This is a genomic window from Brucella pituitosa, assembly GCF_003049685.1.
GTDB lineage: Bacteria > Pseudomonadota > Alphaproteobacteria > Rhizobiales > Rhizobiaceae > Brucella > Brucella pituitosa.
Map to the genome: position 1 here is coordinate 173,014 of NZ_PYSY02000002.1, position 461,373 is coordinate 634,386.

Here is a 461,373-nt window from a genome sequence, read left to right on the forward strand (position 1 = left end):
TGTTGTAGAAGACAGTGTGCCGGGTGCTCATGCGGGTCTTGCTGCTGGCATGACTGTTATCGGGTGGCCAGAGCCGCACCGCACCGACCTCATTTTTCCGAACGGCGTTGTAACCGCCAATCCTGAAAACCTTCTTTCCAGTTTGCAGCCGCTTTTGAGCGCGGTTGTCCAATAGCAAGCCAGACAAGGATAGCATTCCATGTTTCTCGAAAAGTTCAGAATTGACGGCAAAATTGCTGTCGTCACGGGCGCCGCGCGTGGCATAGGCCTTTCTGCCTCTGAGGCGCTGGCGGAAGCTGGAGCAAAGGTAGTGCTCACCGATATGAGTCAGGAACTGCTGGACAAGGCTATCACTGCACTCGCCGCCAAAGGCTACAGCGTCGAGGGCGAACTGCTGGATGTGACGGATGTTGAAGGCGTTCAGCGCGTGCATGATTCAATTATTGCTCGACATGGCCGCGTCGATATTCTCGTCAACAATGCCGGTATCGCGATCAGCAATCATCCTGCTGAAACCATGGCCGATGACGTCTGGAACAAGGTGATCGATGTTAATCTGAACGGTGTGTTCTGGTGCTGCCGCGCATTTGGCAAGTCGATGCTGGAAAATGGCTCAGGCAATATCGTCAATGTGGGTTCCATGTCCGGTTTCGTGGTCAACCGCCCGCAGGAACAGGCGAACTACAATGCATCCAAGGCGGCAGTGCACCACCTGACACGTTCGCTGGCTGCTGAATGGGGCGCGCGTGGGGTTCGCGTTAACTCGGTAGCGCCGACCTATATCGACACAGAAATGAACAAATACGTCTATGATGATCCTGAAATGTATCGTCATTGGGTTGGTGGCACACCAATGAACCGTCTTGGGCGCACGGACGAAGTCGCCTCTGTCATTCTTTTCCTTGCAAGTGATGCATCAAGCCTGATGACAGGCTCGATTGTTCTAGCCGATGGAGGCTATGTATGCTGGTAAACGCAGTTTCAACCGTGCGTGGTGCGCGCTTTCCTGGTCGCTACATTCAAGGCGCGGGCGTTATCTCGCGTCTTGGAGAAGAGGCTGCAAGCTTCGGCGATAAGGCAGTGGTTCTTCTCGACAATGGTATTTTTGACATCCTTAAGCCAAAGGTCGATGCGGCTTTTGCGTCTGGTCCGGAAGCGCGCATCGTGCGCCATGGCGGAGAGTGCTCCGAAAGCCAGATCGCAGCTCTTGTTACACAGGCTCGCGAAGCAGGTGCGAAAGTGGTTATCGGCGTTGGCGGTGGCAAGGCGCTCGATACGGCAAAAGCTGCAGCGCGCGATCTCGGTCTCCCATCGATCATCTTCCCAACGATTGCAGCATCTGATGCGCCATGCAGCGCTCTTGCTGTGGTTTATAATGACGATGGCTCAGTGGCTTATGATACGTTTCTGCCAAGCAATCCCAATCTGGTTTTGGTGGATACTGGGCTGATTGCACAGGCTCCGGCACGCTTCCTCGCTGCTGGTATCGGCGATGCACTTGCAACTTTTTACGAAGCGGACTCCTGCCGCCAGTCTGGCGCTTTCAACTGCATGAAAATGCAGGGTGTGAGCCTTGCATTCGAGGTCGCGCGCTTCTGCCGCGATACGATTTTTGAGTTTGGCGCCGCTGCGCTCAGGGAGTGCGATGCCAAGCAGGCTGGCCCGGCGATGGAACGCGTGATCGAAGCGAATATTTTGCTTTCGGGCGTCGGTTTTGAGTCCGGCGGTGTGGCCGCCGCCCATGCTATCCATCATGGTCTTTGCGAATTGGATGATGTTCATCATCATCTGCATGGTGAAAAAGTCGCCATTGGTGTTCTCGCTGGTCTCAAGTTGCATGGTGCGGAAGAAGAATTCCAGAAGGTTCGCGAATTCTGTCTCTCCGTACGTCTGCCAACCCGTCTTGCCGATATCGGCATTGAAGACGCGACGGATGAAAAACTGGAAATCGTTGCCAAGCGCGCCTGTCGCGCAGGTGAGATCATTCACAATGAGCCGATCAAGGTGACGCCCGATATGGTCGGCGCCGCACTTAAGCAGCTCATCTAGCATTTATAGGGAGGTTATCATGCAGGAAGTTATTTCGTCTTTTGCCAAAGACCTGTTTGCAGGCAAGCGTGTTCTGGTTTCGGGCGCAACGAGTGGTATCGGTCTTGAAATGGCGCGCGGATTTGCAGCGCTTGGTGCTTCTGTTGCTGCCAGCGGTAGCTCGGTCGCCAAGATCGAAAAGGCTGAGAAAGACAATGCCAATAAGGGCATTGAGTTCTATGAACTCGACGTACGCAGCAATGACGATGCCATTACGTTCATGGAGAAGCAGACACGGATCGACGTGCTGATCAACGCGCAAGGTGTCGCGCGCGACACGGCAGAATGGGAGAATGACGTGTTCAACGATGTCATGGACATCAATCTGAACAGTGTTTTCCGCCTCACCATGGCCGCATATCCGAAGCTCAAGGAAAGCAAAGGTTCGGTGATCGCGATTGCTTCGATGTTGAGCTATCTCGCCGATACAGGTGTGCCATCCTACACCGCGAGCAAGACCGGTATTCTCGGCCTGACCCGCGTTCTCGCTCATAAGTTTGGCCCAGACGGTGTGCGTGTCAACGCTATCGGACCGGGCTATCATCGCACGGATATGACGCGTGCTCTTTGGGAAAACCCAGCTACAGAAAAGCCAATCGCGCAGCGTGCAGCGTTGAAGCGCTGGGGAGAAACTGAGGATCTGGTTGGCGCAGCTCTATTCCTTGCTTCGCCTGCGGCAAGTTTCATCACCGGGGTCACGCTGCCTGTCGATGGCGGGTTTCATACCGGTTGTCTGTAGGAAGACGCAAGCAGCTCTTCTCTTATAGAGCGATCAAAACCGTTCAATGAGAGCGCTATAAGATAGCTAAATCAGATAAAGCTGCTCGTGCGAGAAATCCCTGCAAAGTCTCGACGGTGCCATTGGCTAAGCTCGTGGCACCGTCGGTGTGGCCTTTGGCGATCGTTATCGGTTTGTGCTGTTATTTTTTGTAATTTAAATACAAGACTATGTAACAAATTAATCGAATTCCCTCAAAAAATGCCGTATAATGCCATTGACAATTATTAAAATGAATATTTACTACATTTATGATAATTTAGATACCTAGGCTATTTCCGCCTGTGGTGCTTATGAGTTGCAATGGGAGGTTGAAATGGGATTGTTTTCACGCCGTTTAACGTGTGGACTTTTTGCGATTGCGGTGACATCCGCTGCAGGTCTGACTGTCGCAAATGCACAAACACCGGTTAGTGCTTGCGTTATTACAAAGACGGATACCAATCCGTTTTTTATAACTATGAAAAATGCCGCGATCGAGGAAGCTAAGAAGCAGAACATTAAGCTCTCAATGTATGCCGGTCGCGACGATGGCGACAGTATCAGCCAGATCGAAGCGCTTGAAACCTGTATTCTGGCCGGCGTGAAAGGCATTCTGATCGATCCATCAGATAGTAAAGCAGTGGTTCCGGCTATTCAGAAAGCTCGCGCAGCAGGTATCATGGTTATTGCGTTTGACAGCCCTGTTGAACCTTATGATGCGGTGGACGCCACCTTTGCTACAGACAATTTCAAGGCAGGCGCGTTGATCGGCCAATGGGTCAAAGCAAAGCTTGGCGACGAAGCCTCCAATGCGCGTATTGCATTTCTTGATCTCAATGCCTCTCAGCCGACGCTGGACGTACAACGCGATCAAGGGTTCATGACCGGCTTCGGGATTGACACTAAAAACGTTAATGTCATCGGCGATGAAGATGACAAACGGATTATCGGTCACGACGTCACCAATGGTAATGAAGAGGGTGGCCGATCTGCGATGGAGAATCTGCTCCAACGCGATCCATCCCTCAACGTCGTCTATACCATTAATGAACCTGCTGCTGCAGGAGCATTTGAGACACTGAAGTCGCTCGGCATGTCAGATAAGGTTCTGCTCGTCTCCATTGATGGCGGCTGTCAGGGTGTGAAGAATATTAAGGCTGGAACACTTGCTGCGACGTCACAGCAATATCCAAGCCGAATGTCTGTCCTGGGCATTCAGGCAATTCGCAAATGGGTTGACACCGGCGAGAAGCCAAAGCTCGAAGACGGCACACACTTCTTCGATACAGGCGTTTCGCTTGTAACTGATGATGCGGTCGAGGGTATCTCTTCAATCAGCGTTGAAGAAGGCCTGGAGAAGTGCTGGGGCTGAAAAAACTTCGCTATCCTCGAAGATTTGGCGCGTGGCTCCGGGTCTTCGAGGAACATATAGTTCCAGCTTTCAATAAGGCTACTGCCAAATTGACTTCGTGCTGGAAGAGTTCATGGGCAAGATCATGACACAAGTAGACGACTTTGAAAGCGTGATACGTAACAGTGATACACGCGTTGCAAAATTCCAATCGAAGCGATCCTTCGGACGGTTTGTTCAAGATAGTATCCACGGCAATCCAGCAATCATCCCATTATTGATTCTGCTGTTGACCGTTACCGGCTTCGGCCTGTTGACGAGTGGCCGGTTCTTCTCGGCTTTCACTTTGACCCTTATTCTCCAACAAGTGGCAATCGTCGGAATTGTCGCTGCCGCGCAGAGCTTGGTCATTCTCACCAAGGGCATTGATCTGTCGGTTGGTGCGATCATGGTTCTGACGTCGGTTGTGATTGGTGCCTGTGTGTTCCGTTATGGCCTTCCTGCACCCCTGGCAATTTTGATTGGACTGGCTCTTGGTGCTCTCTGTGGTTACATCAACGGCGTTCTTGTTTCGGTGGTGAAGCTGCCAGCCTTTATCGTAACGCTTGGTACATGGCAGATATTCCTCGCCAGCAACTTCATTTACTCGGGCAATGAGACAATACCCAGTGCACGAATTTCGGAAACGGCACCGTTGCTGCAGTTTTTCGGACAATCAGTGCAGTTTGGGGGGGCAGTCTTTACCTATGGTGTGATTGCCATGGTGCTACTCATCGGCCTGTTATGGTATGTGCTTAATCATACCGCATGGGGTCGGCATGTTTATGCGGTGGGTGACGATGCGGCTGCTGCCGAACTGGCAGGCGTTCAGGTTCGCCGCATGTTGATCAGCGTTTACATTCTCTCAGGTGTTATCTGTGCATTTGCGGGTTGGGTTTTGATCGGCCGTCTTGGGTCTGTCACGCCGACCGCGGGACAGTTCACCAATATTGAGTCGATCACCGCGGTTGTTATTGGCGGTACATCGTTATTTGGCGGACGCGGTTCCATTATGGGCACAATCTTTGGTGCACTTACGGTAGGTTGTTTTTCGCTGGGGTTACGGCTTGTTGGAGCCGATCCACAATGGACTTACCTGCTCATCGGCGTTCTATCGATTGTCGCCGTTGCCATTGACCAAGGATTGAGAAAGGTCAATCTGTGATGTCTGCAAATCCAATTTTCAAAGCACGCGGTCTGACGAAACGCTACGGCCATGTTGTGGCACTGGATGGAGCGGATTTCGATCTCTACCCTAACGAAATCCTTGCGGTTATTGGAGATAATGGTGCGGGTAAGTCATCATTGATCAAAGTGCTGTCTGGCGCGACGAAGCCGGACGCAGGCGAGATCGAATTGATGGGAAAGTCAGTTCATTTCCGTTCTGCATTGGAAGCACGTGAAGCGGGCGTCGAAACTGTGTACCAGAATTTGGCGCTTTCCCCGGCTCTGTCCATCGTTGATAACATGTTTCTTGGACGCGAAATCCGCAAAACTGGCTTTTCAGGGCAATTTCTTCGTCGCCTTGATCGTAAAAAAATGCGCGAAGTCGCTCGCGAAAAGCTCTCCGAACTGGGATTGATGACGATCCAGAATATCGACCAGCCTGTGGAAGGTCTGTCAGGGGGGCAAAGACAGGGAATTGCGGTCGCCCGTTCGGTCGCGTTCGCTTCGCAAGTTATCATTCTTGATGAGCCGACCGCCGCTCTCGGTGTGAAGGAGTCGCGCAAAGTACTCGACCTCCTGCTGGATGTTAAGAAACGCGGGCTGCCGATCGTACTGATCAGTCACAATATGCCGCATGTTTTTGAAGTTGCAGACCGTATTCATATTCAGCGGCTTGGAAAGCGCGCGGCTGTCGTGACACCATCAGAGATTTCCATGTCTGATGCAGTCGCCATCATGACTGGGGCTAAAACATTATAGGGCTAGAGCGTTTCACCTTTTAACGGAACCCTATCCGGCATTTTCCAAATAGTTTTGGCATTCGGCGGGCTGGATGGTTTCGACCAGCCTGCCGATATGACGCCATGTGTCTTCGATGGTGCGCTTTTGTGCATTTCTCATCCAATGCTTGATCTTGGAAAAGGCTTGTTCGATCGGATTGAGGTCCGGCGAATAGGGCGGAAGGAACCAGAGCCGCGCACCGGCGGCTTTGATCAATTGACGGATGGTTGCCGACTTATGGCTGCCGAGATTGTCCATGACGACGATGTCGCCTGGCTTGAGCACCGGGACCAACTGCTGCTCGACATAGGCGCGAAAACATGGCCGTTAATCGGTCCGTCGAAGACACAGGGGGGCTGTAAGCTGATCGTTTCTCAAAGCGCCCAGGAATGTCAGCGTGCGCCAGTGGCCATGCGGTGCAAATGCCCGCAGTCGCTTGCCTTTAGGGCCCCAGCCCCTGATCGGCGACATGTTGGTCTTGATCCAGGTCTCATCAATGAAGACCAGCCGTTCGCGATCGAGATGATTTTGCAGGGTCTTCCACCGCTGTTTTTTGCGAGCGACGTCGGCACGAGCTTGCTCAGGGCGAACAGCGTTTTTTTAAAAGCGTAGCCCTTCACTGCGAATGAATTCCCAGATCGTATTGTGCGAGACGGAAATACCCCGCTCGGTCAATGCCGCCTTCAGGCCATGCAGTGTCAGGTGGGGGGTCTCGGCGAGCCGTTGCACAATGACATCACGATGCGGTTCGAGTATCCGCTTGCGGTGTCCGCCCGTCTTGCCTGGATGAACCGATCCGGTCGCACGATGGCGCTGGGACCATTTTACAACTGAAGACGCGGCAATTTCAAACCTCGTCGCCACTGAACGAATGCTTTTGCCACTCAGTACGGCGGCAACAACGCGTTCTCGAAGATCATTCGATATCGGTGCGGTCATCAGACGCTGGCCTCCATCCAGCCAGCAACAATGAATCAGAACAAAACTGATTTGGGAAGCGCATTCGATTCAGTGAAAAACGGAAACGCTCTATATTATCGAGCTGCGGGAAAAATAGCTGGGTGCTATCAAGTGCAGCACTCGGTCGGCGTCTGACTTAGTGAAGTCCAGGAATTGCAGCAACCAGACTGCGAGTGTAGGCATTGGCCGGGTTGCCGAAAATTCGGCTCGGCGGACCAGATTCCACGACTGTACCGCGATGCATGACTAAAACATCATCGCAAATTTGGCTGGCAACCCGCAAGTCGTGCGTGATGAAGATAATCGCAAGGTCACGATCCTTCTGCACTTTTTGCAATAATTCAAGAATCTGGGCCTGTATCGAGACGTCGAGGGCAGAAACCGCTTCGTCGGCAATCAGAATTTCGGGGGCGAGCATAAGGGCGCGTGCAATGCCGACGCGTTGTCTCTGCCCGCCTGAAAACTCGTGCGGAAATCGTTCCATGGCGCCGCGATCAAGACCGACCAGTTCGAGTGTTTCCAGTGCACGCTTGCGAACCTCTTTGGGTTCTTGCCCATGGGTGATCGGCCCCACCGTCAGGGACATACCGATCGTATGGCGCGGATTGAGGGAAGCGAAGGGGTCTTGAAACACCATTTGGATGCGGGGGCGAAGCGGACGAAACTCCGCTTCCGATAGTGGAGCAATATCTTTCGACTCGAAGAAAATGTTTCCGGAATCGACGTCCGTCAGTTTCATGAGGACTCGTCCGAGAGAGCTTTTTCCCGAGCCGCTTTCGCCAACGACACCCAGAGTTTTTCCGCGCTTTAAAGTGAAACTCACTTCTTGAAGCGCTGGGACAACACGCTTTCGGCCAAACATGCCTGAACCAACGTGATAGGTCTTCGTCAGTTTGGATGCTTCAAGTATGATATCTGATTGTTCGGCGGCTGTTCTATCGTCCTCGCGCATATGAGGAATGGCTGCGATGAGACGTTGGGTGTAAGGGTGCTTCGGGTTCACGAGCACGTCTGCGGCAGAACCTTGTTCAACCAGATTGCCCTTCTCCATCACGATCACGCTGTCGGCGATTTCAGAAACCACGCCGAAGTCGTGCGTGATAAACATGACACTCATGCCTTTACGCTTTTGAATCTTGCGTATGAGGTCCAAAATCTGCGCTTGCGTCGTAACATCGAGTGCTGTCGTGGGTTCGTCAGCGATCAGGACATCGGGGTCGAGCGCCAAAGCCATTGCGATCATGACACGCTGACGCTGTCCGCCTGACAGTCGGAATGGATATTGATGTTGAATGACTTCCGGTTCAGGCAGTCCAACTTCGGTCAGAAGTTCCACAATTTTGGCCTTGCGTTTCGCAGCATCACCATAGTCATGGGCGACGAGAACTTCCTCGATCTGGTCGCGAATAGTCATCAATGGGTTGAGGGACGACAAAGGATCCTGAAATATGATCGATACAGATTTTCCACGCAGAAGCCTGCGCTGACGCTCAGGCATATTGAGGAGGTCCGAACCCTTGAAGTCGATTTCGCCTCCTGATATTTGCATGGTGGATGGTAACAGCCCCATGATCGTATTTGCTGTGACTGACTTACCAGAACCAGATTCACCAATGATGCATAGGATTTCACCAGCCCGGAGCTGGAAGGAAACATTGCGGACTGCGAATTGTCTGTCCATGCCCCTGGGCAGCCCAATGCTCAAGTTACGCACTGATAAAATAGCATCGACCGACGTGCTGTTGTCCGTGGCTGAAACTGTGCTCTGCATCATGGTTGTTCCCGAAAATCAGTTGTGGTGGTGAGGGCTTGGAAGTCTCATTTTGTTGGGATGCTCTGCATCCTGGAGAGAGCCGCAAACTCTGCGGCCCTCGCTTCTCGGATGCTGTTAGCCCTGAATATAGACCAGATGAGTTTCGGTGAATTCATACAGCCCATGCTTGCCGTCGGCGCCACCAATGCCGGATTTGCGGCGACCCGCGTGAAAGCCCTGCATCGCTTCAAAGTTTTCGCGATTGATATAAGTTTCACCGAATTTGAGTTCACGGCAGGCCTTCATCGCTGCATTGAGATTGGATGTGTAGATGGACGAAGTCAGGCCATAGTCGGAGTCATTGGCAAGCGCGATTGCTTCATCGAGACTGTCGACGATCTGGATTGGCAGCACGGGGCCAAACGTCTCTTTTCGCATGATGTCCATGTGGGACTGTGCGTTAACGATCAGTGTCGGTTCGTAATGGAAGCCCGACGGGCGGTCTGCAATCTTGCCGCCAGTGACAATTTTCGCGCCATCAGCTACCGCTGTTTCGACGGCTCGGGAAACCTTGTCGAGACCGGCCTGATTGATCAGTGGACCCATCTCTAGGTCGGTTTCTTGTGATGGGTCGCCATATCGGGTTGCTTCAAAGAGAGCTTTGAGCTTTTCCACCAGCGAGTCGTGAACCGGACGCTCCACATAGACCCGCTCGGCACAGTTGCAAACCTGTCCGGTATTGATGACACGTGAATCGTAGATGGCTTTGGCGGCAAGATCGAGATTGGCATCGGCCAGAACAATCGCCGGTGCTTTGCCACCCAGTTCGAGATTAATGCGTGTCAGATTTTTCCCTGCGGCCTGCATGATGTGCGAACCGGTCGCAACGCTGCCGGTAAAGGTGATCAGATTCACGTCCGGGTGATTGACGAGCGCTTCGCCGGAGGATGCGCCGCGACCGCCAACCAAGTTGAACACTCCCGCGGGCAGATCGGTTTCGGCCACGAGCTGCGCAAAGATGAAAGCGTTGATGGGCGTTTCTTCGCTGGGCTTGATGACAATCGTATTGCCCGTAATGAGCGCGGGAGCGAGCTTGCGCGCGATGAGGAAGAACGGGAAGTTCCAGGGTAAGATTCCCACAACCACGCCGATTGGCTTGCGCAGCAAAAGCATTGTCTCGTTCGGGCGATCACTGGTCAGGATTTCGCCTTCGAGGCGGCGTGCCCACTCTGCCATATAGTCGATATAGTCGGCGGTAAAGTCAACTTCGACTTGGGCGAGGCCAGCCGTTTTACCTTGTTCCTTGATGATGACAGCTGCAAGCTCGATGCGATGTTGCCGAATCTTCCCCGAAATCTGGCGCAAGTACTGAGCGCGCTCGACAGCGGGACGTTTCTCCCAGGCCGTCAACGCCTTTCGAGCCGCTTTGACAGCGTGATAGACATCCGCTTCCGATGAATCCGGAACGCGCCCCAACAGGTCGCCTGTCGCGGGATTGAACACATCGATGTAATTGTCGGCGATGCCAGTAAAGGCACCATCGACATAGTTTTGATAATCGATGGGCTGCGAGGAAAAATTTGCAGAAACAGATCGCTTGGATGCCATAATTGAACTCCTCCGGATGATTAGTCTTTTGCCTGGCCGTTTTTTTTAGTGACACTGCTTTGAGTTCCGGCAGACCTTCGCAGGTCTGCCGGGACTCAAAACTCACAGGTCAGGGCTTGGGAACGACGGTTGCCACCTTACGCAGAGGGGTGAGCACGTCGAGCGTTATGGCTACACCTTTGGCGATGCGCACGATCGCGCCTTTTGAAACCTTAACCGGTTCAGAACCGTCGAGACTGCACATGGCTTCGCCTTCGATGATGACGAAAGTTTCATCAAGATCACGCGCTGGATAGGTGTAAAGGCCGGGTTCCGCCTTCCATACAGCGACCTTGGTGCCGTTTTCGATATCGTCTTCCCAGATCATACGCGCATCGGAACCGCTATCGCGACCTTCCGCAGGGCGGCTCGGTTTGAAATCGATGTCATCGGCGGTGTGGTAGATTGTAAGGCTCATAAATCCAGTCCTTTGGTTGATTGATTGTTGAAAGTGTCTCAGCCCTGGTCGGAACGCGCATCGAGCGCGTCTCGCAGCCCGTCGCCAACAAAGTTGAAACCGGCAACGGCGACAGTGATGGCTACACCTGGCACGATCGCGAGCCACGGCGCCGAGGTAAGGTACTGCTGTGCGCCATTGAGCATGTTGCCCCAGCTTGGAAGGGGAGGCTGAATGCCATAACCAAGAAAGCTAATATAGGCTTCCAGAAGGATTGCCCGCGCAATGGTAAGTGTTGCCGCTACGATGATTGGTCCGACGATGTTCGGCAGAATTTCCCGAAACATGATCCAGCGTCCACGCAGCCCTAGCATTTTGGCCGCGAGAATGAAGTCGCGATCACGTAGGGAGCGCGTTTCTGCTTCCACGATACGCGCAACTTCCATCCAGCTGGTTACTGCGATGATGACGGTGATCATCAGTGGGCTCGGCTTGACGAACGCAGCGAGAGCCAGCAGCAGAAATATGGAAGGGAAGGACAAGAAAGCATCGACGATGCGCATTAATGCCGTTCCCAAAAACCGTCCATAATAGCCCGAAACGACGCCGACCACGGCTCCGATACAGGTCGAGAGTACCATTGCCGAAAACCCGACCAGCAACGATATTCGTCCCGCCTGAAATAGTCGTGCAGCTATATCTCGCCCCAGAGGGTCTGTTCCGAAAATATGTGCACCTGTACCGGGCGGGGCGAAGCGCGCTCTCAAGTCAATGTAAAGTTCGTCGAACGGTAACAGATAAGGCCCGATGACGCACGCAAGCGTGAGCAGCAAGATCATGCCAAGGCCCACGAGAGCCAATCTGTTCTTCATAAACCGGCGAACCACGCGGCTTTTCCACCAGCGAGGATGATCGAGACTGGGAATGGCTTGTGCGGATGTGTTCATTGTGTTTCCTCAATCCAGTCTGACGCGCGGGTCGACAAAGGCCACGAGCAGATCGGCGAAGAAGTTGCCGATCAGAACGAGAACGGCTGAAAACATCAGCAAGCCCATCACGACCGGGTAGTCGTTGTATCCAAGGCTATCGAGGAAAAGACGCCCCATACCCGGCCATGTGAACACGGTTTCGGTGACCAGTGCGCCACCCAGAATGGTTGGCAATTGAACACCAGCAAGGGTGATCATGGGAACCATGGCATTGCCGAGTACATGTTTGATCAGGATGCGTCGGGAAGTCAGGCCCTTGGCTTTCGCGGTGCGAATGAAGTCCTGGTGGATGACGTCCAGCGTGGCGCTGCGCATATAGCGGCTCCAAATCGCCACATTGACGAGCGCCAATACCAAACTGGGCAAGATCAGATGCTTTACATAGTCGAGAAACGATCCGTCACCGATAGTGAACATGTTGCCCGCCGGCAGCCATTGCAGTTTCAGCGAGAAAATATAAATAGCCACAAGACCAAACCAGAAAGTCGGAATCGACAGGGCAATCATCGCCGCAATAGTTGCAATGTAGTCGAAGACCGAGCCGCGCTTCAGTGCCGTGTGAATGCCCAGCCATGTTCCAATCAGAATGGAAAGAAGAGTCGACCCACCCATCAGCAGCAAAGTTGCCCAAAGGTGCTCGGTTATGATCTGAAGCACCGGTCGGCCATCGCGATAAGAACTGCCCCAATCACCCTGCAAAAGTCTCCACAGCCAGTCTAGGTACTGAACGGGAAGAGGGCGGTTTAGTCCCATCTGTTCTGCAATTCTGTCCAGAGCTTCCTTGGTCATGCCGGGTGTCAGCGTGTATTGTGACAGGGGACCACCGGGTGCAAGATTAAGCACCGTAAAGCCGATGACAGAAACGATGACGAGCAGTATCAAGCTCTGCCAGAGTCGTCGTAGAGTGTAAAAAAACATAGATACCTCCGCCGGAAGCGGGCGAATTATCCGGCACGTCGACTAATAGGTCGGGGGGCGGGCCGGGTCGCGTGGTGTTATTCTTGCCGGAGCATGAACACACGATGCGTTCATGCTCCGAGGCAATGAAGGCGCGGCGAGAAGGATCAGGCCCAGCGCCAGCTGCGGATGTTCCAGGTGTCAATGCGATTATTGATGTTGCCCTGGAAACCTTCCATGCCAGCCTTACGTCCGCGAACGGTTGCATATTGGAACATCGGCAGCATCGGGAGGTCCTTGCGGATCAGTTGCTGGATTTTCAGATAGACCGCCCGGCGCTCTTCTGGGACAAACAGTTGTCCGCCTTTGTCGAGCAAGGCGTCAACTTCACTGTTGGAATAGACCCAAGTGTTCTGACCCGTACCGCCTTTTGCTGGCGAGGCTGTGGATCGGAAAAAGTCAGAGCAGTCCGGATCTGGCCCTGTTAGTGGTGTTAGTCCCACCAGCACGGAATCGAATTTCGACATCATCCAGTATTCGCCCCACATGACAGCTGGGGGCAGATTGCTGATGCTCATATCAATGCCGATTTCCCGGAACGATTGCTGAATGAACTGCTGAGCCTGCTCACGGAGATGATTGCCGGATGTGGTCGAATTGCTGAATGCCAAGCGTACTCCGTCTTTTTCGCGGATACCGTCTGCACCTGGCTTCCAACCGGCCTGGTCGAGCAATTCCTTGGCTTTGTCTATATTGTATTCATGCGCGGGGAGATCGCCATTGTAGTAATAGGATTCCTTGGGCATGTAGGACTCGGTGACCTGGGGCAAACCGTAATAAAGCGCATCGATGATGGATGTCTTGTCGAGGGCGAAATACATGGCCTCGCGAACGGCGGCATCTTTAAAAAACGGCCGGTCCATGTTAAGGGTCAGCGACTCGATGACAGCTGTTCCGAATATTTCGACATTTTTACCCGGCAGATCTTTTGCTTCTGCATAATGATCGGGTGTGATCCACTGTAGTCCTGCAACGTCGATATCACCGGTCTTGAACTGAGTATACAGAACGGTCAGGTCGGGAATGTACTTGATGATGACTCGCTCCAAATATGGACCATCACCAAAATAGTCGGCATTGGCTTCTAGTTCGATATTGTCGCCAGCAACGCGGTTTTTCCATTTGAATGCGCCTGTGCCGATGGGCGCGTTGTTAAATGGAGCGGTGTTCTTGTCCACGACCCCGTCAAACGCATGCTTGGGAACGATGAAGGTCGATGCCAGAATTGCTGCATAGGGCGCGAGAGGCTTCTCCATGCGCCAGGTAATTTCGGTTGGCGATACAACGGTAAGATCACGGATCAGTTCGTGTCCGGTACGGCGCCAGCTGCGGAAATCCTTATCCGTCAACAGTTCGAGGGTGAACTTCACATCTTCTGCAGTAAAGGGCTTGCCATCGTGCCATTTGACGTCATCACGAAGCGTGACTTTCCAGTTCAGGCCATCCGCTGAAATGCCGCCGTTTTCAACGGTCGGAACTTCCTTCGCCAGAAGCGGGTAAAATTTGCCCTCGGCGTCCACGTCGAAGAGAGCGTCAAAGACTGCAAAATGCACACCTTCATCTACTTCCACGTGAAGAAGATGTGGATTGAAGACCGTTGGCTCTTGAGAAAACCCGACGACTATCTGTCCTTTTCGGGCTTCTTGCGCCAGCGCTTTGCTGCCAAAGAGGCCGGGGGTCGCAACTGTCGCCAGTCCCGCTGCACCCAGCATCATCAGTGCTTGGCGCCGGGTCGGCCGGGTAAAACTGTTATTGTTTTCTGACATTTAATTTCCCCTTGTTTCGCCGTTCTGCCGTTATTCTGGCGGTTTCGGCATGGTTTTCACTTGACCGTCCCTGCCCAACGGTCGGCATTCACACTCAAAATCCACTGATGAGTTCGATCTTCGAACCGTCCGAGAACCGACTGAAGCGGAAGTCTTTGGCATCGACCAGATGAGGACGACCGAGCACCATGTCGGCCATCAGTTTTCCGGCCGCGGGTCCAATTCCAAAGCCGTGTCCCGAAAATCCGGTTGCGATGAAGAAGCCCGGAATCTGTTCCAGCGGAGAAATGACAGGTACAGCGTCGGGCGTGACGTCCATATATCCGGCCCAGCGTTGGGCGATCTCAGCCTTTTCGAATGCCGGGAATGCCTTTTTGACGTGGGACAGCGCATTGTCGGAAAGGCGCTGGTTGGGTTTTGGATCAAGCACGCGATTGTATTCGAACGGACTTGGCTCATCCAAAGCCCATTTGTTGGGGAGCCGCGCCTCGTCGAGGAACCGGTAACCGAGGCGAAGATTGAGCGAGCGCCATTCCTTCTTGAGTGCCGGAAGAAAATCCAAAGCGTATCGAAAGGATTTTGGCACGATGGGAACGACGTTTTCATGGCCCGAAGCAATGGTGTAGCCTCCGTCCTGGCGTTTACGTAACGCAAAGTGGCTGGACCAGATGGCTTGCTCGGGTCCACCTTCGATCGGCTTGGTGCGCAGGACCGAATTCATGACTTTGAGCTGCGGCAGGCTGATGCCTTTGTTGCAAAGGAAAAGATTGGACCAAGCGCCGCCGGCAAGAACAACGGCCTGACACTTGATGTAGCCGCGTTCGGTAACAACGCCGCAGATTTTGCCACCGGCGGTGTCGATGCCTCGCACGGCGCATTCGGTCATGACGTGCGCACCGCGATCACGTGCAGCTTCCGCTATCGCGGGCGCTGCCCTTTGCGGTTCAGCTCGACCATCGGCTGCCGTATAGAGCGCACCTTTGATGGAAAGCTTCGAGCCGGGGAACATCCGATCGAATTCCTGGCGTGAGATCATGCGCGATTCAAGTTGATAGCCCTGCAGATTCTCATTCCAGCGTTCGTGCTGGGCGTAATCCTGGTCGGTTGCACAGGTAAAAACGATACCGGCACGCTTGTAACCGGTATCACGTTGGATACGTTTATCGAGCGTTTGCCAGATGCGGATGGCCTCTGCCATCAGTGGCACTTCACGCGGATCACGTCGCGATATGCGTACCCACCCCCAGTTGCGGCTTGATTGTTCGTGGCCGATGCCACCCTTTTCGCAAAGTGCGACACGCAGTCCGCTGTCGACAAGTTCAAGCGCGGTGGAAGCGCCTATAATGCCACCGCCGATGACAACGACATCGACTTCCGAAGGAAGTTCGGTATCTCCATGAAATGGAACAACAAAGGGTCCCGGCATCTGAAAACTCTCTTATGTGGGCTGTCAAATCGAACGTGGCCAATGTGCTTCTTTCTATGCACGAGCCGGTTCGTCGTTCGAGTGCGTTAAAGTGCTGTCACTTCCAATTCTCGCGCAGCCGAATGTAGGCGCGCTTGAGGATGTCCATTAGGATCTTCTGCTCGTTTTCGGGAATGATCTTGAAGAAATCTTCCGACTGCTGTGTAACGATGGTGCGCACTTTTTGCGCAAGCGCAGCACCTTTTTCAGTCGCGTAAAGTTCTTGTGCACGGCTGTCTTCTTGCGATGTTCTTCGCTCGATCAAACCCTGCTTTTCGAAATGATCAAGAATGCGCCCCATAGCGGAACGATCTTTCATCGCAAGTTCGGCTACGACAGAGGGGCGAATGCCGGGGTGACTGTCTATAAGAAAAAGTGCCGTTATTTTCCCTTTCCCTTTCGCAACCTCTAGTTTTTCAAGGCGTTCGTCAAGATCACGTGAAACAGAAGAATCTATAACGCGAATATAAAAGCTCAGAGTATTCTCCAGAACATCGATATCAACGTGGTCTATTTCGGTTGGAGGCGCGATAACTCCTTTTGAGGTAGCCTTTTTTGCCACTCAATTCCCCAATTCTATTAATTTTCTATAGATGTTCCATTCAGTTTCCACCAGCTAATTACATTTAGTGGATAAATGCAACTATTATAATGGACAAACACAACTATTTTTTTAAGAGTGGAGCGAGCACATAAGTTCGGAAGTGCCGTTGCGGGCCAGGCTATGTCGGTCTTGCGGCGGAATGTAAGGCTAAAAATCGCGACGAGGGGTCGCTGGAAATAACCAATAATCATCGGATCTGCCGAAGCAGGTTCTTGAAGGGCCGGTGCAGGCCGGATGGGAAACGCAATGGGTAAATTCTCGCCATTTGATACCACACTTTGGTTCGCTACAGCGGCAAGCGCTCCAACAACACAACGCTTACAAGAGCAGATTCAAGCCGATGTTTGTATTGTCGGTGCCGGCTTCACAGGTTTAACAACAGCGCTGGAGCTAGCGCGCGAAGGTATGAGTGTTGTTTTACTTGAGGCACAAGAGGCTGGCTTTGGTGGGTCGGGGCGGAATGCAGGTCACTGTACACCGACCTTCAGTTACTACAGTCTTCCCAAGCTTCGTAAGATGCTCGGTGAACCTTGGGCTGAGCGTTTGATAGAGCGGCAAACCCGTGCCAACGATCGGGTTAAACATATGATATCACGCTATAACATCGATTGCGAGTGGGTTCAGAATGGCTACGTCATGGGGGCATTGCGGCCCGGTGCAATGGCGGGAATAGAATATAAAAATCAAATCTATTCTGAAGTCGGCGCCCAGTGCCGAGTGCTGGGCAAAGACGAGATCGAGGCTATGACGGGCAGCCCGAGATTTTATGGTGGCTGGTACCACGCAGAGGGCGGGCACATGAATCCGCTATCTTATGCGAGGGGGGTGGCGAGGGCGGTGCTACAGGAGGGCGGTGGCATTTATACAAGTTCCGCTGTCGAAAATGTCAGTCCAAAGAATGGCAAGTGGGAGGTCAAAACCGGTGGCGGGTCAGTGATGGCCGATAAGGTCATCTTCGCAACCGGTGCCTATACTGTGGGCGGGTGGAAAAACCTAGACCGCAGTTTTCGGATCATGAAGGTCTTTGTGGCAGCCACGCAACCACTTGAGCCGGAAACACGCAGACAGGTTCTGCCGAACAACACGACCATGCACGATGGGCGCGGCGATATTTATGTTTACAAATACAACCGAGAAGGGCGCATTGTTGCTTCGATGTTTCCGATGGGGAAGCGCGGTGTCGATCCTGTCTATACCCGTCAGGTCATGACCGACCGCCTCAAGTTTCTGCATCCGCAAATCAAAGAGCCAATTTGCTGGGAATATTTCTGGTTCGGTGAGCTCGATATGCAGCAGCGAACTGTTCCGCGCCTCTACGATCTTGCGCCGGGCGTTGTCGCCTGCACCGGGCTGTCAGGACGCGGCGTACCGACTGGCTCAATGCTTGGCGGCATTCTGTCCGAATGGGCCCTGGGGAAGCCGGATCGCGAGTTGTCATTGAAGCTTGAGCCGCTGCATCGGGCACCGTTTTATATGTCCTTCGCTCCCCAAATGCAGTTGCGCTATTTCCGGTTTAGCGACACGCGTGCCGCCCGCAAGGAAGGCGCGGTTCTTCCCCCTCATGCTTGAGATCAAGGAAAGTACGACATGGAAAAGAAACGAACGGTTTTGATTTCCGGAGCCAATCGCGGCATCGGCGCAGCGACGGTAAAGGCGTTTCTGGCGGCTGGCTGGAATGTGTCACTTGGTATGAGAAATCCTGAGATGCCCCAATGGGCTGATGAGACCGCAGCGCACATTCACACCTATGATGCCAGTGATCCGGAAATTGCAGATTTATGGGCCAAGTCCGCCGCTGAGCGCTTTGGACGAATAGATGCGGTCGTAGCAAATGCCGGAATTATGATACGGACATCCGTCGTTGAGGCGAGCGATCAGGATTTCTCTGCTCTAATAGACGTGAATGTCAGTGCGCCGCGACGGCTCGTTAAAGCTTGCTGGAGTGAATTGGTTAAAACAGGAACGGGAAGAGTTATTATCATTTCTTCCCTGTCAGGCAAGCGTGTGAAGTCGGCGGCCTCCGGTGCATACTCGGTTTCTAAATTTGCCGCACTTGGCTTGTCTCATGCGATACGCCATGCAGGTTTTGAACACGGGGTACGTTCGACTGCAATTTGTCCGGGACTGGTGGCGACCGACATGGGGAATGCCCTTGCAGTGAAGTCCGATGAACTAACCCGCCCGGAAGATATAGCAACTTCCATAGTGCACATCGTTGGTCTGCCAAACAGCGCAAGCGTTTCGGAGTTCTGGGTTAATTGTCTTCTTGATGAGTCTTACTGAAGATCGAATATCTAAGAAAAGAATCTATATTCACGTTCAGATAAGCTTGCTTATCTGTCCCAGTCTCACATATGGCAAAAGTGGGGTTTTGCCATATGTGGCGCTGATCGCAGAATGTCGGCTTTGCGCCCAATGTCGGACGTTCGAGCTGTCGAAAAGTTTGCTGAAAGCGGTCGTTTCTCTTTTAATATTACTAGCGACCGCGAAGGGGTGTAAAGCGGATAGTTTGCTCTTAGCAGCCTATTCGAGAAGCGGACGTCGCTTCGCGGTCGCCGCAGTTTAAGGGCATTGCTGCAATCGGTTGCGGGTCCGCCGCAAATCACATTCCGGCTGACAGCTTTGTACCCCATAGTTGCCGGACTGTAGCGGGCGAAAAGCTCGTCGATTAAGCGGATCCGATTAATACCAAATGCAGACCTTCAGTTTTGATTGGCAATTCATCCGAAGTGAGTTGGAATGCGAAGCAGAAGTGCTCATCCGCGAACGGAAATAGAAATTGGAACGAATGAACGGGTTTTTTGGCCCCGTTAACATCGCGGGTTGTCAAGGTGATTGCCATGTCCTTTTCGGCTAAAAAGGGTTTGGATGTTCAAATACCCTTCGAAAAATTAGTTGTCGCGCCGCTGAGAATGCGAGATCTGCGAATATCGGAAAAATCACACAGAATCTTAGGTGTAGTTTGTTAAATAAATATGTAGATATATTTTAGTAATACTTAAGATAAGATTTTACTTAAAGATATTAATCCGGATTATAGGATTTCAAAGGAACGAATAGATAAATAATTATTTAAATATACAATGAATAATAAGAATATAAACTATGACAGTTAACGTACTAATGCCCGTCTATAACAATAGCCGCCAAAGGCTATAGCTCTTGGATGCAGAAAAACCGCCGACTGTCATCCAGTTGACGGCTTCCTTTTTCAAAAACTCAACGAGGTTTTTTTAAGTCGATTATTTGTAAGCGGAAACCACGATTTCAATCAGCGTATCGCCACCCAGATCAGCAACGCCAACGGTTGCACGGGTTGGCAGCAGCGAAGGGTCAATCCATTCCTTCCAGACCTTATCCATTTCAGGCTTCTTGTTGAGGTCTGTTACGAAGATGGTGGCTGCCAGAAGCTTGGTCTTATCCGTGCCTGCCTGTGCCAGATAGCTGTCGAGCTTGGCGAGGATTTCGCGGGTCTGACCAGCCATATCCAGGCTTTCGTCATCACAGGTGGTTCCACCGACATAGACAATGCCGTTGTGTTCGACGACGCGATGCATGATCGGCGTCTGAATGAAACGCTCAGCCATAGTTTAATCCTTTCAGATGGTTGGAGAATTTTCCGTCTGCTCGCCGGTAACGGCGAAGACAGCATCGGGAGTTTGGGGTAGTGCTGCGATTTCGCCGAGCGGCACCGGTTTCACCGGCGCGCGTAGACGATAAAAACCGACTGTTTGAGGCGCACGTTTTTGCACCTCGGCCAGAATTTCCGTGACGGTGGAACTGCACATGCGGCCCTGACAGGGGCCCATGCCGCAGCGAAACATGGTTTTCAGCTGGTTAGGGCCGGCAATATTACAGGCTGCCGCGTCGCGGATAGCGCCTGCGGTCACTTCTTCGCAACGGCAGACAATCGTTTCCCGATCCGTTGGTGCGCGAAATGCCTGTGCAGGCAGATAAAGCGCGTCGATAAAGGCGCGCCCGCGTTCGACGCGTCGCGCCTGCGCCTGCAGCTTTACGATTTTTGACGCCAACGATGTTGCCAGTGCCGGAAAGATATCCTGACAGGACGCGAGCGCAGCGATACGCCCGCTCTGCTCGGCAACCAATGCACCGCCAATGCCGCTGCCGTCACCAGCAATGTAGATGGCCGGTATGGACGAACGCCCGTTGCCGTCAAGTTGCGGTTGAAAACATTTCTGACCGTCGTTCCAAACCAGAGCGCAGCCGGATGCATTGGCGAGATTGTTGTTGGGGATCACACCCTGATGCAGGAAGACGCTATCGACAGCAAGCCTGTGTGTCTTGCCTTTTGCCGAAAAGCAGATCGCTTCTGCTTCGTTTTTTCCTTCAATGGCGATGTCTGTCACACCGGAATAGACCGGCACCGACTTACGCACCTTCACAAGCAGGGAAAGCCCCTTAAAAGCATAGGGCGAGAAAAGGAATGAAGGCAGGTTCGGTGCAGCTTTCACGTAATTTGCACCGGGCGTCGTATCGAGCAATGCTGCAACTTTGCCACCCGCCTGCAACAGCTGCGCGGCGAACATGTAGAGCAGCGGGCCTGTTCCTGCCAAAACCACACTTCCTTTGGGCAAGAGGCCGGAAGCCTTCAACGCAATCTGTGCTGCGCCGACGGTCATAACACCCGGCAATGTCCAGCCCCCTGACAGGCATCGGACGCTCCATGGCGCCGGTCGCGAAGATCACGCGGCGCGCTGAAACAATCCCGCTCTTGCCGCTTACCGATACGCGCAGATCAACGCCGTTGTTGTCGCCATCCTGTGGTTCCACACTCCAGACGAGGGCCTGCGGCACATAGGTGGCCTTGCTGGCGATGAGTGCTTTTAGGACTTCTTTGCCCCGCCAGTAGTCGGTGCCGAGAAACGGCCTGCGAGCAGTCGTATTGTGTTCAATGCCACGGTAAATCTGGCCGCCTGCGGCTGGGTTTTCGTCGAACAGAACCACGTTAGCGCCAGCGGCGCATGCCTCTGCGGCGGCCGACATGCCTGCTGGCCCCGCGCCGATAATGGCAAGGTCGTAAAACGCGTCGAGCGCATGAATATCGGAAACTCTTTTGAGCATCGTTGTCATGGTTCCACCCGACGCGCGCCGGACTGGGAAGAAATGACCATTCCATTGGCCACAGGCGTCATACACGCCTGGCGGTTCTGCACACCATCAATGGTGACCAGACATTCAAAACAGATGCCCATCAGACAATAGGGGGCTCGCGGCTGATCACCAACAACGCTGTTTCTAAGCCGGTTGATACCCTCTCCAAGCAGCGCTGCGGCGACAGTTACATTGGCAGGTACCGTCAAGGTGCGCGCATCGAATGTAATCGTCACGGTTTCCTCTGGTGTCTCAGTTTTAAGAAACATTTTAGGAGACATGAAACCTCCGGCCGGAGAACGCATCACCAGCAAGTTGTTTGGCATCGGCTGCTATTTCCTTCGCCACGATCAAGGCGTGGTTGGCCGCAAGCGTGACGCCGGAATGGCACATGACGGCATAAGCGCCCGGGTGGCTTTCGGATTGTTCGTAAATCGGCAGGCCGTCCGGTGTCTTGACCCGAAACCCGGCCCAACTGCGAATGACATTGACATCGGCCAGATGCGGGAATGTCCGCACTGCCCTGTTGGCCAGAACCGCGCTGATATCCTGATTGGTGGCGATACGGTCCGTGTGGGTTTCCTGACTATCGCCGATCATCACGCCTCCTTCATCCGCCTGCCGCAGCGTGGCCGCTGTATAGGGGAAGAAGGGCGCGCATTTCTCCGTTACAAGAATTTGGCCTTTGCTGCGCACGACCGGCGCTTCAAGACCGACACTCCTGGCAAGCTCTGCATTGCCGTTGCCCGCAGCCAGAATGACGCGTTCGGCAAAGACCTCGCCCCATGCACCGCTTAACAGAAAACCGCCGTTTTGCGGGGTGATGGACGAGACTTCACAATGCGGTTCATAGGAAGCGCCGAGTTTGATCATGCCCGTATGCAAAGCGCGAAACAGGCGCAACGAATTTACATCGCCGTCCATCGGCGAATAGATCGAGCCGATCACATCCCGCCCGATGGAGGGCACCATTCTGGCCGTTTCCTGATGGTCGAGCACGACATGTTCCGAAGCGTCATTGCCAAGTTCCCGCGCCACTGTCGCGACGTCTTCCGCAAACATTGCAAGCTCACGCTCGTCGAGGCAAAAGGTGAAAGCGCCGGTCTGTCTGAGTGCGACATCAAGACCGGTCACATCCCGCAACTCGTCTGCGAAAGCGGGCCACAGGCGCGCAGATTGCATTGTCCAACGGGCATAGTGTGGTGCGCCTACGCCTTTGCCCTGTACCCAGATGAGTGCGAAATTGGCACGGGATGCGCGCAGGGACAGGTCTTCTCCATCAAGAAGCATTGGACGCAGACCGGATCGGGCGAGACCCCAGGCGATGGCAGAGCCCACCAGTCCCGCTCCGATAATGACTATGTTCTGATCCGGCAATCTGCGCATTCGTAAATTCATTCTGTTGTCACAGTGTCGTCAGGGGTGGGCCTGACGGCAGTCAGGCCCATTTGCGTCGGTTCAATTTTGTGGGCTGACGTCCACCTTGAACCACTTCTCGGAAAGCTTTTTTCACCGTGCCGTCGGCAATCGCTGCCTGAATGGCTGTATCGAAGCGACCCTTCAGGGCGGTATCTTCCTTCCGCAGGCCGACGCCGATCATGCCGAAGACCTTGCCGGAAAACAGCGGCCCGGCCAGCTTCGCGCCCTTCATGTCGTCCTTTTCGAGAGCCGCAGCCAGAACTGTAGCATTGGCGACAACCGCATCCACACGACCGCTGGTCAGGTCGAAATTGTGTTCCTCCGCGGTTTTATACTCGCGTACATCCGCACCATCCTTGAAATACTGTTCCATGAAGGCGGAAGCGGTTGTGGAACCCTGAACGCCGACGGTCTTGCCGTTGATTTTCTTGGCAATTTCTTCGAGCACCGGCTTGGCCGCATCGGAATCGACATTCAGCGGCTTGCCGCCTTCCGGCAGATCGGCGAGGTCGCTGTCATCCATGACTGCAAAGGAATTGATGGCTGCCGCATAAGGCGACGAAAACGCGATCACCTCCTCACGCTTCGGCGTGATGCTCATGCCCGCCATGATGGCGTCATACTTGCCGGCGGTCAGCGACGGAATGATGCCGTCCCAGTTCTGCGCGGTGATTTCGCATTTCGCTTTCAGGCGCTCGCAAAGGTCTTTGGCGAGATCGATCTCGAAGCCTTCCAGCACACCGTTCGGGCCGGAAAAATTCCACGGCGCATAAGCACCTTCGGTAGCGATGCGCACGACATCTTCGGCATGCGCGGTCGGGGCAACGGCGAGAACGCCGAGGACAGAAAGGACGATTTTCAGTTTCATATGTTCACCTCTGTTAGAAAGCCGATTGATCGGTTCATGCGTTTTGTTTGGAAATGAATTGCCGGAACCGTTCGCTTTTGGGGTTGCCAAAAACCTCGTCGGGCGTGCCTTCTTCTTCAATCACGCCCTGACGCAGAAACACGACACGGCTGGAAACATCCCGGGCGAAGCCCATCTCGTGGGTCACGACCAGCATGGTGCGCCCCTCTGCCGCCAGATCGCGCATGACCTTCAGCACCTCGGCCACCAGCTCGGGATCGAGCGCGGAGGTTGGTTCATCGAACAGCATGATCTTCGGACGCATCGCTAACGCGCGGGCAATTGCGGCGCGTTGCTGCTGGCCGCCGGAAAGATGCGCGGGATAGAAATTGCGCTTATCGGCTATGCCGACCCGCTCCAACAGTGCTTCGGCTTCGGTAATGCACTCCGACCGGTTTCGCTTCTGCACATACACAGGCGCCTCGATCAGATTTTCAAGGATGGTCAGGTGCGACCACAGATTAAACGACTGGAACACCATGGTCGCCTGACCGCGCAGCCGCTGAACCTGTTGTGCATCAGCAGGACGAGGCGCACGTCCCGGCTGTTGGTCGAGCTTATACGCCTCTCCATGAATAGCCACGCTGCCCGCATCCGGCACTTCCAGCATATTAATGCAACGCAGCAGTGTGGATTTGCCGGATCCTGATGCTCCCAGAATGGAGATGACTTCACCCTGATGTGCCTGCAAGGAAACTGAATGCAGAACCTTGTGCGCGCCGTAGCATTTTTCGAGGTTCTTGATCTCGACTGCAGGCGTTTCGAAACGTTGCATTATGAGTTTCCTCCAGCGGCATGCACGATGACAGGCTGACGCTGGGCCGCCGAAAGGCGGTATTCCAGCAGTTTGAAGATTCTGGTGACCACGAAATTCAAGAGGAGATAGATCGCGCCTGCGCAGATGAAGACTTCGACCGGCCGATAGGTGGCAGAAATCAGCTTGGCTGCCAGCCCTGTCACTTCCATCATTGTGATGGTTGATGCCAGCGCCGTGGACTTCACCATCAAGATGACTTCGTTCGAATAGGCGGGCAGCATCTGCCGCAGAGCCTGCGGGCCAGAATGCGACGGCCGAGTGTAAAGCCGCTCATGCCATAAGCGCGCGCCGCTTCGATCTGTCCGGTCGCGACCGACAGAACGCCGCCACGTATGATTTCGGCGCTATAGGCAGCTGTATTGAGTGCCAGAGCCAGCACCGCGCACCAATAGGGTTCGCGTAGAAACGGCCAGAGAAAGCTCCGGCGCAGTTCGGGAAACTGGCTGAGACCGTAATAGATGATGTAGAGCTGGACCAGCAGCGGGGTGCCGCGCAGCACGAAGATATAACCTCGCGCAATGAGGTCCAGTACCAGATTGCCCGACAGACGCATCGTGGCCAGTATGGTGGCCAGCACGGCACCGCTGATAACTGATAGTGCCATCAGTTGAAGCGTCAGCGGGATACCGCGACAAAGCTGAACGAAACTGTCGAACATGAATGGAAGGTCGAGAAAGCTCATACCGCCCTCCGGATGCCGCGCATCGCGCGTCTTTCGGCGTTCTTGAACAGCAAGCCCGATGCGAATGTGATGACGAGATAAAGCAGCCCGGCGGTCAGGAAGAAGGTGAATGGCTTGCGGGTTGATCCAGCGCCGATTTGCGCCTGACGCATCAGTTCAACCAGTCCAACGACCGAGATCAGCGCGGATTCTTTCAATACGAGCTGCCACATTGCCGATGCCCGGAATGGCGAAGCGCGCCGCCTGCGGAACCATGATGCGGCGAAACAGCAGACGCGGCGGCATGCCATAGGCTTTGGCAGCCTCGATTTCGCCTTTGGGGAGTGCCAGCACCGCGCCGCGATAAACTTCCGCCTGATAAGCGCCCGATACCACACCGATGGCCAGTGCACCGGTGATGAAGATTGGCGCACTGACGAAACCTTGTCCGCCGAACAACGCGCCAATCTGGCTCAACACGGCGCTGCTGCCGAAATAGAACAGATAAATGACCAGAAGATCGGGGATGCCGCGAAGCACCGTCGAATAGCCGTCAGCCGCAATTCTGAGAATGCGCTGCGATGAGAATGAAGCGGCAGCGGCAATCATGCCGAATATTGCGCCTGCCGCGAAACCGCAAAAGGCTACCGCGAGTGTCATGCCGGTGGCCCGGAGCATATCATAGCCCCAGCCGTCTTCGGCAAAACCCAACAAATCGAGATATGCGCTGACCGCACCCAACTGCTTAGTTCCCTTTTTATGTCCGGTGCTTTCGTCGCGCCGATACGTTTATGGGAGTGGTTTGACAGCGGGGCTCAATACAGTCAAATTCGAAATGAAGCCCAGAGCATAACCAAATATTATGGTGAAACATGAACCTGCGTCAGGTCGAAGCGTTCCGAACCGTCATGCTGACTGGAAAAATGACGGCTGCAGCGGAACTGATGTCGATCACTCAGCCCGCCGTGAGCCGCCTGATCCGCGATTTTGAGATCGACACGAAACTCAAGCTCTTCAACCGTCGCGGAAACCAGTTGATCCCTACGCAGGCGGCCATGACGCTGTTGCAGGAGGTCGAGCGGGCCTATGTCGGGCTCAATCGCATCAGGAGTTTCGCCGACGAGATTAGCCGTCAGAATGCGGGCATGTTGCGGATCGCGGCCATGCCCGCGCTTGCAAACGGGATCATGCCGCGCTTTCTTGCCCGCTTTCTTAAGGAAAGGCCCAATATCCATGCCTCTCTCAATGGCATTCCTCTGCAATGGTGGTCGAAGCCGTCGCATCGGGTCAGGTCGATTTAGGCTTTGCCGATGGTCCGCTTGACAGACCCGGTTTCAATATTGAAACCCGGGCCATACCGGCAGTTGTCGCTGTCCCGCTGGGGCATCGTCTCGCAGACTATCCGGAGGTTTCACCGGATGATCTCGCCGATGAACGTATGATCACGCTGGAGCCGGGGTCGCTGTTTGCCATGCGTGTGGAAGTTGCGCTTGCGCGCATTCCACGGTCGGCCACCATTGAGACACGCCTGTCGCACACAGCGCTGACGCTTGTGGCCGAAGGTGTCGGTATAACGATCATCGATCCGTCGTCGGCAACCGATTTTCGCGGACGCGGTGTGGCGATCCGGCCTTTCACAAGCTTCGTCGACGCCGGTTTTTTGGTCATTCGCCGCAGTAATGGCCCTGATAACAGCCTGGCTCAACGGTTCATAGACGAGTTCTGGGCCTATCATGAAACGCTGCTTGCGCAGCCTTGAAGATAGGGGGCTTTGGGGGGCTCAATCCTGGTAGATGCGCTCCTCAAGGGGTGTTGATGCAATGATAGATTTCAGTCCGGCCAGCATGGCCTTTTCCGCCTTGTTGAGGTTGGCTTCAGGATTGTGGATCAGGAAAACATCGATGGCAGGAGGGTTGTCGTAAGGCGGCAGACGCCAGAGAAGGCCGTCATCGATCTCGCGTCGCGCGACATGCAATGGAAGTGGACCGATGCCAAGCCCGGTGATGATCATCCTGCGCACTTCTTCGAGGCTCGACGAGGTGCCGACCACATCCGGTGAAAGTCGCGCCTCACTGCGCAACAGGGCTACGGGTCGCAGCGCGTCTGCAATATGATCTGTCTGGAACGAAACCGATGGTTCTCCCTTCAGATCGGCAAGGGTCAGTCCGGACTGGCCGAACATCCGGTGCCGGGGCCCGCAGAAAAACCCGAAGAACTCACGATAGACCATGGTGTAGTCGAGCGCGGGATCGCGATTACTCACCAGACCAAGGCCGAAAGAAGCGCGCTTCTCGCGCACAAGCCGCGCGACTTCTGTACTGGCGGATACGTTGATCGTCAGTGTCGCATTGGGATGCTGTTCATGAAACAGCGCGAGCGCCTGATCGAAGATCGGCGATATGATGTGGCTGGCGACAGAGATGGTGACATGGCCAGTAACATTGTCACCGACACCGCGCACCAGTTGCGGCAGCTGTGAAATGGCGCCGAAGACCTCAATGCTCTGTTCGTAAAGCAGTTTGCCGACGTCCGTCAGTTCAAAATGGGTTGCGTCGCGCTCCACCAGCCGCTGGCCGATGCGGTCTTCCAATCGGCGCAACGCATTGCTTACGCTTGGTTGTTTGAGGTTGAGACGCTCTGCCGCGCGGGTGATGCTTTTTACTTCAGCAATCACCACAAAACTGCGCAGAAGGTTCCAGTCCAGATCCCAGACAAGGCGTTCAGGGCGATGCAGCGACATGAGGTCATCCATTCATGAAATCTATGCAATCTATTCCCATTATCTATTTGCGAAATGCATCCATAAAAGCAATCATGAATATTGGAAGGCATCAAATAGCCTCAAGAAAAACAAACAAGAGGAAGTCGGGAACAGCATGTTTAACAAATTCACGGGTTTCATTGCTGCGGCCGCGATTGCCGCCACTGCAGTTTTTGCGGTTGCGCCCGCACAGGCGGATGATCTTGAAAAGATCAAGGCATCGGGCGAACTGAAGATCGCCATGAGCGGCCAGTACCCGCCGTTCAATTTCGTCAATGAAAAGAACGAGGTCGTGGGCTTCGACGCCTCCATCGGTTCGGCGATTGCCGAGCGCATGCAGTTGAAGCCGCAGCTCATCACCACCGCATGGGATGGTATTGTCGCCGGCCTTCGGGCAGGCAAGTTCGATACGGTGGTTGGCTCCATGACGATTACGCCGGAACGCGAGAAGGCTGTGGATTTCGTGGGACCTTACTATCATGCGGGCCGCGCGGTTTTCGTGAAGGAAGATTCCGCCGTTCAGAAGCTCGACGATCTCAAGGGCAAGACACTGGGCGTAACGCTTGGTGAAACCCATGAAAAAATGGGCGCGCGAACAGGGGGGGGCTGGACCATTCGCACCTATAAGGGTCTGCCGGAGCTGATGCTCGAACTGAATGCCGGTCGTGTCGACGCCATCGTCGTCGACAACATCCCGGTCATGGTGGCGATCAAGGAAACCGGCCAGAAGGTCCGCAGGCTCGATACGCCTGATATCGAAGGCGGCAGCGTTGCGATCGGTATCGCCATCCGCAAGAACAATCCAGAGCTGAAGGCTGCAATGCAGAAGGCTCTCGACGAGATCATGGCCGACGGCACCTATGAGAAGATCTCAATGCAATGGGTTGGAAGCGATATCCGCTGATGCGTCATCCCGGCCCGGCATATGTCCGGGCCGGTTGAGAACCGATTGACCGGAGTTTTCCGATGGATTTTGCGTTGATGCAGCGCGTCCTCCCGTTCTTTCTGGAGGCGGCATGGGTGACTGTCCAAATTTCTGCTCTGGCCCTGGTGTTGGGTCTGGCCGTCGCGGCGGTCCTCGTTAACGGGCGTCTGTCCCGCTCGGTCATCCTGCGATGGCTTGCGGCAGCCTATGTCAGTGTCTTTCGCGGCACGCCTTGCCTTGTGCAGCTCTTCATTCTCTATTTCGGCGGTCCGCAGATCGGCATCAATCTGGAACCGTTTGCTGCTGGCGTTATCGGGCTTGGGCTGAATATCGGCGCCTATATGTCGGAATCGATCCGCGGCGCAATTCAGAGCGTTGATCGCGGCCAGATGGAAGCTGCCCGTTCCATCGGCTTTGGGCGAGGGCAGACGATGCGGTTCGTCGTGCTGCCGCAGGCAGCCCGGCTGATGATCCGCCCTCTCGGTGTCAATACGATTGCACTCCTGAAGGGCTCGGCGCTGGTTTCCACCATTTCAGTGGTTGAACTGACCTACACGGCGCAGCGTTTCATCGGTTCCACCTACAAACCGTTCGAGATTTTCGGCGTTGCAGCCGTTCTCTACATGATCATCATCTATATCGTGGCGCGCGGGGTCGATCTTCTCGACAAGCGCTTCGCGGCGCAGTGAGGGAGGACTGGATGCAAGCTCTCGATTTCAGCATCGTCGCTCCCTATACGGATCTGCTGTTGACAGGACTTTGGTGGACGCTGGTTCTGACCGTGGCGTCGGCTTTCCTCAGCTTCGTGCTCGGCATCGTATTTGCGCTCGTGGTGCTGTACGCGCCTAAGATTCTCGCATGGCCGGTGCGGTTCTTCATGTGGCTGTTCATGGGAACGCCGCTTCTGTTGCAGCTGTTCCTGATCTATTTCGGGCTGGTTCAGATCGGTATCGATATTCCGGCACTTGGCGCGGGCATCATCGGCCTTAGCCTCCACTTTGCCGTCTATAATGCCGATATCATCCGCGCGGGTATCGTGGCGGTCGATCCGGGTCAAATGGAAGGCGCGCGTTCCATCGGCTTCAGCCATGGTCAGGCTTTGCGCTACATCGTCATCCCGCAGGCGGTGCGCAATACGATCCCGCCCATCGGCAACAATATGATCGTTCTTTTGAAGGATACGTCGCTGGTTTCGATCATCGGTATTGCGGAACTGGTGCACAGCGCGCAGCTTGCCATCAGCGAAACCTTCAGCCCGTTCGAATTCTACATCACCATCGCCGCCATCTACTACGTGGTCAATCTGGTTCTGGAAGCCAGCCTGCGGCGCATTGAAAGAAAAGTGGAGGTCACGCGATGAGCAGCCCCAAAACCGCAAAACCGATGGTCGAAGTGAAGGGCGCCCGCAAAGCCTATGGCGAGCTGGAAGTGTTGAAAGGTATCGACCTTTCCGTGGCGCGTGGCCAGATCGTCGCCATCATCGGCCCCAGCGGCTCTGGCAAGAGCACGCTTCTGCGCTCGATCAATCATCTTGAAACGCTGAATGGCGGTGAAGTCTGGCTTGATGGCATGCAGGTCAATCAACCTGTCACCGGGCAGGCTTTCGAGAAACACATCAATGCCGTGCGCCAGCAGATGGGCATGGTGTTTCAGCACTTCAACCTGTTTCCGCATCTGACAGTGCTGGAAAACATCACGCTCGGCCCCATCAAGCTCAAGGGCATGACGAAGGACGCTGCTCGTACGCTGGCGCTGGAGCTTTTGAAAAAGGTCGGGCTTGCCGACAAGATCGACGTCTACCCCTCGCGGCTGTCCGGCGGTCAGAAGCAGCGTGTGGCCATTGCCCGTGCGCTCGCCATGCAGCCGAAAGTGATGCTGTTCGACGAAGCGACTTCGGCACTCGATCCCGAGCTGGTGGACGAGGTCAATGCCGTCATGAAGCAGCTCGCCGCTGAACATATGACGATGCTGATCGTCACGCATGAGATGCGATTTGCGGGCGAAGTGGCAGATCGCATCCTGTTCATGGATGGCGGTGTGGTGGTGGAAGAGGGGCCGCCGGATCAGATTTTGAGCAATCCGGTGCAGGAGCGTACCCGCTCCTTCCTCAAGAAATATCTGGCCGCGTGAGGTGATGGCATGAACGAGAGAAACGCCAATGAGTTTGCCGATTTTGGGGAATTTCCCGATTTCGGGCTGACCCCGGCGCAGCGACGCGAAGCCGTACTTGGCCATTATTATGAATATCCCGGCATGGACGGGCCGCGTGGCGAAATCTGGTGCTACACCGATGCCTATTCTTATCTGCCGGGCACAACGGTTCATTTGCAGGTGAGTGCGACCGCCTCGCGCTTCGATATCGAAATCGTGCGCGATGGGGCGGTTGAAATGCCTGTCTTCTCAAAGCGCGGGATAGACTGCAAATGGCAGGAAACGCCAGCCCAATGTTCCGTTGTGGGCTGCGGCTGGGAGACGACATTTTCGTTCAAGACGGATGAGACTTGGCCTTCCGGCGCCTATCGCATTACGCTGCAAGCCGAAGGCAATGACGGTCAGCTGATCCATTGCCACCATCTGTTCATCCTGCGTCCTGTGGCAGGCCGTAAGCCCGGTCGTATCCTGCAGGTTGCAGCGACCGGCACGTGGACGGCCTATAATACCTGGGGCGGTTCCAACCACTATCAGGGCATTACCGGGCCGAATGGCGATCAATATGCGACGACGGTAAGTATCGAGCGTCCGTTCTGCCGTGGCTTCGCGCTGTTACCGTCCGATGCGCCTCGCGTGCCGCTGGAGTTTGTGACGCCGCCTGCCGCCCCTCCACGCTATCCGCATATGGAATGGGCCTTTGCCAATGGCTATTCCAAGAAATATGCCTCATCCGGCTGGGCCAGCTATGACAGCCTGTTCTTCCGCTGGGCTGAACGGGAAGGCTTTGCGATTGATCTCGCCAGCCAGCATGAGCTGCATTTCTCGCCGGAAATCCTCGACGGTTATGATTGCGTGGCTTTTGTCGGTCACGACGAATATTGGACATGGGAAATGCGCGATGCCGTCGATCATTATGTCGATGGCGGCGGTCGTGCGGCCCGTTTTGCGGGCAACTTCATGTGGCAGACGCGGCTTGAAGATGATGGCAAGCGCCAGACTTGCTACAAATATCGCGCCCGCGCCGAAGACCCGGTCTATCGCTCCGCCGATCCACGGCGCACCAGCGGTTGCTGGGAAGCGACTGAAACCGGACGGCCTGCTGCCGAAACTTTCGGCCTCAATGCGTTGCGCGGGCTTTATGTCGGCTGGGGCGGTTGCGCCCCGCGGGGCGTACACGGTTTCCCGGTCTATCGCCCAGAGCATTGGGCCTTTGCGGGAACCGGCATCTATTACGGCGATCTCCTGGGCTCGGAAGGTCACGCCTTCGGCTATGAGGTCGACGGGCTCGACTATGTGATCCGGGGCGGTCTGCCTGAACCGGAGGAGGGCAGCGGCGCACCTGATGGATTGCAGATTCTGGCGCTCGGCATGTCGTCTCTCAAGGAAGAGAGCGCGGATATTCCAGCCGACGACCAGTTCCTCTCCGATGCCGATGCCAAATTCGTTGCCGATACGCTGATCGGCGACAATGGTGATACAGCCGTCGAACGCATTAAGCGCGGCTGCGGCATGATCGTCAATTTCCCACGCGGCAAGGGCGAGGTCTTCCACGCCGGAAGCTGCGAGTGGGTAGCGGCTCTCAAACGCGGCGACCGCATGGTCGAGCGTGTGACCGCCAATGTTCTCAACCAATATCTCAAGCGCTGACAGAGTAACGCCATGCTCAACACAAAAACACAGAACGAACGCCCGGCTTCGCATCTTTTCTACCAGTCGCGCCTGCGCAGGCCGCTGGTGGATCGTGCCGAAGGCATCTATATCTGGGATCAGGACGGACGCCGCGTCATCGACGGGTCGAGCGGCGCGATGGTGGTCAATATCGGCCATGGCAATCGCAATGTGCTCGATGCCATGAAAGAGCAGATGGACCGCGTGACCTTCGCCTATCGCCTGCACTTTGAAAACGAACCGGCGGAAGATCTGGCACGCATGGCCGCCGAGCGTATGCCGGAGGGGCTGGACAAGATTTTCTTCGTTTCCGGCGGGTCGGAAGCGGTCGAATCCTGCATCAAGCTCGCCCGTCAATGGGCGGTCGCGACCGGGCAGTGCACACGCTGGAAAGTGATTTCGCGGTTTCCGTCTTACCATGGCGGTACGCTTGGGGCGCTGGCGGTCACCGGTTATGCGGCTTTGAGCGAGCCTTTCGCACCCATCATGCGCGAAATGCCAAAAGTCCCTGCACCGACTGCCTATCTCGACCGCGACAATCTCACGATGGAACAACGCGGCCAGAAATATGCCGACATGCTGGAGGAGAAGATTCAGGAAGAGGGGCCCGAAAGCGTACTCGCCTTTATCATGGAGCCGATCGGTGGAGCATCGACCGGCGCGCTGGTTGCGCCCGACAGTTACTATCCGCGTATCCGCGAAATCTGCGACCGTTATGGCATCCTGCTCATCCACGACGAGGTGATGAGCGGCGCGGGACGTACCGGCAAGTTTCTGGGCGGCGACCACTGGAACTGCAAGCCCGATCTCATCGCGCTTTCGAAGGGTTTCGCCTCCGGTTATTGCCCGCTTGGCGCAATGGCGGCGCCCGGACGCATTGTGCAGCCGGTTCTGGATGCTGGCGGCTTCCTGCACGGCTTCACTTATGCGGGCAATCCACTGGCTTGCGCGGCAGGCAAGGCGGTGCTTCAGGAGATTGATCGTCTCGATCTGGTCGGCAATGCCGCCCATATGGGCGATGCGCTGAAGGGCGAGCTGGAAGGACTGGCGAAGCGCTTCCCGTTCATCGGTGATGTGCGCGGTAAGGGGTTGTTGCTGGCCGCCGAATTCGTGTCCGATCCCGAGACCATGAAGCCGTTGCCGAAGGAACTGAACGCCCATCAGCGCATGGTCGATCTTGCCTATGAGCGCGGTCTGATCATCTATTCGCGCCGCACGCGGGGTGGTGTTGAAGGCGATCACTTCCTCGTCTGTCCTCCGATGATCATAAGTCGAGAACAGGTCGGCGAGATCACCGCGATCCTCGGCGATACGCTGGAGGTTCTGGCGCGTGAACTCAAGCTGCCCGTGAACGCATAAGGAAACCGGATCATGACCGAGAAGAAGAAAACACAGCGCAAGGTGATCATCACCTGCGCAGTGACGGGCTCCGTGCACACTCCAACCATGTCGCCGCACTTGCCGGTTACGCCGGAGGAGATCGCCAGCGAAGCCATCGCGGCGGCGGAAGCGGGCGCATCCATCCTGCATCTCCATGCCCGCGATCCGCGTGATGGCAGACCGTCCGCCAATCCGGACCTGTTCATGCAGTTCCTGCCCCGCATCAAACAATCGACTGCGGCCGTGGTGAATATTTCCACTGGCGGGTCGTCATTGATGACGCTGGATGACCGGCTGGCCGCGCCGCTCAAGGCGCAACCGGAAATGTGTTCGCTCAATATGGGCTCGATGAATTTCGCGCTGTTTCCAGCCCTCGACAAGCCACGCGAGTGGAAGCACGCATGGGAACCGGAATTGTTGGAGGCAACGCGCGATTCGATCTTCAAGAACACCTTCGCGGATATGGAAGGCATTCTGACCAGTCTCGGTCAAGGCTGCGGCACGCGCTTCGAGTTTGAATGCTATGATGTCGGGCATCTCTACTCACTGGCCCATTTCCGTGACCGTGGACTGGTGACTGGTCATCTGTTCATCCAGTTTGTCTTCGGTATTCTGGGCGGTATCGGTGCAGACCCGGACAATCTCATGCACATGAAGCGCATTGCAGACAAGCTGTTCGGCGACGACTATTCCTTCTCGGTTCTGGCGGCAGGGCGACACCAGATTCCGATGATTACAATGGCGGCGGCCATGGGCGGTAATGTGCGTGTCGGTCTGGAAGACAGCCTCTATGACGGACGGGGAAAACTGGCCAAGAGCAATGCCGATCAGGTGCGGCGCATCCGTAGCATCCTTGACGGCTTGTCGCTGGAAGTTGCCACACCCGACGAGGCGCGCGACTATCTGGGCCTGAAGGGTGGAGACAGGGTGGCGTTCTGATGCCAAAGATTGTGTTGGATAGCAAAGCGGGCGTTGTGATCCGGCTCGCCGAACCTGCCGATGCGGAACAGATTCACGAGGCGATCCGCGCGATGGGCGCGGGGCTGGGTGCCGCAGACAAAGCCTCCAGTACGGTAGAAGACTTTCGCCGCCACGGCTTTGGTCCCAACCCGGCTTTTACCAGCCTGATCGCCGAGGTGGACGAGGTATTTGCAGGACTGGCGCTGTTCTTCCCGATTTTCTCGACATGGCTTGGAAAGCCCGGTGTCTTTGTGCAGGACCTCTATGTCGATGAAGGGTTTCGCGGTCGGCGGGTAGGCGAGATTTTGCTTCGCCATGTTGCATCATGGTCGACAACACGCGGCGGCGTCTATCTGCGGCTGGCGGTGGATCGGGACAATGTTGCCGCGCAACGATTTTACCAACGGCTGGGTATTGGCTGGATCGAAGCCGACCTCGATCATGGCGCTTATGGCGAGGATTTTGCCCGTCTGGCGCGTATCAATGCAAATTAGGGAGCAGTCATGAAAGCCTTCTACGCTGTCGAGCAAAAGCGTCACGACCCGAAAGCCTTTCTTTCCAGCGGCGCGCCGAAGCCGAACCCCGAGCAACCGGAGCGCGTCGAGCGCTTGCTCTCCGGCGCGAGGGCTGCGGGCTGCGAGATTATCCGTCCGCACAATCACGGTCTTGGCCCGATAGCTGCCGTTCATACGCCGGAATATCTGGAGTTCTTACAGCATATCTATCCGCGTTGGCGGCGCATCGAGGAGGCTGCGGAAGAGGTCATTCCGAACATTCATCCGTTGACACGTGACGGCCGCTATCCCGCATCCGCCGTGGGGCAGGTCGGCTATCACATGGCTGATACGGCGTGCCCGATTGCTGAACATACATGGGAAAGCGTGTGCTGGAGCGCATGGAGCGCGGTCGATGCCGCCGATGCGGTGCTTGCGGGCGAGGTGGCGGCCTATGCGCTCTGCCGTCCACCGGGGCATCATGCCTTTGCCGATGTTGCTGGCGGCTTTTGTTTCGTCAATAATTCGGCAGTCGCGGCCCAGCATCTACGCTCGAAGGCTGAACGCGTCGCAATCCTCGATGTCGATCTGCATCACGGCAACGGGACGCAAGGCATTTTCTATGCGCGTCCCGATGTGCTGACTGTCTCGATCCACGCCGATCCGCTACGCTTCTATCCATTCTTCTGGGGCCATGCCGATGAACGCGGTGAAGGGGCTGGTCTTGGCTACAACCTCAATCTGCCTCTGCCGCGCAAATCTGGCGATGACGAGTTCCTCGCGTCGCTCGATACGGCTTTTCGTCGTATCGAAGCCTTCGCGCCAGATGCGCTGGTGGTAGCACTTGGTCTTGACCCGTTTGAGGGTGATCCATTCGGCGGATTGTCGGTTACCACTGGCGGTTTCGGACGCATTGCCGAAGCGATTGCAAAGCTTCGGCTGCCAACCGTCATCGTTCAGGAAGGTGGTTATCTTTGCGATGCGCTGGGTGACAATCTCACCGCTTTCCTGGGCGGCTATCAGTCGGTGGCGCGATGAGCGGCCTTGTGTCTTTTATCGGCGTTGTACATCCGTGGATGTGCGACGTCATGGGACATATGAATGTCCGTCACTACGCGGGGATGTTCGACGATGCGAGCTTTCAGCTACTGGGACACATAGCCGGGAAAATCCCGGATGAGGGTTTCGGTTGGGCGGATGTGCGCTCGACTATGGACTACAAAAAGGAAGTGCCCGCCGGGGATTTGCTGACGATCCGCTCTCAGGTGCTGAAGGTGGGGCGTTCATCAATCACGTTTCGCCAGATAATGGCTGGTTCGCTTGATGGGGACCTGCGCGCCATCAATGAGATAACGTCCGTCTGTTTCGACAAGATCGCGCGTCATTCACTCGAACTTGAGCCAGCAATGCGAGCGCGAGCGGAAAGGCTCATGTAGGGCCACAATCTGATCGGCTAGCCGCAGGCATGATCTGCTGCCGAATGGCAGCTAACTCCGCTCATAACGCATAAGCGGACGGTCAGCGTCCGGCCCCATTGCGGCCATTCTAAATGATTAGTCATGGCATTTTCAGATGATAGAATCTGCTTCACTTCTGACTAGTGTTTTCCCTCTTTTGTTGATCAATGAAAGCTAATAGATCGCCGTATTTATAACGAATAGCTTTGCCCACTTTTCGATAAGCTAAGTTTTCAATGCCCTGGACCCGCCAGTTAGCAAGGGTCTTTGGACTTAAACCTAAAACACCAGCGGCTTGCTCAGAAGTCAGCAGATGGTCAAGCTCATAGTTTGTTGAGGGCAGGGGATGTTCTCGAGCACTGTCAGTCTGCGTCGTGAGAAAGCTTAATGACATATTGTATTTTCGAACAAGGTGTTCGGTGAGGCTGAGATAGAGCTGCTCAAGGCTAGGCTGCTCATTTTTGTTATCAGGCTTTTTCGCCATTTATATGAGCTCACCTAACATGGATAGTGTCCGATTACGAAACGCGATGGGAGTTGTTGTTAACATAACAACAAGAATAGTCGAGTTCGACAATACAGAAATTGAGAAGCATCAATTGTAACGACGTGCGGCTCAGGCGGGTTCTGTATGTTCCCGATCGTTTTTCCACAGGGATTTTATGCTGCTTAACACGGTAGTTTTGCAGTGCAAATTACAAGTAACGAAGGTGATTGCTATTTGATTGCTAGCATCAATATGGTGAAAACGAAAACTAGCTAAGTCATTGATTTTATGGTGCCGCTTAGCGGCATCTTATTGAAATAACACAGAAAATCATCCTGTATCAGTTTCTATCATCGCTGTTGCACGCCAGTCGTGTTCTTGTTACGTTCGGTATCAAGGCTTGTCAGCCGTTTTCACCCAAGCGCACGTCTAAAGGTGGATTGCCGGGTGGATTAGATTGGCACTGTGAGGAGCATCTTTGTGCGTTTAATGAATCGCTTGAGTGCAAGAGCAGTAGTTACGTTGGGGGCTGGCAAGCACAATGACGGTGCGGGCCTCTGGTTGCACAAACGCCCAGACGGCGGAGGGCAGTGGGTTCTCCGCATAACCATTCATGGCAGACGCAGGGAAATGGGCCTCGGTTCGGCTCTTGAGGTTTCCTTAAAGGAGGCGAGGGAGGCGGCTGAGAAGTCGCGCGCACTGGTCCGATCAAACATCGATCCTATCAAAGAGCGTGAGCGCCAGAAGCAAGAAGCTACCCGGAATATGCATCTGCTTAAGGATATAGCTCTGGATGCATTCGAAAGCCGTAAGGCTGAATTGAAGGGTGATGGAGATGCAGGGCGCTGGTTTAGCCCACTTGAAATCCATATCTTGCCACGCCTTGGCAAGGTTCCGGTTGCTGAACTCAATCAGACAGACATTCGTGATACGCTTTTGCCGATATGGCACTCAAAAGCTGAAACAGCGCGAAAAGCAATCACGCGGCTACAAATTTGCATGAGACACGCGGCGGCGCTGGGTTTGGAGGTGGATCTACAGGCAACCGATAAGGCACGTGCGCTTCTGGGCAAGCAGCGTCATAAAACCCAAAACATTCCAGCGATGCCATGGCAGGAAGTACCTGCCTTCTACGATACTCTGAACGATGACACAGTTACTCATCTTGCTATGCGCCTGCTTATTCTTACAGGTGTTCGCTCTGGCCCACTTCGCTCAATTCATGAAAGCCAGATTGAAGGTAATGTCTGGACTATTCCTGGTGAGGCGATGAAGGGGCGAAAGGATGCAACTGCTGATTTTCGCGTCCCCCTAACAGTTGAAGCAATGAAAGTGATTGAGATTGCTCGCCGCCATGCGCGTGCAGGCTTTCTCTTTCCAAATGTTCGCAGCGGCGTCATTAGTGACATGACACTTGGTATGTTCATGCGTCGTGCGAAGCTAGATGCTCGTCCGCATGGTTTCCGCTCGAGCTTGCGAGACTGGATAGCTGAGACGACAGATACGCCCTACGACATTGCTGAAACAATTCTCGGTCACATTGTCGGCGGATCGGTTGAGCGTGCCTATCGGCGTACTGACTTCTTGGAACAGCGGCGCATTTTGATGGAGCGATGGTCAAAGCATACGACAGGGCAGAATAACAACATTTTGAGTATCAGCGCGGCAAAGGTGTAAACAGTGATTACTTTTGAAGGCCACAGTTCGTTGTATCGCTTCCATTTGGATTCCGAGTTTGCGATACGCAAGCGATTGGTTGAAAATGATAATGCAAAGGGCGAACTTTCGTGGGCTGACAGAAGGGAGAGCATTAACATTGCCGCTAGATACCTCGTTCGTGACATCTTTCGAAGGGGATTGGAAAAGGATAAAAAATTCCCATCTATCTTGACGAAAGGAGGGCAGCTTTACGAGGCGTCTCCGTTGCTTTTGTCTTTCCCAGAAAGTCCTAATATACCCAATGGTTTGTTCAATAAGGCGAGAAGTGCTGCAATTGAAAAGGGTGCCAACCTAAGTCATGAGCGAGTTTTCGGCCTATCTTCCCTCGCACTGGACTATTGGCATTCTGCCTTCCAAAACGAGAGAGTTTTCAATACCGGACCCTATGCCGTCCAAGCAGCTGCCGCAGCCTTCCCTAGAGTAATCTCGTTGGTAGATTGGCGCACCGGTACTGTTTCGATAAAAGCGCTAAGAGCGCTAAATGATGCTATCAACGCTATGCGCTCGGCAAAAGAGCTTCTGAGCATGTGCGGTAATTTTTTAGCTCTGGAAGAGATGGACTATCTTATTAATGAGTTCGATAAGTCTGATAATCTCCCAATGCTCGAAATGCTCGAAAATTATGATGGGTGTACGGTTGTCGCCCCAACAGAGTGGCTAAGCTTATTAGAATTGTCAGACAAAGAGAGCGCAGAGGCTTCTAGCGCAAGCATGCTTTACGATTTCTCGCCAAAGGACGCCATCATTGCGCTCCTAAGCAAAGATCCAACACTTACTAAGCCTCGCGTGAAATTGAAACTATTCCCAGAAGTTTCAGATAGGCGATTTAATATGTTTTGGACGCAAGCATCTGAAAGTAAACCGGAAATTATGAAGCCAGGAAGGCGCAGCACTAAATCATAACACCGTATCGATACGGTTTTTAATTCGTGTAGGCTATTTGTTGTTTGTTCGTTCCAGCACCTTTCACCTCGTATCAACTGATTTCGAGGATGAAGCATGCAAATCACCGACCCGCTTTTGACTGCCCGTGAAGGCGCTAAAATCCTTCAGGTGAGCATCCCTACTTTTTACCGCCGCATCGCTGACGGCACGCTGCCAAAGCCTATCAAGATGGGTAGTCTTTCCCGCTGGGCGCAGTCGGAAATCAACGCAGCAATCGAAGACGCCAAAGCCAAACGCCACGCTGCATAAAAAACGACCCCGCCAGACAAGGACGGGGCCGAAGGGCTTATTGAACTCTCTCATTCACAATAGCCCCTCCCGTTCTTTGGTGCAATTCCAAAGGATAGGCAGATGACTTCTAAAAATTCTCTCTGGGGTTCTCGGATTTATCGTGTGACCAATCGCGGAGCGGAGCCTTTTTCCATTCGCGTGAAAGGTCGTGACCGTTGGGCGCTGGAAAACCTTATCAATGCCGGTGACGCTGGCTGCACACCTATCGACAATCCGGCCCCGCGCTGGTCAGCTTATGTGTTCAAGCTGCGCAGCTTCGGCGTCAATATCGATACAGTTCATGAAGAACATACCGGCCCATTCAGCGGCACTCATGCCCGCTATGTGCTGCGCTCTAAGGTTTCCTGTCCTGAGATGGATGCGGAGGCGGCAGAATGAAGAACGCCAGAGAGATTACCCGCGCTCTGGGTGGTCACTGGCATGGCCGGTACGGTGTTGCACGCTGTCCGGCACATGGTGACAAGCGCCCCAGCCTGAGCCTGTCAGATGGAACGGACGGCAGACTGTTACTGCGCTGTCATTCCGGCTGCGAGTTCACACACATTCTCGATAGCCTCAAAGGGCTTGGACTGGTCGAAGGCGAGGGGAACTATTCGCCGCCTTCAGCTGCCGATCTGGGGCGCATCAGGCAGTCCGAGATTGAGGAAACCGAACGCAAGGAAGCGCTGGCACTTTCTTGCTGGCGCGATGCTCGCCCTATTCGTGGCACGATAGCGGAAACGTATCTCAGGCATCGCGGCATTACTTGCGAGGTTGCTGACAGTCTGCGCTTTCATCCTGATTGCTGGCACCCGTCACGAAACCGCTTTCCTGCAATGGTCGCGCTGGTCGAGGGCGCGCCACGGCTTGCAGTGCAACGCACCTATCTGCGCGCTGACGGTCTCGGAAAAGCCCAGATCGAACCGGCCAAGGCAATGCTTGGAGCCGTGGCAGGCGGTGCGGTGCGGTTATCTCAGGGCAATGACAAGCTGATTGTGTGCGAAGGCATAGAAACCGGCCTTTCGCTTCTGTCCGGCCTTGTTCACGGCTCTTTGTCTGTCTGGGCCGCATTATCGACCAGTGGAATGAAAGTCCTCTCACTGCCGGATAGCCCGGCATTGCTGACGGTCGCCACTGATGGGGATGCAGCGGGCCGGGAAGCGGGGAATGCATTAGCCACACTTGCCACGGCAGCAGGTAGGAAAGTCAGCCTATTGCCAGCGCCTGATGGTCACGACTGGAATGACATTCTCATGATGAAAGGTGCGGCTGCATGAACACGCACGAACCCGTGACCGGGATTTTCGATAAGATTGTGAAAGAGCAGCCCTTTGAGCTTTGGAAGAAACCGGTCCCGATTTCATCCAGCTTGCCAGCGGTCGAAGCATTCGTGCCGGAACTGCTGCCCGCTGCACTGCGCAATTATGTATTTGACGTAGCAGACAGACAGCAATCCGTACCTGACTTCGTGGCAGTGGCAGCATTATGCGGACTTGCTTCATTGATCGGCAATCGCATTCGCGTGGCTCCGAAACAATGGGATGACTGGATTGAGGTGCCGAACTTGTGGGGCGCGGTCATCGGCCCGCCTTCGGCTATGAAGACACCAGCCATGCAAAAGGCTCTTGGTCCCGTCTACGCCATTCAGGACGATATGCGTAAACAATGGCAGGCCGATTTGAAAGCTGCCGACATTGATGATGTTCTGGGCAAGATTGAAGCCAGAGAAGCAACGAAGTCCGCAGCCAAGGCTTATAGAACGGGCGATAAGGACGGCGCACGCGCTATTCTTGCTGATGTGTCCAAAGATGACGAGGACGAGCAGCCTTGCCCGCGTATTGTCGTAAATGATGCGACTGTGGAGAAGCTGGGCGAGCTTTTGAATGAAAACCCACGCGGCCTGCTTCTGGTACGTGATGAATTGCCTGGCTTCCTTTCCCAGATGGAAAGTGAAGAACACGCCAGCGACAGGGCTTTCTATCTTGAAGCTTTCAATGGTTCCGGCCAATTCACTTATGACCGTATTGGGCGCGGTACTGTGCATATCGCAAATTGCACTGTCAGCCTCATCGGAGGCGTGCAGCCCTCGCGCATTGCACCGATTGTCCGGGGAGCGATTACTGGAACGAGCAATGACGGCTTAATCCAGCGCCTACAAATGACTGTGTGGCCAGATCCGCGAACATCGTGGCAGTGGGTTGACCGGCACCCTGATAGAGACGCGCGTGACGCCTATGAGAAGGTATTCCGCGACATTCACGAACTGGATTTGGGCAGTTCTGACAATCCTATCGTGTTTAGGCTTTCGCCAGCAGCGCAGGGCATGTTTCAGCAATGGATGCAGGAAATTCAGACAGATGCGCGCAGCGGCAAGCTTTCTACCGTTCTCGAAAGCCACCTTCTGAAAATGCCAAAGACGATTGCCAGCCTCGCGTTGATATTCGAACTGGTTGAGGGTGGTCGCGCCGAAGTCGGGGCCGATGCAATGGCTCTGGCTCTGGGCTGGGCAGACTATCTACGCAGCCATGCAAACCGGCTCTATTCGTCTGGAAACACTATCGTTGTCGAGGATGGTGCGCGCCTCATATTGGAACGCCGGGACACGTTGCCTGATGAGTTCACCATTCGCGATATTCATCAGAAAGGTTGGGCTGGTTTAGCGGATCGTGAAGCCGTTAGCGCTGCCATTGAGCTGCTCGAAGAAACGAACCATTGCCACAAGTTTGAAAAGCGGGCTGGAGCAACTGGTGGGCGTCCATCTGCATCCTATCGGTGGAATCCGAAAATCAGGGAGGCGAGATAATGGGACGCTGGCTTGATGCATTAAAAAAACACGAAAACGCCCCTGACGCGAACCCTCAAAACCCTCAAAACTCAACCAATAGGGGTTTTGAAGGTTTTGAGAGTTTCAATTCTACGGATTTGGAGAAAAATTCTAATGCTGCCTCAGACGGCTTGGAGGCGGCGAAGGACAACCAGAAAACAGAAGAACCGCTTTTTTTGCGCCAGTCCAAGGGCGAAAGCGAACGGCGGCGGGTTATCCCTTTTCCGGGTCGAGAATGGACGCCAGACGGCAAAATCAGGCCGGACGATCCAGAGCGATATTTGGATGCGCTGCGGCTTCACGGTCCAATGTCTTACGGCATGGCAATGCGTGTTCTCCAATGGGGCGGCACACGCGCAGGGCAGGCCGAAGACGCGCTTTTGGAACAAGGCCGGATCAAATTCAACAAGCGCGGATGGGCTTATCCCGTCGATAGGTCGGAGGATGAAAATGTCTGATCCAGTTAAGCGCGCGGCTATCTGGCTGGCAACCACACCAAACGCAGCAAAGCCTCGTCCTGTCATTCCGTACCTTCGAGAGCAGTTTGGGCTGACAGCATTCGAGGCTGTCCAGGCAATTACAGAAAGCAATCTGATCAGGGTGAGAGCGCAATGAACGAACAGACATTGAAAACGTCATATGACCACGACCCGATTATGTACTCGTCCTTTGTCGGGTGCCTGCATTGGGCACTTGGTGACAAGAAAATCGTTGATCGATACCGGGAAGAAACTGGCGATACCTTCTCACCAGCCAGTTCGCCAGAGGCGCGCCTGATCGATCAGGCGACCGGCGCGGACATGGCTTTCCTACAAAGGTTCTCGGAGTGGGTTGAGAAAAACATATTCGGCACCCCTGAACAGGTTTTCGGGGAGGGCGCATGAATATTCATACCGCGTCCAATTTGGACATTGAACGGTTTCGCAAGGTTTATGCGCTGGTCACTGGTGGCGCAACCGAGGGCGAGCGCGCAGCGGCCAAGGCCAGAGCCAGCAAAATAGCTGCAAAGGCTGGCCTGTCTTTCAACGATGCCGTGTCCAAATTGGACGCGCCTATGCAACAGCCGAAACCAAAGAATATATTCGAGGATTTTTTCAACAGCCCGGATATGAAAGCTCAGCGTTCGGATCGGCAGCGCAAGGATGCTTTGAAACGCGAGTTGGTGCTGGAGGAATATGGATCCATTAAGGCTGTGTTTGATCCTAAGCCATGGGAAGTAGCTCTCAGAATGGCAATCGAGCCGTTTTCCGTGGTCATGTCATATGCGTGCACGTCAGGAGTTCAGCGTCAGTACACGGCATTCATGGACGGTGAGCAGGCCGGTATAATGCTTAGGGGAACCGAGAGAGCCAAGAGTGCGATTGCATCTGCATTTCCCATGCCAACGACCATCCAAGCGGCGATGGATGAAATTAAGGCTTGGAATAAACAGCGATGGGACCGCGCCTTGTTCTTTGAATATTACGAGCAAGAGCCGGAGGTTTATGTTCGCCAAAGACTGGTTGAGGATTTCATTGAGAGACAGCCCGTGCAGTCATGGGATGATATGGAAGCTCGGTTTGCGTGGAAAAAATATGAATTTGAGAGCCAATGGATTGAACCTACAGAACGGGAAGACCCGTTTATGGACCGCATAGAAGCTGACTTCACCATTCTTCGCGACCTTTATGAGAGCGGCAACCCGCATGCGGCAACTGTCCAAAATGGACACTGGACTAATGCTGACAAACGCGCAGCCGTCCTGTCCATGTTGGACACGCAGCCAGAACTGTCTGACCGCGAGATTTCCCGGCGTCTTGGCGTAAGCCCTCAAACCGTTGGCAATTGGCGCAGGCGCATTGTGACTTGATATGGATCACATGATGCCCTGATTGGCTTTATCGCGCCTTGATTATTTTGGACGCGATAAGCCAGCCTACTATTGGCGTAATGATAGCGCTGATAACCACGGCCCAAATCATCGGATAGGCTGGGCTTTGAGAAAGCTCTGGCACTGTCAGGATTACGATGAACCCCATGCCAATCAAAACGATGAACGCAATCGAACTTATGATCGATGCCAATTGAAGCTTTGTCCCCACAACGCCCTCCAGAAGAATACATATTGATCCCGGCACGATGCATTGTCTGCAACATTCACGCATTGATTATGGTCAAAGGCGATGAGCTGGATCAGTAAAGCCCAACACTAGCACAAAAGACAGATTGTCGCACGTCTGAGCATCGTCGGAATTTGATGGAACATGATAGACGATGATGCGGCCTGATATAGATCAAGTCACTGATAATAAATAGCTTTCATCTCACTTTGTGGCTCCGTACGTGATACAATCGTATTAACGAAAGGAGGCGGCAATGCGCGCTGATGTTGCAATGGCTGACTACATTCTCGTTCGGGTTTTCACCGACGAGAAGCGAGTTTTGAAAGAGATGGCACAAGAGAGCGGAACGTCTCTATCCGAGTTTGTTCGCTCTCGCACACTAGGAGGCATGAAGTCTGGTGGAGGTGCTGTCCATGGGGCTTCTTGATACACTATTTTCGCGAGCTTCCTCCGATCCATGGGAAGGACTTCGCCAGCCCACGCCACAGCCGGTTCAAGGACCGCAACAATCTCAGGGCGGATTGCTTGGTGCTGTATCTAATATGTTCAATGGCAACGGGCAGTCGGCGGAAACGACAGGGCCGCAACAGAACGCGCAGTCTGGGTTTTCGGGAGAGAACTTTCGCAACGTGCTGCAAGATTTGAGCATCGGGTTAATGATGTCAGATCCGAACTTTCGTGGCGTTGGCCAGATGATGGCCATGCGTCAGCAGACACAGGCAGAAAATCAGCAGAAACAGCAGACGGCAAATCAAACCGTGGGCTGGTTAACGAATAATGGCGTGGGGCAGCAGGAAGCTGAATTCCTTGCCAAGACGCCTGAGGCGCTGAAATCCTGGTATTCCGCTTTCAGTGCAGGTCAAAAGCCTGATTGGCAGATTACGGACATTTACGACGATCAAGGCCGTCCAGTTAAGGCGATGATCGATAAGAACACCGGCCAGTATAACGTCATTGGCGGTGCAAAATCTGAATCGACCCCCCTCATGCAGAACATTCGGGCTGCTGGCTTGCAGCCCGGTACACCCGAATACCAAAAGGCAATTCTTGATGGCACTCGCAGCGGTGTTAACGTCGATGCGCGAAATATGGGATCGATCCCCCAAGGATATAGGGTGAATTATGATGATAGGGGCAATCCTGTCAGCATGTCGCCTATTCCGGGAGGGCCAGAAGATACGTCAAAGACAGATGCAGCTCGCAATCAAAACCTTGCAACCTCAACTGATATTATTGTGAACGCTGCGAAAACGGCCCGCGATATCGCAAAGTCAGGGGGGCGCTGGACAACTGGTGTTGGCGGGCAGGTGCTTTCTAAAATTGGAGAAAGTGACGCCGCAGAACTGCGGAGGCAGGTCGCAACATTGACGGCCAACGCCAAGATAGAGAACCTTCAGGCGATGCGTGCAGCAAGCCCAACAGGCGGAGCTCTTGGTGCAGTGTCGGACAGTGAGAACGCTATGTTGGCGTCAAAGACAGGTGCTCTAGATCCAGATGCCTCTCCGGACGTTTTTCAGCGACAGCTGGACGATTACGAGCGCACATTGCTTCGTGTAATTCACGGCAAAGAAGCCGGGGACAGGATATTTGATAGCTCTCGTGACGCACAGGGCGCAAAAAGTACAAAAACCGGCATTCAGTGGAGCGTTGATTGATGGCTACTCTTACGATCAACGGGCGGAAAGTGACGGTCGATGACCGATTTCGGAGCCTTTCACCTGAACAGCAGGAAGCAACTGTCGAGGAAATTGCTGGCTCGCTAGGAATCGCCGGAAGCGATACCAGTCCAAAGCAGGACGGCAGCTTAAATGCTGATAATGCAGTTCGCGCAGTTGGAACAGGCGTCCCGGTTCTCGGTGGTTTCCTCAACCGCCTCGACGCTGCGACAAATGCGACCTTAGCTCCGCTGGTCGATCCATTGTTGCCAGATAGTTTTCAAAAGCTTCCCGGCGATTCATGGGGTGAGAGATACGATCAAGCTCTAAACATTCAGCAGGGCAAGGACGAAGCTTTTCAAAGCGAGCATCCTTATGTGAATACTGGGCTTCAAGTCGCAGGCGGAATAGGGGCCATGGCTCCAGCGATAGCTGCAGCGCCGGGACTGTTCGGAGCGGGTGGCGGTAGTCTTTTGACAAACTCGCTCGCTGGGGCTGGTAGCGGTGCAGCCATAGGCGGCTTGGATGCGGGAGTGCGTTCAGATTTTGACCCGAAGGCTGTTCAGAGTGGCATTACGTGGGGCGGAGGGCTCGGCCTATTCGCTCCAGCCGTAGGGCGCGCAGCTGGAAAAGCTGTCGAGAAGGTCGCGGGACGCTTTCGCTCGCCAACGGCAGCACAGCAAAGGGTGTCCAGTGCATTAAGTGCCGATGGCGTGGATGATGTTGCGGCTCGTCTTTCACAAATGGGGCCGGACGCGATGCCAATGGATCTTGGCCCTAATTTGCAGGCTCAAGCTGCGGCTCTCGCAGGCACACCCGGTAAAGCACAGGAAGCCGTCCGCAGCGCTATTGCACAGAGGCAGGCTGGTAGCGGGCAGCGCGTGATGACAGCACTGGATGACGCATTAGGGCAAACAGTCGATACGGTTGCACTTGCAGACGATATTATTGCCCGCAGGTCGGCAGCAGCCCGCCCGCTTTATGAGGCTGCATATTCAAAACCAGTGCCATTCACGAAAGAGCTAGAAGACATCCTCCAGCGCCCTACGGTCGGTAGGGCATTGAAGAAAGCCCAGGCATTGGCTGCGGACGAAGGCATGACTTCGCGACAGTGGTTTGCCAATGTGGCAGACGATGGAAAAGTCTCACTGTCAAATGTCCCAGACGTTCGACAGCTTGATCTGACGAAACGAGCTTTGGACGATATGATTTCCACGGCACGGCGCACAGGCAATAACAATGAAGCCCGCATATTTTCACAGCAGCGCGATATGTTGACGAAAATGGTGGATGATGCCGTCCCGGAATATGCTCAGGCTCGAAACGCGTTCAGCAGCAGGAGTGCGGTAATTGATGCTCTTGAAGACGGGCGAACTATCTTCAGTCGGCAGATGACGCCTAATGAATTGCGCACCCGTCTCAGTCGAATGGACGAAGCTCAGCGGGAAGCATTTATTCAGGGCGGTCGGGCTGCGATTGCTGACATCATGGGTACGGCCCGCAATGACGCTACTGCCGCCCGCAGTTTATTTGCTCAGGGTTACAATCGTGAAAAGCTTTCAATGTTGGTGGGCGGTGAAAATACAGCGCGTATGCTCAAATCTCTTGATGCTGAACAGGCGTTTGCCAATTCACGGAATAGAGTGGTTTCAAATTCTGAGACATTTGCCCGAGCGCAGGCTGCAAAAGACATCGGTGTTTCGGGCAAAGAGCCAGGTGTTATGCGCGAAATGCTCAACATGAACGCTGGTAACGCAGCAGCGAAGTTTGCAGACCGCTTTACAGGCAAGATGCAGAACGCCGCGCAGCAGAAAAGCAATGCTGAGCTTGCGCGGTATTTGACCGTTCGCGCTGGTGATCCGAAAAGCTTGGTTGAAGCTCTCAGCCGGGTAACGGCGGCTCAAAAGCGTGGCGCAATCACTAACGAGCAGGCGCGCCAATTCATCATAAACGTACAGATGCAATTTAATCAGAGAAATGGATCTGGCCGCAATCCGTTGGAAATCACAGTAGGTCGCCCGAATTAGGGCGTCTCGCGAACGTTTCTTGATGCCAAAGCAAATAGCCCCACTCCGATCAAGGCTCCCACAAAAACCCCAGCGCCGAAATCGTCATTGATGCCGGTAAGAAGCCATTGAATACCACCCATGATCAGTCCGAACAGGATGAAACAAGCCCCGTAGATAAATCCTTTTTGGTTTCTGGTCATGGTCACATTCAGATAAGAGTTAGAGAGATATCCGTATGATGCAGGAAAACTTTGAAGAAGTCGCGCTTGAAATTGCCGACAGGCTTAAAGCGGCCCGGGAGAACTGGGAATATACTGCAGACTTGGATGCGTCTTTGACCCGCTTGCTGGAATCTCGTGGTGAGACACCAACCGACGCATTAGCAGCACTGGCTTATTGTGGCGCCTTGATCGGGGCTAAAAACCTCGAAAACCTTCCGGTTGACGCGCGCGAGCAATGTGCAGATATGGCGCTGGTGATGCTTGTAAAAGCCACCGACATCTTGGAAAGACAAACCGGGCGCAAAGCGACTGAGTTTCTCGGCTGCAAAGGACCCGGCAAGCTTTGGGAAAACTGATATTCAAACACCCGGCCAAGTGAAATCGTTCTGCACCATCCCTGAGCAGTTGTAATTATAAGCAAATTGGCCATTCATCTTGCTTCGGCAGACGTAGACCGCGTTTCCATACTGATTGCGAATAAGGTCCCATGCATAGCCATAATTATAGTATGGCTCATATCGATTTGGCCGGTAGCCACCTCCGCCGCAATTGTTGTTCGCGCAAACTGCGACCGCTGTTCCGACTGCTGCAATAGCTAAGCCTGCCGCAATTGCCTGGTTCTGCTGCTTTACCGCATCAACGCACTGTTGAGCCGATATTCCTCGCTTGATAGCTTCTAGGATGAGTTCTTGCCGAAACTGCTCGTCTTTGGTCGTCAGCATCGATCGACACAGGGCAGCTTTGCCAACTGACTTTGGATTTTTGCGCAGAGTTTCCTGTGAAGTTGTGCACGCTGTAAGCGCGAACGCAAACACGAGCGCCGTTGACGCTCGAAAATATTGGACTGACATGATTGCCCCCTTTTCCCCATCGAAAGAAAAGCACACGTCTCAGGTAGAGTCCATCGCGACTTTGGGGTGATAGCGGAGATGGTGATGTAGCCGGGAATCGTCTTATCTAACAGTACTGGATTGAATACTCGCTGAAACGCGAGCAACGTAAGGGCGAAGGGGGATTATTTTGGATATTGAGTACTGGCAAAGATGGATTACTGTTATTGGGCTGATTTTTGGCTTCGTTGGTGTGCTTCTTTTAACCTACGAATGGCCATACATCGTTGCCGACGCAGTCAAGAAACTTGCGAACATGAATGAGGCAACTCAGGTGAGGCAGTCTCTGAAGATTCGAAGAAATTATGAGAAATGGCATCCCCGTTGTAGCTCGAAATACTCGATCGTAAAAAGCTATGCCGAAGGCATTATCAGCGGCATGAAACGACAGAGCGCATCCATACAGCGCTACACTGACAATATTGCAATAAAGTATGACTTGGCGCGGAGCAATGTTCTCGATGAAAGCGGCATCGTCATGCCCGACGCCGTTAAAAAGCAATGCTCGCTAGTTACGGATTTTGTTATCGACCTGAAAGAAACAGGCGTGCCCGTTAATCAAGCTCGGGCGGGTTTAAAATGGGTACTTTGGGCTTTGGTGCTTCAGATTCTTGGCAGCATACCAGTCTGAGAGCGATTTGAATCATTCCAAAAAATAGGCAACCCCTCACTTGATAATACAGGGAGGAAACAGGGCGTAGACCGTTTCTTAACGGGAAATAACGGGCCGGTTACCAATCATTAACTTTTATTGATGCGCTCCACGATGATAGATCGCCTCGGCGCTGAGTAATTTTGGGAGGAGTTGCTGGCGCTGTCGCTCCGCGCCGAGTGCGTAAGTCGCGGGGCGACCTTGCTGAAAACAGCATCAGAACAGCACGCAGCCACACGTCATTTTTTCGTTTCAGACTTTCATATTTTCGTTTCAAGAATACGGAGTAATGGGGAGAGAAGCCGCGCTCGTCCATTTTCAACACCGCTTCACACCTTTTCTTTTGAACAGCGGGGTTATCGGTAATCCTGATTTTGCAGCATTGAACGCAGACCTATGAGCTGCTTGCATATTCTTCGGCGGGGATTTGTCCAGATTAGGAGCAAATCTATGTACTTGAGTGATTACAGCCGATACGCGGAAAGTGGCCAACGCGCGCGCAGGCGAATGCGCTTCCTTGGTGAAACGCCGAACGGTAATAAACTGTGGACCCCGAAGGAAGATGAGCTTTGCCGAGAGTACGGCTCAGATTATGCGGTACTGGCAAAAAAGCTGCCGCATCGTTCGTACATGGCAATAAAAAAGCATTGTCAAAAGCTTGGACTGCGCCCTCGTCTCCGCGCGGTTACCGCCAAAGAATTGTCGTTGATGCGCAGATTGGTTCCTCGCGGTACTTCTGATGAAATTCAACAGGCGTTTCCACATCGTACGTTGAACTGCATAAAGTCGATATGCCTGTACCATGGAATTTACAAAGAGAAGAAGCCATATCAATCAACCGGTATTGCCCTCATTGATGACATTCGCGCTCGCTGTTTTGAGAACAACCTGACTATGACCGATCTGGATGATATCGCTAGGACTAAACGATATTTCCAAAATAGGGGCTGGAAAGACAGCAAAGCGCCGAACTACGCAGCCGTCTACAAGGCAGTTGCCGCCCTCGATGGTGAAATCTCCATTCGCTGGAGGGACGAATGAAACCCGACCGCTATTCAATTGCTGCTGAAATCGAACGCTTGATCGATATGCTGGATCAGATGGAGGATGATCCAGACCTTGAACTGGAACCGCTAGAAGAACAGCACGATGCGGAATCCGATCTAGCTTGGGCGAATGGGTACGCTCCCGACTGGTTTGTTATTGCTGAGCGATCCAGACGAAAGGCTAACGGCATTCATTGAGGCCCTATCTCGACAGCCTTCGACAATTTTGCTTTGATCTGTCTGGGGATTGGGGGATTTAAGATTGTCGAAGGCGAAAAACTGGATTCTTGGCGCAGCTGCGTTATTCGTTCTTGTGAAGGTTTTCGGTAAAGACGAACCCCAAACTGTCCCATCCTCACCCCCTGTAGCTTCGCAACCTGTTATCAAATCTCCCGAACCTGCGATTCAGCCGATGGGCTTCGTGCAGGCGACTTCGCCACGGCAGACGGAAACGCCTCCTCCATCATCGGACCGTCATCCGCTCGTGGGTAAAACACTTTATGCTACCGCCAATGTGAATATGAGGCAGGAGCCTTCTGTTTCGGCAAAAATCATCACTTCAATCGGACGAGGCAAAGCCGTGAAGGCTTTGAACTACCGATCCGGCTGGTTCAGCGTGTCATACGACAATCGCACCGGCTGGGTGTCTGAGCCGTATCTGGCTGAAAAGCCACCGTCTCCACCGGCAAAGACAGTTTCAACTTCTCGAACCGTAGCGCCGCCTGTTGCATCTCGCGTTGCTCCGGCACGTCGCTTAGGACAGCCTACTCGGTCTGCTTATGTCGGAACTTGCGATTGCCCATACGATAGGATGCGAAATGGCCGTTTATGCGGACGTAATAGCGCTTACAGCAAACCGGGCGGGCGCAGTCCTGTTTGCTATCATTAGGCAATAATTTCAGCTCCTCGATCTGGAGCAAGGGCACCGACTCGAGATACGATGCGCAAACATCAAGGGGCAACACAATGGGAGGAAACATGCGTGGAATAATTGGTGCAGGCATATTGTTGGTCAGCACATGCTGGTTTTACCCCTCGCAAGCACAGACTTTCGGCGGCTACGATTGTACCGAAGATTGTTCTGGCCATAAAGCGGGCTTCGACTGGGCTGAGCAGAACGGTATATCAAGCGAAGATGATTGCGGAGGCAATAGCAATTCTTTCGAAGAAGGCTGCAAAGCGTATGTCGAGGATTCTGATCGTGGTTCGGACGAAGATGACGACGGAAACGAGATTGATGAATGAAAGTACTGTCTGCCACTTTAACCGTTATAATCTTGGCTAGCGTGCTGACGGGCTGCGCTAATCGCTCATGCCGCGATTGGCCAGGAACGTGCATGATTCAATAATAAAAGCACAAAATTGCGCCCGTTATCACCTGCGCCAAGAGAGATACTGTTTGGCAATTCGGATATTAAATAAGAGTATTGTGAAATTAGGTGAGCCACTTTGCACTAAATCGGCGGATCAGCGTAAAAATTTTGTATCTTCTTTTATAACCGCAGCCTCTACGGTCTGCTGTGCTAAATAATATTCGTTCACCGCTTCGACTAAGCTTTTGCCATCATACGGCCCTGTGATTTCATCAGCAGCATCTGCCAGCCTCACGACAGCTCGTTCATAATTCTTGGCAACGGATAAGGTTCCATCGATCCTCCTCGATAATTCCCTCACGCTGTCAACAGAACGTAAAAGTTTATTGCGTAAAACCTCTACTTCATCAGGAGTTTTTGTTTTAAGTCCACGAGCAACATCAGAAAAAAGCTTTAACGAATCGTCTATCCGTTGGGAAGATTCTTGAAATTGCTCATAATTCTTCCGAAGACCATCTAAATAAGTTGATCTATATTGTTGATAATAACTCGCAACAAATCCTCCGCCAAAGCTTATAAAGCCAAGCACTAATGACCAAACCCAAATATGCCTTTTTACTAAAGAAGCTATTTTCCCCATAGTCATTGACGAATTATTACGTTGCTTTGAATTCCTGTGTTAGCTACGGCGCTTCTAATTTTTTCACACGCTGGAGCCCACTTATCCAGACCTAGCAGGCGAAGCTGTGTCACTACTTGATCATGAACCATTACTGTACACCTGTCGTCCATGGGAGCCAATGAGTTCCCAAAAACAATCTGATTGTTAATTGCTGCGTCTACAGCTCCCGCCCCGACATGTGCAGCAAGGGCAAGCATTACCGCGATAACAATAGGGGTAATGCGGATAGATTTCAACGAAATCCCTCCGGGAGAGTTAACATTAGTGTATAGGTCCGGTGAGATCAATCGCAGGTCTTCGAATGCAGCTTCCGTTAAACTTAAAAGCTCGTCAAAATCTCGTTCTACTCGATCAGTATTAGCGGTTATAAAGTTAAAAAATGCTTGGATTAGGAAGTCATCTGCTGCTTGAAATCGTTCCTCTGTAATTTCAAAGCGTGAACTGAATTCTTGATCGGTCGAATAAGAGCCATAGCATTGACGTAGAATTTTTGGCCATGCCGTCCGTTCAAGCAGAAACATAACTGATGGCTTCTGCAACTGATCTAGCGTTTTGGGCGGTAGATCCGACTTAGGAATACGAGCCAACCATTTAACCCGGCGTCCGTTCAAGGGTAGATCAGGATAAGTTGGACTCAATAAGCTTTCGACAATGTTTGGTTCATCAATTAATTCGCCTATCACCGCCATTTCTTTAAATGAACGGGGGGGAACAATAACGATATCCCCTTTCTTCATGTCCTCGAACATTCCTCGGACATATCTGGCAAACTGACTGGATGCGTGGCCCAGCTCAAGATGGTCAAAGTCGGCTAGCGGACCGGGAAAGCCTCCATCCGGGCGCCCTGATATAAACCACCGGCGAATTGCTACTGATCTGAGAATTCTTGCATTAAGATTTTCTATTTCATCAAGTGTACGAAATTTTGGCAAATCTAGCGCTGGTAGTTCGATGCCAACCATCTCACTGTCTAAAAACTGTTGAAACAGGCGGTAGTGCGCACCAGGTCTGATAACGAACACGCGAACGTCATCACGAATAAACTTAGTACGTATATCGATGTTGATCATACCTGCCCCCTATATAACGGGAGAGATATATTACAAAAAATGAGTCGGCTAGTTCTTTCCATTCAGAATTTGGCAAATTGCTACCCGTTAGAGCTAAAGGGTTATTTCCTCAACGCCACTCCCGGCCCGCTTGCTACCTGTCCATCTTCGAGAAATTGGACGCCAGCCGCTTCGAGTGCTTTGCTTATCGCTTCCAGATTATTGATGACAGGTACGGAGCGACCGGCCTCAAAGTTGCGGACGGTGGAGGCTCCCACGCGCGCAGCTTTTGCCAGTTCGTCTTGCGATAGAGCAACCAAGCCACGCGCAGCACGGCATTGTTCAGGAGAGAGCATCATTACCTCGCATAACTATTTTCGTTATGTGTAACGAATTTATGTTGACACGTCTATATGTAACGATTATCGTTATGGTTAACGAATAATATTACACTAAAGATGGTTAAAAATGTTCAACCTGTCAGCAATCATGAATGAAGCATGGGCGAGCTATCGCCGCCAGTACAGCAAGCGCGTTTTCAATCGCGGCACTTTCAACTGGCTCCTCATGCTGTCGTGGAAGCGCGCCAAGGATGCAGCCTTGCGCATTAGCAATCCGGTACTGGCAAAGGTGGAAGCACTTCGTGAACAGATCGAACTGCTTTCATATAAGCCTTGGAGCGTCGATATTCAGAGCCGCCGCCGCGATATGGAAGCCCAGATTTCGAGGCTTCTTGCAGCGTAGTGTGACGGTTCTTTTGAACCCCTCTGAGAGAGTACGCCCGACAAGGGCGAGACCGATTTAACCAATTCTGAAAATCTGGAGAAGTCCAATGACGGAACATGCGATTCCGGCTCACGCCGAAGGCTTGTCTAAAAATGAGCAGCATTTGTCAGACGAGGCGTGTGTACGCCTAGAAGACCTGAACGGCGCTCTTTGGGAGCTAAAGAACATGGCTTCCATCATGGATGCGATGATTGAACGCTGGCTGTCTCTGTCACTCGCCAGCAAGAATAAGCATGGTCAATATGTCTTCTGCCTATCCGCGGGCCTTCGCGACGAAATTTTGTTCGCCACATCGGATACACGCCGCCGAGCCTTTGTTGCCCATGCGGATATGCTCAAGGCGTTGGAGGTCGTTCAATGAATTCGACCAACAAAAAGCTTGTGGCAGACGCCTTCGGTCAAACTGTCCAAGATGGACAGGCAATTGCGCGCACCATCCAGGAAGCAGCCGACGATTTGGCTTTCCTGATGCAGCAACTTCACGGCGAGCCGTTCCGGTCGGACATCAATCATGAAGTAGGTTACCTGCTGATCTGCTTGAAAAATAAGGGAGCGTCATCATGAACCGCCGCTTCTTCCTCAAGCTTTTCCCCGCCGCAAGCGCCGCAGCTGCACTGCCCGCTGTGGTGACTGGAGCAACCCCAGAGCCAAAGCTGCCCGAACCTGCACCCCTTTCCGAAAAATGGCAGGGCGACGGGTATTATGAGGTGCTGGACGCTGGCAAGGTTCAGATTTTAAGCGTCGTTCGCTTTAGTCCGTATGACTGCAAAAATGACGGGCGATGCTTTCGCTTCGATCCCCGCATACCCTTTTCAGATGGCGAAATTGTCTATCGATATGAGGCGGCAATTGATGCCGTGCTGGTGCGCAAAGTCGGGGAGTTTTGAGCATGAAACTCATCCGCGTTGTTCTGGCGCTTCTCATTCTCAAAGCTGCTCGGCGTATCGCCTTTGCGTTGTTCCCGAAGAATGGAGCAGCCAAATGAGCAGCCCTGCCATTAACCGCCTGCGCCGTCTGTTTCTGGAGCAATGGATTGATGAAGCTATCGCGCTTCTCGATCAGATTGACGGGGATGCAGACTTGGAAGACACCGACGAGGATTTCGTTGATGAGCGCGAGAATTTCGGCAAGGTACCGGGAGGTATAGGCGCATGAGCCAGCTCGCCAATTCATCCGCCGAGGTTCACGCCTTCCCACGCCGTCAAAGCCCGAATGCGTTCGATCAGGCAAAACAGGAACTGGCCGCATTCAAGTTCTCGCTATTCGAGACGGTTTCAGCCGATCCGCTCTTGCGCGCTGGTCAGTGCCTCAATCTGATTATCGTCTATGCGTCCCTCGTCACCATCGACAAGAAGACACTCCAGACAACGACTGCTTACGCTTCAAACAGCCGTGTCTTTATTCGCGCCGGTCTGCGTTCACACCACACAGCAGTTAAGGCCCGCAGGCTTCTTGAGCAGCATAGCTATCTCATTCCGGTTGGCCGCAAGAATGGCATCACGGTTTATCGCATCGACAACCCGCATCATGAGCGAGTTCAGATGTACGTTCAGGAGTTGGAAGAACGTCAGCGCGAGATTAAAGCCGATCAGAATGTACGCAGTAGGCCGCAATCCAGTATGGCAAATAATGCCCACCTTGGGCCTGCAAGGGTGGCAGAAGTTGCCCACCCTGAAAATGATAAGGACGGCAATATATGCCCACCAAGGATGGCAGAAAGTGCCCATCAAGGTGGGCAGAAAATGCCACCAAATACCTTAAAGGAATACCTTACAGGATTACCTGTAATAAACGGCTATGAAGACAGCGACGGTTATCCAGTTATGGGTGACGTTAAGGGGGAGCGCAGCGCGCAAACCAAAAGCGCCGTAGCAAGCTCCCCCGACTTCCCGGCAAAGAAAAAAAACGGCTACGCACTCGCAGCAAACGGTGAGGATGATAGGACGCCTTTTCCTTCAATCCCATCGCAGCCAGAGGCCGATAAGTTTTTAGCGACCGTATTCGGTTCAGATTTGAGCAGATTGCATGAGCGCGTGCTGGATGGATGCCGTAAGCGCCTCATGAATGGATTGCTCACCCCGGCTTTTGTTCGCGCGCGTCTCGATGCGTTGGAGAAGCAGCCAGCTTTCGGAGGTGCTTCACATGCTCGATAAGCTGACACGTCCGCATGAAGGCTTCCCGCTCGCTGACCTTTCGCGGCATCAATGCAAGTGGCCAGTTAATCAGGCGCAGGCTGGAGAGCTTCACCTGTTCTGTGGTGAGGTTGTCCAAAGTGGACACCCATACTGCGAGGAACATTGCCGGAAAGCTTACATGGGCACGGTTCGTTCGCGGTGATGCCTGTTGTCTTATGTTGACATTCAAAGCAGATTTGTAACTATCATTGCTGCCGCCTCCAAGCGAGTACGGGAGATTAATGGCTAAAGAAGCATTGCCTGAAACAATTCGAATCGTGGTGGTGGCTGGTCTCTCAGATCGTACGTTCAAGCCAGTGGTACAGGGGGCTACATGAAAATCAGCATTCTGCTATTATCAATTGGCTTAATCAGTGCGAACATTGCGTTAGCCGATACTCAATCTTCAATATCTGAGATGAGAAGCACGCCTATATCAGTTTTTGATCTTGGCGTGTTCTCTACTAAACAAATGCTAAAAGAAAAAATTGGTGCTGGATTTGAATTGGACGGCTCGGTTAGTGGTTGGCGAAACTATATGACGGGGGCGGGATATAACCCCAATAATAACACACTAACGTTGTTTGCAGTCGGTATCGATATTCCTAAAGTGCCTGCTAACTGGAACTTCGAAGCCGAATGTAAGCAGGTATTATTCAGAATGCGTATCTATGCTGGATATTCAGAGTCAGATAATCGATTAATCACATCGCCCTCTTTACTGATGCAGCTATTTGCGGATAATTTTCGAGGGAACCTCGATGGAGACATAGCAGAAAGTACTGTTGTGAGCTTTTCTCGTAGAGTAAGCACCAATTATTACACTTGTACGGGTTCTTTAATGTCGGATGGTTTCGAAATTACACAGGAGTGAGATTTAGGCATCTTTCGTGTGATTGACAGTTTGAGACATAATTCGGCAACACTGTTTTCGGATCAACACGTGCGCGCGAGGCTCACCGATTTAATTCCGGTCATCACGCGAGGCTCACCGATTTATCCGATTTCAGTTGGCGGCTGAAAAGCCGCTTTTTTTGAGTCAGTCTATAGGCCGACTTATGACGGCTGATTTTCTGCGTAGTACGCGCGTGCGGGCGAGGCGCTAACGGCTTGAACGCCATTCCCAAGGCTCTATGAACTGGCCTTGCCAGATACCAATGCCCTCTTGATCAGCAAAGCGCTGGTCTTCCCGGTATCGTCCCTGAGAGTATCGAGGCCAATCAAGGGCGTGTCCGCTTCTAACCAGCCATGCGGCAATGTCTTCGCCTTTGGCTGTTTCGCATGTCGCGACCATTCTGCCGTATCTGTCTGTATCCTTTTTCTGACAGCGTATAGGCTGAGACATTTGAATGTATTCATCTAAGGCGTTCGCTCCGATCTGCCCGCAGCGATATTCTTTGTCCTCTGTATCGCGGCAAGTCTGCCTTCCCTCGGGCGCATCAATGCCGAATAGGCGAATTCGCTGGCCGTGTATTTCAATTGTATCGGCGTCTATCACGCTCGCTGTTCCGATGATTTCCCGCTCAGGTTCGCTCACGTTAGCAGGCACGGCAAGCAAGCCGGTTGCAGCGGGCGGCAAAGAGGAGCGCGCTCCGAAGCGACCAGCATTCTCGAACGTGCAAAGCGTGTCATTCGGCGGTGAGCCACATTCCTTAGCCAAGGTTTTGTGACTGGCACACTTTCCAGTGCTGTGGACACGCCAACCGGGGCCACCTCGGCAACCGCAGCCACTACAGGCAATTTCAGTTGGTGAAAGTTGTGCCGCTCTCTTGTCTGGGACAGGATAAACCGACACCAACGCTGCCAAAAACACGGAAAGCATCTATTTTCTGCGCCGCTTCCGCTTGCCCGATTTTAAGAAGTGTCCTGGCACAAACCGGCGCTTGCCTGATTTTCTAATTTCGGATGGAGCATGGCAATGACGTGGCCGTCCATGGCATCCCTGCTTATTTACTGCCCCCGGCGTCGCCTCAGCTGTCCCCGACACGACTGTTCCCAAAAGTCCGAATAACAAAGCACGTCTCGAAATCATATCTTTTCCCCTAACCCACATTCGCGACTATGAGAAAAATACGTCGCGCTGTCGAGCCGAGAATGGTCGTGCCGCCATGTATGCAAAAAGGAGCCGTCAGTTCTGTCCGATTTCATAGGCGCATAATGCCTGAGGTTGCCCGAAAACTAATCCTTTGGAATTTTATTCATTAGCAACGGTGCCAGCAGAGGCCCCGGTGCTGCATCTTTGTGAAACATTACAATCGCAAGCTTGCAGTAATTTTCCGTATCCTCCTTTGCTTCCTTTTCTCGCCTATTAAATTCTTCTCTGTATCCCGGTTCAGCAAATGGCAGCATGAGGCCGGTCGCATCTTGAAAACCTTGGATGTAGGAACCGTTGAGTTCCAGCCCCTCGCAATACAATCCTGCGGCCATCACCCCAGCCATATAGATGACGAAGTCCTGCTTCGAAACGCGAGGTGGTAAATTGACCGAACCTAGTGTGTCGGCCATAGTAGCTTGAGACGCAATTATGGACAGCAGCCCAGCAGCGATAATCTTTTTTATTAATCTTCTCAAAAAATTGACAGCCAAATGGCTCGCCTGAACACTAAACGCCACGATAGCGAGTTTTCAGTCAGTAAAATACTGCGATTTACTGGCTGTCAATTTTGGACGGTTATCGCCTCAAGGGGTTTTGAGGGTTTTGAAGGCTCCGCTTTGGGGCATTTTCGATATTTTTTCTGCTGTGCAGTTAGTTTTGAAGGTTTTGAGGGTTCGGTTCTGGCGTGTTTGAGTTTTTTTATCGCTGACGTTTTGTCGGTTTCGTCAGCTCCCAAATGGGGCGTTTCAATGTTTTTTCTGTTGCCGTGGGAGTTCTGTCAGTTTTGTCAGCTCGCTTTCTGCGTATTTGATGAAATTTTTATTGGCAGGATAATTTTTAAGGCGGTCACGCGGAGGAAATGACTTTGCGGACCAATGCGCGCACGCGCGCGAGGGTATTTTCTGCGCAGTACGCGCGCACGCGTGAGGCTTTACCGATTAATTCAACATCACTACGCGAGAGAAACACCGATTTATCTGACATCATATCGCGAGGGGAAACCGATTAAAGTCCGGTCACTACGCGAGGCATACTAAAATTTCAGTAAGCGGGCTCTGACCCTAAGATTACCCTGATGCCAAGGTCTCCTGAATTTTAAGGAAGGGGGGGGGTGCTCAGTTTTGCGCAGACCCCTTTTTCGCTAATCACCGAATAACTTCGATAACAGCAAAGGTGGCAGAGCAACGGTGCGGTAATTTTGTCAGGCGGACTACGCGCGAATATCGAATTTCGCGACCAGTACGCACGCGCACGCGCGTGAGGAGTTTTGCCACAAGGTGCGCGCGCGAGGCGATTTGATTTAATATCAAAGTTTATCAAAAGGGCGAGCGCCATTGGTAGTCATACTTCACTAGCGCTGACAGATTGTCGCACTCAATGCGAGCCAAGAATTATAATAGGGTGGATACTCGGGTGGATTGAAACTCGTCAAATCGAGCTAAGCAATTGAAAAATATAGAGAAATATAAGAAATATGGTGCCGCTTAGCAGACTCGAACTGCTGACCCCATCATTACGAATGATGTGCTCTACCAACTGAGCTAAAGCGGCCCGGAACCATGGTTCCAAAATTCCCGAGGGAATACCGATCTGTTTGTGACCGAACGGTGCGCTGATAACCAAAACCATAGAGGAAAGCAAGGTCCAAAACGCATATTCTTCACGTTTGTTCGGACCAGTTGGAAACAAAGCCTCCGGTATGTGTCACAGGAGGCTTTGTTGTCATTACGGATGGTGATTATGCGTCTGGGCAGATGCGGTTGCGAGCTTGCTCGTATTCCTGCGCCAGACGATCAACGAGCTTTGCTGCAGGTGCAATTTCCTTAATTGCACCGATACCCTGTCCACACCCCCAAATGTCTTTCCAGGCTTTCGAGCCTTCCTGTTGGACTTTGTCGAAGTCCATCTTGGATGGGTCAGCCTCCGGCAGATGATCAGGGTCGAGGCCAGATTTAGCGATTGATGGTTTGAGGTAGTTCCCTGCAATTCCGGTAAAGTAGTTGGAATAGACGATATCAGCAGCGTTCGATTCAACGATCATTTGTTTGTAGTCTTCAGAAGCGCGGGCTTCCGTCGTAGCAATGAACGGTGAGCCAATATAGGCAAGGTCTGCGCCCATGGCCTGTGCCGCGAGAACTGCGCCACCATTGGCGATTGCACCGGAAAGAAGCAGGGGGCCGTCGAACCATTCACGAATTTCCTGAATGAGTGCGAAGGGTGAGAGTGCACCTGCATGGCCGCCCGCGCCTGCGGCAACGGCGATGAGGCCATCCGCACCTTTGCGGATCGCAGAGTTGGCATGGCGATTGTTGATAACGTCATGCAGAACAATGCCGCCGTACGAATGGATCGCGGCATTGACTTCAGGAACCGCCCCCAGGGAGGAAATGACGATGGGAACTTTGTATTTCACGCATAGTCCAAGGTCGTGTTCGAGACGCTTGTTGGAACGGTGCACGATCTGGTTAACTGCAAAAGGGGCGGCCGGGTGCTCAGGATTCGCGGCATCGTAAGCAGCGAGATCTTCGGTAATCTCGGCTAGCCATTCGTCCAGCTGCGCTTCGGGACGCGCATTGAGTGCCGGAAATGAGCCGACGACGCCTGCTTTGCATTGCGCCAGCACCAAAGCCGGATTGGAAATGATAAACAGTGGCGCTCCGACCACGGGAATGCGCAGCCTGTTTTTCAAAGTATCCGGCAATGCCATTTTATCCTCCAAAAAATTGACGTTTTCGTAAACGTAATATTTCTAGCATGGCTTTTGCTAACAGCAACATGAAAAATTAGTGCAAAAATTCGAGGCAGTATGAGAGCTTATTCGAAGGCCATTTTGGCAAAGGTCCGGGGAAAATGAGGCTTAAAGTTAATATTTGGTATCTTTGACAGTTGCTGCGGGTAGCCAAAATGGGTCTAGAACAGGTAAATGCCTTGATTCAGACGTTAATTTCGCTGAGGCTCATTTAACCGGCTGTGCCCGACGAGCCCAGCCCATAGACGCAACCAAGGAAGAGCAGCCCTTTGGAAAGTATCGAACGCGCAATCAGAAATGCATTCGCAAAGTCGGACGCGCATAATCCGGTCACCCGTCAGCGCATTTATGAAGCGGCTTGGGGTGCACACGAGCGCGCGTTGACCGCCAATGCTGCTCTTAGTGAAGATCAGAAGCAGCAGCGACGTCAAAAGATCAAGGATGCTATTTCAGAGATCGAGGCTGAGTTTAAGTCTGGTTCTGCGGCGAACGTTAAGCGGGAACCGTCGCTGGGCGTACCAGAATCCTCAGACCCTGTTTTGGGCGAAGGTGCTTACGAAGCTGGTCCTGCGCTCGATACAGCAGATATTCGCGCGGCCTCGAAAAAGGAAAAGCGTGGCTCTGCCGATATGGGTTATGAAGCAGGCGTCTCCCGCAAGGATCGCAAGAAAAAGCGTCGCTCACCGCTTATCAGCGTTGGTATCCCGGTAATGGTTATCGTTATTCTGGGGCTGATTGGTTTCTCGCTTTACAACAGTTTTGCGGATTTTACGCGCAGCAATGGTTCAAGTCCGCTTTTGACGGATAATCGCATGGCGCCGATTAAAGAAGGCGAAGATCCGGAAGGACGCACCTGGATCAACATTTTCACGCCGACAGATGCTACGCGCATGTCAGTGCAGGGTGGCGCGACTGCTGAAATCATGCGTGAAGGCACCAACAGTTTTGCTCGGGTTCAGTCGAAGGGCCCAAATGACAGTGTCACGTTTGATGTGGGCGAAGGTGTGTTGAACCAGCTTATGGGCAAAAAGGCGACCTTTGATATTGTTGCCCGCAGCGATGATGGCAAGCCCACGCAGATGTCGGTTAACTGTGATTTTGGGGGTCTCGGCGATTGTGGGCGCAGACGTTATGACGTTCGTGATTCCGTGAATGATTTTCTGTTCGATCAGGATTTTCAGGCGGGCCAGTCTGCCGGTCGCGCGGGCAAGATCACAATCAATTCTGATCTCAGTGGCGCAGGCAAGCCCGTTGATATTTTTGCAATTCGTGTAACCACTGCGGCTGAATAATCAGCTCAGCAGCTTTTCCAGCGTTTCAAGCCGGTCCGCTTCGCGGGGCGGCTTGTCCCAGCGAAGCCGCGAGAAACGCGGAAAGCGCATGGCGACACCCGATTTATGGCGCGTGGAGCGGTTGAGACCCTCGAAAGCAACTTCCACCACCAACCCATGATCGGGCTCGGCGCGAACCGATCGCACCGGGCCGAAGCGCTCGGTGGTGTTCTCGCGCACAAACTTGTCCAGCAGCTTCAATTCTTCGTCCGTAAAGCCGAAATAGGCTTTGCCGACTGGCACCAGCACGGGCTCATCTTCCGGCCCTGTCCAGACGGCAAAGGTGAAGTCTGAATAATAGCTGGAGCGCTTGCCGTGTCCACGCTGGGCATAGACGATCACGGCATCGACGGTGAAAGGATCGCGCTTCCATTTGAACCAAGGCCCTTTCGGGCGTCCGGGCAGGTAAGTGCTGTCGTGGCGCTTTAGCATCACGCCTTCGATGACGGGATGGGGTGGATTGGCGCGAAACTGCGCCAGTTCCTGAAAGTCAGCGAAAGGCAGCACCGGCGAAAGATCGAACCGGCGGGGGTCGAGCTTGCCGACGAATTTTTGCAGGCGGGCACGGCGTTCGGAAAAGGGCAGGGGGCGCAGGTCTTCTCCGGTCTGCTGGTTCCCTTCCTGCAATAAATCATAGGCCCGTACGAAAGCCGGATAGTCGCGTAATTGCTTCACGCTCACGGTCTTGCGGTTCAGTCTTTGCTGCAGATCGGAAAACGTGGCGGTTTCTATGCCGGTTTCGCCGTGATGACCGACGAGCAGTTCGCCGTCGATGGCACCTTCGAAATCCATAGCCTCCAGAATGTCCGGGAATGCGCCGGAAATATCGTCACCGGTGCGTGAATAGAGACGGCGCACGCCGTTTTCCGCAACGGCCTGAACCCGAATGCCGTCCCACTTCCACTCGGCGCTGTAAGCGGATGCATCGAGCAAGGGGATTTCAGCTTCATCGAGCGCTGTCGCCAGCATGACGGGGCGAAACGGCGCGGCTGCGGTGGCAGCAGGCTTTTCACCACGGCCTTCCAGCCAGGCGAAAAGCGCCTCATAAGGCGGTGACTGGCCGTGCCAGAGTTCCTCGATTTCCACAATATCGACGTCGCCGAAATCGGCGAGAGCCTGTTTGGCCAGACGGGCGGAAACCCCGACGCGCAAACCACCGGTGACGAGCTTTAACAGCGCATAACGTTCAGAAATGCCAAGCAGATCGAGCCATCCGGCCACGAGCATCGGGCCTTCGCGGCGCGAGGCATTCTGCAATTCGTGAACCACGATCCCAAGTGGCAGATTTGCGCCGGGCGCGGTTTCACTGGGGCCGGGCCAAATAAGCGAAATCGTTTCGGCGAGGTCTCCCACATAATCATAGGAATAGGCAAAGAGCGTGGGATCGATGCGCTCGGCTATCAGTACGCGCAGCATGGCGGGCTTCACGCTTTGCAGTTCGAGATCGCGCGTGATTGCCGCCAATGCCAGACCGCGATCCGGGTCGGGAGTAGCACGGAAATAGTCAACAAGCAGACGAAGCTTACCGTTGCGCTGCGGCGTCAGAACCAGCCGGTCAAGAAGTTCAGCGAAAGCACGCATCAATCGCCCTCATCTTCATAGCCGATGAGATGCAGCGGCTTGGCCGGTGTGTTCTGCAACTCGCACCAGCGAACAAGCGCTTCCTCGCGCCCATGTGTGACCCACACTTCGGCGGGTGCAATTTCCGTAATTGTCGCCGTCAGTTCATCCCAGTCGCAATGGTCGGAAATGATGAGTGGCAGTTCAACGCCCTGTTGCTTGGCGCGCTGGCGGATGCGCATCCAGCCGGAGGCGAAGGCCGAAATAGGATCGGGAAAACGCCGCGCCCAGCGGTCGGAAAAAGCCGATGGAGGACCGACGATGATCTTGCCTGCAAAATCCGGCTGCGCTTCGTCACGTTCCAGCGTTGCCGGTTCAAGCGGACCGAGATCGATGCCTTGTGCCTGGTAATAATCGCAGATCTTTTCCAGCGCATCGTGAATATAGATCGGTTCCGAGTAGCCTGCGTTGCGTATGAGTTTGATAACCCGCTGTGCCTTGCCCAGCGAATAGGCACCGACAAGATGCGCCCGTTCAGGAAATTGCCGGATTGATTTGAGAAGCGTCGCGATCTCGTGCGACGCATCCGGGTGACGAAATACCGGCAGCGCAAAGGTTGCTTCGGTGATGAAGACATCACAAGCGACCGGCTCAAAAGGCGCGCATGTTGGATCGGCCGCGCGCTTGTAATCGCCCGAAGCGACAATGCGGATTCCGTCCTTCTCTACCGCGATCTGGGCTGAGCCGAGCACATGGCCTGCACCATGAAAACTGACCCGCACACCATTGATCGTCAGAGTTTCACCGAGGCCTATCGGTTGCGTGGTTTCTGCGAAATTTGCGCCATAGCGTAGCGCCATGATGTCGAGCGTTTCGGGCGTTGCCAGCACATGGGTGTGGCCCGAGCGAGCATGATCGGAATGCCCGTGGGTTATGAGCGCGCGTTCCACTGGACGCACGGGGTCGATGTAGAAATCGCCGGGCGGGCAATAAAGGCCTTTGGGAGAGGAACAGAGAAGCTGGTTGAAACGCATGGGCTAAACATAGGTCACGTCGATTGCTCCGAAAAGAGAGGTAAGTTGTGTCTGCTGACAAAATGAGAACAAAAGTGAACAAACACCTTGGCGGCTTGCCTCGCTGCGATTAGATTGACGGCGTGACACTGAACCTGAAACCCGCCGCCGCATCTGCCGCTTTTCCCTTGCCGGACCGTTTTCTCGAATGGTTTGCGGCCAAGGGCTGGTCGCCGCGCGCGCATCAGCTTGAGCTTCTGGCCCGTGCCGAACAGGGACAGTCCACGCTTCTGATCGCGCCCACCGGCGCGGGCAAGACGCTGGCCGGGTTTCTGCCGGCGTTGGTGGATTTGGAAAAACGTGGGCGCTTGAAGCCTGGCTTAGCGAAGCGTGGAGTTCACACGCTTTATATCTCGCCGCTGAAGGCTCTGGCCGTTGATATCCATCGCAATCTGACGGTGCCGGTTGAGGAAATGGGTCTCGACATAACTATTGAGACACGGACCGGCGATACGCCCGCACACAAACGCCAGCGGCAGAAGCTGGTACCGCCGGATATTCTGCTGACCACACCGGAGCAGCTTGCACTGTTGATCGCATCCAAAGGTGCGGAACAGTTCTTCAAGGGGCTGCGCTATGTGGTGCTGGACGAATTGCACTCGCTGGTGATTTCGAAGCGCGGGCATTTGCTGGCGCTGGGGCTGGCGCGACTGCGCCGCCTGCAACCGCAATTGCAGACCATCGGCCTTTCCGCAACGGTGGCTGAGCCCGATGAACTGCGCCGCTGGCTGGTTGAACAGGACGGCACCGGGCCGATGGCCGGACTTGTGACGGTGGACGGCGGCGCCAAGCCGGAAATCAGCATTCTCGAATCCGACGAACGGGTGCCATGGTCAGGCCATTCGTCACGCTATGCCATTCCTGACATCTACGAGGCGATCCGCCAGCACCGCACGACGCTTTTATTCGTCAATACGCGCAGTCAGGCGGAGATGCTGTTTCAGGAACTCTGGCGGGTCAATGAGGACACGCTGCCCATCGCGCTGCATCATGGTTCGCTTGATGCCAGCCAGCGCCGCAAGGTTGAGCAGGCGATGGCCGCCAACACATTGCGGGCAGTGGTCGCGACTTCGACGCTTGATCTGGGGATCGACTGGGGCGATGTCGATCTGGTCATTCATGTCGGCGCACCGAAAGGGGCCAGCCGCCTTGCGCAGCGCATCGGCCGCGCCAATCACCGTATGGACGAGCCAAGCCGGGCCATTCTTGTGCCCGCCAATCGCTTCGAGGTGATGGAATGTCGCGCCGCACTCGACGCCAATTATCTAGGCGCGCAGGATACGCCACCCTTGATCGATGGGGCGCTGGATGTGCTGGCGCAACACGTGCTCGGCATGGCCTGTGCCGAGCCGTTCAATGCCGATCAGCTTTATTGTGAGGTGCAGAGTGCTGCACCCTATTCGAACCTCCCGCGAGACACATTCAACCGCATTCTGGATTTCGTGGCGACCGGAGGCTACGCGCTCAAGACCTATGAACGGTTCGCGAAAATCCGCAAGACCGTGGACGGTGCTTGGCGGGTGTCCAATCCGCGCATTGCGCAGCAATATCGGCTCAACATCGGCACGATTGTCGAAGCGCCGGAGCTGAATGTGCGGCTTACTCGTGGCGGCAAGGGTGGAAATGCGCGCGGTGGACGTGTTCTGGGGCGGATCGAAGAATATTTTCTCGAAACGCTGACACCGGGCGATACATTCCTGTTTGCCGGAAAGGTGCTGCGGTTTGAAGGCATCCGTGAGAATGAATGCATCGCCTCCAATGCTGCCGGGCAGGATGCCAAGATTCCTGTCTATGCAGGTGGCAAGTTTCCGCTTTCTACCTATCTCGCCGCACAGGTGCGCGCGATGCTCGCTGACCGCACACGCTGGCAGTTTTTGCCGGAACAGGTGCGGGAATGGCTGGAAGTACAGCAATGGAAATCCGTGCTGCCTGCAACGGATGAGCTGCTGATCGAAACCTTTCCGCGCGGCAATCGCTTCTACATGGTCGCCTATCCGTTCGAGGGCAGGCTGGCGCACCAAACGCTCGGCATGTTGCTGACGCGTCGTCTGGAACGCATGGGCGCACATCCGCTTGGCTTTGTCGCGACCGATTATTCGCTGGGGCTCTGGGGCCTCAAGGATATGGGCGCGCTGATCGGCACCGGAAAGCTTAATCTCACCCGCCTGTTCGACGAGGACATGCTGGGGGACGATCTCGAAGCCTGGCTCGATGAAAGCTATCTTCTGAAACGCACTTTCCGCAATTGTGCCGTGATTTCAGGGCTTATCGAGCGCCGTCACCCGGGACAGGAGAAAACAGGCCGTCAGGTTACGGTTTCCACTGACCTGATCTATGACGTGCTGCGGACCCACGAGCCCGACCATATATTGCTGCAGGCGACGCGCGCGGATGCTGCGACCGGGCTTCTGGATATCAAGCGTCTTGGTGACATGCTGGCACGCGTGAAAGGTCATCTTTTGCACAAGCCGCTCGACAGGATTTCACCGCTGGCGCTGCCTGTGATGCTCGAAATCGGGCGTGAGCGTGTGGCGGGTGAGGGCGATGAAATGCTGCTTGAAGAGGCTGCGGACGATCTGATCAGAGAGGCGATGCAATGAAGACTGCCGTGTGGGGCAACGGAGAGGCCTACAGTCTGGCCCATATGGAAGTGCGTGGCGTTGCGGCTGTGTGCGATCCATCCGGTGCACTGTTCCTGCCCGACCTGCATATACTCATCGTTTCCGATCTGCATCTGGAAAAAGGTTCATCCTTTGCCCGGCGCGGCCAGCTCATCCCGCCTTATGACACAGCAGCGACGCTCGATATGCTGGCGCTGGCAATCGCACGCTATCAGCCTCGAACCGTCATCAGCCTTGGCGACAGTTTTCATGATGCCACGGCCAGCGAACGCCTGCCGTCGCTTTATGCCATCCGGCTGAAGTCGCTGATAGAGCATCGCGACTGGTTCTGGATCATCGGCAATCACGATCCGGATCGCCCGGTCGACCTACCGGGCGATTGTGTGGAGGAACTGGCAGTCGGGCCGCTTGTTTTCCGGCATGAACCATCGCGCAAGGCCGGGCAGGGCGAGATTGCAGGTCACCTTCATCCGGCGGCCCGCATTGTGCGACGGGGTCGGTCGGTGCGCCGCCCTTGTTTTGTAAGCGACGGGGAAAGGCTCATCATGCCTGCTTTCGGAGCCTATACGGGTGCGCTGAATATTCTGGATCGCGCCTTTCGGGGGCTGTTTGCCGACGAGACCCTGCGCGCTTATATGCTGGGCCAGGGCAAGGTTTACCCGATTGCTCGCGGTGCGCTGATGGGCGGCTAATCTTTTTTGAATAAAACACGTCCGGCCCAGCCGGTGAATACCGCCAGGAATACCGCGAACAAGCCGTAATAGAAGCTGTATTTGTGTGCCGCATCATAGATGCTTTGCTCGACACTGGCCTTCACGATTTCAAGGCTGGCATTAGCTTCGCGTAGAAAGACACCGTTACGGAACAAAAGAGCTCGGGCGCGATGGCGGCCGACTGGCACATTGGCTGACAAGTTCAGCGTTGCGCGAAACAATGTGCGCGAGATAAATTCCACACTGCCGATACGCTGACTGTAAAGACCTTGCCGTATTTTCATCTCGCGCAACTCGTCGCCGAATTTCAGAATATTGCCCGACAGGCTGGCCGGGTCTTCGGGCCTCAGATAAAAATTGCGCACACCAACAGAAAGCTGGCGGTAGATCTTATCATCCGCAATATCCTGCAAGTTGCGTGTCGAAGCTAACGAGTAAGAAAGTGGGACGCCAAGGAAGGTTTCAGAATCTGCATTCACCCAGACGCCCAGATAGCGTTGTTTTTTGCGTACGACCAGATCGCGCGCCGGCCCTTGCAGAACGACGATGATGTCGTAGCGTCCCTGCCGCTGGATCATTGGATCAGCATTATCCAGCGCGCCGAAGATTGTGAGATCGGTGCCACCAAAATTGGAAGTAATGGCAATCGTCTCGGTTGAAAGACCAATCTCGATGGTTTCTTCAGCAGGATTTTGCAGCTGCGGCACCCCATTGCCATCGCCACTTGAATTGATCTGCGCTGATGCCGAGGCTGCTGCAAAGCAGAGAAGAAAAACGGATATGAGCGTGAGTTTCCTCATGTCACATATCCGCTATTGTGATCGAAAAAAGATTATCCGGTCGTACAAAAAGGCCGAACGCAAGACGCAGGCCTACGGCGAGAACCAGCAAGGCAAGCAACAGGCGCAGCTGTTCACCACGCAATTTCTGGCCTGCACGCGCACCGTATTGTGCACCAATCACACCACCGAGCATCAAGAGAAATGCCAGCACGATATCGATGGACTGATTGGTTGTTGCCTGCATCACAGTCGTGAATGCCGTGACGAACGTGATCTGAAACAGCGATGTGCCGACAACCACATTGGTCGGAACATGTAGCAGATAGATGAGCGCTGGCACCATGATAAAGCCGCCGCCGACACCCATCACCGATGACAAAAGGCCGATGAAAAAGCCGATGCCGAGAACCGGAATGATACTGACATAGATGGTGGATGCGCGAAACCGCATCTTGAACGGCAGCTTATGAATCCACGTGTGCTGCCCTGGACGGCGGATCGCACCTGCCTGCCCTTTTTTAACACGGCGCAGTGCACGCACGCTTTCAACCAGCATCAGCCCGCCGACTGTGCCGAGGAAGAAGACATAAAGGATAGAAACGATCAGATCGAGCTGGCCTAAGTCGCGTAACCATGAGAACACGAAAATACCGAGCAGCGATCCGACTATACCACCCGCGACCAGAAACAGGCCAAGCTTGATGTCGAGCGTTCGCCGCTTGAAATGTGCAAGCGCACCAGACACCGAGGAAGCAATGACCTGATTGGCGCCGGTCGCCACGGCAATTGCCGGTGGAATGTTGTAAAAGATCAGCAGCGGCGTGATCAGGAATCCGCCGCCCACACCGAACAATCCAGAAAGAAAACCAACGGCAGCGCCCATGCCGAGCAGAACCAGCATGTTGACCGATAATTCCGCAATGGGAAGGTAAATACCCAATTCCGAACCCGGTTTCTGTAACGCACAACACGCAGGCCAATGCGGTCGCGCCATGCCGCAAGGTCTGTCTCAAGTCTTTAGAGCGGATTTCGATTTCGCTGAAGCGATCGACGCTCTAATCGTTTGTTTTAACGCGCATCTTAGTTCTGAAACCGTTTCACACTTTTCAGAATGCGCCCTAAAGGTCTTGCTCTCTCAAACAAGGGAAGTCAAACCCCGATTGAGAATAGAGTTACTTTGAACGATAATGAGAAAAGAAAATGGCACATTGTTGTTTGTGAACAACAATGTGCGTCTGGCCAAGCCATAAAACCTTCATACTCGGAACGACGCTCGACCTATTTACTCTCGCGTGTCTTGTTCGAAAGCCATTCACCCTTTTCGGGATATGCTCTGGCTATTCGTATGAGCCTTGCCGGTTGCTCAGCACAATATTGATGTGCTCCTTCGGGGTTATGATCGAATGTGACGAAGATGGATAGAATTGCGCCTTGATCGCAATTGGGTCCGATATTTTATTATCGATGAGGCTGCCATTCTTTATCACATAAAGATATGGGTTGGTGATGCTTGCGCTGTAGGCGCCTGCAAACTTACTTCCGGATGTGAGACCGAACGATGTCGTTGCATCAGAATAATAGTGCCCATTCGTTATGGCCCACTCTTCTGCCGGGCTGGAGCGCGCCATGGAAGTTTTTTTGCCATCTGGTGTTGAGAAATTGAGATTGAATGACAACGCCATATAGATGTTTTTCAGCTCAGAGTTTCCGGAAACAACTTTGAACAGCGACTTATATGGATGGAATTCTTCAGCAGGAATGAGGTGGCCATCCAATGAGGATATTTCAAAATCAATCGCGTCCCCCTGAAAGCCTTTGATATCCTTGTCCAGTGCAAGGGGTATTTTGGCAATTACGCCATTTTCCATCTCGTTATTAACATGCAAAAGCATCACATGGCCCCCTGGTTTTATTGATTAAATAATAAGCGGCGGCAATTGGATTCAAGCTGTTACTTCTCGCAGAAAGTAAACTCGTTGATGGTAGATTCTACAGCCTTTGGTGCCGTTGACACTTCCGGAAATCTTTGTAATTCGCAGGGGCACAGCGCAGCAGGAGGATTGTGCCATGATGAGATACGGTATTCTGGCTCTTACGGCATTTATCCCATTGCCAGCCACGGCGAATTGCATTCCGCCTTGGCAGACGCAATTTGCGTGCAATATCCCTGAGCGCAATGCGCGTGCAGAATTCTGCCGTATCGCTGACCCAAAGGCCCACCCGGATAAAAAAGAAGCTTATTATAATTATGTGGTCGGGACGAAGCCGTCAGAACTCTATTTCGAAACCAATTCCACATGGTTTTCGACAAAAGACACAAATATCAATCACCCAACCGATATGACGATGGCAATGGGCTATGCACGTGGTGACTACGTCTATGCGTTTGTTGTGACTGAAGATAAGCGCGATGCAGACGGTATCAGAGATGCCGAAGTGCGTGTCTATTCATCGACGGACAAATTTACCAACGACACCAAAGACAACGAGACCGCAAAATTATACTGCGATCCCGCATCAATTATCGCAGATCAGGACAGCATCAGGCCTTGACCTGACGCCTACTTGTTCTTCTCGAGAAGGAGCTGCACGAGCTGTTGATTGACTTCGCCCGTCGGCTCTTGCCCGTGGGCCTTCTGAATTTCAGCGATGGCGTTGCGGGTCTTGTTACCCATCACACCATCTGCGGTTCCAACTTCATAACCATTCTTCTGTAGGATGAGCTGGATGTTACGAACGGCCTTCTTCATATCGACTGAGGCAGTAGTGACTGGTTTCTCATCAGACCAGCCCTCGGGTATGTCGGCTAAATTGGCTTCCTGATTGAGTGGCTTAGCCTTCCAGAGTTCCACGCTGCCCTTGGCGCGTTCAAGCTGCTGAGGTTTCAGTGCTTCGCCTATCTGATCACGCTTTTCGGCTGCATCCTTGTCGCCAGCTTTGGCCGCAAGTGCAAACCACTTGTAGCTTTCTTCAAGGTTCACCTGCATTCCGAGACCCTTGGCGGCCAGAATGCCGAGATTATACTGGCTATCCTTGACGCCGAGCTCTGCAGCTTCGGTAAACCAGCGCACGGCAGATGCATTGTCGGGTGTACCATTGGCACCCGATGCAAAAAGCACCGCCAGATTATGCATGGCGCTGGCATTGCCCTGTTTTGCTGCCTGCTGATACCAGTCAACTGCTTGTGTGAGATTGCGGGGCATGCCGAGCCCCTTCTCATTGAAATTGCCCATGCGATAAAGAGCTGGTGCAAAGCCCTTTTCAGCTGACTGCTCAAACCACTTTGCAGCTTCTGCCAAGTTTTCCTGAACGCCACGGCCTTCCATATAGCGATTGCCGATTTCAAACAGCGCACGAGAGTCACCGGTCATTGCGGCTTCGCGCAATGCTGTGGGGCCTGCTTCGACCGGCACTTCGGTTACAGTGGTTTCCGGTTCCTCAGCCGGAGTCGTATCGGCAATTGTTGGTTCTTGAGGTGCCGGAGCTGGCATCGGTGCATTCAGATTGCTTTCCTGCTGCGGCTTGGCAATCTCTGTCTCAGGTACAACCACTTCCGGCATTGACTGCACTTTAGGTGCTGGCAATGCTTCATTTGCGGGAGCGATAGACGCAGTCGTTCCATTGTCGATTGCCGCAGCTTCTGTCTTTGCGGAAAGCTCTGCCTGTTGATTGAGTTCGAGGAATACCGAGCCTGCCTGCAAGCCAGCAATTGCCAGCATCACAGCACCAATCGCCAGCAGAATAGGTTTGCGCTGGCGGTTGAAAAGATCGCTGATCGATCCTTTCTTCTTCTCAGGAGCCTTTTCTGATTGCTGTTCAAGCCTGGTTGCTTCCTCGGCCGCTTGCTGCGCAGTACGACGTGCAACGCTGATCAGATCGGCCTTACCGCTTGTTTCAGCTTTCGTGCCTTCGTGCTGACTGCGTTCTTCGCGAACACGCTTCATGATTGTATTGAGGTCAAGCACGCTGTCATTGTCAGGCTGAACGGAATCCAGTGAAGCACTCAGTTCCGGCTCTTGACGCGTCTTAGGTGTCAGCTTTGCGAGTTTCTCATCGGTATTCGGTGCATCAACGACAGGCTTTGCGTGTTTTTCGGCTGTCTGAGGAGCAAGGTTCGGAAACGCTTGTGGTGCAGCAGAATATGGATTTGCGACTGCCTTGGCTTTTGGGTGTGCCTGCGGGAGATGCGGCTGTGCATCGATCTGCTGTTCGAGGTTTGCAAGCCGATCAACGACTTTAACGAGTGTCTCGTGAACAGCCTCAAATGTCTTGCCATTCCGCTCGTCAGCATTACGGGCAAGGGCCTCAAGTGATTTCATATCATTGGCAAGCTGTAGTGCAATCGCAGTATCATGTTGCGAGCCATGCTTGAGGACATGGGCGACAGCAGTTTCAGCGGCTTCGCGAGCCGCGTCCAGGACCGTTTCGCGGTTGTCTGAAATCGAACGCTCGATTGCATCGAGGCGCGGCTTGATTTCCGCAAATTCGACTGATGGCTTGGCCAGTTGACGCGCGAGATTTGCAATCTGGCTTTCGAGACCGCGAATGGCTTCGCTTTCTGCAAGCGCGATTTCTTCCGGCTGCGGCGTTTGCAAAAGGCTCAGCGATATCTGTTGCGAAATATCGTCCAGACGCCCTTCGAGTGTGTGAAGCATACCACCTTCAGCATAGTGGCTTGCATATTGCGCATCAAGGCGCTTGGTCAGTTCCTTGAAACGATTATCAACCTTCTCAAAAAGTGCAGGATTTGGCTCATTGGCCCATTTTTCAGCAGCAGCGAGCTTCTGGTCGATTGCTTCCAAACGGGCATCGACGTGGTGATAATCGGACTGGTTCAGGTTTTCCATAACCTTGCCAACCTGATGGGCAAGGAGATTGATCTGCTGTGCCAGCTGGTCGATTGCCTGTTCAGGCAAACGCGATCCTTCGCTTAGAGCGTCGATGCGCTGTGACAATTCACCAAGGCGGCGGAATAGTGTGTCGGCATTTTGTTCAGCAACAGAGCTGTCAAGTTGCTGTGTCAGCTCGTTGAGACGACGTTCTATGCGCTCCAGACGAAGTGCTTCTTCATGATCTGAAATCTGATGGCGGCTGGCTGCAATCAGAGCGCGACTGATTTCATCCAGACGGCTATCGATCTGGCGCAACGAACTGTCGTCAGAAAATGACGCGCCCGGCGCTTCGCGCTGTTCCGCAAAGCGGGGTGCAAAAACCGGGGCCGATCGCGTGTTATGCTGTTCGGCCTTATTTTGTTCATCACTCAGACGGCGCAGATGTTCAGCAATTTCTGCGAGACCTTCAATGCGCCTGTCGGCTTGCTGTGGTTCCACAGCGCGGGGGCGAGGAGCAGCACTACCAAGCTGACCCAGGCGCTTTTCCAATTCTGCCAATGTGTTGTGCAGCTCGTTCATAGCGCTCGACTTTGGTGCTGCAGGCGTATGGCGCTCACGCAGGGCGTTGAGTTCATCTATGATAGAGCGTGAACCGGGTGCCTGATGAGTGTTTGCCATGTGAAATTCACTTTTCCAAAAATTAGAAGCTAGCCGAAAGCCGAATTCACGAACGAGTCGAAGCCATGTTTACTGAGGCTATATTCTTACAATCGTGGTAAATAAGTCGTTAAAATCTATTGCTGATTGCATAAAAACGGCCTCCTTTTGGGAGGCCGCTGTGGCGTTAAGTTTTTGGAAAAATAGACACTATTCGGTTGCGAGCACCGCACGTGGACGCAAAGTGAGGGCAAGTACCAGAAAGAGTATGCAGGCAATGGTAACGAATACCGGCAGGCCGTGGGTCAAATATTGCTGAGCGATTCCCGCAAAGAGTGGGCCGATCAATGCACCAACACCCCACATCAGGCCCATGCTGGCATAAATCCCAACCAATTGGGCACCTTTGAACTGACTGCCGACCACGCTCAGCATGATTGTATAAATGCCGACGAAAGCACCACCCCACACAAACAGCAGCGTATAGGTGAGCCATGGCAGAGTAAGAGCCCATGGCCAGACGGCTGCACCTGCGGCTGAAAGGGCAGCGAGAATGATGAGCAGGCTCTGACGGCTCATTCGATCTCCCAGAAAGCCAATGGGAATCTGCAGAACGATTGCACCGAACATCATGACGGACATGAGCTGCGTTGCCTGATTTTCGCTCCAGCCGAGATCGACTGCATAGAGCGGCAGAAATGACAGGCCAGCCGATTCAATGGCAGCATTCAACACGGTTGCTGCGAGTGCGACGGGCGCAAGTGCCAAATAATGCAGCGGGCTTCCATGTGGTTTGTCGGTAATCGGCGGCGCGCTGACTTTGGGGCTTGCAATCAAAAGTGCCGCTATGATCGCAAGGGCAGAGCCGATCAGATAAGGCAGAAACCCGCTTGATCCGACCAATGAGAGGATTAGTGGCCCAAGCGCAAAGCCCAGTGACAGGGCAGCTGTGTAAATGCCCATGGTCTTGGAGCGGTTTTCGTCCGTACTTAGCGAATTGAGCCAGGTTTCCGAAACGACGAACAATGTTTCTGAAGCCGCCCCCAGCAATATGCGCAGCGGGAACCAAAGCCAGATCAATGGTATTGCGGGAAACAAACCGAGAAGCAGGGCCGCAGCGGCGAGGGCTACGATCACCAGCAAGCGCATGCCGAGCAATGCACTGAGGCGCGGAAGCAAAAAGGCCATGCAAAGCACACCGACTGCATGCATTGCCGCGTTTGCGCCGATAATTGCTTCGCTGAACCCCATTTCATCCAGGTCGAGCGCGATGAGCGCAGCGCTGAGACTATATGTCAGGCCGAAGATCATTGCAGTACTCGTGACGGCAGTGCGGGAGAAAATGACGTTGGAAGGGGTTTGTTCTGTGGTCACAGCTATGATCCGAAGAGCTTGATATTAGAAATACTTAGACAGCAAGCCGGACAAGCAATCAACTGGTTCTGACAAATCTTTTCTGATTGTATTTGAAGTGTTAAATCAGTTTGTGGTGCGTTTATTCACCGTGACGAAACAAAGAGGAATGCCGAATGAATCTGTCCGCCTATTCAACTGTCGCGCGCACGCCGTCTGTTGAAGAATATTTGCATCTTCGCGCAGTGGCGGGATTAAGTTCGTTTTCGGAAGAGGCGGCAGCTCAAGGACTTAAAGGCACCGTTTTTGCTGTAGTCGTTTTGCACGGCGATGCAGCTATTGGAATGGGTCGGTTGATTGGAGATGGAGGCTGCTTTTTCCAGGTGGTGGATATTGCAGTCGATCCAAGACATCAGGGGCAAGGTCTCGGTAAGTCGATTATGAAAGCCATCATGCAGTATGTGAATGCCGAGCTTCCTGATTCAGCTTACGTGAGTCTGATCGCCGATGTGCCAGCTAACAAGCTCTATGAAAAATTTGGCTTTCAGGAAACCGCTCCAAGATCGCTTGGGATGGCTTATCGGGTGAAGAAAACCGCTTGAATAGGTGTCTCTGGTTGGCTGTCTGGAAAATTAAAAAAGGTCCTCCAGATGGCGTTACCTTTCTAAATTATCTGTAACTTTCAGTTGCATCTTGCTGATGTTACTCTGGATTTGCGTTCCGACTCATGGGCGGGGGCATCGGTTCGCAGTCGCTCCAGCAGCCTTGCTGCGGAGCGACTTTTGTCTAGCGGTTGCTGCACCAACCATTTGCAACTGCAACAAACTGTCATTTTTGTTTTCGGTCAGTGTATTTATTTATGGATTGCAACCTGTTTGCAGGAAGGCACCCGTATCGCGCACCCCAAGCCCCCCGCCCAAATGCGCGATGCGGGCCTTTGTCTTCTGTGGGTCTGCAGTCTCTTCTGTTGTTTGCAAGTTTAGTTATAATCATACAAAAATAGTATGATTATGTACTTGCTCGTTTAATTTGCTTTATTGAAACAATACTGGTATCAAGCTGCCTCTTGGGAGGATTAAACCGCCTGTGCGCGCTCAGTCGCTGCCGGGCGGTTTTCCATTTTTAGGCCATCTCGAAACCGTTTCACACTTTTCGAGATTGGCATCTAAGGCGCACGTCATGGCCAAGTTCCAGAGCGCGCATATCAGCTATGCATATTTGTTTCTTGTAATCATTGTGCCTGCCGCCTATTTTCGGGTTGTTCAGTTTCACTCCTCCTCCCAGAAACTGAACTCGAAGCGCGGCACTCCTCCTCCCAGTCGCGCTTTCCAGATCAGCCCGCTTCGCACTCCTCCTCCCAGCGAAGCGGGCTTTCTTGTCTTCAGCGCTGAATTTTGCCTCTTCAATTTCACCGATCGTGGCGATCTATTTTCGCGCACGTTTCTCCAGAATTTTTCCGTTTGGTCGATTTAGAATATGCAGTAGCCGCCGGGTTAAGCGCTGTTGCAATTCGATTTCAGAGGTGAGGGCAGAGCGCGCGCAAGTTGTTCCGCTTTAAGCGAGATATCCCCAAAGTACCTCATGCAATTTCTGTAAATGCTGCGTTGGTTTGTCTTATTCGCTCTATCATCCATTGATTTTGTTATATTTTTTCGGGTGCCTCCAAATAGGTGCGGGTGTTTCGTTGCGTTTGATTTGTCCACTTTTTGACCAGAGGACAAAAAAAGCCCGCTTGGCGGGCTCTAAAACTGCTGATCGATGATTTTAATTTAAATTAGATTCTTTTTCCGCAAATCTGAAAGCGAATAATAGCTGGTGAAATTGGTATTTAGCCCTAGCAGAGGGAAAAGGCCCAAGTCGGCTAGGTGTTTTTTCATTCCAGAGCGGTTGGTACCCAAGATTTCACGAAGATTGGTTAGGGAAATATAATTCTCTTTAAACTCGCGGATCGAAGATTTTTCCACGAGACGAAGGGAACGACGATATGCGGGCTTTTCTCGTACATATCCCTTTTTGATAAGTTCGCTCAACGTAATGCCGGATGACCCATGAGGACTTCTCCGGCTCGAAGAAATATGAAGGCTTCGACATTCAGGCCAATATCGATCTGACGCCGAAGGATGCTGACGGCAACAAGCAACAGCAGCCGGATCAGACTTCTCAGCCGAAAACGACAGCAGAAGGCACCTATCAGCTCGACGATACGCGGCAGGAAGTGCGTGCCACTGTCGGACCGGGTGAGATCATTATTCGGGACAAGGACAAGCAGGCTGAACTGGAAGCGAGCGGCCAGACCGAAGACCTCGCCGCTCTCAACCGTGATCCCGACAAGGCTTACGAAATCACCAAGGATAAGCACGTCGAGATAGAATATTATCTGTCGGATACTTCGGTAAAAGCGGCTTTCGAGGTGGGGGCGGAGGTTACCCAGGTTCTAGGTCAGGTTCTTGATCGCATGTTGGCGAATGGTGACCTGTCACCACAAGAACGTGCTGACGCGCGTAAGCTAGAACCCTACATGAACGACCCGAAAGTGATTGCAGGCTTACGCGATTGCACCGGGCATGCTTGGAGCAACTTTAGTCCATTTAGCTGGATTGTTCCGTCTGCTCACGCGAACGCCGCCACGTGTACAGCGGTTGCTTCGGATGGTGCAGTTATTACAGTTCTCAAGTCTGCAGCATTGAATTGCCTTGATATTCTCAAGGAAGCGGGCAAGACCGCAGCAACTGTGTCGGCAAATACAGCTTTGAGGGCTGCGCTCGGAACGGCAGGCTTCTATTTTTATATGACCAATGAAGCTGGCGGAGCTAAAGTTGGTGAAACGTTCACCGCAGTGGACGGTTCTACAGTCAATGTGACTGGACGGGGCGATAGCTATTCCCGGACGGTTACGATCACCACCGCAGCGGGTAGCACAATCGTTCTCAACCTGCAGCCCGGTGCAAATGGACAGCTTGTTCTAGAAAATGGCACCATTAATGGGCAATCTATGAACAACGGAATGCTGCAGGATGCGGCGGCGACGCTTCAGTCCGGCGGCATTACAAATGTCGTGTTGAGTCAAGGAAATAGTGGCAACAGCACATCGAAAGGTGGAGCAACTTCAGGAAGCAGTGGCGCTGCAGCAGGGGCTCCTGATCCTGACGACAATGATCCATTCAAACGGCCTAATGACAATTTACAAAAGGGAGACAGGGTTAATCTGAACCAGTTTGAACAACGCGTGAAAGTGGATGGTGAGGTGCGTTACCAAGATCCGAAATCAGGATATCAGATAGTTAAAGACCGAGCAGGTAGTAATTCGCATGGGGGAAGTGCGTGGAAATTGTTGGATCGCACTGGAAAAAGAATCGGTACATTGAACTCCAATGGAACATTTTTGAGAAAATAGGAGCGGCATTTTGGATATCGAAACGCTAAATCGCTACGCTGCGGTGTTCTCGAATTTTGAGGTCGGGGAAGATGATCCCATCGAAAAGGGAATCCCCACTCTACATGTGTCGGTTTTTGATCACTGGCTTTCTGAGGATGAAGCCGAGAGCAACGAAATTATAAATTACGAAACCGCAGTTTCACATGATCGATTTGATGAATATCTCAAGGGGGAAGAGAAATTTTCGAAACTATATGCTTTGTTATCACGGGATGGGGTCGTATGTAGTATTCCTCCGCCTTATCGTTTTATTGATGGATTCGATGCCAATATAGCGAGAATAATCGTTGATAGTCTTCGTGAAGAGAGGCGATTTGATATGTATTTTATGGCGTATGATGTCAGAATTGTTGGCGGTTTTGATAGGACAGATTTGTTTATTCTTAATGAGAAGTCAAAAGTAAATAAAATTATGGAAAACATTACAGATTGCGGACTTTATATATTGGATTGATGAGTCTCATTGAAAAAATAGGTTGAACAAGTTTATGGTCGCCCAAATCTTGGCGCGGGCAAGATCATTTCTGAGAGCGGTGATCTTGCCCTCGACACGAGCACACTGCCCCACGAGGACTTCTCCGGCGCGAAGAAATATGAAGGCTTCGACATTCAGGCCAATATCGACCTGACATCGAAGGATGTGGACGGCAACAAGCAGCAGCAGCCGGATCAGACTTCTCAGCCGAAAACGACAGCAGAAGGCACCTATCAGCTCGACGATACGCGGCAGGAAGTGCGTGCCACTGTCGGACCGGGTGAGATCATTATTCGTGACAAGGACAAGCAGGCTGAACTGGAAGCGAGCGGCCAAGTAATACCGCTCGTTCATGATTGGGATCGCGGCCCAAGCGGCAAATCCGATAAGGAAACCGGGTCGTCCACTTGATCCGGCGCGGGATTGATAGAAGGAAATAATCCCAATGAATTTAGGCAGTTTGCATGATGCGGAAGTCATAGGTTTTGTCTCAGACAGAGAGAGAAAAGAATTTAAAGTATTGTTAACGGGAGAAGATGGAGCAAGGTATTCAATTAATCTAAAGGGGGTCGTATATCTTAAAGTTAGTGACTACACATACCAGAATATTGTTTCTAATTTGATCTTGATGGACAGTAGTAGAAATATTGATTCATTGCGCAAAGTGTTGTCGTGGGTCACAGAAATCGGAGGAGATGCGACGGTATCCGGACATAATCGCGCTTGAATGTTTTGACGAAAGCCTCAGCCATTCCATTTGACTGCGGGCTGCGCACTGGTGTTCTGCACTGTTCCATACCGATATCCCGGAGCAGGGACGCGGTGTTTTTCGCAATGAAGCATGAACCATTATCGGTAAGCCACTGGATGGGCTCTGCCAGCATATTGATGCGCCCGAAGCGGTTTTCTACCGCCGTGATGACAAGATCCTGCACATCTTCGCTCTTGATGCCTTCTGTCGTGGCCACATGAGCGATTGCTTCCCGATCACAGCAATCGAGCGCAAATGCAACGCGGACCTTTTCTTTGTTGTCGCACGTGATCTCGAAGCCGTCGGAGCACCATCTGGTATTGGAGCGCTCGACGGTGACTTGTCCGTCGTGTCTGCGTTCACCGGCAGCTCCGGTATGGCGCTAAAGGAGCAGATCATGCTGCTTCATCACGCGATAAACCCGCTTGGCATTTGGCCATGAACAGCCCTGTTCACGGGCCTTGCGCCGTAGAACGGCATGAACGCGCCGATAGCCATAGGTCGACATTTCTTCAATGATCGCCTTGATCTGAGCAACCAGATCAGCGTCGGGAAGCGGAGGTCTCCCTCGGGCTTTGGAAAGGGTGCCTGTGGCTCGCGGCGCGATATTCGACCGGGCAACACCTAGCGTCTCGCATAACGTTTTCATCGCAAAACGCCCTTCGGCAGCGAGATTGAGTGCAGCATGCGTTTTTTTGGGCCGTTGGCGATTTCGAGGGCCTCCTTGAGAATTTCCCCTCCATCGTTTTCTTGCCCAGCAGGCGCTGTAATTCCTTCAGCTGAGCCTGAAGCGCCCGGTATTCCGAGGCAGGGACAACCTCCTCTTCGGCTGCCGTTGCAACCAATGCACCCTGTGACGCAAGTTTGCGCCACGCGAACAGCTGGTTAGGCGCAATGCCATGACGACGCGCGACCACACTGACCGTTGCGTCCGTCTCGTAGGTTTCGTGGACAATTGCAAGCTTTTCCGCTGTACTCCAGCGTCGACACCGCTCAGGGCCGGAAAGAATTTCCATCTTAATGCTATTACCAGTCATAATGTGAACAGTAGTCCTATCACTTATTTAAGTGGGAGAAACTGTCCGGGAAATTAGGGGGCTATTCCACGCGTCGCAAACGTATAGAAAGTTATGGTAGTATAATTATGTGCATAGCTGGGGTTATTGGGGAAATTCTATCTACAAACTTGCCTTATCAACTAAATACGATAACCGAATTTCAAGATAGAGGCGTAAATGTAAGATTTTCTTCAACTTATCAAGAGAATGGTCGCCTTATTGTGGAGGTAAGTGGAAAAATGATTTTAATAATAACTTGATCGAAGGTCACAATACATTCATAACGCAGCGCTTGCGTGGTAATAGAATTGGCTTACAGATACTAAGGAACAGATATGCACTAGCACAATATTATGGAATGGGATCAATGACTGCACGTGCCGTTTTAGAAGGAAGATACATTTTAGCTAAGTATGGGTTTAGACATGTAGGTTCAGAATGGGTTGAAATAAAAAATTCTCTATGTAAATCATTAAATAATGAATATTTTAAAATACAATCGGCGGATTACGATAGTGCTTGTGCAATAATTGATTCTGACGATAATAGAGCATTAAAGGCAATATCTGAACTACATTCTCTTGTTGATTTCGAATATCGTGAGTGTGAAGAAGGAAGAATTCCATTTGGACGAGCTCTCCTATGTCACCTTGGAAGCTGGGCTGGCGTTTTTGATTTGAATGATGAAGGTAGTGTAAGATTATTATTGGGAGATTAATATGGATAATAATCATTTTTTCCAAGATTTGGAGGATCATCTTATCGAGGTAGAGAATTTTCCAAATTCTGCTTTTTCTATATCGACTAAAGACATGCTTATAGAGAGTTTTTCTCATATTCTTAATGAAAGACAAATGAAAAATTTAATCAGAAGGTATGATGATGGCAATTCGGAAAAGTAAGATCAGAAATTTTCGGTGATTGTTTAGAATTCTAATTTGAGGTTCTTTGGAACGTAGTGCCTTCTGACTGTCAGACCAGGTGTCTGGTACCCACTGCGCCATTTTCTATTGATATGTTTGCCGTTTCCAAACTTTCTTCACTGTTCTCAATACTCAAAAAATTATTCCATTTGATTTTCCAATATTGGATGGCTGTCTGGGCAGATATCAAGTGCCTTGGATATGATGTCCATCGCCTTCCTGCTCTTCAAGGCCGCGATCAATGATGTCTCCCAGAAATTATAGTTCGATAGCGTGATTGCCGCTTACTTCGCCATCGCAGACTTAAGGCGGTGATCCAGTTTCCCTGATTCGTACGGCCAGCAACGTAAAATTCTGCAGCGATGTTTTGCGAGTTTTTCTGATCTGGACAAATCAAACGCAGCGAAATGACCATACCAAGGCGCAGGGGGACAAACCAAAGCGGCATTTACAATTTCCAGAAAAGCAATGGCGCACGAATATGTGTAATTTTTGACGTTTACGGAAACGTCAAAGTGAGCTAGTTTTGCCCCAGATTTGGACTCTGGCCTTCAAAAAATGAGAAGGCAGATGTCTGAAAATGGCAAAAATGGCTGGTTTTTTCAGTTTTAGAACCCATTTTTGTCAGCAAGGACATGCTGTCATGCATTTGAGTGCTTCATGTGACAGACATGCCAAAACGCAGGTGGGAGCCTGTTCCGCTTCATGCGGGGCTGAGCGGGTTATTGATTTGGAGGATTTCGATGCCGAGCTATCGCGCGCCAGTTGAGGATACAAATTTTATTCTCAATGACGTTTTGAATTATCAGCGCTACAACAATTTGCCGGGCTTTGCTGATGCAACGCCTGATGTGGTCGAGGCGATCCTGTCGGAAGGCGCGAAGCTTGCTGAAGGTACGCTGTTCCCGGTTAATCATACGGGTGATCAGGAAGGTTGCGTCCGCGCATCCGACGGTTCAGTAAAGACGCCAAAGGGTTTCAAGGCTGCCTATGACCAGTATCGCGAAGGCGGCTGGCTCGGCCTCGCCGTGCCGGAGCAATATGGCGGGCAGGGGCTTCCTTATCTCCTGCATACGGCTGTTGGCGAATATATGTCTTCGGCCAATATGGCGCTCACCATGTATCCGGGCCTGACACAGGGCGCGATTGCCGCGATCCTGACCCACGGCACCGATGAGCAGAAAGACACCTATCTGCCGAAGATGGTGGAAGGCACCTGGACCGGCACGATGAACCTGACCGAGCCGCATTGCGGTACGGATCTGGGCCTGCTGCGCACCAGCGCCGCGCCGCAAAAAGACGGTTCCTACAAGATTTCTGGCCAGAAGATTTTCATCTCGGCTGGCGAACACGACATGTCCGAAAACATCATCCATCTGGTGCTGGCCCGTATTGACGGCGCGCCGGAAGGCGTGAAGGGCATTTCGCTGTTCATCGTGCCGAAGTTCATTCTTGATGAAAATGGCAATCCCGGCGAGCGCAACGGCGTGTCCTGCGGTTCCATCGAAGAAAAGATGGGTATTCACGGCAATTCCACCTGCGTGATGAACTACGATGATGCGACGGGCTTCCTGATTGGCGAGGCACACAAAGGCCTGCGCGCCATGTTCACCATGATGAATGAAGCGCGTCTTGGTGTAGCTTTACAGGGCCTTTCGATTGCCGAAACCGCTTACCAGAATGCTGCCATCTATGCGCGTGAGCGTATTCAGGGTCGCGCGCTTTCGGGTGCTGCAGCACCGGACAAAAAAGCCGACCCGATCATCGTGCATCCGGATATCCGCCGCAACCTCATGAATATCCGTGCTTTCAACGAAGCCGGTCGGGCGCTTATCCTCTGGACGGCACTCAACTCCGATATCGCCCATCGCGCAGGCGATGAAGCGGAACGTCAGGCAGCAGACGATCTCGTCGGCCTTTTGACGCCAGTTCTGAAAGGCGTTCTGACCGACAAGGGTTTTGAACACGCCGTCATGGCGCAGCAGGTCTTCGGTGGCCATGGCTATATCGAAGAACACGGCATGAGCCAGTATGTGCGCGATGCGCGTATTGCCATGATCTATGAAGGCGCGAATGGTATTCAGGCGCTCGATCTCGTCGGTCGCAAGCTGGCGCTTAACGGTGGCCGCGCAATCACCGCCTTCTTCAAGGAAGTGGGCGAATTCTGCGAAACCAATCGCGAGAATGAAAAGCTTTCCTTCTTCACCAAGCATTTGAAGAAGGGCGTCAACGATCTTCAGGCCGCCACCATGTGGCTGATGCAGAATGCCATGGCAAAACCTGACAATGCTGGTGCTGCCTCCAACGACTATATGCATCTCTTCGGTCTGGTGGCGCTCGGTTTCATGTGGGCGCGCATGGCGAAGATCGCGGAAGAAAAGCTTGGCAGCGGCGAAGGCAACAAGGACTATCTTGAAGCCAAGCTTGTCACTGCGCGCTATTATTTCGAGCGGATCATGCCGGAAAGCGCAGCACATCTCGCACGCATCCAGTCGGGTGCGGATTCGATGATGGCGCTCAACGCGGACACATTCTGAGTTAGAGATCAGGCTAAGTTTTCGAACTTAGCGGGAAGGAGTAAAAATGGCTGAGGCTTATATTTACGATCACGTCCGCACACCGCGCGGACGTGGCAAGAAGGATGGCAGCCTGCACGAAGTGCCTGCCGTTCGTCTGGGCGCGAAGGTTCTGGAATCCCTGCGCGACCGCAACGGCATCGACACGGCAAAGGTCGATGACATTATTTTCGGCTGCGTCGACCCGGTCGGCGAAGCTGGTGCGGTCATCCCGCGTTCTGCCGCTTTTGAAGCCGGTTACGACTTCAAGGCGCCGGGCATTCAGATTTCGCGCTTCTGCGCTTCCGGCCTCGATGCGGTCAATCTGGCGGCAGCCAAGGTCGCCTTCGGTTCCGACGATCTGGTGATTGCAGGCGGCGTAGAAAGCATGTCGCGCGTCGGCATGGGCATGTCGGGCGGTGCCTGGTACATGGACCCATCGGTCGGCTTCCCCGGCTATTTCATGCCACAGGGCGTGTCCGCCGATCTGATCGCCACGAAATATGGCTTCAGCCGCGATGACGTCGATGCCTATGCCGTCGAAAGTCAGAAGCGCGCCGCCAAGTCGTGGGAAAAGGGCTATTTCAAGAATTCGGTCATCTCGATCAAGGACCAGAATGGCCTGACCATTCTCGATCATGACGAGCACATGCGCCCGACGACTGACATGCAGGCATTGGGCCAGCTCAATCCGTCCTTTGTGATGCCGGGCGAAATGGGCGGTTTCAATGCGGTCGGCATTCAGGCCCATCCGGAAATCGAAACCGTCAATCACGTCCACCATGCCGGTAACTCGTCGGGCATCGTCGACGGGGCGGCTGGCGTTCTGGTCGGTTCCAAGAAGGCTGGCAAGGCATTCGATATCAAGCCTCGCGCGCGCATCCGTGCTTTCGCCAATATCGGCTCCGAACCGGCACTCATGCTGACCGGCCCGGTTGATGTGACGGAAAAGCTTCTCAAGCAGGCCAAGATGAAGATCTCGGACATCGACCTGTTTGAGCTGAACGAAGCCTTTGCCGCCGTTGTTTTGCGCTACATGCAGGCCTTCGACATTCCGCACGACAAGATCAACGTCAATGGCGGTGCCATTGCCATGGGGCATCCGCTCGGTGCAACCGGCGCAATGATCCTCGGTACGGTGCTGGATGAACTCGAACGCCGCGATCTTAACTCCGCGCTGGTGACCTTGTGCATCGGTGCCGGCATGGGTACGGCGACAATCATCGAGCGCGTTTAAGGCGAGGGAGGTTTTACGAATGGCTTACACGAATTTCAAAGTTGAAACCGACGCCGACGGCATTGCTCTCGTTACCTGGGACATGCCCGAGAAGTCGATGAACGTCTTCACCGTCGAGGCGATGCAGGAACTGAACGCCATCATCGATGCGGTGACTGCCGACGATAAGATCAAGGGTGTTGTTATAACATCCGGCAAGGAAAGCTTCTCTGGGGGCGCCGACCTGACCATGCTGGAAGGCATGTTCAAGGAATTCCAGAAGCAGAAGGCCAAAGACCCACAGGGCGCGGTCCAGACCCTGTTCGACAATGTAGGCAAGATGAGCGGCCTTTTCCGCAAGCTTGAAACCTGTGGCAAACCTTGGGTTTCGGCCATCAACGGAACCTGTATGGGCGGCGCATTTGAAATGTCGCTCGCCTGCCATGCCCGCGTTGCATCCGATGCGCCGGGCGTGAAAATGGCTCTGCCGGAAGTGAAAGTCGGCCTGTTTCCGGGCGCTGGCGGCACGCAGCGCGTTCCGCGCCTTGCCAATCAGCAGGACGCGCTCCAGATGATGACGACCGGCTCCAGCCTGACGGCGCAGCGCGCCAAGGCAATGGGTCTCGTCACCGAGATTGCTCCGGCCAAGAAGTTGGTCGAAACCGCAAAGAAGCTCATCAAGGGCGGTCTCAAGCCGGTTCAGCCATGGGATGAAAAGGGCTTCAAGCTGCCGGGCGGCGCGATCTATTCGGCTGCCGGTGCGAACCTTTGGCCTGCTGCAACGGCAATTCTGCGCCGTGAAACATCCGGCAATTATCCGGCAGCGCTCGCTATCCTGAAGTCGGTCTATGAAGGCCTGCTGGTTCCATTCGATACCGGCCTCAAGATCGAACAGCGCTACTTCACCGAAATTCTCCAGACGACCGAAGCGGGCATGATGATCCGCTCGCTCTTTGTGTCGCTGCAGGAGCTGAACAAGGGCGCACGCCGTCCGGTCGATGAAAAGCCGACCAAGCTCAAGAAGATCGGCGTTATCGGCGCGGGCTTCATGGGCGCGGGCATTGCCTATGTGACCGCCAAGGCTGGCATTCCGGTGGTGCTGATCGACCGTGATCAGGAATCTGCCGATAAGGGCAAGGCCCATGCCGCAGACCTGATTACCAAGGAAATGCAGAAGGGCCGCGCTACGGAAGCCGACAAGGAAAAGCTCCTGTCGCTTATCACCGCAACGCCTGACTATGCAGAACTTGAAGGTGCTGATCTCGTGATTGAAGCCGTGTTCGAGGACCGCGAAGTCAAGCGGGTTGCGACCGAGAAAGCCGAGGAAGTGCTGAAAGCCACTGCGGTCTTTGCTTCCAACACCTCGACCCTGCCGATCACTGGTCTTGCGAAAGTCTCCAAGCGTCCGAAGAACTTCATCGGCATTCACTTCTTCTCGCCTGTCGACAAGATGATGCTGGTGGAAGTGATCCTCGGCAAAAAGACGTCCGAGAAAGCGCTCGCAGTTGCACTCGACTATGTCCGTGCGATCAAGAAGACGCCGATTGTCGTCAACGACACGCGTGGTTTCTACGTCAATCGCTGCGTGTTGCGCTATATGTCGGAAGCCTACAACATGCTGGTTGAAGGTGTTCCTGCTGCGATGATCGAAAATGCCGCCCGTATGGCCGGTATGCCAGTCGGTCCACTGGCGCTCAACGACGAAACGGCAATCGATCTTTCGCAGAAGATCCTCAAGGCAACGCTTGCCGATCTTGGCGAAAAGGCGGTCGATCCGCGTCATGTGGAACTGGTGGATCGTCTCGTCAACGAGTTCGACCGCAAGGGCCGCAAGAACGGCAAGGGCTTCTATGATTATCCGGCCAAGCCTGCCAAGAAGCATCTGTGGCCGGGCCTCAAGGATCTCTATCCGCAGCAGAACCCGGACAAGATCGATGTGAAGGAGCTTAAAGAACGCTTCCTCGTCACCATTGCTCTGGAAGCTGCCCGCGTGATGGAAGAAGGCATCGTGACCGATCCGCGTGAAGCCGATGTCGGTTCCATCCTCGCCTTTGGTTTCGCGCCTTATACGGGCGGTACGCTGTCTTATATCGATGGTATGGGGGCGAAGAAATTCGTCAAACTTGCCAAGGAGTTGCAGCGCAAATACGGTCAGCAGTTCAAGGCACCGAAGCTGCTTCTCGACATGGCCGAAAATGGCGAAAGCTTCTACAAGCGCTTCAACCCATATAAGGGCGAGGCGAAGAAAGCAGCCTGATCTGCTGCTTGTTGAGCCTTTTAAAAACGCGCGACATTTCGATGTCGCGCGTTTTTATTTACAAATAAGAAAATTTTCCCTGCAAATTAGCACATCTTGCGTGAAATCAGGTTTTAAGCTAGGTTTGGCACAATATAGGATGGATGGTTAGGTTTAAAATCCTCTTTGGCGGGTTAAAGCAATGTTTTCTCACGACAGCGTATGGGCTGCGATCGATGCCTTGGCAGAACGCAATTCTTTAAGTGCGTCCGGCCTTGCGCGCCGTGCAGGGCTTGATCCGACCACTTTCAACAAATCCAAGCGCTATGCTTCCGACGGGCGCGCGCGTTGGCCGTCAACAGAATCACTTGCCAAAGTGATGGAAGCGACCGGGGCAACATTTGACGAATTTACCCGATTGATCCGTGGTGAAATCGGAACGCCGCACTACGGTGAATATTTGCAGGAGCCGAGCGCCATTCCTCTGCTTGGTATGGCAGAAGCAGGAACGGGCGGCTTTTTCGACGACGCCGGGTTTCCTGCCGGGCAAGGCTGGGATGTCGTTCAGTTTCCAGCTTCGCCAACTGATAATGTCTATGCGCTGGAAGTTTCAGGCGACTCCATGTTGCCGCTTTATCGTGATGGCGATACGCTGGTCGTAGCACCCAATGCCCCGGTTCGCCGTGGCGACCGTGTGGTTGTTCGTACCAAAGACGGAGAGGTTATGGCCAAAATCCTGCATCGCCAGACACCGCGCACAATTGAACTTCATTCATTCAATCCCGAATTTCCAAACCGTTCCTTTGAGACCAGGGATGTTGAGTGGATCGCCCGTATTCTATGGGCGAGTCAGTAATGGTGAAGCAGCAGACGAAGAGCCATGCACGCATTGTTTTTGGTGTTTTTGCAGGCATAACCGGCGCCATTCTGGTGGCTGCGTTTGTTGCGCCGTTTTATGGCGCGCTTGATCGTCCGGTAACGGTGGTCGAAAGCGGTGATGGTCAAAGTAAACCGGATGCTGGTGCGGGCAATGGGATTGTTGTCGAACAGTTCGACTACAACGAACCCGGTTCTGGAACAGATCAATCGGCATCGCAGGATGGCGCACCCGCTCCAGAGCCAGCCCCGGACGATGAAAGTCAGAATACGAATAGCCAGACAGATCAGAATCCGCTTGAGCGCGAATCCGCGCGTCCGCCTTTAAGTGATCTGGGGCTTGCCTCAACGCCGAAGCCGCCAGAACCTCCGGCACCGAGTGCGCCGGTTGATGAGGGCGAGCCGATGCAACTGCTGCAACGTCCCGTTGCTTCGGCTGCTGGAAAACTCGAAAGTCAGGGCCGTATCATCGATCTGCAAGGCATCGAGACTGTGCCGCTTGAGCAGACCTGTCAGTCTTCATCGGGTGAAACATGGCCTTGTGGCATGCAGGCGCGAACTGCTTTCCGCCAATGGCTGCGTTCGCGTGCAATTATGTGTCGCCTGCCACAAAATGACAGCGGAGCAGCTGTCGCAACCCAATGCAGTGTCGGCAATGATGATGCAGCCCTTTGGCTCGTAGCGAACGGTTGGGCGAAAGCTGCGCCCGGTGGCACCTATGTAGAGGCGGGACAAAAGGCAGAAGAGGCAAAGCTTGGCGTGTATGGTGACAAGCCAGACACATCATTGCCGAATCTTGGTTCCGATACCGGAGGCCCGCTGCAAAACCCTTCGCCTCTGGCTCCGGAAACTGAACCGCAACCGTCTTCACCATCGCCCCAGCAAGGAGAGTTTCCGCCCGCCCCGCCACCTATGGAACCCATGGTGCCAGCACCCGCAAATTAGAGCGTGTATCCCAAAAGTGGGAACCGGTTTTGGGATCAAGACATGCGTTAAAACAAATAGTGGGACGCATTTCTAACGATTCATCTCAAACAGGAAATGCTCTAAGCGTTCTCCGCGAGATAGCGAACGGTTTATTCAGCCGTTCGTTCCTGGTTCTGACGGGGTGAACCGTTGCGTGGTAGTGTTATGACCACGAGACAGGAGATGATCAGCGCCACGCCCAGCCAGCCCATCGGGGCGAGGCGCTCTCCTACGATAACCACGGCCAGCAGTGCTGCGACTACGGGTTCTATCAGTGTGATCGTCGTGGCCATGCTTGCTGAAATTCGGGCAAGGCCTATGCCGAAGCAGAGGTAGCCAACGAACATCGGAATTATAGCCATGTAGAGACCGACGGCTGCGTTGCTCCATGAAGCTATGAAGGGTGCGCCGGTCATAAACAAAACCGGCATCAGCAACAGCCCGCCAATTCCGAATGTTGCACCCATTGCGACGGACGAGCGTATTCCGCGTAACATGAGACTGCGTGCAGTCCAGGAATAAAGGGTGTAGGTCAAGCCTCCAAGCAGACCAAGACAGATACCGATCAGAACCGAGTTACCTGTCTGTGTGCTGCTATGCATCGAGCCCTCCGCGATGCATAGCAGGATCATTCCAAACAGGCCGATAAGCGCACCCCATAGCCATTGTTTTGACAAACGCGTGCCATCGAACAGATATTCGATGAGAGCGGATAGAAGCGGCGCTGAACCAATGGTCACAACCGTTCCGATGGTGACGCCCGCCATGCGCATAGAGGCGTAAAAAGCGAGCGGATAGATAGCAACCGCCAGCCCACCTAATACCAGATTGCGCCAATGTTTCGAGAGATGCGGCAGCGCGCGCAATATTCCACGCCCGGCCAACAGTGCTTGCAATAATCCACCAATGCCCATCGCTGCGGCGCCAATTGCAATAGCGCTGACTTCCGGCGCAAAGGTGGCAGCTGTGCCGGTGGTTCCCCAGACGATGGCGGAAAAGAGAACGGCGGCGACGCCGATTGTATAATCACGGGATGAAGTGTTCACAGAAGCTCCAGCATGTCGGATGCCATAGCGCGAGCTTCCGAAACGCATCCGCTATTGCCTTCCAGCCCGGCTCTCGACATGGCGCCTTCGAGCAGAAAAGCCATGTGCTTGGCGAGTGCTGTGGCGCGGGCAGGATTATGCGGCAAAAGCTCTGTCAGATGGGCAGCGAGCAGAGCCTCAACTTCGCGCTTGTGATGCTTTACAGCCTGCCGGCCAATGTCGTCTGCTGAGAGCTCCGCCGCCGCATTCAGCAGTCCGCAACCGCGAAAACCGCGCTCATATTCGTGCTCGGCATGATCCTGATAAGCATCGAAAACAGCAAGAACTTTGTCTTTTGTTGTTGGCGCATGTTGCAACCGCATCTGGTACAACTCAAGCCATTCGGCGTGGCGCGCTTCGAGATATTGATTTACCAGATCAGCTTTTGAAGCGAAGTTGTTGTAGAGGCTCTTCTTGGCAACGCCTGCTTTTTCAACAATGGCATCAATGCCGGTGCCGCCAATCCCGTTATTATAAAAGAGAACAGCAGCGGCCTTGAGCAGCTTGTCTCGCGCACTTTCAGAGGAGGGTTGTTTGTTGCTCATCTTGAAATCTCATTAGTAGTTAGGTCGTACTACCTACTAATGAGATTTGAGTCAATCGGGAGAGTTTTCACCATGGGCGAACGTGTCGAGCGCGGCCTGCATTTCATCCATGGAAAGCGGACCGCCGTGCCCTTCGGTTTCCATGATGCGCAACTGGCTTGCAGGCCATGCCTTATGCAGCCGCCAGGCGGTTATCGCAGGTCCGCTAAAATCACGTCGACCGCAGATCAGAACAGCCGGAATGTGGGCGATCTTTTCCATGCCATTGAGGATCTCGCGACCATCGCGCAAAAAACCGTCATTCGCCCAGTAATGGGTGACGAGGGTTGCAAAAGCGAGACCAGTCATCTCGTCAAAACGGCTCTCGATTGGTGTCCAGTTGGGGTCGAGCGAAATATGTGTCGCCTCCCATCGGTTCCAGTCGCGTGCTGCCTGTGAGCGATCTTCCAGATTACCGCTTGCCAGGCGTCTGGCATAGGCTTCAACGACGCGCTCGCCGTCGCGTCTCAATGAGGCTTTCTCGAACTCGTCCCACGCTTCTGGAAACAAGTTCCCAACGCCTTCAGTAATCCAGTTTACTTCACTCCGGCTGGTGGTTGTTACCGCTACGAGTACCATTTCGGAAACATGGTCTGGATGCGCCTGCGCATAAGCGAGCGCAAGCGTTGCGCCCCATGATGAACCTGCAATAAGCCACTGATTGATGCCCAGATGTTTGCGGACGGCTTCAATATCTTCAATCAGGGTATGGGTGTTGTTGAGATGAAGCTGATCTAGATCGCCTATCGCAAGAGGACGGCTGCGCCCGCAACCTCTCTGATCGATACCGATGATATGATATTTCTCTGGGTCAAAGCGTTGCCGGTAGCTGCCTGATCGTAAACCGCTTCCAGGACCACCATGCAGATAGAGTGCCGGTTTGCCTTTTGGATTGCCCGATGCCTCCCAATAGATTTCATTGCCGTTTGATGCAGCAAGCAAGCCTTTGGCGAAGGGCTGGTGTTGAGGATAAGGCATCTGTGCTCCGGTTATAACCGGGCATAAAAAAGCCTCACCCGGTGGGATTCCGGGTGAGGCTTCTCATAAAAATATCAAGCGTTTATGACAGTGTGCCAGCAAGTGCTTTCTGGATCAGCGCACGGGTTTCATCGATGCCATAGAGAGCAACGAAAGAACCAAAGCGAGGACCGCGTTCCTGTCCAATCAGCACTTCATATAGCATTTGGAAGAAGGAAACCGATACGCCCGGTCCACCTTCGGGGCTCTTCTTGGTGTGATCCTGATAACGCTCGATTGCACGGGCGACATCCAGAATAGCATTCTGAATGTCGTTGCCATTGCTGCCAGTGGGCAACGTTGCAAGCTTGGCATCCAGCGCTTCCAATGCTGCGCGTTCCACATCGTCCGGCGCACGGAATTGTTTGGTTGGCTTGACGAAATCGTTGAAGTAACGGATCGCGTAGCCAACAAGCGCATTGAGTTCCGGGTTGTTTTCCGGCGTTACACCCGGCACATGGCGGGAGATAAAGCCCCACAGCACGCCCGGATTCTCCGCATTCGAGGCACTGACCAGATTGAGCATCAGCGCGAAGGTAATCGGCAAGTTCACCTTTGGCGGGTTACCGTAATGGATGTGCCAGACCGGATTGTTCAGACGATCTTTCCACTCCTGACGCTCATAAGCGGAGAGATATGTGAAATACTCGTCTACAGCCTTCGGGATCACGTCGAAATAAAGCTTTTTCGCGGTCTTAGGCTTCTGGAAATTGTAGAGTGCAAGGCTTTCGGTCGGCGCATAGGCCAGCCATTCGTCAATGGCAATGCCATTGCCCTTCGACTTGGAAATCTTCTGGCCGATCTGATCGAGGAACAGTTCATAGACAAAATGTTCCGGTGCGCGACCACCAAGAATTTCACAGATGCGGTCGTAAATGCCCGCATTGGTCTGGTGATCCTTGCCAAACATTTCGAAATCGACACCAAGGGCTGCCCAACGCATGCCGAAGTCCGGCTTCCATTGCAGCTTCACATTGCCGCCGGTGACAGACAGGGTAGTTTCAACACCGTCTTCATCGTCAAAGGTAATGGTGCCAGCCTTGGCATCCACCTTCTTCATCGGCACGTAAAGCACGCGGCCAGACTTTGGCGAAATCGGCAGGAATGGGCTGTAGGTCGCCTGACGCTCTTCACCAAGCGTCGGCAGCATCACTTTCATGATGTCGTCATAACGTTCCACGGCCTTTAGCAGTACCGCATCGAACTTGCCTGACTTGTAATATTCAGTCGCACTTGCAAATTCGTAATCGAAGCCGAAAGTATCGAGGAAGCGGCAGAGCATGGCATTGTTGTGCTCTGCAAAGCTCTTGTACTCGCCACCAAATGGGTTTGGCACGGCGGAAAGCGGCAATTGCAGATAAGGCTCAAGCGCTGCCTTGTCCGGAACATTGTCCGGGATCTTACGCATGCCGTCGAGATCGTCGGAGAAGCAGATGAGGCGCGTCTTGACCTTATCGTCTGTCAGAATGCGAAATGCATGACGAACCATCGAGGTGCGAGCCACTTCGCCAAAAGTGCCGATATGTGGCAGACCCGACGGGCCATAGCCGGTTTCGAAGATTACCGTTTCCGGCATGCCGGTCTTTGCATAACGCTTCAGGATTTTTTTTGCCTCTTCAAAAGGCCATGCTTTCGCTTCCGCGGCCGCCGCGGTCAGTTCCGGGGTCAGCGTAATTTCGGGAAGACGATGCGAAGTCATGGTTTTATCCTGATATCCTGTGAAGGGCTTTATTCGTTGAAAACGGTGTATGTATACACGCTTATGCTCTATGGCGCGCCCCGGCGCGCGCGTCAATCTTTGCTAACCTTATTGCGACCGAATTTCCTTGCGCAAGTGCGATAGGCTTCCTACGTTTCCTGTCGATTGACCTTCAGTTTTGATTCCGATCGCATGATGCAGGAGCATTTGATGAACAAGATTTCACCGCAGGACGCTCTCGTCTACATCATGGTGACGACATCCGCAGCCGATACGGCTATGACTGACGCAGAGCTTGCCTCTATCGGTAACGTGGTATCGCGCCTGCCTGTGTTTCAGGGGTTTGATCCTAAGCGCCTGCCGAAACTGGCAAGTGATTGCTATGCGCTGCTGGCCGATGAAGACGGATTGGAAAAAATTCTAGATCTTGCGCATGAGGTGCTGCCCGAGCGGCTTTACGAGACAGCCTATGCATTGGCTGTTGAAGTCGCTGCCGCCGATTTGCATGTGGAGCAGGAAGAGCTGGAGTTCCTTCAGATGCTGCGTGATCGCTGGGATCTCGACGAATTGACGGTTGCGGCAATCGAGCGCTCGGCACGTGTGCGTTTCCGCAAGCTCTAAAGCGGGCGGGGTTAATCCCGCCCGCTGCTTAAGGTGGACTGGATTAACCGACGGCTGGAACGCGTCGGGCTTTACGCCATTCGATTGCTGTCCTCATCAGGTGGGCAGCATCTGCGAATGTTGCATTTTCTTTCCAACGCTCCGCGTGGATGAGATTGGACGGAACGATGTCTTTCAATGCTTCAAGCGTATGGCGAGGCACTGTGTCGGTACAGCTCCACAAGCGCCGAAAAACGACACTTATACGCGTGATCTTACCATTGATTGCTACGACTGGTTCTGCTGATTCCAGATTCCAGTGCTCATAAGCATCCACTGCGTCCTGAAATGCGTGATGCAAATAGATCGGTGCGTGACCGTCATGAAGTGGGGGCAGCAAACTGGGCATTTCTGTTTCCTCTCTTCCAATGGTGGTTCAGCTTCAGGCATTTACGGAAACTTCAATACAGGACTCCGCAAACGCGGTTCAAAAGAGCTCATACCGGCTCTTCATGCATATGCCGTATCGATCTCATCCTCACGAAATACGACAACACATAATTAACCATGATCTATGCAAGGGCGGGTGTTTGGCAAGGAGGAAATTTCTTTAAACGGGCCAGAATGGGAAAATCAGTTCAGCTTAAAGTTAGCCAATAGTCTGCCTCATGCCCACATTTTTAGGGCTTTTTTACCGCTTCTTAAATTGAGGTCACTTCGGAAAAGAGAAACAGTTTTCGATATTTATTGCCACGGTGACACAATTTGCCCTGTAATTGTTTGGACGTGGGTGTAGACAAGAAAAAGGGGAACTGAATTTCAGAGGCAGTGACATGGCTCGGTTTATTGCATCGCGCAGAGCATTTCTGGTTGGTTCGACTTCGCTGGTGGCTCTGCCTCTTTTATCGCGATGGGCGGCAGCGGAAGACAAGGCACAAAAGGGTGGACGACTGGTTGTTGCGGCGGATTCCGAACCGCGCAATCTCAACCCGGCTATTGTCGCCTCCAACGGTGTCTTCTTTGTTGCAAGCAAGGTGATAGAACCGCTCGCAGAAGCTTCTTTTGATGGTGAAAACGGTCTGGAACCACGTCTTGCAATCAGCTGGGAAGGCTCTGATGACGGCCTGACTGCTACATTCCGTCTGCGTGAAGGTGTAAAGTGGCATGACGATACGCCGTTCACCTCTGCGGACGTGGCATTTTCTGCGATGGAAGTCTGGAAGCCGTTGCAAAATCTCGGACGTGTTGTGTTCAAGACGCTTGAAAAAGTTGAAACGCCTGACGAACATACGGCGGTTTTCCATTTCAGCGAGCCAACCCCGTTCCAGCTTATCCGTAATGCACTGCCCGCGCTCACTGCTGTCCTGCCAAAGCATGTATTTGATGGCACTGACATTGCTGCAAACCCGGCCAATGAAAAGCTCATAGGCACGGGGCCTTTCAAATATGCCGAACACAAGACCGGTGAATATTATCGGCTTGCGAAGAATGATAACTATTGGGGTGAGAGTGAACCCTATCTCGATGAGATCATCTATCGTGTATTGCCGGACCGTGCTGCGGCTGCAGGCGCGCTGGAAGCCGAAGAGATTGATCTGGCTGCGTTTTCCGCCGTACCTCTGGCCGATCTCGACCGTATCTCGAAAGTACCGGGACTGACGGTTATTTCCAAAGGTTATGAGGCGTTGACTTATCAGCTGGTCGTAGAGATCAATCATCGGCGCAAGGAACTGGCAGATATCAAAGTTCGTCAGGCGATCGCGCACGCCATTGACCGCGATTTCGTGGTGAAGACGATCTTCCTCGGTTATGCCAGGCCTTCGACCGGACCTGTTCCGCAATATGATAGCCAATTTTATACTGGCGATGTGCCCGCCTATGCCTTCGACGTAGAGAAGGCCAACGCCCTTCTGGATGAAGCTGGTTACAAGCGTGGCAGTGACGGCACGCGCTTTGTGCTGAAATTGCTGCCAGCACCTTATTTCAATGAAACCAGGCAGTTCGGCGATTATCTGCGCCAGGCGCTGGCGGAAATCGGCATCGATGCGCGTATCGTCAATAATGATTCAGCAGCGCACCAAAAGGCAGTCTATACGGACCACGATTTCGATCTGGCAATCGCACCAACTGTTTATCGCGGTGACCCTGCTATTTCGACAACTATTCTGGTTGAAAGTGGAATTCCGGTGGGCGTACCGTTTTCCAATCAGGGCGGCTATGCCAATGCGGAACTGGATGCGGTGATTGCAAAAGCCGCGCATGAGATCGATGAGAAGAAGCGAACTGCGCTTTATCATCAGTTCCAGAAATTGGTGGAGGCCGATCTGCCGCTTATCAATGTGGCCGAGTGGGGCTTTATAACAGTCGCCAACGAGCGTGTGAAAAATGTCTCCAGCAATCCGCGCTGGGCGGTATCTAACTGGGCGGATGTCTGGATTGCACAGTGACGAAACATTGCTTTGATTGTACGCTCAAAGCGTGGCGCAGATTCTAACTCTCTTCAGGAAACGACTGATCGGCAGCATGATTGTGCTGCTGATTGTTATTGTTGGCTGTTTTCTGATGCTGGAAACGGCGCCCGGCGACGCCGTTGATGCCTATGCCGTAAGTTTTGGCGGAGATGCGGCAGCCATTGCCGAAATGCGCGCACGTTGGGGGCTGGATCAATCAATCTGGCACAGACTTGGTGCATATCTTACCACCCTTGCTCAAGGTAATCTTGGCTGGTCAGTCAGTTTCAATCGTCCCATTCTCGATGTCATTCTTGAACGCCTGCCCAACACGCTTTTACTGATGGGTGCTGCGACCGCGCTGTCTTTTGCCTTGGGGTCAGCTTTGGGTATGGTGGCGGGTGCAAAGCCCGACAGCTTTAGCGACCGCTTTCTGTCTGTCACCTCGCTTGTACTTTATGCCATTCCAGGCTTCTGGCTGTCGCTTGTGTTGGTGATCCTTTTTTCGATCCGCTTGCGCTGGCTGCCTTCAAGCGGGATCGAAACCATTGCCTCTGGTAAAGAGGGGTTGGCACGCGCAATGGACATAGCACGCCATTTAGTGCTGCCGGTTGTATCGCTCGCGCTCGTTTATCTGGCGCTTTATCTCCGTGTTATGCGTGCTTCAATGGCTGATATCTGGCGGATGGATTTTGTCCGTGCATTGAAGGCGCGCGGTATCTCGCGCCCGCGGATCGTGTTGCGCCATGTGGCACGCAACGCGCTTCTGCCGCTTGTGACCATGCTCGGCCTGCAAGCGGCTTCCATGCTGGGCGGCAGCGTGGTGATTGAAAGCGTCTTTGCTGTTCCCGGTCTTGGACGGCTGGCACAGGAAGCTGTTGCAAGCCGTGACACACCTCTGCTGCTGGGCGTTATTCTCACCAGCGCAATTATGGTTATCGTTGTCAATTTCCTCGTCGATCTTCTCTATCTTTGGCTCGATCCGCGCATAGCCACCGGAAAGGTGAGGCCATGAGCGGGTTGAAACGCTATTTCGGATTGGGGGAGGGCATAGCAGGGGCAATTATTCTGCTCGTGCTGATCGCAGCAGCACTCTTTGCACCGCTGCTCTTTCCCGGCGACCCTTTGCGCATTGTTGCAACGCCTTTGCTCGCGCCTTTCGACAATGCATCTTTTCCGCTTGGAACAGATCGGCTGGGCCGTGATGTGCTGGCCGAGCTTTTTCATGCAAGTCGCACATCGCTGATCGTGGGGCTGACTGCTGCTGGAGCGTCAGTCCTGATAGGCAGCATTGTTGGCACGCTCGCAGGCTTTGCAGGTGGACTTATCGATGAAGTGCTGATGAGGATAACGGAAGCATTTCAGACCGTGCCGGGTTTTCTTCTGGCGCTCGCCTTGGTCAGTATTGCCGGACCTTCGCTGCCGGTCTTGGTTACGGCAATCGCACTATCAAGCTGGACTCAGGCCGCGCGTCTCACGCGAGGGCAGGTGCTTTCTATCCGTGAACGCGACTATGTCGCGTCTGCTCGCGTTATAGGTATGCACCCGCTGGAGATAGCTTTTCGTCAGATATTGCCCAATGCCTTGCCGCCGGTTCTGGCGCTTGTGCCGGTTATTGTTGCATCCGCAATTTTGATTGAAGCGGCGCTGTCTTTTCTGGGGCTTGGTGATCCCAATCGCGTCACATGGGGAGGGATGATTGCTGAAGGACGTACGGTTCTGCGTTCAGCGCCATGGCTATCTATTTTGCCGGGTCTGGCGCTAGCGTTGACTGTCGTCGGTGTCTATCTCGCAGGCGAAGGCATTACACAGGCTTCATCGCGGCGTGAGGTGCAGGCATGAGCGTGCTCGCACATATTGAAAATCTCAGCGTGTGCTATGGCAGCGATACTGCGCTGAACAATCTCGATCTTGATATAAATGCCGGTGAAATGCTTGCCATTATCGGTGAAAGTGGTTCTGGAAAAAGCACGCTGGCGTTGACGCTTGCCGGTTTATTGCCCGCCAATGCGCAGATTTCAGGCGCGATCCAATGGCCGAATGGAGAACCAAAGCCCGGTCGCGATATCGGGTTTGTGTTTCAGGACCCGGCTTCGAGCTTTGATCCGCTCATGTGTGTTGGCGCGCAGCTGGTCGAGACAATCCGTGCTCATGAAAAGGTTGATGGCAAAGCGGCAAAAAGCAAAGCGATCAGGCTGCTGGAGCGAGTTCATATTCCTGAACCGGACGACAGTTTCTTACGCTATCCGCACCAGTTTTCTGGCGGGCAGAAACAGCGCATCGCCATAGCGCTTGCGATCACCGCAAATCCGCATGTGTTGATTGCCGATGAGCCGACAAGTGCGCTCGATACAATCGTGCAAAAGGAAATCGTGGTACTGCTGCGCGCTTTGGTTCAGGCTGATGGCATGACGCTGATCTTCATCACACATGATATTGCGCTGGCCTCCAATCTGGCGGATCGCATCGCCGTTTTCCGCCATGGTGAATTGGTGGAAAGCGGTCCAGCGCGCGCGATCATTGCAAACCCGCAGAGCGATTATACGAAAGCGCTGATTGCAGCGGTTCCCGTGCTGGAGCCTCAACATGGATAGAACTTTGTTGCAGGCGACTGATCTGACCGTGCGTTATGGCGACAAGCTGGCGCTTGATCATGTAAATCTTGAGATTGCAGCAGGTGAAACGCTGGCGCTGGTCGGACCTTCCGGCAGCGGTAAATCCACATTAGCGCGGGCGCTTTTAAGGCTGCATTCGCTTGAATCCGGTTCAATCCAGTTTGAGAGTGAGGATTGGCTTGCACTCAAAGGCACTGAATTGAGAAAGCGTCGCGCGCGGATGCAGTTGGTGTTTCAAGACCCGCTTTCGGCATTTAATCCACGCGCAACGGTGCATGATCTGCTCAGCGAACCGATGCGCATCCATGGGCTCAGCAGGGATATTTCAGAGCTTTTGCAAAAGGTCGGGCTTGATCCAAAGTTGAGCAAACGCGGTGTGCATGAGATTTCCGGTGGTCAGCGTCAGCGTGTGGCAATTGCACGTGCCTTTGCAACAACTCCGTCGCTCGTCGTTCTGGATGAAGCGGTGTCGGCACTCGATGTGACGGTGCGTGGGGCAATTCTGAAATTGTTGCAGGAGATACAGGATGCCGAGGGCACAGCCTATCTGTTCATCACGCATGATCTTGCGGTTGCAGCGCAGATAGCCGATCGCATTGCCGTGATGGAACGCGGGCGGGTTGTTGAAAGCCGCCCAGCGCGGGAATTGATCGCGGCACCACAAGCGCCTGTAACGAAGGCGCTTATAGATGCCGTACCGAGGGTTTTGATTTAGGCCTTGCCAAGCTCAACAGAACGCTTGCGCGCCGCATCGACGGCTTCTGCAACGAGGTTCTTCAGACGATCTTCACCCATAAGCACATTCAGCGCTGCAGCTGTTGTACCGTTCGGGCTTGTAACCTGTTCGCGTAGCTTAGTTGGGGTATCGCTGCTTGCAGCAGCAAGAGCGCCAGCGCCCATAACGGTCTGCATCGCAAGAAGTGCTGCGGTTTCGCGCGGAAGACCGGCAGTGACGCCTGCATCAGTCAAAGCCTCGATGAAGTGGAACACATAGGCCGGGCCGGAACCGGAAACGGCCGTTACAGCATCCATCTGTTCTTCGTCGGTAATGCTTGCGACCTTGCCGGACGTTTTGAGCAAGGTTTTGACAAAAGCCGCATCGTCTTCGCTTACATTGGCATTCTTGTAGGTGACAAGCATACCCTTGCCGATTGCGGCCGGCGTATTGGGCATGCAGCGCATGATCTTTGCATCGCTGCCTAGATGCTGCTCGAAGAATGAAACCGGAATGCCAGCAGCCACGCTGACAAAGGTCGCATTCGGTGCAAAGCGCTTATAAGCGGGCAACACATCGCCCATGACCTGTGGTTTGACTGCAATAAGGATCATGCGCGGGTTCAGATCGTCGGACAGGGAATCGGCGCTTGAGCATGCATTCACGCCCACACCCGCAGCCCGGCTCTGAAGCGCTTCTGATGGCTCAACAACATGCACATTCTCGGATTGCAAAATGCCGCTGTCGAGCCAGCCTTTCAGCATGGCAAAACCCATATTGCCGCAACCAACGAGAATAACTGTATCTTGCATGAGAATGTTCCGCCTTCATGAATCGAGTGTTTAAGCACTGTCGTTTGTTGGGTCCGATATAGCCCTCCATAAACACAAACCGCAAGGCGCGAAGGCAAAAACTCTGGAGAAGAGACGCGCTTTAATGTTTCAAACTTGCAATCAATTCTTTGTTGAACAGATGCTCTTTTATGGATAGGTCTCTTTCTGGAAAATAATTACGACCTAATAAAATCTGTTGTAAATCATTGCTTTAAAAGGTGAGCCAATGCTTGGAAAAGCTTTCCATATCGTGCGTGTAGCCGCAATCGCGGCTGGTGTTATGGCAGCAGGTGCGGCAGCAGCCGAAACGCCAAATGGTCCTGATTGGGGTGTCAAGGCAATCAGCAAGCTTTCGGATGCTGATCTTGTTATTACGTCACCTGCGGGTAAAGCCTTCATGAACAAGCTTGCACCTGATCATGACAAGGCCTGTGGTAAGCCAGACGAAAACCGTCCGGATTTCGACGAATATTGCTCATGGGCTTTCAATAATGAAGAGGCTGATTTCGATATTCTTCTCGGCATTAAAGACAACAAGATCGTCAGTGTCGTAGCATCCACCGTGCCTGAAAATAACGATGTCTGGGTATGCGAAAAAACACAGAAGGATATTCCGGAAAGCGATTTGCAGACGTGTAATGTTCGGTCTGCGGACGAGAAAAGCCGCACGCATTGGTCGGAAAGCTGGGAAAGCTTCCTGAACTCCATCAACTAAGCATTTTGCATTGTTAGTGGTTATATTGAGCAGTGCCGACGAAAGTTGGCACTGCTTTCTTTTTTATAATTTTACTGTGATTTATTGATTGCTTACTTTTTCTGTTCCAATATGTCGAGCGCATAGCATTGAGGGGAACAATGGATCCGGCATTAACGACTGGCGTGCCATCAGCGGAAGCTTTCACGCATGTTCGCATTATCATCGGCATTATTCTTGGCCTTTGCGTATCACGTTTGCTGACAGGCTTTGCCCGTTTCATTCAGCACCCGGACAAGCAGAAAATTTACCCTGTGCACATGGCGTGGGTTGCGTTTATTTTGTTGTCTGTAATTCACTTTTGGTGGTTCGAGTTTAATCTGCGGGTTATACCTCTTTGGACATTTGAAATCTATTTTTTCGTTATTTTTTACGCAGGGCTTTACTTCCTGCTGTGCACTCTTCTCTTCCCCGATAGCCTTGAAGGATACACTGGCTATCGCGATTATTTCATCTCGCGACGTAAATGGTTCTTCGGAATTCTTGCGCTGGTCTATATTGCTGACGTCGTGGATACGCTGCTTAAAGGTTTTGAACATTATCAAAACTACGGCATTGAGTATCCTATTCGTGTCGGCGCGCTGATTGTGGGAAGTCTTATAGCGATGTTCACCGATAATCGGCGTTATCATGCGATCTTTGTCACCATCGCATTGCTATACGAAATAGCCTTCACACTCAGGCATTTTGCGACTTTATCCTGAAACTTGGTCACTCAGAGATTGTCATCTTAGTTGATGACGCTTATTGGCATGTTTTCAGGATCAAGGCGGTGTATCCCAAGGCACCGCTTGTTTAAAACGGAGCATTCGATATGGCCCAATTGATCGATGGCAAGAAGCTCGCCGAGGATGTGGTTTCCACGGTGAAGCGTGAGACCGAAAAGCTCGTCAATGCGACCGGGATTGTACCCGGCATTGCAGTGGTTATCGTCGGCGAAGACCCGGCAAGCCAGGTTTATGTGGCCTCGAAGGGCAAGAAGGCCAAGGAATGCGGCTTTGTTTCTGTTCAGCACGATCTGCCGGAAGATGCATCTGAGCAGGAACTTCTCGACCTGATCGATAGCCTGAACAATGATCCGGCGATCCACGGTATTCTGGTGCAGTTGCCGCTGCCAAAACACATCGATTCAGGTCGCGTTATCCAGACAATCTCGCCGGAAAAAGACGTTGACGGCTTCCATTTCATCAATGTGGGCAAGCTTGGCACCGGCGAAGTCGACACGGCTTTTGTTCCATGTACGCCAGCTGGCGCAATGATTATGATCGAGCGCGTTCATGGCCGCGATCTGTCGGGCCTCAATGCCGTTGTGATCGGTCGTTCCAACATTGTCGGCAAGCCTATGTTCAATCTGTTGCTTGCAGCAAATGCGACCGTGACCGTTGCGCACAGCCGTACCAATGACCTGCCTGCGATTGCGCGCACTGCCGATATTCTGGTTGCCGCTGTTGGTCGTCCGCAGATGGTCAAGGGCGACTGGGTCAAGCCGGGTGCGACGGTGATCGATGTGGGTATCAACCGTATTCCTGCGCCCGAAAAGGGGGAAGGTAAGACGCGTCTTGTTGGCGATGTCGATTTTGCGGATGCAGAAAAGGTGGCCGGTGCCATTACGCCAGTTCCGGGTGGCGTCGGTCCGATGACCATTGCCATGCTGATGGCGAACACTTTAACGGCTGCTTGCCGCAGTGCTGGTTTCGAAAAGCCAGTATTTTGAAACAACTTAGAGGCGCATTTTGCGCCTTTTTGTGAAGTTTCTGTCAATTTGAGAGGCAAAGCGGTGTAAAAACCGCTTTGCCTTATTTTATTGATGCCGCTTGTCAGAAAACTGAAGCGCCTTCATCGGCCCGTCCGGCAATCTGACGGAAAGCGCGGAAGAGTTCACGTCCCATTCCGTGTTCATTGCCTGAGAGATCAGGACGCTGTTCGATGCGCTCATCAAGAAGCGCATCACTGATCAGCACTTCCAGAGTTCCGTTTACGGCATCAAGACGAACAATATCGCCATTGCGGATTTTTCCAATCGCGCCACCGTCGAGAGCTTCCGGTGTCACATGGATGGCCGACGGCACCTTGCCGGATGCGCCGGAAAGACGGCCGTCGGTAACAAGTGCAACACGCTGTCCGCGATCCTGCAAAATGCCAAGCACAGTCATCAGCTTGTGCAGTTCGGGCATACCATTGGCTTTCGGCCCCTGATAGCGAACAACTGCGATAAAGTCGCCGGTGAGGTCGCCAGCCTTGAAGGCTGCCTGCAATTCGGCCTGATCGTTGAAGACTTTCGCTGGTGCTTCAATGACATGGCGGTCAGGCTTCACGGCGGAAACTTTGATGATCGCATTGCCGATATTGCCGGTCAGAACTTTGATGCCGCCTGTCGGTTGGAAAGGCGAATGGATCTTCGCCAGAACCTTGTCGTCGCCACTCTTTTCCGGAACCGGTTCTCGAATAACAGTGCCATTCGCACCGAGTTTTGGTTCAATCGCATAAGGGCGCAAACCTTCACCCCAGACGGTGCGGACATCTTCGTGCAGAATTCCGCCGTCGAGCAATTCGCGGATCAGGAAGCCCATGCCGCCGGCAGCATGAAAATGGTTCACATCGGCAAGGCCGTTCGGATAGACGCGTGCCAGAAGTGGAACGACATCCGATATTTCCGAAATATCCTGCCATGTGAGCTTAATGCCTGCGGATGCCGCCATTGCGATCAGATGGATCGTATGGTTGGTCGAGCCGCCCGTGGCGTTTAACCCGATGATACCATTGACGAAAGACCGCTCGTCGAGCATCTCGCCAACAGGCGTGTATTCATTGCCGCAAGCCGTAATCGCCAGCGCACGCTTGGCAGCTTCGCGGGTGAGGGCATCGCGCAATGGCGTGCCGGGATTGACGAAGGATGAGCCGGGCAAATGCAGGCCCATGATTTCCATCAGCATCTGATTGGAATTGGCAGTGCCATAGAAGGTGCAGGTGCCGGGGCCATGATAGGATTTCGATTCAGAGATCAGCAATTCTGCGCGCCCGACTTTGCCTTCGGCATAAAGCTGACGGGTCTTTGCCTTTTCGTCATTTGGCAGGCCGCTCGTCATTGGACCGGCAGGAATGAAGACCGCTGGCAGATGCCCGAAGGTCAGTGCGCCGATGATCAGCCCAGGTACGATCTTGTCACAGACGCCGAGATAGACTGCAGCATCGAACATATCATGCGAGAGGCCGACGGCTGCTGCCATGGCAATCACTTCGCGCGAAAACAGCGAAAGCTCCATTCCGGCAAAGCCTTGTGTAACGCCATCGCACATTGCAGGCACACCGCCTGCAACCTGTGCTACACCGCCTGCTTCGCGCGCGGCTTTGCGGATCAGTTCAGGATAGGTTTCAAACGGCTGATGCGCCGAAAGCATGTCATTGTAAGCGGTAATGATGCCGAGGTTAGGCACGACGTCGGCGGTGAGAGCCGCCTTGTCATTCGGGCCACATGCTGCAAAACCGTGAGCGAGGTTGGCGCATCCAAGGATCGAGCGATGCGGCTTACGGGAAGCCGCCTCGCGCACGCGCCCAATATAGGCTTCGCGGGTTGGTTTTGAGCGTTCAACGATACGCTCAGTGATGGCCTTGATGCGGGTATGCGCAGTCTGCGTCGTCATGGGTATCACCTGCTAGAATAGTGCCAGGCTTGCCTGTGGCTAATTATAAAACCCACAACCCCAAACGCAAACTGCGTTTTAACCGGGGCTGTTAGCTCGTCCAGTAGAGTTGTATCGGTTTGCGGGCATGGCGGAACACGGCGCGCACCGGCATTTCGTTTTCGTCATCGCTGGCCAATGCCTTTTCGAGTGTTGCCTGCTTGGCAGCACCTTCAATATGCAGAACCAGCATGTCTGCTTCCGCCAGCAGTGGCAGCGTAAGCGTCAGACGCTTTTCGCCCGCACCTTCTGCATGGATCGGCAGAACGACGGCCTTGGTCTTTGGATCGATGGCCTGATCGAGCCTGTCAGCATTCGGGAAGAACGAGGCCGTATGGCCATCATTACCCATGCCGAGCACAACGACATCGAAAGGACGGCGCAATGCGTCAATGCGGCTGGCAGCGGCAAGAGCTGCGGTTTCTGCGGTTGCGGCCGGATTATAGAGACCGACGAACTTCGCCACACCTGCATGATCGCGCAATAGGTGGTCGCGTACCAGCTTTTCGTTGGAACGTTCGCTCGTTGGAGCCACAAAACGCTCATCGACGAGCGTGATCGTGACGAGAGTCCAGTCGATCATCTTGCGAGATAGGATGTCAAACAGCTTGAGCGGCGTTGTGCCGCCGGAAACAGCGAGCGTCGCTTGCCCCCGCTCAGCAATAGCGGCAGCCAGCTTGTCCGCAATCGCTTCAGAAAGCGACTGTGCCAGTTCCGTTCCGCTGGTGAAATCGTGCCGTTCGATGCTCATGCCATACCTTTCAAGTCAGGACAGAGCGAGCACCCCCCCTACCAGGTATTCGCACTCGCTCATTCTTTTTGGCACAAAGACTGATCCGGAAATGTCTGTCAACGTCTTCGGGTCTTGTGCATAGAGCGCCGTGCGTCCTTTCGGACGCACAAAGGACGCTCTAACTCTTTGAACCTACGCATCGTGCTTCACAAAAAATCGAATCCGATTTTTGCGCCGATGCGCTAGTATGGCGATCCCGAAATTCGTCACACCATAAAGCAACCGTTTGAACGAATTTCGGGTTCCAAGCCATACTAGTAGAATATTGAATCTAGTGCGGTTTACGGGTTTGAAGTTCCTAAACGTGGATGCAACACAAATGATAGGAACTTCAAATCCACCACACTAGAGGCTTTCGTGCCAAGTCCTTCCATCACGCTCGATAAGAGCGATGGAAGACGATGGACCCCACGTGCCTGACGTGTAGCCCTGAACCTGTTGGCTGTTCAATTCCCAACCATTAAGGATTGGATCAACCCAGCGCCATGCAGCTTCCACTTCATCGCGACGCATGAACAGCGTCTGATTTCCCCGGACAACGTCCATGATCAGGCGTTCATAAGCATCCGGGTTACGTTCGCTGAACGATTCCGCAAAACTCATGTCCAATGGAACGTGACGCAGGCGCATCCCGCCCGGACCCGGATCCTTGATCATCAGCCACTGCTTCACACCTTCGTCAGGCTGCAAGCGGATAACCAACTGGTTGGCCACAACCTTGCCAGCATTTTCACCGAAGATCGAATGCGGGATCGGTTTGAATGTGACGACGATTTCTGACACACGGGTTGCAAGACGCTTGCCCGTGCGCAGGTAGAAAGGAACGCCTGCCCAACGCCAGTTGTCGATTTCTGCCTTCAACGCTACGAAAGTTTCCGTGTTGCTGGTGTCGCTGCCGAGGTCTTCCAGATAGCCCTTGACCGGACCGCCTGCGGATGCACCGGCGCGATACTGACCGCGAACGGTTACGTCTTCGACATTGGCCGTGGTGATTGGCTTCAGCGAACGCAGCACCTTAACCTTTTCGTCATGCACGGCATCGGCTTCGAGTGACGAAGGCGGCTCCATGGCGACGAGGCAAAGCAACTGGAGAATATGGTTCTGCACCATATCGCGCAGCGCGCCGGCGGTATTGTAATAACCGGCACGACCTTCAAGGCCGACAGCTTCAGCAACTGTGATCTGCACATGATCGATATGTGCCGAATTCCAGAGCGGCTCATAGAGGGCATTGGCAAAGCGCAGAGCCATCAGGTTCTGAACGGTTTCCTTGCCAAGATAATGGTCGATACGGAAAATCTGGTCTTCGCGGAAAACGCTGCCGATCGTGTCGTTAAGCGCGTTGGCGGATTCAAGATCGCGGCCAATCGGCTTTTCAACGATGATGCGCGTGTCGCGGGTGATAAGGCCATGCGACTTGAGACGGCTGGCAATGTCACCAAACAGTGTTGGGCTTACAGCAAGATAGAAAGCGCGGATCTTCTCCGGCTTTTTGCCAATAGCTTCCTTGAGAGCGGCCCAACCATCTTCGGATTTCGCATCAACTGCGACATAGGTAAGGCGCGCAATAAATGCTTCGACTTCCTTGGCGTCGATTTCCGAAGCCTTCACATGCTCGTTGATCGCATCCCGTGCAAACTTGCGATATTCCTCATCTGTCATAGCGCTACGCGACGCGCCGATGATGCGTGTCGGCTCACTGAGCTGACCTGCACGCTGACGCTGATACAGCGCAGGAATCAGTTTGCGTTCGGCAAGATCGCCGGAACCGCCAAAAACGATGCAATCGAAGGGCTCTACCGGTATTATCTGGCTGGTCATATATTGCTCTCTTCCACTTCTGACGCAAATCACTTCGCTAATAGCAGATTGCGATTTTCGTGCAGCCTTTGTCTATAATCTAATCGATTTAAATTCAACCATCCAATGTAACATTCTCGCGAATGTTGCCAATTACAGCTGTCATTGCATCTCGGTTAACCGCATATGCATAGATGACATGTTCAACATAGAGCCATATTCAGGCATGAACACAGCAGTGCTGAACAAAGTTTTTACTGATTTGACGGGCGGATCATATCCCACATCCGCAAAAGGAGAATGACATGAAGAGGCTGCAGGACAAGGTTGCGATTATCACAGGCGCTGGATCGGGTTTCGGTTCAGCCATAGCGCGCCGATTTGCAGCCGAGGGCGCCAAGGTTGTGCTGGCCGATGTGAACGTGAAACGTCTGGAAGACGAACTTGCCGATATCGGTACAGATGCGTTGTCCGTGCAGGCCGATGTGTCACGCAAGGACGATATGGAGCGGCTGGCACGTGCGGCATTCGACAAGTTCGGTCGCATCGATATCATGGTCAACAATGCCGGTTTCACGCATCGCAACATGCCGTTGACGGAAGTAGATGAGCATAGTTTTGATCTCATCAATGCGGTTAACATGAAGGCGATTTATTATTCGACATTGCTTGTCGCGCCGATCATGGAACATCAGGGCAGCGGCGTGATCATCAACACGGCATCGGCGATGGCCAATCGTCCGCGCAAGGGCCTCACATGGTTTGCAGCTTCCAAAGGCTGGGTTGTGAGCGCGACCAAGGCGATGGCGCTTGAGCTCGCTGACAAGAATATTCGCGTCAATTGTATCTGCCCCGCTGAGAGCGACGGCGAAGCTTTGGGGATGTTTCTCGCAGAAGACACCCTCGAGGCACGCGAGAGCCTGAAAGGCTCAATCCCGCTCGGACGGTTTTCCAAACCGGAAGATATTGCGGAAGCCGCACTCTTTTTGGCGTCGGACGCATCATCGATGGTGACCGGAACCGCACTCAGCGTCGATGGCGGTTATTCCATCTAATAACCCGCTTCGCTCAGGAAGTCGTTGAATATGGCTTCCAGTCTTTCGTGGCGTTCCGCCGCCATCTGTCTTCCGGTTTCAGTTTTGAAACCGGAGGCAAGTTTGAAAAGCTTGGTGCGGAAGTGATCCAGCGCATAGCGTCTGTCATCAAGAGGGCGGTTTTCGGCCTTTGGGTCTTGCCAATCATAAAGTGCGCTGCCCATGCGGCCTGCAATGTAAAAGCAGCGTGCGGCCCCAATGACGCCGATTGCATCGAGCCGGTCCGCATCTTGTAAAATCTTAGCTTCAACAGTACGTGGCTCAATATTGGCTGAGAAGCTATGTGCCTCGATTGCATGAGCTGTTGCTGCAATCCGTTCTTCATTCCATCCAAGCTCACGCAGGAGATTGGCGGCTTTTTCTGCGGCTAATCCTGATGCGCGATGGCGATCCGGTGAGTTCTTTTCGACGCTGACGCAATCATGGAGCAGGGCTGCTGCGCATAATACTTCGGCGTCTCCGCCCTCGGTCTGCTGAATGAGGGCCGCATTTTTCCATACGCGAGCAAGATGGGACAGATCATGTGATCCGTCCTCATGGCTGTCGATTGCGTGTGGCAAAAGCTTGGCTGCAAGAACATCATAGGGCGCAAAAATATGTGTCGTCATGGCTTGTCTCAAAGAATCGGGGAATGAGGGTAACTATCGCCCTCGTGCATCAATTCTGTGAAGCTTTTCTCAGAATACCCCAGTTATAAATTGCTCCCGCACCCATGAGCGCGCATGTGCAGAGGAATACTGCGGGCATTCCAAAGCGACCGCCAATAAACCCGCCAGCAACGGGACCTGCGACCTGACCCACATACTGCGCCGAAACTGAAAGCCCAAGCACGCTGCCTGCCACACGGTCAGGAACATTGTGTCGGATGACGCTGCTGATACAGGGTAAAAGGCCCCCCAATGCCAGCCCCATCAGAAAGCGCAGGCCAATCAGCTGCCAGGCTTGCGTGACAAAGGCTTGCGGGATCAGCAGGAGCGCTGCAACGGTCAATGCGCCGATGATAACGCGGGTATGGCCGATACGGTCTGCGAGACGGCCAAGTCTGGAGGCAGACAGTATGCTGCCGAGCGCTGCAACAGCCATTACAACGCCGGAAATCAGCGTCACTTTGGTTTGGTCATCCATCAGTTGCATGACATAAACGGTGATGATCGGTTCAATAGACATATTGGCGAACATCAACAGCATGCCTGTTGCGAGCATCGCAATAATTGGTTTGCGATCTGGAATGGCAGCCCAGACCGATTCCTTGTTCTCTTCCTTGCTGCGCTTGGGTGGTTTCCGTTCCTCACGGATCAGAAACGTGGTGGCGAGGAAGGTGAAAAAAAAATCACGCTGCCTGCCAGCCAGAAAGTCGCGCGGATACCGATCAATGGCGGCAGCGCGCCGCCGAGCAAAGGGCCAGCCAGGTTGCCGCCCATAATGCCTGCCGAAAGTGCACCCAGCGCCCAGCCAGTTTTGTCTTTAGGCGTTTGCGTAGCGACGAGGATCATCGAACCCGACGAGTAGCCCCCCCGCAACGCCGACGAACAGTCGCAGAGCTACCAGTTGCCAGATATCTGTGACCATGCCCATCAGCGACATGGCAATTGCCATGCCAAGGCTCGCCCGGATCAGCATCAGCTTGCGGCCATAAAGATCGCCGAGCTTGCCCCAGAACGGGGCGACAATTGCGGCTGCGAGAAAGGTCGCGCCATAGGCAATACCGGACCATTGCACGATAGCGGCGTGATCGGCGACGCCGAGTTGTTCCACGTAGAGCGGCAGAAACGGCAGAAGTAACGACATGGCAACAAGCGTCGTAAAGGAGCCAACGAGGCAGATAATAAGGTTCTGCTTCCAATAGCGTTCCTGATTCTCGTCATTTGCAATCGCGGCTGACGATTGTGTCGTGGCCTTGCCGCCGCTTGTGGCGTGCTGGGTGCTCATGCTGTGTTCCGTGTCTTTTTTGTGTGATTGCATTGTATTCCATTTTGGGATACCAAAACGGAATACACACATGCGCCTGTCCTGACGGCTTGTCAATCAGCCGCTAGCGTGGGGGATTTCAAGTTCCTGCAATTTGTATTGTATTCACGTTTAGGAACTTCAAATCCGTAACCCACGCTAGATTCAAAACTTTACTAGTATGGCTTTGGGCCCGAAATTCGCTCAGGTGGCTGCGTTGCAGGGATGCGAATTTCGGGTCCGCCATACTAGCCAGAATTATCGAGGGTCTAATGTCACAGATGCGTCAAGTCGAAGAACAGCTTCGCGATATGATCCTCGGGCTTGAATTGGGGCCGGGCGAGCGGCTGACCGAACGCTGGATCGAAGCGCAGTTTAATGCTTCGCGCACGCCAATCCGGGCAGCACTTTTGCGTCTTGAGGCGGAAGGGCTTGTCGGGCGGGAAGGGCGCGGCTGGACTGTTTCGCCGATCAATCTCGCGGAAATTGAACAGATCGGCGTTTATCGTGAGGCACTGGAGATTGCCGCTCTCAATGTCACTTGCGCGCTGGAAGATCGCAGTGGCGTCGAGGCAATTGCTGAAATGCTCAACAGTTGCGATGCCACAAGCGCACGCGAGGAATGGCACCGTGTGGGCATGGATTTTCACATCGAACTCGCGCGACTTTCAGGCAATGAATTTCTGAGCCGTGGTGTTCGCGATGCCATGCAACGGCTTTCGCGGGCACGCTGGCTTGAAGTGCGCGACGCGGACGCGCTGGCGCGTGCGTGGCAGCAGCATCGCGCAATTCTTGATGCAGTGCGGGAAGGAGATGCGTCGCAAGCGACAGCTCTGATGGCATCGCATCTCGGGGGGAGCCGGTCGCGCCTGATCGATAATCTGCGCGAGGACCGGCGGGGTTTGAAAGCGCGCGGCTTTGCGGTGGTTAGCGGCTAAAAGCATTTCCAGCAAAAGTGCGAAGCGCCTCCGCAGGAAAATCAGTTCGCCGGACTGATTTCTTTTCCTGCTGCGATGCATAGGATAATGCGTAAAACAATAAATTCACCATTCAGGCAACTTGTGTCCGTCACGGTCAAAATGGGATGGTCGTCCTTCTTTGATGCCCACATCGCGCAGCAAATATTCCGGCGAATTTTCGCTGATGACGTAATGGCTCGGCTTCCGCTTGAACAAGCGTGCAATCCACGCGCGCAGGCCGGAATAGGCCATTTTTTTTGGGCAAACAACGGCAATCGCTGATGAGTTGATCTCAACATCACGCATGGTCGGTCTCGATTTTTTCTGAGCTTAAAGCCTAGTGGGAGGCTGGGCTTTCGGTTAAACTGTACCTATAGTTATGACAGAAAAACGCGTTGTTTTCCAATTGAACGTCGATTATGATGTATAAGGAGAACTTATGCATCATGACGTCGCCCTTACCACCACTCTCAGCCATTCGCGTTTTTGAATCCGCTTCCCGCCATGCAAGCTTTACGCGTGCTGCGGAAGAGCTTGGAATGACTCAGGCTGCCGTCAGCTATCAGATAAAATTGCTGGAAGAGCGCGTCGGTGCGCCGCTGTTTCTGCGAAAGCCGCGCCAGGTGGAATTGACCGAACTGGGCAAGCGTCTCGCACCTTCCATCAATGAAGCTTTTGAAGCCATGCGGACGGCATTTGCATCGGCACGCGAAGACACACAGGGTGTTTTGACGATCAGCGCTGTAGTGACTTTCGCGTCCAACTGGCTGGTTCAGCGATTGGGGTCGTTCCAGATGCAGCATCCGGCGCTAGCTGTGCGGCTGGATACATCGAATGATATGGTCGATTTTTCGACCTCGAATGTCGATATGGCTATCCGCAGCGGAAGTGGTGACTGGCCCGGTATGATCTCGCATGAGCTGATTAAAGCGCAGTTCACGCCAATGCTCAGCCCTAAGCTTATGGAGTCGGTCGGGGGTATTAAAGAACCTGCTGATCTGTTGCGTCTTCGCGCTGTCGATCCCACCGATCCATGGTGGAATATCTGGTACAAGGCTGCCGGAATTGAAAACCCGGAAATAAAGGGTAACGCATTCAGCCGTTATGGTGCGCAACATCTCGAAGGGCGAGCAGCCGCTGCCGGGCAGGGCGTGGGCATCCTCACGCCTGCCTTTCACGCGGCAGAACTGGCATCCGGGCAATTGATCCAGCCCTTTGATCTTCTTTGCGACGATGGACGAGCCTACTGGCTGGTCTATCCCAAAGTGCGAAAGAATATGCCCAAAGTCCGTGCCTTTCGTGAATGGATTTTGAGCGAGCTAAGTTAAAGCTTGCAGACGAATACCAAGGTCTTCGATTTCCGTATCTGCGAAAACTTCGATGCCATGGCCGCGAAGAAGAGTGGCGGTGACACCGGCACCAGAATGCTTCTGGCCGATGAATTTGCCATCATAGATCGTGCGACTGCCGCAAGATGGGCTACCATCGATTAACAGAGCAAAGCGGCAATCATTTGCTTTTGCCACGGCAAGCGCGGCCTGAGCACCGGCGACAAATTGTGCGGTTACATCGCCGCCGGTTTCTTCAATGACACGACCGCGGCCTGAAAGAACGGCTTTACCATCGCCTCCCGCAGCGATTTCTGCAGGGAGGCGCGGTACGCTGAAGCCCGCCATCAATTCGGGACAAACGGTCACGAGTCGCCCTTCAGCACGCCACTGATCAACAAGTGGATGCGCAAGCGGCTTTGCTGATCCGTTGTAACGGACTGGATGACCCGCAAGGCAGGCGCTGATCAGTATTTTGCCGCTCATGGCATCGACTTTCTTTATGGATGTGGATTTGGGAAACCGTGCCGCTCAGCAAGCACTGCGAGAATTGCATCCCTGTCGGAAACGAAAGCATTGCCTTCGTACTCGCCTGCTTGGTGGACCGAGCGATCACCTTTCGCCAATATGAACAAAGGCAAAGACTGGTTTTCCGCGCCCACAAGCGCAATGACTTCATGCCGCGGTCGTGGCCAGGCGACCCGCTTGATGTCTAGGTTTTTTCCGAGTTCAGGAAATGAAGCCAGAACACCTTCCATCAAGGCGCAATGCTCGCAATAGAATTTTTGACCGGGATAGGCCGGGTCTTCAAAACCCGGCTGCAAAAGGTAAAGCGTATCGCGATTCATGATTTCAACTTCCACTATTGCTTTGGAACAGGACGCCATCGTCATGCTTGAGGGACTCGGCTAAGTTCTTCGTTCACATTAGCAGCCAGTTCGAAAAAGCGCTGACGAATTTGCGGTGCAAAATCATTTGCACGTTCGATGGCATGGAAAACCTCCGGCGCATCATGGCGTACCATGCCCACTGCCTGCATGATGAGATCGAAGCTCTTCGTCGTCATACGCGTTGGCAATGGCTCCATCTGTACCAGCACTTTTGCGATCAGATGCGTTAGTCCCTGAACCATGGCCGCATCGCGATCATGGTCTGCGGGCGTTGTCATAATCACATCAAGCGTCAGATGCTTGCGCAAGAATGCGCCGATGCGAAGCGCTTGCGTGCTACGAACAGGACAAATGGCAATCTTCAGTCCAGCGATCCCGTTGCGTGCGCTTTGCGGGCCAAACAACGGATGTGTGGCGACAATATCGACATGATCCGGCAGGCCTTTGAGCATGATATTGGCTGGGACAACCTTCACCGATCCGACATCCATAACCAGCGCGCCGGGCCGCAGATGCGGCGCAATTGCTTCAACGACTGCTTCAAGGTTTGATACGGGTGTTGCCAGAATAACGATGTCACAACGGGCTACATCTTCGATTGTCGCAAGTGTTACGGAAAGCGCGCCTGCAACATTATCCAGTCTGGCGACCGGATCATAAGCATACAGCCGGAAATACGGGCTCAAGTAACGGGCAATAAGTTGCCCGAATGCACCAAAGCCGATAATGCCGATTGTTTTATGCTGATGATTTTCGTCGAAAGACATAGACTGACCTCTGAATGGCTGGGTCGCCAGAGGCACTGTCTTCAAACTAAACCGCTGGCAATGCAGCGGTTGAACTATGACAAAGCAAACCCGCCGCTATATGAGCGGGGCGTAATAAGACCGGGTGTTGATGAGCGCTTTAATCATGGTGCTTTGCTATTCCTGCCGGGACGCATTGTCAATGACTTGAATGCGCCCCGACGTTCAATCGTTCAAAGGTTGCTGACGCCGCCGTCAACCTGAATTTCCGAGCCGACAACGAATGTCGATTCATCGGAGGCGAGAAACACCGCAGCTTTGGCAAGCTCAACGGGCTTGCCCATCCGTCCAATTGGCACGAGCTTGCGTATATCCTCACGCAAGGCTTCTTCTTCATCGGCAGCAAGTCCCAACTTGCCAAAAGCCGGCGTTTCCGTTGGGCCGGGGCTCAGACCATTCACACGAATGCCGCGATCGACAAGCTCGCCGGAAAGGGTCCTTGCGAACGACAGAAGCCCCGCCTTGCTGGCAGCATAGGCACTGCTTTGCGGTAAGCCGATATGTGCGCTGGCCGATCCGCATAGGATGACGGATGAGGGATTGGGAAGAAGTGGTAGCAACGCTTTGATGAGAAAGAATGGCCCTTTCAGATTGATCGCCATTAGGCGGTCATAGGCCTCTTCGGAGAAGTCCTGCAGCGGGCTATGCGTGACGTCGCCCGCATTTATGTAAAGGGCATCAAGACGAGGCCATTGCTCCCGGAGCGCCTGCGCAAGTTGTTCCTGCGCTGTAACATCTCCTGAATCGCTTTGGATTTTGAGGACACTTTCAGGCAGCTCGCGAGCCGCCGCTTCCAGACCTTCAGCCTTGCGGCCTGTAATGGCCACGGTCGCCCCTTCAAGGGCGAACTGTCTGGCTGTTTCAAGCCCGATACCGCTCGTACCGCCCGTGATAAGCGCATATTTTCCTTCGAGACGACCCATAATTCACCTTTCTGCAGCCGAAGCATTTTCGCTTCCGGGAGAAAGGACATTGTGTCCATTAGTATCCAATGTATAGTAGGAACCAAATTGGTACTAAAGGAATAATTTTCCAATTTGGAGATCACGTCCATGGGTGACATATCGAGTGAGGTGTCCACCGACAGTCGGTGCCCCATGGTGGATTTCGTCAATCTGATTGCTGGAAAATGGGCGATACCGATCCTGTATCGGTTGATCGTTACGGATGGTCCCATCCGTTTTGGTGAATTGCAGCGTGCTGTCGCGCCGATTACCCAGAAAGAACTGACACGGCAGCTCAGGCTGTTTGAAACGCGCGGGTTGATTACCCGCGTCGTTTATCCCGAAATGCCGCCAAGAGTGGAATATGAGGTGACGCCGTTAGGCAAAACCCTGCGTGATACGCTTGATTCACTTGCCTGCTGGATGCAGGCAAATGGATCAAAGCTGAAGGTTTGACAGACACGTACCAAGCGGGGTGGCAACTTCGACAGTTGTAAGAGCGACATTCGTTTCCCCCAAAATGTCGTCGATGATGAAAACCGGACCCTATCACCCGTTTAAGATCAGTTTTTTCTTCGCCGACATTGCCGACTGGACTTTCCCTCGAGTCCCCCTCATGCCAGCGATGTGAGGAATTATGGAGCAGATAAATCTGCTCCTTACTTAACCCGGATCAATTTGTGAGCCTTCAAACCGCTCCAATTCGTGCCGGAATATTCACCTTTCGAAGTAGATCTTACGTCTATTCGTGGAGGCTTTCGCCCGGATTGCTGGAATATTTTCAGACGGATCATCGGGTATGATCAGATTCGTAGTCTTGGGGCGAAGCAACTGAAGCAAACTATCTGCGCAACACGGATTGAAGCTTCAAATTTTTGATTTGGTGCATCGTGCTTTGCTAAAATCCAAGCCGATTTGAGCCCGATGCCAGGCACTCGAAGAGCGGAGGGATACATGTCAGCAGATAATAACTCGCACTCGCCTCGCAATCGTGCGCGACGGCATTTTCTAGGGGCTGCCGCAGGAATGGCCGCGAAAGCTGCAGCACTTGGCGCGTTGGCTTCGTCCCTGTCATCGCTACCAGCACGTGCTTTGGGTACGAAATGGTGGGAGCATGGCGGCGGTTCCGGCAGCAATTGTCTCCTCAAAGGCACGCTCATCGATACACCAAAAGGACCTGTACCGGTCGAAAAACTGGCTATAGGCGATCTGGTGAAAACGGTTCGCGGTGAAACGCTGCCGATTAAATGGGTTGGGTGGCAATGCCTCGTAAGCTCCGGCGCGGATTGGAATGAAAGCATCATGCCAATCCGCATCGAGCGTCACGCACTGGGTGGCAAGCTTCCTCGGCGCGATCTTTATCTTTCGCCAAACCATGCGCTGTTTATCGACGGCGTTCTCATCCGTGTAAAAGATCTGGTGAACGGGCATTCAATTGCGCGCATTTCAGAAGATGATGCCATCGACTATTACAACATCGTGCTCGACAGCCACGAAGTCGTCTTTGCAGAGGGAATGGCGGTTGAAACCTATCTGATGCGCGGTGAGAGCTATATGAGCTTCACGAACTTCACTGAATATCAGCAGCTTTATGCTGATGAACCGCTGGTTACCATGAAGCCTTTCGCGCCAATCATGGGTTATGAAGGCGCGCGGGAACATATGCACGCTCTGATGTGTATGAGTGGCGTGCTCCCTATGCGGGATGTCGTGGAAGAAACCTATCAGCGACTGGCAACAGCATCGGCCCAAAAATCGATTTCGATTTTTGGAAAGCACGTTGCGTAATTCATGAAATCAGTGTGCTCGAGTAAGTGTAGTTTAGAGTATCAGAGCATGAAAAACAGCAGGCGGTACATCTTCTGATGTTCCGCCTGCCTTATTAGAGCATAATCCGACCGGTGTGAAACGAGGATAGATAAGATTATGCTTAAAACAGAACAAGTTAGAGCGCCGATCTGATCCAAAATCAGATCGAAACGCGCTCTAAATGCGATCCATCAGCGCATACCACGACAGCGCGACGAAGAGGAGGGGCGCACGGAATGTACGGCCGCCAGGAAACGCAGGAATGCGCAACTCTTCAAAGAGTCTCAGACTTTCACGCTTACCGCTGATGACCTCTGCGTAAAGCCTGCCCATATAGTTGGCCAGCATCACACCATGGCCCGAGTAGCCGCCTGCCGAAATGACGCCGGGCATCACCTCGCGTACAAAGGGCTGGCGTGGCATGGTTATGCCAACCGATCCGCCCCAGGCTTGCGTGATTTCGACCTTGTCCAGCGCTGGGTAGATTTCCGCGATCTGTCGGCGGATATGTTCGCTTATGTCGCGAGGATTGTCGGCCGTATAGGCCTCGCGACCACCAAACAGCAGGCGACCATCCTTGGATTTACGGAAGTAACGCACAACGAAACGCGAGTCATCAACCGACTCTCCGCCGGGAATGACTGGACTGTCATCACCCAGAGGCGCTGTTGCGCCAATGAATGACCTGATCGGCATCACATGTGCAGCACTCACCGGCTCCAGATCGCCGCCGTGAGCATTTACGGCAAGTAACGCGTTCTTTGCTGAAATCGTGCCTCGCGGTGTTTCCACTTCGATGCGACCGCTTACCGTGCTGATCTTTGTGGCCCTGGTGTTCTCAAAAATATATGCACCGGCCTCAGCGGCAACTCTGGCCAGCCCAATCAGCAATTTCAGCGGATGAATGTGACCTGTGCCGGCATCATAAAGGCCACCGTGATAGCGGCTTGAGCCAAGCAGTGTGGCCATTTCCTCCCGCTCGACGTAACGAACATGCGGATAGTTGAAGCGCGTCGCCATCAATTCCGCATGTTCCTGATAGTGCTTGAGATAACGTGGCTTGTGCACGGCAGAGATCTGGCCGGGCACATATTCCATGTCGATATTATGTTCGCGCGCAAAGCCGAGCAGGTGTGCCTTAGCTTCTTCCGCTATGTTGAAGAGAGCTTTCGCGCGTTCAAAGCCATATTGCTTTTCGAGATCTTCTGCCCATGTTCGCTGGCCCGTACCAAACTGCCCGCCATTGCGCCCCGAAGCCCCATCGCCGAAGCGAGCAGCTTCAATCAGGACAACGTCAGCTCCCTGCTTTGCCAGATGATAAGCCGCTGAAAGCCCTGTGTAACCGCCTCCAATGATGACGACATCCGCCTGTCGTGCACCATCCAATTCGGGATATTGCGGGCGTTCTGAAACGCTCGCTTCGTACCAGGAGAAGCCGGGCGAGATTGGGCTTTGATAGGACATGTGGAACCGGTCAGACGTTGAGCAGCAGGAACTCACGCTCCCACGGGCTGATGACTTCCATGAAGGTTTCAAATTCGGCACGCTTGATCGCTGCGTAAGTGGTTACGAACGAGCTGCCGAACAGGTTGCGCAATTCCTGATCGTTTTCAAACAGTTGCACTGCTTCAATCAGACCACGCGGAAGGTCGATCTCCTTGGTGTTGACGCTGGTCGATGCGGGCTGATCCGCTTCGATCTTGTTGACCATGCCGATCAGGCCGCAGGCAAGCGAGGCAGCAAGTGCCAGATATGGATTGGCATCTGACGATGGAATCCGGTTTTCAACGCGTCTGCCGCCAGGCTCTGAGCGCGGCACACGGAATGCCGTTGTGCGGTTGTCATACCCCCATTTGACGTTGACCGGAGCGGAAGCGTCTGGCGTCAGGCGGCGATAGGAATTTACATAAGGCGCGAACATCACAAGCGCGTTAGGCACATGCCGCTGCATACCGCCGATGAAGTGGCGGAAGGCTTCGCTTTCACTGCCATCTTCGTTGGAGAAGATGTTGCGACCAGTCTTCTTATCGACAATTGACTGGTGGATATGCATGGCCGAACCCGGTTGGCCCTGAATAGGCTTGGCCATGAAAGTTGCATACATGTCGTGCTTAAGCGCTGCCTCACGGATCGTGCGCTTGAACATGAAGACCTGATCAGCTAGCTCAACCGGATCGCCGTGGCGCAAGTTGATTTCAAGCTGGCCAGCGCCTTCTTCGTGGATCAGCGTATCAATCTCAAGGCCCTGACCTTCAGAGAAATGATAGATGTCGTCGATCAGTTCATCGAACTCGTTGACGCCCGCGATCGAATAGCCCTGACCGCCGCCAATGGCGCGGCCGGACCGGCCGACCGGAGGGGTCAGCGGATAATCCGGGTCTGGATTTTTACGTACCAGATAGAACTCGATTTCCGGCGCGACCACTGGCTTGAGGCCGCGCTTGTTGTAAGCAGCCACAACTGAGCGCAGCACATTGCGCGGAGTAAACTCCACCGCACGACCATCCTGATAAACTAGGTCGCAAATGACCTGTGCCGTTGCATCAGATTCCCATGGTACAGTGCAGAGCGTCGAAAGATCGGGCATCAGTTTCAGATCGCCATCGTCTTCCGGATACTGGAAGCCATGGCCATCTTCCGGGTAATCCCCTGAAATCGTGGTCATGAACACGGCTGATGGAAGCGCCAGCGAGGTATTCGACGTGAACTTCTTCGATGGCATCATCTTGCCGCGGGCAACGCCAGCCTGATCAGGGGTGATGCACTCGATGTCTTCAATGTCGCGCCATGCCAGCCATTCTGTGGCTTGCTTCCAGTTCTTCACGCCGCGAAGCGATTTGACATAAGCAGGCGTACGGCGACGCGGCGCACGCGTTACCTTCTTTTCCGTCGTATCAGCAGACATCCAACACCAAAAAATGATTTCGTATGGCGTCATGATAGCGGGGCTAGGCCCTGTTGACAAATGAAGCTTTGCTCAAAAATACAAGTATATTCGGGGGATCAAGGTGGTTCTGCTATCGTTTTGCCATGATTGCTAAAATAGGTTGCGATCAGACATTATGAGGAGTGTTCTGATGCTGAAAACAAGAGTCGATGCTACCCGTCTGGCGGCGGCATCGCTTGCTATTTTGCCGCTTTTGGGCGTGCAGGCGCACGCCTATGAAAAGACGATGGCTTGCATGCTGGTGGTGGACGCTGACAGCGGTAAAGTGTTAACAAAAGAGGGTGCAGGTTGCGCAACCCGCATCAGTCCTGCATCGACTTTCAAAGTTCCTTTGGCCGTCATGGGGTTTGAGAGCGGAATTTTGAAAGACGGACATGACCCGGTCTGGCCCTACAAGAAAGAATATAAGGCTGAGCTTGAGTTCTGGCGCCACGATACAGATGCGACCCGGTGGGAAGAAAAATCCGTTGTCTGGTTTTCGCGTGAGCTGACGAAAAAGCTTGGAATGAAGGACTTCCAGAAATTCACAGACAGCTTTGATTACGGCAATCGAGATTTGTCCGGTGACAAGGGCAAGAATAATGGCCTGACGCAGTCATGGATCAGTTCGTCACTTGAAATTTCACCGGAAGAACAAGTCGCTTTCCTACGCAAATTGCTTGCCAGACAACTACCGGTCTCGGCTCAGGCTGCAGAAAAAACGATGAGCATATTGCCAATCGAGAAGCTCGATAATGGGTGGACGGTGCATGGCAAAACTGGCTCCAGTGTTGAGCGCGACGCACAGGGCAAAATCGACCGTAGCCGTCAATTTGGCTGGTATGTTGGCTGGGCGGAAAAAGATGGCAAGCAAGTCGTCTTTGCAAGGCTTAACCGGAATGCCGAGCGCCAGAAAGGTGGTATGGGTGTGCCGACAAAAAATGAGACGTGGGACGCATTGGAACATTTGTTAAAGTAGTACTGGTGTTAAAGTAATACTGGCGGACGGCGGAAAATTGGGAGTATAGGCTGTGCTCCCAATCGTCTTCTGGACAAAATGCAATGATCGTTCGCCCGCGCCCGCCCTTGTGGAAACTGTTCTTCATCCTCAAAGGCTCCATCGTCACGCGAATATTGCCGCAGATATTTGCGGTCTTCGCGCTATCGCTCATCGTCGTTTGGGCGCATCGCGCTTTTCCGGGTTGGGTGCCAGCATTCAATAATGGCACGGCATTCGCGTTGCTCGGTATTGCGCTTTCGATCTTCCTCGGTTTTCGCAACAATGCCTGCTACGACCGTTGGTGGGAAGCGCGCAAAGTTTTTGGCAAGCTGGTCTATGTCACGCGCGGTTTTGCTCGTGAGACTTTGGTTCTCAATCAACTGCCCGGAGTGGATGGCACACGCGAGAAACTGCTTCGCTATGTTATAGCATTTACGCAATCTATGGTGCCGCATCTTCGCCCGGGTGATGGGCAAACAAAGGCGCTTAAGTGGCTGACTGCTGACGAACAAAAGGCTTTTGAAGCAAGCCATAACGGGCCTGATCTCATCCTGCGCAAGATCGGCGAGATGCTAGCAGAACTGCGCGGTACCGCGCGCATCGGTGCCATCGATTTTCAGACGTTCAATGCATCAGTGAATGGGTTGGCGGAAGTGCAGGCCGCCTCTGAGCGTCTGCGTTTTACGCCGGTCCCTTTCGGCTATACTTTGCTTTTGCACCGCACAGCCTATCTGTTCTGCTTTTTCATTCCCTTTGGCTTTGCCGATATGCTCGGCTGGGGTACGCCTTTTGCGACCACTCTGGTTGCTTACACCTTCTTTGGCCTGGATGCTCTGGGGGATGAGCTGGAAGAGCCATTCGGCACGCTGCCCAACGATCTGCCGATTGGCGCGATCGCGGATACGATTGAGATCAATTTGCGCGAAGCTATGGGGGAAACGAATTTGCCAGACCTGCCGCAGCCGAGAAACTACCTGCTCATGTAAAAAAGAACCCGACTGGCAGAGCCAGCCGGGGAGGTCAGTCAGGTCAATCCAACATGAATGAACTGGTATATCAAGTTCTAATATATGCTCTTTGAATGAAACGACCGGAGTGAGACATTTCGCTCGTCATACCCCGTCGCCACAGCTTCGCCGAGGCGAATAACATGGCGGCGACGGCGATTGTCGAGAACGTCATCCTTTTTCGTGGGTGACGATGACCGGGATCAGAAGGTCACCCCAGTTGCCGTCGCCGTTCCCGTGTTGCCGAAGGCACACAAAATGAAGGAACATGGTGGCGACGGCGATTATCGAGAGCGTCATCCTTTTTCGTGGGTGACGATAACCGGGATCAGAAGATCACCCCAGTTGCCGTCGCCGCCATGATGACGAGCCGAGCGGACCAGTTCCACGGAAACGCCTGCCTCGACCGCCTTCATGACGGTGTAGTTGAGACGATGCAGATCGTTGGCGAGCATACGGATAACGGTCTGCTGATCCGTGGTCATGCTTGAAGATTGTTCTTCTGCTCTTTCCTTGACGCGTGCTGGCGAATTCATGGAACTATTCCTCCTGTTTGTCGCCGGGCTGTTATTCAGCAGCCGGTCTGAACTGTGCTGTTTCAGTCGATTCCTTCATGGCGGTGGTCGAAGACTGGCCGCCGGTGATTGCGAGCGACACGGCATCGAAATAGCCGGTGCCGACTTCACGTTGATGCTTGGTCGCGGTGTAGCCGTTGGCTTCGGCTGCGAATTCCGCCTGTTGCAGTTCGGAATAGGCTGCCATCTGCCGGTCCTTGTAACCGCGTGCCAATTCGAACATGCCGAAGTTGAGCTGGTGGAAACCAGCCAGCGTGATGAACTGGAACTTGTAGCCCATCGCACCCAGCTCACGCTGGAACTTGGCAATTGTGGCGTCGTCGAGGTTCTTCTTCCAGTTGAACGACGGCGAGCAGTTATAGGCGAGCTTCTTGCCCGGATGCGCCTTGTGCACGGCTTCCGCGAAGCGGCGAGCCTGTTCGAGATCGGGCTTGGATGTTTCCATCCAGATCAGATCGCAATAGGGCGCATAGGCAATTGCGCGGGCAATGCATGGCTCGATGCCGTTCTTCACCTGATAGAAGCCTTCCGCTGTGCGGCCAGCATCGTAATCAACAAAGGGCTGATCGCGCTCGTCGATGTCCGAGGTCAGAAGCTTGGCGGCTTCCGCATCCGTGCGGGCGATAACCAGCGTTGCCGTTCCCATCACGTCCGCAGCCAAACGAGCCGCATTGAGGTTGCGAATGTGCGCTGCCGTCGGGATCAGAACCTTGCCCCCAAGATGGCCGCACTTCTTTTCCGAAGCGAGCTGGTCTTCATAGTGAACACCGGCTGCACCTGCCTCAATGAAGGCCTTCATGATCTCGAAAGCGTTCAGCGGGCCGCCGAAGCCTGCCTCAGCGTCGGCAACAATGGGAGCAAACCAGGTGTCGACCGAAAATCCCTTGCCTTCGGCGGTTTCGATCTGGTCGGCGCGCTGCAACGTCTTGTTGATACGCTTTGCCAGTTCCGGGGCTGCATTCGCCGGATAAAGCGACTGGTCCGGATACATGCTCGATGCCGTGTTTGCATCCGCTGCAACCTGCCAGCCGGAAAGATAGATTGCCTTCAGACCCGCGCGAACCATCTGCATGGCCTGATTGCCGGAAAGCGCGCCGAGCGCATTGACGAAATCTTCCTCATGGATCAGCTTCCAGAGACGGTTGGCACCCATTTCAGCCAGCGAGTACTTGATCTCCACCGAACCGCGCAGCCTTTTTACATCTTCGGCCGTATGTGCCCGCTGGATGCCGTCGAAGCGGCCTTTTGGTGCCGAAGGGATAAGGCTGTAAAAATCTGTCATTTCGGTGTCTCCTCACACTCTAATCAGGTTCTGGAAGAGCAATCTGCCTGCGCTCTTTCTGTGACCAGATTTACAACTGGCTTTCGCAGAGCACCAGAAAAACCAATAAAATGGGCTTATAATTGAGGTAATGGTGTCGGAGTTTTGACTGGATGGCGCTGTAAAATTGTAAATATTGTCAAAGTGAAATTTTGACGCTATTTTGTCATGAGTTGTAAATAGTCGTCTGTCGGGTTGGGAGGACCATGATGAGCGAGCGCAAGATATTCGCCGGGCCACGCATCAGGCGCATCCGCAACGAGCGAGGCTTGACCCAGACGGCCATGGCCGAGGCGCTTGGCATTTCGCCGTCTTACCTGAACCTGATTGAGCGTAATCAACGACCACTGACGGTGCAGCTTCTGCTGAAGCTCGCCAGTGTTTACAAGCTCAATCTCGACAGTCTTCAAGCTGAAAGCGGCTCCACGATCACGGGTCTGAAGGAAGTCTTTTCCGATCCGCTGCTGACCGGCGAATTGCCAGGCGATCAGGAGCTGGTCGAAATAGGCGAGGCCGCGCCCAATGCTGCCGTCGGTATCATGAAGCTTTACCGTGCCTATCGCGAACAGCAGCAACGCCTCTCCGATCTGTCGCAATTGCTGTCGCATGAGGGAAGTGGGGCGGAGCTTTCTGCGACGCGCCTGCCGCTCGACGAAGTGCGCGATGTGATGGCGCGGCGCGCCAATCATTATCCACGTATCGAGGAAGAGGCGGAGAGCTTTTACGCATTGCTTAAGCCCGAAGGTGATTTGTCGGGTGCGTTGAAAGAATGGTTACGGCGCGAGCATGGCATCACCGTGCGCACGTTGCCGGTCGCCACCATGCCAAACTGGCGCAGGCGTTATGACCGGCATTCGCAGCGACTGTTTATATCGGAGCGATTATCGCCTTTTGATCAGTTGCTGGAAATTGCCATGGAAGCGGCACTCGTCCGTATGCAGGTGATGATCGGCGCTGAAACGGAAGGGCTGAAACTCTCTTCCAGTGAAGCAAAGCGCATCGCCCGGTTCGAACTGGCACGCTATGCGGCGCAGGCCTTAATGATGCCCTATCGCCAGTTTCGCGATGCAGCCGTGCGTGCGCGCTATGATATTGATGTTTTGCGCTCGCGCTTTGGCGTGTCGTTTCAGCAGGCGGCAAGCCGGCTCACAACGCTTCAGCGGCAGGGTAATTCTGCTCTGCCGTTTTTCTTGATGGAAATCGACCATGCGGGCAATCGCTTGCGCATGGCTGGTGCCGAAGGGTTTCCCGTCCGATTTGGTGGGCAATGCCCAAAATTGCCGGTCTATTCAGCTTTCGCGCAGGCAGGGCAGGTGCTGGTTGAACCGGCAGAGCTGCCGGATGGTTCCGCTTTCCTAACGATAGCGCGAACGCTTGAAGGTCCGCATGGCGCTTTCAACGAGCGTCCCCGACGAACGGCTATTCTTCTTGGTTGCTCGCTCGATGCAGGTGCAGAGACGATTTATGGCGCGAATAGTGCTCCCAGCACGGAAATTGGTCCGGCCTGTCGGCTTTGTGAGCGGCAGGGCTGTATCACGCGTGCGGAGCCTCCGCTTACTCGCCCATTAGGACTTGATGAAATGGTAGCGGGACTTTCAGCATTTGACTTCCAGTAGAGCCGCGATATTTCGGCCCGGAACGTGTGCACCACAACTTTTTATGTTCGTCTTGTCATCAGCCGGTTGACGAATGCTGCACAATCTAAAAAGGTAGTAACTGAAACAGTTTACCCACCCTTGAGCTGTGCCGGGAATGACGGTGCAGAATGGAGCACGCGATGAGGATGAAATCCTTTCTTCTGGCGACAACTATGGTCTCTGGTCTCGTAGCCGCCGCCGTATTTCCCGCAAGTGCGCAGGAGCGGGTGGTTAATATCTATAACTGGTCGGATTATATCGACGACTCGATCCTTAAGGATTTCACCAAGGAAACGGGTATCAAGGTCGTTTACGACGTTTATGATTCCAACGAAATTCTCGAAACCAAGCTTCTCGCAGGTGGTAGCGGCTACGATCTCGTCGTGCCGTCAGGTGAATTTCTTGGCCGTCAGATCCCGGCAGGCGTGTTTCTGAAACTCGACAAGGACAAGCTCCCGAACCTCAAGAATATGTGGGACGAAATTTCGACCCGCGCTGCGACCTACGATCCGGGCAACGAATACTCCATCAACTACATGTGGGGCACGACCGGTATTGGCTACAACAAGGCCAAGATCAAGGAAGCACTCGGCACCGATACGATTGACTCGTGGGATGTGCTCTTCGATCCGGAAAAGTCGGCAAAACTTAAAGGCTGCGGTATTTACCTGCTCGACTCAGCCAGCGAAATGCTGCGTCCGGCTTTGAATTATCTGGGTCTGGACCCGAATTCGCCATCACCCGACGATCTGGAAAAGGCACAGGAACTCTATCTGAAAATCCGTCCAAATATCCGCAAGTTCCATTCGTCGGAATATATCAATGCGCTGGCGAACGGCGATATCTGCATGGCGGTCGGTTATTCGGGTGATATCTTCCAGGCCCGCGACCGTGCCGAAAAGGCCAAGCAGGGCGTAGAGATCGGTTATTCGATCCCGAAGGAAGGCGCGCTGATGTGGTTTGACCAGATGGCGATCCCGGCAGACGCAAAGAATGTCCCTGAAGCGCTCGAATTCATGAACTATATCATGCGTCCGGAAGTAGCAGCCAAGGCGTCGAATTTCGTATTCTATGCGAATGGTAACAAGGCCTCGCAGGAATTCATCGACAAGGAAATTCTTGATGACCCGGCAATTTATCCGAGCGACGAAGTGCTGAAGAAGCTGTTTGTGCCGACGCCTTATGACACCAAGGTACAGCGTGTTGTTACACGTGCCTGGACCAAGATTGTCACAGGCCAGTAATAGTTAAATCGTAAGACGGCTATATCAGCCGATGCGAGATAATCGTTGGAATTTGGGAGCGGCTCACTGTTAACACAGGAGAGCCGCTCTACGTCTTACCAATCTACATCAATGGCAGGCTGCGGTCTGTGGATCGGGTTCCTGATAAGTCGATAGGGGAACGGAATGGAATCTTTTGGCAGCTTTCGCCGCAAATTCGCACCGTGGAATGATCCGGCAGCGAAGCCTTATATTTCTTTTGAGAATGTGACGAAGGTATTTGGCGATTTTACCGCCGTCGATAATCTGTCACTCAATGTCTTCAATCGTGAATTCTTTGCGCTGCTTGGTGCTTCGGGCTGTGGCAAGACCACGCTGATGCGTATGCTGGCAGGCTTTGAAGAGCCGACGTCCGGGCGCATTACGCTCGACGGGCAGGACATGCGTGGTATTCCTCCCTATAAACGCCCGGTAAACATGATGTTCCAGTCCTATGCCCTGTTCCCGCATATGACTGTTGAAAACAACATCGCGTTCGGTCTCAAGCAGGACGGAATGGCGAAATCGGAAATCGATGCACGCGTCGCTGAAATGCTCAAGCTTGTGAAGCTTGAGCAATATGGCAAGCGTAAGCCGCATCAACTTTCCGGCGGTCAGCGCCAGCGCGTGGCACTTGCGCGCTCCGTTGCCAAACGGCCCAAAGTCCTGCTGCTTGATGAGCCGCTTGGCGCACTCGATAAGAAGCTGCGTGAGGAAACTCAGTTCGAACTGATGGATTTGCAGGTCAAGCTCGGCATGACCTTCATGGTCGTTACGCACGATCAGGAAGAAGCGATGACCATGTCCGACCGTATCGCGGTGATGGACAAGGGGCGCATCATGCAGGTTGCAACGCCTGCGGAAGTTTACGAAGCACCGCGTTCAAAGTTTGTGGCCGACTTCATCGGCAATGTGAACATCATTGAAGGTGAGGTGGTAAAAGCTGCGAATGGCGAGGCGGAAATCGCCACTGAAAAATTCGGCTTCCATATTCACACCGAAACCCGTGAGCAGCTTAATCCGGGTCAGAAGGTCTGGTATGCAGTACGGCCTGAAAAGACCCGTATTACCCGCGACAAGCCGGAAGATGCATCGGTAAATGCGGTTGAAGGCGAGTTGTGGGATATCGCATATTTCGGCGATATGACCGTATTCCACGTGCGCCTTGAAAACGGACGCACCATCAAGGCCGCAAGCCTCAATGCCGTGCGCAAGACCGATAACCCACTTGGCTATGATGATCGTGTATGGGTCTCATTCGATACCGACGCCGGTCTGGTGCTAACGGCTTAAGGAGGGGACGCGCATGCAAAAGCTGATCGCCTCCATAACCAGTCGCCTCGTTATTGCAGTTCCATATTTTTGGCTGCTGCTGTTCTTTTTGGTTCCGTTTTTCATCGTCTTCAAGATTTCTCTGTCTGAAGTCACGATGGCGATCCCGCCCTATCAGCCAACTGTTGATATCACACAAGGTTTCGCGCTTGCTTGGGAGAAGGTGAAACAGTTCTCCTTCGACAATTATTTCTGGCTACTGGATGATCCGCTTTACTACAAAGCGTATCTGTCGAGTGTCCGTATCGCAGCGATTTCAACCGTACTGACGCTGTTTGTAGCTTATCCGATGGCCTACGGTATAGCGCGTGCACCAACATCAATCAGACCCACACTTCTGATGCTGGTGATCCTGCCCTTCTGGACATCGTTCCTGATCCGCGTTTACGCATGGATTGGAATTCTGAAACCAGAAGGCTTGCTCAACCAGTTTTTAATGTGGTTGAACATCATCGATACACCGCTCACCATCCTCAATACGGACACAGCGGTGTATATCGGTATCGTTTATTCCTATTTGCCGTTCATGGTTCTGCCAATCTATTCGTCTCTCGAGAAGATGGACTACTCGCTGATCGAAGCGGCACAGGATCTTGGTTGCACCGCTATTGGCGCGTTCTGGAAAATTACTTTCCCTCTATCGCTTGCGGGCGTTCTTGCCGGCTGCTTCCTTGTCTTCATTCCCGCTGTAGGTGAGTTTGTTATCCCGGATCTGCTAGGCGGTTCACAGACGTTGATGATCGGTAAGACAATCTGGAGTGAGTTCTTCTCCAACCGTGATTGGCCAGTTTCATCAGCCGTCGCCGTCGTGCTCCTTCTGTTGCTGATCATACCGATTGTGATCTTCCAGCAAGTGCAGGCGCGTCAGCAGGAAAAGGGGAAATAGGCCATGAACACGAATTGGTCCCGTTTCAATATCGCCTCAGTCGCACTTGGCTTTGCCTTCCTTTATCTGCCGATTGTTCTGCTGGTGATCTACTCATTTAATGAATCTCGTCTGGTCACTGTTTGGGCGGGCTTCTCAACGAAATGGTATGTCGAACTGTTCCGCAATCAGGCGCTGATGGATGCGGCGTGGGTGACAATCCGCGTTGGTCTTCTGTCGGCAACAGTCGCTACCGTACTTGGCACGCTGGCAGCGCTTGCATTGACCCGTTACACGCGGTTTCGCGGGCGTATCTTGTTTTCGGGTATGGTCTATGCACCGCTGGTTATGCCGGATGTCATCACGGGTCTGTCACTGCTTCTTCTGTTCGTTGCGATGAATTTTGACCGTGGTTTCTGGACGGTAACGCTTGCACACATCACCTTCTCAATGTGTTTTGTGGCGGTTGTTGTGCAGTCTCGACTGGTGAGCTTTGATCGCTCGCTGGAAGAGGCGGCAATGGATCTCGGTGCGCCGCCGGTCACGACCTTCATGAAGATCACCCTGCCGGTGATCCTGCCTGCAGTGGTTTCTGGCTGGATGCTGGCCTTCACGCTCTCGCTCGATGATCTGGTGATTGCAAGCTTCACGTCTGGACCGGGTGCAACCACGCTGCCGATGAAAATCTACAGCCAGGTTCGCCTTGGGGTTACGCCTGAAATCAATGCGGTCTGTACGATCCTGATCGCTCTGGTGACAACGGGTGTTATCATCGCTTCGGTTGTTAACAAGCGTCGCGAAGTGCAGCGCCGCCGCGATGAGCAAGCTGCATTCAGGCTGGGATAACTCTTAAGCGTAATGGGGCGGTTTTACTGCCCCGTTGCACTTCCTGTCGATGATGGGGAGATAAATGGCCTATCCCATGAGCCGCCGACAAAGAAATGCAACGGTGGCTTGGTGGGCGCTGCGCCGACCTGCTGGCCGTCGGTGTTTTCTTGCTGTTGCTGCGGTTGGCTTTCAGGGAAGATCACTTCGCCGCTAAGCGCCAGACTGCGATCAACAAACGGAACAATACCAGCAAGATTAAGTGTGCCGTCGGTCGTTCCAAGGCGGGCATTTTCGAGTGTTGCTACGCCGTCGGAAAGGTTGGCTTTGAGGTCAAGGCGATTGAAGGCGAGCGAAACATTTTCCTGCCGTTCAAGTGCGAAGAAGCCCTGACTCTGAGCCTTCGTTAGAAAATCCTGTACCGAGAAGCCTTGCATCTGGCCATTGTTGAGCTGCACGGAAACATTGCCTTGCGCACCGGTCAACAGTGCTGACCAGCGGTTTGCCGGGCCTTTCATGAATAGTGAGGCATTGCCTTTGCCATTGACGAATGGCTTGTCGACGCCCAGCGCTGCGAAGAGCTGCGAACTATCGATATCCGACGCGTTGAAACGGAGTTCTCCAGTGGCAGTTTTAAGATCGCGAACGATCTGCAGATTAGCCTGAAGTATGCCGTTAAAAGCCTTGGCGTCGCCAATATCGAACATCGCGCGGCCGCCCCTGATCTGCACAGCCGCCGCTACGCCGGTCATGGATACGGGACCAGCAGTGGCAGTTTGTGCTGATAGGCGCAGGTCAAGTTCAGCGCGATCGATAAAGCTGGTATCGATATTGTCCTGCCCGCTCTGATCGCGCTCATTCGGCGGACGAGGCCGGTTGTCTGGCAACGGCACGAAGATGGAAAACAGCCGGCGCAGATCAAGCTTATCAAATGCAAGCGTGCCGGTTACAGCGGGGGTATCTTGCTCAAATCCGATTTCGATCACGCCTTTGGCCGGGCTCTCATCTGTGGTCATTTCCACATTATCGAACTTCAATCGACGAGGTGTTGAGGTGATCGTTGAATCGAGAGAGAAGACACCAACTTCCGTGCTACCCGCGACAGGAGGTAGTCCTAGCCAGCGAACTGCATTGCTTAGGGAAGGGGTTTTGGCACTCAACGCGCCTTCAAAGAAGCGATCGTTGGAGATGTTGGCCTTGCCTTCAAAAGTAATGTTGACCGGGGTGGAAGTGAAACTCGCCGTAACATCAGACGTACCGCCGGCAAGGAGTGGCAAAGCCTGCGATGCAGTCACGTTGAACTGGGTGTTCTCCCCGCGCCATAACGCGCTGCCACGGAGTGTCGCCGCGCTCGACGTGCGGGGCCATTCCAGAGTAGCGTTCAATTTGGTAATCTGTTGATCTTCCTTCGGTTCCTCATCGGAATCTGGACGATTGAACGAGACCGTCCCATCTCGGATTACAACGCGGCCGAAAGGCTGTGAAGCTTGCTGTGCAGCAAGCGTTTTGTCGTTCTCGCCACTCTGCTGCAATGCACGCTGAGCACGGATCGCCGTGCCAAGACGTCCGTTGGAATTTGCAATCGCATCGAGAAGACCGGAGAAGTTATCGACTGGACCACCGATGTTGAAATGCGGTCTCACAATCTGTGTTTCTGAGAATGACAAACGCCCCATCAGTGCATCAAGGGGCGATAGTTCGACCTCTATCCGGTTGGCGCTCATGAATGGCTTGGCGCCTTGCTCGGAAAGCTTGCTGAGTGTCACGCCTTCAAGCGAGGCACGCAAAACCGGGAACACGCGAAGACGCGGTGCTTCACGCAATTCAACACTATAGCCGGTCCACGCACTGATTTCCTGCGCCACTCGAATACGGATTGAATCTGTAGAGACGATAAAAGGTATAAGGGCCAGCAGCGTTGCCACGGCCGCCGCGCTAAGAATGATGATCGCAACAATAAGGCGCGTAAATCTGGGCCAGCGCATCAACCATCCTATCAGTGAGAAACAATACGTAATCTAAACCAGCACTGTGGCAAAGCAAAGCCGTCCATGCTGATTCTGACATATGGTTAAACAATTGCTTCCAGGAAATTAACCCTGATTTTACAGGAGTTTCCAATGCGTAAATTCCGAACCTTAATTTTAACAGGCGGTTAACCGGCTATGCGTCATAAAAAGTGCAACACTGAGTAATGATTGAGCTGCCATCAGGCCTCATTCGCGATTGCTTTTGTGTCTCTTTGTCTCTGATATTCTCCAACGCTGGTTTTTACCGGCGTTTTTTTTGATCAGAGCGCTGTGTTCACAAAAGATCGCTCTAAGGGCTTAAATTGTGCAGAAGTAAAAAAGCCCTCCATACGGAGGGCTTAAAATTGTTAATCCGCGAGAACACGGGTCGGCGGAAAGATGATTTCCACCACTGTGCCACGTCCGGGTGTCGAATCTATCGCAAACTGCGCACGGTTCGCTTCAACCATCGCTTTTGTAAGTGGCAGGCCTAAGCCCGTACCTTCATTACGCCAGTCTTTTGCGCTTTCGGTTTGTCTGCGTTGCATGGCGTTGACCTGACGGAAGGGCTTCAGTGCCTGTTCAACTTCGGCCTTTGTCATGCCTACGCCCGTATCGCGAACGCGCATGACGACATCGCCGTTCAGTTCATAATTGGTCGAGACGATCACTTGTCCGCCGGTTGCAGTGAAGCGAACCGCATTAGACAACAGATTGAGCGCTACCTGCTTGATCGAACGTGCATCGGCAACGATATCAGGCAAGTTCGACTGGAAGCTCGAGCGGATAATGACGCGTTCACGGTTTGCCTGCGGCTGCATCAGAGCAATGGCTTCGCCGATTGCATCATTGAGCGAAACCGCCTCAAATTGCATATCGAGTGCGCCGGCTTCGATCTTGGAGATATCGAGCAAGTCATTGACCAGTGCCAGCACATGATTGCCTGAACGGTTGATGTCGCGCAGATAATCGCGGTAGCGATCATTGCCGATCGAGCCGAACTTCTCGTCGGCCATCAACTCGGAAAACCCGATAATCGCGTTAAGCGGCGTGCGAATTTCGTGGCTGATACGGGCCAGAAAGTCAGTTTTCTGGTTGGATGCGCGCTCAGCTTCCTTGCGCGCATTCGTCAGCTCTTCTTCTGTACGTTTCCATTGCGTGATGTCGCGCAGCACAGCACAGAAACCGCTCGTGTGCGGAAGTTTGCCCATGGTCATGAAGAGTGGGATGAACCCGCCCTGAGCTTCGCGACCGATTACTTCTCTACCGTCGTTCAAGACGCTCAGAACACCGTTTTCGGACAGCCCGTGCAGATAATCCATCGCTGCACGCTGGCTCTCGATTGCAAACAGCATCGAGAAGAATTTGCCTTCGGTGTCGCTCCGGTCATAGCCGAAAAGAGCGGCGGCCGAATGATTCATGGAGCGAATGCGACCTTCCGGATCAATCAGCACAACGCCATCTGTTGCCGTATCTAGAATGATCTTAAGTTCTTCGACCTGTGCTTTAAGCGCCTGCTTTTCGATATGTTCTTCGCTTGAGGTCTCAGTCTTTGCTGGCACCTCAACTTCGATAGAAGCTGGAGCAACTGGCATAAGGCTCAGCATAAGTGCACGACCGTTGCGCCAGCCAATGGCGTTCAGATGCGCATCCACCGGTTCTTCACTGCCATCTGCACGGCGCAATACCATACCCTGAGGGCTGCCGCCTTCATCGCTGTCACTGTTGAACAATGCCTGGACGCCACCTGCATCATGGATGTCTTTGAGCGTTTCATAACCTGTCAGGTCAAGAAGTGCCTGATTGACATAATGAACCTCGTCGCCCGAATGGATGATGACGGGGATAGGCAGATTAGCGAGCAGTGCCGTCTCATCGGCACGGTGTTTCTGGTCTGGCTTTGCAACTTCTGGTCTATCGTCCGCTGCAGGCAAATTTTCAGATACTACAGCAACGGGCGCGGTACGCTCTGCTGCTGGTTGCGGTTGTTCAATCTTTTCTGCTGGCTTTTCTACAGGCTTTTCGAGCGATGCATCGCCGTCCTGACGAGAATTTGCCAGTCCCTGCTTGCGCAGACGGTCAGCAATTTCTCGAAATGCATTGCGCTCGGTCGCGGTCAACCCGCCTTCGGGGCGCTGCTCTTTGCCCTTGAGCTGCTTTGCCTGATCTGCTTCCACTTTTTCGCGTGCGGCTGCATTCAGAAGCTCAATGACCTTGTCGGACTCACGACGACCGGGGTTCGGCGTCAGCTCAAACGGCAGGGTCGTTGTAGCTGTGGTCTGGTGTTGAGTATCTGGATGATCGTCATTGGCAACTTCCTCAGAAAGCGCCAGAACATCGTCGTCGCCATCGGCGCTCAACACATCCTGTATTGAGGGGGGCGTTTCGCGCTTCTGCGGAATACCACCAGCGAGCACAAGGCCGAGTGTCTCGGGGTCTTCTTCCGCATCTTCAGGGCGAACAAGGCCAAACCCACGGAAGCCGATGAATTCACGATCACGCGAATAAACGGGCAGGGCGGCAAGCTCAACCGGCACACGAAGATTGGTGCCCTCCACAGGCCAGAGCAGCTTTTTGCCAGACCAGGTGTCGCGCTTCTCCAGAAGCGAGCCGATGCTGCCATCCGTATCGAAGGCAAAAACATTGGCGACTTCCGCAAAGCGTCTGCCAATCACATCAGCCGCGTTTGGCCCGATGATGACGCCGAGTTCCGGTGAAATTTCCGTAAACGTTCCAGCCGCATCAGTCTTCCAGATAAAGCGGGCAGGTGGGCCGTTGCCATCGAAGACAAAGCTTTTCGGCTCAGTTCCCTTTGCTGCAGTCTCATCCTCATCCATAATTACTTCAGTAGTCGCTTGCGCATCATCGGTCTTTGCAGGCGCTATGGCTGCTTCGCCGACAATGCAGATAAGATGTATGGCTGGATTATCGGTAAGCCGTGCAATTGCGCCCGGAACGGAGCTTTTACCTGCACGAATGCGGCGCTTTACGATCCGGTCACTGGCATCGCCTGCTTCAACAATAAGATCTTCAAGCGTTGACGCGGAAATATCGAGGGCTGCGAAGCGCGGACTTGACGCGACGACCTTCGCTTCAGCATCGACCAGCGCTACATGTGTCGCGTTATCCCCGAGACCGGAAATAATTACGTCAGGGGCTGCATTCTGTTTTTCGACAGCGAGCAACAGAGCTTCGATGCCGTCGGGCATTGTGAGGTGGGAAACTTGAAGGCGAGTGAGTTCTGAACGCATGCCAGCACCAAGACGCACAGCAACTACGCGCGGTGCGATGTCGGCTTCGTTGCTCGAGCTCATGATTTGACGACGGGTTGCAACTGGTAGGTCGAGTTCGTCACCGATGACGTCTTCGATCCGTTCATAACCGAACAGTTTGGCACCTGGACCATTGATCCATAGAACGGTTGAAAGGTCGCGCGTCAGTACGAGCTGCGCATCGCCCTTGGCAAAGCCTTCGCGGATATGATCCAGCGCGGCAATGTCGATGAAGGGGTATGATCCTGACATACCGGTCCTTTACCTGTTCTTCCGACCACCCAAAGTGCCCTTTAACGACCTGTTAATAAGCTTCTTGCGGGTTCGGGTCCATATTCCCATTCGATATGGACCTCATTTTCTGTTCCATTAGTTAATGCGGGCGCGGCAATTTTATGTGTCGAGCCATTATCCAGCTTTGTGCACAGGCATGCATAAAACATGGTAATCAAAACCCGTCTAATTTTAACGATTGGGCCGCTTTGGCTAACAAACGTGGATTTCTTCAAAAAAGATCATTGTAATCACTTGCAATGTGGATCGATTCTCCGTATGTGACCCCCTGTCGACGGACACCACAAGCGAGTTCGTTGAGATTTAGGTACGCGGTCGTAGCTCAGTTGGTTAGAGCGCAGGATTGTGGCTCCTGAGGTCGGTGGTTCGAATCCACCCGTCCGTACCATCTAATTTTCCCTAAGTATTCGATTTTATTGCGCAAAAAAGTTTGTGCAAAGCACATAACGTACAAAGTCTTATGTTTGCGCCACATTTTGCGCCACACGCATCAAAGCTACTTCTTGATTTGCAAATCCCTCAGGTGCTCGCTCTTAAAAGATGATGCTGCGAAATAGCGTTTCTGGTGGTGCCTTCACGTCTCGAGAGAACAATTCCTTTCTCTTCGAAACTGCTTTTGCCCGTCGTATTCGGCTGAGGTGATTACAAGCGGTGTTGCATCGTTGGTTGCGGCCATCAACCAGGCTAGCGACATAGGGCTTTGGCATATCGTAATCATGGCGACAGTCATTGCCGTCGCCATGTTGATCCTTGTTGGCAAACTGGAGCAAAAGTTCCTTCGGACAACAGCGAGCCGAGTTGAACACCTCACCTATAAGAAGCGGCTTAAAGCGGGGCGAGAGCCTGTTCGATTGTGTCCTTGAGCGCGAGCCGTTGTTTGCGCAGGTTTGTCTCTTCTTCCTGGCTGACAGGTGCGATCTTGGTTTCCGCGCGGTGGATACGGTCATTCACCGAATCGTACTCTTCAAGGATGCGGGCAAAGCGCGGGTCTGCTGCCTTCAACGCATGAATCGTCACTAGCTTTCCTGGAAACTCCTCACCGAGAGTGTGTGGTGTATTGGACATGTTGTTCTCCTTCCTTTGATAGGAAACAGGTTGGCAGTTGTCCGACGGAGTCTCATTGATCCCGATCAATAGGGAGGAATATCAGCACATGCAGATAGCGCATGGCTGGCATGCAAAGTTTGATGTTCAAACGGAGGTTGAACATTACCATCTTTAGGGGGCGGACCAGTAGAGCGTCCGTGATGGAGATGAAAATGTTTGCCCGTTTTAACAACCGTTTCGGTCGTGCTTTTGCGCAATTCGGCAGTGCCGTCCGCGCGTCTGCTGCCCTGCGTGTCGGTCATCAGCCGATGGCAAGAGACCTTGAGACGCTCGGCATCGATGTGGCTCAGTTCCGTAAAATTCATGACTAAGCTAATAATTGCTTATTGAGGTAAAGCCCCGGTTTCCCCGGGGCTTTTTTGCTTTTTAGTCTTCGTCGGTTGCCATCTGCTTGAGCAATTCGCCCTTGCCACGTTGACGCATAATCATGGGCACGACCACCGCAGCGATTGCCAGTGCGATCAATGTCACTGATACCCATGAGTTTACCAGCGTCATCGGATTTCCCTGACTGATCTGCAGTGCTTGGCGGAGACTTTTCTCTGCCATCGGTCCGAGGATCAGTCCTACAACAACCGGAGCGATTGGATAGGAAAAGCGGCGCAGCACATAACCGAGCAGGCCGAAAGCCAGAAGCAGGCCCAGCTCAAACGATACCGGAAGGCCGAACAGTATCGATGTCGATGCATTAGCGCCGATGGTGCCGAGTGTGGCGAAGACCAGAATGCCCGCATAGAGCCAGTGGCGCGGGATGGTGAGCATTTTCACCCATAGGCCGATAAGTGGTAGGTTCAGAACCAGCAGCATCAAGTTGGCGACCAGAAGACTTGCGACCAAGCCCCAAACCAGTGGCGCATTGGTCACAAAGAGCAATGGTCCGGGCTGTAGCCCGAATTGCTGAAAGCCAGCAAGCATGATTGCAGCCGTCGCTGTCGTTGGCAGGCCGAGCGTCAGCAGTGGAACAAGCGTACCGGCTGCTGATGCATTGTTCGCCGCTTCAGGCCCCGCAACGCCTTCAATCGCGCCTTTACCGAACTCCTCGGGATGTTTGGAGAATTGACGTTCTGCCGAATAGGAAAGGAAACTCGACACGTCTGCGCCGCCTGCAGGCATAGCACCAATCGGAAAGCCAATTGCCGTTCCGCGCAGCCATGGCATCCATGAGCGCTTCCAGTCGTTCTTGGTCATCCAGACAGAGCCTTTGACGGCGATGACTTCATCGTCGGGGCTCAGTTTCTTGGAAACTACGGCCAAAGTCTCACCAATAGCAAACAGTGCCACTGCAAGCGTGGTAACATTGATGCCGTCGAGAAGGTTCGGTGTCACCATCACAAGACGTGCCTGTCCGGTCAGCTGATCGATGCCAATCAGGCCAAGCGTCAGGCCTATGAAAAGCGAGGTGAGGCCGCGCAATGTGGAATCGCCAAATGCTGCCGAAACTGTCATGAACGCGAGCAGCATCAACGCGAAATACTCGGATGGACCGAAGGAGAGGGCAAATTTCACCACCCACGGGGCCACGAATGCCAGTGCCAGAGTGGCGATAAGTCCTGCAATAAAGGAACCGATGGCGGCGGTTGCAAGTGCTGGCCCGCCGCGCCCCGCTCGCGCCATTTTGTTGCCCTCCAACGCCGTGACGATGGAAGCACTTTCTCCGGGCGTGTTGAGCAGGATCGACGTGGTTGAACCGCCATACATACCACCGTAGTAAATACCGGCAAACATGATGAGCGATCCGGCAGGATCAAGTTTATAAGTGACAGGTAGAAGCAATGCCACAGTCAGCGCCGGGCCGATGCCCGGCAGTACGCCAACAGCCGTACCAAGTGTGACGCCAATCAGCGCATAAATAAGGTTTGCCGGTTCAAGCGCCACCAGAAGTCCGTTGGCGAGAAGAGTGACAGTATCCATTGTTATCTCGCTCTAAACCAGATGCTCAAGCCAGCCTGATGGCAGCGAAAGCTGCAGGCCGCGCGCAAAAATGAACCAGATGACGAATGCAAAGACGATGCCGACAGGCACGCTGATCCAGAACTTGCAATAACCAAATCCGCGCGCCGTTGCCGCAAAGAGTAGCCCCGTTGCGATGGAAAATCCCAAAGTTTTCATCGTCAGCATTTGAATAACCAAGCCACCGACGATCCAGGCCATAGGCGCGATTTCCTGATGTTCGCGCTCTGGAAAGTCGCCTTTAATAGCACTGATCACCGTCCATATAGACAGGATGAACAACCCGGCGGCAATGATATAGGGCACAGTTTTTGGCCCAACTGGCGAATAGGAAAGAACGTTGTTGCCATAGGCGGTTGACCAGGCAATCGCGATAGCGACCGCTCCCAGAATGAAGGCGATCACAAGAGCTGCATAATCCGGCGCCGTTCCAGTGGAACGGCGCTCTGCCTGCTGTTCAGATCCTGTCATTTGACGAGGCCGATTTCCTTGAGGATGGTTTCAGTGGACGCCACGTCTTTGGCGAGCTGTTCCTTGAACGCATCGCCTGCCAGATAGGTGTCGGCCCAGCCTTTATCCTTAAGTGCCTTCTGCCAGGATTCCGATTTCACCATCTTCTCGACATCGGCATTGATGACGGCTACTTGTTCCGCAGTAATATCGGGCGCAGCGCCAATCATACGCCAGTTCTGGATCGAAACATCAACGCCGCTTTCCTTGAACGTCGGAGCATCGATGCCTTCAATGCGCTCGTCACTGGAGATGCCGATGATGCGCAGCGTGCCAGCCTTGATCTGCGGATCAAATTCACCGTAGCCGGAAATACCCACAGTCACCTGATTGCCGAGAATTGCTGCAAGTGCCTCACCGCCACCGGAAAAGGCGATGTAATTGACTTTGGTCGGGTCAACGCCAACGGCTTTGGCGAAAAGGCCGGCCGTAATGTGGTCCGTGCCGCCAGCAGAACCGCCGCCCCACGAGACAGAACCTGGGTCGGCTTTCAGTTTGGTGACGAGATCACCAAGATTTTGAATGTCGGATGATGCTGGAACGACGATAGCTTCATATTCGCCGGTGAGGCGAGCAATTGGCGTGATCGCGTCAAGATTTACCGGCGAATTGTTGGTCAGGATCGCGCCGACCATAACATAGCCGCCAACGATGAGCTGGCTCGGATCGCCTTTATTCTGATTGACGAACTGCGCGAGGCCAATGGTGCCACCTGCGCCCGGAACGTTGATAACCTGAACGCTGCCGGAAATCTTTTCATCCTGAAGCACGCTCTGCATGGTGCGTGCTGTCTGATCCCAGCCACCACCCGGTGCTGCTGGTGCCAGTACTTTATAATCTTCAGCTGAAGCCGCGCCTGTCATTGCAAGCGCTGCCACAGACGAAATGGCCAGAATCCATTTACGCATAAATCCTCCCTGAACGCACTTTGCGTGCAATTTTCTGCTGTCTTTTGACAGCCCTCCTCAAAACCCTCTGCTTCCCAGTCAGAGACTCCTGATCTGGAGACTACAGCAGAGAATTGCAATATACCAGCAAGCAATGCCGCTCGTTTTACTTGCAAGATCGTATTAGCAAAAAGTCTTATGTGGCGCTTTTATATAGCCGAATAAGCGTCCGGCTTCGCTTGACGTGTTCAAAGGTGCGATGTAATAAAGTTACGACGGTTCCCCCGACCGAGAGTGAAGGGGATTAATAGGGAACACGGTGAGGACGACCCAAAAGGGGCCGAAACCGTGGCTGCCCCCGCAACTGTAAGCGGATTGCCGTTCATCCTTGTGATGCCTCAAAAGCGTCATGTCACTGGGCTTGTTACAAACAGCTCGGGAAGGCAGATGAACAGCGAATATCTGCGAGCCAGGAGACCTGCCGTCTAACGTAGTCCATTGTCACGGGCGGGGATGCCCGGTGCAGGAGTTGGTTATGACAGCTTTAAACGTCGCAAGACGTCGTCTCCCATTGTCATTCATATCCCCGGATATGTCCGTTCTCTTTAAGCGCCGGATCGCTTCCGCCGTTTGATGCGGCTTTTTCTCATATCATTTCGGGGATTTAGATGAAAATTTCAGGCCAAGTGCCATTTAGCGCACTTCTGGGCGCAGTCGCTCTTTTCGCAACCGGTTTCGCGGCGCAGGCAGCAGAAACCCAATATCCGCTGACGCTGAAAAACTGCGGTCGCGATGTAACCTTCAAACATGCGCCGGAGCGGGCAGTCGCCGTTGGTCAGAGCAGCACCGAGATTCTCTACAGTCTTGGCCTCGGCGACAAGGTTGTGGGTACGGCTGTTTGGTTTGGCCCAGTCCTCAAAGGCTTTGAGGAGGTGAATGCCAAGGTAAAGCGCCTGGCTGATAACGATCCGAGTTTTGAAAGCGTACTTACGCAAAAGCCAGACATTGTTACGGCGGATTTCCAGTGGCATGTCGGGCCGATGGGCATTGTGGCCAAACCGGAACAATTCGAAGAATTGGGTATTCCTGCCTACACATCGCCTTCCGATTGCGTCGGCAAAGATAATTCTGGTGGCGGCGATGGTGTTCGCACAGCGCCATTCACGATGAATATCGTCTATCAGGAAATCGGCGAACTGGCTCAGATATTCAATGTACAGGATCGCGGTGAAAAGCTGATCGCAGAGCTCAAGGCACGTGAAGATGCAGCCCGCAAAAAGATCGGTTCCGCAGATGGAAAGCTTTCGGCTGTTGCCTGGTTCTCCAGCACACAGGTTGATGCAGATCCTTATGTTGCTGGTAAGTTCGGTGCTCCTGCCTACATCCTTTCTGCGCTCGGCATCAGGAATGTGATTGAGAGTGAAGAAGAATGGCCAGCGGTGGGTTGGGAAACAATCGCCAAGGCGGGCCCATCGATGATCGTTGCAGCGAAGCTTGATCGTCGTCGTTATCCTGCCGATGACATTGCGGTCAAACATCAGTTTCTCAAGACCGATCCTGTGACGAAATTAATGCCTGCTGTTGAAGGTGGATATGTTTTCGATATCGATGCACAGTCGATGAGCACGTCGTTGCGAGTGATCGAGGGCATTGAAACGCTGGCTGCCGATATTGCCGGTTCGGATCTGAATAAGTGACGTCAAAGGCAGCCATAGCAGGCATTTCACTGAAAACCACGATGAGTTCCCGGGTGCTTTTGGGAGTACTTGCGCTCGTCCTGCTCTTTGTTGCTTTGTGGCTGGGTGCTGCCATTGGTGAAACTGCCATACCTCTGGACGTGGTGGCGAAGACCATCGCCAACCGCGTCTGGAATGCCGGCTATCCTATCGCGCCGATTGATGAAGGCATCGTTTGGAGCTATCGGCTGAGCCGGGCTGTTGTCGCAGCTTGCTGCGGTGCGGCGCTGGCCTTGTCGGGCGTGGTTCTCCAATCGCTTCTCCGCAACTCGTTGGCTGATCCCTATATTCTGGGTATTTCTGCCGGGGCTTCTACCGGGGCGGTGAGCGTTGCTATTCTCGGAATTGGTGCTGGTGTGCTCTCGCTGTCAGTGGGAGCGTTTATCGGTGCGATTGTAGCTTTTGTTCTCGTTTCCCTGCTCGCATTGCGGGCAGGGCGCGGCAACAGTGCGATCATTCTGGCCGGCATTGCTGGTTCGCAGCTTTTTAACGCGTTGACATCTCTCATTGTCACGAAGGCAGCAAATGCCGAACAGGCGCGCGGGATTATGTTCTGGTTGTTGGGCAATCTTTCAGGTGTCCGCTGGCCGGACGTTGCGCTCGCCTTGCCCGCCTGTGTGGTGGGGCTTCTTATCTGTCTTTGGCATGCCCGTGCGTTAGATGCTTTCACATTTGGTTCGGAATCTGCTGCATCGCTTGGTATTCCGGTGCGGCGCGTTTATGCCGTTTTGATTGGTGTGAGCGCCATGATGACGGCCGTGATGGTGTCGATTGTCGGTTCCATCGGTTTCATTGGTCTGGTTATTCCTCATGCTGCGCGCATGCTGGTCGGTGTACGTCACGGCAGGTTGTTGCCTGCGGCGGCGCTCATCGGTGCGATCTTTATGATCCTGGCCGATATTGTGTCTCGCATTATTATTCCCGGTCAGGTTTTGCCTATCGGAGTCATTACGGCGTTGGTCGGTGCCCCAGCATTTGCGCTACTGCTTGGACAGAGAAGGGCACAATCATGATGCTTTCTACAAACAACGTCAGTTGGTCGACAGGCGGCGTTGATATCCTGCGTAGCGTTTCGCTTGATGTGAAAGAGGGAGAATTCCTCGGTATCATCGGGCCAAATGGCTCAGGCAAAACAAGTTTTCTGTCTCTGCTTTCAGGTGTACGACGCAGCCGTTCGGGAGAAGTAAAACTCTGCGGCAAGCCAATTCAGAAATTCAACCGGCGCGAGATTGCGTGCAAACTGGCACTTGTTGAGCAACAGGCAGGCACAACAGAGCGCATCACCGCAAGGCAGGCGGTGGAGTTGGGGCGCACGCCATATCTTGGCGCTCTGTCTCCCTGGTCAGAGCAGGACGATGCCATTGTCGATCGGGCGCTGGCCAATGTTGATATGGCACATCTGGCGGATTGTTATTGGCACACGCTCTCAGGCGGGGAGCGCCAACGTGTACATATTGCTCGTGCCTTGGCGCAAGACCCGCAGATATTGCTTCTGGATGAGCCGACAAATCATCTCGATATCGGTCATCAAATCGGATTGCTCGATCTTGTCAGGCGTCAGAAATTGACCGTCGTCGCCGCACTGCATGACCTGAACCATGCGGCTATGTTCTGCGATCGTATCGCAATCATGAACAAAGGACAGATTGTAGAATTAGGGACACCGCGCGAGGTTTTACGAGCCGAATGTATTCGCAGTGTTTTTGGTGTTGAGGTGGATGTCGAATATCACGGTGTGCATGGATGTCATATTCGTTACCGTGTACCAGGTTATGCGGCTCTGGAGCTGAAGCAATCAGCATAACGACCGGGAAATAATTTAATCTCTTTTGGCAATATTCATTGAATTCTGTCGAAATAAATATGAATCAATAAAGTAAATTCTAATATATGGAATGGTTGTTTTCTACTAAGTTTGTGAAAAGCTTCAATTTTTTCTTAAGTTTATCACGGCGATGTGAGTTATTTTGTTGACAAACTGTTTCCATTTCATTGACGGTTTGTTTATATGGACGCATATCGCATTTGGAAAGGCGCTCTCTCGATTGTTAAAGGCCGAGGCTGCATCACCGAATTGATCGATGCAGTCATATTGCGGATGTGTCGTTATTTCGGGTTCCGGATGTGTGAACCTAAATCGGTTTTCATGGGCTATTTCATGGAGCGATGATGGTTCAGATTTGAACAAGGTATAGATATTGGCATGCCTGTCCTGTTGGGCAGAACCAAAAACGGGCATGTGGCTAATTTAATTTTTCAAATGAATTAGTGTAAGTATTATTCAGCGGCGACCATCCTTTTCGGATGGTCGCCGTACTTTATTCAAGGGTGCTGTGCACCCGTGACGGTCAAATAGACCGCATAGAGTGATCTCGTTGCCGCAATGAAAAGACGGTTGCGGCGAGGGCCACCAAAGGTCACATTTGCCACCGTTTGCGGTGTCTTAATCTTGCCGAGAAGTTCACCCTGCGGTGAGAAACAATGCACGCCATCGCCAGCACTGGTCCACAAATTACCTTCGGTATCAAAACGGAAGCCGTCCGGCAGGCCATTATCGATGGTGCAGAAAATCTTACCGCCGCTTACGCGCTTGCCGTCGTCTGCGACATCAAAGACCCGGATATGACGTGGCGCTTGTTCGTCGTGGCTATAAGCGCTGTCGGCAACAAAGAGCTTGGTTTCATCCGGCGAGAAGGCGAGGCCGTTTGGCTGCACAAAGTCCGTGACAACCGCTGTAAGTTCACCACTTCTCGGATCAAGTCGATAGACATTGCGGGTTGGTTGTTCAGGGTCGGCCTTGTAGCCTTCATAATCCGCCATGATGCCGTAGGTTGGATCGGTGAACCAGATGGTGTCATCGGAGCGCACAATGACATCATTCGGCGCGTTGAGTTTTTTGCCCTGATAGCTGTCTGCAAGCACTGTGATACTGCCGTCGAGTTCCGTGCGAGTGACCCGACGTCCGCCATGTTCACAGGAAACAAGCCGTCCTTCGCGGTCACGCGTATTGCCATTGGCAAAATTTGAAGGCTGCCGGAAGACAGAAACGCCGCCTTCCGGCACCCAGCGCAAAATACGCTGGTTTGGAATGTCACTCCAAAGCAGGCAGTTCAGATCGCCAAACCAGACCGGGCCTTCGGCCCAGCGACAGTTACTGTAGAGTTCATCAAGACCGGCGCTCGATACGATCATCTGCCTGAAGCGTTCGTCGTGAATTTCGTAAATTGAATGATTTTGAGACAACGTAATTACTCCGGGGAATGTTGTTTAACGCTCGGATCTGCGACTGCTGGCCAGGAAGATCACCGCAATGATGGTGAGCCCTGTCAGGACCAGTCGAACACCCGCACCGAAGCCATAGGTGTTGAGCATTGAGACTATGAGGAACATGAAGAGTGCGGCACCCCAAATACCGGGGATGTTGGAATCGCCGCCTGCAACGGCTGTGCCGCCGATGATGACGACTGCAATCGACATCAGGAGATATTCAGTGCCCATATTGAGTGCTGCGCCACCAGAGAAACAGGCAAGCAGAAAGCCGCACAGCGAAGCCAGAACTGCGCAGAGCAGATAGGTGACGAAGCGTGTGCCATCAACCGGAACACCTGCCATGCGCGCGGCAAACGGGTTTTGCCCAATGGCTGAAATCCAGCGACCATAAATGCTTTTCTTAAGAAGCACCCAACCTAAGACCGACAAGAGCAACGCCACGATGGCAACATTGGGAATACCAAAGACAGACGAGGTGGTGAATTGTGCCAGAGCTTCGGGAGGTTTTACGCGCAGGCCGCGATTGCTCCAGATGGCGGTCGACTGGATCAGGAAGCTCATCGATAGGGTCGCGATGATTGGAGGGATGCGCAGCAGCTTGATCAGCGCGTAATTGCAGATGCCAACTCCAAGCCCGATCAGGAGGGCAACAACCAAGCCTGCCAGCACCATGCTGTCCTGCGAATCCATCAGCTTCAATGCTAGTGTCGCAGCAAGTGTCATTGTTGCAGGCACGGACAGATCAATATTGCCAGGTCCGAGCGTGATCACGAACATCTGGCCGAGGCCGACAATTACCGAGAAGGATGCGAAGGTGAAAGCTGCGTGAGAAAGTCCTGCAGCGCCTGCGCCGCCCGTAAACAATACGGTGATGATCCAGACGGCAATGGTTGCGATGAACGACCAGATCCATGGACGGTTTGTGAGAACGGAGACGGCGCTCATTGCTTTTTCTCCCGGCGGTCGAGGCGATTAAGGAAGAGGCGAAGCGCCAGCACGACGATGAGAATTCCGCCCTGCGCGCCAATCTGCCAGTCGGGTGAAATACGCATGAAAGAAAGGAATGAACCTGCAAGCGTCAACGTCAACGCGCCGATGACGGCACCGATGGGCGAAATGCGCCCCCCCACAAATTCACCGCCGCCCAGAATGACACCGGCAATGGAGAGCAACGTATAGCGCAGCGCGATATTGGCATCTGCCGAGGTGGTCAGTCCTACAAGCGCGATACCAGCAAGCACAGCGAAGAAAGCTGCAAGCGCGTAGGTTCCGGCGCGAATTGTGGTGACAGACCAGCCAGCACGCTCGATCGAGCGGGTATTGCCGCCTGCGCCGCGCATCAGTACGCCGAAGGTGGTGCGCATGACGATGAAATGCGTGACAATTGCAATCAGAATGCTTGCGACAATGGCCATCGGTACGAATGGCGGCTTGGTTGTCATGATCCAGCGCGCCCAATCAGGAGCCTGACCGCCGGGTGAGGGCAGGAGCAAAACGGCAAGGCCACCCCAGACAAAACTCATACCAAGCGTGACGACGATGGACGGCAGATTACGCAGGTGGATGATTGCACCCAGTGCTGCATAGGTTGCGATAGCTGCTGCAAGGATCAGAACACCGATCAGGGGCGCTGTGTTGAGATATGTCGCAGCCACACAGACCACGAAGCTCACGAAGGTTCCCATCGAGAGATCAAGATCATTGACCGCCATGATGAGCATCTGCGCGATTGTTGCGAGTGCTATCGGCACTGCCAGATTGAACAACAGGTTGAGGCCGGTATAGCTCATGGCACGCGGCTGCATGTAGAAAACAGCAGCCAATAACAGCGCAAGCGAGAAAACCGGCGTAAGCAGGCGGAGAGATGAAGCGGAGAGACGCATTATTCGTGTCCTCCCTCAAAGGATGCAGCAAGCACGTTTTTTTCCGTGATTTCGTCGCCGACGAGTTCTGTCACGATTGCACCGTCGCGGAAAACATAGACACGATCGCACAGTTCGATCTCGTCCATTTCGGTGGAATACCAGACAAAGGTTCGACCATTTTCAGCTTCATGGCGCAGGATTTCATAGACTTCCTGCTTGGTGCCGACATCAACCCCGCGCATGGGGTCGTCCATCAGAATGGCATCGGCAGTGGTGGCAAGCGCACGGGCAAAAAGCACTTTCTGCTGATTGCCGCCGGAAAGCGACAGGATGCGATTGCCCATATCCGGTGTGCGGATCTGAATCTTGTCTTTCCACTGCGCGCCGAGTTGATCTTCGCGCGTCTGATCGACAAGCTTTAGCGATGAGAGTTTGTCGAGCGAGCTGATGGTAAGGTTGTGCAGGATGCTCCAGAGCGGAAATGTGCCGTTGAGGCTGCGATCACCCGCCACAAAAGCAATTTCGCAATTGCGTGCGGGCAACCAGTTTGGGCGACGGACAGAATAAAGATCGAGCAGCATCTTTGTCTGGCCATGTCCGGCAAGACCAGCAAACCCGATAACCTCGCCTTTGAAAGCCTGAAACGGCTTGATGTCATTGGCACGCTTTTTTGCAGAGAGAACGGCTTTGCCAGTCGTGTCGGTTTTTGCTGTGCGGCGAGCCGCCTTTTCACGTTCGACGCTGCCCATAGCTTCGACGAGGCTGCGATTGGTGAAATCGCCTGCTGTGCGATTGGCAACAACCTTGCCATCCTTCATCACGACGATGCGGTCGGAAGTCGAGAGGATTTCACCAAGCATATGCGAAATGAGGATGACGGAGCCACCCGTGCCGACAAATTGGCGAACATAGGCCATCAGCTGTGCGGCAATGCCCGCATCGAGCGAAGAGGTTGGTTCATCGAGAATGACCAGCTTTGGCGGCGTGCCGGGTGCGGTGAAGTTGATGGCGATTTCGACCATCTGCCGTTCGGCAATGGACAGCTCGTCGACGGTTGCTGCGCAATCGATCTTGTGACCGGGGAAAATCTCACTGAGCTTTTTTGCAATGAGATCAACAGCCTTGCCGCGCCAGTTCGCGCCCGTAAGGTCGCGCTGCATGATGCGGACATTTTCGGCAATCGTCAGATTGGGGAAGAGCGACAATTCCTGAAACACACAGCGTACGCCATGTTTGCGTGCTGTCGCCACGCCATGGCCTGCTTCACCATGATAGGAGAGGCTGCCTTCGTGCGGGGTAAGGCCGCCATTGATGACATTGACGATGGTGGATTTGCCCGCGCCATTATGGCCGACAAGTCCGACGCATTCGCCTTCATGGATTACAAGCTCAGCGCCATCAAGTGCCTTTACCGCACCGAACTGCACGCGAATATTGCGTGCAGCGACAACCTCGCCTTTGTCGATTGAATGAGACATGCACCCGAACTGTATTGGAGATAAGGGAGGGGCAGGCATGAGACACGCCTACCCCGGGAGGAAAAGGATTACTTCGCTTCTGCGATGACCTTCTGTGCGTCTTCGAGCGAATATTCGACATTCGCAACGCCACCCTTCTGGGTATTGCCGAGGTCCTTATCGAGAGATTCCTGGCTGACGCTCAGGAACGGAACGACGAGGTCTTTCTTGACTTCCTTGCCGTCGAGGATCTGCTGTGCGACCCAGAAAGCGAGCGTTGAAACGCCAGGCGCAATCGAAACCGACATGGTTTCATAGCCGTTGGCGTCTTTCTGCTGTTTCCACCACTGCAGCTCGTCTTCACGGTTGCCCATGATGATGATCGGCGTTTCGCGCTTTGCAGCGGCAAAGGCCTGTGCTGCGCCGTAACCGTCGCCGCCCTGTGTTACCACGGCGTCGATCTTAGGCAGGCTCGGCAGAACACCTGCGACTGCGCGCTGTGCAACGTCTGCAGCCCAATCGCCATGCACGGAGCCAACGATCTTGAAGTTCGGATGCTTCTTCACGCCGTCTTGAATGCCAGCATGGATCTGGTCATCGACCGAAACACCTGCAAGGCCGCGAATTTCAAGCAGATTGCCGCCGTCAGGCAGGCGCTTTGCGAGATAATCAACCTGACCTTCGCCCATAGCCTTGAAGTCAACCGCAATGCGCCATGCGCAAGGCTCGGTCACGATGCCGTCGAATGAAACGACGGTGATGCCAGCATCGCAAGCTTCCTTGACTGCACCATTGAGTGCCGTAGGCGATGCCGCATTGATGACGATGGCATCATACCCCTGCAAGATCATATTCTGGATCTGTGCAGCCTGTTCTGTCGCCTGATTTTCTGCGGTGGTGAAAGCATCGGCTGCAGAAACCGTGCCCGCTGTGACGGCTTCCTTGGTCACCTTGTCCCAGCTCTGTAACATGGCCTGGCGCCACGAATTGCCAGCATAATTGTTCGAGAAAGCGATCTTCTTCGACGACGTGTCGGCAAATGCGCTACCAGTCGTCATCAGGGTCGCGAGTGCGGCGGATGCCAAAAGAATTTTGCCAAGCTTCATTTCATTCCTCCCAGTTACAAATTTGCGGCACCGCAGCGTTCTCAACGCTTCGGTCCGTTTGAATCCTTTTTGTGCGAAGCCTCCCGCACGACCGCTCCTCAACGGTCCCAGTTTGCGCATCACATTACCTATTGTCTTGCGGGCAATTTTCTGGTGAAGCGAGAATGAAATAAATACGTTGCTCTGTGAAGGCTGATCGAAGCAACCATGATGCGGTTTACCGCAGCATAATTGCGGGAACCCGCAAGACATGCCGGTGGAGAAGCGGCGTATTATAAGAGTAAAGCAATCTGTCTTTGGGAGGAGAGTCGCTTGCTGGAACTATCGCCTGCGCGCCTGCTGGACCGCTATCTGAATATCTCCAGATTGCTGGCAGGACAGCTCGATTTCGATTCCATCATTCAGGCCGTTGCTGCCGAGATTAATCACATCCTGCCCTATGACCATCTCGATGTCTGTATCAAGATGATCGATGGCAAATTTCACATCGCCTATGAAAGCGGGATAGAGACGGCCTGGAGTCGCAACCCGCCAGCACTTTTATCAGGAAGTCCCATTCGCACCCTCCTGTCTGGAGAAGTTGAATATCTGCTGACGGATGATGCACGCACTGACGCTCGGTTTCATTTTGAGGGATCATTCTCAACACCGATTATCGAACATGATCTCAAGGCCCGCCTCCATGTGCCGCTAAAGGCGCAAGGTGACATTATCGGGGCGCTGAGCTGCTCCAGTTTGCAATCGGGCTGCTATTCGGCGCGGGATGTTGAAAACGCGCAGTCGATTGCCGATCTTCTGGCCCCATATTTCTTTGCAATCCGTGCTGCGGAACAGGCCAAGCGCTCGGCGATTGTCGAAACAGAAGCGCGGGCGCGCGAAGAGGGCTTGCGCTTTGGTGCCCTCAAACTCACTGAGGCTCTGGAGATTGAGCGGCATCGTATCGGCATGGATTTGCATGATCAGACGCTGGCCGATCTGACCCGGCTGGCGCGTCATGTCGAACGGCTGACGCGTGCACCTGACCTTTCCGGTGAACAACTGGAACCACTGTTTCGTGGCTTACAGCACTGCATGCAGGATTTGCGTCAAATCATTGAAGAAGCGAAACCTTCGGTGCTTCAACTTTTCGGTTTTGCGCAGGCAACTGAGAACCATCTTGATCGCTCGATCCGCGAAAGCGGTGCTTCCATCGAATGGTTTCTGGATGATTATAGTGAAGGCATGACGGAGAAGCTGGAGGAGACGGTTGCAACCTCGCTTTTCCGCATTGTCCAGGAAGCAATCAACAATGCCATCCGTCACGCTCTTGCCGGGGAAATCCGCGTTCGTCTTCGTGACAAGGGTGGGCGGCTTCTTGTTGAAGTCATGGATGACGGCATTGGCATGGACCGGCAGGCACAGCGTATTGGTCATGGCATTGACAATATGCGCACGCGGGCGCGGCTGATTTCGGCAAGCTTTGCCATCAGGAAAAATACGGAGGGTAGCGGCACATGCGTGACGATCCATCTGCCGCCGGAAATGTGTGAGCCAAATGGAGGGTAAGATGCAGGTTCTGATCGTGGAGGATGATCCGTTGCATCGCGCCTATTTAGGCGAGGCAATTCGGGCAGCATTGCCTGAGTGCAACGATGTGTTGGAGGCCGACAATGGTTCGGCGGGTGAGAAACTGGCACGGATGCATCGCTCTGCCCATATTGTGATGGATTTACAAATGAGCGGACGAAATGGCATCGAGGCAGCCCGCACAATCTGGAAGGAAAATCCGGAAACCCGCATTCTGTTCTGGTCGAATTATGCCGATGAAGCCTATGTGCGAGGCGTCTCGCGTATCGTGCCGGAAGGGGCTGCCTACGGCTATGTGCTGAAGTCGGCTTCTGATGACAAATTGCGGCTGGCATTGCGCAGCATTTTTGTCGAAGCGCAGTGCGTCATCGACCGCGAAGTGCGTGGGTTACAGCAGAAGAGCCTTGGTCACGCCAGCGGGTTCAGTGAAAGCGAATATGAAATTCTGATCGATATCGCGCTTGGTTTGACTGACCGTGTTATTGCGCGTCGCCGCAATCTGTCGCTCAGAAGCGTTCAGAACAGATTACAGCAACTCTATGAAAAGCTGGGTGTTTATCAGGATAAAGGCGAGCCGGAGGAAGGACGTTTCAACCTCCGTGCTCGTGCAGTAACTGTCGCGCTTCTGCGCAAGCTTTTGAATTACAGCGCGCTTGAACGCGCCGAAATTGAGCTGAATGACTGGATCAGCCGACAGCCGCCTTCAGGCGACGCTGCTCCAGATCGAGGCCGAGTTCCTTCGCGCGAGCAATGATGGGTACGAAGCGGCGCTGCTTCTTTTCTGCGTGATTTGAAGCAATGTCCGCGATACGGTGTTTCAGGAACGGATTGAGGAAGCGCTCGCGAACGGTAATAACATAGGCTTCCGCCTGTTCGCCTAAGCCATCAGCGGCAAAAACCGGCAGAACTTCTTCGCGCCAAAGCGCTTCGAGTTCATTGCGGATCGTTTCGTCATTCATGGCTTCCAGCACGATTTCATCCTTCGGACGATTACCGTTCAGCCATTGCTCGGCAATGAAAGTATGACCGAGATTCAGCAGATAGAGCTTGAGGCGCTCGTAAAGCGCAAGATTGTTCGTCACGACGATGTCGGGATGTGTGCAGGGGAGCGTGAGTCCGTCAGCCTGCTCGATGGCCCAGATCGCATAAGGTTCGGCGATGGCTCCGACCGGATCGATTGGTTCTGATACGATACGATCAACGAGGCTATTGGCAAAGACGCATTTGCTTTCAATCCATTGCGTGAAAGCCTTGGGCAAGCTCCAGCTTTCTGCAAGATCAAGCATAATCGAACGTAATCTGTCGCCATTGCGCGAGATGAGCTCGCAAGGGAAAATCGACAACGGCGCATCTGGATTGACCTGCCAGCGATGGTGCAGCAACACAAGCAGCTTCGCAGGGAAGCTTTTCGGCAGGCGGTCGGTCTCGGTCAGCAGAGAAACATCATCGCCGGCGTCGAGCTCAAAGCCTTTGTCGCCGGTATTGGACAAGATCACCTGAACCTGTGCAGCAAGGTCGCGGATCGCCTGCCAATCTGTATGAGCCGAATAGGCGGCAGTCACGCTTTTGGCTTGATGTTTCTCATCAACCGGTTCTCCACCCGCCAGGCCGCGAATAATGACCGGATAGCCTTCGCCGCTGTTGAGCGCTGCGATACGTCGCGCACTTTCTGGATTGGATGTGGTCTGTACGATTGCGACCGTGCCAATGGCATTGCCCTTTGCGAGCGCTTCCGAGATGAAGAAATCCGCATGTCCGAGCAGAAAGCGGCTCGTTCCGAACTGTAGAATCGATGGTTGATCGGTCATGAAGTCCTCCCTTGAATATGCTGGAATAGCTATTGCAGTGGGCAAAATTGGTCAAGCCACTCTTTAAAAGTGGTCTAAAGCGAACTGCGACAAAACTGACGAAATCATCAATATGTAGTAATAACAATGATATAAGTAATATTGCACTTTCGGTCTCTTCAAAATATGGTAAGGCCAATTTGGGAGAGAGCATGAGCGAGCATATCGGCTCCGTGGAACCACGGAGGCTTTACCAACAGATTGCCGACCGGGTCAGGCTGCTGATCCGCGAAGGGCATTTTCCGGCGGGAAGCAGGCTTCCCGCTGAACGCGAACTCGCGCATCAACTGGGCGTGTCGCGCCCGTCATTGCGTGAAGCACTCATCGCACTTGAAATTGCAGGTAATGTCGAAATTCGCATGGGTTCCGGCATCTATGTTGCTGCCGAAGAAACGCGGCTTCCGGCACAAGGCGGCTCAATTGGCGAAAGTCCACTTGAAATCATGCAGGCGCGTTCACTGGTAGAGGGTAGCGCTGTACTGATGGCTTGCAGCCATATCACACTCGACGCGCTGGAGCGGCTGCGCGGTAATCTCGATGCCATGCGGTTGCAGATCGAGGCTGAACGCAAACCTATTGAATTGGATCGGCAGTTCCATCTCATTATTGCCGAGCAGTCCGGTAATTCGGTTGTGACGCGTATTATACGCGACCTGTTTGACGAGCGGCATAGTCCGCTCACGGCGCAGATGCGTACGCGTTACGAGAATGCCGAAACATGGACATTTGCTTTGGCGGAACACGAGAAGATTTTTGCTGCACTGGAGGCGCGGGATCCGCTTCTGGCACAGGCAGCGATGCGAACACATTTGGATACATCAAAGCAGCGATGGATGGAAAACGAGCCCAGATAATGAGGCTCATATTGGTCGCTGTGGCGGTTTTGGGAGTGAGGTCAGAACAATGAACGATAAGGCTGTCTCGGCTGTAACGCCGGTAATCCTTTTGCATCCGTCCGACGATGTGGCGGTCGCGCGTATTTCGGTCCGTGCAGGCGACCCGATTGGGCTTGGCGATATCATCGCACGTGATCTGATCGGGCGTGGTCACAAAGTGGCTTTGCATGCCATTCCGCAAGGCAAGGAAGTCCTCAAATACGGGCAGGTGATTGGTGTTGCCACGCAAGATATTGCGGTTGGCGAGCACGTGCATCTGCACAACCTCGCAATGCTGCCTTCCGAGCACGAACACCAGTTTTCTGTCGATATCGAAGAACGCGGGATGCTGCCGGAAGAGAAACGTCGCCAGTTCATGGGTTATGATCGCGGCTTCGGTGGTGTCGGTACGCGTAACTATATCGGCGTCATTTCATCGGTAAACTGCTCGGCCACGGTTTCGCGCTATATTGCGGATTATTTTAACCGCATGGGCGGTCTCGATGGTTTTGAGAACGTCGACGGCGTGGTCGCACTGACGCATGGCAGCGGTTGTGCGCTCAACACCAAGTCGGAAGGCTATCGCCTGTTGACCCGCACCATTCAGGGCTATGCCAAGCATCCGAATTTCGGTGGCATTCTGTTGATCGGTCTTGGTTGCGAAACCAACCAGATCGCGCCGATCATGGAACATTATCGCATGGAAGAAGGTGCACGCCTTCGCACTATGACGATCCAGCAGCATGGCGGTACGCGCAAGACAATCGATCATGCGATTGCCGAGATCAAGGAAATGCTGCCGCTCGTGAATTCTGCCAAGCGCACGCCGCAGCCTTTATCGAAGCTGAAAGTAGCGCTCGAATGCGGCGGCTCGGATGGTTATTCCGGCATTTCTGCAAATCCAGCTCTGGGCTATGCCTCCGATTTGATCGTACGCAATGGTGGCACCACCGTTCTGGCAGAAACGCCTGAGATATATGGCGCTGAACATCTGCTGACACGGCGTGCGGTAACGCCAGCAGTTGCGGAAAAGCTGCTTCACCGCATTGACTGGTGGCGCGATTACACGGCTCGCAACGGTGATGAGCTCAACAACAATCCATCGCACGGAAACAAGCTTGGTGGCCTGACCACTATTCTCGAAAAATCGCTGGGTGCCGTTGCCAAGGGCGGCTCCATGCCTCTCAAGGCTGTCTACGAGTTTGCCGAAACCGTAACCGAACAGGGTTTCACTTTCATGGACACCCCGGGTTACGACCCGGTTGCCGTGACGGGGCAGGTGGCTGGCGGCTGCAATGTGATCTGCTTCACCACAGGACGCGGATCGGTTTCAGGCTTCAAGCCTGCACCCTGCATCAAGATCGCAACCAATTCCGAAATGTATGAACACATGAAGGAAGACATGGACTTCAATTGCGGTGGCATCGTCACGGGCGACGAAACCATCGAAGAGTCCGGCACGCGCATTTTTGAACACATTATCGCGGTGGCTTCCGGTGAGCAGACGCTCAGCGAAATTTACGACTATGGCGATAACGAATTCGTGCCATGGCAGGTCGGAGCCGTAACCTGATCCGCCCCATGCAATAAAAATGACAGGAATATTCTGATGGTCAAAGCTCTGCGTATCGAGAGCGAAAACGTTACCCGTTTTGCTGAAATTCCCGAAGCACCACTTCTGCCGGGCCATGTCCGTATCAGCGTGCGTCACGTGGGACTTTGCGGCAGCGATCTGAATACGTTCAAAGGGCTAAATCCACTCGTGGAACTTCCCCGTATTCCGGGTCACGAAATTGGTGGCGAGATCATCGAGGCAGGTGAGGGCGTGAGTGCTGCCTACGCCAAGGGCAAGCGCGTTATCGTGCTGCCTTACACCAATTGCGGCACCTGCTCGTCGTGCCGAAAAGGCAGATTGAATGCCTGCCGTTACAACAAGACGCTCGGTGTTCAGCAGAATGGTGGACTGGCAGAACAGATCGTACTGCCTGCCGAAAAGCTGATCCTGAATGATACGCTTGCGCCGCGTCATCTCGCACTGGTCGAACCGCTTTCGGTTGGTTTTCATGCGGTAGAACGCGGACGCGTTCAGGCTGGTGATACGGTCGCGGTTCTTGGCTGTGGCATGATCGGCATGGGCGTGCTCATTGGTGCCGTTGCGCGTGGTGCCAAGGTTATCGCGATTGATCCAAGTGCGGAAAAGCGTGAACTGGCTCTGAAGTTAGGCGCAACGCACGCTCTGCCGGGTGGCGAGGATGTCGTTGCCAAGGTGCAAGAACTGACCAGCGACGATGGCGTTGATGTGGCCTTTGAAGCGGTCGGATTGCCGATTACCTTCACGCAGGCTGTTGATCTGACGGGCTTTGCCGGTCGGGTTGTTTATGTCGGCTATTCCAAATCGCCGGTGACCTATCAGACCCAATTCTTCAATCTCAAAGAACTCGACATCATGGGATCGCGCAATGCGACACTCACTGATTTCGAAGCCGTTATCGCGCATCTGGAAAAGCTGGGGAACGACGCAGACCAGCTTATCTCGAAGGTGTTCCCCTTTGAGGATGCCGAACAGGCGCTGCCTTATTGGGATGGCGACCGCAACGTTCTGAAGATCATCATCGAACGTTACTGAAATCGAAGCGCATCTCCGTGCCAGGGAAGGAACGGCATGGAGATGATGCGGAGGAAACCGGCCTTAAGGCCATAAGTTGAGGACCCTAACGGGAGGATACCCATGAAGAAGTTTGTTACCGGCGCGATCGCGGCTGGCATGTTGCTGGCTGGAAGCATCGCTGCATATGCTGCGAATGTCTCGATCAAGGTTGCCTATGAAAACAATCCCGGCGAGCCTTTTGATCAGGTTATGCATTATTGGAAAGACGATCTCGCAAAGCGCAGCAATGGCGAAATCACGCTTGAGCTTTATCCAAGCTCGCAGCTCGGCTCCAAGAAAGATGTGACCGAGCAGGCCATGATGGGCCTCAACGTCGTGACCATTTCCGACGTCGGCTTTCTGGCCGAATATGACCCAGACCTCGGCGTGCTCTACGGTCCGTTCCTGACCGATGATCCGGCACAGCTTTTCAAGGTTTATGACGGTCCCTGGTTCAAGGAGAAGAGCGAAGAACTGAAAAAGAAGGGCATTCACATCGTAATGCCGAACTATCTTTACGGTATTCGCCAGATCATTTCCAAGAAGCCTATCCGTACGCCGGAAGACCTCAAGGGTATGAAGATCCGCGTGCCTAACAACGTCATGCAGATCAAAACCTTTGAAGCTATGGGTGCAACACCGACGCCGATGCCTCTGGGCGAAACCTTCCCAGCGCTCGCGCAGGGCGTGATTGATGGCGTTGAGAACCCGATTTCGGTTCTTTACGGCCAGAAGTTCCAGGAAGAAGCCAAATATCTGAGCAAGGTCGGCTATCTGACCAACGTTGCGCTCATCGTCGGCGGTGAAGCCTTCTTCTCGACGCTGCCGGAAGAACAGCTCAAGATGATCCATGAATCTGCTTACGATGCAGGTCTCTACAGCCAGAAGCTGACGATCGAAAAAGACAATGAAATGATCGAAAAGATGAAGGAAGCCGGTGTCGAGGTGATTGAAGTCGACCGTGCTCCTTTCAAGGCGCTTGCTGAAAAGGTCTACACGCAGTTCCCGGAATGGTCGCCAGGTCTTTACGAAAAGATCAAAGAAGAGCTGAAGAACTGACACATCTTAATTCGGATATTGCCATGTCGCAGTCTTACTGCGGCATGGCTCGATTATGGAATTTAATCCGATGAAACTTTTTGAAAAACTGATCGACTGGCTTGCAGCCGCTCCGCTGTTCATTCTGCTCGCGCTGTTTAATGTGGCGGTAGTGATGCGCTACTGGCTTCACCAGCCACTGCAATGGACGGAAGAAATTTCCGGCTTGCTGATGATCTGGATCATCATGCTTGGCAGTGTCGCAGCGGAACGCGACAACCAGCATCTTGCTATTCCGATGCTTGTAGAGATTCTGCCCGAAAAGGTCCGCGATGTGATTAATTCAATCATCTCGATCCTTTCTGGTTTGTTTCTGCTCTATGTGTCCTATGCCGGATACAAGCTGTCGGTAGCCGCTCAGTTCAAGGTGACTGACGTGCTGCGGATTTCCTATTACTGGATCGATATCGCAGTGCCTGTCGGTTTCGTCATCATCGCTCTTTACATGTTTACTGGCGCTTTCAAAACCTTGCGCGCCGCTTTTGCGGGAGGCAAGGCATGAACCTGACCACCATCGTTCTCATCATGCTGGCGCTGATCGCGCTCAACATGCGCCTTTACGTGGCCATTCTGATTGCGGTCTTTACCTATTTTATCTTCTTCAATCAGATGCCGATTGCAATCGCAGTTCAGCGGTTCATCAGCCCTGCCCAGAACACGTCGCTGCTTGCTATTCCGTTCTTCATCATGCTTGGTACGGTGATGTCACATACCGGCATTGCGGAACGTCTGATCAAAGTTGCAGATATTCTGGTTGGCCGTATGCGCGGCGGCATGGCGCTTACCAACATCATGGTTTCGACCCTGATGGGCGGTGTCAGTGCATCCAATCTGGCCGACAGCGCCATGTTGACCCGTATGATGGTGCCGGAAATGGTCAAGCGTGGCTATGACAAGGCATTCTCATGCGCGGTCACAGCAGCTGGTTCGCTTATCACTCCGATCATTCCTCCGGGTATCGCGCTGATCATCTATGGCCTGATTGCGGACGTTTCCATCGGCAAGATGTTCATGGCGGGTGTCATTCCGGGTATTCTCGGTGCCATCATCCTGATGTTTGCTGCTTATATCACCTCCGTGAAGCGTGGCTACAAGCCAAGTCGCGAGAAGCGAATGAGCGGTGCCGAGGTTGCATCCACACTTGCCTCTGCCTGGCCTGCTGTCGTGCTTTTGCTTGCAATCATTGGCGGTATTCGCCTCAACATCTTCACGCCGACAGAAGCCGGTGCTGTAGCGGTTACTCTGGTGCTGATTATCGGTTTTGTGATCTATCGCGAAATGCGCGTGTCGCATGTGGTGGATTCCCTGATCGAAACTGCCAAGTCCACAGCTTCGGTCATGCTGGTTATCATGGCGTCGTCAGCACTTGCCTGGGTGTTCTCGCTTGAGCAAGCCGGACAGTCGCTGATGCAGCTGATCTCGTCGTTCACCAGCAATCCTTACGCGTTTCTGTTGGCAGTCAATGTGATCCTGCTCGTGCTCGGTGCGCTGATTGAGGGCACTGCCCTGATGATTGTTCTGGTGCCGCTCCTGATGCCGACGGTAAAGGCTCTGGGCATCGATCCAGTACATTTCGGTATTATCGTCATTGTGAATCTGTCGATAGGTACGCTGACACCACCGGTTGGTACGGTCATGCTGATGGTGTGTAATATTGCGAAGGTCAGAGTGGGCGATTTCACCCGTCAGGCGTTCAGCATGTATCTGGGGCTGTTTATTTTGTTGGCTCTGATTACATACGTGCCTATGATCTCAACATTCCTGGCGCACTAAAAAGTAAAGCGCGGGAAAATTCCCGCGCTTTCTAGAGCATTTCCTGTTTTTCTTGAATCATTGGAAATGCTCTATCTCTTTGTTTTTTCTCATTATCCGACGCAAAACCGCTTCGCACTTTTGCTGGAAATGCTCTAATTCTATTACCAAGGGTTATCGACACGCGGCCATATTGGCCGCGTCATTTTTTGGTAATTCGTAGCTCTTGGATTGACCGGATAAGAACTCGGCGCATCAACATAGATGATCTCAGCCGCAATTGGCTCAAATCCCGCATGAAAATGATTGGTTGATTTGACGACCAGAATGTCTTTTAGCATCGGATCAATGCCGATATTGGAGAAAATATCCGGCTCGAATGTTTGCGTGCGGTTGGTGTTGAGAATGACATCTATCTCTGTCCCCTCAATTCGCACGACTGCCGAAGGTCCGAGCGTGACGCGACTAAGGCCAAAGCTCTGCCAGCCTTCGGGCAAAACTTTCATCACCGTCACGCGCGCATCAATCGGTTCTCCGGCTTGCGGACCAGATTTGCCGCCTATACGCAGATCAATCACTGCGCCTTCGCCTGCCGCATGGCAAAAAGTGACGGCCAGTGTATCCCATATGGTCGCAACAGCGGCTTTCTGGATGTTGCGCTCTATCAGCCTGCGCAGAATATGCGTGCCGTCGCCCGCAACACCACCACCTGGATTATCCCATACATCGGCAATCACTGCAGGCTTTGCAGGGTTGACGGTATGTGCTGCAATCGCACGGTCGATGCCATCGTCGATATTGTACATGGTCATCAATGTCTGCTCACGCATCCCGATAAGCTCTCGCCCCAGTTTTTCAGCGAGCGCATCGCCTTTTGCGCGGTCGTTATCAGTGACGACAAGAATACGTGTGCCCATTTCAGGGACATCTGCCGCCATGAAACCATGAATAACCGAGATGGAAAGTATGCCGTCCTTGCCATGCATGGCCTTTATGCGATCGATAAATGAGCGCATGGGTTCTTTGCTTGTCGGGAAAACCCCGATCATGCGGCAGTCGAAGGTAGAAATAACGGGCTTGATTTTGCCCTTCAATGTGTCAAGCGCCATAGACACGACATGTTCACCGCGCTCATAGAAATCCGTATGAGGAAATTCGAGGAAAGCGGCGTAAATATTCAGGTTTTCCACCCGCTTTTGCGTGAGATGACTATGCGGATCGAACTCGCTGGCGACCAGAATGTCAGGTCCCACGATTGCACGCACCCGTTCCAGCAAATCGCCTTCGCAATCGTCATAGCCTTGCGCGACCATGGCTCCATGCAGGCCAAGCACCACGGCATCGACCGGCATTGCAGCTTTCAACTGGTCGAGGATTTCATCGCGCAGTTCTTCAAAGGCTTGTTTCTGCAACAAGCCGCCCGGTTCCGCCCATGTGGCGGTGCCTTCGATAACGGTCAACCCTTCCGTAGCCGCTCGCTTTCGCAATGCAACAATTGGCGATGAACACAGCGTCGGCGTATCAGGGTGTTTGCCCGGTACCGCATAGAAAGCCATTTCAAACGACGCGCGGTCGGTTGGTACGGGCGAAAAGGTGTTGGTTTCAGTAGCAAGCGACGCGGTGAAAATACGCATATGGTCTGCCTGGGTTATTTTTGCGGTGCGTAAGCGATGGCTTCAATCTCGATCTTGATGTCAATCATCAGACGGGATTCGACCGTTGTGCGTGCTGGAGGATCTTTCGGGAAATAGGTTGCATAAACCGCATTCATACGCCCGAAATCACGCGCATCTTCGAGCCAGATGGTCGTCTTGACGACATCTTCCATGCTAGCCCCTGCAAGGGCTAATGCTGCTTTGACATTTTCGAGCACCTGCGCGGTTTGCGCTTCGATGCCGCCTTCGACAATCCTGCCATTTGCTCCCATAGGCACCTGACCGGAAATATAGACGGTGTCGCCAGCGCGCACGGCGGGAGAAAGCGGCACATGTGATGCGCCGAATGCCTGTTTCTTGGACATGTTGAACTCCGCTTATTTTACAGCGCCGAGCGAAAGACCTTTGATGAGGTAACGCTGCAGCCATATGAATAGGATCGCGACGGGTAGAGTGGCGACGAGTGTTGCGGCCATGACATAGTGCCATTCAACGGTGTAGCGGCCCGCCACCAACGAGAAAACCTGGATTGGAAGCGTATAGCTGCTCTGACTGCGCAACATGGTAAGCGCCACCACGAATTCGTTCCATGCATTGATGAAAGTGAAGATCGCGGTTACGGCGATGGCCGGTATGCAGAGCGGCAGGAACACTTTGACGAGCGTTTTGAAGCGGCCAGCTCCTTCCATCCATGACGCTTCTTCAAGGTCTTTTGGAATGGTGTCAAAATAGCTCTGTAGCATCCAGACAGTGAAGGCGATGTTGAAGGCCATGTAAATCGCGCCAACCGCCGTAACACTCTCGATCAATCCGTAAGCTGCAAGCAGGCGGAACAGGCCAAGCACCAGCACGATTGGCGATATCATCTGCGAAATGAGCAGGAACTGACGGAATGCGCCGTGGCCCGCAAAGCGAAAGCGTGACATGGCATAGGCCGCTGGAATGGACACGATGATCGCTCCAACGGAAGCGATGACCGATACATAGAACGAGTTCAGCAATGCATTGCCAAAGCCGGTTCGCACCCACATTTCAGAGAAATTCTGCCAGCGGAATTCGCTTGGCCACCATGTTGGCGACAGGACTTCCTGAGGTGGCTTAACTGCGGTCAAAAACATGACCGCAAAAGGAAACAGCGTCAGCACGATCAGCGGAGCGAGAATGATCCAGGCAAGGATGGTGCGTTTGATTTTGGATGCGATCATGTGCGTTCGCTCCGCATGGATAGCCGGATATAGAAGGCTGTGAAAACCAGAAGGATGGCGAGCATGATCAGCGAGACCGCCGAGGCTTCACCGAGTTTTCCGAGCCTGAAAGCCAGCTTGTAAAGGTGGGTCACAAGAATATCGGTCGTGTTTGCCGGTCCGCCCTGGGTCATTACCCAGATGATCGGGAACGAATTGAACACATAGATCGTGTTGAGCACGATTGCGATGTTCACGAATGGCTTGAGTAGCGGCAAGGTGATTTCACGAAACTGCTGCCAGAGACTGGCACCTTCCAAGGAAGAAGCTTCGTAAAGATCGTCTGGAATGGAAGAGAGGCCGCCTAGAAAAATCGTGGTTGTGAACGGCACGGTCACCAGAATACCAACCAGCACCTGCATTGGAAAGGCGGTGGTAGCGCTGGCCAGCCACTGAATATTGCTGTCGATAATGCCGAGATTGCGCAGTGCGGAGTTAAGCATTCCGCTTTCGCCGTTCAGCGCCCAGCGCCAGACAATTGCCGTCATGGTCAAAGAGACAGCCCATGGCAGCATAACGATGACGCGTGCGACGGATCGACCGTAAAAATCCATATTCAGGATGATCGCGACTGGTATCGATACGACAAGGGCACCGCCAACAACGGCTACGGTCCATACGGCTGTTCGCCACAATGCATTCAGAAAATCGGGTGATGCGAAAAGGGCAGTGAAGTTTGCACCATCGTTGAAATCGCGCAATTGCCCGAAACGGTTCACATCATGGGTGGCGATCTCAAAGAGATGCACGACCGGCCAGAAGATCACTACCGCAGCCAGCAGCAGGCTTGGCAAGATCAGAAAATAGGGCAGGGTGCGATTTTGCATCGGCCAAAAATTCCACGGAATAAAAGGGACCCGGCAGCAGAACAGTTTAAACTGTCTACAGTTTCCGTCCGCTGCCGGGGTGATGGGATTACTTCTTCAGGATTGCATCCGCCTTGGCGGCAGCTTCCTTAAGAACAGCTTCCGGTTCGCCCTGACCAAGATAGATGCTCTGCATCGCATTGGACGTGATATCGGCGATTTCTTCCCAACCCGGAATGATTGGCGCAAAGCGCGCATCAGGAAGCAGGGCAGTGAAAGCAGCGAGATCGGCATTATTGACGTAATAATCCATCTTCGCTTCTTCCTTGTTTACAGGCAGGAAGCCTTCACCCTGTGTAAACTTGGCGCGCCATTCTGTTTGGAACAGGAAGTCGAGAACTTTCCAGGCCTCTTCCTTGTTCTTCGAGTTCTGGAACATGATAACGGAGTCCGTTACGCCATAAGTGCCGCGAGCACCCGTTGGACCAGCAGGAATTGCAGTCACACCATATTTCAGATTTGGTGCTTCTTCCTTGATCTGGTTCGACAGGAACGGCGCGGTGATCATCATGCCGACCTTGCCCTGCTTGAAGAGATTCTGTACATCTTCACGAGCATAGGAGGTGACACCTGGTTGTGTCAGGCCGCCATCAATCATCGACTTATAGAGCTTGGCTGCTTCAAGAGCGCCCGGCGTGCTCAGGCCTGAAGTGCCATCCTTGTTGAGGATTTCCGCACCCTGTGACCACATCGCGTAATAGTAATAAACGTCAGTTTCGATTTCTTTGCCCTGAAGGCCGAAACCATAGTTTTCACCACCAAGCGCTTTGATCTTTTCAGCAGCAGCTTTGACTTCATCCCAGTTTGCAGGAGGGTTGGCGACGCCAGCTTTCTCCAGCAGATCCTTGTTGTAGTACATAGCGCGTGCAGATGCTGCGATCGGCAGGCCGTATGTCTTGTCTTCCAGCACCGAAGGCGACAGGAATGTTTCGATGAAACGACCCTTGAATGCATCGTCCATATAGCCGTCAAGCGGCTCCGCGATGCCCTGCTGTACGAAGTCGATCAGCCAGCGCGTACCAATGATCGAAAGATCGGCATTGGTGCCAGCTGAAATGTCGGTGGTTAGTTTCTGCAGAAGTACGTCCCATGGCACGACTTCAAAATTAAGCGTGATGCCGGGGTTTGCGGCTTCAAAAGCCTTCTTTACTTCCTCAAAATATGGGCCGGTCTTCGAGCTGTACTCAGCGACCGTCATACGCACTTCGCCGGCCTGTGCGGCTGAACCAAGTGCCAGAATGCTCAATCCAGCCAAAAGGCCGGCCTTCCATTTATTGATAGACATTTTCCCGTTCCCTTGTTTGCCCATGCTTCATGTGAAGACGTCTTGATTTTTGTTATTTTCTTACATTATCGGCAAATTTTGCGCTTTCAAGTAAAAAGTTTTGTTGCAAACTTACATTTTCACTTTTAGGCTGGCCTGAATAAGTATGCGCGAAAAGTGCTTTAAAAGGGGAAGAGAGTGGAGCATTCAGGCGAATTTGCCGGAAAATCCGTATTGATTACCGGTGCCGGGGGCGGTGTCGGCACTGCGCTTGTGAAAATGTTTTCATCGCGCGGGGCAAAAATTATCGGCTGTGATTCCACTCTGGATGTCATGCAGGCTGATAATTTTTACAGTCGTCATGCATTTGACCTGCTTGACCGCAACTCGCTGCAGTCTGCCGTAAACGCCATTACAGATGCCGACGGCGTGCCTGATATTGTTATCAACAATGCCGGATGGACCCGGGCTGAATCATTTGAAGAGCTTGATCAGGCGCGAATCAATCAGGAGATTGATCTCAATCTCACTGGGGTCTGTTCGTTTTCTGCAGCGCTTGCACAGAAGATGGCGGCCAATGGCCGTGGTGCTTTTGTCTTTATATCCTCGGTTAACTCGCTTTCGCATTTCGGCAATCCAGCCTATGCGGCAGCCAAGGCCGGCATAAACGCTTTCGCACGCGCTCTTGCAGTTGAATATGGGCAACAGGGATTGCGTGCCAATGTGGTGTGCCCTGGCTCAATCCATACACCGGCATGGGATCATCGCATCAAGAATGACCCTGCCGTTTTCGACAAGCTCAAGCGTCTTTATCCGCTGGGCCGTATTGTCAACGTTAATGAGGTGGCCGAAGCGGTTGCCTTTCTCGCATCTGACCGGGCGTCCGGCATAACCGGCACAATTCTGCCCGTTGATGCCGGACTGATGGCCGGTTGCAGGCCTTTTATTGAAGATATCTTAGGTGGGAACTGAGTGATGAAAAATGTTTCCCTGCGTGGAATTACCAAATCTTTCGGACAGATGAATGTTCTGGATCGCGTTGATCTGGAGATTGAGGATGGCGAGTTTCTCGTCCTCGTTGGTCCGTCCGGCTGTGGTAAGTCCACACTTTTGCGTATGGTTGCGGGACTGGAGCCGATTTCCAGTGGCGATCTGATCATTGGCGGCGAACGCGCCAATGAATTGCCGCCGCAAAAACGCAATATCGCGATGGTGTTCCAGTCTTATGCGTTGTTTCCGCATATGACGGCACGAGAGAATATCGGTTTTGGCCCACGCATTCGGGGCGAGGATAGCTCGACCACAGCAACAAAGGTGGACAAAGCTGCATCGATTCTCAATTTACACTCTTATCTCGACCGCTATCCGCGCCAGCTTTCAGGTGGTCAGCGCCAGCGTGTTGCGATGGGCCGGGCAATTGTGCGCGAACCATCAGTGTTCCTGTTCGATGAACCCTTGTCCAATCTGGATGCTCAGCTTCGAGTACAGATGCGTACTGAAATCAAGGCGCTGCATCATCGGCTGAAATCAACGGTAATCTATGTGACACATGATCAGATCGAAGCCATGACCATGGCCGACCGCATCGTTGTTATGAATCAGGGTAAGATTCAGCAGATCGGTGCACCGCTTGAACTGTATGATCGACCTGCAAACAAATTTGTGGCGGGGTTCATCGGATCACCGTCAATGAGCTTCATTCCGGGTGCTGTGATCGAGGGTGGCAAGTTCCGCACAACTGACGGCGAAGAGATTTCTACGCCGGGACGCAAGACATCGGAGCGTGGCGCGGAGCTGGGTATCAGGCCGGAAAATTTCATCATCGCGAAAGACGGCGAGGGGCTGACGCTTGCTATTGAGGTGGTCGAACCGACGGGGCCGGAAACCCATGTTTATGGAAAAATTGCCGGTGAAGCTGTGCGGGCTGTATTCCGTGAGCGAATTCACCTTGCACCGGGAGAGCGAGTCCCTGTAACGGCGAAGCCCGAACACATCCATCTCTTTGATAAGGAAAGCGGTTTACCGCTGTAGAACTCGTATGAGCAAGGTTGCGGACATCATCACAAGGCTTCATGCCGCAGCACAGGAGGGGTCGAAATCCGACCGTCGACTGGCTGCACTGGTGTTGTCTGATCCTGATTATGCATCCAAGGCGGCCATATCTGAAATCGCGGCTCGTGCTGAAGTAAGTGAACCAACAGTCACACGGTTCTGTCGTGGGCTGGGCTGCGACGGTGTGCGCGATTTCAAGTTTTTTCTGGCACAGGCACTGGCAATTGGTGGTCAATATCTGACGGCGGAAGCGCCCGCCCGCGATATTCGCGAGGCGCGTATCGCTGCGGCAGTTACAGATGCGGCGGTTGCGGCTATTCATCGTGCCAGCGATAATCTGGATATGTCTGTCGTCATGAAAATTGCCGAGCGGATAGCTGTGTCAGGCTCGGTTCTTTGCTTAGGCTCGGGCGGCATTTCTTCTATGATGGCGACAGAGTTGCAAAATCGACTGTTCCGACTGGGGATTCCTGTTCTGGCGCAGGTGGATGGGCAGTTGCAGCGTATGTACGCGGCAGTGGCGACGCGAGATACGACGGTAATTGCATTCTCGGTTTCGGGTTATGCCCGCTCTGTGGTCGAAGCGATTTTGGTCGCCCGGCAATATGGTGCGGAAACTGTGGCGATCACCGCGCAAGAATCTGATCTCGCAAAGGCAGCCAATACGGTCATTCCGTTTCAAGCCGATGAAGACGGTAATTTGTATAAGCCGACATCGTCGCGGTTTGCCTTGATGGCAATACTCGACATGATTGCGACTGCAACGGCTGAAGTTCATGGGCCGAAAGTGCTTGAGAGCCTGCGCCGCATCAAGCACAGTTTGAACACACTCAAGATAGACGATCCGCGCTTGCCCTTGGGTGACTGATGGGTGACGGATGGGAGACTGACCAATGACACGGCCTAAAACTGTCCACGAAATCGATACGCCTGCTATTCTGATTGATGTTAATCGTGTTCAGGCCAACATCAAGAAAGCGCAGGCTCATGCCGATGCGATTGGCGTAAAGCTTCGCCCGCACATCAAAACGCATAAACTGCCGTTCTTTGCGCGCCGTCAGCTTGAAGCGGGTGCTGTGGGGATTACCTGCCAGAAGCTTGGCGAGGCTGAGGTTATGGCAGATGCGGGAATTGTCGATATTTTCCTGCCCTATAATATTCTGGGTAAGGAAAAGCTCGACAGGCTCTATGCTCTTCATCAGCGCATCTCAATCTCCGTCACGGTCGATAACTCCACGAGCCTCGAAGGACTCGTATCGCGGTTTAACAATGAAGGGCGTCCGCTCACTGTATTGGTCGAATGCGATACCGGCATGGGGCGCTGCGGTGTTCAAACACCTGAAGAGGCGCTGGAACTCGCGCGTCAGATCGAGCAGAGTAAGGGGCTCAGGTTTGGTGGGTTGATGACTTATCCGGCGACGGGCAAAGCTGAACAGGCTGAACAATGGCTTGTTCAGGCACGTGATCTCCTCGCTGCGAACAACATCCAATGTGAAACCATTTCAAGCGGCGGCACGCCGGATATGTGGCGTTCTCCAAAGGAGAGCGTGATCACGGAATATCGGCCTGGCACTTATATTTATTTCGACCGCTATCAAGTCGCAAAGGGAGCGGCAACGCTCGATGACTGCGCATTGACCGTGCTGTCAACAATCGTCAGTCACCCGACACCTGATCGTGCGATTATCGATGCCGGTTCCAAGGCGCTTTCAAGCGACACTCTCGGTTTCGCTGATTTCGGAGAACTGGCCGGGAGGACTGATGCTCGTGTCACAGGCCTAAGTGAAGAACATGGTACGCTTAAGGGCGATATTACCGGGTTGAAAGTGGGTGACAAGGTGCGGGTCATTCCCGATCATGTCTGTGTGGTGTCCAATCTCTTTGATGAGGTGCATCTCATATCTGGCGATGATGTTATCGACATCTTGCCGGTGGCTGCACGTGGAAAGCTGAATTAATTAGGGGGGCGAGTATGAAAGAAGTCATCAATCCATTTGCAGGCGACAAAGATCGTGGGCAGATTTGGGAAATGCTCGTGCGCCGCGATATCGAGGCATTTGTAGGCCAAAACTGGGCGCTTGTTGCCGATGATTTTGATGAGGCGCGGTTCTTGGGCATTCATGCGCATGGAGAGGCTAATCCTGATAAGTGGGATGCGGCTTTTCCAACCTTGACCGCCTATCGCGATGAATGGTTGCGCCAGGCTGCCGAGAGTGCGGCGACTGAATATGCCGAATCTCTGGCTGACGGCGTGTTCCGCGCAACGAATCTTGGCGTCATTGACATCAATGGCGACGTTGCTGTCGCGCGCAAAAAGTTCGATGGCACGATCAAAAAAGCAGATGGAACCCATGATCGGCTGGATTGGCAGACACTTTATTTTTGCCGTCGGCACGGAGAGCGTTGGCGTATTACGGGCTTCATTGGATATATGGTTAATAGCTAATTCAGCCCGGTTTGAACGGGAGGATTTTATGGGCGCGGATCGCTTGATCTGCGCCCATTTTTCTGGCAAATGGCGTCAGATAAGGCAAAAGTATAATCACACAAATTTACTGCAATTAAGAGAAATTATATTCTACGAATACTAAATTGCCTCATGTCGCAGCTAATTGCATATTTGTCGCAGCCCGCTCGTGTGCAGCGCTTTCACAGGATTACTATTATTGGCAGGCTAGCCGATTATTTCTGATAATCGGATGTGTCGGTTAGTCCGCATATTTCGTCGCGCAACCCATCAAAAACAAACAAGGGGACGGGTCGCGCAAAGATGAATCCATGACTGTGGGTGGACATGTCGGGAAATGGTCTATATAAATACGTCACACCAATCGCTAATCATTCTCTGTGGGTCGTTCGCTGCCTGCAAGTTGCGCATGTCCAATTCGCGCAAGAATGAAGAAATAATGATGTTAAAAAGGAGATTAAACCTGCCTGCACAGCGGGGTTAAACATAATGCATGGTATTTTATACAAGGAAGATAGTATGAAGTCGCCTGCTAAGACAAAGATAAGCTTGAATGGCGTGTTTAAAGTCTTCGGCGACGATCCGGAGCGCGCAATGCAGGAATTGCGTGCAGGTAAATCAAAAGCCCAGATTCATAGTGATCATGGTGCTACAATCGGCGTAGATGACGCGACCTTCGATATTAAAGAGGGTGAAGTATTCGTCATTATGGGCCTCTCAGGCTCAGGTAAATCCACACTTCTGCGCCTGCTCAATCGCCTTATCGAACCGACTGATGGTTCCATCGAAGTTGATGGTCGTGACATTGTCAAAATGTCGAAGCGCGAGCTGATTGATCTCCGCCGCCGCGACATGAGCATGGTGTTTCAGTCTTTTGCGCTGCTTCCCAATCGTACGGTGCTGAACAACGCTTCTTTCGGCCTCGAAGTGGCCGGAATGGGTGAAGCCGAGCGCCACGAGAAAGCACTAAAAGCGCTGGCGGCTGTGGGGCTCGAACCCTATGCCAATAGTATGCCTGATCAGCTTTCAGGCGGTATGAAGCAACGTGTCGGCCTTGCGAGAGCGCTGGCGAGTGAGCCAACAATCCTCCTCATGGATGAAGCTTTCTCTGCGCTCGATCCTTTGATCCGCACGGAAATGCAGGATGAGCTGAAAAGGCTTCAAGCCGAGCATAGCCGCACGATTATCTTCGTGAGTCATGATCTCGACGAAGCCATGCGCATAGGTGATCGTATCTGCATCATGCAGCACGGTAAGGTCGTGCAGGTTGGAACGCCAAACGAAATCGTTTCCTCGCCTGCCAATGATTACGTCCGCTCATTTTTCCGCAACGTCGATGTTTCGCGCGTTTTCAAAGCGTCCGATGTCGCGCGGGACGACGAACTGATCATGTTCGATCCGGCACAGATGGCCTCCGCCCTTAAGCGTCTTGATGCAAGCGGACAGACATATGGCGTTTTGCTTGACGCTGACAGGATTTATCGCGGTGTCGTTACGCGTGATGCTCTTGCCAGTGGCAGTTTCAAATTGGGTGATGATCAACTTGACAGCGCCGCCGCTATACAGGCCGACGCGCCACTTTCCGGACTTTTGACGCGTGTCGCTGAAAGCCCATGGCCAGTGCCAGTGACTGATCGGAACAATCGATATCTCGGGGCGATCAGCAAGTCGGCACTCCTTGAAACACTCGGCCGTGCTGGCTGATTTTGACACGTATATGCCTGTCGGGCAAAAGCCCGGCATTTTACAGGATTGGTCCAATCCAGAGGCAACAAAATCTGAAATGGACGGTAAAATATGGATTTGAATTTTAGTATTGGCGGATGGGCAGACGTGGTGGTCAACTACATTCTTGACCACTTTACGCCAGCGCTCGATATGATCGCCGCCACAATCGGTTTCGTCACAGACGGAATTCAGAATACACTTCTTTCCATCCCACCTGTGGCGGGCATCGGAATTCTCACTTTGCTTGCGCTTTGGCGTGTGAGCTGGAAGTTTGCAATTTTCACCGCACTCGCACTGGCCCTCATCATTCATATGGGGCTGTGGAGTGGCACAATGGAAAGCTTGTCGCTGGTGCTGGCTTCCACAATCATCGCGGTGGTGATTGGTATTCCGCTTGGTATTGCCATGGCCCGCAGCGATACGGTGGCTTCCATCGTTCGCCCTGTGCTTGATCTCATGCAGACCATGCCTGCATTCGTATATCTCATTCCGGCAGCAATGTTTTTCGGTCTCGGTGCCGTGCCGGGTACGATTGCGACCGTGATCTTCGCGATGCCGCCGGTTGTGCGTCTCACCAATCTCGGTATTCGTCAGGTTCACGCCGAGTTCGTTGAAGCAGGATTGGCATTTGGCTGTACCTCGCGGCAGCTGCTGTTCAAGGTTCAGCTTCCCAATGCCATGCCATCAATCATGGCGGGTATGAACCAGACAATCATGCTGTCGCTTTCGATGGTGGTGATTGCATCGATGATTGGTGCTGGTGGTCTTGGGAACACGGTTCTTACGGGTATTCAGCGTCTCGATGTGGGCAAGGGCTTTGAGGGCGGTCTCGCCGTGGTCATTCTGGCAGTCATTCTTGACCGCATCACACAAAGCTTTGGCAAAGGAAATTCGGGGGGCTTGTTGGGCTTCTTCAAAAGGCTGTCCTTTATGAAAAAGACAGCGGGTGAGCAGTCCTCATCTGCGCTCCGCAAGCAGGAAGTATGAATAACAATAGAGCGCATCCCGAAAAGTGTGAAACGGTTTTCGGACAAAGATGCGCGTTAAAACAAATATTTAGAGCGCCGATCTGATCCATTCAGATCGAAACACGCTCTAAACGGGAACGACAGTTAATCGAAAAAGGAGAAGCCATGTTAGGAAAGCTGACAAAATTCGGTCTCGCAGCAGTAGTTGCAGGCAGCATGACTGCCGGAGCGGCTTTCGCGCAAGATAGCAAAACAGTCAAAATCGGCTGGGCTCCATGGTCTGATGCTGAATTTGTGACCAAACTTGCCGCAAAGCTTATCGAGGACAATCTCGGTCAGAAAGTTGAACTGGTGCAGACCGATGTTGCACCGCTTTACCAGGGTGTAAGCCGTGGTGACATTGATGCGATGATGATGGCGTGGTTGCCTGAAACCCATGCGGATTATTACAAGCGCGTCGAAGACAAGGTCGAAAACCTCGGTCCACTGTATGAAGGTGCGAAGCTTGGCTGGATCGTTCCGGACTATATTCCTGAAAGCGAAATCAGCTCGATTGAAGATTTGAAAAAGCCGGAAGTTCGAGAGAAGCTGAAGGGCGAAATTCAGGGTATCGATCCGGGTGCAGGCTTGACCCGCCTGTCGGACGAAGCAATCAAGAAATATGGACTGGACTATAAGCTGAATATTTCCAGTGAAGCCGCGATGTTGACGACTGTCGACCGTGCGACACGTTCCGATGGCTGGTTTGTTGCCACGTCATGGAGCCCACACTGGATGTTCGGCAAATATAAGCTGCGTTATATTGCTGATCCGGAAGGTGCATTGGGTGGCGCAGAACACGTCGATGCAATTGCACGCAAGGGCTTCAAGGAAGACAACCCTAAAGCAGCAGCATTTCTTTCAAAGATGAGCATTCCGATCAACGAGCTTGAAACCGCAATGTTTGAAGCGCAGGAAACATCTTATGAAAAGGCTGTCGACAAGTACATTGCCGAACATCCTGATCGGATCAAGGAATGGCTGGCTGAATAACAAATCGGTCGGCAATGAATAGAATAAAGCCCCGGCAAATGCCGGGGCTTTTTGCATTTGTGATGTTCAGTAAAATGAAAAGGAGCAGGCTCCTCCCCAAGAACCTGCTCCTTAATGCATCGCCCCCCGCCAAGGGTTGGTCGATGCTTGACGTAATACTATCAAGATTAGGACTAACTCATTGAGGTCGCTAAATCTTGTGTGGCAACTTTAACGCACGTTTTATTATGGATGCAACTAGATTCTGGCTCTTCTTATATCAAATTAGACATTTTTAGGGTTTGCCGGAAAAGCTGATATTTCTACGGGTTTTTCATTCAAGCCCGCAAGCGCGCAGAAAAAGCGTAGAAACTTCTTTTTCAATGCGATCAAGATCGAGCGGCTCGTCGTTGCTCAGTTCCATCATACTGCGGACCTGCGTTTCAAAATCTGCATAATGCTGGGTGACAGCCCATATATGCATTTGAAACAACAGCGGATCGACCGGCTTGATACGGCCATCATCTACCCATGACTGGATGAGCTTTACCGCGTTGTGCGTTGCATTGACATGCTTTGCCCAGTGACGGCGGAGATAGGGTGCACCGTTGGCAATTTCGGTGGTGAATAGGCGCGAGGCCTTGGGGTTATTCTGACTGTATACGAGCTTTGCTCGAATATATTGCCGGATCACCTTTGCCGGGTCTTCCTCGGAGCTGGCACCGAGGAAGATATCCTCCCACTCATCGAGGATGAAGATGATGATATCTTCGTAAAGCTCTTCCTTACTGGAAATATAGTAATGAAGCTGCGGCTTGGTCAGGCCTGCGCGATGTGCGATGCCCTGCGTTGATGCGCCCACCAGTCCTTTTTCCGCAAATTCATCGATAGCGGCTGTGCGAATAGCACCTTGAATGCGACGCCTGCGACCGAGAACCTTGTCTCGTCCGGTGAGTTCGTTATCGTCATTCTCGTTGTCGGTTGTCATATCCGCCAGCCAGGATCGGAAGGGAAGCCGCCCTGGCGGCTCCCCGATTTAGTTGGAGGCGCTTATTGGCCCAGTTGCTTCTTGATGTCGAGACCTGCGCCTTTGTTTACGAACGCATCGGTGGCAACTTTGGTCATGTCCAGTTCGTCGCCACTCACGATTCCGGACTTGCGCGCTAGCTCATAGAACTCCTTGACGCGGTTCATGTCGATTGCGCCGATGCCCTTTTCCAGCGTGTCACCGCTGTCGATAAGCTTTAGGTCCTTGAGGCGTGCAAGTTCGGCATCCAGCGTTTCCTTGCTCATGTCAGCGTTGTCCTTGAGGATCAGCTCATAAGCCTTGCTGTTGTCGCCATAGAGGAAGTTGGTCCAGCCTTCGATGGAAGCCGTCACAAAGCGCTGTACGAGGTCAGGGTTCTTTTCGATGAGATCCTGACGCGTTTCGATCGTGTTGGCATAGGTGCTGTAACCCTGATCAGCGAGCAGGAAGGTTGTGACCTTTGCGCCTTCTTTCTCTGCATAGATCGGCTCGGCAGTCGCATAGGCCTGCTGCACGGTCTTCTTGTCGCTGAGGAACTGCGCGAGGCTATAGCCATATGGACGAAGCTGCTCGTCCTTGAAACCGAAATCCTTTACCAGCCACGGCCAGAACGAGAACTGACCATCCTTGGAAATCAGGATGGTTTCCGCATTGGCGAGATCTTTGAAATCCTTGTATTCGCCTTCATGCGCCATCAGCGCCTGCGGATCTTTCTGATAGAAAGCCGCGACAACCGTTGTTGGCACGCCATTGGCAACATTGTTGAAAGACAAAAGCAGATTGCCGGTCAGCAGAAAGTCGAGACGACCAGCGGCAAGCATTGGACGGTTGTTGACCTGTGGCCCGCCCATTTCGATCTTCACGTCGAGGCCGTATTTTTCATAGGTTCCATCGGCGAGGGCCTGATAGAAACCGCCATGACCTGCCTGTGCCAGCCAGTTGGTGCCGAGCGTTACTTTGTCGAGCGCATAGGCCATTTGCGCGGAAAGGCCCATAGAGAGCGCAGCAAGAGCTGCGAGCGCTGCAACGAGTGTCTTTTTCATTTTGGTTCCCCTTGTTCTAGTTCTTCATTGCCATGTCGGCTGTCCAGCCGCGGGTTTTGCCGGGATTGAGCAGACCATAAGGATCGGCCTGCTTCTTGAATTCGATCTGCACGCTGTCGATTTCCTTCATGCCGCCGTCTTCGATCGTATAGGCGTGAGGATCGTAGATATCGCAGCCGTCAACCTGTTCCAGCTCTTCGATGAGGCGATACATTTCATCACGGCCTTCAAAGCGCACAAGCGGAAGTGCAAAAATTTGCACTTCGCCTTCAAGACGCGCCATTTCGTGATGCATATATTGCGTTTCGCCATAGCGTTCGATCTGTCGATTGACCAGTGCCACATCAAACGGGCGAGGGTAGGCAACCTGTAAATAGGTCCAGCCCGGTTCAGCTTTCAGCGCCTGAAGGGTTGTGTGGTTCCAACCACATTCATAGGCAGGCTGAAGACCTGCCTTGTGCAGTTCATCCAGCGTCATTGAGAACGAAACCTTGCCGCCGAACTCTGTGGCGAGCGTCTCAAAACGTGCCACTTCTTCCGGCGCTATCATCGCAAAAACCGCATCTTTTTCGGATGGGAAGAGTTCGCCAAATTTAGTGTAGAAGCGCGCAAAACGGCGATCCACAGTCGTCAGCAGATAGCAGTCGAGGTTGTCTTCCAGTGCCTTCAGGCAGAAGTTTAGCGTTGCCTCATAAGTATCGAATAATGCTGCCGTATGCACCCATTCTGTTGCTTTCGTCAGGCCGATTTCAAGCTCAAGAATAATGCCGTTGGTACCATAAGCGTGCTGCACCTTGTGGATGTCACGACCTGTCAGTTCGATAATTTTTGGTTCTGGTTCAACAGTGAGAACCTTCACGGAAAAGACGTTTCCATCGTCGCGCAACATACCATGGCGCAGCGAACCAATGCCGCCCGAACCGCCTGAGAAAAAGCCGCCAATAGTGGCGATGCGGCGGGTCGACGGATACATCAGCAGTTCCTGCCCCGTTTCGCGCACAGCATCGTCGAGGCGGGAAATACGTGCACCGCCTTCAACACGAACCTTGCCCGGCTCAATCGCGATGATGCGGTCGATCTTGGTCATATCAAGAATGACGCCGCCTTCAAGCGGAACGCATTGGCCATAATTGCCGGTGCCGCCACCGCGAACGGTGATCGGAATGCGAAGTTTGGCGGCAGCGGCTGCCACACGGCGCACTTCATCCTGATCTTTCGGGATAACGACGAGATCGCCGAGATAATGACCGATATCTTCGGTCAGGATCGGGCTGTACCAGAAATAATCGCGGGACCGCAGTTCGACCTGCTTAGGGTCGTCATAAATGCGGATACCTTCGATTTCGGCGCGAAATGCTGCCCAGTCATAGATGCGCTGTGGTGCGACAGAATTCATGGGGTTCTCCGATTAAATTATAGTTCCATCACGCCAGATGACGCGACGCGCCTGCGGACGGCTGATGAGGTCGTTAATGTCTGTGGCGTCATGCCAGATGAAATTCGCGGTCCCGCCTGCCGACAGCCCATGTACGCGGTCGCTTCCAATGAAACGGGCGGGTAGGGTGGTGATGCTGTCGAGCCATTCATCCGGCTCAAGATGGCAGACCGGGGCTGCGAGACGCAGAACCGAAAGCGGATCGTAATCGCCATAGGGATAGAAAGCGTCGCGCACATTGTCGGAGCCAAGCATGGCGTCCATACCCGCCCGACGCGCTTCTTTGAGCGGCGCTACACCGCGAAGGCGAGGCGACTTTCCGCCAAGCCTGTCTTGCAGATAAAGATTGGAAGTCGGCAGCGAAACGAGTGCGGTTCCCGCATCCGCTGCAGCATCGAGAATGCGGCTCAGTTCTTCCGGTGAACGCAGCGAAAGCGAGCAAGCATGGCCACAAAGGACACGGTCCGCCATCTTGTGGCGCTTGGTTGCAGCAACGATCAGCGAGAAGCCGTCAGCCTCCGGTTCAAGCCCTTCATCGACGTGAAAGTCGAGCTTGAGATCATACTGCACGGCCAGACGAAACATTGCTTCGATCTTGGCTTCCAGATCAGCATTGCGATAGAAGAAAGCACCGAGCACGCCGCCATCTTTTGCGACCCGTTCGGCAATCGCTGCTCCTGCGTTCAGCACAATATCGCCATGGATGAGGGCTGCAAGCTCAAGGTCGATGTGGTCTTTCCATTCCTGACGCAGCTCATTGAGAACTGGCCACGCGGTCGGCACATCAGACATTGTCCAGTCGACATGAGTTCGCATGGCACCAACGCCTTGCGCATAAGCTGCTTCAAGGCCGCGCGTAGCACGCGCGCGAATATCGTCGGCGTTCCAGTTTTGGCGATCAACGTTCATCAGATCGATGGCATCGAACAGACACTCGACTTTGGCGCTGCCGCGTTCGGCAATACGGCCAATCGTGAATGTCTTGTCGAGATGCACATGAACGTCTGCGAGAAGCGGTGTGATAAAACCGCCGCCTGTTGTTTGCGATGGCTTCAGCGATGCAATGCGCCCACCATCGATGCCGATGTCGTAGTGACCGCTCATGCTAGTAATGGCGACACCTCTTAACATATCAGCGTTCACGGCGGATCTCGCTTTCATGCCAGCGTCCAAGAACAAGGCGCGAAAGCCAGCTTGTGATAAGGAAAATCACAATGCCAAGCAACGAAACGAGGAAAAGTGCAGCAAACATGCGCGGGATTTCGTTGCGGAAGCTTGATTCCAGAATACGTGACGCGAGGCCTGTGCTTTGGCCAGCGCTGCCTGCAACAAATTCAGCCACTACAGCGCCGATCAGCGAAAGGCCACCAGCGATCTTGAGCGCCGCCATAAAGTAAGGCAGTGCGCTCGGTGCAAGCAGATAACGCAAGCGTTGCCACGGCGAAGCGCGATAGAGTTTGAACAGATCGCGCAGATTGTGATCCGCACTGCGCAGGCCGATGACTGTGTTTGACAGGATCGGGAAGAAGGCCACGATCCATGCGCAAATCAGCAGCGCCGAGAACGTATCGCGCACATAGATCAGGATCAGTGGCGCAATAGCGATAACCGGCGTTACCTGAAGAATAACGGCGAACGGGAAGAATGCCATTTCAATTGGTCGCGACAGCGCGAAGACCATGCCGAGCAGAACGCCGCCAACAATCGCGCAAAGCAGCGAGATCAGCGTAAGTTTGACCGTGAACCACATCGACGTCATCAGAGACGGTCCGTCTTTAATCAGTGTTTCACCGATGAGAGACGGGGCTGGGATCAGGTAATGCGGCACTTCATAAAAGCGCACCAGACCTTCCCAGATACCGAGAGCGATGATGATCGCAAGCGTCGGCATAATGATCCGCAGGTTGCGGTCTCTGCGGGCGAGGCGGTGTTGTTCGGAATTTAGAACAGGCAGTTGGGTTTGCATCTGGTTCATTTTCCCGCCCTCAATGGTCTATATCTTGCGACGAAAGCGTTGCGGTGAGTGCATCGGAAACGCGTGCGCAATCCTTTGCGTAAGCTTCCGTGGTGCGGAAGTTTTCAGCGCGTGGATAGCTGCCCTCAATCGCGATATCGGCAACCACGCGTCCGGGACGTGCGGCCATAACAATGACGCGGTTTGAAAGATAGACCGACTCATAGACGCTGTGCGTGACGAAGATCACGGTGAGACCGTGTTCCTGCCAAAGCCGCAACACATCGTTATTGAGCTTGAAGCGGGTCATTTCATCCAATGCTGCAAACGGCTCATCCATCAACAAAAGACGAGGACGCGTGACCAGCGCGCGGGCAATCGACACGCGCATTTTCATGCCACCGGAAAGCTCACGCGGATAGGCGCTGGCAAAACGGGAAAGCCCGACCTGCGTCAACACTTCTTCAACGCGCGGCGTGGCTTCTTTGCGAGAAAGACCGGAAAGACGAAGCGGCAGATAAACATTATCGAAAACGCTGGCCCACGGCATCAGCGTTGGTTCCTGAAACACGAAGCCGATGTCCTGCGCACCAACCGGACCCTTGCCCGGTGCGTGGCCATTGACACGAATGTCGCCTGCGGAAATGGATTCAAGGCCCGCGATCATACGCAGAGCCGTGCTCTTGCCGCAGCCCGATGGGCCGAGAAAGCTAACGAACTGGCCTTGTTCGATCTTGAGCGACATGTCGCTCACGGCCATGACGCCAGTGCCGTACTGCTTGTAGACGCTGTTAATCTCAATCAGGGAAGATGAAGCTTGCGAGTTGGGGGCCACGCTTATCCTCCTTACCAGGCAGGTTTGTTGGCGAGCCACGAGAGTGGCGCGCGTTCGATTTCATCCAGCACCTCAACCAACCTGTCGGCGGCGAAATCAATTGTCTTGCGACCTTTTTCGGCTGTAGCAAGCGTTGCATCGCCCGCCGCACCGTAAGGATTGATGTCCTGTATCTGCCAGGCGGGTTTTGCGCCGCCACTCAGCGAAAGATGCTTGTATTCGCTTGCAAAAGTTTCCGTAAGGGTACGGAAATCCTGCGCTTTTGACATGTCCACCAAATCCGGATGCAGTTCCAGCATAACCGATGTTTCCATGTCGCCAGCGTGAATGCCGTGCCTGAGATCGTGTTCGCTATAGATGCCTTCAGGCATGCCGAGGGCAAACCAGTTGACGCTGACCACCATCATGTCGTGCTTAATACGCAGCTCGCGTGCGACGATATCCATCACACTGATCTGTCCGCCGTGGCTGTTAAGCAGCACCATCTTTCGCACGCCGCTTGCGGCTACACAGTCGCCAATCTCGCACCACATACGGATGATCGTTTCAGCAGAGAAGGTCAGCGTGCCGGGATAACGGCTATGCTCATTGCTCTTGCCAATGGCTTGCGTGGGGAGAAACAGCGCGTGGCTTTCATCAGGCAGACGCGCGATGGTTTCCTTGACCATGCCGTCCACGATTGCCGCGTCGACTGCTACCGGCAAATGGGGACCATGTTGTTCAATCGCACCAACAGGCAGAACTGCCACGAGCTTCTCACGATCGAGGCGTGAGAACGCTTCGCTCGTATAATCGGACCAATATCGTTTCAAGGTGGCGCTCCTTGCTTGCTTGGGGGCTTGCTTTTGGGCTGGCTGCGGGCTGTGAGCTGCATGCTGAAGCACAGAACTTACTAAACAATCTGACCGATCGGTCAAACTAAATGTTTAAAATTTCAAAGATGCATGCAATTAAGGTGTGAATCCGTGACGAATTCGCCACGCGACAGCCCGCCACATGATTATGATGCGCGGGAATTTTCCGGAGGTCCTATGGACAACAGATGCATTATTATTGGTGCGGGCCATGCTGGTTCGCAGGCTGCAGTTAGCCTGAGGCAGGAAGGCTATGTGGGTGAAATCGTGCTTATCAACGATGAGCTGGATATTCCCTATCACAAGCCACCTTTATCCAAATCCTATCTGAAAGCTCCTGAAAGCGGTGTTCTGGTGCTTCGCCCGGAAAACACCTATCGCGATAATAATATTGAGATGATTTTCGGCCGTCGCGTGAATAGCGTTTCGCTGACTGACAAAACCGTCACTCTTGACGATGGAAGCATCCTTGCCTGGTCGGAACTGGTATTCGCCACGGGTGCGCGTGCGCGGATTCCTGATGTCCCGGGCGTTGGTCTTGATGGTGTCGTCACGCTCCGCCGCCTGGAGGACGCGCGCCGCATTGCCGACATGATGCCAAATGTGCAGAACGTCGTGATTATCGGCGGTGGCTTTATCGGTCTTGAAATGGCGCATAGCGCCATAGCGCTCGGTAAGAAGACCGTGTTGATTGAGGCGGCTCCACGCGTCCTTGGGCGGTCAGTTGCAACGCATATTTCTGCCCATGTCGAGGCACGCAGCCGCGCTGCGGATATTACGCTTTTGACCGGACTTGGCGTCACCTCTATTGAAGGCGAAAATGGGCGCGTGACAGGCGTAACGGCGGCAAACGGCACAGTCTTTGCTGCGGATATGGTTGTGCTGGGCACCGGTGCTGTTCCAAACGTTGAGCTGGCAACGCAAGCTGGACTTGCCATAGACAATGGCATTGTAGTCGATGAATATATGCGCACATCAAGCGAGCATGTTTATGCGATAGGCGATTGTGTCAGCTATGATCATTTCTATGCGGGACGTCGAGTGCGTCTGGAATCGGTGCAGAATGCAACCGATCAGGCCAAACATGTTGCACGCTCAATTGTCGGTCGCGGTACGCCATTTCGCGACGTCGCATGGTTCTGGTCGGATCAGGGTGATATGAAGTTGCAGACGGCTGGGCTGTCCTTTGATGCCGACCGTCATATTCTGTCAGGCAATCTGGAGGATAATGCTTTTTCGGTGTTCCACTTTGCTGGCAACAAACTGATTGCAGTCGACTCCATCAATCGCCCAGCGGATCATATGATTGCGCGACGGCTTCTGGCTGCGGACATCAGTCCTACCGAAGATGACATCACAGCGGGTGCTTCGCGTCTCAAAGAATTGCTGGCGTCTGCACCAAAAGCTTGAGGACAAAAATGACTGTTTTGAAACATCTGTTGCCTGCCGACATGGCGGCACCCTTTGCCGCCTATAGCCATGGTGTGAAGGTAAGCACTGGTGCGGAACTGGTTTTCTGCTCCGGTCAGCTTGGTATTGGAACGGATGGAGCTGTTCCGGAAGATGCCGGTGCACAGGCCGAGCTTTGTTTTGAGAATATCCGACGCATCCTGCGCGATGGCGGCATGGAACTGTCCGACGTCGTGCGTATCAATGCCTATGTGACGGATCGCGCCTATATGCGCGCCTATATGGATGTGCGTGACCGCCTGTTTCCGCAGCCTGCACCAGCCTCGACGCTGATGATTGTTTCCGGTTTTACACGGGAAGAATTCAAGGTCGAAATCGAGGCTGTTGCAGCGCGCTGACACGATACCGCATCACAACAATGCGTATCGCCTTTGCCTGGAAGGAATGGTAGGGTTGTCCGACATCCTCCACTCCCTTCAGGCTCATTCATGTCTCAGTTAAAGTCCTCCGCTGCGCTGCGGGAAACATCACCGCGTGCATCAGCAAGGTTTGCAGAATTTGCACTCGCCATAGGCGGCTTCGGTATTGGTACCGGAGAGTTCGCGATCATGGCGCTTTTGCCCGATATCGCACGCGATTTAAATGTGACTATTCCGAGCGCTGGGCACCTTATCAGCTCCTATGCTTTGGGCGTGTTGATCGGTGCGCCTGTGCTGGCCGTCCTTGGTGCAAAGCTTGACCGCCGCAAGTTGCTGTTTTTGCTGATGGGGCTTTTTGCCTTCGGTAATCTCGCCAGCGCATTTATGCATGGCTATACTGGTCTTTATATAATGCGTTTTGTTGCGGGCTTTCCGCACGGTGCCTATTTCGGCGTAGCCTCACTGGTTGCGGCATCATTGGCAGAGCCTGGCAAGCGCGCGCAAGCCGTTGGGCGTGTCATGATGGGGCTTACCATTGCGACATTGTGCGGCACGCCATTGGCGACATGGCTGGGGCAAATTGCCGGTTGGCGTGCGATGTTTGCGGCCGTCGGTCTGATTGCCATTCTCACAATGGTGCTGGTCATGATTTATGTGCCGAAGCAGCCTGCCGATGAAGGTGCATCTCCATTGCGGGAGCTGGGGGCATTTCGGCGCAAGCAGGTTTGGCTGACGCTCGGTATTGGTGCCATTGGAACCGGCGGTCTGTTCTCCGTTTTTACCTATATCGCTGCCACGGTGACGGAAGTTTCACATATCGATGTAAAGTGGATGCCGGTTGTGTTCGCCACATTCGGTCTTGGCATGGTTCTCGGCAACATCGTCGGTTCAAAACTGACCGACCGCTCTGTTATGGGAACGGTGGGAATGGTGCTGCTTTACGATATGGCCGTCATGCTGGTCTTTCCGTTTCTGATGCAACATCCAGCCACGGCATTTTTAAATATCTTGCTTGTTGGCGGTGGGTTTGCGCTTGTTCCAGCTCTTCAGACACGCTTGATGGATGTGGCCGCTGACGCACAGACGCTGGCCGCAGCACTCAATCATTCCGCACTCAATCTCGCCAATGCAATTGGCGCATGGTTGGGTGGGCTTGCGGTTGCATGGGGCTTTGGCTGGACATCGACGGGAACCGTCGGTGCATTCCTGGCCGTTGCAGGCCTTGCCGTGTTTGCTTTGTCGATTGTGTTGGATCGCGCAGGGCGGGAAAAGGCTGTACTAGCAGCGTAATCAAGCGCGTAAAAAACAACACCCGTCGCAGGGGAGGCGACGGGTGTTGTTTAGGGTAAGACCGGCTTGGGAGGAGGAGTTCCGGTCTTTATATTCACCGAGGGTAAATGGGAGGAGAAAACACCCCGGTGATATCTGGAAACTGTGAGGACCGCACGGTTTGTCGGGCGCGGTCCCGAAAAGGCTTTCATGTGAAGCCTTATATTTGGCGCTTGCCTTCCGAACTAAACGTAGCTTGTTCTAAAACCGCTTTACGCTTTTCGGAATTCGCTATTAGCGGGCAGCAGCCTTGCGTGCGACGAACGGAATTTCCGAAGGCATGATGCCGAGGTCATTCAGTTCACGTGGGCTCAGGCGGCTCAGTTCGTTTACAGTGTTACGGTAACGGCGCCAGTTGTTGTACGAGCGGATCAGGTTCATTTCTCTCACCTAGTCAAAAAATCAAATCTCTTTGTTGCCAACAGCATATAGGTGGGTTGCTCTGAAAGTTGCAGAGACAGATTTGCATAGCTGCTGTGCAATTTAGCCTGTCGATTGCACGTCTTTTACGCAGCTTGGTCATTATGTGATCACAATTGTCGATCCACATGGGCAGATCACCATATTTGCGGAATTTCGCGACGCCAATCTTTAATGATTCATTAATATATAGTTGAGTCCGCTATATTCACCATTCTGAATGGAGAGTTCCTTTTCGCAGCGAAAATAGACAAAGATTTTGTCGCAAAAGTTCGGGAATTTGTCGGCTGAAGACAATAATCCACATGACACCCAAATCGGATTGCTTTAAAGGGTGACATGTCGTGTGCAGGCGTGTGACTCTTAAGCAATCACATTCTTGTACTGTCTGTCTGCGGGAGAGCGCTTTTAAAGCCGCCGAAGGGGAAATCGCCCGAAATCTCTCAGGTACAAGGAACCGCAGACGGGTAAGGCAACTCTGGAAAGTCGGAGGAAATTCCGCGCCGAAGGTGTAAGTATGGCTTTCTATATAGCCATGCGAGTCTCTCAGGCCTGAGACAGAGGGGCACGAAGCAACCGCATTTTGCGGAGGCACACGTGCGACTCTGGAGTTGTTATGGGCGATACCGCACATCTGAATACCCTGCCTTTGCAGGATCTGCATGAAGAAGCTGGCGCACGCTTTGGCGGTTTTGCCGGCTGGAACATGCCGATCACTTATCCGCTCGGCGTGATGAAGGAGCACCTTCATACGCGTGAGCATGTCGGCCTTTTCGATATTTCACATATGAAGCTGATCGAAGTTTCAGGCGCAGACGCTATTGCTCTTCTCAGCGAGACCTGTCCGCTTGATCCGTCGGTTCTGAAAACCGGCCAGTCGAAATACACTTTCTTCCTCAATGACCAAGGCGGCGTTCTTGATGATTTGATCGTCACGCGCCTTGGTGAAGACCGTTTCATGGTCGTTGCCAATGCTGGCAACGCCGATGCTGATATCGAGCATCTGAATGAAGCGGCATCTGGCAAGGACGTAAGTGTCAATCCGCTGGATCGCGTTTTCTTGGCCATTCAGGGCCCGGAAGCTGAAAGCGTCATTAATGATGCTGGTCTTAAAGGTGCAGAACTCTCATTCATGAGCGGCTTTGAGCCAAAGGCTGGTTGGTTCATGACCCGTTCAGGCTATACCGGCGAAGATGGTTTCGAAATCGGCCTGCCTGCCGACGAAGCGCGCGCGCTTGCAACCAAGCTTCTGGCCGACGAGCGCGTCGAATGGATCGGCCTTGCTGCCCGCGATAGCCTGCGCCTTGAAGCTGGTCTATGCCTACACGGACAGGACATTACGCCGGAAACCGATCCGGTTTCGGCTGGCCTCACATGGGCAATCACCAAGCCGGTGCGTGAAAAGGCTGCCTTCAATGGCGCCAAGGCCGTTCTGGACGCGATTGCCAAGGGGGCGGTCGCCAAGCGCGTCGGCCTCAAGCCCGAAGGCCGCCAGCCAGTTCGTGGCGGCGCAGAACTTTTCGACGAATCCGGTTTTCAGATCGGAACAGTCACATCGGGTGGCTTCGGCCCATCCGCAGGTTTCCCGGTTGCCATGGGTTATGTCGAGGCAAGCCTCGCAGTCCCCGGCACCCGCGTTTTCGCAGACGTTCGCGGTAACAAGGTTCCCGTTGATGTTCATGCACTTCCCTTCACACCGCATCGCTATCGCAAAGGATGATTTCCATGGCCAATATCCTGTTCACCGAAGATCATGAGTGGATCAGCGTCGAAGGTGGCGTTGCCACTGTCGGCATCACGATCCACGCACAGGAACAGCTGGGCGACCTCGTATTCGTAGATCTGCCGGAAGTCGGTCGCACCGTTTCCAAGGGCGAAGGCATTGTGGTTGTGGAGTCGGTCAAGGCCGCTTCTGACGTTTATGCTCCTGTCGATGGCGAAGTGGTTGAAGTTAATGACGCCGTTTCAAGCGATCCGGCTCTCATCAATCAGGCTGCGGAAGGCGAAGGCTGGCTGTTCAAGCTGAAGCTTTCCGATGAAGGCCAGCTTACTGGCCTGCTCGACAAGGCTGGTTACGACAAACTCGTAGGATAAAGAAATGACGCAACAGGTTCTTCCCTTTGTTGCCCGTCATATCGGGCCAAGAGTTGAAGACGAGCGCGCAATGCTTGCAGCGCTCGGCCTTCCTTCCATGGAAACACTGATCACGCAGGCTGTTCCGGCATCCATCCGCCTCAACCGCGCGCTTGATCTGCCAGCGGCTTTGAGCGAACACGCAGCACTTGCTGAGCTTAATGAAATCATGGGCCGCAATGTGGTGAAGAAGAGCTTCATCGGTGCGGGCTATCATGGTGTGCAGACGCCACCTGTCATTCAGCGCAACCTGTTTGAAAACCCGGCATGGTACACGGCTTACACGCCTTACCAGTCGGAAATCAGCCAAGGCCGTCTGGAGCTTCTGTTCCATTTCCAGACGCTCGTTGCCGAGCTTTCCGGCCTGCCGGTTGCCTGTGCATCGCTGCTGGATGAAGCAACTGCTGTTGCTGAAGCTGTGGGCGTTGCTGTTCGCCATCACCGCGACAAGCGCTCGCGCATTCTGCTTGCAGGCGATCTGCATCCGCAGAGCGTGGATGTGATCAACACCCGTGCAGAGCCGCTTGGCTGGCAGGTTGAAGCCGGAAGTGCTGTCGACGACAATACCGCTGCCGTCATCGTTCCATGGCCGGATACGCGCGGCGTTTATGGCGACTTCACCGCTGTCATCGCCGATGCAAAAGCCAAGGGCGCTTTGGTTATCGCTGTTGCCGATCCGCTGGCGCTGACCATTCTGGAAGCGCCTGCCAAGTGGGGCGCTGACATGGCTGTCGGCTCCATGCAGCGTTATGGTGTTCCAATGGGTTTTGGTGGTCCACACGCTGCATATCTCGCAGTATCCGAGCCGCTGACCCGCATCATTCCGGGCCGCATCGTCGGTCAGTCGGTCGATGCGCATGGCCGTGCCGCTTATCGTCTGGCGCTTCAGACGCGTGAGCAGCATATCCGCCGCGACAAGGCAACATCCAACATTTGCACCGCGCAGGCACTGCTCGCTAATATGGCTGCATCCTTTGCCATCTGGCATGGACCATCGGGTCTTCAGGCGATTGCTACGCGTGTCGCAACGCTTGCATCGCGCTTTGCAACGGGCCTCAAGGCTGCTGGTGTTGAGATTGCAGGTGATAGCCTGTTCGACACAGTAAGCATCAAGGTTTCCGGCAAGGCGCAAGCCATTGCTGACGAAGCTGATAAGGGCGGTCGCCTGCTCCGCATCATCGATGCGGATATGGTTGGAGTCACCTTTGACGAAACCTCGACGGAAGACGATCTTGCAGCACTTGCCGTTCTGTTTGGCGCTAAGCCAGTCGGTAACGACGATCTGCTGGTTCCGGGCAAAGGCCGTGGTGAAGGCTTCCTGACACAGGATGTGTTCCATTCACACCGTTCGGAAACTGAGATGATGCGCTTCCTGCGTCGTCTGGCCGATAAGGATCTGGCGCTTGATCGTGCGATGATCCCACTTGGCTCCTGCACGATGAAGCTCAATGCGGCAGCAGAAATGATGCCTGTGAGCTGGAACACGGTTGCCAATCTGCATCCGTTCGCGCCTGCGGCCCAGACTACCGGCTATGCCAAGATGACTTCGGATGTCGAAGCATGGCTTTGCGAAGTCACCGGCTTTGCAGGTGTATCGTTGCAGCCAAATGCTGGTAGTCAAGGCGAATATGCGGGTCTTCTCGCAATCCGTCACTATCACCAGTCACGCGGCGAAGGTCATCGCAACATCTGCCTTATCCCATCATCTGCACATGGCACCAATCCTGCCAGCGCATCAATGGCTGGCATGAGCGTTGTCGTGGTCAATTGCCGTCCGGATGGCGATATCGACATTGATGATCTGAAAGCCAAGGCTGAGAAGCATCGCGATAATCTTGCGGCCTTCATGATTACCTATCCGTCGACCTATGGCGTTTTTGAGGAAGGCATCAAGGCTTTCTGCGAGATCGTCCATGATAATGGCGGTCAGGTCTATTTCGACGGCGCAAACCTCAATGCACTCGTTGGCCTTGCGCGTCCATGCGATATTGGCGCTGACGTCTGCCACATGAACCTCCACAAGACCTTCTGCATTCCGCATGGCGGCGGTGGTCCGGGTGTTGGTCCTATTGGTGTGGCCAAGCATCTGGTGCCTTACCTGCCGGGTCATGTTGATCTTGGTTCCAAGCACGCTGTTTCCGCAGCACCGTTTGGCAGTGCATCCATTCTGGTCATTACGTGGATGTATATCCGCATGATGGGCGGTGCGGGTCTCAAGAAGGCAACCGAGGCTGCAATCCTCAACGCCAACTACATCGCGCATCGTCTGAAGGACGCTTATCCGATCCTTTACACCGGCGCACATGATCGTGTGGCGCATGAGTGCATCGTGGATACGCGTGTTCTCAAGGATAGGGCAGGCATCACCGTAGAAGACGTGGCCAAGCGCCTAATCGACTATGGCTTCCATGCACCGACCATGTCATGGCCTGTTGCCGGAACGCTGATGATTGAGCCAACCGAGTCTGAGCCAAAGTCGGAAATCGATCGTCTTTGCGATGCGATGATTGCCATTGCAGGCGAAGCAAAGAAGGTTGCCGATGGTGTCTGGCCTTCGGATGACAATCCGCTTGCCAATGCACCGCACACGGCAGGCGATACGCTGGCAACGGAATGGACACATCCTTACACCCGTGAGGAAGCAGTGTTCCCGGGAAGCGCTTTGAGCGGTGAGTTCGACACGACGGCGAAATATTGGCCGCCGGTCAGCCGTGTTGACAATGTGGGTGGTGACAGAAATCTCATCTGTTCTTGCCCGCCGGTTGCGTCTTACGGCTGATACAGCTTGCTGGTCGTATTTTAACGTTTTGTAAAGTGACAGGTCGGAGCGGTACTCTATCGCTCCGACAGAAATAAAATTACCGGGTCCGGATGCCGATTTTGTTTGTCGGCGAAAGAACTTGGAATGCGTTTTTACGGCTGGATTGATGACGAGAACCATGTTCTCCGACAGTCATTTCCGACGAGGAATATGCATTGTTTTTGAAGGCGCTGCGGTAACGCGGCGCTTTTTTATTTTCGTTCTAACCGACTGAAATTTAGGCAAAAAAAGAGCCGGACTAAAAAGTCCGGCTAAGTTATGAAGGTGCCATAAAGGCAAACCTCCAGAGGGGAACACTTACCGCGCGCAATGGGAGGAGGCGCAAGCGATAAGCACTTGTCATATGGACCGGTTGCAACCATTCTTCAACCCCTGAAGCACGAAATTTTTGACCATTTCGGAAAATTCTGAAACTTTTCGGAATTTTGACTGTTTCAGGAAGCTTACTGGTCAATATTCGTGCTCGTCCGGGCTTTCAGAGTGCTCCAAATCGAAACAATTTCCTGTTGCAATGCCAAGATAGTTGCGACTCATAAATCGGACCCCAAAATTTTGGGATGTATTCGCGCTGGCTGATGGCTAGGATGTTGAAGGGAAAAAATACACTGGCATCGCTGCGAACGGGAGAGTTTATGGATTTGCGGCTGCTTCTACTTATGGTTATCGCCGGGATAGGTTTCGGCGTGTTGGCAATTCATTTTCTGGGTGGGGGAACAAAGCGCAGCATTCTTTCTGACGATGAAACGGTCAAAGAGCGCTTTTTTGTCGACTATCCGGAAATCGAGATTGGTGAGATTTGTTATACGAATGATCGTCGTACGGCATTTTTCCCGTTGGGGGAGGCCAAAACGGGGATAGTCCATAGCATTGGGGATCGTTTCTTGACGCGATGCGTGGGTGCGTCCGATGTTCTTGCCCTTGAGAAGAAGGGCGACACTGAACTCATCTTGCACATGCAGGATTTTACCTGGCCCAAGGCACGGCTTCTTTTCAGCAATGCTGCAGATCGGGAGAGAGTGATAAACTGGCTTTCAGGCTCGGATGGGGGGAGGATCCGACATGGATAGCAATCCGGTATTCTTCGATGTGACGCGCCTTGCAATCCCGCTATATGTGCTAGGAATTTTGATTGAACTAGTGGCAATCCGCTACTGGCAGCGCAAAGGCGAATTTGAAACGCGCGATGCTTTTACAAGTCTGCTGATGGGCGCCGGCAACGTTGCGGCGGGGCTGCTGCTTGGCTTCGTTTCGTTGACAGCGCTGATTTGGGTTTGGCAGTTCCGCTTTTTCGATCTTGGGCTGCATTGGTGGGTGTTTGTAATAGCCTTCATCTTCGATGATCTGCGCTATTATTGGTATCACCGGATTGCACATCGCGTTCGCTGGGTTTGGGCGGAGCACGTCAATCATCATTCCAGCCAGCATTATAACCTCACAACCGCTTTGCGGCAGTCATGGACCGGCCAGATGACCGGCATGTTCGTGTTGCAGGTGCCTTTGGTTTTGCTCGGATTTCATCCAGCGGTGATTGCCTTCGTTTATGGCTTCAATCTGATTTATCAGTTCTGGATTCACACCGAAGCCATCGACAAACTGCCGAAACCTATCGAGCTTATCTTTAATACGCCTTCGCATCACCGCGTCCATCACGCGACCAATCCGCGTTATCTCGACGCCAATTATGCAGGCACGCTGATTATCTGGGATCGCATGTTCGGCACTTTTGTCGAAGAACTGCCCGAAGACATGCCGCGATATGGCATTGTGAAGAATGTTGGCACATTCAATCCAGTGCGCGTGGCGTTCCATGAATGGGTTGGCATGTTCAAGGACGTGTTCTCATCCGGTCTCAGCTTTCGTCAGCGGCTGATGTATATGATTGCGCCGCCCGGCTGGAGCCATGATGGCAGCCGCAAAACCTCTGAAGATTTGAAGGCCGACTATGTGAGGCTAAACCCGTCGGAAGCGGGGAAAGCGGGATTACCCGGAAATATTGAACGGTAATTCGATAGCATTGCGGACGGCAGCCGAGGCTTGATAGCCGCAGTTCGACACATAGAAAGGCTTCACTATGAAGCCTTTTCAAAGGCTTACTGCGCCTCCATAAAACTTGCAGCCTCATCAGGGGTGGCTAACTTACATCGCTGTAAGTTTCTGAAATAGTTAGAATAATTCTAAAACATTCCCATGGTAGTCAACTTCATTTGGCTTGCAGTGGTGCGCGCGTAGATATAGAAAGATGACCAATAGACGAAGGCTTGTGCCGGTTGTGAAGAGTGTCAATCAAGGGGCGGATTGATCACTCTGCCTTTTGGATGAACTCGAATGCTCGTACCATTTCTCATCATGTTCCGCGAAGGCGTGGAAGCTGCGCTAATCGTTGGCATTATCGCGAGCTATCTGCATCAGACCGGACGCAGCGCCTGGATGCCGGTTGTTTGGATTGGTGTTCTGCTAGCCCTGGCGATGTCGCTGGCAGTTGGCGCGATCCTTCAGCTCGTAAGCGCAGAATTCCCACAGAAGGCGCAGGAGCTTTTCGAGGCCATTATCGGGCTCATCGCAGTTTTCGTGCTGACGTCCATGGTTTTCTGGATGCGGAAGGCTGCCCGTTCCATCAAAGCGGAACTGCATCATTCCATCGATGCGGCATTTGAAACGCCCACGCATAAGGGCTTCGGCCTGATCCTGATGGTGTTCTTTGCTGTGGCCCGTGAGGGGCTTGAGTCGGTCTTCTTCCTGCTCGCCGCATTCCAGCAGAGTGAGGGTGGCGCTGCACCGCTTGGTGCATTGCTCGGTGTTCTGCTTGCCGCTCTGGTTGGTTACGGCATCTATCGTGGTGGCCTGAAACTCAATCTGCGCCGTTTCTTCCGCTGGACGGGTGTTTTCATCCTGATTATTGCGGCGGGCATTCTCGCAAATTCGGTGATGGCGCTGCATGAGGCTGGCATCTGGAACCACTTCCAGACGGTCGTGTTCGACACAAGCGAAATCCTGCCGCTCGACAGCACGCTTGGCTCGGTTCTGGCTGGTATCTTCGGCTATATCGCGACGCCTACGATCAGCGAAGTGGTTGCCTATCTCGGCTTCCTCGTGCCTGCGCTCATTATTTTCCTGATGCCGTCTTCCGCACCTGCGCAGAGCGCAGCCGCGAAGCACACAGTTTAATCGAAGAGATTTTCCATGACCAAGCCGCAAAGCCCAAAACCTGCTGCACCAATCTCCCGCAACCTCGTGCGAGCGGTTCTGGTGCTGGCCATTCTGCTGGTGCTGGCGGCGGGTGCTGCTTTCTATTACGCCTCGCGCGTTTCGGATAAATCGCGCCATGCAGATGGCGATGGCAAAGTGCAGATCGTGGTCAACGCGAAAAGCTGCGATCCAAGTGAACTGATGGTTCCGGCTGGGCGCACGGTCTTTGAAATCGTGAACAAGTCTGACCGCTCGGTTGAATGGGAAATTCTCGACGGCGTGATGGTTCTCGAAGAGCGCGAGAATATAGCACCGGGCTTCAAGCAGACACTTTCCGCCAAGCTTTCGCCGGGCGAATACCAGATTACTTGCGGCCTTCTTTCCAATCCGCGCGGAAAATTGATTGTGACACCATCGGCAAGCAGTGACGCCGAAAAGGGTAAGATGCCGCTGACCGCTTTCCTTGGCGCGTTGGCTGAGTATCAGATTTATCTCGCCACCGAAGTGGCTGAGTTCCAGAAGGCTGTTGCAGCGCTTTCCGATGCCGTTTCCAGTGGCAACATCGAAGCCGCACAGGCTGCTTATGCGCCGGCCCGTGAAGCTTATGCACGTATTGCACCGGTTTCAGAGTCTTTCTCTGATCTTGATACGGCAATCAATGCGCGCGCCGATTTCTTTGAGAAGCGTGAGCAAGACCCGGCATTTGGTGGTCTGCATCGCATTGAGTATGGACTGTTTGAACAGAAGTCGCTGGATGGCTTACAGCCGGTTGCCTCCAAGCTGGTGCAGGACGCGGCTGGTCTGAAGGATCGTATCCGCGCGTTGCGTATTTCGCCTGACCGGATGCTGGCAGGCACATCGTCAGCGCTCAACCGCTTTGCGTCTACCGCTGGCGATGTCGGCGATGATCGCTATGCACACACGGATTTACAGGTATTTGCAGGGCTTGTTGAAGGCTCCGCAAAGACGGCGGACGTATTGCGTCCGATCGTCATCAAGGTCGATCCCAAGGCTTTCGACGGGATTGACGCTCAGGTGTCTGCCGTGAAGGCGCTGCTTACGGCCCAAAACGGCAAGGCATATGACACGCTTTCTGCTGATGAGAAGACAAAAATTAAGGACGGCGCAACTGCTCTCGCAGACCAGTTTTCAAAACTCCGCGATCAACTTGGAGTGGATTAATGACCAAGAAATTTTTCAAAAACGATAATACAGATAAAGACCTACCAGTTTCTTCGACACGCCGCGCACTTTTGCTCGGTGCCGGTGCCACAGGCGTCGCGAGTGTGCTTGCATCGCAGGCGGCTAACGCGCGCGCCTCCAACAACGCACTTTCATCTGAAAGCGTGACCAATGCACCTGAAAGCGACAAGCTGCAGGAGAGCCAGCCATTTTATGGCGTGCATCAGCCTGGCATTGTGACACCGCGTCCTGCAACTGGTCTCGTGGCCTCTTTTGATGTTCTGGCGCGTGATCGCGCGGGTCTCGAACGCATGTTCAGACTTTTGACAGAACGCGCAGCCTTTCTTATGAAGGGTGGCGAGCCGCCGGCGCTTGATCCTAAGTTTCCGCCATCCGATTCCGGCATTCTTGGGCCGACCGTTACCCCTGATAACCTGACGATCACCGTGGGGCTGGGTAGCTCGCTTTTTGATGATCGTTTTGGGCTCAAGCCGTTCAAGCCAAAGCAGTTGCAGCGCATGACGGGCTTTCCCAATGATGCATTGCAAAAAGATCTCTGCCATGGCGATCTGGTGATCCAGTTCTGCTCGAATACCGCAGACACGAATATCCATGCGCTGCGCGATATCATGAAGAACATGCCTGATCTTCTGATGGTCCGCTGGAAGCAGGAAGGTTCTGTGCCGGTGCAGCCGCCGCATTCGCCGAAAGCCAAGGAAAGCGCACGCAATTTCCTCGGCTTCCGCGATGGCTCGGCCAATCCTGATGCTGCTGACAAAGCCTTGATGGACCGCATCGTCTGGATTCAGCCAGGCAAGGATGAGCCTGAATGGGCTTCTCACGGCAATTATATGGCTGTCCGTCTGATCCGCAATTTCGTCGAACGCTGGGATCGCACGCCGCTGCAGGAGCAGCAGACAATTTTCGGCCGTCACAAGGATAGCGGTGCGCCATTCGATGGCAAAACCGAAGCTGATGTGCCTGACTATTCAAAAGATCCGGAAGGCAAGGTTACGCCGATGGATTCTCATATTCGGCTGGCCAATCCACGCGATGCCAATGCCGAACAACATCTGATTTTGCGTCGTCCGTTCAACTATTCCAATGGGGTCACGAAGTCCGGTCAGCTCGATATGGGGCTGCTGTTCATCGCTTATCAGGCCGATCTGGAAAAGGGCTTTATCACTGTTCAGAAGCGCCTCGATGGTGAGCCTCTGGAAGAGTATATCAAGCCAATCGGCGGCGGTTATTTCTTCACGCTACCCGGTGTGAAAAATCAGGATGACTTTTATGCACGAGCACTCCTGCAGGCGAGTGGGCCGCAGAATGCGCGTGGATGAAGGTCTTATCACCACGGAGAGGTAAACATGAAATATCGTCTGCCACTGCTCGCGTCGGCTTGCGTCGTCGCCCTTTCACTCAGCTTCGGTGCTGCAAAAGCCGAAGTGTCCCCACTCGATCTGGTTCAGCCTATTGCCGACTACAAGATCTATATTCAGGACAACCTTGATATCCTTGTAAAAGACACGAAGGCTTTCACCGATGCGATCAAGGCTGGCGAACTGGATAAGGCGAAAGAGCTTTATCCTTCCTCGCGCGTCTCATACGAAAAGATCGAGCCGATTGCAGAGCTTTTTGCGGACCTCGATGCTTCTATCGATAGCCGTGCTGACGATCATGAAGATGCAGAAAAGTCGGAAGACTTTACCGGCTTCCATCGCCTCGAATACGGCCTGTTCGCACAGAATTCGACCGAAGGTCTCGATAAATATGCTGACAAGCTCTACGCAGATGTTGTCGAGCTGCAGAAGCGCATCAAGGACATGACCTTCCCACCTGAAAAGGTTGTTGGTGGTGCAGCAGCGCTTATGGAAGAAGTGGCAGCAACCAAGATTTCCGGTGAAGAAGATCGTTACAGCCACACGGATATCTGGGATTTCCAGGCCAATGTTGATGGCTCGCAGAAGATCGTCGAACTTTTCCGTCCGCTGATCGAAAAGGAAAATCCTGAGCTTCTGAAGAAGTCGGATGCCAATTTTAAAACCGTCAACGACATTCTTGTGAAATACAAGAAAGGCGATGGTTATGAATTATACGACAAGCTGACCGAAGAAGATCGCAAGGTCATGGCTGGTGCCATCACCACGCTGGCAGAAGATCTTTCGACACTGCGCGGCACACTGGGCCTGAACTAAGGTTGTTAAATTATTTGGAAAATGGCGGGCTTTGCCCGCCATTTTCATTTGTAGTGAATGATATTTATAAAGAGATATTGCCCCTCTGGATATCAAGCCATAGGCTGGGTTGTCTGGATTCATCGAGGAGGATTGTAAGTCATGACCAAGCTGTCGCGCGCAACGCTCAAGAGCTTCAACAAAGTTCACAAGCCTGGTTATGATCTGGAGGCGCTGACACCGGGGATTGTGCATTTTGGCGTGGGCAATTTCCATCGCGCGCATCAAGCGGTTTATCTCGATGATTTGTTTGGTTTGGGGCTCGATCAGGACTGGGCTTTGGTCGGTGCGGGTGTTCGCGCCAGTGACGACGCCATGCGCGATACGCTGAAAGCGCAGGATTGGCTCACCACTGTTGTCGATCAGGAGGCAGAGCATTCGGAAGCGCGCATCACTGCTTCGATGGTCGATTACGTGACGATTTCCACCGACGAAGCGCGCAAAGCGCTGATGTCCTATCTCACGTCGCCGGATATCCGCATCGTTTCAATGACGATCACTGAGGGCGGCTACTACATTGATCCGGCAAGCCAGCATTTTGATCCGGCGCATCCCGATATTGTGTATGACGGCGTTCACATCGACAAGCCGAATACGGTCTTCGGTCTCATCGTGCAAGCGCTGAAACTGCGCAAGCAAGCCGAAGTTGAGCCATTCACAGTCATGTCCTGCGATAACATTCCCGGCAATGGTCATGTGGCAGAAGATGCTGTCGTTGGCCTTGCCAGGCTTAGTGATCCGGAATTTGCTGATTGGATTGCTACGAATGTGGCTTTCCCGAATTCGATGGTTGATCGCATCACGCCTGCAACCGGTGCGCGTGAACGCGACATCGCGCTGAAGGAGTTTGAAGTTGAAGATGGCTGGCCGGTCTTCTGCGAAGGTTTCAAACAGTGGGTGGTCGAAGACAAGTTCCCAACCGGGCGTCCACGGCTGCATAAAGTAGGTGTGATCTTCTCCGATCAGGTCGACGCTTATGAGTTGATGAAAATCCGCATCCTCAACGGCGGACATGCGGCGATTGCCTATCCGGGTGGGCTTCTCGACATCCATTTCGTGCATGAAGCAATGGAAAACCCGCTGATCCGAAAATATCTGGAAAAGCTCACCAAGGAAGAAATCATTCCCGAGGTGCCACCGGTTCCAAATACGGTTCTGGAAGACTATCGCCTGCTTATCGACAAGCGTTTTGCCAATCCAAAGATCGGCGACACAATCCGCCGCCTGTGTCTTGACGGTTCCAACCGTCAGCCGAAATTTATTCTGCCGACAGTTTCAGATCGCCTGGCCAAAGGTCATTCGGTCACGGGCCTTGCACTGGTATCCGCTCTCTGGTGCCGTTACTGCTATGGAACAACCGACAGCGGCACGGTGATCGAACCAAACGATCCGTCATGGGATCGTCTGGTGAAGCAGGCGGTACTTGCCAAGGACGAACCAACACGCTGGCTTGAGATGACGGATATTTTCGGCGCGCTAGCCACCAATCCCGCTTATATCGAAGCCTTTTCCGCAGCGCTCAAGCGTATCTGGCAGGATGGCACAGCTAAAACGCTTGAGCGGTATCTGGCAGACCAGCCGTTATAAAACCTATCCCGAAAAGTGGAACCAGTTTTCGGGATAAGCGTGAAATGAACAGTTACAATGCGCCCGGATAGACTCTGACCGGGCGATTGTCTTTGACGGACTCCATCACCACAAAAGTGGAGGTGCTTGCCACATTCGGCAGGCTCGAGATTTTTTCGCCCAGCACCTCGCGGTAACGCCGGATGTTGGACGTTCGCACTTTCAGCAGATAGTCGAAAGAGCTTGCAATCATGTGGCACTCTTCGACTTCGCGTATCTTGCGTACCGCAACGTTAAAGGCGGTGAGGGCCGCTTCGCGCGTGTCCGACAATTTCACAGTCGTAAAAGCGATATGATCGAGGCCAAGCTTTTCCGGATCAATCGCTGCGCGAAAGCCGATAATATAGCCTTCATCGACCAGTCGTTTGACGCGTGCCTGACATGGCGTCTTGGAAAGACCGACCTTTTTTGACAACTCCGTCATGGCAATGCGACCATCATCGCTCAGCACTTCAAGAATGCGGCGATCGAACTGATCCAGATCGTCTACAGAGTCTATCTTTCGCATTCAAATTGCCTCTTGAGGTCGTTTTAATAAGATCGATTTGCCTTTATATGGATCAAATGAAGACAGAATGCAATTTGCGTCGATGATAGTGTGCGACCACATATAAGCATAGTTGAACTGGGCTTAAGCCTGTTTTTGCGAGCATTGCACCATGACTGATAAAGTATCCGCTCACACCGCTCCTGTTTTCCAGAGCTTCGCGCCGCCAATCCGCGAACAAGGCCCATTGCGCAAGGCAATCACCGATGCCTATCGTCGGCCAGAAGCTGAATGCGTGACCGCGCTGGTTCAGCAGGCGACCTTGCCTGAAGAAACGACCAAGCAGATCAGAGCGACCGCTCGCAAGCTGATCGAAGCCTTGCGTGCCAAGCACAAGGGCACGGGCGTTGAAGGTCTGGTGCATGAATATTCGCTGTCGAGCCAGGAAGGTGTGGCGCTGATGTGCCTCGCCGAAGCTCTGCTGCGTATTCCGGATATGGCAACGCGTGATGCGCTGATCCGCGACAAGATTTCCAATGGCGATTGGAAGTCGCATGTTGGCGGCGGTCGTTCGCTGTTCGTCAATGCTGCAACTTGGGGTCTTGTTGTTACCGGCAAGCTCACCAACACCGTCAATGACAGCGGCCTTTCGGCAGCGCTTACTCGCCTGATCGCCCGTTGTGGTGAACCGGTCATCCGTCGCGGCGTAGATATGGCCATGCGCATGATGGGTGAGCAGTTCGTCACCGGCGAAACTATCGATGAAGCACTGAAGCGCGCAAAGTCGCTTGAAGAGCGCGGATTCCGTTATTCCTACGACATGCTCGGCGAAGCAGCCACGACTGCTGCCGACGCAGAACGTTATTACAAGGATTACGAGACGGCGATCCACGCGATTGGCCGCGCTTCCGCCGGCCGCGGCATCTATGATGGTCCCGGCATTTCGATCAAGCTTTCGGCGCTGCATCCGCGTTATGTTCGCGCGCAGAGCGAACGCGTCATGACTGAGCTTCTGCCAAAGGTGAAGGCGCTCGCAGCCCTTTCCAAGAAGTATAATATCGGTCTCAACATTGATGCTGAAGAAGCAGATCGTCTTGAGCTTTCGCTCGATCTTCTGCAGAGCCTGATTGAAGATCCTGATCTGGCTGGCTGGGAAGGCATCGGCTTCGTGGTGCAGGCCTATGGCAAGCGTTGCCCGTTTGTGCTTGATTTCATTATCGATCTTGCCCGTCGCAATAATCGTCGCGTCATGGTTCGCCTCGTCAAGGGCGCTTACTGGGATGCTGAAATCAAACGCGCGCAGGTCGATGGTCTGGAAGATTTCCCGGTTTACACGCGCAAGGTTCATACCGACGTCTCCTACATTGCCTGCGCAGCCAAGCTGCTTGGCGCCCGCGATGTGATCTTCCCGCAGTTTGCAACGCATAATGCGCAGACGCTTGCCACGATCTATCATCTGGCAGGCCCAGACTTCAAAACCGGTTCTTATGAATTCCAGTGCCTGCATGGCATGGGCGAACCACTTTATGACGAAGTGGTCGGCCCATCGAAGCTTGGCCGTCCAGCCCGCATTTATGCGCCGGTTGGTACGCATGAAACGCTACTGGCCTATCTGGTCCGTCGTCTGCTCGAAAACGGTGCGAACTCTTCCTTCGTCAATCGCATTGGCGACAAAAGCGTGTCGGTTGATGAACTGATTGCCGATCCTGTGGAGGTCGTTCGTTCGATGGCTGTGGTCGGTGCACGTCACGACCAGATCAACCTGCCGGAAGGTCTTTATGGCATTCGCAAAAACTCGGCAGGTTTCGACCTTTCCAATGAAGAGCAGCTGGCAGAACTGAGCGAAACGCTCAAAGCCAATGCTTCGCGCGCCTGGACTGCGGAACCGCAGGTTGCGGGTGCCAAGGTTAAGGGTGAAAGCCGTCCGGTTCTGAACCCCGGCGATCATTCCGATGTCGTGGGTACGGTTACGGAAATCGCCGCCGACGATGTTGCAAAAGCAATGAAAGCGGCCGAAAAGGCTGTTGCAAGCTGGTCTCAGGTTTCGCCTGCTGATCGTGCAGCCTGCCTTGATCGCGCTGCCGACATCATGCAGCGTGAAATGGCAGAACTGCTCGGCCTCATCATGCGTGAAGCTGGCAAGTCCATGCCAAACGCGATTGCAGAAGTGCGCGAAGCTATCGACTTCCTGCGTTATTATGCAGAACAGACCCGTCGCACACTGGGCGTTGCGCACAAGCCCCTTGGTCCAATTGTCTGTATCAGCCCATGGAACTTCCCGCTGGCGATCTTCACCGGCCAGATTGCAGCAGCACTTGTTGCTGGCAATCCGGTTCTGGCAAAGCCTGCCGAAGAAACCCCGCTGATTGCAGCGCAGGGCGTTCGCATTCTGCACGATGCTGGCATTCCTGCCGATGCATTGCAGCTTCTGCCGGGCGATGGCCGCATTGGTGCAGCGCTTGTTGCAGCGCAGGAAACCTGTGGCGTGATGTTCACCGGCTCGACCGAAGTTGCACGTCTTATTCAGGCGCAGCTTGCATCGCGTCTGCTGCCAAATGGTAAGCCCATCCCGCTGATCGCTGAAACTGGCGGCCAGAACGCCATGATCGTGGATTCGTCCGCTCTTGCCGAACAGGTCGTGTTCGACGTGATTGGTTCGGCTTTCGACAGCGCCGGTCAGCGTTGTTCTGCTCTGCGCGTGCTTTGCCTGCAGGAAGATGTCGCGGATCGCATTCTGAGCATGCTCAAGGGCGCACTGAAGGAATTGTCCATTGGCCGCACCGACCAGCTGAAAGTTGATATTGGCGCTGTTATCACGGCGGAAGCCAAGGACATCATCGAGAAGCACGTTCAGACGATGCGCGATATGGGTCGTAAGGTGGAGCAGCTTCCGCTTGGACCTGAAACCGGGAAGGGCACTTTCGTTGCGCCAACCATCGTCGAGATCGACAGTCTGCGCGATCTGAAGCGCGAAGTGTTCGGCCCGGTTCTGCATGTCGTGCGCTATAAGCGTGATGACATGGATCGTCTGATCGATGACATCAATGCAACCGGTTATGGCCTGACCTTTGGTCTGCATACACGTCTTGATGAAACCATCGCTCATGTTGCCGACCGTATCCGGGTTGGTAATATCTATATCAATCGCAACGTTATTGGTGCGATTGTGGGCGTCCAGCCTTTCGGTGGCCGTGGTCTGTCCGGCACGGGCCCGAAGGCTGGCGGTCCACTCTATCTCGGTCGCCTTGTCGAAACAGCGCCAATCCCGCCGCGTATGGCTTCGGTCCATACCGATGCAGCGCTCAACGATTTCGCAAAGTGGCTTGGCAATCGCGGTATGAACGAACTGGCGCAGGCCGCTCGTGAAACCGGCAGTGCTTCTGCTCTTGGTTTGAATATCGAGCTTCCGGGTCCGGTTGGTGAACGCAACCTCTATGCGCTTCATGCGCGTGGTCGCATTCTTTTGGTTCCACAGACTGAAATCGGGCTCTATCGTCAGCTGACAGCGGCACTCGCCACTGGCAACGAAGCCGTGATCGATGAAGCTTCAGGCTTGCGCAATGTTCTGAAGGACTTGCCTTCAAGCGTCGCTGCGCGTGTTGTCTGGACAAAGGACTGGCAGGCAGATGCGCCTTTCGCCGGTGCGCTTGTTGAAGGAGAGGGCGAACGCCTGACCGACATCAACAAGAAGTTGGCAGCCCTTCCAGGTCCGCTCGTGCTGACACAGGCAGCAACCTCGGCGCAGCTAGCTCAGAACGCCGATTGCTATTGCCTGAGCTGGCTGCTTGAAGAGGTTTCGACCTCCATCAACACAACTGCTGCTGGTGGCAATGCGAGCCTGATGGCAATCGGCTGATAAGCCTTTACAATGTTTAAAAAAAAGGCGACCTTCGGGTCGCCTTTTTTATGTTCTGCACAAACTTGCAAAGCTGTGCAGAAACAGAATTATTAGATCGTTTCCAGAATTTTCAGAATGAAATTTACAAAAGCAGATTGACACATAAGTGTAAAAAGCAAAGACTGTGCACAGGCTTGCAAAAAAGCCGCAGCGTGGAGGCGCTGATCATAGGGAGGAATAATGATGCGTTGGGCACTTACGGCCGCGGCATTTGCCGCTGGCGTTTCATCATTTGCGGTTTCTGCACAGGCTTCTGGCAATCTCAATCTCATCTGTTCGGCAGACGTTGTGATCTGCGAGCAAATGAAGAATAATTTCGAGAAAGAAACGGATATCAAGGTCAATATGGTGCGCCTGTCTTCTGGCGAAACCTATGCGAAGGTTCGTGCCGAAGCACGCAATCCGAAGACCGATATCTGGTGGGCAGGTACTGGCGATCCGCATTTGCAGGCTGCATCCGAAGGGCTGACGCTCGAATATAAATCGCCAATGCTCGACCAGTTGCAGGATTGGGCGAAGAAGCAGGCAGAAAGCTCTGATTTCCGCACTGTCGGCGTTTATGCTGGTGCGCTCGGTTGGGGCTACAACACCGACATCTTCAAGAAGAAGAACCTGAAGGAACCGGCCTGCTGGGCCGATCTGCTTGATCCGTCCTATAAGGGCGAAATCCAAATGGCTAACCCGAATTCATCCGGGACAGCCTATACGGCTCTTGCCACTCTGATACAGTTGATGGGCGAGGAAAAGGCTTTTGAATATCTGGCAAAACTCAATGCCAATGTTTCGCAATATACCAAGTCGGGATCTGCACCGGTAAAGTCGGCTGCGCGCGGTGAGAATGGTATTGGTATTGTGTTCATGCATGATGCGGTTGCAATGACTGCTGAAGGTTTCCCGATTAAGTCAATCGCACCTTGCGAAGGTACGGGCTATGAAATCGGTTCCATGTCGATCATCAAGGGCGCCCGCAACCTTGAAAACGCCAAGAAGTGGTATGACTGGGCTCTGACAGCCGAAGTGCAGTCAAAAATGAAGGATGCCAAATCTTTCCAGCTTCCGTCCAACAAAAACGCAGAAGTGCCGAAAGAGTCGCCGCGCTTCGAGGATATCAAGCTGATCGACTACGACTTCAAGACCTATGGCGAACCGACCAAGCGCAAGGAAATCCTTGAACGCTGGGACAAGGAAATCGGCGCAAAGGCAAATTAAAGCTTCGCCATATCGGCGACTAGCAATCCATTTTCGTTATCGACCCTCCCGCCGCTATCCGGCGGGAGATGGATAATTGTGTCCACTTTGCCCGCCATGAGCAAAAAATGAGCAGAAAAGCGGATAGATATGAAACAACACAATCGACGGCTTGATGTGGTTCTGGCGCTGGCTTTGGCTGCGTTCCTGATCCTGCCCTGGTATCGCATTGAGCAAGGCTTCTTCCGTTTCAGCTGGCTTGAAGGGTTTTTCAGTCAGGCCGAGAATGCTCCCGGTATTCTGCAAATATTCACTTATGGACGCCCCTGGCTCGCTGTTGTTGCGATACTGATGCTCTTATGTGGCTTTGCACGCTTTGTGATGTCCCCGGAAAAGCGGACATCCGTTCTGATTGGTGCAAGCCTTTTGGGCGCTGGCTTTCTCGCACTGCAAGGACTGGCAATCGGCTTCACCGGCTGGAACTGGACATTTACCGAGGCACTCTTCGGTCAGCTTGCCGATGGACAACCGGCCTTTGGTGCCGGAGCTGTGCTGACTGGTCTTTGTTTTCTGCTGATTTTTTCCTTCGCTCTTGCTGAACGCGGGGTGATGAAAGGCGATGGTTTTGTCGTTTCCTCTATCACGCTGCTCGTCGCATTGGTCAGCGTCTTTGTATTCTATCCGATCTTCAGCATGTTTGCAGGCTCCGTTCAGGATTTTGATGGTTCCTTCAAACCGGATGGCTTCATCGGCAATATTCAGGATTCTTCGATCTGGAGTCTTGCCTGTGTGATCGGCGAGGGACGCTGCGGCGTTGCATGGCGCACGCTGTGGCTGGCGCTAATGACGGCAACCGGCTCCACAGTGCTTGGGCTTTCTTTCGCACTCGTCGCAACCCGCACAGGCTTTCCTTTCAAGAAGGGTTTGCGCATTCTCACAGTGCTGCCGATCATCACGCCACCATTTGTCATTGGTCTGGCGCTCACATTGCTGTTCGGTCGTGCTGGCGTGGTGACGGAGCAGATTTCCTACTTTTTTGGTGTTGAGCCGGGCCGCTGGCTTTATGGCCTTACGGGCATCTGGATCGCACAGGTGCTTTCCTTCACGCCAATCACCTTTCTGGTTCTGATCGGCGTTGTTGAGGGTGTTTCGCCTTCCATGGAGGAAGCATCGCAAACCCTGCGTGCTGATCGCTGGCGTACGTTCAATCGTGTTTCGCTGCCGCTCATGGCACCGGGGCTGGCCAATGCATTCCTGATCGCCTTCATCGAAAGCATGGCCGATTTTGGCAATCCGATGGTGCTTGGCGGCAGTCACGGCGTGCTCTCAACCGAGATATTCTTTGCCGTTGTGGGCGCGCAAAACGATCCGTCGCGTGCTGCCGTGTTGGCTATCGTGTTGCTCTGCTTCACACTGTCGGCCTTTCTCATTCAGCGTCTGTGGCTGTCGGGCAAGAACTTTGCCACCGTCACCGGCAAGGGCGATTCAGGCATTCATGCCGGCTTGCCAAATGGATTGAAGATTGGCGTCTATGCCCTTGTTATTCCGTGGATGATATTCACGGTCGTTGTTTACCTGATGATCCTTATTGGCGGTTTTGTGCGTACATGGGGTCTCGATAATTCGCTGACATTCGATCATTATCGTCGTGCTTTCTCAGTTGCGTGGACCGATAGCGGCTTTGCCTGGACGGGTGTTGCCTGGAACTCGTTCTGGACGACGATGGAAATATCGCTGATCTCCGCACCGCTTACTGCCGCTGTCGGCTTGCTCACCGCATATCTGATCGTCCGGCAGCGCTTCTTCGGGCGCAGTGTGTTCGAGTTTGCACTGATGCTGAGCTTCGCCATTCCGGGCACGGTTATCGGTGTCAGCTATATCATGGCTTTCAACCTCCCACCGCTTGAAATGACCGGCACGGCGCTGATCCTGATTGCCTGCTTCGTGTTCCGCAATATGCCGGTTGGTGTGCGCGGTGGCATTGCAGCGATGAGCCAGCTCGACAAAAGTCTTGATGAAGCGTCGCTCACGCTGCGTGCGGGCAGTTTCCGTACCATCCGCAAGGTGATCCTGCCGCTTCTGCGTCCGGCCATTACAGCTGCACTGGTTTATTCCTTCGTGCGTGCCATCACATCGATCAGCGCCGTGATCTTCCTTGTATCGGCGGAATACAACATGGCGACTTCTTATATCGTAGGCCTTGTCGAAAATGGCGAGTTCGGTGTGGCGATTGCCTACTCATCGGCACTCATTCTCGTAATGGTAGTTGTGATTGTCACCTTCCAGCTCCTTGTCGGTGAACGCCGATTGCGGCGCGAAAACCGCGTTGCCACGCACACGCCGATTAAAACCGTTCAACAGGAGAAAGCCGTATGACTATGATCCGTCCCGGCTCCGTTACCTTTCAAAACGTCACCAAGAAGTTTGGTAATTTCACCGCTCTGCCTGATCTGTCGCTGACAGTTGAACCCGGCACACTTGTGACCTTGCTCGGCCCGTCCGGTTGCGGCAAAACCACGACCCTGCGCCTTCTGGCGGGGCTGGAGCATCCTACATCGGGTCGCATTCTGATCGGTGGCAAGGATGTGACCATGCTCCCTGCCAACGAGCGCGATGTATCGATGGTGTTTCAATCCTATGCTCTTTTTCCGCATATGAGCTCGCTCGACAATGTTGCCTATGGGCTTGAATCTTCGGGACTGAAGAAGAAAGAAGCGCGTGAGCGGGCCGAAGAAGGGCTGAAGCTCGTGGGCCTTGCAGGCATGGGGCATCGCCTTCCTGCAGAACTGTCCGGAGGGCAGCAACAGCGTGTCGCAGTTGCCCGTGCATTGGTGCTGGAGCCACAGGTGTTATTGCTCGATGAACCGCTGTCCAATCTCGACGCGCGGTTGCGTCGTCGGGTGAGAACCGAGATCAGAGAACTACAGCAAAGACTTGGTTTCACAGCAGTTTATGTTACCCACGACCAAGATGAAGCTTTGGCAGTATCCGATACAATTATTGTCATGAAAGACGGCGATATAGCGCAGCAAGGCAGTCCGCGTGATCTTTATGAGTCGCCTGCATCTGCCTTCATTGCAGACTTCATGGGTGAGGCAAATGTCGTGCCCTGTGAAGTCATCAGTGCAGCAAATGGAGAAGCTGTTATTCGTATCGGGAAACTCGAGCACCGTTTGGCATCGGCAAAGGCAAAGCCGGGGCCGGCCCAATTGGCGGTTCGTCCCAATGCGGTGAGCCTGCAAGCCCAGAGTGGCGGAGACTTCCCCGGACGCGTGGCACATTCCGCTTATCTTGGTGATCATATTGAATATGAAATTGAGACTGAGCACGGCAAGCTTTTCATTGTCGATCAGGCGGTGGAAGAGGCGCTTGCACCACAAACCGACGTGGCGATTCATTTCAAGCCGCGCGGCCTTGCCATCATCAACAATTGAGCGCATGAACCTTGCGCCTTTATTCCCTCTGACTGGAAACCAAGCATGACATCGGACATTTCAATAGAACTTGAAACGCGGTTTAAGCTTGCGCAGGAAATTGCGCGTGAGGCAGGCGCTATGGCGCTCGATTACTTCAATCGCCGCGAAACACTTGTGATCGAAATTAAACGTGATCCGCAGGATGTGGTGTCCATTGCTGACCGCAATGTCGAACAGCTGATCAATGAGCGCGTATCGGCAGCTTTCAGCGACGATGGCTTTCTGGGTGAAGAATATGGACTGAATGCGGGCAGCTCAGGCTATACATGGGTGGTTGATCCCATTGATGGCACCAGTCCGTTCGTCAATGGAATGCCGAACTGGTGCGTTTCCATTGCGGTTCTCAAAGATGGTGAGCCGGTCATCGGTGTTATTCAGGCACCTTGCTTTGGTGAGCTTTACGCATCTGCCAAAGGGCAGGGTGCAACACTTAATGGCAAAAAGCTGGCGCTTGATCCATCTCGCAATATCCGTAATTCGGTGACCGGCATCGGCGCTAACAATTATGTAACGCCGCAGGTGGTTGCGAAGATCGTGGAAGATCTGCTTGAAGCGGGCGGCACATTCATCCGTAATGGTTCCGGTGCGCTTATGATCGCCTATGTCGCGGCCGGGCGTCTGGTTGGCTATTATGAGCCATATATGCATGCATGGGACTGCATGGCCGGTTTCTGCCTCGTTAAGGAAGCAGGCGGCTATGCGCATCCTTTCCCGACGGAGGGTGAGCAACTGACCAAAGGCAACAAGGTGTTTGTAGCGGCGCCCGGTGCAATCGATGATCTTAAAAAAGATTGCCCGACTGTAAGAAATAAGCCCCGGAAATCCGGGGCTTATCTTTATGACGACGGATTATCGCGCTTATAAATCCAGTCATGATCCGGGTGGTTTTTGAACCGCCATTTGCGGATCGGACCAGCCATGACGTTGAGATAATACATTTCATAGCCGTAAGGCGCGCCGCAGGGGGTGATGTCCCTTTGGCACGAGAACTACATCGCCGTCAGAAACGGCCATGGTTTCATCAAGACTGCCATCTTCGGTGAAAACCCGCTGAATACCATAGCCCTGCGATGGGTTGAGGCGATGATAATAGGTTTCTTCCAGATATGTCATATCCGGGAAGTTATCTTCATCGTGCCGATGAGGCGGGTAGGATGACCAGTTGCCCTGCGGCGTGAATACTTCCGTCACCAAAAGGCTGTCGGCGACATCGCGACCTTCCATAGCAATATTGAAGATATTGCGGGTGTTGGCACCTTGGCCGCGCGTATCGAAAGTCAGGCCTTCAGGTCCAAGTTTTTGGGCGTTGCGACCTGGTTTGCCGGGTGCTGCGCAGACAGCAAGCACGCAATCGGTTGTCGCCACGGCACCCCAGTCGCTCTCAGCAGGCACATAGAGACAATGCGGGGCGAGCTTTTCAAACACGCTCATCCGTTCGCCCATTTCGCCGAAATCCTCGCCAGAAGCCTTGAGCTTTGCCTTGCCTTCGACCAGCACCAGAATGACTTCGCGGTCGCCGGTTTTCTCGGTCGCGGTTTCACCTGCTTTCAGACGATAGAGGCCAAAGCCGACATAGCCCCAGTTGGCACTTTCCGGCGTGATGTCATGCACCTTGCCATGCTTGCCATTGGGTTTGCGTAACAGATTGGCCATGGCTCAGTCTCCCTTATCGAGTCCTGCTTCGCGCGCAAATGCTTTGAGCGATTTCAGCCCCAGTGTCTGATATTCAAATGGATTACGCACATCGGGGTCTTGCTCTGCTTCGATGACCAGCCAGCCCTGATAGCCGTGCTGGGCTGCGACCTTGAGTACTGGTACAAAATCCACGCCGCCCTCCTTATCGCCCGGAACCGTGAAAACGCCGCGGCGCACACCTTCCAGAAAGGACAGGCTCTGATCGCGCACTTCAGCAGCAATCGCCGGGCGTACGTTCTTCGCATGGATGTGGCGAACGCGTCCCATATGGTTCTTCGCAACACGCTCAGGATCGCCACCGCCAAACAGGCAATGCCCTGTATCAAGCAGCAGCTTGGCGTGTGGCCCGGTATGTTTCATCAGAAGGTCGATCTCGTCTTCGCTCTGAACAATCGTACCCATGTGATGGTGATAGACGAGTGCAATGCCCTGTGCGCTCGCATATTCGGCCAGTGCTTCAACGCCTGCACCAAACTCTGCCCAACGGGATTCTTCCAGAACGGCGCGCTCAGAGAGCGGCTTGTCATCGTCGCCATGAATGGCGTTCGATGTTTCGCAAACGATGATGACCTTGCAGCCCATGGCCTTGAGAAGATCAAGCGCTGGCTGCATCGCAACCTTCTCATCCTCAACGGAATTGGTAAGAAGATTGAGCGAATGCCAGCCAGAAACGTAACGCAGATTGCGTGTTTCGAGTACTGCTTTAAGTTCCGCTGCAACCTGCGGAAATTTATGGCCTTTTTCAATTCCGTCGAAGCCGATTTTGGAAGCCTCATTGAGGCATTGATCAAGGCTTATATGTGCGCCGAGGCTGCGATCATCATCGTTCGACCAGGCAATCGGGTTGGTGCCATAGAGGATCATCGGTCAGTTTCTTTCTTTGATCTGAGCTTCATAATTTTCGCGTGCGGCACGCACTTGCTCGCGTTCCGAGACTTCCGGCACAGCCACGTCCCACCACCAGCCACCGGTTTCAGGCGTCGGATAAGGGTCGGTGTCGATAACGATAACTGTAGTGCGCGGGTTGTTGCGCGCCTCGGCCAGCGCATCTTCAAGTTCGCGGATAGAGCCGACCTTTTTGCTGTCGGCACCCATCGCGCCCGCATGAGCTGCAAAGTCGATATTGGATGCGTTCACATGGGTTGTGTGGTCGAGCAGATTGTTGAACTCGGCACCACCCGTTGCCATCTGCAACCGGTTGATGCAGCCATAACCACGATTATCGGTGAGGACGACTGTGATCTTGATACCCATCATCACAGAGGTAGCAAGCTCGGAATTGGCCATCATGTAGGAGCCGTCGCCGATCATCACGATCACGTCGCGGTCAGGCTCTGCCATCTTGATACCAAGCCCACCAGCGATCTCATACCCCATGCAGGAGAAGCCATATTCCATATGATAGGACATAGGGCGTCCGGCTTTCCAGAGCTGGTGCAATTCGCCCGGCATTGTTCCTGCCGCACACATGACGACGGTATTTTCTTTCGACTGGCGCTGCACAGCACCGATCACCTGCATATCGGTAGGAAGCTCGTTTGCCTCACCTGGGGCGACTGTGAACCGGTCCGCCGCTTCAAACCATTTTGCCTTGAGGCTGCTGTCGAGAGATGGGCGTTTGTAGCCTTTTAATCCTGCAGAAAGCCCATTAAGGCCGACTTTTGCATCAGCCACGAGTGAGATAGAGCCATGTTTGTGACTGTCATAAGGTTGAACATTAAGGGAAAGCAGCTTGCGGTTCGGATGTTTGAACAGTGCCCATGAGCCGGTCGTGAAATCCTGAAAGCGCGTTCCGACACCGATCACCAGATCCGCATTTGCTGCAATCGCATTGGCAGAATCTGCACCCGTAACACCGACCGGGCCAAAATTGAGCGCATGATCCCACGGCAGTGCCGACTTACCAGCCTGCGTTTCGATAACAGGGATATTGTGGGTTTCTGCAAAGCTTTTCAGCGCGTCGTGGGCACCTGAATAATGGACGCCACCGCCTGCAACGATAACCGGGGTCTTGGCAGCCCTGATTGCGGCAATAGCAGTTGCCAGCTCGTGTTCATCGGCTGGCGGGCGTCGCCAATGCCAGACTTTTGGTGCGAAGAACTCTTCCGGCCAGTCATAGGCTTCTGCCTGAACGTCCTGACAGAAAGACAACGTCACTGGTCCACAATCTGCTGGATCGGTCATTGTGCGGAAAGCGCGCGGCAGGGCTGTCAGAAGCTGTTCTGGACGGGTGATGCGATCAAAATAGCGGCTTACAGGGCGGAAACAGTCATTGACGGTCATCGTGCCGTCGTTGAAATCCTCGATCTGCTGAAGCACAGGATCAGGACCACGATTGGCAAAAACATCTCCGGGGATGAACAGAACCGGCAGGCGGTTAACATGGGCGAGTGCCGCCGCTGTGACCATATTGGTTGCGCCGGGGCCGATGGAGGAAGTGACAGCGCAAGCGCGTTTGCGACCGAGCTGTTTGGTATAGGCAATGGCTGCATGAGCCATGGTTTGCTCATTATGGCCACGCCATGTAACGAGCTGATCGCGGATACCATGCAGTGCCTCGCCAAGCCCTGCGACATTGCCATGGCCGAAAATAGCCCAGACACCAGCGATGAAGGGATCTCCTTCTGGCGTCATCTGATTGGCTATATAGCGCACAAGAGCCTGTGCCGCTGTCAGTCGAACGGTCTTCATCTTTCCTCCCGGCGGAAATCCGCATTCTCGCAATCTCACAAGACAGGCCTCCACCTGTGCCAGAGATGCGTTTATTTCTGGCGCAGCCTATCCCAAAGATCGCAGAAACCGCGATAGCGTTTTGCCATTTCTGCAACTGCGTCGGTGTCGCTCATTTTGCCGGCGAGCCATTGGCGAGCGACATCGCCCAGAATGGTGCGGCCGATGGCAAAACCCTTCACCAGATCAAAATCCGCAGCGATTTTCAGGCTTGCTTCCAGTTCTTCGGCTGGCGCATCAAGCCCCAGCACAACAATGCCACGCGTGTGAGGATCGTTATGGGTGATCGCTTCGCAAGCATTGCGCCATGCCTTGGCAGTCTTCAGCGGCTCAAGCTTCCACCAGTCAGGATAAACGCCAATTTCGTAGAAACGCTCGATGACTTTGGCGGTGCTCATATCATCGACGGGCGCTACCTTGGATGGAATGACTTCTAACAGAAACTCGAGACGGTTGCGGCGAGCAGCCGTGAAAAGTCGCTTCACGGTGGCTTCCTGTTGTGCCTTCACGTTGGCGCTGTCATCAGGGTGATAGAAGCATAAAACCTTGACGACGTTCTCGACAGGCCATTCAACAAGGCCGCCGCAATCAGGACCGAGTTCAGGCTCAAGCTCCAAAGGGCGCGAGCTGGGCCATTCCGTTGGGCGTCCAATCCATAAGCCAGTCCCGGCGGCACGGTAGAGTGCATCGCGTCCAAGACGGCCATCGCAAAGAATGCCATAGCCGCTTTCTCCGCCTGAAACCTCTAACGCAGCATTCAGGCATAGTTCTTTGAATTCACCGATCTTTTCATCCGTAGCGCCGGTTTCCTGTGCCATTTCTTCCAGCTGGATACGGTGGTCAAAAGCGAAGACTCGCATATGTGGCCAGTCGCCATTGCGGTTGGTCGACCAATGCACCTGCTCAAGTGCCAGATCTTTGCGCAGCGCCTTGTCGCGAATGCCGGTCTTGAAGAAATATTGCAGCTCTTCCCAGCTTGGATAAGCGGGTGTGCAGCCATGACGCGACACTGCAAAGGCACCACAGGCATTGGCGAACTTCAGGCTGGTTGGCCAGTCTTCACCCTTGAGCCAGCCGCGCAACAGACCAGACATGAAGCCATCGCCCGCGCCAAGCACGTTGAAAACTTCAATCGGAAAACCTTGTCCTGATTGCCCTTGGTCGAGATAGTCAGGAATGTCGCCCTCAAAGACCACGGCGCCCATTGGTCCGCGTTTGCAAACGAGTGCCGCCTTCGTGACTTTGCGAACGGCTTTAAGCGCTTCAACTGTATCGGTCGAACCGCCAGCAATATGAAATTCTTCTTCTGTGCCGACGATGAGATCGAAAAGGTGCAAGGTTGATTGCAGTTTGGTGGTGACGGAAGCAGACTCGATAAATCGGTTCTCGCCATCACCATGGCCGGAAAGCCCCCAGAGGTTGGGGCGATAATCGATGTCGAGCACCGTACGACTACCGTTTTCCCGCGCAAGCTTCAAAGCTTTGAGGACAGCAGCTTCCGTGCGCGGATGCGACAGATGCGTGCCAGTGGCGAGTACACATCCGGCCTCGGCAATGAAGTCCGGATCGATATCGTCTTCGCAAAGCGCCATGTCGGCGCAGTTTTCGCGATAGAAGATGAGCGGGAAATGTTCCTGATCACGGATGCCAAGGATCACCAGCGCTGTCAGGCGTTGCGGATCGGTGACGATACCGCGCGTATCCACACCTTCACGCGCAAGTTCACGCAGCAGAAAGCGCCCCATATGCTCGTCACCGACGCGGGTTATGAGTGCAGATTTGAGGCCCAGTCGAGCAGTGCCAGTCGCGATATTGGTGGGGGAGCCACCGACATATTTGTTGAAGGATGACATGTCTTCAAGCAGACCGCCGACCTGTGCGCCGTAAAGATCCACCGAAGATCGGCCAATCGTAATCAAATCCAGCCGCTTCATTAAAGTCCTCCCTCGGCGCATGCTTTTTTAGCTTGAAGAGGCTGCCTGTGAGTCACGACACGCAGCAACCATTCTATTTCTGATTAAAATGGATTTATTATTCCATTTCAATCGAAAAATAGAATGTCGTATCATTTTACGACTGTCGTTCCGTGCCAACGGCGACGGCGAGCGTAATCGCAAGACAAAGTGTAGCGGAAAGAGAGCGGAAGGCACCGAAGTCAACTTCGGAGACAAGCAGCGACTCATTGGCAAACTTGCTCATTGGGCTGACAATCGTGTCGGTAATCGCAACAACATCGATGCCGCGCGCGGCGGCATTTTCTGCCATGGCAATGGTTTCAGGCGAGTAGGGCGAGAACGAAATCGCGAGCAACACATCGCCTTTACGGATAGCGTGCTGGTTTTCCAGCTTTCCGACGGTACTGTGAAGCATGGCCGGAACCTGCATCTTTTCGAGCGCGTAGGCCAGATAGCTCGCAACCGGAAATGCGCGTCGAACGCCGATGATGTGAATGGTTTCTGCTGTTGCCAGCAGCTTGACGGCTTTCTCAAGTGCCTCCGGCTCGATGGTCTTCAACAGGCTTTCAAGTGAAGTGCGGCCGGCCTCGGCAAACTCTGCCAGAAGGGCCGGGGCGCTTCCTGCCGCCGTTTCGCGCAAATGCTCAAGCCGTGTGGAATAATCGGGCCAACCGCCAGCATAGGAGTCGCGAAAAAGCTTCTGCATTTCCGAAAAACCGGAAAAGCCCAATATCTGGCAAAACCGCATGAAGGCCGAACTTTGAACGCCTGCGCCTTCTGCCATTTCCGCGACCGTTGAAACGGCGATCCGGTCCTGATTGGCGGCAACGTAATCGGCGCATTGCTTCAGGCGCTTGGGCAACCGGTCAGCAACTTCGAGCAGTCTTGCCTCGAATTCTTTTGCATTCGCGGGCACACTGGCGGAAGTCTCGGCTTGCGCAGCAACAGCTTGTTCGGTGTCCATTGCCATCCTTTCAGAAACGGTCTCTTGACATCCCATATATCACAATCTAGCAAAATAGAATAAATATTCCATTGAGCTTTGCATCCGTGACATATTCGGGAAATGAGCAGAACGGAATAGCGAAACTGATTTGTCGGTCAATCGAGGATGGCCGTTTTGGGAGGATGAAGGCAATGGTTACACGTCTTGCTCTGCTTGGTGCCGGTCGTATCGGAAAAGTACATGCGGGCGCAATCGCTTCCGACAAGCGGGCGCAACTGATTGCGGTGGCTGATGCCAATCAGGATGCAGCGCGTGCAATTGCTGATGCGGCTGGTGCGGAAGTGCGTTCCATTGACGAGATCGAAAAGTCGCCAGATGTGGACGCTGTGCTGATCTGCACTCCAACCAACACCCATGCCGATCTGATCGAACGATTCTCACGCGCAGGTAAGGCGGTTTTCTGCGAAAAGCCGATTGATCTCAATATCGAGCGCGTACGGGCTTGCCTTGGTGTTATCAAGGAAACCGGCGGCAAGGTCATGCTCGGCTTCAATCGCCGTTTTGATCCGCATTTTGCCGCTGTTCGTAAGGCGATCAATGATGGTCGTATTGGCAAAGTCGAAATGGTCACAATCACCAGCCGCGATCCGGGCGCTCCGCCTGCGGAATACATCAAGGTATCGGGTGGTATTTTCCGCGATATGACGATCCATGATTTTGACATGGCGCGTTTTCTGCTCGGTGAAGAAATTGCAACGGTTTCTGCATCTGCTTCGGTTCTTGTCGATCCAAAGATCGGTGAACTCGGTGATTATGACAGTGCGAGCGTCATCCTGACCACGGCTTCCGGTCGCCAGTGCGTGATTTCCAATTCACGCCGTGCATCCTATGGCTATGATCAGCGCATCGAAGTGCACGGATCGGAGGGAGCGGTTTCGGCTGAGAACCAGCGTCCGGTTTCCATCGAGGTTGCATCGAAGGATGGCTATACGCGTCCACCACTGCATGATTTTTTTATGACCCGCTACACAGATGCGTATGCCGCAGAAATTGCAGCTTTCATTGATGCGATTGATAGTGGCAAAGCACCCACACCTTCTGCCGAAGATGGTTTGCAGGCTTTGGCACTTGCCGAAGCAGCACTTCTCTCTGTCAAAGAAGGGCGTGCTGTGAAAGTTGCGGAAGTTCTCGCCTAAGCACGCCTTTTCGTTTGCCTTTCTCTGCAATCGACTGCGATATGCGGAACATGGCTTATGAAATCGACAAGCTGCCGCTCGAAGAGTTTTTTGTGCCCGTGGCGAATGCTACGGCTGCACTAACAAGACTTGACGAGCGGCTTGCACGCTCTCCGATCCGCGATGGAATGCTTGAGCGCATGCATATGCATGATGCGGTTGCATCCATGTGGCTTGAGGGCGAACTGGTGCATCTAGAAGATCTCGTGCTGCACGATGCTCTGATGGACAGCCGCACCCCAAGCCACGCACTGACAATCTCTCATTCTGTGCTGCGCTTGCGACGCCAGATTTTCAGTCGTTCACCAAGCTGGGCTCTTAGTCCGGCGGGTATGCAGCAGGTTCTCGGGCGGAATATTGACGTCCGTAGCGAAGAGACGCGTGACTATAGCCATCAGGAAGATGAGGATAACGATCCTCTACTTGATGATGTGGATGCCTTGCTTGCGCGCACGGACGCTCTGCTGAAAGGCATCATCAAAGAACAGCCGAAACCACAGCCGGTGGAAGCAGATTCGCTTCTTTACGATGACGATTGGGATGAAGACACCCGCTTGCAGGAGTGGCGGGATCTATTTGCCAAGACAGCTCATCTTCCACCACTTCTATGCACCGCGCTGATGCATGATGCATGGTTTTCACTGGAAGTGGTGCAGCGTTCAAACTGGATAGGGCGGCTGCTTGCGGCCGCATATTTGCGCCAGTCGGGCATTGCCGCCAATCATCTGCCTGCACTCAATGTCGGCCTTCGCACAAAGCGTCCTGATGAGCGTCGTTCAACCAACCGATTGGTGCGGCTTAAGACATTTCTTGCGGCGACTGAGGAAGCTGCGGAATTAAGCATGAAAGAGCATGACCGCCTTTTGCTTGCGCGTGAGCAGATGCAGCGCAAGCTCAAGGGTCGGCGCTCCAATTCGCGGTTGCCGCAACTTGTCGACATGATGATGCGCAGCCCACTGGTTTCAAGCCAGATGGTCGAGAAAGAACTTGAGGTCACGCAGCAGGGCGCGCTGAAGCTGATTTCCGATCTCAATTTACGAGAAATCACCGGGCGCGGACGGTTCCGCGCCTGGGGTATTCTTTAATTTACTTCTTCATGCAGTGATTGCGCAGATGGGTTGCGAAAAGCTGATACTCGTTGCGTCGAGCAGCATTCGCTCGCCATGCCAAGGCAAGTGAGCGGAAATTGTGTTGTCCTTCATAGGGCACGATGCTGATTTCGCTGCCGCGTGTAACGCCCGCCTTGATAGCGACCTCCGGTAATAGCGTCACACCCATGCCAAATTCAACCAGCTGTACCAGAGTCATGATACTTGTTGCATGAACATCGCCACCTGTCTGTGTGGGCTTTGAACCAATGGCTGCCATGACGTGCTCACGCAGACAATGGCCAGTCTCCAGCAAGAGAAACGGTTGGTCCTGAAGATCGCTCGCTTCAATGCGGTCCCGGTTGGCCAGCGCATGGTCGCGGCGTACCGCAAGAAAAAATGGGTCTTGTCCTATCGCGGCGACTTCAAAATCATCAAGATCATAGGGATGAGCAACAAGCGCCACATCAAGCGTTCCCGAGCGCAGATTGTCGAGGAGGGTACGCGTCAGTCCTTCCCGCACGCTCAATTGCAGCTCTGGAAAAGCTTTAGCCGTTGCTGGAAGCACTTTTGGCAATAAAAACGGCGCAATGGACGGGATGACACCCAATCGCAAGCGTGTTGTCAGCGGGCGTTCGGCCTGACGCGCATGTTCCGGCAGCTCCTCAATTGAAGCCACGATCTCGCGCGCACGGTTGAGGAAATCCTCTCCGGCAGGCAGCAATTGCATCCGTCGACCCGTGCGATCAATCAAGGTTACGCCAATCTCTGCTTCCAGCGTCTGAATGGCCGCGCTTAATGTGGATTGCGTAACGCCAACCGCCTCGGCTGCGCGCGAGAAGGAACCTGCTTTGACGAGAGCTATAAAATAGTGAAGTTGACGAACACTGATATTGAGCATGGTCTTCAGCCTGAAACTTATCCCCATCGTTTAAATCGATGGATTGGATCGTTTTAATCGCTTTGACCGATTGATTTAGAGCGCCTATATATGACTCGCAAGCAGTTAGTTCTGAAACTTCTGAATTTTCTGCATAACAACGAATTTACAGGCAGGTATGAGATGCTCGGTATCGGTGACAAGCTTCCTTCTTTCAAAGTAACTGGCGTTAAGCCTGGCTTCAACTTCCACGAAGAAAACGGCGTGTCGGCTTTTGAAGAAGTCACCGAAGCAAGCTTCGAAGGCAAGTGGAAGGTCATCTTCTTCTACCCTAAGGACTTCACTTTCGTCTGCCCAACCGAAATCGCTGAATTCGCACGTCTGGCTTCAGATTTTGAAGACCGCGACGCAGTTGTTCTCGGCGGTTCGACTGACAACGAATTTGTGAAGCTCGCATGGCGTCGCGATCACAAGGACCTCGACAAGCTGCCAATCTGGTCTTTTGCAGACACCAATGGTTCGCTGGTTGACGGCCTCGGCGTTCGTTCGCCAGATGGCGTTGCTTACCGCTACACCTTCGTTGTCGATCCGGACAACACGATCCAGCACGTTTACGCAACCAACCTCAATGTTGGCCGTGCTCCTAAGGACACGCTGCGTGTTCTCGATGCTCTGCAGACCGATGAGCTTTGCCCATGCAACCGCGAAGTCGGTGGCGAAACGCTCAAGGCTGCTTAATCAGCCTCAATGATTTGAGACAAGGCGGGTTAAGGCCCGCCTTTTGTTTATTCAGAACTGACAAATAAAGAGGGTTCCATGTCCATTGATGATCTGAAGTCAAAAATCCCGGATTTCGCCAAGGATGTTCGTCTCAATCTTTCGTCTATGGCAAGCGATGAAACGCTGACGCCACAGCAGAAATATGGACTGTTCATTGCTTGCGGCATTGCTTCGCGCAACGCCGATGTGCGCAAGGCGCTGGTTGCTGAAGCCTCTGGAAAAGTTGATGCGACGGTTGTGCAAGCTGCAAAATCTGCGGCCTCTATCATGGGCATGAACAATGTCTATTATCGTTTTGTGCATCTTGCGACCAACAAGGACTATCGCACGATGCCAGCAAAGCTGCGCATGAATGTGATCGGCAATCCGGGTGTGGACAAAGTCGATTTCGAACTGTGGTCGCTGGCTGTTTCGGCAATCAATGGCTGCGGCATGTGCATCGACGCACACGAAGACGTACTGCGCAAAGCAAATGTGACAACCGAGGTGATCCAAACCGCTGCTCGCTTCGCCTCGATCATTCAGTCTGTTGCGATTGCTCTGGAAGCTGCTGACACCGAATAAGTTTCTTAGTCGAGCTTATATAAAGAAAAGCCCGCGTGGATCGCTCCACGCGGGCTTTTTGTGTTCAGTGCTGCTTACTCGCCGCGTTTGAACGAAATAAATGCAAAGCCAATCAATGAGACAACGGCTGCGGCAGACATGTAATAGCCAACATAGTCGAAGCTATAATGGGTTGCGAGCCAGGTTGCGATGTAAGGTGCAACCGATGCGCCGAGAATGCCTGCCAGATTGAAGGTAAGCGAAGCGCCCGTATAGCGAACCGAAGTCGGGAATGGTTCAGCAAGAGCCGCGCCAATCGGACCATAGGTCAGGCCCATCAGGCCGAAACCAATGATGAGGAAGGCGAGAACGCCAGCTGTTCCGCTGAGGAAGAGTGGAGCCATGATGAAACCGTACAGACCGATCAGGACTGTGACGATGATCATGACAGGACGCATGCCGTATTTATCGGAAAGCAGAGCTGCAACCGGGATGGTGAGGCCGAAGAAGATCACGCCAACCATTTGCAGGATGAGGAACTGTTCACGGCTATAGCCAAGCGCGCGCGTACCCCAACCGAGCGAAAACACGGTCATGAGATAGAACAGTACGAAAGTTGCAACTGCGCCGATGGTGCCGAGGAACAGGCTCGACTTGTGTTTCTTGAACAGGGTTGCGACCGGAACTTCGACGCGTTCAGCTTTGTCGATTGCCTTCTGGAATTCTGGCGTTTCAGCGATCTTCAAACGAATGAAGAGGCCAACACCAACCAGCAGTGCACTGGCGATGAAAGGAATGCGCCAGCCGAAAGACATGAACTGTTCTTCGGTCAGAAGTTCAGCCAGGATCAGGAAGATACCTGTTGCGAGAATGAAGCCGACGGGTGCGCCGAGCTGCGGGAACATGCCATACCATGTACGCTTGCCTTCAGGCGCATTTTCGGTTGCGAGCAGAACTGCACCGCCCCATTCACCGCCGAGGCCAAGGCCCTGACCCAGACGGCAGAGAGCGAGCAGGAGGGCTGCCCAGACGCCGATGGATTCATAGGTTGGCAGAAAGCCGATTGCGACCGTGGAAATACCCATGGTCATAAGTGCTGCGACGAGCGTTGCCTTACGGCCAACCTTGTCGCCGAAGTGGCCGAACAACGCGCCGCCGATCGGGCGTGCGAAGAAGGCAATAGCGAAAGTTGCCAAGGACTGGAGCAGCGCCGAGTTACCGTCACTTGCTGGGAAAAAGAGATGCGGGAACACGATTACCGCAGCGGTGGCATAAATATAAAAATCAAAGAATTCGATAGTTGTGCCGATCATGCTCGCGGCCAAAACACGGCGCGCAGAATTTTTCTTCGGAACAACTGCTTGAGCGACAGTCATTGTTTCATATCCATATTTGTGGGCTGTACGTTTTGGGAGGAAGCCCGAGATGTTGCCTTCTTAGTGCCACAAAACACGAAACCGCAAGCTTAAAAGGGCTCTCACGTAATTTTCTAATTTCGAATGTGCTCTTTTCGAAACAAAATGAACATACGAAGCGGATTCAAGGGAAAAAGCCAGGGCCTTTCAATTGCCTTAAGGCAGCCTTAAGATGAATTTCGCAACTTGGAATCACAATGACAGCGCAGGCTTTCAGATACGGAAACATTGGCATGAACTTTCGCAAACATTCTGTTTTGCGAATGCCTTCTCGTATGCTGATTGCTCTATTGTCGTTGCTCTTTTTGGTTTCAACGCAGCTTTGCTACGCCATGGCGCACGATCTTCCGCAGACTGTAGCAGTCACCGACTGCCATGAGACGGTTAAGATTCTAAAACATGATATGGGGCATTCCATGCCAGCCGATCACGGCAAGAAAGCATCTGCTGCCTGTGTCATGATGAGTTGTGGCGGCATCATACAGCTTGCCTCAGATGTCACTCTGTTCACGCCGGATCATGAGTTCGGACTTCCTCCGCGCGTTGCCGCATTGAACAGCAGCGATCCATTTGGCGTGTTACGCCCTCCAATATCTTACCAGATCTAATCCCTAGAAACGCTGCCACCTCTCTGGCGGCAATGAGCGCATTCCAGAATTCATGAAATGATTTCGGGCGAGATGCGCATTGATAGAGATATTATCTGGAGAATAATCATGACGAGTATGACACGCCGCCGCTTGCTGACGCTCGGTGTAAGTGCTGCCGTTTTATCCATTGCTCGGCCTTTTGAGGCCTTCGCGCAGGACGCCCATCAGCAACATACGCAGCATGGTGCACCCACAGCACAGGCAAAAGCACCGACCTTGCCTATTCCAACATTATTGGAGCCGGATGCTGCAGGTGTGGTGAAGCTGACGGTCCAGAAGGGACGCCATGCTTTCACACAAGGCAGCGATGCGGCCTCTGCCGGGATAAACGGCACCTATCTTGGGCCGGTCGTCCGCTTGAAGAACGGAGAGGCGGTAACGCTTTCGGTAAATAACGGCATGGACGAAGACACAACGCTTCATTGGCATGGTCTTTTTGTTCCGTCGGTTCTCGATGGCGGACCGCATAATGTGATTGCAGCAGGTAAAAGCTGGGAGCCAAAGGTTACAGTCAATCAGCCTGCATCGTTTAACTGGTTCCATCCGCACTTGCATGGCGACACCGCCCGACAGGCACATATGGGCATTGCCGGGCTCATGATTGTCAGCGATGGCAAGGATGGCGAACGTGGATTGCCTGAAACCTATGGTGTTGATGACCTGCCGCTTGTCTTGCAGGACCGCAGGGTTATCGAAGGCGACAAGGTTTACCAGCCCGATATCATGGATTTGATGCACGGCTTTCGCGGCGACAAGCTAATCGTCAACGGCGTGATTGCACCGCAAGCACATGTTCCGGCGTCTGTTGTAAGATTGCGCATTCTGAACGGTGCCAATGCGCGGAACTTCCATATCCGTCTCAGCGATGACCAGCCGTTGCATGTCATCGGATCGGATGGCGGCTATATAACCAAGCTCGATACAGTCCAACGCCTGACGATCAGCCCAGGCGAGCGCTATGAAGTTCTGGTCGACTTTTCCAAATCGAAAGGCACTCTGGATTTGCTCACGGCCAGCGATGACAGCAGTGGTGATGATCAGTCTTTGATGCAGTTTATCGTGGATGACAAAATCGATGGGTTGGTGAAAGCATTGCCAGCCACGCTTGATGGTCCTGAGAAGCCTGACGAAAAGCTCGCGGCACGCAGGCGGTCGTATTTCTTCGATGAACGCATGGCCGAAAATATGAAGCTCATGATGGGCGGCATGTCGAGTGATCCTCATGCCGGGCACAATATGCCAGCGATGAGTGATCACGACATGCATTCGGGTCGGAGCAATACTGACGCCGGACCTGCTTTGCAGGCTTTGACATCAGGCGTTCAGATGGCGATTGCTGAAAAACCTTTCGACATGAGCCGCATTGATGCCGAAGTTAAGCTTGGATCGTGGGAAATATGGGAGCTGACGACCAAAGAAATGGCGCATCCATTCCATATCCATGGAGCGTCATTCCGCATTCTGACGTTGAACGGAGAAGCGCCACCGCTCCATCAATCAGGTTGGAAGGATACGGCGTTGATCAATGGCAAGGCCGAAATTCTGGTCCATTTTGATCGCGAAGCTACGCGTGATCATCCTTTCATGTTCCACTGCCATGTGTTGGAACATGAAGACGTCGGCATGATGGCGCAATTCGTTACGACCTGATTTTCAAATATGCTGCGCGCTGTCTCAACCGGCGCGCAGTTTTATAAGTTTCGAACAATTCGCGCCGTAGTGCGTTTACCGCTTATCACCAAACCAAATAAGAGGAGGAGATAATGCGATCTTTCGTTCTAGCTTCAACTATTGCACTTTTCGCCATGCCTGCATTTGCCCAAGACACAACAGTTAAAATGTACGAGGCTCTCGAAACAGGACAGGGGAAGGAAATGGGGACTGTTACAGTCTCCCAAAGTGCTGATGGGCTTTCATTCAAAGCGGATTTAAACGGAATGCCGGGCGGTGAACATGGCTTCCATGTTCATGAAAAGGGCAGCTGTGCGCCTGCCGAACAGGACGGGAAAATGGTTCCTGCTCAAGCAGCTGGTGGCCATTACGATCCGGAAGGCTCGAAACATCACATGGGACCTGAAGGTCATGGTCATATGGGCGATTTGCCACTATTGAAGGCTGATGCAGACGGCAAGGTCAGTGAAACGGTTGTTGCGCCACGTCTCAAGTCGCTGGATGAAATCAAAGGGCGGGCGCTGATGGTTCATATAGGCGGCGACAATTATGCCGACCAGCCCAAGCCGCTTGGTGGTGGTGGTGCACGTATTGTCTGTGGTGTAATCGAATAAACTAGCCCCAGTTTTCGATACGGATTTTCGATCCGTCCGAGAAACGCGAAATATGGAACGGCGACGGATCGACAACTGGCGTTTCGCCGCTGACCATATCGGCGACCAATCGTCCTGCACCGGGGCCGATGCCAAAGCCATGCCCCGAAAAACCTGTTGCAACGATTAGCCCATCAATGTCGGGCAGGGGGGAGATGACCGGAATAACATCCGGCATGGTGTCGATCAGGCCCGCCCATTCCTGTGCAATTGTTGCAGATGCAAAGGATGGAATTGCAGCCTTGAGTTTAGCCAACACTGCCGCATTCGCAGCACGGTGCGGCTCAGGATCAAGCGTACGGATTTTTTCAAAGATCGAGACCTGATCTGCCGGCCGGAGCTTCCACTGGAAAGCTTCTTCAAAAAAGCGCTCACCAAAACGGAAACGCAGGGATTTCCATTCGGTTGAGAGCGACGGAAGGAAGTCGCGGAAAAAGCGGAAACTGTCAGGCACGATGTCGGCTATAGAACCGCCGAGGCTCGCGACCGTATAACCACCATCAAGCCGCTTACGTAGCGCGAAATCTGAAAACGCAATTGCTGGATCGACATTTGCCTCCATCGGGGCCGTGCGAAACACCGATGATTTGACTTTGAGTTGCGGAAGGCGGGCCTTGAAATCCGATATGATCAACCGTGACCAGGCCCCGCCTGCAACGACTATCGCCTCACAGGCAACACGGCCTTTCTCGGTCAAAACTGCTGAAACGCGGCCATTGGTTGTCTCTATGCCGCGCACCGCACAATTTTGCAAAATGACAGCGCCCAACTCCTGCGCCTTGGCGGCGAAAGCCGGTACTGCTTTCTGTGGCTCCGCACGCCCGTCGAGCGAGGTGATCATGCCGCCTTTGAGCTGACGCGTGAGACCGGGGGTAAGGCTGGCCGCCTGTTTGCTGCTTAAGAGTTCTGTCTCTATGCCGTGCTCGCCCGCGATTTTAATCCACTGAGCATAGCGTTCGACTTCCTCTTCTTTGTCGGCGGTATATGCGATACCGGTGATACGAAAACCGGTTTCTCGCCCGGTACGCTCATTCATGCCTTCCCAGAGGCGCATACTCTCGACAATCAGCGGCATTTCCCGGCTGTCACGACCAGTCCGGCGGCACCAGCCCCAATTGCGACTTGATTGCTCGCCCGCAATTTCACCTTTTTCAAACAGAGCAACAGGTATCCCGCGCTCGGCCAGGAAAAGGGCTGTCGATACTCCGATCACACCACCACCGATAATGGCAACCTTCGTTTCCTGTGGCAAACGCTCAGCGGTTACCACCTTGTCGGTGATCGGCCCCATGATCAGACTCCTGCAATGCGAATATCGAATTTGGATGAAAGCAACATTGCGCGATTTGCAAGCTTGTTCAACTGGATAGTGCAGTAAATTGTTGCGTCTTCAAGTGCGTTTAGGAAAATGCCTGACACCTTTGGTCGGGTTTTATTGGCAAAGTCGTTCAAGTGCATTTATATGCGGTTCGATGATAACAGGACTCTCGGCCTCATCTATGGACGCACACACTTTGCAAGACACCAAGCTTGGCAACAATATGGCTCCAGCGCTAACGCTCTCAGGCATTAGTCGCCAGTTTGGAACAGTGCGTGCCGTTGATGATATTTCGCTCGATGTTCAGCCGGGAGAGATCATCTGTCTCGTCGGTCATTCTGGCTGCGGCAAGACCTCGCTTTTGCGGATTATTGCAGGGATCGACGCGCCGGATGAAGGTCAGCTTGCCATGGGTGGCAAGACGCTGGTCAGTTCCTCCATCTTCGTGGAACCAGAAAAACGCAACATAGGTGTGGTGTTTCAGGATTATGCGCTTTTCCCGCATCTGACCGTCAGGGAAAATGTGCTGTTCGGTTTGCGCAAGATGCGCAAGGATGAGGCGAAAGCGCGGGTTGATGAGTTACTTGCGCTGGTTGGCCTTGCCGCGATGGGGGATCGCTATCCGCATATGCTTTCGGGTGGCGAGCAACAGCGGGTCGCTCTCATCAGAGCACTGGCACCAAAGCCTGATCTGCTGTTGATGGACGAACCCTTCTCCAATCTTGACCGCGGTTTGCGTGCTCGTGTGAGAAGCGAGACTGTTGCTTTGCTTCGTGCATTGGGTACGCCGGTCATTATCGTGACACATGAGGCCGAAGAGGCGTTGTCCACAGGCGATCGCGTAGTGTTGATGCGTTCCGGAAAGATCGTTCAGGCCGGTTCAGCCCGCGAACTTCATAACCAGCCTGCAACGCGCTACGCTGCGGACTTCTTCTGCGATTTCAATGCTCTTGAAGGCAAGGTAAACGGTGTTGTTGTCCAAACGCCTGTCGGCACATTGACGCTTCCGGATGATATGCGAACAGAAGGAGATGTCGCTGTCTATCTGCGTCCACGGGATATCGAGGTCATATCCTGTGAAGCGTCTGCAAAAGACGGGTTGAGCGGTCATATAGAAAACCGAACCTATTTGGGCGAAACCGAGGAACTGACAGTTCGTCTGGATCAACAGGACTTCCGTCTTCGTGTCCGAACAGATCAGCATGTCGCAGCTGATGCAGCGTATGTCACCTTACGGATCGACTGGAGCAAAGCACTGGTTTTTGCGAAAAAATGAGTAAATAACTCATATTTCTTGGCGTGAATTATTGACCCTGAATATGCCAGTTCCTATAATCTTGATGCATTACACATAGTTTCAAATGAACCAAATTCTACCGGAGGTAAAATGCCCAAGATCGCGCGTGCTGGATTGGCTCTAATGGCAGCGACGTTTCTCTCAGGTGCAGCTAATGCAAATGAGGTGAATATTTACACGACGCGTGAACCTGGTTTAATCCAGCCTCTGCTGGATGCCTACAAGGAAAAGACGGGCACCACCGTCAATACCGTTTTCCTGAAAGATGGCCTTGCCGAGCGCGTTGCATCTGAAGGCGACAAATCGCCTGCTGATATCCTTATGACAGTGGATGCAGGTAATCTGGTTGATTTCGTCGATAAGGGCCTCACTCAGCCGATTGATTCAGCTGCTCTCAAGGCAGCTATTCCTGAACAGCTCCGCGATGCCAACGACAACTGGTTTGGTCTGTCGATGCGCGCTCGCGTTGTCTATGCAGACAAGGATCTCGAACTCGACAAGATCACCTATGAAGAACTGGCTGATCCAAAGTGGAAGGGCAAGATCTGCATCCGTGCTGGCCAGCATCCCTATAACACTGCTCTGATTGCCGATTATATCGCTCATCACGGTGCAGAAAAGACCGAAGAATGGCTGACTGGCCTCAAGGCCAATCTGGCGCGTAAGGCAGCCGGCGGTGACCGTGACGGCGCTAAGGATATTGTTGGCGGCATCTGCGATATCGCAGTCGCGAACTCCTACTATGTCGGTCTGATGCGTTCGGGTAAGAGCGGCGACGAGCAGAAGGCGTGGGGCGATGGCATCAAAGTCATTCTCCCAACCTTTGCCGATGGCGGCACGCAGGTGAACATCAGCGGTGCAGCTGTTGCCAAGAACGCGCCAAACAAGGATGAAGCCGTCAAGCTTCTCGAATATCTTGCATCGGATGAAGCCCAGCAGCTTTATGCAAAGGCTAACTACGAGTATCCGGTTAAGGCAGGCGCTCCGGTTGATCCAATTGTCGCATCTTTTGGTGAACTGAAGATCGACAAGGTTCCGCTTTCGGAAATCGTAAAGCATCGCAAGCAGGCCAGCGAGCTGGTCGACAAAGTCGGCTTCGATAATTAAAAGCTGACTACCAGTGAAAAAATAACGCCGGTGCAAAACCATTGCGCCGGCGTTGTAATATGAAGGTCGACAATAACATGCCGGAACCTTTGCAAGCCGCATCGTCATCCATGCCTTATCGCACCCGCTCGGGGAGAGGCTGGTTGTGGCTCTCAGGATTGATTACGCTGTTGGTTTGCCTGCCGGTGCTCGCACTTGTAATCGAAGCGCTACGCGGTTCCTCCGGCCTTTGGAGCCATCTTTTCTCGACGATCTTCGCTACAGCCTTTACCGATACGATCATTCTGCTGGCAGGCGTCGGGCTTATAACTGCATTTGTCGGCACGTCTGCTGCATGGCTTGTAACGGCTTATGATTTTCGCGGGCGTGGTGTGCTCGAATGGGCGCTTTTGCTGCCCCTAGCGGTGCCTACCTATATTATCGCCTATGCCTATCTCGATATTCTGCATCCGATCGGGCCGATACAAAGCGCGATCCGCTTTGTGCTTGGCTATGATACGCCGCGCCAGTTCCGCTTGCCGGATATAAGGTCGATGACCGGTTGCATTATTCTGCTCGGCTTCGTTCTCTATCCTTATGTTTATATTCCGACACGGGCGATGTTTCTCACACAGTCCGCCAGCCTGATTGAAGCAGCGCGGACATTGGGCGTCAGCCGCAGAGGGATTTTCTGGCGTGTAGCATTGCCACTCGCGCGCCCCGCAGTTGCCGTCAGTGTAAGCCTTGCTTTGATGGAAACACTCAATGATGTTGGTGCCGCCGAGTTTCTTGGTGTGCGAACATTGACGGTTTCGATCTACACAACATGGGTCACGCGCTTTGATTTGCCCGGTGCCGCACAGCTCGCCCTGGCGCTTTTGTTATTGGTTGTCGCACTTGTATCAATCGAGCGCTGGGCGCGGCGCAAGCAACGCTTTTCATCCAATATTCGCCACTCGCGTGGCTTTGAACCGCTTAGGGTAAGCGGCATCAATGGCCTCTGGCTTTTTGTGCTCTGTGCTGTACCAATTATCGTTGGCTTTGTCATGCCTGCGACCTATCTCGTGATTGAGGCGGTCAAACGCATGCGTTTTGCAGGCATATCTCCGCGTCTTGCCGGTGAAGCATTCAACACGGTGATGCTGGCTTCGGTCGCAACCATTCTGGTTCTGTTGTTTGGCATGGTGGTGGCTTATGCGATGCGGCTCTTTCCGGGAACTGCCTCGCGCTGGTTCTACCGTTTTTCGACCATGGGCTATGCGGCACCCGGTACGGTGATTGCAATTGGCATCATGATCGTTTCAGGTGCAGTCGATCGTTTGTTCGATGGAGTTTTCACCTATTTCTTTGGTATTTCAACGGGGTTACTGCTGATCAGTACGGGAGCTGCCATCATCTACGCCTATGCGGCGCGCTTTCTGGCAATCTCTGCCGGAGGCATAGATGCAGGGCTCGAACGTATTCCACAATCGCTCGACCATGCTTCACGCACGCTGGGGCGCGGGGTAACCACAACATTCTGTCAGGTACATTTGCCGCTTTCAAAAACGGCTATCGTTGCCGCTGGACTTTTGGTGTTTGTCGATTGTGTGAAAGAACTACCCGCAACGCTTCTGTTGCGCCCCCTCAATATAGAGACTTTTGCCACCCATCTTTATGGCGAAGCTGCGCGCGGAACCTATGAAGAGGCTTCCGTTGCCGCTTTGGCAATTGTGGCAGTCGGCATATTGCCGGTTATTCTGCTTGCGCGTGTCGGGCGTCGATTGGGTGGACAACGCAGTTAACAGCGGAAGTTCTGCAATATCAAATTGTTACAAAGCCGTTATGTATCGCGACTTTAACGCGGTAATACTTGCCTGCTTCCGAAGTTCCATAAATCCAAAAAATCCAGCTCTATCAAGGGCTTTGGAGTGGTGCGTCGGTGTAGCCTGGACCAGATAGATCAATGATTTCAACACGATATTTCGCGTGAACGCAATAATATGTGACTGTATTATGAAGGGGTTTCCATGCTTCTACCACGTTGAAGCCACAAAGCGGAAGCTGAATGGGCACATGGAAACAACGTCCCGGATTTAGACACGATAGCCATACGGGCTGGTCTTAAAAACTCCGGGCATGACTTGGATGATGAAAACAATGCTGGATACGCAACAATGGCTCCCGGTCGAGTTGCTAAATATTGGTTTGGCTGCCGCCGTTTTCTTCGCCTGCCTTGTGCACTCTTTGTGGAAGGCGGTCTTTGATGAACTCAACCCCGTTTTCTGGCGTCGCACCGCGGCAGTTCTCTGGGCGGGTGTTGTTATCGTTGCTTTGAGCAGCGGAATTGAAAGCTTCAACTGGCCAATGATTATTGGCTGGATGATGGTGGCGGGCGGTGTCGTTGCGACAGCTATCCGCACAGGCATGGGTTATTATCGCCAGTATTCGGCGCATAATGTGCGTCGTACGAAGTTTACAAATGCGCGCTTTTCTGGCCCACGCGTTTCTGGACGGTGATAGCCATGTTTGCAAAGACTGCTCAAATGCCTCTGCGGCTACACCGTCCAAATAGTCTGCGTTCGTTCTTTATCCGCGCTTTTGGTTCTGGACGATACCGTAGATATTCGTAGAACGTGCGCCTGAGCGGCAATAGCCGAGAATAGGGCCTTCGGCTTCGTTGAGAGCCGAGGCCATGTCATCGACATTCTCCTGGGTCAGCTGGCCGCCAACAACCGGGATGTAATAGGTCTTGATGCCTGCCTTTTCGGCAACCTTGGCAACTTCGGCAAAGCTAGGCTGATCTTCACCGCCTTCACCATCGGGACGATTGCAGATAATCGTCTGAAAACCTTCAGCCGCAATATCACGCACATCATCCGGCGAGATTTGTCCAGTGACTGAGTAATTGTCGTCGATCTGCCGAATATCCATCGTTTTTCACCTATAATATAAGTCGCTGAAAGGCTCATTTCCGGTTAGCGGGTATAGCTCGTTATCGACTTGATCCGCAAGTGTTGAGCCACTGGACTTGCTTGCTGCAGAGGTGTTGGATACTAATTCCGCATGAGGGCAGAAACGACAGGCGGCGGAACGACATGACGATGCAGAACATCAGCCAAAGTGTTCCGCGTCTTGCTCGTCGTGAATCCGGCCTCCACGAGAGCAACCGTGATGTCCCGGAAGAAGTGCCAGTGGCGATGAGCTATAATGGCACGACGCATGCTGTTATGATGGCCACGCCCGATGATCTCGAAGATTTCGCAGTGGGTTTCAGCCTGACCGAAGGTATCATAGGGTGTATCTCGGAAATCGAAGATCTGAACATCGAAGTCTTTGGAAAAGGCATCGATATTCAGATGCGGCTTGTCGATCAGCGGGAGGAAATGCTTGTCGCTCGCCGCCGCTTTATGGCCGGGCCGGTCGGTTGCGGCTTGTGTGGGATCGATTCCATCGATCAGGCAATACGTCCATTATCTGCGATCAAGGCGGATGGATTTCAGCTGAAAGCCGGATCAATTGTTGCTGCAATGGATGCCTTGGGTGGTGCACAGCAATTGAATAGGCAGACACATGCAGTGCATGGCGCTGGCTTTTTTGTGCCGGGTGAGGGGCTTTTTGCAACGCGTGAGGATGTCGGAAGGCATAATGCACTCGACAAGCTAATTGGCGCACTCGCCCGAGCAAACAAGCCCGCAAATAGCGGGCTGGTTGCCATTACGAGCCGTGTCTCTGTGGAGATGGTGCAGAAGGCCGTTATTCTCGGCGTACCGCTGCTTGCAGCGATTTCAGCGCCAACAGCGCTTGCCATCCGTACAGCAGACGAAACCAATCTAACGCTCGTAGCGCTTGTCAGAGGCGATGATTTCGACGTCTACACCCATCCTGAGCGTATCGTAAGCGAGTAGCCGGCTTCGCAATCGCAAGGCCGGCCAATCTTTACTATACGAGTGCTGCAATACGAGCGCGTTCACTAACAATCTGCAAAGCTGCGTGCGCGGCTTCAACACCCTTCACCTTGAAATGGTTGAAGAAGAAGTCGTGATGCTCTTTACTGTCGTGGTAATGATGCGGGGTGAGCGATACGCTAAGCACCGGAACTTCGGTCTCAAGCTGTACCTGCATCATGCCGTTGATGACGGCCGTGGCGACGAAATCGTGACGGTAAATTCCGCCATCGATCACGAATGCAGCGCCCACAATGGCAGCATAGCGGCCAGTCTTGGCAAGTGTCTTTGCATGAAGCGGAATTTCATAAGCACCGGGAACGTCGAAAACTTCGACTTCCACGTTGCTGCCGGTTTTTGCGGCGAGTTCAGCGATGAAGCTCTTACGTGCTTCGTCAACGATATCCGCATGCCAGCGAGCCTGAATGAAGGCAATTTTGAAGGATGTCTTGTTCGGATAGCTCTGGTTCATAGGTTCCTCACGAAACTAGAATCAGGGCGCACAAAGGAACGCGAGCCACGCCGAATTGAGCGTAACCAAACATTCTTTCGCTCTCTTCCATCCGGACTTTAACCGTCGGCTCCGGCATCTCACCGGATCTGCTGACCCTGAAACAAACCGCCGAATCGGCTTTCTGCTGCAGGCGCTCGCGGGCTCGAAGATCACTCTTCATACCGCCGGTGGGGAGTTTCACCCCGCCCCGAGAACAAACCCGCACACCATTGTGCGAGCGACTGGAAATTATGCATTCCGGAGGATAATGTCCAGTCCACTCACAGTAATTTTATACTGCCTAAAAAAGCACAACGCGTTGCGTTTTGCCGATTTTCCGAACTGAGCAAAGTTTTGTCATCAGAAATATAGTGAACGAACCAAGTGTTTAATTTTACTGGGATATTTGGTCAATTTTTTCAGCTATCGACACGCTTGAATTGAATGTCTCGATTTTTCTCACCTAATCCATATTGACACACATCCCGTATTTGAGCCTATCCTAAGAGCACATCTTGTCTTGCAGGTGATTTTCATTCAAAAAAGACAACGTTGTCAATCGCAGAAGGAGCTGCGAGAAATAGAGTGGGATGGAGGTCTCAAAGCAGATTGAACGATCTTCCGGGTGTGCGGGCCTGATGCCTGACGACAGCATCCGACGAAATTTTGTTTTGTAGAGTTCTACGGGAGGTAGACACATGCATAAGTTTTTCAGAATGGCCGCGATGGGCACAGCTGCCTGTGCAATGCTTGCAGCAATGGCACCTGTTACAGCCAGCGCACAGGACAAGCAGAACGTTGAAGTCCTGCATTGGTGGACAGCTGGCGGCGAAGCTGCGGCACTCGATGTTCTGAAGAAAGACCTTGAAGGCAAAGGCATCAGCTGGACGGATATGCCAGTTGCAGGCGGCGGCGGCACAGAAGCCATGACGGTTCTGCGTGCTCGCGTTACGGCAGGCAATGCTCCAACTGCAGTGCAGATGCTCGGCTTCGATATCCGCGACTGGGCGGAGCAGGGCGCTCTCGGCAATCTTGATGAGATTGCTGGCAAAGAAGGCTGGGACAAGGTTATCCCGGCACCTCTGCAGGAATTTGCCAAATATGACGGCCACTGGATTGCAGCGCCTGTAAACGTTCATTCCACCAACTGGATGTGGATCAACAAGGCAGCCCTCGACAAAGCTGGCGGCAAAGAGCCGACCAACTGGGATGAACTTGTAGCGCTTCTCGACAAGTTCAAGGAACAGGGTATTACCCCGATCGCTCACGGTGGTCAGCCATGGCAGGATGCGACGATTTTTGATGCCGTCGTGCTCTCCTTTGGCCCGGACTTTTACAAAAAGGCTTTCGTTGATCTGGACCCGGAAACTCTGGGTAGCGATAAGATGAAAGAGGCCTTCGATCGCATGACCAAGTTGCGGTCCTATGTGGATGACAACTTCTCCGGTCGTGACTGGAACCTTGCTTCGGCGATGGTTATCGAAGGCAAGGCTGGCGTTCAGTTCATGGGTGACTGGGCAAAGGGCGAATTCATCAAAGCCGGTAAGAAGCCAGGCGAAGACTTCGTCTGCATGCGTTACCCGGAAACACAGGGTTCTGTAACCTTTAACTCCGACATGTTCGCGATGTTCAAGGTTGCTGAAGACAAGGTGCCTGCACAGCTAGAAATGGCGTCAGCCATCGAAAGCCCGGCATTCCAGTCGGCCTTCAACGTGGTCAAGGGATCGGCTCCAGCACGCACCGACGTGCCTGACACCGATTTCGACGCTTGCGGCAAGAAAGCTATCGCCGATGTGAAGGAAGCTGCTGAAAAGGGCACCATGCTCGGTTCCATGGCTCATGGCTATGCAAATCCGGCTTCCGTCAAGAACGCCATCTATGACGTCGTAACGCGTCAGTTCAACGGCCAGCTCTCGTCTGAAGATGCTGTCAAGGAACTGGTTACGGCTGTTGAAAGCGCCAAGTAAGCAGATAAGGGGCGTCCGGGACACAGCACCCGGACGCTCTCATTACATACGCTATAATTCATTGAAAATAATGGCTTAATACCGCCGCAATACCTGCGCTCCAAGGTCTTGTTCTAACGCGTGTCTGATCCGAAAATCATATTTTATTTTTCGGGATGCGTTTTTAAACAAGCTGGCAGCACGAGGCGGTAGCTTAAACAGGATGGCGCAGATATGCAGCGTAACAGCCGACTACAAGAACTGGTGCCCAAGCTGGTTCTCGCGCCGAGCTTCTTGATTGTTCTCGTCTTTGTATATGGATTTATTATCTATACAGGCGTTCTTTCTGTCACAAACAGCCGCATGTTGCCGTCCTACGGTTTTGTTGGCCTGTCAAATTATGAAAAGCTCTGGGCATTGCCACACTGGTGGCGAGCGGTCACCAATCTTGCGATTTTCGCCTCGCTCTACATCATCATTTGTTCGGTTATCGGCCTGTTTCTGGCAACCCTGCTCGATCAGAAGATCCGTGGAGAAGGCTTTCTGCGTCCGATCTACCTTTATCCCATGGCGCTTTCCTTCATTGTGACGGGTACGGCGTGGAAATGGTTTCTCGATCCGGGTATCGGTCTTGAGCACACGGTTCGACTTTGGGGCTGGGAAGGTTTCACCTTCAACTGGATCAAGAGCAACACGATGGCAATTTACTGTCTGGTGATTGCTGCTGTCTGGCAGTCATCGGGCTTTGTCATGGCGATGTTCCTTGCAGGTCTGCGCGGCGTTGACAACGAGATCATCAAAGCGGCACAGATTGACGGCGCTTCGACGGGAACAATCTATCGCCGCATCATCATTCCTTTGATGCGCCCGGTGTTCCTGTCGGCTTTTGTGGTGCTCGCGCATCTTGCAATCAAGGCCTATGACCTCGTGATTGCCCTGACAGGTGGTGGACCTGGACAGGCAACTGAATTGCCCGCGACCTTCATGTATTCTTATACGTTTACCCGCAACCAGATGGGTATCGGTGCATCGTCAGCAATCATCATGCTTGTGATGATATTCTCAATCATCATTCCATATCTCTATTCGGAAATTCGCGGAGGGTCACGCTCATGAGTGTTCAGACCCAGGAAAACGCGATCAACAGTGGCAAGCTGACACGTGCTTTGATTTATTCTGCACTGCTGCTGTTTGCAATTTACTATCTGCTGCCGCTCTACGTGATGCTGGTGAATTCGTTCAAGCCGCTTGAGGAAATTCGCCAGGGCGGTATGTTGGGCCTGCCGCAGCAATGGACAATTGAACCCTGGCTTTCGGCGTGGTCAACGGCACAAATCGGTGTGCAGCCCACAGGCCTCAAGCCCTTCTTTATCAACTCGATCCTGATGGTTGTGCCTGCGGTAGCGATCTCCACGGTTGTTGGTGCGTTGAACGGCTATGTGCTTACCAAATGGCGCTTCCGCGGCTCGAACATCTTCTTCGGTTTGCTGCTGCTTTCATGCTTCATCCCGTTTCAGATTGTCCTTATCCCGATGGCGCGCGTTCTGGGGATGCTTGGTATTGCGGGCACGATCTGGGGGCTGATCCTTGTTCACGTGGTCTATGGTATCGGCTTCACGACGCTTTATTTCCGCAACTATTATGAAGCGTTCCCGACTGAACTGGTGCGCGCAGCGCAGATCGATGGTGCAAGCTTTTTCCAGATTTTCTGGCGCATTCTTCTGCCGTCTTCAGGTCCGATCATCGTTGTGTCGGTCATCTGGCAGTTCACCAATATCTGGAACGACTTCCTCTTCGGTGCATCTTTCTCTGGTGCAAATTCAACACCGATGACGGTGGCACTCAACAACCTCGTTTCCTCCTCCACAGGCGTCAAGGAATATAACGTTCACTTTGCAGCTGCCATTCTGGCGGCTTTGCCAACGCTGATCGTTTACATTGTCTCCGGGCGCTACTTCGTGCGCGGCCTGATGTCCGGTGCCGTTAAGGGATAAGTCTGACATGTCATTTCTGAAAATTACCGATCTCTATAAATCCTACGGCAACGTCTCGGTCTTGAAGGATATCAATATCGAGATTGAGGAAGGCGGCTTTCTGGTACTCGTCGGACCCTCGGGCTGCGGCAAATCCACTTTGCTGAATACGATTGCTGGTCTCGAGCCGATTACGTCCGGCGATATTCTGATCAATGACCGCTCCGTTTCCGGCTTGCATCCTTCACAGCGCGATATTGCGATGGTGTTCCAGTCCTACGCGCTTTATCCGAACATGACCGTGGCGGGAAACATCGCTTTCGGTATGGAAATTCGCAAAGTTCCCAAACCTGAACGCGAGAAAGCCATTCAGGAAGTCGCGGATATTCTTCAGATAGGCCATCTGCTGGACCGCAAACCAAGCCAGCTTTCCGGTGGCCAGCGTCAGCGCGTTGCCATGGGGCGTGCACTTGTGCGCAATCCGCAGGTCTTCCTGTTCGACGAACCACTCTCGAACCTTGATGCCAAGTTGCGTGTTGATATGCGGACAGAGATCAAGCGCCTGCATCACCGCATGAAGACAACAATCGTCTATGTGACGCATGATCAGATCGAAGCGATGACACTTGCAACCAAGATTGCTGTTCTGAAGGACGGTATCCTGCAGCAATTCGGCACGCCAGCGGAAATCTACAACAATCCGGCCAATATGTTTGTCGCAGATTTTATGGGCTCACCTGCGATGAACCTTCTTCATGCGGGCATTGAGAAGAATGGTTCTGAGCTTGCGGTCGTGCTTGAACAGGGTGAGGGCGAAACGCTGAAGCTGCCGCTGAAAACTGCCCCGCAAAGTCTCGGTGACTATGTGGGCAAGCAAGTCATGTTTGGCATCCGTCCTGAGGCCCTGACTGATCCTGATGGCGCTGACCGCAACGCTCATTCGGTGGTTGAAGGCGAATGTCTGATTGATGTTGTAGAACCGGCCGGCTCTGACACTTTCGCTGTGACGCGTATTGGTGGCAAGCAGGTCGTCGCACGTTTACGTGCTGATGCCCGCATTGTTGCGGGTCAAAGGTCGCGGCTTGCATTCAATCTCGACAAGTCGGTATTTTTTGATCCATCAACTCAGGGTCGGATTTTATAGCAGTTCATTTTATCGGGCTATTCCTTGGAATAGCTCGAACCGTGAATATGCTTAGCTTCTCTTATGCATGGAAACTGAACGGAGAGTTCATGCCATGTATTGGAAGACCAAACTGGCAATTATGAGTTTGTGCGATTTCCAATTGTTTTACGCACATACTGAAAGTCGTTTCACACTTTTCCGGATGTGCTTCAAATCAAAAGGGTGCTCCCAAATTCAGGAACACCCTTTTTCATGCTTGCCTGGAGGGCAAAATTCTATTTTGTGGATGCCGCGTCTAACGCAGGAAGTCCAACCCAAGAAGACCAATTGCCAGTGCGGTATTCAGCGAAATGATCATCATGCCATAGACGATCGCTGTTCTTGTAATATCGCTCATTTTTCTACCTCCTTGAACCGCGACGCCTCCACATCGGATTCTAAAGCTCGAGAACTGTAACAAAATGTAACAGCCCGTTACGGGTAGCGCAACCCATTTTACATAAATGTGAACGAGTGTAACGGGGCGTGAAAATGCAACAGCAACTCCCCGGAGTTACGCCGATTTTGGGTATGTCACCGTATTGTGACGCGAAATTAACTGGTAAATTCTGTGCAGGCGCTACATAAAGCAGTGGTTATGATTGACTGAAAAGTCGTCTTTAATTCTCTGCTTTTATTCGGATTTTCAACTTGAACCGGATCGTTCCACTCGTGCTGGCAATTGCTCTTTTCATGGAGCAAATGGACTCGAACGTTATTTCAACATCGCTTCCCGCAATTGCCGCTGATATCGGCACCAGTCCGATTGCGTTAAAACTCGCATTGACGGCTTATCTCGTCTCTCTCGCGGTTTTTATTCCTGTGAGCGGATGGATGGCAGACCGATTCGGTGCCAAGAACGTCTTTCGGGCAGCGATTGCTATTTTCGTTGTCGGCTCGCTGGCCTGTGCCGCATCCAACTCGCTGGCCGCTTTTGTTGTCGCACGGTTCCTGCAGGGCATGGGTGGCGCGATGATGACACCGGTCGGACGACTGGTTCTCATCCGTTCGACACCCAGAAGCGAACTTGTTTCCGCCATGGCGTGGCTCACCATCCCCGCGATGGTTGGGCCTTTGGTTGGCCCGCCGGTAGGTGGCTTCATAACGACATTTTTCTCGTGGCACTGGATATTTCTGATCAACGTGCCGATTGGCGTGATTGGTATCTGGTTTGCAACCCGATTTTTGCCCGACAATGATGAGCGGATCACCAAACGTCTCGACTGGCCCGGCTTTTTCCTGTCCGGGATCGCGATGTCGGGCGTGGTGTTCGGCTTATCGGTTGTAAGCCTCCCAGCTTTGCCGCCAGTGATCGGTTTTGTGACTGTAGCCATCGGTCTGGTCTGCTCGGTGCTTTATATTCTTCATGCGCGCCGCATAAGTGATCCGCTGCTTGATCTGAAGCTCTTTGATAATCAGGTCTTTCGCTCAGCGGTTTTCGGTGGCAGCGTGTTTCGACTGGGCATAGGCGCTATTCCATTTCTGCTGCCTTTGATGTTCCAGCTTGGTTTTGGCATGACGCCGTTTCAATCAGGCATGATGACATTCGTTTCTGCGATTGGGGCCATCAGCATGAAGTTTGGTGCCAAGCGGGTCTTCAGTCTCTTCGGTTTCCGAAGAACATTGATGTATGGTTCGCTGATTTCAGCGGCATTCATTGCAGCAAACGGCCTGTTTTTTCCAGAAACGCCCTATGGTCTCATCATCGGCCTTTTACTGATTGGCGGGTTTTTCCGCTCGCTGTTCTTCACCGGTGTCAATGCATTGGCTTTTGCCGAAATCCCTGATGCCAAAACAAGTCAGGCGACACCGATTACAGCCGTCGCGCAGCAGGTTTCAATTGCACTCGGTGTTGCTATGGCTGGTGGAATTCTCGAAATCAGTACCGCTTTGCGGGGCGCCCCACTGCAACTCGCAGATTTCCATATTGGGTTCTTCGTGGTTGCCGCTGTTTCAGCGACAGCTTTCTTCTGGTTCGCAAAGCTGGCACCAGATGCAGGACGCGAGCTTTCCGGTCCGGTAACAATCAAGTCCAGGAGTAAAGAGCGTACAGCTTTGGAGGCTGCGGACTCTGCCAACGGCAAATAAAAAGGCAGCTTTCAAAGCCGCCTTTTTCTCATCCTACCTCAGAGTGCCAAGACTACCCCTTAAAATCGCGGGCAAGCAGATACAATTCGACAGATTCCGCACGCGATGCTGGTGGTTTGATATGATGAACAGAACGGAATTTCTGTTTCAGCATTGCCAGCAGGTCGTTTTCAGTGCCGCCCTGGAATGTCTTGGTGAGGAAGTGCCCGCCCGGCTTCAGCACGGATACCGCAAAGTCGGCCGCCACTTCGCAAAGATGCACTGTGCGCAAATGGTCCGTACGGCGGTGACCGGTCGTCGGTGCTGCCATATCTGAGATCACCAGATCAGGCTTGTCACCGAGCGCTTCCATCAGCTTCTCTGGTGCCGTTTCATCGAGAAAGTCCATTTCCAGCAAAATAACGCCGGGCAGTGGATCAACATGCAGATAATCGATGCCGACAACTTGCGGGTTTTCATCCGTGGAACCGACAATCTTGGCAGCGATCTGCGACCAGCCGCCGGGTGCAGCACCCAGATCGATAATTTTCTGCCCCTTTTTCAAAAGATTATAGCGATCATTGATTTCAATCAGCTTGTAGGCCGCGCGCGAACGATAACCGTCCTGCTTTGATTTGTGCACATAAGGATCGTTCAGGTGACGCTCCAGCCAACGACGCGAGGACTCCTTGATCGTTCCGGCTTTTTTCTTCACACGAACGCGAAGATTGCTTGTGCCAGCACCGCCGCGTCCGCCGGTTTTCGTGCCGCCTTTGTTTCCGCCTGCTTTGCTCATCTTCAATGCCTGTTTCTTACGTCGGTTTTACCGCCAGTTTTGGCAGTTTGGGCGCGGTTATGGCGCCAGGCACCGTCACGCGACATGAGTTCGGTCAATATGCCTTCGCGTAACCCGCGATCAGCAACGAGAAGTTTTTCACTCGGCCAGACATTGCGTATGGCGTCGAGAATTGCACAGCCTGCCAGCACGAGATCGGCCCGGTCGGCACCAATACAAGGATTGGCGACCCGCGCGTCAAAATCCCATGACAATAGACGGCTCGTCATCTGTGTCACCTCATCTGATCCCATCCACATACCATCGACGCGACGACGATCATAGCGCTCCAGTCCAAGATGGATGCCGGCGAGTGTGGTTACAGTGCCTGAGGTGCCGAGCAGGTGAAAACGCGAGCTTGCAGCAAGTTGGCCCAGACAATGGCGTTCGGCAAAACCGGAAAGCAATTCCGTAACGTGACCGACCATGGCGTCGAAGCTTTCCTGCGTGACGTTGCGTCCACCAAAGCGTTCAGCCAATGTGACAACGCCAACGGGCAGGGAAGTCCATGCCGTAATATGTTCGGCAAGACGCGGCGAACGGCGCTGGGATACATCGATCAGCGCGATTTCTGATGAACCGCCTCCAATATCGAAGAGCACAACTGCATCAGTCTCGCGTGTTACGAGCGTTCCACAACCGGAAACAGCGAGACGTGCTTCTGTCTGGCGATCAACGATTTCGAGTTCAAGTCCGGTTTCCTCGCGGACGCGCGCGAGAAATTCTTCACCATTGGCTGCCGATCGGCACGCTTCCGTTGCTATCAGGCGTGCGCGTCTGATTTTGCGAGATGCAAGCTTGTCGCGGCAGATTTTGAGCGCATCGATCGCGCGCTGCATAGCATGTTCGCTCAAACGCCCCGATGAGCTGAGTCCTTCGCCGAGGCGAACAATGCGCGAAAATGCGTCTACCACGCGGAACTGGCCGGGACGCGTTGGCGAAGCGATCAGCAGGCGACAATTGTTGGTGCCGAGATCCAACGCTGCATAAAGCGGTGCTTCCTGCACATTGCTGCGCGGAGTAATGTGCGTTCCAGCCTGATTGCGCTTGGATTGCTGTGACTGCACCGGAGAACTATCTGAGCGAGGAGCTGCATTCTGCGCCTTCGCTGCGTTGTCCAAATGCGAAGGCACACCGCTTTGCTGGCGAGCCTGCTTTTTCTTGCGGGCGCGGCGACGGCGATTCGATATTTTTCCGACAGGTTTGCCGTCGACCGATTTGGCATCCACGATGGGAGCCTCAGCAACGACCGGCTTTTGCGTATGCGTCTCCGTACCGCGAGAGACTTTCCCGCGATTGCGACGACGTGCACGCTTGCGTTGGCTTTGCGAGCCTTTGCTTTCCGTGTCTGAGCGTCCTGAATCGGAGGCATTGGGTGCCTTGCCGACTTCTGAAACGGCTTCCTTGCGCGGTTTGCGCTTGCCGTTCTCGGGCGGATTCCGGGTCTGTAGATTGCCCGTTTGTCCACCGGACGCCCCTTGATGCGCCATTCCTGCAGGGCGCTCCTCGGGGTTCTTCAAGGTTTTTATCCTTATGGCGCCGCGCGAACCTGAAAGGACGCAAGCAAGGCGCTTCAATTTTTACGTTGCCCTTAATGTAACAGCGCTTTGGGTATTTACCAAGGGGCAGGCAGGGAAGTGTCATTGGAAAATTCATAAAACAACGAACGAATTTAATAAGGCCCATATGATCAAGGGCTTTCGTTGTTCACGAAAGCCCCTGATCTCGGAATATAAGCTGTTCTGTTGAGTGTTAGATATCGTAACTATGCGCCGCGTTGATCGTGGCCACGAACTGTTTCGTGCGTTCACGCGCCGGATTGACGAAGACGTCGTGCGCACTGCCAGTCTCGATAATGTTGCCCGACTCCAGGAAAACGACATTTTGGGCGATCTTGGAAGCAAGACGTAAATCATGCGTCGCAATAACCATTGTCGTGCCTTCCTTGGCGAGTTTGCTCAGCACATCGACCACTTCGGATGCAAGCTCCGGATCAAGTGCCGATGTAGGTTCATCACACAGAAGCACTCGCGGCGAAGGCGCCAGCGCGCGCGCTATGGCGATACGCTGCTGCTGCCCACCGGAGAGGGTTGCAGGCCAGGCATCAGCCTTGTGCGCCATCCCGACCTTTGTCAGCAGTTCCATCGCCCGTTCCTGAGCCTTTGCCTTTGGCCATTTTAAAACAGTGATCAGGCCTTCCATGACGTTCTGGATAGCAGTCTGGTGCGGGAATAGCTGAAAATTCTGAAACACCATGCCGGTTTGGCGGCGGATCGACTGGATCGCCTGCCAGCTTGGCTTGCGATCCGGATCAAGCGTAATGCTTTGGCCGCCAAGAACCAAAGTGCCTGAAGTTGGAATCTCCAGCAGATTGATGCATCGCAACAAGGTGCTCTTGCCGCCGCCCGATGGGCCGACAAGTGCCGTAACCGTACCTTCGGCGATTTTCACATTGATATCATTAAGGATAACAACGTTATCGAAGCTTTTTACGATATTCTTCAGCTCAATCATGCATTTGTCTCCAACGTTCCGCCATAGCGTCTGAAGCGCTTTTCGAGCCGTGCCTGAAGATGAGACAGGATTGTGCTGAGCGCCAGATAGATCAGCGCTGCTTCGATATAGAGGATCAGAGGTTCATAGGTGGTCGCAACGATGCGCTGTGCGGACTGGAAAAGTTCTGGCACCGTAATTGCTGCGGCGAGCGAGGTGTCTTTTACCAGTGAGATAAAGGTGTTCGACAGCGGTGGAACAGCCGTGCGGGTAGCCTGTGGCAGAATGGTGCGGGTCAGTGCCTGACGCCAGCTCATGCCAATCGAATATGCAGCTTCCCATTGGCCTTTTGGCACCGAGGAGATGACCGCGCGAATGACTTCGGAACTATAGGCGCCGACATTGAGCGAAAAGCCGATGACCGCAGCCGTAAAAGCATCGAGATAAATGCCGGCACTTGGCAGACCGTAAAAGATTACGAACAGCTGCACCAGCATAGGTGTGCCACGGAAAATCCATACGTAGAAGCGCGCGATGAGCGACACCCATACTGGCGCAAACAGGCGTACGAGTGCCGTGAGAAGCCCTAGGGACAGTCCGAAGATAAAGGACAGAATTGTAAGCGGGATGGTGAACATCAGCCCAGCCCAAAGTAGGGTGGGCAGGGAATCCGCCATGAGTTGAAGCCAATCGGGCACGTGTTCGGTCCTTAGATGGAAAATTCCTGAAATAGACGTTTGCTAGGTTTCTATATAGCCACAACGAAAGGAAGCCGGAAACATGTTCCGGCTTCCAAAATTGCGATTATCCGAAACTTACTTGTACCCGATAATTATTTGGAGACGTCCTGACCGAAATATTTCTGCGAAATCTTGTCGTAGGTGCCGTCAGCCTTGATTTCATCAAGCGCCTTGTTGATTGCAGCGACCAGATCGTCATCACCCTTGCGGACGATGATGCCTGAAGCATCTGCATTTTCCTTCTCAGCAACGACCTTTACAGGTGCGTTCGGCTGCTGCTTCTTGAAATCAAGATAGGACAGACTGTCATTGAGTGTCGCATCGGCGCGTCCCGTCAGAACCAGCTGGATCGACTGATCGAAGCCATCGGTAGCGACCAGTTCTGCACCAGCTTCCTTGGCAATGCGGCCATAATTGCTCGTCAGTGACTGAGCCGACTTCTTGTCCTTGAGGTCAGCAAAGTCTTTGATCGTATCGTTCTTGTCATTTACGATCAGAACAACCTTGGAAACGATGTAAGGGTTGGAGAAGTTGAACTTCTTCTGGCGTTCTTCGGTGATACCAACCTGATTGATGACAGCATCATAGCGCTTGGCATCAAGACCGGCGATAAGGCCATCCCACTTGCCTTCAACAAATTCAGGTTTCACGCCGAGCTTCTGAGCAACAGCTTCACCGATTTCCACGTCAAAACCGACAAGCTTGTTTTCCTTGTCGTGGAAGGTGAACGGTGCATAGGTGCCTTCTGTGCCGATCTTCAGCACACCCGCCGACTTGATGGCGTCAAGGTTTTCACCGGCCATTGCGGTCGAGAAGAGGGCTGCCTGGAGAACACCAACGGTGGCGAGGATTTTTGCGAACTTCATTTGTAAGGTCACCTGTAAAAATATTCGATGAGACGTAAAATACAGGAATTTAATTCTAATGAAGCGTCTAAAATCGCAGCCTTAGCCCATCTTGAAGAAATTATTTCTATTTTATTATCAATTACGGCAATCTGAATCCGTATATCGAGATTTGGCAATTTCTAGTTCTAAAGTGTGTCGCATTTTATCATATCCATGCGACACACTTTAGTTTTTTGTTTTTACGCATGTCATTGTCCCAAAACCGGTTCCCACTTTTGGGAGACATGCTGAACCACAATGAAAAACGCCGCCTTTCGGCGGCGTTTCTTACACATGATTGCTTTTGCTATCAGGCCTTACCAAAGCCACCGCCTGTTGGCGTCACGACGGTAAAGGCTTCACCTGCTTCCAGAACGGTCTGATCGCAATTGCCGAGCACCTCAACGGTGCCATCCTTGCGGCGCACTTCATTGCGTCCAGTCTGACCGGGCTCCCCGCCTTCCAGACCAAATGGTGCCACGCGGCGATGACCGGACAGGATTGCGAAATCGAGCGTCTTCAGTGCACGGATCGTGCGCTTGGTGCCATCGCCTGCATGCCACTTGCCTTTGCCGCCAGAGCCTTCACGGATATGGAAGTCTTCCAGCAGTACCGGGAAACGTGTTTCCAGAATCTCCGGATCGGTGAGGCGGGAATTGGTCATATGCGTATGGACCGCATCAGCACCATTGAAGCCCGGCCCGGCAGGGGCACCGGAGCAGATGGTTTCGTAATACTGATACTCGTCATTACCGAATGTCAGGTTATTCATGGTGCCCTGTGCGGCGGCCATGGCTTTGGTCGCGCCAAACAGACAGTTGGTTACGGCCTGACTGACTTCAACATTGCCTGCAACAACGGCTGCCGGGAAGCGTGGTGAGAGCATCGAGCCTTGCGGAACGATGATCTTGATCGGGCGCAAGCACCCGGCATTCATAGGAATGTCGCCCTCAACGAGCACGCGGAATACGTAAAGCACGGCGGCGCGTGTTACTGGTTCCGGCGCATTGAAGTTGTCAGGACGTTGTTCAGAGGTGCCGGTGAAATCGACCGTTGCTTCGCGTTTATCACGGTCGATTGTGACGCGAACTTCGATCTGGCAACCCTGATCCATTTCGTAAGTGAAATGGCCGTCTGGCAGCTTGTCGAGAACGCGGCGCACACTTTCAGCCGCATTGTCCTGAACATGGCCCATATAGGCTTTGACGACATCTTCACCGAAGAGACCGATGATCTTTTTAAGTTCAGCCACGCCTTTTTCATTAGCGGCGATCTGCGCTTTCAGATCGTTGACGTTCTGCGTGAGATTGCGCACCGGGTAGGTCGCGCCTGTCAGAAGTGCAGACAGAGCATCTTCGCGGAAAGTGCCACGATCAACGAGCTTGAAGTTGTCTATATAGACACCTTCCTGCTCGATATTGACCGCCAGCGGCGACATTGAACCAGGCGCAATGCCGCCAATGTCGGCATGGTGGCCACGGCTCGCAACCCAGAACCGAATTTCACGATTTTCATCGTCAAACACTGGCGTGCAGACGGTCAAATCGGGCAGATGCGTTCCGCCATTGTAAGGCGCGTTGATCAGGAACACGTCGCCCGGCTTGATATCCTTGTTCTCACGGATAGCCGTTGCAACGGATGCATCCATGGAGCCGAGATGCACTGGCATGTGCGGCGCATTGGCCACCAGATTGCCTTCGGCATCAAACACGGCACAAGAGAAATCCAGACGTTCCTTGATGTTGACCGAATAGGCCGTGTTCTGGAGTGTCACCCCCATCTGTTCTGCAATCGACATAAAGAGATTGTTGAAAATCTCCAGCATGACCGGATCGGCTTCGGTGCCAATTGCCGTGCGTAAAGGCAGAGCTTTGATGCGCGTCAGAACGATGTGATCATGCTGGGTCAGGCGGGCCTGCCAGCCATCTTCGATGACAATCGTCTGGTTCTTTTCGATGATGATCGCCGGGCCTGTAACGGTCTGGCCGCGCTGGATCTTCTCGCGAAGAACAACTCCTGCATCATGGAATTCACCATGCGAGAAGAAACGTGTGCGCTTTGCCGTTTCGGCCTCAAGGTCGCTTTCCAGAGGTAGGCTCGTTTCCGTTTCGCCTGCGCCGCCACCGACGGCTTCGACTTCAACGGCATCGATAACCAATGCCTTGTTTTCCGCAATGAATCCGAAACGGCGCTTATGTGCGACTTCAAATTCTGAACGCAAACGTTCGGCGCTGTCCTCAGCAGGGAAGGTCGCTTCGATCGAAAGTACCGTGTCGGTGCCAGCATAGCGGATATGTGCACGCAGATGACGTTTGATGGCACCGGTTTCGATGCCTTGCGTTGTCAGTTCTGCAACACATTCCTGTGCCAGTTCTTCACCAAGACTATTGAGTGCCGCTGGTGCAGAAGCATCAAGTGATACGCCAAGCGCCTTCTGGCGTGTGGCGCGAATATCCGCCAAGCCCATGCCGTAAGCGGAAAGCAGACCCGACATTGGATGAAGAAGGATGTTCTTCATGCCGAGTGCATCGGCAACGAGGCAGGCATGCTGCCCGCCGGCACCACCAAAGCAGCTCAATGCATAGCGGGTAACATCGTAGCCGCGCTGGACGGAGATTTTCTTGATCGCCTCGACCATGTTCGCAACAGCAATGCGAATGAAGCCGTCAGCAACCGATTCCGGCGATCGGTCGTCGCCAATTTCATCCGCAAGCGCGGTGAACAGCGTGCGAACACGTTCAACATCAAGCGGCTGGTTCTGCTCTGGTCCAAAAATCGCCGGGAAGTAGTCGGGGATCAATTTGCCAAGCATCACATTGGCGTCGGTTACAGCAAGCGGTCCGCCGTTTCGATAGCAAGCAGGGCCGGGGTTTGCGCCTGCTGAATCTGGGCCAACACGGAAACGACCAGCATCATAATGCAGGATCGAGCCGCCGCCAGCCGCGACCGTATGGATCAGCATCATCGGCGCACGCACACGAACGCCTGCAACTTCTGTCTCGAAGGCGCGCTCATATTCGCCATCAAAATGGGCAACGTCGGTTGATGTGCCGCCCATATCAAAGCCGATGACCTGCCCGAAACCCGCCGTCTCGCCAGTGCGGGCGAGGCCCACAACGCCACCTGCAGGACCGGACAGGATTGCATCCTTGCCCTGGAAAAGATCGGCAGCGGTCAGGCCACCCGATGACATCATGAACATAACGCGAGCGCCGGTGCGTTCGACGTCGAGTTCATTGGAAACCTGTGCCACATAGCGGCGAAGAACAGGCGAAAGATAAGCATCGACCACGGTCGTATCGCCACGCCCGACCAGCTTGATCAAGGGAGAGACTTCATGGCTGACGGAGACCTGTTCAAATCCGATTTCGCGCGCAATGCGCGCGATTTCAGCCTCATGCTCAGGAAATTTATAGGCATGCATGAGAGCAATCGCGATCGACTTATAGCCCTGTTCTTTAAGGGAACGCAGTGCTGCGACTGCCTCGGCAGAATTAAGCGCTTTTTCAACAGTGCCGTCCGCATGGACGCGCTCATTGAGCTCGGTCACACTGTCATAAAGCGCTTCAGGCTTGATGATTTCGGTTGCAAAGATGTTTTTGCGTTCCTGATACCCGATGCGCAGAGCGTCGCGGAAGCCCTTGGTGGTGACAAGTGCCAGCCGCTCGCCCTTGCGCTCGAGAAGCGCATTTGTGGCAACAGTCGTGCCCATGCGCACTTCGCCAATCAGCCCGGCAGGGACCGGCTCGCCGGTCGTAAGACCAAGATGCAAACGGATACCGTGGACGGCTGCATCCTTATAGGCTGAAGGGTTTTCGGAAAGAACCTTGCGTGCATGAAGAGTGCCCTGCGGGTCGCGTCCGATGACGTCGGTGAATGTGCCACCACGGTCGATCCAGAAGTCCCACACCCCGCTTCCCGTTCCGCTCATTCTTGGCTCCCTCATGCATGAAGACAGTGTATTTCGAAATCTTTTCAGAATTTCATACTCCCACTTTATTGACAAAATGTCGATAAGATGGTGACATAAAATTCACATAAATAAGGGAGCCGCAATAATGGGGAATAAGAGAGACTCGGAAGTGGCGGCAGAAATGCCCGCTGAGATGCGAGAGCAGGGCTTCGATGAAGTTTCACTGCCAAAGCACCTGCGTTCCGTTGCATCTCTCGGTCCTATTGTTTCTTCTGCCCATCTCGCTGAAGGTGGCTCACCCGGGATGTCTGAGGTTGAGTATGGCCTTATTCTGGCGTCGCACGCTTTCTCGCGCTGGATGGTTCGCTGCATGGCGGCAGCTGGTTTGCCAGGGCTTTCTCCAATCGAAGTGCTAATCCTGCATTCGATCCGCCATCGCGGGCGGGAGAAGAAGCTCGCGGATATATGCCTCGTGCTCGATATAGAAGACACGCACATCGCGACTTATGCCATCCGCAAGCTGGAAAAAGCCGGGTTGCTGACAACCGGCAAGGCATCCAAGGAAAAGACGGTCAAGATTACGGAAAAAGGCGCGGAGGCTTGCGCCCGCTATGCGCAAATCCGCGAACGTCTTCTGGTCGATTCCACAGCGAATGCCCGTCCATCCGAAGAGACACTATCTGAAGTCGCAGCGCTGCTGCGTTTCATGTCCGGTGCATTCAATCAGGCCACACGGTCTGCCATCACGTTGTAAGAGAGTTACGAGTTTGAACGGAACCGAGTTGAACTTATCTGTTTCAAAACCTCTGCTGACGGTCGAGGGCCTCAGTGTCGAATTCGGCTCGAGCCGGGTGGTCGATGATTTGAGCTTTTCCGTCGCGCCAGGGCGTACTCTGGCTGTCGTTGGTGAATCGGGCTCGGGCAAGTCGATCACGTCGCTTTCCATAATGCGGTTAGCTGACATGAGCGGTGCGAAATTTCCGTCCGGTCGCATTCTGTTCAACAGCCCGAATGGCGAACGCGATCTATTGAAGGCTGATCAGAAGGCGATGCGCGGTATTCGCGGTAAAGACATCGCGATGATCTTTCAGGAGCCGATGACGTCGCTCAATCCGGTGTTCACCATCGGAAATCAGCTTTCCGAAGTGCTGATGCTGCACGAGGGCATGTCGAAAGCCGCTTCTCTTGCGGAAGGCAAGCGCCTTTTGGAAATGGTGCGCCTGCCGGATGCAGAAGGGCTGCTCAAACGTTATCCGCATCAGCTTTCAGGCGGTATGCGCCAGCGTGTGATGATTGCCATGGCGCTCGCATGTCGTCCGAAGCTTCTGATTGCTGATGAACCAACAACGGCACTTGATGTCACCATTCAGGCTCAGATCCTGCATATTATTAAGGATTTGCAGAAAGAACTTGAAATGGCTGTCATTTTCATCACCCACGACATGGGTGTGGTGGCAGAAATGGCTGATGATGTCGTCGTCATGTGGAAGGGCAAAAAGGTCGAAGAGGGTCCGGTTGGGCGCATCTTTGAAGCGCCGCAGCACCCCTACACGCAGACGCTTTTGTCCGCCGTCCCCAAGCTCGGCAGCATGACAGGCGAAGCATTCCCCAAGCGTATGCCGGTTATGATGATGCGCGATGGTGTTCCGGTTCTTTCCGGTGAAGAGCGCATTCAGGATACGGCGAGCTATAGCGACAAGCCGCTATTGGCTGTTGACGATCTTTACGTGCGCTTTCCGATCAAGAAAAACCTTTTCGGCAAAGTCACCCATGTCTGCAATGCCGTATCGAAAGTGAATTTCGATATCTATCCCGGCGAAACGCTGGCACTTGTCGGCGAGTCCGGTTCCGGTAAATCGACAATTGGGCGCACAATCCAGCAGCTTCAATCGCCGCTGGCTGGTGATATCCGTTTTAACGGAAAAGCCTATTCTGAGATGAGTTCTTCCGAGCGCTACGCAATGCGTCGTGAAGTTCAGTATATTTTTCAGGACCCGTTCGCATCGCTCGATCCGCGCAAGACGGTGGGCTTTTCCATTGCCGAGCCGATCCGCACTCACGGTCTTCTCGACAATAACAAGGCCATTAATGCACGCGTAGCCGAGTTACTTGAGCGTGTAGGCCTCGGACCTGAACACGCATCGCGTTATCCGCATGAGTTTTCCGGCGGTCAGCGTCAGCGCATCTGCATTGCGCGTGCGCTTGCTTCAAAACCCAAGCTGATTATTGCGGATGAAGCGCTGTCTGCACTTGATGTCTCCATTCAGGCGCAGGTGATCAATCTGTTCATGGATCTGCAGAAGGAACATGGACTGGCCTATCTCTTCATCAGTCATGACATGGCTGTTGTTGAAAAGATGAGCCACCGCGTTGCTGTTCTGTATCTTGGTCAAATCATGGAACTCGGCTCGCGCAGGCAGGTTTTCGAGACGCCAACGCATCCTTATACGCAGCGCCTGTTATCGGCAGTGCCTGTCGCTGATCCTTCGGCCCGCACCGAACGCGCAGCACTGGAAGGTGAAATTCCAAGCACCACGCGCCGGATTGATGACAAGCCCACCATCTACAATCATCGCGAGGTTGCATCCGGGCATTTCGTCGCCGAAAGCGCCTGAAGCATAAGAATTCAACAAAACCCAAAGGGGAAAAACAATGATAAGGAAAACACTTAAAGCCGTTCTCATGGCTTCCGCGCTGTCGGCGGCTGTGTTTGCATCCGCGCCTGCATTCGCCGCAGGCAAGCTGACCATTTCATCGCCGCAGGACCCGGGCAGCTGGGATCCGATTGATACTTTCCTCGTCAACTGGGCGTCTGTTGCTACCAATATTTTCGACGGTTTGGTTTATCGCGGCCCTGATCTGAAAATCGTCCCGGGTTTGGCCACCTCGTGGGAAGAACTCGATGAAGGCAAGCGCATCCGCTTCACCTTGCGCGAAGGCGTCAAGTTTCATGACGGCGAGCCATTCAATGCGGAAGCCGTGAAGTTCACTTTTGATCGTTTGCTTGGTGAGGAAGGCGCGAAAGGCCCGCAGCGTTCCAACTATATCGCAATCGAAAAAGTTGAAGTCATCGACGATAAAACAGTCGATTTTCACCTGAAGACACCGGACCCGGTTCTGATCACCAAGCTCGCCGGTTATGGCGCGATGATCGTTCCACCGAAATACATCACCGAAAAGGGCGACGACTATTTCAACACGCATCCGGTCGGAACAGGCCCATTCAAATTCGTGTCCTATGACCCGAAGGTCAACATCAAGCTTGAAGCATTCGCCGATCATTGGGGCGGTGCACCGAAGCTTTCGGAAGTCGAATATCGCTTCATCACCGAGCCTTCGACCGCTGTTGCCGAACTTCAGGCCGGTCGCGTTGATCTCGTCATTCCGCCGACCATTCCCATCGGCATGATCCCTACAATTGAAGGCGATCCAAAGCTTGAACTTGTAACCGCTCCAGGGCCGACAGTTTATGCGCTGCGTTTCAACACCGCTGACGGTATCACCAAGGATGAACGCGTTCGCAAGGCACTCATCATGGCCGTGGACCGCGATGCGATCATTCAGTCTATCCTTGCCGGACAGGCCGAAGCGATTGCAAGTTTTCAGGGTGCTCTCTCGTTTGGTTTTGATCCAAACATGAAGCCACTGCCTTACGATCCTGAACAGGCTAAGAAGCTGCTTGAAGAAGCCGGCGTTCAGCCCGGTGCGACCGTTCAGATTGACGTGCGCGGTCAGGATGCGAGCTTCAATGAAGTGGCACAGGCAGTCGCAAGCTTCCTCCAGATGGTCGGCATCAATGCAACCATCAAGCCTTATGACACCAACGTTCTGCTCAACGACATTATCCCGCAGGGCAAGACCGGCGCGATGTTCCAGCAGGCCTGGGGTGGCTGGACCTTCGATTACGATAACACTGCTTACTCGATGTACCACTCGGGTGAGAAGTGGAACCCCTATGACAAGGACGAAAAGCTCGACAAGATGCTCGAAGCACAGCGTTCGGTTCTCGACCGCAGCGAACGTGAAAAGCTGCTTCAGGAGATCGCACATTACGCAGCTGATCGGGCTCTGGAAATGCCGCTTTACAACCTGAAGGCAATCTTCGGTGTGAACAAGCGCGTGAAGAACTTCGTTCCGGTTCCAGACAGCCGTCTGCGTCTGACTGACGTAACCGTCGAGTAGTAACTAATACGGCGAGCCGGTTATTATCGGCTTGCCGCAGCATTTCGGAGGCGCTCTGGTGGCCGGATTTCTCATAAAACGAATTTTGCAGGCGTTATTCGTGTTAATCGCGATGACGCTGCTCGTCGCATTTGCGATCCGCCTCACAGGCGATCCGGCACTGATGCTGACGCAGGGTGCGGGCAGTATCACAGAAGCTGATCTGGTGCGTATCCGCGAAGGGCTAGGCTTGAACCAGCCGTTCTTTGTGCAGTATTGGCAGTTCCTCAAAGGCCTGTTCACACTGGATCTTGGGCGCAGCTTTCTTGGCGGCACTCAGGTGTCCGTTCTTGTGGGAAGCGCATTGCCTGCAACGCTGATGCTGGCCTTCGCGTCACTGTTCGTTTCTATCGTGATTTCGGTGCCGCTTGGCATCAAGGCCGCCGTTTCGCGTGGCAAATGGGCTGATCAGCTCATTCGTATCTGTTCGCTCGTTGGCCTGTCTTTCCCGAATTTCTGGCTCGCCACCATGCTCGTGCTGTTGTTCGGCATTTATCTGCAATGGCTGCCACCGAGCGGCATGGGCGGTGTTGCGAGCTTCGTAATGCCAGCGCTGACCATGGGCATCATTCTGACCGCAACCAATGTTCGTCTGGTGCGAACATCGATGCTCGAAACCCTGCAATCGCAGTATATTATGGTCGCCCGCGCCAAAGGCCTGAGCGAGAACAAGGTACTTTACAAGCACGCGTTGCGTAACTGCGCTATTCCACTCATCACCTATATAGGGCTTCAGTTTGGTGGACTTTTGGGCGGTATTGTTGTGGTTGAACGCGTGTTCAACTGGCCAGGCATGGGCACGCTTGCCTTTGAAGCCGTTGCCAGCCGCGATTATCCGGTCTTGCAGGCAACAATCGCAATTTTGTCGATGCTGATTATCGGCGTCAATCTTCTGGTGGACATCGCCTACGGCCTTGTCGATCCGCGCATTCGTACGGAGTAGAGCAAATGGCGACGAAAACATTGAGCCTCGCATACTCGCGCTTTGCAAGCCTGGAGTTTGTCGTCGGCTTTGCGCTGACCGGCGCAATCTGTCTTGCAGTGATTTTCTCCGGCTATCTCTTCCCAGCCGGTGCCAACAAGATCGATCTTCTGGCGCGTCTGACGCCGCCCTTCATCAATCCGGCCCATATTTTTGGCACCGATCCGCTCGGTCGTGATGTACTTGCACGAGTGGTCATCGGCGGCAAGATTTCGTTGTTCGTTGGCTTCGTGTCTGTGATTGGTTCAGTGATCATCGGGACGATCATGGGGCTGGTCGCCGGTTATTATCGCGGTTTCTGGGATATGGCGCTCATGCGCTTTGTCGATGTGCAGCTCGCAATGCCTTTCATCCTGCTTGCGATCACCTTCATGGCCATTCTTGGTGGTGGTCTGCTCAATACGATCATTCTTCTGATCGTCTCGCAATGCGTGCAATATGCACGATTGGTGCGTGGCTCCGTGCTGTCGCTGCGCGAACGTGAGTTCATCCTGTCGGCGCGCGCTATCGGGGTTAGGGATTGGCGCATCATTTTCCAGCATCTGCTGCCAAACCTGCTCGGACCGGTTATCGTTCTTATGACGCTGAATGTCGCCAACAATATCCTTCTTGAATCCAGCCTGACCTTCCTTGGCTTTGGTATTGATTCAACCATTCCAAGCTGGGGCGGAATGCTAGCCGATGGCCGCACCTATCTTCAGACTGCATGGTGGGTAAGCCTCTTCCCGGGCCTTGCCATTCTGTTCACGGTGCTTGGTCTCAATCTTCTCGGTGACTGGCTGCGCGATAGTCTCGATCCAACCGGCAGGACTTCGCGATGAGCGTGATTTTCGAGAAGACCTATCCGCGCTCAATCAATGTCCTGATCGAACGCTTTTCAAAGCCGGAAATGCGCGGCGCAAAACTAGAAGCTTGGTTGTTCGATGATCAGCCAAGCCGCTTTGCTGCTGAAACGAAGCTTCGTGAGGCAGGGATCAATGCACATCTGCGCTCAGCCTATAAGCCGCTTCTGCATTTCTTCCTTGAAGAAGTGGAGGGTGCCGCAGTTAAAGCAGCATCAATTCGCTATCCACGCCACGACAATTGCGTAGAAAATCGCTTTTTGCTGGAAACCTATCCGCTTTCGGCGCTTCTGCCTGATGCAAAAATCAGCTTCGCCGCCTCGGGCAAGGATGATTTCTTCTATGAAGTTGATCTGACATTTGCCGATGGCCGTACTGAAAGCCACCGGGTCTTCGCTCCCAATCGCGTGCATGAAGATTTCATCGGCGAAACGCTTGTTTCACCAACCGGCTGGCTGATTGTCGACCATAAGGGCAGCGCAGAAAATGCGCGTTTTGAAACCGCTTATGAAAAGCTGTTTCATGATACGGTTTCGACTATTGCGGCCCATGACTGGGGCAGGGGCGAGCCTTATTTTGAAGAACTGAACATTTCAGTCAGCCTGCCGATCACGGATCGACGTCTTGCCCATGATGAGGAGGCGCTGAGTCTGACGGAAGCTCTGCACGAGGATATCTATTTCTCGCTGCTCGAAGTTTTCCAGAAAAAGTCCGGTCGTCCGGTCGGCGATCGTGGCTTGCAACCAGGTCAGATCGTACCGGAAGTTCGCTTCCGCGATGCCGAGCCAACAGTGAAAGTGGAAACGCGTCCACTTGCAACGACAGATGCTTTGACTGCCGAGCAGGTTCTTGAAAATGCGCAAGCTCCGCTTTCCGCAGACCAGATCCGTCGCGAAATTGCAAAGCTTGGCGGCTCACCCTTTGAAGCGAAAGCTCGTTCGGGACGCAGCGTTCGCGCGACTTTTGTCAAAGGCAGCGATGCGCCGATGATGATCAGCGCCGGTCAACATGCCAATGAAACCACCGGCGTTGTCGGTGCATTGCGTGCAGCAAATCGTCTTGCTGCGCGCAACGGGGCACATTTCACGATTTCTCCGCAGGAAAACCCGGACGGTTATGAAATCCACAAGCGTCTCTGTGTGTTGCAGCCGCATCATATGCATCATGCGTCGCGCTATACGGCTTTGGGCGATGATCTCGAATATCGTAGCGGCGAGGGTCTATTTGAGAAAGCAATCCGTGTAGAAGCGGAAGCGCTCACGAATGCGAAGCTTCATGTCAATCTGCATGGTTATCCATCGCATGAATGGACGCGACCGCTGTCGGGTTATGTGCCGCGATCCTTTGCAATGTGGACGCTGCCAAAGGGCTTCTTCCTGATCATTCGCCACCATGCGTCATGGGAAAAAGAAGCCGAGCAGCTTATGGATCACGTGACCAGGCATCTCGGTGCCATTGACGGTCTTCTTGATTATAACGATGCGCAGATCAAGCTTTTCGAGCAACATGCAGGCGAAACGGGCTTCCGGATCATAAACGGCTTTCCGTGCATGGTCGGTGTTGATGATCGCCATACGGTGCCATTGACACTGATCACCGAATATCCAGACGAAACCATCTATGGCGATGCCTTTGTCAAAGGTCATACGGCGCAGATGGAAACCGTTCTTTCGGCTTATGATGCCTTGCAACTCTTGTTGCCGAGCACACCGGTTGCGTAATTAAAGATAATAGATCCCAATACGATTGCCGCCGATCATTTCGACGGCAATCTCCATCTCGTAAATATCGCGCAGAATGTCCGGCTGAATGAGTTTTTCCGGTGATCCCTGATGCACGACCTTGCCCTTACGCATGGCAACAATATGGTCGGAATAGCAGGACGCGAAATTGATGTCGTGCAACACCAGAACGATAGTCTTGCCCAGTTCATCGGCCGCGCGCCGCAACAGCTTCATCATTGAAGCTGAATGCTTCATATCAAGATTGTTAAGCGGCTCATCCAGCAGGACGTAATCTGTGTTCTGGCAGAGAACCATTGCCACAAAAGCGCGTTGGCGCTGCCCGCCTGATAATTCGTCCAGAAAACGGGAGCCAAGGTCTTCAAGGCCGAGATATCCGATTGCCTGCTCGACATGGTTGAGGTCTACGCGTGTTGGCCGTCCCTTGGAGTGCGGATAGCGTCCGAAAGTCACGAGATCGCGCACGGTCAGGCGGGAATTGATCGCGTTTTCCTGTCTCAGGATCGAAAGGCGTTTTGCCAGCACGTCACCCGGCGTGGTTGAAACGTCGAGTCCGTCTACGGTCACACGGCCCGTGTCCATTGGGAGCAGACGACTGACCATCGAAAGCAAAGTCGATTTTCCAGCGCCATTAGGCCCGATGATCGATGTAATCCCGCGTGCGGGCAATTGCAGTGTTACGTCATCGACGACGATTGCATCGCTGTAGGATTTGCTGACTTGGCTTATTTCGATCAACGTGCGTTCCCCCTGACGAGAAGGATGATAAAGACGAGCCCGCCCAGAAACTCGATGATGACACTGAGCGCGGTATTGAATGAGAAAACGCGCTCTAGAATGGTTTGGCCGCCGACAATGCACAGGATTGCCAGTAAGACGGCGACGGGCAACACCACGCGATGCTTTGATGTACCTGCGATCATGTAAGCAAGATTGGCGACCAAAAGGCCGAAGAAGGTTATCGGTCCGACAAGGGCTGTTGAAACCGAAACCAGGATTGTGACGATCAGCAGAATACGATGCACAACACGACTATGATCAACGCCAAGATTGATTGCGGGATCACGGCCAAGCGACAAAACATCGAAGACATTGAGGAAACGCAGACCGTAAAGCGTGACAGCCGCCACGATGATTGCCGCAAGCAGCAGAATGTCTGCGTTGACACTGTTGAAGCTCGCAAAGAAACGGTCCTGAAGTATCGCAAATTCGTTGGGGTCGATCATGCGCTGCATGAGGTTCGACAGACTTCGGAAAAAGACGCCGAACACAATGCCGACGAGCATGACGAGATGCAGACTGCGTGCCGCACCAGAAAACAGCCACGCATAAAGCGTGCTGGCAAAAACCACCATGATTGCCGTTTCTGCAAAGAAGCGGGCATTGGGGCCGATCCCGTTCACATGGATAGCGCCAAACGCAAAGACTGCCAATGTCTGGATCAGAATATAAAGCGCATCAAAACCCATGATGGAGGGCGTGAGAATGCGGTTGTTCGTAACGGTCTGAAACAGCACCGTTGAGACTGCAATCGAATAGGCAACCAGCACCATGGCCGCAAGTTTGGTGCCGCGGAAGGTGAGGATGAAAGACCAGCTGCCTTTTGCACCTAACGTCATGAAGGCTGCGCAGGACACGACGGCGAGGATTGCGAGAAGCGTGATGATGAAGCCGGGACGTTTAAGCAAGGCGTGATCCCCGGCGCAAAAGCAGATAGAGGAAGATCGCACTGCCAACGACGCCCATCATCGTACCGATAGGGATTTCATAGGGAAAGCGGATCAGGCGCCCGACGATATCGCAGGCAAGCACAAGGCCCGCGCCCAGTACTGCTACCCATGGCACAGCACGGCGCATATTATCGCCAATGAACATGCTGACCACGTTGGGCACGACAAGGCCCAGAAACGGGATCATGCCAACCGTTACAACCACGCAAGCACTGACCATCGAAACGATAACGAGCCCGAGCGTTACGACGCGGCGATAGTTGAGGCCGAGATTGGTAGTGAAATCTTCGCCCATACCAGCAACTGTGAAACGATCCGCTGCAATATAGGCAATGACAGTCAGGAAGAAGGAAAGCCACAGCAATTCATAGCGCCCACGTAGAACACCGGAGAAGTCGCCGGTGGTCCATGAATTGAGTGCCTGCAACAGATCATAACGATAGGCAATGAAGGTAGTTACCGCACTGATCACGCCGCCCAGCATGATGCCGACGAGCGGCACCACGAGAACTGAACGAAGCGGAATACTGCGTAAGATTCTTAGAAAAAGGGCAGTGCCTGCAAGAGCGGTGATGGACGCCACCAGCATCTTACCGAAAACCGGTGTGTCAGGTGCAAATAGAATAACCAGCAGAATGCCGAGGCTTGCTGATTCAACCGTGCCAGCTGTTGAGGGTTCGACAAATCGATTGCGGGTGAGCATCTGCATGATCATGCCAGCCACAGCCATCGACATGCCGGCAAGAATGATCGCGAGCGTGCGCGGTATGCGGCTGATCAACAGAACTTCTGCTGCGCGATCAGTGCTATTTGCACCAAACAGTGTGCTGAGCGATACATCGCTGACGCCGATAAACAGGCTGATAAAAGCCAGTATGACGACAACAATTATAGCTGCGGCGAGTGCCTTCACGCTCAATTCCTGCATTCATGCCTTGTCAGTCGGGCTGTCCCGACTGACTGGGTCAAACATTATTATTTTGCTTTGTCGAAAGCCGCCGAAAGCTGTTGGATCGTGTTGTGCAGAGCGCCCAGGCCACCGCCGACCAGATACCAGTTCTGTCCGTTGAGATAGACGACCTGATCGTTCTTCCAGGCGTTTGTCTGACGCACGAGTTCATTGTCGAGCAACTGCTTGGCGGATGTGCCTTCACGACCAATGGCTGCATCGCGGTCGAGCACAAAAAGCCAGTCCGGATTGGTCTCAAGAATGAATTCCGAGCTGATTGGCTGACCATGATTGCCAACGGAAAGGTCAGGGGCAGCCGGTTCAACACCAAAGCTGTCATGCAGAACGCCGAAACGGGAACCCGGACCATAGGCGCTGATCTTGCCACCAGACGTCAGGATCATCAGGCCTTTGCCTTTGCCCTTGGCCTTTTCTTTCAGTGCTGCGAGTTCGCTGTTGAGCTTTTCAACTTCTGCCTTGGCTTCCGTTTCCTTGCCGAAAATCTGCCCAAGCTTTTCGATATTGGCTTCGGTGCCGGAAATGAATTCCTTGGCAGGAACGGTAAGATCGATTGTCGGGGCAATTTTCGCGAGTTCACCATATTTTGCAGCCGAGCGACCGCCTACGATGACGAGGTCGGGTTCCGCGGCATTGACGGCTTCGTAATCTGGCTCAAAAAGCGTGCCTACTTTGGTGTAATCAGCGCTGTCATATTTTTTGAGATATTCCGGGAACGCGATGCTGCCGGGAACGCCGATGATCTTCACACCAAGGCGGTCAAGATTGTCGAGCGTCGCAAAATCAAACACAACGACTTTCTGAGGATTGGTCGCAATCGTCGTTTCACCTTGCGCATGTTTGACCGCCACATCAGCAGCGTTAGCACCGGAGGCGAGGGTGGTCACAACAAGTGCTGCGCCGCATAGACGGGAAAAGTGTTGGCTGAATTTCAGCATGGCGTTCAATCCTTTCGTCAATCTTGTGCTTTATAGTCCGGTTTTCTTCCAGTCAAAGCCGGAAGACCATAATTCAGTTGTTTTGTTCGTCCGGGCTCTCATTGAGGAGGATGAATTTAAGGCTGTCCTCGACCGTGAGCGGGATCATTGAACCGTGGCTTTCATTTTCGAAGCGACGATAGGCGACCTCAAAGCCCGGCAGTTGTTTCAACTCGGTTTGAATATCTGCACCTGATGGTCCGCCGCGCAGCTTCTTCAGGCGCTCAGTATCTTCCTGTGACTGGCCCGGACGTTCACCGCGTTTACCGGAGGATTCGACCAAAAGCCGCATCGGTTTCGGATTGGCTTTGAAGCCTTCCACAAACCGATCCTTATCGGCAAGAATGGAGCGCCCGTTCCACCAGATCGATGGGTCGGCGGCGGCGTAAGTCTGAAATGAAGCCGGGTGATTGAAGAGCGCGTAAAGCGTGAAAAGACCGCCAAGCGAGTGGCCGAACAGAGCCTGCTTGTTCTTGTCGATAGCAAAACGTTTTTCGATTTCAGCTTTAACCTGATGATCAATAAAATCGAAGAAAGCGTCACGACCGCCAGTTTTCGGGATATTGGTCTGAACAGGGATCAAATCATCTGGCGTCGGAGGCGTGAGATCGAAATAGCGCAGGCGAACAATCTCATCCTTGTCTTCAGTCGGATAGCCTATGCCGACAAAAACAGCGTTTAGTTTCGGATTTTCTTCCATCAGCTTTGCTGCAATTGGCAGCATTCGATTGCCATCAGTCATATAGACAATGGGAAAGCCATTGGCAGGCGCTTTATCTGCCGGAGCAGCAACGAGAATCCGATAATCGATGCCGTTTGCTTGCATGTCAAAGGAGTCGACTTGTGGCTTTCCAGCATGTGCAGAGGCGCTCATGAGAATGCTTCCGAACATAAGGCAAACCTTCAAAAATACGTTCTTTGTCTTGCTCACAAGAGCATCCATTCCATAAAGAAATGACGCCAGCCAAGAGCAGCTGACGTCATAAAGTGTGTTAGAAGCGTGAGGTCATACCGAGCCAGAGACGACGGCCTTCAACCACGTTATTGGTTTCATCCACAGTGACCTTCTTGTCGAAGATGTTGTAGACGGCTGCGTTGAGCGTCACGTTCTCGCTGAACTCATAAGAGCCGCCGAAGTCGACAGTGGCATAGCCCTTATATTTGCGGGCGATGACCTGACCTCTGCTATTATAAGCATAAGGCTCACCAAGGGTGCCGATGCGCAGGCCAGCGTTGATCTCCGGGCCGTGATAATTACCAGCCGCCCATGCAGTCAAACCATCGACTGGTGTTTCCCAATCAGCGCGGATGTTTGCCATGTGCTTTGGCGTGCGGGCCAGCGGCAGGCCAGCATATTCGCCGGTCTTCTGCTCCGAGTCGGTATAGGTATAGCTACCGCGAAGTTTAATCGTGTCGGTCGCTTCCCAATCCGCTGTCAGTTCTACACCCTGAATAACAGCTTCATCGATGTTGTAGCTGTAATAGAGGACGTAGTTTGGATCCTGAGCCCAGCGAAGTGGCTGACCTGTGATTGGGTCATATTGAATGTTGCTGGCGATCTTGTCCTTGAAGTCGGTGTAGAAGTAGGTCGCACCGAGACGCAAACCCTGCTGGTTATCCCAGAGCGCACTGGCTTCGTAGCTGGTGCTCTTTTCTGGCTGCAGATTTGGATCCCCAATGATGACGCCACAATTACCGGTCGGACCATAGGTACAATTGCCACCGCCCGTGGTGTAAGCGTAGCCCGGCGCGATCGTGCGAATTTCAGGGGCTCGGAAGCCGGTTGAGATACCGCCCTTAAGGGTCAACTGGTCGGTAGCATGCCACACGGCATACCCACGCGGGCTCCAATGCGAACCGTAGATTTCATGGTGATCCATTCGCAGACCACCGGTCAGGGCGAAGTCTGGCGTAATCCACCATTCATCTTCCGCGAAAAGTGCCCACTGCTTGATCGTGAACTGTTCATCCAGACCGGAGCGGTTGCCGGGATTCTGGTCAGTCAGTGTGGCGTCAATAAACTGGCCGCCCGTCACGAGCGTATGGTTGCCATAGAGTTCAAACGGTGTTGTGAACTTTCCGTCGAGGGTGGAGTTGCGGATATGCGGAGAACGCAGGTTCTCGACAAACTCACCTCTGGCGGTGTTCCAGTTGTAGTTCGTTCTTTGAGCAGTTTCCTGCATGAAAGAGAACTCTGAAGTCGTTGGGCCCCAGCGGCCTGTATGACTGATCGACCAATGATTACGGTCATTGTAGTTATAGGAGTCGAGCGGCGCTGTGCTGCCTGTTGCAACCGGATTGATCGTATTGCCAACGGTCGAGTCACGACGCAAACTTGCTCTGCCGGCTTCAAACTGAATGTCATGATCAGCATTCGGCGTAATTGTGACGCGGCCGGTGATATCGATATCGCGCTGCTCAGGTGTGCCGCTGATGATGCTGTCTTCCTGACGCTTCAGACCTCGCCCCCAAAGCTGCACACCAACCAGATTGGGTACGAGAGGCCCAGTCATATAGTAAGAACCCTGAACCGAATTGCCGAATTTCGAGTGCTGCTGCACCGTGGTGTCAAAACTCAGTGAGCCGCTCCACTTGTCCGAAACCTTCTTGGTGATGACGTTGATGACGCCGCCCATCGCATCTGAACCATAAAGCGATGACATTGGGCCACGAATAACTTCGATGCGCTCAATAGCATTTGCTGGCGGCAGGAAGCTCTGTTCAAAGCCAGAATTGCCGTTGGTGCGGGCATCACGAGTGCTCTGACGCTTTCCGTCAACGAGAATGAGCGTATAGCTGCCCGGAAGACCGCGGATGAAAATATCCCGTTCTGCTGCAGCCCCCGTCACAGCAACACCCTGAACATCACGCAAGGCATCGCCAAGATCGCGATAGGAGCCTCTTTCCAGCTCTTCACCCGGCACGACTGAAATGCTTGCGGGCGCGTCGGTTATGTTCTGTTCAAACCCAGTTGCAGAAACCACGATCTGGTTGAGTTTGATGCTGCCATCGTTGCTTACTTGTTCCGCAGCTTGCGCTTCGGCCTGTTTCTTTTTCGCGGCTTCTTCTGCCGTGGTTGTCTGTGCGAAAGAAACGGTTCCACTCAGAATGAGTGCGGTCGAAAGGCATGTGCCCGCAAGAATGGCTTTGGCGAAAAGCGATTTGCTGGCCAATTGCCTGTTCTGCGTACCATCGGCGCGCAATCCCCGAAACAAGCTGGTCATAAATGTTACCCTTAAAGTTGAGTTTTCAGCTCTCCTTATGTATGGCAATAAGATGACGTCAACGGTCATCTTTTATAACGATTCCAAGTTTCATAAAACGCAACTGAACGGACAAGGCAGCAATGACTGGCAAGCGCATGAAATCACAGACAGAGGCTGGAAGTGCGGACGGCGAAAGCCTGAAACTCGGTCAACTACGTCTGTTGATTGCGCTTGATGCACTTCTTGTGGAAGGAAGCGTCGGAGGTGCTGCCAGGCAGATGGGATTGAGCATGGCCGCCATGAGCCGGCTGCTCGGACAGATACGCGAGAAATTTGACGATCCAATTTTCATTCGGTCTGGGCGCAATATGATTGCCACTCCCAAGGCAGAAGCTTTACGCGGGCGCTTACGCCGTTTGGCAAATGAAACCGATGCGCTGATGAATTTCGATGGCAATGATACGCCGAAAGCCCATTGCAAAAACAGGCATGGTTGGGCACGCACCAGTGCCATTGTGGCACCGCCACCACTTGGTATCCGCAAAGTCGTGAAGCTTGAAAACCACCCCACGCCGGAACAGCTCGCGGCGCAGTTCGCTAATATTCAGGACGAAAACGACCCTGTAAGACGACTGGCGAAATATATCGCGATTACCGGGCGGAAGGTTGGATATACGCGCCCGTTAGAAATGTATGAAGCGGAAGATGCCTTTACCACCATATTTGCAGGGGAGGCAGATCCCATGCAAATCAGTGCCTTGCTGCGATTAATTCATTATCGTGGTGAAACAGCACCCGAGCTTGCAGGCATGACACAGGCAGCACGCAAATATTGCTCAACAAAAGCGAATAACCGCATATCTGCACTTGATTGGCCTGCTTATCTTTCACCGAACTCCCATCAAGCGCCGTGGTTCATGCTGGCTGCAATTCTTGTTGCAAGGGCCGGCTATCCAGTAGTGCTGCACGGCAATTGTGGTATGGGCGATCTGTCGGGCAAGCTTGAACTCGCGGCAGAATCTCTCAATGTGCCGATTGCCGGGTCGCTTTCGCTGGCTGAAAATGCGTTGAAAGCGCATGGCATCTGCTTCATGCCAGTGGCGGGGTTTGCACCGCAAGTTCATGCATTGCTTGCGCTCTATCCACTCTTCGATTCACGATCATCCATTAACAGCCTGGCGCATCTGCTCAATCCAATGGGGCTTCCAGCCTCTTTCCTTGGGGTGACACAGCCTACTTATCGTGAATTACATCGCGATGCAGGAGCCCTGCTTGACTGGCCTTCTGTTTCAGTCGTCTCGACAAGCCGCGATGTCGCTGAACTGGTGCCGCACCATACGCATACGATCCACCGATGGTTTGGCGGTCAGAAATCAGAACTGACACTGCCAACCCTGTCGAAGGCTGGAACCGACAAACACGCAAGCCTGACGACCTTTGAATATTGGCTTGCGGTCTGGTCTGGCGCCGCCACCGACGAGCGCGCTGAACTGACGGTGATCGCTTCAACGGCCATGGCGTTAATGACAGTTCTTGCAGCCGATAATGACAGCTATGGCCAATTCCATAAAAAGGCTGAAGAACTTTGGAAGGCACGTCACCAAAACTGATTACTGATATTCTTGTGATCAATTTTTAAGCAGGCGTCGAAAACTATTCTACTTATGTCGTTTTAGGGAAAAGCATTCCGGTTGTAGAGGCAGAACAGCAAGCCGATGCTTTGTTTGATGTTTTTATAAGTCCTATCGTTCCGCCGTAACTCATAATACGCAGCGGGGCGATTTGATGGTCAATCCAATATTCGGTGCAACGGGCACATCCATTTTTGAATCCATGTCGCGCCTTGCCGCTGAAACTGGATCCATCAATCTCGGGCAGGGGTTTCCGGAAGGCTTTGAGCCTCAGGAGCTTGTTGAAGCCGCAATCCAGGCTTTGCGCGATGGCCCGCACCAGTACCCGCCGATGCTCGGGCTTCCATCTTTGCGCAAAGCGGTGGCGGAAAATGCGCACCGATTTCTCGGATTGGACATAGATTGGGAGACTGAGGTTCTTGTCACATCCGGTGCTACAGAAGCCCTGACGGATACATTCCTGGCGCTACTCGACCGTGATGATGAAGTCATCCTCTTTGAGCCGGTCTACGACGCATATGCCACGCTCATTCGCCGTGCGGGCGGTAAAGTTGTTCCGCTTCGCCTGACACCGCCTCATTGGGAACTGCCCCGTGAGGCGCTGGAAAAAGCGATCACTTCAAAGACTAGGCTCATTGTCGTCAACACACCGATGAACCCAATCGGTAAAATCTTTGATCCCGAAGAACTAGAGTTTCTGGCAGCCCTTGCAATCAAGCATGATCTGACAATTGTCGCGGACGAAGTTTATGAACACCTGATCTTCGATGGAAGACCCTTTCACTCGCTCTTTGCCGTGCCTGATATCCGAGATCGTGTTGTGCGGATCGGTTCCGCAGGAAAAAGCTTTTCAGTCACGGGCTGGAAAGTTGGTTATGTGACGGCTTCCGCGAAACTTCTCGCACCGATTGCTCGCGCCCATCAATATGTGACCTTTACCACGCCCCCCGCCTTACAGGCCGCTGTGGCTGTCGGTCTTTCATTGCCGGACAGTTATTTCATCAATCTGCGTGAGACGTTGGCAGCGCGCCGCGATCTGCTACTTGGCGGTTTGCGTGGTGCAGGATTTGAAATCGCAGATGCTCCGGCGACTTATTTTGCCGTCGCCGATATCAGCGCGCTTGATCCAGATGGCGATGATCTCGCCTTTAGTCGCCGCCTCACGCTTGAAGCTGGTGTGACACCGGTTCCGGTCTCATCCTTCTACGGCGAACGCGATGTAAAAAGCCATGTCCGTTTCTGCTTTGCCAAGAAGGAAGCAACCCTTTCAGAAGCTGTCGACCGGCTTGGTCAATGGTCAGCAAAACAAAACTGGCGCGCTGCCTCCTGATGCGCCGCCCCTAAATCACTTCGAGGAATATCTGCATGAAATATACCCCATTCATTCGTGGCGCTCTGTCAGCGGTTCTGTTGTCCATGCTGGCAGCATCGCCTGCATTGGCTGATAAGATCCGTCTCGGCGTCACATCAGGTCCACATGCCCAGATCGCAGAAGCTATCGCGCCAATCGCGAAAGCCAAGGGGCTTGAGATTGAAATCGTCGAGTTTTCCGATGGCGCGATGATCGATCCGGCTACGAATGATGGAGACCTCGATGCCAACGGTTTTCAGCACACGCCATATCTTAATCAGCAAAACAAGGATCGTGGACTTAATCTCGTAGCAGTAGGCGGCAACACCGTGCTGCTGCCGATGGCTGGCTATTCGCATAAGTTCAAGACCTTGGCCGATCTGCCGGAAGGTGCACAAATTACAATCCCGAACGATCCAAGCAATGCTGGACGCGCCTTGAAGCTGCTTGAAAAGAGTGGGGTGCTCAAGCTCACACCCGGCGTGACATTCAATGCCACAGAACTCGACATTGTTGAGAATCCGAAGAACGTAAAAATCATTCCGATGGAAACAGCCCAGCTTGCCCGTTCGTTGGAAGATGTTGATTTTTCGGTGATCACTTCTCATTTCGCGTTGAGCGCCGGTCTGGTTCCAAGCCGAGATGCAATCCTGATTGAAGACCAGTTGTCCGACTATTTCTGTCTCATCGCTGTTGCGGAAAAAAACAAGGATGCGCCTTGGGTCAAGACACTGATCGAGTCCTACAAGTCGCCAGAAGTCAAAGCCTTCATCGAACAAAAGTTCGAGGGCAATATCATTGCAGGATGGTGAGATGAACCTTTCGGTTCGCATAGCTGAAACAGCGCGGAGCCAGATTGGCTCCGTACCGTCGATCATCGAGGTCAGGGCGCTGACCAAGACCTATGATCCGAAAGCCGGTGCGGTTTTGGATGACGTGTCATTGCAGGTGGGCAAAGGATCTATACACGGCATCATCGGTCGCTCTGGTGCTGGTAAAAGCACGCTGGTGCGGTGTCTGAATGGCCTTGTGCAGCCGACGAGTGGTGAGGTTTTCGTCGCCGGGCGACAGGTTAGCCAGCTTGAAGGTCGCGAATTGCGACAGGCAAGACGCGATATATCGATGATATTTCAGCACTTTAGTCTCCTTTCTTCTAGAAGTGCTGCAGCTAATATAGCACTACCTATGGAATTGGCCGGTGTGCCGCGCGAAACCATTCGCAAGCGCGTAGCCGAACTGCTTGATCTGGTCGGTCTTGACGGAAAAGCCAATGCCTATCCCTCAGAATTGTCTGGTGGCCAGAAGCAGCGTGTGGGCATTGCGCGTGCGTTGGCGCTGGAGCCGAGTGTTCTTCTGTCGGACGAGGCAACGTCTGCGCTTGATCCTGAAACAACTGAACAAATTCTCTCACTGCTCAAGGATATAAACCGACGCCTGGGCCTGAGCATCGTTCTGATAACCCATGAGATGGATGTGGTTCGCCAGATTGCGGATCATGTGACCGTGCTTGAAGGCGGACGCGTGGTTGAGAGCGGTCCGACATTCGATGTCTTCGCCTTTCCTCAATCCACCATCGCGCGGTCATTTCTCTCGAGCATTGTGGCACATGATCTGCCGCCCGAAGTTGCACAGAAACTCCGGCCAGAAGCAGCTCCCGGATCAAATCCGGTATTGCGGATTATCTTCTCTGGGGAGGCGGCACATTCGCCTGTGGTCGCAACGCTCGTTCAGCGCTTTGGCATCAATCCTAATATCCTGCACGGACGCATCGATTACATCGGCGGAAAGCCGCTCGGCATCATGACGCTGATTGCCGAAAACGGTGAGCCTGAACTCGCTGATGTCCTCGCATATCTCAATTCGCTTGAACTGCATGGAGAGGTGCTCGGTCATGTTGTCTGATCTGCTTTCACCCGCACTCGTCAATCTGCTGCTTGAGTCACTCAAGCAGACAATAATGATGGTGGCCGCTTCTGCAATTCTCTCGACCCTGATCGGCTTACCGCTCGGCATCGCTTTGGTGGTAACAGCCCCCGGACAGTTTCTTGAGCGACCAGTTTTCAACCGCGTTGCAGGCACCATCGTCAATCTGGTGCGGTCTACGCCTTTCATCATTCTGATGGTGGCGATTATCCCATTCACCCGCTTTGTGGCTGGTACAACGGTCGGCACCTTTGCGGCGATAGTGCCGCTGACGGTCGCCATCATTCCGCTCTATGCACGCCTCGCAGAAACCGCAATGCGTGAGGTAGATCAAAGTCTTATCGAAGCTGCTGAAAGTATGGGAGCAACGCCGTTGCAGATTATTTTCAAGGTTCTTCTACCCGAGGCTTTACCTGGAATTATCGCAGGCCAGACTGTCACACTGGTGAGCCTTGTCGGCTACTCAGCCATGGCAGGAACCGTCGGAGGCGGTGGCCTGGGCGATCTCGGTATCCGTTTTGGTTATCAGCGTTTCATGCCGGAAGTGATGATCGCAGTCGTCATCATTCTTGTTGCCATCGTTCAATCCATTCAGGTTACGGGCGATTATGCCGCCCGGATCGTCAATCATCGCGTGGCGCGCAGTCGCCGCTCACGCTAAAATTCAGAGGAGACACATAATGACCGCGCACTCACATCCCATCAATCTGCCTTTGCTGGACATATCCCGCTACAACGGCTCACCGGAAGAACGTAAAAGCTTCATTGAAGAGCTTCGCCGAACCCTTCATGACCACGGTTTTTTCTACCTGACAGGCCACGGTGTTGACCCCAAGCTGATTTCTGATGTTGTCGCTACTGCCAAGCGTTTCTTTGCTTTGCCGACGGAAGAAAAGCTTAAGATCGAGATGATCAACACGTCACATTTCCGTGGCTATAACCGTGCGGGTCTTGAACGCACTCGTGGTGAACAGGATTGGCGCGAACAGCTTGATATCAACACCGAAGCAGAGCCTGCCGACATCGGTCCCGACAGCCCGGCATGGAAGCGTCTGATTGGCCCCAATCAGTGGCCGGAAGCGTTGCCGGAACTCAAGCCGCTATTGCTTGCGTATCAGGCGGAAGTCACGCGCGTAGGTATCGATATTCTGAAAGCCATAGCGCAGGCACTTGGCCAAAGTGAAGATTTCTTTGCGCAGATTTATGAGCCACACCCATCGCAGCTTTTGAAAATCATTCGCTATCCGGGTCGTGATGTTGCTGAAAGCGAGCAGGGCGTTGGCGCACATAAGGACGGTGGCTTCGTGACCGTGCTGCTTCAGGATGTCGTACCGGGCCTGCGTGTTCAGCGTGAGGACGGTGTCTGGATCGATGCACCGCCTGTGCCGGGTACGTTTGTCATCAATACTGGCGAACTGCTTGAACTGGCGACCAACGGCTTTGTTCGTGCTGACGTACATGGCGTTGTCGCACCACCCGCTGGAACTGAGCGCTTCTCGGTGGCGTTCTTCCTTGGCGCTCGCTATGACGCAACGATCCCTGTGATTGATCTGCCGGACGACCTCAAGACAAAGGAACGTGGCGTAACAGTTGATCCACTCAACACGCTCTTCCGCGAAGTGGGCCAGAACAATCTCAAGAGCCGCCTGCGCTCGCATCCTGATGTCGCACGTGCTCATCATCAGGACCTGTTGGATTCCCCGGAATTCGCCAGCCTGAAGCTGGGTTCAGCGTATTGATAAACCCATCCCTTGACGGTTGATCGTTGTGTCTTTCTTTCGTCCGTCAAGGAACAGGCTCGGGGGTACAAAGGCATCATGTGCCCGTTTTGCCGCTTAGGGTAGCTGGCAGGGTTCGCATAAAAAAGCGCCGGGTTTCCGGCGCTTTTTCATTTCAATACGGTGGTTCGTTTAGAGCGCATCCCGAAAAGTGTGAAACGGTTTTCGGACAAAGATGCGCGTTAAAACAAATATTTAGAGCGCCGATCTGATCCAATCAGATCGAAACGCGCTCTAGCCGCTGATAAGCTTTACTTCCATAAAGTCTTCGAGACCCCATTTGCCGCCTTCGCGGCCGTTGCCCGACTGCTTGTATCCACCAAACGGGCTTCCCGGAGCACGTGATGTACCGTTGATCTGGATCATGCCGGCGCGGAGCTTACGCGCAACACGTTTGGCTCGTTCCGGGTTGCCCGTCTGGATATAGGCAGCCAGACCGTATGGTGTGTCATTGGCGACAGCGATGGCTTCTTCTTCCGTGTCGAAAGGGATCATCGCCAGCACAGGGCCGAAGATTTCTTCGCGGGCAATGGTCATATCATTATTCACATCGGCAAAGATCGTCGGCTTGACGAAGTCGCCTTCCGAAATGCCCTCCGGACGACCCGTGCCACCGACAACCAGACGCGCTCCTTCATCAATACCCTTCTGAATCAGCGCCTGAACCTTCTCAAACTGGATTGAAGAGGAGAGTGGGCCGATATGTTCGCCGTCCTTGGCCGGATCATCGACTGTGGTCTTGGCAGCTGCCTTTTTGGCGAATTCGACCGCTTTTTCGTAAACCGAACGTTCGACCAGCATACGTGTTGGCGCATTGCAGGACTGGCCGGTATTCTCAAAGCAATGGTTCACACCGCGCTCAATTGCCTTTTCCAGATCGCTATCAGCGAACACGATGTTTGGCGACTTGCCGCCGAGTTCCAGCGAAACGCGCTTGACGGTCGCAGCAGCAGCGCGAGAAACAGCAGTGCCTGCCCGGGTTGAGCCGGTGAATGACATCATGTCGATATCCGGATGCTGCGACATCGCTTCGCCTACAACCGGGCCTTCACCGTTGACAAGATTGAACACACCCTTCGGCAGACCTGCCTCATCGACAAATTCAGCAAAGAGCATGGCTGACATTGGCGCAATTTCAGACGGCTTGAGCACGACTGTGCAACCAACAGCAATTGCCGGAATGACCTTGAGCGCGATCTGGTTCATCGGCCAATTCCATGGCGTGATCAGACCACAAACACCGATCGGTTCACGCAGGATGGCCTGATTGGGATGCTTGGGTGAGAGAATTTCTTCAAATTCGAAATTTTCAAAAGCAGAGATGAAAGCTTTGGTATGAGACAGCCCGGCTGCTGCCTGAGATTCACGTGCGAGCTTGATCGGTGCGCCCATTTCCTTGGAAATGGCCTGAGCCATTTCTTCAAGGCGGCGCTCGTAAATTTCAACGATACGGCGAATATAGCCAATACGCTCTTCCGCAGGCGTTTCGCTCCATATTGGGAACGCCTTGCGAGCGGCAGCTACGGCAAGATCTATGTCAGCAATGGAACCTGCAGAAATGACTGCATAAGGCTTTTCGGTTGCCGGGTTGATGACCTCAATTGCTTTTGCTTCAAGCGGAGAACGCCACGCGCCGTCGATATAGAAATCCGTTTTCTGATCCAGATTTTTCTGAAGCATGATGAAATCCTCCAATGCTTTGAATTTTATCTTAAGGGTGACGAACCACCCGTTTCCCTGGTTGCCGCGCAGACTACCCCCCAGCTATGACGCCGTCAAAACACAACGATCAATGGAAACATCAATTTTTCTTATTCATTATCGTAAGCTTCAAACTCAACGCCGAGCGTTTCCAGCCCCTCTTCAATATAATCACCCAGGAGTGGAATGCCGAGCAGATACTTGGCTTCGCGCCCATTGTGGCGGTCGCTTGCGGTCGAGAGAGCTTCTTCCCATTCTTCGGCACTGAAATCACCGCGCCCAACCCACACCAGGGCCAGTAGTTCAATCCTCTCATCTTCATTCAGAGAACGAATTGCTGCGACAAGCTCTTTGCGCGTCGGATTATCATTGGAGGCATCAAGGATATCAACATCGCCGTCGTCGGCGGCATTAGAGCCGGAATTTTCATCAACTGCGGGCACCTGAACGTCATATTCACGCGCTTTGGAGATAATGAATTCGATATTCTCGATATTATTTACCAGCTCAACCATGATGTGCCTCCGTTAACGTCATTTACTACTTATCGAACGTGGGACGATAGGTCTGGGTTCCGCCTTGATTGGCAAGCCTTTACAAAGCACGTGCGGCACCTCTTCCTGCAGCACGGCCAGAGAATATGCAGCCTCCAAGGAATGTTCCTTCCAGCGCATTATACCCGTGATAGCCGCCACCTCCAAAGCCTGCTGCTTCTCCTGCGGCATAAAGGCCTGGAACGGGTTCGCCCCGCGCGTCGAGAACCGCTGAATCTAGATCGGTATGCAGCCCGCCCAGTGTTTTTCGGGTCAGGACATGCAGTTTGACGGCAATCAGCGGACCATTATTCGGATCAAGCAAAGCATGAAGCGGTACAGCCCGCGTCAGCCGGTCACCGATATAAGCCCGTGCATTGTGGATAGCGGTTATCTGCGCATCCTTGGAGTAGCGATTGGTAACTTCACGGTCGCGCGCTTCCATCTGGTTGCGGATATGAGTGAGGTTCAGCAGCTTCTGACCCGTCAACTGGTTCATCTTGACGACAAGTTCGTCAAGGTTGGTCGCAGTGACGAAATCCTCGCCATGATCGATGAAAGCCTTAACCGGAGGCGGTGGAGTTTTACCGAGACGGCTTTTGATCAGAAGTTTCCAGTCCTTGCCCGTGAGGTCTGGGTTTTGTTCCGAGCCTGAGAGGGAAAATTCCTTGCGAATGATTTTCTCAGTCAGAATGAACCATGAATAGTCGTAGCCCGTTGCCAGAATATGCTTAAGTGTGCCGAGTGTATCGAAGCCGGGCAGATAGGGCGAGGGCAGGCGGTTGCCCTCCGCATCAAACCACATCGATGACGGCCCCGGCAGAATACGGATGCCATGGTTGGGCCAGATGGGGTTCCAGTTGCGAAGGCCTTCCGTATAGTGCCACATACGGTCGCCGTTAATGACATGTCCGCCTGCCGAGACGGCAATATCGATGCCACGGCCATCCACATGCGCCGGCACTCCAAGCACCATATTCTCGGGCGGATTGCCAAGTCTGTCGCGTGGCCATGCCCTACGGACACGCTCGGGATCGCCACCGATACCGCCAGACGTTACGATCACACAATTGGCGGATAGTTCGAATTGACCGGCGGCGTCACGTGATGATGATTGTCCGCGCTCAACAGTGGAGGGCACAAGAATATCCCCGCGTACCCCGCTTGCCTGACCGTTGGTCATGACAATTTCATTGGCACGGTGACGACATTTCAGTGTGAGCAATCCATTTGAAATAGCCTCTCGCATCAGGCGCTCGAAAGGAGCTACGACACCCGGCCCTGTACCCCATGTCACGTGAAAGCGTGGAACGGAATTGCCGTGTCCGTGTGCTTGAGCGCCTCCACGCTCTGCCCAGCCGACAACAGGAAACCAGCGCATACCGAGACTATGCAGCCAAGAACGCATTTCACCGGCTGCAAATTGCAAATAGGCTTCAGCACATTGTTTGGGCCAATAATCTTCCGGGCGATCAAATTGCGCCGATCCGAGCCAATCCTGTCGTGCCAGATCAAGGCTATCCTTTATGCCCAGACGCCGTTGTTCGGGACTGTCGACCATGAACAGGCCACCAAGCGACCAGAATGCTTGTCCGCCAACCGAATTTTCACCTTCCTGCTCAAGCAGGATGACTTTTCGTCCGGCGCTGGTTAGCTCATGAGCGGCCACAAGCCCCGCCAGACCTGACCCGATAATAATCGCATCCGCATTCTTCATATCCGCATCCTCCCTCGTCGGGAGAGTGGCTTATGGAAATGCTGCTGGCAAGTGCAGTCAGGCTGTCAGGAAAGGCAGAACCCAATCGGCAATCAGTTTGATTGAAAGACCGAAAAGCGTGAGCTGGACCAACAGGAAAAATGGGCCATCGGGCATAATGCGGGTGAGCTTTGCTCCGACAAATGTTCCGACGATGGCGGCAGGCAAAAGCCAAAGACCGAGCGACCAGTCGAGATTGGAGAATTGCTGCAATTGCCAGTAAGGGATCAGCTTAACCGCGTTGACGATCGCAAAAAGGATGGTCGAGGTGCCGGCAAAGACAAGCTTTTCAAGATGCTGCGGCAACACATACATCTGGAATGGCGGGGCGCCCGAATGCGAAACAAAGCTCGTAAGACCAGTTAATATACCCCAGAACGTCCCGCCCGGAATATCTGCCTTGCGTGCCTGACGACGATATCTGGCGCCCACCCAGACATTGAAACAGAAAAATAGACCCACCAGCCCCACAAGCATTCCAATGAATGTGCTTGAAAGATGTGAACTGAACAACCAACCAAGCCCGATGCCGACAATCGCGGCAGGCGTCAGTATCGCCAGATTTCGCTTCGAGAAATGATGACGATAGAGATAAAGACCGAACATATCACTGACGACATAGATCGGCAGCAGAAGAGCCGCAGCTGTGACCGGCGAAATAACCAAGGCCATCAGTGGCACTGAAAGTGTCCCCACCGATGGCAATCCGCCTTTCGATAGCCCAACCAGAAAAGCCGCGATAACGGCAACTGTCATAAACAAAGGGGTATGCTCAAGCATTCAGACAGTTACCATTACCAAAATTAACAAGAAGGTTTGAGCTGTATTTCTCAGCTATGCGCCCATTCCCAATAAAGCGAACGTGCGCGCTTGGTAACGGCACCATATTCCAGCTTGCGTTCATCGAAGCCGATGATTGGCACAACCTTGCTCATATTGCCCGTCGAGAAGATTTCATCTGCTTCGCGGAAGTCCTGAACTTTGAGTGTCGTTTCGTGGACGCTGACACCCGCCTCGCGCAGAAGTTTGATGACGCGCTGGCGCGTGATGCCATTCAGGAATGTGCCGTTTGGAACCGGAGTAAAAACTTCACCGCCACGAACCATAAAGACATTCGAGGTTGCTGTTTCTGCGACATTACCGAGAACATCGGTAACAAGCGCATTGTGAAAGCCCTTGGCTTTGGCTTCGCGCAACATGCGGCCATTGTTCGGATAAAGACAGGCCGCCTTGGCATTGACAGGCATAACTTCGAGGTATGGGCGACGGAGAGATGTCGTTGTAACGGTGAAACCTTTTGGTTCAACCATCGGAATGGCTTCGAGACAAAGCGCAAAGTCGGTCGATTCAGGAGCAGCAGCAACCGTGCTGGAGTCGCCTTCTTCGGCCCAATACATGGGGCGGATATAGACATCCGTGCCGGGAGCAAACTTCATCAGCCCTTCACGGGCCAGTGCTTCGATGTCATTACCGCTGAGTGTGGGAGCAAGCTCGAGTGCGCGTGCTGAATCGTTTGCGCGGGCTGCATGCAGATCAAGATCCGGTGTAACGCCTTCAAACAGACGCGCTCCATCGAAAACGAGCGAACCGAGCCAGGTTGCGTGCGATGCGGCACCAAGTATCCGTACATCGCCTTCACGCCATTCACCCTTATAGTAGGTCCACATTGCCCGCTTCTCGTTCATTCTCTTCGTCCTTCATCAATCTCGTTGTCGTGCCAAATCCGGCGCAAAACGCTTTCAGATTACTGATGCAATTGCTGGTAAAAGCGTGGGCGGGATATAAACGTAAGCTGTTATAGCACGCCACCTGAAACTGAAAACCAGTTTCAGGTCTGATATGGGCGCATAATATTCAATCCTGCGAGAGCATTGGCTTACTTCTCTTCGGCCAGAGCAGGCGATGGATCGGAAGTAGCAACCGCTGCCGGACCTTGTACACCACGCTGACGTTCGCGTACAAAAGTGAACAGGCCTGAAATCGTGATCAGGACAATGCCAATCAGCATAGGCAGATCGATATGGTCATGGAATATAAAATAGCCAAACAGGATCGCCCAGAGCATCTGGCTATACTGTGGTGACGCAATCGCGCTTGCAGGTGCGCGCTGCGCTGCAAGCATGAGAAGAATATTTGCCAATGCCGCAAGCAGGCCATAGCCCGCAAGGTAGCCCCATTGAACGGCTGAAGGTGTCTGATAGCTAGGGATCATCAATGCGCCACAGATAAGGATCGGCCCGATAAGACCCGCAGTATAAAGCGAAATACGCTTCTCCTTTTTACCCATGGCACGGAAGATCACGATGCTGAAGGCTCCGCCCAGTCCGCCGCCAAGCGCACCAAGATGGCCGATTGACAGTTCACGGAAGCCGGGGCGCAAAACAACCAGCACGCCGAGGAAGCCGATAATAACCGCCGACCATCGACGCCAGCCAACCTGCTCCTTGAGAAAGATCACCGAAAGTATCGTAACGAATGCCGGTAGCAGGAAGATAAGCGCAAAAGCTTCGGCCATAGAAAGATGCGTGAAGGCCACAACGCTGCCAATCACACCCATTGCAGCCGTGAGCGTGCGAAGTAACCAGAGTTTTATATTTGTGGTTCGAAACATATCGAGCCACTGATCTTCTGGTTTCTTTGTGAAGGGGATGGCCAGTGAGCCCAGAACAGCACCATAAAAGGCGACTTCATAGGGCGACAGCGTGCCATCGAGAAACTTGACGCAGGCGTCGCTTACAGCGAATGCAGCATAGGACGCAAACGCAAGGAAAATACCGTAAAGCATGGTGGTGTCCGCAATGGGCTAGAGATAATCTCCTCCGCAGACCGGATTAATCGATTAAAGCCGGTTTGGCAAAAGGCAATTTTATAAAAATTCAAAATAATGACCGGCTGCTATCCCCTATGACGTAGGCGATTACGGCGTTTTCAAGAAGGCGAGCTCCAGCGAAAACGCATGCCTCATTTGCAATCATATCCGTGGTGTAATTTTGTGCAAAAGACTATTTAACAGGCATCCAACGAGGAGAAAACAAATGAACATTCGTCAGAAATTCCAGCAGTACGTTTCCCGCCGCCGCGCAATGCGTGAACTCGGTGCAATGGACGATCATCTTCTTGCCGATATCGGCGTTTCGCGTTCGCAGATCCAGAGCGCAGTTTTCGGTAAGTAATCACTGATGGCGCGGCTGATAATTAATCGCCCCGAAAGTGAAACTGAAATAATATAACAAAGCGTCGGTACTCCAGTCCCGGCGCTTTTGTTTTTTCTATGTATATTGCAATTTTATTCTATCGGCGGTTCATTTTAAACGCCCTGCAGATTTCGCAGAACGTCGGCGATCTGCAAATAGCGATAGAATTATTCGCGCCTGATGGCGACACTCTCCAATGAGACAAAACGATATTCAATTTGGGATTCCTGCCACTTGAGTGGAGGGTGACTGAAGGAGTATTGATTTGATGCGGGGGCTGGTGATGAAGATGGGTATGTGAATAGTTGCCACTGCTAATTTACCTGTCTTCATTGCCACCATTTTATTAAGACTTTCATGACTGAAAGTTACTTTGACTGTTAATGTGAAGCATATTAGCGTTTTGTCTTATTGCCGAGCATTCGCTCAGACAGTGATTATATGCCTTGCGTGTCGGGCAGTCACACGGTTATGTGGCCGCCCGACGGCACAAGGACCTGACCATGCTCAATCTCATCATAAATGGAACTTTTATCGGCTTAGGCGCGACGATAGTTATGGATATCTGGGCATTGGTTCTTGCGCAGTTTCCAGGGCAGTCTCGTCCCAATTGGGGCCTTGTCGGTCGCTGGTTCTGGCATTTACGAGACGGCCAGATATTTCACGATGATATAGCAGCATCAAAGCCCTACGCCCATGAGGTTGCCCTGGGCTGGATCGGCCACTATGCGGTAGGCATTCTCTACGGCATCATCTTTGCGCTTTATGGCGGCGCAGCGTGGTTTGCGAATCCGATATTCCTTCCCGCCTGGATATTCGGAATCCTCACTGTGGCAGCAGGCTGGTTTCTATTGCAACCAGGCTTGGGAATCGGCTGGGCAGCATCGCGTTTGCCAAATGCCGGAAACGTCCGTATTCTCAACCTCGTCGCCCATACATTTTTTGCCTTCGGCATGTATGGCACCGGCGTTCTCCTGAAAACAGTAGCTTAATCATATAGATAGTTTTGGGTGCGGTAACTTAGACAGCTACCATTTTTGAAGCACTTTCAAAAATTAGAGCCTGAATAGGTGGCTGGCGCGCTTCTAAAAGTCAGTCCAAACTAAATCACGTTAATAAACAGGCATTCTTGCGGCAGAACTGTGTTTTTGATCGCGTTGGGTGTATGGGGAACAAATCCGCTCGCGCAAAATGCGGCTGCGGCTAACAAATACGGCAATCGCAATAGATTGCACCGATTTTAACAGCTGATCGCAAGCAATTGCTCTCGGCTGATCATTGGTGCCTTTGAATGCGAGCTTTTGCCCTGGAGGGACCATGCTGGAAAAGCTGTTCAAATTGCAGGAACATGGCACATCGGTGAGAACGGAAGTCATCGCTGGCGTGACGACCTTCCTGACGATGTCTTACATTATCTTCGTCAATCCTGATATTCTGTCCACAACAGGTATGGATCGCAACGCAGTCTTCGTTGCTACATGTCTTGCGGCAGCATTGGGTTCGATTGTCATGGCGCTTGTCGCCAACTGGCCGATTGGCATGGCACCGGGTATGGGCCTGAATGCCTTCTTCGCCTTTACGGTCGTCGGTGCTATGGGCTTCTCCTGGCAACAGGCGCTTGGCGCGGTCTTCATTTCCGGCATTATCTTCCTGTTTCTCACGGTAACAGGTATCCGGCGTTGGCTGGTCGAGGGTATTCCGCATTCATTGCGTAGTGCGATTGCTGCCGGTATCGGTATGTTCCTGGCTCTGATCGGGCTCAAGAACGCAGGCGTCGTCGTTGACAATCCGGCAACGCTCGTAGGTCTTGGTGACTTGCGTGAGTTTGGTCCTCTGCTTGCAATCGCCGGCTTCTTCATTATTGCAGCTCTTGATGCACTCAAGGTTCGCGGTGCGATCCTGATCGGTATCCTTGTTGTAACCATTGCATCGATTTCGCTGGGTATCACCCAGTTTGGCGGCGTGTTCTCTGCTCCTCCAAGCCTTGCGCCAACCTTCCTGCAGCTCGATATCATGGGAGCGCTGCACACCGGCATCCTGCACGTCATTCTGGTTTTTGTGCTGGTTGAAGTGTTTGATGCTACCGGTACGCTGATCGGCGTTGCCAAACGTGGCGGCCTGATTGAACCGGGTAAGCCAAATCGTCTTGGTAAAGCTCTGTTTGCAGACAGCACCGCAATTCTGGGTGGCTCGCTGCTCGGCACGTCTTCCACAACAGCATATGTCGAAAGTGCTTCCGGCGTTCAGGCTGGCGGTCGCACAGGTCTGACGGCGCTTGTTGTGGCTCTGTTGTTCCTTGCTGCACTCTTTATTTCGCCTCTGGCTGGCTCCGTACCTGCCTATGCAACAGCACCAGCGCTCGTTTACGTCGCTTGCTTGATGATGCGTGAACTGTCCGAAATCAAGTGGGACGAAATCACGGAAGCTGCACCCGCTGCTCTTACGGCGCTGTCCATTCCGTTCACCTACTCGATTGCAAACGGTCTGGCTTTCGGCTTCATCAGCTATGTTGTCCTGAAGGCTGTAACCGGCAAGGCTCGTGAGGTGCACCTTGCGACCTGGATCGTGGCGGCACTGTTTGTGATCCGCTTCGCATTCTTCCCAGAATAACAACAAACGCCGGGGCAACACCCCGGCGTTTTTCTTTGTGCTTTATCTGGCCTACCTTATTTGGGAGTTGAGGTTATGACACCGGAAGATTTGAAATTGCTCGAGAAGCTTTTTGATGTCATCGAGCAAGACATCATTCCCCTGACGGAGCAGGGCGTTGCAAATGGCAACAAGGTTTTCGGAGCAGCACTACTCCGCAAATCGGATTTGTCTCTGGTGCTTGCTGAAACCAACAATGAGACCGAAAATCCGATGTGGCATGGTGAAGTGCATACGTTGAAACGTTTTTATGAGATGCCTGAGCAGGGACGTCCAGACACAAAAGACATGGTTTTTCTGTCGACACATGAACCGTGCTCAATGTGCTTGTCAGCTATTACCTGGACCGGTTTCGACAATTTCTATTATCTGTTCAGTCATGAAGATTCCCGCGATGCGTTTTCAATCCCGCATGACCTGAAAATACTCAAAGAAGTCTTCACACTGGAGCCCGGTGGCTATAACCGCGACAATAGTTTCTGGCACAGCCATTCGATCCCCAAAATGGTGGCTTCTCTGCTGGAGCCCGATCGTTCTCGTTTTGAAAAGCGGCTTGATGCAATTCGCGCCAAATATGATGCAATGTCCGGCGCATACCAATCTTCAAAAGATGGAAACGCTATTCCTTTGAACTAGAGTATTTCCTGTTTTTCTTGAATCATTGAAAATGCTCTATCTCTTCGTTTTTTTGCATTATCCGACACAAAACCGCTTCGCACTTTTGCTGGAAATGCTCCAATTCAAAGGCTGCATATCAATAACGATATGCAGCCTTTTCAATTTTAGATTTTGTCGAGCAGATTGCGCTTCTGCAGGTTCTGTATCAGCGCACGAATGCCAAAGGTCCATTCAGCGCAATTATCAGTGCGATCCACCCAATTGACCAGACGCCCGAGCTTCGGAGTCGAAATCTCCACCTTATCGCCAATTTCATGGGTAAAGCCTTGGCCTGCGCCACGACGGTCTTTGACCGGCGCAAACATGGTACCGAGGAAAAGAACAGCGCCGTCCGGATATTGATGATTGCGGTTCATCATCTGTCCAGCAAGGTTTTCCGGATCGCGGCTAATTGCTTCCATTGGGCTTTCGCCGGTCATCTCAAAGCCGTCAGTGCCGTTGACTTTCAGCGAAAGCTTGAGCTTGCGCAGAACGTCCATGGTAAAGTCGCCGTCAAACAGGCGAATAAACGGGCCAATGGCACAAGACGCGTTGTTGTCCTTGGCCTTGCCGAGCAGCAGGGCAGAACGTCCTTCGACGTCACGCAGATTGACATCATTGCCGAGTGTCGCACCGACGATACGGCCATCTGAAGCAACAGCCAGAACGACTTCCGGTTCTGGGTTGTTCCACTGAGAGATTGGCAGAATACCAACGGTCGCACCGCAACCGACTGCAGACATTGGCTGTGACTTTGTGAAAATTTCGGCGTCCGGGCCGATGCCCACTTCCAGATATTGCGACCAGAGACCCATTTCCTGAAGCAGCGCTTTAACCTGTGCCGCTTTTTCCGAGCCCGCTGCAACGCCGCGCAAGCTGTCGCCGATCACCGGAGCCAAACGGTCGCGCACTTCGCGAGCACGACTCGGATCGCCCTTGGCCTGTTCTTCGATGACGCGTTCAAGCATACTGTCGGCGAAGGTTACACCTGCGGCCTTGATCGATTGCAGATCAATCGGTGCAAGCAATTCGCCCTTTTCGCCGGAAAGATAGTCGTCAAGCGTACCGAGATCAGCGAATTGGCCTGCGTCTTTCAACTCGCCGACCAGTTCCTTACGCTCCAGCAAACCTGATACGGTCGCGGAAAGGTTGGAGAGATTATGTACGCGCCCGTTTACAACCAACACCGGGCAGGGCCCATTTTCGGCCTTCGACCACACGCGTCCGATGAGCACTGCCGAAGAGCTGTCTTCTGGCAGGATGATGGACGAGTTCAGAGTATGCTTGTCTTGCACGGATATTCCTCCCGGTTCGTTCAGTTCAAAATGCGAGTAGTTGGATTTGCAGTCTGGAGGCGTGACGACGTTCACATCAATGTGGGCACATCAAATGTGGGCACATCAAATGCAGGCCGCTTTTGGCCACGCTGAAAGCATCACAATTTAATTCCTCCAGGATTATATTGTTGGGTTGTCTGATAACTATATATTCAATGCTTGAAAACTCTTTTATGCGTCGATTGGCAGAATTGGAATGAAATAACCTGCCATTCAGCAAAAGTTCACGTAGACCAGAGATTAATGATCGCATGGCTTGAGGTTTTGAAATGCAGGAACGTTCGATATGAATACTGACCGGCAAGCAGCATTAAGACAGGTGCTCGGAGCGGATATGGTGCTAACCGATCCAGATGCTATGCAGCGTTTTTGCCGCGATTTTCCGGGCGACATTGAAAATGTCGCTATAGCGGTTTTGCGCCCGCGGACTACAGAAGAAGTCTCGCAAGCCGTCAAAATGTGCCGTTCGCTTGGTCTTGGTATTATTCCGCAAGGCGGTAATACAGGTTTGGTGCAGGGCGGGGTGCCTGATGGTCAAAGCGATGTTGTTATTCTTAGTCTTGAACGGATGAACAACATCAGGCAAGTCGACCCTGACGATTTTTCAGCGATTGTCGAAGCTGGATGCATTCTCCTTGAAATGAAAACGCAACTCGCCGCACAGGGCATGTTCTTTCCGCTTTCATTGGGCGCTCAGGGAAGTTGCCGGATTGGCGGTAATGTCAGCACCAATGCCGGCGGCGTCAATGTGCTTCGCTACGGCATGACCCGAGAATTGGTGCTGGGCCTTGAAGTCGTATTGCCGGATGGAGCCATCTTTAATGGACTTTCCACTTTGCGGAAGGACAATCGCGGAATTGATCTCAAGCAACTGTTCATCGGTGACGAAGGCATTTTCGGGATTGTCACGGCAGTTGCGATAAAACTGATGCCTTTGCCTGACAAAATTGAAACTGCAATGCTTGGGCTCAATTCGCTGGAGGATGCAATTGCGCTTTATCGCCGAGCGCGCGTTCAATGCTGCGATCTGATGTCCGCGTTCGAGTTTATGCCGCCAGTGGCTTTTACGCTCGCACAAGAAGCTATCCCCGATCTCGTAGCGCCTTTAGGGCAATACCCTGCCTATGTGTTGATGGAGATATCAGGTTCCGGTCTGGTCGATACGGCGGTACTTATGGAAGCATTTTTGAACGAAGCCATGGAAAGCGGCCTTGTGCTCGATGGCACGATAGCTTCGTCACATATGCAAGCGCAAAATCTGTGGCAGTTTCGCGAAGGAATGAATGCAGGGCAGGGACTCCGCGGAAAGCATTTGCGCACCGATGTTTCTGTGCCGCTATCAAAGCTGGCTGCATTTGTGGCCGAGGCTGAGGCAGAACTGGCAGAGGTTTTGCCTGATTGTCTGCCGATTTCTTATGGGCATGTAGGAGATGGAAATGTACACCTTAATGTCATTCCGCCGCGCGATTTGGATATTGCGAGCAAGGATGAGAAGATCAAACTTGCCAAGCAAACCATCAACGCGGTGCTTGATCGCTATGCAGGTAGTATCAGTGCGGAACACGGTATTGGCAGACTGAAGCGGGAGGACTTCGAGAAGCGTCTTGATCCTGTGCGCAAGGCAATTCTGAAGAGTTTAAAACAAGTGCTTGATCCTGATGCGATCATGAACCCCGGATGCCAGCTTTCGCTTGACTTGGGCAAAAACTGACGACAAATCAATGATAGAGGACATACAGGGAGGAGCAAGCAGTGTTCGGTGAAATCAGACGCAATGAGCAGCTGCCTGCCCGCATCGCTTCCGAGATTGTACGCCAGATTACGGAAGGTAGTTTTCTGCCGGGGCATAAATTGCCTACCGAACACAATCTGGCACAGAGCTTTGGCGTCAGTCGTTCGGTCATCCGCGAAGCAATCGCTCAGCTGCGCAATGAGGGGCTGATCGAAACTCGGCAGGGCGTCGGAGCTTTTGTCACCGAGCCAGATCGTCGTCATGCAATCCGTATTGAACCAGAAACGCTTGCCGATCGGCATCATTTCCAGAGCCTGTTCCAACTGCGTATGGCTTTGGAGATTGAAGCAGCAGGCCTTGCAGCCGTGCATCACACAGCCGAAGACATGCGTAAACTTGATGAAGCCATGGCTGAGATGAACGGGACAGAGAAATGGACGGACGAGGGCATCTCTGCCGATCTGACATTTCACCGCGCTCTTGCAGCTGCAACGCACAATGAATATTTTCCGCTCGTCTTAGGCTTCATCGCAGAGCGGATAAATCAGGCAATCCGGGCGGCGCGAGCACGCGCTGTGCTTGAAGAGATCGTCGAAGTCACCATCGCTGAACACACTGCTATTCGAGATGCGATAGCACTGCGCGATCCATTGAAGGCACGCGAAGTCATGCGGCATCACGTCGTAAGTGCGGCGAGTCGTGTTAATCTCCAACTCGAAATATTCTAAGGAAAATAAACTTGCATATCATCGTAATGGGGGTTTCAGGCTCGGGAAAGTCAACGGTTGGGGAAAAGTTGGCTTCAGCCCTTAATCTGCCCTTTCTTGAGGGCGACAGTCTGCATCCCAAGGCGAATGTCGACAAGATGGCCTCCGGAATTCCGCTGCAGGATGAAGATCGCTGGCCTTGGCTCGATAAGATTGGCGAACGACTGGCAACGGCAGAAAACGGTATAATCGTCTCCTGTTCATCGCTTAAAAAGAGCTATCGCGACCGCTTGCGCAATGCATCTCGTGGTCCACTGTTGTTCGTGTTCCTTGATGGAAACTTCGATGTGTTGTATGAGCATATGGGCCACCGTACCGGGCATTTTATGCCGGTGGCAATGCTTGAAAGCCAGCTCGCAACATTGGAAAGCCCTGTTGGCGAGCCCCTTGTATTCCGTGCCGATGTTGCTGATCCGATTGAGAAAATTGTTGCTGCAAGTCTCAACTGGGTTCAGGTAACTGTGCAGGCAGACAATCTACTTTAACGGCCAGAAGAACATGAGCGCTGGAACAGTCGCAAGTGCGATGATGATCGATAGCGGCAGTCCAAGCCTCGGATAATCGCTGAACTTGTAGCCGCCAGGCCCCATCACAAGCGTATTGCACTGGTGCCCGATTGGCGTGAGAAAATCGCAACCCGCACCAATCGCCACCGCCATCAGGAATGCTTCTGGTTTGAAACCAAGGCCCGAAGCAAAACTTGTGGCAATTGGGGCCATCACCAGCACGGTTGCCGCATTGTTGAGAAACGGCGTGACCATCATAGCCGTGACCAGAATAAGCGCCAGTGCGCCAGCTGGTGGTAGTTGGTGACCTATGCTCGCCAACCCCTCCGCAATAAGCTCTGTACCGCCTGTGGTACGAAGGGCATCGGATACAGGTATCAGTGCTGCAAGCATCACCAGAATAGGCCCGTCAATCTCATCATAGACTTCATTGATCGGAATAACTTTGAAGAGCAGCATGGAAACCGCCGCCGCGAAGAACGCAACGGCGACAGGAACGAGGCTGAGTGCTGTCGCGCCGATTGCTGCAATCAGGATTGCCAGTGGGATCAAACCGCGCCTCACACTACCGAGCATAAGTTTGCGCCGTGCGAGCGGCAACAGCTCAAACTCAGGCAGATAAGCCGAGAGAGCAGCCTGTCGTCCTTGAAGGACGACCACATCACCGAAACCGAGTATGACTTCGCTTAAGCGTTCTGTAATGCGTTCACCGGGGCGACTGACGGCAAGCAGGTTGACCTCATAGCGCGAATAAAGGTCAAGCCGCTGGGCGGTAAGCCCGACAAGCCGCGAGTTCTTTCCAATCACGGCTTCCACAACTTCAATATCTGTCGAACCGCTTGTGTCGGAAGGATTGCGGTTTTCGCTTAAAGTCAACTTGCCCGAATTGACGACGAGGTCGAGTGCTTTCGGATCACCTTCAAGCAACACCACGTCACCCTCAGCGAGAACCGTATCGGGCAGGGGTGTCATCCGCTGTTTCTTACGGATGATTGCTGTCACCATGGCCTCACCTTCGGCAGGCTTGATGAGATCAGTGATACGCTTGCCGACCATAGGCGAGTTTTTCAAAATACGCGCTTCTGAAGCGTAATTTTTGATCTTGATTGCTTCATCGAGTGATACGCTCTCGCGCGCACGCTGGGGCACGAGCCAATAAAAAGTAACGAGATAAATCAACCCAACAACTGCCAGAACCGCACCAACCGGCGTAAAATCAAACATGGTGAAGGGTTCGCCAACCATCTCACCACGAATGCGCGAAACCACAATGTTGGGTGAGGTGCCCACTTGCGTCATCAGGCCACCAAGAAGTGCGCCAAATGCCATCGGCATCAGAAATGTTGATGGGGAAACATTGGAACGGCGTGCAAACTGAAATGCAACCGGGATCATGATTGCCAGGGCACCCACATTTTTCACGAATGCGGATAGAACCGTGACGATCGCCACAAGAACAGCGAGTTGTAAACGCACGCTGTTCATTTCGGGAAGAAAGCGCTGCACCGCCTCTTGCATAAGCCCGGATCGTGCAACGCCAGCGCTAACGATGAGTGCGCTACCGACGATAATGACGATATCGTCACTAAAACCCGTAAAGGCTTTATCGAAGGGTACAACCCCGACACCCACAGCCAGCAGCAGTGAGCAAAGAGCCACAATATCGTAGCGAAACTTACCCCAGATAAATGCCCCCATCATGAGAATAATCACGGCGAAGGACAGTATCTGCTGGTGGGTCATCCTATGCGCTTACCTCGAAAAGAGAAAAATATTCTACTTTGTGTAGCGCATAAAAAAGAAAACGAAAACGGATAATTAAAGCGCCGAGCGCCCTGTTGGGCGCGCAAAGGTCGCTCTAACACTTTAAAATTAGGGCATAATTTTACCTTAAACTGATCCAAGTTTAAGGAATTATGCTCTAAATCGAATTCTTATGTATCGGGCGCTCAGAATCCTGAACGCCCGACACTGAATTTAGTTGCTTACGCGACGTCCGTCGGCACCGAAAATATGAATGTCCTTAGCAGACGCACCGATCTTGACAACTTCATCGACGGAGTGTTCCGAACGCCCCTGAACACGGAAGATCAGCGGCTTGCCATCGGTGAGTGAGCTGTGAATATAGCTCTCCGCACCGACCAATTCGATTGCATCAATGCGCACCTCGGCATTGAAGCCATCAGCTTCCGGTTGACCATTTTCTATGATGCGAATGTCTTCCGGACGCACGCCAAAGCTATACTTGTCCGAAGGCAGGGTAACAGCCTTACCCGGCTGCCAGACGTTCTTCTCATCGCTTTCAAGCAGGTTCATGGATGGTGAACCAATGAATGTTGCAACGAAGGTCGAGGCTGGCTTTTCATAAAGTTCGATCGGCGTGCCAACCTGTTCGATATTGCCAGCGTTGAGAACGACAAGACGGTCTGCCATGGTCATGGCTTCCATCTGGTCGTGGGTCACGTAAACGCTTGTGGTGCCAAGCGAACGCTGCAGGCGCTTGATTTCGACGCGCATCTGCACCCGGAGCTTGGCGTCGAGGTTAGACAGTGGCTCATCAAAAAGGAATGCAGCCGGTTCACGCACGATAGCGCGCCCCATGGCAACACGCTGGCGCTGACCGCCTGAAAGCTGGCGTGGCTTGCGATCAAGGAACTGCTCGATTTCAAGCGCCTTCGCAGCCTTCGCGATACGACGTTCGATTTCGTCCTTCGGTGTTTTGCGGTTTTTCAGACCGTATGCGAGATTATCGCGCACAGACATATGCGGGTAGAGCGCATAGTTCTGAAACACCATTGCGATGTCCCGCTCAGCAGGTTCCACATCGTTAACGACGCGATCGCCAATGGCGATCGTGCCGGAACTGATGCCCTCAAGGCCAGCGATCATGCGCAGAAGTGTTGACTTACCGCAGCCAGAAGGGCCAACGAGGACGACAAACTCACCGTCCTTGATCTCCAGCGAAACGCCTTTGATGACTTCAATACCGCCGCCATAGCTCTTGCGGACATTATCAAGAATGATCTTGCTCATTATTTTTCCGTTTCAACGAGACCTTTGACGAACCAGCGCTGCATCAATACCACCACGAGGATAGGCGGTATGATAGCCAGAATGGCCGTTACCATGACGTAGTTCCACGGTGTGGAAGCATCGGCGAAATCCACCATGCGGCGCAGGCCGATGATGATGGTGTTCATTTTCGCGTCATTGGTGACGAGCAGCGGCCACAAATACTGGGTCCAGCCATAAATGAAGAGAATGACGAAGAGGGCAGCGATATTCGTCTTCGACAGCGGCAGCAGAATGTCACGCATGAAGCGGAACGGTCCTGCATTATCAATGCGTGCAGCTTCGACCAGTTCACCGGGAATGGTGAGGAAGAACTGACGGAAGAGGAACGTCGCCGTTGCCGATGCCATAAGTGGCAGTGTCAGGCCTGCATAGGTATCGATCATACCGAGATCGACGATGACCTTATAGGTCGGCAGGATACGCACTTCGACGGGCAGCATAAGCGTGACGAAGATCATCCAGAAGAAGAACATGCGGAACGGAAAGCGAAAGAACACAATCGCAAACGCCGACATGAAGGAAATGATGATCTTACCGACCGCAATCAGCATTGCCACTACAAACGAATTCCACAGAAGCCGTTCGAGGCTGACGCCGACCACACGCTCGACGCCACCGAAAATGGCGTCGCCATAGTTTTCCATCATGTGCCCACCGGGCACAAGCTGGATTGGCGGACGAATGATATCGCCAGAGGTCAGTGTCGAAGCGACGAAGGTATAATAAATCGGAAAGGCAACAACGATGATCCCGATGATCAGGATCAGATGGCCTAACAGATTTGAGACTGGGCGTTTTTCAATCATGGTCGCCTCACTCACGAATAATGCACGCGCTTCTCAATGAAGCGGAACTGGAATGCGGTCAGGGCGATTACGATAATCATCAGAATAACCGACTGCGCCGAGGAGGAGCCGAGGTTAAGATTGACGAAGCCGTCGTTATAAACCTTGTAGACCAGGGTTTCGGTGGCTTTGGCAGGACCACCGCCAGTGACGGCATGGATGATGCCGAATGTATCGAAGAAGGCATAAACCGTGTTGACCACCAGCAGGAAGAACGTTGTTGGTGCCAATAGCGGGAATACAATCGACCAGAAACGCCGCGCGCCGCGCGCACCGTCAATGGCTGCCGCTTCGATAAGTGATTTCGGGATTGCCTGAAGGCCCGCGACAAAGAACAGGAAGTTATAGGAAATCTGTTTCCATGCCGCTGCACCCACAATCATGGCCATCGCCTGATTGCCGTTGAGCAGTGGATCCCAGGCAAAGCCGCTGCTGCGCAGCAAATATGCAAGTGTCCCCATGGCGGGATTGAACATGAACAGCCACAGCATACCAGCGACAGCCGGTGCCACGGCGTAAGGCCAGATCAGCAACGTACGATAAAATGTCTTGCCGCGAATGACACGGTCGGCGGCCGTTGCAAGCAATAATGCTGCGCCCATGGCTACAAAAGCGGTCAAAAGATTGAAGACAATCGTAACCTGAACAGAATGCAGGTAATTGGGGTCGGCCAGCACGTTCGTAAAATTGGCGAGCCCAACGAATGTAGATTTCAATCCAAATGCGTCTTCGCGCATGAAGGACTGGTAAATTGCCTGACTTGCTGGCCAGAAGAAGAAGATCACAGTCAATATGATCTGCGGGGCCAGCAGGAAGTAGGGTAAGATCTTGTTTGGAAACGTGACTTTCTGCACGGGAAGTTTCCTTGCGGATAGCAATGCCGCCAACCCCTTGTGTGGGCAGGCGGCACGCTCTAGTTCATCAGATTATTGTGCTGCTGCAATCGCTGCGTTTGCGCGTTTTACGGCGTTATCAAGCGCAGTCTTTGCATCCTGCTTACCACCGAGCATGGCCTCGAATTCCTCATTGAGGATGTCGCGAACCTGCGGCAGATTGACGAGGCGAACACCCTTGGAGTTTTCCGTTGGAGCCTTGCCCATCATCTGAAGGATTGGTGTTTCACGGCCCGGATTCTTTTCATAGAAATCCGAGTTCTTCGTTGCTTCATAAGCAGCCATCGTCACAGGCAGATAGCCGGACTTTTCATGCAGCTTCTGCTGAATCTTGGTCTGCGAAAGGAAGTTGAAGAACTGCGCAATGCCTTTGTACTGGTCATCGCTGAGGCCAGCAAAGACCCAAAGGCTGGCGCCACCCGGGATGGTGTTCTGTGGACCATGACCTTCATAGTAAGGAAGCTGGCCAATGCCGTAATTCATGCCCGACTTGACGACATCGCCAAGGCCGCCCGAAGATTCCGTCAGCATCGCGCATTCGCCGGAAGTGAAAAGCTGCTTTGCTTCAGATGTACGGCCGCCGTAACGGAAGGTACCATCCTTGGCGAGGTCAGCAATAGCCTGGAAGTGCTCAACGAAAAGAGGTTCGTTGATCTTGAGTTCGACATTGGTGCCGCCGAGGCCGTTTTCATTGGTGCCGTAGGAAACGTTGTTCCAGGCAGCAAAATTTTCGGTCTGAATCCAGGTGAGCCAGGTCGAAGTGAAGCCACAGGCAGATGCGCCGCTCGACTTGATCTTCTTGGCTGCTTCAAAAACTTCTGGCCAGGTCTTTGGCGGGTTGTTTTCGTCGAGACCAGCCTTCTTGAAAGCGTCCTTGTTATAATAAAGGATTGGCGAAGACGAATTGTACGGGAAGGACAGCATAGTGCCGTCTGGTTTCGAGTAATAAGCAACAATGCCTGGCAGGTACTGCGACTTGTCGAACTTGAAGCCACCGTTTTCGAGCACTTCAGCAGCAGGAACCATCGCACCTTCAGCGGCCATCATGACACCGCTCCCGGCATCGAAAACCTGAATGATTGCTGGCGGCTGTTTCGAACGGAATGCGGCGATGCCCGCATTCAACGTTTCAGGGTAGCTGCCCTTATAGACCGGAACGATCTTGTATTCGCTCTGGCTTTCATTGAACTCTTTGGAGAGCTCATTGACCATTTCGTTGTTGGCACCGGTCATGCCGTGCCACCAACTGAGCTCCGTCTGTGCGAAAGCCTGCGAACCAATGGTGAGGGCGAGGGCGCCAGTCAGCGCCGAAGTCGTGATCAGACGGGTAAGCATATTTCCTCCTCGGAAATGAGGTTGCGTTAACATCAAGAGTGGAATCCTCCGCTCGGGGTGCCGGAACCTGCATTATTGTTATTACACTTATATGACTGCAATTTCACTGGATCAACTTCCAGATGGCTATAATAGAATAAAACCGAAAATGTTAATGGTTAAAAGGAAAAAAAGCGAAAAAGAATCTATAATATTGGGGAGAAGATGTGGATAGTTTTCTAATCCATCTCTTTATCTTAACAACAACAGCTCTCGACCCTGTAGCCGCCTTACAAACTATCTCCGCATTTGTTCCGTGCTCCTTAGAATTGGATGACCTTTTTGCTCCCATTAAGAGTGCGGTATAAAATTCAGTAAACTCAGGGGCTTGCGTGACCACAAGAATCTCAATTATGTGGTTGCTAACCTTTGAGGGTTGCCGTTGAGTGTGCTCGACATATAGTCAATCCTTACAATCATACATTAGTGCGCCGTGCGTCATTTCGGACGCACAAAGGACGCTCTAAACTATTGAATCTACGCATCGGCCGAAAAAATCGATTCCGATTTTGGAGGCCGATGCCGCAGAGTAATTGCATATATGGAGCAGGTTGCTGTTCCGAAAACCGCATGACGGAGTTTTTATGCCCAATCGCACTGACTGGAATGCAGCCTCATTGTCTGCAAAGTTTTATTCCAGAATCTGGGGCAAGAATGAACCTGGTGGCGTTATTATCGGGTTCGATCCGCAAGGCGTTAAGTTTGCTTATGCAGGTGGCCTGGAAAGTCTCGCGACTAGGGTTCCTTTCACAGCCAACACCGTTGTCCGCTACGCATCTATAACCAAGCATATCTTCTGCACCATGGCATTGCGTCATGCAGATGTGATCGACCTCAACGATAGGCTTGGCGATCATCTGCCAGAGTTGCAGAGCCCCTTGGCTGACGTTTCTATCGGTCGTGCGCTTGATATGACGTCGGGCTTGCCGGATGTGCGCGAATGCCTGACTCTGCTGGGATTGTCCGTCTATACAAATACCAATGCGGAAAGCCTTTTAGAGTTTCTTTCAACAATGAACCGGCTGAACTTCAATGCCGGTAGCGAAATTTCCTATTCCAATACGGGGTATAGGCTCGTTGAGGCAGCATTTGAACGTAAAGGGCTGTTTTTTAAGGATTTTGTTAAATCAGAAATCAGCGACCTGCTCGACACATCGATTGAAGTCCCGGACATTTGGGCCGACCCCGTCAAAGGACTTGCACCGGGCTATTGGAAGTCTGGAGACAAATGGCAGGAAAGCACGGCTGGCCTTCAACTTTCCGCGTCAGGCAGTCTGGCAGGCAGTGGAATGGTGCTCACAAAATGGGCGCAGGCTCTCCTTGAAGACAAGGGGCCGTTTAACGGTCTGCTTTCGCGACTTTCAGCTGAACGTTTCCTCAATGACGGACGACCAACCGGCTACGGCCTTGGTTTGCGTTGGAATGAAATTAGCGGCGCACGCTTCATTGGTCATGGTGGATCGCATCCGGGTTATAAAAGCTATTTTCTGCTCGACCCTGCGGAGAAAACCGGAATCATAGTTGTGAGCAATCGCGAAGACGCTGATGCTTACAAAATTGCGCGCGACTGCATGGCCGCACTCAATGAATTGGATCTGCCTGATACCAGCTGCACCATTCCGGACGGAATATATGTAACTGAAACAGGGCCGTTCTGGATTGAGATGCAGGAAGGTGTCGCTAATTATCTTGGTGCTGAAGATCGTCTCTACGATATAGGCGATGGCTGGTTCTCTTCTCTATCTCCGTCATCGCCAATGACGTTGCGCTGGACTGGCGATGCGCTGCAAGGCGAAATCGGTCATGTAGAGCGCGAATTGAAATCTGTAGCCGCTCGCCCCGCAGGTAAAGAGTTTGATGGCCAGTGGACTGCACCACTTTATGGAGCCTCCTTCACTATCGACAATGGCCATATCATCATGGGAATTGGTCCAACGCGACAGGTCATGCCATTGGAGGATCTCGGACATGGCCGAGCGCTGTTCACATTGCGCGATGGGCCATGGAGCAAGCGCATCTGTATCCATATGCTCGATGAAGATCGTCTCGAACTGGTACTTAACCGCAGCCGCATGATTGAATATCAGCGTTGAAAGCGCTCTAAATATTTGTTTTAACGCGCAGCTTTGTCCGAAAACCGTTTTGCATTGGACAATGCGAAAAAACGGATAGTTACAGCAGTTCCAACGACTCAGTCTTAACTGGAACCGCTGTATGTTATTTTCGGGAAATTGATTCCGAAAATGATTTTGAAGGGAGTGAGCCAATGCTTGAACAGATGATCGATCAGGGTGCTGGTCGCGAACCTGCCGATATCGTGCTGAAAGGTGGCCGCTTCTTTGATCTTGTAACCGGTGAACTGGTTGAAAGCGACATTGCGATCAGCGGTGACCGCATCGTGGGCACCTTTGGGAGCTATCAGGGCAAACAGGAAATAGATATTTCGGGACGCATCGTCGTACCGGGTTTTATAGATACGCATTTGCATATCGAGTCCTCACATATCACGCCGCATGAGTTCGACCGTTGTGTATTGCCGCAAGGTGTAACCACTGTCGTCTGTGATCCACATGAAATTGCTAATGTGCTGGGTGCGGAAGGCCTGCAATATTTTCTCGATAGTTCGCTTGAAACCATCATGGATATTCGCGTTCAGCTCTCGAGCTGCGTACCGGCAACACATATGGAAACCTCGGGTGCAGAACTTCTGATCAACGATCTGCTGCCTTTTGCCGATCATCCCAAGGTCATTGGACTGGCCGAATTCATGAATTTTCCAGGCGTTCTCTCCAAAGATCCCGAATGCATGGCGAAGCTCAAAGCATTTCAGGGACGCCATATCGATGGTCACGCGCCACTTCTGCGTGGGCTTGATCTGAATGGTTATATTGCTGCCGGTATTCGCACCGAACACGAGGCGACAAGTGCTGAGGAAGCACTTGAGAAGATGCGCAAGGGGATGCATGTGCTCGTGCGTGAGGGCTCAGTGTCGAAAGACCTTCATGCATTGATGCCGATTATTACCGAGCGCCATTCGCAGTTTCTCGCGCTCTGTACCGACGATAGAAATCCTCTCGATATCGCCGATCAGGGACATCTTGATTATCTCATCCGCACGGCCATTGCCGGAGGTGTTGAGCCCCTTGCTATCTATCGCGCAGCCAGTGTTTCAGCAGCGCGTGCATTTGGCATGTTTGATCGCGGACTGGTCGCGCCGGGAAAACGCGCTGATCTCGTGATCGTTGACAGCCTCGAAGGTTGTCATGCCGAAATCGTGCTTTCGGCGGGCAGGGTGGTTTCCGAAGAACTGTTTTCGCGTCGCAACCCGATTGCAGAAGTCGGACGCAACAGTGTGAAAGCACCGACAGTCAGTGCGTCAAACTTCAGGTCGCAATCCAATAGCGGCAAGACGCGTGCAATCGGCATCATTCCGGGCAAAATCATCACCGAAAGTCTCGAATTTGACCTGAAGGTGGGACCACACGGCGTTGAACCCGATCTTGAGCGCGACGTTGTCAAAATCGCAGTCGTCGAGCGGCATGGAAAAAATGGCAATATCGCCACAGGTTTCGTCCATGGATTTGGTTTGAAAGCGGGCGCAATTGCTTCAACTGTCAGTCACGACAGCCACAATATCTGCGTTGTCGGTGTCTCGGATGAAGATATCGCTGCTGCCGCCAACCGCTTGGGTGAAATTGAAGGTGGCTTTGTCGTTGTGCGCGATGGCAAAGTGCTCGCAGAAATGCCTTTGCCGATTGCCGGACTGATGAGCATTGAACCTTATGAAACAGTCCGAGAGCAGCTTCGCGAGCTTCGCCATGCAGCCGAAGAGCTTGGCTCAATTCTTGAAGAGCCATTCCTTCAGCTGGCTTTTGTTGCGTTGCCAGTTATCCCACATCTGAAGATCACAGATCGCGGACTAGTCGATGTCGATAAATTCGAGTTTGTTGGAAACTAGAGCATTTCCAGCAAAAGTGCGAAGCGGTTTTGCGTCGGATAATGCGAAAAAACAAAGAGATAGAGCATTTCCAATGATTCAAGAAAAACAGGAAATGCTCTAATAAAATCAGCGATCAATTCGCGTAGAAAGAATGATCGAGGACATGGTGCGCTCAACACCTTCGAGCGCACCAATCTTATCCAGAACAACATCCAGTTCCTGTATCGACGGCGCTTCGACCACAACAATCATATCGAAATGGCCGCTGACTGAGTGCAGCGTGCGAACCGCCATGATGCTGCGCAGTGCGGTTTCAACCTTTGGTGCAAATTTCGGTAGTGCTGTCACCAGCACATGCGCACGCACCAGATCACGCTCAAATTCCGGAGCGATTCGAACGGTATAGCCTTCGATTACACCCCGCTTTTCCAGCTTTTCCAGCCTGCTTTGTACAGTCGTGCGTGACACGCCGAGCCTTCTTGCAAGGTCGGCTGTGGAGGCACGGGCGTTTTCACGCAACAGGGCGATAAGGGCAAGATCAGCATTTGTCGTCATAATGCATATTGCATACGTCATATTGCACAAACAAACAACGTGAAATCGTCAGTTTAAATACTTCTTTTCGCCGAAATTTGTGCGATTCTTTGGGAATTGAAATTGCATTACCCAACATGCCTTGATTAAGGGGAAAACACATGAAAGAGATCGTTGTTGTAGGCGCGGGCAAAATCGGCGCGACCATTGCCGATCTTCTGGCTTCGACTGGTGATTATGCTGTAACGGTTGTTGACCGTTCGCAGACACAGCTCGATGCGTTAGACACTGGTGCAGAGGTCAAGACTCAGGCTCTCGACATCGCAGACGCCAAGGCTCTTGAAGCAGTTCTTACCGGTAAGTTTGCAGTTCTGAGCGCTGCACCATTCCAGCTGACCACGCTCATTGCAGAAGCAGCTGCGAAGACCGGCGTTCATTACCTCGACCTCACCGAAGACGTTGCCAGCACCAAGCGCGTCATGGAACTGGCGCAGGACGCAAATACCGCGTTCATTCCACAGTGTGGTCTGGCTCCGGGCTTCATCTCGATCGTTGCTTACGATCTCGCAAAGCGCTTCGACACGCTTGAAAACGTGCGCATGCGCGTTGGCGCTCTGCCAGAATTCCCGTCCAATGCTCTTAATTACAACCTGACCTGGAGCACCGACGGCCTAATCAACGAATATATCGAGCCATGCGAAGCCATCGTAAACGGCCAGCTGACCAAGGTGCCAGCACTTGAAGAGCGTGAAGAGTTCTCGCTCGACGGCGTGACCTACGAAGCTTTCAACACGTCGGGCGGCCTCGGCACGCTTTGCGATACGCTTGAAGGCAAGGTTCGCACGCTCAACTACCGCACGATCCGTTATCCGGGCCACGTTGCGCTCATGAAGGCGCTGCTCAACGATCTCGGTCTTCGTCATCGCCGTGAAGTGCTCAAGGACATTTTCGAAAATGCTCTGCCAAGCACGCTGCAGGACGTTATCGTGATTTTCGTAACCGTTTCCGGCACAAAGAACGGCCGTCTGGTTCAGGAAACCTACGCGAACAAGGTTTATGCCAATCAGGTTGGCAAGATCGTTCGCTCGGGCATCCAGATTACGACCGCTTCAGCCATCTGCGCCGTGCTCGACATGCTGGCCAAGGGCGAAATTGCACAGAAGGGCTTCGTTCGTCAGGAAGACATTACGCTTGATGCATTCCTCGCAAACCGCTTCGGCAAAGCCTATGCACAAGACGATCATTCGACGCGTCTCGTTGCCTGAAAGCACCGTTGAGGCCATATCAGACCCGTTGCGTTAAACACGCAGCGGGTCATTTTGCGTTCAGTCAATGACACCAAAGTTGCGATTGAATTTGTTCGGCTTTACGGGCAATCCGAACTGAGGACTTCATAAAAAGCCCGTAACAAACAAGTGGAATAGGGAAGCGATGTTTAAAACAATTTTGCTGGCCGGACTGGCCTCCGTCGTTCTTGCCTTGCCTGTGCAGGCAAAGGAATGGAAAGAAATCCGTATTGCCAGTGAAGGCGCTTATCCGCCCTTCAACTTCATGTCGCCAAGCGGCAAGCTTGAAGGCTTCGACATTGATATTGCCAATGCGCTTTGCGAAGCCATGGAAGCCAAGTGCGAGATCGTTTCCAATGACTGGGATGGCATGATCCCGGGCCTGCAGGCCAACAAGTTTGATGCCGTTATTGCTTCGATGGCAATCACTCCAGAGCGTGAAAAGCAGGTTGCTTTTTCGGATCGCTATTACACGACGCCACTGGCAGTCGTGGTTCCTAAAGACACCGACATTACCTCGCTTGAGCCTTCTGCATTCGACGGCAAGACCGTAGGCGCACAGGCTGGCACCACACAGGGCAACTATGCCGATGACGTCTATGGCAAGGCTGGCGCAGATGTGAAGCTCTATCCAACGGCTGACGAAGCAAATGCCGATCTGGAAAACGGTCGTATTGACGCTATCGCAGCTGACAAGTTTTTGGCCGCCGACTGGCTGAAGAAGCAGGGCGCTGATTGCTGCAAGTTCCTGGGCGATATTCCGGGTTCTGAAACCAAGATTTCCGTTGCTCTGCGTCAGGGTGACGATGATCTGCGTGAACAGTTCAACGCAGCGATCAAAAAGATCCGTGACAACGGCACTTACGAAACAATTCGCAAGAAGTATTTCGACTTCGACATCTACTGATAAAATTATCGGACGCCGCTCAATCTTTAACTTGAAACAAGCGGCGTCCGGTGCTTCATTCGATCCATAATATTGCGGGCTGGCAACACGCAAAACAGAACCATAACAACGGTCAAGGGGAATATTATGCTAAAATCAATCCTGTTCGCAGGCGTCGCTTCCATTATCGCCGCACTTCCAGCACAGGCGAAAGAATGGAAGGAAATCAAGATTGCAACGGAAGGCGCTTATCCTCCGTTCAATTTCGTCGCGGCTGATGGTTCTTTGCAGGGGCTGGACGTTGATATTGCGAATGCGCTTTGCAAGGCAATGGAAGCCAAGTGCACGATCGTCGCCAATGATTGGGACGGTATGATTCCGGGCCTTCAGACCAACAAATTTGATGCCGTTATTGCATCGATGAGTGTAACGGAAGAGCGCCAGAAACAGGTATCTTTCACCGACAAATATTATTCGACACCGCTGTCGGTTGCCGTTCCGAAAGACAGTCCAATCACTGCGCTTGATGCAGAAGCCTTCAAGGGTAAATCAATCGGCGCGCAGGGATCGACCACGCAGGCAACCTATGCCGAAGACGTCTACGGCAAAGCCGGTGCCGATGTGAAACTTTATCCGACTGCAGACGAAGCCAATGCCGATCTCAAAAGTGGGCGCCTTGACGCCGTCATTTCGGACAAGTTCCCGATTTCCGATTGGATTAAGGGCGATGGCGGTGCGTGCTGCAAACTGATTGGCGATGTACCGGGTACGCAGACAGACACAGCTATTGCTGTGCGTAAGGACGACAACGATCTGCGTGAACAGTTCAACGCCGCAATCAAGAAAATCCGTGAGGACGGCACCTACGCAACTGTGGTGAAGAAATATTTTGACTTCGATATTTATTGATCGAAGATAAGTTACTTGTAAAAAGTTTCACTCTTTGATGTATGCAAGGGCGCGCTGGCACATCGTCAGCGCGCTCTTTCGTGTGATGGGATTGGCGGGAATACCATGCAGCAACAAGATGTCATCGTTCTGGGGGCAGGTATCGTCGGAGTTTCCGCAGCGCTGCATCTGCAAGCGCGCGGTCGTTCGGTTGTTCTGGTTGATCGAGGTGAACCGGGGCAAGGCACAAGCTTTGGTAATGCTGGTCTTATCGAACGCTCCAGCGTTATTCCGTATTCATTTCCTCAAGGCTTTGGCACACTGCTGCGCTATGGCCTTAATCGTCGTTCCGACGTGCGTTATGATCCATTCTATGTGTCGCGCATTGCGCGCTGGCTATTCCAGTACTGGCGTGAATCCTCACCAGAACGGCTAAAAATTGCAACAAATGCAATGCTGCCGCTTATTGAAGCGAGTGTTCGCGAACATGATGTGCTGATTGCCCAAGCTGGTTGTGAAAGGCTTGTTCGTTCGCAGGGCTGGATCGAGGTGTTCCGCAATGAACCGGCATTCAATGCGGCCGTGCAGCGCCTTCCGCAATTACAGCCCTATAATCTCGCCTATGATGTGCTTGATTCCAATACGCTAAGGCAAAGGGAAACGACCCTTGGTGCGGTTGCCGGTGGCATTCATTGGCTTGATCCCAAAACGATCGTCAATCCCGGTGGTCTTGTGCAAGCCTATGCTGATCTTTTCCGGCAAAACGGTGGAACTTTCGTGCATGGTGATGCGGCCTCACTCGTTGAAGCCGGAAATGGCTGGCAGGTGACCACCGAACAAGGTCCGATCTCTGCACGCGATGTTGTGGTGGCTCTTGGTCCTCAGTCCGGCCTGATTTTCCAGAAATTCGGCTATGCAATTCCGCTCGGTATCAAGCGTGGACATCACATGCATTTTGAAATGCAGGATGGTGCGCGGCTCGGCCATACACTGGTCGATGAGGAGGCCGGTTATGTACTTGCACCGATGGTGCAGGGTGTGCGCCTTTCGACAGGCATTGAGTTCGCTTCGCCCGATGCACCTGCCAACTTCATTCAGCTTAAACGAGCAGAAAAGGTTGCCCGCCGCCTTCTGCCGCAGCTGGGTAATGCTGTGGAAGCAAAACCCTGGCTCGGTTTGCGTCCTTGTCTACCAGATATGCGTCCAGTGATCGGGCCAGCACCACGCCATAAGGGACTCTGGTTTGATTTCGGTCATGCCCATCATGGTCTGACGCTTGGACCGGCCAGCGGCCGCTTGCTTGCTGAAATGATGACAGGCGAGGAGACATTTACCGATCCTGCACCTTATTCAGCAAAACGTTTCCAATAAGCGACTTCAAATATTAGCGAGCGGCCTTGTCAGCAGCGGTATCGCGGGGTTATCAATTCGGTCTCCGTCCAATCCGCGTTCTGCGGCCAAACTGATCCGGAAAAATCTCGTGAAAATGAAAACTTTGGGCCGTACAGGCCTCAATGTAACTGAAATCTGCCTTGGCACCATGACATGGGGCGTGCAGAATACTGAAAACGACGCCCACGAACAGCTCGATTATGCCGTCGATGCTGGTGTCAACTTCATCGATACTGCCGAAGGTTATGCAATTCCGATGAGCCCGGAAAGCTACGGTAAGACCGAAACCTATATTGGCAACTGGTTCAAAAAGTCCGGCAAACGCGACCGCGTCATCCTTGCCAGCAAAATCGCAGGTGGTGGTCGTCAGGAATGGATCCGCGGAGGTGCAAAGCCAAGTCGTGCAAGTGTTGCTGATGCGGTGAATGACAGCCTGAAACGTCTTCAGACAGATTATATCGATCTTTACCAGATTCACTGGCCATCACGTCCGCATTACCATTTCGGTCAGGGTTGGAGTTTTGATCCATCCAAAGTTGACCCGAAGGCCGAAACCGCACAGATTCACGACGTTCTTCTCGGCCTTGAAGATGCAGTTCGTGCGGGCAAAATCCGTCATGTTGGCCTTTCCAACGAAACGGCCTGGGGCACGATGCAATGGCTGAAAATCGCTGACGAGCACAAGCTGCCGCGTATGGCGTCAATCCAGAATGAATATGGCTTGCTACAGCGTCAGTTTGATTTCGATCTGGCAGAAGTTTCGTTGTTCGAAGACGTTGGGTTGCTCGCTTACTCAACGCTTGCTGCTGGCGTTCTGACCGGTAAATATCTTGGCGGAAAGATTCCTGAAGGCTCGCGCGCTTCCGTTACTGATGGTGGCCTTTGGCGCGACAATTCCCATTCAGAGCCTGCCATTCGCGCTTACATTGAAGTTGCAAAGAAGCACAATCTCGATATCGCGCAGATGGCAATCGCCTTCTCGCTGACGCGCCCCTTTATGACCTCGGTCATTATCGGAGCGACATCAGTAGAACAACTGAAGATCGATATCGCGGCGAGCGAAGTAAAGCTTTCAGATGAAGTTCTGGCAGACATTGAAAATGTCTACCGCACCTATCCGCGTCCACTTTAATTAAAAAAGGCCAGCCGCGTGTTTTGTGGCTGGCCTAGCCTTCATATCGACGTTCTAACCTATTCTATTTTAAGCATAATCTTATCGGTCCTGGTTTCACGCCGGTCGGACTATGCTCTAAGATAAATCTCGTGTTTTACATGCCACTCGTCGATCGGCGTATCACTTGATGAGCTCACGATCACCAGACGGTCGAACCGCAGCTTTCGCCCTGAAAGCTCTTTGGCGAGGCGCTGCATTTCAGAGTGTTTGAGCGTTGAATCGCCAACACCATAGGCCAGCGAGACATGTGGCATAAAGCTTTGCAAGCTTGCTTCACTGGATACTTCAAGAGAATCTTGTTTAAGACGCATCAAGGCTGGAGCTTTTTCCAGCGCTGCATAAAACGAACGGAAATACGCCTCGCTTCCTGTCACATCTTCGATTGCCAGTTCCAGCGGTTGGCGTCCAATCGCAAGACTCATCACCTGTGGCAGAAGCGCTTCTGCTGAACAGTTCATGTCAGGCACGAGCGTTGCATGCGGCTCGAACGCTGGCGAATGGAAGCGTTCACTTAAATCCCGGACAATCTCTTCGAGAAAAATAAGATCATCATGCGCAGGGCTCAGCCAAATGGAATGATCCGACATTCAGGTTCTGCTTCCGTTAGCGGTATTATCAGTTTTAAGGGGGCGCACGCTGCCGCGCAGAATGAGCGGTGTGTCAATCATCACCATTTGTGGCGGTGCATTAGGCGCACTCTGCCGCTCATCAAGCAGACGGATAATCTCCGCTGACAGGCGCTCGGCATTCTGGTCAAACGTTGTGAGCCTATAGGCACCCCAACGCGCTTCAGTGACATTGTCGAAACCAATCACTGAAAGATCGTCTGGTATAGAGAGATTGAAAACGTCGCGCGCGCAATCAATCAGCCCGAACGCCATCAGGTCGTTGACGCAAAACACGGCTTCGACGCGGTCTCGCTCACTGAGCAGGAGTGATGCCGCAGCAAAGCCACCATCATAATCCGTCAATTCTCCCCGCTGAACGCTGACATCCAGACCAACGCTTTTTGCACGAGCGATATAGGCTTCCTCGCGTTCCAGCAGATTAGGGCTGCGAACATTCGATGTCACAAGTCCCAATCGTTTCATGCCGCGCGCTACGAATACGTCTACCGCCGTTTCTGCCGCTTGCCGGTTATTGATCCGGATATGGTCCGGACCATCTTCATTGCGCCCCACAACAATCAACGTATGCCCGTTGCGCTGAGCCAGTTCGACAAAAGATGACGAAGGCATACCGGACAGAACAACAGTCGCTTCCGCTCGATAGCGGAGAAGCGTCTGATGCGCGGCGGATAGATTTTCGCCATGCTGGCCCGTTGGGATCAATACCGGAACGCTGCCACGCGCCGTTAGCCTGCGTGAAAGTGCTGCAATCTGACGCGAGCGGAAGGGGCTCGCCGGATCAGCCGCAATCATACCAACAATACGGCTGCGCTTGGCTAACAGACCACGCGCAAGATCATTGACCTGATAGCCCAGTTTTTCGGCTGCTTTCAGCACCTTTTCGCGCGTGGAAGGCGACACACTGGCACCGGGCGTAAAAGTTCTGGACACGGCAGAACGAGATACGCCAGCTTCGACCGCGACTTCATGAGCGCTGATAAAACGCGGCAGATGTTCTGAGAGCTCATCCTGAAGGCGATCATTATCTGCCATTGTTATCGACCCACTTTGGAAAGCACATCGGCTCTCAGGAAACGTTCAACCACGAACATGAAGGCAATTGAAGGCACTAGCAGGATCAGCGCGCTGATCGATGCGATCTGGTAATTGCCGCCAGAACTCGCTGTATAAAGCATGAGCGGTAAGGTTGTAATGTCGGGTGCACCCACAAAATATGTCCCGGTGAATTCATCAAGTGATTCAAGGAACACGAAGATGGCGCTGGCAAGCAGGCCAGGTGCTGCAATCGGCAATGTGATGTGGAAGAATGTTTTCATGGCAGACGCCCCCATCGAGCGGGCTGCTTCTTCCAACTCGCGATCAATTGCGGAGAAAGCAGCAGTCGCAATCCACACCGCATAGACCAGCCCATGTGTCACATGCACCAGAACTACGCCTGTAATCGTGCCATTCAATCGCAGAGAATAGAACATCTGCGCGATATTGACGTAGATTGGCAGGTTTGGGAATGCCTGCGGAATCAACAAGATAAGCAGAACGAGCCCGCGAAACGGAAGCTTCAATCGTGCCAGCGCATAGCCTGCCGGAATAGCAAGACCGAGCGAGACAACCACCGTCAGGCTTGCGATGACCACACTTGTTCCGAGCGAGGAAAGCGCATTGCCACGCGCTGAAAACACGTTCGCCCAGAAGGAAAAGCCATACTGAATGGGCAGGGTATGCGGAAAATACCAGCGTTCTGCAACTGCCCAAAGAAGCAGATTGGCGAGCGGCCCGAAGATTGCGAAGGCCAGTAAACTAAGCACGATGCCGCGCGGTATCCAGCGCCAGTCAAACACATTGCTCATCAGCCGCGCTCCTTCATGGTTTGTCTGAGATAAATCCATGCAACCAGACTGGTCATCAGGAGCGAGATGGTGCCGAGCGCATTGGCAACGCCGTAGTCGCCATAGGCGTTAATGCGGAATGCCATATTAGCAGTGATCATGGTTGGAGATTGGGCGTTGATCATGAGCGGTACGGAAAGCACAGACATCATGGTGACGAAACTGAGGATCAGGCCTACCAGCAGCGTTGGGCGCACTTGCGGAAGCACGATTTCGATTAGAATGCGCAGGCGTCCTGCACCGAGATTGCGCGCCGATTCAATCGTGCTGCGATCAATCGATGCCATAGCACCAGCCAGTAGCAATGTGACGAAGGGCGTCTGTTTCCAGACGAACGCGATCATGATGCCGCGCCAGTCGAGAAAGCTCATAGCTTGGAGTGGTGTCAGAACGCCGCTTTCGATCAGCAGGCTGTTCATCAGACCATTCTTGGCAAGAAACGTGCGCAAGATCTGGCCAACGACAATGAAAGGAATGAATAGTGGCCAGCGATAGAGCCAGCGCAAAACCGTAACGGCACGCTGATTGGAGCCGAGCGTCAAATATCCGCCAATAGCGATGGAAAAAAGCGCGATCAGCGCAGAGGAGAGGGTGACGATCACAACCGTAAACAGCATATCGCTTGAATAAAGCTCAAATGCCTTTGTGAAATTGCCGAAACCCCAGTCTTCGCCAACATGAAATGCACCGGTTATCGAGCCAAACAGTGGCACGATGAACAGAAACAGCACGATGGCCAATGCTGGAGCAACCAGCAGAAAACCCGTCATTCTCTGCGACATGGATATTCCCCGAATTTTTGAATTATCGACCGGATGCGTGCTAGAGCGTTTCCTACTTTGATTGAATCAGGAGAAACGCTCTAAACATTTGTTTTATCGCATTATCCTCACGCAAAACCGCTTCGCACTTTTGCTGGAAATGCTCTAACGCACCCGGTCTATGCCTTTATCAGTTGCCGACCTGACGTTCGTAAGCTTCCAGGATCGCGGTGTTGTATGGTGCGATCGGGAAAGGCTTGCCGTAATTGGCCAGATCTTCCGGTGAAATGTCCGTGAAGAGCTTGTTCCAAGTATCGGCATCAAGCTCCGCCTTGACGTGATCGGCATCAATGCCGGGATACCAGTTGAAGCGCTTCACGATGCCTTCGGCCTGAACTTTCGGGCTGGTTGCCAGTGCCACGAATTTTTCAGCCAGTTCCTTGTTGGCGCTCTTTTCAGGAATGACGTAATGCATCGGCTGACCCGGCATACCCGGCGAAGGCAGCACAAGCTTCATTTCTGGCGGAAGCTGACCATTGGCCTTCCACGAATAGAACATATCGACCCAGACCGGACCCATAGCAATTTCACCACGGCTCAGCATGTCGAGCGTACCGGCATTGCCTGGCGTCAGCGTTGCATTGGTGGTGAAGTCCTTGAGTGAGGAAAAGGCCTTATCCCAGTTCTTGGCTTCGCCTTCTTCAAACGGGCCTTTCATAAGTTTGTCGGCATCGCCGCCATAGGCATAAATCCAGCCCATCACGAAGCTCACGCCTGATGCGCCGCCCTTGATGCCGTTATAGCCGAACTGCTTCGGGTTTTCCTTGGCCCATGTAACCAGCTCGTCATAGCTCTTCGGCGGATTGGCAACGAGTGCAGGATTATAGGCGAGCGCTGTCTGACTGTTGAACATTGGCATGACATAGCCATCAACATCCGTACCAAGCGCCATCTTGGCGTTGCCGCGCGTTACGAGCTTGCCGCTGTCGATCTTGCTGCGATAGTTTTCGAGAAACTTCTTTTGGACCATTGGGCCGGCAAATTTTTCATGGACAACGGCAATATCGGCGTCCCACTTTTCAACGCCAGCCTTGGATTGTGCTTCAAAGCGCTCGAGAATTTTTTGCGAACCAGCATCGCCCGGTCCCGTGCCGACAACGCGAACCGTCGTGCCCGGATTTTCCTTCTCGAACAATGGGCCGAGATATTCGTTCACATAATCGACCATGTTCTGGTCGCCTGCGGTCAGAACGGTCAGTTCATTGGCTGCGGCGGGTGATGCGGTCAGACCAAGGACGAGAGCTGTTTTCAGGATCGTCTTCATCGAATAGTTCCTGCTTCTTTGATCCGCTTAGCGGAAGATTTCGACGGTTGGATATTGGATATCCGGTGAGGTGTGATCGGGAATTTTGTGCGGCTGCGGGCAGTTTAGGGCCCGCAATCCTGTGGTGAGCAGTTGGTACTGCTAAGATCGATTTTCGGCGCAGTTTCATCGCAATGCACACCTGTGCATCTTCAAGATTCCTGCCGAATTGATCGATCAAATCACTTGTCGAACAGAAATAGAGCCTGTTCGGGAATGCGAATTTCTACCTGTGAGCCGGGTTCGCGACTTTCCGGGGCATCGACCAGAAGATGCCTGCCGCCTACGCTAATCATGTGTCGCCAAAGGCCGCCCGGATAGCTGGTCTGGTCGACGGTTCCGGACAGGATAAGTTCCGGCGTTGTGGCTGAATTGGACGAACCGGGTGCCGCGAGCTTTGCCGCTTCGCTGCGAAAGCGCGCTTTAGCAATACCGTCAGATAAGTTACGGCGACCCGCCGGAATTGTGCTCGCCTTGTTATCTGGTCCGGCGGCAATCTCGATACGGTCAGCCTTGACCGTAACAGGCAGCTCAATAAGGTTTTCAGCCCCCATGAATGCCGCTACAAAATCAGAAGCCGGGTGATTGTAGACTTCTTCGGGAGCACCGGCTTGTGCCACTTCACCGTTGTTCAGGATCACGATGCGATCTGCCATGACCATGGCTTCTTCGCGATCATGGGTCACATGAACCGCGGTAATGCCAAGGCGACGCTGTAGGGCGCTGATCTCATGACGAACCGACAGGCGAATACGTGCATCAAGATTGGAAAGCGGTTCATCGAGCAACAGGATATCGGGTTCAATAGCCAGTGCGCGTCCAAGTGCAACACGCTGGCGCTGGCCACCGGATAGTGCAGCTGGCTTACGATCAAGAAGGGCGTCAAGCCCCAGAAGGCGCGCAACTTCCTGAACTTTTTGTCGGATTGTATCTTTTGCAGTTCCGCGAATGCGCAATCCATAACCAATGTTCTGGGCAACTGTCATATGCGGCCAGAGCGCATAGGACTGAAAAACCAAAGCCATGCCGCGCTTGTCTGGCGGAAGGCGAGTGACATCCTTACCACCGACGCGGATCGCTCCATCGCTAGGCGTATTGAAGCCCGCAATCGCACGCAGCAAAGTTGTTTTTCCACAGCCCGATGAGCCAAGCAGCGCTACGAATTCACCTTTCTTGACCGAAAGGTCTACACCTTTAAGAATCTCATTATTGCCATAACGGACGCGTGCATCCGCTACCTCCAAAAACGCAGGCATATGCGTATCCTCCCCAGGATCGACGGCCGGTTTTATTTTTTCTGCACAGCCGTGCAATCTGGATTGAAGCATTTTTATTTTACCTCGACAAGCAACAAATTGAATTGCGCTGGAAAATCGTGAGCAGCTTTTATCAGCTGCCTGTTGATGTCGTTATCTAACGAGGTTTTATAACAGTCGTATGACTGGAGCTGCGCAGCTGTGCTAAAACGTGGACAGCTTTGCAAAGCTGTCCACGCTGCACGCAAGCAGCCCTCAGATAAGGGAGCGGCTTACAAATAAATAATCAAACAGTCTCGGCCTCATGCTGTGCTTCTGTTCGCGCTGTGCGCCATGATGAGAACAGGAACGCTACAATGAAAATTACAGTCATCAACAGTACGATTGTCGGAGCAGGGGCGCTGTCGATAAAGAAAGACAGATAAACTCCCATGAATGATGAAAAGACTGCAACAATAACTGCGACAATCATCATGCTGCTGAACCTGCGGGTGAGCAGAAAGGCGATTGCACCGGGCGCTATGAGCAGTGAGATGGCGAGAATAATGCCGACTGCTTTCAGAACACCGACAATCGTCAGCGAAATGAGGCACAGAAGCCCATAATGCAGAAGCCTGACGGGCAATCCGACCGCACGTGCTTGTGCCGGATCGAATGCATGAAGCAGAAAATCTCGCCATTTCACAATAAGTACACCGGCGGTCACCGCGGCGATGATTGCGGTTTCGATGAGATCGCCTGTGTTGATGCCCAGAATATCACCGAACAGAATGTGATCGAGGTGCACATTTGCGCGTACCGATACGTAAAGCACAAGCCCCAGCCCGAACATTCCGGAGAAAACAATACCCATCACCGTATCTTGCTTGATACGGCTGTTTTCCTTGAGAAATCCGGTCGCAAGAGCGCAGATCATGCCTGCAATGAAAGCACCGATGCCAAAGGGCAGCCCCACCATATAGGCAATGACGACGCCCGGCAGAACTGCATGACTGATAGCGTCGCCCATCAGTGACCAGCCTTTAAGCACCAGAAAGCAGGAGAGCAGGGCGGTTGGTATGGCAATCAGCACCGAAGCGATCAGCGCATAGACCATGAAATCGAACTGAAATGGCATCAAAAGCATGTCAGGAAAACTCATGGCTGCACCTCCCGCAATGCGCTCGCCGCACGTCTTCTCGCTGCCAGCATTCCATGTTTGGGTGCGAGAAAGAACACAGTCAGGAAGACCAGTGTCTGCAACACGACAATGATGCCGCCGGTGGCGCCGTCCATGAAATAGCTGACATAGGCACCGATAAAGCTCGTCAGCGCGCCAATAATGACGGCAATCCATAAAAGCCGCGAGAAACGGTCCGTCAGAAGATAAGCCGTGGCGCCGGGGGTCACAACCATACAGATTACCAGAAACGCGCCCACCGTCTGCATTGCAGCAACCGTCGAGGCCGAAAGCAGCGTGAAGAACATGATTTTCAGTGCGGTTGGTTTTAGGCCGATCGAACGTGCATGGCTTTCGTCAAAAAAGACCACCATCAGGTCTTTCCATTTCAACAGCAGCAATGCAAGCGAGACAAAGCCGATGATCGCCAGTTGCAGGATATCGCCCGGTGTGATCGCGAGGATATTGCCGAGCACGATTGTCTGAATGCTGATCGAGGTTGGCCGTAGTGAAATCATGAAAAGGCCAAGCCCAAAGAAGGCCGTGAAAATCAGCCCGATGATCGCATCTTCTTTGAGCTTGGTACGCTGATTGAGAAACAGCATGGCCGCAGCTGCCAGCCCACCGGAGAAGAATGCTCCTATGGAAAAGGGCAGGCCCAGCATATAGGCACCCGCAACGCCCGGAACGATGGAGTGGGAGAGGGCGTCACCAATCAGCGACCAGCCTTTAAGCATCAGATAGGCAGATAGAAACGCACAGACACCACCGACAAGGGCAGAAACCCACATCGCATTGATCATATAACCATATTGGAACGGTTCAAGCAGAAGGGCCATCAATCGTGTCCCTTTGTGTTTTGCTCGTATAGAACAAAAGGCCGCTCATCATCGGTGATTACACCGACAGCCGAGCGATTTTGTTTGGTTGCCTCATCCAAAACCAGATGACGCAGAACGCCACCAAACGTCTTTTCCAGATTGGCTTGCGTAAAAATCTCTTCTGTGGGGCCGTAGGCGAGCACAGTATTCTTGACCAGAACCGTACGATCACAGAATTCCGGCACACTACCAAGATTGTGTGTCGAGACCAACATCACACGACCTTCATCACGAAGTCCGCGTAGAAGGGTAACGATTGCTTCTTCCGTCTTCACATCCACACCGGTGAACGGCTCATCAAGCAGGATTACGCGGCCATCCTGCGCAAGTGCACGTGCGAGAAACACGCGCTTCTTCTGCCCCCCGGAGAGTTCACCGATCTGACGCTTGCGATATTCGAGCATATTGACACGGCCCAGGGCATTTTCGACCGCTTCGTGATCAGCACGGCGGGGAATCCGCATCATACCCATATGGCCGTAACGTCCCATCATGACGACGTCCTCGACCAGAACAGGAAAGTTCCAGTCAACTTCTTCGCTTTGTGGAACATAGGCGACAAGATTTTTCTTTAGCGCTTCTTTGACCGACAGACCAAGGATTGTGATTTCACCTTTGGCAAGGCGCACAAAGCCCATAATAGCCTTGAACAGCGTCGACTTGCCCGAGCCATTCACACCAACAAGGGCTGTAATTGTTCCAGTCGGGATATTGAAAGTCGCATTGCGCAAGGCAGTATGCCCGTTGCGATAGGTTACAGTCGCATCTTTGACGTTCAACCCGTTGGCCGCGCTTTGTTCAAGCGCAGCTAGATTGTCAGCATGATGACTGATCGAGACGTTCATTGTTTGAGGCCTTTTGCAATGGTACTCGAAGTGACTTTCAGCAGATCAAGATAGGTTGGCACGGGTCCATCGGTTTCTGAAAGAGAATCGACATAAAGAACACCACCATATTTCGCGCCAGTTTCGCGCGCGACTTGCTCTGCAGGAGCGGCAGAGACCGTACTTTCCGAGAACACCGCAGTAATGCCATTCTCCCGCACGGCATCAATCACTTTGCGAACCTGCTGCGGCGTGCCTTGCTGATCAGCATTGATTGGCCAGAGATACAGTTCTTTCAGGTTGAAATCTCGTGCGAGATAAGAAAACGCACCTTCGCTCGTCACCAGCCAGCGCTTGTCTGCCGGAATTGAATCAAGCTCAGCATGGATCGGATCAATCGCAGCCTTGATTTGCGCTTTATAATTTTCTGCATTCGCCTTGTAGATGTCCGCATTCTCCGGATCATATTTTACAAAGGCATCACGGATATTGTCGACATAGATGAGAGCCGAGGTAGGGGACATCCAAGCATGAGGATTGGGTTTGCCGCTATATGGGCCTTCGCTGATATCCATCGGTACAACGCCGTCAGACGCAACCGCGCTTGGCACATCTTTCAGTCGCGAGAAGAATTTTTCGAACCACAATTCTAGCCCAAGGCCATTCCACAAAACCAGTTTCGCATCCTGTGCCTTAATAAGATCACCGGGTGTTGGCTGATATTCATGAATTTCAGCGCCTGGCTTCGTAATTGATTCAACCGTTGCTGCGTCACCCGCAACATTGCGTGCAATGTCCGCAATCACCGTGAATGTGGTCACAGCTTTGAACTTTTCAGCAGCCAAAGCCGCGCCAGACACTGCGCAAAGCAACACACTCCCGGTAAGGCCAGCCGTCAGAGCCCGCATGAAAAGTCGAATCATTCTCATCTCCTTGATGCCAATCATTTGCAATTGCATAAAACAGAAAATAGCTACTCACAAGCGCTTTTGCAAATCATTTGCAAAAAGGAAGAGTACATCTTACGGATCGAACAGCCTGATAAAAAGAAATTACACCTATAAATTGTATTTTTGATTTTTGTTGTGTAACTTCTCGTATCGTAGATATAGCCCTTTTGGGGTATTTCGGGCATTTTTTATATCAGAGATACCAATTAGTTCGGCTTAGGCAGACGTGCATGCGTTCGGAATTATTCTCATATCTGTTTTTTTGAGACGGGAACAAAGATGCATTCAAAAACCGTTAATATTAAGGAAAATCATGATTTTATGTCTGATCCAGCGACTTGCCCGAGACCGGGGCAGTACACCAAAATGATAAATTCCACAAAAAGCCGCTTCACCTATGGCGTGACTAAAGTTGGTCACCACGTTTATGCGTCGGATCAGGCTTTTGCGATGATCTTGTTAGAACCGGTACGCAATCTAAGGTGGAAATCAGAGGGTGACGAAGAATTGGTTTCGAGTTACACCGCTGGAACGGCTTTCGTTATTCCCGCAAAACGAACCATGGAGACCTGCTGGACGGAACCTGTAGAATATCTGCAGGTAACGATCCCGACAGCCAGCAATTCGGTCGAGAATGAAAGAAACAGCGCGGCTGATCGAAGCGCCACAGCCGGCAGTATTGTAAGTTTTTCCAGCAAGCAGTGTCTGCAGGTGAGTCAGCTTGTCGTTGAGCAGTTGATGGAGCACGATGAAGAAAAGCAAGACTATCTTGCTTCTCTTCATTCCGTCCTAGCCCATTTGTTGCAACGGAATGCTCTGACAATTCGGTCATCGATGGTGATGCCAGCCGGTCTCAGCAGCTATGCAGCTCGTCAAATAGAGGCTTATTTGAAAGATAAATTCCGTGAACCGGTGTCTGTGCCCGATATGGCTTTGGCTCTGGGGATATCGGCTGGGCACTTTGCAACACGTTTTCGAGAAAGCTTCGGACAGACGCCCCACCAATATCTGATGAGCTTGCGGCTGGATGAAGCTGAGCGGTGGCTGAGAGAAACAGATATGCCAATCAGTACTATCGCGGCACGATTAAGTTTTTCAAGCCAGAGCCATCTTACAACCGCTCTACGAAAATACAGACGTCTTACACCTGGGGAAATCAGACGCCGCAGTTCACACCTGCGACACCGCAGGCCTTAAATAGCCCGCATATTAGATAGCAATCGTAGATGAAGACTAATTCGCCGTTGTTGTCGAGCCACGTTTTAGCCATTTGCGCCAGATGTGAATTTCGCTTCTGCGTCGCAAGCGACGGACGCGATGAGAGTCGTGAGATAAGACGATTAAACCGAGTGGCAACATCCAGAAGCCAAGGACCGGTAAGAACCCCAATGCTCCACCGACGACGAGTGAACCACCAAGTGTTCTTCGCATCATGACGGATTGCGGCATGGGGATTCGTTTTCCAAGAATCACAATCGCGCGTTTTCGTGGTTTTGGTTCGTATTCTTCAGTCACTCGACATTTCTCACAGGTTGGAATGTGGCGTTCCGCATCTTGAAACGTACCAGAGAATATAGGGTTTCGCGATCAGAATGCAAAAAGTTGGAAAAAATTGAAATTAGGGCTTTGCAAATCAGAAATCCTCCTGCTATACGCCACCTCGCTGACGCAACGAGCACCTCTTCCCCGGTAGCTCAGTGGTAGAGCAACCGGCTGTTAACCGGTTGGTCGCTGGTTCGAATCCGGCCCGGGGAGCCACTTACTTCATGTAAGTATTTGGAGACATTACGTTTCTCCATCGACTCGAAATATTTCCAGTTTCATTTTTCAACGTGCCATTGAGAACTGTCTTTATTTGTTGTCATTGAATGACGATTGCGAATCGGTGTTTCATTTTGCTTCTTTGCCTAGAAAGCAATCTCGAACAGAGTTTATTTTATAGAATCGTAGCTTGTTTCATCAATCATGGAACCGGATTGCACCCGTCGCAGTTATATCTCTATCTATGCAGGAGAGAAATATGCTGACCGCAGATGCGATATGGCTTTTTGACGTTCAGATCACTGATCGCTGTACTTCCGATTCATTTTCTCGTTCTTCATAAATGCTGGCGAGGTTCTGCGTTCAATCACATCAATCATATCTGCGTGTTAAAAACACAACGTGATGACACCGTATCCTGTTCTTCGACTATCCTGCCCAATATCGCCAAGTCTCATGAATGGAGAAAGACATGAAGCTTTCTGTGATTTCGCTGGCCGCTGCGATGGCCATGTTTTCATTTGGCGCGAATGCAGCGCCTGTTTCGATGCCGGAGCCTATCAATCAGAGCGGTTTGACGCATAAAGTCGATTATCGGTGTGGACCGGGTCGTGTAACTGACCGTCGCGGACGTTGCGTGCGTGTACGTCGTGATGCACCGCCGCCGTCACCTCGCTGGCATCGCGATCGCCCATCCCGTGATTGGAGAGGCGACCGCCATCACAGGTCTGATAGGCATTACCGTGATCGGGGCAATGGCTACTTCATTCCCAAAAAACGCGAATCTCACAACTAGAGCGCCGGGCGCCCTATTGGGCGCGCAAAGGTCGCTCTAACACTTTAAAATTAGAGCATAATTTTATCTTAAACTGATCCAAGTTTAAGGAATTATGCTCTAGAATTATCCAGCCCGTCAAATCTACAATATTGCCCTGTCAGCTCAACAGCCGGCAGGGTTTTTTGCACGCCCTTGACTTGGCGATACATCGCTACATTATCAAGCTAAGATCAATTGGGTGGACGCTATGAAAAGATCTCTTCTTGCTGCCATTATTGCTTTTTCCGCTTCGCCGGTTTTTGCGGATAAACTCTATGACAAGTGTATTGACCAGTCTGACGGAACCAATACTGCGTGGGGACAGTGTGGTGGTGACTGGCTAAAGCGCGCCGACGGTAAGCTGAATGCGACCTGGAAGAAAATCTATGGTCAGGCTGACGGGCAAACCAAAACCGATCTGCTGGCTGAACAACGTTTATGGAACAGCTATAAAGAATCGTCCTGCAATTTCTATGCAAATGGCGATTGGGGAAGGGAAGGCCAAATACTGCATTATCCTAGCTGCAGAGCGAGCGTGATCGAAGCTCGCACAAAGCAATTACAGGAATATATCTCATTCACTGCTGGTCAGTAGGGCTGCCCCGCAAACGTTAGGAGAGGTCTAGACAACCCTGCCTGCGTTTTGGTGTTCGACGTGGAAGCTGTCCGAAAGGACGGCTTGGATAGGGCTTGAGATTGGCTGGTTCCTGCCAAGCATTGATTGGCGGTATCGGCAGTTTTGATCCCTGTTGATGCAAATAAAGACTTGCCGTCAAATAAGCATCTTCCAGAGCCCCATGGCGAACGCCTACACGCGATAAACCGATTCTGGAAAGACAATGGTCCAGCTTGGCAGATTCGCCTCTCCAGAGCCGTCTGGCGCCATCCATCGTGCAATAGACCGGCTGACTGAGCATCTGGACTTCGGCCTTGCGGAATTCCCGTTGAATATAACGCATATCAAATTCAGCGTTGTGCGCCACCAGTTCGTCTGCCCAGCCGAGCCACTGCCGCAATGAGTTTGCCAGATCGGCAAACAGATCCTGATAGCGCGTCATCCAGTTGTCAAATCCATGAACCGCTTCAGCTTGCGGTGAACTGTCTTTTCTTGGATCGAAAATCAAATAGAGCGACTGCTTAAGCAGTTCGTCACCTTCAATTTTCACCGCGCCAAGCGTGATAATGCGATCATACGGTAATAGTCCCGTCGTTTCAGTATCGAAAACAATGATCTTTTTCTTACGTGTGTGGACTGCGGGTGTGAAAATATCTGTCATGCTATGCCTTGTTCATGCTTTGCCGAAATAAGCATATTTCCTGAACAAGTTGAAGGTTTGTAAAATTGGGAGAGCGACGAAAAGACCAGCTTAAATGTGACACCAATAGCGGTATATGGTCGAGCTGAAAAATTCAGGCAATTAGCTACCCGCAAATTTTGGACGCAAATACAATCATGGAAGCCGCGTTGTCCATTCAAGAACCGAGCTTTCTGCCTCAGGCTTTCGAAGCTTCCGAGTTGCACAGCTCCCCACGTTTTGGTGATTGTCTTACATCTGCCGCAAGAGAACTCCTCGCCATTACAGGTCGCTTGCCGCGCGAAGTGCGCTATCTTTCCGACATGCAGAAATGGTTGCTCAGCCAGGCCACGTTTGCTGTGCATTTCGAACACGTGACCAATCCGAACAATCCACCGATCTCGCCGACGAACCTGCTCAATTTCCTCAAAGGCACACCTATTGCCAGCAAAAATACGACGCTGGCATTTCTGCAGGAAGCTCGCCACTACAAATTGCTTGAGGCCATCCCGACCGCGGATCGACGGCAGCAAGTATTTCGTGCGAGACGGGAGACAGAAGGTCTTATTCATTTATGGCTGACGACGCATCTTGCTGCGTTGGACTTGATGGATGGTGGCAATCGCGCTCGACTTATGGATGCAAACCCCGATTTGTTGCGCTACGCCCAACCGCTCATGACCCGCGAGGTTCTGCATAACAGCGATTGGTGCAGACCTGTGGCGAGCATCGCAAATTTTACGCGCGCAGAATCTGGAAATAATATCCTGCACGATGTTGCATCACGCGCGCCCTGGGAGTTTTCCGGTGATCGGATATGGATCGGGCAGGTAACCTCAAATGGTATATCAAGTCGATATCGCATGTCACAAAGCAACACAGCACGGATTCTCGCTCGTGCTCGTGACGCTGGCCTTATGGGCTGGGAGCGCCCCGGCAATCGTGGCGACTGCTGGCTATCTGCCACTCTGGTTAACGATTATCGCTATTGGCAGGCGCTCAAATTCGCAGCTATTTCCAAAGCTATGCGCAGCGCCGTCATAACAATGGGTATTGGCATCTGAAATAAACCAAACAAAAAAGCGGCCAGACTTTAAAGTCCAGCCGCTATTCCCCGCCCAAAAGTAAGCCTATTCCTCGATGGTATAGGTGCTGAGTTCGCAGAGATCCTGCGTGTCCGTCGTGGTGTCGAGATCATCACTATCCTGAAACTCGAAACGCATGTCGTATTTGCACACGCGACGACCGTCAGCGATCGTGATTTCGATCGTTTCACCCGGATTTAGGACTTGCTGCCCAAAAACATCACCTTCCCATTCATTGACGCCAACTGGAGAAGTATAAAAGTGCGTCAGAACAGAATTCGTACCGTTCTTTAGATTGAATACCAGATCATCTGCTTTTGCGACGCCGACAAACATCAGCAATGCAGCCGAAATGGCACCTGCTATCTTTATTCTTTTCATAATTATTACCCACCCGCTCAACATCAAGCCAAAAATATTAGTTAGAAATATTTAAGCCGTAAATAGCTGTGATCGTTCAGGAATAGCCCTTTTTTGGGCGTAATTTTCTTTCGAGAATCGCCAACAAAATTCTTAAATCTCATTCCATTTGCGTTGATACCTGCAGGACATGAGCGAAACCTCTTTGGCATGACCGTTATATCTTGGCGTCTGATTGAACCAAATCGCTGTAGCTGCGTTGTTTAGCTGTCGTTAACCATAATGGAGGCTGACATGCTGCTATATTCAAAAATTGAAACAGGCATTGCCGCTGCATTTCTGATTCTCGTACCGTTTGTGCTTTTTCTGGTATGAATAGTATGAAGCGCGCATTCCAAGGGCGACATTGAAGGCTGTTAGCTTTGAATGTCGCCCAATCCTCTTTCTGATCACATTGATTTTATTTAATGTTTGGATCCTAATTCATTCATCTCGCGTTCACTCCAGCGACGATACATTCGTATCAACACAAAAGGAGTGTCCCATGATTAAGAAAGCCATTCTCGCCGCTATTGCCCTTTCGTTTGTTGGCGCGCCACTTGCACAGGCTCAGGATTATCATCAGCCGCGCAAGCCGGGATACAATCGGGTAGAACCTGCTCGTCCATCGCATGGCAAGGAATTCCAGCGCCATGATCGCCGGGATCAGGGACACAAGCGTTGGTCGCGCGGTGAACGCTACAACGACTGGCAGCGCCATCAGGAAATTCGCGATTACAAACGCTATGGCCTTCGCAAGCCAGGCCGTGGCCAGCATTGGGTAAAGGTCGATAATCAATATCTGCTGGTAACCGCTGCAACCGGCCTTATCGCAGGTATTCTTGCAGCGCGATAAAACGAAAAATCTCAGAGTTTAGAAACAATGAAGGCGGCATTAGCCGCCTTTTTTCATTTGAGTATGTAAACAAGGAAGCAAGCCCAGCCACTGCAAAGCCATGAGACGAACGCTGCGCATGGCTTGCCGAACTACGTGCGAGTCTGCAATGTAGACTTATTGGAAACGTTACCCGTGCCACGTGAAGACAGGAGCGGCGCGTTACAGCGATTCAAGTTGGTGCTAGATCGTTGGGACCGTTTCGCACTTTTGCTGGAAATGCTTTAAGCGGAGAAACTATATGAGCGGCTTTCTGGCCCTTCTGGATGATGTCGCAGCGATCGCCAAGATTGCCGCAGCATCAGTGGACGACATATCCGCGAACGCCGCGAAAGCTGGCAGCAAGACCATTGGTGTGTTGATTGACGATGCTGCCGTCACACCCAACTATGTGGTTGGTATAACCGCTGCACGTGAATTGCCGATGATCGGCAAAATTGCGATGGGTAGTCTCCGAAATAAAGCGCTGCTTATTCCTGTTCTTCTTGCACTCGATTATTTTCTGCCGATCGCAATTACCGCACTATTGATGATTGGTGGTGCTTATCTGTGCTTCGAAGGAGCCGAAAAGGTCTGGCACAAACTTTTTCCGAATGAAGAGCACCATGAAAATGGAGCGCAAGAGGATAAAGACCCAACTGCACTTGAAGAAAAACGCGTCGCAGGTGCTATTAAAACCGATCTCATTCTTTCCGCAGAAATCATGACACTGGCCCTTTCGATGATTGAAACCAACTCAATCTGGATCGAGCTTGCCACGCTTATAGTCGTCGGCATCATGATTACGGTACTGGTTTATGGCGTTGTAGCAGTTATCGTAAAGCTGGATGATTTCGGCGTGTTGATGGCGCGAAAGGGGCGTCTTTCGGCTACACGGGCATTAGGACGCTTTACGGTTCGCGCGGTTCCTAAGTTGCTGTTAGTGCTTACAATCATCGGCACTGCTGCAATGCTCTGGGTTGGAGGAAATATTTTTATCCATGGGTTGCACGGATTGGGTGTTCACCAGCCCTTTGCATGGATTACGGAAACCGCCGCCGACCTTGCAACCTATGTGTCAACTGGCCTTGCCAGCACAGCAAACTGGTTTGCAACTGCCTTCGCAGATGGTGTGTTCGGTTTTGTGCTTGGTTCGCTGATTGTGATTTTCATGGCCAAAATTGCAGAACCACTTTGGAATGCCACGACGGGCAAAGCCTGAACCAAAGCAAAGAGCGAGGGAAACCCCTCGCTCATTTACCTGATGGGAGTCAGATCATGCCGCCATTGGCGCGTAAAACCTGACCGTTAATCCAACGTCCATCGTCGCCGACCAGAAATGCGACTGCTGCAGCGATATCTTCAGGTGTTCCAAGCCTTTCCAGCGGGTTCATTTTCGCCATCCGCTCAATCAACTCATCGGATTTGCCATTCAGGAACAAATCTGTTGCCGTTGGTCCGGGAGCGACCGCATTGACAGTGATGTCGCGACCACGCAGTTCTTTCGCAAGAATTGCAGTCAATGTTTCAACGGCGGCCTTCGTTGCGGCATAAACACCATAATTTTCAAGCTTCAGTCCCACTACGCTTGTCGAGAAATTGACAATGCGTCCACCGTCACGCAAGCGTTGGGATGCTTCCCGCATTGTGTAAATACTACCTTTGAGGTTAATCGAAATCTGGCTATCGATGACTGAATCGTCGCCATTCTTCACAGAAGCAAGTTTCATAATACCTGCGTTGTTGACCAGCACATCGATACCACCAAAGGCAGATTCAGCGCTTTCGAACATGCGTTTCACAGCTGCTGCATCGCTTACATCGGCCTGATGTGTCACCGCTTGCCCGCCGGACTGGATAATCTCGGCCGCCAATTCTTCGGCCGCATTTTTACTGCCTGCATAATTGACGACAACGGTGAAACCATCCGTTGCCAATCGACGCGCGATAGCAGCGCCTATACCACGTGATGCACCTGTAACGATTGCAATCCTGTCATTGTTGGCTGGCATGAACTTAGCTTTCCTTTGGCGCGCCTTTCAAAGAAGTTTGAGAGGCGACACGCATTAAAATAAATGGCGAGCGTCAATCGATAGCGGTGCGCGCTCTATTCGAGACAAACATAGCGCTTCTATAAAGCCGGATAATCATGCATAATTCAGCATCACTATCCGAAAATAGCGAATAATATTATGGACCGATTTGATGCCATGCGGGTTTTTACCCGAGTTGCGGAACGCCGTAGTTTCACGCTTGCTGCGGAAGATTTGGGGCTGCCACGGTCGACTGTTACGGATGCGGTGAAGCAGCTGGAGAAACGTCTTGGTGTCTGCCTTCTTCAACGCACCACCCGCCATGTCAGCCCAACGCTTGACGGTGAAGCCTATTATCGGCGCTGCTTATCTATTCTCAAAGAACTGGAGGACGCAGAAGGCGCTTTTGCCGGACACAAGCCTAAAGGAACATTGCGCATCGATGTGCATGGCACGCTTGCCCGTCATTTTCTGCTGCCAGCGCTGCCACGATTCTTCGAAGCCTACCCCGAAATTGAAATCCACATGAGCGAAGGCGACCGTTTCGTCGATCTCGTCCGCGAGGGTATTGATTGCGTACTGAGAGCCGGAACATTACAGGATAGCGACATGATTGCTCGCCGTGTCGCCTTGCTGAAAGAGATAACGCTCGCCTCTCCGGCCTATCTGGAACGCCACGGCACGCCCACACATCCGGATAATTTGGCCCACAGTCATTGTATGGTCGGATTTCATTCAACATCAACCGGCGGATTGCTGCCTTTAGAATTTACCGTCGCGGGCAGGGTGGTTGAAGTCGGCTTACCTGCACCCATGTCAGTCAATGCGGCTGAGAGTTATGTATCGGCTGCTTGTCTCGGTCTGGGGCTGATCCAGGTGCCGATCTATCACGCCATAAAGCTGATGGAGTCCGGCGAATTGGTTGAAGTGCTTGCGGATTTCCCTCCAAAGCCAACACCTGTTTCCCTGCTTTACAGGCGTGAGCGCCAGCTTTCGCCACGTGTGCGAGTTTTCATGGACTGGCTGCAACAAGAGTTCAAAGAAGCGCAAACGTCCAACACGGAACTTGCATTCTTGTAGTCTTGGGATATGTCAGTGCGCGGGGGTCTTTTTCAAACATGGTGTGTTTGCAATCTTTCAGGCGAAACATGCGGTACGCAGCAATGCGGATCGGATTGAACGCAATTGCCTTCTCAGGCCTGGATAAATTGTTTCCGTCTGCTGGCGGACGAGGCGTGGTCTTCACGCTGCATCACGTTGGCCCAAACCAGACTGGTAAATTTCAGCCCAATTCCATTTTGTCGGTTACTCCAGAGTTTCTCACTCAAACAATTCAAACGGTGCTTGAGTTTGGCCTAACGCCCGTTCACCTGCATGATTTGCCGACACTGCTTGCAGACAAATCCGATAATCGAAAGTTTGTGGCTTTCACATTCGACGATGGTTATCGAAATAACGCAGAGATTGCCGCCCCAATTTTCCGAAAATTTGGCATTCCCTATACCGTTTTTCCGACCACGGGCTTTATTGATCGAACACACACAATCTGGTGGGAAACGGCTGAAGCACTTTTAACGAATACGCCGCAAATCAGGTTCGATTTTGGTAGAGGGCTGGAGACAATACGGACTGAAACGGTTGCACAAAAATATGCAGCATTCGACCGATTGACTGCGTTTGTGCGTAACGGTCAAGAAGATGAAGCTGTCCGCCGTATCGACGAACTTGCAATTTCGCAATGCGGTATTGATCCTCGTGCTATTGTTGACGAACTGGTCATGGACTATGTGCAGCTATGCGCCTTGGCCGCTGACCCACTCGTTCACATTGGCGGACACACAATCACGCATGTCAACCTTCGCCGAGTGAACAAAGAGCGTCTTGCTCACGAAATAGACGGATCAACAGCTGCAATTGAGCGTTGTGTTGGCTATCGTCCCAAATCATTCTCATACCCTTACGGCTGGTCCTCGGCTGTTGGCGAGCGCGAGATAGAGATGACAGCAAAGGCCGGTTTCCAGGTGGCCGTAACGACCCAGCCGGCAGTGCTTCAGCGATCAGACGCTTTAAGACCCACCGCCATGAAACGTATTTCGCTCAATGGGAACTTTCAAAAACAGCTTTATGTTAAAGCCCTGATCTCAGGCCTTGCGTTCAAGTTTCTATAGGTTCGGCTCGGACTCGAGCAGTTCCATGCACAAAGCTTTGGCGGCAACGGAAATATCAGGATTGAACACCAGCCAATAGCCTTTCCTGCTTGTGAGCGTGACATCGCAAGCAGGAACAAGTTGCCCCCGTTTAATCGCACCGTCGATCAGTCCGGCCCACCCTAACGCCACTCCCTGCTCAGCAATGGCAGCTTCAAGAACGAGATTATATGTGTTGAAAACCAACCCATAATTACCGTCGTCGATTTCCTCATCAATGGCATCAAGCCAAGTCTGCCACGTAAACCAGCGGTCCCCTTGCAAGGTATCGAGATGTAAAAGTGCTGTTGAACCCAAACCCTTTCCATTCGGAAACGGCCCGTGCCGCTCAAGAAAGCCGGGGGAACAGACCGGCACAACAGATTCCCCTACAAAAGCGATCGCGTCTTTTGGAAAATCCTCACGTGAGCCAAACAGAACGGCAATATCTGCCTCTCTGTGATCAAGAGGCTGCAACATGGACGACGCAGTGATACGAACATCCACCTCCGGATATTTCGGGCGAAATTTTGCAACACGCGGCATCAACCAGAAGGCAGCAAAGCCATAATCCGTGGCTATTCGAAGCCCCGGTGTTCGTTGCCTGCGCCTGATCTGCTGAATGGCCTCCTCGATTCCATCGAGGCCGAGACGCACTGCCTCATAAAGTATGCGTCCCTCGGGCAAGATTTCCACACCACGGGCACGCCTTGCGAAGAGTGACACGCCCAGCCGGTCTTCCATCCGCTTTATTTGATAGCTGACTGCTGGTTGCGTCATACCCAATTCACGCGCTGCAAGGGTCAGATTTTCCAACCGTCCGACCGCTTCAAAAACGCCAAGACTACCAATATCCCAGGACGAAGAAACCATAGAAAACCTTTATGTCTGCAATAAAAAATGAATGTCTTTTCCCTTATCCATAAAGATGTTTTCCTTGAAGGCAGAATGCAAGTCATAACGAAATTTGATTTTACGGATCGGATTTTGTCAAAGCGGAACAGGGGAAAACGCATGCGCTATCTCAAACTGACAACACTTGCACTGGCGGCGTTCACGGGGTTTACGAGCGTGGCTTCTGCAGCAGATCCTGCAAAGTGCGAAACTATTCGTCTGTCTGATCCGGGTTGGACAGATATCACTTCAACAAATTCCATCGCCAGCGTGCTGCTCGACGGTCTGGGCTATAAGCCCGATGTAAAAACCATGTCGGTGCCGATTGGCTATGAGGCCCTTAAAACTGGCAACACCGATGTATTCCTTGGCAACTGGATGCCGGCGCAACAGAAGTTCCGTGACGATCTCGATAGCGCCAAGGCTGCTGAAGTTCTGGTGAAAAATCTCGAAGGCGCCAAGTTCACTCTGGCTGTACCAGATTATGTCGCCAAAGAAGGCGTGAAGGACTTCGCCGATCTCGCGGCTCATGCCGACAAATTTGATAAAGAAATCTATGGCATTGAGCCGGGAGCTCCGGCCAATCAAAATATTCAGAAAATCATCGAAGACAAAAAATTCAAGCTCGACGGCTGGAAGATCGTAGAATCGAGCGAACAGGCTATGCTTGCACAGGTTGATCGCAGAAACCGGGACAAGCAATGGGTGGTTTTCCTGGCCTGGGCGCCGCATCCCATGAACACCAAGCTTAACATCGAATATCTGTCTGGTGGTGATGATTACTTCGGACCCAACTATGGCGGCGCAGAAGTTTATACCCTCTCACGCACTGGCTGGGCGGGCGAATGCCCGAATGCAGCGAACTTCTTCAAGAAACTTGTCTTCACGGTCGATATTGAAAACGAGTTGATGGATAAGATCCTGAATGAAGGTGCCGAAGGGCCAGCAGCAGCTACTGCATGGCTGAAAGCCAATCCCGAGCATATCGATAAGTGGCTCGAAGGCATCACCACTTTTAAAGGCGAACCAGGAGCAGCGGCGGTCAAGGCAAAACTCGGCCTTTAAACTGCGCTAAACATCCATTTTCGGCGGGCGTTTTCAACGTCCGCCGCTCTGCGTTTGATTTCTTTTAATTTATGGTCTTAGCCAAATGAAAAAGCCGAATATCCTCGTTCTGATGGTTGATCAGCTGAACGGAACATTCTTTCCTGATGGGCCTGCTGAATTTCTGCATGCGCCGAACTTACGCAAGCTTGCCGAGCGCTCAGCGCGTTTTGCAAATTGTTATACCGCAAGCCCTCTATGTGCTCCGGCACGTGCATCGTTCATGTCTGGACAGCTACCGTCTCGAACGGGCGTCTACGACAACGCTGCTGAATTTTCCTCCGAAATTCCAACCTATGCGCATCATTTACGCAATGCGGGCTATCAAACAGCTCTATCTGGCAAAATGCATTTTGTCGGTCCGGATCAACTGCACGGCTTTGAGCAGCGCCTGACGACAGACATCTATCCCGCTGATTTTGGCTGGACACCTGATTATCGCAAGCCCGGCGAACGCATTGATTGGTGGTATCATAACCTCGGTTCGATCACTGGTGCAGGATCGGCAGAAATTACCAATCAACTCGAATATGACGACGAGGTCGCCTATCAGGCAGAAGCCAAGCTCTACGATCTCGCTCGCGGTCATGATGAACGCCCCTGGTGTCTAACGGTGAGCTTCACACATCCGCATGACCCCTATGTAGCCCGCAAACGCTTCTATGATCTTTATGCGGATATTCCGGAACTTGATCCTAAAATCGGACCATTACCAGAAAGCAAAATCGACCCGCACAGCGAGCGTCTGCTGCGTGCCTGCAAGGCCGAAGATTACGATCTCACACGTGAGCAGATAAGAACTGCCCGGCAGGCATACTTTGCCAATATCTCCTATGTCGATGAGAAAATTGGCAGTCTTCTCGATGTACTTGAACGGTGCGGCGTGAGTGAGAACACACTGATCATATTCACTTCAGATCATGGTGATATGCTCGGGGAACGTGGCCTTTGGTTCAAAATGAACTTCTTTGAAGGCTCTGCGCGTGTGCCACTGATGATCGCGGCACCCCAGTTAACGCCGGAATTGGTAGAAGAAGCCGTATCCACGCTTGATGTGCTACCAACGCTTTCCGATCTTGCGGGCATAGACCTTAAGGGCATCATGCCATGGACAGATGGTGTATCGCTTGTTGATGTTGCTTCAGGAGCAACGTCGCGTGGCGCAGTGCCTATGGAATATGCTGCCGAGGGCACCATTGCACCGATGGTTTCTTTGCGGGAAGACGACTGGAAGCTGAATATCTGCAGGGTCGATCCCCCGCAATTGTTCAATCTTGTGAATGATCCGCATGAACTGGAAAATCTGGCGGCCTCGCCTGAGTATAGGGAAACATTTGAGCGTCTTATCCGCCAGGCCGAGAAGCGTTGGGATCTTGAGCTTTATGATAGTCAGGTGCGAGCCAGTCAGGCGCGGCGCCATGTGGTTTATCCAGCACTTCGCAACGGTGCTTATTATCCATGGGATTATCAGCCATTGCAGAAGGCATCGGAGCGTTACATGCGCAATCATATGGATCTGAATGTTCTTGAAGAAAATCAGCGCTTTCCGCGTTAATTCTAATAAAAAGGCTGATCTTTGATCAGCCTTTTTATTTAACGGAGAATGTCTGAAAGGCGCTTCTGTTCTTTTTCCATGCGATCAAGATTGAGACCTGCAAGCAGATCCAGAATATGCGTCTTCATTAAGGTTTCCGCGTCTTCAACCTTATGCTGCTCAATAGCATCCACAAGCGCATTATGAGCATGGCTTTCGCAGGTCGTTTCCCGGCGTTGCCAATAAAGCGCAATGATCAGCGATGAGCGCGGCAACAGTTCGGCAACAAAACCTGCCAGAATGGAATGCCCTGCAATCTCTGCAAGGTCGAGGTGAAAGCGCGCCGAAAGCCTGATCGCATCGCTGTAGCGACCGGCATGGAGGGCGGCATGTTCGTCATCAAGATGCTTGCGGAGCCTGGCGATATCGGCCGCTGTAGCCACCTTGGCCGCAAGTGCCGCAACTTCCGGCTCAACCAGAGTTCGAGCCTCAAACACTTCTCGCGCTTCTTCCCGCGAGGGTTCGGCAACAAAAGCGCCGCGGTTGGGTTCAAGCCGCGCAAGGCGATCATGCGACAGCGCTTGAAGAGCCGATCGCACGACTGCACGGCTGACAGAATAGATCGTTGCCAGCTCATCTTCCGGTAGTTTGGTGCCAGGCAGTAACTGATGGCTGACGATTGCATCACGCAAGCCTTGATAAACGGAATGCCAGCGTGCCGCCCCATTATTGTTGCCGTTTTCAGTCGTGTCTGGTGCGTTAGAGCCAAAAAAATTCATTTGTGTCCGGATGCCAGGTTATTCAGACCGCAGGATGCTCTGCGAACATGCAGAGCCTTCAGAGCTTTTCACGTACATATCGAACTCACCTTAATAATTGTCAACAAATTCGGTAATTTGATCTACAACATGGGGTCGATACATTATCGTTATGCTCAGCTCACCGCCCTGGTGAATATGGTTCAAATATCCCTTCAAAGGTCTTTGTCCGCGGTGGCAGATATCCGCCTCTTTTAGATGTCTTCAAGCCAAGACTAACCAGCCCTTCGCAGAGCTTGACCGCAGCCGTGACACCATCAATCACCGGCAAACCATGTTCCTGCGATAAGGATGCGGCGAGATCGGCCATGCCTGCACAGCCAAGCACAATCGCTTCCGCATGATCATCCCGGATCGCGCGCGCGATCTCTTCAGAAATTCGCTTTCGTGCATCAGAACCGGGAATTTCGAGTTCCAACACGGCAACATCGCTGGCTCTTACACGAGCGCAACGCGTCGCCAGCCCGTAGCGTACCAGATTATGCTCGATAGCAGGTACGGAGCGGGAGAGGGTGGTTACCACACTGAACTTGCCTGAAATCAAGCTCGCCATGTGGAAAGCAGCCTCACCGATGCCAATCACAGGCATTGTGCTGGCACAGCGTGCAGCGTCCAATCCCGTATCGTCGAAACAAGCTATGATGCAGGCATCGGCCGACGAATGCTTCTGCATTTCGCCGATCATGCCAGGAATAGCAAAAACCTCATCGAAGTAACCTTCTATGCTGGGTGGGCCGTCCTTGGGATTGACGGCTATGATATTGGTATCGGTCGCTGCTACGCTTCGCGCGGCTTCGCCGATTTTACGCGTCATGGAAGCGGTCGTATTCGGGTTGACGACAAGTATGTCCATTTCCTCAAACCATCTTTTTTTATCGTTGTTGATGGCTTAAAGCGCGTTGCCCTTGCAATATTCACTTCGCGCTTCAAGTTATTGTTTTCAAGCAGAAATCCTGATCTCGATTTCTGAAAATTCTTTAGGCATAGTAATGCCTCAAAGCAGAATTGAAGCAGCCGTGCCTTGCCCCCACGGAACGGCTGCCGATCCAGTGTCGCAACTTAGATTTCGCCCCCCAGATAAAGTTTCTTCACGCGCTCATCAGAGATGAGTTCTTCGGAATTACCCGAGAGCACAATCTTGCCGGTGGTGAGCGCATAAGCCCGTTGTGAAATACGAAGTGCCATACGTGAGTTTTGCTCAACGAGCAGAACACTCACTTTTTCATCGCGGTTGATGGCTACAATCGAACGAGCGATGTCCTGCACAAGCTTAGGTGCAACGCCCAATGACGGCTCATCAAGAAGCAATAGCTTAGGTTTTGCCATCAGCGCGCGCCCGATAACCAGCATCTGCTGTTCACCACCACTCATCGTGCCTGCTGCTTGCGAGTATCGCTCCTTCAGACGAGGGAAGCGGCCCATCACCATTTCCAGCGTATTGGCGATTTCTGCCTTGCTGGAGCGGGTAAAGGCTCCCATCAGAAGATTGTCGCGCACACTCATATATGGAAAGACACGGCGTCCCTCCGGCACCATAGCGATACCCATTTCAACAATCGTATCCGAACGCGTTCCATCAAGGCGACGTCCCTCGAAATAAATCTCGCCTTTGCGCAATTTGTTCAGCCCTGTAATCGCTCGCAGAATTGAGGATTTTCCAGCGCCGTTTGCACCGATGAGGGCTACTGTCTCGCCTTCATTGACTGTCAGCGAAACGCCTTTGAGGGCATATACGTGATCATAATAGAGTTCGGCATCGTTGACTTTCAGAAGCTCTGTCATGATCAGTATCCAATCGTTTCATCTTCTGCGCCGAGATAGGCTTCGATGACTTTTTCGTTCTCCTGAATCTCCTTAGGCGTACCTTCCGCAATCTTCTGACCGAAATTGATGACAACGATCCGATCGGAGATATTCATGACGGCTGGCATATCGTGTTCAACGAGAAGAACAGTGACCCCGCGATCCCGCACGGCACGCACCATTTCCACTGCTTTGACGGTCTCATCGTGGTTCATGCCGGCAAAAGGTTCATCAAGCAGCAGGATTTTAGGCTCCGTGGCCAACCCGATCGCAATGCCAAGCGCTCGAAGATGACCATGGGGAAGGGTCTGGGCAACTTCATTGCGCTGACTGCCAAGCCCTAGAAAGTCCAGAATTTCGTCGGCAGAACGGCCAAATTCCTCCTGATCTTGCCGAGCCAGCCCGGTACCGACATAACATCCGAGGAAACTTGCTTTGGCGCGCAGGTGATGAGCGACAATCACATTCTCTCGCACCGTCATGCCTTTGAAGATTGTCGTTTCCTGAAACGTGCGAACTACGCCTTTACGGGCGACGATGTGCGGAGCAAGCCCCGATATACGTTCACCTTTAAAGCGAACTTCGCCGGTCGTGGGTGTGATAAAAGACGCGATCAGCTTGAAAAGAGTCGACTTTCCCGCACCGTTCGGCCCGATCACTGATAGAATTTCCTTTTCCTTGACCGAGAAGGAAACATCGTTGACTGCCACAAGCCCGCCAAAACGCTTGGTCAGCCCTTTGATTTCGAGAAGTGCACTCATGATCTCGATCCTTTCTTGCCAGTCAGTCGCAGGCTGAGCAGGCCGTTAGGCAGGAACAGCATCAGAATGATCAACAGGCTTGAGAAGATAAGGAGCTGGAATTTTCCGGTCTGAAACAGGAAATCCCAACCGAAATAGAGGACAAAAGTGCCGATGATTGGCCCGAAAACATAGCCAAGCCCACCAAGGAAGCAGTTGAGCATGAAGTTGACAGAGTCCGTAACAGTGAAACTCGAAGGATAGATTGACTGCGAGATTGCCACGAACATCGCACCGCCAAGACCGCCAAGGAAAGACGAAATGGCATAAGCCAGTACGCGCAGATAAGTAATGTTGACGCCAATAGAGGACGCGAGTTCTTCGTTCTGTTGCAGCGACTGGCAAAGCCCGCCGATGCGCGAATGAATAAGCCGGTAAAGCCCGGCGAAGCAGAGCACCATCAGCACGACCGACACGTAATAGAAGGCCGCACGCGGGTTCTGGAGCGTTGCGAAATCCGGCAGGATGGTCAGACCGAATATCGATATGCCGCCGGGCATCGGAATGCTGACCATGCCCTTCGCACCATTGGTGATCGGCAAGGCCATCGCCAGCAGCCGTGCGACTTCCGTGAGCACCAGTGTGACCATAGCAAAGTAAACACCACGAAGCCTCAGGATCGGTATGCCGATAAGGATGCTGGCGAAGGCACAGAACAGGCCGGCCAATGGCAGCGTCAGCCAGAAAGAAATGCCATATTTGACCATGAGGATGGCCGAGACATAGCCGCCCATCAATGCGTAGGCACCCTGACCGATATTGATGCGGCCAATATAGAAGGTAAGCCAAACACCACCGCTGACGATAGATAACAAGGCCACCGAAGTCAGTGTATAATAAAGGTCGTTGCGTCCGGTTACTTCGATGAGCAGCGGAATGCCGATCAGTACGAGTGCGAGAAAGGCAACGACGCCAAGGAGTTTTGTTGTCTTTGTCATGATTGCCCCCATCAACCCCATGGTTTGCCCATAAGCCCATTCGGGCGGAGACTGAGGAAGACCATCAGCCCGGCAAAGATGACGAGATAGGTGATATCACCATAAGGACGCAGCACAGTGAGGCCGACCGACTCCAGCATGCCCAGGATGAAGCCGCCGGCAATTGCACCGCTGACGACACCGGCTCCACCAATCATCACCATCATGAAAGCCTTGATGGAAATTGCTCCACCAATGCCTGAATTAACACCGGTAATGGCAACCAGCAGACCACCGACGAGGCCTGCCAGCATAGCCCCCATTGCGAAGCCGATCATGGAATATCGATCAACATTCACACCCATCAACTGCGCAGCCACGCGTTCCTGGGCGAGCGCGCGCATTGCACGACCGGGTTTCGTAAACTGCATAAAGAGAACGAAAGCAGCGATGAAGATGACGGCGAGTGCGCCGATCAACATGCGGTCATAAGGCATTATCAGCCAATCAGAAACGAAGACACCGTTTATGATTTTTGGCACGCCGCGCTGCTTTTCGCCAAAAAGCAGAAGGATAATCGCATCGAGAAAGAACGCGACCGCCGCCGCAAGCAGCATTGTACTTTCATCTCGCAGACTTCGTTTAATAACGGGCCTGAATAAAAGCTTCTCAATCAGTGCACCGACAATCATCAAAGTGACTGCAGAGGCGAGCAACGCCACGACAAATGGTAAGCCGAGCTGACCATAGATCGTGTAAGTGACGAAGCCGCCGAGCACATACATCTGGCCGTGCGCGAAGTTGAGGACGTTCATCAGTGCGAAAATCAGCGTCAATCCTAACGCGATCAGTGCATATTGCGCACCAAGATACAGCCCATTGGCTATAATTTGTTCCATGAAGGCAGACTCCCCCTGCGGAGACAGGGCCAAGCCAAAGCCTCCGTGACAGTTCTTTACGGTTGGGAGGCCTGATGCGGACTATAACACCGCATCAGGCTATTGCTTGAGTGCCGTTCGTTTAGAGCGCATCCCGAAAAGTGTGAAACGGTTTTCGGAAAAAGATGCGCGTTAAAACAAATATTTAGAGCGCCGATCTGATCCAATCAGATCGAAACGCGCTCTAATCGACTTTCGCCACGAACAGCGTTTCAAACTTGCCGTCCTTGTACTCTGTCACAACCATCGGAATGCCGATCTGGCGCTTCTGGCCAAACGACGTCGTGCCAACATAAGTCAACTTCGCATCGTCCCCCTTCACGAAAGGGTTCTTTGCGGAGAATGTATCCATGGTCTTCATGAATTCTTTGACATTGTCGATTGCAGCAGGATTGGCTTTGATCGTTTCGATAATATAGTCGAGCGCATAAACCTTGGTATTGGACTCGTCATTATACTCGCCGTAGGCCTTCGTGTAGCGATCAACGAATTCCTTCATGGTGTCTGACGCGATTTCCGGCGTCGAAGCACCGCCTACAGAAATGAAGCCATTCGCAAGCTCACCGGCACCTTCTTCAAGAACTTTGGCGTCTTGAGCAGTTTCGGTTGAGATGAAGCCCTCGTAACCGAGCTCACGCGCGGCACGGATGAGAAGTGGCGCATTGCCTGGTGCAACACCTGAAAGAACCAGAAGGTCAGGCTTCTGCATGATGATCGGTGTCAAAACCGGCGTAAAATCACGGGTGTCGTTCTGGTAGGCATCGCTGGTGGAGACGACTTCAAGGCCAAGAGCCTTAGCAGCTTCGATGCCGCTATCGCGCTGGCTCAGCGGATCTGATTCATTGGCGGCAACGAATGCGACGCTCTTAATGCCCTTATTGTCCTTGAGGTATTTATAGATCGCCGGACCGGACTGATAGTTGGCGATCATACCCAGAACAGCGTTGGATGCTGGGGGCGTATAAAGCTCTTTCGGGAATGAATAAGGGAAGTAGATGATCCCTTTGGATTCGGCGACCGGCCGCACGGCGGCGGCACCGTCATCAACATTTGGCCCTACGACGTAATGCACGCCTTCCTGAGCCATTTTTTCCATGCCGGCAATGGCACGCTTGGGATCTTTCTGGTCATCGAAAGTGACGATGTTTATCTTGTAAGTATCATCGCCGATCTTCACACCACCGGACTCATTAAGCCAGTCTGCACGTACCTGCATCGAACGAACGTTAGAAGTGCCCCATGCCGCAGCGGGCCCACTGGTTACACCGACAAAACCGATTTTGAGTTCTTTGTCTGCTGCTTGGGAGGCATTGGCGGACATGAGCGCAAAAAGTGAAACGGCGCCCAGCGCCGCAGTTTTGATAACTGCGCGTCTGTTAAACATTTTTATTCCCCTTGTTTAAATCACCCCTCTCTCGTTTGATGGAGAAGAGCATGATGGATTGAACGTCACATCTAAAAGATTGTCAACAATATTAATTCCCATCATAAACAAAATGGCGATAAGGTGATCACAATGCTTATTAGCAAGAGATCAAACACTTCATTTCTATTGGCTTACGTCCAACCAGCGCCTGTGAAAAATACAGACTTAGTCAGGAGACAATTTCATTCAATATTGAATCGTTCAAACCACGTTATTTGTTTGTTTTATCGCATTTGCCTCACGTAAAACCGCTTCGCACTTTTTGCTCAAATGCATTAGTGTTTGTTGAATGCAAAATGAATTGCGGTCACGTTTGACGCAAACTCCAGACTAAAGAGATCTCATGTCCGTCCAGCGCGTAAGTTTCTATATTCTTCTGGCACTGGTCACTATAGCCTTCACGTGGCTGCTTATTCCTTATTATTCTGCGGTTCTTTGGGGCGTTATCCTCGCGGTCATATTCTATCCGGTTCAACAATGGCTGCTGCGGGTTCTGCGTGGGCGGCGCAATGTTGCCGCGCTGTTGTCGGTGTTGATGTGTATCTGCTTGGTGATCATTCCAACGCTTTTGATCTTTGGATCGCTGGTTCAGGAAGGCAATTCGCTCTATCAGCGGCTCAGTACGCGTGAGTTCGATCTGAATAGCTATATAACCAGCATTCTGGGAGCTTTGCCCGACTCCCTTGAGGAATGGATGGTTCGTTTTGAACTTGGTAGTTTTGCCGAATGGCGTTCGCGCATTTCATCCGCCATCTTGCAGGGCAGTCAAATCTTTGCTGGCCGGTTGGTGAGCTTTGGTCAGAACACACTTCAGTTCTTCATCAGCTTCGGCATCATGATCTATTTGCTGTTTTTCCTGTTCCGCGATGGCGCAGAACTGGGCGCTAAAATTCGCCAGGCCATTCCTCTTACAGATGAATATACTGGCCAACTCCTGGATAAGTTTACCGCAGTCATCCGCGCAACCGTTAAAGGCAACATCATTATAGCGCTTATTCAAGGAACGCTTGGCGGCTTGACCTTCTGGTTCCTTGGCATTGAGGCTGCATTGCTTTGGGGGGTGATGATGACAATCTTCTCACTGCTTCCCGTTGTCGGTGCTTCTCTCGTATGGGGACCGGCAGCCATCTGGTTTATGGTCAACGGTATCTGGATAAAGGCGGCAGTCCTTGTGTTCGTAGGTGTTTTCGTAATCGGCCTGATCGACAACTTCTTGCGCCCGCCGCTGGTCGGCAAAGGCACGCGTATGCCCGACTTTGTCATACTCATCTCGACGATTGGCGGTATTTCGCTGGTGGGAATAAATGGTTTTGTCGTCGGCCCAATGATTGCGGCAATGTTCATCGCTGCCTGGTCGCTTTTGGCTCAAGAGCAGAACACGGTAATTCCGCCTCAGACAGACGCTGATTAAAAACTCAACGGTGCGGGAGGGGCTTAAAAGGAAGAAAGCCCGCTGCACTGGGAGGAGGAGTGTGCAACGGGCTGATCTGTAAAGCGCGACTGGGAGGAGGAGTGCCGCGCTTCGCGTTCAGTTTCTGGGAGGAGGAGTGAAACTGAACAACCCCAAAATAGGAGCGGGACCCGCCACTTACAAGAGGCGATGCTGCAAAGCAGTTATGCATTTATGAATAGCTTAAAAAAGAAACCGCCCCGCAGCGATATACGCGCTGGGGCGGCTCTATCCTCCTCCAAGTGGAGCCGACAATAACGGCCATCGATCAAAAAGCAACCCCTTAATATTCAACTCTAATTTTCAGAATTTACTGAAATCAATGTAGGAATGAGCATTCATACAAAATAGGTATGAAGCTTTAAATTCACAGTCTTCATTGTCCAACTTACATTCTGTAATTTTTTAATCCTTATGTAAAAAAATACACAAGTTGACCAGATGTTACATCTCTACCCAACGAACTTAATGTTCCATTCTTTAATCGATTAAACCTTTATGACGCCTGGCGTTCCACAACCCGCGCATACCCCTTATCCACATTTGTATATTTAAAGTTGACTCATAATATCATGATTAATATAGCCTCCAGTTAACATGAGTCTTTTTATCATCTTAATGGCATGGCGGTGACAGCCAATTCGGGGGTTGCAATGAAAATGAAGTCGAGACGCGGCAGCTATCTGTTGGAAACAACGGTTTTGGGCGGAGCAATTGGTTTGAGTCTTCTGGCGGCAATGCCCGCTTTTGGACAAACTGTTCAGAATCAAAAAGCGGCGGGGGCGGATCAGCTGGCTCAAAAGAAAGAGCAGGCACTTCAACTCGATACAATTACCATTTCCCCAAATATTCAGAACCAGGCTGCCATTGATGCCATGGCATCCACGAGTGTCATCACGCAGCAGCAGCTTGATCGCATTCAGGCAACGACGGCCGCTGACATTTTCCGTTCGACACCCGGCGTGCATGCGTCCTTGAACGGAGACGACCCGGCGACATCGATCAATATTCGCGGTCTTCAGGAGTATGGTCGTGTTGCAGTAACGATTGACGGCGCACGTCAGGACTATTGGCGTGTCGGTCACGGCTCAGGTTCATTCTATATCGACCCGGAAATGCTCAAGCAGGTAACGGTTATTCGCGGGCCTGTTTCCAATGCATACGGTTCTGGTGGCATCGGCGGTCTCGTCGCTTTTGAAACCAAAGATGCGGGCGACTTCCTACGCGACGACGAAACCTGGGCGTTGAGCGAGAAGCTGCGTTACGAAAGCAACGGAAATGGCTGGATGACCAGCACGGTCGGCGCCTATCGCCTCAATCCGAACTTCGATGTGATTGGCAACATCAATTATCGTGATAGCGATGCCTATAAGAATGGTGATGGCGATGTCGTCCGCTGGACCGGTGAACGTGTCGTCAGTGGCCTTGGTAAAATCACAATCCGACCGGCAGACGGTCACGAGGTCAAACTCGGTTTCCAGCGCCAGAAATATAACGACATCATGACGGGCAGCAGCGGATCTACCTCCAGCACGCTGTCTCGCTACAATGCTGAAACGATTGTCAGCATCTATACCGGCAACTACACCTATAAGCCTGACGATAATCCATTCTGGGATCTGTCGGTTAATGCCTATTACAGCGATACCGACAATGATCAGTATCAGGTTTGGCCAAAGGCCAGTATTGGCAAGACCCGTTATTACGACGTCTCGACAGCTGGTTTCCGTGCCTATAACAGTTCACGCTTTGAAACGGCGGCCATGAGCCATACGCTCACTTATGGCGTGGACTATTATAAGATGCGCGGTGAATCTGACACCGACAACTTTGGCAACGGCGAACAGCAGGCTTATGGCGGCGTTATCCAGTGGCAGGGTGATTATCAGAAGTGGCTCGAGCTGATCGGTGCCCTGCGTTACGATGGCTACCGCCTTGACGGCACGACCAAGGCCACCAACGTTCTGCCTTCGGAAGATGTCAGTGTCGATGGCAATCGCGTTTCGCCGCGTTTCAGCGTCGGTGTGACACCATGGGATGGCGTACAGTTCTACGGCCTTTATTCGCAAGGATATCGCGTTCCCCATATGCAGGACATGTTCAGGCAGAACGGAGCGCATGGGTCAGGATATGAACCGAACCTGCTTCTCAAGCCCGAAGTCGCAACTTCTTATGAATTTGGCGTCAATCTGCGTCAGGATGGCATTCTGGACGCTGGCGATCAGGTTCGCGCCAAGCTCAACCTCTTCCATACAGACGTCAAGAATTACATCAACACCGTCAAGACCGGCAGTGTGACGACATCTGAGAATGTCGGCGATGCACGTCTGCGCGGGGTGGAGCTGGAAGGCACCTATGACAACTGGTGGGGCTACGTGAACCTTGCGGCTTCTTATACCGACGCAGAAATGAAGGATGGTGTTTACAAGGGCGAAAGCCTGAGCAACACGCCGCTCAACAATCTCAGTGCAACGTTGGGCCTGAAGGCCTTTGAAGAAAAGCTGGTTTACGGTGTCGAATATGAAAGCATCGGCAAGGTCAATCGTGCTCTTACAACGGGTGGCGTCAAAGTCTATCCGCGCGTCGATCTCGTAAACGTCTTCGCCAATTGGCAGGTTACTGACAATGTGAAGCTCGACTTCGGCGTCGATAACCTCTTCAACAAAGCCTATACCGATGCACAGACCGGTTGGGCCACGAGCACGGACATCGAGCAAGCAAAAGGACGTACCTTTAAGATCGCCATCACTGGTCGCATCGGCGGCTGATTTTGCAGCGGGCAAGGAGGCTATTTGCCTCGCCCGCCACCTTCCGATCAGAATAACAAAACTTTTCCAGAATACTCAACTTTATGCTAGTAAGATTCTGGAAAACACAGATTGAGAAAAGCCGTGTCCAAGACGTCATCAGAACTGACAGCCAGACTGACAAGCCATTCCCATATTAGCCTTCAGAAAGGCGAAGCTTATCTGCCGAGCATTATTGACCGGCTGAATTCCTATCAGGCTCAGTATGATAGCCATGAAGGTCGCCATGCTTTCGGTTACGATTTCGGTCGGATAGAAATTGATGCCGCTGATAACGGCTATCGCGTTTCGCTTTTCGCTGATGAAGATATCGGCTTGCATCGTCTCAAAGACCTCGCAGCCGTCGCCATCAAGCTTTACACCAAAGAAGAAGCGCCGGAGATTGTGTGGCAAGGCGACCGTGCAGGAGAACAGGTTCTGCCGCAGTTTCGACTGATGCGCGTTTTATCGACGAGCCTTTTCACACCGCATATGTTGCGCGTGCGGCTTGCCGGAGAAGACCTGAAGCGCTTTTCGCTCTTTGGAGCGATGCATGTTCGCCTATTACTTCCGACAGAGGAGGTGCCTGAGCCAGTCTGGCCTATCATGGGACCAAATGGCCTGCCATTCTGGCCCGATGAAGCACGCAAACCGGCATCACGTGCCTATACGATCCGCGGACTTGATATCGATGCTGGCTGGCTTGAAATAGACTTCTATCTGCATGAAGTGGAAGGCTTGGCCTGCAAATGGGCTAAAGGCGCGCAGATCGGCGATACTGTTGGCCTGATGGGACCAGTGGGACGTCCGCTGCGCCAGGCGAGCCGTTACCTGATCGGAGCCGACGCCACCGGGTTGCCAGCTATAGGACGTATGCTGGAGGAGTTTTCCCCGGACGTAACAGGCCGTGTTATCATCGCTGTCGATAGTGAGAAAGACGTACAGCCGTTGCAGCATCCGCAAGGTGTTTCCGTCGACTGGATTATCGATTCAGATCAGAAGCGTGCCGCAGAAACATTGACGCAAATTCTCTGCGAAGCCGAATGGCCAGAAGGTCCGGATAGTTTCGGCTGGTTTGCGGGCGAGGCGGATCAGGCCAAGATTGTTCGACAGTATTGGCGACAGACACTCGGCAAGAGTCGAGAGAGCACACTTGTCGCCGGATATTGGCACAAGGACGCAGTAGGTTTCATGGCCGGTTAATGTAGGCTGAAGCTAGAGCGCATCCCGAAAAGTGTGAAACGGTTTTCGGGCAAAGATGCGCGTTAAAACAAATATTTAGAGCGTCGAGCTGATCCAATCAGATCGAAACGCGCTCCAAAACAAGCGGTTTGGGCACATTTGTGTGCCCCCGCTTGATTGATAGGCTGTTTCCGAAAAATGCTGACCTCGGAGTTCATAATAACCTTTCGCTTGCAAACGGAATGCGCTAGGCACCCTACTAATTGTGAATAGAAGGAGCCGGGCCGTGGCCGATTTGTTGAAACGCTTTGCCAGCTATTACCGACCGCATCGCGGTTTGTTTATACTGGACTTTTCAAGTGCTGTGGCTGCGGGTCTTCTGGAGCTCGCCTTTCCGATTGCAGTAACACTCTTCATCGACCGGCTGCTGCCAACGGGCCAGCTTGGCCTTATTTCACTGGCAGCCATCGGTTTGCTTGGGATCTATGTGCTCAATGCTTTCCTGCAGGTTATCGTAACCTATTGGGGCCACATGCTCGGCATCAATATCGAGACCGAGATGCGCCGCAAGGCTTTCGATCATTTGCAAAAGCTGTCCTTCGGCTTCTTCGATAATCAGAAAACTGGCCATCTGGTTGCCAGATTGACCAAAGATCTCGAAGAGATCGGCGAAGTCGCGCATCATGGACCGGAAGATCTGTTTATCGCCATCATGACACTGATCGGCGCGTTCTGCCTGATGATGTGGGTTCATGTTCCATTGGCCCTAATAACGGCTGTGATTGTGCCGCTTTGCGCCTATGTGACGCTGCGCTATGGCGGCCGCATGACAACAACATGGCATGCGCTCTATCGCCGTGTCGGTGACTTCAATGCCCGTATTGAAGAAAATGTCGGCGGTATCCGTGTCGTGCAGGCCTTCACCAATGAAGACCATGAGCGCAAGCTCTTTGCGGAAAGCAACGAGAACTATCAAAAAACAAAGCTCGCCGCCTACAAGATCATGGCAGCTTCTATGTCGCTGTCTTATCTCTCAATGCGCTTTGTGCAGGTCGTGGTTATGCTTGCAGGTGCCTGGTTTGTCGTGCGCGGTGAACTGACTGCGGGTGGCTTTGTCGGCTTCCTGTTGCTCGTCAACGTTTTCTTCCGCCCCATCGATAAGATCAACTCGGTTATCGAGACCTATCCGAAGGGCATTGCCGGTTTTCAACGCTATATCCAGTTTCTCGATACACGCCCTGACATTGCTGATCGTCCGAATGCAAAATCGGTTGCGCGCCTCAAAGGTGATATCGAATACCGCGATGTCAGCTTTGGTTATAATTCCGAGCGACCAATCTTCGATGGCCTGAACATGACAATCAATGCGGGCGAAACAATCGCTTTTGTTGGCTCATCGGGGGCGGGCAAGACGACGATCTGCTCGTTGTTGCCACGTTTTTACGAAGTTAATGGCGGGGCCATTCTGGTTGACGGTATAGACATTCGCGACATGACGCTGAAATCGCTGCGTTCCAACATCGGAATTGTCAGTCAGGATGTCTTTCTGTTCGCGGGAACTATCCGCGAGAATATTGCCTATGGTCGTTTGGACGCAAGTGATCAGGAAATTGCCGATGCCGCTCGTCGCGCGCGTCTGGATGCAGTCATTGCTGCAATGCCAGAAGGTTATGACACGGTTATCGGCGAGCGGGGCGTCAAGCTTTCCGGTGGACAGAAGCAACGTCTCGCAATCGCGCGTATTTTCTTGCGCAATCCACCGATCCTGATCCTCGACGAAGCCACCTCTGCCCTCGATACGGAAACCGAGCGCGCGATCCAGCAGTCTTTGTCGGAGCTTTCAGTTGGTCGCACGACACTGGTAATTGCACATCGCCTTGCAACCATCGTTAATGCGGACCGAATTATGGTTGTCGAGGATGGCCAGATTGTCGAGCAGGGCAATCATGCCGAACTCCTGTCTGTAAAGAATGGACGCTACAAGCGCCTCCATGCGGTACAGGCAGGCTCGTCAGGTGACGGGCTGTTTTCAGCCGCCGGATGACTGGAGGCTTCACCCTGAATGCATCAAGAGCTATTGTTTCCTGAAGTCATCCAGGAAACAATGTCATGACCACGATCAGCATCAAGCGGATTTATGAAGCACCACAATCCGAAGACGGATTTCGCGTATTGGTTGATCGTATATGGCCACGTGGCATGACCAAAGAGAAAGCAGCACTCGATCTTTGGGCCAAAGACATTGCTCCTTCGTCAGCGCTGCGCAAATGGGTCAACCATGACATCTCCAAATGGAGCGAGTTCGAGAACAGATATCGTGGCGAGTTGGCAAACAACGAGGCCGCGATACTCGAACTCATGCAGAAGGCGGCTCAGAGGCATGTGACGCTTCTTTATGGAGCCAGAGATGAGCAGCATAATCAGGCTGTCGCCCTGCGAGATTTCATTCTGTCTCTCACCTAAATTAATCACATAAGAATTATGAATATCTATCTGTAATATATAGAATAATAGAACACCCTGAATATGAGAATTCAGGGTGTTTTTATTTGTCAGCTTTTAGTCAGAGCGCTATTCTACCACTTGGTGTGGACTTTCAGCAGAGCCTTACGACCTTCGCCATACCCACAGACGAAGACGCCCTGACATCCGGCGACATAGTTCTTGTCGAACAGATTGGTCACGTTGAGATCAATGCCCCAGTTGTCCTTTTCATAGCCGAGTTTCAAATCGGCGAGGGCTACGGCTGGGACCTTAAGCGTGTTTTCCTCATCAGCATAAGATGAGCCAATATAACGGACACCACCACCCAGAGTTACACCTTCGAGCTTGCCTTCAGGTACCCTATACTGAACAAAGACAGAAGCCTGCTGTTCAGGCAAAAGATATGGCCTCTTGCCAACGAGTGCGTCGTTGCTCTGGTTTTCTTTGATCTTCAAGTCATACGCGGTCACTGAAGCTGTCAATTTCCATGCATCGGTGATGTTAGCCTGGACTTCCAGTTCGAAGCCGCGCGAATTAACCTTGCCAAGCTGCTCGCGAGCGAAGCTGGTGCCGGTTAGCGCATTTTCTTTGGTCAGGTCGAACAGCGACGCCGTGATCAGACCGTCAAAGAGTTCAGGACGATATTTCACGCCCACCTCATATTGCGTGCCTGTTTCAGGCCGGGCATAGCTGCCGTCATAAAGCGTTTCGATGATCGGATTAAAGAAGGTCGCAACGCTCAGATAAGGCGTGATACCATTGTCAAATTGGTAACCCACACCGGCACGGCCTGACAGACGACCAGTATTATACTCATAAGCGGGCAGGCCGGTTGCATCGGTCCAGACATAATCATAACGACCGTTTGCCGTCACAATCCAGCCATCACCAAATTCGATACGATCCTGCGCATAGACGCCAAGCTGATGACGACGCAAATCCTGGTCAATATACGGGTCCCACATTGGCCCCTGTGGCTCGCCATAAACCGGATCATATGGATTGATAGGCGTCGCACCGCCGGTTTGCTGCATCTGATTGATGCGGAAATACCGATATTCAGCACCGAACAGCAGATTATGGGTCAGAGCACCAGTAGTCACAGCACCTTCGAGCTGATTATCGGCCTGAAAGGTATGGACGGTCGTGTCGTGCTTGAAGTTGATGCGCGAGACATTCGGATCGCCGGGCGCGGGCTGTGGGAGAAAATTATAGCCATATGCATAGAGGCTATGTTCTTTGACATGCGCAAAGCCGTAGCGAACATTCTGACGAATGGTCCAGTCATTGTCGAACTGGTGTTCGAACTCGTAACCGATCTGGGCCTGCTCTCGCTTATAATCGTCCAGATCTGGCTCAGTGAGGTTGGTCTTGCGCGAAATCTTGCCAAATTCGGTAGGAACGACTGTGCCAAAGTAAGGGAGGAAGCCGCCGCCATCATGTGTCAGGTCGAGGTGCGTATAATTGGCAAGAATGGTCAGACGTGTCGATTCATCCGGCTTATATTCAATGCTCGGTGAAATGACGCCGCGGAACTCCTTGGAATAGTCAGTATAGTTGTCGCCACCCTGAATCTTGCCATTGATGCGATAATTGACCGTATCGGTAGCCTTATCGCCAATATCGAAACCGAGATAACCGTTGCCGTAGCTGTTGATACCAGCTTCCAGGTAGCGGATGCGTTCACCGGTCGGACGCCTGCTGATATAGTTGACGATACCGCCCGGATTGGCCCCACCATAAAGTGCCGAGGAGGCACCGCGCAGGACATCGATACGCTCGATATCAAAGCTATCGATAAGAAAGCCCCCGAAACCGTAGCTGAAATTCTGCAATCCATTGAGATAAGTGCCGTACTGCGTCGCTTCAAACCCGCGAATATAGATCCAGTTTGTATCGTTATCGACGCCGAAAGGCTGACCGAGTACGCCCGGTGTGTAACGCAAAGCTTCATCGAGCTTCTGTGCACCTATGGCATCCATTTGATCGCGCCCAACGACAGAAACCGATTGCGGGATTTTTTCAATCGCCACGCTGCTTTTTGAACCCGTCGTCGTTGCTACCGGAACAAAGCCTTCTACTGGTGCTGTGCCATCTGATGACCTGCCACTGCCAGTCTGTACGACAACGGTATCAAGACGGATCGATGTATCAGCATCTTGTGCGTAAGCTGACGTGCCCGTGAGCGGAAGCAACGCAAGCGCGGTTCCACTCGCCAACAGCCTCATCATTTTTTGCTTCATCGATATCGTCATATGGCTATGGCCCCTCATATAATCTGATAAATGCCTGCTTGATTGACCGAAATATCCCCTCCGGGCGTATTCTCAGGCATGATCATTGCAAACCCTGATCAGGCTGCAATTAATATGAGTATTTACATCAAGATATGATGTGAAGATTGATCGTTATTTCGCTAAATTGAACGATATTTTGCTAATATGATGATCCTCTCAGAAGATAGCTCTAGGAGCGCAACCGCAGCCAAGCAGCGGGTGTAGTACCGATCAACTTCTTGAATACACGCGTAAAATGAGCTTGATCGGAAAAGCCGGTGATAGCGGCTATATGGGGCAGCGATGCACGAGGCTGCAGGAGAAACAACTGCGCATGGTCAATGCGCCGCTTCATCTGCCAGGCGTGTGGAGAAACACCCGTCGATGCTTTGAATGCGCTGCAGAAATAGGATTCTGAAAGCTCTGCAAGCGATGCAAGCTCCTGAAGACGGATTATGCGATAATAATTTTCCTCGATGAAATCAGTGACACGGCGTAACTGCCACGGCGAAAGTTTGCTCTTGCGTGTCGCCTGTTCTGACCGTGCTTCAAACAATTCGCTGACAAGTGCATTGATCAGGCCCTCACCATAAAGCCCATGCAATGGGGCGTCTGAGAGACACTCCTCCGCAAGGAGCGCGCCAATCTGTTCGATTTTGTTGTTGGAGAAGAGCAGGCGCGGACGCTCCACGGCATTGATGTCAAGCGCATTGCCGAAGCGCTGTTGGAGCGTGCGGATATCGAGATGTAAATCGAGATGTTTCAGTTTTCCCGGTCTGGTAACACGGCTCCAGATTGTCATGCCTGCGGGTATGTAGCAGAGCTTCGGTTGTTCCGCTGTCTGCGCAACGGCTCGAGCGCTTTGCTCAGGCTTGATCGCCAACTCGCCGCGACTTTCAAGTACCAGAAAAAGGCGCGGAGCCTGCGAAACATATTCTCCACGCGCGCCAGGACCGCATTCCACTGTCCACACATCCGCAATGGCACCATTCCAGACGCGATAATGAAGATCGTCCAGCAAGCGGACGTCTTCGATGCGGCTTTTCATATGCGGATGGAAGCCCAATAGGATTTTTCCCGATGAAACAATTTTAACATGTATATATTCGTCATGTTTTGCTATCAACCGGCCAAACATAGTTTTAACGCACCGCTGATATCCGAAAACGGGATAAATTGATGACTTCCGCATTGTTCGAACTTGAGAATGTCAGCTTCGCAGTTCCCGGGCGCACCTTGTTGCAGCCTTTGACCATGTCGATCCCAGCGGCAAGCCTCACAGCACTCATCGGACACAACGGGTCAGGAAAGTCGACGCTTTTAAAAATTCTGGCTCGCCAGCACCCTGCATCGGGCGGAACAGTGCGTTTTGCAGGCAAGCCGCTAAACGAGTGGGGTGATCGCGAGTTCGCGCGCAAACTCGCTTATCTACCGCAGCAAACAGCGGCAGCATCGGGCATGCTGGTCAAAGAGCTGGTCGCACTTGGTCGCTATCCATGGCACGGCGCACTTGGCCGCTTCGGCACAACTGACCGTCAGAAGGTTGAAGAAGCCATTGAACTGACGGGCATCGCACCTTTTGCGGATCGCATGGTCGACACGCTTTCGGGTGGCGAACGTCAGCGCGTTTGGCTCGCAATGCTGGTCGCACAGGATGCAGAATGCCTGCTGCTGGACGAACCGACATCGGCGCTCGATATCGCACATCAGATTGAAGTTCTCTCGCTTGTGCAGAAACTCTCGCATGAAAAGAATCTAAGCGTGTTCGTTGTTCTCCACGACGTGAATATGGCGGCACGTTTCTGCGATGCTGTATTCGCACTACACAGCGGTCGTCTGATCGCTCAATCGACACCGACCGGGATTATGGTGCCTGAGCAGCTAGAAGAGATTTACGGCATTCAGATGGACGTCATGAAACATGCATCAACGGGCCACCTGATCGCCGCACCTCGATAAAAGGATGTTTCAGTTTTCAGATTTGTAATCCGCCCGGTTTATCCCGTGGCGCTGCATCTTGTCGTAAAAGGTCTTGCGCGGGATACCGAGGGCTTCGAGCGTTTGCTGCACATCGCCATTGTTCGTTGCAAGAGTCTCGCGGATAAGGGTCGCTTCATAAAGCTCAAGTCGCTTTGGTAGCGTCGTTTGCTCGTCCGGAACCGGCGCAGGCTTGGCAGGAGCGGTAACGCCCAGCGAAAATCTCTCCGCAAAATGCACAAGTTCGCGGACATTGCCCGGCCAGTTATGCTCCATGAGATGTCGGTGCGTGGCGGCATCCAGCACGGGGATATCCCGATTGAAGCGCCGAGCAGCACGCGCAAGAAAATGCGAAAACAGCAGAGGAATATCCTCACGCCGTTCGCGCAAAGGCGGTATCGTCAGTGTGACGACATTCAAACGGTAATAAAGGTCTTCGCGAAAATCGCCGCGCTGTTCGGGATTGCCGAGATCAATCTTGGCTGCCGCCACCACGCGAAGATCAACTGGCCGGACTTCGTTGGTTCCAAGCGGGGTAATCTCGCGCATTTCCAAAACACGTAGCAGCTTCACCTGCGTTGCGGCTGGCATGCTTTCGATCTCATCGAGAAACAGCGTGCCACCACTTGCATGCTCAATGCGTCCGACCCGCTTTTTTCTGAGCGCCGGTAAAGGCTCCCCGGCTCATGACCGAACAGTTCACTTTCGATCACAGTTTCGGGCAATGCGCCGCAGTTGAGCGCAACGAAATTGCCTTTTCGCCGTCTTCCCCAATCGTGAAGCAGTTGAGCCACAACTTCCTTGCCGCTGCCGGTTTCACCTGCGATCAACACATCGACATCTGTATCGGCGATATCGCGTATTGTGCGGCGAAGATTCTCAATCGCAGGCGTTTGACCTATGAGCGGCATATCATTCTGTGCTTCATCGGCCATCTGACGCAAGCTGCGGTTTTCCAGAACAAGCTTGCGCCGCTCGCCAGCTCTCAGAACGCTGTGAACCAGCCTGTCAGTCGCAAACGGCTTGGCTATAAAATCATATGCGCCATCCTGGATAGCCCGAACGGCCATCGGAATATCGCCATGACCGGTGATCAGGATGACCGGCAGATCGGGATCAATCTCGCGAATGCGGGCGAAAAGCTCAAGTCCATCGATTTGCGGCATACGCACATCTGTAACGATCACGCCTTCGAATGAGGCGCTGATGCTAATCAGCGCGTCGCCGGCATTACTAAAATCCAACACCTCGTAACCCGCAAGTTCCAGTGTCTGTCTGGTTGCGTGGCGTAGTGCTTTGTCGTCATCGACGAGTATGACTGGAATGTTCATCATGCTTTCTTGAATTCCACGCGGAATAGAGTGCCATTAGCGCTGCTTTTCACTGAAATCTTGCCGCCATAATCGGTCAGAATTTCCTTGGCGATCACCAGACCAAGTCCAAGGCCTCGTTCCTTAGATGTGTTGAACGGCGTAAAAAGATTATCCAGAATCTGTTGTGGGATGCCGAGGCCATTATCGGAAACCGTCAGCACAACGCTCTTCGAGAGAGCTTTTGTTCGCACCTCGATATGACCATCATTCCCTTTATTTTCAACAGCTTCCAGAGCATTTTGAAATAGGTTTATTAGAACCTGCTCAAGTCGAATTGAATGCCCGGTTACGCAGAGATCTGGCGCAGGCAGTTCAATATTGAGCTGATCCATGCTGCCCGCAAACCGACTGCGCAGCAGCACCAATGCGCCCGAAATCACTTGCGCAAGCGGCACCGGTTCAGAAGCACGATGCCCCTTACGAGCGAATGCGCGCAAATCGCCGGTAATCGTTCCAATACGTTCCGTGAGCGATGCAATTTCCACCAGATTGTCCGCCGCCGCATCCAATCGCTTTCGATCGATGAAGGTGCGGGCATTGTCCGCATAAGCACGAATTGTCGCGACTGGCTGGTTAATCTCATGCGCGACGCCCGCCGCAACTTGCCCCATAATGGCAAGTCGGTTTGCATGAACGAGGTCTTGTTGCACACCTTGCAGCATGCTCTCAGTTTTATGGTGGTCGTTAATCTCGGATTCTAGACGGTCACGCGCTGTAATGAGATCACTGGTACGCTCGGCCACGCGCTGTTCGAGTTCAATCTGCCTGCGTTGAGCGTCGGCAATTCGCGCGGCAACGCGCTGGCGACGACGCAATAGGATTCCAGCAACAGTGGCAATACTCGCAAGCAGAATGAAGGCAATCAGCCGTGCTTCACGTATGGCCGCTTCGACAGGCTGTCTGACGGGCGCGAGGCTATACATCAGCCATGGTGTACCCGGCACATGGGAGCGAATGGCCAGAAAGTCCGTGCTACGTGCCGAGCCCGGCAGAATGGCGTCGACCAGAACCATATCATCACCAGCCACGGGCTTTAGCGAAAGTGGCAATGGCTTTAAAGGCGCATCGCCAAACTGGAGGCTGTTGCGGATGGTTTCAACATTCTGAGGCTGTAGTTCACCAATCGTCATGAACCGCCAGGACGGCAGCGTGGTAATCAGCACGATATTTCTATCGTCTGTCACGAAAGTTGGGCGTCCGGTCTCATTCCAATCGCTTTCGAGCTGATCGAACGACAGTTTCACCACAACAACGCCAAGCGGTCCATTTGGCCCATCGACACGGCGTGAAATATAAAGACCCGGACGACGGCTGACATTACCGAGCGCAAAATACTCGGCATTGGTATTTTTCAAAGCGTCGTTGAAGTAAGGACGAAACTTATAGTCGTTGCCAACAAAGCTGTCGGGCTCACGCCAGTTACTGGCCGATATCGCATAGCCGTGAAGGCCGACAAGATAGATCACGGCTGCTTGCGTACCTTCAGCGAGCGCCTCCAGTTTACGGTTCAGTTGATCGATAGCCACCGCACTCGGCATTGCGAGCGCATCCGCCAATTCCTTGTCCTTGGAAAGGACCAATGGAAGTGCACGCTGTTTCTCTAGAACAGTACGGAGGAGGGCCGTGTTCAGATTAGCATCAATCCGCGTCTGTTCGCCCAGCGAGAGCAAAGCGCGCTCGCGCGCAGCATCGCCAACAATCCAGAAAGCCATTGCGAAAATGCCAGCGCAAATCACGCCAAATATCCACCAAGTGCGGCGATTACTGGCGGGGGGCGAGCTTGTTTCGATTACGGAGCCGGTGACTTCTTTCATGGAGCCTATTGTGCACTATTCCGCACTTACTGAAAAGATATGCGTGCGATAGTTCGCACAAACGAACGGAAGCACTCGGCATGAAATAAAAAATATCATTGTATTTCAGTGTATTAATCTACGCAAAGGAAACTGGCACAGACCTTGCAATTCATGATGTGAGCGGCGGCGAGGGCCGCTGAACAAGAGGACGAAAGGCTCGGGAGGCTGGACGGGGTCCAGACAGAGCCGAACGGAGGACATCATGATTGCCGTACCGAATGGCGCTGTGGCCGAACCACGCCGCCCAATCCCGTTTTACAAGCAGCTTTATGTGCAGGTTCTGTTTGCAATTGCCGCAGGTATTCTGCTTGGACATTTCTATCCTGAGCTCGGCACGTCTTTGAAGCCTTTGGGCGATGCCTTCATCAAGCTCGTGAAGATGATTATCGCTCCGGTGATCTTCCTAACGGTTGCAACCGGCATTGCCGGTATGACCGATATGAAGAAAGTAGGACGCGTGGCTGGTAAGGCCATGATCTACTTCCTGACGTTTTCCACGCTGGCACTTATCATCGGCCTTATCGTTGCCAATGTCGTGCAACCAGGCGCTGGCATGCATATCGACCCTGCCTCGCTTGATCCAAGTGCCGTCGCAAACTACACCGAAAAGGCACATGAGCAGTCGATCACAGGCTTCCTGTCCAACATCATCCCAACTACAATCGTTGGTGCATTCGCTTCAGGCGACATCCTTCAGGTTCTGTTCTTCTCGGTCCTGTTCGGCGTATCTCTTGCCATGGTTGGCGATAAAGGCAAGCCAGTTACAGACTTTCTGCAGATGCTGACGACACCTGTTTTCAAGCTGGTTTCGATCCTGATGAAAGCTGCACCAATCGGTGCTTTCGGCGCAATGGCGTTCACAATCGGCAAATATGGCATTGGGTCGATTGCCAATCTGGCAATGCTCATCGCGACGTTCTACATCACGGCATTGTTGTTCGTGCTTGTGGTGCTGGGTGCTGTTGCCCGCTACAATGGTTTCTCGATCATTGCGCTCATTCGCTATATCAAGGAAGAGCTGCTGCTGGTTTTGGGTACATCTTCCTCGGAAGCTGCGCTGCCCAGCCTTATGGACAAAATGGAAAAGGCAGGTTGCAAGCGCTCTGTAGTTGGCCTCGTTATTCCAACTGGCTACTCATTCAACCTTGATGGCACGAATATTTACATGACGCTTGCCGCGCTCTTTATCGCGCAGGCAACCGACATTCCATTGTCCTTGACCGATCAGATTCTGCTGCTGCTCGTGGCTATGCTAAGCTCGAAGGGTGCAGCGGGTATTACTGGCGCAGGCTTCATTACGCTGGCCGCCACGCTTTCAGTCGTTCCTGCAGTTCCAGTTGCCGGTATGGCGCTGATCCTCGGCATCGACCGTTTCATGTCGGAATGCCGTGCACTGACCAATCTGGTCGGCAATGCGGTTGCCACCATCGTTGTTGCCCGTTGGGAAAACGAACTCGATGTCGAGCGCTTGAATGCAGCTATGAACGGCCGACCAATGGTCATAGAACCGGAGCCAGTGGGCGAACTGGTTTTGCAACCTGCAGAGTAATATCTCAGGCAACAGAAACGGCCCGCTTTTGGCGGGCCGTTTTGCTTTATTTATTGTCTTCTGCGGCTTTGCCTTGCGTAATCAGGCGAGCGCTGTGCTGGCCCGATATGAAGGTCCAGAGCCAACTCCACGCCACAGCGGCGCGGCTGCGCGTACCAATCAGGAAGAAGATATGGGCAATCCCCCATACCCACCAGGCAATCGCGCCTTTTAGCTTGATACGTCCCATATCAACCACAGCCGCACCTCGACCGATGGTCGCGAGATTGCCCTGATGGCGATAGCGGAATGGTGCCGGGATGGCCTTACCGGACGTGCGGCTGCGAATAACCTTCGCAACATAGGCTCCCTGCTGCTTGGCCGCTGGTGCAATGCCCGGCACAGGCTTTCCATCCGGTCCTTCAACCAAAGCCGTATCACCGATCACGAAGATATTCTCATGGCCGACTACAGTCAGATCCGGAAGAACACGAACGCGACCAGCGCGGTCGCTCTCGGCACCCAACCATGCTGCCGCAGGTGATGCAGCAACACCAGCGGCCCAAATCGCTGTTTTGCAAGGAATGAACTCCTCGCCAACAGTCACGCCATCCTCTGTGATTTCCTTAACCGGCACACCGAGGCGTACTTCAACGCCGATCTTCTCCAAAGCACTTTGCGCGTAGTTTGATAGATCTTCTGGAAATGCCGCCAGAATACGCGGTCCCGCCTCAACGAGCAGAATACGTGCCTGCCGCGTATCGATATTGCGGAATTCCGGCCACATGGTCTGCTTGGCCAGTTCTGCAATAATGCCCGCCAATTCTACGCCGGTCGGTCCCCCACCAACCACCGAAAATGTGAGCAAGGCCTGTTGCTTCGCAGGATCAGTTTCGCGCTCCGCACGTTCAAATGCGAGAAGCAAACGGCGGCGAATGGTCGTAGCGTCCTCCAGCGCTTTCAGACCAGGAGCAACTTTTTCCCAACGATCATTGCCAAAATATGCGTGGCGCGCGCCCGTTGCGAGCACCAGCGTGTCATAGGTAATCTCCTCACCGTTTTCGAGCCGCACCTTTTGGGCAGCAGCATCCACCCCGACAACCGTTCCAAGCAAGGTTGTGACTTCCTTACGGTCGCGAAAGAGGTGGCGGATCGGCCAGGCAATTTCAGAAGTCGCGAGAATGGTTGTGGCGACTTGATAAAGCAGTGGCTGGAAAAGATGGTGATTGCGCTGATCGACGAGCGTTATGCGAACATTCGCGCCTTTCAGATCATGGATGAATTGCAGGCCGCCAAAGCCTGCGCCGACGACAAGGATATGGGGGGTATCCGGTCCGTTCATGGAAATTGTACACCTGCGTTAGGCGTGAAGCCGAGTCACGCTCGTCAAAAGATAGTTACGCTTTGCAACCTAACGCTATCAGGTGGATCGTAAAGAGCCTAGAACATTTGAGCCGAAAGTCCGAAGCTGTTTTTCGTCAGATAATGCTTAAAAACAACTGGTTAGAACGACCGCAGCGATGCAATCTGAAATATGACCATTCTAACGGCCAAGCGACACCAATTCCTGACGGAACAATTCAAGGTTATTGCCGGGAAATGTGCTTTCGAGTTTTGCATGTGCTGCCGTCCAGATAGGAACGGCAGAAGCAAGCACCGATTGTCCTTCAGATGTCAGAACAAGAAGCCGTTCGCGGCGATCTTTCGGATTGACAATGACTTCAACCCAGCCATTGCGCTGCAACGGTTTCAGTGCTGCGGTAAGGGTGGTCTGATCCATAGCGAGAAGCTCGGCCACTGGCTTCATAGGGGGAGGGCTAGGACGGTTTAGCGACATGAGCAACGAGAATTGCCCATTGTTCAAGCCTGATGGGCGCAACTCCTCATCAAAATAGCGCGCAAGTGCACGTGCCGCACGCTGAACATGCAGACATAAACAGGTGTCACGCACAAGAAGCGTGGTTTCAAACGGGACGTCGCGAACTTCTGGCATTGCCTAGTAATGTTGATATCAATCTATTTCGTCAAGCCAGTTAGTTAGCCTCATCACGAAATGACCGTTTTAGAAGTCGTCTCCGTGATGCATATGGCGAAGATAGGCGAAAGCTGTTCCTGCCAGAATCGGCAGAATGACAAGCGCCATCCAGAAAATAATATTGCTCATTTCTCCCTCCCTTTTTCCGTGAGTTTAACATATCTGCCGGATAAAGGAAAAACGTATGAAATGGCGGCTGGTTCCCGGCATATATCAATTGCGAGGCTTTCCACTCGAAAGTACTCATTCGCTTTGAAAAGACAGTCCATTTCGTCTTCAGCCTGAAAGCGCAATCGGACCGCCTCTGTTAGCCGGATGATTGGAATAAAATTCCGATGCATTGAATCGACGGATGTTTAATCACTATTGCCAGCACGCATCAGTTTGAGTAGAAGTAGCGTCACATCAAGAGTTGGGGCGACGCCCAACGCCAACCTGCCTTTCCGGGCAAGGTGGTACTTCCTTAAAAGGAAGGATGTGGCCAACCGGCAAATATACGGATGAAGCCACGCGCGTCTGCTCTGACACAACGAAGGACCGACGCGACATGCCTATTAAAATTCCTGACGATCTGCCCGCAACCAGTGTTCTCGAAGCCGAGGGCGTTATGGTTATGCGTGAGGCGGATGCTATCCGTCAGGATATCAGGCCGCTAAAGATTGGCCTTCTCAATCTGATGCCGAATAAAGCCACGACGGAAACACAGATTGCGCGGTTACTGGGTGCAACCCCACTGCAGCTCGAACTAACGCTCGTGCGCATTACCAATCATGTTGCACGTCATACGTCAGCCGATCACATGCTCTCCTTCTATCGTCCGTGGGAAGAGGTGCGTGATGAGCGCTTTGATGGTTTTGTCATTACCGGTGCGCCGGTTGAACGTATGCCATTTGAGGACGTCACCTATTGGGATGAAATGCAGCGCGTTTTCGACTGGACGCAGACGCATGTTCATCGCACGCTGAATATTTGCTGGGCGGCGCAGGCGGCTGTGCATCATTTTCACGGCATGGGCAAATATGATCTGCCCGGTAAAGCCTCCGGCGTTTACAGCCAACAGAATTTGGCGCCGTCTTCACCTTATCTGCGCGGCTTCTCCGATGACTTTGCAATTCCGGTCTCTCGCTGGACAGAAGTGCGCAAGGACGACATTCCGTCAGATAGCAGCCTGAAGGTTCTGGTCGATAGTCCAGAGAGTGGCCTGTGCCTGCTGGAAGATCCGCAGCATCGTGCTCTGCACATGTTCAACCATGTTGAATATGATACGACATCGCTTGCGGATGAGTATTTCCGGGATATCCAGCTTCAGCCTGAAACACCATTGCCTGCCAACTATTTTCCAAATGATGATGCGAGCCGTAAGCCGCAGAATTGCTGGCGCGGCCATGCACATCTGCTTTTTGGCAACTGGATCAATGAGATGTACCAGTCTACGCCTTACGATCTCGAAAATATCGGCAAGTCGTGATCCGAAGAATGAGCTAATCCCCGAAAGGGGATTAGCATTTTAAACATCAGGATTGACTGGCAAAACGGTCAACCCATTTGTGCCATTGTTCTTCGCTTCCGTGGAATACGTTCAGGTCAATCTTACCATTGACACCCTGAGACAGGCCCGAGCCAGAATACTGCCAGAAGACCCAGCGACGACCTGGATAGACCTTGGATGGGTGCTGAGCCACAGCACGCAGCCAGAACGGATAATCCGTAAACGCACCCTTGAGGTTGTCATCATAGAAATCCGGAGCCGTGTAGATAACCGGGCGCTTGCCGTAATGGCGCTCAAGCGCATCCATGAACACCTGCATCTTTTCGCGCACCTGTGCTGGTGATGGGCGGCGTTTGCAGGATGAATCACCATTCCATTCAACATCGATCACAGGTGGAAGTGCGTCAGGATCAACGGGCACATTACGGATAAACCAATCGGCCTGCTGGCTTGCCACACGACACCAGTAGAAGAAGTGATAAGCACCACGCTTCAAGCCTGCGGCCTTTGCATCGCGCCAGTTCTTGCGGAACATCGGATCAAGATGGTCGCCACCATCTGTCGCCTTGATATAGGCGAAATTTGCTCCGTTCTTGCGAAGGGTTGCCCAGTCGATGTTCCCCTGCCAACGTGAGACATCGACACCATGCACAGCGTGCCTGCGTGGAGATACACTACCGAAATTGATCGGCTTCGCATCGCGGAAGCGTTGGCTGTAAACCCGTGAACGCTGTTGCGGTGCAAGACGCACAGGTGGATAGGCGGCGACTTCCGGCTTGGGAACGGAGATAGGTGCCGCCACCCTTTGTTCAGGGCGCTGGGTCAAAGGAGCGGGAGGCTCAGTTTTAAAAGGGCCTGCATCGGGAACGGGACCGGCCCAGGCAAGAACTTCCTCCTGCGGTGCTGTGGGCATCGATTGCGGTGCCCTCGCTGTTTCTATCACAGGCGCGGATGGCCGAACCACGGAGCTGGTCAGCTCAGCAGATGGCTGCGGCATAAGACCGTCGATGCCGGAACTTGACGTACAACCCGCCAGAGCGGTGCAGGCAAGGGCAATTGCTGACACAACTGAAAAACGCATGATACCCGTACACAAAACTCAGGCGTTCTACAGCCAAACAAAAAAGGTTGCAGAAATGCCATCAACCAACACTCGCAACGCTCCTCCCGAGCAATTTGCTAACCAAAGATTACCGCACAAAGCTGAATCCAAAGTTTACGAAAGGCTTAAATGCAATCGAACGAAAGAGTGGGGATTAGTCAGATACTATGAAATTAAAACAATATGTTACATATCTAATTTAATATTCTACATCAAATATACAAAACTGCAGCAATTGAATGCGCATAAATTTTTAGGGTTTTAACGGAGGTGTCAGGCACTCTTTACGTTGCGATCTAAATCCTGCTCAAAGACTTGCTCTGCATATGGCTTTGGCTTCACGCTTTCGACCTGGATCATGAGATCGGCGATTTTCTGAGGATCTGAAATACCACATTCATAAATCTGGATGATTTCGCGCGCCATTTCATCCTTCTGGGGGGAGGTTATCGGGCAACGCCCCAGACGCTGGCACGTCTCTATGAAGGCCGCCTGCAACTGTTCAAGTTCAGCGGGCTTGAAACGCTTGAAATAATAATCTCTCGAAAACGGCATATCAATTCATTCGCAGTTTGGTCGTGATTGACCGAATTTCATTACCTGGACGATAGCTTAAGAGCACTTATCGATCTGATTGCACCAGATAGGCGCTCTATTTCTTTGTCTTAACGTACATCTTGTCCGAAAACCGCTTCAAATTTATCGGGATGCAATCTAAAGGCATGTCCTTAGTAAATCTGGATGCACTACTACCATACATGTGGATAGTTTACATTCAGTAACTGGTTTCAACTGCGCATAAGTTCTACTCGCGCTGCGATTGCAGCAATTTTTTCTGGGTCGCACTCACCGGATTGAAACGTCCTGATAATGGCGCGTGCAAGATCGTCTTTGGCTTCATGTGTCGTTGGACAACGCTCCAACAATGCACAGCTTCGGTTATAAGCGACTTGCATCAACTGCAAGTCCTCGGGCGTGAACGTTCCGTAATACTGGCTGCCTTTAAATGGCATGGTGTTCTCCCCCTGAATTATTTGATTGAAGCTCTAATTTCAAAGGAAAGCAACAGCATTTTAAAGCGCGCCTGACAAACTGCTTTTGCGATATATCCGCCTGGAACCCAAACCTTCACAAGTCTTAGAGGCAGCTGTATAAGCCGAGCCAAAAGTGCAATGAAAAGGATAGGATAGTGAAAATCGGCGTCGTTACAGTTTCTGACCGTGCAAGCCGCGGCGAATACGAAGATTTGAGCGGTCCGGCAATCGAATCCTGGCTTAAAAGCGCGATTGTAACGCCGTACGAAATCGTCAGACGTGTCATTCCTGACGGAATGGAATCCGTGCGCGACACACTGATGGATCTCGCAGACAATGTCGGATGCGATTTGATCCTCACCACAGGCGGTACAGGCCCAAGCCCACGTGATGAAACACCCGAAGCGATGAAGGCCATTTTACATAAAGAATTGCCTGGGTTTGGCGAACAGATGCGCCGGGCAAGCCTCGAGCAAACACCGACTGCAATCCTCTCTCGTCAGACTGCTGGCAGTCGCGGCAAGAGCTTCATACTCAATCTGCCGGGCAAACCCGTCTCCATCGCTATGACCTTACAGGCCATTTTCCCGGCTGTGCCTTATTGCCTCGATTTAATTGGAGCAGGCCGTATTGAGACCGATCCGGCCGTTGTCAAAGCCCATCGTCCGGGCTGAAATTTAGAACCGAATATCCGTTGCGCGGAATTAGAAACTATCGCTAAGCCGCTGTCGCGACGAAATTGCGCAACCCAGCCTTGCGCTTTTGCATGATATGCACACTTGCATTTCCCCGATTTGAAGCTGAGTATTAGCGAAAAGAAGGGGAATTAAGTGAAGCCATTCGATGAGATGCTCAATCATGGCGGGAGTGTCCGCCAACCATACGAATTTCTCAAGCAGTGGCTCGACCAGCAGGATCAACACAAACTTCTGCAGAAAACGCAGGATGCCGAGAGCGTCTTTCGCAAGACGGGCATTACCTTTGCGGTTTATGGCGACGAAGATGCAGCAGAGCGACTGATCCCATTCGACATCATTCCACGTATCATTTCAGGCCAGGAATGGCGACGGCTTTCACAGGGCATTGAGCAACGCGTCATGGCGCTCAATGCTTTTCTGGACGATATCTATCATCGACAGGAGATTGTCAGGGCAGGGCGCATCCCCAAGGAACTCATTACCAATAATGAGGCTTTCCTGCCGGAGATGATCGGATTTCGCCCACCCGGTAATGTCTACACGCACATCATCGGTGTCGATATCGTGCGTACGGCCGAGAACCAGTTCTATGTGCTCGAAGACAATGCCCGCACGCCTTCCGGTGTGTCTTATATGCTGGAAAACCGCGAAACCATGATGCAGCTCTTCCCGGAGCTGTTTCAGAATGTGAAGGTTCGCCCGGTCGAGAACTATCCGCAATTGCTGCGCCAATCACTGGCAAGTGTGGCACCACCCGGAACACAAGGCGTGCCGACGGTGGCAGTGCTGACGCCCGGCATCTACAACTCGGCCTATTTCGAGCATGCCTTCCTGGCGGATCAAATGGGTGTGGAGCTTGTAGAGGGGAGTGATCTGCGCGTTGTGGATGGGCGTGTCGCCATGCGCACGACAAAAGGTTATCGCGCAATTGATGTGCTTTATCGCCGTGTCGATGATGATTTCCTTGATCCACTGACATTCAGACCAGATTCCACGCTGGGTGTCGCAGGCATCATGGATGTCTATCGGGCAGGGAATATCACTATTGCCAATGCACCCGGGACCGGCATCGCAGATGACAAGGCGATCTATTCCTACATGCCGGAGATCGTGGAGTTTTATACGGGCCGCAAGGCCATTCTTGAAAACGTGCCGACCTGGCGCTGTTCGGAGCCGGACAGCTTGGCTTATGTGCTCGATAATCTTGCCGATCTCGTGGTCAAGGAAGTGCATGGTTCCGGCGGCTATGGCATGTTGGTCGGCCCAGCAGCGACCAAGGCCGAACGCGATAGCTTTGCGGAGAAGCTGAAAGCGCGCCCTCGCAACTATATTGCACAACCGACATTGGCACTTTCAACGACACCTATTTTCACCGAAAGCGGCCTTGCTCCACGTCACGTTGATTTACGGCCGTTCGTACTGGTTTCGGACCGCATTCGTATTACGCCCGGCGGATTGACGCGTGTAGCGCTGAAGGAAGGCTCTCTCGTTGTGAATTCCAGTCAGGGCGGCGGCACGAAGGATACTTGGGTACTCGACGACTAAGGCGCGTCTCCCCAAAGCGGGAACCGGTTTTGGGAAAAGGCATGCTTTAAGGACAGTTTTTGGAATTGCGCATCAAAACCGGCGATAAGATCGGAGCGTGTGGAAGGGGAATGAATTTATGCTTCTTGGCCGTACGGCAAACGGGCTTTACTGGATGTTCCGCTATATCGAGCGCGCTGAAAACATGGCGCGTCTGGTGGATGCGGGATTGCGTATGGCACTTACAAAAACATCGGATGCACCGGAAGAGTGGTCTTCTGTGGTGGTATCGGCAGGCGCAAGCCAGACATTCTCGGCAAAATATCACACGTATAATGCTGCCAACGTCGCCGACTTTCTGCTGCGCGACATGGACAATCCATCAAGTGTGATGTCTTGCATGGAAACAGCGCGTTCCAATGGGCGGATGGTGCGAACAGCGCTAACCCGTGAAGCATGGGAAAGCGTCAACGAAGCGTGGATGGTGCTTAAAAAATCGCTCTGCAAGCCACTGAAAGAAGCTGATCTGCCACCACTGCTCGATCAGATAAAACGCGAGACAGCGCTGATCCGGGGGGCCTTTCACGGTACGATGTTGCGCAACGAGATCTTCGATTTTGCGGGGCTCGGAACCTTCATTGAGCGCGCAGACAATACGGCACGCATTCTCGACGTGAAATATTATGTGCTTCTGCCAGCTGTTTCTTATGTCGGAACCACGCTCGACAATTATCAGTGGGAGTCGATCTTACGGTCAGTTTCCGCGCACCGGTCTTATCGCTGGGTTTATGACGGCGACTATCGTCCTGCGCATGTCGCTGATTATTTGATCCTTAACGGGCGTATGCCGCGATCACTCAACTATTGCTATCAGAGCATCAATGGTCATTTAAATTATCTGGCCAAGGATTATGGTGATAGTGCCGTTTGTCACCAGACCGGCGAGAAAATCTATGCCACTCTGCAAAATCAGGACATCGGTGCGATCTTCGATGTAGGCTTGCATGAGTTTCTGACCGATTTCATTTCCCGCAACAACCGGCTCGGCAACGAGATCGCTGAAACCTATAATTTTTATTGAGGTGATTGCTTGTTGCTCAATATCCGCCACGTTTCGCATTATCGATATGAAAACCCAGTTCCTTATGCAGTTCAGCGGTTGCGTCTGCGCCCGCCGACATTGCCCGGTCAATTGATCAAGCACTGGGAACTGAAAATCGAAGGTGGCGAGCCGGAAGTTTCCTATATTGATGGCTTTGGCAACAAGACTGATCTTGTCCAGCATGCACGCAATGTGAATGAGATCATCATAACGGCCAGCGGCAGTGTTGAAGTGGAAGATCGCGTCGGTGTTCTGGGTCCGGTCTATGGCTATGCGCCACTATGGCTGTTTGAACGCGAAACACATCTGACCACACCCGGTGAACGCATCCGGGCACTTGCTGGCGGTCTGGTGAAAAATCAGGATCGCCTTGCATTGCTACATGAACTGATGAATTCGGTTCATACCGCAGTGGCCTATATGCCTGGCACGACGAGCGTTGCGACAAACGCAGAAAGCGCACTTGAGGCGGGCAAGGGCGTTTGTCAGGATCACAGCCATATATTCCTGTCAGCAGCACGACTGCTTAAAATTCCGGCCCGCTACGTTTCCGGCTACCTGCTAATGGAAGGCACCGAGGAGCAGACGGCAAGCCATGCATGGGCGGAGGCGCATATCGATGGACTTGGCTGGGTAGGGTTTGATGCTGCAAACAATGTCTGCCCCAATGATCGCTATGTTCGTCTGGCAACGGGGCTTGATTATCGCGATGCCGCACCAATTTCCGGGGTAAGGCTTGGAGGCGCTGTCGAAAGTCTTGCGGTTCACATCAATGTAGGGCAGTGATTGTTTAAGATTATAGAGCGCCTGCCGGAAACTGCTGATGACTTATTGCGTTGGAATGAAAATTGATCGCGGCCTCGTATTTATGTCCGATACAAGGACAAATGCAGGCCTTGATAACATCTCGACATTCTCGAAAATGCGGAGCTGGAACAAAGCTGGCGAACGCGTGATCGTACTTTTATCAGCTGGTAATCTCGCCACTACGCAAGCCGTTGCCAGCCTGCTTGAAGAGCGCATGAAGGCTCCGGAAGACAGGCATCCATCGGTATTCGATGCCCCCTCCATGTTTCAGGTGGCACGTCTCATCGGCGATACGGTCAAGGAAGTCATCACAAACTCAGCGACTGGCGGGCAAAGTGCAGACGCATTCGGCGCATCGTTCATTCTGGGTGGTCAGATCAAAGGTGGACAGCCACGGCTCTTCTATATCTATCCTGAAGGCAATTTTATCGAAAGCTCGGTCGATACGCCATTTTTCCAGATTGGCGAGAACAAGTATGGCAAGCCAATTCTGGTGCGTGCCTATCAGGAGACGATGAGTTTCGAGGACGCAGTGAAGCTTCTGCTGGTTTCATTTGACTCGACGCTAAAGGCAAACCTCTCGGTAGGTCTGCCGCTCGATATGCAGATTTACGAGACCGACAGCCTCAAGCTCGGCGAACACAGGCGCTTTGAAGCAAGCGACCCTTACTATCAGACAGTTTCGGAAAGCTGGTCTGAGGCGCTGAAGTCAGCGCTCGAACAGTTGCCGCCATTCAGCTTTGATAAATAGACAAAAGGCCGGATGCGTTAAAACATCCGGCCTTTCTATTTTATATCAAGGCGGCTCAAGATGCTAACGCATCACGCCTTGATAAAGTTCAAGCGCCACTCGGGCTTAACCAAAGTCCAATGAGTTTCACTCAATGAAATTTGGTATTAGTCCTTAGTTACAGTCGCAACATAGTTCGCATCAGCGACCATATCGAAGTTGTGAACGTTGGATGCTGTCACAGCCGTTTCGATCTGCTGATAAATGACCGTGATCGGGCTGTCTTCCTGAAACTTCTTTTGAAGATCATGGTATATGGCTTCCCGTTTGGTAGTATCGCGTTCCTCTGCCGCCGCCATGGTTTCTGCCGTCAGTTCAGGAATATCCCATGACGCTTGCCAGGCGGTTGTGCGCAGGTTCACTTCATCACCATTGTTCGGGTTGTTGGTGAATGTGACGGCATTGGTGTGCGGGTCCCAATAATCCGGTCCCCAGATACCTAAAGCGAGCTGATGTTTGCGCGCACGAACCTTGGTGGTCGTGAGCTTGCCATCGCCTTGCAGTATCTCAACATTAACCCCGGCCTTGGCCATGGTTTGCTGGATACTTTCAGCAATCCCGACATATGGCTGGTTGTTACGAACATCCAGCGTTATGCTCAGCCCATCTTTTAGCCCTGCCTTTTCAAGCAGTTCTTTTGCTTTCTCAACATCATACTTGAAAGGCTTGTCATCGACCGCGCCAAACATGCCTACCGGCAGGAAGGATTGATGTGTGCGGCCAATGCCCTTGATCAGAGTCGCTTCAATCGTGTCGTAATCGATCAGATACTTCAATGCCTGACGTACTTCCGGTTTGGCCAGCTCCGGCACATTCTGGTTCGCACTCAGAAAATAGATACGGCCCTTGGGCGCATTGATCACGCTGAACTTGGCATCTTTGCCCAGTTCTTCAATGTCACCGGGTTCGAGATTGCGGGCAATGTCGATATCCCCCGCCTGAAGCAGCAGGCGCTGCGAAACGCCTTCCTTGATGTGACGATAGATGACGCGCTTCATTGCGGGCTTGGTGTCAGCATAGTTCTCATTGCGTTCAAGAAGCATAACTTCATTGGCACGCCACTGTTTCAGAGCAAATGGGCCGGAACCGGCATAATTGTTTTTCAGCCACTCGTATCCAAAATCGGTGTCATAAGCATACGTGTCCGTCTTCTCGGTCTTCTGCTCGTGTTCCTTCACCAGTTTGCTGTCGACAATCGATGCAACGCTGGAGGTCAGGCAGTTCATGACGAAACTTGGTGCGAAAGCCTTGCCGGTGGTGAAAACGAATGTCTTGTCATCGGTTGCAACGACATTCTGGTCAACATTTTCAGCTGTGATGCCAAACTGACTCAGAATGAATGCAGGGCTTTTGTCGAGCTTGATTGCGCGCTGGAGCGAATAGGCAGCATCATGCGCGGTAATCGGGTTGCCGGACGCGAACTTAAGACCATCACGAATTTTGAACGTGATCGACTTGCCGTCGTCGGAGAAACTCCAGCTCTCAGCAATCTGTGGAATGATCTTGGTTGGGTCTTTCGTGTCTGTCGTCACAAGACGTTCATACGTGCTGGTCAGCATTTCAGACGTCGTGATTTCAAAGATTTCTGCCGGATCGAGCGAAATGATATCGTCGATACTCATTGCAATCACGAGCGTGTCGGATGGCGTGGCAGCTTCCACGGCTTTTGGTGATGCTGACAGGCAAAGCGCAAATGCCAGTGCTGCAGGAATGGACGCACGCATCAGTCTGGTGGTGAGCGTTCCGCGCTGCAAAGCAATAACGGGTAGTGCAGTTCCGAATTTCATATGTGTTCCCCTGGAGATCACGCCCATTCCCGGACGCGCTCATCAATTCTCTATTCGTTCCGGTGACGACTCTCCAGAACGCGGAAGTATTAGATTCCGTTTTTATAGGGGACACAATGGTGGGAAATACTTAGCCGCAAATAAAAAACGGCTGGAAAATTCCAGCCGTTTCACAAAGCAATAGCAAAGAATTATGCGAAGATTTTGAACCGTTCGGCATCATCCATGAACACCTTATCGCCAAAAGCCTGCTCATTCGAACCAAATGGCATTTGGGCGCGGAGCTTCCATGACGACGGAATATTCCAGGTTTTGGCAACTTCAGCATCGATCAGCGGATTGTAGTGCTGAAGGCTTGCGCCAATGTTTTCATTAGCGAGTGCCGACCAAACCGAAAGCTGTGCCATACCGCCAGCCTGTTCCGACCAAACAGGGAAATTGTCCGCATAGAGTGCAAAGTTATCCTGCAGGCCCTTAACAACACTCTGGTCTTCAAAGAACAGCACAGTGCCTGCACCGGCAGCAAAGCTGTCGATCTTGGCTTCGGTCTGCTCAAAAGCGTCAGCAGGAACGATCTTACGAAGTTCTTCCTTGGCGATGTCCCACAGCTTCTCGCTCTCAGCACCGAAGAGAACGATAGCGCGCGAGCTTTGCGAATTGAACGAGGACGGCGAATGCTTGATTGCTTCGCGGATCAGTTCAGCGGTCGCATCCTGGGAGAGGGGAAGGTTCTTGCCGAGTGCATATTGTGTACGACGCTTCTTAAGGGCGGCGATATAACTATTGCTCATCATCATTGTCCTGTTTTTACAGCGATTCTGTGCTGCGAACTTATTGCAGCGCTTGGGAAAATCTCATGCAAAATATTGTGATTTTAAAGCAAGGCGCCAGCCTGTATTTCTGAAACACACTGTCAACAGATGACACGTTTGTCCGCCAGACTGTCTCAACTCGTTGAACTGAACGACGGGGATTTTTGGGATAATTTGGCTTTTGTCTTTCGTTTCCATTCAAAATCTGACAAAATTTATCGGAATATGGGAACGTAAAAGGAAAAGTTGGTGTGAACCGCCGGTTCAAAACTGACTAAAGGTTACGAGGTCAGAATCGTTTGAAGTCATTCATTATTATCGGAGGCGGTGCGAGCGGTGTTCTTATGGCCGCACAATTGCTCGGCCGATCGGCTGAAACCATGGTTCGCATTTTCGAGCGCTCAGGTAGTTTAGGCGCAGGAATCGCTTATTCGACACAAAATCCCAACCATCTGCTGAATGTCCGCGCCAGCAATATGAGCGCGTTTCCGGATCAACCCGAACATTTTCTCAACTGGCTTCAGAACAATTCCCACGCCATAACAGAAGGCGAGTGGCAGCCGCAATCCTTCGCACCACGCACTTTCTATCGGCTCTACCTCAACGATCTGCTCAAGCCATATCTTGAGAGTGACAAGCCACGTATTTTCATTGAAAACTCAGACGTTTCCGACGTCTCTTATGACGGCATCCGACCGCAGGTAACGAACTCTAAGGGAGAAAGCTTCCCGGCAGATGCCATTATTGTCGCCACCGGCAATGAAGCCGCAATTGCTACTTCTGGTGGCCATGTCACAGAATACTGGTCCAGCAATGGCTATTTCGACATTCCTTCTGATCATTCAGTCGCTATTTTTGGCACCGGACTATCGATGATCGACAGCGTAATTTCGCTGCTCGACAGAGGACACAAGGGCCAGATTCATGCGATTTCCCGGCGTGGTCTGCTGCCTGCACGCCACGCACCGGCTGAACCATTCCCAATCGATGCGAGTACGCTGCCGGTTGCAGATGGATTGCCCGCGCTCTTGCATATTGTTCGTGGGATGATTGAGCAATGCGAGGCTGATGGCAAAAGCTGGCGCAGCGTCATCGACGGATTGCGACCTCACACGAAAAACATCTGGAGCAGATTGCCATTGAGGCAACGCCAGAGCTTTTTGCGCCATCTGCGACCGTGGTGGGACGTGCATCGTCATCGCATGGCCCCGGCAATCGCTGACCGTATTGAAGCCGCACAGCAATCTGGGCAACTTACAATTACTGCTGCCCATCTCGCTTCTGTTAAAAATAAGGCTGAACACATTGCAATTCGCTATCGTAAACGGCGGGGCGAGGGGCTTGAGGAGCTTGGCGTTCAAACGATCATCGATTGTCGTGGCGGAAGCTCACGATTTTCAACGACCCGCAATCCTGCACTGATAAGCCTGATGGAGCACGGACTTGCAAAGCCAGATGCCATTGATCTTGGCCTTGATGTAACAGCCGATCTGCAGATCGTGAATGCGCGTGGCGAACCGGCAGGGCCAATCTTCGCGATTGGACCGATAACAAAAGGCATTTTCTGGGAAGTGACGGCAGTGCCGGATATTCGGGTTCAGGCCGAAAGACTCGCCAGGACAGTTCTTGAAGGTTAGGAATCACTAATTCAATCAGCCCGCGCACACTGAGCATGCTGTCATTCGGCTGCAAAAATTGCGCGTCAATATGCCCGATAAAATGTGGTTGTGTAGAAAACTGGCCCCAAGGAGGCCGTTTTCTCGGGTGTTTGCAGACTAAAATGATTCAAAATATCGCGATAAGCCATTGAAAGCTATTGCCATAATAACTGCTAGCCGGTCATAATAAAGACATCGGAATAAATGATTCCTCGCGACATCTTACCGGAGCATTCCTGTTGCTGTTTTCATGAGCGGTGCCTGCTTCGGATCAACCTTGATTACGGAATGGAGGCCTGTGGCGCATGACGATGGACGGCAGAATGCTTTTCTTGCTTGTCCTTTTACCGTTTCTTGGCAGCGCCATAACAGGTCTATTCAAGGGCGTTGATCGCACCGGATCAGCGTGGTTTACAGCAGCCATAGCGCTTGTAGCCTTTGTCATCACAGCAAGCCTTTATCCTATCGTAGCTAATGGCGGCGTTGTTCGCGGATCAATTGACTGGCTTCCAAATTACGGCCTGAATGTAGCGTTTCGAATGGACGGTTTCGCCTGGCTTTTTGCCATGCTGATTACAGGCATTGGCCTGTTGGTTGTCATTTATGCGCGCTACTACATGTCACCGGAAGACCCGGTCCCCCGCTTTTTCTCGTTCCTGCTATCGTTCATGGGGTCGATGCTCGGCGTTGTGCTATCGGGCAATATTGTACTGCTCGCCGTTTTCTGGGAGCTGACCAGCATCTTCTCGTTCCTGCTCATCGGCTACTGGTATCACAATGCCAGCGCCCGTGATGGCGCACGTATGGCTTTGACAGTAACCGGTATTGGCGGTTTCTGTTTGCTTGCAGGCGTGCTTTTGCTCGGCCACATTGTCGGCAGCTATGATCTGGACAAGGTTCTCGAAGCAGGAAACGTCGTTCGCGCGCACCCGCTTTATACGGTCGCGCTTGTTCTTATTCTTATGGCGGCTTTTACCAAATCAGCGCAGTTCCCCTTCCATTTCTGGCTACCCAATGCGATGGCGGCACCCACACCGGTTTCCGCCTATCTGCATTCAGCAACGATGGTGAAAGCGGGTGTTTTCCTGTTGGCGCGTTTGTGGCCAGTCTTTGCCGGCACCGAAGAATGGTTCTGGATTTTGGGCCTTGCCGGCCTCACGACCTTGCTGATCGGTAGTTTCTTTGCGGTATTCCAGCAGGACCTCAAAGGTTTGCTGGCTTATTCAACCATCAGCAATCTTGGTCTTATTACAGCTCTGTTAAGCCTCGGCAGCCCGCTTGCCGCAGTCGCAGCGATCTTCCACATGGTCAATCACGCCATCTTCAAGGCGTCACTGTTTATGGCGGCAGGCATCATCGACCACGAAACCGGCACGCGTGACATGCGCAAGCTGAGTGGTCTGGCACGCGCCATGCCTTATACCGCAACGCTTGCCATGGTTGCGAGTGCTTCCATGGCTGGTGTTCCGTTGCTCAATGGTTTTCTGTCCAAGGAAATGTTTTTTGCCGAAGCTGTTGAAACACACATGGCTTCGTCGCTGGATACACTCACGCCATATATCGCGACGCTCGCCGGTATATTCACGGTCGCTTATTCAGTGCGTTTCATCTATTCGACCTTCTTCGGCCCTGCACCGCACGACCTGCCGAAACAGCCGCATGAACCGCCGCACTGGATGCGTCGTCCGATCGAACTTCTGGTCTTGCTCTGCCTGTTGATTGGTATCATTCCAAATATCGCAATCGGACCTTTCCTGCATTCGGCTGTGGTTTCGGTACTTGGAGATGCAACACCGCAATATAGCCTCTCAGTCTGGCATGGATTTAATCTTCCGCTGATGATGAGTATTGTGGCGATGATTGGCGGTATCATTCTGCATTGGGCGCTGAAAAACTATCTTGCGACCAGTGAAGACGGCCCCCCATTTTTCCGTCATTTGCAGGGACAGCGTATTTTCGAACGCGTGCTCGTTACCGTTTCCTGGAACTGGGCACGTAAGGCTGAAAACTTCTTCAGTACGCGTCGTCTCCAGCCACAGCTGCGCATTGTCGTGGCCGTTGCGCTCGTCGCCGCTGCATGGCCAATTTTCGAAGACGGCATCCATGCGGGTATGCTTGGTGTGCAGCCTGTCGATCCGATCTTTGCCGGTCTTTGGATTTTGGGTGGAGCCTGTGCGATTGGCGCTGCTTATCAGGCAAAATATCACCGTCTTGCAGCGTTGATCCTGCTGGGCGGGGCGGGGCTTATCACCTGTATTACGTTTGTCTGGCTCTCCGCTCCCGATCTCGCGGTCACGCAATTGCTGGTAGAAATCGTGACCACCGTTCTGCTTCTGCTCGGCCTGCGCTGGCTACCCAAGCGTTGGGAAGATCCCGAACCTATTCCGGTGAAGTTCGGCCCAAGACTGCGCCGCTATCGCGATTTCGCGTTGGCCATTGGCAGTGGCGTCGGTGTGTTTATCATCTCTTATGCAATGATGACCCGCCCATCGCCGGTTAGTATTGGCGATTATTTTCTGCAAAACGCCTATTCGGGCGGCGGCGGCAAAAATGTCGTGAACGTTATTCTGGTTGATTTCCGCGCCTTTGATACTTTTGGTGAAATCGCAGTTCTTGGCATCGTAGGCCTAACGGTTTTCGCACTGTTGCGCCGTTTCCGTCCTGCACCTGACAGCACCGGCTCGACTGCACAGCAGAAAATTCAGGACGCCTATGATGAAGCCATGGAAGACCGCGAAAAAGGTGAGACGCTCACCGACTATCTGGCTGTACCTTCTGTAATCATGCAGTGGCTGTTCCCGGTCATTATCGTACTCGCGGTTCACCTGATCCTGCGCGGGCACGACCTGCCGGGCGGTGGCTTTGCGGCTGGCATCACCTTGGCGGTTGCGTTCATCCTGCAATATCTTGCCGCTGGTACGCGTTGGGTTGAAGATCATCTGCGTATCCTGCCTGTACGCTGGATAGGCGTCGGGCTGCTTGTTGCAGCTGCGACAGGGGCGGGCGCATGGATATTCGGCTATCCGTTCCTCACATCCTTCTTCCAGTATGCCGAGATACCGAATATCGGAAAAATGCCCATCGCGAGTGCGCTCTTGTTTGATATCGGCGTCTTCGCTCTGGTCGTAGGTGCCACTGTTCTGATGTTGATCGCCCTGGCCCACCAGTCGATCCGTAAACATCGTGTTGAAAAAATTGCCGCTGCGAAGGAGGAGAACTGATGGAACTGGTTCTCGCTATAGCAATCGGCGTGTTGATGTCGTCTGGTGTCTGGCTGATCCTGCGTCCGCGCACATTTCAGGTGGCCATCGGTCTGGCGCTTGTGTCCTATGCGGTTAATCTGTTCATCTTTTCGATGGGCCGTTTGCGCACCAACGCACCGCCGGTGCTTGATTCCGGCATCAGTGTTCAGGCTGCGCAATATACCGATCCTGTGCCTCAGGCGCTGGTTCTGACCGCTATCGTTATCGGCTTTGCTATGACTGCGCTTTTCCTTGTCGTGTTGCTCGCATCGCGCGGAATGACACGCACCGACCATGTCGACGGCAAGGAGAATTGATGATGGACTGGAAATCACACCTCATCGTCGCACCCATTCTCCTGCCGCTTGTAACGGCTGCATTGTTGCTGATGTTCGATGAACGCAAGCGCAAGCTCAAAATGGCGATCAATACGATTTCCATCATGGGCCTGATCTACATCGCGTATACGTTGCTCGGTGTGGCCAGCGAAAAAGCGCCGGAAGCTTCGGTTTACCTGATTGGCAACTGGCCCGCACCATTCGGTATTGTGCTGGTTCTCGACAGGCTTGCTGCGCTGATGCTCATGCTGACCAGCGTGCTTGCTCTGGCGGCCCTCAGCTTTGCGCTTGCCCATTGGCACAAGGCAAGCCCGAATTTCCATACGATCTTCCAGCTGCTGCTGATGGGCCTGAATGGCGCATTTCTGACAGGCGATCTGTTCAATCTCTTCGTATTCTTCGAGGTTATGCTCGCAGCATCTTACGGCCTGGCACTGCATGGTTCGGGACCGGCGCGCGTCAAGGCGGGCATGCATTATATTGCGGTCAATCTGGTTGCGTCGTCGCTATTCCTGATCGGCGTCAGTCTGATTTACGGTGTGACGGGTACGCTTAACATGGCGGATCTCGCACAGAAGATTTCGCAGGTAACGCCGGAAGATCGCATGCTCCTTGAAGCAGGCGCTGCCATTCTCGCGGTCGCCTTCCTGGTGAAAGCAGGCATGTGGCCGCTCAATTTCTGGCTCGTGCCTGCTTATACGGCAGCGGCGGCTCCGATTGCGGCTATTTTCGCGATTATGAGCAAGGTCGGCATTTACGTTCTCTTGCGTCTTTCACCGCTCATGTTCGGTATTGGCGCTGGCGAATCCTACGGTTTTGGTAACGACTGGCTCTATTATGGCGGTATGGTCACGCTGGCTTTTGGCCTGATTGGCGTGGTCGCATCGCAGGCCATGGGGCGTCTTGCGAGCTACAGCATTCTTGTGTCATCCGGTACGTTGCTCGCAGCCATCGGCAGTGGCAATACCGCGATGACCGGTGCGGCACTCTTCTACATGGTCAGCTCCACACTGACGATTGCTGCTTTCTTCCTTCTGATCGAACTTGTCGAACGCGGTCAGGATGCGGCGGCAAACGTTCTTGCGGTCACAATGGAAGCCTATGGCGACGACGAGGAGGAAGAAGAGGAAGAGGAAGTTGGCGTCGTTCTGCCTGCTACCCTCGCCATTCTCGGCACCTGCTTTGCCATAGTAGCAATTCTTCTGATTGGCCTGCCACCGTTCTCTGGCTTCATTGCCAAGTTCCTGATCCTTGCAGCCGTTTTCAACGGCGATGGGGCAGCCCCGACCTTAGCTATGCCTGTCAGCCCTGCAAGTTGGGCACTGATAGCGCTTATCCTGCTTTCGGGACTTTCAGCGCTGATTGCGATGACCCGCACAGGCATTCGCACGTTCTGGGCCTCGCTTGAGGGCAATGTGCCGCGCGTTCTGGTCCGCGAAGTGGTGCCAATTGCCGGCCTTCTGGCCGTCTGTCTGGCACTGACCATCGCAGCAGGCCCGGCCATGGGATATATGGATGCGACAGCTCGTTCGCTGCACAATCCAAAAGACTACATCAACAGTGTCCTTAATGCGCCGCGTGTAGACGGAGAAACGGTGGAGGTAAAATGAGAAAAATTCTACCTTTCCCGCTACTCTTCTTATCTTTGATTGTGTTCTGGCTTCTGCTGAACGGGTTTACACGCGCGCAGTTGATCCTGGGTATCATTATTGCGCTCTTTGCCTGCCACGCGATGACAGCACTTCAGCCGCAGAAAAATCATCTGCGCTCGATCCCGACCATGTTGTGGCTGTTTTGGGCCGTCAGCATCGACATCCTCACATCGAACATTGCTGTTGTGAAGCTGATCCTGTCTCGGCGTAAGGAGCGTCACCCGGGCTTCGTGGTCATTCCACTCGATCTTGAAAATCGAACAGGACTGGCAGTCCTTGCTTGCATCATCACCACAACGCCAGGAACTGCCTGGGTTGATTACAACGTTGCCCGCAAGGCGCTGACAATCCATGTTCTTGATCTGGAAGATGCAAAAACCTGGCGAACAACGATCAAGCAGCGTTATGAACAGCCTCTTATTCGTATATTCGGAGCGCGAGACATAGTGAAAGAGGAGCAATCGGCATGAGCGCAGTTATTCTTTTCTGGTCACTGCTCGCTGCACAGATCATGCTCATAGCAGCCATGGGCTGTGTGGTTTATCGCTTGCTCATCGGACCACGCGCGCAAGATCGCGTACTGGCAACCGACGCCCTGTATCTCAACGCGCTTCTACTGCTGCTTACTTTCGGCATGCGTACAGGCAGCGTCATTTATTTTGAAGCCGCACTTATCATTTCGCTGCTTGGGTTCGTTGCCACGGTGGCACTTGCCAAATTTCTGATGCGCGGGGAGGTGATCGAATGATCGGAGCTGCTGATCTGCCCGTATGGGCCGCCATCGTCATTTCATTTTTTCTGGTTTCCGGCGCCTTCCTGACACTCGTCGGTTGCATTGGACTTGTTCGTTTCAAGAGTTTTTATGAACGCATTCACGCGCCGACAATTGGTTCTTCGTTCGGCGCCGGTGGAATCTTGATCGCTTCCATCATGTTTTTCTCCATCTTGCAATCCAAGCCGATTCTGCATGAAGTGTTGATTACCGTCTTTGTGGTCATCACAACGCCGGTAACGCTCATGTTGCTAAGCCGCGCGGTGATTCATCGTGATCAGACGCAGGACAGCAAAGAGCTTCCTTCATCTTCCGACCAGAAATGATGGTTGGAAGCATCGGCCTGAGGCATTTGGAGGAGTGCTGAAGGCTGCGGCCAATTGTCCATATGCACCTTGCATCCAGACATGCGGATTGAAGGTTGAAGCCATTTGAATTATCTGAATTTCAGTAATTTCTGAAAATTCAGAATTTACGGGAGAGAGAACTTGGAATTATCGCCAATTGTTCAGTCGTTTGTACTCCACTTCGGAGAGATGGGTAGCCGCTGGGGTATCAACCGTACGGTTGGACAGATTTATGCGCTGCTCTATCTATCGTCTGAACCCTTGTGTGCGGATGATATCGTTGATGCGCTTGGTGTTTCGCGCTCCAACGTTTCGATGGGCATCCGCGAGTTGCAGGGCTGGAATCTTGTGCTGCTGAAGCACATACCCGGTGATCGTCGCGACTTTTTCACGACCCCGGGCGACGTATGGCTGATTTTGCGAACGCTTGCGGAAGAACGCAAGAAGCGCGAAATCGATCCGACTTTGTCGGTGCTTCGCGAAGTTCTGATGGAGCAACCGGAAGGCGACAGCGACCGTTTTGCGCAAGATCGCATGAAGGACATGTATGCACTCATCGAGCGACTGACCAATTGGTACGACGACGTCAAGAAACTCGATACCGACAGATTGACCAGCCTTCTGGCGCTCGGCGCCAAGGTAACCCGCTTCCTGGAAACCACGGACAAGATCGTGGCGCTGGGACGCGGGAGAGCATCGGCCAAAAAGGAGCCTAAACGAGAGTGAAACCCGTTGTCCCCCGAACGGAAGAAACGGCACAACAAGACGGCGAAACACCAGACGACAAACGTCGTCCGCGTCGGCGTCCAGTTCCGTCTCTGTTGAAAACGGGGGCAAGGTTTCAGGCCGTGGCGGCACTTCTTTGGCTGCCACAGGCCGCACTTCTCGCCTATGGCGTGGGCTATCTCGCCAACACAGGCTTTGATGCCACAATCTATTATCTTGCTGCAGGGCTTTTTCTTATAGGCTGTTTGCGCAGCCTTCTGGATGCACACGGCGCAACGAAGGCTTTCGATGCAGCAAGAAGTGAACTAGCCAAGCTCCGGGAAAAAGCCGTAACTGCGTTATCGCAGCGTTCACCTCTTGATACATCTCGTCCATCTTCCGGAGAAGCTGCAAGCATACTCGCTGAGCAGGCAGAGATGGTTGTTCCTTATCTCTCTCGCTTTGTGCCGGTTCGCATTCGCGTCATGCTGGTTCCGTTGGCAATTCTTGCAGTCGTCCTGTGGTTTTCCTGGGTAGCAGCCCTGATCCTGCTGATAGCGGCACCTTTGATCCCGATTTTCATGGCGCTAATCGGCTGGCGTGCAAAAGCCGCCAGTGAAAAGCAACTCATTGCTTTGGGCGATATGAACGGTTTTCTGCTCGATCGTCTGCGTGGGCTTGCAACAATTCGCAGTTTTAATGCTGTCGATATGACCGCAACACGTCTCCGCGATAATGCCGAGACGTTGCGCAGCAAGACAATGGTTGTTCTGCGTATCGCTTTCCTTTCATCAGCCGTTCTTGAGCTCTTTGCAGCTCTTGGCGTCGCTATGGTAGCGGTTTACATCGGCTTTCATCTGCTTGGGCCTCTGGGCTTTGGTGCATGGGGACATAAGTTGAGCCTCGCTGAGGGCTTATTCATTCTCCTCCTTGCCCCCGCATTCTTTGAACCTCTGCGCGATCTCTCCGCTGTTTGGCATGACAGGGCGTCAGGTGAAGCTGCCATTGATGCGCTCGAAGAGCTTGCAAAGCACGAAATGCCAGTGGTCGGAGGCACAGTAGTCGGCGGCCCAGTAGTCGGCGGCATTGAAGCTGCGGAAAAGGTCGGGAACGTACCTTCGTTGATGCTGCGAAATATCCGTTTTCGGTACTCCACGGGTGAAGATGTGTTCGCCAGCTTTAATCTGGATATTGAACCGGGTGAGCATGTAGCGCTTCTCGCGCCGAGTGGTTATGGCAAATCGACATTGCTCGCCTTGATTGCCGGACTGGCAGCCCCCCAGGAAGGAGAAATCCGTATTGGCGGTGTTGTACTTCAGGATGAAACGGCCACAAGTCTCCGGGCGAGAATGCGATGGGTCGGTCAGAGGCCACATATTTTTGCAGGAAGTGCCCGACACAATATAACTCTCGGTCGCGATGCTGATGCTGAGAAAACCGCCTCGATAATCAACCAGATGGCCTTGAGCCATGTGGCAGGCATTACCGGAACCGGTGTGATCGGCGAAAACGGTGCGGGACTTTCCGGTGGCGAAGCACTTCGATTGGCCTTGGCACGCATCGCTGTGGATCAGGACGCCGATATCATTCTCGCTGACGAGCCAACGGCGCATCTTGACCATGAAACGGCGAACCGTATCGCCAACACTCTGATCAGCCTCGCTAAAGGCAAGACGCTCATCATTTCGACGCATGATGAGAAACTCGCAAGCCGTATGGATCGCATTGTTCGGCTCGATGATTTGAGTGGCGAAGCCCAAGTCTGGCAGAAGAGGGCAGCAGAATGAACGGACTTCAATCGCTCCGCCCAATCCTGCAACTTTTCTTCCGCACAAAAGGGCTGATGCTTTACGCGGGCATTGCAGCTGCAACAGCGACGGTTCTCACAGGCATTGCTCTGCTCGGCCTTTCAGGGTGGTTTATCACGGCCACCGCTATCGCTGGTTTGAGTGTTGCAACAGCCGTAGTCTTCGATGTTTTTGCACCAGCTGCCGGTATTCGTCTTCTTGCAGTTTTACGTACGGGTGCACGCTATCTGGAGCGCCTTGTAACGCATGATGCGACGCTCGCCATTCTTGCAGCGCTGCGCGAAAAGCTGTTCCGAAGCTGGGCTCGTCCGGCAGCGGCGAATGCATTGCTCAAACGGCCAGCACGGCTTCTGTTCCGACTAACCGCGGATATCGATGCGCTTGATTCACTCTATCTACGCGTCCTCGTACCAGCAGGTGCGGCGCTTGCAACCGCACTTATTACCGGTGTGGCGCTTGGCCTGATGCATCCGCTTTTTGGTCTGATCATTGCGTTGACGCTGCTTTTTGTCGGACTTGGACTGCCGCTTATTGCAGCCAGGCGTGCTGAAAAGCCTATGCGTCGGCGCGCCAAAGGCACCGAAGCGCTGCGTGCGCGGACAGTCGATCTGGTTGCAGGGCAGACTGAACTCATCATGGCTGGGCGGACGGACAGTCAGAATGCAAGCATCATGCGAGCCGATAGCTACATCGCATCAAGCGACCGCGTTCTCAACCGTATTGAAATTTCGACCGGTGCCGGTCTTGGCGTCCTCCATGCGGGTCTCCTCGCAGGTGGACTGGTTAGCGCCGGGTTTCTTATGCAAGCTGGATTGATTAATGCTCCTGTGGCTGCTCTCGCACTGCTGATTATCCTTGGCGCAATGGAACCATTTGCAGCACTGCGCCGTGGCGCAATGGAACTCGGTCGCACCATACTTGCTGCGCGCCGTGTAGCTCCCGCACTTGAAGCATCCGATAGGCTTCAAGTGCTGGCATCACCTGCAAAGGGCTATGCTGTGAACCTGAAACAGGTCACCGTTCGCCATGAAGGTGTTGTAGCGAAAGCTCTTGATATGGTTGATCTGAGCATTGCCGAAGGCGAGCACCTAGCGATCATCGGCACCAGCGGCGCTGGTAAATCTACTCTTTTCAATCTGCTGGCAGGCGAGATCAGCGCCGAGAATGGCAATGTCCGAGTTTTACCAGCACGACTTCTGACGCAACAAACCGAGCTTTTCAAAGACAGTCTTCGTAACAATCTCAAGCTCGCGAAGTCAGATGCAAGCGATGCGGAGCTAAACGCCGCATTGGAAGCCGCCGGTTTAGGCGACTTCATGAAAGCCCAGACCGAGGGACTGGATACTGTTCTGGGCGAGGGGGGACTTGGGCTCTCTGGTGGTCAGGCCAGACGCCTAGCTTTGGCCCGGCTGTTCCTGACAGACGCTCCTTTATGGCTCCTTGATGAGCCCACTGAAGGGCTCGATCAGGCTACCGCCGAGGATGTGCTTTGTCGCCTTGATGAACAGGCCAAAGACCGAACCTTGTTGATAGCGACGCATATTCAACGCGAAGCACGCATTTGTGATCGTGCGATTGTTTTGGATCAAGGCGTGCTCATTAACTCGATGACCAAAGGAGAACCCTCGTTCGAAGAAGCCCTCAAATCCTTGAGGTGAAATTTAAGTAGGGGGGCTGTGAGCCGGCCCATCGTCGGTAACAGCTCATAACATCAGGAGGGCCGGACTTGCCGGCTTAAAGAGATGGAATTCGATATTGTCTCCCTGTCGAGATTGCAGTTTGCAATCACGGCACTTTATCACTTCCTCTTCGTACCTCTGACATTGGGTCTATCCGTGCTGCTTGCCATCATGGAAACCGTTTATGTCATGACCGGAAGGCTCATCTGGCGGCAGATGACCAAGTTCTGGGGTACGCTGTTTGGTATCAACTTCGCTATGGGCGTCGCTACCGGCGTTGTGATGGAGTTCCAGTTCGGTATGAACTGGAGTTATTACAGCCATTATGTAGGCGATATTTTCGGCGCGCCTCTGGCGATCGAAGGCTTGATGGCCTTCTTCCTTGAAGCAACCTTCGTGGGTCTGTTCTTCTTCGGTTGGGATCGCCTTTCCAAGATCGGGCACCTTATGGTGACCTATGCCATTGCTGCGGCTTCAAACTTCTCCGCGCTCTGGATTCTGATAGCAAATGGCTGGATGCAGAACCCGGTCGGCTCGGCTTTCAATCCGGAAACCATGCGCATGGAAATTACCGATTTCTTTGCAGTTCTCATGAACCCAGTGGCACAAGCGAAGTTCGTCCATACAGTTTCGGCTGGTTATGTAATCGCTTCGGTTTTCGTACTCGGCGTTTCAGCCTGGTATCTGCTAAAGGGGCGCTCAATAGAGCTTGCCAAGCGGTCGATGACTGTTGCGGCATCTTTCGGTCTTGCGGCGTCTCTCTCTGTGGTAGTTCTCGGCGATGAAAGCGGCTATCTCGCCAACGAACATCAGAAGATGAAAATCGCGGCCATCGAAGCCATGTGGGAAACAGAGCCAGCCCCGGCTTCCTTTACCCTCTTCGGTTTTCCAGATCAGGAAGCGCGTGAAACCCATTTTGCCGTGCATATTCCCTGGGTCATGGGCCTGATCGGTACACGCTCGCTCACAACGCCGATTGAAGGCATCGAACAGCTTGTCGAAAATGCGCAAGGGCATATCCGCAAGGGTATCATCGCTTATGACGCGCTTCAGAAAATCCGTGCCGCAGGCGATACGAGCGCTGTGCCACAGGATGTTAAGGACTTGTTCGCCGACAACAGCCAGTGGATGGGCTATGCGCTGCTCTTGAAGCGTTATGTCGATGATCCGCGTCAGGCGACAGATGCACAGATTACACAGGCGGCCAACGATACGGTTCCAGGCGTTCTGCCACTGTTCTGGGCATTCCGCATCATGGTCGGTATAGGCTTCTTCATGATCCTGTTGACCGGCACATTCTTCGTGCTGTCGGCACAACGTAAGCTGGATCGCTATCCGTTCCTGCTGAAAGTTGCAGTATTCGCAATCCCACTTCCCTGGATCGCCGCCGAGATGGGCTGGATCGTTGCCGAATTCGGACGACAGCCATGGATTATTGAAGGCATTCTGCCGACAGCAGTTGCCGTCTCCAATCTTGGTGCTTCAACGGTTCTTCTCACCATCGCCGGATTTGTCGCGATCTATACGGTCCTCTTCATCATAGAAATGGGCCTGATGTTGCGCGCTATCAAAGCCGGTCCTGAACCCGATAGCAAACCAGAAGCAAAGCTTGCACCTGTAAGCATTGCGCCAGCGGAGTAAAAATTATGATACTCAGCGATTTATTGGACTATGAAACACTCCGCATCATCTGGTGGGTGCTGCTCGGTGTATTGCTGATCGCCTTTGCCGCGATGGACGGCTTCGATCTCGGTGTCGGTATATTGTTGCCATTTGCGGGCAGAACCGACGTGGAACGCCGCATTGTCATCAACACGATCGGCCCCGTATGGGAAGGCAATCAGGTGTGGCTGATCCTTGGCGGTGGCGCTATATTCGCCGCCTGGCCTCCACTTTATGCCGTATCTTTCTCAGGCTTCTACCTGGCGATGTTCCTCATATTGTTCGCCCTGATCCTGCGTCCGGTTGGCTTTAAATTTCGCTCGAAGCGCGATAGCGTTGCCTGGCGTACAGGCTGGGACTGGGCGCTGTTCATCGGCGGCTTTGTGCCTTCATTGATCTTTGGCGTTGCAGTCGGAAATGTATTGCAAGGCGTTCCATTCCGATTCAACGACGATCTGCAGATCTTCTATGACGGAACATTCTTCGGCTTGCTCAATCCGTTTGCTCTTCTTTGTGGCGTCCTTTCTGTCACGATGATGACGATGCTCGGAGCAAGCTGGCTGGTGCTGAAGACCACTGGCGAAGTGCAGGCACGAGCGCGTTCATATGGCAGTATTGCTGCGCTGCTAACGACCGTACTCTACGTGGTGGCAGGCATCATCAGCTGGTTCTGGGTGTCGGGATATGCCATCACAAGTACTGTGGTGACAGGTGGACCATCCAACCCACTACGCAAGGCTGTTGAACTCGATCATGGTGCCTGGTTCGTCAATTATATGAACTACCCGGTACTGCTGATCGCGCCTGCACTCGGTATTCTCGGTCCGCTACTGCTCTTCATCATGCTTCGCAGTAAACGAGAAGTAACTCCGATACTTGTCGGGCAACTATCCGTCTTCGGCATCATAGCCTCGGTCGGCGTTTCGATGTTCCCGTTCATTCTGCCATCTTCGATTGATCCTCGGTCGAGCCTGACGGTCTGGGATGCTTCGTCAAGCCACATGACTTTGTTCATCATGCTGGTGGTGACGTTGATCTTCCTTCCGCTTATCGTCGCCTATACCTCATGGGTTTACAAAGTTCTGTGGGGCAAGGTTGATAAGGAAATGATCGAAGACGAGAGCAACCACGCTTATTAGAGCGCCCGATAAATCCAAACTGAGAAAGGAAGAGCAAAATGTGGTATTTCTCCTGGCTTCTGGGCCTGCCGCTTGCTGTAGCTTTCGCCGTATTAAACGCCATGTGGTATGAGTTGATGGATGATAGGGTGCGCAAGCGCCTTGCTGGCGACCCAACCGCTGACCTGGCGCGCGAAGGCACCAAGCATCATTGATGTTTTAAAGTAAAATGGCCCGGAAACGGGCCATTTCTTTATTTGACGTCAAAACCAAATCAATTCCCGCAATCCGACAACCAACACGCCATTAGAGCGCATTTCGATCTGATTGGATCAGATCGGCGCTCTAACTTCTACTATTTTAAGCATAATCTTATCGATCCTCGTTTCACTCCGGTCGGATTATGCTCTAGAGCTGTGGACAAAATGCCTCACATGGGAGTAAAGCGCCAAGTTTTCTTTCTGCTCACATCGTAATCGTACCAATAGGTACTGACGTATTCGTCAATGTAAAGAAATAATATTGCGCTGTATGGACACATTCTTATCATTAAAAACGTATATGAAATCAATTGTATAAGCTTGTTTCGATAGTGGGTTTCAGCGACCTTTATTTCTCTTCGGAACCGTCCAGATTTTTATGGAATGCGATTAGCGAAGAATAATCTTGCTTTATTCTGAAAGCCGTTCCACCCTGAATGAAGTGAAATCGGAGGAGGAAAACCGGCTTCACGTCGCATGGGAGGAATGAAGCCAGTCTGTTTGGGACTAGCTATCGGTCGAGCGCAGATGCTTTGCCAGAACAAAATCAAAATCCACCCGTTCGACATTTTGTGCCAATTTGCGAGGTATGCCCGCATGAGCGACGATGTCGTCCTTTCCCTGCATGTTCCTGAACCGGAATGGCGGCCCGGCGATGTGCCGGATTTCTCCCATGTCAAAATCCCACGTGCAGGCAGTGTCCGCCGTCCCGAAATAGATGAAAAGCCGGAAGCCATGCGCGATCTGGCGTTCAGCATCATCCGGGTGCTCAATCGGGATGGCGAGGCGGTTGGTCCATGGGCTGGAACCCTTACAGATGATGAGCTGAAAGAGGGTCTGCGTCATATGATGATACTGCGCGCTTACGATGCGCGCATGATGATGGCACAGCGGCAGGGCAAGACCTCGTTCTATATGCAGCATCTGGGGGAAGAAGCGGTCAGTTGTGCTTTCCGTAAGGCGCTGCGTAAGGGCGATATGAATTTCCCGACCTATCGACAGGCGGGACTTCTCATCGCTGATGATTATCCGCTCGTCACGATGATGAACCAGATTTTCTCCAACGAACAGGACCCGCTGAAAGGTCGCCAGCTTCCGGTGATGTATTCATCACAGGAACACGGCTTCTTCACCATCTCCGGCAATCTCGCCACGCAATATACGCAGGCCGTCGGCTGGGCCATGGCATCGGCCATCAGCCACGACACCAAGATCGCCGCTGCGTGGATTGGCGATGGTTCGACCGCAGAAAGTGATTTTCACGCAGCACTTGTTTTCGCTTCGACCTACAAGGCGCCTGTGGTGATGAACATCGTCAACAATCAGTGGGCGATCTCGACATTTCAAGGCATTGCACGCGGCGGCTCCGGTACGTTCGCGGCGCGCGGCCATGGCTTCGGCATTCCGGCCCTACGAGTTGACGGCAACGATTATCTGGCTGTTCATGCCGTGGCCAAATGGGCGGTCGAACGCGCGAGACGCAATCTTGGCCCGACCATCATTGAATATGTAACTTATCGCGCCGGTGGGCATTCAACATCCGACGATCCATCCGCCTATCGTCCCAAAGCTGAAAGCGATGCATGGCCTTTGGGTGATCCAGTTCTGCGATTGAAGAACCATCTCATTTTGCGCGGTGTGTGGAGTGATGAGCGCCACAAGCAGGCCGAAGCGGAAGTGATGGACATGGTTGTGGCGGCCCAGCGCGAAGCAGAGGCCATCGGCACATTGCATGACGGGCGCAAGCCTTCCATGCGCGACATGTTTGAGGATGTCTACGCAGAGACACCGCCACATTTGATCCGCCAGCGCCATGAAGCGGGGTTCTGAGACATGACCAAGACGACAAAAATGACGATGATCGAGGCCATTCAGAACGCCCATGACATTGCCATGGAGCGCGATCAGAAGGTTGTCGTGTTCGGTGAGGATGTAGGTTACTTTGGCGGTGTGTTTCGGTGCACCGCCGGTTTGCAGAAAAAATATGGCAAAGAACGCTGCTTCGACGCACCGATCAGTGAGCTTGGTATTGTCGGTACGGCCATCGGCATGGCGACTTATGGCTTGCGCCCCTGTATCGAAGTGCAGTTCGCGGATTATGTCTATCCGGCCTATGACCAGATCGTCTCGGAAGCGGCGCGCTTGCGCTATCGTTCGGCGGGTGAATTTACATGCCCTCTGGTGATCCGTATGCCGTCAGGCGGCGGCATCTATGGCGGGCAGACACACAGCCAGAGCCCGGAGGCGCTTTTCACCCATGTTTCGGGGTTGAAAACGATAATGCCTTCAACGCCGGCCGACGCGAAAGGCCTGCTCTTGGCAGCTATCGAAGATCCTGATCCAGTCATCATGTTTGAACCGAAGCGGCTTTATAACGGCCCGTTCGATGGTCACCACGATAAGCCAGTCACGTCCTGGAAAAAGCATGATCTGGGCGATGTGCCTGAAGGTTATTACACTGTACCGCTTGGCAAGGCTGCAATCCGTCGTGAAGGCAATGATGTGACCGTGCTGGCATACGGCACCATGGTTCATGTCGCTCTCGCAGCCGCAGAAGAGACAGGCGTCGATGCTGAAATCATCGATCTGCGCACGCTTCTTCCGCTTGATACAGAAACCATCATGGCTTCTGTCAAAAAGACCGGACGCTGTGTGATCGTGCATGAAGCAACGCTTACCTGTGGCTATGGAGCGGAGCTTGCAGCCCTCGTGCAGCGTGATTGTTTCTATCATCTCGAGGCGCCAATCGTTCGTGTGACCGGCTGGGACACGCCATATCCACATGCGCAGGAATGGGCCTATTTCCCTGGTCCTGACCGGGTCGGCCGCGCGCTCACATCGATCATGGAAGTCTGAGGGGAGAGAAACATGGCTCATTTTACAATCAAACTCCCCGATGTTGGCGAAGGCGTTGCAGAGGCCGAACTTGTCGAATGGCATGTGAAAGTTGGCGATATTGTGCGGGAAGATGATCTTCTTGCCGCCGTCATGACCGACAAGGCAACAGTGGAAATTCCATCGTCACGCGGCGGCAAGGTCATCGCCATCAATGGCGAAGTCGGTGAAAAGATCGCCGTAGGCTCTGAACTGGTCCGTCTAGAGATCGAGGGCGGTGCGACTGAAGAAAAGCCTGTCGAAAAAATCGAGAAAAATCCGGCTCCAGCGACGGTGGAAACGGTCAAAACACAAGCACCAGCTCCTGAAACACCCGTTCTTCTGCAAACGCCGGTTCCTCCAAAAGCGGCTGCCCCCAAGCGTGAAGCCACAAGCCGTGCATTCTCTGGCGCAGGTCCAGTACGCAGCGAGGGTGAAAGGCCGCTGGCAACACCATCCGTCAGACTACGCGCCCGAGATGCAGGCGTCGATTTGCGTCGTGTTCGCGGCACAGGTCCGGCGGGACGTATCACGCATGAAGATCTCGACCTCTTTTTCCAGCAGGAAACTGGCGGGGCACCGGCTCTGTCCGGTTACGCAACCGATACCTCGGTCAATGAGATCAAGGTCATCGGGCTTCGACGCAAAATTGCTGAACGCATGGCGGAAGCCAAACGTCATATCCCGCATATCACCATCGTCGAAGAGGTAGATGTCACGCAGCTCGAAGAACTGCGTACGGGTCTTAACAATGAGAAGAAGGAAGGGCGTCCGCGGTTGACGCTGCTGCCTTTCGTCATCCGCACAATCGTCAAGGCTGTGAAAGAGCAGCCGGGACTGAATGCACATTTTGACGACGAAGCCGACATTATCCGTCAGTTCGGTGGCGTGCATATAGGGATTGCCACGCAAACGCCGAACGGGCTGATCGTTCCGGTCGTGCGTCATGCTGAAAGCATGAGTGTGTTTGCGGCAGCAACCGAGCTCACGCGCGTCACTGAAGCTGCACGCAATGGCACTGCAAAGCGCGAAGAACTGTCCGGCTCCACAATCACAATCACATCGCTCGGGCCGCTCGGTGCAATCGCCACGACACCAATCATCAATCGACCGGAAGTTGCGATTGTCGGCATTAACAAGATGGCCGTCCGCCCGATGTGGGACGGTACACAATTTGTGCCGCGCAAGATGATGAACCTTTCGTGCAGTTTCGACCATCGCGTGATCGACGGCTGGGACGCCGCTGTCTTTGTACAGAAACTAAAAAGCCTGCTCGAAACACCTGCGATGATCTTTGTGGAAGGCTGACACTATGAGTGAAATTTCCTGCAAACTTTTGATCATTGGTGGTGGTCCCGGCGGCTATGTCTGCGGCATCCGCGCAGGTCAGCTTGGTATTGATACAGTGCTGATCGAAAAGAAGCGTCTCGGCGGAACGTGTCTGAACGTTGGTTGTATTCCGTCGAAGGCGCTGATCCATGCTGCAGACGAGTTTCATCGTCTCACAACATTCGCAAACAAGGGTTCCCTTGGCATTACGGCACAAAACCCCGCGATTGATTTTGCCAAAACGCTTGAGTGGAAAGACGGTATAGTCAATCGCCTCAACAGCGGCGTGGCAGGACTTCTGAAACGCTCTCATGTGCGTATGTTTCAGGGGCAAGCCCGGTTCATCGATGGCAAGACTGTACTGGTCGATACCGACACTGGGCGCCAGACAATCCACGCGGAAAATATCGTTATTGCGACGGGTTCTGTGCCGGTCGAAATCACCTCATTGCCGTTTGGTGGCAATATCATTTCATCGACCGAAGCACTGGCTCTCGAAAAGATACCCGAAAAACTGGCAATCGTTGGCGGCGGATATATCGGGCTCGAAATAGGCACCGCCTTTGCCAAACTCGGCTCGAAAGTTACTATCGTAGAAGCGACTGACAGGATTTTACCACAATACGATGTGGAACTGACGCGACCAGTCATGGCGCGATTGAAACAGCTTGGTGTTGAGGTGCTCACCAATACCTCCGCCAAAGGCATGAAAGCAGATGGCAAAGCGCTGGAGGTCACCACATCTGATGGCGCGACCCGTTCTATCGATGCGGACAAGGTTCTCGTCACCGTCGGCCGCAAGCCGCAGACGGATGGCTGGGGTTTGACCGAAATCCGGCTTGATATGGAAGGGCGTTTTATCCGCATTGACGATAAATGTCGCACATCCATGCGCGGTGTTTATGCAATTGGTGATGTGACCGGCGAACCGATGCTTGCTCACAGGGCTATGGTACAAGGCGAAATGGTGGCCGAGATTATTGCGGGCGGTAAACAGGTCTGGGACAAACGCTGCATTCCTGCAGTCTGCTTCACTGATCCTGAGATTGTGACAGTGGGCTTATCTCCTGATGAAGCCCGCAAGGCCGGATACAATATTCAGACCGGTATTTTCCCATTCCAAGCCAATGGTCGCGCAATGACCATCGAGAGGGAGGACGGTATGATCCGCGTTGTGGCGCGGGCTGATAATCACGTCATCCTTGGTATTCAGGCGGTAGGGGTCGGTATTTCGGAATTGTCAGCCGCTTTTGCTCAAGCGGTCGAAATGGGCGCGCGTCTGGAAGATATCGCAGGTACGATCCATGCTCACCCGACACTCAGCGAAGGCTTTGCCGAAGCCAGCATGAAGGCACTCGGCCACGCGCTCCACGTTTAATCCTTTGGCTTGCGCTCGTGCCGCCAGACAAAAATGGCGGCACCGGCAACCATTGCTGCAAGTGCAAACCATGTAATCGCATAGGAAAGATGGTTGTTGCGGAAAGTGACAACAGTCAGACCACCAATTGGCACGTTGCCTGGATTTGACTTTGCGTCAGCATCGATGAAATAGGGCGCTACAGTGCCAAGACCTTCCTTGGTTGCAAAAGCCACCACGTCGCGCGAGTTCCATTCATTGCGGTCGGGGTCATTGGGGCGAAGGAAAAAGCCATCCGGCTCAGGCATGCGCAGCAGACCAGTCACGGTTGTCTCACCTGCAATCTGTATTTCGACCCGCAATGCAGGATCGCGCCTAGCATCCGGTATAAATCCACGATTGATAAATGTCAGAGCACCATCATCAGAGCTCATAGGAGTAAGAACCCAAAAGCCTGATCCGCGCTCGGTTAGCGCACGGACGAGCACTTCCTTGTCGTTAAGATAGGTTCCCGTCAGCACGACATGCCTGTATTCATCTTCAGCCTGATTGACATTGGCCCAGTCATCACGCCCCGGCGCTGCAACTGGCTCCGCATGCACCCGCGCATCGACGCGCGCAATGAGATCAAGCTTCCATTGCAAGCGCTCTACCTGCCAAATTCCCAGACCAAGAAACAAGGCAAAGAAACCCACAGCCAGAACTGACAAAAAGCCGAGGAAGAAACGCGATTTCTTCTTTTGAGGGGCTTCGTTCATTTCGGCCGGGGCGGACATGGCAATTTCCTGATCTTGGGGGAGGGTAAGCTGCCCTCAGATACCCCAGATGGCATATTTAAGAAAGTGCAGCGCACGGCAAAAGAATGTTACTGAGAAGCGCTCTTAGCCAAAAAAACAGCGCCGTATGTCCTCTTAGCGGACATGGCGCTGGCATTTATAAATTGGGTTATGCGCTTTTATGAACTCTGCGTCTGCGATGCGAATAACCACCTTTAGAAAGGCGCAAAACATTGCAAACCTGTGTCCGATCTTCGGACGGCTTTTCCATCTGGGATTTTATGTTTAGCAATGCCTGCTGTGTGACCACTCGATCTCTGTCGCTAGGTCCAACAATTATGCTCTTCATCGATCATTCTCCCTGTTTTTGGGCGCGGCGACAGCTTCGAAAGCTACGCCGACCGGTCGTCAAGAATGTACGAATGAACCAATTATTAACCTAAATGGGTAGCTTGACAAGCGCCGTTTTGCAACCTTGCGTAAGCCCTTGTCCATACGTATGAAAAAGCCGGAACGCCCACGCGCCCCGGCTTTCCGCCACTGTCATTTCAATCGATCAGTCGCGATTGCCACTCAGAATTTCGCGTTTTCCGACATGATTGGCGGCACCAACCAGGCCTTCCTGTTCCATACGTTCAACGAGCGAAGCAGCACGGTTATAGCCGATGCCCAAACGGCGCTGGATGTAAGAGGTGGAGCATTTCTTGTCACGCATCACAACCTTAACGGCCTGCTCGTAAACATCATCACCATCTTCCGAACCCATGGCGGAGCTGTCAAAAACCGACGTATCCTGCGCTGTGTCGTCGTCTTCTTCATCTTCGGTCACAGTCGCCAGATAATCTGGACGGCCCTGTTCCTTCAAATGATTGACGACCTTCTCGACTTCCTCGTCTGAAACGAACGGTCCATGGACGCGGACGATACGGCCGCCACCGGCCATATGAAGCATATCGCCCTGACCAAGAAGCTGTTCTGCGCCCATTTCACCAAGGATCGTACGGCTGTCGATCTTAGACGTAACCTGGAACGAGATACGGGTTGGGAAGTTGGCCTTGATCGTGCCGGTAATAACATCGACCGAAGGACGCTGCGTCGCCATGATGAGGTGGATACCAGCAGCACGCGCCATCTGTGCAAGACGCTGTACGGCACCTTCGATATCCTTGCCAGCAACCATCATCAGGTCGGCCATTTCGTCGATGATAACGACGATATACGGCATTGGCGTCAGGTCGAGTTCTTCCTGAACGTAAGTTGGCTCACCGGTTTCCTTGTCAAAGCCGGACTGGACCGTGCACATCACGGTTTCACCCTTGCCCTTGGCGGATGCGGCACGCTGATTGAAACCTTCGATGTTGCGCACGCCAAGACGTGCCATCTTGCGATAGCGATCTTCCATCTCGCGCACGGCCCATTTCAGAGCCACAACAGCCTTCTTCGGGTCGGTAACAACTGGCGTCAGAAGGTGTGGAATACCATCATAGATGGAGAGTTCCAGCATCTTTGGATCGACCATGATCAGGCGGCATTCTTCCGGCTTGAAGCGGTAGAGCAGCGACAGGATCATCGTGTTGATGGCAACCGACTTACCGGAACCAGTGGTGCCGGCAACGAGCAGATGAGGCATCTTAGCCAGTTCTGCAATGATCGGCTCGCCGCCGATGCCTTTACCGAGGCAAAGTGGCAGACGATAGTTCGAGGATTCGAACGTACGAGAGTCGATCATCTCACGGAGATAAACCGTTTCGCGATTGGCATTCGGCAGTTCAATACCGATGACATTGCGACCCGGAACGACGGCGACGCGAGCCGACAATGCCGACATCGAACGGGCAATATCATCAGCAAGACCAATGACACGGGAAGACTTCACACCCGGTGCAGGTTCAAATTCATAGAGCGTAACGACCGGGCCGGGGCGAACATGAATGATCTCGCCACGCACGCCAAAATCTTCCAGCACGCTTTCAAGAAGGCCAGCACTGCGTTCAAGCATTTCCTGCGTGATCACATTGCCTTCAAGCGATGGCGGCTCCTGAAGCAGATCACGCGGCGGAAACTCATAGTCGCCATGCATAACGACCGCCTCTGTCCGGGGGAGGGGCTGAGGCTGATAAAGCGCAATAGAAGGCGCTGCTTTCGCTGGAACAGGAGCAGCAACTGGCGCTGGCTGTTCTACTTCTTCAACAATCTGTTCTTCGACAACATCGAGAACCACGTCGGCTTCGACAGATTCTTCAACTGCCGCTACGATTTCTTCAACCTTCGGTGCCGCCGCTTCAACTGCTGGTGTTGCAAGTGCTTCAACCTGAACGGCAACAGGTTCAGGTACGACCGGTGCTTCAACCTTTACCTCTGCTACAGGCGTAACAATGGGCCGTGGCGCAGGTTCGGTGACGACTGGCTGCGCAATCGCGACAACTGGAGTCTCTTCAACTTTCTGCTTGTTCCACTCGACAGTGCGGAACTGCGCAATGATGGATTCAACCGTTGGAACAGGACGCTTTGGTGTCTCTGCGACGACAGCGGCAACTGGCTGCGCCGGGGCTGAATCGAAATCGAAGCTTTCCCAGAATGCGAAATCCGACAGATGGGCGAATGCGGAAACAGCTGCATTGCTGATCGGTTCAGCATGCACCGTTACCGCAACCTGCACGGGTGCAACTTCAATCGGCTGCACAACGGGCGGCTGCGCGATGGGGGCAACAACGGCGGCCGTCACAACTGGTGGCACAGGTGCGACAGGCGTGCGAACCATATTTTGGGACACGGATTGCTGAAGAGCAGCGACAGCCATCGGCTGGGCTTCTGCGACCTTCGCAACCTCGGCAGGAGAGGTCTCTGGAGCGGCTGTCTTGGTACGACCGTTGATATCCGGCAGATCTTCGCCACGGCGCCGAACGAGTTCAACCTCCGGGGTACGGGTAAAGCGTACATTTGCCCCCAGCGCGAAATGCGCCTTCCATGCTCCGTCCGAATCCGGTGAATGCGCTCCCAACGGGTCGCGTTGCGGCTTCTGCTCGGAAGCAGTTTCTGCACGATTACCATTAGTATGGGGAAAATTTTCTCTCAAATTACGCATGATACCTGAACCATAGATATGTCGCCCGAATGAGCCTTAGTAATAAAAAATGAAGGTTAACAACCCCCTTCACAATTCACTCAAAACCGACAAATTTCTTAGACGTGATCAGCCACAAGACAACCTTAAAATCGAATAACAATTCTATATTATTATTAAATAACAAATAGATATAAAGTTTTCATAATTTAAACCATTAGGATTACGCCAGCGCACGACAAGGTTTACAGTTGCGGTAGCGATTGAATGCGGGCGCCACCCTGAGACTCATTGTGCCGCCATCCGTTCGAGTCGTTCGCTGGTAAGCAGTATCCATTCTGTAACAAATGCCGAGTTGGAAGCTACATTCTGCATCGAAGCGCTTTGAGAGTGTCATGAAAGTCGCACCGACACATTACTTATGCTCACTTTAAGCAAAAGCGGGGATTTTCTCAGAGCTCTCATTGACAGATGCCATTCGGAGGCGCAGCAAAAGCACCGTAGAATTTCGGCCGGAAAGAGGGGATCAGCGCGGCATGAAAGTTACTATCGAACAAACGCTCGATCAGGCCGGAGCAGGCCCATTCCAGCGTAACCTTCTCGGCGTATTTGGACTGGTCTGGGCTGCGGATGCCATGCAGGTACTGGCTGTGGGTTTCACCGCCGCTTCAATTGCAATGACTTTCGGCTTAACTGTCCCGCAAGCCCTGCAGACCGGAACACTGTTCTTTCTGGGGATGCTGATAGGTGCCGCGCTCTTCGGCAGACTCGCTGATAAATATGGCCGCCGTCGCGTGCTTCTCATCACCGTTGCCTGCGATGCCGTGTTCGGCCTGCTATCAGCTTTCTCTCCCAATTTTGCCATTCTGCTTGGCCTGCGCTTTCTGACAGGCATCGCGGTTGGCGGCACCTTGCCCGTTGATTATGCAATGATGGCCGAATTCCTCCCGTCCAAGAATCGCGGCCGCTGGCTGGTGATGCTTGAAGGTTTCTGGGCCGTCGGAACCGTCATCATCGCGTTGGCCGCATGGGCCGCAAGCCTTGCAGGCGTTGCAGACGCGTGGCGCTATATCTTTGTCGTCACTGCTGCACCCGCTTTAATTGGCATCTGGCTGCGTTTCTGGGTACCAGAATCGCCAATGCATCTGCTCAAAACAGGTCAGAGCAAAGAAGCAAAGGCTGTTATGAATCGCGTCCTTCGCAAAAACGGCAAAACTGAACTGCCGCCCAAAGCAATGCTTGAAGCACCGCTTCTCATTACCAATGAAAGGCTGTTATCGCCCAACTTGCGTCAGCGCACGCTAACCACCCTGGCAATCTGGTTTCTTGTATCAGTCTCCTATTACGGAATTTTTACATGGATCCCGGCAAAGCTTGCCGGTGACGGCTTCGGTTTCGTGCGCGGATATGGCTTTCTGGTGATCGTCGCTCTGGCGCAATTACCGGGCTATGCGCTTGCAGCCTATGGCGTCGAAGCATGGGGGCGCAAGAAGACGCTGATCAGCTTTCTCTTCATCAGTGCGGCGGCCTGCGCACTCTTCACCGTTGCGGGCAGCTCGACCCTGGTTGGCGCTTCAATCCTGATCATGAGCTTTGCTCTGCTTGGTACGTGGGGCGCGCTTTATGCCTTTACGCCTGAGCTTTATCCAACAGCATTGCGTGCAAGCGGGATGGGTGCAGCAGGCGCTATGGCTCGCCTTGGCGGCTTACTCGCACCGTCTGCCCTCGCTTTGGTTATCAGCCAAAGCTTCAATATGGCGGTGGCGATGTTTGCAGGGTTGCTGGCATTGGCTGGGATCATCGCGTTCTTCATCAATGTGGAAACGCGTGACAAGGCACTGAACTGATAAATGAATGCCCGGATTTCAGATGTGAAATCCGGGCTCTCTTTATTAAGTTTATTAATTAGCTAGACTTACCCATTGTTTTTTATAATCTTTATATCGATCATAATCAGCTGAATATCTTTGATTTTGCATCACCGGAATTGCAGCTCCGGCTAATAGTCCTGCACCTGATGCCGTTCCAGTCGAACCCGAAACAGCAATCACTTCCCGCTCTGAAAATCCGGCCAATGCTGAGAGATAAAAACTGTTTGCTGCAAATGGTCCTTCGACAAGAATTGGCCCGTCCGCACCCAACAGATCGAGACAGGCTTCCGTCATCAGTGCCGCATAAAGGCAAGCCGTCACATAACGCGCTTCCGAGCTGGCGCCTTCTGTATTAACCCAGCGCAGACTTCTATCCGGGTAAGGACCGCAGCCGGGAACAACCGATGGCAGCGCCATGATGCCACGCTTCAGAACCTCATCAAGTATTCCGGTACGCTCACTCAATGAAGGTGCATCAAGACCCTCGGTCATCAGGTCGAATTCCCGCCCACCCATATAGCGTGCAGATGGAACCGCACGGCCATAGGCGTCAACATTAGCCAGCGTATCACGTTTTGGGTCGAGGCCATTCAGATCACCGCCCACCGCAAAGCTCACCACCCAGGTGCCGGTAGAGACGACCGAAAACGGTGGCTTATGATCCAAGAGGTGCGCCAGCAGCGACGCATTGGAATCGTGAATGCCGCAGTGAACCTGCACAAAATTTGACAATCCTATTTCATCGGCGAGTTCCGGGCGTAGCACCCCAAGTGCATCAAATGCGGATCGCAAAGGGGGAAACTTGCCTTCAAGGCTCAGACTTTCGACCAGCGAAGAATAGGTGCCACTCTTCGGACACCACAGATCAGTGTGGCAACCGAGCGACGTGACTTCAACGGAAGCAATGCCGGTAAGCCGATATGCCCAATATTGCGGATAGGTCAGAATGAGGTGCACGTCGGCAAAATCATCCGGAAATTCCGTTTTCAGATAATGAAGCTGCGCGCCGACATTAAGCCCAAGCGATAATACCGGTGAGAAGGTTTCATCAAAAGGTGGTTTGATACGCGCATAAGCTGCGCGAATTTCAGGCCCGTAGTCATGCTCGTAGTCAAGCACCGGCATGGCGAGTTCGCCATTCTTGTCTAGCAGGGCAACACTCGCACCGTGAGTCGTTATCGATATGGCGTCAAAGCCCGGTTCTCTCGCAAAGGCTTTCAGACTATGGAGAAAAAAGCTCCATAAGGCCTCAATGTCATAATGCGGATAGGGACCATCGCGTCGTACTGTGTTTGGTATACGTTGAACGGCGATCTCTTCTCCCGTTTCGGCGTTCAAAAGAACAGTCTTGGCATTGGTTTTGCCAATATCGAGAATGGCAATGCGCTTCATGGCATATGAAATACGGGTTTGAGGTCTGAGGAGATCGGCGAATTATCTGGATTGGTTTCCATGATGTCCGCCATATGCGCCCACCACTTTTTCATCACAGGATGATCGGGCAGGGCGGCCATGTCATGCGACTTCGTGCGCGTGAGAACCCCAAACAGAATATCCGTTTCCTCATCCAGCCATATTGAATAATCAGACACGCCCGCCTCATGCAGAAGACCAACAAGTTCAGGCCAGATTTCGTCGTGGCGGCGTCGATACTCAGCCTCCATACCGGGATGAAGCTGCATCCGGAAAGCATGGCGCTCCGTCGTCATGTTCTGTGCCTCGCCTTGATTTTGCGCCCAAGGATTGGAAGCGAAATGGTAATGATCAGCAAAAGGCCGATAAAGATCGACATCACAATGCCCGGCACATTGAGAAGTCCAAGCCCAAAGGTCACAAGTCCCATAACGAAGGCGGCGATCACCACACCGATGATGCTGCCTGCGCCGCCCAGGATCGACACACCGCCAAGAACCACCATTGTCACCACCTCAAGTTCCCATCCCTGAGCAATCGACGGGCGAGTGGAGCCAAGGCGGGACGTAAGGCAGACAGCTGCAATGCCGCTCATGATTCCGGTCAGCAAAAACAGAGTGAATTTCATCCGCTCTACCGGAATGCCGGAAAACCGCGCTGCAAACTCATTGTTGCCGATGGCATAAATCCGGCGACCAAAGCTGGTGCAATGGAGAAGCACGCCGAAAATAATGGCGGCAACAATGAACAGCACAAATTCAAATGAGAAAACCCAGAAGACATAGCCCTGTCCGAAATAGGCAAAGCTTGCCGGGTAGCCGCCATAGGCTTTATCGCCAAGCACAATATAAGAAATGCCGCGAAAGAGGCTCATAGTACCGATGGTGACAACAATGGAGGGGAGTTTCAGCCCCGCAACAAGACCACCATTAATCGCTCCACAGACAAGACCAGTGCCAATACCGATTAGGACCAATCCGGGCGTACCGACGCCCATCTGTGCTGCGGCTCCCATCGCTGTGGACGCCAGTGCGATAATCGCCGCTACCGACAGATCGATCTCACCGGAAATGATCAAGAGCGTCATGGCAAAAGCGATGAGTGCTTTTTCCGTGAAATTGAAAGTCGCGTCCGACAAGTTCCACGCATTGAGGAAAAACGGCGAGGCGAACGCATTTGCAATGAAGATCGCAATCGCAACACCAAGCAGCAGCATTTCCCAACTGGCGAACAGGCGGGTATACGAGGTTCCCAGCCGATCAGGAATTTGGCGGCGTTCGGTTATGTCGCTCACGCTGCTGGCTCCTCATAAGTCTTTGCGGCTTTCTCACGCAAAATGATGCGTCCACCGCGCTTTTCCTGTCGTGCATTGAAGATTACTGCTGCGATGATCACCGCTCCGGAAATCGCCATCTGCCAGAATGGAGAAATGTTGATGACGGGCAGGGCGTTCTTGATGACGCCAAGAAACAACGCGCCGAGCACCGCACCAACTGCTGTACCGATGCCGCCCACAATGGAAATACCACCAATGACACAGGCTGCGACACTGTCGAGTTCAAACCCGTTGGCGATATCGACATAGGCAACCGCATAGCGCGACACCCACAGGTATCCGCAAAGCCCGGCCAGCGAACCAGAGAGTACAAAAGCCAGAAAGCGTGTGCGCCCGACATCAATTCCTGCATAGACTGCTGCTGTGGGATTGCCGCCGGATGCATAAAGCGCGCGCCCGAAGAAACTGCGCGTCAGCAACACAAAGACCAGCGCAACAATTACAATAGCCGTCCAGCCAAGCAGAGGCAGACCGAGGAAAATCGTGCGCGGTGTATTCAGAAACGGTGCCGTCATCTGATGTGCATTCACCCATGCACCGCCAGAAAGCACAAAGGCCATGCCGCGATAGATTGTGAGTGTGCCAAGCGTGACAACAATCGCCGGAATATCGAGTTTCCAGACGAGGATACCGTTGATTGCGCCGAGGATCGCACCGATACCAATCGCGGTTATGATCAACAGGATCAGCGGCAGATCCGGGAAGTTGGCATTGAGCATTGCCACAGCCATGCCGGTAAAAGCGAGGTTGGCTGCAACGGAAAGATCAATGGACTTGGTGAGAATGACCGACATCTGGCCCAGTGCCAGAATGATCAGAATCGATGTGTCATTGAAGATATTCGCGAGATTGCTCGGGGACGCAAAACCTGGCGCGCGCAACGAGAACAGCCCGATCATGACCACAATAATGACCAGGAGCAGGAGTTCGCGCTGTTTGAGAAGCTGTTTCATGTTCACTCCGCATTTCCCGTGGCAGCACGCACCAGCACTTCCGCATCCAGCCCTGCGCGATCGAAAATGCCTTCCACCAGACCTTCGCGCATGACCATGACGCGATCCGACATGCCAATGATTTCAGGCAGTTCTGATGAAATCATAATGATGCTGAGACCCTCGGCGGCAAGTTCGCTGATAAATTCATGAACGGCTGCCTTGGAGCCAATATCGATGCCTTTGGTCGGCTCATCGAGAATGATGACCTTTGGATTGGTGGCAAGCCATTTGCCAATAACGACCTTCTGCTGATTTCCACCCGAAAGCGTTCCGACAGGTACGGAAAGTGCTGCAGCGCGGAGATCAAAACGTTCGGCATATTTGCGCGCCAGCTTGAACTCTTCTGCCATGCGCAAAAATCCATTGCGCGAGGTGCGTCCAAGCGAGGGTAGGGAAACGTTCTGGAAAATTGGCATTTGCAAAACCGCGCCATGACGCCCGCGTTCTTCAGGAACATAGACAATGCCATGTGCAATGGCTTCACCGGAGCGGCGTATTCTGATTTCCTTGTCCTCTAAGATAACCCGCCCCTCAGACGGTGTCGTCATACCGAACAATGATTGCGCGAACTCTGAGCGACCTGCACCGACAAGTCCGTAAATGCCAAATATTTCACCCCGTCGCAGTTCAAAAGATATGTCGCGAAACTCAGTCGGATGGGAATAGTTTTCCACTTTTAGCACCGTATCGCCGAGCGAAACGTCCTGCTTGGGAAAAGCTTTCTCCACGGAACGCCCGACCATCAGCCGGACGATTTCTTTCTCATTCATTTCTGAGAGAAGTCCGTGTCCAACCGCACAACCATCGCGGAAGACCGCATAATGATCGGCGATCTCATAAACTTCATCAAACTTGTGACTGATAAACAGGATCGCTTTGCCCTGCTTCTTCAAACGCTCGACGATCCGAAAGAGATCGTCGACTTCCTTGCGTGAGAGTGCCGCCGTTGGCTCATCCATGATAACAATCTGCGCATCAACGGAAAGGGCGCGCGCGATGGCCACCAGATGCCGCTGCGCAATCGAAAGCTCTTTGAGCTTGATGCGTGCATCAACCGTGATTTCCAGCGAAGAGAGCAGGGCCTGTGCCCGCGCATAAACGGCATTCCAACTCACAAAACCAAGTTTTGTGCGGGGCGCATGACCGAGATAGATATTTTCACCGACGGATAATTCGTCGAAAAGCACGGTTTCCTGATGAATTGCTGTTACGCCTGCATTGGTCGCATCCTGTGCGGTCGCAAAATGCAATGCTTTGCCGCCGATAAAGATTTCGCCTTCATCGGGCTGGTAGATCCCGGTCAGGATTTTAACGAGGGTGGATTTGCCTGCACCATTTTCGCCAATGAGTGCAGTTACCTTGCCGGGGTAAAGGGCAATATTGACATTATCGAGTGCACGGACGCCGGGAAATGTCTTGGCAATGCCACGCATTTCCAGCAACGGTTGAACCGTTCCGTCAGCAGGCCCCGCAGACAAGGTAGATTGCCCGCTTTTTTGCAAAGCTGCATTCATCGGAAATACCTGAAATGAAAATCGGAAGATGATGGCGGTGTTGGGCGCTCCCCTACACCGCCAGCCTCATTCAAAGTCTCAATCTGAAATCAGAAGACCTTGGAGAACTCGTCGATGTTCGAAGCATCATAAACGAATGGATCGCTCATCGCCGCTTCACCGTTTTCACCAATCTTGATCTTGCCCATACGTCCGGCTTCGATTTCCGAACCGGGCTTGCCATCGGCATCACCCTTTACGAGGTGATAGGCAATCTGCGTGGCCGAATAGCCAAGGTCGATCGGGTTCCAGATCGCAAATTCCTTGGTCGCGCCCGACTTGATGGCACCAGCCATTTCGGACGGAAGACCAAGGCCGGTTACATAGACATCGCCGATCTTGCCAGCATCTTTGACTGCCTGCGAGGCCGCAAGTACACCAACGGTGGTCGGAGCGACAATCACCTTCACATTTGGATTGGAGGTGAGGAGGCCTTGCGCTTCGCGATAGCTCTTATCGGCAAGGTCATCGCCGTAAACGGTGGTTACGAGATTGAGGCCCGGAAAATCCTTGAGCTGCTTCTTCATCTCGTCAATCCAGATGTTCTGGTTGGTCGAGGTGGTCGTTGCCGACAGGATTGCGAAATCGCCCTTGCCATCTGGCAGATGGTGAGCCGCAAGCGTCAGACACATCTTGCCGATCAGATCATTGGACGAGGGGTTAAGATGGACAATGCGGCCTTCGGCTGCGACGCCGGAATCCCACGAGATAACCTTGATGCCACGCTGCGCAGCTTTCTTGAGCGCCGGCACAACAGCATCCGGATCATTGGCTGAGATAGCAATTGCATCTACGCCCTGAGCGATCAGCGAATTGATGACTTCGATCTGGCCTTCAGCTGTGGTTGTTGTAGGGCCGGTATAGATGACCTCAACGCCACCCAGTTCCTTGGCTGCTTCCTGTGCGCCTTTGTTGGCAGCTTCAAAGAAGCCATTACCAAGCGATTTTGCAACAAGTGCGATCTTCATATCGGCAGCCTGAGCAGCTGTCGCCATGAAGGCAACGGCCAGCGCTGTGCCCATTGCCAGTTTCTTGAAAAGTTTCATGTCCTATTCCTCCCGATTAAGAACATTAAGATTGATAAATCCGGTTCAGGCGACTTCTGTGGCTTCCCCCCGTTCGCTACCCTTACCGACATTGGAAGAAACCTGAGCTACGATGAGCTTAATGCCTGCATTTTCCACCATCCGCCGCGCCTCATCCGAAATGCCATCATCGGTGATCAGCGTGCTGATACGGTCGAGAGGACAGAGAATGAGACTGGAGCGACGGGTGAATTTCGATGAATCGACCATCAGAACAATATCGTCTGCCTGGCCCATCAGTTTTTGTTCGCTTTGAATGATCAGTGCGTCCGATTCCATCACGCCGAGAGGGCTGACGCCCTGGCAGCCCATGAACATGCGCCGACCGTAGAAATTACGGATCACATCATTATCGAAGGGCGAGAGAATAAGGCTCTGATCGCGATATATGGCTCCACCGGGCACAATAACCGTGCTTTTGGATTGACGCAGAAGATGTTCCGCAATGGCAAAGGAATTGGTCAGCACCTGCAATCGACGCGCTGCGAGATAATGCACCATCTGAAACGTGGTCGAACCGCCATTGATGATGATGCTGTCACCTTCCTCACAAAGCGACACAGCCTCACGAGCGATTGCGCGCTTGCGGTCGGTATTTTCAGTCTCCGATACTTTGAAAGGTCGGCCAGCAAGACTGCCGAGCTGCGGTGGATGAATGGCCTCCGCGCCACCACGCACCCGCTTGATGCGGCCCTGCATATGAAGCGATGCAATGTCGCGCCGAAGGGTCGCTTCCGACGCCTCCGTTAATTCCACCAGATCCTGAATGGTGATCACCGGCTTTTCCTGAACTGCGCTCAGGATAATACGGTGGCGCTCTCTTTCGTGCATGGCTCCTCCTCTTTCTTGTATCAAACACAAATGCGGTCAGTGTCAATCACAAACAATCAACTTTATGCAAAATAAGAACGCTAATGCTCATTTATGATTGTTTGTGATTGACATTAATTTGCACATTACGCCATATCTGTCGCCAGCATGATCGTTTGTGCGCGAAAAAGAAAGCGCGCAATCAGGTCTTCACCATAAAACGGGAGGATGACATGGTGGCCCAAAGCAGGCTTTTGGATAACCGGTGGGATGATGCCAAAGCAGCGACGCTGGATGAACCGGGCAAACTGCTCTATCGCTCCAATCTCCTTGGTTCCGACAAGCGCATCACCAATTATGGTGGCGGCAATACGTCTGCAAAGGTTGAGGAAATTGATCCGCTGACGGGCCAGAAGGTACAGGTTCTCTGGGTCAAAGGCTCAGGCGGCGACGTCGGCACGATCAAGCTTGATGGCTTTGCCACGCTTTATCAAGACAAGCTCGATGCACTGAAAGGGATTTACAAAGGCGTTGACGATGAAGACCGCATGGTCGGCTTTCTTCCGCATTGTACCTTCAACCTCAATCCGCGCGCAGCGTCCATCGATACGCCACTGCATGGTTTCGTACCATTCACCCATGTCGATCACATGCATCCGGATGCGATCATCGCGATCGCCGCTTCGAAAAATTCCCGCGAACTGACGGTCGAGATTTTTGGCGATGACATTGGCTGGCTGCCATGGCGCCGTCCCGGCTTTCAGCTGGGTCTCGACCTCGAAGCCTTTGTGAAGTCAAATCCGAAGGCAAAGGGCGTAGTCCTTGAAAGTCATGGGCTTTTCACCTGGGCCAATGATGCAAAGACCTGTTATGAGACAACCCTTGCAATCATCAACAAGGCTATTGAATGGCTTGATCAGAAGACGAGCAGCAAAGCTGCATTCGGCGGAGCTGTTGCGCAAAGCCTTGACGCATCGGAACGTCGCGCCATTGCGGCACGTCTTATGCCGGAGATTCGCGGGCTGATCAGCAAAGACGAGCGCAAGCTTGGTCATTTCGATGATCAGGATGCCGTGCTTGAATTCGTGAATGCGAAAGATCTTCAGCCGCTGGCCCGCCTTGGCACATCTTGTCCGGATCATTTCCTGCGCACGAAAATCCGTCCGCTCGTGATCGATTTCAATCCAGCCAAGCCGGATATTGACGGCATCGTTGCCGGACTTGAAGCTTCGCTTGAAGCCTATCGCGCTGATTACACGCGCTATTATGAGAGCTGCAAGCACAATAACTCACCCAAAATGCGCGATCCAAACCCGGTGATTTTCCTCATTCCCGGCGTTGGAATGCTGTCATTTGCACGCGACAAGGCGACCGCTCGCATTGCTGGCGAGTTCTACGTCAACGCGATCAACGTCATGCGCGGCGCGTCCGCCGTGTCCGAATATCAGGGCTTGCCTGAACAGGAAGCCTTCGACATCGAATATTGGTTGCTTGAGGAAGCCAAACTTCAGCGTATGCCGAAGCCTAAAAGCCTTGCAGGTCGAATTGCATTCATCACCGGCGGAGCAGGCGGCATCGGTTATGCGACCGCAGAACGCCTTGCAAGCGAGGGCGCTTGCGTAGTTTTGGCGGATATTGATGCAGGATCGCTCAAATCCGCTCATGAGAATCTGTCGAAACGCTTCGGCTCAGATCAGGTACGCAGCGTCGAGCTGAATGTGACTGATGAAAAGGCGGTGATAAATGCCTTCACTGAGGCCAGCGCGGAACTCGGCGGCATCGATATTCTCGTATCCAATGCAGGCATTGCATCGTCGGCACCCATCGAGACGACAGAACTTTCGATGTGGAACCGCAATATAGATATTCTGGCAACGGGCTATTTCCTCGTTTCACGCGAGGCGTTCCGCCTGTTTCGACGTCAGAAGATCGGTGGCAATGTTGTCTTCGTTGCCTCAAAGAACGGCCTTGCCGCATCACCCGGCGCATCTGCATATTGCACGGCAAAGGCCGCCGAAATTCATCTGGCACGTTGTCTGGCGCTTGAAGGTGCAGAGGCTGGCATCCGGGTGAATGTCGTCAACCCTGATGCGGTTTTGCGTGGCTCGAAAATCTGGGACGGTGAGTGGCGTGAGCAACGTGCGGCATCTTCCAAAATCGATGTCACGGAACTGGAAGAGCATTACCGCAAGCGCTCACTCTTAAAGCTCAATGTGCTGCCGGAAGATATTGCGGAAGCGATCTACTTCCTTGCGAGTGATGCCTCGGCCAAATCCACCGGCAATATCATCAATGTGGATGCAGGAAACCAGCAGAGCTTTCCGCGCTGATCATTGAAAAGGCGGGCGAGGCGATCTTGCCTTCCTGCCTTTTATCCAGGAAATTGAGGACATTCTGGGAGGAACCATGTCCGAACAACGTATTGCAGCCGATTTCATCGCTGAGCATAATTTCGGTTACGAAGACGCATTGAAGAGCGACTATCAGGCCCTTGGCGAGCAGCTTGCACGTCGCGGCATTGAAATCGACAAGATAACCCAAAAAGTCGCGGAATATTTTGTTGCCGTGCCTTCATGGGGTACAGGCACCGGGGGCACACGCTTCGGTCGTTTCCCCGGTCGCGGTGAACCACGCGGTATTTTCGACAAGCTCAATGATTGTGCTGTCATCAACGAGCTCTCCCGCGCAACACCGAATGTCTCGCTGCATATTCCATGGGATAAAGCTGATCCAAAAAAGCTGATGGCACATGCCACTGCCTTGGGACTTGGTTTTGACGCAATGAATTCCAACACGTTTGCAGATTCAGCCGATCAGCAACATTCCTATAAATATGGCTCGCTCACGCATGTGGATGCGGCGGTCCGCGCGCAGGCTGTTGAACATAATATTGAGTGTATCGAAATCGGAAATGCCATTGGTTCAAAAGCGTTGACCGTTTGGCTTGCTGACGGCTCCAACTTTCCGGGCCAGCAGAATTTCACCCGCGCATTCGAGCGCTATCTGCATTCGATGGGCGAGATTTATAAGGTACTCCCGGACGATTGGCGGCTGTTTTCCGAACATAAAATGTATGAACCAGCCTTTTATTCCACCGTCGTACAGGACTGGGGCACCAATTATCTCATTGCGACTACACTCGGTCAGAAAGCACAATGTCTCGTCGATCTCGGTCACCATGCTCCCAACACCAATATCGAAATGATCGTTGCGCGACTAATGCAGTTCGGAAAACTTGGCGGCTTCCACTTTAACGACAGTAAATATGGCGACGACGATCTCGATGCAGGATCTATCGATCCATATCGCCTGTTCCTCGTCTTCAATGAGTTGGTTGATGCGGATTATCGCGGTATGAAGGATTTTCATCCCGCCCACATGATTGATCAGTCGCATAATGTAACCGATCCACTGGAAAGTCTTATCTCTTCAGCAAATGAAATCCGCCGCGCCTATGCGCAAGCACTATTGGTGGATCGTGAAGCGCTGGAAACCTATCAGCAGGAAAATGACGCACTCATGGCGTCAGATACGCTGAAACGTGCTTATCGCACAGATGTAGAACCGATATTGGCCGAAGCACGTCGCCGAACAGGCGGTGCAATCGAGCCGATCTCAGCTTATCGCGCGAGTGGCTATCGTGAGAAAGTTGCCAGGAAGCGCCCGGAAAGCAGAAGCGACGGCGGCGCTTTCAACTAAGGCATATCTCAATCGGGGAGCGTCCTTATAAGAACGCTCCCCGTTTCTTTTGGTCTAGAGCATGTCTCCCAAAAGTGGGAACCGGTTTTGGGATAAAGACATGCGTAAAAACAAATGGATAGAGCATTTCCAATGACTCAAGCAAAACAGGAAATGCTCTATTGAGCTTTTCTGAATGTCAGATTGTAGCGATAGCGCCCCAAATGCGGGTGTTCACCGTCTTTGAGCGCCAGAATACCGTGATAGAACAGTCTTGACGGGCCGCCCCAGACGACCACGTCGCCATGATGCAGCACAAATTTGCGCACCGGGTCATTGCGCTGCAAACCACCGAACTGAAATGTCGCGGGAAGGCCAAGCGATACGGACACAATCGGATTGGTGAAATCCTTTTCGTCCTTATCCTGATGCAGCGACATCTTAGCGCCCGGTTCATAGCGATTAATCAGGCAGGCATCGGGTGAAAATGCAGCGTAACCCGCTTCCTGCGCAGCAATTTCCGCAAGGCTGCGCAAAGCATCCGGCATCTGAGGCCAGGGCCGGTCAGTCTCCGGATCGACTGGACTGTAACGATAGCCGCGTCGATCCGTGACCCAACCGTATTTGCCACAATTGGTCATCGCCACTGACATGCGAAAACCGCCCGGGGTCGTCATGTGGCGAAACGGTGCTTCACCAGCAACACCTTCTAAGGCACTGATAATATTTTTGTCGTTCGCAAGAGCAAAGCTGCGCAAAAGCACGGCACCGTCCGCGAGATCTTCGCGTGTTTCGAGACTGGAAAAGAGATCGTTCATTGAGCGATCTTAGCACAAAGCCTTGCCACTTCTTCCCGAAAGTTGCTTCCAAACTTTGTGCTCTTGACAACGCTCAAGACTCGTAACATATAAAGTTACATGAAAAGAGATAGCAAATTATCGGGCGTTCTGCACGTCCTCCTTCACATGGCAGAATATCAGAAGCCGGTGACTTCTGAGGTGCTGGCCAAAGCAATGGGCACCAATCCTGTTGTTGTCCGCCGTGTTATGGGCGGCCTGCGTGAGCAGGGTTATGTTCGTTCCGAAAAAGGACACGGTGGCGGTTGGGAGATTGCCTGCGATCTATCAAAGGTCACGTTGCGAGACATCTATAATGCCATCGGCAAACCTTCGTTGCTTGCCATGAGCAACCGTACCGAAATGCCGGGATGCATCGTTGAGCAGGCAGTCAATGCTTCTCTGAATAAAGCGTTTCACGATGCTGAGGAACTCTTGTTGAAGCGCTTTGGCGAAGTTTCACTCGCCATGTTGAGCGAGGATTTCCATAAACGCGCCCTCGAACGCGGCGCGACATTCGATCTGGAGACAGCGCATGACGCATCATGATGCAATCATTATCGGCGGTAGCTTTGCCGGACTTACCGCTGCAACTTACATCGCACGCGGCAGACGATCAGTCCGCGTGATCGACGCAGGCGAACCCCGCAATCGCTTCGCTGAGCATTCGCATGGCTTCTTCGCACAGGATGGAAGTAATCCGGCAGCCATGCTCGAAACGGCAAGGGCTCAGGTACAAGCCTATCCAAGTGTCACAATAACCCACGGGAAGGCGATAGGTGGAGTCGGCGAGATTGATGATTTTTCAGTACAGCTCGATTCAGGCGAGACAGTGCGCGGACGCAGGCTCATTTTTGCCTTTGGCATCTCGGACGTGTTACCAGATGTTCCGGGGCTTGCGGAACGATGGGGCAGTTCGGTAATCCACTGCCCATATTGCCATGGTTATGAGTTCAGCGGCAGAAAACTTGGCGTGCTGAACCTTTCACCCATGTCTGTCCATCAGGCCATGCTGATCGCGGAATGGGGGCCAACGACATTCTATTTGAACGGTGGCGATGAACCGGATGCTGCGACACTCACAGAGCTGGAAAAGCGTGGCATCAATATAGAATCTGCCAAAGTGGCCCATTTACGAGGCGAGGGCACTTCTCTGTCGGAGATTGAATTGGCTGACGGCCGGATGTCGTCTGCGGAAGCTCTGTATATAGCCCCCCGCAATCGGCTCAATAGTTCCATTGCCGAGCAATTCGGCTGCACGCTTGAGGACATGCCACTCGGTAAAACCATCAAGACCGACGAGATGAAAGCGACCAGTGTTGCGGGAATTTATGCAGCGGGCGATGTTTCGCGCGGCGCGCATAGTGTTGCCTGGTCGGTTTCAGACGGCGTTACCGCAGGCGTCTCGGCTCACCGCTCGCTAGTCTTCCAGAGCTAGATTGCATTGTAAAAAACGGGGCTAATACCCCGTTTTTATTTTGTAATTTAGAGCTAAGCATCAGTGCCGAAACGCTCCTCGCTGAGTGCCGCCGCCATCAGCGCTTTGGTATATTCCTCACGCGGACTATCGAAGACCTGCTCTGTATCGCCTTGCTCCACGATCTTACCGTTCTTCATCACGATCACGTAGTCTGATACCGCACGGACCACTGCCATATCATGGCTGATGAAGAGGTAAGAAAGCCCATGATCCTTTTGCAAATCGCGCAAGAGCGTGACGATCTGCTTTTGGACCGAGCGATCAAGCGCACTTGTCGGCTCGTCAAGTACGATCACCTTTGGCTTCAAGATCATGGTGCGTGCAATGGCGATGCGCTGACGCTGACCACCCGAGAACTCGTGCGGATAGCGATTGCGCATCGCCGGGTCCATGTCGACTTCCTTAAGCGCTTCACAGGCACGGCGGTCGCGTTCCTTGGCCGAAAGGTTCGGCTCATGGATCAAAAGCCCTTCGGTGATGATGCGGCCCACAGTCATGCGTGGGCTTAGGGAACCGAACGGATCCTGGAACACAAGCTGCAGCTCGCGGCGCTTTGGACGCATTGCCTGCGATTCCGTCGGCAATTCTTTGCCGAGATAAGCGATGCGGCCTTCTGACGGGAGCAGACGCAGAATGGCGCGACCGAGCGTAGACTTGCCGGAACCGGATTCCCCGACAATACCGATGGTCTGGCCTTGTTTGAGAGTCAGAGAAACATCGTTGACGGCTGTGAGATAGGTTGCCGTGCCCAGCCAAGGTTTGTTGATAAGGAAATTGACCTTCACATTATCAGCACGGATGAGCACCGGCGCTCCATCAGGCGGTGAGAGTTTTTCACCTTCCGGTTCAGCATCCAGCAGCATCTTCGTATAAGGATGCTCTGGTGCTGTGAAGAGTTTCTCGGTTTCGTTGGTTTCGACCACTTCGCCGTAACGCATGACATAAACCCGGTCCGCAAAGCGGCGAACAATCCCGAGATCATGCGTGATGAAGACCACCGCCATGCCGAGCCGCTTTTGCAGATCTGCCAGCAGGTCGAGTATCTGCGCCTGAATGGTAACGTCGAGCGCAGTCGTCGGCTCGTCAGCGATCAGAACATCCGGCTCGTTGGCGAGCGCCATGGCAATCATCACACGCTGGCGCTGTCCGCCCGAAAGCTCATAAGGATAGCTGTCGATGCGGCGCTCCGGTTCCGGAATGCCAACCAGTTTGAGCAATTCAAGAATACGCGGGCGCGCTTCCTTTTTGCTCATGCCACGATGATATCGCAGCGGTTCGGCCAACTGATCGCCAATGCGATAAAGCGGGTCGAGCGAGGTCATCGGCTCCTGAAAGATCATCGTGATCTTTGCACCGCGTATCTTATTGAGTGCCTTATCGGTCATACCGATCAGGTCCTGCCCGCGATAGAGCGCTTGCCCAGTAGCCTTCCCGTTCTGGGCCAGCAGGCCCATCATCGCCATGGTTGTCTGACTTTTACCGGACCCGGACTCACCGACGATAGCGACGGTCTCACCGGCTTTGACATCCAGATTGATGCCACGGACGGCTTCAACCGGTCCGTCGTTTGTATCGAAGGTAACGCGCAGGTCGTGCACGCTCAGAATGTTTTCGTTCGTCATCTCAGCGATCCTTCGGGTCAAGGCTGTCACGCAGGCCGTCGCCAAGGAAGTTCAGCGCAAACAGGATGATGGTCAGCGTTGCGGCAGGCCAGATCAATTGCCAGCTTGCGCCGCGCATGTTCTGAGCACCTTCCGAAATGAGAAGACCGAGCGAGGTGAGAGGGTCCTGAACACCGAGGCCGAGGAACGACAAGAGGCTTTCAAGAAGGATTGCCTTGGGCACCAGCAGCGTCACAAAGACGATGACCGGTCCGAGCGCGTTCGGGATGATATGTCGTGTGATGACACCACGCCGCGTTGCGCCAAGTGCTTCTGCCGCCTGCACGAATTCCTGACGTTTGAGGCTCAATGTTTGCCCGCGCACGATGCGCGCCATATCCAGCCATTCCGTCGCGCCGATGGCGATGAAGATGATGAAAATGGATCGCCCAAAGAAGACGAGCATCAATATCACAAAGAAGATGAAAGGCAGCGAATAAAGGATGTCGACAAGTCGCATCATAATGTTGTCGGCACGTCCACCGAGGTAGCCCGATATCGCACCATATCCAACACCAAGCACCAAAGCCATCGCCGAAGCCAACAGACCGATGGCAAGCGACATACGAACGCCAATGAAAATGCGTGTCATCAGATCACGACCGAGATTATCAGTACCAAGTACGAAATAATTGCGCGCGACATTCAACGTAAGCTTACCCGACAGCCCATCTGCAGCAAGTTCGATCTTAGGATTGCTAAACAGGTCAGAGCGCTGGAAATAGCGCAACACCCGCTCATCCGTCGGACGCTGTGCGGTGAAGTCAACTACGATATTGTTGCCCGTCAGCTCCGGCTCCGCGGACGCATTCAGACGGGCGCGGGCGAGCTCGCGTTCCAGTCCCGGCATAATCGTATCAGCACGCGGATAAGCCTCCAGACTTGGAGCCACACGCACAAACTGCGGATAGATTTTGTCGTAAGGATGCGGGCTGACCATAGGGCCAAAAATGCCGATAAGTGCCAGTACGATAAGGACGATGGCGCTTGTAACCGCTGCCTTGTTCTTGCGCAGGCGCAACCAGGCGTCCTGCCAGAGCGAACGACTTTTGACGGTTGCAAGCTTTTCTGTTTCTGCCGGTACGGTAAGGTCAGTCATAGCGAACCCTCGGATCAAGCCATGCATAAAGAAGGTCGACGATGAGATTGAACACCACGACGAAAACGGAAATCACAACCACAGTGCCCATAACCATCGTGTAATCGCGGCTCAACGCGCCTTGCACGAAGTAACGACCGATGCCGGGAATGCCGAAGATGGTTTCAACAACGACTGAGCCAGTGAGAAGTGCTGCGGCTGTAGGACCAAGATAGGAAACAGCGGGCAGCATGGCGGCACGTAAGGCATGTACCCCAACCACAACACGCGACGGCAAGCCATAGGCGCGGGCAGTGCGAACATGATTGGCGCGCAATGCTTCAATCGTTGCACCGCGCACAAGACGGGCGATCACGCCGACCTGCGGCAAAGCCAGTGTCAGCACCGGCAATATCCAGTATGTGATATTCGCTGACGACCAGCCACCAGCCGGAACCCAACCGAGAATGACACCAAAAAGCAGGCTGAGGAGAGGGGCAACAACGAAATTCGGCGTTGTGATGCCAAAAGTTGCAAGCGCTACGACGAAATAGTCGATGGAAGAATTCTGCTTCAGCGCTGCAATTGTACCGAGAAATGTTCCGATAATCGCGGCGAGACTAAGCGCCAGAGCGCCCAGCATGATCGAAACCGGAAGACCGGAAGCAAACAGGTCATTTACGGTAAAATCGCGACGCGTGAAGCTTGGCCCCAAATCCCCACGCAGCAGATTGCCCAGATAAATGAGATACTGCTGCCACAGCGGCGCATCCATATTGTAGGCTTTCTTGAGGTTCTCAAGGATCAGCGGATCGATCGGGCGCTCGAGATCGAAAGGCCCGCCGGGTGCCAGTCTTATAAGGAAGAATGTCAAAGTCACTATTATAAAGATTGTGGGTATTGCACTACCCAATCGTCGGAGCGTGTAGCTCAGCATTTGTTATTTCCCTTCTTTGCCGAACCACCTGAAATGGCTCGGCAAATCCCACTAAGGGTGTTGTTTTCTTGCGTTTTTTAATTTTTTACGGATAGCCAGCGCGTGCCGTGCGAATTCATGAGGTTATCTTCGTAACCCTGAACGCGGTCGGCAACGAGAGCAGTGGAAGAATAGTACATCAGCGGCACAACCGCTCCTTCATCGAGCAATATCTTCTCTGCTTCAGCCAGGATTTTTGCGCGTTCGGCGAGATCGGTCGTCGTTGCAGATTTCGCCATCAACGCGTCATAATCCTTGTTCGACCATTCGGCATAATTGAAGTAATTGCCGGTGGTATAAAGCTCCATGAACGAATTCGGATCGTTGTAATCGCCGATCCAGCCGTCACGGGTGATGTCGAACATCCCCTTTTCCTGAAGGTAGTTGTAGAAGGTGGCGCCTTCGACTTCGTTGAGCGTTGCCTTGATGCCGATATTGCCCAGCATGTTGGCAAGCGCCGCCATGGTATTCTTGTGGTTTTCCGAGGTATTGTAGCGCAGCGTCACGGAAAGGCTACCCGGCTGGACACCGGCTTCCTGCAGCAATTCCTTGGCCTTGTCCTCGCGGTCCAGCACATCCTCGTCGGCGAAATCCAGCTTCGGCGCGTCCTTGACGTAATTCGCAATGCCGGGCGGCACCATGGAACTGGCTGGCAGCATCACACCGCGCCAGACTTCATTGGCGAGGAACTCACGATCGACGGCCATCGATATGGCCTTGCGCACGCGCGGATCGCGCAGCTTGCTCGATGGCTCGCCTTTGATGTCGACATAATAGATGCCAAGATAGGGAGCGAGGCGGAACTGACCGCCGAGGTTCTTCTTCACATAGTCCATCTGTTCGGCAGGAACATCGGAACAGATATCGACTTCTTTCGCCTCAAAGCGGCGCATGCAGCTCGCCCGGTCTTCAAACGGTATCCAGTTCACCGCATCGACCGTCACATTGGAAGCGTCCCAATAGTTCGGGTTCTTCTTCATGGAGATCTTGTCATTGGGAGTAAAGCTGACAAGTGTATAGGCGCCGTTGGTAATCATATTGCCGGGCAGGGTGAACTTGTCGCCGAACTGCTCGACAGCCTTTTTGTTTATCGGGAAGCCGGTCTGGTGGGTGAGTAGCTCCAGAAAATAGGGAGCAGGGTTCTTCAGGGTAATCTGAAGCGTTTTGTCGTCCAGCGCCTTCACGCCCAGCTGGTCGACAGGCATCTTGCCGGTGGCGACTTCCTCGGCATTTTTGATGGCGTAAAGGACGCTCGCATAGCCCGCAGCCGTCTTAGGGTCCATGATGCGCTGGAAGGTAAATTCGAAATCGCTGGCGGTAACAGGGTCACCGTTCGACCATTTGGCGTTCTCGCGCATATGGAAAGTGTAGGTGAGACCGTCTTCGGAAATATCCCAGGATGTTGCTGCCCCCGGAATTGCTTCGCCCTTCTCGTTTTGCGCCAGCAAACCTTCATATAGATCGCGAAGAACACGGTTTTCAGAAATAGTCGTCGTATGCTGCTGATCCAATGTTGCAGGATCAGTATCATTGCCACGATTGAGCACTGTTTCAGCTAAAGAGGCACTGCCGAGCGAAACCAGGCAAACGCCTGCCAATAAAATTTCGCGAACCATCGAGAACTCCCATAAAAATTTAAAAATATGTGTCCCATGAAAAAGGAACCCTCCGACCTTCCCGAGATCGAAAGAAAAAGGGGCTGCACCTTTCGGTGCAGCCCGAACTGAAAATTTATTGTTTGAACGAAAGCCAACGGGTCTTGTGGCTGTCCATAAGGTTGTCATTCCAGCCGTCGAGCTTATCGGAAACAAGAGCGCGGGAGGAATAATAAAGGATTGGAATATTGCTCATATCATCGAGCTTGAGCTGCTCTGCTTCAGCCAGAACCTTGGCACGCGCATCGAGATCAAGGATTTTCTCTGCTTCGGCCATCTTCGCATCATATTCCGGATTTTTCACCTTGGAATAGTTGAAGCTGACATCGCTCTGGCTGATGTAAAGGAAGTTCTGTGGATCGTTATAATCGCCGATCCAGCCAGCGCGTGCGATATCAAACGGGCCATCTTCACGCAGGAAGTTGAAGTAGGTAGCGCCTTCGGTTTCGTTGAGCGTCGCTTTCACACCGATATTGCCGAGCTGATCAGCAATTGCTGCCATGGTATTCTTGTTGTTTTCAGACGTGTTGTAGAGCAGCTCGATCGAAAGCGAGTTCGGCTCAACGCCGGCTTCTTTCAACAATTCCTTGGCCTTGTCTTCACGATCCAGCATGTCATCGGAATAGTTGAGCTTCGGCGCATCCTTGACGTAGTGATTGATGCCCGGAGGGACCATTGAGTAACCCGGCAGCATGGTGCCTTGCCAGACCTGATTGGCGATGAAGTCACGGTCGATAGCCATGGAAATCGCCTGACGGACACGAGGGTCCTTCATCTTGCTGTCAGCGGTCTTGCCCTTAACCGGCAGGTAATAAACGCCGAGATAAGGCGCCAGACGGAATTCGTTGGCAAGGTTCTTCTTCACATAGTCCATCTGTTCAGCTGGCACGTCAGAACAAACCTGCACTTCCTTGGCTTCGAAACGGCGCATGCAGCTGGCGCGATCTTCGAATGGAATCCAGTTGATCGTATCAATCTTGACCTGATCCGCTTCGTAGTAATTCGGGTTCTTCTTCATGACGATCTTGTCGTTCGGCGTGAAGCTGACAAGTTCATAAGCGCCGTTCGTAACCATTTTACCCGGCGTTGTGAACTTGTCGCCATTTTCCTCAACGCTCTTCTGGTGTAACGGGAAACCCGTCTGGTGCGTCAGAAGCTCAAGGAAATACGGAGCAGGGGAGTTCAGCGTAACCTTCAGCGTGTGATCGTCTACAGCTTCAACGCCAAGCTCATCGACAGGCTTTTTGCCACCAGCAACATCTTCAGCATTTTTGATAACAAACAGCATGCTGGCGTAGCCCGCAGCGGTTTTCGGGTCCATCAGACGGCGGAAAGCAAACTGGAAATCGCCAGCCGTAACCGGGTCTCCATTCGACCACTTGGCATTGTCGCGTAGGTGAAAGGTATATGAGGTGCCATCTTCTGATATATCCCAAGACTTCGCCACTCCTGGGATAGCTTCGCCATCAGCATTCTGAATGGTCAGGCCGTCGTAAAGATCACGAAGCACATTGCCTTCGGAAACAGTGGACGTGCGATGATGGTCAAGCGTTGCTGGATCGGTGTCGTTGCCACGGTTGAGAACAGTCTGAGCCGATGCCGCTCCCATCAGTGCCAAAAGACATACGCTTGTCAGTAAAGTTTTGCGAAACACGAAGAACCCCTCCTTGGTAATTTTTGAAATGGCGTGCATCTTATGGATAAGATCGGCTCTTGCAAGAGAAGTTCTCAACACACTGAATTGTTTCACAGATTGACGACAGCAAAGCTAATTTAGAAGGCAAAATTTTGGTACGCAACGGCAGCCTAACGACCGATTTGCGCTTGATACAAGGGCGCATAAAAATCATGAAAACTCCTTATTTTACGGACTTTTGCGCTACTGTTGTCAGCAGTTTCATTCGGTTCAACACGTGCGATTCGCCTAATTTTTGATCAACGAATTCGAGTTGTGGAAAACACTTATCGTAAGACAACTTCGGCAGACCATCTGGGCATTATATTAAATCCGCCGCAAATGTTTTACCCCAATAAGGTGCTGGCTTCCTGCTTGCGTTAAGTTCCATAACATACATTATGTGATTTATATGTATTATGCGGGTGGGTTCTAGTTTGAAGTGCGACTTGCAAATGATAACAATGAGTTATCCAATGCAAGGAACCTGTCATGGAACGCACCTACGCGCATATTGATCTGGATGAACGCCGCAGAATAGCGCGCTGGCGCACCGCAAAGCTCTCCGTTGACGTTATTGCTGAGAAGCTTGGAAGGCACCGCTCGACCATTTTCGTGAACTCAAGCGCAATCAGTTTCACGATGATGAGATCAAGGATTTAAACGGCTATTACTGCACGATTGCCGAGCAGAAATCCCGCGAGCGGCGTTCAAAGCAACGTAAGCTGATCCGGTATGATGAGCTACGGCAGTCCGTGATCGATCACATCAGCGATGGATGGTCGCCGCAACAGATTGTAGGAGAATGCGATTGGAACGCCATCCAATCTCTGTCAGTCATGAAACGATCTATCAGTTTGTGTATTCGACCGACGGTCGAAAAGAAGAGCTTTGAAATATCTGCCGGAACGTCGTGCCAAACGACGCCCACGTCATGCCCGGCGTCATCATGGACGCCGCTTTCCACCAGAACTGAGCATCCTTTATCGTCCAGACATGGTTGCCAGACGCAAGCAGTTCGGACACTGGGAATGCGACCTTATCCAGTTTCGCAAGAGGTTCGGCAAGGCCAATGTGACGTCTCTAGTCGAGCGGGTGAGCCGCTTTACGGTTTTGTTGCGCAACAATGATCGTCAGTCACGACCAGTGATGGATGGGGTGATTAGGTACTCCAACCCTGCCCCAAATAGCCCGTCGCTCCATCACGTTTGATCGTGGCACTGAGTTCACAGAATGGGCTTATCTGCAGAATGGGATCGGGTCGCAAACATGGTTCTGTGATCCGCAGTCACCCTGGCAGAAAGGCACCGTTGAAAACACCAACAGACGCACAAGACGATGGCTTCCCCGAGATCTTGATCCGCTCACCCTCAGTGATCGAGACCTCGCCTTCATCTGTCATCGCCTCAACAATACGCCGCGCAAATGTTTGGGTTACAAAACACCTGCAGAAGTCTTTCGGCAAAAATTAATCGCAAACAGACATCGTTTTGCGTAAACTCAAACCGCAAAAGTCGCGCTTCAGCCTGACCTCACATGCATTTTTCACTGAGATTAACGACGGCTGAGTTTTTCACTCAGCCGCCTTTTGCTTTTTTCAGTGCGAAGACTGGCCCCGCACAGCAGCAACATCGGCAGCAGAAGCAGCACCAGCCTTGTTACCCCAAGCCGAACGAACAAAGGTTGCAAGCTCAGCAACTTCCTCATTCGACAAGCGGTCGGCATACCCCTGCATCACCAGACGCATTGGACGCTTTTCGGTCGAAGGCACTTCCGCACCATGCAGAATGATCGAAATCAGAGGCTTCACTTCTGAACCAGTGACCAGATCATTATCAGCCAATTCCGGGAAGATACCCGGAGCGCCCTTGCCCGTCACAAAATGACACGCTGCACAGTTGTCAATGTAGAGACGTGCGCCGACAGGCATGTTCGGAGATGCTTCAGTCAGCATCTTTGCAGTCTCTTCACCGGCAGCATCTGCAGGAGCTGCAGGCAGTGCAGTCGGAACCTTCTCGGCAAAGCTCTGCGGAACTTCAGCCGCGGCACCATCGACACCCTTGAGGAACGCCGCAATCGCAAGATTATCCGCATCGGTCAGATGCTGAAGCGAATGTTCTACAACGAGGCCCATTTCGCCATTGGCGGTCGAATGTGCATTGCGACCGGTTGCGAGATAGGAAGCCATTTCCTCGACGGACCATTTCTGTGGCGCCGACTGTGGACCACGCAGCGAAGGTGCATTCCAACCATCGACAACACCGCCTGTGAGGAAAGCCTTGTCGCCAGCCTGAACACCATCCTGCGCCATGAAAGCATTGCGCGGGCTGTGGCAGGCAGCACAGTGGGCTGCACCTTCAACCAAATACTGGCCACGTTCCTGAACTTCGTTCTTACCCGCAGGCGTGAAGCCAGCCTTGTGGTTCAGAGCGAGCCAGTTCCATGCGCGGATACCGAACCGCATGTTGAACGGGAAGCCAAGTTCGGTCTGCTGCACTTCGTTCTTTACAGGTTCCACTTCATGCATGAAGTAGTCGTAAAGCGCACGGACATCTTCTTCGTTCAGCTTACGATAATTTTCGTAAGGCATGGCGGGATAAAGATGCGCGCCATCGGCACGAATGCCATCATAGAGCGCTGCACGGAACTGATCGAGCGTCCAGTTACCGATGCCGGTTTCCTTGTCAGGGGTGATGTTGGTCGTCCAGATCGTGCCCATCGGGCTTGCGATCTTACGGCCACCGGCAAATGATTTGCCGCCTTCCGCTGTATGGCAAGCCATGCAGTCGGAAGCATACATCACATATTCGCCCTGCCCCTTTGCAGGCTTCCAATCAGCAGCAAGCTCTTTCGTTGGCTTGGTCAGCTGAACCGGAACGAACAGGAAAGCCAGAAATGCTATAACTCCAAGAACAACCAGAACACCGATGATGCGAAGAAAAGTTTTCATGACTATTCTCCTCAAACCAGCGGACGTGGATTGGAAAGATACTGCGTACGGATCGCATGCGCAGTCCAGTAAGCCAGACCACCGAGAAGACCGGTCGGATTATACTGCGTGTTCTGCACGAAGTTGCCCGCGCCCAGCATGAAGACGTTGTGCTTGTCCCATGCCTGCGAGAAGCGGTTGACCACACCCTCTCGCGGATTGGCCGACATAGTGTGACCACCCGTCGTATGCGTCGTCTGGTAAGGACGAACGTCGAACTGAGAACCTTCCTTCTTGAAGGATGACTGAATGAGGTCGGGGTTCATGGTCTTGGCCAGTTCTTCCGCCTTGCCCTTCATGAACTGGGTCATCCGGATATCGTTCGGATTCCAGTTGAAGGTCATACGCATCAAAGGACGGCCGTGCGGATCTTTATAGGTCGGATCAAGGTCAAGATGATTGGTCTTGTACGCCATGACAGAACCATGCGTTCCGATATTCATGGAGTGACCGTACCACTCGGCGATTGCGCTCTTCCAGCCTGCACCCCAACCCGGCGTGCCCGAAGGAAGCGTCATGCTGCGGATCGGTTGGCCGTTGGTCTGGCCCGAGCGCCAATAAGCACCACCAATAAAGCCTTCACGACCAAAGTCGATCTGGTTTACACCGAAGTCATCGATGCACATGCCGTTAGCACCCGTACCGATGAACGGGTTGAACTCTTCGTTTTTGAAGAAGAGCGTCACACCGCCGGTCAGCTGATAGGCATAATTACGGCCCGTCACACCCTCGCCCGTTGCCGGGTCGTAAGGCTTGCCGATGCCTGAAAGCAGTGCCAAATGTACGTTGTTGAGCTGGAACGAAGCCATGATGACGATGTCGGCTGGCTGGAAGACTTCTTCCTGCGTCTTGTCGTCAAAATAGGTAACGCCGGTGGCAGTCTTGCCGTCCGGTGCCATTTCGATACGCAGAACTTCAGATTCCGTACGGTATGAGAAATTCGGCATGCGCTTGAGCGCATCGAGAATGGTCGTCTGTGGCGACGACTTCGAATATTGGTAACAACCGAAACGCTCGCAGAAACCGCAATGGTTGCACGGCCCCATCTGCATGCCATATTCATTGACATAGGACGTCGAGGCAATGCCGCCCGGTGACGGGAACGGGTGATAACCCATGGCCTTTGCCGCATCGGCAAATTTCCGGCCATCCCATGTCGTATGCATTGGCGGCATAGGATATTCGTTGGCGCGCCAGCCTTCAAAAGGATTGCCGCCCTCAACGGTCTTGCCGTTGAGGTTGCCAGCTTTGCCGGAAATGCCTGCAACACGTTCGAAGCGGTCGAAGAACGGTTCCATTTCGTCATAGGTCACAGGGTAGTCGCCAAGAAGCATGTCTTCCGGGATGATCTGCTCACCCCAATTTTCAAGAACATGCGAACGCAGCCGCAGTTCTTCTGCCTGTGGACGCCAGTTGAGGCCGTTCCAGTGCGTACCAGCACCGCCGACACCATTGCCCGGAAGGAATGAACCGAAGCTGCGGTAAGGCAGTGCAATTTCGCTGTCACTGCGACGTATGGTGACGGTCTGCTGGCTGGCGCGCTGCATCATCTTGAGACGCACGCCGTATTTCAGCTCATCGATCATGTTCGGATATTTGAAGTCCGGAACGGTGTTTTGGTCGTGACCGCGCTCAAGAGCGACGATTTCAAGACCTTCCTGCGCCAATTCCATAGCTAGAATCGCACCCGTCCAGCCGAGGCCAACAATGACCACGTCTTTTTTCTTTTCCTGACGTGCCATTTTTAAGCCCTCTCGCCCTTGATGGAAACCGGGCCTAGTGGGTAGCGAACATTGTAACGCTCAACCCATTCCTTATAGCTGCCGCGTGCGCCGGGGAAGCCGATATAGGTCCACGACTGCATGCCGTGATTGCCGCCATACATCGGATCAGCAAAATAACCTTCCTTGGTATTCTGCAACAGGATACCGAAGAAATCGCGCAATTCAGGTTGCAAGCCAACTTCACCCTTCTGAAGGGAAGTTAGTGCTGCGTCCTGCTGCTCGGCAGTCAGTGCCGAGAATGCAGCGCCATATTTCTGCTCGCACCAGCCGTTGAATGCTGGAATAGCCTGTCGATAGATCTGTGCAGGGTTAAGCGGGGTCTGCCAGCCGCGCGTCGGATCTGCCGAGGCATCATGCGGGCCAACCATGTACCAGTCGTCTGCGCGACCATAGTCGCCAGCAAGCTGAAGATCGATGAATACAGGTACACGGGTTTCGATAGCACCAGGGCCATCACCATCAGACGGGATCAGCCTTGCTGTTGCAGCAAGGATGAAAGTCCATTCAAGATCGTTAAAATATTGACGTTCGTATTGTTCAAGGGCAACAGGGGGCGTCGACTGTTGCGCCTGAGCTGACACAGCCAATCCTGAAAGCATCACGCTTGCTGCGGATGCTTTCAAAAAGCTGCGCCGGCTCGGATAGCCGGGAAGGTCGGTCATTTGTCGTTTCCTGCCGATTAGGTGGGTAAGACGGTTAAATTTGTTTCGGGGGGGCTCCATATAAAATGGCAGTATGAAACAAAGCGCCTCGTTATACAAACATTTGCCACAATTCAAATTTCGCAAATCCAGTTTGTTTATTGCCAGTGATGCTCAAGGCTACGTGCGGGGCGTCGCTACACATCGAAAAATTTTCTAATAGAATAATGAATTCAATGAGATAAATTGTTCAGAATATCGCTAAAACTTGCAATTTAATTTCATATTTTCTCATATGCACAAAACCGTGATCAGGCTCGAAATCCCCTCCTCCGAGCCACAACTAAGTCACGATTCTCTTGGCATTCGCGGCAAACTTGCCAGCAGTTTTCGCGTATAGGCATGTTGCGGATTGGCAAGAATGTCGCGCGTATTGCCCTGTTCAACGATCCTGCCCTTTTCAAGCACGATCAGTCTTTCACAAAGCAAAGCCACAAGTGCAATATCGTGTGAAACAACCACGAAAGTCGTGCGCTTTGACAAAGTTTGCATCAGTTCGATAATGCGAGCACGGGTCGTGAGGTCGAGTGCGCTTACCACTTCATCGGCAATGATGAGATCGGGATTGGCGACGATCGCCCGCGCAATTGCGATACGCTGACGCTGACCGCCGGAAAACTCGTGCGGATAACGTATGGCTGCATCTTCTGGCAGATCAACGGCAGCCAGTGCCTGCGCGACAGCCTGCGCAATGTTCGTCTCGATTTTCAGCGAGCGCAGCGGTTCAGCAATGATGTTGAACACGCGCTGGCGCGGATCAAGCGAGGAGTAAGGGTCCTGAAAAACCGCCTGTACCGAGCGACGAAAGCCGCGCATAAAACTGCGGTCTTTGATGTTGAGCTTCTGGCCGCGAAAATTCACATCGCCCGCTGTTGCAACCTGCAATCCCAGCAGCAGTTTGAGCATAGTTGTCTTGCCGGAGCCCGATTCACCCACAATGCCAAGATTGCTGCCGCTCTCAAGCGTGAGGTCAATGCCATGCAGCACGGTTTTGCCGCCACTATAGGCAAAGGATACGTTGGATAAATCAATGAGGCTCATCGCGCCACCTCCAATGCAGCGTCGAAGGCACGCGCGGCAGCAACCAGTCCCTTGGTATAGTCTTCTACCGGCTTTGCAAAAAGTGCGGTCACTGGCCCCTGCTCTATCAAGTTGCCATGTCTGAGCACGAGTGCCCGTTCGGCAATGCTTGCGACAACCGGCAGATCATGGCTGATGAACAAAAGCCCCATGCCTTCATCGTGAACGAGTTGCTCAAGCAGCTTGAGGATTTCCGCCTGCGTCGTCACATCGAGCGCTGTTGTCGGCTCGTCGGCGATCAGCAGCTTCGGACGACAGGCAAGCGCCATGGCAATGGCTGCGCGCTGCCGCTGGCCCCCTGAAATTTCATGCGGCCATGAGCGCGCAATGCGGGTCGGTTCCGGCAGGGAAACGCGTTCCAGAAGCCCGATAACCTCGCGTTTGAGTTCCGCTTTGCCAAGCTTGCGGCCATCGCGCGATGCGCGGCGCTGCACCACTTCTGCGACCTGTTTGCCAATGCGCATCAGCGGATCAAGCGCGGTCATCGGTTCCTGAAAGACGGTAGCGACACTTCGCCCGCGCAGCGGAACAAGCGCACGATCACGCGCACCGATAATCTCATGGCCATCGAGCGTGATCGAGCCGGTTGCTTTCATTCCGTCGGCAAGCAGTCCCATCACCGCCAATGCTGTCAGTGATTTGCCTGAGCCGGATTCACCGATCAAGCCGACGCGTTCGCCCTGCGCAACCGAAAAAGACACGCCTGAAACGAGAACGCGGCCTGCTGTTTCGATCGCAAGATTTTCAACGTTCAGCAATGGGCTCATCGTTGCCTCCTCCGCGTTGGATCGGCCACATCGCGCAAGCCATCTGCAAAAAGATTAAGCCCGATGACGAGCGAAACCAGTGCCAGACCTGGTGCGATTGCACCGAAGGGAGCTGTATAAACCGAAGCCTGCGCTTCCTGCAGCAACCGTCCCCAGGATGCATTTGGTGGTGGCGCGCCAAGCCCAAGATAAGACAATGAAGCTTCAGCAATCACGGCCAATCCGAACTGCAGCGCGAAATTGACAATCAGTGTCGGCCAGATGTTCGGTAGCACATGAATGCGGATGACGCCGAGCCATGACGTGCCGGAAATGCGCGACGCTGTAACATAATCCATCGCCAAAACGCGTTTGGCGAGAATGCGCGTCAGTCGCGCGACGATGGCTGATGCCGCAATGCCGATTGCGAGAATAGCGGTCGAAAGGCTTGCGCCATCGCTTGAAGCGACGATCAGCATAGCGAGCAGCAATGTCGGGAAAGCAATCAGAATATCGAGCGTTGCAGCCAGCATATCGTCGAGTGTCTGCGTCGCAAAAGCGGCCAGAATGCCAATGGTTACGCCAATCACAGCGCTGATGGTGACGGCTCCAAACCCCACAAAAAGCGCAATGCGTGAGCCGACCATGATCTGCGTCATGAGATCGCGACCGAGGCGATCCGTGCCTGCCCAGTGCTCCCATGATGGCGCTGCCAGCCGTCCGCCAACCATATCGCCGGCGCCGTAAGGCGTCCAGAACAGGGTAAGCAGGGCTACAACGACATGCATACCGACAAGGATACCACCCACTACGAGCGGCCAAGGTAATCGGAAACGTTGCGAAGTTGTGGTGATGCTGCTCATGCGCGGCCTCCCGCAGACCTGCTGCGCAATCGCGGATCGATCAAACGTTGCACCAGATCGGCAGCGAAGCCCACCAGAAGAACCAGAAGCGTCGAGACAAACAAGACGCCTTGCACGTTAGGATAATCACGCTGCTCAATACCCAAAAGCAGCATGGAGCCGAGGCCAGGGAGCGAGAAAACGCGTTCCACCACCACAGCGCCGAGAAGCGTAGAGGCGAGTTCGATGCCAAGGATGGAGATCACCGGCACCGCGCCATTGCGGATGCCATGGCGGATCAGCGCTTGCGAGAACGTAGAGCCCAGCGCGCGCGCCGTGCGCAGATAATCGCTGCCCAGAACGTCCTGCGTTGCCGAACGAACATAGCGGATAAGCGATGCCGACATGACGATGGCAATGGTGATGACCGGCAATGTCAGCGATTGAAATGCAGCAGGCGCGGATTGCCATCCACGCGATGGAAAGCCGCCCGATGGAAACATGCGCAGTTTCACCGCGAACACCCACACCAGAAGAATGCCGATCCAGAAAACAGGCACTGCGATGCCCAACTGTGAGATCACTGAAATGATCGAGCCATACCAGGTTTTCTGACGCACAACAGACAGGATGCCGAGCGGCACGGCGATGATGATTGCGAGCACAAAAGCCATCAGTGTCAGCGGCAGCGTCACGATCAGGCGTTTGCCGATTTCGGTCAGAACAGGCGCACCGCTGACAAAGGAATTGCCGAGATCAAAGCGCACAAGTGAGCCGATGAACTGTGTGAATTGCTGATAAAGCGGGAGATCGGACCCGACCTGCTTGCGTGCAGCTTCAATCTGCGCTGCATCCGCACCAACTGATACGAGCGCATTTGCCGGATCGCCCGGCAAAAGGCGCAGCAGCAAAAACAGAACGATAGCTGCAATAAATACCGACAGGATCAGAATGGCCGAACGGCGCAGAATATAGGCAAGAATGGCGAATACCTCTCGGGCATGAGGAGCAGTTTTTAGCCACTCAAAAATGCTATAACGCCGCCGGAAAATAATTCAGGCGGCGCTCTCTGTCGAGCATCAGTTCTTAATTATAGACAACCGATTAGTCTGCTGATTTCACAATATCATAGGCAAAGAACTGCGAGTTCAGGCCATTAACCGGATAGCCGGTAACCGACTTTTTTGAGACCACGATCTGCGGATAGAGATAAAACCAGTTGCTGGCTGCATCTTCTGCAATGATCTTGTTGGCTTCGGTCAGCTTGGCCGTCTGTTCATCGGTCGTGGAGCTGGCTTCGGCTTCCTTGATCAGATCAACAACCTTCGGGTTGTTATAGCCCCAATAGAAATCCGGATTACCATAAAACACGATATCACGGTGGTTCACATGCTCCTGCAAAGTCGCCTGGAAATCATGCGCCTTATAGACCTTTGTGTACCATTCATTGGCCGTGATGATGTTGATGTTCACCTTCACGCCGATCTTTGCCAGTTCGCTCTGGATGAACTGCGCGGCAATCGGGTGCGGATCGTAATTCGGTGTATCGATGGTGAAGCTGAAGCCATCCGGATAGCCTGCTTCCTTCAAGAGCTCCTTGGCGCTTTCAGGATTATAGGCATCCACACCGGTTAAATCGACATACCACGGATCTGTTGGCGGAACAAACGAGCCAATCAGCGTGCCATAGTCGCCCCAAACGGCATTCAGCAGCTTCTTGTCGTCGATGGCACGCGCCAGTGCCTTACGAACCTTCACATTGTCGAAAGGCGCGACACGGTCGTTATAAGCGAGAAGCAGCTTGGTCGTGGACTTCCCTTCACTGACGGTGAAATCAGGATTATCCTTGAACTGAGCCAGCGAATCCGGGCTCTGAACCGAGGTGATGATGTCAACCGAACCAGTCAGAAGCGCATTGTTGAGCGCGCTCGCATCGGTGAAATACTGAAAGACAACTTCTTCATTTTTCGGCTTGGTGCCCCAGTAACCGTCAAAGCGCTTGATGGCGAGCGATGAACCGCGGCGCCAGTCTTCCAGCGCATAAGGTCCAGTACCGTCTTCCTTCGACTGGAAGTCAGTCGCTTCGTCATTCACGACCCAGACATAGCTGAGATTGTATGGCAGCGAGATCGAGCGGGACGAAAGCTTGACGACGACTGTTTCATCATCCGGTGTTTCGACGCCAACAATGGTCTTGAGGCTGCTTTTGCGCGAGCTTTTGGATTCAGGCGCTGCAACACGCTCGATGGAGAACTTGACGTCCTTCGAGGTCAGCGGCGCGCCTGAATGGAATTTGACGCCCGGCTGAAGCTTGAACGTATAGGTCAGGCCATCGTCGCTGACGGTGTATTCCTTCGAAAGAACTGGCTCAACCTTGCCATCGTCATCCAGACGGAACAATGCTTCATAAACATTGCCGTTGAAGGCCTCGTTAATGCCCTGCCCTGCGCCTGCAGTGTTGTCGAGGTTCTGCGGCTCATAGAGCGATCCGATATTGATAGTGGCGTCCGGGTCGCTTTCTTGTGCGTGCGCCTGAGCGAACGAACCGAATGCGAGCGCAACGGTCAGCGCCGTGGTCAGGCCCCAGTTGCTCAACTTCATTTTGCGATTAAGAATGGTCAAACCGCTCATTTTATTCTCCTGCTTCGAGGTCGCCAAAGGGCCTCAGTTGATACAGGTTATACAGCGACCGTCTGAGCCTCGATAAGCGGCGGAGCTGTGCTATACGGGGATTCTTTAGAAGATTATTCTATAATAAATAAAATTGGTAGATGATTTATCCTTCACGATAGACTGATATCCACCCAACTTCAAAAATTGAGTTACCAAGCAGCCCAGTCTTATATAAACGACGACAAACCAAAGGCTTCGCGAAGCCCCATCACGGCCCGGTGGCATTGAGAGAACATAATGAGCCAGATCAATCGCGGTAGAACCCAGTCTCTTCTTAGAGCAGAAGGACTTGATGCACTTGTACTGTTTCAACCTGAAAACTTCCGCTATGCAACCGGTGTAGCAGCTGGAGTCGCGACGATGTGGGGTCGGGCGGGTTCGGCAATTGTGCTGGTGCCAGTCGATGAAAAGGCAAAACTCGGTGCCGTGATCAGCGATCATGCCCATGCTGCGGCAGCGCATCTTGGCGACAGGATTGATTTCCGCACACACCGCATCTGGATCGACATGGTTATGGTCGAAAATGCCAGGACAATTGAAGATATCAATGCAGCCTACAGGCAGGCAAACAATGTCGGCCCGCGTGCTGAAACTTTCGATCAGGATGCAGCTTTCAGGCTTCTAGGCGAACTACTGGCAGAGCGCGGACTTTCCAAAGCAAAGATCGGTATTGATCTGGAGTTCATGCCAGCGGCTGATTTTGCGGCTCTCAAAAAAGCGCTTCCATCAGTTGACTGGCGGGATGCATCAACTCTCGTCAAGCGCTTGCGCCTCATCAAGAATACTCATGAAATCGAGTATCTGCGCAATGCAGCACACTATGCGGAAAGCGGGCTGGAAAATGTGCTGAAAACCGCCCGACGCGGTTCCAGCCTGAATGCGCTTTCGGCAGCCTGGCTTGATGGAGCAACACAGGAAGCCAGCCGGAATGGTCAGGCTCTTTCCGGGCATTGGGCTTATATCTCGACGGGCCCTGATCTTCAGGACATGAAGGCCGAGCTCAAAGAAGGTGATCTTGTGAAAGCCGATGTCGGCACCCTCATCAACGGCTATTCGTCGGATGGTGCGCGCACTTATGTCTGCGGCAAGCCTGATCCGCTTGCGAGTGAGATCTACAAGGTGTTGCAGGAGAGCTTTGCCGTGGGCGAAGCATTGTTAAAGCCCGGAACGCGGTTCTGCGATGTTCATGCTGCGATGCTTGGCACCATGCGGCAGAGCGGTTTCAGCGAATATTATCGCGGCCATTTTGGTCACTCGGTGGGTGCGGCCGTTGGCATTGAAGAATGGCCGTTTATCTCAAGCAGCAACGAAATGCTGATTGAACCAAACATGGTGTTGGCTCTGGAAACCCCGTTCTATGCTAACGGGCTCGGCGCTCTCATGATTGAAGAACAATTTCTGATTACAGAAAGCGGTGCGGAAAGCATGAACAGGCTTTCACGCGAATTGACTTCCATCGGATAGAAATACCTTATGAGCGAAACTTAATCGCCGCTTGCGATAGTCCTGTCGCGGAGGCGACGTTTCCATGGCCACTCACCATCGATTTCCGCTTCCAGTGAAAAGCTGAGGAAGGTTCTGATCAGAACGATCAGGCCCAGCAGGCCAACACTTTCCCATGTAAGCGGGGAAATAATGGTAGCGATGATATCCGCACCGATCAGGATTTCGAGGCCGAGCAGAATGCCGCGACCAAGATTGGCGCGATAGCGCGTATAGGCTTTCTCGCCCGAAAGTACGAACACGTCTTTAAGATAACCAAGCGTTGCAACGGCGACACCGATCAGGATCACTGCCACACCAAAAAATTCAAGAGCAGACGCCATCGGCTCCAGAATTGGCGCAATCAAACTTACGAATTCGCCGCGTTCCACACCCGCATTCATGTTTGCGCTCCCCAGTGCCCATTAGTCTCAAACTTGAGCTTAGTTCGGAAAACTTAAAAAAGATGCGGCAAGCATTCCTGCCGCGTGGCTGTAACCCGAGTTGTTCCGCGTGTGCTTAACAGCCATTTTTCGGCCTCATACTGTTCACATATACTTGAATAAATCGTGTCATACTGGGCATTCAGCCCGCCTCAAGGCTTTATTGTTCACACTTTTCGATACATTCTGTGAACCATATGCTGTCTAGGCGCTGGCGATGGAAAGGCCTATCTCTTGCTCATCGAAACGACGAACACACCGTCGCTTCACAAATTCAAGGAGATAGAAAATGAAAAAGCTTGCTCTTGCTGCCGTAGCCGTTGCCCTTAGCGCCGGTGCTGCACTCGCTGAAAACCCAAATGTTGGCACCCCTGCCGATCTTTATGCAAACGACCGTACACCCGTTACAACCCAGCAGGTTGATAACACGGCAACCGCTTCCATTGGCCAGTCGTCGTTCCAGGATGGTTCGGCTCATCGTTTCGGTGATGCATCGCCTTCGAGCTTCCAGAACTAAGCCCGACTTTTAATGCGCGCATCTTATCCGAAAACCGCTTCACACTTTTCGGGATGCGCTCAAAACAATCCCGCCTGACGGAATAATCCGAACGGCACCCCAGTTATCTCCCCGGTGGATGGCATTGGTGTCACCCCGGTGTCCCCGGAAGCACTGATGCCATCCAAAGGGGCGATTAGAAGGAATAGAAAAATGAAGAAGTTTGCTCTTGCTGCCGTAGCCGTTGCCCTTAGCGCCGGTGCAGCACTCGCTGAAAATCCACATGTTGGTGAACCTGCCGATCTTTATGCAAATGACCGCACGCCAGTTGCAACCCAGCAGGTTGATAACACTGCAACCGCTTCAATCGGCCAGACAACCAACTATCAGGACGGCTCCGCACATCGTTTCGGTGATGCGTCCCCATCAAGCTTCCAGAACTAAGACCCGCGGAAGCAGGTCCAATACAAAAAGGCGAAGCCTCTTCAGGCTCCGCCTTTTGTTGTTTGTGGGGAAGCGCCTATTATTCCATCCGTGTAATGATCGCTTTGATTTCCCGCTCAAAGAAATCCGAAAATGCCACAATACGTGGTGGCAGTTTCTGGAATGGCGGATAATAAAGAGTAAGCCAGAGCTGCGGCGGCGACCATTCTGGCAAAATCTGCACGAGCCGTCCGGTGCGCAGATGTTCAGCCACAATGAAGACAGGCAGTATTGCGACTCCTGCCCCGTCGGCCGCCATATTGGCCAGCACTTCACCATTATTCGCGCTTATCATACGTCCGGCGGAAATATTGACCGTCGAACTTCCATCAGACAAAATCCAGTTTTCGCGGCGACTTTGAAAACTATAACCTAAGCAACCATCAACGGTCAGCTCGGTCGGATGCTTAACATCGACGAAAACCGTACCGGGCGCAGCAACCAGAATGCGCTTGATCGCACTAATCTTGCGCCAGATTGTAAATTTATCAGACGGTGCGCCTGAAATGCGGATCGCGAGATCAAAATCCTGCTCGACCATATCCAGCATCTGATCGGTCAATGACAATTCTATTTCAATCCTGGGATAGAGCTCACGAAATGCAGAGAGTATCTTTGGTAAAACCTGTTGACCAAGCGACATGGGCGCATTGATCCGCAAACGTCCCTGATCGGCCTTATGAACATTCATCAGTTCCAGCCGAGCCACCTCCAGCGCCGTGACCGCTGGCTCGATACGGGCTGCAAACACAGCCCCATCAGTGGTCAGCGAGACTTGCCGTGTCGTGCGCACGAAAAGCTGGACGCCCAGCTCTTCTTCAAGTGCTGCGATTGTCCGTGTGACGGAAGCCGGCGTCATATCCAGCTCTCGCGAAACCTGCGCAAAATTACGCTTCTCAGCGGCCAGTAGAAACGTCTTGAGGGCTTTAAGCTCGTTCATTCGTTCATTTCCACTGATGCAATATAGTTACAACCATTGCATCAGTGGTTATCAACAATCAACCCGCAGCAGTTACTTGCTCACGGGCAAACCATTTCCCGTCCATGCTTCGAGTCCACCGCGATACCAGAAAGTAGTCCAGCCGAGCATAGCTGAACGCAGTGCAGCATTATAGGACGAACGGTCATTCATGCCCTTGCCGAAAAACACCACGCCAACACTTCTGTCACCACCAGCCTTCTCGTTGAGCCACTCATCCAGCGCCTGCTGCAGACTATCTGTAACGCTGCCATCGCGCCCGGCATCTACGAGAGAATAGGCGTTCTGCATGGTTTCCTGCAAACCGCTGGTATCAACGAAAAGAGTTTTACGTCCGTTCGCAATGATCTTCACAACTTCAACGGTGGTGATAATCGTTGCTTTGGCATGCTTGCTGGGTGTTGGCCCGGTATATGGCGACTGGAACAGCACCATGCTTGCAGCCACGCCGTCATCACGCAGTTCATCCAGAGCCGCACCTGCCGCACCGCCTGAAGCTGGCGCGGATGCATTGGTTGGCTGTCCTGCAGCATCTCCCTGCGCACTTCCTGTCTCAACGTCAGAAATCATAACCGCCAGATGTTCGAACAGGTCATAACACATGGTAATCGAACCCTCTTTCGGGTCGTACCATGCGTTCAGCTGATCACAGTCACGGAACGTGACCGTTATGGGTCTTGGCAGCACATAGGTCTGGGACAAGCCATCGAAATAACCTGTCAAAGCAGTCGAGAGCTTTGTGGCGTAGAAATCGCCCACTCTGCGCGAAGAAGGCTGAAAGACCGTCTTGATCGTTGCGCCCGGGGCATTTGCCGGTTGTTCGCCTTCCGGGTGCCATTCGCCGGAACGCGTGTGAGGGGCGAGGATTTTGCGCCATGCGCGATTTTGCTTGTTGAATTCATCCGAACAACGAAAACGCGTGCGCTCATCCAGCTTCACCCCATCGGCAATCGAGCTGAAAACTTTCGGGTTGCCGCCATACATAATGCAAAGCATATTGCGAAAGCGCTTAAGATCGGCCGTGTGCTCATCCTGCCATGGAGAAGGCGAACTGCCCTTCATCTCGTTGATTTTGCCGCTATAATACCACTGCAACGCCGCATAGCTTGCGCTGCCAATTGCCATGTCGTCGATTTCTTTATCACCGGACGGATACATTGTCGGTTCGACAATTTGCAAAGCGGAATAGATATCGACAGCATCCTCTTCAGGGCCGGTCGATGGGAGTTGCAATTCCCCAATCAACGCATGTCCAAATTCATGCGCAAAGATGCTGCGCACCAGTCCGTAATAAACTGATGCGATACGCCCCCCATCCCCGCCAAAGTCGGGCAGAGGACCAGAAACTCCTCCCGCACCTGATGCAGGTTGAGAACCATTGCCGGTCGTTTGCGGTGCTGGTTGGGAACCGGTATCAGCTGTCTGTGGTGCCGAACCGCCACCCTGCCCGCTTCCAACAATTGGTTGCGTCGGGACGTTCTCGCCGTCAGACGTAATGCTGAAATTAGCGATCCCGAACATTCCAATATCGTAAGCCATTACGCCGATTTGTGCGCCAAGGGCCGGTGAACCCTGAACGTCGCCGATCATTCTTCCGTTCAGAAGGAAGCGTGTCACGCCGGGAACATCGATCATCTCGATGACATCGGTACCGTCGAGCCTGGCTACATTCGGTATAGTTGCAATATTGCGCTGCTGGCCATTTTCCATGCAGAACAGCTTAACGCTCTTATCTGCGACGACCTCCATCAGACAGATCGCTTTATGGGCTGGATTTGATGCAACCAGCCCTAGCGAAGCGCCTGGCTTGGAAGAGTTAACTGCAATCGTTACCTTCGTTGCGCGTCCGGCTTCGGGCGCGGGTCCGGCATTGACGACCAGTGTCTGCTCAGTACCGCTGGACTGCTGGTTGTTGAGAACGAACCAACCGTCATTGGCGGAACCAGTCCATCCCTGAACAATCTGCGACGATACAGCTGAGGCAAGCGGGCCGAGTTCCCTCTCAAATTCGGCATGGGCAGGAAGATTGGACGCGATAAAACTCGCGAAAAAAACCGCACCCAAAAGACGCATTCGAAAGTCCCCATTCCGCTAATGTCATCAATATGGCGCGGCACTTATCGCGGATAGCAAGGCGCCCAAAACTATGATCTGCCATTCAACTCGTTTATTGCAATACGATTCAACAGATTGATGTCAATCAGTAATTGCTCATTCGCCTAAGCAGATGGTGGATTACCACCCAATAAATTGGCCCTCAATCTACGATTTGGAGAACCGGACTATCTATGTTGCAACTCGCGCCGCCCTTTTGAGATCATCACCCAACCGATGACCGTCAATATTCCGCCACCGATTGCCATTGGCAATACAAGGACGAACAACCAGAACAAAAATGCCGTAGCTGCATCGTTACGACCTGACGCTACGAGATTCGTTCCTTCCTGCATCTCTGAACCAGATACAAATACCGTAGCGAGCAAACCGAGGAGGATAACAGCTCCCAGCACAAAGCAGCCCCAACCAATTTGAAGTTTGCGGGTTGTAAATCGGGACAACCAAATAGCGCCCACAACCATCACCAAAACCTGCACAAGTATAGTGATGATAATTGCACTATTAAGACCGTCTGCATTGGCTGTTGCAGTGGTTACGGTGTCCATCTGGGCTGGGAAAAAGGCCATTGCTAACGGAGCCAGGAGGCCAAAACCAAAACGTGCCAATAGAACGCCAAACACGATACTAATAAGCCACTTGGTCCATACTGAGTTCATCAGACATCTTTCCTGGAGCCGTTTCGACCCGGTTGAATCGGATCGGCACGAATTGCCTTACATTAGCGAACACTAGACGGAAGATCGGAGAGAGGTCAATTCAGTATTGTCCACAGAGCAGACAATTGACTCATCTGGGAATGTTTGTAATGCGATAGCGAATGATTGCTTTCGTTCTGGCTGAAGATGCGGAAGTTCCAATTATCTATTGTGAGCCGTCATCAATGCTTTCCAATAGTGCAGGCATTAGACCAAAACTAGGAAAGCATCTGAAATGAATCGAACACTGCGCGCACTTGTCATGGCATCAACCATCAATGCAGCTTTCGCAATCTCCTTCGTTGCCATTGGAAACGCGGGGCCTGCCGCAGGAGCTGAAACGGTGGTCGTGCAGGCGGAAATACAAGAGCAGCCTGCACCCGAAACAGACACGTTCGGACGTTCTCAATTCATTCTGTCTGGCAATCCGATCATCCCACCGCGCGATTACGGCAAGGGATTGCAGCTTCCTGATACAAATGAATACAGCCCGGATGAAAGCGGAACGATCTACGATATTGCTTTTCTCGGGATCGAAAATGGCGAAATGCAGTTTGAGGTCCGCGGCTACTCAATCGCAGATTTGAGCTCCCCTGCGACAGGACAGACTTCATCTTTCCCGCAAGATCAAAAGACCGTTGAAATACGCGATATTGTTATTGTGATTGAAGAAGTCACGGATGGTAGCCTGACTTACAAAATCGTGTATCGCAAGTAATCGGTCGTTATGCCGTGAGTTTGGCCCATTCAGGCGCAGTGCCATCATCCTCAAGCCCGCCATTTAGCGCAAATTGGTCCAGAGTCATGGCATCCAAAACGCCGACGATTGCCTCGCGGACAAGCAACATGGAACGGCGAACCTGACATGCCTTGTGATCCTCGCAATCTTCGCAAGGTTCATAAGCGGTGCGACTGGCACAACGGATAGGTGCCAGCGGTCCATCCAGAACGCGGATGGCCTGACCGATCGTTATTTCGCTGGCTGGTTTTGCCAAACTATAACCGCCACCTGGCCCTTTCTTTGAACGCAAAATACCGTCGTTGCGCAACTCCAGCAGGATCGCGTCCAGAAATTTCTTTGAAATATTGTTCTTGGCGGCAATTTCCGCAACAAATGCGCTCTCACCTGGAGAAAGCAAAGCAAGGTGTGCCAACGCCTTTAGGCCGTATTTCCCCTTTTTCGTAAGCATGCAACCCTCCGCCGATTTGGTAGATTGTGCATTTGCACTAAATCGAGCGGATTAATAGTCTTTTACAACTGACCAAATGTCACATTCAGTCAGTTGATGGATTTTATCTGGAGCGCATCCCGAAAAGTGCGAAGCGGTTCAGTGAGAGACACACAGATTGCCCGAATGCGACTTGGCGGATGCCGGCTTGTTCAACTCGTAAAGCTCGGCGATTTCCGTCGCAACGAGCTCCTGAAGCTTCCATAGATTGCGGTCGCGGATGCCCTTTTCTTCCAGATGCTTGACTGTAAGATAGAGGTATTCTGCGCAGGAACCAATGTGCCCACAGGCACGCGCCAGAGTTCGGGCCACTGTCTCAAGCGGCAAACCGTTCAACACACGGTCTCCGCGGGGGCCCGCCCAGAATGTAAGCGCCCTTACAGGCCCCTCAGGTGTTTCAAGAAATACCCAGCGAATGCTCGATGCATCGCTAATCGAACTGATCTCGCGGCGGATCATACGTTGAATCTGGCCCAATCTGTCTTCGTCAGAGAGCCGAAAAGCGATCCCATTACAACTGCCACCTCGCCTTAAAGCAAGCATCAAACCCGGCTGGCTTTGTGTGCCGCGCCAGCGTGTCAGCCGCAAGCAAAACGACCTGTGCCAGCCTCTCAATCCACCATAACGCCAGTCAACAGCATTGAAATCAGGTTTCCAGATCAGCGAGCCATAAGCGAACACCCACAATGGATCTTCACCGCTTTCAAGATATAGTTTTTCAGAAAGTTTTTGCACATCAAGATCAGTCATCGGAACTTTGTTCGGCTCCGGCCCCCGATCTACTTCCGCCCGAATGCTTAGCGAAACCAATTCTTCAGTCAGCGTCATTCTGGATGTAAAATCAGTCAATGCACTTCTTCCCGTTCAAACTCACTTCGCGCCGGACCATGAAACCCGATCATTATGAAATGAATATACCGTCATGCTCAAGCCCGCAAAGACGCCTTTGCATCGTCAAGCTGCCGGATTTTTGAAAACAAAACTTCACGATCAGATAAATGACGCTCAAACAGAGCAATGAAAATTGTATTATCAGCGATATGCGGCAGTGGAGCGGACTGAGCACGGCGCAAGCTCTCATTTGCCGCCTGCTTGGCGGTTTCAACTGCAGCCAATAGTGACGCAATCGTCCCTCGCGCTTTCCCGCTGTCGGCATAGCTCGGTGATGAAGAATGCTGATAGTCTGACTGCGCTTGCATCATAATCACATCTCCTATCAATGACATTTACGATTTAAGGGCTGACATCGATTGTAGCCTCTAACGCGCGGCAGAAACGAGGCACTTCAAGCTATTCATGCGCAGAAATCAGAAATATCGGTATTTGATAGATCGCGATTAATGGAAAAAAGCCCCATACGGGAAGTGGCGACCAAAGCCGCCACTTCATTACTCACAGTGTGAAAACTGATTTCCCTGCCAGATCAGAACGAACGCTGGAAGCGGACCACACCCTGCCAGGCATCCTGACCTTTAAGGATCGAGTTCTTGTCATCCCATTTGGTGTAGGAAACCTGTGGTGTGATGGTGAAACCCGGAACCAGCTGATAGGCAACGTTTGCACTGGCTGCGAAGGTCTTGGCGTCTTCATAGGCCAGCTGAACGTTAAAGACCGCCTTGCTGGTGGCTTTGAACTTGGCACCACCCCAGACTGCCCAGTCGCCGCCCCATGTTCCATAGAAACTGTCGATGACACGCACACCGCGATAGGTGCTGCTACCACCGTCATGGACGACAGTACCTCCAGCATCGTAGTGGACATAGTGATCATCATTCGACTTATATGCGCCGAGCAGCCAGAGAGAGAACTGTTCAGTTACATTGACATCGAGACGAACCTTCCCGGCCCACTCTTCGTTGACGGCATCATAGGCGGCGACACCGGCAATCGACCCCCAACTCTGCGCATATTTCAAACCACCGACCACATGTGGTGTGTAATCATCAATCACGCCATTCCAGTCGACATCAACATTATTGCCCTGCTCAAGCGCGATGATGGCCGAAAAGCCGTTTCCACCCTTGAAAGTGTAGCTGATCTGGTTGGTGCGATAGCCACCAGCGCTGATAACGTCGTCATTCAGCACATCACCGAAATATCCGGTGAAGGTATAAAATGCCGTGTCATCCAGACCAACGCGAAGGCCGCCCAGCTGAATGTAAGCGCGGTTGAGGGTGGTGCCGGCATCCACGCCATTGCCGAAGTTAAAGCGCGTTTCGGTAAAGGTCGAAAGCGTGCCGAGTTCGGTTTCCGAAGCCGTCGATGTGCGCAATGTGAAACGTGTGTTGTTGGTCCAGGTATCGTAAGATTTGCCGCGCGGGCTCAGATTATAGGCACTTCCGTCCGGAGCACGGCTGATGCCTGCACCACGGTAGTAGACGTTATCACCTCCCCTCAGGTCATAACGAACATAACCATGGATACGCAGGCAAGTTTCAGTGCCCGGAATGTAGAAATATCCCGCTCCATACGCATCGCAGACGCGGACATATTCTACAGCTTCTGGTTCCGGCGCGACGATTGCATCGGCGGCATTTGCATTCGTAACCCCGAGAACAGCAAATGCCGAACCGATTACAGTGTTTTTCAGAATCATAATTATCCCCACTAACAATAAACAAAATCGTTCTATTTCAGAGGGATAATCCTATTAAGGCAATTATATCTAATTATTGTAAAATATATGACAAATAATGTTTTATATAATAATATTCAAAATTGATATAATTACATAACTCAACAAAATTGTATTCTATATATTTGACCAAAAGAAACAATATAAATTATATAATATTGATTACTTGCCCATTATTTTCTTTTTCACTCAATAATATTCGAACCATCCGCTAATCCGCTATGACTGGTTCTTGAAACAGTGACAAATAGCGCTCTCCGCTATCGGGCAGAACGGCAACGATGGTCTTTCCCGCATTCTCCGGGCGCTTCGCGATTTGAAGGGCCGCAGCAATGGCCGCCCCGGAAGACGTGCCGACCAGAAAGCCCTCTTCGCGCGCAACTGATAATGCAGCACGGCGCGCTTGCTCTGTCGTCACGGCAACGATTTCATCGACAATAGCCTTGTCGTAATTCTCTGGTAAAATTGTCTCATCAACTTCGGTGACTTTATGAACGCCTTCAATGGTTTCGGCTTTTGGATTATCGATTGAAGGCACGGAATCTGCCGTTGGCTCCACCAGAATGACACGAAGAGAAGGCTTCTTTTCCTTGAGATATTTACCCGCGCCGGAAATGGTGCCCCCCGTACCCACGGTGCTCACCAGAATATCCACCGCGCCATCCGTATCACGCCAAATTTCCGGACCGGTCGTTTCGAAATGGATTGCTGGATTGGCAGGATTGGACCGTTGACCGGTATAGTAGGCGTCAGGATTTTCGCTGCGAATACGATCAAGCACCTTTTGCAGAGCCCCTGGCTCCAGCAGCTCGTCATTATCAATCAGCACAATTTCGGACCCGAACTGGCGCAGGATATTGATCTTGTCTTCGCTGATCGTATCACGCAGATAAAACTTCGTCCGATAGCCCTTTGCGGCAGCCACAGCCGCAATACCAATGCCGGTATTTCCGCTGGTCAGGTCTACCAGAAGATCACCCGGCTTAATCTTACCGGCACGCTCGGCGTCCCGAATAATCCCCCATGCTGTACGGTCTTTAATGCTGCCAGCCGGATTGAGATATTCGATTTTTGCGAGAAGTCGCACAGAAACGTCATTGCTCTTCTGAAGGCGTGAGAATGCAACCAGAGGCGTATTGCCGACAAGCTCCGAAAAGCCATTGCGTATTTTACCCATGATCCACTCCTTCTTGCCAACAGGCATCAAAATTCAAGGTCTAATTTTCACCAACCGCTGAATTTTATTAAGAAAATTATTCACTTAGTTCGCCCGGCACATAGATTTGCAATCCATTGCAGGAGGCCTCTTTGCATTTATATTCGCGCAGCAACGTTGTCCGGATCATCATGAATGATGTCCTCTATTCGATAGGCTGACCGGATTCGCGCGAGCTTTCTGGATCGCAGCTGCGAGGGTCGAAAAGCTTAAATCTTCACGCACTGACCATCGAAATCGTATCCAGCCATTCTGATCCACGAGAAAGCTTGTCTCTTGGGACGTTGGTGTCAAAAGCTGCACAGCAAGAGCCGCAGTCTGGTCGGGAACATCGCATTTTTTTGCCCCACCATCGTTGTCGACGGCAAAGACATTCAGCTGCTGACTCTGAAGACTAAGCAACCAAAAGCTGTCAGATTGGCGCCCCACGTCATGCCGCTCCTCATCGCAATAGACCGTGATGCGTGGGCTCGCAGCCGGATAAACTTCACCATCAGGCGCAGGCAAACTGATCGTCCGGGTGGAAGCAATCATGCGGATATAGTCTACAATCGACCACGCGGTTTTCGCATCCAGGGCCGATCCGAAACCGGGCATGGATTGCCGACCATCTTGTAACTCCTTGCCATGCATGATCGTCCAGAAGATTTCACCGTCACTGCGATCCGCAAACAAGGGAGCGGTCAGATCGGGCGGCCATACCGGATCGCCTGTTGCCTGTTCACCGCGACCGCGCCCGTCATTGCCATGACAGGAGGCACAATTGCCTCCGAAAGCCGCAGCCCCCCGCGCAATCGTAATGGACGTATAGGATGTGGGCGAGCGCAGAAAGCTTGCCTCATTGGCATCCTGAACAAACAATCCGATGCGCGGTAACTGGAACAATGCAAAGCCGATAACTGCCACGACAATGATCGCTGGCCAACGCCATTTCGGCAGAAACAGACAGCCGATACCGATCAGAAGTGCCAGCAGAAGTGGCTTGAAGCTGCGCCATGCGGCATCGACAAGAAACGCATCACCCAGAATATTGTCGCGCAACCGATAGGCAAAAGGCCAGATAATATCCTCATGCACACCGGGTGGTTGTGTTGCGAGAAGGGATGCTGCGAGAAACACCATGAGGCCAATAGTTGCTTCAAAGATCAGCGCATAGCGAAGCCCTTTGCCGCTGCTGCCGTCACGGCTCAGCCAGAAACGATTAAGTGCTGCAAGTGCCAGCATGGCAGCCAGAAGCGCGACCTTAACGATCATTATCCTGCCGTAAGTCGTACCAACCAGCCCCGATAATCCACCTGTCAAAAGCCATCCTGCAATTGTGGCGCCTGCAATAAGAACTGCAACAAAAACAATGCCAAACAGAGAAAAGCGCCGCGCGGCCTGAAGGCCTTCAACACGCGAAACACGTAAGAGAAAATAGAGCGGCAAGAGCGATCCGAACCATAGCGCGCCTGCAATCACATGCGCTGATACGGCCAGCGGTAGCCAGATAGTATCAGCTGCTGCGGCGTGTCCCATGCGTATCTGAAGACCAAGCGCCAGAACAGCGATCAAAAACAAAAGGACACGGATGGCTTGAGATTTTATCGCGTAAGGCAGGAGCACAACGACAAGCACGATTGCCAAGGCGCGCAGGCACGATGCAATGCCGAAGGCAGTTCCAATAAGACCGCTTGGGAGAAAAGCGAATGCGTCGAAAAGACTATTCGCACCTGAGAGCAATGAGAACTGAAGTGGCGCCCACAGGACCAGTCCAAAAGCGCTGATTGCCACGGAATAGCCACAAAGTAGCCACCATAACCTCACAAAAGCCGCAAGTTGGCCTTCGCTTATTGTGCTGGGAACGAGCAATATGCGAAAAAACATAGCCCCTGCAAACATCGCAAGGCCAACAAGATTGAGGCATCGCACAAGCGCAATGACAATATCAATTCCGGTCATTGCGCCCGGCAACCTTACTTTACAATCTTGAACTTGAATGAGCCTTCGGTGCGATGCGTATCGACCGACGCAGCGCCCCACTCGACCGTGTAAGTCCCCGACTTCAAGGCTGGCGGTGTGACCGAAAGCGTCTTTGTGTTGCCGTCAACATGTTCAGGCTTACTGGTCTCGATAGTTGCCCCGCTCTCATCTTTCAGAACAAGTTTGCTAAGGCCGAGTTCCAGCGCTTCTGTATATTCGATGGAAACAACCGCAGGCGTTTTATTGAGCACAGCGTCTTCGGCTGGCTCGGATTGTGCGAGATGCGCATGTGCATAAAGTTGCGTCATCGACCCCAATAAAAGGACCGTTGTAAGAATTGCTTTTTTGAACATATTTCTTTCCTGTTTTTACCAGTCGGCATCCAGCCCAAGATGCGCAAGCGCCTGCCTGCGCAGTTCCGCTAGTCGCGGATCGCCACGATGGCGTGGATAGCTGAGATCCACTTTAAGTTCGGCTTCGATGCTTGCCGGACGGTTGCCAAAGATGATCACCCGTTGTGCAAGGAAGATCGCTTCCTCGACATCATGTGTGACGAGCAGTGTGGTAAAGCCGTTGCGCTGCCAAAGATCCAGAAGCTCAGCCTGCATGGCAAGCCGCGTCAGGGAATCGAGTTTCCCCAATGGCTCATCCAGAATGAGCAATTTCGGATCATTAACGAGCGCACGCGCCAAGGCTGCACGCTGCGCCATGCCGCCCGAAAGCTGGCGCGGATAAGCATTGGCAAAAGCCGACAATCCCACCAGCTCAATCGCTTCATCGATCCGGTGTCCCTGAGTTTTCAGCACGCCACGCGCCTGAAGCCCCAAAGCCACGTTGTCCCGCACCGTTCGCCACGGATAAAGTGTGGGGTCCTGAAAGACCACCACGCGCGACGGATTTGGTCCGAGGATTTCCTCGCCATCGGCCAGAATCCGCCCTTCGCTTGGCGGTTCCAACCCGGCAGCGAGCCGCAAAAGCGTACTCTTGCCGCAACCCGATGGGCCCAGAATAGCGACAAACTCACCGGGTTTCACATCAAGCTCGATGTGGTTGAGAACCGGCAATGACTTACCTTCAAGACCAAAGCGATGGCTCACATTCTCAACCTGAATATGAAAGCCACGGCTTTCATCAGCAGAGGCGGCAGGCGTTTGTTTGAGGGCAGCATTCACCATTTCACATCCCCCTTCTGCCATGTCAGAACGCGATCACGCACCGTAAAGAGCAGCGTAATCAGACCGGAAAACACAATCGCCATGATAATGAGCGCGCCATAGAGATTGTTATAGGCCGCCCAGCCTTGCGCCCATTGCAGATACCAGCCGAGACCGGACTTGACGCCCATCATTTCAGCGGCGACCAGCACCGAGAAAGATGCACCCAACCCCATGAAAAGACCGACAAAAACATGCGGCAATGCTGCGGGAATTGCGACGCGCAGGATCAGGAACAACTGACTGGCGCCCAGAGTGCGTGCAACGTCGTAATAGGCTTTATCGACACTCGCCACGCCCGACCATGTCAGAACCGTAAGCGGGAACCACGTTGCCAGCGCAATCAGAAACACTGCGGCTGAAAAGCCTGACGGAAAAAAATAGAACGCCATTGGCAACAATGCAGTCGATGGAATTGGCCCCAGAAACCGCAACACCGGATGAACCCAATAACCGATTGCCTGTACCCAGCCGATGGAAACACCAGTCAGAAAGCCCGCAATCGCACCAAGCACAAAACCGGAGGCCAGAAGCTTGAACGAGTTATAGAGGCTGTCGAGCAGACGCGGCCAATCATCGAGATAGACTTCGAGCAGAGAAGAAGGCGGCTGGAAAAACGGCACAGGGAGCCATGCGAACTTGGCCGTAAGCAATTCCCAAACACCAAAGAATATCGCCAGAGCCGTCAGCCATGGCGACCAGTAAACCAGCCTTTTGCCAAATGCCGGATAGGCGGCAACCAATGCCGCACCGATTGCCAGAAGGATCGTCCAGCCAATGAATAGTCCATTGGTTTCACGAACATAAAGCGGCTCGGCAAACCCAACCACCACATTGGGAAGGAAGACGGAAATAGCACTCACGATGGCCCAGGCGATCACCGCCACGAAGGGCCATAGCGAACGACGAAGCGCGGAGGGCAGAGCCTCCCGCGCATCGTCCTTGGACGAGATATAGACGGCGTCAGGTGATGACATTGGCGACGATCTTTTCGGCAAATGCATCCGTATTGGTATTTGGCCGGATGACATTGATGATCTTGAGCTCATCCACGAACAGAGCGACATCCTTGCGCAAGGCATCACCCGTCGAATGGTGGTCATGCGTGTGACTGCGCAGGATACGCGCCACGTCCGTTGCAGAGACATTACCCGGAACGAAAGGTGCAAAGATTTCAGCACTTTCATCCGGATGCGCTGCAGTCCATGCCTGCGCCTCTACGATTGCACGCGACAAAGCGCTCGCAACTTCCGGCTCGTCACGAACCAGACTGCCGCGCAGACCCAACACACAGCAGGCAGAGTTGACATACTGCCCATCAAGATTGGTCGCGACTTCCTTGAGGCCATCACGCTCGCGCTGGAGGAAGGCGTGCGGATCATCGCCAGCCACGGCCTGCACTTCACCCTTCTTCAAGGCTTCCGCAAAAAGATCAGCCGGATATTGCAGCCACTCGATTTCGGTATCCGGATTGATACCCTGCTTGGCCGCCTGAATAGCGAAGAAGTTGCGGATGGGGCTTGCCTGATCGCTGACAGCAACCTTTTTGCCTTTCAGATCAGCAATCGAATTGATGCCTGAATCGGGCGCTGCCAGAAGGCGCATACAGCCGCCATGCGTTCCGACAGTCAGCGATACGTCAAACCCCTGCTCCAGTGGCTTCAGCCAGCGCAGCGCCATGCCGATGCCGCCATCTGCCTTGCCGGTGGCAATTGCCTGAAGCAGCTGATCGGTTGGGCCAGAGAAATTGACCGGTTCGACAGTCAGGCCATATTTCTCAAACAAACCTTTCTTGAGCGCAACCGAAATTGGCGACTGACACACAGCTGTCTGCCCCCAGGCCAGCTTGATCACTCTCGGAGAAGATGAAGTGCTCTGTGCGAATGCCTTGCGCACAAAGCCATCGGAGCCACCAATGGCTGCCGCACCAAGACCAACTGCGGATGCCCCCAGAAAAGCACGCCGAGATAGATAAGATTTCTTATTTTCGGAAGTCATGCAATCACCCTGCTTATAAAGAAAGATGATTGAACTTATTTATATAATTAAAATAATGTGAGGAATTTATATTTAAAATTAAATAGACAGTTGAAAATTATTTCTTTTAAATTTTTCAATAATTCCTAAAATAGGAAAAGCCGAAGAATATATTCTTCGGCTTACGATAATATATACTTTAAACAAATTTATAACCCAAGCAATCGATAACCGCCACCGTGATAAAGAAGCGGCTCACCTCCGCCTGTCACAATCTTCAGTGCCCGTCCGATAATGATAGCGTGGGTATGGCGCTCAATAACGTCCTCAACCGCACAATCGACCGAGGCCAACGCGCCATGCAACGCCAGCGCGCCGCTTTCCAGTGCATACCACTCACCACCATCATAGCGAGCAGCCCCCTTGATACCATCTTTGCCCGCGAAACGATCAGCAATGGCCTGTTGACCGGCAGACAGAATATTGACGCAAAAATGGTTGTGACGGCTGATCACCGGCCAGACCGAGGAACCACGGTTGATGTTCACGATGATTGTTGGAGGATCGACAGACAGTGCCGTCGCTGACGTCACTGTTGCGCCCGTGCGTCCTTCGTCAAACCCCGCTGTAACAACGCTTACCCCACCCGCTAGCTGTCGCATAGCGGCCTTGAGTTCACCTGGAGAAACCTCGATATCTACAGGCTCTTCAACATACTGCGGAATACTCTCGCGGAGATATGTTACCGTTGATCCCATGTCTGTTTATTACTCCAGATTTATCAATCCGTCACACGGTAGCAGCGCTCGACAGATTGGCCGAGAATGCGCTTTCTATATTCGACTGATTTTGTAGAAAATTAGAACCAGCAACGGCGCAATTACGCGCCACTGCTTATTGTTCTTGGCGGTTAAGCTGATACGCCGAGATTATCTTTCAATGTTTCTCCGGCATAATCGCTGCGGAACACGCCTTTGTCCTGAAGGATCGGTACAACCTTTTCAACGAATTCGTCGAAGCCTCCGGGCGTAAGGTGCGGCGCAAACACGAACCCATCGGCTGCATCAGCCTGAACATAGGCGTTGATTTCGTCCGCTATAGTCTGCGGCGTGCCAACAAATTGCTGACGCGCTGTAACCTTAATAATCAGGTCACGGATGCTAAGCTTGTCACGTTCAGCGAGCTCGCGCCATGCACGCGCCGTATCAATGCGGTCATCATAACGATTGGCGCGCCCGAGAGCCAATTGCTCGTGTGCAACATCCGGCTCCAATTCCGGAAGCGGTCCATCCGGATCATAGTTTGAAAGATCGCGGTTCCATACCTGTTCCAGAAAAGTAATTGCCGATCTTGGACTGACCTGCTGCAGACGGATTTCCCGAAGCTTTTCTTCTGCATCTTCCTGCGTATCGCCCAAAACGAAATTGGCGCCCGGCAGGATTTTCAGCGAATCCGGACTACGCCCATAATGAGCCAAACGCTGCTTCACATCGCGATAAAATTCCTGCCCCGCTTCCAGTGTGCCATGGCGGGAATAGATGACATCGGCGTGGCTTGCGGCAAGCTCGCGCCCTTCCTGCGAGTCGCCAGCCTGTGCAATAACGGGCGCGCCTTGCGGTAGCGGTGCCAGATCTGAGTGACCAGCAATGTCAAAATGCTTGCCCTTGAAAGCAAAATCACCTCCAGCCCAGATTTTTTGCGCGGCATCAAGAAATTCGCGCGCACGCTCATAGCGTTCCTTGAAGGGCAGATGATCGCCTCGCCGGAAATTCGCGCCAGTAAATGCACCCGGTGATGTCACCACATTCCAGCCTGCACGCCCGTCGGAGAGAGTGTCAAAAGTCGCAAGCTGTCGCGCAAGCGCATAGGGTTCGTTGAATGTGGTTGTTAGCGTACCGATAAGGCCCACATTTTCGGTGATTGCAGAGAGTGCGGTGAGAATAGCCAGCGTATTGGGCCGACCAGCAACATCAAGCTCGTGAAGCTTTCCCTTTTGCTCGCGCACGCGCAAGCCTTCCGCAAGAAAGATGAAATCAAACTTCCCGCGCTCGACCGTTTCAGCAAAATGCTTGAACGAAGAAAACTCGATCTGGCTGCCCGCTGCCGGATCACTCCATACGGTGAAATTGTTGACGCCCGGAAACTGCGCTCCGAGAATAACCTGCTTCAGCTTTGTCATTTTCCCGGTTCCTTCGCTCAAGCGGCTGTTGAATAACGATTGATTGCTTCCGGCAGGCCAAACCGCGCCCTCAGCGTGGTGCCTTCGCCGTTGTGAACAAGCTTGTGAGCCTGCAATGCGGGCAGCAGTTCTCTGAGAACGAAATCGCTTTGCGATTGCGGATCAGACAAGAGCAACCTTATGCCCGAAGCGCCCCATGCTTGGTTCTCAATAACGGCATCAATCGTTTCCTGAACACTTAGCTTGTCAGAAAGCGCGATGTCGGCGACGACAACCGGCGCTGTGCGATCATGCACGGATGCGCCAGCAGCCCTGATAAGCTGCTCATCCGCTGCAACAAACACCACATCCGCATTCCGGGCGACATTCAGCTCATCGAGGTTTGAAAGTTTGGTGGCTACAATCGGCTGGCCCTGCGGTGGACGCGGGGTGATTGAAGGCCCAAGAATTCGGAAATTGTCGCTTTCAAAGTTGATGTAGTGCAGTTTGGATGCATCAAGAAAACGCTGCGTTTTCTTATCGCGGATAACGGCATCGTCTTCCCAGCTATCCCAAAGCCTGCGGATAACTTCGATTGCATCCTGGGCGTCCGTTTTAAGCGCCTGTTGAGCAAGCAAAGGATAACCATTCAACGCACCCAGCGCTTTGCTGGCTTCCAGATTGCGCTGTTTTGTGAGCTGCTGCACAAGCAGTCCAGCACGTCCTTCGCTGACGTAGTCAAGCGTCGCAATGGTGGTCGAAACGTGAAACGGTTCCAGAAAATTGACTGGCGCACCGGCGATGATACCAATATTGGTGAGACGCGGTGCAAGCCAGTTGGCCAGCAAGATGGCATCCAGCCCATCGCCGCCCTTGTGTGCGAACTCATCTTCCAGTGTCAGAAATGCAAACGCACCATCAAACGGTTTTGTCAGCTCCGTCCAGAACTGCCGCGATTGCTTGAGGCTGGTTTGAGGTGCGGTTGCGGCGCTGATACCCACGCCTAAGAGCAGGGTTTTAGACTGCGTCATATTTTATTCCGATCGTAATTAAATGGATTGGATAACTAGCCAGCGCGAACGACGCTCAGCTCTGGCTTGCTTGCGCCCGAGGCGGGAATAAGCCGCGCAAAGTCTGTGAGAATTTGCGCATAATCCTCGGCGTGAAATTCGTAAGGCAGCTCTAGGCGAAATTCGGAGACAAGCGGGAGAACAGGATCGGCTGCAAGTGTTTCCAGAATTTGCTCTGTCGTGCCCACAATATCGGGCAGAAACAAAGTGCGGCGCGGACCATGGGCGAAACCCGTTCGCTTGTCGCGTTCGGAGGCGAATTCCGCATAGCGACGGCGCGCATCGGGACTTGCACTGTCCGTGGGCAAGATCACCCGGCCAAGTGCGACACGAGGCGCACGCTCATGCACCCATTCCTGACGGAACCGTTCTATGAGTGCTTTTTGGGCTGTCAGAAAATCATCCGTGTTCTCACCGCTGACAATGTTTCCCGTCAGAAGATTAAACCCAGCCTGCCCCGCCCAACGTGCTGAATTTTGTGATCCACCGCCATACCACAGGCGGTCGGTCAGCCCTTTGGCAAAGGGTCTTAAACGCGGGATTTGCGCACCAGCGGCATTGCCCGCTTCGGTCTCGCCCGAAAGTGGTTCTGACCGCAGAGCCTGTGCCAGTTTTTCTGCACGCGCGTGACTGAAATCAGCGATGGGAGCGGCATCGACGAAATCTGCAATAAGATGCGCAAAAGGCGGCGCACCAACTGAAACGCCAACATTCAGCCTGCCGTTTGACAGCAGGTCCACAGTTGCAAGATCTTCGGCCAGCCGGAACGGGTTTTCATATCCAAGCTGGATGACCGCAGTGCCAAGACCGATGCGTTTTGTTCGCTGCGAAGCGGCAGCGAGGAAGGTAGCGGCAGATGAAATGCCGCGTTCCAGATGGCGCTGGCGCACCCATGCGCTGTCATATCCCAGCTGCTCTCCATGTTCGAAAAGTTGGAGCGTATCCTCTAAACCCCGTGCGGGATCACTCTCGTGATGACTGCCGGGAATGAGAAAGGCGAAATGTTCGATATGTGAAAGGGGCATGGCTTGTTTCCCTTCTCACGCAGCGGTTTCGCGATAGCTTTGAAGTCGCGCAAGAATTTTTGCTTCCTGCACCGCCTTACGTTCCTGCACGCGCTGCGTTGCCTCCTCAAATGAGGCCGATGCGGGATAGAGCGGCGAGGAGATCTGCTGGCCTAGCTTGGAGCCGATGTGCTTTTCAAAAGGCAGCGACCGATATTGCTGAACATCTAAAGATGTGTCGAAGAGCGGGCGATAGCCGAGTGAAATGTAAAGCGCTGTGGCCTCGGGTTGGCGAAAGCCGGTCGAGAGATAAGCCCGTGTGTAACCTAGCTCACCGGCACTTTCTTCAAGCGCCAAAACGATGCGGCGCGCCAGTCCCTGCCTACGCAAATGCGATGCCGTCCAGATACGCTTGAGTTCGACGGTTTCATCGTCGTGGCTCATATAGGCACCCCCGGCAATGGTCTCCCCATCGCGCTGAAGCAGCAGGAAACCGCCAAGCGGCGCCGCAAATGCCTCTGTGGGATAGCGCAGAATTTCTGTGCGCGCGCCGCCCGGTCGGTCCAGATTCGCATAACGGCTGTCATATTCATGAACCAGCCCATCGATGAGAGGCTGTGCTGCCGGGTCCAAAAGAGAAGACTGGATAATAGTATCAACCATAGAATGCCTCCGCTGAAACAAATCCTGTCCGACTTGTGTTGAGTGGAAGCATAAAGCTGCCATCGAACAGTATCTCTCCTTAACGGTGCCTCTTTGCTCGCACGTTTGCACGGCATGAACGTTTAATGAGCGTGCAAATATTGGAAGATCGTTGCTCGATTAATATTCTACAAAAAACATAGATTATCTCCTCATTGAAGTTGTTGGTGAGGATCAAATGCCCTACGCGCTCAGTTTTCTCGATAAAAGTCCCATTCATGACGGCGAAGCAGCCCAGGCGGCGCTGACCCGCACGATAAAGCTTGCGCAGAAAGCAGAAGCCGCAGGCTTTCATCGTTTCTGGGTGGCAGAGCACCACAACTCACCGGGGCTTGCCAGTTCGTCACCGGAGGTACTGATCGGCTTTTTGTTGGCTCATACCCATCATATCCGGATTGGTTCTGGCGGTGTGATGCTGCAGCATTACAGCGCGTACAAAGTCGCTGAGAACTTCAATCTGCTTGCATCACTTGCCCCGGGACGGGTCGATTTGGGCGTCGGAAAAGCGCCGGGTGGCTTGCCGCTGTCAACTCGCGCATTGCAAGGGGCTTATGACCCAGACCGAAAGCCATCTTTTAAACAGCAACTCGCAGAGCTTGATGGGTATCTCGATCATGGTTCAGAGAAACCAGATGATGAAAACGGTATTGCCGCCTATCCGGTTCCGCCGCAAAAACCTGAACGTTTCCTGCTGGGTGCGAGCGTCGAAAGTGCTGAACTTGCGGCGCAGCTCGATTGGAACTTCGTTTATGCCGGACATATTCAGGGCGATCCGGCAGCCATCAAAGAAGCGGTTGAAGCCTATCGGACAATTACGAACCGCCCTGCCATTTTAGCGGTCAGCGTTATTGTTGCTGAGAGCGATGCCGAGGCGGAAAAACTGGCAGGCGATATTCGCCGCTTCCGTGTCGCGGTCGAAGGCCTGCAGCCAGTCAATGTCGGCAGTCACGAACAGGCGCTTGAATATGTGCGACAGGCCGGTGCCACACAATACAGCATCGAAGAGCGCACGCCTCGTGTGATCCGTGGCACAGCCTTGCATGTTCACAATGAGCTTCAACGCCTGCATCGGGAGTTGGGCATCGCCGAGTTCGTTGTCGACTGTCCTGTTTCAGAAGGCAGCCATCGTCTCAAAACCATTGAGCTGCTCGCCAATAATCGCCCGGCAATCGCGGCATAAACTCTCCCAATTTCCCGACACTGGATATTCAACGTGGTAACAAGACGAGCTTTCCTGGCTGGCGCCAGCGCCCTTACTCTGATCATCGCTGCTGGAGCCGAAATCACTTCGGCCAAAGCGAATGCTGAACCCGTCAGCGGTGGTTCTCTCACATGGGGTGTGGAGACAGAACCAAGCACACTTAACCCCCATTTGAACGGTCAGGCCAAAGCCAAGCTCATCTTGCGCAACAGTTATGAATCCCTTTTAGCCCGCACACCGGATGGTGGCTATGTGCCGTGGCTCGCCAAGAGCTATGAAGTTTCTGACGACGGCAAAACCTACACGTTTAAACTACGCGACGGCGTGAAGTTTTCGGATGGTGAGAAATTCGATGCAGCGGCTGTTGCTCTCAACTTTAGCAAACTCAAAGAACCCACTTATTCAGGAAGCATCAGCGCAGGCCATGTCGCGCGTGTCAGCGAAGTAACGGCCGTTGATCCACTAACTGTCGTTATAAAACTCGACCGCGTTTACGCACCTTTTCTGGATGGTGCGGCAGGCATTGAACTGATCTCGCCCAAAGCATTTGAATCTACACAGCTGAAGGCTGGTGGAACAGAAGTCGCAGGAACCGGCCCCTTTGTTATCGACCGTTATATCAAGGGTCAGGAAATCCGCTTCGTTAAAAACCCGGCTTATAATTCGGCGCCCGAAAATGCCGCGCATCAAGGCCCGGCCTATCTCGATGATGTGACCTATCGTTTCCTGCCTGAATCCTCAGTGCGTATCGGCGCACTCACTTCCGGGCAGATTGATGCCGCAGAAGGTATCTCCGGCAACGATGCGCAACTTTTCAAAGACAATCCAGAATTTAGCTACCAAACTTCAATCAACACCGGAACGCCTTACACGCTCTATCTCAACATCACCCGCGAACCCACTTCCGACGTCAATGTCCGTAAAGCAGTGCTGGCTGCCGTCGATGTCGAACGCATTATTCAGTCGGTTTATCGCGGTGAAAGGGAACGTGCCTGGGGCATTCTTACGCCCGCCGACACAGACTTTTACGATAATTCGATTGAAGACACTTACGGGTTTAATCCAGAACTTGCCAATAAGCTTCTCGATGAAGCTGGCTGGACGGAACGTGATGCGGACGGCTTCCGCACCAAAGACGGCAAACGTCTGACAATCGAGGTTGTGCAGTCACAATCCACCGTGCGCGACCAGCGGGATATTCTGTTACAGGCGGTACAGGCACAGGCGCGGCAGAATGCGGGCATCGATATTGCGCTGCAATATGTCGATGCGGGTACCTATTCCAGCCGTCAGAAAGACGGCGAATACGGCATCATTCCAAACTCGACCACGACGCAGGAAAACGGCGTCACCATCTACTTCCATTATCTGCCACGAGATAAGGGCGGCTCGATCAACTATAGCCGGACAGAAGACCCCAAAGTCTCCCAATGGTTGGACCAAGGCGCTTCGACGCTCGATCCCAAAAGGCGCTTTGAGACTTACGCAGAACTGCAACGCTTCGCGCTGCTCGATCAGGCTTACGGCCTGCCACTTTATGTTCCAGCCGATCAGATCGTCGCATCATCCCGCGTTCAAGGCATTGGTTTCCGCTCTTTCAAGCGGCTTCCGGAAAACGCCTACGACATCTGGCTTCAAAATTAATTTCATCCTTCTTACGAGAGACCGATACATGCTTAATCGCCGATATTTCCTGACACTCGGAACCGCAGTTTTCACAGCGGTCGCACTGCCAAAAATCGCATTCGCGGAAGATGCCAAACCCGTTGAAGGTGGCAAGCTGGTCTGGGGCGTTGAAACTCAGCCTGCAACACTCAATCCGCAACTCAATGGTCAGGACAAAACCAAACTTCTGTTGCGCAATGCTTATGAATCGCTGCTCGCACGCACCGCTGACGGCGGTTATGTATCTTGGCTTGCGAAAGATCATAAGATTTCGGACGACGGTAAAACCTACACATTCACGCTACGCGATGATGTGAAGTTTACGGACGGCGAAAAATTCAATGCGGAAGCCGTAGTAGCCAACATTACGGCGCTCAAGGACCCGGCCTATTCCGGCAGCACAAGCACCGGGCCAGTGTCGCGCATTGCAGAAGCGAAAGCGCTTGACGAAAACACCGTCAGTTTCACGCTCAAAGGCATTTACGCGCCATTTCTCGATTATATTGCCAGCCTGGAAATTCTCTCACCTGCTGCATTTAAATCTGAAGAAATCAAATCCGGCGGCCCTCAGATTGCAGGAACCGGTCCTTTCATTTTGAAGCGCTATGCCAAAGGACAGGAACTCAACTTCGCAAAAAACCCGGATTACAACTGGGCACCGGCAAATGCTGCTCATCAGGGTCCAGCCTATCTTGATGAAGTGACCTACCGTTTCCTGGGCGAGTCTTCGGTCAGAACCGGCGCTCTTACGTCTGGTCAGGTTGATGTCATTGAAGGTGTGTCGGGCAATGATGCGGCCTTGTTCAAGGATAATCCTGACTTCACCTATCAGACGGCCCTGAATACCGGCACACCTTATTCGCTTTTCCTCAATGTCGAATGGGGGCCGACGCAGGAGCTTAATGTTCGCAAAGCACTGGTTGCAGCGATTGATGTCGATGCCGTTCTCAAGTCTGTCTATCGCGGGGAACGCACCCGCGCATGGGGCATCACTTCGCCTATTGATCCGCAGTTCTACGATAAAAGCATCGAAGGAAAATACGGTGCCAATCCAGAGCTTGCCAACAAGCTTCTCGATGAAGCGGGATGGACGGAACGCAATGCGGAAGGCTTCCGCACCAAGGATGGCAAGTCGCTGACCATCGAAGTTATTCAGGCACAGGCGACCGTGCGTGATCAGCGTGACGTTCTCTTGCAGGCTTTGCAGGCACAGGCGCGCCAGAGTGCGGGCATTGATCTCAAGATCGTTTATGTGGATGCCGGAACCTACACAGATCGCCGCAAGACCGGAGAATTTGGCTCGATTGCCAATTCCAATACGCCAACCGATGCTATCGATATCGAGCTGCATTACCTGCCACTCGATAAGGGCGGTTACATCAATTACAGCCGCGCTTCAGCACCTGAATTAGCGCAATGGCTGAATGAAGCCGCCTCAACGCTCGATCAGGCAAAGCGGTTTGAGCTTTACAGCAAGCTGCAAAATTTCGCCATTTTGGATCAGGCCTATGCCTTGCCGCTTTATGAACCTGAAGATCAGGTTGCGGCTGCAAGTTATGTCAAAGGCATCAGCTTCCGGCCGTTCAAACAACTTCCTGAAAGCGCCTACGACATCTGGCGCAGCGAATAAACACGCCTTCCCGCGAACTTCGACACAAAGGAGCTACAGATCATGGATGCTGAAAATACCACGACCATAGGTCGCGCACCCGCAAGCTGGTTGCCCCGGCGTTTCGGAATTCCGCGCAACAGCCTTGCGGGACAAATCACCCTGCGCATAAGCTCAGGCCTACTGGTTCTGTGGGCGGCGATCACCCTGAGCTTCATCAGCGTCCATCTAGCACCAGGCGACATCGTCAGCATACTGATTGGCGAACAGTTACGCACGCCTGAAGTCGAAGCTGCCATTCGCGCAGAATGGGGGCTGGATGATCCAATTTTCATGCAATACCTATCCTATCTCGGACGTATTCTGCATGGCGATTTTGGTCGATCCTATTATCTGCAGACAGACGTTTCACAGCTGTTGTTTTCGCAGATGTGGCCGACGCTAAAGCTCGCGGGGGCAGCACTTTTTGTGGCAATCGTCTTTGCTGTTGGCAGCGCTGTTCTGACTGCTGGTAAAAAGCTGCCGCGTTCAATCGCAGCGGGCACAGAACTGGTTCTGATTTCAACGCCATCCTTCTGGCTTGGCATCGTTCTGCTCTTCGTCTTCTCCTTTACACTCAAGCTGTTTCCGGTGTCGGGCGACAGGAATTTCGCAGCACTCGTTCTTCCAGCTCTATCGCTTGGTTTGTCTTTAGGCGCGGTGATCGGACAGGTCCTACGCGAAGGTCTGGAACGCGCACTGGAAGAACCCTTTGCGCTGACAGTGCGTAGTTGGGGGACCAGCAATCTTGTGCTGCGTTTGAGACATGGTTTGCGCCACGCATCGCTACCCGCAGTTACACTGACCGGCTGGCTGATTGGCGGACTTCTTTCAGGCGCAGTCATCACCGAAGCCGTCTTCGGGCGTCCCGGTCTTGGCCGCATCACGGTTGATGCAGTGCTTTATCACGACCTGCCGGTGGTGCTGGCTGTCGCTATTTTCTCGGCGTTTATCTATGTGGTGATGAGCACCATCGTTGATGTGCTCTATCTGCTGATTGATCCGCGCCTGAGAACCGAAGGTCGGAGATAGATCATGAGTGTCACCCCCGCACTTGAAACACACTCGACGGCAAAACCGGCTGGTACAAGCTTACGTAATCTGGCCCGATTGGTCCTTTCGCGCCCGGCACTGGCACTACCATCACTCTTTCTAACGCTCATTGCCGTTGCAACGCTCTGGCCGGGTTTACTTACAACAGCCGATCCATTGCTGGCCGATCCGTTACAAGCACAATTGCCGCCGTCGGCAGAACATTGGTTTGGCACCGATCATTTGGGCCGCGACGTGTTTTCACGCGTGGTTCACGGTGCGCGCTATTCCGTTCTGATCGGCTTTAGTGCTGTGGCTATCGGTGCTATAGCTGGCTCCATTCTAGGGCTGCTGGCTGGATTATCGCGCGGCCTGATTGATGAAGCAATTTCCCGTTTTCTTGACGTGGTGTCTTCGTTTCCCGATCTGCTGCTGGCTCTTGTTTTCATCTCGTTCACAGGACCGGGCACCGTCAATCTGATCTTTGCGCTTGGGGTTGCCATCATTCCGCGTTTCGCCCGCGTCGTGCGCGCGCAGACCTTTGTTATCGCGCAAAGCGGTTATGTCGAGCAGGCGAAAACATTTGGGCTGAAGCGTCACATCCTCGTACTGCGGCATGTATTGCCCCACGCCATTGCGCAGGTACCAATCCTTGCAACAATCGGGCTTGGCACAGCGATCATCAGCGCTGCGGGCTTGAGCTTTCTTGGCATGGGACCGCAGCCGCCAGCTCCCGAATGGGGCGCGATGCTCTCAGAAGCGCGCAATTATCTGCGTGTTGCATGGTGGATTGGCGTCTGGCCCGGTCTGGCCATCACACTCACCGTTATCTCCATCAGCATTCTCGGACGCCGTTGGCAGCTTGCCTTTGAAGGCCGGAGGCAGTCATGACAACGCCCCTTGTTGAAATTCGCAATCTATCCATCAGCTTTCAACGCGATGACCAATTGGTCAAAGTCGTCGAAGGCATCAATTTGACCATTCACCCCGGTGAGACGGTAGCGCTTGTTGGAGAGTCCGGTTCGGGCAAGTCAGTGACGGCACGAGCATTGATCGGACTTTCAGGCCCAAGCGCTATCGTCAAGGCTGACCTTTTCGAGATCGATGGTCTGAGTGTCCTTGATTACCGCGATAAGGAATGGCGGGGGTTGCGCGGCAACAAGATCGGTTTCGTCCTACAGGACGCGCTGGTTTCGCTTGATCCACTACGCCGCATCTCGCAACAGCTTTCGGATGCGTTCGGCGTGAAGGGCTTTTTCAAACGGCCAGACGTTTCAGATCGCAGCAAGGCATTGCTGCGCTCGGTCGGCATTCCCGACCCTGATCGCAGATTGCTGCAATATCCACATCAGCTTTCCGGCGGTTTGCGGCAACGCGCACTGATCGCAACAGCGGTTGCACGCTCGCCGTCACTGCTTATTGCCGACGAACCGACCACAGCGCTAGATGCAACGGTTCAGAAGCAGATCCTCGATCTTCTTGCGGAGCGTCGCCGGGCGGGACACACACTTCTGCTGATTAGCCATGACCTTGCTGTTGTCTCACGATTGGCCGATCGCGTTCTGGTCATGCACAATGGCCGCATCGTTGAGGAAGGCCCGACTAACCAGATCCTCAATGCGCCGAAGGAAGCCTATACGCGACATTTGCTTGAAGCCGTGCCATCGGCAGGTTCGCGCGGCTACCGACTATCGCCAGCACAGCCGCACCAACCGCAAGTCAGGGTGGCACTGCCGCCAAAGCGTATTGATGAAAGCACCCATGTTCTGGAAGCCAAAGGGCTTTTCAAACATTATGGCAAAGCCAACACGCCTTTGGCCGTCAATGATGTCTCATTCTCGTTGAAAGCTGGCGAAGCGCTCGGCATTGTTGGGGAATCCGGCTCTGGCAAAACCACAGTCGCGAAGATCGTTCTGGGATTAACTGAACCCGACCAGGGTACGGTACATATTGATGGCAGGCTCTGGAGCAATCTGCGCGAGGAGCAACGCCGCGAACAACGTGCGCATATGCAACTGATTGCGCAGGATGCGCTCAGTTCGTTCGATCCGCGTTACACGGTTGAAAAGATCGTCGGTGAAAGCCTTGATTCAGTTCATATCTATGGTGATGAACGCCGCAAGCGCGTGGTAGAAGTCCTGGATGCTGTACGTCTGGGCGCGCAGTTTCTCAAGCGCTATCCCCGTGAATTGTCGGGCGGTCAGCGCCAGCGTGTCGCCATCGCGCGTGCCTTTGCACCGCGCCCGAAACTTCTGGTGGCCGACGAGCCTGTAAGCGCGCTTGATGTATCGGTGCAGGCTCAGGTGCTCGACCTTCTGGCGGAGCTACAAGCAGCTTCAGGCACATCGCTTCTGTTCATTTCCCACGACCTTGGCGTCGTCCATCATCTGACAGACCGCGTTCTGGTGATGAAGGACGGTCGCATCGTTGAAAGCGGCGCTGTTGAACGCGTCTTTTCCCAACCACAGCACAATTACACACGCGCCCTGCTGGATGCCGTTCCAACGATAAGCGCCGCTTAACTTACTATTTAACGCGCATCTTGTCCGAAAACCGTTTCACACTTTTCGGGATGCGCTTCTTGAGGAGATCACCATGACCAGAACACGTACCCGCCGCTTGAAAACCCTGTTCGGTGCCAGCAACGTTGTTTCCGCGGACAATGACCAGGACAAGGCCTTTGGGTTCAAACGCGCAATAGAGTTGGCAAAGAAGGCGGAAGCCGAGAAAATCACCGGTCTTTTTACTGCCGACCTTCTGCAACTTGATCCGGCGGGTCTTGCAGGCACCACTGGCACGCAAGACCCGGTTATCGCGCTTGCAGCGCTGGCACATGCCACATCGCATATCGGGCTTATTGCGACCGTCTCAACAACATTTTTGCATCCTTACAATCTCGCACGCCAGATCGGAACGCTGGATCATTTGAGCGGTGGCAGAACGGGCTGGAATGCCGTGACCTCTTCGGTCGGCGAAGAGAATTTCGGCGGCGATCTGCCAAGTCCGGAAGAGCGCTATGAACGGGCTGCGGAATTCATCGAGATCGTCAACGCGCTCTATGATGCAAATGAACGTGATGCGATCACCCGCAAAGCGTCGGGTAATATCTCTGTCCACCCGGAAAAATTTCACCCCATCAACTATCGTGGCAAGCATTTCAGCGTAGAAGGGCCACTGAATGTGCCACCTCTGCCGCAGGGGCGTCCGGTTCAGTTTCAGGCCGGCCAATCCGACGCCGGTGTCACGGTTGGCGCACGCTATGCTGAAGTCGTCTATACGTCACAGCCGAAGCTCGAAGATGCTGTGGCCTTTGCCGCCGAGCTGCGCCGCCGAGCGGCACAGTTTGGCCGAGCCAACAATCTGCCATTCATCATGAACTCGCTTCATTCGCTGATTGGATCATCGGAAGCCGATGTTGCTCGCCGTCTGAAAGACAAGCATGAGGCAATCGATTATGATCAGGGACGTGTCAAACTTGCAGATATGCTTGGCGGTCATATTGATCTGAGCGATCTGCCGCTCGACAAGCCGCTGCCGGAAAACCTGCTGCCGGAAATCACCAGCATTAACCGTCGCCGGGGCCGTGTCGAAGTGTTCCGTCGCTATGCGCGTGAAGGTCTGACCTTGCGTCAGTTGATTATTGAGGCGCAGGAAACCGGTCACTGGTCGATTGCAGGCACGCCGGAGCAACTCGTCGATGCGATTGAAGAACGTTTCAACACAGGTGCTGTTGACGTTCTCACGCTGCACGGCATTGGTAATCCCGATCAGGAAGATTTGCTTCTAAATGGTCTGATCCCGGAGCTCCGACGCCGGTCGTTGATTGATACGGATTATATCGGTTCTGACTTCCGCGCCAATCTGGAACTACCAGCCTTATCCGTTGCAACACCATCTCAGGCCCGGAGCGCCTGAAATGGCAAAGCGTGAGGGTTTTCTGCGTTTTGGCTTGTTCGTCTATCCGGTCGGCCACCATATTGCGGCATGGCGGCACCCGGATGCTGTTGCAAATGCTGGCATCAATTTCGATTATTACCGCAACGTTGCCTCGCTGGCGGAAGCAGCCAAGTTCGATCTGCTGTTTCTTGCCGATGGTGCGGGAACTCGCGGCGACAATCTCGAAATTCTGAGCCGCACAGCCCACAGCTATGTAGCACAGTTTGAGCCGCTGACACTTCTGTCTGCCCTGTCAGCAGTGACCCGCCATATCGGCCTTGTTGCGACGGCCTCATCGAGCTTCAATGAGCCTTTTCACATCGCGCGGAAATTTGCCTCACTTGACCATTTAAGCGGTGGTCGCGCAGGCTATAACCTTGTGACTTCGGCCAGCGACTTTGAGGCGCGCAATTTCAATCTCGACCGTCACTATGAACATGCCGACCGTTATGAACGGGCGGAAGAATTTGCCGATGTCGTCACGGGGCTATGGAACAGCTGGGAAGATGATGCCTTTCTTTATGACAAGGAGCAGGCACGGTTTTTCGACCCTAACAAGCGGCATGTGCTTGATCATAAGGGCAAGCACTTCTCAGTTCAGGGGCCGTTGAATGTGCCGCGTTCCCCGCAAGGGCATCCGGTGACCGTGCAGGCCGGTTCGTCAGCAGCTGGAAAGGAACTGGCAGCAAAAAGTGCTGATGTGGTTTTCACTGCACAGCAGACGGTTGAGGAAGCTTCAGCCTTCTACAAGGATGTCAAACAGCGTGCAGCACACTATGGGCGTGATGCCGACGATATCAAAATCATGCCTGGTATTTTTCCGGTTGTTGGTCGCACGAGGCAGGAGGCTCAGGACAAATTTGACGAACTTCAGAACCTCATTCACCCGTCTGTAGGGCTCAATATTCTGTCTTCGGGCTGGTCTGGTCCCGACCTTTCGCAGTTCGATCTCGACGGTCCCGTGCCTGAGTTGCCGGAAACTCAAGGCAGCAAAAGCAGACAAGAGCTTCTGTTTGAATTGGCGCGGCGCGAAAATCTGACCATTCGTGAGCTTTATCTACGGGTTGCGGGCGCGCGTGGTCATCTGCAAATCGTCGGCACAGCGACGGACGTGGCTGACGCGCTCGAAGAGCGTTTTGAAACCTATGGCGCGGATGGATTCAATGTGATGCCGCCTATCTTCCCGGCAGGTCTGGAAGACTTTGCCGAGCTGGTTCTGCCGAAGCTTCGTCGCCGCGGGCTTGCCCGCAGCGATTATGATGGTCCGACATTGCGGGATAATCTCGGTTTGAAGATACCGACACATCCCGCAACATCGGTTCAGAGTTCAGACACCTTAGCTGCCATCAAAAAAGCGGTTTGAAGGGCGTGGGAGGCCTAGGTGTTCACGCAGCGTGCTGCCCTCGTAATCAGTGCGGAAGATACCACGGCGCTGTAACTCAGGCACCAGTCTTTCCGCGACATCATCAAGGCCTTCCGGCAGGAAGGGGAATACAACTGTGAAGCCGTCACTGGCATCCTCTTCCAGCCACTTCTGCATTTCATCGGCAACGCTTTCGACGGTTCCGACGAAAGCAAGACCTGAATAGCCGCCGTAACGCTGGGCGAGCTGACGGACAGTCAGCTTTTCCTCTTCGGCCAATTTAAGCACCTGCGCCCTGCCCGACTTGCTTGCGTTGGTTTCGGGAATTTGAGGCAAATAGTCATCTGGATTAAAGCCTGATACATCATGGCCCAGAGCAATCGACAGCGATGCGATACCGCTATCATAGTGAACAAGACTATCGAGCTTCGCACGCTTCTGCTTGGCTTCCTCAAGGCTATCGCCAAGGACGATGAAGGCTGCAGGCAATATCTTCAACGACGATGGCGCGCGACCGGCGGCTGCCAAGCGTGACTTCAAATCAGCATAAAGCTTTTTTGATTCAACAATGTCTCGCGGCGCACAAAACACCACTTCCGCAGTTTCTGCCGCTAGCTGGCGACCCGGTTCTGATTGACCAGCCTGAACAATCACCGGCCATCCTTGTACGGGGCGAGCGATATTGAGCGGACCACGCACATTGAAATCATCGCCATGGTGATCCAGAACATGCATCTTGGATGGATCAAAGAAGATGCCGCTTTCCTGATCCCGGATGAATGCATCATCCGCAAAGCTGTCCCAAAGTCCCGTTACAACATCATAGAACTCGCGCGCACGCTTGTAACGTTCGCCATGCTCGACATGCTCGTCCTTGCCGAAATTAAGCGCTGAGTCGGGATTGGACGTCGTGACAATGTTCCACGCTGCACGCCCCTGACTGATATGGTCAAGCGAGGCAAAACGTCTGGCAATATGATAGGGTTCATCAAATGTCGTGGAGGCCGTTGCAGCCAATCCGATCTTGTCAGTCACCGCTGCCAGAGCCGACAGCAGCGTGAATGGTTCAAATGATGTAACTGTATGACTACGCTTCAACGCCTCGACCGGCATGTTGAGGACAGCGAGGTGATCCGCCATGAAGAATGCGTCGAATTTCGCCGCTTCAAGTTTCTGGGCGAAAGCCTTCAGATGCTTGAAATTGAAATTCGCGTCGGCATAGGCACCGGGATATCGCCAAGCGCCAGTATGCAGGCTTACAGGACGCATAAACGCCGTAAGATGAAGAGACTTGTTCAATTGATTGTTCCTGAGGCTATTGCGAAATGAGGTGGGCGCTTCTCGATGAGCGTTTGTCAGATCGGTGATTTTACGACTACGCACTCATTGAGCTAAGAAATATGATTGCGCAGCCTGCGCCACTCAAGGAATTTGCACTTCATATTTCCGTGATTCATGGATCATCGTGCTAAGCGCCCGTCACAGAGCAATGTTAGACTCTATCCCAATATCTTGCGTTGGCTTTATTGGGTTTTATCGACAAACTCGACATGGCATATTTTAGGAGTGGAACCGACATCGACCTTTGACGTTGAAGATGACGATCCGGCGCACGCCTGAGGACGGAGACGTTTCTACTGAAAAATACAAAGTGGATCGAAGGGAGGTCAGAGAGATGAAAGCACGAACAGCGAGTGTTGGTGATCTTGAAAGCGTTTTTCACGACCTTTCAGAGCGAATGGCCACAGAATATATTGCGGCCGGTAAAGACGTGAGGTCTGCCTACGACAATCTTACCATGAACCTGCGTGAAGGACGCGCGCATGCGTTGATCGAAAACGACAAAGTCGTTGCGATCATTGCGTGGCAGGAAGCGGACGAGGCAACGGATACACTGTTTGCGGCAAAAGAAGATTTCTTCAATGCACGATCCGTCCGGTTCTGCCGAAAACACATAAAGCAGATTCAAGCTTTATCGGGTGATCGTCCGATACATTCCAGAAGCTGGCTTGATCGTCCTGACGTTGTGAGATGGTTCAGGATCATCGGCTATCAAGAAGCGGGACATGAAGATGGAGCCCAGCTTTTCGAGCTTTTGCCGCCCAAAGGAAACAGCCTCTCAAGCCAGTAGTTTTGTTTCCAATCGTGTTTTTTATTGCGTCGTGCGGATTCCGCGCGACGCAGCTCAACGCAATGCTTTTGCGATTGCATCAATCGTCACCCGAACGCGGGATGTTAAAGCACGTCCTCCCGGCCATATGATATGAATAGGCAATGTGGGCATTCTGACGTTTGACAGCACGGGGATCAGTGCTCCAGAGCTAAGCTGGTTCTCAACGAGCCAGTGTGGCACCTGTGCCAGCCCCAACCCGCGAGCCGCCGCATCCACAATCATGTCCACCGCAGCAAAGCTATGGTTCGACGGAATATTGCGTCGGACCTCTTCTCCCCGCTCATTTAGAACAATCCATGGCTCGCGTTGACCACCACGAAACTGCGTAATACATCGATGCCGCTCAAGATCGTCCAGCATCGCGGGCATGCCATGAACTGCAATATACGAAGGCGAAGCACAGATAATCACTTCCTGCTGACCGATACGTTTGGAGATAAGGTCCGCACTATCAGGGAGTTGGCCAATCCTGACAGCAAGGTCATAGCCCTCGTCGATCAGATTCACGATGCGATTTTCAAAGGAAACTTCAAATTGGAGCTCATAATATTCATTAGCCAGTTGCAACAAGACCGGCGCCACACATCTGCGTCCATATAAATCCGGCAGATTAATTCGCAGCCGTCCGGCCGGAATTTCCCTTCTCGCGGAAAGTGCAATTTCCGCAGCCCCCAACTCTTCGAGCGCACGGCGGCAGCTCTCGAGGTAGACGCGTCCTTCATCAGTAAGGCGCAAACTGCGCGTGGTGCGATGAAACAACCGCACTCCAAGACGATCTTCAAGCCGCGCAATCGACTTGCTGACCGCAGATTGCGATAGCCCCAACAATGCTGAGGCCGCAGCAAAACTGCCCGACTGTTCTGCCTGCACAAAAGCCCTGATACCGTTGAACCGCTCGGTTGAAATCATCATTCGATCTTTTTTGTCGTGATTGAAGATAATTAATGCCAGAAATGCGATTTCAACTCCATGATAAGTTGCCGACCGCTCGTAAGCACATGTGTAACGAAAGGACCAGGCATGGTTGAGATGTTGAACGATAAAACTGTTGTAGTGATCGGTGGCAGCGCAGGCATCGGCCTGAATGTTGCGCAAGGAGCAATTGCACGAGGTGCCAATGTGGTGATCGGCGCACGCGATCCCGCCAAACTCACACAGGCCGCAGACGCGCTGGGGAGCCGTGGCAGAGCTTTACAGGTGGATACCGCCGATCACGCTTCGCTGGCAGTTTTTTTCCAGACAATAAGCCAGTTTGATCATCTTTTCATTTCAGCTGCGACTTATACGGTCGTTGGATTGGAAAGCGATGACGAACAAGCCATAGAAAGCCCATTCCGCTCAAAATTCTGGGGTCAATACTGGGCAGTAAAGCTCGCTATTCCCTATCTGGCAAAAGATGGCTCTATTACTCTGACGGCAGGTGCCGCAGGCACAAGGCCAATCAAGGGTGGAGCGGTTTATGCTGCGTGCAACAGCGCGATTGAAGGACTCGGGCGCGGACTGGCGATTGATCTCGCACCCATCCGGGTGAATACAATATCTCCGGGCACGATTAACGGCCACCTCTGGCAAAACCGTCCGGCGGAAATTCGCAACGCCGCATTCAAGCATTATAGTCAGATCGCGCTTGCCGGGCGACCGGGAACCGAGGCAGAAGTTGCAGACACTGTGCTCTACCTGATGGGCAATAGCTTTATGACAGGCTCAGCTCTTTACCCGGATGGCGGCTACGCTCTGCGTTAAAAAATGGCTGCGTTATAATAAGGTTTTAACGCAGCCACTTGAAGTTAAAAGGTTTCGCCACGCAAGTGATTGGCAAGAAAACCGAGATTATCTTGTCCCCAATAGGTCTCCGTATCGTAGATATAGGTCGGAAAACCAAAAACGCCCTTATCGACGGCACGTTCGCGATCCGATTTCCACTTGGCCTGAACGTCATGATCATTCTCACGCCCAACCAGATACTGACCGTTGAAACCAGCTTCATCGGCCACGGCACTGCGGACTTCCTGTTTGCCAATATCCTTTGCCTCAGACCAGAATGCTTGCTGGAGGGCACGGGTCAGCTGCAGCCAGTTCTGCCCCTCAAGATAGGCAGCAATCACCGTAAACGAAGCTGGCGTCGGATCGCTTAAAGCTGGGCGCTCATCAATGAACAGCGGCTTGCCACGAAACTTGGCCCAACGCTTGAGATCCTGCGTGCCATAAGCGCGACGGGCTTCTGGACGATTGCGCGAAAAGATGCCGCCATTTTCCTCGATGACGGTAGCAAGATAAGGCTTGATTTCAACCACATGCCGCTCTGCCAGTTCCTCAAGCGTATCAAGCCCGAGATATGACCAGGGCGAGCCGATGGAAAAGAAATAATCGATAGTTTTTGGCACGTTCTGTCCTTCGCTATAAGCTTCACTCAAGAAATTATTTAAACTTCGGCAATCCGGGCGGATTGGTTTCCGATTGCTCCAGTGCTTCCTCTTGGAGATGCCAGCGATCAAGAATGCGCGTATAGTCTCCATTCTTGATCAAACCATTGGTCGCGATGGTCAAAGCATTGGCAAGTCCGCTGCCTTTGCGCGTTGTAATTGCCACATCCGAGCGATCCGGCCAGCCTGCGCTCAGCGTGCCGACACGTTTGATATTCTTGTCGCGCGAGGCGATGAATACGAGCTGCGCGTGAGGCTGCACGATCACATCGGCCCGACCCGATTGTAGAGCCAGAAGGCTGGCAGCCTCATCATCGTAATATTGCAGCTCCAGCGGCTTCAGCCCCGCCTTCTCATTCTCTTCGCTCCACTTGACCAGAATGCGCTCCTGATTGGTCCCGGCACCCACGATGATGCGGAGGCCTGCCGCATCCTTTGGTTCCTTGATGGAGGTAACGCCACTGTCGGCCTTTACGAAGAAGCCATGCAGGCCCTGCCGATAGGTCGAAAAATCGAACTTTTCCTTACGCTCTTCGGTCACTCCAACATTGGATATCACGGCATCATATTTGCCCGATGCGAGACCCAGCGGCCAATCGATCCATGCAACCGGAACGCTTTCGAGTTCGAGCCCAAGGCTTTCGGCAATGGCCGACGCATAGTCTGCATCCGCACCCACAACGGTCTTGGCATCCGTCGCATAAGCTGCAAGCGGCGGACCGCCCGGTGCAACAGCAACAGTCAGTTTGCCTGGTGTGACGAATTTGAAATCAGCAGGAATGGCAGCGATTGCTGCGGCATCTTTCTGCACATGAATGCGGCCGGTCTGTTCGGGTGACAAATCAAAATCATCTTCCGAAAAGGCTGGCAGAGATGAAGCACTTACCAATGCCCATGTAGCTATTAACAGAGCACCTGCTCTCATGAACCACTCTCCATTTATGTAAAGTACGGCGGGCCGGCACAAACGTCCCCTCTTGTACCGGCCCTGCCCCTCACGAACCGCTTTTCGGCAGGCCCTGTGGATTGGTCTTGGCCTCACTGATGGCCTCCGGTCCGAGGTTCCACGTATCGAGGACCTTGGTATAGGCACCGCTAGCAATCAGATCGTTGAGAACATTGGTCAGCGGCGCTGCAAGTCCGCTGCCCTTACGCGTTGTGACCGCAATCTCGGCAGTGATCGGCCAGCCGCCACTGACAGTGCCAACCAGCTTGGTCTTGCCGTTGATGCCTGCAGAATAGGCCTGCGTCGCATTCACGCTGAATACAGCATCTGCACGGCCACTTTGAATGGCGAGATCTTTGACCGCGTCATCGTCGTAGTATTGCACCTCAATCGGTTTCAGACCGGCTGCAACATTCTGGCGATCCCATTCCAGCAGCACCTTTTCCTGATTGGTGCCTGCATCGGTGATGATCTTGAGGCCTTCAATATCCTTGGGCTGCTTCAGCTCTTTGATCGCACTGTCTGCCTTCACATAAAAGCCAAGCTCATCCTTGCGATAGGTGGAGAAATCGAACTTCTCCTTCCGCTCTTCCGTCACTGTGACATTGGAAATCACAGCATCGAATTTGCCTGAAGCAAGCCCAAGAGGCCAATCGGCCCAGGCAACCGAAACCAGTTCCAGATCGCGTCCGAGACTATCGGCAATGATCTGTGCCAGATCGACATCGTAGCCGATGACGGTCTTGGAATCTGATGCATAGTCATGCAACGGCAGATGCCCGCTGGTGCTGATCCCGATGGTCAGAACACCGTCCTTGACGAATTTGAAGTCCTTGACCTCGTCGATACGCTTATCGAGTTTTTCCACCCGCAAACGGTTGGGCTGTTCAGGACTGAGATCAAATTTGCCCTCACTCCATGCAGCATTCGTCATCAGCAAAGCCCCTGAAATCAGGCCTGCAGTGAAGTATCCCGCTTTTCTGATATAAGTCATATTCCCATCTCCTTGAGTGTAAAACTCTGTGTAATGACCTGATTTCTTTACATTTCGCCCCGTTACGAGCGGATCTTACGATCTGCTTTTCGGCAATCCGGCAGGGTTGGTTTTGGCCTCATCAACGGCTTCTGAACTCAGGCTCCAACGCTGAAGCACCTGATGATATTTGCCGTTCTTGATGAGTTCATTGAGCGAGAGCGTCAGCGTATCGGCCAGACCGCTGCCCTTGCGTGTGGTGATTGCCACCTCGGCCGTCTGCGGCCAGCCACCGCTTACCGTTCCCACAAGCTTGGTTTTACCGTGCTGCGATGCAGCATAGGCCTGCACTGCATTGACGCTGAAAACCGCATCTGCACGACCGGAATCAATCGCCAGGCTCTTGACGGCATCATCGTCGTAATACTGAATTTCTACGGGCTTCAGGCCCGCTTCGACGTTCTGCTTGTCCCATTGCACAAGGATGTTTTCCTGATTGGTGCCTGGATCGGTGATGATTTTGAGACCCGCAATGTCCTTCGGCTCTTTCAGCGACGTGATCGCACTGTCGGCCTTCACATAAAAGCCAAGCTCATCCTTGCGATACGTTGAAAAGTCGAACTTCTCCTTGCGCTCTTCGGTTACGGTCACATTTGAAATAACCGCATCGAACTTGCCAGATTGAAGCGAAAGCGGCCAATCCGCCCAGGCGATTGGCACCAGCACAAGCTCACGGCCCAATGCATCGGAAACCAGCTGAATAAGATCGGGATCGAAAGCCACGACAGTCTTTGCATCGGTTGCATAAGTGCTGATCGGAGGCACCCAGGGATTAATGCCGACGACGAACTTGCCGTCCTGCACAAACTTGAAATCCTTGGGAACGGCATTGACGACGGCTTCGCTCTTTTCCGTGCGCAAACGGTTTTGCTGCTCCGGGCTAAAATCAAGCTCTGCAGAAAAGGCTGGCGCGCTGAACAGCGTTGCTGCTGCCAGAAAGCTGCCCAATATTGCGTTCTTGTAGTTGACTGATTTCATTGAATGACTCCTGAGAATAATCTGAATTTTGGACAAACAATCCCTGTCGACTGCCCCGTCAGGGCAATCGTAAGTGTCGGGAGTTGTGGTTTGGATCCTGAGCGCATCCCGAAAAATGAGAACCGATTTTCGGAATGCGCTTAACAAAGCGGGCGTTCTGGCGTCAGAGGACTTTTGCGAGAAACTCCCGGGTTCGGGGATGCGTTGCCGCATTGAAAAGCTGCTCTGGCCTGCCGGTTTCGAGAATACGGCCCTCTTCCATGAACACCACCGTATCCGCCACTTCACGGGCAAAGCCGATCTCATGGGTTACGATGACAAGCGTGGTGCCAGAGCGTGCAAGCTCCTTGATGACATCCAGCACTTCACCAACCAGTTCCGGGTCGAGCGCCGAGGTTGGCTCGTCGAACAGGATGACTTTTGGATTGAGTGCCAGAGTGCGGGCGATGGCGACACGCTGTTGCTGACCGCCGGAAAGCTGGCGCGGATAGGCATTGATTTTTTCGCTGAGACCAACGCGGGCAAGCAGGCGTTTTGCAATCACGGTCGCGGCATCGCGGCTCAGCCCACGGACAATCATCGGTGCTTCGATGATGTTTTCCAGCACGGTCAGATGCGGGAAGAGGTTGAAGTTCTGAAACACCATGCCGACATCGACGCGCTTTTTCAGAATGTCTTTCTCTTTCAATTCGTAGAGGGTGTTGCCGCTCTGGCGATAGCCCAACAGCTCGTCATCAATCGAGATGAAGCCGTCATCCACGCGCTCCAGATGATTGATGGATCGCAGCAATGTCGACTTGCCCGAACCCGATGGACCTAGGATTGCAGTCACACTACCGGGCTTGATGTGCAGGCTGACATTGTCGAGAACGAGATTGTTGCCGAAGCTCTTCGATACCCCATGAATATCCACCGCACCGCGTCGCGTACCTGTGAACCCGCTGACAGCAAGTGTTTCGGTAATCCGCGCATCCTGTTCGCTCGATGCAACATTCTCCGCTTTGCTCGATACGGGGCCTTTTGCTGGAACGAAACGAGCGAACAGGCGTGTCAGAATGGCTGGCGGCGGATTGCGCAATGCACCGCGCGAG

Annotated in this window: 421 protein-coding genes, 3 tRNA genes, 10 pseudogenes and 4 riboswitches (2 of these 438 cut by a window edge); of the genes and pseudogenes, 231 read left to right on the forward strand and 203 right to left on the reverse strand. The window is 53.0% G+C overall.

Annotation, left to right across the window (positions count from 1 at the left end):
- The 7 genes from C9380_RS13080 to C9380_RS13110 all read left to right on the forward strand — a co-directional run.
- Positions 1-175, forward strand: the 3' portion of a protein-coding gene (locus tag C9380_RS13080; RefSeq protein WP_128093723.1) for an HAD family hydrolase. The gene continues 485 nt to the left of window position 1, outside the view; 175 of the gene's 660 nt are visible here — the last part of the coding sequence; the start codon falls outside the window, past its left edge; its stop codon occupies positions 173-175.
- A gap of 24 nt (positions 176-199) precedes the next feature.
- Positions 200-973, forward strand: coding sequence for an SDR family NAD(P)-dependent oxidoreductase (locus tag C9380_RS13085; RefSeq protein ID WP_024896769.1), 774 nt, complete (start codon positions 200-202; stop codon positions 971-973).
- On the forward strand, positions 964-2,049 hold the full coding sequence (locus tag C9380_RS13090; protein ID WP_128093724.1) for a glycerol dehydrogenase: 1,086 nt from the start codon (positions 964-966) through the stop codon (positions 2,047-2,049). The genes C9380_RS13085 and C9380_RS13090 overlap by 10 nt, the downstream gene beginning before the upstream one ends.
- Positions 2,050-2,068: 19 nt before the next feature.
- Positions 2,069-2,827 carry an SDR family NAD(P)-dependent oxidoreductase gene (locus C9380_RS13095; RefSeq protein WP_100556830.1) on the forward strand — a complete coding sequence of 253 codons (759 nt, stop codon included), beginning with the start codon at positions 2,069-2,071 and terminating at the stop codon, positions 2,825-2,827.
- A gap of 355 nt (positions 2,828-3,182) precedes the next feature.
- On the forward strand, positions 3,183-4,220 hold the full coding sequence (locus tag C9380_RS13100; RefSeq protein ID WP_024896772.1) for a substrate-binding domain-containing protein: 1,038 nt from the start codon (positions 3,183-3,185) through the stop codon (positions 4,218-4,220).
- Between the two features lie 124 nt (positions 4,221-4,344).
- The gene (locus C9380_RS13105) at positions 4,345-5,403 is read left to right on the forward strand and encodes an ABC transporter permease (RefSeq protein ID WP_247877654.1); all 1,059 of its coding nucleotides are present in this window, start codon (positions 4,345-4,347) and stop codon (positions 5,401-5,403) included.
- Positions 5,403-6,164: an ATP-binding cassette domain-containing protein gene (locus C9380_RS13110; RefSeq protein WP_024896774.1), complete on the forward strand. Its 762-nt coding sequence runs from the start codon at positions 5,403-5,405 to the stop codon at positions 6,162-6,164. The genes C9380_RS13105 and C9380_RS13110 overlap by 1 nt, the downstream gene beginning before the upstream one ends.
- Positions 6,165-6,194: 30 nt before the next feature.
- On the opposite strand, the pseudogene C9380_RS28865 reads toward C9380_RS13110, so the two are convergent.
- The 10 genes and pseudogenes from C9380_RS28865 to C9380_RS13155 all read right to left on the reverse strand — a co-directional run bounded on the left by C9380_RS28865 (position 6,195) and on the right by C9380_RS13155 (position 16,681).
- Positions 6,195-6,719 (reverse strand): annotated as a pseudogene (locus tag C9380_RS28865) (IS630 family transposase).
- Positions 6,720-6,785: 66 nt separating this feature from the next.
- The gene (locus tag C9380_RS28870) at positions 6,786-7,193 is read right to left on the reverse strand and encodes a helix-turn-helix domain-containing protein (RefSeq protein WP_374844471.1); all 408 of its coding nucleotides are present in this window, start codon (positions 7,191-7,193) and stop codon (positions 6,786-6,788) included.
- An 88-nt stretch (positions 7,194-7,281) separates the two neighbouring features.
- Entirely contained in the window at positions 7,282-8,919 is a 1,638-nt protein-coding gene (locus tag C9380_RS13120; protein WP_247877655.1) for an ABC transporter ATP-binding protein, read from the reverse strand.
- A gap of 114 nt (positions 8,920-9,033) precedes the next feature.
- Positions 9,034-10,506 (reverse strand): aldehyde dehydrogenase, encoded by a 1,473-nt coding sequence (aldA, locus tag C9380_RS13125; protein WP_128093725.1) that lies wholly within the window; start codon positions 10,504-10,506, stop codon positions 9,034-9,036.
- Positions 10,507-10,615: 109 nt separating this feature from the next.
- Entirely contained in the window at positions 10,616-10,963 is a 348-nt protein-coding gene (locus C9380_RS13130; protein WP_100556832.1) for a cupin domain-containing protein, read from the reverse strand.
- 38 nt (positions 10,964-11,001) lie between these two features.
- Positions 11,002-11,889: an ABC transporter permease gene (locus C9380_RS13135; protein ID WP_100556833.1), complete on the reverse strand. Its 888-nt coding sequence runs from the start codon at positions 11,887-11,889 to the stop codon at positions 11,002-11,004.
- 9 nt (positions 11,890-11,898) lie between these two features.
- Positions 11,899-12,849, reverse strand: coding sequence for an ABC transporter permease (locus tag C9380_RS13140; protein ID WP_128093726.1), 951 nt, complete (start codon positions 12,847-12,849; stop codon positions 11,899-11,901).
- A gap of 146 nt (positions 12,850-12,995) precedes the next feature.
- A complete protein-coding gene (locus C9380_RS13145; protein ID WP_128093727.1) occupies positions 12,996-14,654 on the reverse strand; it encodes a peptide ABC transporter substrate-binding protein in 1,659 nt (552 codons plus the stop codon).
- Positions 14,655-14,748: 94 nt separating this feature from the next.
- A complete protein-coding gene (locus C9380_RS13150; RefSeq protein WP_100556836.1) occupies positions 14,749-16,080 on the reverse strand; it encodes an NAD(P)/FAD-dependent oxidoreductase in 1,332 nt (443 codons plus the stop codon).
- Positions 16,081-16,177: 97 nt separating this feature from the next.
- Positions 16,178-16,681 carry a MarR family winged helix-turn-helix transcriptional regulator gene (locus C9380_RS13155; RefSeq protein ID WP_245872234.1) on the reverse strand — a complete coding sequence of 168 codons (504 nt, stop codon included), beginning with the start codon at positions 16,679-16,681 and terminating at the stop codon, positions 16,178-16,180.
- Between the two features lie 288 nt (positions 16,682-16,969).
- On the opposite strand from C9380_RS13155, the gene C9380_RS13160 reads away from it, so the two are divergent.
- The gene (locus tag C9380_RS13160) at positions 16,970-18,292 is read left to right on the forward strand and encodes an NAD(P)/FAD-dependent oxidoreductase (protein WP_100556837.1); all 1,323 of its coding nucleotides are present in this window, start codon (positions 16,970-16,972) and stop codon (positions 18,290-18,292) included.
- An 18-nt stretch (positions 18,293-18,310) separates the two neighbouring features.
- On the forward strand, positions 18,311-19,006 hold the full coding sequence (locus C9380_RS13165; protein ID WP_128093728.1) for an SDR family NAD(P)-dependent oxidoreductase: 696 nt from the start codon (positions 18,311-18,313) through the stop codon (positions 19,004-19,006).
- 959 nt (positions 19,007-19,965) lie between these two features.
- On the opposite strand, the gene C9380_RS13170 is transcribed toward C9380_RS13165, so the two are convergent.
- The 9 genes and pseudogenes from C9380_RS13170 to C9380_RS13205 form a co-directional block, all read right to left on the reverse strand.
- Complete coding sequence (locus C9380_RS13170; RefSeq protein ID WP_061345658.1) at positions 19,966-20,310, reverse strand: RidA family protein; 345 nt, start codon at positions 20,308-20,310, stop codon at positions 19,966-19,968.
- Positions 20,311-20,322: 12 nt separating this feature from the next.
- Positions 20,323-21,195 carry a (2Fe-2S)-binding protein gene (locus C9380_RS27515; protein WP_252869816.1) on the reverse strand — a complete coding sequence of 291 codons (873 nt, stop codon included), beginning with the start codon at positions 21,193-21,195 and terminating at the stop codon, positions 20,323-20,325.
- On the reverse strand, positions 21,143-21,814 hold the full coding sequence (locus tag C9380_RS27520; protein WP_252869781.1) for an FAD-dependent oxidoreductase: 672 nt from the start codon (positions 21,812-21,814) through the stop codon (positions 21,143-21,145). Before C9380_RS27520 ends, C9380_RS27515 begins: the two co-directional genes overlap by 53 nt.
- Positions 21,811-22,104, reverse strand: a complete 294-nt coding sequence (locus tag C9380_RS13180; RefSeq protein WP_100557335.1) for a (2Fe-2S)-binding protein — start codon at positions 22,102-22,104, stop codon at positions 21,811-21,813. The genes C9380_RS27520 and C9380_RS13180 overlap by 4 nt, the downstream gene beginning before the upstream one ends.
- A 1-nt stretch (position 22,105) precedes the next feature.
- Positions 22,106-23,221, reverse strand: a complete 1,116-nt coding sequence (locus C9380_RS13185; RefSeq protein WP_100557334.1) for an NAD(P)/FAD-dependent oxidoreductase — start codon at positions 23,219-23,221, stop codon at positions 22,106-22,108.
- Between the two features lie 72 nt (positions 23,222-23,293).
- Positions 23,294-24,122: pseudogene (locus C9380_RS13190) on the reverse strand (lysine/arginine/ornithine ABC transporter substrate-binding protein).
- 34 nt (positions 24,123-24,156) lie between these two features.
- Positions 24,157-24,936, reverse strand: coding sequence for an ABC transporter ATP-binding protein (locus C9380_RS13195; RefSeq protein WP_100557333.1), 780 nt, complete (start codon positions 24,934-24,936; stop codon positions 24,157-24,159).
- Positions 24,936-25,660: pseudogene (locus C9380_RS13200) on the reverse strand (ABC transporter permease). The gene C9380_RS13195 and the pseudogene C9380_RS13200 overlap by 1 nt, the downstream one beginning before the upstream one ends.
- Positions 25,657-26,380 (reverse strand): annotated as a pseudogene (locus C9380_RS13205) (ABC transporter permease). The pseudogenes C9380_RS13200 and C9380_RS13205 overlap by 4 nt, the downstream one beginning before the upstream one ends.
- Positions 26,381-26,511: 131 nt before the next feature.
- Between C9380_RS13205 and C9380_RS28335 the strand changes: the two are divergent.
- Together C9380_RS28335 and C9380_RS28340 are read left to right on the forward strand one after the other, a co-directional pair.
- Complete coding sequence (locus C9380_RS28335; RefSeq protein ID WP_290124836.1) at positions 26,512-26,940, forward strand: LysR family transcriptional regulator; 429 nt, start codon at positions 26,512-26,514, stop codon at positions 26,938-26,940.
- Entirely contained in the window at positions 26,901-27,398 is a 498-nt protein-coding gene (locus C9380_RS28340) for a LysR substrate-binding domain-containing protein (RefSeq protein WP_290124837.1), read from the forward strand. Before C9380_RS28335 ends, C9380_RS28340 begins: the two co-directional genes overlap by 40 nt.
- Before the next feature lie 21 nt (positions 27,399-27,419).
- Here C9380_RS28340 and C9380_RS13215 read toward each other — a convergent pair whose 3' ends face one another.
- Positions 27,420-28,379, reverse strand: a complete 960-nt coding sequence (locus C9380_RS13215; protein WP_105535385.1) for a LysR family transcriptional regulator — start codon at positions 28,377-28,379, stop codon at positions 27,420-27,422.
- Positions 28,380-28,515: 136 nt separating this feature from the next.
- On the opposite strand from C9380_RS13215, the gene C9380_RS13220 reads away from it, so the two are divergent.
- From C9380_RS13220 to C9380_RS13265, 10 genes are all read left to right on the forward strand, one after another.
- Positions 28,516-29,304 (forward strand): ABC transporter substrate-binding protein, encoded by a 789-nt coding sequence (locus C9380_RS13220; RefSeq protein ID WP_128093729.1) that lies wholly within the window; start codon positions 28,516-28,518, stop codon positions 29,302-29,304.
- A gap of 62 nt (positions 29,305-29,366) precedes the next feature.
- On the forward strand, positions 29,367-30,014 hold the full coding sequence (locus C9380_RS13225; protein WP_094542737.1) for an amino acid ABC transporter permease: 648 nt from the start codon (positions 29,367-29,369) through the stop codon (positions 30,012-30,014).
- An 11-nt stretch (positions 30,015-30,025) separates the two neighbouring features.
- A complete protein-coding gene (locus C9380_RS13230; protein WP_128093730.1) occupies positions 30,026-30,685 on the forward strand; it encodes an amino acid ABC transporter permease in 660 nt (219 codons plus the stop codon).
- 23 nt (positions 30,686-30,708) lie between these two features.
- Positions 30,709-31,455: an amino acid ABC transporter ATP-binding protein gene (locus C9380_RS13235; protein WP_128094429.1), complete on the forward strand. Its 747-nt coding sequence runs from the start codon at positions 30,709-30,711 to the stop codon at positions 31,453-31,455.
- A gap of 9 nt (positions 31,456-31,464) precedes the next feature.
- Positions 31,465-33,123 (forward strand): N,N-dimethylformamidase beta subunit family domain-containing protein, encoded by a 1,659-nt coding sequence (locus C9380_RS13240; RefSeq protein ID WP_128093731.1) that lies wholly within the window; start codon positions 31,465-31,467, stop codon positions 33,121-33,123.
- Between the two features lie 12 nt (positions 33,124-33,135).
- Positions 33,136-34,503, forward strand: coding sequence for an aminotransferase family protein (locus C9380_RS13245; RefSeq protein WP_128093732.1), 1,368 nt, complete (start codon positions 33,136-33,138; stop codon positions 34,501-34,503).
- A gap of 12 nt (positions 34,504-34,515) precedes the next feature.
- On the forward strand, positions 34,516-35,463 hold the full coding sequence (kce, locus tag C9380_RS13250; protein ID WP_128093733.1) for a 3,5-dioxohexanoate:acetyl-CoA acetone transferase: 948 nt from the start codon (positions 34,516-34,518) through the stop codon (positions 35,461-35,463).
- Positions 35,463-35,978, forward strand: coding sequence for a GNAT family N-acetyltransferase (locus C9380_RS13255; RefSeq protein ID WP_128093734.1), 516 nt, complete (start codon positions 35,463-35,465; stop codon positions 35,976-35,978). Before kce ends, C9380_RS13255 begins: the two co-directional genes overlap by 1 nt.
- A 9-nt stretch (positions 35,979-35,987) precedes the next feature.
- Positions 35,988-37,016: a histone deacetylase family protein gene (locus C9380_RS13260; protein ID WP_100557324.1), complete on the forward strand. Its 1,029-nt coding sequence runs from the start codon at positions 35,988-35,990 to the stop codon at positions 37,014-37,016.
- The gene (locus C9380_RS13265) at positions 37,013-37,414 is read left to right on the forward strand and encodes an acyl-CoA thioesterase (RefSeq protein ID WP_100557323.1); all 402 of its coding nucleotides are present in this window, start codon (positions 37,013-37,015) and stop codon (positions 37,412-37,414) included. Before C9380_RS13260 ends, C9380_RS13265 begins: the two co-directional genes overlap by 4 nt.
- A 151-nt stretch (positions 37,415-37,565) precedes the next feature.
- On the opposite strand, the gene C9380_RS13270 is transcribed toward C9380_RS13265, so the two are convergent.
- Complete coding sequence (locus C9380_RS13270; RefSeq protein WP_128093735.1) at positions 37,566-37,919, reverse strand: helix-turn-helix domain-containing protein; 354 nt, start codon at positions 37,917-37,919, stop codon at positions 37,566-37,568.
- 483 nt (positions 37,920-38,402) lie between these two features.
- Here C9380_RS13270 and C9380_RS13275 point away from each other — a divergent pair, with 483 nt between their 5' ends.
- The 10 genes from C9380_RS13275 to C9380_RS13315 all read left to right on the forward strand — a co-directional run bounded on the left by C9380_RS13275 (position 38,403) and on the right by C9380_RS13315 (position 45,529).
- Positions 38,403-39,599 (forward strand): tyrosine-type recombinase/integrase, encoded by a 1,197-nt coding sequence (locus C9380_RS13275; RefSeq protein ID WP_247877601.1) that lies wholly within the window; start codon positions 38,403-38,405, stop codon positions 39,597-39,599.
- Between the two features lie 3 nt (positions 39,600-39,602).
- Positions 39,603-40,544 carry a hypothetical protein gene (locus C9380_RS13280; RefSeq protein WP_128093736.1) on the forward strand — a complete coding sequence of 314 codons (942 nt, stop codon included), beginning with the start codon at positions 39,603-39,605 and terminating at the stop codon, positions 40,542-40,544.
- Between the two features lie 96 nt (positions 40,545-40,640).
- A complete protein-coding gene (locus C9380_RS13285) occupies positions 40,641-40,835 on the forward strand; it encodes a helix-turn-helix transcriptional regulator (RefSeq protein WP_094509054.1) in 195 nt (64 codons plus the stop codon).
- Positions 40,836-40,937: 102 nt separating this feature from the next.
- Positions 40,938-41,255, forward strand: a complete 318-nt coding sequence (locus C9380_RS13290) for a winged helix domain-containing protein (protein WP_128093737.1) — start codon at positions 40,938-40,940, stop codon at positions 41,253-41,255.
- Entirely contained in the window at positions 41,252-42,133 is an 882-nt protein-coding gene (locus tag C9380_RS13295; protein ID WP_128093738.1) for a DUF7146 domain-containing protein, read from the forward strand. The genes C9380_RS13290 and C9380_RS13295 overlap by 4 nt, the downstream gene beginning before the upstream one ends.
- Entirely contained in the window at positions 42,130-43,659 is a 1,530-nt protein-coding gene (locus C9380_RS13300; protein ID WP_128093739.1) for a YfjI family protein, read from the forward strand. The genes C9380_RS13295 and C9380_RS13300 overlap by 4 nt, the downstream gene beginning before the upstream one ends.
- A complete protein-coding gene (locus tag C9380_RS13305; protein ID WP_128093740.1) occupies positions 43,659-44,138 on the forward strand; it encodes a hypothetical protein in 480 nt (159 codons plus the stop codon). Before C9380_RS13300 ends, C9380_RS13305 begins: the two co-directional genes overlap by 1 nt.
- Entirely contained in the window at positions 44,131-44,295 is a 165-nt protein-coding gene (locus C9380_RS26860; protein ID WP_164844657.1) for a hypothetical protein, read from the forward strand. The genes C9380_RS13305 and C9380_RS26860 overlap by 8 nt, the downstream gene beginning before the upstream one ends.
- Complete coding sequence (locus tag C9380_RS13310) at positions 44,292-44,564, forward strand: hypothetical protein (protein ID WP_128093741.1); 273 nt, start codon at positions 44,292-44,294, stop codon at positions 44,562-44,564. The genes C9380_RS26860 and C9380_RS13310 overlap by 4 nt, the downstream gene beginning before the upstream one ends.
- The gene (locus tag C9380_RS13315; RefSeq protein WP_128093742.1) at positions 44,561-45,529 is read left to right on the forward strand and encodes a helix-turn-helix domain-containing protein; all 969 of its coding nucleotides are present in this window, start codon (positions 44,561-44,563) and stop codon (positions 45,527-45,529) included. Before C9380_RS13310 ends, C9380_RS13315 begins: the two co-directional genes overlap by 4 nt.
- Positions 45,530-45,557: 28 nt before the next feature.
- Here the strand turns inward: C9380_RS13315 and C9380_RS13320 are convergent, their stop codons facing one another.
- A complete protein-coding gene (locus C9380_RS13320) occupies positions 45,558-45,761 on the reverse strand; it encodes a hypothetical protein (RefSeq protein ID WP_128093743.1) in 204 nt (67 codons plus the stop codon).
- A gap of 274 nt (positions 45,762-46,035) precedes the next feature.
- Between C9380_RS13320 and C9380_RS26865 the strand changes: the two genes are divergently transcribed.
- The 3 genes from C9380_RS26865 to C9380_RS13330 are packed head-to-tail and all read left to right on the forward strand — an operon-like array spanning position 46,036 to position 49,464.
- Positions 46,036-46,209, forward strand: a complete 174-nt coding sequence (locus C9380_RS26865; protein ID WP_164844658.1) for a plasmid mobilization protein — start codon at positions 46,036-46,038, stop codon at positions 46,207-46,209.
- Entirely contained in the window at positions 46,196-47,437 is a 1,242-nt protein-coding gene (locus tag C9380_RS13325) for a hypothetical protein (RefSeq protein WP_151081279.1), read from the forward strand. The genes C9380_RS26865 and C9380_RS13325 overlap by 14 nt, the downstream gene beginning before the upstream one ends.
- A complete protein-coding gene (locus C9380_RS13330; protein ID WP_128093745.1) occupies positions 47,437-49,464 on the forward strand; it encodes a hypothetical protein in 2,028 nt (675 codons plus the stop codon). Before C9380_RS13325 ends, C9380_RS13330 begins: the two co-directional genes overlap by 1 nt.
- Here C9380_RS13330 and C9380_RS13335 read toward each other — a convergent pair.
- Positions 49,461-49,646, reverse strand: coding sequence for a hypothetical protein (locus C9380_RS13335; protein ID WP_128093746.1), 186 nt, complete (start codon positions 49,644-49,646; stop codon positions 49,461-49,463). The two genes, C9380_RS13330 and C9380_RS13335, sit on opposite strands and share 4 nt — an antisense overlap.
- A 35-nt stretch (positions 49,647-49,681) precedes the next feature.
- On the opposite strand from C9380_RS13335, the gene C9380_RS13340 reads away from it, so the two are divergent.
- Entirely contained in the window at positions 49,682-50,023 is a 342-nt protein-coding gene (locus C9380_RS13340; protein ID WP_128093747.1) for a hypothetical protein, read from the forward strand.
- A gap of 3 nt (positions 50,024-50,026) precedes the next feature.
- On the opposite strand, the gene C9380_RS13345 is transcribed toward C9380_RS13340, so the two are convergent.
- Positions 50,027-50,389 carry a hypothetical protein gene (locus C9380_RS13345; RefSeq protein WP_128093748.1) on the reverse strand — a complete coding sequence of 121 codons (363 nt, stop codon included), beginning with the start codon at positions 50,387-50,389 and terminating at the stop codon, positions 50,027-50,029.
- Positions 50,390-50,687: 298 nt separating this feature from the next.
- On the opposite strand from C9380_RS13345, the gene C9380_RS13350 reads away from it, so the two are divergent.
- From C9380_RS13350 to C9380_RS13370, 5 genes are all read left to right on the forward strand, one after another.
- Entirely contained in the window at positions 50,688-51,188 is a 501-nt protein-coding gene (locus tag C9380_RS13350; protein ID WP_128093749.1) for a hypothetical protein, read from the forward strand.
- Between the two features lie 471 nt (positions 51,189-51,659).
- Positions 51,660-52,250 (forward strand): SANT/Myb-like DNA-binding domain-containing protein, encoded by a 591-nt coding sequence (locus C9380_RS13355; protein ID WP_128093750.1) that lies wholly within the window; start codon positions 51,660-51,662, stop codon positions 52,248-52,250.
- Positions 52,247-52,453 (forward strand): hypothetical protein, encoded by a 207-nt coding sequence (locus C9380_RS13360; RefSeq protein WP_128093751.1) that lies wholly within the window; start codon positions 52,247-52,249, stop codon positions 52,451-52,453. Before C9380_RS13355 ends, C9380_RS13360 begins: the two co-directional genes overlap by 4 nt.
- A gap of 64 nt (positions 52,454-52,517) precedes the next feature.
- Positions 52,518-53,144 (forward strand): SH3 domain-containing protein, encoded by a 627-nt coding sequence (locus tag C9380_RS13365; protein WP_128093752.1) that lies wholly within the window; start codon positions 52,518-52,520, stop codon positions 53,142-53,144.
- A gap of 89 nt (positions 53,145-53,233) precedes the next feature.
- Complete coding sequence (locus C9380_RS13370) at positions 53,234-53,500, forward strand: hypothetical protein (protein WP_128093753.1); 267 nt, start codon at positions 53,234-53,236, stop codon at positions 53,498-53,500.
- 222 nt (positions 53,501-53,722) lie between these two features.
- Here the strand turns inward: C9380_RS13370 and C9380_RS13375 are convergent, their stop codons facing one another.
- The 3 genes from C9380_RS13375 to C9380_RS13385 form a co-directional block, all read right to left on the reverse strand.
- Complete coding sequence (locus C9380_RS13375; RefSeq protein ID WP_128093754.1) at positions 53,723-54,214, reverse strand: hypothetical protein; 492 nt, start codon at positions 54,212-54,214, stop codon at positions 53,723-53,725.
- Positions 54,211-55,320 carry a hypothetical protein gene (locus tag C9380_RS13380; RefSeq protein ID WP_128093755.1) on the reverse strand — a complete coding sequence of 370 codons (1,110 nt, stop codon included), beginning with the start codon at positions 55,318-55,320 and terminating at the stop codon, positions 54,211-54,213. The genes C9380_RS13375 and C9380_RS13380 overlap by 4 nt, the downstream gene beginning before the upstream one ends.
- 101 nt (positions 55,321-55,421) lie before the next feature.
- Positions 55,422-55,658 carry a helix-turn-helix domain-containing protein gene (locus tag C9380_RS13385; protein WP_345772260.1) on the reverse strand — a complete coding sequence of 79 codons (237 nt, stop codon included), beginning with the start codon at positions 55,656-55,658 and terminating at the stop codon, positions 55,422-55,424.
- Positions 55,659-55,767: 109 nt separating this feature from the next.
- Here C9380_RS13385 and C9380_RS13390 point away from each other — a divergent pair, with 109 nt between their 5' ends.
- The 9 genes and pseudogenes from C9380_RS13390 (at position 55,768) to C9380_RS13425 (ending at position 59,133) form a co-directional block, all read left to right on the forward strand.
- The gene (locus tag C9380_RS13390; RefSeq protein WP_128093756.1) at positions 55,768-56,043 is read left to right on the forward strand and encodes a hypothetical protein; all 276 of its coding nucleotides are present in this window, start codon (positions 55,768-55,770) and stop codon (positions 56,041-56,043) included.
- A gap of 88 nt (positions 56,044-56,131) precedes the next feature.
- Positions 56,132-56,446, forward strand: coding sequence for a hypothetical protein (locus C9380_RS13395; RefSeq protein ID WP_128093757.1), 315 nt, complete (start codon positions 56,132-56,134; stop codon positions 56,444-56,446).
- Positions 56,443-56,649 (forward strand): hypothetical protein, encoded by a 207-nt coding sequence (locus tag C9380_RS13400; protein ID WP_128093758.1) that lies wholly within the window; start codon positions 56,443-56,445, stop codon positions 56,647-56,649. The genes C9380_RS13395 and C9380_RS13400 overlap by 4 nt, the downstream gene beginning before the upstream one ends.
- The gene (locus C9380_RS13405; protein ID WP_128093759.1) at positions 56,646-56,972 is read left to right on the forward strand and encodes a hypothetical protein; all 327 of its coding nucleotides are present in this window, start codon (positions 56,646-56,648) and stop codon (positions 56,970-56,972) included. The genes C9380_RS13400 and C9380_RS13405 overlap by 4 nt, the downstream gene beginning before the upstream one ends.
- Before the next feature lie 94 nt (positions 56,973-57,066).
- Entirely contained in the window at positions 57,067-57,240 is a 174-nt protein-coding gene (locus tag C9380_RS26870) for a hypothetical protein (RefSeq protein ID WP_164844659.1), read from the forward strand.
- Positions 57,237-57,846: pseudogene (locus C9380_RS13410) on the forward strand (hypothetical protein). Before C9380_RS26870 ends, C9380_RS13410 begins: the two are co-directional and overlap by 4 nt.
- Entirely contained in the window at positions 57,828-58,238 is a 411-nt protein-coding gene (locus C9380_RS13415; RefSeq protein ID WP_128093760.1) for a hypothetical protein, read from the forward strand. The pseudogene C9380_RS13410 and the gene C9380_RS13415 overlap by 19 nt, the downstream one beginning before the upstream one ends.
- Positions 58,228-58,422 (forward strand): GcrA family cell cycle regulator, encoded by a 195-nt coding sequence (locus C9380_RS13420; RefSeq protein WP_128093761.1) that lies wholly within the window; start codon positions 58,228-58,230, stop codon positions 58,420-58,422. The genes C9380_RS13415 and C9380_RS13420 overlap by 11 nt, the downstream gene beginning before the upstream one ends.
- A 171-nt stretch (positions 58,423-58,593) precedes the next feature.
- On the forward strand, positions 58,594-59,133 hold the full coding sequence (locus tag C9380_RS13425; protein ID WP_128093762.1) for a hypothetical protein: 540 nt from the start codon (positions 58,594-58,596) through the stop codon (positions 59,131-59,133).
- Positions 59,134-59,361: 228 nt separating this feature from the next.
- Here the strand turns inward: C9380_RS13425 and C9380_RS13430 are convergent, their stop codons facing one another.
- Complete coding sequence (locus C9380_RS13430) at positions 59,362-60,081, reverse strand: thermonuclease family protein (protein ID WP_128093763.1); 720 nt, start codon at positions 60,079-60,081, stop codon at positions 59,362-59,364.
- A gap of 356 nt (positions 60,082-60,437) precedes the next feature.
- Complete coding sequence (locus C9380_RS13435) at positions 60,438-60,845, reverse strand: hypothetical protein (protein ID WP_128093764.1); 408 nt, start codon at positions 60,843-60,845, stop codon at positions 60,438-60,440.
- Here C9380_RS13435 and C9380_RS13440 point away from each other — a divergent pair, their 5' ends adjacent.
- Positions 60,846-61,217 (forward strand): hypothetical protein, encoded by a 372-nt coding sequence (locus C9380_RS13440; protein ID WP_128093765.1) that lies wholly within the window; start codon positions 60,846-60,848, stop codon positions 61,215-61,217. It abuts the gene before it with no gap.
- A 612-nt stretch (positions 61,218-61,829) separates the two neighbouring features.
- On the opposite strand, the gene C9380_RS13445 is transcribed toward C9380_RS13440, so the two are convergent.
- Together C9380_RS13445 and C9380_RS13450 are read right to left on the reverse strand one after the other, a co-directional pair.
- A tRNA-Thr gene (locus C9380_RS13445) sits at positions 61,830-61,905 on the reverse strand.
- A gap of 187 nt (positions 61,906-62,092) precedes the next feature.
- Entirely contained in the window at positions 62,093-63,061 is a 969-nt protein-coding gene (locus C9380_RS13450; RefSeq protein ID WP_128093766.1) for an NAD(P)H-dependent flavin oxidoreductase, read from the reverse strand.
- Positions 63,062-63,372: 311 nt separating this feature from the next.
- Here C9380_RS13450 and C9380_RS13455 point away from each other — a divergent pair, with 311 nt between their 5' ends.
- Positions 63,373-64,395: a hypothetical protein gene (locus tag C9380_RS13455; RefSeq protein WP_128093767.1), complete on the forward strand. Its 1,023-nt coding sequence runs from the start codon at positions 63,373-63,375 to the stop codon at positions 64,393-64,395.
- On the opposite strand, the gene C9380_RS13460 is transcribed toward C9380_RS13455, so the two are convergent.
- A complete protein-coding gene (locus tag C9380_RS13460; RefSeq protein WP_128093768.1) occupies positions 64,396-66,015 on the reverse strand; it encodes a cisplatin damage response ATP-dependent DNA ligase in 1,620 nt (539 codons plus the stop codon).
- Positions 66,015-67,028 (reverse strand): ligase-associated DNA damage response exonuclease, encoded by a 1,014-nt coding sequence (locus C9380_RS13465; RefSeq protein ID WP_128093769.1) that lies wholly within the window; start codon positions 67,026-67,028, stop codon positions 66,015-66,017. The genes C9380_RS13460 and C9380_RS13465 overlap by 1 nt, the downstream gene beginning before the upstream one ends.
- A 122-nt stretch (positions 67,029-67,150) precedes the next feature.
- Here C9380_RS13465 and C9380_RS13470 point away from each other — a divergent pair, with 122 nt between their 5' ends.
- Both C9380_RS13470 and pdeM read left to right on the forward strand, forming a co-directional pair.
- On the forward strand, positions 67,151-69,667 hold the full coding sequence (locus tag C9380_RS13470) for a ligase-associated DNA damage response DEXH box helicase (RefSeq protein WP_128093770.1): 2,517 nt from the start codon (positions 67,151-67,153) through the stop codon (positions 69,665-69,667).
- On the forward strand, positions 69,664-70,380 hold the full coding sequence (gene pdeM / locus C9380_RS13475) for a ligase-associated DNA damage response endonuclease PdeM (protein ID WP_128093771.1): 717 nt from the start codon (positions 69,664-69,666) through the stop codon (positions 70,378-70,380). The genes C9380_RS13470 and pdeM overlap by 4 nt, the downstream gene beginning before the upstream one ends.
- On the opposite strand, the gene C9380_RS13480 is transcribed toward pdeM, so the two are convergent.
- The 3 genes from C9380_RS13480 to C9380_RS13490 form a co-directional block, all read right to left on the reverse strand.
- On the reverse strand, positions 70,377-71,201 hold the full coding sequence (locus C9380_RS13480) for a TIGR02186 family protein (protein WP_128093772.1): 825 nt from the start codon (positions 71,199-71,201) through the stop codon (positions 70,377-70,379). The genes pdeM and C9380_RS13480 overlap by 4 nt on opposite strands.
- A gap of 1 nt (position 71,202) precedes the next feature.
- A complete protein-coding gene (locus tag C9380_RS13485; protein WP_024896833.1) occupies positions 71,203-72,084 on the reverse strand; it encodes a sulfite exporter TauE/SafE family protein in 882 nt (293 codons plus the stop codon).
- A gap of 436 nt (positions 72,085-72,520) precedes the next feature.
- The gene (locus C9380_RS13490) at positions 72,521-73,075 is read right to left on the reverse strand and encodes a hypothetical protein (protein WP_100556854.1); all 555 of its coding nucleotides are present in this window, start codon (positions 73,073-73,075) and stop codon (positions 72,521-72,523) included.
- 175 nt (positions 73,076-73,250) lie between these two features.
- Here C9380_RS13490 and C9380_RS13495 point away from each other — a divergent pair, with 175 nt between their 5' ends.
- Entirely contained in the window at positions 73,251-73,736 is a 486-nt protein-coding gene (locus tag C9380_RS13495; RefSeq protein WP_128093773.1) for a hypothetical protein, read from the forward strand.
- 8 nt (positions 73,737-73,744) lie between these two features.
- Here the strand turns inward: C9380_RS13495 and C9380_RS13500 are convergent, their stop codons facing one another.
- Together C9380_RS13500 and C9380_RS13505 are read right to left on the reverse strand one after the other, a co-directional pair.
- Positions 73,745-76,693: a peptidoglycan-binding protein gene (locus tag C9380_RS13500; RefSeq protein ID WP_128093774.1), complete on the reverse strand. Its 2,949-nt coding sequence runs from the start codon at positions 76,691-76,693 to the stop codon at positions 73,745-73,747.
- Positions 76,694-76,882: 189 nt separating this feature from the next.
- The gene (locus C9380_RS13505) at positions 76,883-78,046 is read right to left on the reverse strand and encodes an MFS transporter (RefSeq protein ID WP_318265058.1); all 1,164 of its coding nucleotides are present in this window, start codon (positions 78,044-78,046) and stop codon (positions 76,883-76,885) included.
- A 155-nt stretch (positions 78,047-78,201) separates the two neighbouring features.
- Between C9380_RS13505 and C9380_RS13510 the strand changes: the two genes are divergently transcribed.
- The 5 genes from C9380_RS13510 (at position 78,202) to C9380_RS13530 (ending at position 82,347) form a co-directional block, all read left to right on the forward strand.
- Positions 78,202-78,627, forward strand: a complete 426-nt coding sequence (locus tag C9380_RS13510) for a GNAT family N-acetyltransferase (RefSeq protein WP_100556857.1) — start codon at positions 78,202-78,204, stop codon at positions 78,625-78,627.
- Between the two features lie 577 nt (positions 78,628-79,204).
- Complete coding sequence (locus C9380_RS13515) at positions 79,205-79,498, forward strand: hypothetical protein (protein ID WP_128093775.1); 294 nt, start codon at positions 79,205-79,207, stop codon at positions 79,496-79,498.
- 568 nt (positions 79,499-80,066) lie between these two features.
- Positions 80,067-81,419, forward strand: coding sequence for a hypothetical protein (locus C9380_RS13520; protein WP_128093776.1), 1,353 nt, complete (start codon positions 80,067-80,069; stop codon positions 81,417-81,419).
- Positions 81,420-81,429: 10 nt separating this feature from the next.
- Complete coding sequence (locus C9380_RS13525; RefSeq protein ID WP_100556861.1) at positions 81,430-81,915, forward strand: hypothetical protein; 486 nt, start codon at positions 81,430-81,432, stop codon at positions 81,913-81,915.
- A 186-nt stretch (positions 81,916-82,101) separates the two neighbouring features.
- Positions 82,102-82,347: a hypothetical protein gene (locus C9380_RS13530; RefSeq protein WP_100556862.1), complete on the forward strand. Its 246-nt coding sequence runs from the start codon at positions 82,102-82,104 to the stop codon at positions 82,345-82,347.
- Positions 82,348-82,640: 293 nt separating this feature from the next.
- On the opposite strand, the pseudogene C9380_RS13535 reads toward C9380_RS13530, so the two are convergent.
- Positions 82,641-83,724 (reverse strand): annotated as a pseudogene (locus tag C9380_RS13535) (IS3 family transposase); the annotation flags it as partial.
- A gap of 388 nt (positions 83,725-84,112) precedes the next feature.
- Between C9380_RS13535 and C9380_RS13540 the strand changes: the two are divergent.
- The 7 genes from C9380_RS13540 to C9380_RS13570 all read left to right on the forward strand — a co-directional run bounded on the left by C9380_RS13540 (position 84,113) and on the right by C9380_RS13570 (position 92,496).
- Positions 84,113-84,463: a hypothetical protein gene (locus C9380_RS13540; protein WP_128093777.1), complete on the forward strand. Its 351-nt coding sequence runs from the start codon at positions 84,113-84,115 to the stop codon at positions 84,461-84,463.
- A gap of 1 nt (position 84,464) precedes the next feature.
- A complete protein-coding gene (locus C9380_RS13545) occupies positions 84,465-84,647 on the forward strand; it encodes a hypothetical protein (protein ID WP_128093778.1) in 183 nt (60 codons plus the stop codon).
- A gap of 764 nt (positions 84,648-85,411) precedes the next feature.
- Positions 85,412-87,205, forward strand: a complete 1,794-nt coding sequence (locus C9380_RS13550) for an acyl-CoA dehydrogenase C-terminal domain-containing protein (protein WP_128093779.1) — start codon at positions 85,412-85,414, stop codon at positions 87,203-87,205.
- A 46-nt stretch (positions 87,206-87,251) separates the two neighbouring features.
- Entirely contained in the window at positions 87,252-88,460 is a 1,209-nt protein-coding gene (locus tag C9380_RS13555) for an acetyl-CoA C-acetyltransferase (protein WP_128093780.1), read from the forward strand.
- Positions 88,461-88,479: 19 nt separating this feature from the next.
- Positions 88,480-90,696, forward strand: a complete 2,217-nt coding sequence (locus C9380_RS13560; RefSeq protein ID WP_128093781.1) for an FAD-dependent oxidoreductase — start codon at positions 88,480-88,482, stop codon at positions 90,694-90,696.
- A 181-nt stretch (positions 90,697-90,877) separates the two neighbouring features.
- Positions 90,878-91,531 (forward strand): S24 family peptidase, encoded by a 654-nt coding sequence (locus tag C9380_RS13565; protein WP_024896442.1) that lies wholly within the window; start codon positions 90,878-90,880, stop codon positions 91,529-91,531.
- Positions 91,531-92,496, forward strand: coding sequence for a thermonuclease family protein (locus C9380_RS13570; protein WP_128093782.1), 966 nt, complete (start codon positions 91,531-91,533; stop codon positions 92,494-92,496). Before C9380_RS13565 ends, C9380_RS13570 begins: the two co-directional genes overlap by 1 nt.
- A 131-nt stretch (positions 92,497-92,627) precedes the next feature.
- Here the strand turns inward: C9380_RS13570 and C9380_RS13575 are convergent, their stop codons facing one another.
- The 4 genes from C9380_RS13575 to C9380_RS13590 form a co-directional block, all read right to left on the reverse strand.
- Positions 92,628-93,563: a DMT family transporter gene (locus C9380_RS13575; RefSeq protein ID WP_247877600.1), complete on the reverse strand. Its 936-nt coding sequence runs from the start codon at positions 93,561-93,563 to the stop codon at positions 92,628-92,630.
- The gene (locus tag C9380_RS13580) at positions 93,560-94,147 is read right to left on the reverse strand and encodes a TetR/AcrR family transcriptional regulator (RefSeq protein WP_024896439.1); all 588 of its coding nucleotides are present in this window, start codon (positions 94,145-94,147) and stop codon (positions 93,560-93,562) included. Before C9380_RS13580 ends, C9380_RS13575 begins: the two co-directional genes overlap by 4 nt.
- Before the next feature lie 51 nt (positions 94,148-94,198).
- Positions 94,199-95,164, reverse strand: coding sequence for a prolyl aminopeptidase (gene pip / locus C9380_RS13585; protein WP_128093784.1), 966 nt, complete (start codon positions 95,162-95,164; stop codon positions 94,199-94,201).
- A gap of 82 nt (positions 95,165-95,246) precedes the next feature.
- Entirely contained in the window at positions 95,247-96,902 is a 1,656-nt protein-coding gene (locus C9380_RS13590; protein ID WP_105706173.1) for a lysine--tRNA ligase, read from the reverse strand.
- Positions 96,903-97,112: 210 nt separating this feature from the next.
- Here C9380_RS13590 and C9380_RS13595 point away from each other — a divergent pair, with 210 nt between their 5' ends.
- Entirely contained in the window at positions 97,113-97,523 is a 411-nt protein-coding gene (locus C9380_RS13595) for a tellurite resistance TerB family protein (protein ID WP_024896436.1), read from the forward strand.
- Between the two features lie 43 nt (positions 97,524-97,566).
- Here the strand turns inward: C9380_RS13595 and C9380_RS13600 are convergent, their stop codons facing one another.
- On the reverse strand, positions 97,567-97,911 hold the full coding sequence (locus C9380_RS13600; protein WP_024896435.1) for a BRA0787 family protein: 345 nt from the start codon (positions 97,909-97,911) through the stop codon (positions 97,567-97,569).
- Positions 97,912-98,335: 424 nt separating this feature from the next.
- Here C9380_RS13600 and C9380_RS13605 point away from each other — a divergent pair, with 424 nt between their 5' ends.
- From C9380_RS13605 to C9380_RS13625, 5 genes are read left to right on the forward strand one after another with little or no spacing between them, the layout of a single operon-like run.
- The gene (locus C9380_RS13605; protein ID WP_128093785.1) at positions 98,336-99,949 is read left to right on the forward strand and encodes an ABC transporter substrate-binding protein; all 1,614 of its coding nucleotides are present in this window, start codon (positions 98,336-98,338) and stop codon (positions 99,947-99,949) included.
- A 31-nt stretch (positions 99,950-99,980) separates the two neighbouring features.
- Entirely contained in the window at positions 99,981-100,967 is a 987-nt protein-coding gene (locus C9380_RS13610) for an ABC transporter permease (RefSeq protein WP_374844451.1), read from the forward strand.
- A complete protein-coding gene (locus C9380_RS13615) occupies positions 100,964-101,794 on the forward strand; it encodes an ABC transporter permease (protein WP_100556877.1) in 831 nt (276 codons plus the stop codon). The genes C9380_RS13610 and C9380_RS13615 overlap by 4 nt, the downstream gene beginning before the upstream one ends.
- Positions 101,791-102,546, forward strand: a complete 756-nt coding sequence (locus C9380_RS13620) for an ABC transporter ATP-binding protein (RefSeq protein WP_128093787.1) — start codon at positions 101,791-101,793, stop codon at positions 102,544-102,546. Before C9380_RS13615 ends, C9380_RS13620 begins: the two co-directional genes overlap by 4 nt.
- Positions 102,539-103,282 (forward strand): ABC transporter ATP-binding protein, encoded by a 744-nt coding sequence (locus C9380_RS13625; protein ID WP_128093788.1) that lies wholly within the window; start codon positions 102,539-102,541, stop codon positions 103,280-103,282. The genes C9380_RS13620 and C9380_RS13625 overlap by 8 nt, the downstream gene beginning before the upstream one ends.
- Here C9380_RS13625 and proC read toward each other — a convergent pair.
- Positions 103,279-104,094 carry a pyrroline-5-carboxylate reductase gene (gene proC / locus C9380_RS13630; RefSeq protein WP_024896429.1) on the reverse strand — a complete coding sequence of 272 codons (816 nt, stop codon included), beginning with the start codon at positions 104,092-104,094 and terminating at the stop codon, positions 103,279-103,281. The two genes, C9380_RS13625 and proC, sit on opposite strands and share 4 nt — an antisense overlap.
- 247 nt (positions 104,095-104,341) lie before the next feature.
- Between proC and C9380_RS13635 the strand changes: the two genes are divergently transcribed.
- The 3 genes from C9380_RS13635 to folD all read left to right on the forward strand — a co-directional run bounded on the left by C9380_RS13635 (position 104,342) and on the right by folD (position 106,583).
- Positions 104,342-104,830 (forward strand): hypothetical protein, encoded by a 489-nt coding sequence (locus C9380_RS13635; RefSeq protein WP_128093789.1) that lies wholly within the window; start codon positions 104,342-104,344, stop codon positions 104,828-104,830.
- Between the two features lie 140 nt (positions 104,831-104,970).
- Positions 104,971-105,573, forward strand: a complete 603-nt coding sequence (locus C9380_RS13640; RefSeq protein WP_024896427.1) for a hypothetical protein — start codon at positions 104,971-104,973, stop codon at positions 105,571-105,573.
- A 110-nt stretch (positions 105,574-105,683) separates the two neighbouring features.
- Positions 105,684-106,583, forward strand: a complete 900-nt coding sequence (folD, locus tag C9380_RS13645) for a bifunctional methylenetetrahydrofolate dehydrogenase/methenyltetrahydrofolate cyclohydrolase FolD (protein ID WP_111787048.1) — start codon at positions 105,684-105,686, stop codon at positions 106,581-106,583.
- A gap of 103 nt (positions 106,584-106,686) precedes the next feature.
- Here folD and edd read toward each other — a convergent pair whose 3' ends face one another.
- From edd to zwf, 3 genes are all read right to left on the reverse strand, one after another.
- Complete coding sequence (gene edd, locus C9380_RS13650) at positions 106,687-108,510, reverse strand: phosphogluconate dehydratase (RefSeq protein WP_100556882.1); 1,824 nt, start codon at positions 108,508-108,510, stop codon at positions 106,687-106,689.
- Positions 108,511-108,601: 91 nt separating this feature from the next.
- Positions 108,602-109,300 carry a 6-phosphogluconolactonase gene (gene pgl / locus C9380_RS13655; RefSeq protein WP_024896424.1) on the reverse strand — a complete coding sequence of 233 codons (699 nt, stop codon included), beginning with the start codon at positions 109,298-109,300 and terminating at the stop codon, positions 108,602-108,604.
- 387 nt (positions 109,301-109,687) lie between these two features.
- Entirely contained in the window at positions 109,688-111,163 is a 1,476-nt protein-coding gene (gene zwf / locus C9380_RS13660) for a glucose-6-phosphate dehydrogenase (RefSeq protein WP_024896423.1), read from the reverse strand.
- A 284-nt stretch (positions 111,164-111,447) separates the two neighbouring features.
- Here zwf and C9380_RS13665 point away from each other — a divergent pair, with 284 nt between their 5' ends.
- A complete protein-coding gene (locus tag C9380_RS13665; RefSeq protein ID WP_128093790.1) occupies positions 111,448-112,197 on the forward strand; it encodes a glucose 1-dehydrogenase in 750 nt (249 codons plus the stop codon).
- On the opposite strand, the gene C9380_RS13670 is transcribed toward C9380_RS13665, so the two are convergent.
- Positions 112,194-112,844, reverse strand: coding sequence for an HD domain-containing protein (locus tag C9380_RS13670; RefSeq protein WP_111787052.1), 651 nt, complete (start codon positions 112,842-112,844; stop codon positions 112,194-112,196). The two genes, C9380_RS13665 and C9380_RS13670, sit on opposite strands and share 4 nt — an antisense overlap.
- A gap of 49 nt (positions 112,845-112,893) precedes the next feature.
- A pseudogene (locus tag C9380_RS13675) lies at positions 112,894-114,165 on the reverse strand (multidrug efflux MFS transporter).
- Between the two features lie 290 nt (positions 114,166-114,455).
- Between C9380_RS13675 and C9380_RS13680 the strand changes: the two are divergent.
- Positions 114,456-115,121, forward strand: a complete 666-nt coding sequence (locus tag C9380_RS13680) for a GntR family transcriptional regulator (protein WP_111787054.1) — start codon at positions 114,456-114,458, stop codon at positions 115,119-115,121.
- A gap of 105 nt (positions 115,122-115,226) precedes the next feature.
- Here C9380_RS13680 and C9380_RS13685 read toward each other — a convergent pair whose 3' ends face one another.
- Complete coding sequence (locus C9380_RS13685; protein WP_024896418.1) at positions 115,227-115,448, reverse strand: hypothetical protein; 222 nt, start codon at positions 115,446-115,448, stop codon at positions 115,227-115,229.
- A gap of 140 nt (positions 115,449-115,588) precedes the next feature.
- Here C9380_RS13685 and C9380_RS13690 point away from each other — a divergent pair, with 140 nt between their 5' ends.
- The gene (locus C9380_RS13690; protein ID WP_100556889.1) at positions 115,589-116,470 is read left to right on the forward strand and encodes a LysR substrate-binding domain-containing protein; all 882 of its coding nucleotides are present in this window, start codon (positions 115,589-115,591) and stop codon (positions 116,468-116,470) included.
- On the opposite strand, the gene C9380_RS13695 is transcribed toward C9380_RS13690, so the two are convergent.
- From C9380_RS13695 to C9380_RS13710, 4 genes are all read right to left on the reverse strand, one after another.
- The gene (locus C9380_RS13695) at positions 116,462-116,956 is read right to left on the reverse strand and encodes a 2-thiouracil desulfurase family protein (protein ID WP_024896416.1); all 495 of its coding nucleotides are present in this window, start codon (positions 116,954-116,956) and stop codon (positions 116,462-116,464) included. The genes C9380_RS13690 and C9380_RS13695 overlap by 9 nt on opposite strands.
- Positions 116,957-116,970: 14 nt before the next feature.
- Positions 116,971-117,318: a DUF3088 domain-containing protein gene (locus C9380_RS13700; protein ID WP_100557990.1), complete on the reverse strand. Its 348-nt coding sequence runs from the start codon at positions 117,316-117,318 to the stop codon at positions 116,971-116,973.
- 41 nt (positions 117,319-117,359) lie between these two features.
- Positions 117,360-118,127 carry a prephenate dehydrogenase/arogenate dehydrogenase family protein gene (locus tag C9380_RS13705; protein WP_024896414.1) on the reverse strand — a complete coding sequence of 256 codons (768 nt, stop codon included), beginning with the start codon at positions 118,125-118,127 and terminating at the stop codon, positions 117,360-117,362.
- 212 nt (positions 118,128-118,339) lie between these two features.
- Positions 118,340-119,089 (reverse strand): SDR family oxidoreductase, encoded by a 750-nt coding sequence (locus tag C9380_RS13710; protein ID WP_111787055.1) that lies wholly within the window; start codon positions 119,087-119,089, stop codon positions 118,340-118,342.
- A 129-nt stretch (positions 119,090-119,218) separates the two neighbouring features.
- Here C9380_RS13710 and C9380_RS13715 point away from each other — a divergent pair, with 129 nt between their 5' ends.
- On the forward strand, positions 119,219-119,566 hold the full coding sequence (locus C9380_RS13715) for a winged helix-turn-helix transcriptional regulator (RefSeq protein ID WP_084479850.1): 348 nt from the start codon (positions 119,219-119,221) through the stop codon (positions 119,564-119,566).
- A gap of 498 nt (positions 119,567-120,064) precedes the next feature.
- Positions 120,065-120,898: a Hint domain-containing protein gene (locus C9380_RS13720; RefSeq protein ID WP_024896411.1), complete on the forward strand. Its 834-nt coding sequence runs from the start codon at positions 120,065-120,067 to the stop codon at positions 120,896-120,898.
- A gap of 198 nt (positions 120,899-121,096) precedes the next feature.
- Here C9380_RS13720 and C9380_RS13725 read toward each other — a convergent pair whose 3' ends face one another.
- Positions 121,097-122,383 (reverse strand): NAD(P)/FAD-dependent oxidoreductase, encoded by a 1,287-nt coding sequence (locus C9380_RS13725; protein ID WP_128093791.1) that lies wholly within the window; start codon positions 122,381-122,383, stop codon positions 121,097-121,099.
- A gap of 10 nt (positions 122,384-122,393) precedes the next feature.
- A complete protein-coding gene (locus tag C9380_RS13730) occupies positions 122,394-123,824 on the reverse strand; it encodes a glutamine synthetase family protein (protein WP_024896409.1) in 1,431 nt (476 codons plus the stop codon).
- Between the two features lie 172 nt (positions 123,825-123,996).
- On the opposite strand from C9380_RS13730, the gene blaOXA reads away from it, so the two are divergent.
- The gene (blaOXA, locus tag C9380_RS13735; RefSeq protein WP_164844660.1) at positions 123,997-124,824 is read left to right on the forward strand and encodes a class D beta-lactamase; all 828 of its coding nucleotides are present in this window, start codon (positions 123,997-123,999) and stop codon (positions 124,822-124,824) included.
- A gap of 83 nt (positions 124,825-124,907) precedes the next feature.
- The gene (locus C9380_RS13740; protein WP_128093793.1) at positions 124,908-125,831 is read left to right on the forward strand and encodes a bestrophin family protein; all 924 of its coding nucleotides are present in this window, start codon (positions 124,908-124,910) and stop codon (positions 125,829-125,831) included.
- A gap of 317 nt (positions 125,832-126,148) precedes the next feature.
- Here C9380_RS13740 and C9380_RS13745 read toward each other — a convergent pair whose 3' ends face one another.
- The gene (locus tag C9380_RS13745) at positions 126,149-126,388 is read right to left on the reverse strand and encodes an SMc00767 family acetate metabolism repressor (protein ID WP_024896406.1); all 240 of its coding nucleotides are present in this window, start codon (positions 126,386-126,388) and stop codon (positions 126,149-126,151) included.
- 31 nt (positions 126,389-126,419) lie between these two features.
- Positions 126,420-127,709 (reverse strand): isocitrate lyase, encoded by a 1,290-nt coding sequence (gene aceA, locus C9380_RS13750; RefSeq protein ID WP_128093794.1) that lies wholly within the window; start codon positions 127,707-127,709, stop codon positions 126,420-126,422.
- A gap of 248 nt (positions 127,710-127,957) precedes the next feature.
- Between aceA and C9380_RS13755 the strand changes: the two genes are divergently transcribed.
- From C9380_RS13755 to C9380_RS13775, 5 genes are all read left to right on the forward strand, one after another.
- Positions 127,958-129,364 carry a helix-turn-helix domain-containing protein gene (locus tag C9380_RS13755; protein ID WP_036566778.1) on the forward strand — a complete coding sequence of 469 codons (1,407 nt, stop codon included), beginning with the start codon at positions 127,958-127,960 and terminating at the stop codon, positions 129,362-129,364.
- A 161-nt stretch (positions 129,365-129,525) separates the two neighbouring features.
- On the forward strand, positions 129,526-130,629 hold the full coding sequence (locus C9380_RS13760; RefSeq protein WP_024896403.1) for a polyamine ABC transporter substrate-binding protein: 1,104 nt from the start codon (positions 129,526-129,528) through the stop codon (positions 130,627-130,629).
- A gap of 165 nt (positions 130,630-130,794) precedes the next feature.
- Positions 130,795-131,940, forward strand: a complete 1,146-nt coding sequence (locus tag C9380_RS13765; protein ID WP_024896402.1) for an ABC transporter ATP-binding protein — start codon at positions 130,795-130,797, stop codon at positions 131,938-131,940.
- Between the two features lie 13 nt (positions 131,941-131,953).
- A complete protein-coding gene (locus C9380_RS13770; protein ID WP_024896401.1) occupies positions 131,954-132,865 on the forward strand; it encodes an ABC transporter permease subunit in 912 nt (303 codons plus the stop codon).
- A gap of 3 nt (positions 132,866-132,868) precedes the next feature.
- Positions 132,869-133,690, forward strand: a complete 822-nt coding sequence (locus tag C9380_RS13775) for an ABC transporter permease (protein ID WP_024896400.1) — start codon at positions 132,869-132,871, stop codon at positions 133,688-133,690.
- A 23-nt stretch (positions 133,691-133,713) separates the two neighbouring features.
- Here the strand turns inward: C9380_RS13775 and C9380_RS13780 are convergent, their stop codons facing one another.
- Both C9380_RS13780 and pdhS read right to left on the reverse strand, forming a co-directional pair.
- Complete coding sequence (locus tag C9380_RS13780; protein WP_128093795.1) at positions 133,714-135,654, reverse strand: AsmA family protein; 1,941 nt, start codon at positions 135,652-135,654, stop codon at positions 133,714-133,716.
- Between the two features lie 392 nt (positions 135,655-136,046).
- Positions 136,047-139,202: a cell-division control histidine kinase PdhS gene (pdhS, locus tag C9380_RS13785; protein WP_128093796.1), complete on the reverse strand. Its 3,156-nt coding sequence runs from the start codon at positions 139,200-139,202 to the stop codon at positions 136,047-136,049.
- 353 nt (positions 139,203-139,555) lie between these two features.
- Here pdhS and C9380_RS13790 point away from each other — a divergent pair.
- A tRNA-His gene (locus tag C9380_RS13790) sits at positions 139,556-139,632 on the forward strand.
- Positions 139,633-140,069: 437 nt separating this feature from the next.
- On the opposite strand, the gene C9380_RS13795 is transcribed toward C9380_RS13790, so the two are convergent.
- Complete coding sequence (locus tag C9380_RS13795) at positions 140,070-140,309, reverse strand: HP1242/YdcH family protein (protein ID WP_100556899.1); 240 nt, start codon at positions 140,307-140,309, stop codon at positions 140,070-140,072.
- A gap of 194 nt (positions 140,310-140,503) precedes the next feature.
- On the opposite strand from C9380_RS13795, the gene C9380_RS26875 reads away from it, so the two are divergent.
- Positions 140,504-140,662 (forward strand): hypothetical protein, encoded by a 159-nt coding sequence (locus tag C9380_RS26875; RefSeq protein WP_162531416.1) that lies wholly within the window; start codon positions 140,504-140,506, stop codon positions 140,660-140,662.
- Between the two features lie 55 nt (positions 140,663-140,717).
- On the opposite strand, the gene C9380_RS13805 is transcribed toward C9380_RS26875, so the two are convergent.
- The 3 genes from C9380_RS13805 to C9380_RS13815 are packed head-to-tail and all read right to left on the reverse strand — an operon-like array spanning position 140,718 to position 143,719.
- Positions 140,718-142,262, reverse strand: coding sequence for a tripartite tricarboxylate transporter permease (locus C9380_RS13805; protein ID WP_128093798.1), 1,545 nt, complete (start codon positions 142,260-142,262; stop codon positions 140,718-140,720).
- Between the two features lie 12 nt (positions 142,263-142,274).
- Positions 142,275-142,772: a tripartite tricarboxylate transporter TctB family protein gene (locus C9380_RS13810; protein WP_128093799.1), complete on the reverse strand. Its 498-nt coding sequence runs from the start codon at positions 142,770-142,772 to the stop codon at positions 142,275-142,277.
- Positions 142,769-143,719: a Bug family tripartite tricarboxylate transporter substrate binding protein gene (locus C9380_RS13815; protein ID WP_024896394.1), complete on the reverse strand. Its 951-nt coding sequence runs from the start codon at positions 143,717-143,719 to the stop codon at positions 142,769-142,771. Before C9380_RS13815 ends, C9380_RS13810 begins: the two co-directional genes overlap by 4 nt.
- A gap of 238 nt (positions 143,720-143,957) precedes the next feature.
- A riboswitch (cobalamin riboswitch) is annotated at positions 143,958-144,198 on the forward strand.
- A 168-nt stretch (positions 144,199-144,366) separates the two neighbouring features.
- On the opposite strand from C9380_RS13815, the gene C9380_RS13820 reads away from it, so the two are divergent.
- Genes C9380_RS13820 through C9380_RS13830 form a run of 3 tightly spaced genes read left to right on the forward strand, consistent with a single transcriptional unit; the run spans position 144,367 to position 147,238 of the window.
- Positions 144,367-145,395, forward strand: a complete 1,029-nt coding sequence (locus C9380_RS13820) for an ABC transporter substrate-binding protein (RefSeq protein WP_024896393.1) — start codon at positions 144,367-144,369, stop codon at positions 145,393-145,395.
- A gap of 41 nt (positions 145,396-145,436) precedes the next feature.
- Positions 145,437-146,447, forward strand: coding sequence for a FecCD family ABC transporter permease (locus C9380_RS13825; protein WP_036566776.1), 1,011 nt, complete (start codon positions 145,437-145,439; stop codon positions 146,445-146,447).
- Positions 146,444-147,238, forward strand: coding sequence for an ABC transporter ATP-binding protein (locus tag C9380_RS13830; RefSeq protein ID WP_128093800.1), 795 nt, complete (start codon positions 146,444-146,446; stop codon positions 147,236-147,238). The genes C9380_RS13825 and C9380_RS13830 overlap by 4 nt, the downstream gene beginning before the upstream one ends.
- A gap of 518 nt (positions 147,239-147,756) precedes the next feature.
- Here C9380_RS13830 and C9380_RS13835 read toward each other — a convergent pair.
- From C9380_RS13835 to C9380_RS13855, 5 genes are all read right to left on the reverse strand, one after another.
- Positions 147,757-148,626 carry an SMP-30/gluconolactonase/LRE family protein gene (locus tag C9380_RS13835; protein ID WP_128094432.1) on the reverse strand — a complete coding sequence of 290 codons (870 nt, stop codon included), beginning with the start codon at positions 148,624-148,626 and terminating at the stop codon, positions 147,757-147,759.
- 75 nt (positions 148,627-148,701) lie between these two features.
- A complete protein-coding gene (locus C9380_RS13840) occupies positions 148,702-149,649 on the reverse strand; it encodes an ABC transporter permease (RefSeq protein ID WP_128093801.1) in 948 nt (315 codons plus the stop codon).
- A complete protein-coding gene (locus tag C9380_RS13845; RefSeq protein ID WP_128093802.1) occupies positions 149,646-150,587 on the reverse strand; it encodes an ABC transporter permease in 942 nt (313 codons plus the stop codon). The genes C9380_RS13840 and C9380_RS13845 overlap by 4 nt, the downstream gene beginning before the upstream one ends.
- Positions 150,587-152,047: a sugar ABC transporter ATP-binding protein gene (locus C9380_RS13850; protein WP_128093803.1), complete on the reverse strand. Its 1,461-nt coding sequence runs from the start codon at positions 152,045-152,047 to the stop codon at positions 150,587-150,589. The genes C9380_RS13845 and C9380_RS13850 overlap by 1 nt, the downstream gene beginning before the upstream one ends.
- Positions 152,048-152,115: 68 nt before the next feature.
- Entirely contained in the window at positions 152,116-153,132 is a 1,017-nt protein-coding gene (locus C9380_RS13855; protein ID WP_024896386.1) for an ABC transporter substrate-binding protein, read from the reverse strand.
- Between the two features lie 312 nt (positions 153,133-153,444).
- Here C9380_RS13855 and C9380_RS13860 point away from each other — a divergent pair, with 312 nt between their 5' ends.
- Both C9380_RS13860 and C9380_RS13865 read left to right on the forward strand, forming a co-directional pair.
- Positions 153,445-154,677, forward strand: a complete 1,233-nt coding sequence (locus C9380_RS13860; RefSeq protein WP_100556908.1) for a GAF domain-containing sensor histidine kinase — start codon at positions 153,445-153,447, stop codon at positions 154,675-154,677.
- 1 nt (position 154,678) lies between these two features.
- Positions 154,679-155,452, forward strand: a complete 774-nt coding sequence (locus tag C9380_RS13865; protein WP_128093804.1) for a response regulator transcription factor — start codon at positions 154,679-154,681, stop codon at positions 155,450-155,452.
- Here the strand turns inward: C9380_RS13865 and C9380_RS13870 are convergent.
- On the reverse strand, positions 155,385-156,506 hold the full coding sequence (locus tag C9380_RS13870; protein ID WP_128093805.1) for a mannitol dehydrogenase family protein: 1,122 nt from the start codon (positions 156,504-156,506) through the stop codon (positions 155,385-155,387). The two genes, C9380_RS13865 and C9380_RS13870, sit on opposite strands and share 68 nt — an antisense overlap.
- Before the next feature lie 191 nt (positions 156,507-156,697).
- Here C9380_RS13870 and C9380_RS13875 point away from each other — a divergent pair, with 191 nt between their 5' ends.
- The 6 genes from C9380_RS13875 (at position 156,698) to C9380_RS13900 (ending at position 162,938) form a co-directional block, all read left to right on the forward strand.
- The gene (locus tag C9380_RS13875) at positions 156,698-157,399 is read left to right on the forward strand and encodes a FadR/GntR family transcriptional regulator (RefSeq protein WP_024896382.1); all 702 of its coding nucleotides are present in this window, start codon (positions 156,698-156,700) and stop codon (positions 157,397-157,399) included.
- Positions 157,400-157,448: 49 nt separating this feature from the next.
- The gene (locus tag C9380_RS13880) at positions 157,449-158,993 is read left to right on the forward strand and encodes a UxaA family hydrolase (RefSeq protein ID WP_128093806.1); all 1,545 of its coding nucleotides are present in this window, start codon (positions 157,449-157,451) and stop codon (positions 158,991-158,993) included.
- Positions 158,994-159,029: 36 nt separating this feature from the next.
- Positions 159,030-160,046, forward strand: a complete 1,017-nt coding sequence (locus C9380_RS13885) for a zinc-binding alcohol dehydrogenase family protein (protein ID WP_100556912.1) — start codon at positions 159,030-159,032, stop codon at positions 160,044-160,046.
- A gap of 102 nt (positions 160,047-160,148) precedes the next feature.
- Positions 160,149-161,126 (forward strand): C4-dicarboxylate TRAP transporter substrate-binding protein, encoded by a 978-nt coding sequence (locus C9380_RS13890; protein ID WP_100556913.1) that lies wholly within the window; start codon positions 160,149-160,151, stop codon positions 161,124-161,126.
- A 70-nt stretch (positions 161,127-161,196) separates the two neighbouring features.
- A complete protein-coding gene (locus C9380_RS13895) occupies positions 161,197-161,667 on the forward strand; it encodes a TRAP transporter small permease (protein ID WP_024896378.1) in 471 nt (156 codons plus the stop codon).
- On the forward strand, positions 161,664-162,938 hold the full coding sequence (locus tag C9380_RS13900; RefSeq protein WP_100556914.1) for a TRAP transporter large permease: 1,275 nt from the start codon (positions 161,664-161,666) through the stop codon (positions 162,936-162,938). Before C9380_RS13895 ends, C9380_RS13900 begins: the two co-directional genes overlap by 4 nt.
- Positions 162,939-163,081: 143 nt before the next feature.
- Here the strand turns inward: C9380_RS13900 and C9380_RS13905 are convergent, their stop codons facing one another.
- From C9380_RS13905 to C9380_RS13925, 5 genes are all read right to left on the reverse strand, one after another.
- Positions 163,082-164,551: a M81 family metallopeptidase gene (locus tag C9380_RS13905; RefSeq protein WP_128093807.1), complete on the reverse strand. Its 1,470-nt coding sequence runs from the start codon at positions 164,549-164,551 to the stop codon at positions 163,082-163,084.
- A gap of 14 nt (positions 164,552-164,565) precedes the next feature.
- Positions 164,566-164,937 carry a RidA family protein gene (locus C9380_RS13910; protein WP_128093808.1) on the reverse strand — a complete coding sequence of 124 codons (372 nt, stop codon included), beginning with the start codon at positions 164,935-164,937 and terminating at the stop codon, positions 164,566-164,568.
- Between the two features lie 12 nt (positions 164,938-164,949).
- Positions 164,950-165,777, reverse strand: a complete 828-nt coding sequence (locus tag C9380_RS13915; RefSeq protein WP_024896374.1) for a carbohydrate ABC transporter permease — start codon at positions 165,775-165,777, stop codon at positions 164,950-164,952.
- Positions 165,774-166,643 carry a carbohydrate ABC transporter permease gene (locus C9380_RS13920; RefSeq protein ID WP_024896373.1) on the reverse strand — a complete coding sequence of 290 codons (870 nt, stop codon included), beginning with the start codon at positions 166,641-166,643 and terminating at the stop codon, positions 165,774-165,776. The genes C9380_RS13915 and C9380_RS13920 overlap by 4 nt, the downstream gene beginning before the upstream one ends.
- An 88-nt stretch (positions 166,644-166,731) precedes the next feature.
- Positions 166,732-167,967: an ABC transporter substrate-binding protein gene (locus C9380_RS13925; RefSeq protein ID WP_024896372.1), complete on the reverse strand. Its 1,236-nt coding sequence runs from the start codon at positions 167,965-167,967 to the stop codon at positions 166,732-166,734.
- Positions 167,968-168,144: 177 nt separating this feature from the next.
- On the opposite strand from C9380_RS13925, the gene C9380_RS13930 reads away from it, so the two are divergent.
- The 8 genes from C9380_RS13930 (at position 168,145) to C9380_RS13965 (ending at position 176,193) form a co-directional block, all read left to right on the forward strand.
- Positions 168,145-168,918 (forward strand): SDR family oxidoreductase, encoded by a 774-nt coding sequence (locus tag C9380_RS13930; RefSeq protein ID WP_024896371.1) that lies wholly within the window; start codon positions 168,145-168,147, stop codon positions 168,916-168,918.
- Positions 168,919-168,921: 3 nt separating this feature from the next.
- The gene (locus C9380_RS13935; RefSeq protein WP_024896370.1) at positions 168,922-169,977 is read left to right on the forward strand and encodes an ABC transporter ATP-binding protein; all 1,056 of its coding nucleotides are present in this window, start codon (positions 168,922-168,924) and stop codon (positions 169,975-169,977) included.
- A 7-nt stretch (positions 169,978-169,984) separates the two neighbouring features.
- Positions 169,985-170,866, forward strand: a complete 882-nt coding sequence (locus C9380_RS13940) for a MurR/RpiR family transcriptional regulator (RefSeq protein ID WP_100556920.1) — start codon at positions 169,985-169,987, stop codon at positions 170,864-170,866.
- Positions 170,867-170,891: 25 nt separating this feature from the next.
- Positions 170,892-171,956: a D-TA family PLP-dependent enzyme gene (locus C9380_RS13945; RefSeq protein WP_128093809.1), complete on the forward strand. Its 1,065-nt coding sequence runs from the start codon at positions 170,892-170,894 to the stop codon at positions 171,954-171,956.
- A gap of 14 nt (positions 171,957-171,970) precedes the next feature.
- Entirely contained in the window at positions 171,971-172,444 is a 474-nt protein-coding gene (locus C9380_RS13950; protein ID WP_100556922.1) for a hypothetical protein, read from the forward strand.
- 540 nt (positions 172,445-172,984) lie between these two features.
- Complete coding sequence (gene proV, locus C9380_RS13955) at positions 172,985-174,169, forward strand: glycine betaine/L-proline ABC transporter ATP-binding protein ProV (RefSeq protein WP_024896366.1); 1,185 nt, start codon at positions 172,985-172,987, stop codon at positions 174,167-174,169.
- Between the two features lie 93 nt (positions 174,170-174,262).
- Positions 174,263-175,180 (forward strand): ABC transporter permease, encoded by a 918-nt coding sequence (locus C9380_RS13960; protein WP_024896365.1) that lies wholly within the window; start codon positions 174,263-174,265, stop codon positions 175,178-175,180.
- A gap of 146 nt (positions 175,181-175,326) precedes the next feature.
- Positions 175,327-176,193, forward strand: coding sequence for a glycine betaine ABC transporter substrate-binding protein (locus C9380_RS13965; RefSeq protein ID WP_024896364.1), 867 nt, complete (start codon positions 175,327-175,329; stop codon positions 176,191-176,193).
- Positions 176,194-176,506: 313 nt separating this feature from the next.
- Here the strand turns inward: C9380_RS13965 and C9380_RS13970 are convergent, their stop codons facing one another.
- The 7 genes from C9380_RS13970 to C9380_RS14000 all read right to left on the reverse strand — a co-directional run bounded on the left by C9380_RS13970 (position 176,507) and on the right by C9380_RS14000 (position 183,278).
- A complete protein-coding gene (locus tag C9380_RS13970; RefSeq protein WP_105706216.1) occupies positions 176,507-177,160 on the reverse strand; it encodes a TetR family transcriptional regulator C-terminal domain-containing protein in 654 nt (217 codons plus the stop codon).
- Between the two features lie 62 nt (positions 177,161-177,222).
- Positions 177,223-178,242 (reverse strand): ABC transporter substrate-binding protein, encoded by a 1,020-nt coding sequence (locus tag C9380_RS13975; RefSeq protein WP_128093810.1) that lies wholly within the window; start codon positions 178,240-178,242, stop codon positions 177,223-177,225.
- 16 nt (positions 178,243-178,258) lie between these two features.
- The gene (locus C9380_RS13980) at positions 178,259-179,638 is read right to left on the reverse strand and encodes an FAD-binding oxidoreductase (protein ID WP_128093811.1); all 1,380 of its coding nucleotides are present in this window, start codon (positions 179,636-179,638) and stop codon (positions 178,259-178,261) included.
- Positions 179,639-179,650: 12 nt separating this feature from the next.
- Complete coding sequence (locus C9380_RS13985; RefSeq protein ID WP_247877599.1) at positions 179,651-180,838, reverse strand: amidohydrolase family protein; 1,188 nt, start codon at positions 180,836-180,838, stop codon at positions 179,651-179,653.
- The gene (locus tag C9380_RS13990) at positions 180,810-181,652 is read right to left on the reverse strand and encodes an ABC transporter permease (RefSeq protein ID WP_181152074.1); all 843 of its coding nucleotides are present in this window, start codon (positions 181,650-181,652) and stop codon (positions 180,810-180,812) included. The genes C9380_RS13985 and C9380_RS13990 overlap by 29 nt, the downstream gene beginning before the upstream one ends.
- Before the next feature lie 10 nt (positions 181,653-181,662).
- Positions 181,663-182,472 (reverse strand): ABC transporter ATP-binding protein, encoded by an 810-nt coding sequence (locus tag C9380_RS13995; RefSeq protein WP_024896358.1) that lies wholly within the window; start codon positions 182,470-182,472, stop codon positions 181,663-181,665.
- A 5-nt stretch (positions 182,473-182,477) separates the two neighbouring features.
- The gene (locus C9380_RS14000; protein ID WP_128093812.1) at positions 182,478-183,278 is read right to left on the reverse strand and encodes a creatininase family protein; all 801 of its coding nucleotides are present in this window, start codon (positions 183,276-183,278) and stop codon (positions 182,478-182,480) included.
- A gap of 219 nt (positions 183,279-183,497) precedes the next feature.
- Here C9380_RS14000 and C9380_RS14005 point away from each other — a divergent pair, with 219 nt between their 5' ends.
- The 3 genes from C9380_RS14005 to C9380_RS14015 all read left to right on the forward strand — a co-directional run bounded on the left by C9380_RS14005 (position 183,498) and on the right by C9380_RS14015 (position 186,439).
- Positions 183,498-184,730, forward strand: a complete 1,233-nt coding sequence (locus C9380_RS14005; RefSeq protein WP_128093813.1) for an NAD(P)/FAD-dependent oxidoreductase — start codon at positions 183,498-183,500, stop codon at positions 184,728-184,730.
- Positions 184,731-184,738: 8 nt separating this feature from the next.
- On the forward strand, positions 184,739-185,128 hold the full coding sequence (locus tag C9380_RS14010) for a RidA family protein (RefSeq protein WP_128093814.1): 390 nt from the start codon (positions 184,739-184,741) through the stop codon (positions 185,126-185,128).
- A gap of 90 nt (positions 185,129-185,218) precedes the next feature.
- Positions 185,219-186,439: an MFS transporter gene (locus C9380_RS14015; protein WP_128093815.1), complete on the forward strand. Its 1,221-nt coding sequence runs from the start codon at positions 185,219-185,221 to the stop codon at positions 186,437-186,439.
- A 273-nt stretch (positions 186,440-186,712) separates the two neighbouring features.
- Here C9380_RS14015 and C9380_RS14020 read toward each other — a convergent pair whose 3' ends face one another.
- A complete protein-coding gene (locus C9380_RS14020; protein ID WP_084486680.1) occupies positions 186,713-186,859 on the reverse strand; it encodes a DUF1127 domain-containing protein in 147 nt (48 codons plus the stop codon).
- A gap of 424 nt (positions 186,860-187,283) precedes the next feature.
- A riboswitch (glycine riboswitch) is annotated at positions 187,284-187,368 on the forward strand.
- A 146-nt stretch (positions 187,369-187,514) separates the two neighbouring features.
- On the opposite strand from C9380_RS14020, the gene gcvT reads away from it, so the two are divergent.
- From gcvT to C9380_RS14070, 10 genes are all read left to right on the forward strand, one after another.
- Complete coding sequence (gene gcvT, locus C9380_RS14025) at positions 187,515-188,618, forward strand: glycine cleavage system aminomethyltransferase GcvT (RefSeq protein ID WP_100556932.1); 1,104 nt, start codon at positions 187,515-187,517, stop codon at positions 188,616-188,618.
- Between the two features lie 5 nt (positions 188,619-188,623).
- Positions 188,624-188,992 (forward strand): glycine cleavage system protein GcvH, encoded by a 369-nt coding sequence (gene gcvH, locus C9380_RS14030; protein ID WP_024896352.1) that lies wholly within the window; start codon positions 188,624-188,626, stop codon positions 188,990-188,992.
- Between the two features lie 4 nt (positions 188,993-188,996).
- Positions 188,997-191,810 carry an aminomethyl-transferring glycine dehydrogenase gene (gene gcvP / locus C9380_RS14035; protein ID WP_024896351.1) on the forward strand — a complete coding sequence of 938 codons (2,814 nt, stop codon included), beginning with the start codon at positions 188,997-188,999 and terminating at the stop codon, positions 191,808-191,810.
- Positions 191,811-192,484: 674 nt separating this feature from the next.
- Complete coding sequence (locus C9380_RS14040; protein ID WP_100556933.1) at positions 192,485-192,919, forward strand: hypothetical protein; 435 nt, start codon at positions 192,485-192,487, stop codon at positions 192,917-192,919.
- On the forward strand, positions 192,912-193,856 hold the full coding sequence (locus C9380_RS14045) for a sterol desaturase family protein (RefSeq protein WP_128093816.1): 945 nt from the start codon (positions 192,912-192,914) through the stop codon (positions 193,854-193,856). Before C9380_RS14040 ends, C9380_RS14045 begins: the two co-directional genes overlap by 8 nt.
- Positions 193,857-194,177: 321 nt before the next feature.
- Positions 194,178-195,017, forward strand: a complete 840-nt coding sequence (gene efeU / locus C9380_RS14050) for an iron uptake transporter permease EfeU (RefSeq protein WP_064321829.1) — start codon at positions 194,178-194,180, stop codon at positions 195,015-195,017.
- A gap of 15 nt (positions 195,018-195,032) precedes the next feature.
- On the forward strand, positions 195,033-196,220 hold the full coding sequence (gene efeO, locus C9380_RS14055; protein ID WP_128093817.1) for an iron uptake system protein EfeO: 1,188 nt from the start codon (positions 195,033-195,035) through the stop codon (positions 196,218-196,220).
- The gene (efeB, locus tag C9380_RS14060; RefSeq protein ID WP_100556936.1) at positions 196,220-197,560 is read left to right on the forward strand and encodes an iron uptake transporter deferrochelatase/peroxidase subunit; all 1,341 of its coding nucleotides are present in this window, start codon (positions 196,220-196,222) and stop codon (positions 197,558-197,560) included. Before efeO (C9380_RS14055) ends, efeB begins: the two co-directional genes overlap by 1 nt.
- 27 nt (positions 197,561-197,587) lie before the next feature.
- Positions 197,588-198,415, forward strand: coding sequence for an iron uptake system protein EfeO (gene efeO, locus C9380_RS14065; RefSeq protein ID WP_024896345.1), 828 nt, complete (start codon positions 197,588-197,590; stop codon positions 198,413-198,415).
- Between the two features lie 141 nt (positions 198,416-198,556).
- Complete coding sequence (locus C9380_RS14070; protein WP_128093818.1) at positions 198,557-200,041, forward strand: mannitol dehydrogenase family protein; 1,485 nt, start codon at positions 198,557-198,559, stop codon at positions 200,039-200,041.
- A 52-nt stretch (positions 200,042-200,093) separates the two neighbouring features.
- Here C9380_RS14070 and C9380_RS14075 read toward each other — a convergent pair whose 3' ends face one another.
- Complete coding sequence (locus C9380_RS14075; RefSeq protein WP_094539099.1) at positions 200,094-200,588, reverse strand: Lrp/AsnC family transcriptional regulator; 495 nt, start codon at positions 200,586-200,588, stop codon at positions 200,094-200,096.
- Positions 200,589-200,739: 151 nt separating this feature from the next.
- On the opposite strand from C9380_RS14075, the gene putA reads away from it, so the two are divergent.
- The 5 genes from putA to C9380_RS14100 all read left to right on the forward strand — a co-directional run bounded on the left by putA (position 200,740) and on the right by C9380_RS14100 (position 209,993).
- On the forward strand, positions 200,740-204,423 hold the full coding sequence (gene putA, locus C9380_RS14080) for a trifunctional transcriptional regulator/proline dehydrogenase/L-glutamate gamma-semialdehyde dehydrogenase (RefSeq protein WP_128093819.1): 3,684 nt from the start codon (positions 200,740-200,742) through the stop codon (positions 204,421-204,423).
- Between the two features lie 225 nt (positions 204,424-204,648).
- Entirely contained in the window at positions 204,649-205,674 is a 1,026-nt protein-coding gene (locus tag C9380_RS14085; protein WP_128094434.1) for an ABC transporter substrate-binding protein, read from the forward strand.
- A 129-nt stretch (positions 205,675-205,803) separates the two neighbouring features.
- On the forward strand, positions 205,804-208,029 hold the full coding sequence (locus tag C9380_RS14090) for an ABC transporter permease (RefSeq protein ID WP_128093820.1): 2,226 nt from the start codon (positions 205,804-205,806) through the stop codon (positions 208,027-208,029).
- Positions 208,026-209,087: an ABC transporter ATP-binding protein gene (locus C9380_RS14095; protein ID WP_111787089.1), complete on the forward strand. Its 1,062-nt coding sequence runs from the start codon at positions 208,026-208,028 to the stop codon at positions 209,085-209,087. The genes C9380_RS14090 and C9380_RS14095 overlap by 4 nt, the downstream gene beginning before the upstream one ends.
- 45 nt (positions 209,088-209,132) lie before the next feature.
- Positions 209,133-209,993 (forward strand): inositol monophosphatase family protein, encoded by an 861-nt coding sequence (locus C9380_RS14100; protein WP_252869782.1) that lies wholly within the window; start codon positions 209,133-209,135, stop codon positions 209,991-209,993.
- On the opposite strand, the pseudogene iolB reads toward C9380_RS14100, so the two are convergent.
- From iolB to C9380_RS14125, 5 genes and pseudogenes are all read right to left on the reverse strand, one after another.
- A pseudogene (gene iolB, locus C9380_RS14105) lies at positions 209,966-210,782 on the reverse strand (5-deoxy-glucuronate isomerase). The gene C9380_RS14100 and the pseudogene iolB sit on opposite strands and share 28 nt — an antisense overlap.
- Positions 210,783-210,785: 3 nt before the next feature.
- Positions 210,786-211,688, reverse strand: a complete 903-nt coding sequence (gene iolE, locus C9380_RS14110; protein ID WP_128093821.1) for a myo-inosose-2 dehydratase — start codon at positions 211,686-211,688, stop codon at positions 210,786-210,788.
- A 3-nt stretch (positions 211,689-211,691) separates the two neighbouring features.
- Positions 211,692-213,515, reverse strand: coding sequence for a 3D-(3,5/4)-trihydroxycyclohexane-1,2-dione acylhydrolase (decyclizing) (gene iolD, locus C9380_RS14115; protein ID WP_128093822.1), 1,824 nt, complete (start codon positions 213,513-213,515; stop codon positions 211,692-211,694).
- 71 nt (positions 213,516-213,586) lie between these two features.
- On the reverse strand, positions 213,587-215,488 hold the full coding sequence (locus C9380_RS14120) for a bifunctional 5-dehydro-2-deoxygluconokinase/5-dehydro-2-deoxyphosphogluconate aldolase (RefSeq protein WP_128093823.1): 1,902 nt from the start codon (positions 215,486-215,488) through the stop codon (positions 213,587-213,589).
- A gap of 136 nt (positions 215,489-215,624) precedes the next feature.
- Positions 215,625-216,473: a MurR/RpiR family transcriptional regulator gene (locus tag C9380_RS14125; protein WP_128093824.1), complete on the reverse strand. Its 849-nt coding sequence runs from the start codon at positions 216,471-216,473 to the stop codon at positions 215,625-215,627.
- Between the two features lie 173 nt (positions 216,474-216,646).
- Between C9380_RS14125 and iolG the strand changes: the two genes are divergently transcribed.
- Both iolG and C9380_RS14135 read left to right on the forward strand, forming a co-directional pair.
- Positions 216,647-217,651, forward strand: coding sequence for an inositol 2-dehydrogenase (iolG, locus tag C9380_RS14130; RefSeq protein ID WP_128093825.1), 1,005 nt, complete (start codon positions 216,647-216,649; stop codon positions 217,649-217,651).
- 50 nt (positions 217,652-217,701) lie between these two features.
- Positions 217,702-218,775 (forward strand): RHE_PE00001 family protein, encoded by a 1,074-nt coding sequence (locus tag C9380_RS14135; RefSeq protein WP_024896331.1) that lies wholly within the window; start codon positions 217,702-217,704, stop codon positions 218,773-218,775.
- A gap of 1 nt (position 218,776) precedes the next feature.
- On the opposite strand, the gene C9380_RS14140 is transcribed toward C9380_RS14135, so the two are convergent.
- Positions 218,777-219,679 carry a hydrogen peroxide-inducible genes activator gene (locus C9380_RS14140; protein ID WP_128093826.1) on the reverse strand — a complete coding sequence of 301 codons (903 nt, stop codon included), beginning with the start codon at positions 219,677-219,679 and terminating at the stop codon, positions 218,777-218,779.
- A gap of 162 nt (positions 219,680-219,841) precedes the next feature.
- Between C9380_RS14140 and C9380_RS14145 the strand changes: the two genes are divergently transcribed.
- Together C9380_RS14145 and ahpD are read left to right on the forward strand one after the other, a co-directional pair.
- A complete protein-coding gene (locus tag C9380_RS14145) occupies positions 219,842-220,396 on the forward strand; it encodes a peroxiredoxin (protein WP_024896329.1) in 555 nt (184 codons plus the stop codon).
- 78 nt (positions 220,397-220,474) lie between these two features.
- Positions 220,475-221,002, forward strand: coding sequence for an alkylhydroperoxidase, AhpD family (ahpD, locus tag C9380_RS14150; RefSeq protein ID WP_128093827.1), 528 nt, complete (start codon positions 220,475-220,477; stop codon positions 221,000-221,002).
- A 74-nt stretch (positions 221,003-221,076) separates the two neighbouring features.
- On the opposite strand, the gene C9380_RS14155 is transcribed toward ahpD, so the two are convergent.
- Positions 221,077-222,357, reverse strand: coding sequence for an MFS transporter (locus C9380_RS14155; protein ID WP_024896327.1), 1,281 nt, complete (start codon positions 222,355-222,357; stop codon positions 221,077-221,079).
- A gap of 272 nt (positions 222,358-222,629) precedes the next feature.
- Between C9380_RS14155 and C9380_RS14160 the strand changes: the two genes are divergently transcribed.
- The 3 genes from C9380_RS14160 (at position 222,630) to sodC (ending at position 225,331) form a co-directional block, all read left to right on the forward strand.
- Positions 222,630-223,004 carry a hypothetical protein gene (locus C9380_RS14160; RefSeq protein WP_245872245.1) on the forward strand — a complete coding sequence of 125 codons (375 nt, stop codon included), beginning with the start codon at positions 222,630-222,632 and terminating at the stop codon, positions 223,002-223,004.
- A 108-nt stretch (positions 223,005-223,112) separates the two neighbouring features.
- A complete protein-coding gene (gene cueO / locus C9380_RS14165) occupies positions 223,113-224,696 on the forward strand; it encodes a multicopper oxidase CueO (RefSeq protein WP_128093828.1) in 1,584 nt (527 codons plus the stop codon).
- A 113-nt stretch (positions 224,697-224,809) separates the two neighbouring features.
- On the forward strand, positions 224,810-225,331 hold the full coding sequence (sodC, locus tag C9380_RS14170; protein ID WP_111787100.1) for a superoxide dismutase family protein: 522 nt from the start codon (positions 224,810-224,812) through the stop codon (positions 225,329-225,331).
- A gap of 1 nt (position 225,332) precedes the next feature.
- On the opposite strand, the gene C9380_RS14175 is transcribed toward sodC, so the two are convergent.
- Entirely contained in the window at positions 225,333-226,661 is a 1,329-nt protein-coding gene (locus C9380_RS14175; protein ID WP_128093829.1) for an NAD(P)/FAD-dependent oxidoreductase, read from the reverse strand.
- A 208-nt stretch (positions 226,662-226,869) separates the two neighbouring features.
- Between C9380_RS14175 and C9380_RS14180 the strand changes: the two genes are divergently transcribed.
- The 4 genes from C9380_RS14180 to C9380_RS14195 all read left to right on the forward strand — a co-directional run bounded on the left by C9380_RS14180 (position 226,870) and on the right by C9380_RS14195 (position 231,570).
- Positions 226,870-227,964 (forward strand): ABC transporter ATP-binding protein, encoded by a 1,095-nt coding sequence (locus C9380_RS14180; RefSeq protein ID WP_024896322.1) that lies wholly within the window; start codon positions 226,870-226,872, stop codon positions 227,962-227,964.
- Between the two features lie 111 nt (positions 227,965-228,075).
- Positions 228,076-229,092 carry a Fe(3+) ABC transporter substrate-binding protein gene (locus C9380_RS14185; RefSeq protein WP_024896321.1) on the forward strand — a complete coding sequence of 339 codons (1,017 nt, stop codon included), beginning with the start codon at positions 228,076-228,078 and terminating at the stop codon, positions 229,090-229,092.
- A gap of 77 nt (positions 229,093-229,169) precedes the next feature.
- The gene (locus C9380_RS14190) at positions 229,170-230,855 is read left to right on the forward strand and encodes an ABC transporter permease (RefSeq protein ID WP_247877604.1); all 1,686 of its coding nucleotides are present in this window, start codon (positions 229,170-229,172) and stop codon (positions 230,853-230,855) included.
- 343 nt (positions 230,856-231,198) lie between these two features.
- The gene (locus C9380_RS14195) at positions 231,199-231,570 is read left to right on the forward strand and encodes a hypothetical protein (protein ID WP_424576813.1); all 372 of its coding nucleotides are present in this window, start codon (positions 231,199-231,201) and stop codon (positions 231,568-231,570) included.
- Between the two features lie 69 nt (positions 231,571-231,639).
- Here the strand turns inward: C9380_RS14195 and C9380_RS14200 are convergent, their stop codons facing one another.
- Entirely contained in the window at positions 231,640-231,984 is a 345-nt protein-coding gene (locus tag C9380_RS14200) for a protein tyrosine phosphatase family protein (RefSeq protein WP_024896318.1), read from the reverse strand.
- A 164-nt stretch (positions 231,985-232,148) separates the two neighbouring features.
- Here C9380_RS14200 and fdhD point away from each other — a divergent pair, with 164 nt between their 5' ends.
- Positions 232,149-232,958, forward strand: coding sequence for a formate dehydrogenase accessory sulfurtransferase FdhD (fdhD, locus tag C9380_RS14205; protein WP_128093830.1), 810 nt, complete (start codon positions 232,149-232,151; stop codon positions 232,956-232,958).
- A gap of 34 nt (positions 232,959-232,992) precedes the next feature.
- On the opposite strand, the gene C9380_RS14210 is transcribed toward fdhD, so the two are convergent.
- The gene (locus C9380_RS14210; protein WP_024896316.1) at positions 232,993-233,469 is read right to left on the reverse strand and encodes a 6,7-dimethyl-8-ribityllumazine synthase; all 477 of its coding nucleotides are present in this window, start codon (positions 233,467-233,469) and stop codon (positions 232,993-232,995) included.
- A gap of 75 nt (positions 233,470-233,544) precedes the next feature.
- Positions 233,545-233,710, reverse strand: a riboswitch (FMN riboswitch).
- 478 nt (positions 233,711-234,188) lie between these two features.
- Here C9380_RS14210 and C9380_RS14215 point away from each other — a divergent pair.
- From C9380_RS14215 to C9380_RS14235, 5 genes are all read left to right on the forward strand, one after another.
- A complete protein-coding gene (locus C9380_RS14215; protein WP_111787105.1) occupies positions 234,189-235,457 on the forward strand; it encodes an ABC transporter substrate-binding protein in 1,269 nt (422 codons plus the stop codon).
- Positions 235,458-235,670: 213 nt separating this feature from the next.
- On the forward strand, positions 235,671-236,552 hold the full coding sequence (locus C9380_RS14220; RefSeq protein WP_128093831.1) for a carbohydrate ABC transporter permease: 882 nt from the start codon (positions 235,671-235,673) through the stop codon (positions 236,550-236,552).
- Complete coding sequence (locus C9380_RS14225) at positions 236,549-237,430, forward strand: carbohydrate ABC transporter permease (protein ID WP_024896312.1); 882 nt, start codon at positions 236,549-236,551, stop codon at positions 237,428-237,430. The genes C9380_RS14220 and C9380_RS14225 overlap by 4 nt, the downstream gene beginning before the upstream one ends.
- A 7-nt stretch (positions 237,431-237,437) precedes the next feature.
- On the forward strand, positions 237,438-238,553 hold the full coding sequence (locus C9380_RS14230; protein WP_128093832.1) for an ABC transporter ATP-binding protein: 1,116 nt from the start codon (positions 237,438-237,440) through the stop codon (positions 238,551-238,553).
- A 672-nt stretch (positions 238,554-239,225) separates the two neighbouring features.
- Positions 239,226-240,662, forward strand: coding sequence for a DHA2 family efflux MFS transporter permease subunit (locus C9380_RS14235; RefSeq protein ID WP_100556957.1), 1,437 nt, complete (start codon positions 239,226-239,228; stop codon positions 240,660-240,662).
- Positions 240,663-240,714: 52 nt separating this feature from the next.
- Here the strand turns inward: C9380_RS14235 and C9380_RS14240 are convergent, their stop codons facing one another.
- The 6 genes from C9380_RS14240 to C9380_RS14265 all read right to left on the reverse strand — a co-directional run bounded on the left by C9380_RS14240 (position 240,715) and on the right by C9380_RS14265 (position 249,542).
- Entirely contained in the window at positions 240,715-241,437 is a 723-nt protein-coding gene (locus tag C9380_RS14240; RefSeq protein WP_094539123.1) for an RlmE family RNA methyltransferase, read from the reverse strand.
- Positions 241,438-241,439: 2 nt separating this feature from the next.
- The gene (locus tag C9380_RS14245) at positions 241,440-242,996 is read right to left on the reverse strand and encodes a Ppx/GppA phosphatase family protein (RefSeq protein ID WP_100556958.1); all 1,557 of its coding nucleotides are present in this window, start codon (positions 242,994-242,996) and stop codon (positions 241,440-241,442) included.
- A gap of 232 nt (positions 242,997-243,228) precedes the next feature.
- A complete protein-coding gene (locus tag C9380_RS14250; protein ID WP_128093833.1) occupies positions 243,229-243,990 on the reverse strand; it encodes an amino acid ABC transporter ATP-binding protein in 762 nt (253 codons plus the stop codon).
- Complete coding sequence (locus C9380_RS14255; RefSeq protein ID WP_024896306.1) at positions 243,987-244,667, reverse strand: amino acid ABC transporter permease; 681 nt, start codon at positions 244,665-244,667, stop codon at positions 243,987-243,989. Before C9380_RS14255 ends, C9380_RS14250 begins: the two co-directional genes overlap by 4 nt.
- 134 nt (positions 244,668-244,801) lie before the next feature.
- The gene (locus C9380_RS14260) at positions 244,802-245,575 is read right to left on the reverse strand and encodes an amino acid ABC transporter substrate-binding protein (RefSeq protein WP_024896305.1); all 774 of its coding nucleotides are present in this window, start codon (positions 245,573-245,575) and stop codon (positions 244,802-244,804) included.
- Between the two features lie 331 nt (positions 245,576-245,906).
- Positions 245,907-249,542, reverse strand: coding sequence for a hydantoinase B/oxoprolinase family protein (locus tag C9380_RS14265; protein ID WP_210249767.1), 3,636 nt, complete (start codon positions 249,540-249,542; stop codon positions 245,907-245,909).
- A 112-nt stretch (positions 249,543-249,654) separates the two neighbouring features.
- Between C9380_RS14265 and C9380_RS14270 the strand changes: the two genes are divergently transcribed.
- From C9380_RS14270 to C9380_RS14295, 6 genes are read left to right on the forward strand one after another with little or no spacing between them, the layout of a single operon-like run.
- Entirely contained in the window at positions 249,655-250,263 is a 609-nt protein-coding gene (locus C9380_RS14270; RefSeq protein WP_024896303.1) for a winged helix DNA-binding protein, read from the forward strand.
- Between the two features lie 13 nt (positions 250,264-250,276).
- Positions 250,277-252,124, forward strand: a complete 1,848-nt coding sequence (locus tag C9380_RS14275; RefSeq protein ID WP_051514716.1) for an ABC transporter ATP-binding protein — start codon at positions 250,277-250,279, stop codon at positions 252,122-252,124.
- A gap of 37 nt (positions 252,125-252,161) precedes the next feature.
- Entirely contained in the window at positions 252,162-253,691 is a 1,530-nt protein-coding gene (locus C9380_RS14280; RefSeq protein ID WP_128093835.1) for an ABC transporter substrate-binding protein, read from the forward strand.
- Positions 253,692-253,749: 58 nt separating this feature from the next.
- A complete protein-coding gene (locus C9380_RS14285; RefSeq protein ID WP_024896300.1) occupies positions 253,750-254,673 on the forward strand; it encodes an ABC transporter permease in 924 nt (307 codons plus the stop codon).
- Between the two features lie 5 nt (positions 254,674-254,678).
- Positions 254,679-255,533 (forward strand): ABC transporter permease, encoded by an 855-nt coding sequence (locus C9380_RS14290; protein WP_024896299.1) that lies wholly within the window; start codon positions 254,679-254,681, stop codon positions 255,531-255,533.
- Complete coding sequence (locus C9380_RS14295) at positions 255,530-257,275, forward strand: peptidase M14 (protein ID WP_024896298.1); 1,746 nt, start codon at positions 255,530-255,532, stop codon at positions 257,273-257,275. The genes C9380_RS14290 and C9380_RS14295 overlap by 4 nt, the downstream gene beginning before the upstream one ends.
- Here the strand turns inward: C9380_RS14295 and C9380_RS14300 are convergent, their stop codons facing one another.
- The 6 genes from C9380_RS14300 to C9380_RS14325 all read right to left on the reverse strand — a co-directional run bounded on the left by C9380_RS14300 (position 257,276) and on the right by C9380_RS14325 (position 264,194).
- Positions 257,276-258,034: an iron ABC transporter ATP-binding protein gene (locus tag C9380_RS14300; protein WP_100556964.1), complete on the reverse strand. Its 759-nt coding sequence runs from the start codon at positions 258,032-258,034 to the stop codon at positions 257,276-257,278.
- On the reverse strand, positions 258,031-258,984 hold the full coding sequence (locus C9380_RS14305) for an iron chelate uptake ABC transporter family permease subunit (RefSeq protein WP_128093836.1): 954 nt from the start codon (positions 258,982-258,984) through the stop codon (positions 258,031-258,033). Before C9380_RS14305 ends, C9380_RS14300 begins: the two co-directional genes overlap by 4 nt.
- Positions 258,977-259,939, reverse strand: coding sequence for an ABC transporter permease (locus tag C9380_RS14310; protein ID WP_128093837.1), 963 nt, complete (start codon positions 259,937-259,939; stop codon positions 258,977-258,979). The genes C9380_RS14305 and C9380_RS14310 overlap by 8 nt, the downstream gene beginning before the upstream one ends.
- A 62-nt stretch (positions 259,940-260,001) precedes the next feature.
- Entirely contained in the window at positions 260,002-260,931 is a 930-nt protein-coding gene (locus C9380_RS14315) for a siderophore ABC transporter substrate-binding protein (protein ID WP_128093838.1), read from the reverse strand.
- Between the two features lie 73 nt (positions 260,932-261,004).
- The gene (locus C9380_RS14320; RefSeq protein WP_247877598.1) at positions 261,005-261,844 is read right to left on the reverse strand and encodes an alpha/beta hydrolase; all 840 of its coding nucleotides are present in this window, start codon (positions 261,842-261,844) and stop codon (positions 261,005-261,007) included.
- A gap of 118 nt (positions 261,845-261,962) precedes the next feature.
- Positions 261,963-264,194 carry a TonB-dependent receptor domain-containing protein gene (locus C9380_RS14325; RefSeq protein WP_235822379.1) on the reverse strand — a complete coding sequence of 744 codons (2,232 nt, stop codon included), beginning with the start codon at positions 264,192-264,194 and terminating at the stop codon, positions 261,963-261,965.
- Between the two features lie 137 nt (positions 264,195-264,331).
- On the opposite strand from C9380_RS14325, the gene C9380_RS14330 reads away from it, so the two are divergent.
- The 6 genes from C9380_RS14330 (at position 264,332) to C9380_RS14355 (ending at position 270,820) form a co-directional block, all read left to right on the forward strand.
- Positions 264,332-265,786 (forward strand): glycosyl transferase family protein, encoded by a 1,455-nt coding sequence (locus C9380_RS14330; protein WP_247877597.1) that lies wholly within the window; start codon positions 264,332-264,334, stop codon positions 265,784-265,786.
- A 175-nt stretch (positions 265,787-265,961) separates the two neighbouring features.
- Positions 265,962-267,137, forward strand: a complete 1,176-nt coding sequence (locus tag C9380_RS14335; RefSeq protein ID WP_128093841.1) for an aminotransferase — start codon at positions 265,962-265,964, stop codon at positions 267,135-267,137.
- 35 nt (positions 267,138-267,172) lie between these two features.
- On the forward strand, positions 267,173-267,970 hold the full coding sequence (locus C9380_RS14340; RefSeq protein ID WP_100556968.1) for a MetQ/NlpA family ABC transporter substrate-binding protein: 798 nt from the start codon (positions 267,173-267,175) through the stop codon (positions 267,968-267,970).
- A 1-nt stretch (position 267,971) separates the two neighbouring features.
- Complete coding sequence (locus tag C9380_RS14345; protein WP_105706237.1) at positions 267,972-269,060, forward strand: methionine ABC transporter ATP-binding protein; 1,089 nt, start codon at positions 267,972-267,974, stop codon at positions 269,058-269,060.
- Positions 269,050-269,742, forward strand: coding sequence for a methionine ABC transporter permease (locus tag C9380_RS14350; RefSeq protein ID WP_024896287.1), 693 nt, complete (start codon positions 269,050-269,052; stop codon positions 269,740-269,742). The genes C9380_RS14345 and C9380_RS14350 overlap by 11 nt, the downstream gene beginning before the upstream one ends.
- Before the next feature lie 19 nt (positions 269,743-269,761).
- Entirely contained in the window at positions 269,762-270,820 is a 1,059-nt protein-coding gene (locus C9380_RS14355; RefSeq protein ID WP_100556970.1) for an isopenicillin N synthase family dioxygenase, read from the forward strand.
- Between the two features lie 273 nt (positions 270,821-271,093).
- Here C9380_RS14355 and C9380_RS14360 read toward each other — a convergent pair whose 3' ends face one another.
- From C9380_RS14360 to C9380_RS14385, 6 genes are all read right to left on the reverse strand, one after another.
- Positions 271,094-272,539: an aldehyde dehydrogenase family protein gene (locus C9380_RS14360; protein ID WP_128093842.1), complete on the reverse strand. Its 1,446-nt coding sequence runs from the start codon at positions 272,537-272,539 to the stop codon at positions 271,094-271,096.
- Between the two features lie 131 nt (positions 272,540-272,670).
- On the reverse strand, positions 272,671-273,075 hold the full coding sequence (locus C9380_RS14365; RefSeq protein ID WP_024896284.1) for a DUF3775 domain-containing protein: 405 nt from the start codon (positions 273,073-273,075) through the stop codon (positions 272,671-272,673).
- Positions 273,076-273,154: 79 nt separating this feature from the next.
- On the reverse strand, positions 273,155-274,810 hold the full coding sequence (locus C9380_RS14370; protein ID WP_128093843.1) for an FAD-binding dehydrogenase: 1,656 nt from the start codon (positions 274,808-274,810) through the stop codon (positions 273,155-273,157).
- Between the two features lie 57 nt (positions 274,811-274,867).
- Complete coding sequence (locus tag C9380_RS14375) at positions 274,868-275,629, reverse strand: sulfite exporter TauE/SafE family protein (RefSeq protein WP_105706242.1); 762 nt, start codon at positions 275,627-275,629, stop codon at positions 274,868-274,870.
- Between the two features lie 50 nt (positions 275,630-275,679).
- Positions 275,680-276,534 (reverse strand): branched-chain amino acid aminotransferase, encoded by an 855-nt coding sequence (locus C9380_RS14380; RefSeq protein WP_128093844.1) that lies wholly within the window; start codon positions 276,532-276,534, stop codon positions 275,680-275,682.
- 191 nt (positions 276,535-276,725) lie between these two features.
- Positions 276,726-277,634 carry a DMT family transporter gene (locus tag C9380_RS14385; protein ID WP_024896280.1) on the reverse strand — a complete coding sequence of 303 codons (909 nt, stop codon included), beginning with the start codon at positions 277,632-277,634 and terminating at the stop codon, positions 276,726-276,728.
- A 250-nt stretch (positions 277,635-277,884) separates the two neighbouring features.
- Between C9380_RS14385 and C9380_RS14390 the strand changes: the two genes are divergently transcribed.
- From C9380_RS14390 to C9380_RS14405, 4 genes are all read left to right on the forward strand, one after another.
- Complete coding sequence (locus C9380_RS14390) at positions 277,885-278,022, forward strand: DUF1127 domain-containing protein (protein ID WP_084486677.1); 138 nt, start codon at positions 277,885-277,887, stop codon at positions 278,020-278,022.
- 524 nt (positions 278,023-278,546) lie between these two features.
- Positions 278,547-279,035 carry a DUF2938 domain-containing protein gene (locus C9380_RS14395; protein ID WP_024896279.1) on the forward strand — a complete coding sequence of 163 codons (489 nt, stop codon included), beginning with the start codon at positions 278,547-278,549 and terminating at the stop codon, positions 279,033-279,035.
- A 325-nt stretch (positions 279,036-279,360) separates the two neighbouring features.
- Positions 279,361-280,653, forward strand: coding sequence for an NCS2 family permease (locus C9380_RS14400; RefSeq protein ID WP_024896278.1), 1,293 nt, complete (start codon positions 279,361-279,363; stop codon positions 280,651-280,653).
- Positions 280,654-280,728: 75 nt separating this feature from the next.
- Positions 280,729-281,328, forward strand: a complete 600-nt coding sequence (locus C9380_RS14405) for a deaminase (protein WP_128093845.1) — start codon at positions 280,729-280,731, stop codon at positions 281,326-281,328.
- A 146-nt stretch (positions 281,329-281,474) separates the two neighbouring features.
- Here C9380_RS14405 and C9380_RS14415 read toward each other — a convergent pair whose 3' ends face one another.
- Positions 281,475-282,644, reverse strand: coding sequence for a fumarylacetoacetate hydrolase family protein (locus tag C9380_RS14415; RefSeq protein ID WP_128093847.1), 1,170 nt, complete (start codon positions 282,642-282,644; stop codon positions 281,475-281,477).
- Positions 282,645-282,972: 328 nt separating this feature from the next.
- Between C9380_RS14415 and C9380_RS14420 the strand changes: the two genes are divergently transcribed.
- From C9380_RS14420 to C9380_RS14430, 3 genes are read left to right on the forward strand one after another with little or no spacing between them, the layout of a single operon-like run.
- Complete coding sequence (locus C9380_RS14420) at positions 282,973-284,397, forward strand: FAD-binding oxidoreductase (protein WP_128093848.1); 1,425 nt, start codon at positions 282,973-282,975, stop codon at positions 284,395-284,397.
- A gap of 41 nt (positions 284,398-284,438) precedes the next feature.
- The gene (locus tag C9380_RS14425; RefSeq protein ID WP_100556979.1) at positions 284,439-285,146 is read left to right on the forward strand and encodes a FadR/GntR family transcriptional regulator; all 708 of its coding nucleotides are present in this window, start codon (positions 284,439-284,441) and stop codon (positions 285,144-285,146) included.
- A gap of 26 nt (positions 285,147-285,172) precedes the next feature.
- Positions 285,173-285,670 (forward strand): gluconokinase, encoded by a 498-nt coding sequence (locus C9380_RS14430; protein ID WP_128094436.1) that lies wholly within the window; start codon positions 285,173-285,175, stop codon positions 285,668-285,670.
- On the opposite strand, the gene C9380_RS14435 is transcribed toward C9380_RS14430, so the two are convergent.
- From C9380_RS14435 to ugpB, 5 genes are all read right to left on the reverse strand, one after another.
- Positions 285,662-287,434, reverse strand: coding sequence for an SLC13 family permease (locus C9380_RS14435; RefSeq protein WP_128093849.1), 1,773 nt, complete (start codon positions 287,432-287,434; stop codon positions 285,662-285,664). The two genes, C9380_RS14430 and C9380_RS14435, sit on opposite strands and share 9 nt — an antisense overlap.
- A gap of 234 nt (positions 287,435-287,668) precedes the next feature.
- A complete protein-coding gene (locus C9380_RS14440) occupies positions 287,669-288,724 on the reverse strand; it encodes a sn-glycerol-3-phosphate import ATP-binding protein UgpC (RefSeq protein ID WP_024896271.1) in 1,056 nt (351 codons plus the stop codon).
- Positions 288,724-289,572 carry a sn-glycerol-3-phosphate ABC transporter permease UgpE gene (ugpE, locus tag C9380_RS14445; protein WP_094574358.1) on the reverse strand — a complete coding sequence of 283 codons (849 nt, stop codon included), beginning with the start codon at positions 289,570-289,572 and terminating at the stop codon, positions 288,724-288,726. The genes C9380_RS14440 and ugpE overlap by 1 nt, the downstream gene beginning before the upstream one ends.
- An 11-nt stretch (positions 289,573-289,583) precedes the next feature.
- Positions 289,584-290,465 (reverse strand): sn-glycerol-3-phosphate ABC transporter permease UgpA, encoded by an 882-nt coding sequence (gene ugpA, locus C9380_RS14450; RefSeq protein WP_024896269.1) that lies wholly within the window; start codon positions 290,463-290,465, stop codon positions 289,584-289,586.
- Between the two features lie 72 nt (positions 290,466-290,537).
- Complete coding sequence (gene ugpB / locus C9380_RS14455) at positions 290,538-291,839, reverse strand: sn-glycerol-3-phosphate ABC transporter substrate-binding protein UgpB (RefSeq protein ID WP_024896268.1); 1,302 nt, start codon at positions 291,837-291,839, stop codon at positions 290,538-290,540.
- Positions 291,840-292,462: 623 nt separating this feature from the next.
- On the opposite strand from ugpB, the gene C9380_RS14460 reads away from it, so the two are divergent.
- Together C9380_RS14460 and ade are read left to right on the forward strand one after the other, a co-directional pair.
- Positions 292,463-293,971: a serine hydrolase domain-containing protein gene (locus C9380_RS14460; protein ID WP_128093850.1), complete on the forward strand. Its 1,509-nt coding sequence runs from the start codon at positions 292,463-292,465 to the stop codon at positions 293,969-293,971.
- A gap of 173 nt (positions 293,972-294,144) precedes the next feature.
- The gene (gene ade, locus C9380_RS14465; RefSeq protein ID WP_128093851.1) at positions 294,145-295,836 is read left to right on the forward strand and encodes an adenine deaminase; all 1,692 of its coding nucleotides are present in this window, start codon (positions 294,145-294,147) and stop codon (positions 295,834-295,836) included.
- Positions 295,837-295,944: 108 nt separating this feature from the next.
- On the opposite strand, the gene C9380_RS14470 is transcribed toward ade, so the two are convergent.
- Positions 295,945-296,373: an Lrp/AsnC family transcriptional regulator gene (locus C9380_RS14470; RefSeq protein ID WP_024896265.1), complete on the reverse strand. Its 429-nt coding sequence runs from the start codon at positions 296,371-296,373 to the stop codon at positions 295,945-295,947.
- A 140-nt stretch (positions 296,374-296,513) separates the two neighbouring features.
- Between C9380_RS14470 and C9380_RS14475 the strand changes: the two genes are divergently transcribed.
- The 5 genes from C9380_RS14475 to C9380_RS14495 all read left to right on the forward strand — a co-directional run bounded on the left by C9380_RS14475 (position 296,514) and on the right by C9380_RS14495 (position 301,936).
- Positions 296,514-297,617 carry a saccharopine dehydrogenase family protein gene (locus C9380_RS14475; RefSeq protein ID WP_024896264.1) on the forward strand — a complete coding sequence of 368 codons (1,104 nt, stop codon included), beginning with the start codon at positions 296,514-296,516 and terminating at the stop codon, positions 297,615-297,617.
- 166 nt (positions 297,618-297,783) lie between these two features.
- Positions 297,784-298,545: an ABC transporter substrate-binding protein gene (locus tag C9380_RS14480; RefSeq protein WP_024896263.1), complete on the forward strand. Its 762-nt coding sequence runs from the start codon at positions 297,784-297,786 to the stop codon at positions 298,543-298,545.
- Positions 298,546-298,671: 126 nt separating this feature from the next.
- Complete coding sequence (locus C9380_RS14485; RefSeq protein WP_111787125.1) at positions 298,672-299,433, forward strand: ABC transporter substrate-binding protein; 762 nt, start codon at positions 298,672-298,674, stop codon at positions 299,431-299,433.
- Positions 299,434-299,538: 105 nt separating this feature from the next.
- A complete protein-coding gene (locus C9380_RS14490; protein WP_128093853.1) occupies positions 299,539-300,783 on the forward strand; it encodes an NAD(P)/FAD-dependent oxidoreductase in 1,245 nt (414 codons plus the stop codon).
- 115 nt (positions 300,784-300,898) lie between these two features.
- A complete protein-coding gene (locus tag C9380_RS14495; RefSeq protein ID WP_128094437.1) occupies positions 300,899-301,936 on the forward strand; it encodes an aldo/keto reductase in 1,038 nt (345 codons plus the stop codon).
- Between the two features lie 110 nt (positions 301,937-302,046).
- Here C9380_RS14495 and C9380_RS14500 read toward each other — a convergent pair whose 3' ends face one another.
- The 10 genes from C9380_RS14500 to C9380_RS14545 all read right to left on the reverse strand — a co-directional run bounded on the left by C9380_RS14500 (position 302,047) and on the right by C9380_RS14545 (position 311,645).
- Complete coding sequence (locus C9380_RS14500; RefSeq protein WP_111787128.1) at positions 302,047-302,565, reverse strand: 2'-5' RNA ligase family protein; 519 nt, start codon at positions 302,563-302,565, stop codon at positions 302,047-302,049.
- Positions 302,566-303,639, reverse strand: coding sequence for a LacI family DNA-binding transcriptional regulator (locus C9380_RS14505; RefSeq protein ID WP_024896258.1), 1,074 nt, complete (start codon positions 303,637-303,639; stop codon positions 302,566-302,568).
- Between the two features lie 2 nt (positions 303,640-303,641).
- Positions 303,642-304,454 (reverse strand): ABC transporter permease, encoded by an 813-nt coding sequence (locus tag C9380_RS14510; RefSeq protein ID WP_128093854.1) that lies wholly within the window; start codon positions 304,452-304,454, stop codon positions 303,642-303,644.
- Positions 304,454-305,275, reverse strand: coding sequence for an ABC transporter permease (locus tag C9380_RS14515; protein WP_128093855.1), 822 nt, complete (start codon positions 305,273-305,275; stop codon positions 304,454-304,456). The genes C9380_RS14510 and C9380_RS14515 overlap by 1 nt, the downstream gene beginning before the upstream one ends.
- Positions 305,276-305,444: 169 nt before the next feature.
- Positions 305,445-306,578, reverse strand: coding sequence for an ABC transporter substrate-binding protein (locus C9380_RS14520; protein WP_024896255.1), 1,134 nt, complete (start codon positions 306,576-306,578; stop codon positions 305,445-305,447).
- 221 nt (positions 306,579-306,799) lie between these two features.
- A complete protein-coding gene (locus tag C9380_RS14525; RefSeq protein WP_128093856.1) occupies positions 306,800-307,873 on the reverse strand; it encodes an ABC transporter ATP-binding protein in 1,074 nt (357 codons plus the stop codon).
- A gap of 286 nt (positions 307,874-308,159) precedes the next feature.
- Entirely contained in the window at positions 308,160-309,014 is an 855-nt protein-coding gene (locus C9380_RS14530) for a metal ABC transporter permease (RefSeq protein ID WP_024896253.1), read from the reverse strand.
- Positions 309,011-309,871, reverse strand: coding sequence for a metal ABC transporter permease (locus C9380_RS14535; RefSeq protein WP_036566736.1), 861 nt, complete (start codon positions 309,869-309,871; stop codon positions 309,011-309,013). Before C9380_RS14535 ends, C9380_RS14530 begins: the two co-directional genes overlap by 4 nt.
- Positions 309,871-310,758 carry a manganese/iron ABC transporter ATP-binding protein gene (locus C9380_RS14540; protein ID WP_128093857.1) on the reverse strand — a complete coding sequence of 296 codons (888 nt, stop codon included), beginning with the start codon at positions 310,756-310,758 and terminating at the stop codon, positions 309,871-309,873. The genes C9380_RS14535 and C9380_RS14540 overlap by 1 nt, the downstream gene beginning before the upstream one ends.
- Positions 310,755-311,645 carry a metal ABC transporter substrate-binding protein gene (locus tag C9380_RS14545; RefSeq protein ID WP_051514715.1) on the reverse strand — a complete coding sequence of 297 codons (891 nt, stop codon included), beginning with the start codon at positions 311,643-311,645 and terminating at the stop codon, positions 310,755-310,757. The genes C9380_RS14540 and C9380_RS14545 overlap by 4 nt, the downstream gene beginning before the upstream one ends.
- A gap of 321 nt (positions 311,646-311,966) precedes the next feature.
- Here C9380_RS14545 and C9380_RS14550 point away from each other — a divergent pair, with 321 nt between their 5' ends.
- A complete protein-coding gene (locus tag C9380_RS14550) occupies positions 311,967-312,884 on the forward strand; it encodes a helix-turn-helix transcriptional regulator (protein ID WP_247877596.1) in 918 nt (305 codons plus the stop codon).
- A gap of 36 nt (positions 312,885-312,920) precedes the next feature.
- Here the strand turns inward: C9380_RS14550 and C9380_RS14555 are convergent, their stop codons facing one another.
- The gene (locus C9380_RS14555) at positions 312,921-313,202 is read right to left on the reverse strand and encodes a hypothetical protein (protein ID WP_084486668.1); all 282 of its coding nucleotides are present in this window, start codon (positions 313,200-313,202) and stop codon (positions 312,921-312,923) included.
- A gap of 168 nt (positions 313,203-313,370) precedes the next feature.
- Here C9380_RS14555 and C9380_RS14560 point away from each other — a divergent pair.
- From C9380_RS14560 to C9380_RS14570, 3 genes are all read left to right on the forward strand, one after another.
- A tRNA-Asn gene (locus C9380_RS14560) sits at positions 313,371-313,445 on the forward strand.
- Positions 313,446-313,920: 475 nt separating this feature from the next.
- Positions 313,921-314,244, forward strand: a complete 324-nt coding sequence (locus C9380_RS14565; RefSeq protein WP_024896248.1) for a hypothetical protein — start codon at positions 313,921-313,923, stop codon at positions 314,242-314,244.
- Positions 314,245-314,473: 229 nt separating this feature from the next.
- The gene (locus tag C9380_RS14570) at positions 314,474-314,860 is read left to right on the forward strand and encodes a lysozyme inhibitor LprI family protein (protein ID WP_105706265.1); all 387 of its coding nucleotides are present in this window, start codon (positions 314,474-314,476) and stop codon (positions 314,858-314,860) included.
- Between the two features lie 16 nt (positions 314,861-314,876).
- Here C9380_RS14570 and C9380_RS14575 read toward each other — a convergent pair whose 3' ends face one another.
- Positions 314,877-315,542, reverse strand: coding sequence for a 3'-5' exonuclease (locus tag C9380_RS14575; RefSeq protein ID WP_128093858.1), 666 nt, complete (start codon positions 315,540-315,542; stop codon positions 314,877-314,879).
- Between the two features lie 188 nt (positions 315,543-315,730).
- Here C9380_RS14575 and C9380_RS14580 point away from each other — a divergent pair, with 188 nt between their 5' ends.
- The gene (locus tag C9380_RS14580) at positions 315,731-316,624 is read left to right on the forward strand and encodes a hypothetical protein (RefSeq protein WP_128093859.1); all 894 of its coding nucleotides are present in this window, start codon (positions 315,731-315,733) and stop codon (positions 316,622-316,624) included.
- Positions 316,625-316,690: 66 nt separating this feature from the next.
- Here C9380_RS14580 and C9380_RS14585 read toward each other — a convergent pair whose 3' ends face one another.
- Positions 316,691-316,981, reverse strand: a complete 291-nt coding sequence (locus C9380_RS14585) for a hypothetical protein (RefSeq protein ID WP_374844453.1) — start codon at positions 316,979-316,981, stop codon at positions 316,691-316,693.
- Between the two features lie 568 nt (positions 316,982-317,549).
- Here C9380_RS14585 and C9380_RS14590 point away from each other — a divergent pair.
- Both C9380_RS14590 and C9380_RS14595 read left to right on the forward strand, forming a co-directional pair.
- On the forward strand, positions 317,550-317,900 hold the full coding sequence (locus C9380_RS14590) for an RcnB family protein (protein ID WP_128093860.1): 351 nt from the start codon (positions 317,550-317,552) through the stop codon (positions 317,898-317,900).
- Between the two features lie 280 nt (positions 317,901-318,180).
- Positions 318,181-319,140, forward strand: coding sequence for a DUF808 domain-containing protein (locus tag C9380_RS14595; protein ID WP_024896242.1), 960 nt, complete (start codon positions 318,181-318,183; stop codon positions 319,138-319,140).
- Positions 319,141-319,189: 49 nt separating this feature from the next.
- Here the strand turns inward: C9380_RS14595 and C9380_RS14600 are convergent, their stop codons facing one another.
- A complete protein-coding gene (locus C9380_RS14600) occupies positions 319,190-319,930 on the reverse strand; it encodes an SDR family oxidoreductase (protein ID WP_128093861.1) in 741 nt (246 codons plus the stop codon).
- A gap of 180 nt (positions 319,931-320,110) precedes the next feature.
- On the opposite strand from C9380_RS14600, the gene C9380_RS14605 reads away from it, so the two are divergent.
- Positions 320,111-321,031, forward strand: coding sequence for a LysR family transcriptional regulator (locus tag C9380_RS14605; RefSeq protein ID WP_128093862.1), 921 nt, complete (start codon positions 320,111-320,113; stop codon positions 321,029-321,031).
- A gap of 95 nt (positions 321,032-321,126) precedes the next feature.
- Positions 321,127-322,119 (forward strand): polysaccharide deacetylase family protein, encoded by a 993-nt coding sequence (locus C9380_RS14610; protein ID WP_345772259.1) that lies wholly within the window; start codon positions 321,127-321,129, stop codon positions 322,117-322,119.
- On the opposite strand, the gene C9380_RS14615 is transcribed toward C9380_RS14610, so the two are convergent.
- Positions 322,114-323,010 carry a LysR substrate-binding domain-containing protein gene (locus tag C9380_RS14615; RefSeq protein ID WP_100556998.1) on the reverse strand — a complete coding sequence of 299 codons (897 nt, stop codon included), beginning with the start codon at positions 323,008-323,010 and terminating at the stop codon, positions 322,114-322,116. The two genes, C9380_RS14610 and C9380_RS14615, sit on opposite strands and share 6 nt — an antisense overlap.
- A gap of 141 nt (positions 323,011-323,151) precedes the next feature.
- Between C9380_RS14615 and choX the strand changes: the two genes are divergently transcribed.
- Together choX and betC are read left to right on the forward strand one after the other, a co-directional pair.
- Complete coding sequence (gene choX / locus C9380_RS14620; protein ID WP_105706282.1) at positions 323,152-324,096, forward strand: choline ABC transporter substrate-binding protein; 945 nt, start codon at positions 323,152-323,154, stop codon at positions 324,094-324,096.
- An 85-nt stretch (positions 324,097-324,181) separates the two neighbouring features.
- A complete protein-coding gene (gene betC, locus C9380_RS14625; protein ID WP_128093863.1) occupies positions 324,182-325,690 on the forward strand; it encodes a choline-sulfatase in 1,509 nt (502 codons plus the stop codon).
- 38 nt (positions 325,691-325,728) lie between these two features.
- On the opposite strand, the gene C9380_RS14630 is transcribed toward betC, so the two are convergent.
- The 7 genes from C9380_RS14630 to C9380_RS14660 form a co-directional block, all read right to left on the reverse strand.
- A complete protein-coding gene (locus C9380_RS14630) occupies positions 325,729-326,448 on the reverse strand; it encodes a GntR family transcriptional regulator (RefSeq protein WP_128093864.1) in 720 nt (239 codons plus the stop codon).
- A gap of 160 nt (positions 326,449-326,608) precedes the next feature.
- On the reverse strand, positions 326,609-327,340 hold the full coding sequence (locus tag C9380_RS14635; protein WP_024896234.1) for an aspartate/glutamate racemase family protein: 732 nt from the start codon (positions 327,338-327,340) through the stop codon (positions 326,609-326,611).
- 206 nt (positions 327,341-327,546) lie between these two features.
- Positions 327,547-328,269: an ABC transporter ATP-binding protein gene (locus tag C9380_RS14640; protein ID WP_024896233.1), complete on the reverse strand. Its 723-nt coding sequence runs from the start codon at positions 328,267-328,269 to the stop codon at positions 327,547-327,549.
- A gap of 2 nt (positions 328,270-328,271) precedes the next feature.
- Positions 328,272-329,051 carry an ABC transporter ATP-binding protein gene (locus C9380_RS14645; RefSeq protein ID WP_024896232.1) on the reverse strand — a complete coding sequence of 260 codons (780 nt, stop codon included), beginning with the start codon at positions 329,049-329,051 and terminating at the stop codon, positions 328,272-328,274.
- Positions 329,048-330,028 carry a branched-chain amino acid ABC transporter permease gene (locus tag C9380_RS14650; RefSeq protein ID WP_036566741.1) on the reverse strand — a complete coding sequence of 327 codons (981 nt, stop codon included), beginning with the start codon at positions 330,026-330,028 and terminating at the stop codon, positions 329,048-329,050. The genes C9380_RS14645 and C9380_RS14650 overlap by 4 nt, the downstream gene beginning before the upstream one ends.
- A gap of 11 nt (positions 330,029-330,039) precedes the next feature.
- Positions 330,040-330,906 (reverse strand): branched-chain amino acid ABC transporter permease, encoded by an 867-nt coding sequence (locus tag C9380_RS14655; RefSeq protein ID WP_128093865.1) that lies wholly within the window; start codon positions 330,904-330,906, stop codon positions 330,040-330,042.
- A gap of 223 nt (positions 330,907-331,129) precedes the next feature.
- The gene (locus C9380_RS14660; protein ID WP_024896229.1) at positions 331,130-332,329 is read right to left on the reverse strand and encodes an ABC transporter substrate-binding protein; all 1,200 of its coding nucleotides are present in this window, start codon (positions 332,327-332,329) and stop codon (positions 331,130-331,132) included.
- 385 nt (positions 332,330-332,714) lie between these two features.
- Between C9380_RS14660 and C9380_RS14665 the strand changes: the two genes are divergently transcribed.
- The 5 genes from C9380_RS14665 (at position 332,715) to C9380_RS14690 (ending at position 340,252) form a co-directional block, all read left to right on the forward strand.
- The gene (locus C9380_RS14665; protein WP_024896228.1) at positions 332,715-333,782 is read left to right on the forward strand and encodes an AI-2E family transporter; all 1,068 of its coding nucleotides are present in this window, start codon (positions 332,715-332,717) and stop codon (positions 333,780-333,782) included.
- Positions 333,783-334,480: 698 nt separating this feature from the next.
- Complete coding sequence (locus C9380_RS14675; protein WP_164844662.1) at positions 334,481-336,589, forward strand: TonB-dependent hemoglobin/transferrin/lactoferrin family receptor; 2,109 nt, start codon at positions 334,481-334,483, stop codon at positions 336,587-336,589.
- A 123-nt stretch (positions 336,590-336,712) separates the two neighbouring features.
- Positions 336,713-337,810, forward strand: coding sequence for a siderophore-interacting protein (locus C9380_RS14680; protein WP_164844663.1), 1,098 nt, complete (start codon positions 336,713-336,715; stop codon positions 337,808-337,810).
- Between the two features lie 265 nt (positions 337,811-338,075).
- Positions 338,076-339,833: an ABC transporter ATP-binding protein gene (locus C9380_RS14685; RefSeq protein ID WP_105706286.1), complete on the forward strand. Its 1,758-nt coding sequence runs from the start codon at positions 338,076-338,078 to the stop codon at positions 339,831-339,833.
- Positions 339,834-339,898: 65 nt separating this feature from the next.
- A complete protein-coding gene (locus C9380_RS14690) occupies positions 339,899-340,252 on the forward strand; it encodes a DUF488 domain-containing protein (protein ID WP_128093867.1) in 354 nt (117 codons plus the stop codon).
- A 113-nt stretch (positions 340,253-340,365) separates the two neighbouring features.
- Here the strand turns inward: C9380_RS14690 and C9380_RS14695 are convergent, their stop codons facing one another.
- Positions 340,366-342,528 (reverse strand): TonB-dependent siderophore receptor, encoded by a 2,163-nt coding sequence (locus tag C9380_RS14695; RefSeq protein ID WP_128093868.1) that lies wholly within the window; start codon positions 342,526-342,528, stop codon positions 340,366-340,368.
- Between the two features lie 211 nt (positions 342,529-342,739).
- Positions 342,740-343,615: a helix-turn-helix transcriptional regulator gene (locus tag C9380_RS14700; RefSeq protein WP_128093869.1), complete on the reverse strand. Its 876-nt coding sequence runs from the start codon at positions 343,613-343,615 to the stop codon at positions 342,740-342,742.
- Between the two features lie 113 nt (positions 343,616-343,728).
- Here C9380_RS14700 and C9380_RS14705 point away from each other — a divergent pair, with 113 nt between their 5' ends.
- Positions 343,729-344,508 (forward strand): ATP-binding cassette domain-containing protein, encoded by a 780-nt coding sequence (locus C9380_RS14705; protein WP_024896221.1) that lies wholly within the window; start codon positions 343,729-343,731, stop codon positions 344,506-344,508.
- 9 nt (positions 344,509-344,517) lie between these two features.
- Here C9380_RS14705 and C9380_RS14710 read toward each other — a convergent pair.
- Both C9380_RS14710 and C9380_RS14715 read right to left on the reverse strand, forming a co-directional pair.
- Positions 344,518-345,860 (reverse strand): annotated as a pseudogene (locus tag C9380_RS14710) (sigma-54-dependent transcriptional regulator).
- Positions 345,857-347,713: a sensor histidine kinase gene (locus C9380_RS14715; protein WP_105706295.1), complete on the reverse strand. Its 1,857-nt coding sequence runs from the start codon at positions 347,711-347,713 to the stop codon at positions 345,857-345,859. The pseudogene C9380_RS14710 and the gene C9380_RS14715 overlap by 4 nt, the downstream one beginning before the upstream one ends.
- A gap of 244 nt (positions 347,714-347,957) precedes the next feature.
- Between C9380_RS14715 and C9380_RS14720 the strand changes: the two genes are divergently transcribed.
- On the forward strand, positions 347,958-349,304 hold the full coding sequence (locus C9380_RS14720; RefSeq protein WP_105706297.1) for a dicarboxylate/amino acid:cation symporter: 1,347 nt from the start codon (positions 347,958-347,960) through the stop codon (positions 349,302-349,304).
- A gap of 46 nt (positions 349,305-349,350) precedes the next feature.
- On the opposite strand, the gene C9380_RS14725 is transcribed toward C9380_RS14720, so the two are convergent.
- Entirely contained in the window at positions 349,351-350,625 is a 1,275-nt protein-coding gene (locus C9380_RS14725; protein WP_105706299.1) for an NAD(P)/FAD-dependent oxidoreductase, read from the reverse strand.
- Positions 350,626-350,826: 201 nt separating this feature from the next.
- Positions 350,827-351,276, reverse strand: a complete 450-nt coding sequence (locus tag C9380_RS14730; RefSeq protein ID WP_100557015.1) for a MarR family winged helix-turn-helix transcriptional regulator — start codon at positions 351,274-351,276, stop codon at positions 350,827-350,829.
- 439 nt (positions 351,277-351,715) lie between these two features.
- Positions 351,716-351,824, forward strand: a riboswitch (SAM-I-IV-variant riboswitch).
- Positions 351,825-351,865: 41 nt separating this feature from the next.
- On the opposite strand from C9380_RS14730, the gene C9380_RS14735 reads away from it, so the two are divergent.
- On the forward strand, positions 351,866-352,786 hold the full coding sequence (locus tag C9380_RS14735; RefSeq protein WP_024896214.1) for a homoserine O-succinyltransferase: 921 nt from the start codon (positions 351,866-351,868) through the stop codon (positions 352,784-352,786).
- A gap of 46 nt (positions 352,787-352,832) precedes the next feature.
- Here the strand turns inward: C9380_RS14735 and C9380_RS14740 are convergent, their stop codons facing one another.
- Complete coding sequence (locus tag C9380_RS14740) at positions 352,833-353,888, reverse strand: glycoside hydrolase family 25 protein (protein ID WP_128093870.1); 1,056 nt, start codon at positions 353,886-353,888, stop codon at positions 352,833-352,835.
- On the opposite strand from C9380_RS14740, the gene C9380_RS26880 reads away from it, so the two are divergent.
- Entirely contained in the window at positions 353,815-354,174 is a 360-nt protein-coding gene (locus tag C9380_RS26880; RefSeq protein ID WP_164844652.1) for a hypothetical protein, read from the forward strand. The two genes, C9380_RS14740 and C9380_RS26880, sit on opposite strands and share 74 nt — an antisense overlap.
- 8 nt (positions 354,175-354,182) lie before the next feature.
- On the opposite strand, the gene C9380_RS14745 is transcribed toward C9380_RS26880, so the two are convergent.
- Together C9380_RS14745 and C9380_RS14750 are read right to left on the reverse strand one after the other, a co-directional pair.
- Positions 354,183-354,464, reverse strand: coding sequence for a hypothetical protein (locus tag C9380_RS14745; RefSeq protein WP_128093871.1), 282 nt, complete (start codon positions 354,462-354,464; stop codon positions 354,183-354,185).
- Positions 354,465-354,697: 233 nt separating this feature from the next.
- A complete protein-coding gene (locus C9380_RS14750) occupies positions 354,698-354,922 on the reverse strand; it encodes a hypothetical protein (RefSeq protein WP_024897876.1) in 225 nt (74 codons plus the stop codon).
- A gap of 176 nt (positions 354,923-355,098) precedes the next feature.
- On the opposite strand from C9380_RS14750, the gene mog reads away from it, so the two are divergent.
- The 5 genes from mog (at position 355,099) to C9380_RS14775 (ending at position 359,825) form a co-directional block, all read left to right on the forward strand.
- Positions 355,099-355,617: a molybdopterin adenylyltransferase gene (gene mog / locus C9380_RS14755; RefSeq protein WP_024897877.1), complete on the forward strand. Its 519-nt coding sequence runs from the start codon at positions 355,099-355,101 to the stop codon at positions 355,615-355,617.
- Between the two features lie 156 nt (positions 355,618-355,773).
- Complete coding sequence (locus C9380_RS14760; RefSeq protein WP_024897878.1) at positions 355,774-357,186, forward strand: circularly permuted type 2 ATP-grasp protein; 1,413 nt, start codon at positions 355,774-355,776, stop codon at positions 357,184-357,186.
- Between the two features lie 118 nt (positions 357,187-357,304).
- A complete protein-coding gene (locus tag C9380_RS14765; RefSeq protein ID WP_024897879.1) occupies positions 357,305-358,246 on the forward strand; it encodes an alpha-E domain-containing protein in 942 nt (313 codons plus the stop codon).
- A gap of 9 nt (positions 358,247-358,255) precedes the next feature.
- Complete coding sequence (locus tag C9380_RS14770; protein WP_024897880.1) at positions 358,256-359,053, forward strand: transglutaminase family protein; 798 nt, start codon at positions 358,256-358,258, stop codon at positions 359,051-359,053.
- A 37-nt stretch (positions 359,054-359,090) separates the two neighbouring features.
- Positions 359,091-359,825 carry a proteasome-type protease gene (locus C9380_RS14775; RefSeq protein ID WP_024897881.1) on the forward strand — a complete coding sequence of 245 codons (735 nt, stop codon included), beginning with the start codon at positions 359,091-359,093 and terminating at the stop codon, positions 359,823-359,825.
- Between the two features lie 146 nt (positions 359,826-359,971).
- Here the strand turns inward: C9380_RS14775 and C9380_RS14780 are convergent, their stop codons facing one another.
- Positions 359,972-361,651, reverse strand: coding sequence for an ABC transporter substrate-binding protein (locus C9380_RS14780; RefSeq protein WP_128093872.1), 1,680 nt, complete (start codon positions 361,649-361,651; stop codon positions 359,972-359,974).
- A 191-nt stretch (positions 361,652-361,842) separates the two neighbouring features.
- Positions 361,843-362,442 carry a nitroreductase family protein gene (locus C9380_RS14785; RefSeq protein ID WP_100557020.1) on the reverse strand — a complete coding sequence of 200 codons (600 nt, stop codon included), beginning with the start codon at positions 362,440-362,442 and terminating at the stop codon, positions 361,843-361,845.
- 320 nt (positions 362,443-362,762) lie between these two features.
- On the opposite strand from C9380_RS14785, the gene C9380_RS14790 reads away from it, so the two are divergent.
- From C9380_RS14790 to lpdA, 17 genes are all read left to right on the forward strand, one after another.
- The gene (locus tag C9380_RS14790; RefSeq protein ID WP_128093873.1) at positions 362,763-364,100 is read left to right on the forward strand and encodes an FAD/NAD(P)-binding protein; all 1,338 of its coding nucleotides are present in this window, start codon (positions 362,763-362,765) and stop codon (positions 364,098-364,100) included.
- Between the two features lie 326 nt (positions 364,101-364,426).
- Entirely contained in the window at positions 364,427-367,342 is a 2,916-nt protein-coding gene (locus tag C9380_RS14795) for a monovalent cation/H+ antiporter subunit A (RefSeq protein ID WP_128093874.1), read from the forward strand.
- Positions 367,342-367,680 carry a Na+/H+ antiporter subunit C gene (locus tag C9380_RS14800; RefSeq protein WP_024897886.1) on the forward strand — a complete coding sequence of 113 codons (339 nt, stop codon included), beginning with the start codon at positions 367,342-367,344 and terminating at the stop codon, positions 367,678-367,680. Before C9380_RS14795 ends, C9380_RS14800 begins: the two co-directional genes overlap by 1 nt.
- Before the next feature lie 2 nt (positions 367,681-367,682).
- On the forward strand, positions 367,683-369,311 hold the full coding sequence (locus tag C9380_RS14805; protein WP_128094440.1) for a monovalent cation/H+ antiporter subunit D: 1,629 nt from the start codon (positions 367,683-367,685) through the stop codon (positions 369,309-369,311).
- On the forward strand, positions 369,308-369,823 hold the full coding sequence (locus tag C9380_RS14810; protein ID WP_024897888.1) for a Na+/H+ antiporter subunit E: 516 nt from the start codon (positions 369,308-369,310) through the stop codon (positions 369,821-369,823). Before C9380_RS14805 ends, C9380_RS14810 begins: the two co-directional genes overlap by 4 nt.
- Positions 369,820-370,101 carry a K+/H+ antiporter subunit F gene (locus tag C9380_RS14815; RefSeq protein WP_024897889.1) on the forward strand — a complete coding sequence of 94 codons (282 nt, stop codon included), beginning with the start codon at positions 369,820-369,822 and terminating at the stop codon, positions 370,099-370,101. Before C9380_RS14810 ends, C9380_RS14815 begins: the two co-directional genes overlap by 4 nt.
- On the forward strand, positions 370,098-370,451 hold the full coding sequence (gene mnhG, locus C9380_RS14820; RefSeq protein ID WP_024897890.1) for a monovalent cation/H(+) antiporter subunit G: 354 nt from the start codon (positions 370,098-370,100) through the stop codon (positions 370,449-370,451). Before C9380_RS14815 ends, mnhG begins: the two co-directional genes overlap by 4 nt.
- Before the next feature lie 162 nt (positions 370,452-370,613).
- On the forward strand, positions 370,614-371,198 hold the full coding sequence (locus C9380_RS14825) for a GbsR/MarR family transcriptional regulator (protein WP_024897891.1): 585 nt from the start codon (positions 370,614-370,616) through the stop codon (positions 371,196-371,198).
- Entirely contained in the window at positions 371,195-372,964 is a 1,770-nt protein-coding gene (gene cydD / locus C9380_RS14830; RefSeq protein WP_128093875.1) for a thiol reductant ABC exporter subunit CydD, read from the forward strand. The genes C9380_RS14825 and cydD overlap by 4 nt, the downstream gene beginning before the upstream one ends.
- Positions 372,961-374,643: a thiol reductant ABC exporter subunit CydC gene (gene cydC / locus C9380_RS14835; protein ID WP_128093876.1), complete on the forward strand. Its 1,683-nt coding sequence runs from the start codon at positions 372,961-372,963 to the stop codon at positions 374,641-374,643. The genes cydD and cydC overlap by 4 nt, the downstream gene beginning before the upstream one ends.
- 84 nt (positions 374,644-374,727) lie before the next feature.
- A complete protein-coding gene (locus C9380_RS14840) occupies positions 374,728-376,305 on the forward strand; it encodes a cytochrome ubiquinol oxidase subunit I (protein WP_128093877.1) in 1,578 nt (525 codons plus the stop codon).
- Positions 376,306-376,310: 5 nt separating this feature from the next.
- The gene (cydB, locus tag C9380_RS14845; protein WP_128093878.1) at positions 376,311-377,465 is read left to right on the forward strand and encodes a cytochrome d ubiquinol oxidase subunit II; all 1,155 of its coding nucleotides are present in this window, start codon (positions 376,311-376,313) and stop codon (positions 377,463-377,465) included.
- A gap of 38 nt (positions 377,466-377,503) precedes the next feature.
- Positions 377,504-377,659: a cytochrome bd-I oxidase subunit CydX gene (cydX, locus tag C9380_RS14850; protein WP_024897896.1), complete on the forward strand. Its 156-nt coding sequence runs from the start codon at positions 377,504-377,506 to the stop codon at positions 377,657-377,659.
- Positions 377,660-378,301: 642 nt separating this feature from the next.
- Complete coding sequence (locus C9380_RS14855; protein ID WP_128093879.1) at positions 378,302-379,534, forward strand: 3-methyl-2-oxobutanoate dehydrogenase (2-methylpropanoyl-transferring) subunit alpha; 1,233 nt, start codon at positions 378,302-378,304, stop codon at positions 379,532-379,534.
- A 3-nt stretch (positions 379,535-379,537) separates the two neighbouring features.
- Positions 379,538-380,560, forward strand: a complete 1,023-nt coding sequence (locus C9380_RS14860; RefSeq protein ID WP_128093880.1) for an alpha-ketoacid dehydrogenase subunit beta — start codon at positions 379,538-379,540, stop codon at positions 380,558-380,560.
- Between the two features lie 12 nt (positions 380,561-380,572).
- Positions 380,573-381,886, forward strand: a complete 1,314-nt coding sequence (locus C9380_RS14865) for a dihydrolipoamide acetyltransferase family protein (protein ID WP_128093881.1) — start codon at positions 380,573-380,575, stop codon at positions 381,884-381,886.
- 4 nt (positions 381,887-381,890) lie between these two features.
- Entirely contained in the window at positions 381,891-383,285 is a 1,395-nt protein-coding gene (gene lpdA / locus C9380_RS14870) for a dihydrolipoyl dehydrogenase (protein ID WP_128093882.1), read from the forward strand.
- Here the strand turns inward: lpdA and C9380_RS14875 are convergent.
- The 3 genes from C9380_RS14875 to C9380_RS14885 form a co-directional block, all read right to left on the reverse strand.
- The gene (locus tag C9380_RS14875; RefSeq protein WP_128093883.1) at positions 383,282-384,040 is read right to left on the reverse strand and encodes an SURF1 family protein; all 759 of its coding nucleotides are present in this window, start codon (positions 384,038-384,040) and stop codon (positions 383,282-383,284) included. The two genes, lpdA and C9380_RS14875, sit on opposite strands and share 4 nt — an antisense overlap.
- Before the next feature lie 169 nt (positions 384,041-384,209).
- Positions 384,210-384,389, reverse strand: a complete 180-nt coding sequence (locus C9380_RS14880) for a hypothetical protein (protein ID WP_084486815.1) — start codon at positions 384,387-384,389, stop codon at positions 384,210-384,212.
- Between the two features lie 207 nt (positions 384,390-384,596).
- A complete protein-coding gene (locus tag C9380_RS14885) occupies positions 384,597-387,125 on the reverse strand; it encodes a DNA translocase FtsK (RefSeq protein WP_128093884.1) in 2,529 nt (842 codons plus the stop codon).
- 515 nt (positions 387,126-387,640) lie between these two features.
- On the opposite strand from C9380_RS14885, the gene C9380_RS14890 reads away from it, so the two are divergent.
- Positions 387,641-388,951, forward strand: coding sequence for an MFS transporter (locus C9380_RS14890; RefSeq protein ID WP_024897903.1), 1,311 nt, complete (start codon positions 387,641-387,643; stop codon positions 388,949-388,951).
- A 54-nt stretch (positions 388,952-389,005) separates the two neighbouring features.
- Here C9380_RS14890 and C9380_RS14895 read toward each other — a convergent pair whose 3' ends face one another.
- From C9380_RS14895 to C9380_RS14925, 7 genes are all read right to left on the reverse strand, one after another.
- Positions 389,006-390,367, reverse strand: a complete 1,362-nt coding sequence (locus C9380_RS14895) for an FGGY-family carbohydrate kinase (protein WP_128093885.1) — start codon at positions 390,365-390,367, stop codon at positions 389,006-389,008.
- A complete protein-coding gene (rhaM, locus tag C9380_RS14900; protein ID WP_111787163.1) occupies positions 390,364-390,684 on the reverse strand; it encodes an L-rhamnose mutarotase in 321 nt (106 codons plus the stop codon). Before rhaM ends, C9380_RS14895 begins: the two co-directional genes overlap by 4 nt.
- Entirely contained in the window at positions 390,681-391,682 is a 1,002-nt protein-coding gene (locus C9380_RS14905; protein WP_111787164.1) for an ABC transporter permease, read from the reverse strand. Before C9380_RS14905 ends, rhaM begins: the two co-directional genes overlap by 4 nt.
- Positions 391,679-392,677 carry an ABC transporter permease gene (locus C9380_RS14910; RefSeq protein ID WP_128093886.1) on the reverse strand — a complete coding sequence of 333 codons (999 nt, stop codon included), beginning with the start codon at positions 392,675-392,677 and terminating at the stop codon, positions 391,679-391,681. Before C9380_RS14910 ends, C9380_RS14905 begins: the two co-directional genes overlap by 4 nt.
- Positions 392,678-392,679: 2 nt before the next feature.
- The gene (locus C9380_RS14915; RefSeq protein WP_128093887.1) at positions 392,680-394,233 is read right to left on the reverse strand and encodes a sugar ABC transporter ATP-binding protein; all 1,554 of its coding nucleotides are present in this window, start codon (positions 394,231-394,233) and stop codon (positions 392,680-392,682) included.
- Positions 394,234-394,322: 89 nt separating this feature from the next.
- Positions 394,323-395,318, reverse strand: coding sequence for a rhamnose ABC transporter substrate-binding protein (rhaS, locus tag C9380_RS14920; RefSeq protein ID WP_024897909.1), 996 nt, complete (start codon positions 395,316-395,318; stop codon positions 394,323-394,325).
- A 45-nt stretch (positions 395,319-395,363) separates the two neighbouring features.
- Positions 395,364-396,188 (reverse strand): DeoR/GlpR family DNA-binding transcription regulator, encoded by an 825-nt coding sequence (locus C9380_RS14925; RefSeq protein WP_128093888.1) that lies wholly within the window; start codon positions 396,186-396,188, stop codon positions 395,364-395,366.
- 212 nt (positions 396,189-396,400) lie between these two features.
- On the opposite strand from C9380_RS14925, the gene C9380_RS14930 reads away from it, so the two are divergent.
- Both C9380_RS14930 and rhaI read left to right on the forward strand, forming a co-directional pair.
- Entirely contained in the window at positions 396,401-398,497 is a 2,097-nt protein-coding gene (locus C9380_RS14930) for a bifunctional rhamnulose-1-phosphate aldolase/short-chain dehydrogenase (RefSeq protein ID WP_128093889.1), read from the forward strand.
- Between the two features lie 76 nt (positions 398,498-398,573).
- Positions 398,574-399,866 carry an L-rhamnose catabolism isomerase gene (gene rhaI / locus C9380_RS14935; RefSeq protein ID WP_128093890.1) on the forward strand — a complete coding sequence of 431 codons (1,293 nt, stop codon included), beginning with the start codon at positions 398,574-398,576 and terminating at the stop codon, positions 399,864-399,866.
- 158 nt (positions 399,867-400,024) lie between these two features.
- On the opposite strand, the gene alkB is transcribed toward rhaI, so the two are convergent.
- Positions 400,025-400,663 (reverse strand): DNA oxidative demethylase AlkB, encoded by a 639-nt coding sequence (gene alkB / locus C9380_RS14940; RefSeq protein ID WP_128093891.1) that lies wholly within the window; start codon positions 400,661-400,663, stop codon positions 400,025-400,027.
- 99 nt (positions 400,664-400,762) lie between these two features.
- Between alkB and C9380_RS14945 the strand changes: the two genes are divergently transcribed.
- Together C9380_RS14945 and C9380_RS14950 are read left to right on the forward strand one after the other, a co-directional pair.
- Positions 400,763-401,230, forward strand: a complete 468-nt coding sequence (locus tag C9380_RS14945; RefSeq protein ID WP_024897914.1) for an Rrf2 family transcriptional regulator — start codon at positions 400,763-400,765, stop codon at positions 401,228-401,230.
- On the forward strand, positions 401,217-402,119 hold the full coding sequence (locus tag C9380_RS14950) for an NAD(P)/FAD-dependent oxidoreductase (RefSeq protein ID WP_128093892.1): 903 nt from the start codon (positions 401,217-401,219) through the stop codon (positions 402,117-402,119). The genes C9380_RS14945 and C9380_RS14950 overlap by 14 nt, the downstream gene beginning before the upstream one ends.
- A gap of 53 nt (positions 402,120-402,172) precedes the next feature.
- On the opposite strand, the gene C9380_RS14955 is transcribed toward C9380_RS14950, so the two are convergent.
- The 5 genes from C9380_RS14955 to C9380_RS14975 all read right to left on the reverse strand — a co-directional run bounded on the left by C9380_RS14955 (position 402,173) and on the right by C9380_RS14975 (position 409,185).
- On the reverse strand, positions 402,173-403,783 hold the full coding sequence (locus C9380_RS14955; RefSeq protein ID WP_128093893.1) for an ABC transporter ATP-binding protein: 1,611 nt from the start codon (positions 403,781-403,783) through the stop codon (positions 402,173-402,175).
- 1 nt (position 403,784) lies between these two features.
- Positions 403,785-404,921 carry an ABC transporter permease gene (locus C9380_RS14960; RefSeq protein ID WP_105706323.1) on the reverse strand — a complete coding sequence of 379 codons (1,137 nt, stop codon included), beginning with the start codon at positions 404,919-404,921 and terminating at the stop codon, positions 403,785-403,787.
- The gene (locus tag C9380_RS14965) at positions 404,914-405,837 is read right to left on the reverse strand and encodes an ABC transporter permease (protein ID WP_024897918.1); all 924 of its coding nucleotides are present in this window, start codon (positions 405,835-405,837) and stop codon (positions 404,914-404,916) included. The genes C9380_RS14960 and C9380_RS14965 overlap by 8 nt, the downstream gene beginning before the upstream one ends.
- A gap of 77 nt (positions 405,838-405,914) precedes the next feature.
- Positions 405,915-407,492, reverse strand: coding sequence for a peptide ABC transporter substrate-binding protein (locus C9380_RS14970; protein WP_128093894.1), 1,578 nt, complete (start codon positions 407,490-407,492; stop codon positions 405,915-405,917).
- A gap of 115 nt (positions 407,493-407,607) precedes the next feature.
- Positions 407,608-409,185, reverse strand: coding sequence for a peptide ABC transporter substrate-binding protein (locus tag C9380_RS14975; protein WP_128093895.1), 1,578 nt, complete (start codon positions 409,183-409,185; stop codon positions 407,608-407,610).
- A 513-nt stretch (positions 409,186-409,698) separates the two neighbouring features.
- On the opposite strand from C9380_RS14975, the pseudogene C9380_RS14980 reads away from it, so the two are divergent.
- Positions 409,699-410,704: pseudogene (locus C9380_RS14980) on the forward strand (IS30 family transposase).
- Between the two features lie 99 nt (positions 410,705-410,803).
- Here the strand turns inward: C9380_RS14980 and C9380_RS14985 are convergent.
- The 8 genes from C9380_RS14985 to C9380_RS15020 all read right to left on the reverse strand — a co-directional run bounded on the left by C9380_RS14985 (position 410,804) and on the right by C9380_RS15020 (position 419,979).
- On the reverse strand, positions 410,804-412,156 hold the full coding sequence (locus C9380_RS14985) for a cytochrome c (RefSeq protein WP_128093896.1): 1,353 nt from the start codon (positions 412,154-412,156) through the stop codon (positions 410,804-410,806).
- 11 nt (positions 412,157-412,167) lie between these two features.
- Positions 412,168-413,937, reverse strand: coding sequence for a GMC family oxidoreductase (locus tag C9380_RS14990; RefSeq protein ID WP_111787348.1), 1,770 nt, complete (start codon positions 413,935-413,937; stop codon positions 412,168-412,170).
- A 2-nt stretch (positions 413,938-413,939) separates the two neighbouring features.
- Entirely contained in the window at positions 413,940-414,641 is a 702-nt protein-coding gene (locus C9380_RS14995; RefSeq protein ID WP_095444456.1) for a gluconate 2-dehydrogenase subunit 3 family protein, read from the reverse strand.
- A 327-nt stretch (positions 414,642-414,968) separates the two neighbouring features.
- On the reverse strand, positions 414,969-415,721 hold the full coding sequence (locus C9380_RS15000; RefSeq protein ID WP_128093897.1) for an ABC transporter ATP-binding protein: 753 nt from the start codon (positions 415,719-415,721) through the stop codon (positions 414,969-414,971).
- The gene (locus C9380_RS15005; RefSeq protein ID WP_105706331.1) at positions 415,718-416,527 is read right to left on the reverse strand and encodes an ATP-binding cassette domain-containing protein; all 810 of its coding nucleotides are present in this window, start codon (positions 416,525-416,527) and stop codon (positions 415,718-415,720) included. Before C9380_RS15005 ends, C9380_RS15000 begins: the two co-directional genes overlap by 4 nt.
- Complete coding sequence (locus tag C9380_RS15010; protein WP_128093898.1) at positions 416,524-417,369, reverse strand: ABC transporter permease; 846 nt, start codon at positions 417,367-417,369, stop codon at positions 416,524-416,526. The genes C9380_RS15005 and C9380_RS15010 overlap by 4 nt, the downstream gene beginning before the upstream one ends.
- Positions 417,366-418,316, reverse strand: a complete 951-nt coding sequence (locus C9380_RS15015) for an ABC transporter permease (protein ID WP_282183931.1) — start codon at positions 418,314-418,316, stop codon at positions 417,366-417,368. Before C9380_RS15015 ends, C9380_RS15010 begins: the two co-directional genes overlap by 4 nt.
- Positions 418,317-418,452: 136 nt before the next feature.
- Positions 418,453-419,979 (reverse strand): ABC transporter substrate-binding protein, encoded by a 1,527-nt coding sequence (locus tag C9380_RS15020; protein ID WP_100557048.1) that lies wholly within the window; start codon positions 419,977-419,979, stop codon positions 418,453-418,455.
- A gap of 279 nt (positions 419,980-420,258) precedes the next feature.
- Between C9380_RS15020 and C9380_RS15025 the strand changes: the two genes are divergently transcribed.
- Positions 420,259-421,485: a M24 family metallopeptidase gene (locus tag C9380_RS15025; protein WP_128093899.1), complete on the forward strand. Its 1,227-nt coding sequence runs from the start codon at positions 420,259-420,261 to the stop codon at positions 421,483-421,485.
- Between the two features lie 20 nt (positions 421,486-421,505).
- Here the strand turns inward: C9380_RS15025 and C9380_RS15030 are convergent, their stop codons facing one another.
- Positions 421,506-421,907, reverse strand: coding sequence for a DUF1622 domain-containing protein (locus tag C9380_RS15030; protein ID WP_024900087.1), 402 nt, complete (start codon positions 421,905-421,907; stop codon positions 421,506-421,508).
- A 328-nt stretch (positions 421,908-422,235) separates the two neighbouring features.
- On the opposite strand from C9380_RS15030, the gene C9380_RS15035 reads away from it, so the two are divergent.
- Together C9380_RS15035 and C9380_RS15040 are read left to right on the forward strand one after the other, a co-directional pair.
- The gene (locus tag C9380_RS15035; protein ID WP_128093900.1) at positions 422,236-422,463 is read left to right on the forward strand and encodes a hypothetical protein; all 228 of its coding nucleotides are present in this window, start codon (positions 422,236-422,238) and stop codon (positions 422,461-422,463) included.
- A 192-nt stretch (positions 422,464-422,655) separates the two neighbouring features.
- Positions 422,656-422,886 carry a hypothetical protein gene (locus C9380_RS15040; protein WP_128093901.1) on the forward strand — a complete coding sequence of 77 codons (231 nt, stop codon included), beginning with the start codon at positions 422,656-422,658 and terminating at the stop codon, positions 422,884-422,886.
- A 79-nt stretch (positions 422,887-422,965) separates the two neighbouring features.
- Here C9380_RS15040 and C9380_RS15045 read toward each other — a convergent pair whose 3' ends face one another.
- The 3 genes from C9380_RS15045 to C9380_RS15055 all read right to left on the reverse strand — a co-directional run bounded on the left by C9380_RS15045 (position 422,966) and on the right by C9380_RS15055 (position 426,678).
- Entirely contained in the window at positions 422,966-423,865 is a 900-nt protein-coding gene (locus tag C9380_RS15045) for a LysR family transcriptional regulator (protein WP_128093902.1), read from the reverse strand.
- Positions 423,866-423,937: 72 nt separating this feature from the next.
- Complete coding sequence (locus C9380_RS15050) at positions 423,938-425,977, reverse strand: DUF4344 domain-containing metallopeptidase (protein ID WP_128093903.1); 2,040 nt, start codon at positions 425,975-425,977, stop codon at positions 423,938-423,940.
- Positions 425,978-426,186: 209 nt separating this feature from the next.
- Positions 426,187-426,678: a hypothetical protein gene (locus C9380_RS15055; protein ID WP_128093904.1), complete on the reverse strand. Its 492-nt coding sequence runs from the start codon at positions 426,676-426,678 to the stop codon at positions 426,187-426,189.
- A gap of 274 nt (positions 426,679-426,952) precedes the next feature.
- Here C9380_RS15055 and C9380_RS15060 point away from each other — a divergent pair, with 274 nt between their 5' ends.
- On the forward strand, positions 426,953-427,435 hold the full coding sequence (locus C9380_RS15060; protein WP_128093905.1) for a hypothetical protein: 483 nt from the start codon (positions 426,953-426,955) through the stop codon (positions 427,433-427,435).
- Positions 427,436-427,442: 7 nt separating this feature from the next.
- Here the strand turns inward: C9380_RS15060 and C9380_RS15065 are convergent, their stop codons facing one another.
- The 15 genes from C9380_RS15065 to C9380_RS15135 form a co-directional block, all read right to left on the reverse strand.
- Positions 427,443-427,907, reverse strand: coding sequence for an RrF2 family transcriptional regulator (locus C9380_RS15065; protein WP_128093906.1), 465 nt, complete (start codon positions 427,905-427,907; stop codon positions 427,443-427,445).
- A gap of 138 nt (positions 427,908-428,045) precedes the next feature.
- The gene (locus tag C9380_RS15070; RefSeq protein WP_164844688.1) at positions 428,046-428,774 is read right to left on the reverse strand and encodes a gamma-glutamylcyclotransferase; all 729 of its coding nucleotides are present in this window, start codon (positions 428,772-428,774) and stop codon (positions 428,046-428,048) included.
- A 98-nt stretch (positions 428,775-428,872) separates the two neighbouring features.
- Positions 428,873-429,148, reverse strand: coding sequence for a hypothetical protein (locus tag C9380_RS15075; protein ID WP_024900079.1), 276 nt, complete (start codon positions 429,146-429,148; stop codon positions 428,873-428,875).
- Between the two features lie 221 nt (positions 429,149-429,369).
- A complete protein-coding gene (locus tag C9380_RS15080) occupies positions 429,370-430,542 on the reverse strand; it encodes a porin (RefSeq protein ID WP_024900078.1) in 1,173 nt (390 codons plus the stop codon).
- 250 nt (positions 430,543-430,792) lie between these two features.
- Positions 430,793-431,758, reverse strand: a complete 966-nt coding sequence (locus tag C9380_RS15085) for a PLP-dependent cysteine synthase family protein (protein ID WP_128093908.1) — start codon at positions 431,756-431,758, stop codon at positions 430,793-430,795.
- A 168-nt stretch (positions 431,759-431,926) separates the two neighbouring features.
- Positions 431,927-433,738 (reverse strand): CopD family protein, encoded by a 1,812-nt coding sequence (locus tag C9380_RS15090; protein ID WP_128093909.1) that lies wholly within the window; start codon positions 433,736-433,738, stop codon positions 431,927-431,929.
- 14 nt (positions 433,739-433,752) lie between these two features.
- A complete protein-coding gene (locus tag C9380_RS15095; protein ID WP_128093910.1) occupies positions 433,753-434,112 on the reverse strand; it encodes a copper resistance CopC family protein in 360 nt (119 codons plus the stop codon).
- Between the two features lie 15 nt (positions 434,113-434,127).
- Positions 434,128-434,934 carry an ABC transporter ATP-binding protein gene (locus tag C9380_RS15100; protein WP_024900074.1) on the reverse strand — a complete coding sequence of 269 codons (807 nt, stop codon included), beginning with the start codon at positions 434,932-434,934 and terminating at the stop codon, positions 434,128-434,130.
- Complete coding sequence (locus C9380_RS15105) at positions 434,928-435,950, reverse strand: ABC transporter permease (protein WP_128093911.1); 1,023 nt, start codon at positions 435,948-435,950, stop codon at positions 434,928-434,930. The genes C9380_RS15100 and C9380_RS15105 overlap by 7 nt, the downstream gene beginning before the upstream one ends.
- A complete protein-coding gene (locus C9380_RS15110; RefSeq protein ID WP_024900072.1) occupies positions 435,937-436,971 on the reverse strand; it encodes an ABC transporter substrate-binding protein in 1,035 nt (344 codons plus the stop codon). The genes C9380_RS15105 and C9380_RS15110 overlap by 14 nt, the downstream gene beginning before the upstream one ends.
- Positions 436,972-437,159: 188 nt before the next feature.
- On the reverse strand, positions 437,160-437,708 hold the full coding sequence (locus tag C9380_RS15115; protein WP_024900071.1) for a flavin reductase family protein: 549 nt from the start codon (positions 437,706-437,708) through the stop codon (positions 437,160-437,162).
- 152 nt (positions 437,709-437,860) lie between these two features.
- Complete coding sequence (locus C9380_RS15120; protein WP_128093912.1) at positions 437,861-439,129, reverse strand: LLM class flavin-dependent oxidoreductase; 1,269 nt, start codon at positions 439,127-439,129, stop codon at positions 437,861-437,863.
- A 17-nt stretch (positions 439,130-439,146) separates the two neighbouring features.
- Positions 439,147-440,139: an LLM class flavin-dependent oxidoreductase gene (locus C9380_RS15125; protein ID WP_128093913.1), complete on the reverse strand. Its 993-nt coding sequence runs from the start codon at positions 440,137-440,139 to the stop codon at positions 439,147-439,149.
- A gap of 35 nt (positions 440,140-440,174) precedes the next feature.
- A complete protein-coding gene (locus tag C9380_RS15130; protein ID WP_128093914.1) occupies positions 440,175-441,203 on the reverse strand; it encodes an LLM class flavin-dependent oxidoreductase in 1,029 nt (342 codons plus the stop codon).
- Positions 441,204-441,218: 15 nt separating this feature from the next.
- Complete coding sequence (locus tag C9380_RS15135; RefSeq protein WP_100557062.1) at positions 441,219-441,845, reverse strand: GNAT family N-acetyltransferase; 627 nt, start codon at positions 441,843-441,845, stop codon at positions 441,219-441,221.
- 217 nt (positions 441,846-442,062) lie between these two features.
- Between C9380_RS15135 and C9380_RS15140 the strand changes: the two genes are divergently transcribed.
- The 8 genes from C9380_RS15140 (at position 442,063) to C9380_RS15175 (ending at position 452,729) form a co-directional block, all read left to right on the forward strand.
- A complete protein-coding gene (locus C9380_RS15140; protein ID WP_105534611.1) occupies positions 442,063-443,064 on the forward strand; it encodes an LLM class flavin-dependent oxidoreductase in 1,002 nt (333 codons plus the stop codon).
- 33 nt (positions 443,065-443,097) lie between these two features.
- Positions 443,098-444,729: an ABC transporter substrate-binding protein gene (locus C9380_RS15145; RefSeq protein ID WP_128093915.1), complete on the forward strand. Its 1,632-nt coding sequence runs from the start codon at positions 443,098-443,100 to the stop codon at positions 444,727-444,729.
- A 28-nt stretch (positions 444,730-444,757) separates the two neighbouring features.
- Complete coding sequence (locus C9380_RS15150; protein WP_128093916.1) at positions 444,758-446,380, forward strand: ABC transporter substrate-binding protein; 1,623 nt, start codon at positions 444,758-444,760, stop codon at positions 446,378-446,380.
- A gap of 42 nt (positions 446,381-446,422) precedes the next feature.
- Entirely contained in the window at positions 446,423-447,430 is a 1,008-nt protein-coding gene (locus C9380_RS15155; protein WP_111787366.1) for an ABC transporter permease, read from the forward strand.
- Between the two features lie 3 nt (positions 447,431-447,433).
- Positions 447,434-448,321: an ABC transporter permease gene (locus tag C9380_RS15160; RefSeq protein WP_113484839.1), complete on the forward strand. Its 888-nt coding sequence runs from the start codon at positions 447,434-447,436 to the stop codon at positions 448,319-448,321.
- Positions 448,318-449,952 (forward strand): dipeptide ABC transporter ATP-binding protein, encoded by a 1,635-nt coding sequence (locus C9380_RS15165; protein WP_128093917.1) that lies wholly within the window; start codon positions 448,318-448,320, stop codon positions 449,950-449,952. The genes C9380_RS15160 and C9380_RS15165 overlap by 4 nt, the downstream gene beginning before the upstream one ends.
- A gap of 73 nt (positions 449,953-450,025) precedes the next feature.
- The gene (locus tag C9380_RS15170; protein ID WP_128093918.1) at positions 450,026-451,345 is read left to right on the forward strand and encodes an NtaA/DmoA family FMN-dependent monooxygenase; all 1,320 of its coding nucleotides are present in this window, start codon (positions 450,026-450,028) and stop codon (positions 451,343-451,345) included.
- A gap of 1 nt (position 451,346) precedes the next feature.
- Positions 451,347-452,729 (forward strand): LLM class flavin-dependent oxidoreductase, encoded by a 1,383-nt coding sequence (locus C9380_RS15175; protein WP_128093919.1) that lies wholly within the window; start codon positions 451,347-451,349, stop codon positions 452,727-452,729.
- Here the strand turns inward: C9380_RS15175 and C9380_RS15180 are convergent.
- Entirely contained in the window at positions 452,703-453,998 is a 1,296-nt protein-coding gene (locus tag C9380_RS15180; RefSeq protein ID WP_128094441.1) for an LLM class flavin-dependent oxidoreductase, read from the reverse strand. The two genes, C9380_RS15175 and C9380_RS15180, sit on opposite strands and share 27 nt — an antisense overlap.
- Before the next feature lie 406 nt (positions 453,999-454,404).
- Here C9380_RS15180 and C9380_RS15185 point away from each other — a divergent pair, with 406 nt between their 5' ends.
- Entirely contained in the window at positions 454,405-454,860 is a 456-nt protein-coding gene (locus C9380_RS15185; protein WP_024899977.1) for a hypothetical protein, read from the forward strand.
- Positions 454,861-454,914: 54 nt separating this feature from the next.
- Here the strand turns inward: C9380_RS15185 and C9380_RS15190 are convergent, their stop codons facing one another.
- Positions 454,915-455,814 carry a LysR family transcriptional regulator gene (locus C9380_RS15190; RefSeq protein ID WP_128093920.1) on the reverse strand — a complete coding sequence of 300 codons (900 nt, stop codon included), beginning with the start codon at positions 455,812-455,814 and terminating at the stop codon, positions 454,915-454,917.
- Positions 455,815-455,922: 108 nt separating this feature from the next.
- Here C9380_RS15190 and C9380_RS15195 point away from each other — a divergent pair, with 108 nt between their 5' ends.
- Complete coding sequence (locus tag C9380_RS15195; protein WP_128093921.1) at positions 455,923-456,645, forward strand: SDR family oxidoreductase; 723 nt, start codon at positions 455,923-455,925, stop codon at positions 456,643-456,645.
- Positions 456,646-456,689: 44 nt separating this feature from the next.
- Here the strand turns inward: C9380_RS15195 and C9380_RS15200 are convergent, their stop codons facing one another.
- From C9380_RS15200 to C9380_RS28345, 5 genes are all read right to left on the reverse strand, one after another.
- On the reverse strand, positions 456,690-457,286 hold the full coding sequence (locus C9380_RS15200; protein WP_128093922.1) for a 2-hydroxychromene-2-carboxylate isomerase: 597 nt from the start codon (positions 457,284-457,286) through the stop codon (positions 456,690-456,692).
- Positions 457,287-457,320: 34 nt separating this feature from the next.
- A complete protein-coding gene (locus C9380_RS15205; RefSeq protein WP_128093923.1) occupies positions 457,321-458,250 on the reverse strand; it encodes an ABC transporter substrate-binding protein in 930 nt (309 codons plus the stop codon).
- A 70-nt stretch (positions 458,251-458,320) separates the two neighbouring features.
- Complete coding sequence (locus tag C9380_RS15210; RefSeq protein WP_374844455.1) at positions 458,321-459,205, reverse strand: ABC transporter substrate-binding protein; 885 nt, start codon at positions 459,203-459,205, stop codon at positions 458,321-458,323.
- A 135-nt stretch (positions 459,206-459,340) separates the two neighbouring features.
- The gene (locus C9380_RS15215; RefSeq protein ID WP_128093924.1) at positions 459,341-460,282 is read right to left on the reverse strand and encodes an ABC transporter substrate-binding protein; all 942 of its coding nucleotides are present in this window, start codon (positions 460,280-460,282) and stop codon (positions 459,341-459,343) included.
- Between the two features lie 163 nt (positions 460,283-460,445).
- On the reverse strand, positions 460,446-461,373 hold the 3' portion of the coding sequence (locus C9380_RS28345) for an amino acid ABC transporter permease/ATP-binding protein (protein WP_128093925.1). It continues 875 nt past the right edge of the window; 928 of the gene's 1,803 nt are visible here — the last part of the coding sequence; its start codon lies beyond the right edge, outside the window; the stop codon is at positions 460,446-460,448.

What these genes read in the sequence shown, in the direction of transcription:
- C9380_RS13085 (WP_024896769.1), top strand. Translation starts at nt 200, where the DNA reads ATGTTTCTCGAAAAGTTCAGAATTGACGGCAAAATTGCTGTCGTCACG.
- C9380_RS13090 (WP_128093724.1), top strand. Translation starts at nt 964, where the DNA reads ATGCTGGTAAACGCAGTTTCAACCGTGCGTGGTGCGCGCTTTCCTGGT.
- C9380_RS13095 (WP_100556830.1), top strand. Translation starts at nt 2,069, where the DNA reads ATGCAGGAAGTTATTTCGTCTTTTGCCAAAGACCTGTTTGCAGGCAAG.
- C9380_RS13100 (WP_024896772.1), top strand. Translation starts at nt 3,183, where the DNA reads ATGGGATTGTTTTCACGCCGTTTAACGTGTGGACTTTTTGCGATTGCG.
- C9380_RS13105 (WP_247877654.1), top strand. Translation starts at nt 4,345, where the DNA reads ATGACACAAGTAGACGACTTTGAAAGCGTGATACGTAACAGTGATACA.
- C9380_RS13110 (WP_024896774.1), top strand. Translation starts at nt 5,403, where the DNA reads ATGTCTGCAAATCCAATTTTCAAAGCACGCGGTCTGACGAAACGCTAC.
- C9380_RS13120 (WP_247877655.1), bottom strand. Translation starts at nt 8,919, where the DNA reads ATGATGCAGAGCACAGTTTCAGCCACGGACAACAGCACGTCGGTCGAT.
- aldA (WP_128093725.1), bottom strand. Translation starts at nt 10,506, where the DNA reads ATGGCATCCAAGCGATCTGTTTCTGCAAATTTTTCCTCGCAGCCCATC.
- C9380_RS13130 (WP_100556832.1), bottom strand. Translation starts at nt 10,963, where the DNA reads ATGAGCCTTACAATCTACCACACCGCCGATGACATCGATTTCAAACCG.
- C9380_RS13135 (WP_100556833.1), bottom strand. Translation starts at nt 11,889, where the DNA reads ATGAACACATCCGCACAAGCCATTCCCAGTCTCGATCATCCTCGCTGG.
- C9380_RS13140 (WP_128093726.1), bottom strand. Translation starts at nt 12,849, where the DNA reads ATGTTTTTTTACACTCTACGACGACTCTGGCAGAGCTTGATACTGCTC.
- C9380_RS13145 (WP_128093727.1), bottom strand. Translation starts at nt 14,654, where the DNA reads ATGTCAGAAAACAATAACAGTTTTACCCGGCCGACCCGGCGCCAAGCA.
- C9380_RS13150 (WP_100556836.1), bottom strand. Translation starts at nt 16,080, where the DNA reads ATGCCGGGACCCTTTGTTGTTCCATTTCATGGAGATACCGAACTTCCT.
- C9380_RS13160 (WP_100556837.1), top strand. Translation starts at nt 16,970, where the DNA reads ATGGGTAAATTCTCGCCATTTGATACCACACTTTGGTTCGCTACAGCG.
- C9380_RS13165 (WP_128093728.1), top strand. Translation starts at nt 18,311, where the DNA reads ATGGAAAAGAAACGAACGGTTTTGATTTCCGGAGCCAATCGCGGCATC.
- C9380_RS13170 (WP_061345658.1), bottom strand. Translation starts at nt 20,310, where the DNA reads ATGGCTGAGCGTTTCATTCAGACGCCGATCATGCATCGCGTCGTCGAA.
- C9380_RS27520 (WP_252869781.1), bottom strand. Translation starts at nt 21,814, where the DNA reads ATGACAACGATGCTCAAAAGAGTTTCCGATATTCATGCGCTCGACGCG.
- C9380_RS13180 (WP_100557335.1), bottom strand. Translation starts at nt 22,104, where the DNA reads ATGTTTCTTAAAACTGAGACACCAGAGGAAACCGTGACGATTACATTC.
- C9380_RS13185 (WP_100557334.1), bottom strand. Translation starts at nt 23,221, where the DNA reads ATGCGCAGATTGCCGGATCAGAACATAGTCATTATCGGAGCGGGACTG.
- C9380_RS13195 (WP_100557333.1), bottom strand. Translation starts at nt 24,936, where the DNA reads ATGCAACGTTTCGAAACGCCTGCAGTCGAGATCAAGAACCTCGAAAAA.
- C9380_RS28335 (WP_290124836.1), top strand. Translation starts at nt 26,512, where the DNA reads ATGAACCTGCGTCAGGTCGAAGCGTTCCGAACCGTCATGCTGACTGGA.
- C9380_RS28340 (WP_290124837.1), top strand. Translation starts at nt 26,901, where the DNA reads ATGGTGGTCGAAGCCGTCGCATCGGGTCAGGTCGATTTAGGCTTTGCC.
- C9380_RS13215 (WP_105535385.1), bottom strand. Translation starts at nt 28,379, where the DNA reads ATGTCGCTGCATCGCCCTGAACGCCTTGTCTGGGATCTGGACTGGAAC.
- C9380_RS13220 (WP_128093729.1), top strand. Translation starts at nt 28,516, where the DNA reads ATGTTTAACAAATTCACGGGTTTCATTGCTGCGGCCGCGATTGCCGCC.
- C9380_RS13225 (WP_094542737.1), top strand. Translation starts at nt 29,367, where the DNA reads ATGGATTTTGCGTTGATGCAGCGCGTCCTCCCGTTCTTTCTGGAGGCG.
- C9380_RS13230 (WP_128093730.1), top strand. Translation starts at nt 30,026, where the DNA reads ATGCAAGCTCTCGATTTCAGCATCGTCGCTCCCTATACGGATCTGCTG.
- C9380_RS13235 (WP_128094429.1), top strand. Translation starts at nt 30,709, where the DNA reads ATGGTCGAAGTGAAGGGCGCCCGCAAAGCCTATGGCGAGCTGGAAGTG.
- C9380_RS13240 (WP_128093731.1), top strand. Translation starts at nt 31,465, where the DNA reads ATGAACGAGAGAAACGCCAATGAGTTTGCCGATTTTGGGGAATTTCCC.
- C9380_RS13245 (WP_128093732.1), top strand. Translation starts at nt 33,136, where the DNA reads ATGCTCAACACAAAAACACAGAACGAACGCCCGGCTTCGCATCTTTTC.
- kce (WP_128093733.1), top strand. Translation starts at nt 34,516, where the DNA reads ATGACCGAGAAGAAGAAAACACAGCGCAAGGTGATCATCACCTGCGCA.
- C9380_RS13255 (WP_128093734.1), top strand. Translation starts at nt 35,463, where the DNA reads ATGCCAAAGATTGTGTTGGATAGCAAAGCGGGCGTTGTGATCCGGCTC.
- C9380_RS13260 (WP_100557324.1), top strand. Translation starts at nt 35,988, where the DNA reads ATGAAAGCCTTCTACGCTGTCGAGCAAAAGCGTCACGACCCGAAAGCC.
- C9380_RS13265 (WP_100557323.1), top strand. Translation starts at nt 37,013, where the DNA reads ATGAGCGGCCTTGTGTCTTTTATCGGCGTTGTACATCCGTGGATGTGC.
- C9380_RS13270 (WP_128093735.1), bottom strand. Translation starts at nt 37,919, where the DNA reads ATGGCGAAAAAGCCTGATAACAAAAATGAGCAGCCTAGCCTTGAGCAG.
- C9380_RS13285 (WP_094509054.1), top strand. Translation starts at nt 40,641, where the DNA reads ATGCAAATCACCGACCCGCTTTTGACTGCCCGTGAAGGCGCTAAAATC.
- C9380_RS13290 (WP_128093737.1), top strand. Translation starts at nt 40,938, where the DNA reads ATGACTTCTAAAAATTCTCTCTGGGGTTCTCGGATTTATCGTGTGACC.
- C9380_RS13295 (WP_128093738.1), top strand. Translation starts at nt 41,252, where the DNA reads ATGAAGAACGCCAGAGAGATTACCCGCGCTCTGGGTGGTCACTGGCAT.
- C9380_RS13300 (WP_128093739.1), top strand. Translation starts at nt 42,130, where the DNA reads ATGAACACGCACGAACCCGTGACCGGGATTTTCGATAAGATTGTGAAA.
- C9380_RS13305 (WP_128093740.1), top strand. Translation starts at nt 43,659, where the DNA reads ATGGGACGCTGGCTTGATGCATTAAAAAAACACGAAAACGCCCCTGAC.
- C9380_RS26860 (WP_164844657.1), top strand. Translation starts at nt 44,131, where the DNA reads ATGTCTGATCCAGTTAAGCGCGCGGCTATCTGGCTGGCAACCACACCA.
- C9380_RS13310 (WP_128093741.1), top strand. Translation starts at nt 44,292, where the DNA reads ATGAACGAACAGACATTGAAAACGTCATATGACCACGACCCGATTATG.
- C9380_RS13315 (WP_128093742.1), top strand. Translation starts at nt 44,561, where the DNA reads ATGAATATTCATACCGCGTCCAATTTGGACATTGAACGGTTTCGCAAG.
- C9380_RS26865 (WP_164844658.1), top strand. Translation starts at nt 46,036, where the DNA reads ATGCGCGCTGATGTTGCAATGGCTGACTACATTCTCGTTCGGGTTTTC.
- C9380_RS13325 (WP_151081279.1), top strand. Translation starts at nt 46,196, where the DNA reads ATGGGGCTTCTTGATACACTATTTTCGCGAGCTTCCTCCGATCCATGG.
- C9380_RS13330 (WP_128093745.1), top strand. Translation starts at nt 47,437, where the DNA reads ATGGCTACTCTTACGATCAACGGGCGGAAAGTGACGGTCGATGACCGA.
- C9380_RS13335 (WP_128093746.1), bottom strand. Translation starts at nt 49,646, where the DNA reads ATGACCAGAAACCAAAAAGGATTTATCTACGGGGCTTGTTTCATCCTG.
- C9380_RS13340 (WP_128093747.1), top strand. Translation starts at nt 49,682, where the DNA reads ATGATGCAGGAAAACTTTGAAGAAGTCGCGCTTGAAATTGCCGACAGG.
- C9380_RS13345 (WP_128093748.1), bottom strand. Translation starts at nt 50,389, where the DNA reads ATGCTGACGACCAAAGACGAGCAGTTTCGGCAAGAACTCATCCTAGAA.
- C9380_RS13355 (WP_128093750.1), top strand. Translation starts at nt 51,660, where the DNA reads ATGTACTTGAGTGATTACAGCCGATACGCGGAAAGTGGCCAACGCGCG.
- C9380_RS13360 (WP_128093751.1), top strand. Translation starts at nt 52,247, where the DNA reads ATGAAACCCGACCGCTATTCAATTGCTGCTGAAATCGAACGCTTGATC.
- C9380_RS13370 (WP_128093753.1), top strand. Translation starts at nt 53,234, where the DNA reads ATGCGTGGAATAATTGGTGCAGGCATATTGTTGGTCAGCACATGCTGG.
- C9380_RS13375 (WP_128093754.1), bottom strand. Translation starts at nt 54,214, where the DNA reads ATGACTATGGGGAAAATAGCTTCTTTAGTAAAAAGGCATATTTGGGTT.
- C9380_RS13380 (WP_128093755.1), bottom strand. Translation starts at nt 55,320, where the DNA reads ATGATCAACATCGATATACGTACTAAGTTTATTCGTGATGACGTTCGC.
- C9380_RS13385 (WP_345772260.1), bottom strand. Translation starts at nt 55,658, where the DNA reads ATGATGCTCTCTCCTGAACAATGCCGTGCTGCGCGTGGCTTGGTTGCT.
- C9380_RS13390 (WP_128093756.1), top strand. Translation starts at nt 55,768, where the DNA reads ATGTTCAACCTGTCAGCAATCATGAATGAAGCATGGGCGAGCTATCGC.
- C9380_RS13395 (WP_128093757.1), top strand. Translation starts at nt 56,132, where the DNA reads ATGACGGAACATGCGATTCCGGCTCACGCCGAAGGCTTGTCTAAAAAT.
- C9380_RS13400 (WP_128093758.1), top strand. Translation starts at nt 56,443, where the DNA reads ATGAATTCGACCAACAAAAAGCTTGTGGCAGACGCCTTCGGTCAAACT.
- C9380_RS13405 (WP_128093759.1), top strand. Translation starts at nt 56,646, where the DNA reads ATGAACCGCCGCTTCTTCCTCAAGCTTTTCCCCGCCGCAAGCGCCGCA.
- C9380_RS26870 (WP_164844659.1), top strand. Translation starts at nt 57,067, where the DNA reads ATGAGCAGCCCTGCCATTAACCGCCTGCGCCGTCTGTTTCTGGAGCAA.
- C9380_RS13415 (WP_128093760.1), top strand. Translation starts at nt 57,828, where the DNA reads ATGCCACCAAATACCTTAAAGGAATACCTTACAGGATTACCTGTAATA.
- C9380_RS13420 (WP_128093761.1), top strand. Translation starts at nt 58,228, where the DNA reads ATGCTCGATAAGCTGACACGTCCGCATGAAGGCTTCCCGCTCGCTGAC.
- C9380_RS13425 (WP_128093762.1), top strand. Translation starts at nt 58,594, where the DNA reads ATGAAAATCAGCATTCTGCTATTATCAATTGGCTTAATCAGTGCGAAC.
- C9380_RS13430 (WP_128093763.1), bottom strand. Translation starts at nt 60,081, where the DNA reads ATGCTTTCCGTGTTTTTGGCAGCGTTGGTGTCGGTTTATCCTGTCCCA.
- C9380_RS13440 (WP_128093765.1), top strand. Translation starts at nt 60,846, where the DNA reads ATGGCTCGCCTGAACACTAAACGCCACGATAGCGAGTTTTCAGTCAGT.
- C9380_RS13450 (WP_128093766.1), bottom strand. Translation starts at nt 63,061, where the DNA reads ATGGCATTGCCGGATACTTTGAAAAACAGGCTGCGCATTCCCGTGGTC.
- C9380_RS13460 (WP_128093768.1), bottom strand. Translation starts at nt 66,015, where the DNA reads ATGCGTGCTTTCGCTGAACTTCTTGACCGGCTGGTTCTGACGCCGCAG.
- C9380_RS13465 (WP_128093769.1), bottom strand. Translation starts at nt 67,028, where the DNA reads ATGCGTTTCAACCAGCTTCTCTGTTCCTCTCCCAAAGGCCTTTATTGC.
- pdeM (WP_128093771.1), top strand. Translation starts at nt 69,664, where the DNA reads ATGAAGACTGCCGTGTGGGGCAACGGAGAGGCCTACAGTCTGGCCCAT.
- C9380_RS13480 (WP_128093772.1), bottom strand. Translation starts at nt 71,201, where the DNA reads ATGAGGAAACTCACGCTCATATCCGTTTTTCTTCTCTGCTTTGCAGCA.
- C9380_RS13485 (WP_024896833.1), bottom strand. Translation starts at nt 72,084, where the DNA reads ATGCTGGTTCTGCTCGGCATGGGCGCTGCCGTTGGTTTTCTTTCTGGA.
- C9380_RS13490 (WP_100556854.1), bottom strand. Translation starts at nt 73,075, where the DNA reads ATGCTTTTGCATGTTAATAACGAGATGGAAAATGGCGTAATTGCCAAA.
- C9380_RS13495 (WP_128093773.1), top strand. Translation starts at nt 73,251, where the DNA reads ATGATGAGATACGGTATTCTGGCTCTTACGGCATTTATCCCATTGCCA.
- C9380_RS13500 (WP_128093774.1), bottom strand. Translation starts at nt 76,693, where the DNA reads ATGGCAAACACTCATCAGGCACCCGGTTCACGCTCTATCATAGATGAA.
- C9380_RS13510 (WP_100556857.1), top strand. Translation starts at nt 78,202, where the DNA reads ATGAATCTGTCCGCCTATTCAACTGTCGCGCGCACGCCGTCTGTTGAA.
- C9380_RS13515 (WP_128093775.1), top strand. Translation starts at nt 79,205, where the DNA reads ATGGCCAAGTTCCAGAGCGCGCATATCAGCTATGCATATTTGTTTCTT.
- C9380_RS13520 (WP_128093776.1), top strand. Translation starts at nt 80,067, where the DNA reads ATGACCCATGAGGACTTCTCCGGCTCGAAGAAATATGAAGGCTTCGAC.
- C9380_RS13540 (WP_128093777.1), top strand. Translation starts at nt 84,113, where the DNA reads ATGACTGCACGTGCCGTTTTAGAAGGAAGATACATTTTAGCTAAGTAT.
- C9380_RS13545 (WP_128093778.1), top strand. Translation starts at nt 84,465, where the DNA reads ATGGATAATAATCATTTTTTCCAAGATTTGGAGGATCATCTTATCGAG.
- C9380_RS13550 (WP_128093779.1), top strand. Translation starts at nt 85,412, where the DNA reads ATGCCGAGCTATCGCGCGCCAGTTGAGGATACAAATTTTATTCTCAAT.
- C9380_RS13555 (WP_128093780.1), top strand. Translation starts at nt 87,252, where the DNA reads ATGGCTGAGGCTTATATTTACGATCACGTCCGCACACCGCGCGGACGT.
- C9380_RS13560 (WP_128093781.1), top strand. Translation starts at nt 88,480, where the DNA reads ATGGCTTACACGAATTTCAAAGTTGAAACCGACGCCGACGGCATTGCT.
- C9380_RS13565 (WP_024896442.1), top strand. Translation starts at nt 90,878, where the DNA reads ATGTTTTCTCACGACAGCGTATGGGCTGCGATCGATGCCTTGGCAGAA.
- C9380_RS13570 (WP_128093782.1), top strand. Translation starts at nt 91,531, where the DNA reads ATGGTGAAGCAGCAGACGAAGAGCCATGCACGCATTGTTTTTGGTGTT.
- C9380_RS13580 (WP_024896439.1), bottom strand. Translation starts at nt 94,147, where the DNA reads ATGAGCAACAAACAACCCTCCTCTGAAAGTGCGCGAGACAAGCTGCTC.
- pip (WP_128093784.1), bottom strand. Translation starts at nt 95,164, where the DNA reads ATGCCTTATCCTCAACACCAGCCCTTCGCCAAAGGCTTGCTTGCTGCA.
- C9380_RS13590 (WP_105706173.1), bottom strand. Translation starts at nt 96,902, where the DNA reads ATGACTTCGCATCGTCTTCCCGAAATTACGCTGACCCCGGAACTGACC.
- C9380_RS13595 (WP_024896436.1), top strand. Translation starts at nt 97,113, where the DNA reads ATGAACAAGATTTCACCGCAGGACGCTCTCGTCTACATCATGGTGACG.
- C9380_RS13600 (WP_024896435.1), bottom strand. Translation starts at nt 97,911, where the DNA reads ATGCCCAGTTTGCTGCCCCCACTTCATGACGGTCACGCACCGATCTAT.
- C9380_RS13605 (WP_128093785.1), top strand. Translation starts at nt 98,336, where the DNA reads ATGGCTCGGTTTATTGCATCGCGCAGAGCATTTCTGGTTGGTTCGACT.
- C9380_RS13615 (WP_100556877.1), top strand. Translation starts at nt 100,964, where the DNA reads ATGAGCGGGTTGAAACGCTATTTCGGATTGGGGGAGGGCATAGCAGGG.
- C9380_RS13620 (WP_128093787.1), top strand. Translation starts at nt 101,791, where the DNA reads ATGAGCGTGCTCGCACATATTGAAAATCTCAGCGTGTGCTATGGCAGC.
- C9380_RS13625 (WP_128093788.1), top strand. Translation starts at nt 102,539, where the DNA reads ATGGATAGAACTTTGTTGCAGGCGACTGATCTGACCGTGCGTTATGGC.
- proC (WP_024896429.1), bottom strand. Translation starts at nt 104,094, where the DNA reads ATGCAAGATACAGTTATTCTCGTTGGTTGCGGCAATATGGGTTTTGCC.
- C9380_RS13635 (WP_128093789.1), top strand. Translation starts at nt 104,342, where the DNA reads ATGCTTGGAAAAGCTTTCCATATCGTGCGTGTAGCCGCAATCGCGGCT.
- C9380_RS13640 (WP_024896427.1), top strand. Translation starts at nt 104,971, where the DNA reads ATGGATCCGGCATTAACGACTGGCGTGCCATCAGCGGAAGCTTTCACG.
- folD (WP_111787048.1), top strand. Translation starts at nt 105,684, where the DNA reads ATGGCCCAATTGATCGATGGCAAGAAGCTCGCCGAGGATGTGGTTTCC.
- edd (WP_100556882.1), bottom strand. Translation starts at nt 108,510, where the DNA reads ATGACGACGCAGACTGCGCATACCCGCATCAAGGCCATCACTGAGCGT.
- pgl (WP_024896424.1), bottom strand. Translation starts at nt 109,300, where the DNA reads ATGAGCATCGAACGGCACGATTTCACCAGCGGAACGGAACTGGCACAG.
- zwf (WP_024896423.1), bottom strand. Translation starts at nt 111,163, where the DNA reads ATGACCAGCCAGATAATACCGGTAGAGCCCTTCGATTGCATCGTTTTT.
- C9380_RS13665 (WP_128093790.1), top strand. Translation starts at nt 111,448, where the DNA reads ATGAAGAGGCTGCAGGACAAGGTTGCGATTATCACAGGCGCTGGATCG.
- C9380_RS13670 (WP_111787052.1), bottom strand. Translation starts at nt 112,844, where the DNA reads ATGACGACACATATTTTTGCGCCCTATGATGTTCTTGCAGCCAAGCTT.
- C9380_RS13680 (WP_111787054.1), top strand. Translation starts at nt 114,456, where the DNA reads ATGTCACAGATGCGTCAAGTCGAAGAACAGCTTCGCGATATGATCCTC.
- C9380_RS13685 (WP_024896418.1), bottom strand. Translation starts at nt 115,448, where the DNA reads ATGCGTGATGTTGAGATCAACTCATCAGCGATTGCCGTTGTTTGCCCA.
- C9380_RS13690 (WP_100556889.1), top strand. Translation starts at nt 115,589, where the DNA reads ATGACGTCGCCCTTACCACCACTCTCAGCCATTCGCGTTTTTGAATCC.
- C9380_RS13695 (WP_024896416.1), bottom strand. Translation starts at nt 116,956, where the DNA reads ATGAGCGGCAAAATACTGATCAGCGCCTGCCTTGCGGGTCATCCAGTC.
- C9380_RS13700 (WP_100557990.1), bottom strand. Translation starts at nt 117,318, where the DNA reads ATGAATCGCGATACGCTTTACCTTTTGCAGCCGGGTTTTGAAGACCCG.
- C9380_RS13705 (WP_024896414.1), bottom strand. Translation starts at nt 118,127, where the DNA reads ATGTCTTTCGACGAAAATCATCAGCATAAAACAATCGGCATTATCGGC.
- C9380_RS13710 (WP_111787055.1), bottom strand. Translation starts at nt 119,089, where the DNA reads ATGGGTCGTCTCGAAGGAAAATATGCGCTTATCACGGGCGGTACGAGC.
- C9380_RS13715 (WP_084479850.1), top strand. Translation starts at nt 119,219, where the DNA reads ATGGGTGACATATCGAGTGAGGTGTCCACCGACAGTCGGTGCCCCATG.
- C9380_RS13720 (WP_024896411.1), top strand. Translation starts at nt 120,065, where the DNA reads ATGTCAGCAGATAATAACTCGCACTCGCCTCGCAATCGTGCGCGACGG.
- C9380_RS13725 (WP_128093791.1), bottom strand. Translation starts at nt 122,383, where the DNA reads ATGTCCTATCAAAGCCCAATCTCGCCCGGCTTCTCCTGGTACGAAGCG.
- C9380_RS13730 (WP_024896409.1), bottom strand. Translation starts at nt 123,824, where the DNA reads ATGTCTGCTGATACGACGGAAAAGAAGGTAACGCGTGCGCCGCGTCGC.
- blaOXA (WP_164844660.1), top strand. Translation starts at nt 123,997, where the DNA reads ATGCTGAAAACAAGAGTCGATGCTACCCGTCTGGCGGCGGCATCGCTT.
- C9380_RS13740 (WP_128093793.1), top strand. Translation starts at nt 124,908, where the DNA reads ATGATCGTTCGCCCGCGCCCGCCCTTGTGGAAACTGTTCTTCATCCTC.
- C9380_RS13745 (WP_024896406.1), bottom strand. Translation starts at nt 126,388, where the DNA reads ATGAATTCGCCAGCACGCGTCAAGGAAAGAGCAGAAGAACAATCTTCA.
- aceA (WP_128093794.1), bottom strand. Translation starts at nt 127,709, where the DNA reads ATGACAGATTTTTACAGCCTTATCCCTTCGGCACCAAAAGGCCGCTTC.
- C9380_RS13755 (WP_036566778.1), top strand. Translation starts at nt 127,958, where the DNA reads ATGAGCGAGCGCAAGATATTCGCCGGGCCACGCATCAGGCGCATCCGC.
- C9380_RS13760 (WP_024896403.1), top strand. Translation starts at nt 129,526, where the DNA reads ATGAGGATGAAATCCTTTCTTCTGGCGACAACTATGGTCTCTGGTCTC.
- C9380_RS13765 (WP_024896402.1), top strand. Translation starts at nt 130,795, where the DNA reads ATGGAATCTTTTGGCAGCTTTCGCCGCAAATTCGCACCGTGGAATGAT.
- C9380_RS13770 (WP_024896401.1), top strand. Translation starts at nt 131,954, where the DNA reads ATGCAAAAGCTGATCGCCTCCATAACCAGTCGCCTCGTTATTGCAGTT.
- C9380_RS13775 (WP_024896400.1), top strand. Translation starts at nt 132,869, where the DNA reads ATGAACACGAATTGGTCCCGTTTCAATATCGCCTCAGTCGCACTTGGC.
- C9380_RS13780 (WP_128093795.1), bottom strand. Translation starts at nt 135,654, where the DNA reads ATGCGCTGGCCCAGATTTACGCGCCTTATTGTTGCGATCATCATTCTT.
- pdhS (WP_128093796.1), bottom strand. Translation starts at nt 139,202, where the DNA reads ATGTCAGGATCATACCCCTTCATCGACATTGCCGCGCTGGATCATATC.
- C9380_RS13795 (WP_100556899.1), bottom strand. Translation starts at nt 140,309, where the DNA reads ATGTCCAATACACCACACACTCTCGGTGAGGAGTTTCCAGGAAAGCTA.
- C9380_RS26875 (WP_162531416.1), top strand. Translation starts at nt 140,504, where the DNA reads ATGTTTGCCCGTTTTAACAACCGTTTCGGTCGTGCTTTTGCGCAATTC.
- C9380_RS13805 (WP_128093798.1), bottom strand. Translation starts at nt 142,262, where the DNA reads ATGGATACTGTCACTCTTCTCGCCAACGGACTTCTGGTGGCGCTTGAA.
- C9380_RS13810 (WP_128093799.1), bottom strand. Translation starts at nt 142,772, where the DNA reads ATGACAGGATCTGAACAGCAGGCAGAGCGCCGTTCCACTGGAACGGCG.
- C9380_RS13815 (WP_024896394.1), bottom strand. Translation starts at nt 143,719, where the DNA reads ATGCGTAAATGGATTCTGGCCATTTCGTCTGTGGCAGCGCTTGCAATG.
- C9380_RS13820 (WP_024896393.1), top strand. Translation starts at nt 144,367, where the DNA reads ATGAAAATTTCAGGCCAAGTGCCATTTAGCGCACTTCTGGGCGCAGTC.
- C9380_RS13825 (WP_036566776.1), top strand. Translation starts at nt 145,437, where the DNA reads ATGAGTTCCCGGGTGCTTTTGGGAGTACTTGCGCTCGTCCTGCTCTTT.
- C9380_RS13830 (WP_128093800.1), top strand. Translation starts at nt 146,444, where the DNA reads ATGATGCTTTCTACAAACAACGTCAGTTGGTCGACAGGCGGCGTTGAT.
- C9380_RS13835 (WP_128094432.1), bottom strand. Translation starts at nt 148,626, where the DNA reads ATGATCGTATCGAGCGCCGGTCTTGATGAACTCTACAGTAACTGTCGC.
- C9380_RS13840 (WP_128093801.1), bottom strand. Translation starts at nt 149,649, where the DNA reads ATGAGCGCCGTCTCCGTTCTCACAAACCGTCCATGGATCTGGTCGTTC.
- C9380_RS13845 (WP_128093802.1), bottom strand. Translation starts at nt 150,587, where the DNA reads ATGCGTCTCTCCGCTTCATCTCTCCGCCTGCTTACGCCGGTTTTCTCG.
- C9380_RS13850 (WP_128093803.1), bottom strand. Translation starts at nt 152,047, where the DNA reads ATGTCTCATTCAATCGACAAAGGCGAGGTTGTCGCTGCACGCAATATT.
- C9380_RS13855 (WP_024896386.1), bottom strand. Translation starts at nt 153,132, where the DNA reads ATGAAGCTTGGCAAAATTCTTTTGGCATCCGCCGCACTCGCGACCCTG.
- C9380_RS13865 (WP_128093804.1), top strand. Translation starts at nt 154,679, where the DNA reads ATGCAGGTTCTGATCGTGGAGGATGATCCGTTGCATCGCGCCTATTTA.
- C9380_RS13870 (WP_128093805.1), bottom strand. Translation starts at nt 156,506, where the DNA reads ATGACCGATCAACCATCGATTCTACAGTTCGGAACGAGCCGCTTTCTG.
- C9380_RS13875 (WP_024896382.1), top strand. Translation starts at nt 156,698, where the DNA reads ATGAGCGAGCATATCGGCTCCGTGGAACCACGGAGGCTTTACCAACAG.
- C9380_RS13880 (WP_128093806.1), top strand. Translation starts at nt 157,449, where the DNA reads ATGAACGATAAGGCTGTCTCGGCTGTAACGCCGGTAATCCTTTTGCAT.
- C9380_RS13885 (WP_100556912.1), top strand. Translation starts at nt 159,030, where the DNA reads ATGGTCAAAGCTCTGCGTATCGAGAGCGAAAACGTTACCCGTTTTGCT.
- C9380_RS13890 (WP_100556913.1), top strand. Translation starts at nt 160,149, where the DNA reads ATGAAGAAGTTTGTTACCGGCGCGATCGCGGCTGGCATGTTGCTGGCT.
- C9380_RS13895 (WP_024896378.1), top strand. Translation starts at nt 161,197, where the DNA reads ATGAAACTTTTTGAAAAACTGATCGACTGGCTTGCAGCCGCTCCGCTG.
- C9380_RS13900 (WP_100556914.1), top strand. Translation starts at nt 161,664, where the DNA reads ATGAACCTGACCACCATCGTTCTCATCATGCTGGCGCTGATCGCGCTC.
- C9380_RS13905 (WP_128093807.1), bottom strand. Translation starts at nt 164,551, where the DNA reads ATGCGTATTTTCACCGCGTCGCTTGCTACTGAAACCAACACCTTTTCG.
- C9380_RS13910 (WP_128093808.1), bottom strand. Translation starts at nt 164,937, where the DNA reads ATGTCCAAGAAACAGGCATTCGGCGCATCACATGTGCCGCTTTCTCCC.
- C9380_RS13915 (WP_024896374.1), bottom strand. Translation starts at nt 165,777, where the DNA reads ATGATCGCATCCAAAATCAAACGCACCATCCTTGCCTGGATCATTCTC.
- C9380_RS13920 (WP_024896373.1), bottom strand. Translation starts at nt 166,643, where the DNA reads ATGCAAAATCGCACCCTGCCCTATTTTCTGATCTTGCCAAGCCTGCTG.
- C9380_RS13925 (WP_024896372.1), bottom strand. Translation starts at nt 167,967, where the DNA reads ATGTCTATCAATAAATGGAAGGCCGGCCTTTTGGCTGGATTGAGCATT.
- C9380_RS13935 (WP_024896370.1), top strand. Translation starts at nt 168,922, where the DNA reads ATGAAAAATGTTTCCCTGCGTGGAATTACCAAATCTTTCGGACAGATG.
- C9380_RS13940 (WP_100556920.1), top strand. Translation starts at nt 169,985, where the DNA reads ATGAGCAAGGTTGCGGACATCATCACAAGGCTTCATGCCGCAGCACAG.
- C9380_RS13945 (WP_128093809.1), top strand. Translation starts at nt 170,892, where the DNA reads ATGACACGGCCTAAAACTGTCCACGAAATCGATACGCCTGCTATTCTG.
- C9380_RS13950 (WP_100556922.1), top strand. Translation starts at nt 171,971, where the DNA reads ATGAAAGAAGTCATCAATCCATTTGCAGGCGACAAAGATCGTGGGCAG.
- proV (WP_024896366.1), top strand. Translation starts at nt 172,985, where the DNA reads ATGAAGTCGCCTGCTAAGACAAAGATAAGCTTGAATGGCGTGTTTAAA.
- C9380_RS13960 (WP_024896365.1), top strand. Translation starts at nt 174,263, where the DNA reads ATGGATTTGAATTTTAGTATTGGCGGATGGGCAGACGTGGTGGTCAAC.
- C9380_RS13965 (WP_024896364.1), top strand. Translation starts at nt 175,327, where the DNA reads ATGTTAGGAAAGCTGACAAAATTCGGTCTCGCAGCAGTAGTTGCAGGC.
- C9380_RS13970 (WP_105706216.1), bottom strand. Translation starts at nt 177,160, where the DNA reads ATGACAACCGACAACGAGAATGACGATAACGAACTCACCGGACGAGAC.
- C9380_RS13975 (WP_128093810.1), bottom strand. Translation starts at nt 178,242, where the DNA reads ATGAAAAAGACACTCGTTGCAGCGCTCGCAGCTCTTGCTGCGCTCTCT.
- C9380_RS13980 (WP_128093811.1), bottom strand. Translation starts at nt 179,638, where the DNA reads ATGAATTCTGTCGCACCACAGCGCATCTATGACTGGGCAGCATTTCGC.
- C9380_RS13985 (WP_247877599.1), bottom strand. Translation starts at nt 180,838, where the DNA reads ATGAAAGCGAGATCCGCCGTGAACGCTGATATGTTAAGAGGTGTCGCC.
- C9380_RS13990 (WP_181152074.1), bottom strand. Translation starts at nt 181,652, where the DNA reads ATGAACCAGATGCAAACCCAACTGCCTGTTCTAAATTCCGAACAACAC.
- C9380_RS14005 (WP_128093813.1), top strand. Translation starts at nt 183,498, where the DNA reads ATGGACAACAGATGCATTATTATTGGTGCGGGCCATGCTGGTTCGCAG.
- C9380_RS14010 (WP_128093814.1), top strand. Translation starts at nt 184,739, where the DNA reads ATGACTGTTTTGAAACATCTGTTGCCTGCCGACATGGCGGCACCCTTT.
- C9380_RS14015 (WP_128093815.1), top strand. Translation starts at nt 185,219, where the DNA reads ATGTCTCAGTTAAAGTCCTCCGCTGCGCTGCGGGAAACATCACCGCGT.
- C9380_RS14020 (WP_084486680.1), bottom strand. Translation starts at nt 186,859, where the DNA reads ATGAACCTGATCCGCTCGTACAACAACTGGCGCCGTTACCGTAACACT.
- gcvT (WP_100556932.1), top strand. Translation starts at nt 187,515, where the DNA reads ATGGGCGATACCGCACATCTGAATACCCTGCCTTTGCAGGATCTGCAT.
- gcvH (WP_024896352.1), top strand. Translation starts at nt 188,624, where the DNA reads ATGGCCAATATCCTGTTCACCGAAGATCATGAGTGGATCAGCGTCGAA.
- gcvP (WP_024896351.1), top strand. Translation starts at nt 188,997, where the DNA reads ATGACGCAACAGGTTCTTCCCTTTGTTGCCCGTCATATCGGGCCAAGA.
- C9380_RS14040 (WP_100556933.1), top strand. Translation starts at nt 192,485, where the DNA reads ATGGATTTGCGGCTGCTTCTACTTATGGTTATCGCCGGGATAGGTTTC.
- C9380_RS14045 (WP_128093816.1), top strand. Translation starts at nt 192,912, where the DNA reads ATGGATAGCAATCCGGTATTCTTCGATGTGACGCGCCTTGCAATCCCG.
- efeU (WP_064321829.1), top strand. Translation starts at nt 194,178, where the DNA reads ATGCTCGTACCATTTCTCATCATGTTCCGCGAAGGCGTGGAAGCTGCG.
- efeO (WP_128093817.1), top strand. Translation starts at nt 195,033, where the DNA reads ATGACCAAGCCGCAAAGCCCAAAACCTGCTGCACCAATCTCCCGCAAC.
- efeB (WP_100556936.1), top strand. Translation starts at nt 196,220, where the DNA reads ATGACCAAGAAATTTTTCAAAAACGATAATACAGATAAAGACCTACCA.
- efeO (WP_024896345.1), top strand. Translation starts at nt 197,588, where the DNA reads ATGAAATATCGTCTGCCACTGCTCGCGTCGGCTTGCGTCGTCGCCCTT.
- C9380_RS14070 (WP_128093818.1), top strand. Translation starts at nt 198,557, where the DNA reads ATGACCAAGCTGTCGCGCGCAACGCTCAAGAGCTTCAACAAAGTTCAC.
- C9380_RS14075 (WP_094539099.1), bottom strand. Translation starts at nt 200,588, where the DNA reads ATGCGAAAGATAGACTCTGTAGACGATCTGGATCAGTTCGATCGCCGC.
- putA (WP_128093819.1), top strand. Translation starts at nt 200,740, where the DNA reads ATGACTGATAAAGTATCCGCTCACACCGCTCCTGTTTTCCAGAGCTTC.
- C9380_RS14085 (WP_128094434.1), top strand. Translation starts at nt 204,649, where the DNA reads ATGCGTTGGGCACTTACGGCCGCGGCATTTGCCGCTGGCGTTTCATCA.
- C9380_RS14090 (WP_128093820.1), top strand. Translation starts at nt 205,804, where the DNA reads ATGAAACAACACAATCGACGGCTTGATGTGGTTCTGGCGCTGGCTTTG.
- C9380_RS14095 (WP_111787089.1), top strand. Translation starts at nt 208,026, where the DNA reads ATGACTATGATCCGTCCCGGCTCCGTTACCTTTCAAAACGTCACCAAG.
- C9380_RS14100 (WP_252869782.1), top strand. Translation starts at nt 209,133, where the DNA reads ATGACATCGGACATTTCAATAGAACTTGAAACGCGGTTTAAGCTTGCG.
- iolE (WP_128093821.1), bottom strand. Translation starts at nt 211,688, where the DNA reads ATGATCCTCTATGGCACCAACCCGATTGCCTGGTCGAACGATGATGAT.
- iolD (WP_128093822.1), bottom strand. Translation starts at nt 213,515, where the DNA reads ATGAAGACCGTTCGACTGACAGCGGCACAGGCTCTTGTGCGCTATATA.
- C9380_RS14120 (WP_128093823.1), bottom strand. Translation starts at nt 215,488, where the DNA reads ATGAAGCGGCTGGATTTGATTACGATTGGCCGATCTTCGGTGGATCTT.
- C9380_RS14125 (WP_128093824.1), bottom strand. Translation starts at nt 216,473, where the DNA reads ATGGACACCGAACAAGCTGTTGCTGCGCAAGCCGAGACTTCCGCCAGT.
- iolG (WP_128093825.1), top strand. Translation starts at nt 216,647, where the DNA reads ATGGTTACACGTCTTGCTCTGCTTGGTGCCGGTCGTATCGGAAAAGTA.
- C9380_RS14135 (WP_024896331.1), top strand. Translation starts at nt 217,702, where the DNA reads ATGGCTTATGAAATCGACAAGCTGCCGCTCGAAGAGTTTTTTGTGCCC.
- C9380_RS14140 (WP_128093826.1), bottom strand. Translation starts at nt 219,679, where the DNA reads ATGCTCAATATCAGTGTTCGTCAACTTCACTATTTTATAGCTCTCGTC.
- C9380_RS14145 (WP_024896329.1), top strand. Translation starts at nt 219,842, where the DNA reads ATGCTCGGTATCGGTGACAAGCTTCCTTCTTTCAAAGTAACTGGCGTT.
- ahpD (WP_128093827.1), top strand. Translation starts at nt 220,475, where the DNA reads ATGTCCATTGATGATCTGAAGTCAAAAATCCCGGATTTCGCCAAGGAT.
- C9380_RS14155 (WP_024896327.1), bottom strand. Translation starts at nt 222,357, where the DNA reads ATGACTGTCGCTCAAGCAGTTGTTCCGAAGAAAAATTCTGCGCGCCGT.
- C9380_RS14160 (WP_245872245.1), top strand. Translation starts at nt 222,630, where the DNA reads ATGAACTTTCGCAAACATTCTGTTTTGCGAATGCCTTCTCGTATGCTG.
- cueO (WP_128093828.1), top strand. Translation starts at nt 223,113, where the DNA reads ATGACGAGTATGACACGCCGCCGCTTGCTGACGCTCGGTGTAAGTGCT.
- sodC (WP_111787100.1), top strand. Translation starts at nt 224,810, where the DNA reads ATGCGATCTTTCGTTCTAGCTTCAACTATTGCACTTTTCGCCATGCCT.
- C9380_RS14175 (WP_128093829.1), bottom strand. Translation starts at nt 226,661, where the DNA reads ATGGGGCCGATCACCGACAAGGTGGTAACCGCTGAGCGTTTGCCACAG.
- C9380_RS14180 (WP_024896322.1), top strand. Translation starts at nt 226,870, where the DNA reads ATGGACGCACACACTTTGCAAGACACCAAGCTTGGCAACAATATGGCT.
- C9380_RS14185 (WP_024896321.1), top strand. Translation starts at nt 228,076, where the DNA reads ATGCCCAAGATCGCGCGTGCTGGATTGGCTCTAATGGCAGCGACGTTT.
- C9380_RS14190 (WP_247877604.1), top strand. Translation starts at nt 229,170, where the DNA reads ATGCCGGAACCTTTGCAAGCCGCATCGTCATCCATGCCTTATCGCACC.
- C9380_RS14195 (WP_424576813.1), top strand. Translation starts at nt 231,199, where the DNA reads ATGATGAAAACAATGCTGGATACGCAACAATGGCTCCCGGTCGAGTTG.
- C9380_RS14200 (WP_024896318.1), bottom strand. Translation starts at nt 231,984, where the DNA reads ATGGATATTCGGCAGATCGACGACAATTACTCAGTCACTGGACAAATC.
- fdhD (WP_128093830.1), top strand. Translation starts at nt 232,149, where the DNA reads ATGACGATGCAGAACATCAGCCAAAGTGTTCCGCGTCTTGCTCGTCGT.
- C9380_RS14210 (WP_024896316.1), bottom strand. Translation starts at nt 233,469, where the DNA reads ATGAACCAGAGCTATCCGAACAAGACATCCTTCAAAATTGCCTTCATT.
- C9380_RS14215 (WP_111787105.1), top strand. Translation starts at nt 234,189, where the DNA reads ATGCATAAGTTTTTCAGAATGGCCGCGATGGGCACAGCTGCCTGTGCA.
- C9380_RS14220 (WP_128093831.1), top strand. Translation starts at nt 235,671, where the DNA reads ATGCAGCGTAACAGCCGACTACAAGAACTGGTGCCCAAGCTGGTTCTC.
- C9380_RS14225 (WP_024896312.1), top strand. Translation starts at nt 236,549, where the DNA reads ATGAGTGTTCAGACCCAGGAAAACGCGATCAACAGTGGCAAGCTGACA.
- C9380_RS14230 (WP_128093832.1), top strand. Translation starts at nt 237,438, where the DNA reads ATGTCATTTCTGAAAATTACCGATCTCTATAAATCCTACGGCAACGTC.
- C9380_RS14240 (WP_094539123.1), bottom strand. Translation starts at nt 241,437, where the DNA reads ATGAGCAAAGCAGGCGGAAACAAAGGCGGCACGAAAACCGGCGGACGC.
- C9380_RS14250 (WP_128093833.1), bottom strand. Translation starts at nt 243,990, where the DNA reads ATGATTGAGCTGAAGAATATCGTAAAAAGCTTCGATAACGTTGTTATC.
- C9380_RS14260 (WP_024896305.1), bottom strand. Translation starts at nt 245,575, where the DNA reads ATGAAGTTCGCAAAAATCCTCGCCACCGTTGGTGTTCTCCAGGCAGCC.
- C9380_RS14265 (WP_210249767.1), bottom strand. Translation starts at nt 249,542, where the DNA reads ATGAGGGAGCCAAGAATGAGCGGAACGGGAAGCGGGGTGTGGGACTTC.
- C9380_RS14270 (WP_024896303.1), top strand. Translation starts at nt 249,655, where the DNA reads ATGGGGAATAAGAGAGACTCGGAAGTGGCGGCAGAAATGCCCGCTGAG.
- C9380_RS14280 (WP_128093835.1), top strand. Translation starts at nt 252,162, where the DNA reads ATGATAAGGAAAACACTTAAAGCCGTTCTCATGGCTTCCGCGCTGTCG.
- C9380_RS14290 (WP_024896299.1), top strand. Translation starts at nt 254,679, where the DNA reads ATGGCGACGAAAACATTGAGCCTCGCATACTCGCGCTTTGCAAGCCTG.
- C9380_RS14295 (WP_024896298.1), top strand. Translation starts at nt 255,530, where the DNA reads ATGAGCGTGATTTTCGAGAAGACCTATCCGCGCTCAATCAATGTCCTG.
- C9380_RS14315 (WP_128093838.1), bottom strand. Translation starts at nt 260,931, where the DNA reads ATGCTGAAATTCAGCCAACACTTTTCCCGTCTATGCGGCGCAGCACTT.
- C9380_RS14320 (WP_247877598.1), bottom strand. Translation starts at nt 261,844, where the DNA reads ATGAGCGCCTCTGCACATGCTGGAAAGCCACAAGTCGACTCCTTTGAC.
- C9380_RS14325 (WP_235822379.1), bottom strand. Translation starts at nt 264,194, where the DNA reads ATGACCAGCTTGTTTCGGGGATTGCGCGCCGATGGTACGCAGAACAGG.
- C9380_RS14330 (WP_247877597.1), top strand. Translation starts at nt 264,332, where the DNA reads ATGAAATCACAGACAGAGGCTGGAAGTGCGGACGGCGAAAGCCTGAAA.
- C9380_RS14335 (WP_128093841.1), top strand. Translation starts at nt 265,962, where the DNA reads ATGGTCAATCCAATATTCGGTGCAACGGGCACATCCATTTTTGAATCC.
- C9380_RS14340 (WP_100556968.1), top strand. Translation starts at nt 267,173, where the DNA reads ATGAAATATACCCCATTCATTCGTGGCGCTCTGTCAGCGGTTCTGTTG.
- C9380_RS14345 (WP_105706237.1), top strand. Translation starts at nt 267,972, where the DNA reads ATGAACCTTTCGGTTCGCATAGCTGAAACAGCGCGGAGCCAGATTGGC.
- C9380_RS14350 (WP_024896287.1), top strand. Translation starts at nt 269,050, where the DNA reads ATGTTGTCTGATCTGCTTTCACCCGCACTCGTCAATCTGCTGCTTGAG.
- C9380_RS14355 (WP_100556970.1), top strand. Translation starts at nt 269,762, where the DNA reads ATGACCGCGCACTCACATCCCATCAATCTGCCTTTGCTGGACATATCC.
- C9380_RS14360 (WP_128093842.1), bottom strand. Translation starts at nt 272,539, where the DNA reads ATGCTTCAGAAAAATCTGGATCAGAAAACGGATTTCTATATCGACGGC.
- C9380_RS14365 (WP_024896284.1), bottom strand. Translation starts at nt 273,075, where the DNA reads ATGGTTGAGCTGGTAAATAATATCGAGAATATCGAATTCATTATCTCC.
- C9380_RS14370 (WP_128093843.1), bottom strand. Translation starts at nt 274,810, where the DNA reads ATGAAGAATGCGGATGCGATTATTATCGGGTCAGGTCTGGCGGGGCTT.
- C9380_RS14375 (WP_105706242.1), bottom strand. Translation starts at nt 275,629, where the DNA reads ATGCTTGAGCATACCCCTTTGTTTATGACAGTTGCCGTTATCGCGGCT.
- C9380_RS14380 (WP_128093844.1), bottom strand. Translation starts at nt 276,534, where the DNA reads ATGAACGAGAAGCGGGCAATGTGGACCTACTATAAGGGTGAATGGCGT.
- C9380_RS14385 (WP_024896280.1), bottom strand. Translation starts at nt 277,634, where the DNA reads ATGCTTTACGGTATTTTCCTTGCGTTTGCGTCCTATGCTGCATTCGCT.
- C9380_RS14390 (WP_084486677.1), top strand. Translation starts at nt 277,885, where the DNA reads ATGAACATTCGTCAGAAATTCCAGCAGTACGTTTCCCGCCGCCGCGCA.
- C9380_RS14395 (WP_024896279.1), top strand. Translation starts at nt 278,547, where the DNA reads ATGCTCAATCTCATCATAAATGGAACTTTTATCGGCTTAGGCGCGACG.
- C9380_RS14400 (WP_024896278.1), top strand. Translation starts at nt 279,361, where the DNA reads ATGCTGGAAAAGCTGTTCAAATTGCAGGAACATGGCACATCGGTGAGA.
- C9380_RS14405 (WP_128093845.1), top strand. Translation starts at nt 280,729, where the DNA reads ATGACACCGGAAGATTTGAAATTGCTCGAGAAGCTTTTTGATGTCATC.
- C9380_RS14420 (WP_128093848.1), top strand. Translation starts at nt 282,973, where the DNA reads ATGAATACTGACCGGCAAGCAGCATTAAGACAGGTGCTCGGAGCGGAT.
- C9380_RS14430 (WP_128094436.1), top strand. Translation starts at nt 285,173, where the DNA reads ATGGGGGTTTCAGGCTCGGGAAAGTCAACGGTTGGGGAAAAGTTGGCT.
- C9380_RS14435 (WP_128093849.1), bottom strand. Translation starts at nt 287,434, where the DNA reads ATGACCCACCAGCAGATACTGTCCTTCGCCGTGATTATTCTCATGATG.
- C9380_RS14440 (WP_024896271.1), bottom strand. Translation starts at nt 288,724, where the DNA reads ATGAGCAAGATCATTCTTGATAATGTCCGCAAGAGCTATGGCGGCGGT.
- ugpE (WP_094574358.1), bottom strand. Translation starts at nt 289,572, where the DNA reads ATGATTGAAAAACGCCCAGTCTCAAATCTGTTAGGCCATCTGATCCTG.
- ugpB (WP_024896268.1), bottom strand. Translation starts at nt 291,839, where the DNA reads ATGCTTACCCGTCTGATCACGACTTCGGCGCTGACTGGCGCCCTCGCC.
- C9380_RS14460 (WP_128093850.1), top strand. Translation starts at nt 292,463, where the DNA reads ATGCCCAATCGCACTGACTGGAATGCAGCCTCATTGTCTGCAAAGTTT.
- ade (WP_128093851.1), top strand. Translation starts at nt 294,145, where the DNA reads ATGCTTGAACAGATGATCGATCAGGGTGCTGGTCGCGAACCTGCCGAT.
- C9380_RS14470 (WP_024896265.1), bottom strand. Translation starts at nt 296,373, where the DNA reads ATGACGACAAATGCTGATCTTGCCCTTATCGCCCTGTTGCGTGAAAAC.
- C9380_RS14475 (WP_024896264.1), top strand. Translation starts at nt 296,514, where the DNA reads ATGAAAGAGATCGTTGTTGTAGGCGCGGGCAAAATCGGCGCGACCATT.
- C9380_RS14480 (WP_024896263.1), top strand. Translation starts at nt 297,784, where the DNA reads ATGTTTAAAACAATTTTGCTGGCCGGACTGGCCTCCGTCGTTCTTGCC.
- C9380_RS14485 (WP_111787125.1), top strand. Translation starts at nt 298,672, where the DNA reads ATGCTAAAATCAATCCTGTTCGCAGGCGTCGCTTCCATTATCGCCGCA.
- C9380_RS14490 (WP_128093853.1), top strand. Translation starts at nt 299,539, where the DNA reads ATGCAGCAACAAGATGTCATCGTTCTGGGGGCAGGTATCGTCGGAGTT.
- C9380_RS14495 (WP_128094437.1), top strand. Translation starts at nt 300,899, where the DNA reads ATGAAAACTTTGGGCCGTACAGGCCTCAATGTAACTGAAATCTGCCTT.
- C9380_RS14500 (WP_111787128.1), bottom strand. Translation starts at nt 302,565, where the DNA reads ATGTCGGATCATTCCATTTGGCTGAGCCCTGCGCATGATGATCTTATT.
- C9380_RS14505 (WP_024896258.1), bottom strand. Translation starts at nt 303,639, where the DNA reads ATGGCAGATAATGATCGCCTTCAGGATGAGCTCTCAGAACATCTGCCG.
- C9380_RS14510 (WP_128093854.1), bottom strand. Translation starts at nt 304,454, where the DNA reads ATGAGCAATGTGTTTGACTGGCGCTGGATACCGCGCGGCATCGTGCTT.
- C9380_RS14515 (WP_128093855.1), bottom strand. Translation starts at nt 305,275, where the DNA reads ATGTCGCAGAGAATGACGGGTTTTCTGCTGGTTGCTCCAGCATTGGCC.
- C9380_RS14520 (WP_024896255.1), bottom strand. Translation starts at nt 306,578, where the DNA reads ATGAAGACGATCCTGAAAACAGCTCTCGTCCTTGGTCTGACCGCATCA.
- C9380_RS14525 (WP_128093856.1), bottom strand. Translation starts at nt 307,873, where the DNA reads ATGCCTGCGTTTTTGGAGGTAGCGGATGCACGCGTCCGTTATGGCAAT.
- C9380_RS14530 (WP_024896253.1), bottom strand. Translation starts at nt 309,014, where the DNA reads ATGAGTTTTCCTGACATGCTTTTGATGCCATTTCAGTTCGATTTCATG.
- C9380_RS14535 (WP_036566736.1), bottom strand. Translation starts at nt 309,871, where the DNA reads ATGGCCCTTCTGCTTGAACCGTTCCAATATGGTTATATGATCAATGCG.
- C9380_RS14540 (WP_128093857.1), bottom strand. Translation starts at nt 310,758, where the DNA reads ATGAACGTCTCGATCAGTCATCATGCTGACAATCTAGCTGCGCTTGAA.
- C9380_RS14545 (WP_051514715.1), bottom strand. Translation starts at nt 311,645, where the DNA reads ATGCGGGCTCTGACGGCTGGCCTTACCGGGAGTGTGTTGCTTTGCGCA.
- C9380_RS14550 (WP_247877596.1), top strand. Translation starts at nt 311,967, where the DNA reads ATGCATTCAAAAACCGTTAATATTAAGGAAAATCATGATTTTATGTCT.
- C9380_RS14565 (WP_024896248.1), top strand. Translation starts at nt 313,921, where the DNA reads ATGAAGCTTTCTGTGATTTCGCTGGCCGCTGCGATGGCCATGTTTTCA.
- C9380_RS14570 (WP_105706265.1), top strand. Translation starts at nt 314,474, where the DNA reads ATGAAAAGATCTCTTCTTGCTGCCATTATTGCTTTTTCCGCTTCGCCG.
- C9380_RS14575 (WP_128093858.1), bottom strand. Translation starts at nt 315,542, where the DNA reads ATGACAGATATTTTCACACCCGCAGTCCACACACGTAAGAAAAAGATC.
- C9380_RS14585 (WP_374844453.1), bottom strand. Translation starts at nt 316,981, where the DNA reads ATGTTTGTCGGCGTCGCAAAAGCAGATGATCTGGTATTCAATCTAAAG.
- C9380_RS14590 (WP_128093860.1), top strand. Translation starts at nt 317,550, where the DNA reads ATGATTAAGAAAGCCATTCTCGCCGCTATTGCCCTTTCGTTTGTTGGC.
- C9380_RS14595 (WP_024896242.1), top strand. Translation starts at nt 318,181, where the DNA reads ATGAGCGGCTTTCTGGCCCTTCTGGATGATGTCGCAGCGATCGCCAAG.
- C9380_RS14600 (WP_128093861.1), bottom strand. Translation starts at nt 319,930, where the DNA reads ATGCCAGCCAACAATGACAGGATTGCAATCGTTACAGGTGCATCACGT.
- C9380_RS14605 (WP_128093862.1), top strand. Translation starts at nt 320,111, where the DNA reads ATGGACCGATTTGATGCCATGCGGGTTTTTACCCGAGTTGCGGAACGC.
- C9380_RS14615 (WP_100556998.1), bottom strand. Translation starts at nt 323,010, where the DNA reads ATGGTTTCTTCGTCCTGGGATATTGGTAGTCTTGGCGTTTTTGAAGCG.
- choX (WP_105706282.1), top strand. Translation starts at nt 323,152, where the DNA reads ATGCGCTATCTCAAACTGACAACACTTGCACTGGCGGCGTTCACGGGG.
- betC (WP_128093863.1), top strand. Translation starts at nt 324,182, where the DNA reads ATGAAAAAGCCGAATATCCTCGTTCTGATGGTTGATCAGCTGAACGGA.
- C9380_RS14630 (WP_128093864.1), bottom strand. Translation starts at nt 326,448, where the DNA reads ATGAATTTTTTTGGCTCTAACGCACCAGACACGACTGAAAACGGCAAC.
- C9380_RS14635 (WP_024896234.1), bottom strand. Translation starts at nt 327,340, where the DNA reads ATGGACATACTTGTCGTCAACCCGAATACGACCGCTTCCATGACGCGT.
- C9380_RS14640 (WP_024896233.1), bottom strand. Translation starts at nt 328,269, where the DNA reads ATGACAGAGCTTCTGAAAGTCAACGATGCCGAACTCTATTATGATCAC.
- C9380_RS14645 (WP_024896232.1), bottom strand. Translation starts at nt 329,051, where the DNA reads ATGAGTGCACTTCTCGAAATCAAAGGGCTGACCAAGCGTTTTGGCGGG.
- C9380_RS14650 (WP_036566741.1), bottom strand. Translation starts at nt 330,028, where the DNA reads ATGACAAAGACAACAAAACTCCTTGGCGTCGTTGCCTTTCTCGCACTC.
- C9380_RS14655 (WP_128093865.1), bottom strand. Translation starts at nt 330,906, where the DNA reads ATGGAACAAATTATAGCCAATGGGCTGTATCTTGGTGCGCAATATGCA.
- C9380_RS14660 (WP_024896229.1), bottom strand. Translation starts at nt 332,329, where the DNA reads ATGTTTAACAGACGCGCAGTTATCAAAACTGCGGCGCTGGGCGCCGTT.
- C9380_RS14665 (WP_024896228.1), top strand. Translation starts at nt 332,715, where the DNA reads ATGTCCGTCCAGCGCGTAAGTTTCTATATTCTTCTGGCACTGGTCACT.
- C9380_RS14675 (WP_164844662.1), top strand. Translation starts at nt 334,481, where the DNA reads ATGAAGTCGAGACGCGGCAGCTATCTGTTGGAAACAACGGTTTTGGGC.
- C9380_RS14690 (WP_128093867.1), top strand. Translation starts at nt 339,899, where the DNA reads ATGACCACGATCAGCATCAAGCGGATTTATGAAGCACCACAATCCGAA.
- C9380_RS14695 (WP_128093868.1), bottom strand. Translation starts at nt 342,528, where the DNA reads ATGACGATATCGATGAAGCAAAAAATGATGAGGCTGTTGGCGAGTGGA.
- C9380_RS14705 (WP_024896221.1), top strand. Translation starts at nt 343,729, where the DNA reads ATGACTTCCGCATTGTTCGAACTTGAGAATGTCAGCTTCGCAGTTCCC.
- C9380_RS14715 (WP_105706295.1), bottom strand. Translation starts at nt 347,713, where the DNA reads ATGAAAGAAGTCACCGGCTCCGTAATCGAAACAAGCTCGCCCCCCGCC.
- C9380_RS14720 (WP_105706297.1), top strand. Translation starts at nt 347,958, where the DNA reads ATGATTGCCGTACCGAATGGCGCTGTGGCCGAACCACGCCGCCCAATC.
- C9380_RS14725 (WP_105706299.1), bottom strand. Translation starts at nt 350,625, where the DNA reads ATGAACGGACCGGATACCCCCCATATCCTTGTCGTCGGCGCAGGCTTT.
- C9380_RS14730 (WP_100557015.1), bottom strand. Translation starts at nt 351,276, where the DNA reads ATGCCAGAAGTTCGCGACGTCCCGTTTGAAACCACGCTTCTTGTGCGT.
- C9380_RS14735 (WP_024896214.1), top strand. Translation starts at nt 351,866, where the DNA reads ATGCCTATTAAAATTCCTGACGATCTGCCCGCAACCAGTGTTCTCGAA.
- C9380_RS26880 (WP_164844652.1), top strand. Translation starts at nt 353,815, where the DNA reads ATGCCGGAACTTGACGTACAACCCGCCAGAGCGGTGCAGGCAAGGGCA.
- C9380_RS14740 (WP_128093870.1), bottom strand. Translation starts at nt 353,888, where the DNA reads ATGCGTTTTTCAGTTGTGTCAGCAATTGCCCTTGCCTGCACCGCTCTG.
- C9380_RS14745 (WP_128093871.1), bottom strand. Translation starts at nt 354,464, where the DNA reads ATGCCGTTTTCGAGAGATTATTATTTCAAGCGTTTCAAGCCCGCTGAA.
- C9380_RS14750 (WP_024897876.1), bottom strand. Translation starts at nt 354,922, where the DNA reads ATGCCATTTAAAGGCAGCCAGTATTACGGAACGTTCACGCCCGAGGAC.
- C9380_RS14765 (WP_024897879.1), top strand. Translation starts at nt 357,305, where the DNA reads ATGCTTCTTGGCCGTACGGCAAACGGGCTTTACTGGATGTTCCGCTAT.
- C9380_RS14775 (WP_024897881.1), top strand. Translation starts at nt 359,091, where the DNA reads ATGACTTATTGCGTTGGAATGAAAATTGATCGCGGCCTCGTATTTATG.
- C9380_RS14780 (WP_128093872.1), bottom strand. Translation starts at nt 361,651, where the DNA reads ATGAAATTCGGAACTGCACTACCCGTTATTGCTTTGCAGCGCGGAACG.
- C9380_RS14785 (WP_100557020.1), bottom strand. Translation starts at nt 362,442, where the DNA reads ATGAGCAATAGTTATATCGCCGCCCTTAAGAAGCGTCGTACACAATAT.
- C9380_RS14795 (WP_128093874.1), top strand. Translation starts at nt 364,427, where the DNA reads ATGACGATGGACGGCAGAATGCTTTTCTTGCTTGTCCTTTTACCGTTT.
- C9380_RS14800 (WP_024897886.1), top strand. Translation starts at nt 367,342, where the DNA reads ATGGAACTGGTTCTCGCTATAGCAATCGGCGTGTTGATGTCGTCTGGT.
- C9380_RS14805 (WP_128094440.1), top strand. Translation starts at nt 367,683, where the DNA reads ATGGACTGGAAATCACACCTCATCGTCGCACCCATTCTCCTGCCGCTT.
- C9380_RS14810 (WP_024897888.1), top strand. Translation starts at nt 369,308, where the DNA reads ATGAGAAAAATTCTACCTTTCCCGCTACTCTTCTTATCTTTGATTGTG.
- C9380_RS14815 (WP_024897889.1), top strand. Translation starts at nt 369,820, where the DNA reads ATGAGCGCAGTTATTCTTTTCTGGTCACTGCTCGCTGCACAGATCATG.
- mnhG (WP_024897890.1), top strand. Translation starts at nt 370,098, where the DNA reads ATGATCGGAGCTGCTGATCTGCCCGTATGGGCCGCCATCGTCATTTCA.
- cydC (WP_128093876.1), top strand. Translation starts at nt 372,961, where the DNA reads ATGAACGGACTTCAATCGCTCCGCCCAATCCTGCAACTTTTCTTCCGC.
- C9380_RS14840 (WP_128093877.1), top strand. Translation starts at nt 374,728, where the DNA reads ATGGAATTCGATATTGTCTCCCTGTCGAGATTGCAGTTTGCAATCACG.
- cydB (WP_128093878.1), top strand. Translation starts at nt 376,311, where the DNA reads ATGATACTCAGCGATTTATTGGACTATGAAACACTCCGCATCATCTGG.
- cydX (WP_024897896.1), top strand. Translation starts at nt 377,504, where the DNA reads ATGTGGTATTTCTCCTGGCTTCTGGGCCTGCCGCTTGCTGTAGCTTTC.
- C9380_RS14855 (WP_128093879.1), top strand. Translation starts at nt 378,302, where the DNA reads ATGAGCGACGATGTCGTCCTTTCCCTGCATGTTCCTGAACCGGAATGG.
- C9380_RS14860 (WP_128093880.1), top strand. Translation starts at nt 379,538, where the DNA reads ATGACCAAGACGACAAAAATGACGATGATCGAGGCCATTCAGAACGCC.
- C9380_RS14865 (WP_128093881.1), top strand. Translation starts at nt 380,573, where the DNA reads ATGGCTCATTTTACAATCAAACTCCCCGATGTTGGCGAAGGCGTTGCA.
- lpdA (WP_128093882.1), top strand. Translation starts at nt 381,891, where the DNA reads ATGAGTGAAATTTCCTGCAAACTTTTGATCATTGGTGGTGGTCCCGGC.
- C9380_RS14875 (WP_128093883.1), bottom strand. Translation starts at nt 384,040, where the DNA reads ATGTCCGCCCCGGCCGAAATGAACGAAGCCCCTCAAAAGAAGAAATCG.
- C9380_RS14880 (WP_084486815.1), bottom strand. Translation starts at nt 384,389, where the DNA reads ATGAAGAGCATAATTGTTGGACCTAGCGACAGAGATCGAGTGGTCACA.
- C9380_RS14885 (WP_128093884.1), bottom strand. Translation starts at nt 387,125, where the DNA reads ATGCGTAATTTGAGAGAAAATTTTCCCCATACTAATGGTAATCGTGCA.
- C9380_RS14890 (WP_024897903.1), top strand. Translation starts at nt 387,641, where the DNA reads ATGAAAGTTACTATCGAACAAACGCTCGATCAGGCCGGAGCAGGCCCA.
- C9380_RS14895 (WP_128093885.1), bottom strand. Translation starts at nt 390,367, where the DNA reads ATGAAGCGCATTGCCATTCTCGATATTGGCAAAACCAATGCCAAGACT.
- rhaM (WP_111787163.1), bottom strand. Translation starts at nt 390,684, where the DNA reads ATGACGACGGAGCGCCATGCTTTCCGGATGCAGCTTCATCCCGGTATG.
- C9380_RS14910 (WP_128093886.1), bottom strand. Translation starts at nt 392,677, where the DNA reads ATGAAACAGCTTCTCAAACAGCGCGAACTCCTGCTCCTGGTCATTATT.
- C9380_RS14915 (WP_128093887.1), bottom strand. Translation starts at nt 394,233, where the DNA reads ATGAATGCAGCTTTGCAAAAAAGCGGGCAATCTACCTTGTCTGCGGGG.
- rhaS (WP_024897909.1), bottom strand. Translation starts at nt 395,318, where the DNA reads ATGAAACTTTTCAAGAAACTGGCAATGGGCACAGCGCTGGCCGTTGCC.
- C9380_RS14925 (WP_128093888.1), bottom strand. Translation starts at nt 396,188, where the DNA reads ATGCACGAAAGAGAGCGCCACCGTATTATCCTGAGCGCAGTTCAGGAA.
- C9380_RS14930 (WP_128093889.1), top strand. Translation starts at nt 396,401, where the DNA reads ATGGTGGCCCAAAGCAGGCTTTTGGATAACCGGTGGGATGATGCCAAA.
- rhaI (WP_128093890.1), top strand. Translation starts at nt 398,574, where the DNA reads ATGTCCGAACAACGTATTGCAGCCGATTTCATCGCTGAGCATAATTTC.
- alkB (WP_128093891.1), bottom strand. Translation starts at nt 400,663, where the DNA reads ATGAACGATCTCTTTTCCAGTCTCGAAACACGCGAAGATCTCGCGGAC.
- C9380_RS14945 (WP_024897914.1), top strand. Translation starts at nt 400,763, where the DNA reads ATGAAAAGAGATAGCAAATTATCGGGCGTTCTGCACGTCCTCCTTCAC.
- C9380_RS14950 (WP_128093892.1), top strand. Translation starts at nt 401,217, where the DNA reads ATGACGCATCATGATGCAATCATTATCGGCGGTAGCTTTGCCGGACTT.
- C9380_RS14955 (WP_128093893.1), bottom strand. Translation starts at nt 403,783, where the DNA reads ATGACGAACGAAAACATTCTGAGCGTGCACGACCTGCGCGTTACCTTC.
- C9380_RS14960 (WP_105706323.1), bottom strand. Translation starts at nt 404,921, where the DNA reads ATGACTGACCTTACCGTACCGGCAGAAACAGAAAAGCTTGCAACCGTC.
- C9380_RS14965 (WP_024897918.1), bottom strand. Translation starts at nt 405,837, where the DNA reads ATGCTGAGCTACACGCTCCGACGATTGGGTAGTGCAATACCCACAATC.
- C9380_RS14970 (WP_128093894.1), bottom strand. Translation starts at nt 407,492, where the DNA reads ATGGTTCGCGAAATTTTATTGGCAGGCGTTTGCCTGGTTTCGCTCGGC.
- C9380_RS14985 (WP_128093896.1), bottom strand. Translation starts at nt 412,156, where the DNA reads ATGAAAACTTTTCTTCGCATCATCGGTGTTCTGGTTGTTCTTGGAGTT.
- C9380_RS14990 (WP_111787348.1), bottom strand. Translation starts at nt 413,937, where the DNA reads ATGGCACGTCAGGAAAAGAAAAAAGACGTGGTCATTGTTGGCCTCGGC.
- C9380_RS14995 (WP_095444456.1), bottom strand. Translation starts at nt 414,641, where the DNA reads ATGACCGACCTTCCCGGCTATCCGAGCCGGCGCAGCTTTTTGAAAGCA.
- C9380_RS15000 (WP_128093897.1), bottom strand. Translation starts at nt 415,721, where the DNA reads ATGAGCCTCATTGATTTATCCAACGTATCCTTTGCCTATAGTGGCGGC.
- C9380_RS15005 (WP_105706331.1), bottom strand. Translation starts at nt 416,527, where the DNA reads ATGAGCCCATTGCTGAACGTTGAAAATCTTGCGATCGAAACAGCAGGC.
- C9380_RS15010 (WP_128093898.1), bottom strand. Translation starts at nt 417,369, where the DNA reads ATGAGCAGCATCACCACAACTTCGCAACGTTTCCGATTACCTTGGCCG.
- C9380_RS15020 (WP_100557048.1), bottom strand. Translation starts at nt 419,979, where the DNA reads ATGAGCGGTTTGACCATTCTTAATCGCAAAATGAAGTTGAGCAACTGG.
- C9380_RS15025 (WP_128093899.1), top strand. Translation starts at nt 420,259, where the DNA reads ATGAGCCAGATCAATCGCGGTAGAACCCAGTCTCTTCTTAGAGCAGAA.
- C9380_RS15030 (WP_024900087.1), bottom strand. Translation starts at nt 421,907, where the DNA reads ATGAATGCGGGTGTGGAACGCGGCGAATTCGTAAGTTTGATTGCGCCA.
- C9380_RS15035 (WP_128093900.1), top strand. Translation starts at nt 422,236, where the DNA reads ATGAAAAAGCTTGCTCTTGCTGCCGTAGCCGTTGCCCTTAGCGCCGGT.
- C9380_RS15040 (WP_128093901.1), top strand. Translation starts at nt 422,656, where the DNA reads ATGAAGAAGTTTGCTCTTGCTGCCGTAGCCGTTGCCCTTAGCGCCGGT.
- C9380_RS15045 (WP_128093902.1), bottom strand. Translation starts at nt 423,865, where the DNA reads ATGAACGAGCTTAAAGCCCTCAAGACGTTTCTACTGGCCGCTGAGAAG.
- C9380_RS15050 (WP_128093903.1), bottom strand. Translation starts at nt 425,977, where the DNA reads ATGCGTCTTTTGGGTGCGGTTTTTTTCGCGAGTTTTATCGCGTCCAAT.
- C9380_RS15055 (WP_128093904.1), bottom strand. Translation starts at nt 426,678, where the DNA reads ATGAACTCAGTATGGACCAAGTGGCTTATTAGTATCGTGTTTGGCGTT.
- C9380_RS15060 (WP_128093905.1), top strand. Translation starts at nt 426,953, where the DNA reads ATGAATCGAACACTGCGCGCACTTGTCATGGCATCAACCATCAATGCA.
- C9380_RS15065 (WP_128093906.1), bottom strand. Translation starts at nt 427,907, where the DNA reads ATGCTTACGAAAAAGGGGAAATACGGCCTAAAGGCGTTGGCACACCTT.
- C9380_RS15070 (WP_164844688.1), bottom strand. Translation starts at nt 428,774, where the DNA reads ATGACGCTGACTGAAGAATTGGTTTCGCTAAGCATTCGGGCGGAAGTA.
- C9380_RS15075 (WP_024900079.1), bottom strand. Translation starts at nt 429,148, where the DNA reads ATGATGCAAGCGCAGTCAGACTATCAGCATTCTTCATCACCGAGCTAT.
- C9380_RS15080 (WP_024900078.1), bottom strand. Translation starts at nt 430,542, where the DNA reads ATGATTCTGAAAAACACTGTAATCGGTTCGGCATTTGCTGTTCTCGGG.
- C9380_RS15085 (WP_128093908.1), bottom strand. Translation starts at nt 431,758, where the DNA reads ATGGGTAAAATACGCAATGGCTTTTCGGAGCTTGTCGGCAATACGCCT.
- C9380_RS15090 (WP_128093909.1), bottom strand. Translation starts at nt 433,738, where the DNA reads ATGACCGGAATTGATATTGTCATTGCGCTTGTGCGATGCCTCAATCTT.
- C9380_RS15095 (WP_128093910.1), bottom strand. Translation starts at nt 434,112, where the DNA reads ATGTTCAAAAAAGCAATTCTTACAACGGTCCTTTTATTGGGGTCGATG.
- C9380_RS15100 (WP_024900074.1), bottom strand. Translation starts at nt 434,934, where the DNA reads ATGGTGAATGCTGCCCTCAAACAAACGCCTGCCGCCTCTGCTGATGAA.
- C9380_RS15105 (WP_128093911.1), bottom strand. Translation starts at nt 435,950, where the DNA reads ATGTCATCACCTGACGCCGTCTATATCTCGTCCAAGGACGATGCGCGG.
- C9380_RS15110 (WP_024900072.1), bottom strand. Translation starts at nt 436,971, where the DNA reads ATGACTTCCGAAAATAAGAAATCTTATCTATCTCGGCGTGCTTTTCTG.
- C9380_RS15115 (WP_024900071.1), bottom strand. Translation starts at nt 437,708, where the DNA reads ATGGGATCAACGGTAACATATCTCCGCGAGAGTATTCCGCAGTATGTT.
- C9380_RS15120 (WP_128093912.1), bottom strand. Translation starts at nt 439,129, where the DNA reads ATGACAAAGCTGAAGCAGGTTATTCTCGGAGCGCAGTTTCCGGGCGTC.
- C9380_RS15125 (WP_128093913.1), bottom strand. Translation starts at nt 440,139, where the DNA reads ATGACGCAGTCTAAAACCCTGCTCTTAGGCGTGGGTATCAGCGCCGCA.
- C9380_RS15130 (WP_128093914.1), bottom strand. Translation starts at nt 441,203, where the DNA reads ATGCCCCTTTCACATATCGAACATTTCGCCTTTCTCATTCCCGGCAGT.
- C9380_RS15135 (WP_100557062.1), bottom strand. Translation starts at nt 441,845, where the DNA reads ATGGTTGATACTATTATCCAGTCTTCTCTTTTGGACCCGGCAGCACAG.
- C9380_RS15140 (WP_105534611.1), top strand. Translation starts at nt 442,063, where the DNA reads ATGCCCTACGCGCTCAGTTTTCTCGATAAAAGTCCCATTCATGACGGC.
- C9380_RS15150 (WP_128093916.1), top strand. Translation starts at nt 444,758, where the DNA reads ATGCTTAATCGCCGATATTTCCTGACACTCGGAACCGCAGTTTTCACA.
- C9380_RS15155 (WP_111787366.1), top strand. Translation starts at nt 446,423, where the DNA reads ATGGATGCTGAAAATACCACGACCATAGGTCGCGCACCCGCAAGCTGG.
- C9380_RS15160 (WP_113484839.1), top strand. Translation starts at nt 447,434, where the DNA reads ATGAGTGTCACCCCCGCACTTGAAACACACTCGACGGCAAAACCGGCT.
- C9380_RS15165 (WP_128093917.1), top strand. Translation starts at nt 448,318, where the DNA reads ATGACAACGCCCCTTGTTGAAATTCGCAATCTATCCATCAGCTTTCAA.
- C9380_RS15170 (WP_128093918.1), top strand. Translation starts at nt 450,026, where the DNA reads ATGACCAGAACACGTACCCGCCGCTTGAAAACCCTGTTCGGTGCCAGC.
- C9380_RS15175 (WP_128093919.1), top strand. Translation starts at nt 451,347, where the DNA reads ATGGCAAAGCGTGAGGGTTTTCTGCGTTTTGGCTTGTTCGTCTATCCG.
- C9380_RS15180 (WP_128094441.1), bottom strand. Translation starts at nt 453,998, where the DNA reads ATGCGTCCTGTAAGCCTGCATACTGGCGCTTGGCGATATCCCGGTGCC.
- C9380_RS15185 (WP_024899977.1), top strand. Translation starts at nt 454,405, where the DNA reads ATGAAAGCACGAACAGCGAGTGTTGGTGATCTTGAAAGCGTTTTTCAC.
- C9380_RS15190 (WP_128093920.1), bottom strand. Translation starts at nt 455,814, where the DNA reads ATGATGATTTCAACCGAGCGGTTCAACGGTATCAGGGCTTTTGTGCAG.
- C9380_RS15195 (WP_128093921.1), top strand. Translation starts at nt 455,923, where the DNA reads ATGGTTGAGATGTTGAACGATAAAACTGTTGTAGTGATCGGTGGCAGC.
- C9380_RS15205 (WP_128093923.1), bottom strand. Translation starts at nt 458,250, where the DNA reads ATGAGAGCAGGTGCTCTGTTAATAGCTACATGGGCATTGGTAAGTGCT.
- C9380_RS15210 (WP_374844455.1), bottom strand. Translation starts at nt 459,205, where the DNA reads ATGACGAATGCTGCATGGAGTGAGGGCAAATTTGATCTCAGTCCTGAA.
- C9380_RS15215 (WP_128093924.1), bottom strand. Translation starts at nt 460,282, where the DNA reads ATGAAATCAGTCAACTACAAGAACGCAATATTGGGCAGCTTTCTGGCA.